The 461,373-nt window shown below is 64.8% G+C and carries 372 protein-coding genes, 4 tRNA genes, 1 other RNA gene, 9 pseudogenes and 1 riboswitch (2 of these 387 only partly in view); of the genes and pseudogenes, 169 read left to right on the top strand and 217 right to left on the bottom strand.

Annotation, left to right across the window (positions count from 1 at the left end):
* From V5B60_RS07140 to tnpC (V5B60_RS07110), 8 genes and pseudogenes are all read left to right on the top strand, one after another.
* Window positions 1–2,387, top strand: partial view of a glycogen/starch/alpha-glucan phosphorylase gene (locus V5B60_RS07140; RefSeq protein ID WP_332346373.1) — the 3' portion only. It extends 61 nt beyond the left edge of the window; 2,387 of the gene's 2,448 nt are visible here — the last part of the coding sequence; its start codon lies beyond the left edge, outside the window; its stop codon occupies window positions 2,385–2,387.
* A 15-nt stretch (window positions 2,388–2,402) separates the two neighbouring features.
* Window positions 2,403–4,586, top strand: a complete 2,184-nt coding sequence (gene glgB / locus V5B60_RS07135) for a 1,4-alpha-glucan branching protein GlgB (protein ID WP_332346372.1) — start codon at window positions 2,403–2,405, stop codon at window positions 4,584–4,586.
* A complete protein-coding gene (gene glgX, locus V5B60_RS07130) occupies window positions 4,574–6,589 on the top strand; it encodes a glycogen debranching protein GlgX (protein WP_332346370.1) in 2,016 nt (671 codons plus the stop codon). The genes glgB and glgX overlap by 13 nt, the downstream gene beginning before the upstream one ends.
* A 156-nt stretch (window positions 6,590–6,745) precedes the next feature.
* A tRNA-Phe gene (locus V5B60_RS07125) sits at window positions 6,746–6,821 on the top strand.
* A gap of 309 nt (window positions 6,822–7,130) precedes the next feature.
* The gene (locus V5B60_RS07120) at window positions 7,131–8,171 is read left to right on the top strand and encodes a DMT family transporter (RefSeq protein ID WP_332346368.1); all 1,041 of its coding nucleotides are present in this window, start codon (window positions 7,131–7,133) and stop codon (window positions 8,169–8,171) included.
* A 176-nt stretch (window positions 8,172–8,347) separates the two neighbouring features.
* Complete coding sequence (gene tnpA / locus V5B60_RS07115; protein WP_332346366.1) at window positions 8,348–8,653, top strand: IS66 family insertion sequence element accessory protein TnpA; 306 nt, start codon at window positions 8,348–8,350, stop codon at window positions 8,651–8,653.
* Window positions 8,653–8,955, top strand: a pseudogene (gene tnpB / locus V5B60_RS22165) (IS66 family insertion sequence element accessory protein TnpB); the annotation flags it as partial. The gene tnpA (V5B60_RS07115) and the pseudogene tnpB (V5B60_RS22165), both read left to right, overlap by 1 nt.
* Before the next feature lie 40 nt (window positions 8,956–8,995).
* A pseudogene (gene tnpC / locus V5B60_RS07110) lies at window positions 8,996–10,599 on the top strand (IS66 family transposase).
* A 27-nt stretch (window positions 10,600–10,626) separates the two neighbouring features.
* On the opposite strand, the gene V5B60_RS07105 reads toward tnpC (V5B60_RS07110), so the two are convergent.
* Window positions 10,627–11,142 (bottom strand): hypothetical protein, encoded by a 516-nt coding sequence (locus V5B60_RS07105; protein WP_332346364.1) that lies wholly within the window; start codon window positions 11,140–11,142, stop codon window positions 10,627–10,629.
* Complete coding sequence (locus tag V5B60_RS07100; RefSeq protein WP_332346362.1) at window positions 11,139–11,819, bottom strand: SOS response-associated peptidase; 681 nt, start codon at window positions 11,817–11,819, stop codon at window positions 11,139–11,141. The genes V5B60_RS07105 and V5B60_RS07100 overlap by 4 nt, the downstream gene beginning before the upstream one ends.
* 124 nt (window positions 11,820–11,943) lie before the next feature.
* On the opposite strand from V5B60_RS07100, the pseudogene V5B60_RS07095 reads away from it, so the two are divergent.
* From V5B60_RS07095 to V5B60_RS07085, 3 genes and pseudogenes are all read left to right on the top strand, one after another.
* A pseudogene (locus V5B60_RS07095) lies at window positions 11,944–12,579 on the top strand (DUF2924 domain-containing protein).
* Window positions 12,576–13,240: pseudogene (locus tag V5B60_RS07090) on the top strand (recombinase family protein); the annotation flags it as partial. The pseudogenes V5B60_RS07095 and V5B60_RS07090, both read left to right, overlap by 4 nt.
* 90 nt (window positions 13,241–13,330) lie before the next feature.
* Window positions 13,331–14,466, top strand: a protein-coding gene (locus V5B60_RS07085; RefSeq protein ID WP_332350461.1) for an IS3 family transposase whose coding sequence is annotated in 2 segments (ribosomal slippage) — window positions 13,331–13,598 and window positions 13,598–14,466 — 1,137 coding nt in all. Because the reading frame shifts where the segments join, the coding sequence is not laid out codon by codon here.
* Window positions 14,467–14,828: 362 nt separating this feature from the next.
* Here V5B60_RS07085 and V5B60_RS07080 read toward each other — a convergent pair.
* Window positions 14,829–16,052 carry a hypothetical protein gene (locus V5B60_RS07080; RefSeq protein WP_332346360.1) on the bottom strand — a complete coding sequence of 408 codons (1,224 nt, stop codon included), beginning with the start codon at window positions 16,050–16,052 and terminating at the stop codon, window positions 14,829–14,831.
* A 173-nt stretch (window positions 16,053–16,225) separates the two neighbouring features.
* Here V5B60_RS07080 and V5B60_RS07075 point away from each other — a divergent pair, with 173 nt between their 5' ends.
* From V5B60_RS07075 to V5B60_RS07065, 3 genes and pseudogenes are all read left to right on the top strand, one after another.
* Window positions 16,226–17,137, top strand: a complete 912-nt coding sequence (locus V5B60_RS07075; protein ID WP_434735365.1) for an IS1595 family transposase — start codon at window positions 16,226–16,228, stop codon at window positions 17,135–17,137.
* A 103-nt stretch (window positions 17,138–17,240) separates the two neighbouring features.
* The gene (locus tag V5B60_RS07070) at window positions 17,241–18,494 is read left to right on the top strand and encodes an ISL3 family transposase (protein WP_332346356.1); all 1,254 of its coding nucleotides are present in this window, start codon (window positions 17,241–17,243) and stop codon (window positions 18,492–18,494) included.
* A gap of 4 nt (window positions 18,495–18,498) precedes the next feature.
* A pseudogene (locus V5B60_RS07065) lies at window positions 18,499–18,648 on the top strand (IS1595 family transposase); the annotation flags it as partial.
* Window positions 18,649–18,832: 184 nt separating this feature from the next.
* Here V5B60_RS07065 and V5B60_RS07060 read toward each other — a convergent pair.
* The 12 genes from V5B60_RS07060 to V5B60_RS07005 all read right to left on the bottom strand — a co-directional run bounded on the left by V5B60_RS07060 (window position 18,833) and on the right by V5B60_RS07005 (window position 36,707).
* Complete coding sequence (locus V5B60_RS07060) at window positions 18,833–19,468, bottom strand: hypothetical protein (RefSeq protein WP_332346354.1); 636 nt, start codon at window positions 19,466–19,468, stop codon at window positions 18,833–18,835.
* Between the two features lie 150 nt (window positions 19,469–19,618).
* Window positions 19,619–19,900 carry a hypothetical protein gene (locus V5B60_RS07055; RefSeq protein ID WP_332346352.1) on the bottom strand — a complete coding sequence of 94 codons (282 nt, stop codon included), beginning with the start codon at window positions 19,898–19,900 and terminating at the stop codon, window positions 19,619–19,621.
* 90 nt (window positions 19,901–19,990) lie between these two features.
* Window positions 19,991–20,434 carry a hypothetical protein gene (locus tag V5B60_RS07050; RefSeq protein ID WP_332346351.1) on the bottom strand — a complete coding sequence of 148 codons (444 nt, stop codon included), beginning with the start codon at window positions 20,432–20,434 and terminating at the stop codon, window positions 19,991–19,993.
* Window positions 20,435–21,081: 647 nt separating this feature from the next.
* Complete coding sequence (ltrA, locus tag V5B60_RS07045; RefSeq protein ID WP_332346349.1) at window positions 21,082–22,452, bottom strand: group II intron reverse transcriptase/maturase; 1,371 nt, start codon at window positions 22,450–22,452, stop codon at window positions 21,082–21,084.
* Window positions 22,453–23,393: 941 nt separating this feature from the next.
* Window positions 23,394–24,614 carry an aminotransferase class I/II-fold pyridoxal phosphate-dependent enzyme gene (locus tag V5B60_RS07040; RefSeq protein ID WP_332346347.1) on the bottom strand — a complete coding sequence of 407 codons (1,221 nt, stop codon included), beginning with the start codon at window positions 24,612–24,614 and terminating at the stop codon, window positions 23,394–23,396.
* Window positions 24,615–24,774: 160 nt separating this feature from the next.
* Complete coding sequence (locus tag V5B60_RS07035; protein ID WP_332346346.1) at window positions 24,775–25,914, bottom strand: SGNH/GDSL hydrolase family protein; 1,140 nt, start codon at window positions 25,912–25,914, stop codon at window positions 24,775–24,777.
* 192 nt (window positions 25,915–26,106) lie between these two features.
* The gene (gene pbpC / locus V5B60_RS07030; RefSeq protein ID WP_332346344.1) at window positions 26,107–28,407 is read right to left on the bottom strand and encodes a penicillin-binding protein 1C; all 2,301 of its coding nucleotides are present in this window, start codon (window positions 28,405–28,407) and stop codon (window positions 26,107–26,109) included.
* A complete protein-coding gene (locus V5B60_RS07025) occupies window positions 28,404–33,560 on the bottom strand; it encodes an alpha-2-macroglobulin family protein (protein WP_332346343.1) in 5,157 nt (1,718 codons plus the stop codon). The genes pbpC and V5B60_RS07025 overlap by 4 nt, the downstream gene beginning before the upstream one ends.
* A 127-nt stretch (window positions 33,561–33,687) precedes the next feature.
* Window positions 33,688–34,506 carry a symmetrical bis(5'-nucleosyl)-tetraphosphatase gene (locus tag V5B60_RS07020; protein ID WP_332346342.1) on the bottom strand — a complete coding sequence of 273 codons (819 nt, stop codon included), beginning with the start codon at window positions 34,504–34,506 and terminating at the stop codon, window positions 33,688–33,690.
* Between the two features lie 9 nt (window positions 34,507–34,515).
* On the bottom strand, window positions 34,516–35,520 hold the full coding sequence (gene galE / locus V5B60_RS07015) for a UDP-glucose 4-epimerase GalE (RefSeq protein ID WP_332346340.1): 1,005 nt from the start codon (window positions 35,518–35,520) through the stop codon (window positions 34,516–34,518).
* A gap of 261 nt (window positions 35,521–35,781) precedes the next feature.
* Entirely contained in the window at window positions 35,782–36,090 is a 309-nt protein-coding gene (locus V5B60_RS07010; protein ID WP_332346339.1) for an H-NS histone family protein, read from the bottom strand.
* Between the two features lie 137 nt (window positions 36,091–36,227).
* A complete protein-coding gene (locus V5B60_RS07005; protein WP_332350459.1) occupies window positions 36,228–36,707 on the bottom strand; it encodes a flavin reductase family protein in 480 nt (159 codons plus the stop codon).
* A gap of 408 nt (window positions 36,708–37,115) precedes the next feature.
* Between V5B60_RS07005 and mutY the strand changes: the two genes are divergently transcribed.
* Window positions 37,116–38,222, top strand: a complete 1,107-nt coding sequence (gene mutY, locus V5B60_RS07000; RefSeq protein WP_332346338.1) for an A/G-specific adenine glycosylase — start codon at window positions 37,116–37,118, stop codon at window positions 38,220–38,222.
* 109 nt (window positions 38,223–38,331) lie between these two features.
* Here the strand turns inward: mutY and V5B60_RS06995 are convergent, their stop codons facing one another.
* From V5B60_RS06995 to V5B60_RS06965, 7 genes are read right to left on the bottom strand one after another with little or no spacing between them, the layout of a single operon-like run.
* Window positions 38,332–42,531, bottom strand: a complete 4,200-nt coding sequence (locus tag V5B60_RS06995; protein ID WP_332346336.1) for a bifunctional diguanylate cyclase/phosphodiesterase — start codon at window positions 42,529–42,531, stop codon at window positions 38,332–38,334.
* A gap of 55 nt (window positions 42,532–42,586) precedes the next feature.
* Complete coding sequence (locus V5B60_RS06990) at window positions 42,587–43,801, bottom strand: MFS transporter (RefSeq protein WP_332346334.1); 1,215 nt, start codon at window positions 43,799–43,801, stop codon at window positions 42,587–42,589.
* Window positions 43,802–43,826: 25 nt separating this feature from the next.
* Window positions 43,827–44,444, bottom strand: a complete 618-nt coding sequence (locus V5B60_RS06985; protein WP_332346332.1) for a flavin prenyltransferase UbiX — start codon at window positions 44,442–44,444, stop codon at window positions 43,827–43,829.
* Complete coding sequence (locus V5B60_RS06980; protein WP_332350457.1) at window positions 44,437–44,985, bottom strand: Gx transporter family protein; 549 nt, start codon at window positions 44,983–44,985, stop codon at window positions 44,437–44,439. The genes V5B60_RS06985 and V5B60_RS06980 overlap by 8 nt, the downstream gene beginning before the upstream one ends.
* Before the next feature lie 57 nt (window positions 44,986–45,042).
* Window positions 45,043–45,570 (bottom strand): DUF3124 domain-containing protein, encoded by a 528-nt coding sequence (locus tag V5B60_RS06975; RefSeq protein WP_332346331.1) that lies wholly within the window; start codon window positions 45,568–45,570, stop codon window positions 45,043–45,045.
* A gap of 55 nt (window positions 45,571–45,625) precedes the next feature.
* A complete protein-coding gene (locus V5B60_RS06970; RefSeq protein ID WP_332346329.1) occupies window positions 45,626–46,309 on the bottom strand; it encodes a fumarylacetoacetate hydrolase family protein in 684 nt (227 codons plus the stop codon).
* A gap of 18 nt (window positions 46,310–46,327) precedes the next feature.
* Window positions 46,328–47,074: a Nif3-like dinuclear metal center hexameric protein gene (locus tag V5B60_RS06965; protein ID WP_332346328.1), complete on the bottom strand. Its 747-nt coding sequence runs from the start codon at window positions 47,072–47,074 to the stop codon at window positions 46,328–46,330.
* A 23-nt stretch (window positions 47,075–47,097) separates the two neighbouring features.
* On the opposite strand from V5B60_RS06965, the gene V5B60_RS06960 reads away from it, so the two are divergent.
* Window positions 47,098–48,270, top strand: a complete 1,173-nt coding sequence (locus tag V5B60_RS06960) for a trypsin-like peptidase domain-containing protein (protein WP_332346327.1) — start codon at window positions 47,098–47,100, stop codon at window positions 48,268–48,270.
* 9 nt (window positions 48,271–48,279) lie between these two features.
* Window positions 48,280–49,089, top strand: a complete 810-nt coding sequence (locus tag V5B60_RS06955; RefSeq protein ID WP_332346326.1) for a class II glutamine amidotransferase — start codon at window positions 48,280–48,282, stop codon at window positions 49,087–49,089.
* 30 nt (window positions 49,090–49,119) lie between these two features.
* On the opposite strand, the gene tatC is transcribed toward V5B60_RS06955, so the two are convergent.
* From tatC to hisB, 10 genes are all read right to left on the bottom strand, one after another.
* On the bottom strand, window positions 49,120–49,980 hold the full coding sequence (tatC, locus tag V5B60_RS06950; RefSeq protein ID WP_332346325.1) for a twin-arginine translocase subunit TatC: 861 nt from the start codon (window positions 49,978–49,980) through the stop codon (window positions 49,120–49,122).
* Window positions 49,981–49,987: 7 nt separating this feature from the next.
* Complete coding sequence (tatB, locus tag V5B60_RS06945; RefSeq protein ID WP_332346324.1) at window positions 49,988–50,395, bottom strand: Sec-independent protein translocase protein TatB; 408 nt, start codon at window positions 50,393–50,395, stop codon at window positions 49,988–49,990.
* An 84-nt stretch (window positions 50,396–50,479) separates the two neighbouring features.
* On the bottom strand, window positions 50,480–50,725 hold the full coding sequence (gene tatA, locus V5B60_RS06940) for a Sec-independent protein translocase subunit TatA (protein ID WP_332346322.1): 246 nt from the start codon (window positions 50,723–50,725) through the stop codon (window positions 50,480–50,482).
* A gap of 86 nt (window positions 50,726–50,811) precedes the next feature.
* Window positions 50,812–51,162 (bottom strand): histidine triad nucleotide-binding protein, encoded by a 351-nt coding sequence (locus tag V5B60_RS06935; protein WP_332346320.1) that lies wholly within the window; start codon window positions 51,160–51,162, stop codon window positions 50,812–50,814.
* A gap of 3 nt (window positions 51,163–51,165) precedes the next feature.
* A complete protein-coding gene (locus V5B60_RS06930; protein WP_034893375.1) occupies window positions 51,166–51,486 on the bottom strand; it encodes a phosphoribosyl-ATP diphosphatase in 321 nt (106 codons plus the stop codon).
* Complete coding sequence (gene hisI, locus V5B60_RS06925) at window positions 51,483–51,887, bottom strand: phosphoribosyl-AMP cyclohydrolase (RefSeq protein ID WP_034939548.1); 405 nt, start codon at window positions 51,885–51,887, stop codon at window positions 51,483–51,485. The genes V5B60_RS06930 and hisI overlap by 4 nt, the downstream gene beginning before the upstream one ends.
* Window positions 51,884–52,645, bottom strand: coding sequence for an imidazole glycerol phosphate synthase subunit HisF (gene hisF, locus V5B60_RS06920; RefSeq protein ID WP_332346318.1), 762 nt, complete (start codon window positions 52,643–52,645; stop codon window positions 51,884–51,886). Before hisF ends, hisI begins: the two co-directional genes overlap by 4 nt.
* Window positions 52,646–52,688: 43 nt before the next feature.
* A complete protein-coding gene (hisA, locus tag V5B60_RS06915) occupies window positions 52,689–53,432 on the bottom strand; it encodes a 1-(5-phosphoribosyl)-5-[(5-phosphoribosylamino)methylideneamino]imidazole-4-carboxamide isomerase (protein WP_332346317.1) in 744 nt (247 codons plus the stop codon).
* Window positions 53,433–53,480: 48 nt separating this feature from the next.
* The gene (gene hisH / locus V5B60_RS06910; RefSeq protein WP_332346316.1) at window positions 53,481–54,140 is read right to left on the bottom strand and encodes an imidazole glycerol phosphate synthase subunit HisH; all 660 of its coding nucleotides are present in this window, start codon (window positions 54,138–54,140) and stop codon (window positions 53,481–53,483) included.
* The gene (hisB, locus tag V5B60_RS06905) at window positions 54,140–54,727 is read right to left on the bottom strand and encodes an imidazoleglycerol-phosphate dehydratase HisB (RefSeq protein ID WP_332346315.1); all 588 of its coding nucleotides are present in this window, start codon (window positions 54,725–54,727) and stop codon (window positions 54,140–54,142) included. Before hisB ends, hisH begins: the two co-directional genes overlap by 1 nt.
* Before the next feature lie 153 nt (window positions 54,728–54,880).
* Here hisB and hisC point away from each other — a divergent pair, with 153 nt between their 5' ends.
* The 10 genes from hisC to V5B60_RS06855 all read left to right on the top strand — a co-directional run bounded on the left by hisC (window position 54,881) and on the right by V5B60_RS06855 (window position 63,804).
* Window positions 54,881–55,963, top strand: a complete 1,083-nt coding sequence (gene hisC / locus V5B60_RS06900; RefSeq protein ID WP_332346314.1) for a histidinol-phosphate transaminase — start codon at window positions 54,881–54,883, stop codon at window positions 55,961–55,963.
* A gap of 411 nt (window positions 55,964–56,374) precedes the next feature.
* Window positions 56,375–58,291 carry a threonine--tRNA ligase gene (thrS, locus tag V5B60_RS06895; RefSeq protein ID WP_332346312.1) on the top strand — a complete coding sequence of 639 codons (1,917 nt, stop codon included), beginning with the start codon at window positions 56,375–56,377 and terminating at the stop codon, window positions 58,289–58,291.
* Window positions 58,288–58,839 carry a translation initiation factor IF-3 gene (infC, locus tag V5B60_RS06890; RefSeq protein ID WP_434735364.1) on the top strand — a complete coding sequence of 184 codons (552 nt, stop codon included), beginning with the start codon at window positions 58,288–58,290 and terminating at the stop codon, window positions 58,837–58,839. Before thrS ends, infC begins: the two co-directional genes overlap by 4 nt.
* Window positions 58,840–58,955: 116 nt before the next feature.
* Window positions 58,956–59,153, top strand: a complete 198-nt coding sequence (gene rpmI, locus V5B60_RS06885; RefSeq protein ID WP_034898199.1) for a 50S ribosomal protein L35 — start codon at window positions 58,956–58,958, stop codon at window positions 59,151–59,153.
* Between the two features lie 11 nt (window positions 59,154–59,164).
* A complete protein-coding gene (rplT, locus tag V5B60_RS06880; RefSeq protein WP_034939521.1) occupies window positions 59,165–59,524 on the top strand; it encodes a 50S ribosomal protein L20 in 360 nt (119 codons plus the stop codon).
* Between the two features lie 51 nt (window positions 59,525–59,575).
* Window positions 59,576–60,622, top strand: a complete 1,047-nt coding sequence (gene pheS, locus V5B60_RS06875; protein WP_332346310.1) for a phenylalanine--tRNA ligase subunit alpha — start codon at window positions 59,576–59,578, stop codon at window positions 60,620–60,622.
* Between the two features lie 28 nt (window positions 60,623–60,650).
* Entirely contained in the window at window positions 60,651–63,026 is a 2,376-nt protein-coding gene (gene pheT, locus V5B60_RS06870) for a phenylalanine--tRNA ligase subunit beta (RefSeq protein ID WP_332346309.1), read from the top strand.
* Between the two features lie 6 nt (window positions 63,027–63,032).
* Window positions 63,033–63,341, top strand: coding sequence for an integration host factor subunit alpha (locus V5B60_RS06865; RefSeq protein WP_332346308.1), 309 nt, complete (start codon window positions 63,033–63,035; stop codon window positions 63,339–63,341).
* Window positions 63,325–63,690: a MerR family transcriptional regulator gene (locus tag V5B60_RS06860; protein ID WP_332346307.1), complete on the top strand. Its 366-nt coding sequence runs from the start codon at window positions 63,325–63,327 to the stop codon at window positions 63,688–63,690. Before V5B60_RS06865 ends, V5B60_RS06860 begins: the two co-directional genes overlap by 17 nt.
* Window positions 63,691–63,727: 37 nt before the next feature.
* Window positions 63,728–63,804: transfer RNA gene (locus V5B60_RS06855), tRNA-Pro, on the top strand.
* Window positions 63,805–63,899: 95 nt separating this feature from the next.
* Here the strand turns inward: V5B60_RS06855 and V5B60_RS06850 are convergent.
* The 4 genes from V5B60_RS06850 to V5B60_RS06835 all read right to left on the bottom strand — a co-directional run bounded on the left by V5B60_RS06850 (window position 63,900) and on the right by V5B60_RS06835 (window position 69,432).
* Entirely contained in the window at window positions 63,900–64,757 is an 858-nt protein-coding gene (locus tag V5B60_RS06850) for a GNAT family N-acetyltransferase (RefSeq protein WP_332346306.1), read from the bottom strand.
* Window positions 64,758–64,983: 226 nt separating this feature from the next.
* Window positions 64,984–66,189 (bottom strand): DegT/DnrJ/EryC1/StrS family aminotransferase, encoded by a 1,206-nt coding sequence (locus V5B60_RS06845; RefSeq protein WP_332346304.1) that lies wholly within the window; start codon window positions 66,187–66,189, stop codon window positions 64,984–64,986.
* Between the two features lie 242 nt (window positions 66,190–66,431).
* Window positions 66,432–67,637: a pyridoxal-dependent decarboxylase, exosortase A system-associated gene (locus V5B60_RS06840; RefSeq protein WP_332346303.1), complete on the bottom strand. Its 1,206-nt coding sequence runs from the start codon at window positions 67,635–67,637 to the stop codon at window positions 66,432–66,434.
* Window positions 67,638–67,797: 160 nt separating this feature from the next.
* A complete protein-coding gene (locus V5B60_RS06835; RefSeq protein WP_332346302.1) occupies window positions 67,798–69,432 on the bottom strand; it encodes an acyl-CoA ligase (AMP-forming), exosortase A system-associated in 1,635 nt (544 codons plus the stop codon).
* A gap of 382 nt (window positions 69,433–69,814) precedes the next feature.
* Here V5B60_RS06835 and V5B60_RS06830 point away from each other — a divergent pair, with 382 nt between their 5' ends.
* The 4 genes from V5B60_RS06830 (at window position 69,815) to V5B60_RS06815 (ending at window position 72,955) form a co-directional block, all read left to right on the top strand.
* Window positions 69,815–70,132, top strand: a complete 318-nt coding sequence (locus V5B60_RS06830) for a DUF485 domain-containing protein (RefSeq protein WP_332346301.1) — start codon at window positions 69,815–69,817, stop codon at window positions 70,130–70,132.
* Window positions 70,129–71,856: a cation acetate symporter gene (locus tag V5B60_RS06825; protein ID WP_332346299.1), complete on the top strand. Its 1,728-nt coding sequence runs from the start codon at window positions 70,129–70,131 to the stop codon at window positions 71,854–71,856. Before V5B60_RS06830 ends, V5B60_RS06825 begins: the two co-directional genes overlap by 4 nt.
* A gap of 321 nt (window positions 71,857–72,177) precedes the next feature.
* Entirely contained in the window at window positions 72,178–72,456 is a 279-nt protein-coding gene (locus V5B60_RS06820; protein ID WP_332346298.1) for a hypothetical protein, read from the top strand.
* A gap of 22 nt (window positions 72,457–72,478) precedes the next feature.
* Window positions 72,479–72,955 (top strand): tRNA (cytidine(34)-2'-O)-methyltransferase, encoded by a 477-nt coding sequence (locus tag V5B60_RS06815; RefSeq protein WP_332346297.1) that lies wholly within the window; start codon window positions 72,479–72,481, stop codon window positions 72,953–72,955.
* Window positions 72,956–72,976: 21 nt separating this feature from the next.
* On the opposite strand, the gene V5B60_RS06810 is transcribed toward V5B60_RS06815, so the two are convergent.
* The 18 genes and pseudogenes from V5B60_RS06810 to V5B60_RS22155 all read right to left on the bottom strand — a co-directional run.
* Entirely contained in the window at window positions 72,977–73,963 is a 987-nt protein-coding gene (locus V5B60_RS06810; RefSeq protein WP_332346295.1) for an NAD(P)H-dependent glycerol-3-phosphate dehydrogenase, read from the bottom strand.
* Between the two features lie 13 nt (window positions 73,964–73,976).
* Window positions 73,977–74,582 carry a chorismate--pyruvate lyase family protein gene (locus V5B60_RS06805; RefSeq protein ID WP_332346294.1) on the bottom strand — a complete coding sequence of 202 codons (606 nt, stop codon included), beginning with the start codon at window positions 74,580–74,582 and terminating at the stop codon, window positions 73,977–73,979.
* Window positions 74,583–74,721: 139 nt separating this feature from the next.
* Window positions 74,722–75,168 (bottom strand): DUF192 domain-containing protein, encoded by a 447-nt coding sequence (locus tag V5B60_RS06800; RefSeq protein WP_332346293.1) that lies wholly within the window; start codon window positions 75,166–75,168, stop codon window positions 74,722–74,724.
* Between the two features lie 569 nt (window positions 75,169–75,737).
* Entirely contained in the window at window positions 75,738–77,327 is a 1,590-nt protein-coding gene (locus tag V5B60_RS06795) for a cytochrome D1 domain-containing protein (RefSeq protein ID WP_332346292.1), read from the bottom strand.
* The gene (gene nirJ, locus V5B60_RS06790) at window positions 77,324–78,520 is read right to left on the bottom strand and encodes a heme d1 biosynthesis radical SAM protein NirJ (protein ID WP_332346291.1); all 1,197 of its coding nucleotides are present in this window, start codon (window positions 78,518–78,520) and stop codon (window positions 77,324–77,326) included. Before nirJ ends, V5B60_RS06795 begins: the two co-directional genes overlap by 4 nt.
* Before the next feature lie 175 nt (window positions 78,521–78,695).
* Window positions 78,696–79,319 carry a DUF4337 domain-containing protein gene (locus V5B60_RS06785; protein ID WP_332346290.1) on the bottom strand — a complete coding sequence of 208 codons (624 nt, stop codon included), beginning with the start codon at window positions 79,317–79,319 and terminating at the stop codon, window positions 78,696–78,698.
* A 150-nt stretch (window positions 79,320–79,469) separates the two neighbouring features.
* Window positions 79,470–80,693 (bottom strand): DUF3322 domain-containing protein, encoded by a 1,224-nt coding sequence (locus V5B60_RS06780; protein WP_332346289.1) that lies wholly within the window; start codon window positions 80,691–80,693, stop codon window positions 79,470–79,472.
* On the bottom strand, window positions 80,690–84,100 hold the full coding sequence (locus tag V5B60_RS06775; RefSeq protein WP_332346288.1) for an ATP-binding protein: 3,411 nt from the start codon (window positions 84,098–84,100) through the stop codon (window positions 80,690–80,692). Before V5B60_RS06775 ends, V5B60_RS06780 begins: the two co-directional genes overlap by 4 nt.
* Window positions 84,093–84,797: a DUF4194 domain-containing protein gene (locus tag V5B60_RS06770; RefSeq protein WP_332346287.1), complete on the bottom strand. Its 705-nt coding sequence runs from the start codon at window positions 84,795–84,797 to the stop codon at window positions 84,093–84,095. The genes V5B60_RS06775 and V5B60_RS06770 overlap by 8 nt, the downstream gene beginning before the upstream one ends.
* Window positions 84,798–84,825: 28 nt before the next feature.
* Window positions 84,826–86,297: pseudogene (locus V5B60_RS06765) on the bottom strand (DUF3375 domain-containing protein).
* A gap of 18 nt (window positions 86,298–86,315) precedes the next feature.
* On the bottom strand, window positions 86,316–89,042 hold the full coding sequence (locus V5B60_RS06760; protein WP_332346286.1) for a DEAD/DEAH box helicase: 2,727 nt from the start codon (window positions 89,040–89,042) through the stop codon (window positions 86,316–86,318).
* Between the two features lie 3 nt (window positions 89,043–89,045).
* On the bottom strand, window positions 89,046–90,275 hold the full coding sequence (locus V5B60_RS06755; RefSeq protein WP_332350453.1) for a site-specific DNA-methyltransferase: 1,230 nt from the start codon (window positions 90,273–90,275) through the stop codon (window positions 89,046–89,048).
* A gap of 41 nt (window positions 90,276–90,316) precedes the next feature.
* Window positions 90,317–91,885 carry an IS66 family transposase gene (gene tnpC, locus V5B60_RS06750; protein ID WP_332346285.1) on the bottom strand — a complete coding sequence of 523 codons (1,569 nt, stop codon included), beginning with the start codon at window positions 91,883–91,885 and terminating at the stop codon, window positions 90,317–90,319.
* A gap of 80 nt (window positions 91,886–91,965) precedes the next feature.
* On the bottom strand, window positions 91,966–92,319 hold the full coding sequence (tnpB, locus tag V5B60_RS06745) for an IS66 family insertion sequence element accessory protein TnpB (RefSeq protein WP_332346284.1): 354 nt from the start codon (window positions 92,317–92,319) through the stop codon (window positions 91,966–91,968).
* Window positions 92,316–92,636, bottom strand: a complete 321-nt coding sequence (tnpA, locus tag V5B60_RS22160) for an IS66 family insertion sequence element accessory protein TnpA (RefSeq protein ID WP_434735308.1) — start codon at window positions 92,634–92,636, stop codon at window positions 92,316–92,318. The genes tnpB (V5B60_RS06745) and tnpA (V5B60_RS22160) overlap by 4 nt, the downstream gene beginning before the upstream one ends.
* 71 nt (window positions 92,637–92,707) lie before the next feature.
* Window positions 92,708–93,073 (bottom strand): annotated as a pseudogene (locus V5B60_RS06740) (site-specific DNA-methyltransferase); the annotation flags it as partial.
* A gap of 15 nt (window positions 93,074–93,088) precedes the next feature.
* On the bottom strand, window positions 93,089–93,304 hold the full coding sequence (locus V5B60_RS06735; protein WP_332346283.1) for a helix-turn-helix domain-containing protein: 216 nt from the start codon (window positions 93,302–93,304) through the stop codon (window positions 93,089–93,091).
* A gap of 122 nt (window positions 93,305–93,426) precedes the next feature.
* Window positions 93,427–93,492: pseudogene (locus V5B60_RS22155) on the bottom strand (DUF6127 family protein); the annotation flags it as partial.
* Between the two features lie 177 nt (window positions 93,493–93,669).
* Here V5B60_RS22155 and V5B60_RS06730 point away from each other — a divergent pair.
* Entirely contained in the window at window positions 93,670–94,026 is a 357-nt protein-coding gene (locus tag V5B60_RS06730; RefSeq protein ID WP_332346282.1) for an Mth938-like domain-containing protein, read from the top strand.
* 217 nt (window positions 94,027–94,243) lie between these two features.
* Here the strand turns inward: V5B60_RS06730 and V5B60_RS06725 are convergent, their stop codons facing one another.
* From V5B60_RS06725 to V5B60_RS06715, 3 genes are all read right to left on the bottom strand, one after another.
* The gene (locus tag V5B60_RS06725; protein WP_332346281.1) at window positions 94,244–94,600 is read right to left on the bottom strand and encodes a hypothetical protein; all 357 of its coding nucleotides are present in this window, start codon (window positions 94,598–94,600) and stop codon (window positions 94,244–94,246) included.
* 257 nt (window positions 94,601–94,857) lie between these two features.
* Window positions 94,858–95,004 carry a hypothetical protein gene (locus tag V5B60_RS06720; RefSeq protein WP_332350699.1) on the bottom strand — a complete coding sequence of 49 codons (147 nt, stop codon included), beginning with the start codon at window positions 95,002–95,004 and terminating at the stop codon, window positions 94,858–94,860.
* Window positions 95,005–95,231: 227 nt separating this feature from the next.
* Entirely contained in the window at window positions 95,232–95,510 is a 279-nt protein-coding gene (locus V5B60_RS06715; RefSeq protein WP_332346280.1) for a DUF2793 domain-containing protein, read from the bottom strand.
* A 76-nt stretch (window positions 95,511–95,586) separates the two neighbouring features.
* On the opposite strand from V5B60_RS06715, the gene V5B60_RS06710 reads away from it, so the two are divergent.
* Window positions 95,587–95,928: a hypothetical protein gene (locus tag V5B60_RS06710; protein ID WP_332346279.1), complete on the top strand. Its 342-nt coding sequence runs from the start codon at window positions 95,587–95,589 to the stop codon at window positions 95,926–95,928.
* 300 nt (window positions 95,929–96,228) lie between these two features.
* On the opposite strand, the gene V5B60_RS06705 is transcribed toward V5B60_RS06710, so the two are convergent.
* A complete protein-coding gene (locus V5B60_RS06705) occupies window positions 96,229–97,821 on the bottom strand; it encodes a sensor domain-containing diguanylate cyclase (RefSeq protein WP_332346278.1) in 1,593 nt (530 codons plus the stop codon).
* A 203-nt stretch (window positions 97,822–98,024) separates the two neighbouring features.
* On the bottom strand, window positions 98,025–98,219 hold the full coding sequence (locus tag V5B60_RS06700; RefSeq protein ID WP_332346277.1) for a hypothetical protein: 195 nt from the start codon (window positions 98,217–98,219) through the stop codon (window positions 98,025–98,027).
* A 653-nt stretch (window positions 98,220–98,872) separates the two neighbouring features.
* Here V5B60_RS06700 and V5B60_RS06695 point away from each other — a divergent pair.
* The 3 genes from V5B60_RS06695 (at window position 98,873) to V5B60_RS06685 (ending at window position 102,294) form a co-directional block, all read left to right on the top strand.
* On the top strand, window positions 98,873–99,793 hold the full coding sequence (locus tag V5B60_RS06695) for a DUF4338 domain-containing protein (RefSeq protein ID WP_332346276.1): 921 nt from the start codon (window positions 98,873–98,875) through the stop codon (window positions 99,791–99,793).
* Window positions 99,790–101,310 carry a transposase family protein gene (locus V5B60_RS06690; protein ID WP_332346274.1) on the top strand — a complete coding sequence of 507 codons (1,521 nt, stop codon included), beginning with the start codon at window positions 99,790–99,792 and terminating at the stop codon, window positions 101,308–101,310. Before V5B60_RS06695 ends, V5B60_RS06690 begins: the two co-directional genes overlap by 4 nt.
* A 498-nt stretch (window positions 101,311–101,808) precedes the next feature.
* Window positions 101,809–102,294: a phosphate-starvation-inducible PsiE family protein gene (locus tag V5B60_RS06685; protein ID WP_332346273.1), complete on the top strand. Its 486-nt coding sequence runs from the start codon at window positions 101,809–101,811 to the stop codon at window positions 102,292–102,294.
* A gap of 685 nt (window positions 102,295–102,979) precedes the next feature.
* Here the strand turns inward: V5B60_RS06685 and V5B60_RS06680 are convergent.
* Window positions 102,980–104,170, bottom strand: coding sequence for a M20 aminoacylase family protein (locus V5B60_RS06680; protein WP_332346272.1), 1,191 nt, complete (start codon window positions 104,168–104,170; stop codon window positions 102,980–102,982).
* Window positions 104,171–104,253: 83 nt separating this feature from the next.
* On the opposite strand from V5B60_RS06680, the gene rapZ reads away from it, so the two are divergent.
* The 9 genes from rapZ (at window position 104,254) to V5B60_RS06635 (ending at window position 111,352) form a co-directional block, all read left to right on the top strand.
* Window positions 104,254–105,135 (top strand): RNase adapter RapZ, encoded by an 882-nt coding sequence (gene rapZ, locus V5B60_RS06675; RefSeq protein ID WP_332346271.1) that lies wholly within the window; start codon window positions 104,254–104,256, stop codon window positions 105,133–105,135.
* The gene (locus tag V5B60_RS06670; protein WP_332346270.1) at window positions 105,132–105,509 is read left to right on the top strand and encodes a NusG domain II-containing protein; all 378 of its coding nucleotides are present in this window, start codon (window positions 105,132–105,134) and stop codon (window positions 105,507–105,509) included. Before rapZ ends, V5B60_RS06670 begins: the two co-directional genes overlap by 4 nt.
* Before the next feature lie 41 nt (window positions 105,510–105,550).
* Window positions 105,551–105,623, top strand: a riboswitch (S-adenosyl-L-homocysteine riboswitch).
* A gap of 110 nt (window positions 105,624–105,733) precedes the next feature.
* The gene (ahcY, locus tag V5B60_RS06665; RefSeq protein ID WP_332346269.1) at window positions 105,734–107,146 is read left to right on the top strand and encodes an adenosylhomocysteinase; all 1,413 of its coding nucleotides are present in this window, start codon (window positions 105,734–105,736) and stop codon (window positions 107,144–107,146) included.
* Window positions 107,147–107,171: 25 nt separating this feature from the next.
* Entirely contained in the window at window positions 107,172–107,537 is a 366-nt protein-coding gene (locus V5B60_RS06660; RefSeq protein ID WP_332346268.1) for a phage holin family protein, read from the top strand.
* Window positions 107,534–108,388: a methylenetetrahydrofolate reductase [NAD(P)H] gene (gene metF / locus V5B60_RS06655; protein WP_332346267.1), complete on the top strand. Its 855-nt coding sequence runs from the start codon at window positions 107,534–107,536 to the stop codon at window positions 108,386–108,388. The genes V5B60_RS06660 and metF overlap by 4 nt, the downstream gene beginning before the upstream one ends.
* Window positions 108,389–108,544: 156 nt before the next feature.
* Window positions 108,545–108,823 carry a DnaJ domain-containing protein gene (locus V5B60_RS06650; protein WP_332346266.1) on the top strand — a complete coding sequence of 93 codons (279 nt, stop codon included), beginning with the start codon at window positions 108,545–108,547 and terminating at the stop codon, window positions 108,821–108,823.
* Complete coding sequence (locus V5B60_RS06645) at window positions 108,820–109,368, top strand: hypothetical protein (RefSeq protein ID WP_332346265.1); 549 nt, start codon at window positions 108,820–108,822, stop codon at window positions 109,366–109,368. Before V5B60_RS06650 ends, V5B60_RS06645 begins: the two co-directional genes overlap by 4 nt.
* Window positions 109,368–110,099 carry a hypothetical protein gene (locus V5B60_RS06640; RefSeq protein WP_332346264.1) on the top strand — a complete coding sequence of 244 codons (732 nt, stop codon included), beginning with the start codon at window positions 109,368–109,370 and terminating at the stop codon, window positions 110,097–110,099. Before V5B60_RS06645 ends, V5B60_RS06640 begins: the two co-directional genes overlap by 1 nt.
* A 56-nt stretch (window positions 110,100–110,155) precedes the next feature.
* Window positions 110,156–111,352 carry a hypothetical protein gene (locus V5B60_RS06635; RefSeq protein WP_332346263.1) on the top strand — a complete coding sequence of 399 codons (1,197 nt, stop codon included), beginning with the start codon at window positions 110,156–110,158 and terminating at the stop codon, window positions 111,350–111,352.
* A gap of 191 nt (window positions 111,353–111,543) precedes the next feature.
* On the opposite strand, the gene V5B60_RS06630 is transcribed toward V5B60_RS06635, so the two are convergent.
* The 6 genes from V5B60_RS06630 to V5B60_RS06605 all read right to left on the bottom strand — a co-directional run bounded on the left by V5B60_RS06630 (window position 111,544) and on the right by V5B60_RS06605 (window position 141,356).
* Window positions 111,544–112,857, bottom strand: a complete 1,314-nt coding sequence (locus tag V5B60_RS06630) for a DUF1615 domain-containing protein (RefSeq protein WP_332346262.1) — start codon at window positions 112,855–112,857, stop codon at window positions 111,544–111,546.
* On the bottom strand, window positions 112,854–114,647 hold the full coding sequence (locus tag V5B60_RS06625; RefSeq protein WP_332346261.1) for a gamma-glutamyltransferase family protein: 1,794 nt from the start codon (window positions 114,645–114,647) through the stop codon (window positions 112,854–112,856). The genes V5B60_RS06630 and V5B60_RS06625 overlap by 4 nt, the downstream gene beginning before the upstream one ends.
* Before the next feature lie 464 nt (window positions 114,648–115,111).
* On the bottom strand, window positions 115,112–115,519 hold the full coding sequence (locus tag V5B60_RS06620) for a hypothetical protein (protein WP_332346260.1): 408 nt from the start codon (window positions 115,517–115,519) through the stop codon (window positions 115,112–115,114).
* Between the two features lie 201 nt (window positions 115,520–115,720).
* A complete protein-coding gene (locus tag V5B60_RS06615) occupies window positions 115,721–116,470 on the bottom strand; it encodes a PEP-CTERM sorting domain-containing protein (RefSeq protein ID WP_332346259.1) in 750 nt (249 codons plus the stop codon).
* A 579-nt stretch (window positions 116,471–117,049) separates the two neighbouring features.
* The gene (locus tag V5B60_RS06610; protein ID WP_332346258.1) at window positions 117,050–139,825 is read right to left on the bottom strand and encodes a DUF7507 domain-containing protein; all 22,776 of its coding nucleotides are present in this window, start codon (window positions 139,823–139,825) and stop codon (window positions 117,050–117,052) included.
* 283 nt (window positions 139,826–140,108) lie between these two features.
* Window positions 140,109–141,356 carry a helix-turn-helix transcriptional regulator gene (locus V5B60_RS06605; protein ID WP_332346257.1) on the bottom strand — a complete coding sequence of 416 codons (1,248 nt, stop codon included), beginning with the start codon at window positions 141,354–141,356 and terminating at the stop codon, window positions 140,109–140,111.
* A gap of 841 nt (window positions 141,357–142,197) precedes the next feature.
* On the opposite strand from V5B60_RS06605, the gene queC reads away from it, so the two are divergent.
* Window positions 142,198–142,920 carry a 7-cyano-7-deazaguanine synthase QueC gene (gene queC / locus V5B60_RS06600; RefSeq protein ID WP_332346256.1) on the top strand — a complete coding sequence of 241 codons (723 nt, stop codon included), beginning with the start codon at window positions 142,198–142,200 and terminating at the stop codon, window positions 142,918–142,920.
* Window positions 142,917–144,020 carry a YeeE/YedE family protein gene (locus V5B60_RS06595; RefSeq protein ID WP_332346255.1) on the top strand — a complete coding sequence of 368 codons (1,104 nt, stop codon included), beginning with the start codon at window positions 142,917–142,919 and terminating at the stop codon, window positions 144,018–144,020. The genes queC and V5B60_RS06595 overlap by 4 nt, the downstream gene beginning before the upstream one ends.
* A gap of 19 nt (window positions 144,021–144,039) precedes the next feature.
* Here the strand turns inward: V5B60_RS06595 and V5B60_RS06590 are convergent, their stop codons facing one another.
* On the bottom strand, window positions 144,040–145,353 hold the full coding sequence (locus V5B60_RS06590) for a hemolysin family protein (RefSeq protein WP_332346254.1): 1,314 nt from the start codon (window positions 145,351–145,353) through the stop codon (window positions 144,040–144,042).
* A gap of 530 nt (window positions 145,354–145,883) precedes the next feature.
* Here V5B60_RS06590 and V5B60_RS06585 point away from each other — a divergent pair.
* Window positions 145,884–146,564, top strand: a complete 681-nt coding sequence (locus tag V5B60_RS06585) for a transglycosylase SLT domain-containing protein (protein ID WP_332346253.1) — start codon at window positions 145,884–145,886, stop codon at window positions 146,562–146,564.
* Window positions 146,565–146,809: 245 nt separating this feature from the next.
* Here the strand turns inward: V5B60_RS06585 and plsB are convergent, their stop codons facing one another.
* Genes plsB through V5B60_RS06570 form a run of 3 tightly spaced genes read right to left on the bottom strand, consistent with a single transcriptional unit; the run spans window position 146,810 to window position 151,566 of the window.
* Window positions 146,810–149,281 carry a glycerol-3-phosphate 1-O-acyltransferase PlsB gene (gene plsB / locus V5B60_RS06580; RefSeq protein WP_332346252.1) on the bottom strand — a complete coding sequence of 824 codons (2,472 nt, stop codon included), beginning with the start codon at window positions 149,279–149,281 and terminating at the stop codon, window positions 146,810–146,812.
* Window positions 149,282–149,309: 28 nt separating this feature from the next.
* Window positions 149,310–151,358 carry an elongation factor G gene (gene fusA, locus V5B60_RS06575; RefSeq protein WP_332346251.1) on the bottom strand — a complete coding sequence of 683 codons (2,049 nt, stop codon included), beginning with the start codon at window positions 151,356–151,358 and terminating at the stop codon, window positions 149,310–149,312.
* Window positions 151,336–151,566: a hypothetical protein gene (locus V5B60_RS06570; RefSeq protein WP_332346250.1), complete on the bottom strand. Its 231-nt coding sequence runs from the start codon at window positions 151,564–151,566 to the stop codon at window positions 151,336–151,338. The genes fusA and V5B60_RS06570 overlap by 23 nt, the downstream gene beginning before the upstream one ends.
* Window positions 151,567–151,730: 164 nt before the next feature.
* On the opposite strand from V5B60_RS06570, the gene V5B60_RS06565 reads away from it, so the two are divergent.
* The 9 genes from V5B60_RS06565 (at window position 151,731) to V5B60_RS06525 (ending at window position 163,746) form a co-directional block, all read left to right on the top strand.
* Window positions 151,731–154,019 (top strand): NADP-dependent malic enzyme, encoded by a 2,289-nt coding sequence (locus V5B60_RS06565; protein ID WP_332346249.1) that lies wholly within the window; start codon window positions 151,731–151,733, stop codon window positions 154,017–154,019.
* 223 nt (window positions 154,020–154,242) lie between these two features.
* A complete protein-coding gene (pilB, locus tag V5B60_RS06560) occupies window positions 154,243–155,958 on the top strand; it encodes a type IV-A pilus assembly ATPase PilB (RefSeq protein WP_332346248.1) in 1,716 nt (571 codons plus the stop codon).
* A gap of 13 nt (window positions 155,959–155,971) precedes the next feature.
* Entirely contained in the window at window positions 155,972–157,210 is a 1,239-nt protein-coding gene (locus V5B60_RS06555) for a type II secretion system F family protein (protein ID WP_332346247.1), read from the top strand.
* Between the two features lie 121 nt (window positions 157,211–157,331).
* Window positions 157,332–158,195 (top strand): prepilin peptidase, encoded by an 864-nt coding sequence (locus V5B60_RS06550; protein ID WP_332346246.1) that lies wholly within the window; start codon window positions 157,332–157,334, stop codon window positions 158,193–158,195.
* 334 nt (window positions 158,196–158,529) lie between these two features.
* Entirely contained in the window at window positions 158,530–159,624 is a 1,095-nt protein-coding gene (locus V5B60_RS06545; RefSeq protein WP_332346244.1) for an isocitrate/isopropylmalate dehydrogenase family protein, read from the top strand.
* A gap of 78 nt (window positions 159,625–159,702) precedes the next feature.
* Window positions 159,703–160,413, top strand: coding sequence for an alpha/beta hydrolase (locus V5B60_RS06540; protein ID WP_332346243.1), 711 nt, complete (start codon window positions 159,703–159,705; stop codon window positions 160,411–160,413).
* Between the two features lie 119 nt (window positions 160,414–160,532).
* Window positions 160,533–161,312, top strand: coding sequence for a ParA family protein (locus V5B60_RS06535; protein ID WP_332346242.1), 780 nt, complete (start codon window positions 160,533–160,535; stop codon window positions 161,310–161,312).
* Window positions 161,313–161,501: 189 nt separating this feature from the next.
* Complete coding sequence (locus V5B60_RS06530; RefSeq protein WP_332346241.1) at window positions 161,502–161,942, top strand: group I truncated hemoglobin; 441 nt, start codon at window positions 161,502–161,504, stop codon at window positions 161,940–161,942.
* A gap of 220 nt (window positions 161,943–162,162) precedes the next feature.
* A complete protein-coding gene (locus V5B60_RS06525) occupies window positions 162,163–163,746 on the top strand; it encodes a hypothetical protein (protein ID WP_332346240.1) in 1,584 nt (527 codons plus the stop codon).
* A 178-nt stretch (window positions 163,747–163,924) separates the two neighbouring features.
* Here the strand turns inward: V5B60_RS06525 and V5B60_RS06520 are convergent, their stop codons facing one another.
* The 4 genes from V5B60_RS06520 to V5B60_RS06505 all read right to left on the bottom strand — a co-directional run bounded on the left by V5B60_RS06520 (window position 163,925) and on the right by V5B60_RS06505 (window position 170,375).
* Window positions 163,925–166,243, bottom strand: a complete 2,319-nt coding sequence (locus tag V5B60_RS06520; RefSeq protein ID WP_332346239.1) for a DNA internalization-related competence protein ComEC/Rec2 — start codon at window positions 166,241–166,243, stop codon at window positions 163,925–163,927.
* 90 nt (window positions 166,244–166,333) lie between these two features.
* Window positions 166,334–168,355, bottom strand: coding sequence for a methyl-accepting chemotaxis protein (locus V5B60_RS06515; RefSeq protein WP_332346237.1), 2,022 nt, complete (start codon window positions 168,353–168,355; stop codon window positions 166,334–166,336).
* A gap of 93 nt (window positions 168,356–168,448) precedes the next feature.
* On the bottom strand, window positions 168,449–169,135 hold the full coding sequence (gene lolD, locus V5B60_RS06510; RefSeq protein ID WP_332346236.1) for a lipoprotein-releasing ABC transporter ATP-binding protein LolD: 687 nt from the start codon (window positions 169,133–169,135) through the stop codon (window positions 168,449–168,451).
* Window positions 169,128–170,375, bottom strand: coding sequence for a lipoprotein-releasing ABC transporter permease subunit (locus tag V5B60_RS06505; RefSeq protein ID WP_332346235.1), 1,248 nt, complete (start codon window positions 170,373–170,375; stop codon window positions 169,128–169,130). The genes lolD and V5B60_RS06505 overlap by 8 nt, the downstream gene beginning before the upstream one ends.
* Before the next feature lie 183 nt (window positions 170,376–170,558).
* On the opposite strand from V5B60_RS06505, the gene V5B60_RS06500 reads away from it, so the two are divergent.
* The 3 genes from V5B60_RS06500 (at window position 170,559) to V5B60_RS06490 (ending at window position 174,542) form a co-directional block, all read left to right on the top strand.
* The gene (locus tag V5B60_RS06500; RefSeq protein ID WP_332346234.1) at window positions 170,559–171,614 is read left to right on the top strand and encodes a hypothetical protein; all 1,056 of its coding nucleotides are present in this window, start codon (window positions 170,559–170,561) and stop codon (window positions 171,612–171,614) included.
* Window positions 171,611–173,326: a single-stranded-DNA-specific exonuclease RecJ gene (gene recJ / locus V5B60_RS06495; RefSeq protein WP_332346232.1), complete on the top strand. Its 1,716-nt coding sequence runs from the start codon at window positions 171,611–171,613 to the stop codon at window positions 173,324–173,326. The genes V5B60_RS06500 and recJ overlap by 4 nt, the downstream gene beginning before the upstream one ends.
* A gap of 223 nt (window positions 173,327–173,549) precedes the next feature.
* Window positions 173,550–174,542: a zinc-dependent alcohol dehydrogenase family protein gene (locus V5B60_RS06490; RefSeq protein ID WP_332346231.1), complete on the top strand. Its 993-nt coding sequence runs from the start codon at window positions 173,550–173,552 to the stop codon at window positions 174,540–174,542.
* Between the two features lie 9 nt (window positions 174,543–174,551).
* Here V5B60_RS06490 and V5B60_RS06485 read toward each other — a convergent pair whose 3' ends face one another.
* Together V5B60_RS06485 and V5B60_RS06480 are read right to left on the bottom strand one after the other, a co-directional pair.
* Complete coding sequence (locus V5B60_RS06485; RefSeq protein WP_332346230.1) at window positions 174,552–176,066, bottom strand: DUF1302 family protein; 1,515 nt, start codon at window positions 176,064–176,066, stop codon at window positions 174,552–174,554.
* Window positions 176,050–176,859 (bottom strand): ABC transporter ATP-binding protein, encoded by an 810-nt coding sequence (locus V5B60_RS06480; RefSeq protein ID WP_332346229.1) that lies wholly within the window; start codon window positions 176,857–176,859, stop codon window positions 176,050–176,052. Before V5B60_RS06480 ends, V5B60_RS06485 begins: the two co-directional genes overlap by 17 nt.
* A 62-nt stretch (window positions 176,860–176,921) precedes the next feature.
* Here V5B60_RS06480 and V5B60_RS06475 point away from each other — a divergent pair, with 62 nt between their 5' ends.
* From V5B60_RS06475 to V5B60_RS06450, 6 genes are all read left to right on the top strand, one after another.
* Complete coding sequence (locus tag V5B60_RS06475; protein WP_434735307.1) at window positions 176,922–177,710, top strand: outer membrane lipoprotein-sorting protein; 789 nt, start codon at window positions 176,922–176,924, stop codon at window positions 177,708–177,710.
* A 178-nt stretch (window positions 177,711–177,888) separates the two neighbouring features.
* A complete protein-coding gene (locus V5B60_RS06470) occupies window positions 177,889–178,761 on the top strand; it encodes a PEP-CTERM/exosortase system-associated acyltransferase (RefSeq protein WP_332346227.1) in 873 nt (290 codons plus the stop codon).
* Window positions 178,754–180,967 (top strand): HDOD domain-containing protein, encoded by a 2,214-nt coding sequence (locus V5B60_RS06465; RefSeq protein ID WP_332346226.1) that lies wholly within the window; start codon window positions 178,754–178,756, stop codon window positions 180,965–180,967. The genes V5B60_RS06470 and V5B60_RS06465 overlap by 8 nt, the downstream gene beginning before the upstream one ends.
* Window positions 180,968–180,969: 2 nt before the next feature.
* The gene (locus tag V5B60_RS06460) at window positions 180,970–183,180 is read left to right on the top strand and encodes a putative bifunctional diguanylate cyclase/phosphodiesterase (protein ID WP_332346224.1); all 2,211 of its coding nucleotides are present in this window, start codon (window positions 180,970–180,972) and stop codon (window positions 183,178–183,180) included.
* A 34-nt stretch (window positions 183,181–183,214) separates the two neighbouring features.
* A complete protein-coding gene (locus V5B60_RS06455; RefSeq protein WP_332346223.1) occupies window positions 183,215–184,831 on the top strand; it encodes a L,D-transpeptidase family protein in 1,617 nt (538 codons plus the stop codon).
* Between the two features lie 12 nt (window positions 184,832–184,843).
* Window positions 184,844–185,398, top strand: coding sequence for a YcbK family protein (locus V5B60_RS06450; protein ID WP_332346222.1), 555 nt, complete (start codon window positions 184,844–184,846; stop codon window positions 185,396–185,398).
* A 33-nt stretch (window positions 185,399–185,431) separates the two neighbouring features.
* On the opposite strand, the gene rlmD is transcribed toward V5B60_RS06450, so the two are convergent.
* Window positions 185,432–186,739 (bottom strand): 23S rRNA (uracil(1939)-C(5))-methyltransferase RlmD, encoded by a 1,308-nt coding sequence (gene rlmD, locus V5B60_RS06445; protein ID WP_332346221.1) that lies wholly within the window; start codon window positions 186,737–186,739, stop codon window positions 185,432–185,434.
* A 215-nt stretch (window positions 186,740–186,954) separates the two neighbouring features.
* Between rlmD and V5B60_RS06440 the strand changes: the two genes are divergently transcribed.
* Together V5B60_RS06440 and V5B60_RS06435 are read left to right on the top strand one after the other, a co-directional pair.
* Complete coding sequence (locus tag V5B60_RS06440; RefSeq protein ID WP_332346220.1) at window positions 186,955–187,434, top strand: hypothetical protein; 480 nt, start codon at window positions 186,955–186,957, stop codon at window positions 187,432–187,434.
* Window positions 187,435–187,530: 96 nt separating this feature from the next.
* A complete protein-coding gene (locus V5B60_RS06435) occupies window positions 187,531–188,436 on the top strand; it encodes a DMT family transporter (protein ID WP_332346219.1) in 906 nt (301 codons plus the stop codon).
* 176 nt (window positions 188,437–188,612) lie between these two features.
* Here the strand turns inward: V5B60_RS06435 and V5B60_RS06430 are convergent, their stop codons facing one another.
* The 9 genes from V5B60_RS06430 to ffs all read right to left on the bottom strand — a co-directional run bounded on the left by V5B60_RS06430 (window position 188,613) and on the right by ffs (window position 195,359).
* A complete protein-coding gene (locus V5B60_RS06430; RefSeq protein WP_332346218.1) occupies window positions 188,613–189,026 on the bottom strand; it encodes a ClpXP protease specificity-enhancing factor in 414 nt (137 codons plus the stop codon).
* Between the two features lie 71 nt (window positions 189,027–189,097).
* Window positions 189,098–189,694 (bottom strand): glutathione S-transferase N-terminal domain-containing protein, encoded by a 597-nt coding sequence (locus V5B60_RS06425; RefSeq protein ID WP_287463356.1) that lies wholly within the window; start codon window positions 189,692–189,694, stop codon window positions 189,098–189,100.
* Between the two features lie 102 nt (window positions 189,695–189,796).
* On the bottom strand, window positions 189,797–190,507 hold the full coding sequence (locus V5B60_RS06420) for a cytochrome c1 (protein WP_332346217.1): 711 nt from the start codon (window positions 190,505–190,507) through the stop codon (window positions 189,797–189,799).
* A 13-nt stretch (window positions 190,508–190,520) separates the two neighbouring features.
* The gene (locus V5B60_RS06415) at window positions 190,521–191,840 is read right to left on the bottom strand and encodes a cytochrome b (RefSeq protein ID WP_332346216.1); all 1,320 of its coding nucleotides are present in this window, start codon (window positions 191,838–191,840) and stop codon (window positions 190,521–190,523) included.
* A 3-nt stretch (window positions 191,841–191,843) separates the two neighbouring features.
* Window positions 191,844–192,440 carry a ubiquinol-cytochrome c reductase iron-sulfur subunit gene (petA, locus tag V5B60_RS06410; protein ID WP_295349982.1) on the bottom strand — a complete coding sequence of 199 codons (597 nt, stop codon included), beginning with the start codon at window positions 192,438–192,440 and terminating at the stop codon, window positions 191,844–191,846.
* 100 nt (window positions 192,441–192,540) lie between these two features.
* Window positions 192,541–193,143, bottom strand: a complete 603-nt coding sequence (gene recR, locus V5B60_RS06405; RefSeq protein WP_332346213.1) for a recombination mediator RecR — start codon at window positions 193,141–193,143, stop codon at window positions 192,541–192,543.
* The gene (locus V5B60_RS06400; RefSeq protein WP_332346211.1) at window positions 193,143–193,466 is read right to left on the bottom strand and encodes a YbaB/EbfC family nucleoid-associated protein; all 324 of its coding nucleotides are present in this window, start codon (window positions 193,464–193,466) and stop codon (window positions 193,143–193,145) included. The genes recR and V5B60_RS06400 overlap by 1 nt, the downstream gene beginning before the upstream one ends.
* A 21-nt stretch (window positions 193,467–193,487) precedes the next feature.
* A complete protein-coding gene (gene dnaX / locus V5B60_RS06395; protein ID WP_332346210.1) occupies window positions 193,488–195,146 on the bottom strand; it encodes a DNA polymerase III subunit gamma/tau in 1,659 nt (552 codons plus the stop codon).
* A gap of 114 nt (window positions 195,147–195,260) precedes the next feature.
* Window positions 195,261–195,359: signal recognition particle sRNA small type (ffs, locus tag V5B60_RS06390), an RNA gene on the bottom strand.
* Window positions 195,360–195,647: 288 nt separating this feature from the next.
* Between ffs and V5B60_RS06385 the strand changes: the two genes are divergently transcribed.
* Window positions 195,648–196,298, top strand: coding sequence for a histidine phosphatase family protein (locus tag V5B60_RS06385; protein ID WP_332346209.1), 651 nt, complete (start codon window positions 195,648–195,650; stop codon window positions 196,296–196,298).
* 319 nt (window positions 196,299–196,617) lie between these two features.
* Here the strand turns inward: V5B60_RS06385 and V5B60_RS06380 are convergent, their stop codons facing one another.
* Window positions 196,618–197,046, bottom strand: coding sequence for a CBS domain-containing protein (locus tag V5B60_RS06380; RefSeq protein WP_332346208.1), 429 nt, complete (start codon window positions 197,044–197,046; stop codon window positions 196,618–196,620).
* A gap of 126 nt (window positions 197,047–197,172) precedes the next feature.
* Entirely contained in the window at window positions 197,173–197,808 is a 636-nt protein-coding gene (locus V5B60_RS06375) for a c-type cytochrome (protein WP_332350451.1), read from the bottom strand.
* A 152-nt stretch (window positions 197,809–197,960) separates the two neighbouring features.
* Between V5B60_RS06375 and yihA the strand changes: the two genes are divergently transcribed.
* Both yihA and hemB read left to right on the top strand, forming a co-directional pair.
* Window positions 197,961–198,725 (top strand): ribosome biogenesis GTP-binding protein YihA/YsxC, encoded by a 765-nt coding sequence (gene yihA / locus V5B60_RS06370; RefSeq protein ID WP_332346207.1) that lies wholly within the window; start codon window positions 197,961–197,963, stop codon window positions 198,723–198,725.
* A 140-nt stretch (window positions 198,726–198,865) separates the two neighbouring features.
* Window positions 198,866–199,882, top strand: a complete 1,017-nt coding sequence (hemB, locus tag V5B60_RS06365) for a porphobilinogen synthase (RefSeq protein WP_332346206.1) — start codon at window positions 198,866–198,868, stop codon at window positions 199,880–199,882.
* Here hemB and V5B60_RS06360 read toward each other — a convergent pair.
* Genes V5B60_RS06360 through argB form a run of 4 tightly spaced genes read right to left on the bottom strand, consistent with a single transcriptional unit; the run spans window position 199,866 to window position 205,809 of the window.
* Window positions 199,866–200,945 (bottom strand): acyltransferase family protein, encoded by a 1,080-nt coding sequence (locus V5B60_RS06360; RefSeq protein ID WP_332346205.1) that lies wholly within the window; start codon window positions 200,943–200,945, stop codon window positions 199,866–199,868. The two genes, hemB and V5B60_RS06360, sit on opposite strands and share 17 nt — an antisense overlap.
* A 16-nt stretch (window positions 200,946–200,961) precedes the next feature.
* Window positions 200,962–204,192, bottom strand: coding sequence for a sensor domain-containing protein (locus V5B60_RS06355; protein ID WP_332346204.1), 3,231 nt, complete (start codon window positions 204,190–204,192; stop codon window positions 200,962–200,964).
* On the bottom strand, window positions 204,189–204,899 hold the full coding sequence (locus V5B60_RS06350) for a pyrimidine 5'-nucleotidase (protein ID WP_332346202.1): 711 nt from the start codon (window positions 204,897–204,899) through the stop codon (window positions 204,189–204,191). Before V5B60_RS06350 ends, V5B60_RS06355 begins: the two co-directional genes overlap by 4 nt.
* Before the next feature lie 22 nt (window positions 204,900–204,921).
* Entirely contained in the window at window positions 204,922–205,809 is an 888-nt protein-coding gene (argB, locus tag V5B60_RS06345) for an acetylglutamate kinase (protein WP_332346201.1), read from the bottom strand.
* A 126-nt stretch (window positions 205,810–205,935) separates the two neighbouring features.
* Here argB and gluQRS point away from each other — a divergent pair, with 126 nt between their 5' ends.
* The gene (gluQRS, locus tag V5B60_RS06340) at window positions 205,936–206,910 is read left to right on the top strand and encodes a tRNA glutamyl-Q(34) synthetase GluQRS (RefSeq protein WP_332346200.1); all 975 of its coding nucleotides are present in this window, start codon (window positions 205,936–205,938) and stop codon (window positions 206,908–206,910) included.
* On the opposite strand, the gene clsB is transcribed toward gluQRS, so the two are convergent.
* Window positions 206,866–208,026 carry a cardiolipin synthase ClsB gene (clsB, locus tag V5B60_RS06335; protein ID WP_332346199.1) on the bottom strand — a complete coding sequence of 387 codons (1,161 nt, stop codon included), beginning with the start codon at window positions 208,024–208,026 and terminating at the stop codon, window positions 206,866–206,868. The two genes, gluQRS and clsB, sit on opposite strands and share 45 nt — an antisense overlap.
* 58 nt (window positions 208,027–208,084) lie before the next feature.
* On the bottom strand, window positions 208,085–208,906 hold the full coding sequence (locus tag V5B60_RS06330; RefSeq protein ID WP_332346198.1) for a mechanosensitive ion channel family protein: 822 nt from the start codon (window positions 208,904–208,906) through the stop codon (window positions 208,085–208,087).
* 260 nt (window positions 208,907–209,166) lie between these two features.
* Here V5B60_RS06330 and V5B60_RS06325 point away from each other — a divergent pair, with 260 nt between their 5' ends.
* Window positions 209,167–209,301, top strand: a complete 135-nt coding sequence (locus tag V5B60_RS06325) for a hypothetical protein (RefSeq protein ID WP_332346196.1) — start codon at window positions 209,167–209,169, stop codon at window positions 209,299–209,301.
* Window positions 209,302–209,358: 57 nt separating this feature from the next.
* Here V5B60_RS06325 and rarD read toward each other — a convergent pair whose 3' ends face one another.
* Window positions 209,359–210,390, bottom strand: coding sequence for an EamA family transporter RarD (gene rarD / locus V5B60_RS06320; protein WP_332346195.1), 1,032 nt, complete (start codon window positions 210,388–210,390; stop codon window positions 209,359–209,361).
* Between the two features lie 124 nt (window positions 210,391–210,514).
* A complete protein-coding gene (locus V5B60_RS06315) occupies window positions 210,515–211,519 on the bottom strand; it encodes a cytochrome-c peroxidase (RefSeq protein WP_332346194.1) in 1,005 nt (334 codons plus the stop codon).
* A gap of 322 nt (window positions 211,520–211,841) precedes the next feature.
* Between V5B60_RS06315 and V5B60_RS06310 the strand changes: the two genes are divergently transcribed.
* From V5B60_RS06310 to V5B60_RS06260, 11 genes are all read left to right on the top strand, one after another.
* Window positions 211,842–212,615, top strand: a complete 774-nt coding sequence (locus tag V5B60_RS06310; RefSeq protein WP_332346193.1) for a methyl-accepting chemotaxis protein — start codon at window positions 211,842–211,844, stop codon at window positions 212,613–212,615.
* Window positions 212,616–212,755: 140 nt separating this feature from the next.
* Window positions 212,756–214,168, top strand: a complete 1,413-nt coding sequence (pyk, locus tag V5B60_RS06305; protein ID WP_332346192.1) for a pyruvate kinase — start codon at window positions 212,756–212,758, stop codon at window positions 214,166–214,168.
* A 64-nt stretch (window positions 214,169–214,232) separates the two neighbouring features.
* Window positions 214,233–214,538: a c-type cytochrome gene (locus tag V5B60_RS06300; RefSeq protein ID WP_332346191.1), complete on the top strand. Its 306-nt coding sequence runs from the start codon at window positions 214,233–214,235 to the stop codon at window positions 214,536–214,538.
* A gap of 11 nt (window positions 214,539–214,549) precedes the next feature.
* Window positions 214,550–215,830, top strand: coding sequence for an NAD(P)/FAD-dependent oxidoreductase (locus tag V5B60_RS06295; protein WP_332346189.1), 1,281 nt, complete (start codon window positions 214,550–214,552; stop codon window positions 215,828–215,830).
* A gap of 175 nt (window positions 215,831–216,005) precedes the next feature.
* Window positions 216,006–217,445 (top strand): SPOR domain-containing protein, encoded by a 1,440-nt coding sequence (locus V5B60_RS06290; protein WP_332346188.1) that lies wholly within the window; start codon window positions 216,006–216,008, stop codon window positions 217,443–217,445.
* 1,642 nt (window positions 217,446–219,087) lie between these two features.
* Window positions 219,088–220,668: an alpha/beta hydrolase gene (locus V5B60_RS06285; protein ID WP_332346187.1), complete on the top strand. Its 1,581-nt coding sequence runs from the start codon at window positions 219,088–219,090 to the stop codon at window positions 220,666–220,668.
* Window positions 220,665–221,828 (top strand): hypothetical protein, encoded by a 1,164-nt coding sequence (locus V5B60_RS06280; protein ID WP_332346186.1) that lies wholly within the window; start codon window positions 220,665–220,667, stop codon window positions 221,826–221,828. Before V5B60_RS06285 ends, V5B60_RS06280 begins: the two co-directional genes overlap by 4 nt.
* 392 nt (window positions 221,829–222,220) lie before the next feature.
* Window positions 222,221–222,598: an SHOCT domain-containing protein gene (locus V5B60_RS06275; protein WP_332346185.1), complete on the top strand. Its 378-nt coding sequence runs from the start codon at window positions 222,221–222,223 to the stop codon at window positions 222,596–222,598.
* A 75-nt stretch (window positions 222,599–222,673) separates the two neighbouring features.
* A complete protein-coding gene (locus V5B60_RS06270) occupies window positions 222,674–223,261 on the top strand; it encodes a hypothetical protein (RefSeq protein WP_332346184.1) in 588 nt (195 codons plus the stop codon).
* A gap of 25 nt (window positions 223,262–223,286) precedes the next feature.
* On the top strand, window positions 223,287–224,387 hold the full coding sequence (locus V5B60_RS06265; protein ID WP_332346182.1) for an META domain-containing protein: 1,101 nt from the start codon (window positions 223,287–223,289) through the stop codon (window positions 224,385–224,387).
* Window positions 224,388–224,397: 10 nt separating this feature from the next.
* Complete coding sequence (locus tag V5B60_RS06260; protein ID WP_332346180.1) at window positions 224,398–224,622, top strand: DUF1049 domain-containing protein; 225 nt, start codon at window positions 224,398–224,400, stop codon at window positions 224,620–224,622.
* 126 nt (window positions 224,623–224,748) lie between these two features.
* On the opposite strand, the gene V5B60_RS06255 is transcribed toward V5B60_RS06260, so the two are convergent.
* From V5B60_RS06255 to leuA, 4 genes are all read right to left on the bottom strand, one after another.
* Window positions 224,749–226,092 (bottom strand): SLC13 family permease, encoded by a 1,344-nt coding sequence (locus tag V5B60_RS06255; protein ID WP_332346179.1) that lies wholly within the window; start codon window positions 226,090–226,092, stop codon window positions 224,749–224,751.
* A gap of 11 nt (window positions 226,093–226,103) precedes the next feature.
* The gene (locus tag V5B60_RS06250) at window positions 226,104–227,129 is read right to left on the bottom strand and encodes an amino acid ABC transporter substrate-binding protein (RefSeq protein ID WP_332346178.1); all 1,026 of its coding nucleotides are present in this window, start codon (window positions 227,127–227,129) and stop codon (window positions 226,104–226,106) included.
* Between the two features lie 321 nt (window positions 227,130–227,450).
* Window positions 227,451–227,942, bottom strand: a complete 492-nt coding sequence (locus V5B60_RS06245) for a hypothetical protein (RefSeq protein WP_332346177.1) — start codon at window positions 227,940–227,942, stop codon at window positions 227,451–227,453.
* A gap of 17 nt (window positions 227,943–227,959) precedes the next feature.
* Window positions 227,960–229,651 carry a 2-isopropylmalate synthase gene (gene leuA, locus V5B60_RS06240; RefSeq protein ID WP_332346176.1) on the bottom strand — a complete coding sequence of 564 codons (1,692 nt, stop codon included), beginning with the start codon at window positions 229,649–229,651 and terminating at the stop codon, window positions 227,960–227,962.
* A 175-nt stretch (window positions 229,652–229,826) separates the two neighbouring features.
* Between leuA and V5B60_RS06235 the strand changes: the two genes are divergently transcribed.
* Both V5B60_RS06235 and V5B60_RS06230 read left to right on the top strand, forming a co-directional pair.
* On the top strand, window positions 229,827–230,297 hold the full coding sequence (locus tag V5B60_RS06235) for an Lrp/AsnC family transcriptional regulator (RefSeq protein WP_332346175.1): 471 nt from the start codon (window positions 229,827–229,829) through the stop codon (window positions 230,295–230,297).
* Window positions 230,294–230,920, top strand: a complete 627-nt coding sequence (locus V5B60_RS06230; RefSeq protein WP_332346174.1) for a trimeric intracellular cation channel family protein — start codon at window positions 230,294–230,296, stop codon at window positions 230,918–230,920. Before V5B60_RS06235 ends, V5B60_RS06230 begins: the two co-directional genes overlap by 4 nt.
* Window positions 230,921–230,988: 68 nt before the next feature.
* On the opposite strand, the gene gcvA is transcribed toward V5B60_RS06230, so the two are convergent.
* A complete protein-coding gene (gene gcvA, locus V5B60_RS06225; protein WP_332346172.1) occupies window positions 230,989–231,921 on the bottom strand; it encodes a transcriptional regulator GcvA in 933 nt (310 codons plus the stop codon).
* Between the two features lie 145 nt (window positions 231,922–232,066).
* On the opposite strand from gcvA, the gene V5B60_RS06220 reads away from it, so the two are divergent.
* The gene (locus V5B60_RS06220) at window positions 232,067–232,357 is read left to right on the top strand and encodes a DUF2917 domain-containing protein (protein WP_332346171.1); all 291 of its coding nucleotides are present in this window, start codon (window positions 232,067–232,069) and stop codon (window positions 232,355–232,357) included.
* Between the two features lie 110 nt (window positions 232,358–232,467).
* Window positions 232,468–233,109 carry a glutathione S-transferase family protein gene (locus V5B60_RS06215; protein ID WP_332346170.1) on the top strand — a complete coding sequence of 214 codons (642 nt, stop codon included), beginning with the start codon at window positions 232,468–232,470 and terminating at the stop codon, window positions 233,107–233,109.
* A 238-nt stretch (window positions 233,110–233,347) separates the two neighbouring features.
* On the opposite strand, the gene V5B60_RS06210 is transcribed toward V5B60_RS06215, so the two are convergent.
* From V5B60_RS06210 to yegQ, 10 genes are all read right to left on the bottom strand, one after another.
* Entirely contained in the window at window positions 233,348–234,631 is a 1,284-nt protein-coding gene (locus V5B60_RS06210; protein WP_332346169.1) for an esterase/lipase family protein, read from the bottom strand.
* Window positions 234,632–234,750: 119 nt separating this feature from the next.
* A complete protein-coding gene (locus V5B60_RS06205) occupies window positions 234,751–234,924 on the bottom strand; it encodes a hypothetical protein (RefSeq protein ID WP_332346168.1) in 174 nt (57 codons plus the stop codon).
* Between the two features lie 95 nt (window positions 234,925–235,019).
* The gene (locus tag V5B60_RS06200; protein WP_332346167.1) at window positions 235,020–235,781 is read right to left on the bottom strand and encodes an ABC transporter permease; all 762 of its coding nucleotides are present in this window, start codon (window positions 235,779–235,781) and stop codon (window positions 235,020–235,022) included.
* Window positions 235,778–236,704 (bottom strand): ABC transporter ATP-binding protein, encoded by a 927-nt coding sequence (locus V5B60_RS06195; protein WP_332350449.1) that lies wholly within the window; start codon window positions 236,702–236,704, stop codon window positions 235,778–235,780. The genes V5B60_RS06200 and V5B60_RS06195 overlap by 4 nt, the downstream gene beginning before the upstream one ends.
* A gap of 69 nt (window positions 236,705–236,773) precedes the next feature.
* On the bottom strand, window positions 236,774–237,979 hold the full coding sequence (chrA, locus tag V5B60_RS06190; protein WP_332346166.1) for a chromate efflux transporter: 1,206 nt from the start codon (window positions 237,977–237,979) through the stop codon (window positions 236,774–236,776).
* 115 nt (window positions 237,980–238,094) lie between these two features.
* Window positions 238,095–238,808 (bottom strand): alanyl-tRNA editing protein, encoded by a 714-nt coding sequence (locus V5B60_RS06185; RefSeq protein ID WP_332346165.1) that lies wholly within the window; start codon window positions 238,806–238,808, stop codon window positions 238,095–238,097.
* Window positions 238,809–238,921: 113 nt separating this feature from the next.
* A complete protein-coding gene (locus tag V5B60_RS06180; RefSeq protein WP_332346164.1) occupies window positions 238,922–239,311 on the bottom strand; it encodes a bacteriohemerythrin in 390 nt (129 codons plus the stop codon).
* A gap of 31 nt (window positions 239,312–239,342) precedes the next feature.
* Complete coding sequence (locus V5B60_RS06175; RefSeq protein ID WP_332346163.1) at window positions 239,343–239,525, bottom strand: hypothetical protein; 183 nt, start codon at window positions 239,523–239,525, stop codon at window positions 239,343–239,345.
* A complete protein-coding gene (locus V5B60_RS06170; protein ID WP_332346162.1) occupies window positions 239,522–240,640 on the bottom strand; it encodes a hypothetical protein in 1,119 nt (372 codons plus the stop codon). The genes V5B60_RS06175 and V5B60_RS06170 overlap by 4 nt, the downstream gene beginning before the upstream one ends.
* A 13-nt stretch (window positions 240,641–240,653) precedes the next feature.
* On the bottom strand, window positions 240,654–241,967 hold the full coding sequence (gene yegQ / locus V5B60_RS06165) for a tRNA 5-hydroxyuridine modification protein YegQ (RefSeq protein ID WP_332346161.1): 1,314 nt from the start codon (window positions 241,965–241,967) through the stop codon (window positions 240,654–240,656).
* Between the two features lie 92 nt (window positions 241,968–242,059).
* On the opposite strand from yegQ, the gene rng reads away from it, so the two are divergent.
* Together rng and V5B60_RS06155 are read left to right on the top strand one after the other, a co-directional pair.
* On the top strand, window positions 242,060–243,514 hold the full coding sequence (gene rng, locus V5B60_RS06160) for a ribonuclease G (protein ID WP_332346160.1): 1,455 nt from the start codon (window positions 242,060–242,062) through the stop codon (window positions 243,512–243,514).
* A 100-nt stretch (window positions 243,515–243,614) separates the two neighbouring features.
* Window positions 243,615–244,262 carry a hypothetical protein gene (locus tag V5B60_RS06155; protein ID WP_332346159.1) on the top strand — a complete coding sequence of 216 codons (648 nt, stop codon included), beginning with the start codon at window positions 243,615–243,617 and terminating at the stop codon, window positions 244,260–244,262.
* A gap of 118 nt (window positions 244,263–244,380) precedes the next feature.
* On the opposite strand, the gene V5B60_RS06150 is transcribed toward V5B60_RS06155, so the two are convergent.
* The 3 genes from V5B60_RS06150 to V5B60_RS06140 all read right to left on the bottom strand — a co-directional run bounded on the left by V5B60_RS06150 (window position 244,381) and on the right by V5B60_RS06140 (window position 247,823).
* A complete protein-coding gene (locus V5B60_RS06150; RefSeq protein ID WP_332346158.1) occupies window positions 244,381–246,459 on the bottom strand; it encodes a protein kinase domain-containing protein in 2,079 nt (692 codons plus the stop codon).
* On the bottom strand, window positions 246,452–247,324 hold the full coding sequence (locus tag V5B60_RS06145) for a c-type heme family protein (protein WP_332346157.1): 873 nt from the start codon (window positions 247,322–247,324) through the stop codon (window positions 246,452–246,454). Before V5B60_RS06145 ends, V5B60_RS06150 begins: the two co-directional genes overlap by 8 nt.
* A 268-nt stretch (window positions 247,325–247,592) precedes the next feature.
* Entirely contained in the window at window positions 247,593–247,823 is a 231-nt protein-coding gene (locus V5B60_RS06140; RefSeq protein WP_332346156.1) for a hypothetical protein, read from the bottom strand.
* Between the two features lie 150 nt (window positions 247,824–247,973).
* Between V5B60_RS06140 and V5B60_RS06135 the strand changes: the two genes are divergently transcribed.
* Entirely contained in the window at window positions 247,974–250,139 is a 2,166-nt protein-coding gene (locus V5B60_RS06135) for a 3'-5' exonuclease (protein WP_332346155.1), read from the top strand.
* A gap of 31 nt (window positions 250,140–250,170) precedes the next feature.
* Here V5B60_RS06135 and glmS read toward each other — a convergent pair whose 3' ends face one another.
* From glmS to V5B60_RS06115, 4 genes are all read right to left on the bottom strand, one after another.
* Entirely contained in the window at window positions 250,171–252,000 is a 1,830-nt protein-coding gene (gene glmS / locus V5B60_RS06130) for a glutamine--fructose-6-phosphate transaminase (isomerizing) (protein WP_332346154.1), read from the bottom strand.
* A 7-nt stretch (window positions 252,001–252,007) separates the two neighbouring features.
* Window positions 252,008–253,366 carry a bifunctional UDP-N-acetylglucosamine diphosphorylase/glucosamine-1-phosphate N-acetyltransferase GlmU gene (gene glmU / locus V5B60_RS06125; RefSeq protein ID WP_332346153.1) on the bottom strand — a complete coding sequence of 453 codons (1,359 nt, stop codon included), beginning with the start codon at window positions 253,364–253,366 and terminating at the stop codon, window positions 252,008–252,010.
* A 344-nt stretch (window positions 253,367–253,710) separates the two neighbouring features.
* Window positions 253,711–255,153, bottom strand: coding sequence for a glutamate synthase subunit beta (locus tag V5B60_RS06120; RefSeq protein ID WP_332346152.1), 1,443 nt, complete (start codon window positions 255,151–255,153; stop codon window positions 253,711–253,713).
* Between the two features lie 2 nt (window positions 255,154–255,155).
* The gene (locus tag V5B60_RS06115) at window positions 255,156–259,832 is read right to left on the bottom strand and encodes a glutamate synthase-related protein (protein WP_332346151.1); all 4,677 of its coding nucleotides are present in this window, start codon (window positions 259,830–259,832) and stop codon (window positions 255,156–255,158) included.
* A 728-nt stretch (window positions 259,833–260,560) separates the two neighbouring features.
* Between V5B60_RS06115 and V5B60_RS06110 the strand changes: the two genes are divergently transcribed.
* The 5 genes from V5B60_RS06110 to V5B60_RS06090 all read left to right on the top strand — a co-directional run bounded on the left by V5B60_RS06110 (window position 260,561) and on the right by V5B60_RS06090 (window position 265,802).
* Window positions 260,561–262,150, top strand: coding sequence for a Re/Si-specific NAD(P)(+) transhydrogenase subunit alpha (locus tag V5B60_RS06110; RefSeq protein ID WP_332346149.1), 1,590 nt, complete (start codon window positions 260,561–260,563; stop codon window positions 262,148–262,150).
* Window positions 262,151–262,162: 12 nt separating this feature from the next.
* On the top strand, window positions 262,163–263,575 hold the full coding sequence (pntB, locus tag V5B60_RS06105; protein ID WP_332346148.1) for a Re/Si-specific NAD(P)(+) transhydrogenase subunit beta: 1,413 nt from the start codon (window positions 262,163–262,165) through the stop codon (window positions 263,573–263,575).
* 281 nt (window positions 263,576–263,856) lie between these two features.
* The gene (locus tag V5B60_RS06100; protein WP_332345299.1) at window positions 263,857–264,291 is read left to right on the top strand and encodes a hypothetical protein; all 435 of its coding nucleotides are present in this window, start codon (window positions 263,857–263,859) and stop codon (window positions 264,289–264,291) included.
* Window positions 264,245–265,213: an ISKra4 family transposase gene (locus V5B60_RS06095; RefSeq protein ID WP_332345952.1), complete on the top strand. Its 969-nt coding sequence runs from the start codon at window positions 264,245–264,247 to the stop codon at window positions 265,211–265,213. The genes V5B60_RS06100 and V5B60_RS06095 overlap by 47 nt, the downstream gene beginning before the upstream one ends.
* A 127-nt stretch (window positions 265,214–265,340) precedes the next feature.
* Entirely contained in the window at window positions 265,341–265,802 is a 462-nt protein-coding gene (locus V5B60_RS06090; protein ID WP_034932406.1) for a CBS domain-containing protein, read from the top strand.
* 45 nt (window positions 265,803–265,847) lie between these two features.
* Here V5B60_RS06090 and V5B60_RS06085 read toward each other — a convergent pair whose 3' ends face one another.
* The 8 genes from V5B60_RS06085 to V5B60_RS06050 form a co-directional block, all read right to left on the bottom strand.
* Window positions 265,848–266,969 (bottom strand): deoxyguanosinetriphosphate triphosphohydrolase, encoded by a 1,122-nt coding sequence (locus tag V5B60_RS06085; RefSeq protein ID WP_332346146.1) that lies wholly within the window; start codon window positions 266,967–266,969, stop codon window positions 265,848–265,850.
* On the bottom strand, window positions 266,962–268,050 hold the full coding sequence (gene aroB, locus V5B60_RS06080) for a 3-dehydroquinate synthase (protein WP_332346145.1): 1,089 nt from the start codon (window positions 268,048–268,050) through the stop codon (window positions 266,962–266,964). The genes V5B60_RS06085 and aroB overlap by 8 nt, the downstream gene beginning before the upstream one ends.
* Window positions 268,038–268,529 (bottom strand): shikimate kinase, encoded by a 492-nt coding sequence (locus V5B60_RS06075; protein WP_332350447.1) that lies wholly within the window; start codon window positions 268,527–268,529, stop codon window positions 268,038–268,040. Before V5B60_RS06075 ends, aroB begins: the two co-directional genes overlap by 13 nt.
* Before the next feature lie 135 nt (window positions 268,530–268,664).
* Complete coding sequence (gene pilQ, locus V5B60_RS06070) at window positions 268,665–270,722, bottom strand: type IV pilus secretin PilQ (RefSeq protein ID WP_332346144.1); 2,058 nt, start codon at window positions 270,720–270,722, stop codon at window positions 268,665–268,667.
* Window positions 270,723–271,244: a pilus assembly protein PilP gene (locus tag V5B60_RS06065; RefSeq protein ID WP_332346143.1), complete on the bottom strand. Its 522-nt coding sequence runs from the start codon at window positions 271,242–271,244 to the stop codon at window positions 270,723–270,725.
* On the bottom strand, window positions 271,241–271,912 hold the full coding sequence (locus tag V5B60_RS06060; RefSeq protein WP_332346142.1) for a type 4a pilus biogenesis protein PilO: 672 nt from the start codon (window positions 271,910–271,912) through the stop codon (window positions 271,241–271,243). Before V5B60_RS06060 ends, V5B60_RS06065 begins: the two co-directional genes overlap by 4 nt.
* Window positions 271,912–272,478: a PilN domain-containing protein gene (locus tag V5B60_RS06055; RefSeq protein ID WP_295357676.1), complete on the bottom strand. Its 567-nt coding sequence runs from the start codon at window positions 272,476–272,478 to the stop codon at window positions 271,912–271,914. Before V5B60_RS06055 ends, V5B60_RS06060 begins: the two co-directional genes overlap by 1 nt.
* Window positions 272,475–273,554: a pilus assembly protein PilM gene (locus V5B60_RS06050; protein ID WP_332346141.1), complete on the bottom strand. Its 1,080-nt coding sequence runs from the start codon at window positions 273,552–273,554 to the stop codon at window positions 272,475–272,477. Before V5B60_RS06050 ends, V5B60_RS06055 begins: the two co-directional genes overlap by 4 nt.
* Before the next feature lie 372 nt (window positions 273,555–273,926).
* Between V5B60_RS06050 and V5B60_RS06045 the strand changes: the two genes are divergently transcribed.
* Window positions 273,927–276,254: a penicillin-binding protein 1A gene (locus V5B60_RS06045; protein WP_332346140.1), complete on the top strand. Its 2,328-nt coding sequence runs from the start codon at window positions 273,927–273,929 to the stop codon at window positions 276,252–276,254.
* Window positions 276,255–276,306: 52 nt separating this feature from the next.
* Here the strand turns inward: V5B60_RS06045 and lysA are convergent, their stop codons facing one another.
* Complete coding sequence (gene lysA, locus V5B60_RS06040) at window positions 276,307–277,557, bottom strand: diaminopimelate decarboxylase (protein ID WP_332346139.1); 1,251 nt, start codon at window positions 277,555–277,557, stop codon at window positions 276,307–276,309.
* Here lysA and cyaY point away from each other — a divergent pair.
* The 5 genes from cyaY (at window position 277,453) to V5B60_RS06010 (ending at window position 281,121) form a co-directional block, all read left to right on the top strand.
* Entirely contained in the window at window positions 277,453–278,118 is a 666-nt protein-coding gene (gene cyaY / locus V5B60_RS22150; RefSeq protein ID WP_434735306.1) for an iron donor protein CyaY, read from the top strand. The genes lysA and cyaY overlap by 105 nt on opposite strands.
* Window positions 278,119–278,264: 146 nt before the next feature.
* A complete protein-coding gene (locus V5B60_RS06025; protein WP_332346137.1) occupies window positions 278,265–279,638 on the top strand; it encodes an ATP-binding protein in 1,374 nt (457 codons plus the stop codon).
* Window positions 279,639–279,644: 6 nt separating this feature from the next.
* On the top strand, window positions 279,645–280,211 hold the full coding sequence (locus tag V5B60_RS06020) for a response regulator transcription factor (RefSeq protein ID WP_332346136.1): 567 nt from the start codon (window positions 279,645–279,647) through the stop codon (window positions 280,209–280,211).
* Window positions 280,212–280,214: 3 nt separating this feature from the next.
* Entirely contained in the window at window positions 280,215–280,616 is a 402-nt protein-coding gene (locus V5B60_RS06015) for an RNA-binding S4 domain-containing protein (protein WP_332346135.1), read from the top strand.
* A 91-nt stretch (window positions 280,617–280,707) separates the two neighbouring features.
* Complete coding sequence (locus tag V5B60_RS06010; RefSeq protein ID WP_332346134.1) at window positions 280,708–281,121, top strand: DUF2784 domain-containing protein; 414 nt, start codon at window positions 280,708–280,710, stop codon at window positions 281,119–281,121.
* 39 nt (window positions 281,122–281,160) lie between these two features.
* On the opposite strand, the gene V5B60_RS06005 is transcribed toward V5B60_RS06010, so the two are convergent.
* Window positions 281,161–282,264: a potassium channel family protein gene (locus V5B60_RS06005; RefSeq protein ID WP_332346133.1), complete on the bottom strand. Its 1,104-nt coding sequence runs from the start codon at window positions 282,262–282,264 to the stop codon at window positions 281,161–281,163.
* Between the two features lie 217 nt (window positions 282,265–282,481).
* Between V5B60_RS06005 and V5B60_RS06000 the strand changes: the two genes are divergently transcribed.
* Complete coding sequence (locus V5B60_RS06000; protein WP_332346132.1) at window positions 282,482–283,945, top strand: sensor domain-containing diguanylate cyclase; 1,464 nt, start codon at window positions 282,482–282,484, stop codon at window positions 283,943–283,945.
* A 94-nt stretch (window positions 283,946–284,039) separates the two neighbouring features.
* Here the strand turns inward: V5B60_RS06000 and V5B60_RS05995 are convergent, their stop codons facing one another.
* The 7 genes from V5B60_RS05995 to V5B60_RS05965 form a co-directional block, all read right to left on the bottom strand.
* Window positions 284,040–284,837, bottom strand: a complete 798-nt coding sequence (locus V5B60_RS05995; RefSeq protein ID WP_332346131.1) for an enoyl-CoA hydratase — start codon at window positions 284,835–284,837, stop codon at window positions 284,040–284,042.
* 97 nt (window positions 284,838–284,934) lie between these two features.
* The gene (locus tag V5B60_RS05990) at window positions 284,935–286,572 is read right to left on the bottom strand and encodes an acyl-CoA synthetase (RefSeq protein WP_332346130.1); all 1,638 of its coding nucleotides are present in this window, start codon (window positions 286,570–286,572) and stop codon (window positions 284,935–284,937) included.
* A 29-nt stretch (window positions 286,573–286,601) separates the two neighbouring features.
* Window positions 286,602–287,219, bottom strand: coding sequence for an ABC-type transport auxiliary lipoprotein family protein (locus V5B60_RS05985; RefSeq protein ID WP_332346129.1), 618 nt, complete (start codon window positions 287,217–287,219; stop codon window positions 286,602–286,604).
* Entirely contained in the window at window positions 287,216–288,154 is a 939-nt protein-coding gene (locus tag V5B60_RS05980) for an MlaD family protein (protein ID WP_332346128.1), read from the bottom strand. Before V5B60_RS05980 ends, V5B60_RS05985 begins: the two co-directional genes overlap by 4 nt.
* Before the next feature lie 2 nt (window positions 288,155–288,156).
* Window positions 288,157–288,954: an ABC transporter ATP-binding protein gene (locus tag V5B60_RS05975; RefSeq protein WP_332346127.1), complete on the bottom strand. Its 798-nt coding sequence runs from the start codon at window positions 288,952–288,954 to the stop codon at window positions 288,157–288,159.
* Window positions 288,954–290,069 (bottom strand): MlaE family ABC transporter permease, encoded by a 1,116-nt coding sequence (locus V5B60_RS05970; protein WP_332346126.1) that lies wholly within the window; start codon window positions 290,067–290,069, stop codon window positions 288,954–288,956. Before V5B60_RS05970 ends, V5B60_RS05975 begins: the two co-directional genes overlap by 1 nt.
* A 127-nt stretch (window positions 290,070–290,196) precedes the next feature.
* Window positions 290,197–291,729 (bottom strand): Ppx/GppA phosphatase family protein, encoded by a 1,533-nt coding sequence (locus V5B60_RS05965; protein ID WP_332346125.1) that lies wholly within the window; start codon window positions 291,727–291,729, stop codon window positions 290,197–290,199.
* Between the two features lie 246 nt (window positions 291,730–291,975).
* Between V5B60_RS05965 and ppk1 the strand changes: the two genes are divergently transcribed.
* The gene (gene ppk1 / locus V5B60_RS05960; RefSeq protein WP_332346124.1) at window positions 291,976–294,096 is read left to right on the top strand and encodes a polyphosphate kinase 1; all 2,121 of its coding nucleotides are present in this window, start codon (window positions 291,976–291,978) and stop codon (window positions 294,094–294,096) included.
* Window positions 294,097–294,138: 42 nt separating this feature from the next.
* Here the strand turns inward: ppk1 and V5B60_RS05955 are convergent, their stop codons facing one another.
* Window positions 294,139–296,364, bottom strand: coding sequence for a RelA/SpoT family protein (locus V5B60_RS05955; RefSeq protein WP_332350443.1), 2,226 nt, complete (start codon window positions 296,362–296,364; stop codon window positions 294,139–294,141).
* A gap of 66 nt (window positions 296,365–296,430) precedes the next feature.
* Here V5B60_RS05955 and V5B60_RS05950 point away from each other — a divergent pair, with 66 nt between their 5' ends.
* Together V5B60_RS05950 and V5B60_RS05945 are read left to right on the top strand one after the other, a co-directional pair.
* Complete coding sequence (locus V5B60_RS05950; protein ID WP_332346123.1) at window positions 296,431–297,336, top strand: DMT family transporter; 906 nt, start codon at window positions 296,431–296,433, stop codon at window positions 297,334–297,336.
* Window positions 297,333–298,163, top strand: coding sequence for a zinc-dependent peptidase (locus V5B60_RS05945; protein WP_332346122.1), 831 nt, complete (start codon window positions 297,333–297,335; stop codon window positions 298,161–298,163). Before V5B60_RS05950 ends, V5B60_RS05945 begins: the two co-directional genes overlap by 4 nt.
* Here V5B60_RS05945 and V5B60_RS05940 read toward each other — a convergent pair.
* The 5 genes from V5B60_RS05940 to V5B60_RS05920 all read right to left on the bottom strand — a co-directional run bounded on the left by V5B60_RS05940 (window position 298,140) and on the right by V5B60_RS05920 (window position 302,234).
* Window positions 298,140–298,898: an amino acid ABC transporter ATP-binding protein gene (locus tag V5B60_RS05940; protein ID WP_332346121.1), complete on the bottom strand. Its 759-nt coding sequence runs from the start codon at window positions 298,896–298,898 to the stop codon at window positions 298,140–298,142. The two genes, V5B60_RS05945 and V5B60_RS05940, sit on opposite strands and share 24 nt — an antisense overlap.
* Window positions 298,899–298,909: 11 nt before the next feature.
* Window positions 298,910–299,668: an amino acid ABC transporter permease gene (locus tag V5B60_RS05935; RefSeq protein WP_332346120.1), complete on the bottom strand. Its 759-nt coding sequence runs from the start codon at window positions 299,666–299,668 to the stop codon at window positions 298,910–298,912.
* A gap of 21 nt (window positions 299,669–299,689) precedes the next feature.
* Window positions 299,690–300,463: an ABC transporter substrate-binding protein gene (locus V5B60_RS05930; RefSeq protein WP_332346119.1), complete on the bottom strand. Its 774-nt coding sequence runs from the start codon at window positions 300,461–300,463 to the stop codon at window positions 299,690–299,692.
* Between the two features lie 292 nt (window positions 300,464–300,755).
* Window positions 300,756–301,613 (bottom strand): lytic transglycosylase domain-containing protein, encoded by an 858-nt coding sequence (locus V5B60_RS05925; RefSeq protein WP_332346118.1) that lies wholly within the window; start codon window positions 301,611–301,613, stop codon window positions 300,756–300,758.
* A gap of 216 nt (window positions 301,614–301,829) precedes the next feature.
* On the bottom strand, window positions 301,830–302,234 hold the full coding sequence (locus tag V5B60_RS05920; protein WP_332346117.1) for an arsenate reductase: 405 nt from the start codon (window positions 302,232–302,234) through the stop codon (window positions 301,830–301,832).
* Between the two features lie 224 nt (window positions 302,235–302,458).
* Here V5B60_RS05920 and V5B60_RS05915 point away from each other — a divergent pair, with 224 nt between their 5' ends.
* A complete protein-coding gene (locus tag V5B60_RS05915; protein ID WP_332346116.1) occupies window positions 302,459–302,878 on the top strand; it encodes a DUF3592 domain-containing protein in 420 nt (139 codons plus the stop codon).
* Here V5B60_RS05915 and V5B60_RS05910 read toward each other — a convergent pair.
* The 15 genes and pseudogenes from V5B60_RS05910 to V5B60_RS05840 form a co-directional block, all read right to left on the bottom strand.
* Complete coding sequence (locus V5B60_RS05910) at window positions 302,862–303,155, bottom strand: hypothetical protein (protein ID WP_332346115.1); 294 nt, start codon at window positions 303,153–303,155, stop codon at window positions 302,862–302,864. The two genes, V5B60_RS05915 and V5B60_RS05910, sit on opposite strands and share 17 nt — an antisense overlap.
* A 164-nt stretch (window positions 303,156–303,319) precedes the next feature.
* A complete protein-coding gene (locus V5B60_RS05905; protein ID WP_332346114.1) occupies window positions 303,320–304,819 on the bottom strand; it encodes a class I SAM-dependent DNA methyltransferase in 1,500 nt (499 codons plus the stop codon).
* Window positions 304,816–306,684 (bottom strand): RNA-binding domain-containing protein, encoded by a 1,869-nt coding sequence (locus tag V5B60_RS05900; protein ID WP_332346113.1) that lies wholly within the window; start codon window positions 306,682–306,684, stop codon window positions 304,816–304,818. Before V5B60_RS05900 ends, V5B60_RS05905 begins: the two co-directional genes overlap by 4 nt.
* Complete coding sequence (locus V5B60_RS05895; protein ID WP_332350442.1) at window positions 306,681–306,983, bottom strand: hypothetical protein; 303 nt, start codon at window positions 306,981–306,983, stop codon at window positions 306,681–306,683. The genes V5B60_RS05900 and V5B60_RS05895 overlap by 4 nt, the downstream gene beginning before the upstream one ends.
* Before the next feature lie 532 nt (window positions 306,984–307,515).
* A pseudogene (locus V5B60_RS05890) lies at window positions 307,516–307,911 on the bottom strand (AlbA family DNA-binding domain-containing protein); the annotation flags it as partial.
* A 116-nt stretch (window positions 307,912–308,027) separates the two neighbouring features.
* The gene (locus tag V5B60_RS05885) at window positions 308,028–309,893 is read right to left on the bottom strand and encodes a DUF262 domain-containing protein (protein WP_332346112.1); all 1,866 of its coding nucleotides are present in this window, start codon (window positions 309,891–309,893) and stop codon (window positions 308,028–308,030) included.
* The gene (locus tag V5B60_RS05880) at window positions 309,890–311,116 is read right to left on the bottom strand and encodes a restriction endonuclease subunit S (protein ID WP_332346111.1); all 1,227 of its coding nucleotides are present in this window, start codon (window positions 311,114–311,116) and stop codon (window positions 309,890–309,892) included. Before V5B60_RS05880 ends, V5B60_RS05885 begins: the two co-directional genes overlap by 4 nt.
* Window positions 311,113–313,899, bottom strand: coding sequence for a type I restriction-modification enzyme R subunit C-terminal domain-containing protein (locus tag V5B60_RS05875; RefSeq protein WP_332346110.1), 2,787 nt, complete (start codon window positions 313,897–313,899; stop codon window positions 311,113–311,115). The genes V5B60_RS05880 and V5B60_RS05875 overlap by 4 nt, the downstream gene beginning before the upstream one ends.
* Before the next feature lie 107 nt (window positions 313,900–314,006).
* Complete coding sequence (locus V5B60_RS05870) at window positions 314,007–314,315, bottom strand: nucleotidyltransferase family protein (RefSeq protein WP_332346109.1); 309 nt, start codon at window positions 314,313–314,315, stop codon at window positions 314,007–314,009.
* A 6-nt stretch (window positions 314,316–314,321) separates the two neighbouring features.
* Window positions 314,322–314,507, bottom strand: coding sequence for a hypothetical protein (locus tag V5B60_RS05865; RefSeq protein WP_332346108.1), 186 nt, complete (start codon window positions 314,505–314,507; stop codon window positions 314,322–314,324).
* A gap of 112 nt (window positions 314,508–314,619) precedes the next feature.
* A complete protein-coding gene (gene katG / locus V5B60_RS05860; RefSeq protein ID WP_332346107.1) occupies window positions 314,620–316,812 on the bottom strand; it encodes a catalase/peroxidase HPI in 2,193 nt (730 codons plus the stop codon).
* Window positions 316,813–316,999: 187 nt separating this feature from the next.
* A complete protein-coding gene (locus V5B60_RS05855; protein WP_434735363.1) occupies window positions 317,000–317,719 on the bottom strand; it encodes an ABC transporter ATP-binding protein in 720 nt (239 codons plus the stop codon).
* Window positions 317,720–317,792: 73 nt separating this feature from the next.
* Complete coding sequence (locus tag V5B60_RS05850) at window positions 317,793–319,031, bottom strand: ABC transporter permease (protein ID WP_332346105.1); 1,239 nt, start codon at window positions 319,029–319,031, stop codon at window positions 317,793–317,795.
* Entirely contained in the window at window positions 319,031–320,329 is a 1,299-nt protein-coding gene (locus tag V5B60_RS05845) for an efflux RND transporter periplasmic adaptor subunit (RefSeq protein WP_332346104.1), read from the bottom strand. Before V5B60_RS05845 ends, V5B60_RS05850 begins: the two co-directional genes overlap by 1 nt.
* 237 nt (window positions 320,330–320,566) lie before the next feature.
* Window positions 320,567–321,757 carry a DUF6600 domain-containing protein gene (locus V5B60_RS05840; RefSeq protein ID WP_332346103.1) on the bottom strand — a complete coding sequence of 397 codons (1,191 nt, stop codon included), beginning with the start codon at window positions 321,755–321,757 and terminating at the stop codon, window positions 320,567–320,569.
* Window positions 321,758–321,966: 209 nt separating this feature from the next.
* Here V5B60_RS05840 and V5B60_RS05835 point away from each other — a divergent pair, with 209 nt between their 5' ends.
* Entirely contained in the window at window positions 321,967–322,914 is a 948-nt protein-coding gene (locus V5B60_RS05835; protein ID WP_332346102.1) for an NAD-dependent protein deacetylase, read from the top strand.
* Window positions 322,915–323,057: 143 nt separating this feature from the next.
* Here V5B60_RS05835 and V5B60_RS05830 read toward each other — a convergent pair whose 3' ends face one another.
* The 6 genes from V5B60_RS05830 to V5B60_RS05805 all read right to left on the bottom strand — a co-directional run bounded on the left by V5B60_RS05830 (window position 323,058) and on the right by V5B60_RS05805 (window position 330,319).
* Complete coding sequence (locus V5B60_RS05830) at window positions 323,058–323,564, bottom strand: hydrogenase maturation protease (protein WP_332346101.1); 507 nt, start codon at window positions 323,562–323,564, stop codon at window positions 323,058–323,060.
* A gap of 15 nt (window positions 323,565–323,579) precedes the next feature.
* Entirely contained in the window at window positions 323,580–325,085 is a 1,506-nt protein-coding gene (locus tag V5B60_RS05825; protein ID WP_332346100.1) for a Ni/Fe hydrogenase subunit alpha, read from the bottom strand.
* 19 nt (window positions 325,086–325,104) lie between these two features.
* Window positions 325,105–325,659, bottom strand: a complete 555-nt coding sequence (locus V5B60_RS05820; protein ID WP_332346099.1) for an NADP oxidoreductase — start codon at window positions 325,657–325,659, stop codon at window positions 325,105–325,107.
* A 1-nt stretch (window position 325,660) separates the two neighbouring features.
* Window positions 325,661–326,392: a 2Fe-2S iron-sulfur cluster-binding protein gene (locus V5B60_RS05815; RefSeq protein WP_332346098.1), complete on the bottom strand. Its 732-nt coding sequence runs from the start codon at window positions 326,390–326,392 to the stop codon at window positions 325,661–325,663.
* Window positions 326,389–328,236 (bottom strand): NAD(P)H-dependent oxidoreductase subunit E, encoded by a 1,848-nt coding sequence (locus V5B60_RS05810; RefSeq protein WP_332350440.1) that lies wholly within the window; start codon window positions 328,234–328,236, stop codon window positions 326,389–326,391. Before V5B60_RS05810 ends, V5B60_RS05815 begins: the two co-directional genes overlap by 4 nt.
* A gap of 103 nt (window positions 328,237–328,339) precedes the next feature.
* Window positions 328,340–330,319 carry a polysaccharide biosynthesis protein gene (locus V5B60_RS05805; RefSeq protein ID WP_332346097.1) on the bottom strand — a complete coding sequence of 660 codons (1,980 nt, stop codon included), beginning with the start codon at window positions 330,317–330,319 and terminating at the stop codon, window positions 328,340–328,342.
* Window positions 330,320–331,017: 698 nt separating this feature from the next.
* On the opposite strand from V5B60_RS05805, the gene V5B60_RS05800 reads away from it, so the two are divergent.
* The gene (locus V5B60_RS05800) at window positions 331,018–332,130 is read left to right on the top strand and encodes a hypothetical protein (RefSeq protein WP_332346096.1); all 1,113 of its coding nucleotides are present in this window, start codon (window positions 331,018–331,020) and stop codon (window positions 332,128–332,130) included.
* A gap of 101 nt (window positions 332,131–332,231) precedes the next feature.
* Here V5B60_RS05800 and queE read toward each other — a convergent pair whose 3' ends face one another.
* The 15 genes from queE to V5B60_RS05725 all read right to left on the bottom strand — a co-directional run bounded on the left by queE (window position 332,232) and on the right by V5B60_RS05725 (window position 344,488).
* On the bottom strand, window positions 332,232–332,891 hold the full coding sequence (queE, locus tag V5B60_RS05795) for a 7-carboxy-7-deazaguanine synthase QueE (RefSeq protein ID WP_332346095.1): 660 nt from the start codon (window positions 332,889–332,891) through the stop codon (window positions 332,232–332,234).
* Window positions 332,892–332,895: 4 nt separating this feature from the next.
* The gene (gene ybgF / locus V5B60_RS05790) at window positions 332,896–333,660 is read right to left on the bottom strand and encodes a tol-pal system protein YbgF (RefSeq protein WP_332346094.1); all 765 of its coding nucleotides are present in this window, start codon (window positions 333,658–333,660) and stop codon (window positions 332,896–332,898) included.
* 40 nt (window positions 333,661–333,700) lie between these two features.
* Window positions 333,701–334,228, bottom strand: a complete 528-nt coding sequence (gene pal, locus V5B60_RS05785) for a peptidoglycan-associated lipoprotein Pal (RefSeq protein ID WP_332346093.1) — start codon at window positions 334,226–334,228, stop codon at window positions 333,701–333,703.
* A gap of 39 nt (window positions 334,229–334,267) precedes the next feature.
* A complete protein-coding gene (tolB, locus tag V5B60_RS05780; RefSeq protein ID WP_332346092.1) occupies window positions 334,268–335,560 on the bottom strand; it encodes a Tol-Pal system beta propeller repeat protein TolB in 1,293 nt (430 codons plus the stop codon).
* A gap of 116 nt (window positions 335,561–335,676) precedes the next feature.
* On the bottom strand, window positions 335,677–336,579 hold the full coding sequence (locus tag V5B60_RS05775) for a hypothetical protein (protein WP_332346091.1): 903 nt from the start codon (window positions 336,577–336,579) through the stop codon (window positions 335,677–335,679).
* A 52-nt stretch (window positions 336,580–336,631) separates the two neighbouring features.
* Window positions 336,632–337,648 carry a cell envelope integrity protein TolA gene (tolA, locus tag V5B60_RS05770; RefSeq protein WP_332350439.1) on the bottom strand — a complete coding sequence of 339 codons (1,017 nt, stop codon included), beginning with the start codon at window positions 337,646–337,648 and terminating at the stop codon, window positions 336,632–336,634.
* Between the two features lie 38 nt (window positions 337,649–337,686).
* Complete coding sequence (gene tolR / locus V5B60_RS05765) at window positions 337,687–338,091, bottom strand: protein TolR (protein ID WP_332346090.1); 405 nt, start codon at window positions 338,089–338,091, stop codon at window positions 337,687–337,689.
* A gap of 4 nt (window positions 338,092–338,095) precedes the next feature.
* On the bottom strand, window positions 338,096–338,773 hold the full coding sequence (gene tolQ / locus V5B60_RS05760; RefSeq protein ID WP_034932331.1) for a protein TolQ: 678 nt from the start codon (window positions 338,771–338,773) through the stop codon (window positions 338,096–338,098).
* The gene (gene ybgC, locus V5B60_RS05755; RefSeq protein ID WP_332346089.1) at window positions 338,770–339,213 is read right to left on the bottom strand and encodes a tol-pal system-associated acyl-CoA thioesterase; all 444 of its coding nucleotides are present in this window, start codon (window positions 339,211–339,213) and stop codon (window positions 338,770–338,772) included. The genes tolQ and ybgC overlap by 4 nt, the downstream gene beginning before the upstream one ends.
* 69 nt (window positions 339,214–339,282) lie before the next feature.
* The gene (gene ruvB, locus V5B60_RS05750; RefSeq protein ID WP_332346088.1) at window positions 339,283–340,347 is read right to left on the bottom strand and encodes a Holliday junction branch migration DNA helicase RuvB; all 1,065 of its coding nucleotides are present in this window, start codon (window positions 340,345–340,347) and stop codon (window positions 339,283–339,285) included.
* Complete coding sequence (locus tag V5B60_RS05745; protein ID WP_332346087.1) at window positions 340,344–341,423, bottom strand: AI-2E family transporter; 1,080 nt, start codon at window positions 341,421–341,423, stop codon at window positions 340,344–340,346. The genes ruvB and V5B60_RS05745 overlap by 4 nt, the downstream gene beginning before the upstream one ends.
* 7 nt (window positions 341,424–341,430) lie before the next feature.
* A complete protein-coding gene (gene ruvA / locus V5B60_RS05740) occupies window positions 341,431–342,006 on the bottom strand; it encodes a Holliday junction branch migration protein RuvA (RefSeq protein ID WP_332346086.1) in 576 nt (191 codons plus the stop codon).
* Complete coding sequence (gene ruvC / locus V5B60_RS05735; protein ID WP_332346085.1) at window positions 342,003–342,587, bottom strand: crossover junction endodeoxyribonuclease RuvC; 585 nt, start codon at window positions 342,585–342,587, stop codon at window positions 342,003–342,005. Before ruvC ends, ruvA begins: the two co-directional genes overlap by 4 nt.
* Window positions 342,584–343,447, bottom strand: coding sequence for a DMT family transporter (locus tag V5B60_RS05730; RefSeq protein ID WP_332346084.1), 864 nt, complete (start codon window positions 343,445–343,447; stop codon window positions 342,584–342,586). The genes ruvC and V5B60_RS05730 overlap by 4 nt, the downstream gene beginning before the upstream one ends.
* 261 nt (window positions 343,448–343,708) lie before the next feature.
* On the bottom strand, window positions 343,709–344,488 hold the full coding sequence (locus tag V5B60_RS05725) for an IclR family transcriptional regulator (protein WP_332346083.1): 780 nt from the start codon (window positions 344,486–344,488) through the stop codon (window positions 343,709–343,711).
* Window positions 344,489–344,704: 216 nt separating this feature from the next.
* On the opposite strand from V5B60_RS05725, the gene V5B60_RS05720 reads away from it, so the two are divergent.
* Window positions 344,705–346,426 (top strand): response regulator, encoded by a 1,722-nt coding sequence (locus tag V5B60_RS05720; RefSeq protein WP_332346082.1) that lies wholly within the window; start codon window positions 344,705–344,707, stop codon window positions 346,424–346,426.
* Window positions 346,427–346,489: 63 nt separating this feature from the next.
* Here V5B60_RS05720 and V5B60_RS05715 read toward each other — a convergent pair whose 3' ends face one another.
* Window positions 346,490–347,413: a LysR substrate-binding domain-containing protein gene (locus tag V5B60_RS05715; RefSeq protein WP_332346081.1), complete on the bottom strand. Its 924-nt coding sequence runs from the start codon at window positions 347,411–347,413 to the stop codon at window positions 346,490–346,492.
* A gap of 129 nt (window positions 347,414–347,542) precedes the next feature.
* Here V5B60_RS05715 and V5B60_RS05710 point away from each other — a divergent pair, with 129 nt between their 5' ends.
* Complete coding sequence (locus tag V5B60_RS05710) at window positions 347,543–348,010, top strand: TerB family tellurite resistance protein (protein WP_332346080.1); 468 nt, start codon at window positions 347,543–347,545, stop codon at window positions 348,008–348,010.
* A gap of 57 nt (window positions 348,011–348,067) precedes the next feature.
* Here the strand turns inward: V5B60_RS05710 and V5B60_RS05705 are convergent, their stop codons facing one another.
* The 6 genes from V5B60_RS05705 to V5B60_RS05680 all read right to left on the bottom strand — a co-directional run bounded on the left by V5B60_RS05705 (window position 348,068) and on the right by V5B60_RS05680 (window position 354,493).
* Window positions 348,068–348,826: an ABC transporter ATP-binding protein gene (locus V5B60_RS05705; RefSeq protein ID WP_332346079.1), complete on the bottom strand. Its 759-nt coding sequence runs from the start codon at window positions 348,824–348,826 to the stop codon at window positions 348,068–348,070.
* The gene (locus V5B60_RS05700) at window positions 348,823–350,595 is read right to left on the bottom strand and encodes a branched-chain amino acid ABC transporter ATP-binding protein/permease (protein WP_332346078.1); all 1,773 of its coding nucleotides are present in this window, start codon (window positions 350,593–350,595) and stop codon (window positions 348,823–348,825) included. The genes V5B60_RS05705 and V5B60_RS05700 overlap by 4 nt, the downstream gene beginning before the upstream one ends.
* The gene (locus V5B60_RS05695) at window positions 350,592–351,626 is read right to left on the bottom strand and encodes a branched-chain amino acid ABC transporter permease (RefSeq protein ID WP_332346077.1); all 1,035 of its coding nucleotides are present in this window, start codon (window positions 351,624–351,626) and stop codon (window positions 350,592–350,594) included. The genes V5B60_RS05700 and V5B60_RS05695 overlap by 4 nt, the downstream gene beginning before the upstream one ends.
* A gap of 79 nt (window positions 351,627–351,705) precedes the next feature.
* Complete coding sequence (locus V5B60_RS05690; RefSeq protein ID WP_332346076.1) at window positions 351,706–352,860, bottom strand: ABC transporter substrate-binding protein; 1,155 nt, start codon at window positions 352,858–352,860, stop codon at window positions 351,706–351,708.
* 91 nt (window positions 352,861–352,951) lie between these two features.
* On the bottom strand, window positions 352,952–353,725 hold the full coding sequence (locus V5B60_RS05685; protein ID WP_332346075.1) for a sulfite exporter TauE/SafE family protein: 774 nt from the start codon (window positions 353,723–353,725) through the stop codon (window positions 352,952–352,954).
* A gap of 6 nt (window positions 353,726–353,731) precedes the next feature.
* Entirely contained in the window at window positions 353,732–354,493 is a 762-nt protein-coding gene (locus V5B60_RS05680) for a methyltransferase domain-containing protein (RefSeq protein ID WP_332346074.1), read from the bottom strand.
* Between the two features lie 190 nt (window positions 354,494–354,683).
* On the opposite strand from V5B60_RS05680, the gene rfbA reads away from it, so the two are divergent.
* The 30 genes from rfbA (at window position 354,684) to V5B60_RS05530 (ending at window position 392,676) form a co-directional block, all read left to right on the top strand.
* The gene (gene rfbA / locus V5B60_RS05675) at window positions 354,684–355,562 is read left to right on the top strand and encodes a glucose-1-phosphate thymidylyltransferase RfbA (protein WP_332346072.1); all 879 of its coding nucleotides are present in this window, start codon (window positions 354,684–354,686) and stop codon (window positions 355,560–355,562) included.
* 189 nt (window positions 355,563–355,751) lie between these two features.
* Window positions 355,752–356,804, top strand: a complete 1,053-nt coding sequence (locus V5B60_RS05670; protein ID WP_332346071.1) for a Gfo/Idh/MocA family protein — start codon at window positions 355,752–355,754, stop codon at window positions 356,802–356,804.
* Between the two features lie 7 nt (window positions 356,805–356,811).
* On the top strand, window positions 356,812–357,879 hold the full coding sequence (locus V5B60_RS05665; protein WP_332346070.1) for an FAD-dependent oxidoreductase: 1,068 nt from the start codon (window positions 356,812–356,814) through the stop codon (window positions 357,877–357,879).
* A gap of 13 nt (window positions 357,880–357,892) precedes the next feature.
* A complete protein-coding gene (locus tag V5B60_RS05660) occupies window positions 357,893–358,525 on the top strand; it encodes an acyltransferase (protein ID WP_332346069.1) in 633 nt (210 codons plus the stop codon).
* 75 nt (window positions 358,526–358,600) lie between these two features.
* Window positions 358,601–359,701, top strand: coding sequence for a DegT/DnrJ/EryC1/StrS family aminotransferase (locus V5B60_RS05655; RefSeq protein ID WP_332350437.1), 1,101 nt, complete (start codon window positions 358,601–358,603; stop codon window positions 359,699–359,701).
* On the top strand, window positions 359,698–360,831 hold the full coding sequence (gene wecB, locus V5B60_RS05650) for a non-hydrolyzing UDP-N-acetylglucosamine 2-epimerase (RefSeq protein ID WP_332346067.1): 1,134 nt from the start codon (window positions 359,698–359,700) through the stop codon (window positions 360,829–360,831). Before V5B60_RS05655 ends, wecB begins: the two co-directional genes overlap by 4 nt.
* Complete coding sequence (locus V5B60_RS05645; protein ID WP_332346065.1) at window positions 360,828–361,769, top strand: NAD-dependent epimerase/dehydratase family protein; 942 nt, start codon at window positions 360,828–360,830, stop codon at window positions 361,767–361,769. The genes wecB and V5B60_RS05645 overlap by 4 nt, the downstream gene beginning before the upstream one ends.
* Before the next feature lie 12 nt (window positions 361,770–361,781).
* Window positions 361,782–362,717, top strand: a complete 936-nt coding sequence (locus V5B60_RS05640) for an NAD-dependent epimerase/dehydratase family protein (protein WP_332346064.1) — start codon at window positions 361,782–361,784, stop codon at window positions 362,715–362,717.
* Between the two features lie 15 nt (window positions 362,718–362,732).
* Window positions 362,733–363,791 (top strand): NAD-dependent epimerase/dehydratase family protein, encoded by a 1,059-nt coding sequence (locus V5B60_RS05635; protein WP_332346061.1) that lies wholly within the window; start codon window positions 362,733–362,735, stop codon window positions 363,789–363,791.
* A 59-nt stretch (window positions 363,792–363,850) separates the two neighbouring features.
* Complete coding sequence (locus tag V5B60_RS05630) at window positions 363,851–364,831, top strand: NAD-dependent epimerase/dehydratase family protein (RefSeq protein ID WP_332346059.1); 981 nt, start codon at window positions 363,851–363,853, stop codon at window positions 364,829–364,831.
* Complete coding sequence (locus tag V5B60_RS05625; RefSeq protein ID WP_332346057.1) at window positions 364,831–365,976, top strand: DegT/DnrJ/EryC1/StrS family aminotransferase; 1,146 nt, start codon at window positions 364,831–364,833, stop codon at window positions 365,974–365,976. Before V5B60_RS05630 ends, V5B60_RS05625 begins: the two co-directional genes overlap by 1 nt.
* A gap of 3 nt (window positions 365,977–365,979) precedes the next feature.
* Window positions 365,980–367,857: an asparagine synthase (glutamine-hydrolyzing) gene (gene asnB, locus V5B60_RS05620; protein ID WP_332346056.1), complete on the top strand. Its 1,878-nt coding sequence runs from the start codon at window positions 365,980–365,982 to the stop codon at window positions 367,855–367,857.
* Window positions 367,854–368,576 (top strand): metallophosphoesterase family protein, encoded by a 723-nt coding sequence (locus V5B60_RS05615; RefSeq protein ID WP_332346054.1) that lies wholly within the window; start codon window positions 367,854–367,856, stop codon window positions 368,574–368,576. The genes asnB (V5B60_RS05620) and V5B60_RS05615 overlap by 4 nt, the downstream gene beginning before the upstream one ends.
* The gene (locus V5B60_RS05610; protein ID WP_332346052.1) at window positions 368,573–369,625 is read left to right on the top strand and encodes an ATP-grasp domain-containing protein; all 1,053 of its coding nucleotides are present in this window, start codon (window positions 368,573–368,575) and stop codon (window positions 369,623–369,625) included. The genes V5B60_RS05615 and V5B60_RS05610 overlap by 4 nt, the downstream gene beginning before the upstream one ends.
* Complete coding sequence (locus V5B60_RS05605) at window positions 369,618–370,790, top strand: class I SAM-dependent methyltransferase (protein WP_332346051.1); 1,173 nt, start codon at window positions 369,618–369,620, stop codon at window positions 370,788–370,790. Before V5B60_RS05610 ends, V5B60_RS05605 begins: the two co-directional genes overlap by 8 nt.
* A 54-nt stretch (window positions 370,791–370,844) precedes the next feature.
* Entirely contained in the window at window positions 370,845–372,287 is a 1,443-nt protein-coding gene (locus V5B60_RS05600; protein ID WP_332346050.1) for a hypothetical protein, read from the top strand.
* Window positions 372,288–372,318: 31 nt separating this feature from the next.
* The gene (locus V5B60_RS05595; RefSeq protein ID WP_332346049.1) at window positions 372,319–373,626 is read left to right on the top strand and encodes a GNAT family N-acetyltransferase; all 1,308 of its coding nucleotides are present in this window, start codon (window positions 372,319–372,321) and stop codon (window positions 373,624–373,626) included.
* Entirely contained in the window at window positions 373,623–374,327 is a 705-nt protein-coding gene (locus V5B60_RS05590; RefSeq protein WP_332346048.1) for a WbqC family protein, read from the top strand. Before V5B60_RS05595 ends, V5B60_RS05590 begins: the two co-directional genes overlap by 4 nt.
* Window positions 374,328–374,351: 24 nt before the next feature.
* Complete coding sequence (locus V5B60_RS05585) at window positions 374,352–376,025, top strand: hypothetical protein (RefSeq protein WP_332346047.1); 1,674 nt, start codon at window positions 374,352–374,354, stop codon at window positions 376,023–376,025.
* A gap of 9 nt (window positions 376,026–376,034) precedes the next feature.
* Window positions 376,035–377,210 carry an ABC transporter ATP-binding protein gene (locus V5B60_RS05580; protein ID WP_332346046.1) on the top strand — a complete coding sequence of 392 codons (1,176 nt, stop codon included), beginning with the start codon at window positions 376,035–376,037 and terminating at the stop codon, window positions 377,208–377,210.
* Window positions 377,207–378,421, top strand: a complete 1,215-nt coding sequence (locus tag V5B60_RS05575; RefSeq protein WP_332346045.1) for an ABC transporter ATP-binding protein — start codon at window positions 377,207–377,209, stop codon at window positions 378,419–378,421. Before V5B60_RS05580 ends, V5B60_RS05575 begins: the two co-directional genes overlap by 4 nt.
* 17 nt (window positions 378,422–378,438) lie before the next feature.
* Window positions 378,439–379,224, top strand: coding sequence for an ABC transporter permease (locus tag V5B60_RS05570; protein ID WP_034932276.1), 786 nt, complete (start codon window positions 378,439–378,441; stop codon window positions 379,222–379,224).
* 2 nt (window positions 379,225–379,226) lie between these two features.
* Window positions 379,227–381,902, top strand: coding sequence for a glycosyltransferase (locus tag V5B60_RS05565; RefSeq protein WP_332346044.1), 2,676 nt, complete (start codon window positions 379,227–379,229; stop codon window positions 381,900–381,902).
* Between the two features lie 143 nt (window positions 381,903–382,045).
* Window positions 382,046–384,109 carry an asparagine synthase (glutamine-hydrolyzing) gene (gene asnB, locus V5B60_RS05560; RefSeq protein WP_332346043.1) on the top strand — a complete coding sequence of 688 codons (2,064 nt, stop codon included), beginning with the start codon at window positions 382,046–382,048 and terminating at the stop codon, window positions 384,107–384,109.
* A gap of 464 nt (window positions 384,110–384,573) precedes the next feature.
* Entirely contained in the window at window positions 384,574–385,887 is a 1,314-nt protein-coding gene (locus V5B60_RS05555) for a glycosyltransferase (protein WP_332346042.1), read from the top strand.
* A complete protein-coding gene (gene asnB / locus V5B60_RS05550) occupies window positions 385,887–387,779 on the top strand; it encodes an asparagine synthase (glutamine-hydrolyzing) (protein ID WP_332350435.1) in 1,893 nt (630 codons plus the stop codon). The genes V5B60_RS05555 and asnB (V5B60_RS05550) overlap by 1 nt, the downstream gene beginning before the upstream one ends.
* A 7-nt stretch (window positions 387,780–387,786) precedes the next feature.
* Window positions 387,787–389,082, top strand: coding sequence for a hypothetical protein (locus tag V5B60_RS05545; RefSeq protein ID WP_332346041.1), 1,296 nt, complete (start codon window positions 387,787–387,789; stop codon window positions 389,080–389,082).
* A 4-nt stretch (window positions 389,083–389,086) separates the two neighbouring features.
* On the top strand, window positions 389,087–390,334 hold the full coding sequence (locus V5B60_RS05540; protein WP_332346040.1) for a glycosyltransferase family 4 protein: 1,248 nt from the start codon (window positions 389,087–389,089) through the stop codon (window positions 390,332–390,334).
* Window positions 390,331–391,596: a glycosyltransferase family 4 protein gene (locus V5B60_RS05535; protein WP_332346039.1), complete on the top strand. Its 1,266-nt coding sequence runs from the start codon at window positions 390,331–390,333 to the stop codon at window positions 391,594–391,596. Before V5B60_RS05540 ends, V5B60_RS05535 begins: the two co-directional genes overlap by 4 nt.
* Before the next feature lie 102 nt (window positions 391,597–391,698).
* The gene (locus V5B60_RS05530; protein ID WP_332346038.1) at window positions 391,699–392,676 is read left to right on the top strand and encodes an aldo/keto reductase; all 978 of its coding nucleotides are present in this window, start codon (window positions 391,699–391,701) and stop codon (window positions 392,674–392,676) included.
* A gap of 24 nt (window positions 392,677–392,700) precedes the next feature.
* Here V5B60_RS05530 and V5B60_RS05525 read toward each other — a convergent pair whose 3' ends face one another.
* Window positions 392,701–393,069: a DUF1622 domain-containing protein gene (locus V5B60_RS05525; RefSeq protein ID WP_332346037.1), complete on the bottom strand. Its 369-nt coding sequence runs from the start codon at window positions 393,067–393,069 to the stop codon at window positions 392,701–392,703.
* A gap of 363 nt (window positions 393,070–393,432) precedes the next feature.
* On the opposite strand from V5B60_RS05525, the gene V5B60_RS05520 reads away from it, so the two are divergent.
* Window positions 393,433–394,680 carry an adenylate/guanylate cyclase domain-containing protein gene (locus V5B60_RS05520; protein WP_332346036.1) on the top strand — a complete coding sequence of 416 codons (1,248 nt, stop codon included), beginning with the start codon at window positions 393,433–393,435 and terminating at the stop codon, window positions 394,678–394,680.
* Window positions 394,681–394,901: 221 nt separating this feature from the next.
* Here V5B60_RS05520 and V5B60_RS05515 read toward each other — a convergent pair whose 3' ends face one another.
* The 4 genes from V5B60_RS05515 to scpA form a co-directional block, all read right to left on the bottom strand.
* A complete protein-coding gene (locus V5B60_RS05515) occupies window positions 394,902–396,890 on the bottom strand; it encodes an acetyl/propionyl/methylcrotonyl-CoA carboxylase subunit alpha (protein WP_332346035.1) in 1,989 nt (662 codons plus the stop codon).
* 19 nt (window positions 396,891–396,909) lie between these two features.
* A complete protein-coding gene (locus V5B60_RS05510; RefSeq protein WP_332346034.1) occupies window positions 396,910–398,442 on the bottom strand; it encodes an acyl-CoA carboxylase subunit beta in 1,533 nt (510 codons plus the stop codon).
* Between the two features lie 101 nt (window positions 398,443–398,543).
* Complete coding sequence (gene meaB / locus V5B60_RS05505) at window positions 398,544–399,542, bottom strand: methylmalonyl Co-A mutase-associated GTPase MeaB (RefSeq protein ID WP_332346033.1); 999 nt, start codon at window positions 399,540–399,542, stop codon at window positions 398,544–398,546.
* A 32-nt stretch (window positions 399,543–399,574) separates the two neighbouring features.
* Entirely contained in the window at window positions 399,575–401,749 is a 2,175-nt protein-coding gene (gene scpA, locus V5B60_RS05500) for a methylmalonyl-CoA mutase (RefSeq protein WP_332346032.1), read from the bottom strand.
* A 201-nt stretch (window positions 401,750–401,950) separates the two neighbouring features.
* Between scpA and V5B60_RS05495 the strand changes: the two genes are divergently transcribed.
* Complete coding sequence (locus V5B60_RS05495) at window positions 401,951–402,625, top strand: GntR family transcriptional regulator (RefSeq protein ID WP_332346031.1); 675 nt, start codon at window positions 401,951–401,953, stop codon at window positions 402,623–402,625.
* Window positions 402,622–403,401, top strand: a complete 780-nt coding sequence (locus tag V5B60_RS05490; protein WP_332346030.1) for an enoyl-CoA hydratase/isomerase family protein — start codon at window positions 402,622–402,624, stop codon at window positions 403,399–403,401. Before V5B60_RS05495 ends, V5B60_RS05490 begins: the two co-directional genes overlap by 4 nt.
* Before the next feature lie 7 nt (window positions 403,402–403,408).
* Here V5B60_RS05490 and V5B60_RS05485 read toward each other — a convergent pair whose 3' ends face one another.
* The 3 genes from V5B60_RS05485 to V5B60_RS05475 are packed head-to-tail and all read right to left on the bottom strand — an operon-like array spanning window position 403,409 to window position 406,795.
* Window positions 403,409–404,209, bottom strand: coding sequence for a sulfite exporter TauE/SafE family protein (locus tag V5B60_RS05485; RefSeq protein WP_332346029.1), 801 nt, complete (start codon window positions 404,207–404,209; stop codon window positions 403,409–403,411).
* Window positions 404,210–404,242: 33 nt separating this feature from the next.
* Window positions 404,243–405,319, bottom strand: a complete 1,077-nt coding sequence (rfbB, locus tag V5B60_RS05480; RefSeq protein ID WP_332346028.1) for a dTDP-glucose 4,6-dehydratase — start codon at window positions 405,317–405,319, stop codon at window positions 404,243–404,245.
* Between the two features lie 54 nt (window positions 405,320–405,373).
* Window positions 405,374–406,795, bottom strand: a complete 1,422-nt coding sequence (locus tag V5B60_RS05475) for a mannose-1-phosphate guanylyltransferase/mannose-6-phosphate isomerase (protein WP_332346027.1) — start codon at window positions 406,793–406,795, stop codon at window positions 405,374–405,376.
* A gap of 147 nt (window positions 406,796–406,942) precedes the next feature.
* On the opposite strand from V5B60_RS05475, the gene waaC reads away from it, so the two are divergent.
* Together waaC and waaA are read left to right on the top strand one after the other, a co-directional pair.
* On the top strand, window positions 406,943–407,899 hold the full coding sequence (gene waaC, locus V5B60_RS05470; protein ID WP_332346026.1) for a lipopolysaccharide heptosyltransferase I: 957 nt from the start codon (window positions 406,943–406,945) through the stop codon (window positions 407,897–407,899).
* A 35-nt stretch (window positions 407,900–407,934) separates the two neighbouring features.
* The gene (gene waaA / locus V5B60_RS05465; RefSeq protein ID WP_434735362.1) at window positions 407,935–409,167 is read left to right on the top strand and encodes a lipid IV(A) 3-deoxy-D-manno-octulosonic acid transferase; all 1,233 of its coding nucleotides are present in this window, start codon (window positions 407,935–407,937) and stop codon (window positions 409,165–409,167) included.
* On the opposite strand, the gene V5B60_RS05460 is transcribed toward waaA, so the two are convergent.
* The 3 genes from V5B60_RS05460 to rpsT all read right to left on the bottom strand — a co-directional run bounded on the left by V5B60_RS05460 (window position 409,142) and on the right by rpsT (window position 411,724).
* A complete protein-coding gene (locus V5B60_RS05460) occupies window positions 409,142–410,491 on the bottom strand; it encodes a TolC family outer membrane protein (RefSeq protein WP_332346023.1) in 1,350 nt (449 codons plus the stop codon). The genes waaA and V5B60_RS05460 overlap by 26 nt on opposite strands.
* 84 nt (window positions 410,492–410,575) lie before the next feature.
* Window positions 410,576–411,226 carry a protein-L-isoaspartate O-methyltransferase family protein gene (locus tag V5B60_RS05455; protein WP_332350433.1) on the bottom strand — a complete coding sequence of 217 codons (651 nt, stop codon included), beginning with the start codon at window positions 411,224–411,226 and terminating at the stop codon, window positions 410,576–410,578.
* A gap of 228 nt (window positions 411,227–411,454) precedes the next feature.
* Window positions 411,455–411,724 carry a 30S ribosomal protein S20 gene (gene rpsT, locus V5B60_RS05450; protein WP_332346022.1) on the bottom strand — a complete coding sequence of 90 codons (270 nt, stop codon included), beginning with the start codon at window positions 411,722–411,724 and terminating at the stop codon, window positions 411,455–411,457.
* Between the two features lie 216 nt (window positions 411,725–411,940).
* Here rpsT and V5B60_RS05445 point away from each other — a divergent pair, with 216 nt between their 5' ends.
* Window positions 411,941–412,840 (top strand): ROK family protein, encoded by a 900-nt coding sequence (locus V5B60_RS05445; RefSeq protein ID WP_332346021.1) that lies wholly within the window; start codon window positions 411,941–411,943, stop codon window positions 412,838–412,840.
* Window positions 412,841–413,098: 258 nt separating this feature from the next.
* Here the strand turns inward: V5B60_RS05445 and V5B60_RS05440 are convergent, their stop codons facing one another.
* On the bottom strand, window positions 413,099–413,482 hold the full coding sequence (locus V5B60_RS05440; protein WP_332346020.1) for a hypothetical protein: 384 nt from the start codon (window positions 413,480–413,482) through the stop codon (window positions 413,099–413,101).
* Window positions 413,483–413,652: 170 nt separating this feature from the next.
* Between V5B60_RS05440 and V5B60_RS05435 the strand changes: the two genes are divergently transcribed.
* Window positions 413,653–414,150, top strand: coding sequence for a hypothetical protein (locus V5B60_RS05435; RefSeq protein WP_332346019.1), 498 nt, complete (start codon window positions 413,653–413,655; stop codon window positions 414,148–414,150).
* A gap of 36 nt (window positions 414,151–414,186) precedes the next feature.
* Here V5B60_RS05435 and V5B60_RS05430 read toward each other — a convergent pair whose 3' ends face one another.
* The 10 genes from V5B60_RS05430 to rsmB form a co-directional block, all read right to left on the bottom strand.
* Window positions 414,187–415,386, bottom strand: a complete 1,200-nt coding sequence (locus V5B60_RS05430; protein WP_332346017.1) for a hypothetical protein — start codon at window positions 415,384–415,386, stop codon at window positions 414,187–414,189.
* A 32-nt stretch (window positions 415,387–415,418) separates the two neighbouring features.
* The gene (locus tag V5B60_RS05425) at window positions 415,419–416,900 is read right to left on the bottom strand and encodes a Ppx/GppA phosphatase family protein (protein ID WP_332350431.1); all 1,482 of its coding nucleotides are present in this window, start codon (window positions 416,898–416,900) and stop codon (window positions 415,419–415,421) included.
* Between the two features lie 288 nt (window positions 416,901–417,188).
* The gene (locus tag V5B60_RS05420; protein ID WP_332346015.1) at window positions 417,189–419,219 is read right to left on the bottom strand and encodes a primosomal protein N'; all 2,031 of its coding nucleotides are present in this window, start codon (window positions 419,217–419,219) and stop codon (window positions 417,189–417,191) included.
* A 300-nt stretch (window positions 419,220–419,519) separates the two neighbouring features.
* The gene (gene hemE, locus V5B60_RS05415; protein WP_332346013.1) at window positions 419,520–420,614 is read right to left on the bottom strand and encodes a uroporphyrinogen decarboxylase; all 1,095 of its coding nucleotides are present in this window, start codon (window positions 420,612–420,614) and stop codon (window positions 419,520–419,522) included.
* A gap of 60 nt (window positions 420,615–420,674) precedes the next feature.
* Entirely contained in the window at window positions 420,675–422,129 is a 1,455-nt protein-coding gene (locus V5B60_RS05410; protein ID WP_332346011.1) for a TrkH family potassium uptake protein, read from the bottom strand.
* A 9-nt stretch (window positions 422,130–422,138) separates the two neighbouring features.
* A complete protein-coding gene (gene trkA / locus V5B60_RS05405) occupies window positions 422,139–423,569 on the bottom strand; it encodes a Trk system potassium transporter TrkA (RefSeq protein ID WP_332346009.1) in 1,431 nt (476 codons plus the stop codon).
* A gap of 44 nt (window positions 423,570–423,613) precedes the next feature.
* Window positions 423,614–424,876: a sigma-54-dependent transcriptional regulator gene (locus V5B60_RS05400; protein ID WP_034932227.1), complete on the bottom strand. Its 1,263-nt coding sequence runs from the start codon at window positions 424,874–424,876 to the stop codon at window positions 423,614–423,616.
* A 2-nt stretch (window positions 424,877–424,878) separates the two neighbouring features.
* Entirely contained in the window at window positions 424,879–427,032 is a 2,154-nt protein-coding gene (locus V5B60_RS05395; protein ID WP_332346005.1) for a sensor histidine kinase, read from the bottom strand.
* Complete coding sequence (locus V5B60_RS05390) at window positions 427,029–427,655, bottom strand: DUF4390 domain-containing protein (protein WP_332346003.1); 627 nt, start codon at window positions 427,653–427,655, stop codon at window positions 427,029–427,031. Before V5B60_RS05390 ends, V5B60_RS05395 begins: the two co-directional genes overlap by 4 nt.
* A complete protein-coding gene (gene rsmB / locus V5B60_RS05385) occupies window positions 427,630–428,979 on the bottom strand; it encodes a 16S rRNA (cytosine(967)-C(5))-methyltransferase RsmB (protein WP_332346001.1) in 1,350 nt (449 codons plus the stop codon). The genes V5B60_RS05390 and rsmB overlap by 26 nt, the downstream gene beginning before the upstream one ends.
* Before the next feature lie 77 nt (window positions 428,980–429,056).
* Here rsmB and V5B60_RS05380 point away from each other — a divergent pair, with 77 nt between their 5' ends.
* Window positions 429,057–430,052: a S1/P1 nuclease gene (locus V5B60_RS05380; RefSeq protein ID WP_332345999.1), complete on the top strand. Its 996-nt coding sequence runs from the start codon at window positions 429,057–429,059 to the stop codon at window positions 430,050–430,052.
* A gap of 44 nt (window positions 430,053–430,096) precedes the next feature.
* Here V5B60_RS05380 and fmt read toward each other — a convergent pair whose 3' ends face one another.
* Window positions 430,097–431,023 (bottom strand): methionyl-tRNA formyltransferase, encoded by a 927-nt coding sequence (gene fmt, locus V5B60_RS05375; protein ID WP_332345997.1) that lies wholly within the window; start codon window positions 431,021–431,023, stop codon window positions 430,097–430,099.
* Entirely contained in the window at window positions 431,020–431,523 is a 504-nt protein-coding gene (gene def, locus V5B60_RS05370) for a peptide deformylase (protein ID WP_332345995.1), read from the bottom strand. Before def ends, fmt begins: the two co-directional genes overlap by 4 nt.
* Before the next feature lie 181 nt (window positions 431,524–431,704).
* Here def and V5B60_RS05365 point away from each other — a divergent pair, with 181 nt between their 5' ends.
* From V5B60_RS05365 to V5B60_RS05355, 3 genes are all read left to right on the top strand, one after another.
* Complete coding sequence (locus tag V5B60_RS05365) at window positions 431,705–432,724, top strand: LysM peptidoglycan-binding domain-containing protein (protein ID WP_332345993.1); 1,020 nt, start codon at window positions 431,705–431,707, stop codon at window positions 432,722–432,724.
* Window positions 432,724–433,857 carry a DNA-processing protein DprA gene (gene dprA / locus V5B60_RS05360; protein WP_332345991.1) on the top strand — a complete coding sequence of 378 codons (1,134 nt, stop codon included), beginning with the start codon at window positions 432,724–432,726 and terminating at the stop codon, window positions 433,855–433,857. The genes V5B60_RS05365 and dprA overlap by 1 nt, the downstream gene beginning before the upstream one ends.
* A 280-nt stretch (window positions 433,858–434,137) precedes the next feature.
* The gene (locus V5B60_RS05355) at window positions 434,138–436,732 is read left to right on the top strand and encodes a DNA topoisomerase III (RefSeq protein WP_332345989.1); all 2,595 of its coding nucleotides are present in this window, start codon (window positions 434,138–434,140) and stop codon (window positions 436,730–436,732) included.
* A gap of 63 nt (window positions 436,733–436,795) precedes the next feature.
* On the opposite strand, the gene V5B60_RS05350 is transcribed toward V5B60_RS05355, so the two are convergent.
* Complete coding sequence (locus V5B60_RS05350) at window positions 436,796–437,707, bottom strand: hydrogen peroxide-inducible genes activator (protein ID WP_332345986.1); 912 nt, start codon at window positions 437,705–437,707, stop codon at window positions 436,796–436,798.
* A 109-nt stretch (window positions 437,708–437,816) separates the two neighbouring features.
* Window positions 437,817–438,590 (bottom strand): 16S rRNA pseudouridine(516) synthase, encoded by a 774-nt coding sequence (locus V5B60_RS05345; RefSeq protein WP_332350429.1) that lies wholly within the window; start codon window positions 438,588–438,590, stop codon window positions 437,817–437,819.
* A 71-nt stretch (window positions 438,591–438,661) separates the two neighbouring features.
* On the opposite strand from V5B60_RS05345, the gene V5B60_RS05340 reads away from it, so the two are divergent.
* Entirely contained in the window at window positions 438,662–439,006 is a 345-nt protein-coding gene (locus V5B60_RS05340) for a DUF1840 domain-containing protein (RefSeq protein ID WP_332345984.1), read from the top strand.
* Window positions 439,007–439,045: 39 nt separating this feature from the next.
* Here the strand turns inward: V5B60_RS05340 and thiC are convergent, their stop codons facing one another.
* The 4 genes from thiC to V5B60_RS05320 all read right to left on the bottom strand — a co-directional run bounded on the left by thiC (window position 439,046) and on the right by V5B60_RS05320 (window position 442,080).
* Window positions 439,046–440,962, bottom strand: a complete 1,917-nt coding sequence (gene thiC / locus V5B60_RS05335) for a phosphomethylpyrimidine synthase ThiC (protein ID WP_332345982.1) — start codon at window positions 440,960–440,962, stop codon at window positions 439,046–439,048.
* A 265-nt stretch (window positions 440,963–441,227) separates the two neighbouring features.
* Window positions 441,228–441,303 (bottom strand) — tRNA-Glu (locus tag V5B60_RS05330).
* Between the two features lie 25 nt (window positions 441,304–441,328).
* Window positions 441,329–441,404, bottom strand: a tRNA-Ala gene (locus V5B60_RS05325).
* Window positions 441,405–441,477: 73 nt separating this feature from the next.
* Window positions 441,478–442,080 (bottom strand): toluene tolerance protein, encoded by a 603-nt coding sequence (locus tag V5B60_RS05320; RefSeq protein ID WP_332345980.1) that lies wholly within the window; start codon window positions 442,078–442,080, stop codon window positions 441,478–441,480.
* 155 nt (window positions 442,081–442,235) lie between these two features.
* On the opposite strand from V5B60_RS05320, the gene pyrF reads away from it, so the two are divergent.
* On the top strand, window positions 442,236–443,075 hold the full coding sequence (pyrF, locus tag V5B60_RS05315) for an orotidine-5'-phosphate decarboxylase (protein ID WP_332345978.1): 840 nt from the start codon (window positions 442,236–442,238) through the stop codon (window positions 443,073–443,075).
* A 63-nt stretch (window positions 443,076–443,138) separates the two neighbouring features.
* Here the strand turns inward: pyrF and gyrB are convergent, their stop codons facing one another.
* From gyrB to dnaA, 3 genes are all read right to left on the bottom strand, one after another.
* On the bottom strand, window positions 443,139–445,610 hold the full coding sequence (gyrB, locus tag V5B60_RS05310; protein WP_332345977.1) for a DNA topoisomerase (ATP-hydrolyzing) subunit B: 2,472 nt from the start codon (window positions 445,608–445,610) through the stop codon (window positions 443,139–443,141).
* Window positions 445,611–445,675: 65 nt separating this feature from the next.
* A complete protein-coding gene (gene dnaN / locus V5B60_RS05305; protein ID WP_332345976.1) occupies window positions 445,676–446,809 on the bottom strand; it encodes a DNA polymerase III subunit beta in 1,134 nt (377 codons plus the stop codon).
* Window positions 446,810–447,023: 214 nt separating this feature from the next.
* A complete protein-coding gene (gene dnaA / locus V5B60_RS05300; RefSeq protein WP_332345975.1) occupies window positions 447,024–448,424 on the bottom strand; it encodes a chromosomal replication initiator protein DnaA in 1,401 nt (466 codons plus the stop codon).
* 315 nt (window positions 448,425–448,739) lie between these two features.
* Between dnaA and rpmH the strand changes: the two genes are divergently transcribed.
* The 15 genes from rpmH to V5B60_RS05225 all read left to right on the top strand — a co-directional run.
* Window positions 448,740–448,874: a 50S ribosomal protein L34 gene (rpmH, locus tag V5B60_RS05295; protein ID WP_332345974.1), complete on the top strand. Its 135-nt coding sequence runs from the start codon at window positions 448,740–448,742 to the stop codon at window positions 448,872–448,874.
* Window positions 448,871–449,269, top strand: a complete 399-nt coding sequence (rnpA, locus tag V5B60_RS05290; protein WP_332345972.1) for a ribonuclease P protein component — start codon at window positions 448,871–448,873, stop codon at window positions 449,267–449,269. Before rpmH ends, rnpA begins: the two co-directional genes overlap by 4 nt.
* A gap of 4 nt (window positions 449,270–449,273) precedes the next feature.
* Window positions 449,274–449,483 carry a membrane protein insertion efficiency factor YidD gene (yidD, locus tag V5B60_RS05285; protein WP_332345971.1) on the top strand — a complete coding sequence of 70 codons (210 nt, stop codon included), beginning with the start codon at window positions 449,274–449,276 and terminating at the stop codon, window positions 449,481–449,483.
* Between the two features lie 25 nt (window positions 449,484–449,508).
* Window positions 449,509–451,224, top strand: coding sequence for a membrane protein insertase YidC (yidC, locus tag V5B60_RS05280; RefSeq protein ID WP_332345970.1), 1,716 nt, complete (start codon window positions 449,509–449,511; stop codon window positions 451,222–451,224).
* A complete protein-coding gene (mnmE, locus tag V5B60_RS05275; RefSeq protein ID WP_332345969.1) occupies window positions 451,190–452,566 on the top strand; it encodes a tRNA uridine-5-carboxymethylaminomethyl(34) synthesis GTPase MnmE in 1,377 nt (458 codons plus the stop codon). The genes yidC and mnmE overlap by 35 nt, the downstream gene beginning before the upstream one ends.
* Before the next feature lie 347 nt (window positions 452,567–452,913).
* A complete protein-coding gene (locus V5B60_RS05270; RefSeq protein ID WP_332350427.1) occupies window positions 452,914–454,233 on the top strand; it encodes a tyrosine-type recombinase/integrase in 1,320 nt (439 codons plus the stop codon).
* Window positions 454,234–454,342: 109 nt separating this feature from the next.
* The gene (locus V5B60_RS05265) at window positions 454,343–454,888 is read left to right on the top strand and encodes a hypothetical protein (protein ID WP_332345968.1); all 546 of its coding nucleotides are present in this window, start codon (window positions 454,343–454,345) and stop codon (window positions 454,886–454,888) included.
* A 120-nt stretch (window positions 454,889–455,008) separates the two neighbouring features.
* Entirely contained in the window at window positions 455,009–455,245 is a 237-nt protein-coding gene (locus V5B60_RS05260) for a helix-turn-helix transcriptional regulator (protein ID WP_332345967.1), read from the top strand.
* Window positions 455,246–455,262: 17 nt separating this feature from the next.
* Window positions 455,263–455,541, top strand: a complete 279-nt coding sequence (locus tag V5B60_RS05255) for a transcriptional coactivator p15/PC4 family protein (protein ID WP_332345966.1) — start codon at window positions 455,263–455,265, stop codon at window positions 455,539–455,541.
* A 26-nt stretch (window positions 455,542–455,567) separates the two neighbouring features.
* Entirely contained in the window at window positions 455,568–455,834 is a 267-nt protein-coding gene (locus tag V5B60_RS05250; protein ID WP_332345965.1) for a helix-turn-helix domain-containing protein, read from the top strand.
* Window positions 455,831–458,728: a YfjI family protein gene (locus V5B60_RS05245; RefSeq protein ID WP_332345964.1), complete on the top strand. Its 2,898-nt coding sequence runs from the start codon at window positions 455,831–455,833 to the stop codon at window positions 458,726–458,728. The genes V5B60_RS05250 and V5B60_RS05245 overlap by 4 nt, the downstream gene beginning before the upstream one ends.
* A gap of 2 nt (window positions 458,729–458,730) precedes the next feature.
* Window positions 458,731–459,180: a hypothetical protein gene (locus V5B60_RS05240; RefSeq protein WP_332345962.1), complete on the top strand. Its 450-nt coding sequence runs from the start codon at window positions 458,731–458,733 to the stop codon at window positions 459,178–459,180.
* A gap of 22 nt (window positions 459,181–459,202) precedes the next feature.
* Window positions 459,203–459,646, top strand: coding sequence for a hypothetical protein (locus tag V5B60_RS05235; RefSeq protein WP_332345961.1), 444 nt, complete (start codon window positions 459,203–459,205; stop codon window positions 459,644–459,646).
* 101 nt (window positions 459,647–459,747) lie between these two features.
* Window positions 459,748–460,347 (top strand): hypothetical protein, encoded by a 600-nt coding sequence (locus V5B60_RS05230; protein WP_332345960.1) that lies wholly within the window; start codon window positions 459,748–459,750, stop codon window positions 460,345–460,347.
* A 52-nt stretch (window positions 460,348–460,399) separates the two neighbouring features.
* Window positions 460,400–461,373, top strand: partial view of a site-specific DNA-methyltransferase gene (locus V5B60_RS05225; RefSeq protein WP_332345959.1) — the 5' portion only. The gene runs 700 nt beyond the window's last position; only the first 974 of its 1,674 coding nucleotides appear in the window; its start codon is at window positions 460,400–460,402; its stop codon lies off the right edge, out of view.

Raw genomic sequence — 461,373 nt, 5'->3', positions numbered from 1 at the left:
AACTCGTCGGCACGATCGCGGCCGAGCCGACCCGCGCCACCCGGGCCGACCTCTATCTCGCGCTTTCGCAAGTGGCACGGGAGCAGTTGGCTGAGCGTTGGGTGCGGACCCAGAATGCCGACCGCAACAACAAGGCCCGCCGCATCTACTACCTGTCGATGGAATTCCTCATCGGCCGGGCAATGAACAACGCGCTCTCGGCCATCGGCCTGCGTGACCAGACCGCAGCCCTGTTCACGCCACCGGGCCCGTCACTCGAGGAGGTGATGGAATGTGAACCCGATGCGGCACTGGGCAATGGCGGCCTCGGTCGCCTGGCTGCCTGCTTCCTCGATTCGATGGCCACGGTCGGGCTGCCATCCTGGGGTTATGGAGTCCGTTACGAGTACGGCATGTTTGCACAGTCGATCCTCAACGGACAACAGATCGAGAAACCCGAAGCCTGGCTGCAGGACCGGTCGCCGTGGGAGTTCCCACGCGCCAACAAGCACCACACCGTTCGTTTCGGCGGCACCTGCGAACATCATGGAGAATGGGCCGAATGGCATGCAGCGGACTCGGTCGAGGCGAAGGCCTTCGACTACGTCATCCCGGGGCACGGGACCGATAGAGTCAGCACCTTGCGCCTGTGGAAAGCGGCTGCGCCATCGGAAATCGACCTCGGCGCCTTCAACACCGGTGACTACCAACGCGCGGCGGAGTTCAAGAACCGATTCGAGAACATTTCCTGGGTGCTCTACCCGAATGACAGCACCTCGGCCGGCCGCGAGTTGCGCCTGCGCCAAGAGTACTTCTTCGTTTCTGCATCCTTGCAGGACATCCTGGAACGTCACCAGGCGGAGCATGGCACCTTCAGCAACCTCGCCGAGCACGTGGCGATCCACCTCAATGACACCCACCCGGCGATCAGCGTCGCCGAGCTGATGCGGCTGCTGGTGGACGATCACGGAATGCCTTGGGCTGCCGCCTGGGAGCAATGCCGCAGGATTTTCTCGTATACCAACCACACGCTGATGCCGGAGGCGCTCGAAACCTGGAAGGTGACGCTGATCCAGCGCGTGTTGCCGCGCCACATCCTGATCATCTACCGCATCAACCAAGAGTTCCTCGACGAGGTCGTTCGCCTCTACCCGGGGGACATCGACCTCATGCGAAGGGTGTCCTTGATCGACGATGGCGGCGGCCACGACAAGGACAAGCGGGTGCGCATGGCGAACCTCTGCATCGTCGGCAGCCACCGCGTCAACGGCGTCTCGCAACTGCACTCGGATCTCATGGTGCAAACCATCTTCGCCGACTTTGCCCGCCTCTACCCGGAGCGTTTCCACAACAAGACCAACGGCGTCACGCCACGGCGCTGGCTGGCGCAGGCCAACCCGGCGCTGTCGACGCTGCTCGACGAGAGACTCGGCGGCAAAGACTGGCGACTCGATCTCGATCGCCTGCAGGAGTTGCGGGCGAGCGCCGACGACGCCGGTTTCCGCACCGCCTTCGCGGCCGCGAAGCGCGGCAACAAGCTGCGCCTGGCGAACTATGTGGCACGTGAACTGGCCGTCAACCTCGACCCGGACAGCCTGTTCGACGTCCAGGTGAAACGGATTCACGAGTACAAGCGGCAACTGCTCAACGTGCTGCACGTCATCACCCGCTACAACGCGCTGCTCGACGGTACGGCGAGCGACTATGCGCCGCGCAGCGTGATCTTCGCCGGTAAGGCGGCCTCGTCATACCACATGGCGAAACAGGTGATTCGCCTGATCCATGACGTGGCCGCAGTGGTCAACAACGATCCGCGGACGCGTGATCTGCTGCGCGTCGTGTTCATCCCCAACTACGGCGTGTCGATCGCCGAATTGATCATGCCCGCAGCCAACCTGTCGGAACAGATTTCCACGGCCGGAACCGAAGCCTCGGGCACCGGCAACATGAAGCTTTCGCTGAACGGCGCGCTGACGATCGGCACCGAGGATGGTGCGAACATCGAAATCCGCGACAACGTCGGCGCCGAGAATATCTTCATCTTTGGCAACAACACGGCCCAGGTCAACGCAATCAGGCAGGCGGGCCATCAACCACTGGCTCTGTACCACGGCGATCCCGCGATGAAGGAGGCACTCGACCGCATCGACACGGGCTTCTTCTCGCCGGGTGAACGTTCGCGCTACCACGACATTTTCAACTGCCTGCTGCACTACGGCGATCACTACCTGCTGCTCGCCGATTATGCAGACTACGTGGCGACGCAAGGACGGGTCGACGCACTCTACCTGGACAGCGACGAATGGCAGCGCAAGGCGATCATCAACGTCGCCGGCATGGGTCCCTTTTCCGCTGACCGGACGATTCGCGACTACGCCAACGACACCTGGCACATCGGCACAAACTGAGTAAGGACGTCTCGCATGCTTGACTCTGCTGACATCATCGCCCTCTACCGGGCACAACACAGCGACCCCTATGCGGTCCTCGGCATGCACACCGACGCCGACGGAAAACTCTGGGTGCGCAGCATGCAGCCCGGCGCGCTCGCGGTTGCCGTCGTCGACGCCAAGACCGGCCGCCAGGTCGCCGAGCTGGAACAACGGCGGATCGAGGACGTGGAAGGCTTCTTCGAGGGATCGATTCCCCGCCGCCGCAACTACTTTCCCTATCGCCTGCGAATCAGCTGGCAGGAGGGGATACAGGAGACCGATGATCCGTATCGCTTTTGGACCGTTCTTGGTGAGATGGATGTCTGGCTGCTCGCCGAAGGCTCGCACCTGCGCCCGTTCGAGCGTCTCGGCGCCCACCTGTGTGAGATCGACGGCGTTGCCGGAACCGCGTTTGCCGTCTGGGCGCCTGACGCGCAACGCGTCAGCGTCGTCGGGGACTTCAACACCTGGGACGGCCGTCGCCACCCGATGCGCCTGCGCCGCGAATGTGGCGTCTGGGAGATCTTCCTGCCCGGCGTCGCGGCCGGTGCGCACTACAAGTTCGAGATCCGATCACGCGAGGGCCATCTGCTGCCGCTGAAAGCAGACCCTTACGGCTTCCAGGCCGAAATGCGCCCGTCGACCGCGTCCGTCGTCTGCGCCCTCCCGCCACCCGTCGAAGCTTCGTCGATTCCGGCCGGCGACCAGCTCGATGCGCCGATGTCGATCTACGAGGTCCATCTGGCTTCGTGGCGGCGGGCCGATGATGGCGGCTTTCCAGATTGGCAACGGCTGAGCGAAACGCTGATCCCCTACGTCGTCAACCTGGGTTTTACACATCTCGAACTGCTGCCGGTCTCCGAACATCCATTCGACGGCTCGTGGGGCTACCAGCCGCTCGGACTGTACTCGCCGACCGCCCGCCACGGCACACCGAACGGTTTCCGCGATTTCGTTCGCGCCTGCCACGCTGCGGGTCTGCGCGTGATCGTCGACTGGGTACCGGCGCATTTTCCGAACGACGAGCACGGTTTGGGCCGCTTCGACGGCACCGCACTCTACGAGCATGCCGACCCGCGCGAGGGAATGCACCAGGACTGGGGCACGCTGATCTACAACTTCGGTCGCCGAGAAGTCAGCAACTATCTGATCGGCAACTCCCTGTTCTGGATCGAGCGCTACGGGGTCGATGGACTGCGGGTCGACGCAGTCGCATCGATGCTGTATCGCGACTACAGCCGCGAAGACGGGCAATGGCTGCCGAACGTGCACGGCGGTCGCGAGAATCTCGAGGCCGTGGCGTTCCTGCGCCGCATGAATGAGGTGCTCGGCCAGGAACATCCGGGCGCCTCGACACACGCCGAGGAATCCACGGCATGGCCAATGGTCAGCCGCCCGCCGGAAATGGGCGGCCTCGGCTTCCATTACAAGTGGAACATGGGCTGGATGCACGATGTCCTCGACTACATGACGCGCGATCCGGTACATCGCAAGTATCACCACAACCAGCTCAGCTTCGGCCTGATGTACGCCTTCAGCGAGAACTTCGTGCTGCCCCTGTCCCATGATGAGGTGGTCCATGGCAAGGGCTCGCTGATCAGCAAGATGGCGGGCGACTACTGGCAGAAGTTCGCCAATCTGCGTTCGCTGTATGCCTTCATGTGGGCCCACCCGGGCAAGAAGCTGCTCTTCATGGGTGGCGAGATCGGTCAGTGGAACGAATGGAATCACGACACCTCGCTCGACTGGGGACTGCTCGACTTTCCGCTGCACGCGGGCGTGCACGATCTCATTCGCGATCTCAACGGGGTGTACCGCAGCAACCCGGCTCTGCACCAGATCGACTTCGAACCCGCCGGTTTCGAATGGGTGGCTGCCGACGACGCGGAGTGCTCGGTGGTCGCCTTCGTCCGCTGGAGTCGTGACCGTTCGCGCGCCCTGCTCTATGTCGGCAACTTCACGCCCGTCGTGCGCCATGGTTACCGGATTGGCGTGCCGATGGCGGGAATGTACCGCGAGCGACTGAATACCGACTCGCAGCACTATGGCGGCAGCAACGTCGGCAACGGGTTGGAGCCGCTGTTTGCCGAGGAGGTCACCGCGCATGGTCGCACTCTGTCGCTGAATCTGACCTTGCCGCCACTCGCGGCACTGTACTTCGAATGGACGGCCTGAGCGGCCGGTTGCTCGCTGCTGGGCGGCCGTGGCCGCTCGGCAGTCACTGGGACGGCTCCGGCGTCAATTTCGCACTCTTTTCCGCGCACGCCGAACGGGTCGAACTCTGCCTCGTCGACGGCCAGCAGATGCGCGTGTTGCCACTGCGCGAATGCACCGACCAGGTGTGGCACGGCTACCTTCCTGGCGCGGGTCCAGGATTGCGTTATGCCTTTCGCGTGCATGGCAGAAACGCGCCCGCAGAAGGGCATCGTTTTGACGGCAGGCGATTGCTGCTCGACCCCTACGCACGCGAAGTAGTGGGCCGCTTCTCTTGGCCGGCACACGATGACCCGGTCCATCTGCTGACCGCCGCCGTAGTGGACGAGCGCTTCGACTGGGATGATGACTCACCACCGGCAACGCCTTGGTCCGAAACCGTGCTCTACGAAGCGCACGTGAAGGGGATGAGCCGGCAACATCCCGGTGTTCCCGAGGTGCTGCGCGGCAGCTACGCCGGCCTCGCGACCCCGGCACTGATCGAACACTTCCAACGACTGGGCGTCACTGCCATCAACCTGCTGCCGATCCATCACTTTCTCGACGAGCAGCGGCTGGTCAATGAGGGGCGGGTCAACTATTGGGGCTACAACTCGCTCGCTTTTTTCGCTCCGGAGCCTCGCTACGCAGCGCGCATCGGTGGCCAATCGGCGATCGCCGAGTTCAAGAGCATGGTCCGTACGCTCCATGCCGCCGGACTCGAAGTCATTCTCGACGTGGTCTTCAACCATACCGCCGAGACCGACGAGTGGGGCCCGACCATTTCCTTTCGCGGCATCGACAACCGCAGCTACTACCGCCTGCCACCGGACAACCTCGCCGCCTACGAGAACTTCAGCGGCTGCGGCAACACCGTCAACCTCGCCCACCCACGCGTTCTGCAATTGGTGATGGACTCACTGCGCTACTGGGTCGAGGTGATGCACGTCGACGGCTTCCGCTTCGACCTCGCCGCCGCGCTGACCCGTGACAGCGCCTTCCTGCCGGCGCTCAGGCAGGATCCCGTGCTGCAGCGCGTCAAGCTGATCGCCGAACCATGGGACCTCGGTCCCGACGGCTACCGGCTCGGCCGTTTCCTTCCCGGCTGGAGCGAATGGAACGACCGCTTCCGTGATGACGTGCGTGCCTTCTGGCTGACTGGCGAGGCCAGCGCCGGGCAACTGGCGCAGCGGCTTGCCGGCTCGAGCGAGATCTTCCAGGCAACGGGACGGCCACCACAGGCCGGCGTCAATTTCATCACCGCGCACGATGGCTTCACCCTGCGTGACCTCCTCAGCTACCAGCAGAAGCACAACGAACTCAATGGCGAGGAGAACCGTGACGGACACAGCCACAACTGCTCGTGGAACTGCGGAGAGGAAGGCGAAAGCCATGATCCGGCGGTACTCGAACGGCGCCGCCGACTGCAACGCGCCCTCCTGACGACACTGCTGATCGCGCAGGGAGTGCCGATGCTGCAGGGCGGTGACGAACTGGGACGCAGCCAGGCGGGCAACAACAATGCCTACTGCCAGGACAACCCGATGACTTGGCTCGACTGGCGCAGTACCGACGAGAGTCTCATCGACTACGTCGCCGGCCTCATCGCGCTGCGCTGGCGCTTTCCGCAATTGCGGCAGCAACGCTGGCTAACCGGCGAGACCACGGCGGCGGATGCCTGCCCCGACGTGACCTGGTGGCACCCGGCCGGTCGGCCGATGCGCGTCGGCGACTGGCAGTCGAAAAAACTGGCAGCATTCGGGCTGCACCTGACGGCGTCGAAGGAGCAGCGCGACGGGGATGCCGCCGTTGCGGATCTCCTCTGCCTGATCAACCGCGACGACATCCCGGTTTCCTTCCTGCTTCCGGCGGGCAACTGGCAACAGATCTGCGACAGCAACGCCGAGGCCGCTTTCGCCAGCTGCCAGCGGGAAAGGACGACCCCGGTTGCCGCACGCAGCCTCCAGATCCTCTGTCGTTGGTGAACGCCGAATGCCTGTCCCGTCGTCGGGCGACAGGCAATGCCGGTCGAGACCGTTGCGGGCTGGCGAGGACCCGCCCTCGGCCCGCCACATCCGGAGCGCCGCGAGCGTTCTTTTTTTGACGCCGCGAGAGCGATTGGCTATACTGCCGTCCTCGTTGGCCAAGTAGCTCAGTTGGTAGAGCAGCGGACTGAAAATCCGCGTGTCCGTGGTTCGATTCCGCGCTTGGCCACCATATTCCAAAGCCCGGACTCGCTCCGGGCTTTTTCGTATCCGCCCGCAATGCCAGTCCGGGCCGGGCTTCGCGGATTTGCCTCGCGAGCGGCACTCGTCCCATCCCCTCGTTTCTGGCCCTTCACGGCCTCTCTGTTCTCCGTTTTTATCTGGTAGTCTCGCGAGCGCGCGCGAGGCCACTTCCTGTAATGGTGCGGGTTTGCGGGCAGGCGGTTGTTCTTGGCAACTCCTGGGGCGGAAGCGACCGAGACACGCTGAGCATAACGAGCGTGGTGTCAATCGGCGGCAAAAGCGAGGACAATTCCACCCCATGCATAAGAGTGCTCTCTACGCCTTGGTAGCTGCCGTTCTGTTTGGTGCCAGTACACCCTTGGCCAAGCTGCTGATTGGGGAAACGTCGCCTTTAATTCTGGGCGGCCTGCTGTACTTGGGCAGCGGCATCGGCCTTGGTGTTGCCCGGGCGATCCGTGACCGGGGGTGGCTTCCCTCGGGCATCGCGCGTCAGGAATGGCCTTGGCTGTTGGGCGCTATCTTCTTCGGTGGCATGTTAGGTCCCGTCGCTCTCATGTTCGGGCTGACCCGCACCAGTGGATCTACCGCATCGCTGCTGCTGAACCTTGAAGCGGTATTGACGGCGCTGATTGCCTGGTTCGTGTTCAAGGAGAATGCCGACCGGCGCATCGTCTTGGGTATGGTCGCCATCGTCGCTGGCGGAGTGATCTTGTCCTGGCCGCTCGGAGAGTCTGACGGCGACAACTGGCTCGGCCCACTCGCGATAGCCTTGGCCTGCGGGTGCTGGGCAATCGACAACAACCTGACGCGCAAGGTATCTGCGTCGGACGCTCTGTTCATCGCCAGCAGCAAAGGCTTGATCGCGGGCTTTGTTAACTGCACCCTTGCACTGTCCATGGGAGAGCAGTTCCCCGTCCCTGCACTGACCGCAACGATGATGGCAGTCGGGCTGATGGGCTACGGCGTAAGTTTGGTACTGTTCGTGCTAGCCCTTCGTGGACTTGGTACGGCGCGAACAGGGGCCTATTTCTCGACAGCCCCCTTCGTCGGCGCTCTGATTGCTCTTACGGTTCTCGGCGAGTCTGCCAGTCCCGTGTTCTGGCTGGCCAGTGCACTGATGGTTTGGGGCGTCTGGCTACACCTCACTGAAAAGCACGAACACGAGCACTCCCACGAGCGACTCGACCACAGTCACTCCCATCGTCACGACGAACATCACCAACATGATCACGAGTTCGCTTGGCATGGTCAGGAGCCGCATTCGCACCCGCACTCCCACGCCTTGGTGACCCACAAACACCCACATTTCCCCGATGTTCATCATCGCCATGCGCACTGACGGACTGTTGCCCCCGCTCTGCGGTCAGAGGGAGTTCACCAACTTCGACTGATCTTCCCAACCACTAGGCCAAGGGCGGCGCACCACCTTCGTAACCGGTAACCAGCCGGCGTTCTTCCCTGCGCTTGTCGCCCGGCCGAGAATGCCTTCCTCGGACGACGGAATCGAGAGCAGAGATGGAGACGACGAGCAGGAGGTTGCGGGTGAAGCGCGGCGCGGAGCAGTGGCGGGCGCTGCTGTCGCGCTTTGACGGGAGCGGCTTGAGCATTGCTGAATTCTGCGCGCGGGAAGGAATCAGCGATACCAGTTTCCATCGCTGGCGAAGCCACCTACGGGCCGCCGGCAGCAGCCAACCGGACCGGGCGGTGCCGGCCGCCTTCCTCGACGCGGGCGTTCCGCAGCGCGTGCCCCCGTCGGCTGCGCGTCTTGAACTGACCCTCGACCTCGGCGGAGGTCTGCAGCTGTCGCTCGTTCGCGGCTGATGTTCTTCCGGGAAGCGCAAATTCGCGTGCAGGTCCATGGTCGCCCGGCCGATCTGCGCCAATCCTTCGACGGGTTGATTGCGCTGACGCGCAGCGCGCTGCGCGAGGACCCCGTGAGCGGACAACTGTTCGTCTTCTTCAACCGGCGCTCGACACTGGTCAAGGTGCTTTACTGGGACCGCAGCGGTTTCTGCGTCTGGGCCAAGCGTCTCGAGGCGGGCCGCTTCATTCGCGACTGGTCGAAGGCGAGCACCCGTGAAACCGACTGGACTGGCCTGAAACACCTCCTTGAGGGCATCGAACCGGGGCGCACCCGGAAGCGCTACCACCTGTCATCCAAAGATGAATCCAGCCCTCTGCTCCGCCCTTTTCAGCCTCGAAGACGCCGCGACCTTGAGCCCGCAGAACGTCCTCGATCTCGCCGCTGCCTGCCGGGAATGGGAGAAGACCGGCGCCGTCCAGCGCCAGGAAATCGCCGGACTCAGGCAGCAGATCGGCTGGTTCAAGCGACAGCTCTTCGGCCAGAAGAGCGAACGCCGCATCGACATCGGCAGCCCCGGCCAGATGAGCTTGGGCGAATGGCCCGGCGAGCCGGCAGCGCCGGAAGCCAAAGGCCATCCCGTCGTCGCCCATACCCGCAAAGCGCCCAGCCGGCGCAACGACGACGAGTCCGTACCCTTCTTCGACGAGACCCGCGTGCCGATCGAGGTCGTCGAACTGTCTGCACCGGAAACCCATGGCCTCTCGCCCGAGGACTACGAGATCATCCGTCACAAGGAGAGCTACCGCCTGGCGCAGCGGGGAGTTACGTCGTGATCAAGTATCGGCGGCCCGTGGTGAAGATCAGGGCCAGCCAGATGCTCGTCTGCGCGCCGGCACCGAGCAACGTCATCGACGGCAGCCGGGCGGACGTGAGCTTCGTTGCCGGCCTGTTGATTGACAAGTTCGCCTACCACCTGCCGCTGTATCGCCAGCACCAACGCCTTGCCGACGCGGGCTTCACCCTCAGCCGGCCGTGGCTGACGCAGATCGCCCAACAAGGGGCGGCCCTGCTCGAGGCGATCTACGAGGCGCAGTGGGCGTCGATTCGCGAGTCCCGGGTCAAGGCGATGGATGAAACGCCGATCAAGGCCGGACAGGGCGTGCCCGGGAAGCTGAAGCGAGGCTACTTCTGGCCCGTCCATGGGGAACGCGACGAGATCTGTTTTCCCTTCTTCGAGAGCCGCGAGATCAAGCACGTCGAGGCGGCGCTGGGGCTGACGCCTGCCGAGCGGGCGGTGCTGCTGTCGGATGGCTACCACGCCTATGCCCACTACGCGGCGAAGACCGGGATCACTCATGCCCAGTGCTGGGCGCATACCCGCCGCGGCTTCTTCGAGGCGCAGGCCGCCGAGCCGGAAGCCGCCGCCGACGCGCTGGCGCTGATCGGCGAGCTGTATCAGGTCGAGGAAGACATCCGCCAGGCCGGCCTGAAGGGCGAGCGCAAGAAGGATCATCGGCTGGCGCATGCCAAGCCAGTCGTCGAGCGCTTCTTCGCCTGGATCGACGAACGCTTCGCGGCACAGGGTCTGCTGCCGAGCAATCCGCTGACCAAGGCCCTGGCCTATGCACGCGACCGTCGCTTCGGCCTGGAGGTGTTCCTCAGCGACCCGGACGTGCCGATCGATACGAATCATCTCGAACCCGCCCTGCGCGTGATTCCGATGGGTCGCCGCAACTGGATGTTCTGCTGGAGCGAACTCGGTGCCCGGCATGTCGGACTCCTGCAGAGCCTGATCGTCACCTGCCGACTGCACCGCATCAACCCCTACGACTATCTGGTCGATGTCCTGCAACGTATCGGACAGCATCCCGCGGAACGCGTCCACGAACTCACGCCCCGCCGCTGGAAAGCGCTCTTCGCCGCCAACCCGCTGCGCTCTCCCCTACACCGGCAGGCTCCGTAGGCGGGGCGAACGCCGCAGAGTTACCGGTTACCGGTACTCATCCCCCTCGATCTTCTCGACCGCGGCATTCCGGAACATGCCGATGATACCCTCGGCGACTTCCTCGCAGATCTCCTCTGGCAGGTCCAGCTCTTTGCGTAGCCGATGCATCGCGATGAAGTGCCGCGCCAGCGAGCGCTCCAGTTGGCCAAAGTCGATCGACGTCACGCCGGGAACGACCTCGATCGTGTCGCACAAGCAGCTCTCCAGAAGCTTGATCGAACCGTCGACTTGGGGCAGGAAGAAGAACCAGTAGGGCCATGCTTGGTCAAGGCGCCCAATGTAGGCGCGTACCTGAGGAACCTCGAACAGCTCACGCGGATCGTCATTGTAGCCGTCGACGACCAGGCTAATCCGGCCGCAAGAGTCGATCGCCGTCTGGCGATCTTCGGTCAGACGGCGCAAGAGTTGCAGCGGTGCGTCGACGTTGCAGGCTTCGACTTGGCTGCGGGAGAACATCAGGACGACTGGTTCAGTGACGCTTGGCCGTAAGCGCTGTTTCATACTGGTTCCACGAACGTCGCCGACTCACCTCGGGACGAATTGACCGCCCGGCACACCTTGTAGGCGATCATGCCGCTCGCGCCGGCGGGCCGCAGCAGCGCGCACAAGTTGCCCGTTTCGGTGTGGTCCGACTCCAGCCAGGTCCCGTAATCGTCGGCTTTAAGGATCACGGGCATCCGGTCGTGAATTGGCATCATCAACTCGTTGGCGTCCGTCGTGACGATGCAGCACGTGCGAACCTCTTCGCCCTCCGGCGACACCCAGCGCTCGGTGAGCCCGGCAAACCCGAACAGGTCGCCTTTCTCTCGCGGGCGAATGAAGTACGGTTGCTTGATGGTGCGACCGGCCTCCTGCACCGCCCTCCACTCGTAGAAACCGCTCGCCGGAACGATGCATCGCCAGCGACGAAAGGCGGCACGAAATGCTGGCTTTTCGGCTACGGTCTCCCCACGCGCGTTGATGAGCTTGGCGCCGATCGAGACATCCTTGGCCCAACAGGGAATGAGGCCCCAGCGATAGGTGCTCGCCACTCGCTCGCCGCGCTGTCCTGGGTGAACAACCAAGACCTTCATGGTCGGCGCGATGTTGTAGCGCGGCCCGAATTCGAACTCGCCGTTGAGATCGAACTGCTCCCGAATGCGGGAACTCGGGCCATGGAGGGCATACCGACCGCACATCTCAACACCCCGCCAACACGAGGTTTCTTGTGTGACTCTCCGCTCTCTTGCTCACGCCTACTCCAAAACACCCTGCGCCGAAAACTCTGTGGTCATATCATTCTTGACGGTCTGGACCACCTGAATGGAGAACGAAGATGACCGCCAAACCCACTCTACCCGAATCGACGTCGCCACGCGAGCGATCCACCGAGATCGCCAGCCTGCTTGGGATAGCGGTCGCCCGACTCCACGCCAAGCAGCCCGTGCCGAGCGACGTTTCGCTTGGCTTTTCCGCGCCCGAGCGCGTTCATACAACTCCCTCAACACCGGGAGTACCACCATGACATTGCCCTCCGTCGCCGCGCAGCTCGCGGCACTGCCTCAAATGCCCCTGGATCGCCTGTGGACTCTATGGGACGAACACTTCCCCCGCCGGCCGGTCCGCGTCACCCGGCGTTACCTCGAGAGTCGCCTCGCCCATCGCCTCCAGGAGGTCGCTTAAGGCGGCCTGCCGAAGGTGATCAAGGCGCGACTCGGCGACTGCGGCGAGCGCCTCTCGAAGATCAAGGTTGGCCGTGGTGCCGCAGTTCGCCTGATGCCCGGCACGGTCCTGATCCGCGAACGGGACGAGCGCGAGTACCGCCTCACCTTCATGGCCGACGGCCTATACGAACTCGACGGCCAGCGCTACAAGAGCCTATCCGCCGCCGCGAAGGCGATCACCGGCACGCACTGGTCCGGGCCGGCGTTCTTCGGGCTGAAGAAGGAGCGGCGATGAACACGGTGGCCCCGAAACGCTGCGCCGTCTACTGTCGCGTGTCGACTGACGAACGCCTCGACCAATCCTTCAACTCGAATGACGCCCAGAAGGAGTGTGGCTTCGCCTACGTGGCCAGCCAGCGGGCCGAAGGCTGGATCCCCGTTCCCGACGATTACGTCGATCCCGGCTTCTCCCGCGGCAACCTCGAGCGGCCCGGAATGAAGCGCCTCATGGCCGACATCGAGGCCGGCAAGATCGACACCGTGGTGGTCTACAAGATCCACCGCCTGACGCGGAGCCTGAGCGACTTCTCCCGGCTGATCGAAGTCTTCGAGCGCCACAAGGTGTCGTTCGTCGCCGTCACCCAGCAGTTCAACACCACCACCTCAATGGGCCGGCTGATGCTGAACGTGCTGCTGTCGTTTGCGCAGTCGAGCGCGAGGTCACCGGTGAACGCATCCGCGACAAGATCGCGGCCAGCAAGGCCAACGGGATGTGGATGGGCGGCGTGCCACCCCTGGGCTACGACGTCGAGAACCGGCGCCTGGTGCCCAATGCGCAGGAAGCCAAACTCATACGGCACATCTTCCGGCGCTTTGTCGAACTCGGTTCCAGCACCGCCCTGTTCAACAAGTTGAAACTGGACGGCGTTACCTCGAAGGCCTGGACCACTAAGGATAGAGGGGGCCCCGGAATTTCGGACAGCAGGATAAGTGGTAGCCTTGCCCCATTGAACGGCTGCGGAAGCAGCCCCAACAGGAGCGAGAGCATGACGAGAAGGACGAGGCGGAACCACACGCCGGCATTCAAGGCGCAGGTGGCGCTGGCGGCGCTGAAGAGCGACAAGACGCTGACCGAACTGGCGCAGCAGTACGACATTCACCCGAACCAGATCACGGACTGGAAGCGGCAGCTGACGGAGCGTGCGGTCCAGGTTTTTGGGGATACCAGCGTTCCTGCGAGCAGCGATCCGGACTTGACGAAACTGCACGCCAAGATCGGACAGCTGACGCTGGAGAAGGATTTTTTGGAACATGCGCTCACCAAGGCGGGCTTGCTGAGCGCAAGAAGATGATTGACCGCAAGCACAAGCTCCCTGTCGCGCATCAGTGCTCCCTCCTCGGGGTGGCCCGTTCGAGCGCGTACTACACGCCCCGCGAGGTCTCGGCGGAGGATCTGGCGCTGATGCGCCGGATCGACGAGTTGCATCTGGAGCACCCCTTCGCCAGCGCCCGCATGTTGCGCGATCTGCTGCGCCCCGAGGGCTTCCGGGCCGGCCGCCGACACATCGGCACCCTGATGGCGCGCATGGGCATCGAGGCCTTGTATCGGAAGCCCAACACCTCTCGTCGGCGGCGCGGCGACGAAATTCATCCGTATCTCCTGCGCGATCTTGCCGTCGAGCGGCCCAACCAGGTGTGGGCGGCGGACATCACCTACATTCCGATGCGCCGGGGCTTCCTCTACCTGTTCGCCGTGATCGACTGGTACTCGCGGCGGGTGCTCGCCTGGCGGCTGTCGAACACCTTGACGACCGACTTCTGTCTGGACGCGGTCCGGGAAGCCATCCACCGGCACGGCTGCCCGGAGATCTTCAACACCGATCAGGGTTGCCAGTTCACCAGCGGCGAATTCACCGGGATGCTCAAGGCGCACGGCATCCGGATCAGCATGGACGGCAAGGGGTCCTGGCGGGACAACGTCTTTGTCGAGCGCCTGTGGAAGACGCTCAAGTACGAGGAAGTGTATCTCAAGGCCTATGACAGCGTCGCCGATGCAAGAGCCAACCTGACCACGTACGTCCGCTTCTACAACGAGCGCCGACCGCATCGCGCCCTGGACGGCAAGACGCCGGACACCGCCTACTTCGCTGCCCTCGCGTCGGCCATCCGAGCCGCGGCGTAAGGCATGGGGAAGGGGCTCCGTGGATTTGTGGACGATGCGCTAGCGCGCACCGGGCCGCTTGCCATGGAAAAGTCTGGCGACTTTCCCACCGCACGTCCCTTCGCCCACAAGCTCCACCGAGCTCTATTCGGTTCGGATAAAATCCCAGAAGGTCAAAACCAACCGCATCACCGGTCAGCCGACCGGAACTGGCAGGGCTCCACTTATCGAAGAGCCTTTGCTGTCCAAACAAGCGGGGCCACCTCTGAAAGACGCTCGAACGTTTCTCTCCGACCAAGTGAGGCTGGCGCGGTTGGGTATGCGCCGACTCAGGAGTCTTGAGCATGGAATTCGCGTGGCCATGAGCTCTTGCCCGCTTGAAATCACTCCGCTGTCTTGCCCTCACCCTGTGTGGGTGCCTTACGAGCTTCCTCCAGATCGAGAACCTTTGCGTGGCTAAACGCTGCGGCGATGCGGTCCGCAGCACCCTTGCCCGTGTTCCGGTACCCTGACGAGAGTCCCAAAAACTCATCACCAATCTTCGCGTATATTTGTCTCCAATACGGAAAACAGCGTGGGTCTGGCCTATCGCATCGGCTGTCGGTGTATTCAAAAGAGTAGAGGCAGGTGTCCCCCGTGCATACCTCGCTCACGCCAGAGACAGGCACTCCGCGAGAGGCGAGGCGAATGCGCGACTCCTCTGCCATGTCCTTCGGTTGCGGGCCAGAAGGCCGTATCCCCCCGTGGGGAATGACCAGGAACGAGAAGTCTTGGCCATAAGCAGGAAGGAGCTCGATTCCGCCGCGAGGGCCGGGAGGCGGCGGGCGAGACGCGTATTGCCAATCGATCGGAATGCTCAGACGAATCCGAAATCGGTCGAAGTAGAACAAGCGATCGATCTCTTCAATTGGCTTGTGTGCTACGTACGTGACTGAGTCGAAAACCTTGAGCACGTCGTCCTGGACAGCAGCGCTGGCGACGCTGAAATGGAAGTCAAAGCAGAAGCCACGGTAGTAGGGATACCAGTACATGGTCCTTCGCCAAAACTTGACCTTTTTGGGCCCGAACTCGGAGATCGACCAGTCGTACATCAGAAGCGTCTTTCCGTGCGCTTCGATTTCGGCCACCTCGCCCACCTTGCCTTTGTCACCAACAAAGCTCGCCGTCCGATCGCGCCCCTCTTGGACACCTCGCGCGTAATGCCTTCGACAAGACTCCTCACTGTTGGCACCGTCGATCCGCTCCGCGAAAACGGTGGCCGTTGTTCCGGAAGTGTCGTTCCGCATGAAGAGGAACTGCGACGGCCCTGTAAACGGGAGTTCTTGGTGCTCAAATCCAGGCATATCGGCCAGCACATGCCAGTCTTCGCCCTCAATGTAGAGGCCAAGCTGACCGGGTTTGCCCGTCGAGAAGACCTGATTTGGATAGACTATGAGCAGAGATGGGGTGGCGTCCGCAGCCACGGACTCTCCGATGTCAGCACAGCCAACGGCAATCTGGAGCACCGCGCCGCCAAGGAGCGCGAGGACGAATGCTCGGGCCAGACGGCTCGCGGCTTCCAGTACAGCCGACATGGCCATACGTGTTTTGTTGATAGTGTCCGACACAGTGCTTGTCTCTCCTACAGTCCACGGGCCCACCGACGAGCATGCCGAGCGGTTCCGTTCCCAGATATACAAATTTGATCCTGATTAGCAATAATCCTCAGCAATACGTACCCATGGGTTCCCGAGCGCGCTATACTGTACAGACATACAGTTCTAGGCGAAAGGATCCCGTCATGGCAATGAACCGAATTCAGTTTCAACCTGGTCTGTCGATGCCCGACTTTTTCGCACGGTACGGAACGGAAGCCCAATGCGACACGGCGCTTGTGGAGGCGCGCTGGCCGGACGGCTTTCGCTGCCCGTGCTGCGGTGGTTCGGCCCATTGCGTGCTGCGCGCAGGCAGCCGCAAGCTGTTCCAGTGCAACGCCTGCCGACATCAGACCTCGCTGATTGCCGGTACGGTCTTTCAGGGCACGAAGCTCAGCCTGACGATCTGGTTTCTGGCCATCTACCTGATCAGCCAGGCGAAGACCGGGTTGTCCGCGCTCGCCCTCAAGCGGCAGTTGGGCGTCAGTTACCCAACGGCGTGGCTGATTCAGCACAAGTTGATGAGCGCCATGGCCAAGCGCGAAGAGCGCTACGTTCTCGAAGGGCAGGTCCAAGTCGATGATGCCTACCTTGGAGGCGAGCGCAGCGGCGGCAAGGCTGGTCGTGGCTCCGAGAACAAGATCCCTTTCGTCGCCGCGCTCTCGCTCACCGACGACGGGCATCCCTTGCGCGTCACGCTCTCGCCGGTGCCCGGCTTCACCCTCAAGGCCATCGCGGCCTGGGCCAAAACGCATCTGGCTCCAGGCAGCACCGTGTCTTCTGATGGTCTGGCCTACTTCACTGCCGTCACCGAAGCCGGGTGCATCCATCAGCCAACCGTCGTCGCCGGACGAAAGCCGAAAGACTTGACGGAGTTCCAGTGGATCAACACCGTTCTGGGCAATCTCAAGACCAGCCTGACCGGTAGCTATCATGCATTCAACTTCCGGAAGTATTCGGGTCTATGTCGTTTCGTGTGGAAACGGCGTCGGTGGATGGGCATCGAGGGTACGACGATGTCAAGGGCGGACGAAGTCCGGGCGAAGCCGAACCCTTGACATCGTCGTACCCTCGCCAACGCTTCCGCAAGGCCGATGGTGGCAGACAGCCGCCATCGGCCTGGAGGACAATGGCGGCCTTTTGCTTGTGTCGGGATAGGTCATGATCGAGATGCTCTTCACCCAGGCGCTGGGCCTGGTTGCTCCGTGGCAGGTCAAGCAGGTCGACTTCAACCGGGAGGCCGGCCGGATTGACTTTCAAGTGACGTTTGGCGGCAGCCGGCACATCTGCCCGGCCTGTGGAGCGGCGGCGCAACCTTTCCATGATCGACTGGCGCGCTCCTGGCGACATCTCGACTTCTTCCAGTACGAGGCCTACCTGCATGCCGAGGTGCCGCGAGTGGCGTGCTCGGGCTGCGGGAAGGTGACGCAGATTCCCGTGCCGTGGGCACGTGAGGGAAGTCGCTTCACGCTCCTGTTCGAAGCCTTGACGTTGATGCTCGCGCCGACCATGTCGGTGCTCGCCGCTGGCCGCCTGGTTCGTGTACCGCCCCGTCGGCTGTGGCGGGTCATTGAGCACCATGTCGGCAAGGCCCGTGCCAGAGAGTCGCACGCCGGGGTGCGCACGGTCGGAATCGATGAGACGGCTTGCCGGCGGGGCCAGCAGTATCTCTCTGTTTTCTATGATCTGGATGCGCAGCGCCTGATCTTTGCCACCCCCGGCCGGGACAAGTCCTGCCTGGAGCGGTTCGCCGAGGACCTGAGCGTGCATGGCGGTCAGCCGCAAGCGGTCACGCATGTCAGCATGGACATGAGCCGTTCGTTTCAGGCCGGCGCCGCCGAGCACTTCCCGCAAGCCACCGTCTGCTTTGACCGCTTTCATGTCGTCGCACTCGGCAGCAAGGCGCTCGACGAGGTGCGACGCGCCGAGGTCAAGAGCCAGCCCGAACTCAAGGGGACGCGCTGGAGTCTGCTCAAGAATCCCTCCGCCTGGACGATCCCGCAACTCCAGACCATGCACTGGCTGCAGCGCTCCAACCTCAAGACCGCGCGAGCTTGGCGCATCAAGCAGGCCTTGCGCACCATCTACGCAACGGCCCGATCGCCTGACGAAGCCCGGCCCCTCTTCCAACGCTGGCTCAGCTGGGCCAGGCGCTGTCGACTCGATCCCTTCAAGCGCCTGGCCCGAACGCTCACCACTCACCTCACCGGCATCCTCAACGGCTTCGAAGCCGGCAAGCACAACGGTCGCGTCGAGGCCATGAACCGCGCACTTCAGGAAGCGCGAGCCCGCGCCCGCGGCTACCGCCGCGTCGAAAACTTCATCGCCATGGCCTATCTCGTTGCCGGAAAACTCACTCACTTGCCCACCCCGCCGTTTGCCCAGATCGCCCTCGTTCCACACAAAACGGAGTAAACCCAAGTATTCCGCTCGATACCTGGCGGCATTCACCTACCGCTTCAACCGTCGATTCGACCTCAGCACTTTGCATCAGCGGCTCCTCATCGCCGCTGCTCGCTGTGACGCCCACCCCGAGCACACGATTCGCTTGGCTGAGACTCATTGCTAATCAGGAATTTGATTGTAGTGCAACGTCTGACCACTGCCGTTTCAGGCGGGGTATTTCCTACCGATCGCGAGCAATGGAAATTGGCGTGTGAGCAGACTTGGTAGTTTAATCCCTCAAAGACGAGCCACGCAGTTTCCTATTCATTGCTGGTGCTTCATTTGACTGTATTGGGGTTCGGGGTTATTCACTGTTCGCCTTCTCGCATGAAATCTACGTCGAAGCCCTTGGTTAGCATGAACAGATGCTTATCCTCCAAAAATGCCTCCCCTGGAGACACTGTCTTTGACAGGTGAAGCAAGAACAGCTCCCTCTTCCACTTTCTTGCTACGAAAAAATGGCGTATTTCAAAGCCACGATACTTTTCGAGCCCCGATAAAGCTTCTAAGTCTACGGTGTTCCGCAGCACCGATATGCCTCCGTGCTTAATTATTTCTATCTCCTTTATACCCTTGGTTTTTGGATTTGACAGAATGTAAGATTTGTGCTGTTTCAGCACCTGCTCTGGTGTTTCATCGCTTTCTCTTGCCAAAAGAGTCACGTTGAACGCTCCACAAGTGCCTCGGAGCAGGCTTGTGTCGTCAAGAGTGAATCTCCATTCATCGGAATAGGGAAGCACAAGGAAGTAATGGAAGTGACTGCTGGATATTGTGAAAAATTCATCACCCTCCGGTGGCTCGGGTCTTATAAACTGGATTCCGTCTCGCTTGTCTTGGAACGATTTACCTGTGAAGTAGATGGTCTCATCTGCATTTGCTGCAGCCCAGCCAGAAAGGGAGCCAATGAAACAAGAAAAGAGGAGCAGCGTCTTGAGAAATTTCATCGCGATTCCTTTGGCGGCTTGGCGCGTGCAGCAAGCTCTTGCTCGTTGAGTTCGGGACCGGACGTCATTGCGGAACACATAATTGAATCACCAACATAACCTTTGTGGCTATCTGCCTGCAACTGGGCTCAAGAGCGATCCCTCTCCACCTTACTTGCGTCCCTGCACCGCGCTCATGAGGCGGTTGAGCAGTGAATCGGTGCTACGGTTGTATTCGTCCGGGTAACCCCAGTACCGTAGTCGGCCGTCTGGCGCGTAAGCTAGGTAGTACGCCCCGAGCGTCCCAGCGTGGTGGATCGCGTAGCCGTGCATCGAATGCGAGACGCCGTCGATGACGACGACGCGCATCGTCTTTGGCTCAACACCAACGCAACGCTCAAAATCCGACGCCTGCATGCCCTTGGCGAGCAGTGGTAGGTGGTGACTGGTCAACCTGGGGGTGCAAGCCACGGCCACAATGGCAATGGCCAGAGCGGCCAGCGTCCTCCAAGCGCGGCGGTACACCATCCCGTCCGACCCCCTTCACTGAGGCTTCATGCGGCGTGTCTTGAGTTCCTGCACGGCCTTGACGAGCGCTGGATCGTCGGTTTTGCCGAGTTCTTCTTCCAAGCCCCAAGTCAGCACGCGCTTGGGCTCCCCGACGAAGATGACCATAAATGGGCTTGTGGAAAAAACAGGATAGACGACGGGGATGCAACCGTATTTCCCGCAGGTCATCGTCACTTGCTGGCTGGCGCCGGTGATCAATCCATACCACTGCGCCTCATAGGCTTGGCCGTCGAGCTCAAACGTCGCGCGTGCTGAAGGCTTCGCTGGGCTGAGCGCCTCGTCCACCTCCTCGAACGATGCACCGCGTTGTAATCCGGCCAACCTGTCGCGATCGACCGTGGTTGGGACATTTGCACAACCCGAAAGCGCTACAAGAAGCAACGCCAGGTGCACGAATCTTTGCCGGGACGATTGCATCACTGGGTCTCCTTTCTCAATGGCTGCCGCTGTCAGCTTTCTCCAACTGAATGCCGACTAAATTCAGTATAGGAAATTCCACGCCAGCCGTAGCAGTATTTCTGGTGCGATGAGCAAGCCAATAGAGGTCGATGGTCGGGTTGGCGCCAGGGCGCGATGCGAGCTGGAAAACGATAATTCTTCGGCGTTTCGACAAGGCGCCAATGGCCTCGGTGGCTGACGGGCAGACGCTCGAACCGGCGACACTCGAGGTCGGAGGCTGGTCGGCAGCGGGGTGCCAACCAGTCACGGATCCAGCATTTCCCCTTCGCCGGAACGGCACCCCTGTCCCCTCCGGCTACCAATGCCACCAATAAACCGCTTGATTGAACAACGTGTAAGCTGTTGATTCGTAATGGGGCAATTTGACGCACTCGTGGACTTCGGCCTCAAGCGGGCAGCGAGGCCGGAGAGAAGAATGGCCAGGAGAGAGTGGAAACGGCCAAATCCGGGCGCCCGAGCGAAGAGCCGAAGTCCGCAGGAAGCCGCACGAACGCGCGCCAGCACGCAGGAGTACGATCGGCATAGGGGCGGTCAGAGTACCTGACCGTTCCCCTGCCACACCACCCGGCATGCGGGTCCGCACCGGGCGGTTCAAGTAGTTGAGGTTATGAGAGACGCGGCACGCCGAGTCGGTCGAAGTAAGCGATCGGCATCACACGATTCAGCGCGAAGCAGCTGTTACGCCACCATCGACGGCTGTTTGCGGCGATCCGATGGGCATCCGGCTTAGCAGCACCCAACGCCAGCAATTCCCGATACATCGTCGTACCCCGACGCCAGTGCTTGAGTTGCAGAGCACGCAACCGGTGACGCAACCACTCGTCGAGTTCGCGGAACACTTTCGGCGTCTGCGCAAGCTGAAAGTATCCCTTCCAGCCCGGCATGTAAGTCCGGAGCCGTTCCACTACGTCCGACAGGCTACGCCCGCCCGAGCGACGCGTCAGTTGTCGGATGCGTTGCTTGTAGGTTTCTTTTGCCTTGTCGGCAACCCGGCATTTCACTTGGCCACCTGGACCATACCAGAAGCTAAAGCTCAGGAACTTGCGACCAGATGCCGGTGCAACCGCCGTCTTGGCTTCATTCACCTTCAGGTGAAGTTGCTCATAGAGTCGGCGCAGCCCATTGAGTACCCGCTCACCGGCCTGCCGACTGCGCACATAGACATTGCAGTCGTCGGCATAGCGAACGAAACGATGACCACGCGTTTCCAGCGCACGATCCACCTCGTCGAGCAACACATTAGCCAGCAGCGGCGACAGCGGGCCGCCTTGCGGCGTCCCCTCGTACCGCTGCATGACCACGCCGCCATCCATGATGCCGGCCACAAGGTAACGACGAATCAGCCGCAGCACGGCCTTGTCGTCGATTCGCCTCGATAACCGTTCCATCAGAATGTCGTGATTGACCCGGTCGAAGAACTTCTCCAAATCGACATCGACCACCATCCGGTAACCGTCCTGCACGTAGCGCCGCGCCGTGAGCACGGCGTCGTGCGCACGGCGTCCGGGTCGGAAGCCGAAGCTGTATTCGGAGAACGTCGGATCAATCATCGGCTGCAAGACCTGCAGCAGGGCTTGCTGGATCAGCCGATCCGTCACCGTCGGAATCCCCAATTCCCGCATCCCGCCACCGGTCTTCGGAATCTGTACGCGCCGCACTGGCTCAGGCCGGTAACTGCCGTTCAGTAATGCCTCCCGAATCCCCGGCCAGTACGTTCTCAGGTACGCCGCCGTCTCGACAATCGTCCGTCCATCCACCCCAGCACTGCCGCGATTAGCTTTGACGCGTTTCCACGCCATTACCATGTTCGCGCTCGCGAGCGCCTGCGTGAGCAGCTCATCTCGCCCTGAACCTTCGAGTCCCTGTCGCGCCGGCCGTGCTTCATCACGCAACGCTTCGGGCTTGGCTTCACCTCGCCCTCCCGCCTTGCGCCCCGGTTGCCCGAGCTTCTGATGCATTGCACTTCCAAGCAACATGGCCGTCGGCCCTCCTACTCGTTCGACCCTTCGCCCGCTACCGGCGGCTACTATGGCCTCTGCTGACTTCTCGCTCCGGCTTGTCTCCGTCGGCCTTTCAGCCATAAGGCGAGAGCTCCCCAGGTAAGAACGCACTCCTTCCCTGCACAGCCGCCGAATCTACGCCACTTCGCCTGGATCACGAGAGCTTCGCGGTCTCTGGCCCGCTCGCCCTGCTCGGCAGCGCCTTCTATCCGGTTCTTGTTCATCGGCTCGCAGTTTCGCTCCACGCTTCCTTCCCACCATCGGTCGCCCTCAGGCAGTTGCGCTTCGCTTCGTTCGCTGTGATCAACTTACGGCGGGACTTGCACCCGCAAGAGTGCGCCCATGCTGGGCGCACCAAAAAAAAGACCAACCCGATGAGGGGTTGGTCTTCTGGTTTGGTGGGCCCGCAGGGACTTGAACCCTGGACCAAAGGATTATGCTTGCCACCACGGCTTTCGCCGCCTCTTGCGAGTTCGTGGTCTGGACTATACCTTCCCTTTACGGGCTGGCCGTCTAGTCTCTACACCTTCCCCGTGCTGCCGGGGCTTGGCTCGGTATCGGCGTGTCCCGGGGGATTTAGCTTTCACCGAATTTGACCAGTTCTACCCGTCACCAGACGTTTCTTGGCGGCGGGCAACCCATCACGAACAGCGGCCCATCGGACTCGGAGCAAGTGCCCAAGTGCCGGCTGTCCTCAACGAGTCCTCTGCTCTAACCAACTGAGCTACAGGCCCGGGCCGTATTCTACAGGCTTCCGGGTTCAGCGCGGCGCGCCCGCCGGTCTCCGGCGCCCCTGGGTCGCGCTTGTTGGCGGCGGGGCGACGGATCCTCGCTTGCCAGTGTGGTAACCGGGGGCGACGACCGAGTGCTTGCGAAACGCGCGCCAACCGCACCCTTCCGGGTCTGGCGGCGGCCACTCATCCGGCGGGACGGATGCCGGGGGAGATCCCCGCCTCGCTGAGGCAGTTCAGGATGCGCCTGGTCGTCTGGGCGATGTCTGCGTCCAGCCCGATGGAGAAGCGGATCAGCCCCTCACGCAGGCCGGCTGCCTCGCGCTCGGCAAACGGGATCTCCGACGAGGTGCTGTGTCCGGGAGTGGTGAAGAGTGTCTTGAAATAGCCGAGGCTGACCGCCAGGTAGCCGACCTTGTCCCGTTGCATCAGGGTCATCAGTCGGTTCGCCGCGGCATGGTTGCCGGCGTCAAGGGTCATCATCCCGCCCCAGCCGTACCCCGGGTTCATCAGCCGTGCCAGCAGCTCGTGCTGTGGATGCGCTTCGAGCCCCGGGTAGTGCACCGTATGACCGTGGGCGGCGAGACTGGTCGCCAGGTGCAGCGCATTGCTGCCGTGCTGGCGCAGGCGGATGTGCAGACTGTGCAGGTTCTTGAGAATGCTGGCGGCGCGCGCGCTGTCGAGCACCGGACCGAACAGCATGCTTGGTCCCGAGTTGATGTCGTTGAGCTGGCCAATGAACTCGCGGGTCGACACGACGCAACCGGCGACGCAGTCGCTGGTGCCATTGATGAACTTGGTCAGGCTGTGTACGACGACATCGGCGCCGTGGCGCAAGGGCGACAGGATCATCGGTGTGAAGGTGTTGTCGACCACCAGTCGGGCACCCGCCGCGTGCGCGAGCTCAGCAAGCTGCGGCAGATCGCTGACCTCGAGCAGCGGATTGCTGAGCGATTCGCAGTAGAGGACCCGTGTGCGTGGCGTCATTGCCGCGCGCACGGCGTCCGGGTTGCACAGGTCGACGAAGCGCGTCGTCACCCCGAAACGTGGCAGCAGGTTCTTCAGCAGGGCGTAGGTGCCACCGTAGATGCTGCGGCCGCAGACGATCTCGTCGCCGGCGGCGCACAGGGTCATCAGGGTGGTGCTGATCGCACCCATGCCGGAGGCCATGACCTGCGCGGCTTCGCCGTCCTCCATCCGTACCAGGGCGCTCGCCAGATACTTGTTGGTCGGATTGAAATGGCGCGAGTAGAGAAAGCAGCCCTCGATCTCGTGCTCGAACAGTTCCTCCATCCGTTCCGGGCTGAGGAAGGTGTAGGTCGACGAATCGGTGATCGACGGATTGACGTCACCAAACTCGCCAAAGACCAAGTAGTCCTGTACTCGCGAAGCTGGATCGAAACTCATCTCGCGTCTTCCCCCTCTCTTCCGGACGAACGGTTCCCAGCGTGGCCACGCTGTCCGGTTCTGCCGCAGTGGTCTGCTGGCGGCGGATCGGCTGGTTCACGCCGCGCCGACCGAAATCCAGCCTGCGCAGCGCGGGGCCGGTTGTCCGCCGGACGGCGGCTCACTGGCGTGGGCACCCGACTCGGGACAGCGGCGGCCGGCGCCCCCAGCCAGCGAGAAGTGTCAAAGCCAGAGCCACGAGGGCGAACGAAGCGGGCTCCGGAATCGCGGTTGCCACGGCCAGCTGTCCCAGCAGGCGATGAACCTGTGCCGATGGGTGAAGATCGTCGGAAAAGGCCGAAACCCCACAGTTGATGTCCACCGAGCCGGGGAAGAAGAACACGCCCGGCAGAACCGGGCCGATGCACGGTGTCGTCACATTGGTGATCCCGTAGACGCTGCCGGCATTGCCGACGGCATCCTGGTTGATCGCGTTGCCGAGGCCGAAGAAGTCGAGAGTCCGGATGTCGAGGTCGATTCCCCACTGCTGCAGGAAGAGGGAATCGAGCGCGACCATGCCTGCCGCCAGTGCGGCGTTGAACTGCAGCGTGACGTCAGTCGAGGCGGCCTCGTTGCCGAGTGTCGCTGCTTCGGGCGTCAGGCCGAGATCAGGCAGACTCGAGACGAGGAAGTGGCGTGCACCGGCCTGCGCGAGCAGGCCGATCGCGTCGCTGATGTTCTGCGCCGTCGCCTGCGCAGCTGCCTTGCGGGCGACGTCATCACCCGGCGTCGCTCCCGGATTGGCAGTGCGTGCGTCGCGCAGGTCGTTGGCGCCGGCGAGGACGACGTAAAGGGCGCCCGGATTGGCGGCGCGGGTCAGGCCCGTTGCTGGACTGAAGACACTACCGTTCCAGGCGATCAATTGACCAGTGAGACCGGTGGTCGCCCCGGCCGATCCGCCCAGGTCGGTACGCGCACCGCCGAAGGAGAAGTTCTGCCCACCCGGGGCTCCGATCGGTATCACGCCAGCAGCAGGACCGGCGAAGAAGAGGTTGCTCGGAGCCGCGTTGCCGGCGAAACCGAGCCCCTGTGCCAGGTACTCGGCCCACACCGGACCGTTGGAGAATCGCCCCGGAGCAGCCGGGAAACTCGGGAACGGCGGCGGCGCGAACGCCGTACTCAACGAGAGAACGTTGCCGGTGTCGGAGAGGCTGTCGCCGAAGAACACCAGGTCGCTGTACATGCTCGCCTGCGCGCTGCCAAGCAGGGTGCCGAAGGCAACCACGGACGTGACGAATCGCTGTCGTAGATTGTGAAGCATTTCTTCCTCCTCCTGTAGGTGTGTTGCCGGTCGAAATGCCGCGCAAGGACGCGAGTCATGGGCCCGGCCCGGCAAGTCGTCTTGTCTTCGGACGGCGCCGTCGAGAGAGCCCGGTCCATGGACAGCGAGTCTAGGAAAGCCGACTTGCGCAGTCAACCAAAATCAATGCGGCCTCGTGCGGCAGCCAGCCTGCTAGCGGACGCTGATCTCGACCCGATCGTGCTGCCCCGCGCGATCGAGGACCGTGATCTGGAAGGATCCCGGTTCCGCGAAGCTCAAGGTGAACGTCTGCCGCGCCGGCACACGGCCGACTTGGCGACCGTTGAGCAGCCAGATCAGCTCCTCCTCACCGCCGCGAGCCTCGAGCCGCAGCGTCGCCGGGGGGCCGTCGCCGGCGCGGCGTATGGTTTCCCCGTTGCTCAGGCCGACGATCCGCAGACCGTTGCCGCTGCCGCCCTCGCCGCTGCTGCAGGCGGCGGTCCATGGTGGCGGCAGTACCCGGGCGCGCAGCGCCGGGTCGAGCCAGGGTTCGAGTGCCGACGGCCAGTGTGCCATCTCGACTGCCCGCATGGCGCCGCCGGCGCAGCCGGGACGGACCCGCTGCCCGGTCGCCGGATCGCGATGGTCGGTCAGGCGCGCGGGGCCGTTTCGCAGGCGGTCGGGGAAGGTCGGCGGAGCGGTGTCGTCGAGGATCCAGGCGGTTCGCTGCTGATGACAGAGCGTCGCCGGCAAGCCCTCACTGCGCGTACCCAGCGGCCAGCAAATGCGGGCGCTGCTGACTCCCGGCGGTGGCGTGCGAGCAGCGGGCGGCGAGTCGTCGATTCCTGCAAAGAGATCGAGCAGCAGCGGTGCCGCGATGTTGGCGCCGAAGAAGCCGGGGTTTGGTGTGCCGTCGGGACGGCCGACCCAGACGCCGGCGGTGTGGCGATCGCTGACCCCCACCGCCCAGGCATCGCGAAAACCGAAGCTGGTACCCGTCTTCCAGGCAATGCCGCGGCGGCTGCCGATGCCGCCATCGACCATTCGCGCCACAGGCCCGCCCGACTCGAGGACATCGCGGATGATGAAGGCAGCCCCTTCGCTGAGCATGCGCGATTCGACCAGCGGCGACCCGGCGAGATAGCGCGGCCGGCCGCTGACACCGGCACGGGCCAGCGCACTGTAGGCGCCGACGAGTCCTTCCAGGTTGACCGCGGCACCGCCAAGGATCACGCTCAGGTTGGCGCTCGCTCCCGGTGGCAGTTCCAGCCTGAGCCCACCGCGCCGCAGGAGCGAGACGAAGCGCGGCGCTCCAAGTCTTTCGAGCACCTCGACCGCGGGCACATTGAGCGATCGTTGCAGCGCCTCGCTGACGCTGACCGGGCCACTGAAGCTGGCCTGGAAGTTGCCCGGCTGGTAGCCGGCGAAGGACTGTGGCACGTCGGCCAGCAGCGATTCCGAGTGGATCAGCCCCTCATCGAGCGCCAGTCCGTAGAGGAAGGGCTTCAGCGCCGAACCCGGAGAGCGCGCCGCCTGCACCATGTCGACGTGCGCGAAGCGCTCGCTGTCGCTGAAATCGGCCGAACCGGCATAGGCGCGCACCTCGAGCGTCGCGTTTTCGATCAACAGCGCCGCCATCGATACCCGCGGCGGCAGGATGCCCAGCCTGCTGGCGAGGATTTGCTCGACCATCTGCTGCATGGCGGCATCGAGCGTGCTTTCGATGCGCGCCGCATGCGGCTGCAAGCGCCGCAGTCGCTCGGCAAAGAGCGGCGCCAGCAGGGGTTCGCGAACGGGCTGCGCGATCACCGGTTCCTGGCGGGCGTCGGCGATCGCGCGCGTACTCCAGCGGCCCGCCATGCGCTGCAGCACCTTGTCGCGCGCGGCGCGGGCGCGCTCGGGGTGACGGTCCGGCCGCAGCAGCGATGGCGCCTGCGGCAGCGCGGCGAGGAGGGCTGCCTCGGACTCGCTCAGACGCTGCGCGCTCTTGCCCAGGTAGGCGCGGCTCGCCGCTTCGACGCCTTCGAGGACACCGCCCATCGGCGCCAGGCTGAGATGAATCTCGAGGATCTCGCGCTTCGAGCAGCGCAGCTCGATCTGCAGTGCGCGCACGATCTGCCGCAGCTTGCCGGTCGGCGTGCGCGGTATCGGTTCGAGCAGGCGAGCCACCTGCATGGTCAACGTCGAACCGCCGGAGACGATGCGGCCGTTCTGCAGCCAGAGCACGCCGGCGCGCAGGAGTGCCCACGGATTGACGCCCGGGTGCCACCAGAAGGCACGGTCCTCGAAGCCGATCAGCGCTTCGATATAGCGCGGCGAGACGTCCTCGAGGCGCACCGGATGGCGCCAGATGTGCTGCCGGTCCGGGAACGCGCGCAGCGGCGTGCCGTCGCGCGCGACGACGACCTGCGCTTGCGGCGCCCGGCGCGCTTGCAGTGGCGGCGGGAAGATCTGGTCGGCGAACAGCAGCAGCGCCAGCAACGCCGCCAGCGCCAGCCTCGCGTGGCGGCTCATTGCCTGCCGCTGTCGCCTTCGGTGCCGCTCTCGCCGGCGATCAGCAGGACTTCCTCCCCGCCGGCGAGACCGTGGATCTGCGGCTGGTACATGTCTTCGGCGTAGGTCGGCGGGACGACGAAACGACCCGGAGTGACGGCGCGGACGCGGTAGAAAAACTGCATCCTGCCGGCCAGTCGCGCCGCGACGACGAAGCGGTCATCGCGAAACTCGATGTGCCTGATGTCGCCGTTCTGCATCGCCTGGCGCGGGTCGATGCCATCGACGGTGATCGCCGACTGCTCACCCTGTACCAGGTTGGCGTTCTCGATCTCGAGGCCGGCCGGAACGTGGTCGACGATCAGGCCATTGGCGTGGCGCCCGCTGCTGCTCACCTGCAGGCGGACGAGCGCACTCTCGCCGACGCGCAGCGTCCGCTTGCCGAGGGGCTGGCCATCGGCGGTGAACCAGTCACGCCGGAGGTCGAAGGCATCGCGTCGTGGTGCCGGGAGCCGCGCCGGATGGCCGCTCAGGTTGAGCTCGACGAACAGCCGCTCCTTGCTGGTGTTCGTGAGAGCCACCCCGGCAGCCACTTCGGCTGCCGAAAGGGTCTGGTACTGGGTTCCGCGGCCGCCGATGGGTTGCGCCTTGCCCGCCACGAGCAGTTCCGCCGACCATTCACCGGCCGTCTGGCCGCTGAACTCGCGACCGAGGAGAAAGAGTGCGAGTTGCTCCTGCGTGCTGAACTGCCGTCGCTCGTCGACGGCGGCAGCGACTTGGCGCAGCAGGTCCTCGCGCCCGGCGGCCTTGACCTGATGGCGGTCGAGCAGGACGTGGATCAGCGCCCAGTCGCGCAGGTTGCTGCCATAGTCGCCCCACCAGGCGCCATCCGGTCCGCCACGCGGCTTGCCGATGCCGGCATCGATCAGGCTGGCGGCGCGCGCTTCGTCGCCCATCAGGCGCAATGCCAGTCCGAGCTGGACCAGTGCCAGCCCCGAGTGCGCTGCCGCGCGCGACTCGTGCAGTTGGCGCAACGTCGCCAGCGGCGCCTTGTCGTGGCGGGCGAGCACGTAGGCGCCGTAGGCGAGGACGGCGAAGCGTCCGGAGCCGGCGTAGCGCTGATCACTCCAGATCGCGTTCTGGTTGTAGCTGACGGCCCCCGTCGGCAGGCTGGCGACGCCTTCCTGCAGCCCCTTGAGGAGGAAATCGAGCGCCCGCTTCTCGACTTGTGGCGGCACGCTGAAGCCCTGCTCGCGGACATCGAGCAGGAAGTTGGCGACGTAGGCGGTGAGCCAGTACTGGTATTCGGCCACATTGCCCCACAGGCTGAAGCCGCCGTTGGGCGCCTGCATTCCAGCCAGGCGGGCGATTGCCTTGTCGAGCAACTCGGCGCGTTGCGCTGCCGTGTATGCCTTGAGGCCAAGATGCCTCGCCGCCGCCTCGTCGACGAAGACGTGCGGGTAGGCGGTACTCGTCGTCTGTTCGGCGCAGCCGTATGGGTAGCGGAGAAGCCCACGCACGGCGCTGCGTACGTCGATCGGCGCCTGGTTGGAGAGCGCCAGCGTGGCAAGCACGCTCGGTCGCAGCAGACCGCCGAGTTCGGCTTCGCGCAGTTCGATGCGGGCACCGGGGGCGATCGTCAGCCGCCTGACCAGCGACTGGCGTGGCGTCGGCGCCTGCACGAGGAGTGGGAAGCTGCGCTCGACGCGCCGCAGTGGACTGTCGACGCGCACTTTGATCTCGCTTGGGCCGAAGGCGCTGCCGGCCTCGATCGGGATCTGCAGGACGCGCTTCTGCTGGTCCTTGAGCGCGAACTTCTGCTCTCCGTTCCTGATCAGCGGGCCGTCACGGCTGCTCAGTGCGACTTTGATCTCCTGTTCCCTGCCGGCGAGGTTGTGGACTTCGAGGGCGAGGACGGCGCTATCGCCGGTCGACAGAAAGCGCGGCGTCGCCAGCTCGACGACGAGGGGTGCCGCCACGGTCACCTCTGCCTCCTGCATGCCGAAACGGTCGCCGCTGGCGACCACCGCCATCAGCCGCAGGCTGCCGTTGAAATCGGGCACCGGCAGCGAGACCTCGGCTTCACCCTTGTCGTCGAGGACCACCGGCCCACTGAACAGATCGACCAGCCGCAGCTTCTTCGGCAGGCTGCGCGTTGCTTTTGGCGCCGCATCGCCGCCGAACTTGAGCCTGCCCTTCTGGCCATCCATCTTTTCGATCAGCCGCCCGTAGACGTCGTACGCGTCGGCTCCGTAGCGCAGCTTGCCGAAGAAGAAGGCAAAAGGGTCGGGGCTGGCAAAGCGCGTGATGTTGAGGATGCCGACGTCCACCGCCGACAGGGTGACCTGCGCCTTCTGGCCGCTCGCCTCGGGCACTTTGACGCGGACCTTGAGCAGCTGCTCGGGCTCCATCTTCTGCGGTGCCTCGAGTGCCACCGCGAGCCGGCGGTTGCTGCGGTCGAGTGGCAGGTGGAGCAGTCCAAGGGCGCGCGCCGGCGTCACCTTGTCGCCACTGCCGGGACGCAGGACCATCACCGAAACGTACAGGTCATGGCGTTGCCACTCCCGGGCGAGCGGGATGTCGATCGTCCGGCCGTCGCTGCCGACCGACAGGCGTCGCACCCACAGCGCGCGGTCGCCTTCGACGGTGACCAGGGCCTGCCCGGCATGCGGTGGAACGATCGTCAGTCGCGCCGTCTCGCCAAGCGAGTAGGCGGGCTTGTCGAGTTTGAGCGCAACCCGATCCGGTCGCACCCCCTGCGCCTCATCCTCCTTCGCTGCCCAGCCGGCGTAGAAACGGAAGCGCATCGTCTGCCGGGTTGCGGGATCGAGGATTTCGACGCGGTAGCGGCCGTACTTGACCGGCAGGCTGAGCTTGCCGCGACCACCGGCCGGCACGCTCACCTGCGTCGTCGCGATCAGTTCGTCGGTTTCGCTGAAGCCTGAGTTCCAGCCACGCTGATCGTCGAAGCGCCAGTAGTAATTGCGGTTTTCGCGGAACAGACGCACCGGCAGCGCCGTTCCGGCTTTCAGGTTGCCGTCGGCGTCCGCCCGGACGACCTCGAAATCGGCGGCGGAAGACTCGCGTGCGTAGGCACCGACGAACAGTGGCCGCACTCCGACGAGGACCGGCGCCGGCCACCAGACGCGGTCGAGGCTGCGGACCACCGGCCGACCACCGCTTTCCAGCAGGCTCAGCGTCGTGCGCACGGCAAACGGTGAGCGCCGTTTGCCAACCTGCTCCAGGTCGACCTCAAGCGCCGCCCGGCCCTGCTCGTCGAGCCGCTGCTCGGGCAGTTCGCTGCGCGTCCTGACGCTGTCTTCGTCGGCATCACCGAATACGAAACCAGGGAGCTTCTGCATCAGCGGGTTGCGGCTGCGTTCGCTGGTGACGACGCCGAGGAGCCGGTTGCCGGCTGCCGGCGCACCGTACAGATAGCGGCCGTTGACGTCGATTCGCCACGCCTGTTCGCCTGCCAGTCGCTCGCTGCCCGTAGACAGCTCGAGCCGCATCCGTTCCGGCAGGAACTCCTCGACGGCGAACGGCATGCTGGTTGCCGCCAGCCTGGCTGCCGGATCGGCACGCAGCTCGAGCAGCCATGAACCGGTGGCGGCATCGGCCGGCAACTCGACCGGTCGCCGGTAGTAACCGGCAGCGCCGTCTTCCGCCTGCCAGTTCGCGGTCCACTGAGCCTTGCCATCGGGACGGCGGAGGATCGCCTGGATCGGCTGTTCCGGCACCGGCCGGCCGTCGGCGTCACGCGCAAGCACCGAAACCTCGAAGCGCTCGCCAGGCCGGTAGAGATTGCGGCCGCTGTAGGCGAACAGGCGTACCGGCGAATATGGCATGCCGACGACGTCGAACTCGGCGAGATCGAGAGCCGGCTCCTTGAGGGCGATCAGCGACATCTGCTCGCCCTTGCGCGCCAACAGCACACGGGCGGCGGCCGGTTTCTCGGCGAAGGCTGCGCGACCGTCACGGTCGGTCTGCACGCTGGCGAGCGACCGGCCCTGACGGTCGATCCAGCTCACCTCGACGCCAGCCACTGCCTGCCCATCGCGCAGCGAACTGACGTAGGCATCGGCACCGCGATTGGGATACTGCCGCAGGTGCAGACCCAGATCGCTGACGTAGAAGTAGGTCGTCTGGTAGTCGTCGCGGAAACGGTTCGGCTGCGACATCACCGCCACGTAGACGCCCGGCTCGCGCAGCGCCGCAATGTCTTCGACGGGAATGAAGGTGACACTGCGCCGGTTCGCCTTCTGTTCGGTCAGGAAGCGGCCGACGAATCTGCTGCTCGTCATGCGGTGAATCTGATCCAGATCCCAGCTGCCAACGGCGCCCTTGAGGCGGCTGCCGGTGTAGCGATGGCCGTCCTCGGCGTCGCTCTCCTGGTCGGCACCCGCGTCGCTGGCACTGGCATCGGCAGGAGTTCGGGCTGCGCCAGCCGGGCCGGCGATGACCTGCTCGAGGAATCTCGGCAGTTGATCCGTCTTCACCTTGAGGAACTGGATATCCACCTCGGGAACATTGACCGTCGTCACCGGCAGGCCGCCACCCTGTCCCGCCGGCAGGACCATGCCTCTGCTGGCGAAGTAGAAAGCAGGGGCAACTGCCGCGGTGAGAATCGAAAAACGCACCTCGTCTTCGAGCGGACTGCCATTGCGTGCCTTCAGGCCGGGCTGCACGCGCACCACGTAGCGCGTCTGTGGCTTGATGTGCGGGAAGAACAGCAGGCGCGGGTTGTCGCCGACGACCCAGGCGCCGGCAACCGGTTTGCCATCGACGAGCGCTTCATCGTTGGCGACGCGGTGGCTCTCACCGGCAGCGGCGAGCGTCGCTGTGCCGTCGCCGTCCTCGCCGTCCGTTTCCCCATCGCGAACTGCGGTTGCCTTCGCCTCGGCCGGCATCTCGAGCACTTGCAGGAAGCGCTCGTGATCGCCCTTGGCATCTAGTGGCAGGCTGAAGGAGACGGCCAGTGCCGGCGATCCGTCCAGCTCGCGGTGCGCGCCGTCGATCACCGCGAACGATGTGTCGCCGGGATCGACCGCTTCAGTTCCGCGTTCCGTCAGGTGCCCGATAGCCAGTAAGCCGCCCACCACGACGACGATGCCGACGACCAGCGCCAGCGTCTGTTGCAGCCGGCGCCGCGCGAGCTGCCTTGTTGTCTGCATGTGTCTTCTCCCCACCAATTCGGCGGGGATTCTAGCAGGCATGCCGGCGCGTCGGCGGCACCGTGACGATCCGCCAGCCGCGTGCCGGTCTGCGCCAGTCAGACCGCGTTGCAGCGGCGGCGCTGGATCAGACCTGGCTCTCTCCGTTCGAGCACTCCACCTGAAAGACTGCGCGGTCCTCCAGGCGGACGGCGCTCAGGTGGCGACCCCAGAAACAGCCGGAATCGAGTGCCAGCAGTTTGTCTTCGATGCGTAGACCGAGCGCCGACCAGTGGCCGATGATCAGGACCGTGTCGGCGCTGCGCCGTCCCGGGATGTCGAACCATGGCAAGTGGCCTGCCGGAGCGTCCGCTGCCTCACCCTTGGTCTTCAGGTCCATCGCACCGCTCAGCGAACAGAAGCGCATGCGGGTCATGGCGTTGACGATCACCCGCAGGCGGGACCAGCCCAGCAGCTCATCGCTCCAGGAAAGCGGCTCGCTGCCCCACAGGTTGGCCAGGAACTCGGCGCAGGATGGCCCCTGCAGTACAGCCTCGACCTCGGCCGCGAGGGCGCGCGCGGTTGCGGCCGTCCATTGTGGCAGCAGCCCGGCATGCACGAGGCAGAAGTCGCCCTCGAGGTGGCACAGCTTCTGTCGTCGCAGCCAGTCGAGCAGCTCGACGCGGTCCGGCGCGACAAGAACCTCGTCGAGGGTGTCGCCCTTGCCGCGCCGGTCCAGGCCGGCCGCCACCATCAGCAGGTAGAGGTCGTGGTTGCCGAGCACGGTCGTTGCGGCCGGGCCGAGATCCCTCACGAACCGCAGGGTATCGAGCGAGCGCGGGCCGCGATTGACCAGGTCGCCGACCAGCCACAGGCGGTCCCGGTCGCGGTCGAAGCGGCACCGGTCGAGCAGCAGCAGCAGCGAATCCAGGCAGCCCTGAATGTCGCCAATCGCGTAGGTCGCCATTCGGCTGTTTCAGCCCGCAGCGTTGCGGGCCTGCCAGCGCCACGCGTCGCTGCACATCTCCGCGATACCGCGCCGCGCCTTCCAACCGAGAAGCTTGGCGGCGAGTGAGGGGTCGGCGTAGCATGAAGCGATATCGCCAGGTCGGCGCGGCGCGATGACATAAGGAATGGGGCGACCACTCGCCGACTCGAATGCACGTACCATCTCGAGCACGGAGTAACCAGAGCCGGTGCCGAGGTTAACCGTCAGCAGGCCCTGTCTCTCGCGCAGATAATCGAGGGCGGCGACGTGCCCGTCGACCAGGTCCATTACATGGATGTAATCCCTGACCCCGGTGCCATCGGCTGTCGGGTAATCACTGCCAAACACGTTCAGGCAGGGGCGGATTCCTTGTGCAACCTGCGCCACATAAGGCATCAGGTTGTTGGGCACGCCGTTGGGTTCCTCGCCGATCAGGCCGCTCGCGTGCGCGCCAACCGGATTGAAGTAGCGCAGGCGGGCAATCCGCCAGTCCGCCTCGGCGGCGCATAGGTCGGCGAGGATGTCTTCGATCATCAGCTTGCTGGCGCCATAGGGATTGGTCGCCGAGCGCGGAAAATCCTCACTGATCGGCACGGACGCGGGATCGCCATAGACCGTGGCCGACGAGCTGAAGATCAGCGTCTTGACTCCCACATCGGCCATGGCATGGCATAGGGAAATCGCCCCTCCGACATTGCAGTCGTAATAGCGCAGGGGTTGCGCGACGGACTCGCCAACCGCCTTGAGACCGGCAAAATGGAAAACGGCAGCCATTGGGGCAGCGGCAAGGACCCGTCGCAACAGGTCCTGATCACGAACGTCACCCTGGAAAAAGGATGGCTTGCGACCGGCTATCGTTGCGACGCGGTCGAGAACTTCGACCCGGCTGTTCGAAAGATCGTCGACCACGGTCACCTCGTGGCCGGCGAGGATCAGTGCGACGCAGGCGTGCGAACCGATATAGCCGCAGCCGCCGGTGACCAGGATATTCATTTGCTGGCTCCTTGTCATCAATGAGAGGTCCTGTTCTGCCATTATCGACAGACGGCAACCGATGACGACCGGTCTCTGGCAAATCAGCCTTGGCACCGGCCGCCGTCAGCCCTGCGGGCGCAGTTCGACGGCTATTTTGCGGCTGTTGCTGCGGCAAACCCGCACGCATGCTCCGGGCAGCCGCGCCGAGCGTCAAGGGCCTTGGCAAGAAAGTGGCTGGCAGCCCGGTGGCGGTGCCAACAACGAAGCCGAGAACTGGCGTCAGACGAGAAACTCGCTGCGGTGGCGGCCGTCGCTTTCGAGACTGGTGAGCCAGTTCGGTGCCTTGCCGCGTCCGGACCAGCTTTCTCCGTTGGGGCCACGATATTTCACGGCGACGGCCACCTTCGCCCTGGCGGTCGTCGCCGCAGCGCCGCCGATCTTGAAACCAAGATCGGCGGCCGTCAAACCGTGCTCGGCAATCAATTTCTTGGCCTGCGCAATGGCGTCGGAAACCTCGACTTGGCGTGCTTCTTCAATCTGCTTTTCGAGCAGCGCCCTTTGCGCGAGCAGTTCCTTGTAGCTGGCCATATACTCCTCCTTGAGAAAGCCGCATTTATACACCAAGAATCCCTGGTTGCAAACATTCTCCGAAAAATGTGAGTGGGCGGACGTAGAAGGCGTCCTGCGGCGGGCCGCGCAATACGACTCGATACCAGCGGCGGTGATCAGGATGTGTCGCCCAGAATCCGATAGCGTCCGTCGTGGAAAATCAGCGGCTCCACTTGTTCGTGACGCGAAAAGCGGTCGACGCGGCCGACGAAGATGATGTGGTCACCACCCGGATAATGGGCCTCGCTGCTGCATTCGAAGCACGCGAGGCAGCCGTCGAGAACGGGCACGCCACCCAGTCCGGCAATGGTGCGTACGCCCGAGAAACGATCGGGACCCCGGCTTGCAAAGCGATCCGAAATCCATGCCTGGTCCGCTGCGAGGACATTCACCGCATAATGCTGGGCGCGGCGAAACGCCTCCAGGCGCGGCGAATCGCAGGCAAGGCTCCAGAGAATCAGTGGTGGCTGCAGGGAGACCGAGTTGAAGGAACTGATCGTCACCCCGACCGGCTGCCCGTCGGGTGCCAGCGCGGTGAGGACAGTGACTCCCGTGGCAAAACCGCCCAGCGCATCGCGAAAGGCACGGCAGGCCATCGCGCGCGACGCCTGCGACGAATCCGGTAGCTGCTCTGGACGCAGGAGAGCAGCGATGGGATCGCCGATATCGAGGCTTTCCGGGGCATCAAGCGGCGGACGCATCAAGTTTCCATGAGGTGCGGCGGCGACGTGCTAAGATCGTTCGTCGGCAAGAGGGTTGGCTTTCAAGATGCTGCACGGCAGTCGCATTGACATCGGAGAAAAAGCTCGTCGGAACGCTGCCCGCTCTTGCCGGTTCGGCCGGAAATGCTGCAGAGGCTGCGTTGACGAACGGGACGGATGCCCATTATGGCTTTGTCGCCGGCGACTGTCGACACGGATGAGATCAATGGAACTGCCGCAGGGCGAGTCGGCGGCTTGGCTCACTCGTCCTCTCGCTGCCCTCCACTTGCCACGCAGCGTCCAGTGAGCGCTGCGGACGTCGCTGGCAGCGGGTTTGCCGAGCGGGTGGTGGCTTGGCAGAGGGTGAATGGGCGTCACGAGCTTCCTTGGCAACAGACGCGCGACCCCTACCACGTCTGGCTGTCCGAGATCATGCTGCAGCAGACGCAGGTGCGCTCGGTCATTCCGTATTACCAGCGCTTCCGCGCCCGCTTTCCGACTCTCGAGGCTCTTGCCGCAGCGCCGCTGGCGAGTGTCCTCGAAGCCTGGTCGGGCCTCGGTTACTACGCTCGTGCGCGCAACCTCCACCGCTGCGCGCAGACGATCGTCAGTCGGCATGGCGGCGAGTTTCCCGGCGATCCGCAGATCACTGCGCGCCTGCCGGGAATCGGGCGCAGTACGGCGGCCGCGATCGGCGTCTTCGCCTTTGGTTGCCGGGCGGCGATCCTCGATGGCAATGTCCGGCGTGTCCTGGCACGGTGCTTTGCCGTCGATGGCAGTGCTTCACCGGCCGTCGATCGACGGCGGCTGTGGGCGCTGGCGGAATCGCTATTGCCGACGACGGAGATCGAGGCCTATTCACAGGGGCTGATGGATCTCGGAGCAACGCTGTGCGTGCATCGTCAGCCCGCCTGCGACCGCTGTCCACTGGCATCGCTGTGCGCCGCCCGGCAGCAGGGGCGGCAGGCAGCGCTGCCTGTGCCGGTGACGAGGAAGCCGCTGCCGGAGCGCAGGGAGCGTGTCATCGTCCTCACCGATGGCCGCCAGGTCTTGCTCGAGCGCCGCCCCGCGAGTGGCATCTGGGGTGGCCTGCTGAGTCTGCCGGAGCTCGCCGGCGGATCGGTGGAGGCGCTGGCGCAGCGCAACGGTTGTCGCCTTCTGGTGACCAGCGAGCTGCCATCCATCAGGCACCGCTTCACCCACTTCCGCCTGGCATTGGCCGTTGTGCGCGCCGACGTCGAAATCATCGCCCGCAGCGCAGGCGAGCATCGTTGGCAATGGCTGCCGCTCGAGCGGGTCGGCGAGGCGGCGCTGCCGGCGCCGATCAAACGCCTGCTGCTGTCCTTGCGTCCGCCGCCCGCCGCCATCGCCCGCTCGGCGATGGCGGCGGCTGACCGGGCTGATCACTGAATCGGCGAAGGCGCCAAAAGGCCCCTATTGCCGCTGATACCGGCAGCGCTGCTGCCGACGTCTTGCCGCGCCGGATCCGGCTTCCCGACCTCGCTGGATGCGCGGGTCATCAGTCAGGAGCGGGTGCCAGCAACCGCGTGAACTCGTCCACCGGCACCGGCCGGCCGAACATGAAGCCCTGGTAGCCGTGGCAGCCATGACGATCGAGGAACTCGCACTGCGCTGCCGTCTCCACCCCTTCGGCGATCACCTTCAGGCCGAGGCTGCGGCCCATGGTGACGATGGTCTGCGCGATGATCGCATCGCTTTGGTTGTCCGGCAACCGACTGACGAAAGCGCGGTCGATCTTCAACTGATCGAGCGGCAGTCGCGTCAGATAGGATAGCGAGGAGTAACCGGTGCCAAAGTCATCCATCGAGAAGCTGACGCCAAGCTGCTTGATGGCATTCATTCGAGCGATCGTGTCGGCGACGTTGTCGAGCACGAGGCTCTCGGTCAGCTCCAGCTTTAGCCGCGTCGGATCGGCGCCGCTGCGCTGCAACAAGGCTTGCAACTGGTCGACGAAATCCACCTGTCGGAACTGGCGTGCACTGACATTCACCGCCACCTGCAGCTCGCCGGCCCGCGCGTCACCGCGCCAGTCGGCAAGCTGCGCGCAGGCGGTCGCCAGAACCCACTGCCCGATCGGCACGATCAGGCCGGTGTCCTCGGCCAGCGGGATGAACTTCCCGGGCGGGACGAGGCCGTGCTGCGGATGTTGCCAGCGCAGCAGGACCTCGGCGCCGAAGACCCGGCGCCGGGAGTCGACCTGGGGCTGGTAGTGGAGAACGAACTGTTCGTTCTGCAGGGCCAGGTGCAGATCCTCTTCGAGCTGCCGCCGGTCCCTGGCAGCCTGGTTCATGCCGGCGGTAAAGAACTGGACATTGTTCCGTCCGGCCGACTTGGCGTGGTACATCGCCGCGTCGGCATTGCGCATCAGTACTTCGACCGTATCGCCATCACCGGGAAAGACGGCAATGCCGATGCTCGAGGTCGTGTGCATGCCCTGCCCGTCGATCTGGTAGGGCTGTGACAGTGCGTGCTGGATCTTCATCGCGACTCGCTCGGCGGCAAGGGCATCGGCGCGCGAGAGGACGACGACGAACTCGTCGCCGCCCAGTCGGGCGACGATGTCACTGGCCCGGACGCTGCCGGTCAGTCTCTGCGACACCTCGAGCAGCAGCGCATCGCCGACGTGGTGGCCGAGGGTGTCGTTGATGTTCTTGAAACGATCCAGATCGAGGAACAGGATTGCCAGTGGACAACTCCCGCCCTCGCGTCGCGCCGCTGCCAAAGCCTGCTCGAGGCGGCCCTGCAGATTCGAGCGGTTGGGCAGCTGGGTCAGCGTATCGAAGTGCGCCAGGTGGCGGATTCTCTCCTCGGCAGCCTTGCGCTCCGAGATATCGACGAAGCTGCCGATGTAGTTCTCGACGCTGCCGTCGGCGCCACGGATTGTCGAGATCGACAGCCACTTCGGATAGACCGTACCATCCTTGCGACGGTCACAGATTTCGCCCTGCCAGTGGCCGCTTTTGTCGATCGCCTGCCACATGCCGCGGTATTCGTCCGTCGACGTGCATCCCGAGGACAGGAGGCGCGGGTCACTGCCGCGAACCTCGTCGGCGCTGTAGCCGGTGAGGCGCGAGAACGCGGCGTTGACCTCGACGATGCGGTTGTCCCGGTCGCTGACCATGATCGCCTCGGCGCTGTTCTCGAACACCGCCGCCAGCAGGCGCAGGCGCTGCTCGGTCAGGCGGCGCTCGCTGATGTCGCGCCAGAGGGTGTGCAGGATCACCTCGCCGCGCAGCGTGATCGGCGTCAGTGTGACTTCGACCGCTACCGCGTGACCATCGCGGTGCCGATGGGTCCACTCGAAACGGTGATAGCCGAATTCGTTCGCAGCGGCCATCATCGCTTGCGCCTTGTCCTTCGAGGGCTGGCCATCAGGCTGGTAAGGCGGCGAAATATCGTCCGGTCCGTGGCCGAGGAACTCCTCCTTGGACGGGTATCCGAGCAGGTCGAGAGTCGCGGTGTTGCAGTCGACGAACGCTCCGTTCTTGAGCAGCAGCAGTGGATCCTTGGCGTCCTCGAAGAGCCGCCTGAAGGCCTCCTCATTCTCGCGCAACTGCTTCTCGGCCAGCAGGCGCTCGGTTACGTCCTCCTTGACCGCGAGGTAATGCGTCACCTCGCCGTGATCACCGAAAACCGGTGCGATCGAGACGCTTTCCCAGAACAGCGTGCCGTTCTTGCGCCTGTTGTGCAGCAGCCCGGTCCACACCTTGCCGTCGAGCAGCGTCTGCCACAAGGTCTGATAGACTTCGCCGGGCACATCGCCGGACTTGAGGATGCGCGGATTCTGGCCGATGGCTTCAAGCCGGGAGTAGCCGGTGACGCGAGTGAAGCTCGGGTTGACGTACTCGATGTCGCCGTTGCGATTGGTGATGACGATGGTGACCGGACTCTGTTCCACCGCCTGCAGGAGGTTGCGTGACTCCTCCTCCGCCTGCTGGCGCTCGGAGATGTCGGCGAAAACCCAGATGCTTCCCTCGTGTGGCCGTCCGGGATCGATCGCGCGGCCGGTCAGCGCACCCCAGAAGAGGCTGCCGTCCTTGCGCCGTAGCGTCAACTCGGTGCTGAAGTTGCGCCCCTCGCCGACAACCGCGTAGGCGCGCTCGCCAACCCGCAGGAAGACATCGCGGCTGGGGTAGAAACACTCGGAAGATTCTCCGGTCAGCTCACCCGCGCGATAGCCGAAGATCTCCTCGAGGCGCCGGTTGCACGAGACGACCCGCCGCTCCCGCAGGTGGACGATGCCCACCAGTGCGTTGCCCAGCAGGGTTTCCATCTCGGCCAGCAGCTGGCGGTTGCGCCGCTCCATCCGCTGCCGCTCGCTGAGGTCGGCCAGCAGGTCGGCAACGATCGCCGGCTCTTCGTCACCACCCTGGACGACGAAGAGCGTGTGCAGCGCCGGTATGCGTCGACCCTGCAGCGACTGCAGTTCGAGTTCCCCGCTCCACTGCCCGTCACGGATGGTTGCCGGCAGGACGTGCTGCTGCAGTTGTTGCGCGTTTTCCGGGAGGCAGAAGCGGGCCAGCGAGTAGTCGCTGCAATCGGCGTCGGCCGGAACATCCAGCAAGCGGCGCAAGGCCGGGTTGGCGTAGCTCAGTTCACCAGTCGCCTGCAGCATGGCGATTCCCTGGCTGGCGTTGTCAGCCAGCCGCTCGAATACCGCCAGCCGCTCGCCCTTGGCGCGCTGCAGTCGCTCGCTGCAGATCAGGTCGGCAAGGACGGCGGCCGCGCGCGCCTCGCTGCGCCAGAGGCGAAGCAGCAGGATGGCGAACAGCGTGAGCAGCAGCAGGGCGGACATGCCGACGACCAGTGCGCGCGCGCGCCAGCCGGCGAAGAGCTCGTCCCGGCTGGCGCCGATGATGAAATAGAACGGGTAGTGCTCGAGCTGGTGGTAGCTGTAGACGCGCTGGACGCCGTCGGTCTGGGCGGCGAACTGCAGGGTGCCGCTCCTCGCGCCGCGGCTCATCTGCTGGCGGACGGGATGCTCCGACGAGAGCGTCCGGTTGACCTCGTCCGGGATGTGCGGCCAGCGGACCACCAGTCGCTGATCGTCGCTGCGCCGGAAGGAAATCGACCCACGCTGGCCGAGATCGACGGCACGAAAGATCTCCTGATAGCGGGCTAGGTCGAGCACCGCGCTGGCCAGTCCGAGAAAGGTGCCCTGCTCGTCGCGCAGCGCACGTGCGGCGATCAGGCTTGGCCGGCCAGTTGCCCGCGATTCGATGACTTCGGAGAAGAAGAGCCCGACCAGCGGGTCGTCGCGGAGGGTGATGAAGTAGTCGCGGTCACTCACCTCGATGCGCGGCGTCGTCGCGCGGCCGGAGCTGTAGAGCAGTCGTCCGCCGGCATCGAAGACCCGCAGACCGACGATCTCATCGAAATTCAGCAGCCGCAGGTCGAGTTCATCCCCGACTTGCCGCGCGTGTCGCTCGGCGGCCTGCCGGTTCAACACCGCAGACGGCAGAAGCCGCTCGATTCCCTGGAGTACCGCATCGGTCCGACGGAGGGTGGCGTCCAGGCGGGTCGCGAAGATTGCGGCATAATTTCGCGTTTTCGTCTCGGCCTCGCGCAGCTGCTCGTGATGGCTCAGCCAGAGTTGATAACCGAGCAGCAGCAGCACCCCCAGCAGCAGAACGCCGAGCCAGAGCAGCAGCATCCTGCGCTGACGGCGGTCGATGGCATGCGCTGTCCCCTGGCTCATCAGCCAATACTGCAGGACTTCGTCAGTGAAGGCAAGAAAGCCGACTGCTTCGGCGCTAGCGCTTCGCGCTGAACGTGGCCTCGCTGTTCCTGCCGATGGCCCAGCGGCCAAGGCCGACACCGAAGGCCAGGCTGACGAAGCCGGCTGCCCAGCCGGCAGGGTCGACGCGACCGAAAGTGTCGAGCGCGATGCCGAAGGCCAGGGGACCGATGCAGCCGCCGGCAAAACCGATCGCCGAGTAGAGCGCAAGAGCCGTACCACGTCGGTCGCCTGCGGTTTCACTGACCAGTCCGGCCGTCAACGCTGCCGAATCGAGGTTCATGCTCGCTGCGTAGACGAGCAGCAGGGGCACCAGGACATGCCCCGGGCGGTCGCTGAGGCCAGCGACGACGAGCGCCAGCATGCAGGACACGGGCATCACGGCCCGCAGCCAGCGACCGCGTCCCCAGCGATGCGCGCCCTCGTTGCCGAGGATGCTCGCTGGAACCGCGAGAAAGGTCGCCAGTGCGGCCACCACTCCCGGCATCGAAGTCCAGGCATCGGGCGACCTGCCGTGACTCCAGACGAGGTAGGCAACGAGCCAGGCGCGAAAGCCGAACAGTTCCCAGTTGTGACCGAAATAGGCGCCGCAGAAGGCGAGGATGCGCCGGTCGCCGAGCACCAGGCGCCAGTGGGTGGCGTGACTGCGCAGCGACGGCACGCTGGCAGCGGGCGCCACGGCCAACCAGATGAGCAGGACCGACAGGGCAGCACAGACGGCGGCCAGGGCAAACAGCACGGGCCAGGCAAGGTGGCGCTGCGCCAGTTCGATCCAGAGATACGAAAGGCCAACACCGACGCCGAAGGTAGCCGTGTAGAACGCCGTGCCACGCGACTGGGCGGCCGCCGGCAGGCGGTCGGTCAGTGCCTTGAGTCCGGGCATGTAGGTTCCGGCCAGGGACAGACCGGCGAGCCACCACCAGCCGAGCGCGGCGACGAAGCCGTCAGCGAGGAGCGCGAAGCCCGTCAGCGCGAGCCCGTTGAGGGCGGCGCAGGCGAGATGGATGCGCCGCGCGTCCACCCGGTCGGTGAGGCTCACGAGCAGCGGCACGGCGAGGATGTAACCGAGAAAGTAGACGCCGCCCAGCCAGCCGGCAGCGGTTGCCGACAGCGACCAGGCGTGCGACAGGCGTGGCAGCAGCGATGGCACAAGCGCGAAGCCGGCCATCGAAAGGATCTCGGCAGTGCAGAACACCAGCACCAGCAGCGTCGACGAGCGGACTCCTGACATCAGGTCCGCATGATCCGCGACGAACTCACCGCTCCGGCCCCGGATCGCCCCAGCGGGGGAGCAGCGAGTGGGAGACCTGCAACTGATCCAGGATGCGGGCGACGACGAAGTCGACCAGGTCCGCGACCTGCCGCGGTTGGTGATACCAGCCGGGACAGGGAGGCAGGATGACGGCGCCGGCGCGCGCCAGTCGCAGCATGTTCTCGAGATGAATGGTCGACAACGGCGTCTCGCGCGGCACGAGGATCAGCTTGCGGCCTTCCTTGAGGACGACGTCGGCAGCCCGTTCGATCAGCTTGTTGGCCAGCCCCTGCGCGATCGCCGCCAGTGTCCCCATCGAACAAGGGCAGACGACCATCGCATCCGGTGGGTTCGAGCCACTGGCGACCGGCGCGAACCATTCCTCGCGGCCAAAGACCTCGAGTTGTCCCGGCAAGCCGTAGAGGCGTTCCTGCAGCAGGCTGCGCGCCTCACTGGTACGGGCCGGCAGTTCAATGCCGAGTTCCTGGCGGGCGACGATCTGTGCCACCTGCGAGTAGAGCAGCTGCACCCGGCAGTTCGCCGCCAGCAGGCATTCGAGCAGCCGGAACCCGTAGGGCATGCCGGAAGCGCCGGTCAACGCGAGACAGATGGTTTCAGGCACTGGGGGCTCCGTTCTGCGGGATCGCTGGTTCGCTGAGAAGGCGGGCAGCGATGAGGCCGTTGATGACGCCGAAAGCGAGCGCCGCGCAAGCAAAGACGGGTACCAGGTAGAACAGTCCGTCATGCGGGACCAGCCACAGGCGTGCCAGCAACAACTGGCCGCTGATGTGGGCGAAGCTCGCCATGATGCTCCAGCTGACCGGCCCAAAGCTGCGCCGTGGCAGCCGATGCACCAGCGCCAGGACGAACAGGCTGCACGCAGCCCCGCTGACACTCATGAAGAAGCCCGGCGAAAGGAACTGCCCGAGCAACAGGCTGCCGGCAAGCACCCGCAGTCCGCTGACCCAGGCGGCGGCAGCCCAGCCGTGGCGAGCGAGGACGATCAGCGTGACGATGTTGGCGAGACCGGGCTTGACCCCCGGCAGGGGCAGCGGGATTGCCGCGTCGACCAGTGACAGGCCGATCGCCACCGCCGCGAGTTGCGCGATCCGCTGGTCTTCGGGCGTCGCCGCCAGTCTGATCGTTCGTGTGCCACCCGACATGGCGAGGGTCCGCGTGTCAGCCCACGCCCGGGCGACCGGCACCGATGTCGACGGCACTCATGGCTCGGAAATCGCCCGGCCGCGGGAAATGAAGGCGACCGAGTATCCTGCCTGGAACCGCGAGTGCAGGGCCTCGATCGTCGGCTGCGAGACGGGCACGGTCGCGTCCCACTTGATCGCGTAGTTGGCACCGGAGCCACCGAGGTTCTCGCGCTGCTCGACGAACAGCTCGAAGGTTCCGAACGGCGGAATCACTCGTGGTGCGGGCAGCGAGTTGCGCAGAAGGACGCCATCGGTGTTGTAGTAATTGGCCGAGACGACGCGGATCGAGTTGAGCGGATCGGTGTTGCGGACACTGACCAGGACCGACAACAAGGTGATGTCCGTCCTGCCGGTGGCGGCGACGTTGCCGTGCCTGACTTCGGAGTAGATCGGTACATAGACCGTCTGTCCCCTGGTCGGCGGTTCGATGCCCTCCGCCAGAACGGGTGCGTTGCTGGCAACGATGGCCAGCGCCAGCGCAAGGTGGCCGCCCGGATGGGTGAGGCGGCGACTTGGCAGGCGGCAGATGCGGCTGAAGATCATGAGCATTCCTCCAGGTGGTGGTGGTCGCGGCAGCGTTCGCAGAACGCGTGTTGCTTCAGACCAGTCTGACCGTCAACTCGCCAACTCCGGCCACCACGGCCTCGAGCAGGTCGCCGCGGGATACTGTGGATACGCCGGCCGGGGTCCCGGTGAAGATCAGATCGCCCGCTTCGAGGCGGACATGGGTCGACAGATTGGCGATGACCTCGGCCACCTTCCATGACATCTGGCCAAGGTCGCCATTCTGCCGCATCCGCCCGTTGACCCGCAGCTGGATCGCACCCTGTGCCGGATGGCCGCAGGCAGTCAGTGGAGCGATGGCGCCGATCGGCGCACTGTGGTCGAAGCCCTTGGCCATATCCCAGGGATGACCTTTGTCCTTCGCCCGCTGCTGCACATCGCGGCGCGTCAGGTCGAGCCCGACGGCATAACCGAAGACGCAGTCCAGTGCGCGCGACACCGGGATTTGCGCACCACCGGCAGCGAGAGCGACGACCAGTTCCACTTCGTGTTGCAGGTTGCCGGTCAGCGGTGGATAGGGTACGTCGCCGCCGCCGGCAACCAGCGCATCCGGCGGCTTGCTGAAGAAGAACGGCGGTTCCCGGCTGTCGGCGCCCATCTCGACGGCGTGGTCGGCGTAGTTACGCCCGACGCAATAGACACGCCGCACCGGAAACAGGGCATTGTTGCCGGTCACCGGCAGGGTGACCCGTGGCGGGGGAGAGAAGACATAGGTCATGGTGGTTCCTCGGCGGATTCAGACAGGATTGTCGACGTCCACGAAGCGGCAGTCGAGATTGAAACACTCGGCGAGGTGTGCGGCGAGTGCCATGATGCCGTAACGCTCACTCGCATGGTGGCCGGCGGCGAGGTAGGCGACCCCCGATTCGCGTGCGAGATGCGTGCTCGACTCCGATGCTTCGCCAGTCAGATAGAGATCGACGCCCCGCGCGATCGCCTGTTCGAACATCCCCTGCGCCCCGCCGGAGCACCAGGCGACGCGACGCACCAGCCGTTCGCCGTCGCCGAGGAGCAGGGGCGGCCGCTGCAGGGTGAGCGCGACGCGCTCGGCAAGCTCCCGGGCTGGCAAGGGCGCCGTCAGGTGTCCGATCCAGCCGAGATCCTGCTCTCCGAAGCGACCGTCGGGAGTCCAATCGAGGAGCCGGGCAAGCTGTACGTTGTTGCCCAGCTCGGGGTGGCTGTCGAGCGGCAGGTGGAAGGCATAGAGGTTGATGTCATGGCACAGCAGCGTCTGCAGACGGGTCTTGCGGATGCCCGTGACGCGGCCGTCCTCACCGCGCCAGAACCAGCCATGATGCACCAGGATGGTGTCAGCGGCATGCTCGACGGCGGTGTCGAGCAGTCGCTGCGTGGCGCTGACACCGGCGACCAGGCGGCTGACCTCCGGGCGTCCTTCCACTTGCAGGCCGTTTGGGCAATAATCCCGGAAGCGTCCCGGCTCGAGCAGATCCTCCAGGTAGCGGGTCAATTCTTCGCGTTTCATCCCAAGGCTCCGGTTTTTCGCCCATGCGCAGGCTCTGGCTGATTTTTGCACAAACGGTGACGGTTGGTCTTGCCGTCCTCTTCGTCGTCAGCACACTGAAGCCCGACTGGCTTGGCCGGTGGGCACCGGTCGGAACCAGTGTCGTCGCCCTGCGTGAAGCGGCGGCGCCCGCCGCACCCGCCAGATACGCCTCCTATCGCGAGGCGGCCGACAAGGCGCTGCCGTCGGTCGTTCACATCTTTACTTCGCAGAAGGTCAGCGCCCGCCGCAACCCGCTGCTCAATGATCCGGTCTTCAGGCATTTCTTCGGCGATGGCGGCGACGGCGAAGCGCCAAAGACCGCAGGTCTCGGTTCCGGCGTCATCGTCAGTTCGAGCGGCTATGTTCTCACGAATTTCCATGTCGTGGAGGGTGCCGATCAGATCGAGATCGCCCTCAGTGACGGGCGCAACCTGGATGCCCGGCTGGTCGGCAGCGATCCGGAGTCCGATCTGGCGGTCCTGCAGATCATCGAGCTGAATGGCAAGGATCTGGCGCTGCCGGCGATCACTCTTGGCAGAATGGACGATATTGCCGTCGGCGATGTCGCGCTGGCGATCGGCAATCCGTTCGGTGTTGGCCAGACGGTGACGATGGGAATCATCTCGGCCCTCGGGCGCTCGCATCTTGGCATCAACACTTTCGAGAACTTCATCCAGACCGATGCTGCGATCAATCCCGGCAACTCGGGTGGCGCGCTCGTCGACAGCCAGGGCAACCTGATCGGCATCAACACGGCCATCTATTCGCGCTCCGGAGGCTCTCTGGGTATCGGTTTCGCGATTCCGATCTCTCTCGCGCGCAACGTGATGGAGCAGATCATCGCCACCGGCAGTGTGACGCGTGGCTGGATCGGCGTCGAGGCGCAGGAGATCACCGTCGACCTGGCGGAATCCTTCGGCCTGCCGGATACGAGTGGCGCACTGATTGCCGGTGTTCTGCGCGGCAGCCCGGCCGACGTCGGCGGCATCAAGCCGGGCGACATCCTGCTCACGGTCGATGGCCGCCCGGTGAAGGATCCACAGGGCATGCTCGACCTGATCGCCAGTCAGAAGCCGGGTGAAACCGTGGCGTTCAGGCTGCGCCGCCAGAATGGCGTCGTCGATGCCAGCATCCGCATCGGCAAGCGCACGCCGCAGCGCCGCGAACGCGAGTAGAGGCTGGCGATGTGTCAGCTGCTGGCGATGAACTGCAACGTGCCGACGGACATCTGCTTCTCCTTTGCCGGTTTCCAGGCGCGTGGTGGCGCCACCGACGTGCATGCCGATGGCTGGGGCATTGCCTTCTTCGAGGGGCGCGGCATGCGCTTCTTCCTCGATCCGCAGCCTTCAGCCGTGTCGCCGGTCGCCGAACTCGTACGCAGCTACCCGATCCACTCGAAGAACGTCATCGCCCACATTCGCAAGGCGACGCAGGGAATCGTCGCGCTCGAGAACACGCACCCCTTCATGCGCGAACTCTGGGGACGCTACTGGATCTTCGCCCACAACGGCAACCTGCCCGACTTTGCCCCCACTCTCGACGGCAGCTACACTCCCGTCGGTCAGACCGACAGTGAACGCGCCTTCTGCTGGTTGCTGCAACAACTGCGGCGGCGCTTCGGCAGATCTGCGCCCGGCCAGGCTGAGCTGTTCGACGAGCTGCATCACCTGACGCTGGATCTCGGGGCGCGTGGTGCCTGCAACTATCTTCTGTCGAATGGCGACTGTCTCTTCGCCCACTGTTCGACGCAACTGAGTTTCATCGTTCGCCAGGCACCCTTTGCCGTCGCCCATCTTCGTGACCAGGATCTGAGCATCGACTTCAGTGCCGTCACGACTCCCGACGATCGAGTGGCGGTGATTGCCACGGTGCCGCTGACCGACAACGAGTCCTGGACGACGATGCCCAGCGGCAGCCTGTGGCTGTTTGCCGAAGGCGCTCCGGTCGGCCATCGCCAGACGATTGCCGGAGCTGAGTCCCGGCCGCCGACCTGACCCGCGGGCTCTGTCGGCAGCCGCGCGGGATCAGGCATTCGGCTTGCGTTCGGCCTGCTGTCGGTCGGTGTCCCCGCTGACCGCGTCCATCTCGGTACTGGACGCCGGCTTCCACTCGCCGCTCTCGTGCCTGACTGCCGTTGCCGCGGAACCGTCGTCACTCGCCGTGGGCGCGGGCCGGCGGTGCAGAAAGCGTGCAAGCAGCAGGCCCAGTTCGAAGAGGAGGCAGAGCGGGACCGCCATCATCAACTGCGAGATGACGTCCGGCGGCGTGAAAATGGCGCCGATGACGAAGGCGCCGACGATGACGTACGGACGCCATTCCCTGAGCTTTTCGACGTCGACGATACCGGCTTGCACCAGAACGAGCACCGCCACCGGCACCTGAAAAGTCACGCCGAAGGCAATGAACGTGGTGAGGACGAAGGCGAGGTACTTCTCGATGTCGGTCATCCAGGCAACACCCTCGGGCTGCACCGACGCCATGAAACCGAATACCGTCGGAAATACGAGAAAGTAGGCGAAGGCCATGCCGACGAAGAAGAGCACGATGCTGGCGCCGACCAGCGGCAATGCCAGTCGCTTCTCGTGCGCATAGAGCCCGGGCGCGACGAAAGCCCAGATCTGATAGAGTACGTAGGGCAGCGCGATCAGGAAGGCGACCATCAGCGCCACCTTCATCGGCACCAGAAAGACGCCGATGACGTCCGTGGCGATCATCTGGCCGCCTTGCGGCAGCTTGGCCAGCAAGGGATGCGCAAGGAGCGCGTAGATGTCCTGCGCCCAGGGGGCGAGACAGAGGAAGACGATCCCGATCGCCAGCAGGGAACGGATCAGGCGGTCACGCAGTTCGACGAGATGCGATAGGAATGAATCTTCGGGCAGGTTCATCGTCGGATCAGGCACTCGGCCCTGGCTTGCCGCGATCGACCGCTGCTCCATCAGGGTCGGCCAAGACCGGCGCCACGGCCGGCGACGGCGCCGTCGGCACATCCGCCTGCGCTCTCTGCAGGTCGCTGCTGACGGCCTCGGCCGTCACGGTGAGCGCCTGCTTCGCCGCCTGCATCTCGCTGCTCAGACTGTTCTCGACGCTGCGCGCCGACTCCTGGATCTCGCTCTGCAAGCGGCGCAGCTCATCGAGTTGCATTTCGCGGCTGATATCGGACTTGACGGTGCTGACGTAGCGCTGCAGGCGGCCGAGCAGATGCCCGGCGGTGCGCGCGACTCGCGGCAGCCTTTCGGGCCCGATCACCACCAGCGCGACGACGGCGATCAGCATCAGCTCGGAGAAGCCGATATCAAACATGTGCGTTCATCCGTGTGGCCGCAGGCGATAGGAAAGGCCAGTGAGCGGGCGGGCGCCGTGGCCGTCGCACGATCCCGTTGCGCTCTAGCTACGGGTCTTTTCCCGGACCTCGCCCTCGATCGTCTGACCGCTCGCCACCTGTGGTGGTGGCGCCGCCGGGGCGGCCGGCTCGGCCGCCTTGTCCTCGCCTGCTGCGTCCTTGATCCCGTCCTTGAATCCTTTCACCGCGCCACCGAGATCGGCGCCAAGATTTCTCAGCTTCTTGGTGCCGAAAATCAGGAGAACGATGATCAGGACCACCAACCAGTGCCAGATGCTGAAAGAGCCCATGTCAGGCCTCCCATGAGGTGAATGTTGATGCCCCGGCGCGCAGCACCATCCCGTGCCTGCGTGCCATCAGGCGGTCGAAGGCGCCGTCAGATGCGCTTGAGCATGGGTCCCACGGGATCGGGACCCCCGACGATGTGGGCGTGCAGATGCTGCACTTCCTGATGCCCGATGCGGCCCGTATTGATGATCACGCGAAAACCGTCCGGGCTGCCCTGCTCGGCAGCCAGCCGGTTGGCTACCGCGAGCATGCGGCCGAGGACCGGGATGTCGGCGTCGTCGACCGTCGCCAGCGAAGTGATGTGTCGCTTCGGGATCACCAGCAGGTGCACCGGCCGCGCCGGGTTGATGTCGTGGAAAGCGAGGATCTCATCATCCTCGAAAACCTTGCGCGCCGGAATCCGTCCAGCGACGATGCGGCAGAAGAGACAGTCCTCCATCGCTCAGCCCTTCCGTGACTTCTTCTCGTCGATTCCCGAGATGCCTTCGCGGCGCCGCATCTCCTGCAGGACGTCCTCGATCGACAGACCGTGGAAGGCAAGCAGGACCATGATATGGTACAGCACGTCGGCCGATTCCCAGACCACATGCAGCCGGTTCCCCTCCTTGCCGGCCATGATCAGCTCGGCACACTCCTCGCCGATCTTCTTCAGGATCGAGTCCGGCCCCTTGGACATCAACTGTGCGGTATACGAGGTTTCCGGGTCTGCCCTGCGACGTTCGAGCAGCGTTTCGGAGATCCGGTGCAGCATATCCATGTTCATTTGCCGTATATGTCCCTGGGCGCCTTGATCACCGGGTCGACAGCGACCCAGGCGTTGCCCTGCAGTTGATAGAAGAAGCAGCTCTCGCGGCCGGTATGGCAGGCAATGCCTCCCTGCTGCTCGATCGACAGCAGAAGGACATCACCATCACAGTCGGTACGAATCGACTGGACCCGTTGCCCGTGTCCCGATTCTTCGCCCTTGCGCCACAGCCGCCGACGCGAACGCGACCAGTATACCGCGCTGCCGCTGTCAACCGTTGCTTGCAACGACTCCCGGTTCATGAAGGCGAACATCAGCACCCGGCCGCTTGCGGCATCCTGTGCGATCGCCGGCATGAGCCCCTGGGCATCCCACTGCAACGCCTCGAGCCAGTCCTTGCCCGGGTCCAGGTCGCTCACAGCCGGACCTCGATGCCGTGCCGGCGCAGGTAGTCCTTGGCCTGTCGAACCGTGTATTCACCGAAGTGGAAGATGCTTGCGGCCAGCACGGCGTCGGCGTGTCCCTGCGCGACCCCTTCGGCCAGATGTTCGAGATTTCCGACTCCACCGCTGGCGATCACCGGGATGTCGACCGCGTCCGCAATCGTACGCGTCAGCGGCAGGTCGAAGCCACTGCGCGTGCCATCACGATCCATGCTGGTGAGCAGGATTTCGCCGGCACCGAGTTCCTGCACCCGGCGGGCCCATTGGACGGCGTCGATGCCAGTGTTGCGGCGGCCGCCATGCGTGTAGACCTGCCAGACTCCGGGCGCCGACTGTTTCGCATCGATCGCCACGACGATGCACTGGTTGCCCACCTTGGCCGACGCCTCGGCGACCAAGTCGGGATTCTCGACCGCTGCGGTGTTCATGCTCACCTTGTCCGCACCGGCATTCAGCAGGCGACGGACGTCAGCAACGGAACGTACGCCGCCGCCGACCGTCAATGGAATGAAGACCTGTGCCGCACAATCCTCGACGACGTGCAGGATGATGTCGCGCTGATCGGACGACGCCGTGATGTCGAGGAAGGTGACCTCGTCGGCGCCCTGCTCGTCGTAACGACGGGCGATCTCCACCGGATCGCCGGCGTCACGCAGATCAACGAAATTGGTGCCCTTGACGACGCGGCCGGCAGTGACGTCGAGGCAGGGAATGATCCGTTTGGCCAGTGCCAAGGTCAGTTACCGGTGGCAGCACGCCGGGCGACGGCCGTGCGGATCATGTCTTCGTACCCTGATCGGCGGTCGCCTGCGCCATGGCAAAGTCGAGCGAACCATCGTAGATGGCTCGCCCGGCGATCGTTGCGCTGATCCCTTCCGCCTCGACGGCGCAAAGCCGCCGGATGTCGTCGAGGCTGGACAGCCCACCGCTGGCGATCACCGGGATCAACAGGGCCTGCGCCAGCTTGACCGTCGCCTCGATATTGATTCCGGAGAGCATGCCGTCGCGCCCGATATCGGTGTAGATGATCGCCTCGACGCCGTAGTCTTCATACTTCCGCGCCAGGTCGATGACATCGTGCCCGGTCATCTTCGACCAGCCGTCGACCGCCACTCTGCCATCCCGGGCATCGAGGCCGACGATGATGTGGCCGGGAAAGGCGCCGCAGGCGTCGTGCAGGAAGCCTGGATTCTTGACTGCGGCAGTGCCGATGATGACGTAACTGACGCCGTCATCGAGGCAGCGCTCGATCGTGTCGAGGTCACGGATGCCGCCGCCGAGTTGCACCGGGATGTCGTCGCCAACTTCCTCGACGATCTCCTTGATCGCCCGTTCGTTCTTCGGTTTGCCGGCGAAGGCGCCGTCGAGATCGACCACGTGCAGGCGCCGTGCGCCCTGCGACAGCCAATGGCGCGCCTGGTCGCGGGGAGAATTCGGGAAAACGGTCACCTGGTCCATGAGGCCCTGCTTGAGTCGGACGCATTGTCCGTCCTTGAGGTCGATGGCGGGAATGATCAGCATGGCGGAGACAAGAGAATGAGTTGGTACAAATCAGACACGGCGGCTCGATCAGGGTTTCCAGGCAAGAAAGTTCGCCAGCATGACGAGCCCGGCCGGTGAGCTCTTTTCCGGATGGCACTGCAGAGCGAAGATGTTATCCCGTGCGACGACGCTGGTAAAGTGGATGCCATGATGAGTGGTCGCCGCGACACATGCGGTATCCGCGGGTTCAACGAAGTAGCTGTGCACGAAATAGAACCGGGTGCCGTCGGCGATTCCGGTCCACAGCGGATGCCCACCCTTCTGCCAGACTTCGTTCCACCCCATGTGCGGTACCTTGAGCCGCGCTCCTGCCTGGTCGACCATGCCGGCCGTCGGGAAGCGCCTGACGCGCCCAGCCAGGATGCCGAGTCCCGGCACGTCGCCCTCGTCGCTGTGCTCGAAGAGCATCTGCTGCCCGATGCAGATACCGAGAAAGGGCTTGTTGCGGGCGGCATCGAGAACGGCCGCTCGCAAGCCGCGCTGGTCGATCTCGCGCATGCAGTCGGGCATCGCTCCCTGGCCGGGAAAGACGACGCGCTCGGCGGCCAGGACCACGTCCGGATTGGCCGAGACGAGCACCTCGCGGCCGTTGGCGACACGCACGAGAGCCTGCCACACCGAGCGCAGGTTTCCCATGCCGTAATCGACGACGACGATCGCGCCGGGCTGTCTGGCGCCATTCGCCATCACAGCGAGCCTTTGGTCGAGGGAACGCTGCCGGCGGTACCCGGGTCCTCTTCCGCCGCCATTCGCAGCGCACGACCAAAGGCCTTGAACACTGTTTCTGCCTGATGGTGGGCGTTGTCGCCGCGCAGGTTGTCGATGTGCAGCGTCAGCGCGGCGTGGTTCACGAGGCCCTGAAAGAACTCGCGGATCAGGTCCACGTCGAAGCCGCCGATCATCGGCCGTACGAACCCGACATGGAAGGAGAGGCCGGGCCGCCCGGAGAGATCGACGACCACGCGTGACAGGGCTTCGTCGAGCGGCACATAGGCATGACCATAGCGACGCAGGCCGCGCTTCTCGCCCAGTGCGCGCGCCAGCGCCTGGCCCAGTGTGATGCCGATATCCTCAACCGTGTGGTGGGCATCGATGTGCAGGTCGCCACTGGCAGCGATGTCGAGGTCGATCAGCCCGTGGCGCGAGATCTGCTCGAGCATGTGGTCAAGGAAGGGAACGCCGGTGGCGAAACTGCCGCGCCCGCTGCCGTCGACATCCAGCCGGACATCGACCCGGGTTTCGAGCGTGTGCCTGGAAACTTCTGCTTGCCGCATCGCGATACCATTGCCTGAGGCATGTCGGGTGTTGACGAGTGCGCTCGGCATGAGGCCGCCGGGCGCCAGCGACCATCGGCAATCGTCCGCTGATCGACAGGGGCGCATGATAACATCTCGCGCTTTCCGTGAACCCTAGCCGAGCAGCCTTTCATGAGCCGCTACTGGAGCTCCGTCGTTCATCGCTTGACGCCCTACGTTCCCGGCGAGCAGCCGAGATTGCCGCAATTCGTCAAGCTGAACACCAACGAGAACCCCTATCCGCCATCGCCACACGTGGTGGCGGCGATTGCCGGGGAACTGGCCGCCGACGGTGCTTCGCTGCGGCTCTATCCCGACCCCAATGCCGAGCGGCTGCGAGTAGCGATTGCCACTCTTCACGGCAGGTTCGGCATCGGCAGCGAGCAGGTTTTCGTCGGCAATGGTTCCGACGAAGTGCTGGCGCTCGCCTTCATGGCTCTGCTCAGACACGAGCTGCCGATCCTCTTTCCCGACATCACGTACAGCTTTTACCGCGTCTATTGTGCTCTGTACGGGATCGCCTACCTGACCGTCCCGCTGAGCGAAGATTTTCGCATCCGCGTCGAGGACTACGCGGCGGCAAACGGGGGCATCATCTTCCCGAACCCGAATGCCCCCACCGGCTGCCTGCTGCCGCTGGTGGCGATCGAGCAACTGCTGCTCAGGCATCGGCAGTCGGTGGTCGTCGTCGACGAAGCATACGTGGACTTCGGTGGCGAGTCGGCGGTGGCCCTCGTCGATCGACATCCCAACCTGCTGGTCGTGCACACGCTCTCCAAATCGCGTTCGCTCGCCGGGCTGCGCGTCGGTTACGCCATTGGCCAGAGACATCTCATCGAAGCGCTCGAACGCGTCAAGAACAGCTTCAATTCCTATCCGCTCGATCGTCTGGCGATCGTCGGAGCAGTTGCTGCCATCGCCGACGAAGATTACTTCGAGGCGACCCGGCGGGCGGTCATCCGCAGTCGCGAAGCGTTGCGCGAGGCGCTCTTGGTGCTTGGCTTCAGCGTCCTGCCGTCGGCCGCCAACTTCGTCTTCGTTCGCCACCCGCAGCACGATGCCGGCGAACTCGCGGCGCGACTCCGGCAAAGGGGCATCATCGTTCGCCATTTCCCGCTGCCGCGAATCGAACAGTACCTGCGCATCACGATTGGCAGCGATGAGCAGTGTGCCGTGCTGTTGCAGGCTTTGCGGGAACTGCTCGCGGCGTGCTGATCATGCAGCGTGTTGGCTGCAACCGGGATGCTGGCGTACTACGGCAGGAGTGCGGTGGTGGCGTGCGCCAAGGAAGCTGCGGGCGCGGATCCGTAATCTGGTGCCGAAATGCTGTTCCGGGTGCATCCGCTGCAGCGGAGTGTCGCTGTGCGGCGCCGGTTCTGTCGCTGCCCGAAGTGGGCGTGCTAGAATCCGGGCGCGAGGCCGTTCTCGGGAATTGGCGGACGACTCGGCCGCAACTCGCGACTGGGTGGGTACCGGCGGCCGAGCGGTCGCCTGCCGGCTGGTCGCCAACCACCCTGTGGCAGGTCGTCGTGGCGGTTGTTGCGAGTCTTCGGGTGCGCGCTTGTAGTGCACTCACAAGCCAGAGCGGCGCTCGGGCTTTGCCATCTTTTTCTTCTGAGGTGCAATATGCCGGTGGTCACACTGCCCGATGGATCGCAACGGGATTTCGCGCAGCCGGTGACGGTTGCCGAGGTTGCGCAGGCGATTGGCGCCGGTCTGGCGCGGGCCGCCTTGGCTGGCAAGGTGGATGGCCGACTGGTGGATACTTCGTACCTCATCAGCAGCGATGCCCAGTTGGGGATCGTAACCGACAGGGATGCCGAGGGACTCGACGTCATTCGCCACTCGACCGCGCATCTGATGGCCTATGCGGTGAAGGAACTCTTTCCCTCGGCGCAGGTGACCATCGGACCCGTCATCGAGAACGGCTTTTACTACGATTTCGCGTTCGAGCGACCGTTCACGCTCGATGATCTGGCCGCGATCGAGCGGCGGATGAGCGACTTGGCGCGCCGTGACCTGCCGGTTCAGAGGGAGGTCTGGCCGCGTGATCAGGCTGTCGCGTTCTTCAAGTCGATTGGCGAGCACTACAAGGCGGAGCTGATCGATGCGATACCGGCGGATCAGGTCGTCTCGCTCTATCGCGAAGGGGACTTCGTCGACCTCTGCCGCGGGCCACACGTACCGTCGACCGGGCGACTGAAGGTCTTCAAGCTGATGAAGCTGGCTGGCGCCTATTGGCGCGGGGATCATCGCAACGAGCAGTTGCAGCGCATCTACGGCACCGCCTGGATCAGGAAGGAAGACCAGGATGCCTACCTGCACATGCTCGAAGAGGCCGAGAAACGCGATCATCGCAAGCTGGGGCGGCAACTGGACCTCTTCCACCTGCAGGACGAGGCGCCAGGGATGGTCTTCTGGCACCCAAAGGGTTGGACCATCTGGCAGGAAGTCGAGCAGTACATTCGGCGGGTTCTGGGGGAGAACGGCTATTGTGAAGTGAAGACGCCGATGATCATGGATCGGTCGCTCTGGGAACGATCGGGGCACTGGCAGAATTACGCGGAAAACATGTTCACGACCGCTTCCGAGAACCGCGACTACGCGATCAAGCCGATGAACTGCCCCGGGCACATCCAGATCTTCAATCAGGGTTTGCGCAGCTACCGTGACCTGCCGATGCGATTGGCAGAGTTCGGTTCCTGCCATCGCAACGAGCCATCGGGTGCCCTGCACGGCATCATGCGCGTGCGCGCCTTCGTGCAGGATGACGCACACATATTCTGTACGGAACAGCAGGTATTGCCGGAGACGGCGGCATTCATCGACCTGTTGCAGCGGATCTATGCTGATTTCGGATTCACGGAGATTCTCGTCAAGCTGTCAACGCGACCGGCGAAGCGCATCGGATCCGACGAGGCATGGGACAGGGCGGAAGCCGCGCTGGCCGAGGCTCTGGCGGCGAAGGCGCTGGCCTACGACCTGCAGCCGGGAGAAGGCGCATTCTACGGGCCGAAGATCGAGTTTTCGCTGAAGGACTGCCTTGGACGCGTCTGGCAGTGTGGCACGCTGCAGCTGGACTTCGCCTTGCCGCAGCGCCTTGACGCGCACTACGTTGGCGAAAACAACGAGCGCCAGATTCCGGTCATGCTGCACCGGGCGATCCTCGGATCGCTCGAGCGCTTCATCGGGATTCTCGTCGAGCATTATGCCGGCGCCATGCCGCTCTGGCTGTCGCCGATGCAGGCGGTGGTGCTGAATATTTCCGAGAAGCAGGGCGACTATGCAAGGCAGGTGGCGGCGGCGTTGCGCGCTGCCGGGCTGCGTGTCGAGGCCGATTTGCGCAACGAAAAAATTACCTATAAAATACGAGAACATAGCATGAACAAGCTGCCGTATCAGGTCGTCGTTGGCGACAAGGAGGTGGCAGCCAATCTGGTGGCCGTGCGCACGCGCGGGGGGCGGGATCTCGGGCAGATGACGCTCGAGGCTCTGACTGGGCGGCTTCTTGAGGAAGTTGCCGCGCGCAGTGGCACGGCCTGATTTTTGTCGGAAGAAGGAGTGGAACCATCGCACTGCAAAAAGCGCAACGCGTCAACGAGGAAATCAACGCGCCGGAAGTCCGGCTGATCGGTGCAGACGGCGAGCAGTTGGGAATCATGAGCGTCAGGGCGGCTCTGGCGCTTGCCGAAGATGCTGGCGTCGACTTGGTCGAGATCGCGCCGATGGCGCAGCCACCGGTTTGCCGGATCGTCGATTTTGGCAAGTTCAAGTACCAGGAGCAGAAGCGCCAGCACGAGCAGAAGCTCAAGCAGAAGCAGGTGCAGGTGAAGGAAGTGAAGCTGCGTCCGGGTACCGATGAAAACGACTACCAGATCAAGCTGCGCAACATGACGCGTTTCCTCGAGGAAGAGGACAAGGTCAAGGTCACACTGCGGTTCCGTGGCCGGGAAATGGCGCATCAGGATATCGGTATGCGGCAGATCGAGCGTATCAGGGCGGATCTGCAGGAGCTTGCACTGGTCGAGCAGATGCCGAAGATGGAAGGGCGACAGATGGTGATGGTCCTGACGCCTAACAAGAAGCGTTAGATTGCAGCAGCCACTGCGTCCGACACGAAGGGTCGTGCAGTGTGGAGAAGTGGTGCCGGGTTCGAAGAGCTTCCGTCGGGAGCCACCTGGCAACATGTCATTAACAGGAGCATCGAATGCCCAAGATGAAAACCAAGACAGGAGCGAAAAAACGCTTCAAGATCAGTCCGAGCGGTCGCATCAAGCGCTCGTTTGCCTACAAGCGCCACATCCTGACGAAGAAGGACACCAAGACCAAGCGCCAGTTGCGCGGCATGACCGCTGTGCACGCCTCTGACAAGGCTGTGGTGCGTGCCATGATGCCGTACGCCTAAGGAGATAGACGATGCCTCGAGTCAAGCGTGGTGTAACGGCGCACGCGCGCCACAAGAAGATTCTCGCCCTCGCCAAGGGCTATCGCGGTCGTCGCAAGAACGTCTATCGTGTCGCCAAACAGGCGGTGATGAAGGCAGGCCAGTATGCCTACCGTGACCGTCGGCAGCGGAAGCGCCAGTTCCGCAGCCTCTGGATTGCGCGCATCAACGCGGCTGCCAGGGAACTCGGCATGAAATACAGTACCTTCATGAATGGCCTGAAGAAGGCGCAGGTGGAGGTGGATCGCAAGGTCCTGGCTGATCTGGCCGTGTTCGACAAGCCGGCCTTTGCTGCCCTCGCTGCCGAGGCCAAGGCCCGGCTTGCCCCCTAGGCTCGACGAATCGCGGTAAAGGAGGCGCGAGCCTCCTTTTTTTGGTGAAGCATGCACAACCTCGATCAGATTGTCCAGGCGGCGGTCGTGGCCTTTTCTGCGACGGACGACGCCGATGTGCTTGAGCAGATCAAGGCCGGCTATCTTGGCAGGAATGGACAGATAACCGAATTGCTCAAGGCTCTCGCGAAGCTGCCGCCGGACGAGCGCAGGACCACCGGCGCGGCCATCAATCACGCCAAGGTGAGCGTTGAAAGCGCTCTCAGCGCGCGTCGTGAAGCAATCCGGAAAATGGCCCTGAACGCCCGGCTGGCTGAGGAGGCGCTCGACGTGACCCTGCCTGGTCGCGGGCAGCGACGCGCCGGTCTGCATCCGGTGACGAGGACGCTCGAACGGATCGAATCCCTGTTCCGTTCGATCGGCTTCGAGGTCGCCGACGGCCCCGAGATCGAGGCCGATTTCCAGAACTTCACCGCCCTGAACACGCCCGAGGACCATCCGGCGCGGTCGATGCACGACACCTTTTACCTGCAGGACGAGTCCGGAGCTCTTGCCAAGGGAGTGTTGCTGCGCACCCATACCAGCCCGATCCAGGTGCGCTACATGCAGGCGCATGTCGCCCGCCATGCGGCTCTGGCAACGATGCCCGAGATCCGGGTCATTGCGCCGGGGCGGGTCTATCGCGTGGATTCCGATGCGACGCATTCGCCGATGTTCCATCAGGTCGAAGGACTGTGGATCGGCGAGGACGTCAGCTTTGCTGATCTGAAGGGTGTCATCGCCGACTTCCTGCGTCGTTTCTTCGAGAACGACGACCTGCAAGTGCGTTTCCGGCCTTCCTTCTTCCCCTTCACCGAGCCATCGGCAGAAATCGACATGGCATTCATGAGCGGTACGCACAAGGGGCGCTGGCTCGAGATCGCTGGCTGCGGAATGGTTCACCCGAACGTCCTGCGTCACGTAAATATCGACCCCGAGCGCTACCTTGGATTCGCTTTCGGCATGGGTCCCGATCGCCTCACCATGCTGCGTTACGGAATCAATGACCTGCGCCTGTTCTTCGATGGCGACCTGCGCTTCCTGCGCCAGTTCGTCTGATGGCGACCGCTTCTCCCCGCGACTGGGCATGAAATTCTCTGAATCCTGGCTACGCAGTTTCGTAGACCCCGCATGTCATGGACAGGAGTTCTCGCACCTTCTGACGATGGCCGGCCTTGAGGTGGAGGAGGAAGATCGCGTCGCTCCTGCCTTCAGCCGGGTGGTCGTCGCACAGATCGTCAGCGCCGACCCCCATCCGAACGCCGATCGGCTGCGCCTGTGCCGGGTGGATGTTGGCGCCGGCGATCTGCTGCAGATCGTCTGCGGCGCGCCGAGCGTCGTGGCGAACAGCAAGGTGCCTTGTGCCTTGGTCGGCGCCGAGCTTCCCGGCGGCTTGCAGATCAGGATCAGCAAGGTTCGCGGCGTTGATTCTCATGGCATGCTGTGCTCGGCACGGGAACTGGGCATCAGTGACGACGCTTCAGGATTGCTGCTCCTGGATCCTGCAGCTCCCGTGGGGGAGGATCTCCGCCGTCACCTCGATCTAGATGATCGCATGCTGACGCTGAAGTTGACTCCCAACCGGGCGGACTGCCTGTCGCTCGAAGGTGTGGCGCGCGAGGTTGCCGCCTTGACTGGCGCGCCAGCGAGCTACATCGAGGTCGCTGAGGTGGCGGTGGGCATCACCAGTGAACGCGCAGTCGTCCTCGACGCTCCGGCTGCCTGCCCACGCTACTGCGGCAGGGTGATCGCCGGAGTGGACGCGGCCGCTGCGACACCGCCGTGGATGCGGCGGCGTCTCGAGCGCAGCGGTCTGCGCCCGATTTCGGCACTGGTCGATATCACCAACTACGTGATGCTGGAAGTCGGCCAGCCGCTGCACGCTTTCGACAACCAGCAGCTCGCAGGTGCCATTCATGCACGCATGGCGCGGGCGGGCGAGACGATCAAGCTGCTCAACGAACAGGCGGTGGAGTTGCAGGATGACATTCTGCTGATTGCCGATGAGCGACGACCGCTCGCGATGGCCGGGATCATGGGTGGTGAGGACAGTGGCATCACCCTGGCGACAACCGAGGTCTTCCTGGAGGCCGCCTTTTTCGCCCCGAAGGCGATCGCCGGCCGCGCGCGGCGCTACGGTTTCGTTTCGGATGCCGCTCATCGTTTCGAGCGCGGCGTCGATTTCGCTGCGACACGGCGTGCCCTCGAACGTGCGACGCGCCTGGTTTTGGACATCTGTGGTGGCGTCGCCGGTCCGGTGACGGACGCGCTGGCCACCCTGCCGCAGCGGCCCCCTGTCCGTCTGCGCCCGCACCGCGTGCGCAAGGTCCTGGGCCTGGATGTTTCGCCGGCGCGCATCGGGGAGCTGTTTCGTCGCCTCGGGCTTTCATTCGTCAGGGATGCAGAGGATTTCATCGTCACACCACCCAGTCATCGCTTCGATATCGAGATTGAGGAAGACCTGATCGAGGAAATCGTCCGCCTGCACGGCTACGAGAACATCCCTGCGGCCTTGCCGCGGGCAACTCTGTCGATGCTGCCGCAGCGGGAGCAGGCGCGACCGGTGGCGCGCGTGCGGCAGTTGCTGACTGATTGTGGCTATCAGGAAGTGATCAACTTCGCCTTTGTCGAAGAAGCCTGGGAGCGAGACCTCGCCGGCAACGAGCACTTGATCCGGCTGGCCAATCCGATCGCGAGTCAGTTGAGCGTCATGCGCTCGTCGCTGCTTGGCGGGCTCCTGGCCAACGTGGCGACGAATCTCAGACGTCGACAAAGCCGGGTACGTGTCTTCGAAACGGGCCGCTGCTTCTTTCGCGATCCGCTGGGTGGTCCTGTTCCTGGGTTTCGCCAGCCATGGAGGCTCGCTGCGCTCGCCTACGGCCCGGTGCTGCCGGAACAGTGGGGCTGTGCGACGCGCAATGTTGACTACTTCGACGTCAAGGGGGATCTGGAACTTCTGCTCGCGCCGCTTGCGGCTCGCTTCGCAGTGGCCGCACACCCGGCACTGCACCCGGGGCGCAGCGCGCGGGTTCTGCTCGATGGGCAGGCGATCGGCTGCATCGGCGAACTGCACCCGCAGTGGCAGCAGAAATTCGAGTTGCCGCTGGCACCGGTGCTCTTCGAGATCGACCTCGATCCCGTTCTGCAGGCTCGGCTGCCGCAATACGTCGAGGGCTCGCGCCAGCCCGTCGTCATCCGCGACATGGCAGTCGTCGTCGACCAAGGGCTCGAGTTGCAGGAGCTGCTCGATGCCTTGAGCGCCCATCGACCGGCGATCGTCAGTGACATTCGGCTGTTCGATGTCTACGTCGGGCGGGGTGTCGAAGTTGGCAAGAGAAGCCTTGCCTTCCGCATAGTGATGCAAGATACTCACAAGACCTTGCTTGAGGCTGAAGTGGACGCCGCCATGCAGCAGTTGGTGGCCTATCTGCAGCAGGCGTTCGCAGCGCAGCTTCGCGTCTGAGAAGGGATGGGAATGACGCTGACCAAGGCGGAACTGGCCGACTTGTTGTTCGACAAGGTCGGTCTCAACAAGCGCGAGGCCAAGGACATGGTCGAGGCGTTCTTTGAGGAAATCCGGAACGCACTCGAACGGGGTGACGGTGTCAAGTTGTCCGGGTTTGGCAATTTCCAGCTGCGGGACAAGCCGCAGCGCCCAGGTCGAAATCCAAAAACTGGCGAAGAAATCCCCATCACCGCGCGGCGGGTGGTGACCTTTCACGCCAGCCAGAAACTGAAGTCCGAGGTGGAGCACACCTACGATGGAAGCGAGTCATAGAGATCCGGCTGCGGAGCCGTTGCCGGCCATTCCCGCCAAACGCTACTTCACGATCGGTGAGGTGAGCGAACTCTGCGGCGTAAAGCCGCATGTCCTGCGCTACTGGGAGCAGGAGTTCGCGCAGCTTCGACCGGTGAAGCGGCGTGGCAACCGTCGTTACTATCAACACCACGAAGTCCTGCTGGTGCGGCGTATACGCGAGTTGCTCTACAGCCAGGGCTTCACCATCAGCGGCGCCCGAAATCGCCTGGAAGATGCCGAGGTCGAGGCGGCGGCCAAGGCTTCGGCGTTGACGCTCGAGGAGGTGCGGGTCGAACTGCTGAGCATCGCCGAAATCCTGCGTCCCTGAGTCGTGGGCTCGTTTTCGGGTATAATCCCAAGTTCGTCGGGGCGTGGCGCAGCCTGGTAGCGCACTTGCATGGGGTGCAAGGGGTCCCGAGTTCGAATCCCGGCGCCCCGACCATTTGAATCCGTCAATCGCAGCGATGAAACGACCGGCCACGAGCCGGTCTTTCGTTTCCCGTTGTCCGTTCTTGCAGGCTCGCCAATCGCCCGCGCTCAGTGGCCGGACCGGGACTCCACTGCCTGTCTTCGCCGCCGGCGCCATGCGGCAAGCTGCAGCAGCAGCGGCCAGCGATACAGGGTCAGGTGATAGAGGACACGTGAGGTTTCGGTCCAGCGGCTGTGCCATTCCATCATCCGGCCATAGTACTCGATGCGCCGCACCCGGCCCTCGTGGTAAAGGAGCTCGATCGCGTCCTGGCTGAGCAGGAACGCTGGCGAGTACGACTGGATCGACTCGTCGTAGGTCGTCTTCAGAATGACGAGGACCTCATCGCGTCGCAGGCACAGGTTGGAGGCGACGACCCGGTCGTCGAACAGGTACTCGAAGACGACGGCCTCGCCTCGCCTCGCCGCGTACTCCAGCAGGCGGCGATAGAACTTCCCTTGTGCGTTGTCGGGATGAATGGCGGTACCCCGGTCCGCCTTCCAGCCGGCGCTCTCGAGTGCGCCATAACGTTCGATTGCCGCCGCCATGTCCCGCGGCTGGTCGAGGACGCGAAGTCTTCCGCTGATCCCCTCTGCAGCCAGCCGGTTCCTCTGCTTGCGCATGTTCTGGCGGAGGTTCTTGCCGCGTTGGTTCCAGTATTCGGCAAAACTGCCCTGGAGCTCGGTCCAGGCGGTGCGGATGTAGTCGCTGCTCTGGCTGTCGGCGCTGTCGGGCGAACGCGCGGCATGCAGTGGATCGATCTGCGTGACCGACAGCAAGAGGCAGGAGCCGAGCGGCCCGCGAATCAGGCTGCGTGCGAGGTCAAGCAGCGGCAGTGTGTCATCGGCCACCCAGGCGCCGAGGGGCAGCTGTGATGGCTGGTACGTCTGCCATCCGGCGGCGGAGGTTCGCACAAGCACGAACATGGCCACGATTTTCTGCCCCTGTCGGCCGACAAGCAGCCTTTCGCTGCCCGTACCAAAAGAGTCGAGGGCAGCCGCGATGGCGTCAGAACCGAGGAAGGGAAGACTTCCGCGCCGCAGGTTCAAGCGGTCCCAGTCGAAAGACGGGCCGTGCTCCTGCTGCAGCACTGCTGCCGGTAGGTTCTGCCAGACAATTGCGAGTGATGGTGGCATCTTCGCGAGCACCTTTCTATTTCTGGCCAGCACCGCCGGCTGGAGGTTGGCCCTCTGATGACAGCAGAGCGAGCGTCGCGAGCGCTGTACGTGCCACGTCAGCTTCGCCCAGGTCCTGGTGGCAGAGCAGTTGCAGCACGTGCTGGCTCCAGGAAGGCCCGACGTCGTCCGCCAGGGTGGGTGTGTCGGGCCAGATCCGGTCCCAACGAAAAACCGGCAGAGCCAATGCCCGCAGGCTGTGATACACACGGTCGGCGTCGTTGACCCAGAGCGGAAAGACGTAGGGAACGGCGTCGTCGGCCAAGTGAGGGTAGAGGGGGAATGCTCCCTCGATCTGACGGAAATGCCGTGCGTAGGCGGCATAGTTGGCTCGGCGGCGGGCAATGATTCGTCCACGTGGCAACAGCTTCTGCAGCGCGACCGCAGTCGAGGCGGGTGTTCGGTTGATCCGCCCCATGTCACAGGCGACCATCATGTCGGGCGGAGCCGTCGACTCCTCCAGTGGCTGCTCAGCCCGGTTGCGGTGGATCTGATTCTTGATCGCGAAAAGCCCCGCCAGAAGCCAGCGGGTACCCGCCAGGCGGCCGAAAATCACAGCCGACTCCAGCACGTCGGCCCAGGCCTTGACCTCCGCTCTCAGTCCCTGTGGCGTGAGGTGAGGAGAAACGATCGGCCTCTTCGCCGAGGCCAATACACCACCTTCGGGGACCGGGAAGAACTTCGACAGACTGGCCGTCGCGAAGTCGCCCCAGGTGCCTACCGGCCGCTCACCGGCATTGCCGAAATAGCAGTGGGCACAGTCCTCGATCAGCGCAATCTGCCTTGCATCACACCATTCACGCACCTCTCGCAGCGATCGCGCAAGGCCGAAATAGTGCGATACCAGCATGGCCTTCGCGCGCGCCGCGGTTGCAGCATCGATCGTTCCGAGTTGCGGCAGGCCGTCGGCGCCGATGCCGAAATAGGCTACCCGCAGTCCGGCCAGAATCACCGGGGCCACCATCGTCGGGCAATGATAGCTGGGAATCAGGACCAGACTGCCCGGGTTCAGGCGCAATTGCAGCAAGGCAAGGTAGATCGCGGCCCGACCGCTGGTTGTCAGGCAGTTGTTGGCGATATCGTCGATGCTGTGTACGCCAGTCAGACGCCTTGAGCCGGCAAAGCTCGACCAGTCGAGCAAGGGCGTGCGGGGCAGCTGTCCCGGTTCGCCGCGGGCCGTCACGCGCCGCTCCGACGCCGTGGCGTTTGCCTGCCAGCGTGCCCAGGTGCCCAGGCTGCAGACGCCCGTTGCGCGGCGCGGCGCTGACTGCCGTCGCGCCGACCCGGGCTGAACGATCGGTGGCGCGGCGGTACGGTGATGGCTCGCCGGCGAGGGCAGTCAGAGGCTTTTGGGATGTGTCGCATGGAGGCGGTGGTGGGCCGGTGTGGCTTCGTTCGCGAGCAGCGCCTGACTGCGAACGGCGCTCAGACGATGATCTCGACGCAGGAGGGATGACCGAGGAAACTCTGTGGGCTGGCGGAGAAGCCGTACGCACCGGACTGGAAGATGACCACCAGATCGCCCGGTTGGGCATCGGCCAGCGGCATGCGATCGGCGAGCAGGTCGAGCGGCGTACACAACGGGCCAACGACCGAAGCCGCGATGCTGGTCGGCGCGCCGATCCGGTTGCCGATCGTCACCGGGTAGTTCTTGCGGATCACTTGGCCAAAATTGCCCGAGGCCGCAAGATGGTGATGCAGCCCGCCATCAACGACGAGGAAGACCTGACCGCGTGACAGCTTGCGATCGATGATCCGGGTGACATAAATGCCGGCCTCGCCGACGAGATAGCGGCCAAGTTCGATGACCAGACGGGCAGCTGGCAACTCCCGCGCCGCGCGCTCTGCGATCACCGACAACCCTGCGGCGACCGTCGCCAGATCGAGGCGATTCTCGCCCGGGAAATAGGGAATGCCAAAGCCGCCACCCAGATTGAGGAAGCGTATCTCCGCTGGCGCGAAGCGAGCGAGCTCGAGGGCCAGTTCGTAGCTTTTGCACTGCGCTTCGACGATCGCTTCGGCACGCAGGTTCTGCGACCCGGCGAAGAGATGAAAACCCTCGAAACCCAGCCCGCTGCGGCCGATCTCGGCGAGGAGTTCCGGCACCTGTTCGGCGTCCACCCCGAATTGCCTGGCTCCGCCCCCCATCTTCATGCCCGAACTCTTCAGCTCGAAGTCGGGATTGACGCGGACGGCGACGCGCGCCGCGCAACCGGTATCGCTGCTGATCGCAACCAGTTCGGGAATCTCGCGCGGCGACTCGATGTTGATCAGGATGCCGGCGGCAACTGCCTGTCGCAGTTCGCCGGGACCCTTTCCCGGACCGGCAAAACTGATCTCCGCTGGATCGGCGCCGGCATCGAGGGCCACCCTGAGTTCCCCGGCCGAGGCGACGTCGATGCCGTCGACGAGTCTCGCCATGTGGCAGACGAGAGCGGGCATCGGGTTGGCCTTCATGGCATAGTGCAGCTTCAAGCCGGCCGGTAGCGACGAGCGCAGCTCCCTCACCCTGGCTTCCAGCAGTCGCCGGTCGTAGGCGTAGAAGGGCGTTCGGCCGACCCGCGCGGCGAGGCGGCTGAGGGACACGCCGCCGATGACGAGTTCGCCGTCGACGACCGGGAACTGGTGCATCGGCGCGTGTGCAGGGTGGGTTCGTTCGCTGTTGGTCACCGGTGGCTGGCCTTGCAGGGTTGTCGGATCGTCGTGTGCTGCTGGTTCGCGCCCGGTCTGGCCAATCGGGCCAACGCCCACCTCAGCCGCCGGCGGTGCCGACGGGGAAGTCTCAAGTCCATCATGCCGACCCGGCGGTGAGCGCGGTCGTCGCCGCGCAGGCCCCTGCAGCGGGAAGGAGCCCGGCTGCCAGACTCTTGCGGTCGAGCTTGCCGTTGGGGTTGCGCGGCAGGGGTCCGTGCCGCGGGCTCACGCCCGCCGGCACCATGTAGGCGGGCATTCTCTGGCGACATTCGGCGAGCAGCCGCTCGCAGTCGAGGTGGTCGCCGTCGGCAGGAGTGGCGATCAGCTGAATCGCCTGGCCAAGCGTCGGGTGGTCGACGCCGAAGGCCACACACTCACCGACCAGGCGAGTTGCATAGACGATTTCCTCGACCTCGGTCGGACTGACCCGGTAGCCGGATGTCTTGATCATTTCGTCGCGCCGGCCGATGAAATAGAGGAAGCCCTCTTCGTCCATCCGGACCGTATCGCCGGAGAAGACGGCGATCTCCGGCAGCACCAGGCCGCCATCGCGACCGGCCACGCCGGCTGGCAGGGCTTTGTAGCGCTCGCTCGTCTTCTCCCGGTCGTTCCAGTATCCGAGCCCGACGAGCGCACCGCGATGGACCAGTTCCCCCGGCTCGTTGGCGACGCAGGGTGACCCGTCCTCCCGCAGGACCAGGATCTCCGCATTGGGGATCGCCTTGCCGATCGAATCGGGCCGCCGGTCGACCTCCTCCGGGGGCAGGAAGGTCGACCGGAACGCCTCGGTCAGACCGTACATCAGGTAGGGCTTGCTGTTCGGCAACCGTGCCCGCAAGGCGGCCAGGGTCTCGCGCGGCATGCGGCCGCCGGTGTTGGCGAAATAGCGCAACTGCTCGCTGATGACCACTGGCCACTCCAGCTGCGACAACTGGATGTACAGTGGCGGCACGGCCGTGAGTCCGCTGACCCGCTCGCGCGCCATTGCCTTGAGGACATCCTGCGGCAGCAGATAGTTCAGCAGGACGACGCGGGCGCCGACGTGGAAGGCGGTCGTCAACTGGCTGAAGCCGGCGTCGAAGGACAGCGGCAGGGCCGCCAGCAGGGTGTCGTCGGCGTTGTTCTCGAGATAGCCGGCGACGCTGATGGCACCGGCGACCATGTTGCGGTGCGAGAGGACGACGCCTTTCGGTTTCCCCGTGCTGCCCGAGGTGTACAGGATCGCCGCCATGTCGGTGTCGATGACCCGGTGCCCCCCTTGCACAGGGGCCTGCACCAGTTCGTCCCAGTCGATTCGGACGAGCGGGCTCCCACTGCTGGCCGCGGCCCGGCTGTTGACGACGATCAGATGGCGCAGGTCGTGACATGAGGACAGTACGGGCGTCAGCAGGGCGAGGCGTTCGCTGGAGCTGACCAACGCGCGCACGTTGCAGTCGCGCATGATGTAGGCGACCTGCTCCGCCTTGAGCAGTGGATTCAGCGGCACGAAGACGCAGCCCGCGGCGGTGGCACCGAAACTGGCGACGACCGTCTCCAGGCGCTTCTCGAGGTAGATGGCGACCCTTTCGCCGCGTTGCAGGCCCAGCTCCAGTAGACCGCTGGCAAAGCCGTCGACCGCGCACTGCAGTTCGCCGTAACTCATCGACCGACCGCCACAACCCAGCGCCGAGGATTCAGGCTGGCGACTTGCCGAGCGGCGGATCAGGTCGGGGAGCAGACTGGCATCGTTCATCTTGGCGGAGTCGGGGGCTGGTCGTGGAGTCCAATTCTAACCAGAAGAGGCCTGCTGACCGTGAAATTGTTGCCACTGCGGCGGAGACTTCGAGCGCCGGCGGCGTTAACGGTCGTTCCGGCCCCGGGGTGCTCGGCCGTGACCACCGCCTGGCCGCAGCAGGTGCCACCCAACACCCGTACAGTCGCCCTGGCGTTGCCAAACGCCAGCCGGGTGGGCTGCATGAGCTCGTTGTCGACCGCGCGCCGGGTCGGCGATGGTTCGCAAGCAGGCATTCCGCGAGAAGTCGTCCTGTAAGGATGGGGTAAGGAGTGAGTCCTATGCTCGTGGGCGCAGTCCACATCAACACAGGCTGTCCACCCAAAACAAGGAAGGAAGACACATGGCCAACGACGACATCGTTGCACGGATTGAAGCCAATCCCAAGTACCACGAGCTGGTTAGCAAGCGCACGAGCTACAGCATCCTCATGTCGATTCTGATGATCATCGCCTACTACGGCTACATCCTGCTCATTGCCTTCAACAAGGAATGGCTGGGAACGCCGCTGGCTCCGGGGATGGTGATGACGATCGGCATCCCTCTGGGTGTTGGCGTGATCGTGTTCACCATCGCCATCACCAACGTCTATGTGCGCAAGGCGAACTCGGATTTCGACGAGATGACCGCCCAAGTGATCAAGGAGGCCAACCAGAAATGATCAGCCAATCGATGCGCAACACCCTGCTTCTTGCCGCCGGAGTGCTGGTTGCCGGCGGCGCTCTCGCGGCCGGAGCCGATCTCGGCAACACCACCAAGCAGGCGACGAACTGGGTGGCGATTGCCATGTTCGCCGGCTTCGTGGCCATCACGCTTGGCATCACCAAATGGGCAGCGGCACGGACCAAGTCGGCAGCCGATTTCTACACCGCCGGCGGCGGCATTACCGGCTTTCAAAACGGCCTGGCGATTGCCGGTGACTACATGTCGGCTGCGTCGTTCCTGGGAATCTCCGGCCTGGTATTCGCCAACGGCTTCGACGGACTGATCTTCTCGATCGGCTGGCTCGTCGGCTGGCCGGTGATCACCTTCCTCATGGCCGAACGGTTGCGCAATCTCGGCAAGTTCACCTTTGCCGACGTCGCCGCCTACCGCTTTGCCCAGGTCCCGATGCGCAGCTTCGCCGCGACCGGTTCGCTGGTCGTCGTGGCCTTCTACATGATCGCCCAGATGGTTGGCGCCGGGCAGTTGATCAAGGTGCTGTTCGGTCTCGAGTACACGGTCGCGGTGATCATCGTCGGCGTGCTGATGATGTGCTACGTGCTCTTCGGCGGCATGACGGCGACCACCTGGGTGCAGATCATCAAGGCCATCATGCTGCTGACCGGTGCCACCTTCATGGCGCTGGCCGTTCTCTTCCAGTTCGGCTTCAATCCCGAGGCGTTGTTCGCCAAGGCGGTCGAGGTACATGCCAAACATGGGGCGATCATGGCTCCGGGTGCGCTGATCAAGGACCCGGTCTCGGCGATCTCGGTCGGCATGGCGCTGATGTTCGGTACCGCAGGCCTGCCGCACATCCTGATGCGCTTCTTCACCGTGCCCAGTGCCAAGGAAGCCCGCAAGTCCGTCGGCTGGGCGACGACCTGGATCGGCTATTTCTACATCCTGACCTTCATCATCGGCTTTGGCGCCATCGTCATGCTGACGCAGGATCCGGCGGCCTACTACGTGCCGAAGATGGTCGATGGCGTGCAGGCGGTCGGCGCCGACGGCAAGCCGGTCTGGGACGGCCTGCGTGGCGGCGGCAACATGGCCGCCATCCACCTGTCGAACGCGGTCGGTGGCAATGTCTTCCTCGGCTTCATCTCGGCAGTCGCCTTCGCGACGATCCTGGCGGTCGTTGCCGGCCTGACGCTGTCGGGCGCTTCGGCCGTCTCGCATGACCTGTATGCGACGGTGTTCAAGCATGGCAACGCCGATTCCGCGTCGGAACTGCGCGTCTCGAAGATCACTACTGTCTGCCTCGGCATCATCGCGGTCTTCCTCGGGATTGCCTTCGAGAAGGAGAACGTCGCCTACATGGTGATGCTCGCCTTCGCCATCGCCTGCTCGGCCAACTTCCCGGTACTCTTCATGTCGGTGTTGTGGAAGGATTGCACGACCAAGGGCGCGGTGGCTGGTGGTGTCGTTGGCCTCGTCCTCTCGGTGGGGCTGACGATCCTCTCGGCTTCCGTCTGGGAGGCCGTGCTGAAGAACCCGAAAGGGAGCGCCTGGTTCCCCTACTCGTCGCCGGCACTGTTCTCGATGACCGCAGCCTTCGCGGTGATCTATCTGGTGTCGAAGATGGACAACAGCGCCCAGGCCAAGCTCGAGCGTTCGTTGTATCCGGCACAGAAGGTCCGCTCGGAAACGGGCCTCGGAGCCGCGACGGCATCGGGTCACTGAGCGGGGCACCCCAGGGCCGTGGCTGAGTAGTCAGTCAGCCACGGCGCCGGCCCGGCAGTGGCAGCGAGGCGCCTCGGCGCTTTCCTGCCACTGCCGGGCCTTTTCTCTACCGGCTGTCGGCGTGTCGCCGCCATCCTGATGCGGGCGATTGGCAAGGCTGTCGCCTGCCCGCTGCCAGTGGCCGCGCCCGCAGCAGCGGACTGTACTGCAAGCCCGTTGCGGATGTAGACTGCGGGCTCACCGCAGTCGCCTGCGGAAGGCCTGCGGTGACTCGCACCACGACGTCGCCTCATCCGACACACCAGCAGCGAAGGGAAGAACATGCAGACCAGTTTTGCCGACGGAATCCTCAATATCGCCATCACCGGGCCGCTGATCCGGATCGATTTCGGCACTGCGACGCCGACGACCAACGCCGAAGGAAAGCAGGAAGTTCACCTGACCCCGACGCAGCAGGTGGTCATGCCGCTGGAGGGCTTCGTACGTTCTTTCGGACTGCAGGAACAGATCGTCCGCAAGTTGATCGCCGACGGTGTGATCAAGGTCCAGGCGCCGCCACCGGCATCGGACCTGATCAATACTTCGGGCCTGACACAGTAGGTGGGCAACGGGTCGATCGGCTGTGTTCGAGGTCGTCCTGGTTCACCCCGAGATCCCGCCGAATACCGGTAACGTCATCCGACTCTGCGCCAACGCCGGTGCACGGCTGCATCTGGTACAGCCACTTGGCTTCGAGCTCAGCGAGTACCGGTTGCGGCGCGCTGGCATGGACTATGCCGAACTCACCGCGGTCTGCGTGCATGCCGACTGGGCGAGTTGCAGCGCGCGGCTGGCAGAGCTTTCACCGGGCGCGCAGCGCTTTGCGCTGACCACCAGGGGTCGCCCGCATTTTGCCACCGCCGGTTTCCGCGCCGGCGACGTACTCGTTTTCGGCTGTGAGACGAGCGGCCTGCCGGCCGGCATCCTCGCCGAGTTCGCGGCAGATCAACGCCTGCGGCTGCCGATGGTTGCCCATAACCGCAGCATCAACCTGTCGAACGCGGTTGCCATCACCGTTTATGAGGCCTGGCGACAGATCGGCTACCGCGGTGCCGGTTGAGCGGCACGGAACGGGAGCCTGCTAGGCGTCCTCGAAGACGATGTCGCGCTGCATCAGCGCCGCGACCCCTTCGATTGGGCTGATGCTGCCGTCGAGCAGGGTGCACACCCAGTCGGTGATCGGCATGCGGACTCCGAGCGTTGCCGCGCGGCGCTGCACTTCGCGTGCTGCGGGAACGCCTTCGGCGACTTGCCCGAGTTGCTCGGTGATCTGATCGAGTGGCTTGCCCGCGGCGAGCATCAGCCCGACGCGTCGATTGCGCGAGAGGTCGCCGGTGCAGGTCAGGATCAGGTCGCCCATTCCCGAAAGGCCCATGAACGTTTCGGGCCGGCCGCCCAGAGCCCTGCCGAAGCGGGTGATCTCGTGCAGACCACGGGTGAGGAGCGCGGCGCGCGCGTTCATTCCCAGCCCGAGGCCATCGCAGACGCCGGTGGCGATCGCCATCACGTTCTTCACTGCTCCGCCGACCTCCGCGCCGATGACGTCGTCGCCGGCATAGATGCGCAGGCGCGGCCGGCGTAGATGAGCGGCGCAGAAGAGCGCGAAGTCGGCGTCGGTCGAGGCAATGGTGACCACGGTCGGGAGCCCGCGGGCCAGTTCCTCGGCAAAGCTCGGCCCGGTCAGTGTGCCGCACAGACGCTCGCCCAGGACTTCCTGGACGACCTGATGCGGCAGCAGTCCGGTGTCCCGTTCGAGACCCTTGCAGACCCACAGGAAGGGCGTTGCGCTCTCGCTGTCCCGCAGGTGCTGCAGCGTGCTGCGCAAACCGGCAAGAGGCGCTGCGACCAGGATCAGGTCGGCATGGCGCGTCGCTGCGCCGACGTCGGCCGTGGCAGTCAGTGCTGGCGGGAAGCGATGACCCGGCAGATAGCGCGTGTTCTCGCGCTCGCTCTGCAGGCGACGAACCTGCTCGGCATCGCGCGCCCACAGGATGATCGAATGCGCATCGGCAAGAGCTATGGCGAGAGCGGTACCCCAGGCACCTGCTCCGAGAACGGTGATCTGCATGGCGCTTCCTCCTTCAGGTCAGACTGGCAGGGCGAGCGCTGACGCCGCCGCCAGGCGCCGCCAGCTGCGGTGTTGTCTGCAGCAACGTCGGCGAAAAGACCTCGGTCACCAGCACCGACTGTGTGCCGAAACCGAACTGCGAACGGCGTGCCCAGAGCGTTTGCGGGCCCACCCCAGGAAACTCGAGTGCCTGCACGGCCGGAACGAACAGCACGTGCCGGCGGTCGAGCCGCCGGAATTTCATCGGGCCGCGACTGAAGCCGGCATGGGCAAACAGCAACGCGCCGAGCGAACGCTCGCCAAGCCGGGCCAGCCAGCGGGTCAGTGGACCGCGCGGCTGGCAGGGCAGGACGGTATGCGCAAAGACGACGATGCGGCCGTCGCAGCTCAGTGCCACCTCGCGGACCCAGGCCAGCACGGCGGGCGGCAGTCCGAGCGTCTGCGCCTCATCGGCGGTCGGTCGGCATCGCTGCTGGCGCAGGAGGCGCACGGCGAAACGCCCGCGTGACTGGATGCGTTCCGTCAGCGAACCGCGGTCACGCAGCCAGGGCAGGAACGGCGCGCTGTCGCCTGTGCGCGTGATACGGTCTCGCCATTGCGGCCCGCCTGCCGCACTCATTCGCCGGGGTGCAGCCGGTAGGTGCGGCGCTCTGTCGAGCCAGGTGCGGCGGAATCTGCCCGCCGTACCCGGAGGGGAGTGGCGGGCGTTGCCGGGGCCATTGAGGCTGCTCGACGCATGCTCATCATGGCGCCGTCGACTAGCGTGGTGCCGGCGACTTCTCGATGCCGGCGATACGGGTTCCCGGCCTGATCCCCTTGTCAGCAAACCAGCCGAGGTTCATTTCGAGGGCGAAGCTTGCTGCCTTGGCGGCGCAATGGTTGGTCTCGCTCTCCGGTTGCATGTCCTCGATGTTCAGGATGTGGCCATCCCGGTCGAGAAAGGCCACCGACAAGGGCACGTAGGTGTTGCGCATCCACATGCAGTGGCGCTCTGGCTGGCGAAAGACGAACAGCATGCCCTGACCAGCGGGCAGGCTGCGACGATTCATCAGTCCTTGCATGCGTGTCGCATCGTTGGCGGCAACCTCGGCCTCGATCCGGTACATACCTGCGCTCATTTCGATACGCGGCATCTGTGCCAGTGCCGGCGAGGTCAGGAGCGGCACGGCGAAGGCGCCGGCGCAAAGCATGCTGCGTATCCACATCTCCCAGATCCTCACCGATCCGCCGCTGCGGCAGCTCCGCCCGCAGCGCCCGCAATGTTCTCCTCGCCACCGCCGCTCGTCACCTCTTCACCGCCTTGCTGCGAACCTTGTCCTGCTCTTTCGTCGCCGGACGGGGTTTAGCTGCCATCGCCGGCTGGTCGGTCGTGACCTTTCCGGTCTTTCCTGCCCCAGCTGCCCGTGGTGATCGATCGCCAGCGGGTTTCGGCTTGCCGGCGGCCGTCCTCGCCGGTTGTTCGGCGGCTGCCGGTTTGGCCGGGGTCTTCGCGCCTGCTTTCGGTGGCGCTCCGACGGCAGTTCCGAAGCTCACCTCGTCGTTCTCGTGTTCGGCCGCTTTGGGTACTGCCGGGACCCCGGAAGCGGGCCAGGCGAGCGCGACGCTGAGGCAGGCGATTGGCCAGAAACGAGGTCTTCGGCAGCATTCGCTGTTCAATGGTTGGTCCTCATTCGGGTTTTGTCAGGAGCGGGATGCCGCGGGCGCCGCTCGCCGACGCCCGCCGATTCCTGGCCACGTCAAGTTCCCGCGCACGCTGTCTCCGCGGAACGATGGTTCAATGGCTTGTCCCCTCGGACCTGCTTATTTTATTCCACACGTTGTACTTTCCAACCGGTTTCCTTGCCGGTATGCGCTTGACTTCGCGCAGGTTGCTGGCGTCGATTACCAACAGCGCACCCTCCATCTCCCAAAGGCTGGCCAGAGCGTAACGGCCATCGCGGGTGAATTCGACGTGTGCCAGCGTCTGCCCGGGTTCGGCCCGGATCTGGGCCACGACCTCGAGGCTCTGCTTGTCGATCACCTGCAGGACGTTCCGGTTTTCCTTGCTCATCATCGAATCGGTGAAGGCGTAGCGCGAGTTCTCGTGACTGCGCAGGAAGAAGCCGGGGCCCAGGGTCGGGATCTGCTTCACGGTCTCGTATGTCTCGAGGTCGATGACGGTCACCAGTCCGGCATTGAGGTTGGGCGAGGCCATGACCGTCCGCTCGCGGCCTGCCGGGTCTTTCCACTTCCAGGTGATGCCCGATCCCAGGTGCGGCATTCCCGGCAGATCGAGTTCGGCGACCTTCTTTCGACCATCGAGGAAGATCACCTGCCCCTTGGTCGCCGAACGCGATGAACCGAGAATCTCGTCATAGCTCTGGGTGAAGAAGAAATCGTCGAGGTAGTCGGTGAGTAGCGTCCGCCGGGGGTGGAACATGCCCGGTTTGAACGCGCCCTCCTTGTACTGGAAATCATGCACCAAACCTTCGGCGACTGGCTCGGCTGCGGGATCGTAACTCAGTTCCCAGGCCTCGGGAACGTCCTTCAGCGCAACGACGAAGCTCTTGCGCGGTGCCGCATCATAGACTGCCGAAACGCGCGAGGTCTTGTCTCCGGCGGCGTTCCAGGTCGGAATGATCCTTGCCAGAGAGAGATCGGCTGCGTCGAGGACGACCAGACTGTGCGGCAGGTAGTTGGCGACGAGGACCCACTTGCCATCGCTGGAGACCGCTGCATTGCGTGTATTGAGCCCTGCCCGCACCTCGGCGACGACGACGAGGTTGTAGAGGTCGAACTTGCTGATCCAGCCATCGCGCGAAGCGAAGTAGACGAAGCGGCCATCCGGCGAGAACTTCGGCCCGCCGTGCAGGGCGTAACGACTCGGGAAGCGGTGCAGACGTTCCAGTTTGTCGCCGTCGAGCACCGAGATGTGATGGTCGCCGGTCTCGACGACGATGAAGAGGTTCAATGGATCTGCGCCCTTGAGCCCACGGCCCGGTCGCGCCGGCAGGCGGGCAGCGGCCGCGTCGACCACATGCGAGCCGCGGATCTCCTTCTCCCCCCAGACTGGGGTCGGAACGACGGGTGTGTAGATCCACTCCGCCAGCTGCTGCAGTTCGTCGGCGTTCAGTTTGTCGGCAAAACCCGGCATCTGCGTCGCCACCCGCCCGTCGCGGATGACGTTGAGCGCTTCCGGTTTGCGCAGGCGCTCCAGGTTTTCCGGCAACAGCGCCGGGCCGACGCCACCCAGGCGCGTCTCGCCGTGGCAGGCGGCGCAGTGCTCCTGATAGCGTGTGCGTACGTCGCCAGCGGCGGCGGTGCCGGCGATAGTGACGAGAGCGGCGATGAGGCATCGCCGGAAAAGGCGGTGCAGCAAGCTCATGATGCCCTCCGGATGGTGACGGTGCGGCTGCTGGTCGCTCGCTCAGCATCCATGGCGACGCCGACCTCAGAGTCCTCGAGATAACAGCCGGGATCCTCGGCCCACGCGTCGCCCGTCAGCTGCTGGGCGCGGACGCGCGTGTTGCCGTTGCAGATGTCGAAGTGCACGCATTCGCCGCAGCGCCCGCCGACCTGGCGCGGGAAGCGCTTGAGGCCCGCCAACAGCGGATCGGAGAGGTCCATCCAGATTTCGGAGAAGGGGCGCTGGCGAACATTGCCGAGGCTGTAGTGCCACCACATTGTATCGGGATGCACGTTGCCCAGATTGTCGATGTTGGCGACGTTCACCCCTGACGAGTTGCCCCCCCATTGCACGAGCCGTGCACGAATGTTCGCTGCCCTTTCCGGGAAGCGCCTGTGGACCCAGTGCAGGAAGTAGACGCCGTCGGCATCGTTGTTGCCGCTGGTGAACTCCTTGCGCAGTCCGCGTTCCTGGTACTGCCAGCAGGTCTCGAAGAGCAGGTCCATCGCCCAGCGCGTCAGCTGGTGCTGGGCGTCCTGGCGGCGGTTCTTGTTGCCGCGACCGGCGTAGTTGAGGTGCGAGAAGTAGAAGCGGTCGATTCCCTCTTCCTCGACCAGGCGCAGCAACTGCGGCAGATCGTGCGCGTTCTCCTGGGTCATCGTGAAGCGGACGCCGATTTTCAGGCCGAGGTCGCGGCACAGGCGGATACCGTGGAGCGAGGCCTCGTAGGCTCCGCTCATCTGCCGAAAACGATCGTGGGTCGCGCCGATTCCGTCGAGCGACACGCCGACGTAATCGAAGTCGCAGCCGGCGATGCGATCAATGTTGGCGGAGTCGATGAGGGTGCCGTTGGAAGACAGGCCGACGTAGAAGCCGAGCGACTTGGCGTGGCGTGCGATGTCGAAGATGTCGGGTCGCAGCAGCGGCTCGCCGCCGGAGAGAATCAGCACCGGCACGCGAAAACGCCGCAGGTCATCCATCACGGCAAACACTTCTTCGGTTGTCAGTTCGCCGGGGAAATCCCTGTCGGTGGAAATCGAGTAGCAGTGCTTGCAGGTCAGGTTGCAGCGCCGAATGAGGTTCCAGATGACGACTGGCGCTGGCGGGTTGTGCTTCGGCCCGGCCGGTCGCGGTGCCGAGAGCTCCTGCATGAATTGCGAGATGCGAAACATCCAGTGGTCCCCAGATCAAGTCCCGCAATTAGAGAGTAGTGACGGCCGGCTGGCGTTGACGTGGATCAAGCGCCTGCCAGCGCCGGCGTCGGCACCGCGACCGGGGCGGCAGAGCAGCTGCAGCGTCCCTGCCGAACGCTGCGCTCCCTGTCAGAGGGGAGAACGCCCGTGCCCTTCAGCCAAAAGCTCCGGCCTGTGTGTAGGCCATGACGCTGAACACGGCCCCCGTGGCGCCGAGCACCACCATCAAGCCATAGAAAATGTTGCGCATCCGCTTGCCCTTGAGAATCAGGCTGACCGCGCCCATGACGAGGCAGACCTGCAGAAAGAAGGTGGCGATGTCGAAGGTGTCGCCGGCGGCGCCCAGCATCTTGGCTTCCGCTTCCCATTCGCGGGCGCCCTTGACGGCGCCGAGCTTGCCGTCCTCTTCAAGTACCCAGTTCTCCTGCCCGACGGCGGCCGAGCCGAGGAGGATCTCCTTGCGCTCCTGCTTGTAGCGGGCGATGTCCTTGTCGAGCGTCGCCATCAGGGTGCCCATGCGGGCTTCGCTCTCGGGAGGAATCACGCGCGACTCGAGGAGTATCCGCAGCATGTCGCGCTGCCCTTCGACCAGCGACTGCTTGATTCCCTTTGCCTGAAACCAGTCGAAGGCGTTCGCCTTCTGGTTGTGAGCGATGATTTCGTCGTCCCCGTACTTCCCGGCTCCGAGGTCGTTTATCGCCAGCACTGCTGCCAGAACGGCCAGCGTCAGGCCACAGAGCATCTCGAAGGTGTTGGACGTCTCGCTTTCATCACTCATCGTGCGTCTCCTCTCTTGGTCACGTTCGGAAGCGCGAATTCTAGCGAAGGTGCAGCTCTTGTTGCCGGGAAAAGTACGGCGAGCCTCCATGCCTGATGCGACGATGGGCAGCCGGACAATCCGGCGTGGCGCGGGCTGCGCTTGCTCAGCTTATGAGCAAGGGGACGGCGATACGAGGGCGCCCGTGGGGAGACACGCCAGTCGATCGCACAGCCAGCCAAAGCCCACTCGCTCCTGCTCCAGTCGCAGCCTGGGCTGGTGGCGATCGAATCTGAGGTCGTCATAGACGCTAGCCTCTTCGTCCGTGAGACGCGACAAGTCGTGGCGTGCAGGCTCGGGTTCCGCGCCCCAGTGTGAGCGATGGGCAAGCAGCGTTTCCCGGTCCATGACGAAGGACGCCGCGCGCGGGAAGTAGCCACGCAATTGGTCGAGGATGGCGAATCCGTGGGTGTCGATGTCGCCCCAGTAGTACAGCTGGCATCGATGCAGCCACCCGGCGCGCGACAGCGCCTCCCAACCGTAGCCAGCGCCGAAGACGACGATGGCTCCCGCCACCTCCGGGAAGGCGAGGAAGTTCGTCTCGTTCTCGGTGATGAAGACTCGCGCGACGGGCAAGACCAGCGCCGCAAAACTGGTGACGTCCAGCGTGATGTCGGGCAGCACACCCGGCAAGGCATGGCAGCCAGGCAGGCTGGGTAAGGCCGGGTCGAGCAGACGAAACCGAATCCGGACAGGCTTGTCCAGGAAGCCGAATCGGCGAGTGAACTGCGCGACGCCCATAGCTCCAGTCTCGACGACACCTGGCGGCAGAGCCAGGTCCAGCAACTCGCCCAACACGCCTCTGTGGGCCTCGATGAACTTGCTGTCCACCCCGCGCACGTCGACCTGGCGCAGGTACACGCCCGGGCCAGGATGTGCTTGCAGCCATGCGACGACGGCCAGAAGACGCTCCCAGCGGTCGGCCAAGTCCAGAGCCCGAATCGCCCGCCGGGATAGCCACGGCAGCAGCGCTGGCTGCATGGCTGCCGTCTGCCGCCACATGGCCTCGAATCGCTGCGCTTGACGGGCCTTGCCGATGAAGGCCAAGGCATCGTGCAGAGTGTCGAGCCAGACAGCCGCGGGAAGCCGCTGCGTACCTTGAACGCGGTGGTTTCGATCCCGCCATTCGATCCGAACCTTCGGGGTATCGGCGACGGTGCGTACCCAGTCACGCACGGCCTCGAAGCGATCGGACAGGTCCGCAGCGCTGGGGGCCTTCAGGTTCAGGTGCAGGGGCCACGAAACGGCGTCCGTTACCGCCGCCCGCAGTAAGTCGCCACGATCCCACAAGCGTTGGACCTGAGCGCGTAGATCTGCCGGCGTGGTCCAGCTCATGGTGCCGCGCCGTCTCCGTCAGCCCTTGCTTCGGCCATACCTTTTGCCTTCTGCGTCCGGTACTCCTCGATCGACAGGCAGCGCAACCGCGAGTCGCGCCCGCCCTCGTTGTGCACGAAGCCGACGCTGGCCACGAAGGGCTCGATAATGGGGATTTTCTGCAGCGGCGTGACGATCAACAACTGCAGGTTGAGCTGCTGGAACAGGCGCAGCCCGTACTGCGCCGACTCGTCCGACCCGCGACCGAAAGCTTCGTCGATAAGGACGAAGCGGAACGACCGCGAACGCACGGCGCCCCACTCCAGCCCGAACTGGTAGGCCAGGCTCGCAGCCAGCACGGTGTAGGCCAGCTTCTCCTTCTGACCGCCCGACTTGCCGCCCGAGTCCGAGTAGTGTTCGTGCTCGGCACCGTCGGCGCGCCAGCGCTCACTGGCCGAGAACAAGAACCAGTTGCGCACGTCGGTGACCTTGGCGGTCCAGCGCCGGTCAGCGTCCGACAGTCCTTCGCGGCCCCGGAAGCGGTCGATGATGGCCTTGACCTGCAGGAACTTGGCTTCCGAATACTGTTCGTCCGCCGAGCCCGTCATCGCACCTTCGGTGCACGCCCGCAGGTCCTGCTGAAAGTCCCGGATCTCCGCATCCGGGCTGGGCAGTGCCACCAGCTTGATGTACCGGCCGGGGTTGTAGTCGATGGCTTGGAGCGACTGGTTGATGAAGTCGACGCGCTCCTTGATCGTCTCCCGCTCGCGGGCGAGCTGGGCGTTGAAGTTGGCGATCTCGTTGATCGTGTTGACGTTGAGCAGCTCTTTGAAGCGGGCCTCGAAACGCGGCAGGTCGTCGCTCCTCAAGCCGGCAAGCATCCGCTCGTACTCGGGTAGCGCCGCCAGGCTCACGTCCATCTCGACGGTCTCGGCCTTGAACTCCTCCTTGAAGCCGCGCATGGCGTTGACGATGCGCTCGGTCAGTCGGGCCAGGCGCTTGTCCTCCGCGTCGATGCGCTCCTGCAGCCACTTGCGCACCTCCTGTTCGCGGTTGTCGCAGGACTCAACCGACAGCTGATGCTCACCCAGCGCTTGCGAGCGCCAGCCATCCAGTAGCTCGATCTGCGCCTCGGTCAGCGGCGCATCGTCCCAAATGCGAACCGTCTGATTCCGCAGGTCCTGCGCAGTCGCATGCTTGGTTGCGACCTCTGCACGCTTATCCCGAGCCTCGTCGCGCCTGCGTTCTGTATCCGCGAGGCGGTCTTGCGCCGCCTTGAGCTGACGCCCGAGCTCCTGCAGCGTGTCCGATGCGGCTTCCAGCCGTGCACGTTCCTCGGTGAGTGCGGCAATCTGGCGGGCCAGGCTCATCCAGTCGATGTCCGCGAATCGGGTGAACTCCTCCAGCCGTGCGAGCGTTTCCAGCCGTCCCTGTAGCTCCTTGCGTGCCTGCTGAATCTCGGCGATCCGTTGACCCAAGGTGGCCAACCTTTCCTCCAGGCGCAGCCGCTGATCGCGCAACGCACGCAGCTTGTCGGCGTTACTCCAGCCGAGCACGTAGCGGCCGCGGTCGTCGATGCGGCTGCGGTCATCCTTCTCGTGTCGCCCGCTCGGGTCCTTGATCTGACCGGCGCGCGTGATGGCGCGAGCCTCGCGACGGAACTGCTCGCCCGTATCGCAGCAGGCGACGTCGAAGCGTTGGCGAAGTTCCTGCTCCAGCCACTCGTAGTGCGGCGAATCCGGTTTGATGACAAGCTTTCGCACCAACGACTGCGGATGCAGGCTGGCACCGCCAGCGCCATGACTGGCCTTCCTCTGCCGCACATGGAAGTACACCAGCCGGGCGCCCAGATGCTGGCGGTCCACCCAGTCTGCAACAGTTTTGTAGTGTGCGTTCGGGACCAGCAGCGCAAGACCGAAGCCACGCAGCAGCCGTTCGGCGGCGCCTTCCCAATCGCGCTCGTCTTCACGCACTTGGATGAGCTCGCCCGCGAAGGGCAGTTCGTCCTCACCGATGGCCAGCGCCGCACATAGCGCATCGCGGATGCGGACCTGGGCGGCGTCGATGTTGCTCTTGCGCCGTTGGAGACTTTCGATCTCGTCGGACAAGGCGGTGTGCTCTTCACGGCCCTTGCGGAAAGCAAAGTCTTCCTCGCGCTCGCGGTTGTCCAGGTCGGCAATGCGTTCGCGCAATCCCTCGGCGCGCTGGGCAATGCTCTGCTGCTGGGTGAGGAAGCCTGCTTCGTCGGCCGGTGCCGCCTCATCGATGCGGGCCAGCAGCGCTTGGAAGCGGTCCGACTTCTTCTGGCGTTGCTCTTTGTCCTGTTCCAGACGGCGGATCTCCGCCGCCAACTCTTGCAGGCGATCACCGCCGTTGTCTCGCAGGGCCCGCTCCAGACGGCCGACTTCAATGCGCTCGGTCTCACGCTGCGCGTCCAGGCGCTCGATCTGCACGTCGAGCCGGGCGGCATCGTCCGCCAGCAGGCCGATGCGGCGGTCCAGCAGCCCGCCCTTGAGCCGGGCGAAGTACGGCCGGAGCTGGTCGCGCGCATCCCGCCAGCCCTTGATGTTGGCCACCAGCGCCTGGTGGCGCGCACCGTCCTCGACCAGGGGCGTCAGCAAGTCCACCTGCCGCTTGGCCTTGAGCACGGCCTGATGTGCGCGGTCCAGGTCATCGAAGTGGCGGATCAGCGCCTCGATGCGGCTGCCCACGTCGAAGGGCTCCAGCATGTGGCTGCGCACGAAGTCGGTGAGGTTGCCCACCGACTTCATCGAGACGGTCTGGTGGAACAGCTCCAAGGCCTGCTCGTGCTCGATGCCGAAGCGACGGCGGAACCAAGCGCCGTAAGGCGGGAAGCTGTCGAACAGCTCGCAGCCCGCGCCGCGCAGCTTCTTGCGCAGGACGGTGATGTCGCTGCCGAAGCCGCGGAAGTCATCGGCGATGGCAAGCACCCGCTCGGTGGCCACGAACAGGCGCGCGGGCTGGCCCTGCGGGTCCTTCAGCCAGAAGACTTGGGCCAGCGTCACGGCCTGGTCGTAGCCCTCGTTGCGGAAGACACCGAGGATGACCGAGTAGCTCGACGCATCGCGCAGTGCCACAGGCTTGGCGCTGCCCGTGACCTCGTTGCGCTCGCTCTTGTAGTGGCCCAGCACATAGGAGCGCAAGGAGCGCTCGCGGGCATCCGCCCCGGCCGCCTTGTTGTAGGCCACACGATGCGCCGGCACGAGCAGGGTGGTGATGGCATCGACCAGCGTGGACTTGCCCGAGCCGATGTCGCCGGTGAGCAGGCCGTTGCGCCCGTCGAGCTCGTAGCGCCAGACACGCTTGTCGAAGGTGCCCCAGTTCAGCACTTCCAGCCGCTGCAGCCGAAAGCCCACCCGGCTGTCGTCGGCCACGAAGTCCAGGCTGAGCGTCGGCGCCTCAAGCATCGGGCACTCCTTTGCTGGCCCCCACCTGGTCGGTCGATTCGGGCAGCGCGGCGGACAGCGCCGTGCGGTAGACCGCCAACCGCGCATCGAACTCGGCCAGCCACTGCGCGTCCACGAAGGCCTTCAGGATGCGCCGCACCTCGTAGTGGCCTCGGTCGTGCGCAGGGCCGGTGGCGGCCTTGAGCCGGCGCAAAAACCCCAGATCGACCACCTTGGTGATGCTCGCGTCCACCTGGTCGATCAGCCGAGCCTCGTTCGTGCCATCGGGCAGAAACACCCGCATCAGCTCGGCGATCTCGTCGCGGGAGAGCACCAGCCGCGTATCGCCACCGCCGGCGTCGAACTCGGCCAGGCGCTTGCGCAGCAGCGCCAGCATCAGGCTCACCGGGTAGGAAAGCGGCCGGCGTGCAACGAGCCGAGGCAGGCGGGGCGCTCCCTCGGACTCATCCGGGTCCGGGCGGCTCTTCAGAAAGGCGTGGCCCTCGGCCTCGTCCAGCACCAGGTCGAGCAGCAGCACGGCGGCCTGTTCCCTGACTCGCGCCTGCAGGCGCAGCAGGCTGGCCCATAGGCGCTCGTCATCCTCGCGGTAAAGCACACCCTTGAGCAGGTGCACCATCAGCTGCGACAGCTCGGGCACGGCCGGCAGCGCGCTGGGCGGGGTCTCGACCGGATCGTTCTCGTGCAGCGCGTCGTTCATGTCCTTCTCTCCCTTGGGCCCCGAGCCTTCAGCGGGTGAAGATCACGCGCGGCAAGCGAGCCTCGCGCGTCACCGCATCGCCCGCTGCGCTGCGGGCCTGCCAGCGGATCGGCTCTTCCACCGCTTCATCGACGAGTGCGCGCAGGCCGTCGAGCGCGTCGCTGCCATCTCCCGCGTGGGCCAGCTCCAGATAAGCCACCAGCTCGGCCAAGCCCTGCTGCAAGGGCTCGCCATCCAGCAACTCGCGCAGCGTGATCTGCGGCTGGCGGCGCAGTGCACGCTGGACGGCCGACCGCAGGCGCGCCTTGTCCACCACGATCTGGTCGAACAAGCGCGCGGTGTCGATGTCGGCATCAAAGGCCACGAGCGCCAGATCAGCCAGGCGTGGCTTCACGCTCGGCGTGAACAAGGGTCGCTCCAACGGCAGTTCGACGTCCGCGCCCCTCGCGTCGATGTGCATCACCGTGCCGGTGGGCGGGGCCTCGCGGCGCCGAGTGCCTTGCTCTCGATGCCGTGCAGCAAGTCCAGGATGCGGCGGTTCTCCAGGAAGGCCCGGTCGTCCAGGAACCGGCGCAGTTGCTGCGACAGCTGGGCTACCGTGCGCTGTGTGTGTTCGCCGGCTTCCAGCCAGTCGTGGTGCACGCGGCGGGTGCGCGGCTCGGGTTTCAGCGCCGCGACGGCGGGCAGTGCCAGCACCTGATCCAGCCGCTCGGAGAGCTCCTCCTGACGCCGGCTGGACATGAGGAAGTCCCAGAAGGCGCGGAAACTGCGGCCCTGGTCGGAATCACCAATGGCATCGCGCTCGCCCATGATCTCATCGAGCAGCGCACCCTTGGCGCCTTCCCACAGCGCGATCTTCTCACGCACCTTGCGGTCGAGCAGGCGGAAGTTCTGTTCCACCTCGCGGAAGTCGGCCAGCAACTCGCGCGCCAGTTGCTGGAACTGCTGAAACCGGTCCTTGACCGCCGTGTCGTCCAGCAGTGGCACGTCGCCCGCCAGCACGCGGGCGATCTCGGCGTCCAGTTCGTCGCGCTTCTTGCGCAGGTCCGCGACCCGCTTGATCGGATCGGCCTCGGTGCCGGCGCTGATCTGTTCCAGCAGCGCGAACAGGGTCAGCAAGCGCGACTCGGTGCCGACGAACGGCCGCTCGGTCAGCGACAGCAGCCAGGTGATGGCCTTCTCGGTGGCCGGCGTCAGTTCGAACTGCGCCTCGTCCGTGCCCGGCTTGTAGAACTTGCGCAGCCAGCCCTTGTCGTGCGCGGCCCAGTCGTTCAGGTATTCCTGCGCGCCCTTGGGGTAAGCATCGGGTCCCAGCTGCTCACGCAGGGCGAACAGTTCATCCTCGAGCACCTCGGCGAGATCCGCCTCGCTCATGACGCGGACGTTGGGCGCCACGAACACCCGGTGCAGGAAGCTCACCACCAGCGGCGCATGCGGCGAGGCCAGCAACCGCCAAGCGGGGTGGCGGTCGCGCAGGATGGTGAGGGTGGCATGGTCCACAGTGACGAAACCGCGGGCTCAGTTCTTTGGAACTGGCGAACGAGGCAGCTTCTCCTCGATCCACTCCCACCGCTTGTCCTTGACCATGACGAAGCGGCAACGCCCCTCGGACAGGGCCGCCCAAAGGCCGCCGATCAGCCGGTCATCGTCCGCGGTGACCCACCGGTCCGCGCCCTTGTATTCGACGGCCAAGATCGGCCCGGGCTGGTTTGCGGTGCCCGTCAGCTGACACAGGAAGTCTGGGTAGAAGCGCCCATTGGCCTTCTGCAGGAAGAACGAACTGCCTTCGCGCCGAACGAGATTGCGCACCCAGAACTGGATGCGTCCTTGCTGCGCTTGGACGTCCAGCCAGCAGGCGCACTCGAACTCCTCCTTGCTGTCGAAATCGCCGACGCGCCCATAGAAGTGCTTCCGGAAGTCGAAACGCCCGAAACGGCCGTCGTAGTCACGGCTGGGCGCGTAGGCCTGCGCTTGGAACTCGAAGGCGTATTGATCGGTCACGGCGACGCGCGATGCCGCATCGTCACCGAACAGTACCTGCTGGAACGTCTTGCTGACCGCCTGCCTGCGCAGGTCACGTATGCGCGCCTCCAGCAGGTCGCGCAGCAGGAACTTCTGGAGATTGGCACGGGTCGGCGTGAAGCCGTCCCGGCGCAGAAGTTCGGTCAGCCACTTGGCCACGAAGGCTTGCTTGCTGGCATGGGTGAGTGAAGGCTCGGGCAGGTTCTTGCAGAGCCATGTTGCGAGGCGCACCTCATCCCAGTGCTCAGGCTGATAGACCAGCCCAAGGTCACGTTGCAGATCGGGCAGGAAGCGCGAAATGACCTTGCCACTCTCGGCATCGACATCGATCTCTCCCCCCTCGGAGATCTTGAGGCCCGCGCCCAACGCCGTGATGTCGTCACCGCTCGGCGCGGCGTCGTACGTCGACAAGTCCCACGGGTAGTCGAGCACCTCCGGGTCGTCGAACAGTTGGAGCTCACCCTGCATGCGCAGAGCAAGCTGCGGCACGCGAAAGCGCGCCCCCAGTTCAGCGGGCGTCTGAAAGAACTCGATGGCCGTGGTGCGGCTTACTTCGGCCGCTTCGACGATGGCTACCGCAGCGGCTTCGCTGGCGACCGACGCCTTGAGCACCTCGGCTTCATCTTCGGTCAGCGGCGTACTGATGGTCAACGTATTGAGCTTGCCGTCCCAGCTGACCTTGTCGCGGACAGCCTTGGACACGCTTCTAAGGTCGAGCTTCTCGGTCAACGTGATCGCCACCGGCCGAACCACGACGCGCCCGGAGTGACCTTCCAGATCTAGCCGATCCTGCTCGGCTTTGGCCGTAGTGACGAACTCGGTCACCTCGCGTCGTTCGAAGCCCGCGCCCGCCACCAGCCGGTCTCGCAGCGCACCCGCGGTCTCGGCAAAGTTTCGTGACACCACGAAGGCATAGGACTGGTTCAGCGCCTTGGCCTGCCGGTGGCTGGCCCCGGGTTGACGCAGCACGCGGCCGAGCAACTGCTCCACCGCCGTGGCCGACGACAGCGAGGCCATGCTCACCAGGATGTAGGCGAAGGGGCAGTCCCAGCCCTCGGCCAGCGCCTTCTGGGTGATGACGAATTTAACTGGACATGCCGGGTCGGCAATGCCCAATTTGTATTCGGCGTCGATCTGCTCCAAGCCCCTTTCGTCGCCGGTAGCAACCACGATCTCGCTGGTCGGTATGCCGTGGTTGGTGACCAACTCTTTCTTGACGTGTTCGACGTTCAGCGTCTCCACCCCGGCGCGTCGCGGCCCCGCTTGGATCAGCACCAGCGGCCGCAGGTAGGGGCAGCCCGCGCGGCGTTCCTCGTCAGCCAGCTTGTGCAGCGCGTCGCGCCGGCCGATGGCGTCGGCTAGGCATTGCTGCCAATTCGGTTCGGTTTCCAGCACCACCGGCAGCTTGATCATTTCCTCCGCCTTCAATTCGGCGGCGGAGACGCTGTGCAGCACGTTGCTGGGCGTATGTTCCAAGTCGGGCGTGGCGGTCAGTTCCATCACGCCGCTGGGGCGGAAGCGCGCCAGCATTTCGAAAGCCAGCTCGGTGCGGCTGTTGTGCGCCTCGTCCACTACCACGAAGGGCCGACGCTGGCGCAGCACGTTGGCCAGCGAGCACGGCGTCGTGCGTTCGGTGCCTTCGCCCTCGCTCAGCAAAACGTCGCGCTGTGTGCGCGAGAGGTTGTCAAAGTGGTGCATCAGCGCACCGCTGCTCTGGTACACCTTGCGGGACTCCTCGTCCTCCACCTGAAACGCCTGCCGGGTGGCGACGATGATCGTGGTCGAGGTGTCCAACGTCGCACGGGTCACGCTCTTGGCCTCGTCGAGGTCCATCACCGTGATGGGACCGGCCTCGCGCAGCCCCGTGTGGTACGGGTGCAAGTGGTCGCGAAGGGCGCGCAAGGTCTGCTCGCGGATGGGCTTGCTGGGCACCAGCCATAGGATCACGCTGTATTCGCAGCGCAGCAGGTGCGTGTTGACCAGCGCCACGCTCTTGGCCGCCAGCCAGGTCTTGCCGCCGCCAGTGGGCACGCGCAGGCAGAAGTACGGCATGTCGGGCGGGAAACCCGACAGCGGGTTGTACGCATTGCCACGGCCCCACAAGCGCTCCGTGGTGGCCGCAAAGGCGATTGAGGGCGACGACAGCTCGTGGCAGGCCTTGAAATAGGCCTCGACGCTGTCAAGCACTTGCTGCTGGTAGGTCTTGGGGGCGAACGTGCTCATGACTTACACCTCCAGCGCGTAAGGGGTCTGCTTGAAGGTGATGCCCTCTCGTCCTGCGCGGCTACCCATGCGGTTGGCAGCGGCATAGATCACCTTGGGGCCGGCGAACCTGGGCAGCACATTGAACACTGGGACGGTGAGCACGTTACCGCCCGCGGATGAACGATCTTTGAGGATGCCGTTGTAGAGCAGGTAGATCGCCCGCCCCTCGTGTACGCCGAGCAGCGGCGAGTCGGCCTGACCCGCGTAGCCGGTGCCGGTCTCGGCGAACCAGACAAACTCGGTCAATTGGGCGAACGTCACGTCGCTTCGGATCTGGCCTTCAGCATCGAACAGAGGTTCCGCTGAGAGACGGCAGAACTGGAAGCTGCCGCCGAGAGCGTCGACTACAGCGCCGTTGCCATTGACGTGACCGGACGCGACGCGCTTGATTCGTTCGGATGTCACATTTCGCGCAATCTTGTCATCCATCTCCACGAGGATGAACCGGCGATTCCCAGCGTCCTCGGCGTTTTGCTTCAGTACGGCGTGCGCAGTGGTGCCAGTCCCCGCGAAAGAGTCGAGGACCAAGCTATCCGGCGGAGCGCAGTAAGAGATCACACGCTGCATTAGCGCCAACGGCTTCGGAAATGCAAATACGCGTTCGTCGAGAATCTCGTCGAGCTCTCGTGCCCCAGACTGGGTTTTGAACTCCGGCCAAAAGCTGGATGCCGGCATTCGTTCTTGCGTCTCGGACAAAAAGCGCTTCTTGCGAGGCCAGCCGGTTGCGGGGTTCGGTGGCCACCAGATGCGGCTTTCGGACAAGAGCCGCTCGTAGCCAGCACGATCGGTGATCCAGCCCTTAGCCGGGTCGGGCTTCCACACGTTCGTCGTACCCGGCTGCTCCATGTTGTAGTCATGGAGCTTGGGGCGCTCGGAGGCAGTTGCCTTTCCCTTGAGGGGATCAGTGACGTATGGTCCCCTCGGATCGTTATCTGGGTTCCTAAAGTCTGATCGGTCGATTACGCGCCCTTCAATCCTTGACGATTCGGACTTGCCATAGACGAAGATGTATTCATGGTCGGGAGAGAGCCGCGTCTTAATGCGGTTGTCTGTGTTGCGCGTGTTCCAAACGATCGTTGCGATCCGATTCCTAAACCCAAAAATCTCGTCCAACAGGAGTCGAAGATGGCCAGCTTCGACGTCGTCCAACGAAACTAGGATCACTCCGTCGTCCGATAGGAATTGCCGCAGCAGCGTAAGCGTTCAGCGCACCCACCCCTGGGCGCGCGGGATCACACTGGCTTTTTGAGCGGCAGCAACTCGTCGATGCGGCTGTTCGGCCAGGAGGGGAGTTTGTCCAGGGTGTCGGTCAGCCAGGCCATCGGCTCGATGCCGTTCAGGCGGGCGGTTTCGAGCAGCGATTGAATCGCCGCGGCGCGTTGGCCTGCCGCCTCGGAACCGGCGAACAGCCAATTCTTCTTCCCGATGGCGATCGGGCGAATGGCATTCTCGACCGGGTTGTTGTCGATCGGGTAGAAACCGTTCGTGGCGTACCGGGCCAATGCCGGCCAGCGCCGCAGACTGTAGTCGATCGCCTTGGCCAGGGCACCGCCGTCGGCCACCGATCGGCGAGTGTTCTGGAGCCACAGGTGCAGGGCTTCGAGCAGCGGCTGACTGGTTTCCTTTCGTCGTCGGGCGCGTTCCTCGACCGCCTTCCCTTTCGCCGCGTCCTCGATGGCATACAGCTCGCCGATGCGGCGCAGGGCCTCCGCGGCAAGGGGACTGCGATTCGCCTGATGGAGGTCGAAGAACTTCCGCCGGGCATGGGCCAGACAGGCGAGTTCGATCACCTCGCCACGAAACAGCGCCTGGTAGCCGGCGAACTCATCGACCATCAGCGCACCTTGCCAGTCCGCGAGGAACTCCGCCACATACTTCCCACCCCGGCCGGGCTGGTAGTCGAAGACGACGATCGGCGGATCGCTGGCCAAGGCATTGCTGCGATAAGCCCAGAGATAGGCCCGCTTGGTCTTGCCATTGCCCGGATCGAGTTGCTGCACCGGGGTTTCATCGGCATGCAGCACCGTCCCCTGGCGCAGCAGTTCGGCGAGACGCAGCCAGAGCGGTTCCAGGGCGACGCCGATGCGGCCGACCCAGTCGGCCAGCGTCGAACGCGACAGGGTCACCCCCGAGCGGGCGGCCTGCCGTTCAAGACGGTAGAGGGGCAGATGATCGGCGTACTTGCTGACCATCACCCAGGCCAGCAAGGCCGGTGTCGCCAGACCGCCGTCGATGACCGAAGCCACAGCCGGTGCGGCGGTGAGGGTTTCGCAGGGCCGGCAGGCGTACTTGGGATAGATGTGGCGCTCGACGAAGAACTCGGCAGGGACGATGCTGAGCTTCTCGGTCACGTCCTCGCCGATCCGCACCAGGGCCTGACCACATTGCCCACAGGTGCAGGTTTCCGGCTCGTGCAGGTGCTCGACACGCGGCAGTTCCTCGGGCAGGGGCTGACGGCCGGCGCGGTCGCGTTTCGGTTTCTCGGCGGGCAGCTGATGCGGCCCCATTTCGGCCGCCTGGCGCCGTTCGGCCAGGCGGGCTTCGCAGGCGGCCAGGTCGGCAGCGAGCGTTTCGTCGAAGAGGTCCCGTTCGCCGGCGGCCAGGGACTCGCTCTTGACGCCGAACTTCATCCGCCGCAAATAGGCCAGTTCGAGGGTCAGCTTCTCGATCTTGGCATCGCGCCAGCGAATCTCCGTGGCGTTGGTCTTGACCTGTTCGAGCAGTCCACCGAGCCGATTCTCGGCCCAGAAAACCAGTTCTGGCGAGGGTGAGAAGGAGGCAAGTTCGCTCGCTAAATCCATGGTGAATTATACCATCAAGATGCTCAGAAGGACGTCTAAGACACGGATTTTGCGTGCTTTGTGCAAAATACAGTGCGCCCTTATACGTGCCAGCTGGCGGGTGCGGGCGCGTCCCGGCGTTGCCAGTCTACGCCGGCGATCAGCCAACGCCACTGCGCCGTGGTGAGGGCGAAGACCGGGTCGCTGGCGCTCGGCCAGGTGAAGGAGCCACGGTGCAACCGCCGTTGCGACAGCCAGACGCCGGTGCCGTCCCAGACCAGCAGTTTGAGCCGGCTGCGGCGCCGGTTGGTAAAGGCGTAGGCGGTGCCGTCACAGGGGCTGCGCCCAAGACTGGCCTGGATGCGGGCTGACAGGCCATCAATGCCCAGGCGCATGTCTACCGCTTCGACGGCCAGCCAGATGCGCTCGGGCACCGCCCCGAGCGGCGCGTTCATGCGCGCTCTCCCCACAGGGCCGTCAACCACCCAGCCGGTGGCAACGCGGCAAAGTCGAGTCGCCAGCCCTGGGGGCTGTGGAGCGACAGGCTCGGCGTTGAGGCCACGGCATTGGCAACCCTCACTGCAGGAACCAGGGTCAGTGGGCCTCTCGCTCCGCTCGATCCTCGACCCTTCGCCAAGCGCAGGTGCCAGTAACTGAGCGAATGGCTGCTCAGCCCGTGCCGCTCACAGTACGCCTTCTGGCTGCCGCCGCTCGCCCGCCAGGCGTCCACATGCCCCCGCCACCGCGCTTCTCGTTCCCCTGCCTTGTCCATCTCTTCCTCCTGAAAAAAAACCTGGAGGTTGCTCCACTTCTCGCGGGTTTTACAGGTGGTCGGGATGGACGCTTACGCAGCAGCAGCAATCGCGGGTACATCATCGACAGCCAGCGGTCGTGCCGGTCCAGCGTCTCGCCCTCCTTGCCGACCACCTCGCCCAGCCATTTGCGGATCTCCGGGCTGTTGACGTTGTCGTTGTAGACCCAACCCTCGTTGCCGGTGTTGTACGGCGGGTCGATGTAGATGCACTTCACCTGCCCCGCATACCGGGGCAGCAGGGCCTTGAGCGCATCCAGGTTGTCGCCCTGCACGATCAGGTTGCCGCTGCCGCTGTCGCCGCAGGAGAGGGCGGGCACCGGCTCCAGCAGGCGGAAGGGCACTTCCTTGTGATGCTTGATGACGGCTTCCTTGCCGATCCAGTTCAGTGTGGGCATGGCGCCGCGTAACCTTCAGTTCTCGCGGGCGTTGTTGCCGCCCGCGCCTTGTTCTTCGTCCGCGCTCCCGGCGCGCACCCAGTCGTCCACTTCGGACCGCTTGAACTTCCACAGACGCCCGACGCGGTGCGCCGGCAGCCCCCGGTGCTCGCGCCAGCGATAGACGGTGTCCTTGGCCACACCCAGGTGCTGGGCGACCTTCTCGACGGAAAGCCACGGTTCTGTGGTCATGAAGTCCGCGCTTGCCAATTGGTAGCGTCTCAAGTAGATCAAGACGGATGAGAGTCTATCAGGCGGAATCGCGTTTCCCAACATGACTCGCGGCAGCTATCGGCTGGCGCCGGCGCGCGCCATCAGGGAGTCTTCGCCTCATTGAAGGCGTCGAGAAGGCTGCGCAGTTCGCGGATGTCGTGTGCCGCCTCCGGGCATCTTCCGCCAAGAGCGGTGCGGAGTAGTCGACACGGGTGATACGGACTGGATTGTCGTTTCGCAAGTCAAGGATCCTGTCCCAGGAGTGCCGAAACTGGGCTACGCTACTGGTCAGGCAACTGGGATGGGTTTCTTGAGGTCTGTCATGAGGGAAGGGGAGTGTCGCCATGAAAATCGATCGTACCGACTTTGGCAGCATCACCATCGATGGCGCCACTTTCCCGCACGACGTCGTCATCCGCCTCTCGGGGGAGGTGCTCAAGCGCAAGAAGAGACTCTCCAAGCAGCACTATGGCACCTCGCATACCGTTTCCGTGGACGAGGCGGAATTCGTCTACGAGAGGGGCTGCGACACTCTGGTTGTGGGTACCGGTCAGTACGGCAACGTTCACCTGTCGCCGGAGGCTGCCGAATTCTTCACCAACCATGACTGCCGCGTGGTTCTGCAGCCGACGCCGCAGGCGATCAAGGCCTATAACAAGGCCAAGGGCAAAGCCATCGGGTTGTTCCATGTCACCTGCTGAGTGTTGCCAAGTCACAAGCGCCAGCTGCGCAGCGGACGGGCAAAGCTTCCGATTGTGCAGTCCAGTCTGGCGACGATCGGCAAGCTGATTGCGGGCAAGGTGATGAAGGCGATGATTCACATCTCGCCGCCGCAGCGTCGGCAGGCGAGCGGAAAAGCCTCATAGATCCGCGCGATCAGCAGCGCCCAGGCACAGCCGTTTCGCCTGACACCGGGCCTCAGGGAACCAAAGACTGTTTGATCAGGACGTGATCTCCCGGCTTGAGCAGGTTGAGCTCGCGCTCATCCGGCTTGAAGCCGAAGCTCGTTTCCGTGCCGAGACGACCCTGAAAGGGTTTCGCGTTGACCCAGACCACCCATTCAGATGCCGGCCCGTCCTCCCGAGGAGAACCGTCGATGACGAGCTTGAGGACGTGCCCGACCCGGTCGGATCCGAAACTGATTGTGACGCCGGGAACAATTCCCTCGCTCGCCTGTATGGCTCCAAGGATCGTCAAGCCCTCTTTCCAAGGAATGCTCGAGAAATGCTTGTGAGCGCCGTTGCTGTAGTCGATGGTCACCGCCACTGTGCTCATGCTTGGCTCTCCTTGTCGGGACTCCGCCGCCGTTGGAACGTCCGCAACGGCTTGCGGAAGGGATTGAAGAATAACCACAGGACTTCCGATGGCACTTTCGGAAGCGCCTCGTGCCTGGCAATCGCCGTCAAACTACAATTCCTGGCGAAGGACCTGAGCAACTCAAGCCGCGACTTCAGTGTGAAGACCGGCATCAGCCAGAAAGGTTTCCGCGTAGGTGACGGTTGTGGCCCAGGGCCCCCCGCATCACGCCTCCATCACAGCACCCCCTTCACGTTCTTGGCAACCTCATCGATCCCGGCGTCCGAATTCTTGTCGATGAAGTTGAACACCCAGCGGACGATCGCCCATCCCGACAGGCCGCAGCCGAAGATCAAGCCGCCCAGTGCGACGAGGCAGGTCACCTCTCCCTTCCCGTACCGATTGACCGCAGTTACCCTGGCCGATGATACTGAAGCCACCAAGAATTGCCATTTCCCTGCGTCGTCTCCTGGCTGCGAGCCGCCCACTTGAAAGAACCGACATGACCACTCTCTTCCTCACCGACGCCGACCGCGCGGCATTCGCTGCTGCTGCCGGTGCAGGTGTGCCTCCGGGCACCATCGTGCGTGACCTTGACGCCCTTCTGGACTCAGATCGCCACGCCAGCACTCCAGCCGGCCGCCTTGTGAACCGACGGCACAGCCTTATCCTCGATGAAACACAGCCAGCCCACCCTCGGTGCGTGGAACTCCCAGGCACCGCCGACGCGTATCGCAATCTGACCGCTCCGCCCCGACCACGCAGCCGTCGCACCGGCCGGAATCCGGAGACGGTCACCGTCGACCGGACTCGCCGGCGGCGTCCCGAGATCCGGGTCTTGTACGGACAGCACCACCACCGCAGCAAGTCGGTTGAGGTTGGCGGCCATGCCGTCCCTCCAGCCGGACTCCCTTCGTTGGAGCTATCCTGCCAGAGTCAAGCACTACGCGCGAAGGAGGGACACGATGGCCGGCTTTGAGAATTACGCTGAAGAGATCCGGGAGATTGAGCTAGAAATTGAGCGGAAGGGAATTGTTCTCGGTATCGACTGGACGGATGACGTCCAAGTGCGGGCTCTGGCCAAGGAAGCGCTTGACCAGTCCGCTGCCGAGATCAAGCTTGCTGCTTCCAGCCCTTTCGACCGCAAGCTCATGGCCAAGGTTGACCTGTTCGGCCTTGCCGGCATCATGCTCAAGACGATGGAGGAATGTGCTGGTGTGGGATTCGAATGCCACGGAGGCCCAGCCTGGAAGGCGTTTGGCAAAGCCCTTTGGGCTGAAGTTGAGCTCCGCAAGTGCAACCGGTAACCAGCCGGCGTTCTTCCCTGCGCTTGTCGTCCGGCTGAGAAGGCCTTCCTCGGACGACGGAATGGAGAGCTGGCATGGAGACGACGACCAGGAGGTTGCGGGTGAAGCGCGGGGCGGAGCAGTTTCATTCCCGACTGGTCGAAGGCGAGCACCCGTGAAACCGACTGGACCGACTTGAAACTCCTCCTTGAAGGCATCCAGCCGGGCGCATCCGCAAGCGCTACCTTCTCGGCAACGTGGCTCGGCCGCTTGAAGCAGAAGTGCTCATGTGGTGCGCATCGCTTACGTTCGGCCGGCAGGCTAGCTGGACCGAACCACGTTTCGGCCATCTTCCTTGGCCTTATAGAGGGCCTTGTCTGCCCGGCGTACCGCTCGATCCTCATCCTCATCCTCGCTCCGGGCCATTGCGACACCAATACTGACAGTCACTTGACCCACCACGGGAAAAGATTGATCGGCAACTGTGCGACGAACGACCTCAGCGGTCCGCAATGCGCCCTCGCGAGTCGTCTCCGAGAGGAGGGCCACGAACTCTTCCCCGCCGTAACGAGCAACGAAGTCTGTCGCTCGCAAGGAACTCGCGAGGACGGTCGCCATGTGCCGCAGGACGCGGTCACCAACTTCGTGGCCATAGCTGTCGTTGACCTCCTTGAACCAGTCGACATCGACAAACAGAACGGCATAAGGATGACCCGACCGTTTCAGGCGGAGAAACTCCATGCGTAGCCGCTCATTGGCAGACTTCCGATTGTGCAGCCCGGTGAGCGCATCGCGCCGCGCGAGTTGCTCCAGTTCCCGATTGGCGGCTACCAAGGCGGCAGAACGTTCCGCCAACAGCTGACCGGCCTGACGAAGAGCAGTGGCGACCTCGGCTGATTCCTGTATGGATACCTCTGGAATGGGCACCAACTGCCCGTTGCCCAAGGCGATGGCCGGTTCGGTCAGCGCACGCACAGATGCGGCGATGATGCGCCCTGCCATCCACGCCAAGCCGAGCCCGACGACGAGCAAAGTGGCCAGGCCCAAGCCCAGCCAAGTCATGGTGTGCATCAGATCCCGCTCCAACAACTGTCGTGGGATGCCAATGCCGACGCTCCAGCCCGTGACCGACGAGCGCCTCCAAGCCGACAGCGTCGGAGTCCCCTCGAGCGTGACCGTCTCCATCACACCCTCTGGAGATTCGCTGATGCGCTGGATGTACTCGGCCGTTCCCTTCCGGCCGATGAACTCTTCTGGAGCGTGGGTCCGCGCGGCAATGATGCCCGTGTGATCGAAGACTGCGGAGACCCATCCCGCTGGAAAGTTCTGTGCGACGAGGATGGCGTTGAAGTCATACGGTGACAAACCGATGCTCAGAACGTAGGCCACCTTCGTGTCGGAGATCACCGGCAGGTCGATACTGACCACGGGCCTGCGCAGTACGCCACCGATGTAGACCTCCGAGACCACGGGCTTTGCGGTCTCAAAGACACGGCGAAGCATTGCCGGATGGCCGTGCCGCGGCAAAGGCTCGCCGAAGTCCCGCAGCGTATTGATGATCTGCTGGCCGCTCTCGTCGCTGAGGACCACGTTCATCCCGACTTTCGTCGTTGCGATGACCTCGCGTGCTCGTCGGTGGAAGCCCTCCAGGTCTTGCCGGGTCAGGGCGTCGGAGGTGGCCAATACCTCGCCGACGGTCTGCGCCCTGAGCAACCGGCTATCAACGGCTTGAGCCATGGCACGTGCCGTGGCCATCAAGTCCCGTTCGAGTTGGGCACGTCCGTTCCGGTATTCCCGGGCGAAGAGGACCGCGACGCCCAGTATCCCAGGCAAGAGGCAGGCCAGAACCAGCCACACAAGTAGCGCGCCGATTCGCCAGCGGGTAGCAAAGCCGAATGACCGAACCCTGTTCACGTGCTTCGAGCCATCATCTTGGCAAGGTCCAAGGGAGCCGGTCCCAGCGAGTTTTTAAAGGGGGTCTTGGCATTCTGGAGTGGTTTCTGCCCCCGACCCTTGATGCAGATTATAGTTTGAGCTTGTCAGATTGCTCCCAGCAGTTCTCATTCAAAAATCCCTGGCAGGGGGTGGTGAGGTTCGGAACGGTTGGATGGGGCAAGTCAGCTGGTGTCTGTGTCGTTGGGAGCGAGGCTCTGCTGCATGAAGCGCATGAGGAGATCCCAGTCATCGAACGGCAGGTGCTGCAGCAAGGCGCGCAGGTGTTCGAAGAAGGTGCGGCGGGAAGGCAGCGTGGCGCGCACCGTGGCGTAAGGGGAGTCCATCCAGTCCAGGGCGGTATGGATCAAGAAGGCCAACAGGATCAGGGTAGCGAACAGGTTGGCCGAGAACTGTTTGCCGTGTCCGAAGTTGTGGTCGAAATGGTAGCCATTGGTCTGGAGGGTGTTGTTGTTCTCGTGGCAGTCGGCCGGAGGACTTGCACCCCCGGCCTCTCGCAGAACGGTTCGTGAACCTCTCGATTCACGCCGCGCCCATCAAGCAAATGCACCGACCATTCCTTTCTGCCAATGCACGAAGAGAGGGTTGACGCCGTTATTGAGGTAGCGCCGGGTGACGCGAACCGGCCGGCAAGGAAAGTGCTCGCTCCACAGTGGCCACAGGGGGGGGTCAAGGGGCATCGCGGACAGTGCCGCACGTTACACGGAACTGGAAGCCAATGCCATCGTGGTACTCGCTGTGGTGAGGGAATTGTATGAACGCGCTCGGGCGTCGAAAAAACCAAGGGAAACTTCTCTCGGGACGTGGCGGTTGGCATGCAGTCGCGCAAGGGCCGTCACCACCAGGACGGCGACTTCGCCAGCCCTGAAGCATGACCCGCGCAGCCCAGTCGTAGCAAGGCTTGACGGCCACCGCAAAAAAAACTTTCGCAAAGGAGGGCTAGACAATTTTCGAGGCCTTTGGCAGAATAGGCTGAGGTTAGCGGATCTGCGTTTCTGGTGAAGGTTGTGCGATGGATGCGATGACGCCGAGCAGTTGGGTGCACTGCGGCCGGGAGTTCAGTGCGCGAGAGGTTGCCGACATCTGCGCGACGGTGGCGTGGCTGCCCGGGTTGGCGCGCCATGAACTGGCGGCGACGCTGTGCGAGCATCTGGGCTGGGTGACGCTGACGGGGACGGCGAAGACCGGCGCCTGCCTGGAGTTCCTGCAGCGCTTGCAGGCGGCCGGCCTGCTCGTCCTGCCCGCACAGCGGGCCGCGCGGGTATCCCGTTCGACGCCACGCTGCCCGGCGCAGCCCCGGGCCGTTGCCGAGCCGATGGTCGAGCCGACTCCGGTGGAGGTTTCGCTGTCGGCCCTGGCCCCGGTCCGCCTGGAAGTGATCCGCGACACCGCCTTGGCGAAGCAATGGGATGATCTGATGGCGCGCTGGCACCCGCTCGGTTTCCAGGGTGCCTTCGGCTACCGGTTGCGTTACTTCATCACGGCGGGCGAGCTGCGGCTCGGTTGTGTCCTGTTGTCCGGTGCCGCCCGGGCAGTGGCCGTGCGCGACGACTGGATCGGCTGGACCGCTCAGACCCGGCGCCACAACCTGCCACGGGTACTCAACAACAGTCGCTTCCTGATCTTCCCGCACGTCCGCGTGCCGCATCTGGCCAGCCAGGTGCTCGGCCAACTCGCGCGTCGTGCGCGCAGCGACTGGCTCGAACACTGGGGCTTCGAGCCCCTGCTGCTGGAAAGCTTCGTCGACCCGCGCCAGCATGCCGGCACCTGCTACCGGGCTGCCGGCTGGCAATTGCTCGGAGAGACCAGCGGACGCGGGCTGGCCCGCCCTGGGCGGACCTATCACAGCACGCCTCGGCAAGTATGGGTCAAGCCGCTCGGCAGCGACGGTCGGGACCGGCTGTGCGCCGTGACCGAGCCCACCCGGCGATGAGCAAACCCTGCAGTCGTCCGACGCGTGCCGGCATTCGGGCGCAACGCAGCGACAAGAGACGGCAGGAGCAGGCGCTGAACGCGAAGCGGCGCGCGATGGGACAACGGCCCCAGTCACCCCCGCCGCTGCCCAACCGATGCTCGGCCTTCACGACCATCGACGAAGAACGGGCAGCCCGCGAGGACGCCGTGAGCAAGCAGGCACGCCTCCTGCGCCAGGAGCTGCCGGCCTTGCTCGACCAGCTGGAACGGATTCCCGACCCGCGGGCCCCCAGGAAGCGCCGGCACAAGCTGACCGCGCTGCTGCTCTATGGGCTGCTGATGTTCGTCTTCCAGTTCGCCTCCCGGCGCGAGACCAACCGCGAAATGACCCGTCCGCAGTTCCTCGCCAACCTGCAATTGCTGTTCCCGCAGATCGAGGCCCTGCCGCACGCCGACACCCTCTATCGGCTGCTGCGCGACATCGACCTGACGCAACTCGAACAGGCGCACGTCGACCTGGTGCGCCGCCTGATCCGCGGCAAGAGCTTCCGGCGTTATCTGATCAACCACTGCCATCCGATCGCCATCGATGGCTCGCAGAAGCTCGCCGGCGACACCCTCTGGGCGGAGGAACTCCTGCAGCGCAGCGTCGGCAAGGACGAAAACCGCCACACCCAGTACTTCGTCTACGTGCTCGAAGCCAGCCTCGTCTTCCACGGCGGTCTGGTCATCCCGTTGCTCAGCGAGTTCCTCGAACACGCGCTGGGCGACAGCGAAGCGCAGAAGCAGGATTGCGAGCTGCGCGGCTTTGCGCGCTTGAGCGACCGGCTCAAGAGGCTGTTCCCGCGCCTGCCGATCCTGCTCGTGCTCGACGGACTCTACGCCAACGGGCCGGTGATGCAACGCTGCCGGCGCGCCGGCTGGCAGTTCATGATCGTCCTCCGGGACAAGGATCTGCCCTCGGTCTGGGAGGAGTTCCGCGCGCTGCAGCCCCGGCAGTCGCAAACCCGGCAGCTGGACTGGGGCAAACGCCAACAGCACTTCAGCTGGGTCAATGACATCGAGTATGCCTTTGGCGCGAACGGTCGTTGCCGGCTCAAGCTGCACGTGGTCGTCTGTGAGGAAAGCTGGCAGCGGGTCGACCAACAGGCCGCCATCGTGACCGAGACGGCACGCCACGCCTGGCTCTCCAGTCGGCCGCTCAGCTGCGAGAACGTCCATGTGCGTTGCAATCTCGGCGCCCGCCACCGCTGGGGCATCGAAGCGGGCTTCCTCGTCGAGAAACACCAGGGCTACCACTACGAGCATGCCTTTGCCCTCGACTGGAATGCGATGCGCGGCTACCACCTCCTGATGCGGCTGGCGCATGTCTTCAATACCCTGGCGCGCTTCACGCGACAGCTGCGCGATCTGTTCGACCAACTCGGCGTGCGCGGGGCCATCGCCTTCATCCGAAATTCCTGCGCTGCGCCCTGGCTCGATTCCGCGCGGATGCGCGTGCTTCTCGCCAAACCCTTTCTGCTGCAACTCGAGTGACCTCTCCAGGACGGCCCCAGGAACCACCCCGCGCGGTGCGCTCCGTGCAGGGAGAGGCTCGCCCAGAGATCACAACGGAGTTCCTGCCACCGATCGACACCCTCTTCACGGACCCCACACCACCCACGCATCCAGCCCTCACCTGCCACCAGCCTCCAGCAATCTGACCGCTTCAGCGCCGAAAACGGGGGCTTCCGGCAAGCGGGGCCGATTCAGCAGGGTCATGCTTCAGGGCTGCGACTTCGCTGGCGGGCTCGCAGGTTGGCGGCAATTCGGGTAGAGTTGGCGTGACGGTCATCTTCGGTGTCGATTCGGGTCCGTCACACCGTCAAGAATGATGATGGAACCACGGACTCTTCGGGCAGCTGTTGGACGAGTCTCTCTCGGCAGTGATGTGCGAGAACGCGGTCGATGTCCTCTGGTACAGGTACGATCGCCATCAGCGCATCGTGGGCACAGTCATAACCGCGCCCCGCCCGACTATCATGGGAGGTACTGATGAAAGGCCAGGAAAAGGACCCCGCGGATCCGGTGCAACCCATTTTCCCAGACGAGCAGCTGATCAACCGCTTACGGGGCAGCATCCGCCATGCGGCGCGCGTGCTGGCGGTGCTGATGGTCTTCGTCATCTGGTGGGGTGTCGCCGACGTAGTATATGTGCTCTATAGCAGGATCAGCGTCCACCCCTATTTTCTGCTCGAAATCAGCGACATTCTCGCAACCTTCGGGGCCTTCATGGCAGTACTGATCGCCATTGAAGTGTTCGTCAATATCGTGAGCTACCTGCAGGAGGGTGGACTGCACCTCGAGATCGTTCTGGCGACGGCCTACATGGCGGTCCTTCGCAAGATTGTCATCCTCGATTACAAGGAGGTCAGCCCGGACTACGTCTATGCCACGGCAGCACTGGCTCTGGCAGTGTCAGTTGGCTACTACTTGGCCAAGTCCCTACACGGAACGCAGGCGGGAACGGGCGGCCAGTGACTGCAGCCGACAAATCGTAGCGCGACGGTGGAAATGGCTTAGGAAGATGCGGCTTGCGCCGCTTGCCAGTACCGCCGGTGACGCCAAGACCATGTTCGGCGACGGATCACAAACAACGGCGCACGACCTGGATCCTGCCCCTCGCGATCATCGTCCCGGCAATTGCCGTCACTGGTGGGAATCCGGCTGAACCATAGCTCAACAGGTCCTTCTACCATACGTTGCAGACGCTGGACGTGCCCGCCTTCAATGCAGCGATGCTGCGCTTGTCCATCGAGGTCCCGACATCCTGACCGCGGTCGCTACCGCCGCACACTACCTTGAGCAGACGCGCCACAGCCACTCGCGCCGGCCCTGACCGAGATCAGAAGTCGCGCGCAACTGGCGCCAGGCCAGGCGGCAGAAAGTCTATGTCAACGTGGCCAACCCCGGTTTTTCCGTCGCCGCCGTGCTGATGCCCACGATCACCCTCTCGCCAAAGGCGCTCACCGGCCAGCGCTCGCTCGGCACCCTGCTGCAGGACATCCCAGCCTTTGCCCCCACGACCGCCGCCGTTGCCCGGTTCGCCCTCTCCCACCGGGACCTCTTCCAGCTGTCGGCGGGCACCCGAGCCATTTTCTCGTCGTACTCGGCGTCCCTGGCCCTTTTTCACGGCAACGCCATCGGCTGCCTGATCCACGGCCGTTCAGTCGTCATCGCCTGGCGACGACTCCCCGAGGACGCATTCGGCAAGCCGCACCCAGTAGCTGACACCAAGCGGCAACAGCTCGTCGTTGAAATCGTAATGCGGGTTGTGCAAGGTACAGCCGCCGGTGCCTGGGCCGTTCCCGAGCCAGACGTAGCACCCCGGCTTCTCGCGCAACATGTACGCGAAATCCTCCGCGCCCATCGACGGCAACTCGCTGGTGCGGACGTTGTCGGCACCAAGCAGGCGCGTGGCCACACGGCGACAGAGCTCGCTCTCCGCTTGACTGTTGACCGTCGGCGGATAGCGGTGGTCGAAGTGAACAGAGATCTGCGCCGCGAAGGCGCTCGCGACGCCGCTGCAGATCCGCTCGATGGCTCGTTCCACGAGTTCCTGGACCTCTGGCTTGAAGCTGCGGATCGTGCCACGCAGGACGGCATCGTCCGGGATGATGTTCCACGCTTCCCCGCCGTGAATCTGCGTGACGCTGACCACTGCCGATTCGCAGGGATGCACGTTGCGGGCGACAACCGTCTGCAGCGCAAGCGTCAATTGGCTCGCGACGACCAGGGTATCGACCCCTTGTTGTGGCATCGCGGCATGACATCCATGGCCGCGGACGGTGATCTCGAAGGCACAGGTACCGGCCATGACCGGACCCGGCATCACCGCCAACTGCCCCACCGGCAATCCCGGCCAGTTGTGGAGACCAAAGACGGCCGTCATCGGAAACCGGTCGAACAGGCCGTCCTCGATCATGACTGCTGCCCCGCCCTCCGACTCCTCGGCTGGCTGGAAGATGAAGTACACGCTGCCGTCGATCGCCAGCTCATCCCGGTGGGCGGCCAGGTAGCGCGCGGCGCCGAGGAGGATCGCCGTATGCCCGTCATGCCCGCAGGCGTGCATCTGCCCGGAATGGCGCGAGCGGTGCGGAAAGTCGTTCTTCTCGTGCAATGGCAGGGCGTCCATGTCGGCGCGAAGTCCGATGCCGCGGCGGCCGCGGCCATTGCGCAAAATCCCGACGACTCCCGTACTGGCTAGGCCGCGGTCGACCTCGAGACCGTAGCGCTCCAATTCCCGCGCGACCAGGTCAGCGGTGCGGAACTCGGTAAATGCGAGCTCCGGGTGAGCATGGATGTCGCGACGCAGCGCCGCGAGTTCTTCGACAAAGGGAATGCTGAGGATGCTCATCAACCAGCTCCGTCCGCTGAGAAACGGCAGTTTAATGCAGCGCAGCTTGCCCGTGCGACCGGGCTTCCGTTATGCTTCGCCACATGCATCTCGTTCTCATCAGCGGCCTCTCCGGTTCCGGCAAATCGATCGCCCTCAAGGTGCTCGAGGATGCGGACTATTATTGCGTCGACAACCTGCCCGCGCAGTTGTTGCAGCCGCTCGTCGGGCAACTGGATCTGCAGGGCTATGACAAGGTCGGCGTCGTCATCGATATCCGCGGCGGTAACAGTGTGGCGACACTGCCGCTGCAGCTCGACGCCTTGCGCGAACAGGATCTCGAGTTGCAGTTCCTGTTCCTCGATGCGCAGGATGCCACCCTGATCAAGCGTTATTCGGAAACCCGCCGCCGGCATCCGCTGGCCAGCGACCAGCTGACGCTGACCGAGGCCATTGCCGCCGAACGCGGGCGGCTGGCCGGCCTCTCGGCCCTCGGCCACCACATCGATACGAGCGGAGTGAAACCTGCCGCACTGCGCGAATGGGTGCGCCAGTTCGTCAAGAGCACCATCGCCAGCGACCCCTGTCGCGGACTGACCTTGCTCTTCGAATCCTTTGGCTTCAAGAACGGCATTCCGCTCGACGCCGACCTCGTCTTCGACGTCCGCTGCCTGCCCAATCCGCATTACGACCTCAACCTGCGCCCATTGACCGGACGGGACGCAGCCGTGGTCGAATTCCTCGAGGCCGAGGCCGACGTCCTGCGCATGCGCTCCGACATCGCCCGTTTCGTCCGCGCGTGGCTGCCGGCGTACGTGCAGGACAGTCGCAACTACCTGACCGTTGCCATCGGCTGCACCGGTGGCCAGCATCGGTCGGTGTATTTCGCCGAATGGCTGGCACGCGAGTTTCGCGACTGTGCGCGCGTGCTGCTCAGGCATCGCGAACTGGCCGCACCGAGCATGGCGGCCGGAAGCAACGCGTGATCCGCTGGATTGCCCTGCTGAAGCCGGGCGACTGCCTGCTGATCGCGCTTGGCCTCGCCGGCGTCGTCGCATCGTTTCCGCTGGCATGGCGGGCAGGCGTCGCCGACAAGGCTGTCGTCAGGCGTGGCGGCGAGCTCTTTTCGGAGCTCGACCTGCGACACGATCGGCGCCTCGATGTGCCGGGGCCCCTGGGCGTGACGACAGTGCTCGTTGACCGCCGTCGCGTGCGGGTTGCCGCCGACCCGAGTCCAAGACAGTACTGCGTGCGCCAGGGATGGCTGGCCCGTCCGGGGGAAATCGCCATTTGTGCCCCGAATCAGGTCAGCGTCGAGGTCCAGGGGACACGCCGGACCCACGACTCGCTCGCCTACTGAAAGCCGCGCGCGTTCGCGCGAACCCGTTATATAATCGACCCCAGTCCGAGGAGCGCTGCAAGGCTGTCGTCCCACAGTTTCAGGCTCGGATCCATCAAACGGCGCTCATCCCACCAACCCGTACCGGGGTTGGCAGCATGGGGTGGGCACAGGGAAGAATCCCCTGCTTCGTTCTCCGCCAGAGCTACCTTCTCCCGGTCACAGTCTCATCAAGGAGCCTTACTGTGTCGGATACTGTTATTCTCAACCAGGACTACGTGATTGCTGACCTCGGTCTCGCCGGCTGGGGCCGCAAGGAAATCCGCATCGCCGAAACCGAAATGCCGGGACTGATGGCGATCCGCGAGGAGTTTGCGACGCAGCAGCCGCTTAAGGGTGCGCGCATCACCGGCTCGCTGCACATGACCATCCAGACCGCGGTACTGATCGAGACGCTGACCGCGCTCGGAGCCGAGGTGCGCTGGGCATCCTGCAACATCTTCTCGACGCAGGATCACGCTGCCGCAGCCATCGCCGCCGACGGCGTCGCGGTCTTCGCCGTCAAGGGAGAGTCCCTGCAGGACTACTGGGAGTACACGCACCGCATCTTCGAGTGGCCCGACGGCGGCTACAGCAACATGATCCTCGACGACGGCGGCGACGCCACCTTGCTGCTCCATATCGGCGCGCGTGCCGAACAGGATGTGTCCGTGCTGGCAAAGCCGGCATCAGAGGAGGAAACCATCCTCTTCGCGGCAATTCGCGCGAAGCTGGCGAGCGACCCAGGCTGGTACTCGCGTCGCCTGGCGGCGGTGAAGGGCGTCACGGAAGAGACGACAACCGGCGTCCACCGCCTCTACCAGATGCATGCCAAGGGCGAACTGCGTTTCCCGGCGATCAACGTCAACGACTCGGTGACGAAGTCCAAGTTCGACAACCTGTACGGCTGCCGGGAATCGCTGGTTGACGGCGTCAAGCGAGCGACCGACGTGATGATCGCCGGCAAGGTTGCCCTGATCGCCGGTTACGGCGACGTCGGAAAGGGATCGGCACAGGCCATGCGCGCCCTTTCGGCGCAGGTGTGGGTCACCGAGATCGACCCGATCTGTGCTCTGCAAGCGGCCATGGAAGGCTACCGCGTGGTGACGATGGACTACGCGGCCGACAAGGCGGACATCTTCGTCACCGCTACCGGCAATTATCACGTGATCACGCACGAACACATGCAGAAGATGAAGGATCAGGCCATCGTCTGCAACATCGGGCACTTCGACAACGAAATCGACGTCGCATCGATCGAGGGCTATGCCTGGGAAGAGATCAAGCCACAGGTAGACCACGTGATCTTTCCCGACGGCAAGCGCATCATCCTGCTGGCCAAGGGTCGCCTCGTCAACCTCGGCTGCGGTACCGGCCATCCTTCGTACGTCATGAGCTCGTCGTTCGCCAACCAGACGATCGCCCAGATCGAGCTGTTCACCCGCAATGCAGAGTACCCGATCGGCGTCTACACGCTGCCGAAGCACCTCGACGAAAAGGTCGCACGCCTGCAGCTAAAGAAACTCAATGCGCAACTCAGCGAGCTGACCGACGAGCAGGCACGCTACATCGGGGTCGCCAAGGAGGGCCCGTACAAGTCGGACCACTACCGCTACTGATACGGCAGGACAACCGGGGACCGGCATGCGAGTGCTCCTGATCTGGCTGCTCAACACCTGCGCCCTGCTGGCCGTCGGCTACCTGATGCCATCGATCGAGGTCGCGTCGTTCGGCTCGGCGCTGCTCGCAGCAGCCGTACTCGGACTGGTGAACACCTGGCTGCGGCCCCTGTTGATCCTCCTGACCTTGCCGGCGACGCTGCTGACGCTCGGACTCTTCCTCTTCGTCCTCAACGGCCTGATGTTCTGGCTTGCCGGTTCGATGTTCGAGGGCTTCGTCGTCGGCGGCTTCTGGCCGGCATTTTTCGGCGCCATCCTCTACAGCATCCTCTCATCCATCCTGTCCTCTCTTCTGCCACAGCCAGAAGGGCATGAGATCGCCCGCCGATGATCAACAAGTCCCCTACCTTCAGCCTTGAGCTGTTTCCACCGCAAACGCCCGAGGGCGCGGAAAAGCTGCGTGCGGCACGGGCCCAGATGGCGCTCCTGAAGCCAAAGTTCTTCTCGGTCACCTTTGGTGCGGGTGGTTCAACACGCGACCGCACCCTCGAGACCGTCGTCGAGATCCAGAACGAGGGCCATCGGGCGGCACCGCACCTGTCTTGCATCGGCTCCACGCGAGCCAGCATCCGCAGCATCCTCGAGCAGTATCGTGCGCACGGCATCCGCCACCTCGTGGCCTTGCGTGGTGACCTGCCGTCAGGAATGGCAACGCCGGGAAGCTTTCGTCATGCCAATGAACTCGTCGAGTTCATCCGCTCCGAGACCGGCTCCTGGTTCCACATCGAGGTTGCCGCCTACCCGGAATACCACCCGCAGGCGAAGAGCCCGCTGGACGACCTGCTGGCGTTCAAGCGCAAGATCGATGCCGGCGCCGACTCGGCGATCACGCAGTACTTCTACAACTTCGACGCTTACTCGCATTTCATCGACGAGTGCCAGGCTGTCGGCATCAACGCGCCGATCGTCCCCGGCATCATGCCGATATCGAGCTTCAGCAGCCTGGCGCGCTTCTCGGACAATTGCGGCGCCGAGATACCGCGCTGGATTCGCAAGCGCCTCGAGAGTTATGGTGACGACAAGGCGTCGATCCATGCTTTCGGCCTTGACGTGGTGGCGCAATTGTGCGAAAGACTGCTGGCGGCTGGCGCACCCGGCCTGCACTTCTACACCCTCAACCAGGTCGGCCTGACCAAGACGCTCTGGCAGCGTCTTGGGCTGGCCTGTGCAGCCGGCGACTGAGGCGTAGCGCGGAATGGTCGCCGGCAAGAGGGTGGGAGGCGCGGGTGCTCGACGCGACGGATCGACCGGAGCGGTGATCAGGGCGCGGGTGGGGCACGGCGCGGGGTGGCCGCGCAGCGTGCTGACCCACAACCCTGCGGACCACCAGGGCGAGGAATGAAGGACTACTACGCCATACTAGGCCTTGCCAGCGACGCGACCCGTGAAGTGATCAGGACCGCGTATCGCCGCAAGGCACTGCAGTTTCACCCCGACCGAAACCCGGCGCCGGAGGCCAGCGAGCGGTTTCGCGAGATCCAGGAGGCCTATGATGTCCTCACTGATCCGGACCGCCGGTTTGCCTATGATGAGAACCGGCGCCGCAATCTGCTCGACAAACCCATGGAAACGGCGCGCGAGATCTGGCAGCACTACATCGAAGGAGTCCTGCAATGAAAGTATCGCCATACTTCGAGGAACTGAAATCCGCCTACGACGCCGAATTGGATGACCTGATGACCGATTCGGCGGGCCATGACGTCCTTGCCCGTCGACTGCAGGCAAAGCGCACTCAAGTCGGGCAACTGCTGCCGATGATCGAGTGCAACCCGGAGATGGTCGCCGTCGCCTTTCACGGCGGCTTCAGCTTCGCGAACCCGGCGGTGATGACGGACCTCGCCGCCCGCGAGCCCGAAAACCTGCCTGCATGGCAGAGCCTCCTGTCGTCGGTGTCGCTCGAACCCTGGGCCGCCGAGTTGGCTCGAGTGGTTCTCAAGGACGCCCACGGCGAGCAGTTCCTGGTCGTCACGGCCTGCCTGGAGTTCCTGCGCCGTCCAGGTGCGAACTCGCCTGGCGAAGGTGCTCAGCCGCAGTCGCCCGACGGCCGCGGTGTCGATGACGAGGACGACGCCGATCTCGACGTCGACCTCGAGGAAGCGGGCGCCGACTGGTTGTCCGAGCAGGGCTTCGAGCGCAAGGATCGCTTCTCGGGAGACTATTGATGACTCACCCGGTATTGGCAAGAGCTGAGAAACTGGTCCGCGTTGGCGACATCGTGGGCGCCGAGGCCGCGCTCGTCTCGCTGGTCGAGACGGAGGGCGATCAGGCACTCGCGCTGGCACTTGACGATTTTCCCGCCAAGGACTTGCTGGCGGTGCTGCGCGATTTCGACTCCGCGCGCGAGTCGGTGGTGAACCTGCTGGTGTCGCCGGAGCAGTTTGCCCGCGCGATCGTTCTCGAAAGGCGTTATGGCGACATCAGCCACGAGCGCCTGCACGGCATGATCAACTCGGTGATCTTTCGTGCCGGCGCTGACCCCGGAGAATTCCTCGCCGCCATCGGCGAACTGGAGGGCGGCAACGAAGTTCTTTCCGATTACCTCCACGAGCGCGCGGAGAACCTCGAGCATTTTTTTCGCACCGGCGTCTTCGACTTCTTTTCGGACGGCGACGACTCCGGCAACGATCTCAGTGACGACGAGCGACTCGACGCACTTTCCGACGAGAGCACCGGGGGACCTTTCCTCAGCCACAGCGAGGTCAACGATCACGACTGGATGGAACTGGCGTGGACCCTCCGCTACCAGCAGCCCGAGGTCTTCCGCGAGGTGCTGCTGATCCTGCGCGCCCGAGCCCGTACCGAGGAACGCCAGCAAGCGACCGCAGAGAGTCCGTCACCGCAGTTCCCGGTCCAGCCGACTCTCGGTGAGGGCGACGAGGAATCGGCGCTCTGATCGCGGATTCGCAGGCGAGTGCGGACAAGGACGACGGACAGGCGAGGTCGGAACCGGTGGCGGACCGCCAGCAACTGACTCTTTTCGACCGGCGACCCTTCTTCGAGAGGGCACTGCAGCACGGGGTGCGCAGCGGGCTGATCGATCAGGGCAGGCTGGACAGCATCGTGAACGACGGGGCGAAAGGTCTGCTGCAGATCGCCGACTTCTTCGGCACGCGCTACCTGCGTCCGAACATCGAGGAAGCACGGACACGCATCATCAACCTCGTGAGCCTGTTCCTCGAGGAAAATAGCGGTGGCGACCTGGAACTGGCGGCCCGATCGCTGCGTGACAACAGCTTTCTATCGCATTCGCGCGGCGGGTCGGAGATGCTGAAGAAGCTGTGGGCGATGCCGGAAGACACGTCGTACGGGATCCTGGCCAAGCAGCCGCAGAAAGACTTCCTCGCCGATTGGTCGCTGCGCGGCCTGCCCGACTATCGCCAGGCGCTGGCGCAGCGGCAGGGCCACCAATTGTCGATCACGGCAGCACTCTGGCTTGCCGAGCGCCTTGGGCTGCCCGCCGCCGAGCTATCGACGGTCGCTGCCGAGAGCGTGGTTCGCAGCGCCCTGCTTGTCCACCTGAACGGCGTTGGGCCGCTGGCAATCCCCAATGCGAGCGGGTTGCTGCAGGTGCTCGAGGCAATCCGCAAGCGAGGCGTGCCGAGCAAGGGGCGCAAGCTGCTCGCCGGCCTTCTGCAGGAACTGCCCAAGAGCTGTTTGCCGATTGCCCAGCGCGAGTTGCACCGGATCGAAAGCGAGGACCTGCCGCGGATCGCGGACCTCTCGCGTCCGCTCGCACAACTGCTGCGAGAACTCGAACCGCTCTACCATCTGCGCGATTTCGGCCCTGAGGATGCGGGACGGTTCGAGGCGACAGCCTGCGCCGACTGGCAGCGGATCACAGCCGGCAGAACCGACGACAGTTCGCTGCTGACGGTCTTCGTCTGCCTCGCGGCAGACGTGCCGCCGCAGCCGGTGCTGAACAAGGTGGCAGCGCGTGCGCTGATTCGCAAGGTGCGCCGCGAGGGTTTCAAGCGGCTGCCGGTCCTGGGCTTGATACGCGCGCTGGCACCGTACGACATGCAGGACGACCTCGAGGCGCTGTGGAAGGAGTTCTTTCCCGAAGCAGAGGCCGCCCTGCTCGACGCCGGCGACACGAAGCTCGCCGATGCACTCGATTTCCTGCGCGACAACTGCAATCTCGTCTAAGCCGATGGCAACGCCGACTGCTGCCGGCCGCCGCAGCTGGGTCCCGGGGAGCGGCGGGTCAAGAAGCCCACTGCGACGCCCGCGGCAAGGGCCGAGCTTGCCGGTCACCCGCTGCACCGGGGGTTCCGCTTTCGTTGTGCTGCGAACTGCGTCCTGGCTTGGCCGGTTGCTGGCGACTTGCTCACAGCCTTTCAGGACTCCCCGCGCTCCAGGCATTGACGGAAGCGTGCGTCGACGCGGTGGGCAAACCACTCCGTCGTCAAGGAACGGGTGATCTTCGGGCTCTTCAGTGCAATCCGAGGAATCAGCTCGCGCGGTCGCCGTTCGCCTGTCGTCGAATCGGCAAGCGCGTAGAGCCGCAGGTAGAGCGGCGTCTGCTCGAAGGCGAGGGACTTCTCCAGCTTGAGATCGCGCAGGATGTCCCCTTCCCCGAGCTTCAGGCGTGAGCGCAGTGACAGCGTGGCACGCTGGGTTTCGCTGGCTTCGGCCGCAGGCGATCCGTCTGCCCGATACCGCAGCAGATCGCCATCGAGCGATAGTTTCTGGCCCGAGACCCGGGCCAGCGCGTCCTGAAACGCCGCGTTGCGGCTGCTGTAGCGGCCGGCGTTGAAGTCGGCAAAGCGATGGATCATCTGGCCGTAGCTGGCAGGGTAATCAAGCAGCGAAGCGATGCCGAAATAGACGCCACCACGACGGGTGAACACCTCCTTGCGCACGCTGTCCCCGACAGGATAAGGATACGGCTGCTCGCGCACCTGTTGCTCGGCGAAGGCGACGCTGACCTGCATCGGACCACCGGTACGGACAGGGTTGAAGTCGGCCAGCAACGTCCTGCCGCCTGGTACTTCCGAGCTCAGGTCCTCGTACAGGGCGTTCATCTGCGCCTCGGTGCGCAGGGCGTCGATGCGTATCCGGTAGCTACGCCCATCCGGAGAGGTCTTGAGCAGCGCCAGGTCGAGCACAGCCTTCGGAATCCCATACTTCTCTCGCCGTTGCTCGAGCTGTCGCCAGACGATCCGCGCCAAGCCCGGTACCGTCGGGTCCGACTGGAAGCCGGACTCCTGCCCGATCACAGCGATCGCCGCGCACAACCTCTCCGCCGTCATCGCCATGTTCAAGGCAACGAAGGCCCGCGTGATGTCGCCCGTCCAGGCACCGCGGTCACTGACGTTGGCGGGCAGCAGACGGTCGACCAGAACCCGCGCCTCACGCTCGCTGGCAACGGGTGTCGGCGGTAGCGATCCGGCTGGCGGCGCGCCCTTGGCGCTGGCGGCTGGCGCCGCCGGGCGTCGCGCCTCGCGCTGTGGTGCCGCGGCTTCGGATGCCGATGTCTCCCACGGCATCGGCGGTGATTTTCGCGACTCGTAACCGCCATCGCCGGCACAACCCGCGACGGTCACGACGAGTGCCATCAGCAGCCGGGGCGTCGACGAGCCCGGCAGGGGCGGCAGCTGCCGCGACGAAGCGCTGCGACCTGCCGCGCCGTGCCTGCCGAGCCACCTCATTCACCCACCACCCGCCCTTCGCGTCGGGGATCGGCGCCGCCGCTGAGACCGCCGTCATCCCTGCTGACCGCCTGCAACCCGCTGCTCATGCCGATCTCCCTGACTTCGTGGCCCCACGATCCAAGCGCCTCGACGACGGTGGGCGGGAAACGCCCCTCCTCGAGCAGCGTCGGCCCGTTGAGCGACCCGAAATTGGGCAGGTCGATCGCCTCCTGCGGTGTCATTTGCCAGTCGAGCGTAGCCAGCAGCAGTTTTGCCGTGTAGTGGATGATCAGGGCGCCGCCAGGGGAACCACCGCTCAGGACCACGTCACCTGTCACTGCGTCGAAGACGAGTGTCGGACTCATCGATGAGCGAGGCCGCTTTCCCGGTTCGACCCGGTTGGCGATCGGCAGCCCGCGATCGTCGTATGGCAGAACGGAGAAGTCGCTGAGCTGGTTGTTGAGCAGGAAGCCGCGCACCATCTGGCGAGCACCAAAGGCGTCCTCAATGGTGCTGGTCATCGCCAGCGCGTTGCCATGGGCATCGATGATGCTGAGATGCGAGGTCCCGTACTCGACCTGTTCCGGCATCGACGAACGGGTCGGCGCCACCGCCCCCGGCACACCCGGCTGGGCGACCTGCATGCTGCGGCCCGCCTGGATCAGCTGCGCCCGGACAGCGAGGTAATCGGGCGCGATCAGCGAATACCAGCTGCCGGCGGGAGCAGCAACGAAAGCCGGATCAGCGACGTAGCGCGCACGATCGGCGAATGCAAGACGTGCAGCCTCACTGTAGTAGTGCAGCCACTGCGGGTCGGCAAAAGGCAGCGACACGGCAGCGGTGTGGCCGAGGATACCGAGAATCTGGGCCATGGCAATGGCTCCCGAACCGGGAGGCGGAAAGCCGCAGATGCGATAGCGGCGTGGCGGCATCGCCTGTCGTGCTGCATGGTCGCTGCAAAAGGGCTGTCGCCGTTCGGCTCGATACCCGGCGAGGTCACTCAGGCTCAGGCGGCCGGGATTGTCCTGGTGCTGGCGCACCTTGGCCACGATCGCCTGCGCGATTTCTCCATCGTGCAGGGCGCGCGAGCCCTCGCCGGCGATCCGGCGCATGACTGCGGCAAGTTCCGGATTGCGCAGGGTGCTGCCAACCGCGACCGGCTGCCCGGTGTGGTCGTAGAAATGGGCTGCGGCCTCGCGGTCGAGGCGCAGGTAGGGATCCGCCTTGAGCAGCGCATGCAGCCGCTGGCCGACCGGAAAACCGGTTTCGGCCAGGTGGATTGCAGGCTCGAAGAGAGTCGCCCAGGGCAGTCGGCCATACTCCGCATGCGCCATTTCGAGCATGCGCACGGTTCCGGGAACGCCGACCGCCCGACCACCGATCACTGCCTGATGGAAGCTCAGCGGCTTGCCATCAGCCCGCAGGAATAGATCCTCGCCCACCGCTGCCGGCGCCGTCTCGCGGCCATCGAAAGCCACCGTCTGCCGGCCATCGTGGTGCAGCAGGAAGGCACCGCCGCCAATCCCGCTCGACTGCGGTTCGACGAGACCGAGAACCATCTGCGCCGCGATCGCGGCATCGATCGCGGCGCCGCCAGCGCGCAGCATCGCCGCGCCCGCCTCGCTCGCCAGCGGGTTCGCCGTCGCAACCGCGAAACGCTCTCCCCGCCAGCCGGATTGCGGGCTGTGCCCGGAGACTCCTTCCGGCTGGTGAATCTCCGCCGTCGCGGCCGGCAGCCGCGAGCTCGCCCCGCTGCTGCAGCCAGCCAGGAGCGCAAGCGCGATCAAGAGGAGCGTGGGGAGCTTCATGGCAGCTCTCCTGTCAGCGGAAAGTATGGCTGAACGAGGCGGAAACGGCCGCCCCGATCGCAGGCTTGGCGAAGGTGGTCCGCAGCAACCCCATCGCCCTGTCAGGATGGTAAACGGAAGACGAAGCGACAGGCAACAGGACGAAGTGGCCAGTGACGGCGAACAACGGGATTGGCCACGTCAACAACTGCCGCGCGCGGCCCCGGGTCTGTTTGGCTGCTCCAGGCGCGGCGCAATCGGCGCCCCGCACGGACACACGATCTCCGAGGCGATGCGAGCAAGAACAGCCGGCGAGGATCGTTGGCTGCCCGGAGAAGTGAGCACCGACACCGACGCAGCGCCGTGTTGGGCCAATCAACCCCGGTGTCGCGTGGCGGGCCCTTGTGGCAAGCGTCCTGACGCAATCCGTGACAGCAGAGCGTTCAGAGGGACATCGACTGTGCCAACGGGCCTGCCTTGCCGCCCTAACGTTCTGCCGACTGGCCCGAAACTGATGCAGCCCGCGCTTGCGCCGCGGCCGCGTTCCGCAACAACTGGTTCAACTGATTGGCCAGGTTGGCAACCGTTTCGATACTCAGGGCCATGCGGCAGGCGAGAATGCCATCCATGGTTTCCGGAACCTTCACCCCCGGCTGCCCGAGCCGGGAAAGATAAGCCAACGTCTGCGGCTCGAAGAAACCGAAGTCGATGAAGACAACGCCGCTTCCGGCATGCACGGTGGTGAAATTGGAGAAGACGGGTTGCTGCGAATGCTCGACCGGCTGCATGCGAACGGCCACCGTCACGGACTGGGCCGCCGTGGGGGCGGCATCGGCGACATCGGCATCTGAGGATGCATCGTCGTCGATCCGGTTATCCTTCTTGCTGCTCATCAGTTTCTTTCGTCCATTTTCGAGAATGGTTGAGAAAACGCGACACTGCCGGGTCGTCCTCCAGCGCCGCGGGAACTGCTGCTCTCGACACGCCGCCTGTGCGGCAGCGGCCAGCTTCCAGCTTCGCAAGACGAATCGGGCAGACCCGCTGGTCCAGGCGCCCAGTATAGACCGCCCGGAACGCTGTCCCGCCCTGTTTTCTTACGCGCGTCCCCAACTTCTCCGGCGCAACGACCCGATTCCTGCCAGCGCGAGCCCAACCAAGGTAAGAGAACCTGGCTCCGGAACACCCCTGAAGTCGTCGAGGAAGAGTTCCGCGTCGTAGTAGTAATTGTCCCCGCCGTTTACAACGCCGAAGCCGATCGTATAGGAACCGTCTGCGGGAAGCGTGAATGCAAAGGGGTTCCATCCTGAGGTGGCTGACGCTCCCGCGGTAAAGGAATCCATCAGGCGAATGAGGACCGTGTTTCCTATTGCCGGGCCGCTGATCACGGCAAATGCCGTATCGTTGCTCCCGAACTGCGGGTCGGTATCATCCGTCGAAAAGAAATTCCAGCGTTGCTGAACGACGTCCCCGACAGAGCCCGAAAACGTTTGCTTGATCCCCGATCCATTGAACGCCTGGTAGGACGCAGCCAGGGTTCCGACGGGCAATCCAAAGAACGCATCCAGCGCTGTGGTATTGGAAGGGGGACTGTAGTTGCCGGTGCTCGCGCCGTGGTCCTGCCCGTCATTGCTCACCAGCCGAGCCATCAGGGCTTGATAGGGAAAGACGTTCTTGGCAGGCGGATCGTAGGTGACGACCGTGGTCGGACCCGTCGTGGCGACATTGCCAAGCACCGTCCAACCCGAAAGACCCGCCTCAAAATCCTGATTCACGGGCGCGCCAGATACCGCTGCGCTCAGCGCGCAGAGGGCGCCTGCGACACCGAACCGGGTAAGCTGTTTCATAGTGGCGCCCCCTCTTGGAGCATGTTGCGATTCGTGTTGCTCATGACCATTCTCCTGTACCCGACGGGGTGGGAAAGATTCACATACCTACCAGCGGCCGACATCTACGGGCTCCATACGCAAAAAATATACCCGGAACCACTGGAATCTGATTTATTGCAGTTTTCTCATTCAGCAGCAGGCTGCAGCATACGGCACTGTAAAATGCGTCGACAATTGGTCCGGAAATTCTTCATGAAAACCGGAATCGCAGCCGCCTCCGGGCCCAAGGTGCTGGGCACCACCGACCCACCGCCACGACGCCGTTGCGGTCTGCATCAGCGAGTAAGGTGCGGCCCAAACAGGATGCCGCGAGATCCCTCCGGCACCTCTGATTGGATAAGAGAGGGTCCGAGAATTGAAGGTTTACACTCGTCCGGCGTAGCCGGGCACCCTGCCGCGACTCGGGCATCTCGCGATCTGGCGCTGACGCCCTTCGCGCCGGCAGCGATTGAGACGGGCTCCGGCCTGCACCCCGAGCCGCCTCGTGGGGTTCACGAAGCGGCTCGGAAGCGGAGCCCGCTCCACCGACCATTGGTGTCAGAACACCCCGAGGAGCTCCGGCTCGGGCAAGCCGACAAGCTGAACGTCTGTCGGAACCATCGTACCTGCCTCGGCCACCGCCTCCGCAACGGCCACCCGACCGTCAAAACCACCGCCCATCAACTCGGCGAGTCCGAGCACGTCAACGCCCGCGGCCGCCGCATCACTGGCCGCGATGTTGAAGTACACATCGGTCATGTCTACCGAGCGGCCGTCGGCCAAGGTGGCGCTGCCACGTTCGAGATGCAGGTTGCCCTGGGCGTCCAGGAACGGCAGCTCACTGTAGTCGACCGCCAAGCTGAGCAGCCCGGCATTCTCCAGGCTCACCAGCTCGCCGTCGTCGGTCTGGTGGTTGCCGTTCAGGTCACGCCAGATCTTGAGACTGGCGAAATCGGTGTCGTTGGCATCCACCAGCCCGTCGCCATTGCTGTCGAAGGCGGACAGTTTGCTGAACCCGGCTCCCTTGCTGGACCCCCCGAACATCTCCGAAATGTCGTCGATGCTGCCGTTGCCGTTGCGGTCCACGACCAGGAAACCGTCGTCACCCGACAACCACCCGGAGTCTATCCCCTTGCCCGTACCGAGCAGATCGAAGGTGCCCTGTGACTTGCCACGAGCAATCGTCTGAATGCCGTTACCATTGAGGTCGATGACGATCGGCGTGATCGCGGCATCCTGCGTCAGGTCGTTCTCGCCTGAATCCAGCGCGACGGAAACCGTCGCCTTGAATCCGGAACCAGTGACATCCGAGTCCACCGTGTCATCAGTGCCTTGATTCGGCTTGCTGCTCCATGGGTACTTCGCCACCGAGACCGCGCCAGTGAGTGCAACGGACTTGTCAAACTCGAGCGTATAGGTGCCCGGGTTGAGATCGACGAACTTGTAATTACCAAGAGAATCAGTCGTGGTCGTGGCAATCTGTTGTCCGCTGGTGTCCAACAGCTTCACACCAACGTTGCTCACCCCCTTCTCGTTGGCGTCCTGAATGCCATCGTTGTCCTTGTCGAGCCATACCCGGTCACCGAGGGTTGCCTTGCGGTAGAGACCGGCGTCGACGGTAAGGTTGGTTTGGCCCGGGGGCAGGAAAATCGGGCCGCTGAGACCTGAGCCGCCGACACCCGTCGTGCCGACATCCGAGTCGACGGTATCATCGCCGCCGGCGTCCCGGATGGTAAACAGATAGCCCGTGGGAACCAGAACCTGAACCTGATAGGTGCCTTGAGCAACATTGTTGAACAGGTACAGACCACTACTGTCGGTGGTGTCGGTAGCCACAACACTGCCGCCGCTGTCGAGCAGGTTGACCACTACGCCGCCAATCCCCGGCTCGCCGACATCGCGCAAGCCATTGAAGTTGAGGTCCTCCCAGACGAGGTCGCCGATGACGCCCAGTTGGGCGATCGGGACGCTCTCGCTGTCGCTGACCGGGCTCGTCTGGTCGCTGTCGGCCGTCGCGGTGTTGTCGATGTCGCCATCGCCGCCACCGTTGTTGTCGATGTCGGACTGCTGGACGTCGTAGCTGAAGCTGAAGCTCTGGCTGGCACCCGGGGCGAACGCGGCAATCGTGCCGATCACGCCGCCCGGGTTCGCCGCCGTGATGGCCAGCGGGTCGGTGACGACGACGTTGCTCAGCGTCTGGTTGCCGGTGTTGGTCACCGTGACGGTGTAGAGGATGTCGTCGCTGGCGCTGTCGATGATGCCGTCGGCGTCACCCGGGACGCTGGCCGCCTTGACGATCGTCAGGCCAGGCAGTTGGGCGATCGGGACGCTCTCGCTGTCGCTGACCGGGCTCGTCTGGTCGCTGTCGGCCGTCGCGGTGTTGTCGATGTCGCCATCGCCGCCGCCGTTGTTGTCGATGTCGGACTGCTGGACGTCGTAGCTGAAGCTGAAGCTCTGGCTGGCACCCGGGGCGAACGCGGCAATCGTGCCGATCACGCCGCCCGGGTTCGCCGCCGTGATGGCCAGCGGGTCGGTGACGACGACGTTGCTCAGCGTCTGGTTGCCGGTGTTGGTCACCGTGACGGTGTAGAGGATGTCGTCGCTGGCGCTGTCGATGATGCCGTCGGCGTCACCCGGGACGCTGGCCGCCTTGACGATCGTCAGGCCAGGCAGTTGGGCGATCGGGACGCTCTCGCTGTCGCTGACCGGGCTCGTCTGGTCGCTGTCGGCCGTCGCGGTGTTGTCGATGTCGCCATCGCCGCCGCCGTTGTTGTCGATGTCGGACTGCTGGACGTCGTAGCTGAAGCTGAAGCTCTGGCTGGCACCCGGGGCGAACGCGGCAATCGTGCCGATCACGCCGCCCGGGTTCGCCGCCGTGATGGCCAGCGGGTCGGTGACGACGACGTTGCTCAGCGTCTGGTTGCCGGTGTTGGTCACCGTGACGGTGTAGAGGATGTCGTCGCTGGCGCTGTCGATGATGCCGTCGGCGTCACCCGGGACGCTGGCCGCCTTGACGATCGTCAGGCCAGGCAGTTGGGCGATCGGGACGCTCTCGCTGTCGCTGACCGGGCTCGTCTGGTCGCTGTCGGCCGTCGCGGTGTTGTCGATGTCGCCATCGCCGCCGCCGTTGTTGTCGATGTCGGACTGCTGGACGTCGTAGGTGAAGCTGAAGCTCTGGCTGGCACCCGGGGCGAACGCGGCAATCGTGCCGATCACGCCGCCCGGGTTCGCCGCCGTGATGGCCAGCGGGTCGGTGACGACGACGTTGCTCAGCGTCTGGTTGCCGGTGTTGGTCACCGTGACGGTGTAGAGGATGTCGTCGGCGGCGCTGTCGATGATGCCGTCGGCGTCACCCGGGACGCTGGCCGCCTTGACGATCGTCAGGCCGCCCAGTTGGGCGATCGGGACGCTCTCGCTGTCGCTGACCGGGGTCGTCTGGTCGCTGTCGGCCGTCGCGGTGTTGTCGATGTCGCCATCGCCGCCGCCGTTGTTGTCGATGTCGGACTGCTGGACGTCGTAGCTGAAGCTGAAGCTCTGGCTGGCACCCGGGGCGAAGGCGGCAATCGTGCCGATCACGCCGCCCGGGTTCGCCGCCGTGATGGCCAGCGGGTCGGTGACGACGACGTTGCTCAGCGTCTGGTTGCCGGTGTTGGTCACCGTGACGGTGTAGAGGATGTCGTCGGCGGCGCTGTCGATGATGCCGTCGGCGTCACCCGGGACGCTGGCCGCCTTGACGATCGTCAGGCCAGGCAGTTGGGCGATCGGGACGCTCTCGCTGTCGCTGACCGGGCTCGTCTGGTCGCTGTCGGCCGTCGCGGTGTTGTCGATGTCGCCATCGCCGCCACCGTTGTTGTCGATGTCGGACTGCTGGACGTCGTAGCTGAAGCTGAAGCTCTGGCTGCCGCCCGGGGCGAACGCGGCAATCGTGCCGATCACGCCGCCCGGGTTCGCCGCCGTGATGGCCAGCGGGTCGGTGACGACGACGTTGCTCAGCGTCTGGTTGCCGGTGTTGGTCACCGTGACGGTGTAGAGGATGTCGTCGGCGGCGCTGTCGATGATGCCGTCGGCGTCACCCGGGACGCTGGCCGCCTTGACGATCGTCAGGCCAGGCAGTTGGGCGATCGGGACGCTCTCGCTGTCGCTGACCGGGCTCGTCTGGTCGCTGTCGGCCGTCGCGGTGTTGTCGATGTCGCCATCGCCGCCACCGTTGTTGTCGATGTCGGACTGCTGGACGTCGTAGCTGAAGCTGAAGCTCTGGCTGGCACCCGGGGCGAAGGCGGCAATCGTGCCGATCACGCCGCCCGGGTTCGCCGCCGTGATGGCCAGCGGGTCGGTGACGACGACGTTGCTCAGCGTCTGGTTGCCGGTGTTGGTCACCGTGACGGTGTAGAGGATGTCGTCGCTGGCGCTGTCGATGATGCCGTCGGCGTCACCCGGGACGCTGGCCGCCTTGACGATCGTCAGGCCAGGCAGTTGGGCGATCGGGACGCTCTCGCTGTCGCTGACCGGGCTCGTCTGGTCGCTGTCGGCCGTCGCGGTGTTGTCGATGTCGCCATCGCCGCCGCCGTTGTTGTCGATGTCGGACTGCTGGACGTCGTAGCTGAAGCTGAAGCTCTGGCTGGCACCCGGGGCGAACGCGGCAATCGTGCCGATCACGCCGCCCGGGTTCGCCGCCGTGATGGCCAGCGGGTCGGTGACGACGACGTTGCTCAGCGTCTGGTTGCCGGTGTTGGTCACCGTGACGGTGTAGAGGATGTCGTCGCTGGCGCTGTCGATGATGCCGTCGGCGTCACCCGGGACGCTGGCCGCCTTGACGATCGTCAGGCCAGGCAGTTGGGCGATCGGGACGCTCTCGCTGTCGCTGACCGGGCTCGTCTGGTCGCTGTCGGCCGTCGCGGTGTTGTCGATGTCGCCATCGCCGCCGCCGTTGTTGTCGATGTCGGACTGCTGGACGTCGTAGCTGAAGCTGAAGCTCTGGCTGGCACCCGGGGCGAACGCGGCAATCGTGCCGATCACGCCGCCCGGGTTCGCCGCCGTGATGGCCAGCGGGTCGGTGACGACGACGTTGCTCAGCGTCTGGTTGCCGGTGTTGGTCACCGTGACGGTGTAGAGGATGTCGTCGGCGGCGCTGTCGATGATGCCGTCGGCGTCACCCGGGACGCTGGCCGCCTTGACGATCGTCAGGCCGCCCAGTTGGGCGATCGGGACGCTCTCGCTGTCGCTGACCGGGGTCGTCTGGTCGCTGTCGGCCGTCGCGGTGTTGTCGATGTCGCCATCGCCGCCGCCGTTGTTGTCGATGTCGGACTGCTGGACGTCGTAGCTGAAGCTGAAGCTCTGGCTGGCACCCGGGGCGAAGGCGGCAATCGTGCCGATCACGCCGCCCGGGTTCGCCGCCGTGATGGCCAGCGGGTCGGTGACGACGACGTTGCTCAGCGTCTGGTTGCCGGTGTTGGTCACCGTGACGGTGTAGAGGATGTCGTCGGCGGCGCTGTCGATGATGCCGTCGGCGTCACCCGGGACGCTGGCCGCCTTGACGATCGTCAGGCCAGGCAGTTGGGCGATCGGGACGCTCTCGCTGTCGCTGACCGGGCTCGTCTGGTCGCTGTCGGCCGTCGCGGTGTTGTCGATGTCGCCATCGCCGCCACCGTTGTTGTCGATGTCGGACTGCTGGACGTCGTAGCTGAAGCTGAAGCTCTGGCTGCCGCCCGGGGCGAACGCGGCAATCGTGCCGATCACGCCGCCCGGGTTCGCCGCCGTGATGGCCAGCGGGTCGGTGACGACGACGTTGCTCAGCGTCTGGTTGCCGGTGTTGGTCACCGTGACGGTGTAGAGGATGTCGTCGGCGGCGCTGTCGATGATGCCGTCGGCGTCACCCGGGACGCTGGCCGCCTTGACGATCGTCAGGCCGCCCAGTTGGGCGATCGGGACGCTCTCGCTGTCGCTGACCGGGGTCGTCTGGTCGCTGTCGGCCGTCGCGGTGTTGTCGATGTCGCCATCGCCGCCGCCGTTGTTGTCGATGTCGGACTGCTGGACGTCGTAGCTGAAGCTGAAGCTCTGGCTGGCACCCGGGGCGAAGGCGGCAATCGTGCCGATCACGCCGCCCGGGTTCGCCGCCGTGATGGCCAGCGGGTCGGTGACGACGACGTTGCTCAGCGTCTGGTTGCCGGTGTTGGTCACCGTGACGGTGTAGAGGATGTCGTCGGCGGCGCTGTCGATGATGCCGTCGGCGTCACCCGGGACGCTGGCCGCCTTGACGATCGTCAGGCCAGGCAGTTGGGCGATCGGGACGCTCTCGCTGTCGCTGACCGGGCTCGTCTGGTCGCTGTCGGCCGTCGCGGTGTTGTCGATGTCGCCATCGCCGCCACCGTTGTTGTCGATGTCGGACTGCTGGACGTCGTAGCTGAAGCTGAAGCTCTGGCTGCCGCCCGGGGCGAACGCGGCAATCGTGCCGATCACGCCGCCCGGGTTCGCCGCCGTGATGGCCAGCGGGTCGGTGACGACGACGTTGCTCAGCGTCTGGTTGCCGGTGTTGGTCACCGTGACGGTGTAGAGGATGTCGTCGCTGGCGCTGTCGATGATGCCGTCGGCGTCACCCGGGACGCTGGCCGCCTTGACGATCGTCAGGCCGCCCAGTTGGGCGATCGGGACGCTCTCGCTGTCGCTGACCGGGGTCGTCTGGTCGCTGTCGGCCGTCGCGGTGTTGTCGATGTCGCCATCGCCGCCGCCGTCGCTGTCGATCTCGGCCTGCGTCACGGTGTGCGCCGCGCTGTAGGTCCACGTCTCGCCCACGTCGAGGACACCAAGCACGCCCGCGTCGCCGCTGACGTAGGTCGGGGCCTGTGCCGTCGCGTTCGGGTCGCTCACCACGATGCCGGTCAGCGACTGGTTGCCCGTGTTCGCCACCGTGATCGTGTAGGTGATCGCCTCACCCGCCACATCGGCCACCTGGCCTGACGGGTCGGCCGTCTTGACGATGTTCAGGCTCGGCCGCTGTGCAACCGGCACGGCCTCGTCGTCCGTGTCCGGATCCGTCTGGTCGCTGTCGGCGGTCGCAATGTTGTCCAGGTCGCCGTCGCCACCACCGTCGCTGTCGATCTCGGCCTGCGTCACGGTGTGCGCCGCGCTGTAGGTCCACGTCTCGCCCACGTCGAGGACACCAAGCACGCCCGCGTCGCCGCTGACATAGGTCGGGGCCTGTGCCGTCGCGTTCGGGTCGCTCACCACGACGCCGGTCAGCGACTGGTTGCCCGTGTTCGCCACCGTGATCGTGTAGCTGATCGCCTCACCCGCCACATCGGCCACCTGGCCTGACGGGTCGGCAACCTTGTTGATCTCCAGCGCCGGTGTGTCGCCGACCGGAACCCTCGCGTCGTCGGTGTCCGGCCCGGTCTGGTCGCTGTCGGCGGTCGCAATGTTGTCGATGAAGCCGTCGCCACCGCCGTCGCTGTCGATCTCGGCCTGCGTCACGGTGTGCGCCGCGCTGTAGGTCCACGTCTCGCCCACGTCGAGGACACCAAGCACGCCCGCGTCGCCGCTGACATAGGTCGGGGCCTGTGCCGTCGCGTTCGGGTCGCTCACCACGATGCCGGTCAGCGACTGGTTGCCCGTGTTCGCCACCGTGATCGTGTAGGTGATCGCCTCACCCGCCACATCGGCCACCTGGCCTGACGGGTCGGCCGTCTTGACGATGTTCAGGCTCGGCCGCTGTGCAACCGGCACGGCCTCGTCGTCCGTGTCCGGATCCGTCTGGTCGCTGTCGGCGGTCGCAATGTTGTCCAGGTCGCCGTCGCCACCACCGTCGCTGTCGATCTCGGCCTGCGTCACGGTGTGCGCCGCGCTGTAGGTCCACGTCTCGCCCACGTCGAGGACACCAAGCACGCCCGCGTCGCCGCTGACATAGGTCGGGGCCTGTGCCGTCGCGTTCGGGTCGCTCACCACGATGCCGGTCAGCGACTGGTTGCCCGTGTTCGCCACCGTGATCGTGTAGGTGATCGCCTCACCCGCCACATCGGCCACCTGGCCTGACGGGTCGGCCGTCTTGACGATGTTCAGGCTCGGCCGCTGTGCAACCGGCACGGCCTCGTCGTCGCTGTCCGGCCCGGTCTGGTCGCTGTCGGCGGTCGCAATGTTGTCCAGGTCGCCGTCGCCACCACCGTCGCTGTCGATCTCGGCCTGCGTCACGGTGTGCGCCGCGCTGTAGGTCCACGTCTCGCCCACGTCGAGGACACCAAGCACGCCCGCGTCGCCGCTGACATAGGTCGGGGCCTGTGCCGTCGCGTTCGGGTCGCTCACCACGATGCCGGTCAGCGACTGGTTGCCCGTGTTCGCCACCGTGATCGTGTAGCTGATCGCCTCACCTGCCACATCGGCCACCTGGCCCGACGGGTCGGCCGTCTTGACAATGTTCAGGCTCGGCCGCTGTGCAACCGGCACGGCCTCGTCGTCGCTGTCCGGCCCGGTCTGGTCGCTGTCGGCGGTCGCCGTGTTGTCCAGGTCGCCGTCGCCACCGCCGTCGCTGTCGATCTCGGCCTGCGTCACGGTGTGCGCCGCGCTGTAGGTCCACGTCTCGCCCGCGTCGAGGACACCAAGCACGCCCGCGTCGCCGCTGACGTAGGTCGGGGCCTGTGCCGTCGCGTTCGGGTCGCTCACCACGATGCCGGTCAGCGACTGGTTGCCCGTGTTCGCCACCGTGATCGTGTAGGTGATCGCCTCACCCGCCACATCGGCCACCTGGCCTGACGGGTCGGCCGTCTTGACGATGTTCAGGCTCGGCCGCTGTGCAACCGGCACGGCCTCGTCGTCCGTGTCCGGATCCGTCTGGTCGCTGTCGGCGGTCGCCGTGTTGTCCAGGTCGCCGTCGCCACCACCGTCGCTGTCGATCTCGGCCTGCGTCACGGTGTGCGCCGCGCTGTAGGTCCACGTCTCGCCCGCGTCGAGGACACCAAGCACGCCCGCGTCGCCGCTGACGTAGGTCGGGGCCTGTGCCGTCGCGTTCGGGTCGCTCACCACGACGCCGGTCAGCGACTGGTTGCCCGTGTTCGCCACCGTGATCGTGTAGGTGATCGCCTCACCCGCCACATCGGCCACCTGGCCTGACGGGTCGGCCGTCTTGACGATGTTCAGGCTCGGCCGCTGTGCAACCGGCACGGCCTCGTCGTCGCTGTCCGGCCCGGTCTGGTCGCTGTCGGCGGTCGCAATGTTGTCCAGGTCGCCGTCGCCACCACCGCCGCTGTCGATCTCGGCCTGCGTCACGGTGTGCGCCGCGCTGTAGGTCCACGTCTCGCCCACGTCGAGGACACCAAGCACGCCCGCGTCGCCGCTGACATAGGTCGGGGCCTGTGCCGTCGCGTTCGGGTCGCTCACCACGATGCCGGTCAGCGACTGGTTGCCCGTGTTCGCCACCGTGATCGTGTAGGTGATCGCCTCACCCGCCACATCGGCCACCTGGCCTGACGGGTCGGCAACCTTGTTGATCTCCAGCGCCGGTGTGTCGCCGACCGGAACCCTCGCGTCGTCGGTGTCCGGCCCGGTCTGGTCGCTGTCGGCGGTCGCAATGTTGTCGATGAAGCCGTCGCCACCGCCGTTGCTGTCGATCTCGGCCTGCGTCACGGTGTGCGCCGCGCTGTAGGTCCACGTCTCGCCCACGTCGAGGACACCAAGCACGCCCGCGTCGCCGCTGACGTAGGTCGGGGCCTGTGCCGTCGCGTTCGGGTCGCTCACCACGATGCCGGTCAGCGACTGGTTGCCCGTGTTCGCCACCGTGATCGTGTAGGTGATCGCCTCACCCGCCACATCGGCCACCTGGCCTGACGGGTCGGCCGTCTTGACGATGTTCAGGCTCGGCCGCTGTGCAACCGGCACGGCCTCGTCGTCCGTGTCCGGATCCGTCTGGTCGCTGTCGGCAGTCGCAATGTTCTCGATGAAGCCATCGCCGCCGCCATTGCTGTCGATCTCGCCCTGCGTCACGGTGTGCGCCGCGCTGTAGGTCCACGTCTCGCCCACGTCCAGGGTGCCGATCACGCCGGCGTCACCGCTGACGTAGGTCGGGGCCTGCGCCGTCGCGTTCGGGTCGCTCACCACGATGCCGGTCAGCGACTGGTTGCCCGTGTTCGCCACCGTGATCGTGTAGCTGATCGCCTCACCTGCCACATCGGCCACCTGGCCCGACGGGTCGGCCGTCTTGACAATGTTCAGGCTCGGGGCGCGCGCAACCGGCACGGCCTCGTCGTCGCTGTCCGGATCCGTCTGGTCGCTGTCGGCAGTCGCAATGTTCTCGATGAAGCCATCGCCGCCGCCATTGCTGTCGATCTCGCCCTGCGTCACGGTGTGCGCCGCGCTGTAGGTCCACGTCTCGCCCACGTCCAGGGTGCCGATCACGCCGGCGTCACCGCTGACGTAGGTCGGGGCCTGCGCCGTCGCGTTCGGGTCGCTCACCACGATGCCGGTCAGCGACTGGTTGCCCGTATTCGCCACCGTGATCGTGTAGGTGATCGCCTCACCCGCCACATCGGCCACCTGGCCTGACGGGTCGGCCGTCTTGACGATGTTCAGGCTCGGCCGCTGTGCAACCGGCACGGCCTCGTCGTCGCTGTCCGGCCCGGTCTGGTCGCTGTCGGCGGTCGCAATGTTGTCCAGGTCGCCGTCGCCACCACCGTCGCTGTCGATCTCGGCCTGCGTCACGGTGTGCGCCGCGCTGTAGGTCCACGTCTCGCCCACGTCGAGGACACCAAGCACGCCCGCGTCGCCGCTGACGTAGGTCGGGGCCTGTGCCGTCGCGTTCGGGTCGCTCACCACGATGCCGGTCAGCGACTGGTTGCCCGTGTTCGCCACCGTGATCGTGTAGGTGATCGCCTCACCCGCCACATCGGCCACCTGGCCTGACGGGTCGGCCGTCTTGACGATGTTCAGGCTCGGCCGCTGTGCAACCGGCACGGCCTCGTCGTCGCTGTCCGGCCCGGTCTGGTCGCTGTCGGCGGTCGCCGTGTTGTCCAGGTCGCCGTCGCCACCACCGTCGCTGTCGATCTCGGCCTGCGTCACGGTGTGCGCCGCGCTGTAGGTCCACGTCTCGCCCGCGTCGAGGACACCAAGCACGCCCGCGTCGCCGCTGACGTAGGTCGGGGCCTGTGCCGTCGCGTTCGGGTCGCTCACCACGACGCCGGTCAGCGACTGGTTGCCCGTGTTCGCCACCGTGATCGTGTAGGTGATCGCCTCACCCGCCACATCGGCCACCTGGCCTGACGGGTCGGCCGTCTTGACGATGTTCAGGCTCGGCCGCTGTGCAACCGGCACGGCCTCGTCGTCGCTGTCCGGCCCGGTCTGGTCGCTGTCGGCGGTCGCAATGTTGTCCAGGTCGCCGTCGCCACCACCGTCGCTGTCGATCTCGGCCTGCGTCACGGTGTGCGCCGCGCTGTAGGTCCACGTCTCGCCCACGTCGAGGACACCAAGCACGCCCGCGTCGCCGCTGACATAGGTCGGGGCCTGTGCCGTCGCGTTCGGGTCGCTCACCACGATGCCGGTCAGCGACTGGTTGCCCGTGTTCGCCACCGTGATCGTGTAGGTGATCGCCTCACCCGCCACATCGGCCACCTGGCCTGACGGGTCGGCAACCTTGTTGATCTCCAGCGCCGGTGTGTCGCCGACCGGAACCCTCGCGTCGTCGGTGTCCGGCCCGGTCTGGTCGCTGTCGGCGGTCGCAATGTTGTCGATGAAGCCGTCGCCACCGCCGTTGCTGTCGATCTCGGCCTGCGTCACGGTGTGCGCCGCGCTGTAGGTCCACGTCTCGCCCACGTCGAGGACACCAAGCACGCCCGCGTCGCCGCTGACGTAGGTCGGGGCCTGTGCCGTCGCGTTCGGGTCGCTCACCACGATGCCGGTCAGCGACTGGTTGCCCGTGTTCGCCACCGTGATCGTGTAGGTGATCGCCTCACCCGCCACATCGGCCACCTGGCCTGACGGGTCGGCCGTCTTGACGATGTTCAGGCTCGGCCGCTGTGCAACCGGCACGGCCTCGTCGTCCGTGTCCGGATCCGTCTGGTCGCTGTCGGCGGTCGCAATGTTGTCCAGGTCGCCGTCGCCACCACCGTCGCTGTCGATCTCGGCCTGCGTCACGGTGTGCGCCGCGCTGTAGGTCCACGTCTCGCCCACGTCGAGGACACCAAGCACGCCCGCGTCGCCGCTGACATAGGTCGGGGCCTGTGCCGTCGCGTTCGGGTCGCTCACCACGACGCCGGTCAGCGACTGGTTGCCCGTGTTCGCCACCGTGATCGTGTAGCTGATCGCCTCACCCGCCACATCGGCCACCTGGCCTGACGGGTCGGCCGTCTTGACGATGTTCAGGCTCGGCCGCTGTGCAACCGGCACGGCCTCGTCGTCGCTGTCCGGCCCGGTCTGGTCGCTGTCGGCGGTCGCAATGTTGTCCAGGTCGCCGTCGCCACCACCGTCGCTGTCGATCTCGGCCTGCGTCACGGTGTGCGCCGCGCTGTAGGTCCACGTCTCGCCCACGTCGAGGACACCAAGCACGCCCGCGTCGCCGCTGACGTAGGTCGGGGCCTGTGCCGTCGCGTTCGGGTCGCTCACCACGATGCCGGTCAGCGACTGGTTGCCCGTGTTCGCCACCGTGATCGTGTAGCTGATCGCCTCACCCGCCACATCGGCCACCTGGCCTGACGGGTCGGCAACCTTGTTGATCTCCAGCGCCGGTGTGTCGCCGACCGGAACCCTCGCGTCGTCGGTGTCCGGCCCGGTCTGGTCGCTGTCGGCGGTCGCAATGTTGTCGATGAAGCCGTCGCCACCGCCGTTGCTGTCGATCTCGGCCTGCGTCACGGTGTGCGCCGCGCTGTAGGTCCACGTCTCGCCCACGTCGAGGACACCAAGCACGCCCGCGTCGCCGCTGACGTAGGTCGGGGCCTGTGCCGTCGCGTTCGGGTCGCTCACCACGATGCCGGTCAGCGACTGGTTGCCCGTGTTCGCCACCGTGATCGTGTAGGTGATCGCCTCACCCGCCACATCGGCCACCTGGCCTGACGGGTCGGCCGTCTTGACGATGTTCAGGCTCGGCCGCTGTGCAACCGGCACGGCCTCGTCGTCCGTGTCCGGATCCGTCTGGTCGCTGTCGGCGGTCGCAATGTTGTCCAGGTCGCCGTCGCCACCACCGTCGCTGTCGATCTCGGCCTGCGTCACGGTGTGCACCGCGCTGTAGGTCCACGTCTCGCCCACGTCGAGGACACCAAGCACGCCCGCGTCGCCGCTGACATAGGTCGGGGCCTGTGCCGTCGCGTTCGGGTCGCTCACCACGATGCCGGTCAGCGACTGGTTGCCCGTGTTCGCCACCGTGATCGTGTAGCTGATCGCCTCACCCGCCACATCGGCCACCTGGCCTGACGGGTCGGCCGTCTTGACAATGTTCAGGCTCGGCCGCTGTGCAACCGGCACGGCCTCGTCGTCCGTGTCCGGATCCGTCTGGTCGCTGTCGGCGGTCGCAATGTTCTCGATGAAGCCATCGCCGCCGCCATTGCTGTCGATCTCGGCCTGCGTCACGGTGTGCGCCGCGCTGTAGGTCCACGTCTCGCCCACGTCGAGGACACCAAGCACGCCCGCGTCGCCGCTGACATAGGTCGGGGCCTGTGCCGTCGCGTTCGGGTCGCTCACCACGATGCCGGTCAGCGACTGGTTGCCCGTGTTCGCCACCGTGATCGTGTAGCTGATCGCCTCACCTGCCACATCGGCCACCTGGCCCGACGGGTCGGCCGTCTTGACGATGTTCAGGCTCGGCCGCTGTGCAACCGGCACGGCCTCGTCGTCGCTGTCCGGCCCGGTCTGGTCGCTGTCGGCGGTCGCCGTGTTGTCCAGGTCGCCGTCGCCACCGCCGTCGCTGTCGATCTCGGCCTGCGTCACGGTGTGCGCCGCGCTGTAGGTCCACGTCTCGCCCACCTCCAGGGTGCCGATCACGCCCGCGTCGCCGCTGACATAGGTCGGGGCCTGTGCCGTCGCGTTCGGGTCGCTCACCACGATGCCGGTCAGCGACTGGTTGCCCGTGTTCGCCACCGTGATCGTGTAGGTGATCGCCTCACCCGCCACATCGGCCACCTGGCCTGACGGGTCGGCCGTCTTGACGATGTTCAGGCTCGGCCGCTGTGCAACCGGCACGGCCTCGTCGTCCGTGTCCGGATCCGTCTGGTCGCTGTCGGCGGTCGCAATGTTCTCGATGAAGCCATCGCCGCCGCCATTGCTGTCGATCTCGCCCTGCGTCACGGTGTGCGCCGCGCTGTAGGTCCACGTCTCGCCCACGTCCAGGGTGCCGATCACGCCGGCGTCACCGCTGACGTAGGTCGGGGCCTGCGCCGTCGCGTTCGGGTCGCTCACCACGATGCCGGTCAGCGACTGGTTGCCCGTATTCGCCACCGTGATCGTGTAGGTGATCGCCTCACCCGCCACATCGGCCACCTGGCCCGACGGGTCGGCCGTCTTGACAATGTTCAGGCTCGGCCGCTGTGCAACCGGCACGGCCTCGTCGTCGCTGTCCGGATCCGTCTGGTCGCTGTCGGCAGTCGCAATGTTCTCGATGAAGCCATCGCCGCCGCCATTGCTGTCGATCTCGCCCTGCGTCACGGTGTGCGCCGCGCTGTAGGTCCACGTCTCGCCCACGTCCAGGGTGCCGATCACGCCGGCGTCGCCGCTGACGTAGGTCGGGGCCTGTGCCGTCGCGTTCGGGTCGCTCACCACGACGCCGGTCAGCGACTGGTTGCCCGTGTTCGCCACCGTGATCGTGTAGCTGATCGCCTCACCTGCCACATCGGCCACCTGGCCCGACGGGTCGGCCGTCTTGACAATGTTCAGGCTCGGGGCGCGCGCAACCGGCACGGCCTCGTCGTCGCTGTCCGGATCCGTCTGGTCGCTGTCGGCAGTCGCAATGTTCTCGATGAAGCCATCGCCGCCGCCATTGCTGTCGATCTCGCCCTGCGTCACGGTGTGCGCCGCGCTGTAGGTCCACGTCTCGCCCACGTCCAGGGTGCCGATCACGCCGGCGTCACCGCTGACGTAGGTCGGGGCCTGCGCCGTCGCGTTCGGGTCGCTCACCACGATGCCGGTCAGCGACTGGTTGCCCGTGTTCGCCACCGTGATCGTGTAGCTGATCGCCTCACCTGCCACATCGGCCACCTGGCCCGACGGGTCGGCCGTCTTGACAATGTTCAGGCTCGGGGCGCGCGCAACCGGCACGGCCTCGTCGTCGCTGTCCGGATCCGTCTGGTCGCTGTCGGCAGTCGCAATGTTCTCGATGAAGCCATCGCCGCCGCCATTGCTGTCGATCTCGCCCTGCGTCACGGTGTGCGCCGCGCTGTAGGTCCACGTCTCGCCCACGTCCAGGGTGCCGATCACGCCGGCGTCACCGCTGACGTAGGTCGGGGCCTGCGCCGTCGCGTTCGGGTCGCTCACCACGATGCCGGTCAGCGACTGGTTGCCCGTGTTCGCCACCGTGATCGTGTAGCTGATCGCCTCACCTGCCACATCGGCCACCTGGCCCGACGGGTCGGCCGTCTTGACAATGTTCAGGCTCGGGGCGCGCGCAACCGGCACGGCCTCGTCGTCGCTGTCCGGATCCGTCTGGTCGCTGTCGGCAGTCGCAATGTTCTCGATGAAGCCATCGCCGCCGCCATTGCTGTCGATCTCGCCCTGCGTCACGGTGTGCGCCGCGCTGTAGGTCCACGTCTCGCCCACGTCCAGGGTGCCGATCACGCCGGCGTCACCGCTGACGTAGGTCGGGGCCTGCGCCGTCGCGTTCGGGTCGCTCACCACGATGCCGGTCAGCGACTGGTTGCCCGTGTTCGCCACCGTGATCGTGTAGCTGATCGCCTCACCCGCCACATCGGCCACCTGGCCCGACGGGTCGGCCGTCTTGACAATGTTCAGGCTCGGGGCGCGCGCAACCGGCACGGCCTCGTCGTCGCTGTCCGGATCCGTCTGGTCGCTGTCGGCAGTCGCAATGTTCTCGATGAAGCCATCGCCGCCGCCATTGCTGTCGATCTCGCCCTGCGTCACGGTGTGCGCCGCGCTGTAGGTCCACGTCTCGCCCACGTCCAGGGTGCCGATCACGCCGGCGTCACCGCTGACGTACGTCGGGGCCTGCGCCGTCGCGTTCGGGTCGCTCACCACGACGCCGGTCAGCGACTGGTTGCCCGTGTTCGCCACCGTGATCGTGTAGCTGATCGCCTCACCCGCCACATCGGCCACCTGGCCTGACGGGTCGGCCGTCTTGACGATGTTCAGGCTCGGCCGCTGTGCAACCGGCACGGCCTCGTCGTCGCTGTCCGGCCCGGTCTGGTCGCTGTCGGCGGTCGCCGTGTTGTCCAGGTCGCCGTCGCCACCGCCGTCGCTGTCGATCTCGGCCTGCGTCACGGTGTGCGCCGCGCTGTAGGTCCACGTCTCGCCCACCTCCAGGGTGCCGATCACGCCCGCGTCGCCGCTGACATAGGTCGGGGCCTGTGCCGTCGCGTTCGGGTCGCTCACCACGACGCCGGTCAGCGACTGGTTGCCCGTGTTCGCCACCGTGATCGTGTAGCTGATCGCCTCACCTGCCACATCGGCCACCTGGCCCGACGGGTCGGCCGTCTTGACAATGTTCAGGCTCGGGGCGCGCGCAACCGGCACGGCCTCGTCGTCGCTGTCCGGATCCGTCTGGTCGCTGTCGGCAGTCGCAATGTTCTCGATGAAGCCATCGCCGCCGCCATTGCTGTCGATCTCGCCCTGCGTCACGGTGTGCGCCGCGCTGTAGGTCCACGTCTCGCCCACGTCCAGGGTGCCGATCACGCCGGCGTCACCGCTGACGTAGGTCGGGGCCTGCGCCGTCGCGTTCGGGTCGCTCACCACGATGCCGGTCAGCGACTGGTTGCCCGTGTTCGCCACCGTGATCGTGTAGCTGATCGCCTCACCTGCCACATCGGCCACCTGGCCCGACGGGTCGGCCGTCTTGACGATGTTCAGGCTCGGCCGCTGTGCAACCGGCACGGCCTCGTCGTCGCTGTCCGGCCCGGTCTGGTCGCTGTCGGCGGTCGCCGTGTTGTCCAGGTCGCCGTCGCCACCGCCGTCGCTGTCGATCTCGCCCTGCGTCACGGTGTGCGCCGCGCTGTAGGTCCACGTCTCGCCCACGTCCAGGGTGCCGATCACGCCGGCGTCACCGCTGACGTAGGTCGGGGCCTGCGCCGTCGCGTTCGGGTCGCTCACCACGATGCCGGTCAGCGACTGGTTGCCCGTGTTCGCCACCGTGATCGTGTAGCTGATCGCCTCACCTGCCACATCGGCCACCTGGCCCGACGGGTCGGCCGTCTTGACAATGTTCAGGCTCGGGGCGCGCGCAACCGGCACGGCCTCGTCGTCGCTGTCCGGATCCGTCTGGTCGCTGTCGGCAGTCGCAATGTTCTCGATGAAGCCATCGCCGCCGCCATTGCTGTCGATCTCGCCCTGCGTCACGGTGTGCGCCGCGCTGTAGGTCCACGTCTCGCCCACGTCCAGGGTGCCGATCACGCCGGCGTCACCGCTGACGTAGGTCGGGGCCTGCGCCGTCGCGTTCGGGTCGCTCACCACGATGCCGGTCAGCGACTGGTTGCCCGTGTTCGCCACCGTGATCGTGTAGCTGATCGCCTCACCCGCCACATCGGCCACCTGGCCCGACGGGTCGGCCGTCTTGACGATGTTCAGGCTCGGGGCGCGCGCAACCGGCACGGCCTCGTCGTCGCTGTCCGGATCCGTCTGGTCGCTGTCGGCGGTCGCAATGTTCTCGATGAAGCCATCGCCGCCGCCATTGCTGTCGATCTCGCCCTGCGTCACGGTGTGCGCCGCGCTGTAGGTCCACGTCTCGCCCACGTCCAGGGTGCCGATCACGCCGGCGTCACCGCTGACGTAGGTCGGGGCCTGCGCCGTCGCGTTCGGGTCGCTCACCACGACGCCGGTCAGCGACTGGTTGCCCGTGTTCGCCACCGTGATCGTGTAGCTGATCGCCTCACCCGCCACATCGGCCACCTGGCCCGACGGGTCGGCCGTCTTGACGATGTTCAGGCTCGGCCGCTGTGCAACCGGCACGGCCTCGTCGTCGCTGTCCGGATCCGTCTGGTCGCTGTCGGCAGTCGCAATGTTCTCGATGAAGCCATCGCCGCCGCCATTGCTGTCGATCTCGCCCTGCGTCACGGTGTGCGCCGCGCTGTAGGTCCACGTCTCGCCCACGTCCAGGGTGCCGATCACGCCGGCGTCACCGCTGACGTAGGTCGGGGCCTGCGCCGTCGCGTTCGGGTCGCTCACCACGATGCCGGTCAGCGACTGGTTGCCCGTGTTCGCCACCGTGATCGTGTAGCTGATCGCCTCACCCGCCACATCGGCCACCTGGCCCGACGGGTCGGCCGTCTTGACAATGTTCAGGCTCGGGGCGCGCGCAACCGGCACGGCCTCGTCGTCGCTGTCCGGATCCGTCTGGTCGCTGTCGGCAGTCGCAATGTTCTCGATGAAGCCATCGCCGCCGCCATTGCTGTCGATCTCGCCCTGCGTCACGGTGTGCGCCGCGCTGTAGGTCCACGTCTCGCCCACGTCCAGGGTGCCGATCACGCCGGCGTCGCCGCTGACGTAGGTCGGGGCCTGTGCCGTCGCGTTCGGGTCGCTCACCACGACGCCGGTCAGCGACTGGTTGCCCGTGTTCGCCACCGTGATCGTGTAGCTGATCGCCTCACCTGCCACATCGGCCACCTGGCCCGACGGGTCGGCCGTCTTGACAATGTTCAGGCTCGGGGCGCGCGCAACCGGCACGGCCTCGTCGTCGCTGTCCGGATCCGTCTGGTCGCTGTCGGCAGTCGCAATGTTCTCGATGAAGCCATCGCCGCCGCCATTGCTGTCGATCTCGCCCTGCGTCACGGTGTGCGCCGCGCTGTAGGTCCACGTCTCGCCCACGTCCAGGGTGCCGATCACGCCGGCGTCACCGCTGACGTAGGTCGGGGCCTGCGCCGTCGCGTTCGGGTCGCTCACCACGATGCCGGTCAGCGACTGGTTGCCCGTGTTCGCCACCGTGATCGTGTAGCTGATCGCCTCACCTGCCACATCGGCCACCTGGCCCGACGGGTCGGCCGTCTTGACAATGTTCAGGCTCGGGGCGCGCGCAACCGGCACGGCCTCGTCGTCGCTGTCCGGATCCGTCTGGTCGCTGTCGGCAGTCGCAATGTTCTCGATGAAGCCATCGCCGCCGCCATTGCTGTCGATCTCGCCCTGCGTCACGGTGTGCGCCGCGCTGTAGGTCCACGTCTCGCCCACGTCCAGGGTGCCGATCACGCCGGCGTCACCGCTGACGTAGGTCGGGGCCTGCGCCGTCGCGTTCGGGTCGCTCACCACGATGCCGGTCAGCGACTGGTTGCCCGTGTTCGCCACCGTGATCGTGTAGCTGATCGCCTCACCCGCCACATCGGCCACCTGGCCCGACGGGTCGGCCGTCTTGACAATGTTCAGGCTCGGGGCGCGCGCAACCGGCACGGCCTCGTCGTCGCTGTCCGGATCCGTCTGGTCGCTGTCGGCAGTCGCAATGTTCTCGATGAAGCCATCGCCGCCGCCATTGCTGTCGATCTCGCCCTGCGTCACGGTGTGCGCCGCGCTGTAGGTCCACGTCTCGCCCACGTCCAGGGTGCCGATCACGCCGGCGTCACCGCTGACGTAGGTCGGGGCCTGCGCCGTCGCGTTCGGGTCGCTCACCACGATGCCGGTCAGCGACTGGTTGCCCGTGTTCGCCACCGTGATCGTGTAGCTGATCGCCTCACCCGCCACATCGGCCACCTGGCCCGACGGGTCGGCCGTCTTGACAATGTTCAGCGACGGCTGGGCCCCAAAGTAGTTCGCATCATCCGGCAACACCACCACGGGCGCCGAATTGACGCCATCGCTGACACTGGCCACAGCCGAAGCTCGATCCGTCTGCTGCCCCGCCAGTGCCGTCGTAATGATCTCGTCCGAATAGACGGTCACTCCCGCCGCAACGGTCGTCGTCTGGTTGCCACCGAAGGCGAAATCCAGGAACGGAACGCTCCCGGTGATCGTCGCGTCGTTCAGGTCAACGGTAGCAGTCAGATCACCCGTCGAGTTGTTCGTCACCGCCACTCGATACTTGACGGTGCTGCCGGCGAGGATGACTGGCCCGGTGGGCGAATCCGCAGGAATCCACGTGCTACCCCCATCGATGGACAACTCTTTCTCGATGACGATAGCGCCTTGCCCACCGAAGTAGTTCGCATTGTCCGGCGCGACGCTGATCGGTGTCGTGTTGGTGCCATCGGTCACCGTCACCTGCGCCGACGCCTGGTCGGTGTGCTGACCGGCGGCGGCGATGCCACTGATCACGTCGGAGTAGATGATTTGTCCGACGCCTACCGTTGTGGTTTGGTTGCCAGAAAACTTGAAATCGAGCGCGGGGTCTCCACCAACCACGTTGACATCGCTTAAGTTGACCGTAGCCGGCAGTGCACCGCTGTTGGTGACCCTGACGCGGTAGTAGACCTCCTCGCCAGCGAGGATCGTCACCCCCGGGGCATCGTCGGCGTCGTGCCAGTTGACGTTGTCGGCCGAAACCTGCTTTTCGATCTCCACAGCGCCCGTCGCGCCAAAGTAGTTGGCATCGTCCGGCACTACGATGACCGTGCTCGTCACGTTGCCGTCAGTGACCGTCACGTTGGCCGAAGCGCGATCTTCGTGCGAACCGGCTTCCGCGGTCGCCAGAATCACGTCACTGTAGATCGTGGTATTTGGCGCCAGGATCGTCGTCTGACTGCCGCTGAACTTGAAGTCATGCGGCGAACCACCCCCCGCGAGGATCTGGTCAAAAAGGTCTACCGTCGCCGGCAAGGCGCCGCTGTTCGTCACAGCGACACGGAAGTAAATGTCTTGCCCGACGGCGATGGTCGGCCCTGGGGCGTCGTCGGCATCGAGCCAAACGGTCCCATTGACCGAAACCTGTTTCTCGATCGACACGAAGACCAGTGGCGTGGTATCGGAGAAATCGATCGTCACACCACCAGCGCTGGCGCTGCCATTGTTGACGATGCTCGTCGTTCCCGGTTCCAGATCGCCCACGCTGTCGATCAGTACCTTGAACGTCACTTGGTACGAACCACCGACCGGCAATGGGTTGCCCGGGTTGAGGATGAAACCCAGGCCGTCGAGCGGGAAGGCAGTGCCTGACGAGTCGTCCGGAATCTGTGAGATCACCCCGGCAGCATTCTTGAAGAAGGTACTGCCAGTGACATACGTGGTATCCACCGGCAGGACGTCCCGCAGGCGAATGTCGGATATCGGTGAGCGGCTGGTGTTGTTGATGACGATCGTGTAAAGCATTTCGTCGCCCGCGCTGACCACGCCATTGCCGTCATTGTCGGTACTGAGACTGCCGTCCTTGCCGGCCCCGAACAGCGCCAGCGGCGGGATGCCGGTTCCCACATCGAGTCCGGGAGCACCCGCCGAAGCCGTTGCCGGATCCTGGCCCCAGGCCGCAACCAGCTTGACTCCGGGCGTCAGCGTATAGACCAACATGCCGGTCTGGTTACGGTCCACGGTGTCGTAGATCTTGGCCCGGTCGAGTTCGCGCAGGCTGACGGAAGTGTCGTACTTGTTGCCGTTTGGATCGGTGAGGGCGCCAGTCAGCGGATTGGCATCGTAGTCGATGTAGATCGTCGCGGCGGTATTGCCGTTGCCCACCGGCGAAACCCAGACCGGGTTGCCGTTTTCATTCGGGTTGGTACCTGAGGTCGGGTCGCGACCAATCCCCAGACCAACCAGAACCTGCGGCGACAGCGACTCCCGCGGGATCAGGGTGAAACCCCAGTCCCATGCCTGGTTGCCTCCGCTGGTATCCGTCGAGTTGGTGGTGGAGAAGGCGTAGAAAGTCGGCGCAGTGCCGGGTCCCGCGCCATCGGGATCGGGTGTGTAGAAGTGCGCGCCGTAACCGTCCGGAACCGTCTGCTTCAGGTACGAGCCCGCTGCCACCGACAGAGGTGTGGTGGTGATGGTGTTGCCACCGGCCCCGGTCCTGGTCTCATAATTGACCGTGATCCCACTGGTGCTGGGGTTGTAGAGCCAGACGGTGGTCGCCTCGCTGTTGGTCGCTGCCGTCGACACCGGGGTGTAGTAGCTCGACGACCAGAGGTTGAGGGGAAGCAGTGCGGAATCCCGGCTCTCGTAGTTGGACCCGATGTCACCGGTGAGGAAGTGTACCTGCACGGGCTTGTCGGACGACACGCGGCCGCCGACGTTGACGCCACCATTGACGAAGTACGGCTGCCCCTCGCTCAGCGTGACGGTCGTTTCGAAGCTGCCACTGGCGTCCTTGTCGATCTGCACCGTGGCCCCGCCCGGACCGGCCATGATGTACAGGCTGGTGTACTCGAACATCTGGCTGTCGGCAGAGTCCGGGATGTTCGCGCCGACCGGGACGCGATACTCCGTTCCCCAACTCTTGGTGTCGAAGACCTCGACCGCACCCGCCAGCAGCGTGTTCGAACCGCTGGCCCAGCCAACGTGCGTCAGAGCGACGCTCTTCGTTGCCGCGATCTTGTCGCGACCGTCGAAATCGATGACCGACTGCAGGGTTCCCGTCTGCACGGCGTTATTGAGTACGATGACCGTTCCGGCATTGATCACGTCGGCCGCATTGCTCACCACCCCGGGGGCGGCACCGTTGCTGATGTCCCCATCACCCCAAATCTGCGTACCGCCAGGGTTGATCGAGCTGTAGAGATCGTTCGGGTTGGCAATATCGACGTCGTAGCCGTTTTCCCATTGATCGTAGTAGATGATCGTGTTGTTCGCCGAGGCCGCAACCGAAATGTATGTCTGGACCGGATTGGTCGGATTGGTGGAACCGGATCCCGACTCGATGGCCTGCAGGCCCGTCAGTAGTTGGTCTTCCGGAAACGGAACGTAGAACACTTGCGTCGGAGCCGGATTGGGACCATCAGTAAACATCGTCATCGCCACCTCGCCGGTCGCCACGTCATCGGCCGTTCCAAGCTGGTGGTCCGCACCCGAAAAGACCGCCTCTGCGGTAAGTACCAGGGTCGAGTTCAGCGCACTCCGAGGAACCACCCATGTGGTGTCGACGAAAGCAGGCAGCGGGTTGCCGTTGGCGTCGAGGGCAGGCCGGAAGCCATTGGCGACGGTCCAACTTGCATACGACAGGTCGTCCTGCGTGCCCAAGACCCCGTCGAGGCCCAGATTGATCACTTGAAAGCGGATGCCGGCCATCTCGCCGAAGCCCTCGGCCCTGATCGACACGGTCTGGCCCGGTGCATAGTCCTGCTTGTTCGTTTTCACTGTCGTTGCCATGGCTCCAAGCTCCTGAAATGAAATCAAGTTGAATCAGTCGACCAAGACGCGCCCGCGGCGTCCGCCGCGCCAGGTTGCGACCAGCGAGCAGCTGCACCACCGCTCCCGAGACGGCCGCTGGCCGTTTGCCGCCAGCCGCTGCTCAGCCTTCGCCCGCAGTCACCATGCCGCCTGCCAAGACCGGCGAAGGACTGCCCCATCGTCTCAGAACATCCGCCGACGCTACCCGCAAGGCTGCTGCTTTGCCATTCCCCAAACGGGTAATCCCGTGGCGTAGCCATTGTCAGTCGCCGAGCGGCTCCGCGACGGTCGCGAACAGCTGCGCAGCCAACTGGCCGCGTCGCCGAACACCAAGCTTGCCGAAGACGGCTTCCAGATGCTTCTTCACCGTGTCGGGAGAAACCTGAAGCTGGCGCGCGATCTCCTTGTTGGTCAGTCCCTCGGCTGCCAGCCTGGCGATCACCCGCTCGCGCCCGGTCAGGCAGCGCGCCGAGCCGGACGCAGCGCTGTCGGCGACAACCCTGGCTGAACGCGCAGCCGACAGCCAACATCGGAAGGCCTGCGCCATCAGCCAGCGCGGCAACCACAGCCCACCCTGGCTCACCTCGCCCAAGGCGCGAGCGTAGAGGCTGGCCGGGGCATCGATGCGGATGCTGCCACAGACACGCAACCGCAAGATCTCGTCGACAGCCAGCGGCCAGGCATCGTCCCAGAGGAGGAGCAATCGCGCGCCCACCTGGTGGGCCGCGATCTCGATCTGATCCAACAGGTCCGCACCCGCGTTGCGCAGCCAGCGGGTATCGACCAACATCAGGTCGGCGCTACCGCCTGCCAGGAAGAGCCGTACGGCCTCCAGCGTTTCAACCACGATCGGCTGCAGCGGCATCTCCAGCGCGGCATCCAACTCGTCCATCAGCTGACGGACGAAATCCCGCCGGTCGGAGACCACCATCACCGACAGGGATGGTGCCTCGACATGTGCCAACAAGGCCGGCATGCGCAGGGCTTCGCCCCCGCTGCAGGCTGCCGCCGTGAAGCAGCTCGCCGGCTGGCACCGCCGCTCGCCCTGGCGACGGTCGTGGTCGTGATGCGTCATCTGCGAGCCGTCGCTGCGTCGCCTGCCAACGACGCGCCGCTCGGCGTGCCGGCGATCAATCAGCCCCGGCATTCCGGAATCGTCGGCGCGTGCATGCGTCGATGACAGGCGGCAGCGGATGCTCCGATCGAGGTCGGCGAGCGCGAACGGCCGCAAGAGTACCTCGTGCGACCTCCGCAATGCTTGCAGGTCTTCAGTGTTGCACGCACAGGCGTCGAGCAGGAAGAGGGCCGGTATCCCAGGGACATTGCCGGAACCGTCGAACGATCTCTTGCGCAACCATACTTCAGGAAGGCAGTCGGCAATGATCAGGCTCGGTTGCGGACTGCCCTTGGGCAGGTCCGCCGCCAGTTCCATCGCCACTGCCCGATAGTCCAGCTCGCGCAGGCAGGTCAGCAGGTGTTGCGCGACGTCGCCACGGCTGCAGGCGACCATGATCAGCAGCTGTCTCCTGGACAGCAACGTCCTTGCGGGCGCGGTCACGGTGTTCAACGGCTCGAGCACGGGAGGCCAGACGACGAATCGAAGAAAGCCGGGAAAGCGACGCGGCGGATCATCCCCGCATTCCCCGCAGGGAACTCGCCGCGACGACCGCCCAGGGTCGCGCACGGGTGGTCAAGCGCCCACACGCCTGACCGCACACTGAAGCTCCACCACTACCAAGACACGGCGACACTCGAGTGTTCTCCAGGAAAGAGGCGGCAAGGGCCAGACTTCGTTCGGTGCAGCCTGGCGTCGCCTACCCATCACACCGCGCAGAGGCCATTGCGCCCCGGACCGATCGCTACTTGCGTCCCAGTCTGCTTCGCACCGACACCCACCATCCCAATCCGGCCACGCCGACAACCTCTGGCCAACCGCAGCAGCATCAGGAACGCCGGCAGTGCCACCGCCGAAGGGGCCTGGCAACAGAGTCCGGACGAGCCCAAACAGTGACGGAGCAAGATTCACGCCAAAATCTGAACGCGCATGATATAAGTCTGGTTTTTCGTGTCTGCACAGGACTGAGCCCGTCGCACTGTAAGCTTTTCCGACAACTGGACGGCCTCATGGACAGCGAACCCGCACCGACTGGCCACGAGAAAGCGCCGAGAGAACCAGGGCGCACAATGGCCCTCGCCCGGCCCCAGGGCAGTGGCCATCCGCAGGCTGTGATCCCTCACGCATCACCTTGTCCTCAACCCGTCTCCTGCAACGCCACAAACACACGTCGATCAGGCAATCCGCGGCAGCGCGAGCGACCCGGCACCGCCGGAACGCGGTATAGTCTCCGTCCATGAGCAGTCCGCTGTCAGAGTCCAGCAAGCGCTGTGTCGTTCTCCTGTCGGGAGGACTCGACTCAGCGACGACGCTGGCGATCGCCCGTGCCAGCGGCTTTGCCTGCTTTTGCCTGTCGCTCGACTACGGACAGCGTCACAGCAGCGAGTTGCGGGCTGCGGCGGCGGTTGCGCAGGCACTGGCGGCAACGGCACATCGCATCGTGCGCCTGCGTCTTGAGGACTTCGGCGGCTCCGCGCTGACCGACACCTCGGCAGCGCTGCCGGTGGACGGGCTCCGTCCGGGCATCCCGGCGACCTATGTACCTGCCCGCAACACCGTCATGCTGTCACTGGCGCTGGCCTGGGCCGAGGTCCTGGAAAGTCGGGATGTGTTCATCGGCGTCAACGCGGTGGACTACTCGGGTTATCCCGACTGTCGCCCGGAGTACATCGCGGCTTTCGAACGGATGGCCAACCTGGCGACCAAGGCGGCGGTGGAAGGATCGGCACTGCGCATCCATGCGCCGCTGATCGATCTCGGCAAGGCCGAGATCATCCGCCGCGGCCTCGAGCTCGGGCTCGACTACAGCATCACCGTCTCGTGCTATCAGGCTGACGCGGCCGGACGCGCGTGCGGAGTGTGCGACTCGTGCCGCTTGCGACGTGCCGGTTTTGCCGCCGCCGGAGTCGCCGATCCAACCCCTTACGCCAACCGCCAGCCTCCGGAAATGCGCCGATGAGCGTCGCCGATCGCGCCACCACGGTCATCTGGCTCGCCTTCGCCATCGGCCTGGTGTTCGGCGCCGTCGCCAGCGGGACGCGCTTCTGTACCATGGGAGCCGTTGCCGACATCGCCATCCTCGGCGACTGGGGTCGCATGCGCATGTGGCTACTGGCGATTGCACTGGCCATCCTCGGCACGGCGGCGCTGCATGAAACGGGGCTCATCGATGTCGACAGGTCGATCTATCGCGGCCACAACCTGACTTGGCTGTCGCATCTCGCCGGCGGCCTCTGTTTTGGCTTCGGCATGGTGCTCGCCTCCGGCTGCGGTGCCAGGACCCTGATGCGTATCGGCGCCGGCAGCGTCAAGGCAGTGGTCGTGTTCATCGTCCTCGCGCTGGTGGCGTCCATGTCGATGCGCGGCGTGCTCGCCGTCTTCCGTGTCGAGGTGCTCGAACCGGTCGCACTGCATCTGCCCGACGGCCCGGGCCTGCCCGAGCTGGTCGCGAACCTCGGGCTGACACCCGGGCCGGCGCCGGCGCTTTGTGCCGCGCTGCTTGGCGGCGGCCTGCTGGCTGCCGTGCTGCTAGGTCGTCCCCGCCTGGCTGCCGCGCAAATCCTCGGCGGCGCCACCGTTGGCGCCCTGGTCGTCGCTGGCTGGTACGTCAGCGGCCATCTCGGCCATCTCGCCGAGGATCCGGAAACGCTGCAGGAAGCCTATCTCGCCACCAACAGTGGCCGCATGGAATCGCTGACCTTCGTCGCGCCACAGGCTTACACGCTGGAGTTGCTTCTTCTGTGGTCCGACAGCAGCCGCCGGGTGACTTTCGCGATCGCCAGCGCGCTCGGCGTCGTCTGCGGCAGCCTCGCTCATGCGCTCCTCAGCGGCGGCTTCCGCTGGGAAGGCTTCAACGATCTGGAGGACACCGCCAACCACCTCGTCGGCGCCGCGCTGATGGGCTTTGGTGGCGTCGTCGCATTGGGCTGCACGATCGGGCAGGGTGTCAGCGGGGTTTCGACCCTCGCCGCCGGCTCCTTCCTCAGCCTGTTCGCGATCATCGCCGGCGCCCGGCTGGCACTCGCCTACCAGTACTGGCGAGCCACAGGCAGCGGCTGAAGCGGCAGCGCCCGCGGTCTCAGTCGCTGCGACCCGACCCGCCCACTTCCGGGAGGCGCGCGATCAGCACCTTGTCGACGCGGTGGCGATCCATGTCGACGACCTCGAAGCGCAACCCCTCGACGACGAAGTGATCGGCGGGCAGCGGAATCCTGCCGAGGACGTACATCACGAACCCGCCCAGGGTATTGAACGCATTCTCCTCTTCACCGGGCAGTTCCGGGTGGATGGCGAGAACCGCCTTGAGACGCTCGATCGGCACGCTGCCGTCGGCGAGCCACGAGCCATCCTCGCGAACGATGATATCCAGTTCATCCGGGGAGTCCGAAGTCGGCAGATCGCCAACGATCGAGGTCAGCACATCGGTCAGGGTCACCAGACCCTGCAGGCCGCCGTACTCGTCCACCATCAGCGCGCACTGCTGATGCGCCCGCCGGAAGGTTTCGAGCAACTGGGTCGTCGTCACGCTCGCCGGAACGTAGAGCGCCGGGCGGACGAAAGCCTCCACTTCCAGCGGCTGCCCCAGCAGGACTCCCTGCAGCAGATCGCTGGTCCGCAGGACGCCGACGATCTGGTCAAGGCCGTCCCGGCAGACGACGATGCGTCGGTACGGGCTGTTCGCCAAGCGATGACGGATCACCTCTTCGCCGTCGTTCAGGTCGAGCAGATAGATGTCCTTGCGGTGCGTCATGATGGCGCTGATCCGCTGCTCGTCGAGACGCAGGACGTTGGAAACGATGGCCTGCTCGCTGGCATGGAATACTCCCGCTTCGGCGCCCTGCCCCATGAGGACCTTGATCTCGTCGTTGGTGACTGTCGAGTCCTGCGTCCGATGCGCACCGAGCAGCCCCAGGACCAAACTGGACGAGGACGAGAGCAGCCACACCAGCGGCCGTGCCAGGCGGGACACGACGCCCATCGGCCCGGCGACGAATGACGCCACACGCTCCGGCGCCAACAGGCCGAGACGCTTGGGCACGAGTTCACCAACGACCACCGAGCAGTAGGTGACCGCCACCACCACGAGCGTCAGGGCGACCGTATCGGCATGCGGTGCCAGCAGGGCGATCGAGCCCAGCCACTCGGCCAGCGGAGCGGCCAGCGTCGCCTCGCCAATGGCCCCGCTGAGGATGCCGACCGTGGTGATTCCGACCTGGACGGTCGACAGGAAGGTCGACGGTTCCTGCTGCAGCGCCAGCGCCGAGCGCGCACCCGAAAAACCATCCTCGGCCAGCTTCTGCAGGCGCGACTGGCGCGCGGAAACCACCGCAATCTCGGACATCGCCAAAATGCCGTTGAGCACGATGAGGAACAGCAGCAGGACAACGTCCATCGGGGATTCCGTCAATCAGGCTGTGCAGCCAGCCGCAAGGCACCGTGCGGAAACAGCCCGCCATGCCCGCCTGGCGATGTCTCTCGGGAGCGGTCCACCGGTGGACCGAGCATCGAGGCTTGCCTGCCATCCGCAGAGCCTTGCGGCGACAGGGAGTCATGATTATACGAGCTTGAGTGACGGCCATTCTGCTTCGGCGACAGGCACGTCGACGTTCGCCATGACGGGCTGAACGGGTACCCTTTCGCGCAACGGCCAAGGACCGTGGAGCGACGCGTCGCTTGCCCGGGAGGTGCGGGGGGGTTGACCAAAGCGGCATTAGCCAATAGAGTCGAGGCCCTCCAGTATCAAACAAGCAAATTCGCAGCGTCGTCGCTGCATCTTCGCCGCCCTGTTCGCGAGCTTTTCCCGAGAACAGAGTTCCGGCCTCAGGGGTTGCGTACCCCGAGCATCCGAGGCTTTGCACCCGCCTGCAACCGTCCATCGCCGCGTTGTCTTTCGTGCGCGACGACGAAAGTGAAGGAGAGAGCATGTCCACAACCATTGCATTGAAAGGCTTCAACCCGCGTCGTGTCGACGTGAGCCTGAGTTTCCTCCAGCACAGCCTGATGGTCGTCGGGCTGATGCTGCTTCTCGGCAGCTTCAAACACTGGATCGAAGTCGACGCCACCGACAACGCCCAGACGATCGTGACCGGCGAAGCGGCAGCCGCACCGTCAAGCGCGGGTGACGAAGCCGGAATTGCCCCGCAACCGGTCCTTTCGGCACGGCTGCATCGCGTTCTGGACGCGGTGTCGCGCCGCTACCGCGTGGCGCCGGAAGCCCTGGTGCCGATCTTCGAAGCGGCACAACGGGTGGGTCGCGAACGGCGCCTCGATCCGCTGCTGATCATCGCCATCATCGGCATCGAGTCGCGCTTCAATCCCTTCGCCGAAAGCCCGGTGGGCGCCAAGGGTCTGATGCAGGTGATTCCCGGCTATCATCTCGACAAGGTCCCGGCGGGCGCGGGTGAGACGCCCTTTCTCGACCCGGTAACCAACATCCAGGTTGGCGTCCATGTCCTCGAGGAGGCCATTCGCTGGCGCGGCAGCCTGACTGCGGGGTTGCAGCACTATGGTGGCGCTCCCGATGATCCGGAGGCCAGCTACGCCAACAAGGTCATGGCGGAGAAGGAGAGGCTCGAACAGGCGGCTCGCCGAGGTCGCGCCTGAGGGCTTGCCGCCCGCCCCGGCCAGTCGTTGGAAATGGCGACCTCGCGCGCCCCTGCCGCCTTGCCAATCTTCGCCATGGCCACGGCGACGGTTGGCGCCCGGCCGGGGAGGCCGTGAAGACCGCGTCGCGAGCGGGCCGAGAGGCAGGGCGCGAGCGAGAAGTGCTTGCGATTTTTCTTGAACGACGCGAACGAATCAATTGGGCTGTGGGTCTCCGCTGGTCGTTCTGACGACGGAGCGCACTGCTACAGGTGCGCCCCGGTACCGGCGATTCGCCTGATGGCCTGCCTGGCTTCAGGCGAGAGAACCAGTTCGGAGTGGGCAAGCGGCGTCATCAGCCGCTCGTCGAAGCACAAGCGATCGTCCTCGTCCTCGCGTAGGTACTCGGCTTCGATGAGGTTGCCAATGAAGGCCGAAAAGGTTGCCTTCTCGGGAAGCTCGGAGGTATTGAACTCGTAGAGCAGGGAGAGCCGCTGCGCCAGCAGATGGCAGTTGTCTTCCAGTTGCCGCCGCGTCGTCTGCCCACTGCCGTGGCTCTGCAGCAGCGCGAGGGTGAGGAAGTGACGTTCGAGCAATGGACGGATGGTCTCACCGAGCAGATGCAGCTCGGCAAATTCGTCACTGATCGCTTCCGGCGCAGCGACCTCCGTCTGCAGCGCCGATGAGACCAACAGCCGGCGCGCCACCAACGCGCGAATCGCCGCCTCGCTCGCCGACTCGAGTTCACCCGGGGACCAGCGCAGGAAGAGTTCCGCCCGCATGAGGCCGCAGATGCCGCAGACCGCCTGTGCCACGCGGGCTCGATCGAGCTTGCGGTTCAGACTCAGCAGGCAGGCGATGACCGCCGGCAGGGCGAAGAGATGCAGGACGTTGTTGCGAAAGTAGGCGAGAAGCGGAGCCTGACCGTCACGCACACGGATCAGATCGCCCAACGGGTCGGCGAAACGCTCGACGACCGTCAGGCGTTCGTTGTAGGCGATGATTGCCGGTGGTTCGAGCCCACAGGGGACGCTGCTCGGCGCATAGGGCAGCTCGCCAGCCAGCGCCTGGTAGTGCTCGATCATGCGCTGCAGCGCGTGCTCGTCGGCGGTATGCTTGGGCGTCGCCAGCAGCGCCAGCGCCATCAGGTTGACCGGGTTGAGGACGGCCGCCTCGTTGATCCGTTTGGCGAGCTCGGCTGCAGCCCTGCGCGTCACACTGCGGGCCCACGGCGGCTCGTCGCTCTCGTCCGTGTCTCGCCAGCCCGGTTGATGTTGATCGAGAAAACCAGCCAGGGCAAGCGGCTGGCCAAAGTTCACATGCACCTTGCCAAAGACCCGCTTGATGGCGCGCACGCTGCGCAACAGGCCGAGCAGCGATTCCCGCTGCTTCGGCTTGCCGGCCAGTTCGCCGAGATAGGTGCTGCCTTCGATGATCTTCTCGTAGCCGATGTACACCGGGACGAAGATCAGCGGCCGTGCATGCTCACGGATGAAACTCTGCACGGTCATGCCGAGTATCCCCGCCTTTGGTGTCAGCATCCGACCACTGCGACTGCGGCCGCCCTCGATGAAGTACTCGATCGGAAAACCGCGCGCCAGCATCAGGTGGAGGTATTCATGGAAAACGGCAGCGTACAGGGGCTCGCCCTTGAAACTGCGGCGCAGGAAGAAAGCACCGCCGCGCCTCAGCAGGCCGCCGACCAGCGGCAGGTCAAGGTTGGCACCGGCAGCGATATGCGGCGGCGTGAGCCCCTGCCGGAGAATGACGTAAGACAGCAACAGGTAGTCAATGTGGCTGCGGTGGCAGGGCACGTAGACGATCTCCTGGCCGGCTGCGATGCGCGTGACGGAATCGAAGTGGTGCAGCTCGATGCCATCGTAGAGTCTCGTCCACAACCAGGCGAGGAACAGCTCGAGGGCGCGTACGACGCCGTACGAGTAGTCCGAAGCGATCTCCAGCGCGAAGCGACCAGCCCGTGCCCTCGCTTCGGTAACCGGGATGCCGTGTGTCGAAGCCTCCTGCTCGATCGCTGCGCGCACGCGCTCGCCGGCGATCACTGCGTTGACCTGCGTGTTGCGGTGCGACAGGTCGGGGCCGATCGCCATTTGCCGCTGACGGCGGAAGTGCACCCGCAGGATGCGCGCCAGCTTGCGCAGTGCCTGCTCCTCGTCGAGCCCGCCCTGCAGGAGATGGCGAAGCGATATCGGCGGGTTGTAGCGCACCAGCACACTGCGGCCATGGAGAAGGATTGCCGCCAGTTGCCGCCAGGCACCCGGCGGGCGCCAGGTCTCCGAGAACAGCGCCTTGAGGACCGAATCCTGCTTGTCGGGGCTGCGTCCCCAGAGAATCACCACCGGCACCAACTGGACGTCCATCTGCGGATCGGCAACGGCCTGGTGCATCAGGCCGGCGAGCAAGGCCGAGTGACTGTTACCATTCCGCGCCCGGCCGGCGAGGCTGCGATCGCGGTTGAGAAAGAAGAACGAGCGCGGCCAGCGCTGTTTGCCCAGCAGCAGCGGCGAGTCGGCTCGCGGCAGCCCGGCCCGCCGCGACTCCTCCAGGAGCAGCAGCAAATTGGAGAGATGCCTGTCCTGCAGGACGTAGCAAACAGGCCGTGCTGGGTCGAGTTGCAGTTCCTGCGGGCTTTCGGGGAAGACCGTCGTGCGCACCCACGCATAGAGCACGCGACGCGCCAGCGGCAGGAACCAGTGCGACAGCTTGAAAGCCTTGTCCACGCGCTCGCGTCGCCGGTTTCCGCTGCCCTCAGTCCTCCTCGACGACCTTGTGCTGTCCCGCCAGTTGCTGCTGCGTTGCCGGTGGCACCTGTGCGTAATGGGAAAAGGCGATGCTGTACGAACCCTGTCCACCGGTCAGTGACTTGAGACGCGACTGGTAGCCCTCAAGCTCCGCCAAAGGCACCTCGCCGCTGATCGCCATGACACCGGGTCCGCGTGGCTGCGTGCCGGTCAGATGGCCGCGTTTGCTCGACAGGTCACCCGTGACGTCGCCGGTCATCGAATCCGGCGCGAGGATCTCGATATCGACGACCGGCTCGAGGATGATGGGCTTGGCGGCGCGGATCGCCTCCACCGTTGCCTTGCGGCCGGCGGTGAAGAACGCGATGTCCTTGCCGTCGACTGGGTGTGACTTGCCATCATGTACGGTGACCCGCAGGTCCTCGACCGGGAAGCCGGCAACGACGCCATCCACGAGTGCCTGCCGGACGCCCTTCTCCACGGCCGCCATGAAGACGCCGGGAATCACGCCACCCTTGACGATATCGACGAACTCGAAACCGGCACCGCGCTCAAGCGGTTCGACCCGCAGCATCACTTCACCGAACTGGCCGGCACCGCCGCTCTGCTTCTTGTGCCGGCAATGGCCTTCGGCACTGGCCGTGATGGCCTCGCGATAGGCGATCTGCGGCGGCTTGGTGTCGAGTTCCAGCTTGTACTGCTGCGCCAGACGGCTGAGCTTGGCGCGCAGGTGCATTTCGCCGATGCCGCGGATCACCGTCTCGTTGGTTGTCGGATGACGTTCGACCCTGAAGCAGGGATCCTCGATCTCGAGCTTGTGCAGGATCTCGAACAACCGTTGTTCGTCGGCCTTGCGCCGCGCGTGCACCGCCAGGCCCTGCATCGGCTGCGGAAACTCGAGCGGCACCAGATGAATGTGATCCTCGTCATGCGAGTCGTGCAGAACGCAGTCGAACTCGATCTCATCGACCTTGGCAATCGCACCCAGGTCACCGGGAACGAGGCTGTCCACCTCGACATACTCCTTGCCCTGCAGGCGATAGATGTGGCCGACCTTGAACGGCCGCTTCCCGTCGCCGACGAAGAGTTGCGAGTCCTTGCGGATCGTTCCCTGATGGACGCGGAAGACGCCCACCTTGCCGATGAAGGGATCGCTGACGACCTTGAAGACGTGTGCCAGGACGTGCTTCTGCGGGTCCGGCTCGGCCTGGAAGGCTTCGCTCGGACCGCCCGGCTCGCCACGGTAGAACGGCGGCGGGTTGCCTTCGCTCGGATTGGGCGCCAGGCGGGCAAGAACGTCGAGGAGTTGCGGGATGCCAGCGCCGGTCCGTGCCGAGACGAAGAGGATCGGCACCAGGTGGCCGGCACGCAGGGCGCGCTCGAAGGGCACATGCAGTTCATCCGGGGTCGGATCGACACCTTCCTCGAGGTAACGCGCCAACAGATCCTCGTCCTCCTCGACGATCTGGTCGATCAGCGCGCGATGTGCCGCGGCCACCGACTCGAAATCGCTGTCGCCATCATCATGACCGAGAACCTCGACCACCTCGCTGCCCTGCTTGCTCGGCAGGTCGAGCAGCATGCACTCGCGGCCGAAGCGCTCCCGGATGCTGGCAAGCAGCGCTGGCAGGTTGACGTTCTCGGCGTCGATCTTGTTGATCACGATCATCCGGCAAACGCCGCGGGCGGCAGCCATGCGCATCATCCGTTCGCTGGTGAGTTCGATGCCATTCTGCGCATTGATCACCACCAGCGCCGTGTCCACTGCCGCCAGGGCTCCGATCGCCTGCCCGGCGAAGTCCGGGAAGCCCGGTGTGTCGACCATGTGCACCTGCACGCCTTGCCAGGAGAAGCTTGCCAGTGCCGAATTCAGGGAGTGCCCGAGTTCCTTCTCCTGCGGATCGAAATCGCAGACGGTGCTGCCCTTGTCGACGCTGCCGCGGCTGCTGATGGCCCCGGCTGCGGCGAGCAGGCTCTCTGCCAGCGAAGTCTTGCCGGCAGCACCATGGCCGACGAGAGCGACGGTGCGAAGGTTACTGGTGGCGGTCTGGCCCATTCATCATCTCCCATTGGTAGTCGAACGTGTCTCGCAACGCCGAGAAGAGCACGGTGGCATCCGGGTTGCTGGTTTTGCCGGACATTCTACCGCGAGCCGGTTCGCAACGCGCGCCCGGCATCGCCGGCGGGGCGTCGGCTGCAGCGACCATGAGCGGCTCGTCGCCCATCGCCACCGGGTTGCCGCGCCGCACGCAGCCCACGGCCATCGGCTGCGTCGATGACGGGGACAGATCTGTCGTCTTTTCGCCGCAAAAGAACGCACAGCACGCCATTGTGCCGGCAAATGCGACGACATCCGGCTGGTGGAAGGAGCGGGTCTCGGCTACATTTGCAGGCCCGCACAACGACAGACCAAGGGTCAGGAGACACGATGGAGAACGATCAGCGGCAGGCCGACCTTCGCGAGGCGGCCCTCGAGTATCACCGTTACCCGACTCCGGGAAAGATCGCGGTCCAGCCGACCAAGGGGTTGAGCAACCAGATCGATCTCGCACTCGCCTATTCTCCGGGAGTCGCCCACGCATGCCACGCCATCGTCGACGCTGCCGATGCGGCGAGTCTGTATACCTCGCGCGCCAACCTCGTCGGCGTCATCACCAACGGCACCGCCGTGCTCGGTCTGGGCAACATTGGTCCGCTCGCCGCCAAGCCCGTGATGGAAGGCAAAGGCTGTCTGTTCAAGAAGTTCGCCGGCATCGATGTCTTTGACATCGAACTTGCCGAAAGCGACCCGGACCGCCTGATCGACATGATCGCTGCCATGGAACCGACCCTCGGTGGCATCAACCTGGAAGACATCAAGGCGCCCGAGTGCTTCTACATCGAGGCAAGGCTCAAGGAGCGCATGTCGATCCCGGTCTTCCACGACGACCAGCATGGCACCGCGATCATCTCCGCGGCAGCGATTCTCAACGCCCTCCGGATCACCGGCAAGAAGGCAGCGGCGGTCAAGGTCGTCTGTTCGGGTGCCGGCGCGGCGGCGATCTCGTGCCTCAACCTGTGGTGCGACCTTGGCGTGTCGCGCGAAAACATCATCGTCTGCGACTCGAAGGGCGTCATCTACGTCGGGCGTGAAGCGGACATGGAACCGACGAAGGCACGCTACGCCCGCGACACCGAGGCGCGAACCCTCGCCGACGCAATCGACGGGGCAGACGTCTTCCTTGGGCTCTCGGCCGCCGGACTGCTGCAGCCCGAAATGCTGGCGCGCATGGCGACACAACCGATCGTCTTCGCGCTGGCGAACCCGATCCCGGAGATCATGCCCGAACTGGCGCGGGAGGTGCGGCCGGACGTGATCATCGCCACCGGTCGTTCCGACTACCCCAACCAAGTGAACAATGTGCTGTGTTTCCCCTTCATCTTTCGTGGCGCACTCGATGTCGGCGCAAGGGGCATCAACGAGGAGATGAAGATGGCCTGCGTCAAGGCGCTGGCGGAAATGGCGCGCCAGGAAGTCAGCGACGAAGTGGCGATGGCCTATCCCGGCGAGCAGCTCAGCTTCGGCCGCGACTATCTGATCCCGAAGCCTTTCGATCCGCGCCTGATCACCACCATCGCACCGGCGGTCGCGCAAGCGGCAATGACCACCGGTCTCGCCAGCCGACCGATCGCCGACTTCGCGGCCTACCGCGAAAGACTCCGCGAGTTCGTGTACCAGGCCGGTGTCGGCATGCGCGCCATCTTCTCCGCGGCAAAGCGCGGACGCAGGACCCGGATCGTCTATCCCGACGGCGAGGACGAGCGGATGTTGCGCGCAGCGCAGACGATCCTCAACGAGGGCCTGACGAGACCGATCCTGATCGGCCGCCCGGACGTGATCGCCGCGCGCCTGCAGCGCATCGGCTCCAAGCTGCGCATCGGCTCACAGATCGAAGTGGTCGATCCCAACAGCGACACCCGCTACCGGGAATGCTGGACGGCCTACCACGAGCTGCGCAAGCGACACGGGGTGACGATCGACATCGCAAAGTCCCGCCTGCGCAACGACAACACCATCATTGGCGCCATGCTGGTGCGCCTCGGCCACGCCGACGGGATGATCTGCGGACTTTCCGGACGCTTTGCGCACCATTTGCGGCAGGTCGACGAAATCATCGGCAAGGCGCCGGGGTGCACGACGATGGCGGCGATGACGCATGTCCTGCTTCCGGGCCGAGCACTCTTCCTCTGCGATACGCATGTCAATGAAGACCCGGACGCCCAACAGCTGACCGAGATCACGCTGATGGCCGTCGATGCCGTGCGCCGTTTCAAGATCCGGCCGAAAGTGGCGCTGCTGTCGCACTCGAACTTCGGCTCGTCGCAAACCGCTTCTGCGCGCAAGGTCGCCGACGCCCTGACCCTGGTTCGCGCGCGCGCGCCCGAACTGGAGATCGACGGCGAAATGCACGGTGAAAGCGCGCTCAGCGAGACCATTCGCAGGCAATCCGACCCGCAATCGCCGCTGACCGGAGAAGCGAACGTACTGGTCATGCCCAACCTCGACTCCGCCAACATCTCCTACAACCTGCTCAAGATGACCGGCGGCGAAGGCATGTCGGTCGGCCCCATCCTGCTCGGTGCGGCCCGCCCGGTACACGTGCTGGCACCCACCTCAAGCGTGCGGCGAGTGGTCGACATGACCGCACTCGTGGTGGTGGACGTGGCGAGCAAGTAACGCGAGCGATCCTCTCGCCAGCCGTCGGCCGCTGTCGCGGCGGGTGGGAAACGGCAGCCGGGCGCTCTCGACCGATCCGTGCCGGGCTGGCAAGAAACCCCATCGCGATCGCGAGCGCGCGGCTTTACAAATACCTTCCGCCAATGCATCATCGGGCGAGGCTCTCCCTGGAGTCGGGGTGTGATGGTCTACAACGAGTTGCAGGGTCCGATGGCAAACGACAATGGCAGCCAATCCGCAACAATCACCACTTAACGGTTTCGCCCGTGCGCTGGTCCAGGCCGGTCGGCTCAAGGAGGCCGAGGCGGAGGCCCTGCTGGCCCAGGCGGCATCGAAAAAGACGACACTGATCGAAGAGGTGGTGGCCGCGAGAAAGGCGAGCTTCATCGAGCTGGCGCGCTTTGCCGCCGACAAGTTCGGTTATCCACTGCTCGACTTGGCTGCCTTCGACGACGCGCACATCCAAAAGAATGCGATCGACCGCAAACTGATCGCGACGCACCGTGTCGTTCCTCTGCACAAGCGCGGCAATCGCCTCGCCGTCGCCATTGCCGATCCGACCAACCTGAGGGCACTCGACGAGATCCGCTTTCAAACCGGACTGGCGGTGGATCCGGTCATCGTCGAGGAGAACAAGCTTGCGCCCCTCGTCAGCCGCCTTTCCGAATCGACCGAAGAAACCCTGCGCAGCCTGGCGAGCGAGGACATCAACCTCGAGTTCACCGACGAGCAGGCCACCGAGAAGACTGAGGACGCGGCGGCACTCGAAGTAGACGACGCACCAGTCGTCCGCTTCATCCAGAAGATGTTGCTCGACGCGATCAGCGAAGGCGCCTCGGACATCCATTTCGAGCCTTATGAGAAGAACTATCGTATCCGCTTCCGTACTGACGGGGTGCTGCGCGAGGTGGCAGCGCCGCCCTTGGTCATCAAGGAGAAGATCGCATCGCGGATCAAGGTGATCTCTCGTCTCAACATCGCCGAGAAGCGGATCCCCCAGGACGGGCGCATGCGCCTCGTCCTGACGAAGAGCCGGGCGATCGATTTCCGCGTCAGCACTCTGCCGACGATGTATGGTGAAAAGATCGTCCTCCGCATCCTCGACCCCGCCTCGGCAACGTTGGGGATCGAGGTCCTCGGCTACGAGGAAGACCAGAGAGCGCTGCTGCTCGAGGCCATCCATCGTCCCTACGGCATGATCCTGGTGACCGGCCCGACCGGGTCCGGCAAGACGGTTTCGCTTTACACCTGCCTCAACATCCTCAATCGGCCCGGAGTCAATATCGCGACGGCCGAGGATCCAGCCGAGATACCCCTGCCGGGCATCAACCAGGTCAATGTCGACGAGAAGTCGGGACTCACCTTCCCGATTGCCTTGCGGGCCTTTCTTCGCCAGGACCCGGACATCATCATGGTGGGCGAGATCCGCGACCTCGAGACCGCCGAGATTGCCATCAAGGCCGCCCAGACGGGCCATATGGTGCTGTCGACCCTGCATACCAACGATGCGCCGGCGACTCTGACGCGCCTGATGAACATGGGGATCCCGACCTTCAACCTGGCCTCGAGCATCCTGCTGATCACCGCCCAGCGCCTGGTCCGTCGCCTCTGCACCTGCAAGAAGGAGCTTGCGACGCCGGTCGAGACCCTGCTCGACGCGGGTTTCGAGGAAGGCGACCTGGATGGAAGCTGGACACTCTATGGTCCGGGCGAGTGTGATCGCTGCAAGGGCACCGGCTACAAGGGACGCGTCGGTCTGTACGAGGTGATGCCGGTCAGCGATGCGATCCAGCACATCATCATGGCGAACGGCACCGAGCGCGACATCGCCCTGCAGGCGCGGCAGGAGGGCGTGCTCGACCTGCGCCGTGCCGGCTTGCTGAAAGTGAAGCAAGGGCTGACCTCTCTCGACGAGGTTCTCGGCAGCACCAACGCTTGAAGACGGGGGAAGAATGGCGACTGCGGCAAAACCTGCGAAAAAGATCGTACCTGAAGTCAAGGAGTTCGTTTTCCTCTGGGAAGGCAAGAACAAGGCGGGCAAGATCGTGCGCGGTGAGCAGCGGGCCTCCAGCCAGACGGTCGTGCAGGCCACCCTGCGACGGCAGGGAATTCTCGTCAGCAAGATCAGCCGTCAGCGTTTCCGGGGCGGGCGGACGATCACCGAAAAGGACATCACGCTGTTCACCCGCCAGTTGGCGACGATGATGAAGGCCGGGGTACCCCTGCTGCAGACCTTCGAGATCGTCGGCCGCGGCCATGACAACCCGGCCGTCGGCAAACTGCTGCTCGACATCAAGGCCGACGTCGAAACCGGAAGCTCTCTCTCGCAGGCCTTTCGCAAGTATCCCGTGCAGTTCGACGCCCTGTATTGCAACTTGGTGGCCGCCGGCGAGCAGGCCGGCATCCTGGAGACGCTCCTCGATCGTCTGGCCACCTACAAGGAGAAAATGATCGCCATCAAGTCGAAGATCAAGGCGGCGCTGTTCTACCCGGTGGCCATCATCGTCGTCGCCTTCATCATCACGGCGGTGATCATGATCTTCGTCATCCCGGCATTCAAGGAGGTGTTCAAGAGCTTCGGTGCCGATCTGCCGACGCCGACGCTGCTGGTGATCGCCATGTCGGACTTCGTCGTCGAGTACTGGTGGCTGCTGTTTGGTGGCATCGGCCTGTCGATCTACGGCTTCTTCTACACCTGGAAACGCTCGGAGAAGATGCAGATCGCCTTTGACCGGATGTTCCTCAGGCTGCCGGTATTTGGTGATGTCATCCGCAAGTCGGTCATCGCCCGCTGGACGCGGACACTGGCGACCATGTTCGCAGCCGGCGTGCCACTGGTCGAGTCGCTCGAGTCGGTCGGCGGCGCTGCCGGAAACTACGTGTACAAGGCGGCGACGCGCCAAATCCAGAACGAAGTGAGCACCGGCACCAGTCTCACGACGGCGATGCAGAACACCCAGCTGTTCCCGAACATGGTCAACCAGATGGTCGCCATCGGCGAGGAATCCGGTGCGCTCGACTCGATGCTCGGCAAGGTGGCCGACTTCTTCGAGCAGGAGGTCGATGATGCGGTCGAGGCGCTGGCGAGCCTGATGGAACCCATGATCATGGTCGTCCTGGGTGTCCTGATCGGTGGCATGGTGATCGCCATGTACTTGCCGATCTTCAAGCTGGGGGCCGTGGTCGGCTGACGGTCATGACTGTCGAGAAACCCCGAATGATGAACGTCATGACCGTTGCCCTCAACCCCGACCCGTCTCCCGCGCGCGGGAGACGGGGGATTCGCGAGTCGCTGACGCGACTTTCACATTGATGCCGGGAATCCTCGCCGGCGAGGTCGACCCCGCGCTGTTCACCTTCCTCAGCGGCCTGGTTGGACTGCTCGTCGGCAGTTTTCTCAACGTCGTCATCCACCGCCTGCCGCGGATGATCGAACGTGACTGGCACCTCCATTGCGCCGAGCTGCGTGGCGAGGAGTCGGCGTCGGCAGCAGAGCCCTTCTCGCTGGTCAGGCCGCGCTCGCGCTGCCCGTCCTGTGCCCACCAGATCAGCGCCATCGAGAACATCCCGGTCGTCAGCTGGCTCCTGTTGCGCGGTCGCTGCTCCGCCTGCAGCGCCCGCATTTCGCCACGCTACCCACTGGTCGAGATCTTCAGCACTCTTCTTTGTGCGTTCGCCGCGCATCACTTCGGGCCCGGATGGAATGCCCTCGGCGCCATGTTGATGAGCTGCTGCCTGATCGCCCTGACCTGCATCGACTTCGACACCCAGTTGCTGCCGGACGCGATCACGCTGCCCTTGCTCTGGGCAGGACTGCTGTTCAACCTGTCAGCCACGTTCACCGACCTCCAGTCGGCAGTCATCGGCGCGGTTGCCGGCTATCTCTTCCTCTGGCTGGTCTACTGGACGTTCAAGCTCGTCACCGGCAAGGAAGGAATGGGCTACGGTGACTTCAAGCTGCTCGCCGCTCTCGGTGCTTGGCTGGGGTGGCAACTGCTGCCGTTGACCGTGCTGCTGTCGTCCTTCCTCGGCGCCGTGGTCGGCATCGGCCTGATCGTGCTCGCCAGACGCGGGCGCAGCGTGCCGATCCCTTTCGGGCCCTATCTGGCAATCGCCGGAATCCTCGCCTTGTACTGGGGCAAGCCGCTGACACGGGCTTACGTCGGGCTCCTCTGACCGGTCGCACCCGTCATCCGCGAGTCGATCGGGCCATGATGCACGACGTCACGATGGATCATGAAGAGGCCACCTGCCGACAGCACGGCTCAGTATTCAGGACGGTCGCGACCACCGCTGTGGACCGGTGACCGCCTGTCCGCCGGCAGCCGAGGCCAGCGATCGTGGCGACAGGGCGGCGCGCTCCTGGCCCGACTGTTCCCTACCGGGAGCACGATGCTGCGCGTACGGCTGGGTGTATCATCGGCGGCTGGCAACAGGCGGGGGGCAGCGTGTACGTGGCGCCAGCCGCCTCCGGCCGGTTCGACTTGAACGACAAGAGGAATCAGCAAGGATGAAACGAGACCCGTGCTTCCACATCGCCGTTCTGCCGGGAGACGGCATCGGCCCCGAGGTCGTCGGCGCCTGCCTGCAGGTGCTCGAGGTCCTGCGCGACCGACTCGGCGGCCTGTCCTTCGACTTCCGCCACCTCGAAGGCGGCGCGGCGCATTACCAGAAGACCGGTATCGCGTTGTCGCAGGAAAGCCTCGACGAATGCAAGCGAGCGGACTCTGTTCTCCTCGGCGCCATCGGTCTCCCCGACGTGCGCTATCCGGACGGCACCGAGATCGCGACGCACTTCGATCTTCGCGCGGCGATGGATCTCTATGCCGGCTTGCGACCGATCCGCAGCTACCCCAGCCTGCCACGTGTCCTGATCGACAAGCAGGCGGCGCGGATCGACCTCGTCGTGGTACGCGAGCAGAGTGAGGGGCTTCTGCAGTCGCGCCTGCGTGGCACCGTCGACGATGACGGCATCGCGCGCGAAACGATGATCATCTCGCGCACCGGCAGCCGACGGGTTGCCGAGTTCGCGTTCCACGTGGCAGCGCGACGTGCCAGGAGCAGGCGGAGACCGGGCCGCGTGACCTGCGTCGACAAGGCCAACGCACTGGTCTCGATGGCCTTCTTTCGCAAGGTTTTCGATGAAGTGGCAGCGACGCACCCGGAGACGCAGGCAACGCACGCCTACGTCGATGCCACGGCGATGAACCTGGTGCGATCGCCCTGGGACTTCGACGTGCTGCTCACCGAGAACGCCTTTGGCGGCATTCTCTCCGATCTGGCCGCTGGGCTCGTGGGCAGCCTCGGACTGGTTCCCTCAGCCGACATCGGCGACCAGCACGCCGTCTTTCAACCCGCCCACGGCAGCGCACCCGACATCGCCGGCCAGGGCATCGCCAACCCGGTTGCCCAGATCCTCTCGGCAGCGCTGATGCTCGACTGGCTCGCCGAGCGCCATGGCGAGCCGCGACTGGCGCACGGCGCGCGCATCATCGAGCATGCGGTCGAGAGGGCGCTGGCGCTCGTCTGCCCGGTCGAGTTCGGCGGCGAGGACGGTACGAACGCCATCACACGGGCGGTGATGGCACAGATCCGCAAGTCCTGAGCTTGCGTCGCGCGTCGCGGGAGCAATCCCCCCGGTGCTAGAATTCCGGCCGACGACAACCATCCGGAGTCTTGAACGATGATCGACCTTGAGCACACTGCCGCGGCCGATACCCCCTTGCTGCCAGCGGTCGAACGAACGACGGGCGAAGCTCCGCAGTGCGCCATCGTCTGGTTGCACGGCCTCGGTGCCGACGGCCACGACTTCGAGCCGATCGTCGACGAATTCGACTTCGATCAACTGCCCGCCGTCCGTTTCGTCTTCCCGCACGCGCCGATGCGACCCGTGACGATCAATGGCGGCTTCGTGATGCGCGCCTGGTACGACATCGTCTCGCCCGACTTCGCGCCCGGACGCGAAGAAGGCGAGCACGTTCGCGAATCCGCGCGACAGGTGGAGGCCCTGCTGGCACGAGAGAATTCGCGCGGCATCCCGGACGAGCGCATCGTCCTCGCTGGGTTCTCCCAAGGCGGCGTCATCGCCTTGCACTGCGGTCTGCGCCATTCGCGGCGACTGGCCGGAATCCTGGCGCTTTCCTGTTACCTGCCGCAGGCGGACACGCTGGCGGACGAAGCGCAGACGGCCAACGGCGACGTCCCGATTTTCATGGCACATGGCCGCGCCGACCCGGTCATCGCCTACGATCTGGGCAAGCGATCGGCCAGGCTGCTGCAGGCACGAGGCTACCCGCTGCAGTGGCGTGGCTACGCGACCGCTCACTCGGTCTGCCTGGAGGAACTGGCAGACATTGGCGGCTGGTTGAACCGGGTGCTTGCCGACGCGCTCTGAAACGGGCCGTTGCCCGACACCCGGACGATCGGCGCGCCACCTGTGCGGCCGCCAGTCGACGCCGCTGCCGGACTTGGCTAAACTGGCGGCAATTCCTCATCATGTCCGGGGTGAATCGCGTGCGCAGAGTGATCTTCAATCAGAAGGGTGGTGTGGGCAAGTCAACCATCGCCTGCAATCTGGCGGCGGTTGCTGCTGAACGCGGTCGAAGGACGCTGCTGATCGACCTCGACCCGCAGGCGAACGCGTCCCGCTACGTGCTGGGACCCGCTCTCGACGAGCAGAAGAAGACGCTCGCCAACTTCTTTGATGACCTCCTGGGCTACCGGCTTTTCCCCGAAGCGCTCGCCACCTACGTCGTGCCGACGCCATACGCCAATCTGGCGCTGCTGCCGTCGGACGCGCGTCTGGAGGAAGTCCAGTTCAAGCTCGAGTCCCGCTACAAGATGTACAAGCTGCGCGAAGCGCTCGAGAAACTCGATGATTACGACGAGGTTTATATCGACACCCCGCCGGCACTCAACTTCTTCACGCGCTCGGCTCTGATTGCTGCCGATGGCTGCCTGATTCCCTTCGATTGTGACGATTTCTCGCGGCGTGCGCTCTATGCCCTCCTCGACAGCGTGCGCGAGATCCAGGCTGACCACAATCATGGCCTGCGCATCGAGGGCATCGTCGTCAACCAGTACCAGGCTCGCGCCAACCTGCCGCTGCGCCTGGTGGAGGAACTGCGTGCCGAGGGACTGCCAGTGCTGTCCACTTTCCTGTCCGCGTCGATCAAGATCCGGGAATCGCACCACCTCGCGCGACCCATGATCCATCTCGACCCGCGACACAAGCTCAGCCTCGAGTTCGGCGCTCTCTACGACAGCCTTCCCCAGTCAGCCCCGCGGCACTGATCCGGAGACCGCGGAAGGTCGCCAGCGATCGGGCACGGTGGCTCGCCGCTACGACATTCCGGGCCCATGCGGACGGTGACGCGGGTGGGCGGGCACGGCTTTCATGCATCCAGGAGGCGACTCCCCTCGTAACGGGAGAACGTCGCAGCAACCCGCTGCGATGTTTCCGACACCTGAGAGGAGAGAACCATGAATGCCTTGTCAAGACTGATCCTGGGAACCGCTTTCGCGCTGACGCTGGTCGCCTGCGCCGGCGGCCCAGCCACACGATCGCCTTCGCTCTACGATCGCCTTGGTGGAAAGCCTGCGATCACCGCCGTCGTGGACGACTTCGTCGGCAACGTCGCCGCAGACAAGCGGATCAACGGCCAGTTCGCCAACACCGACATACCCCGCCTGAAGATGCTGCTCGTCGAGCAAATCTGTGCCGGCACCGGCGGCCCCTGCCGATACACCGGACGTGACATGAAGTCGGCGCACGCCCACCTGAAGATCAGCCAAGCAGACTTTGCTGCCTTGGTCGAAGACCTGACGCGGACGCTCGACAAGTTCAAGGTTCCCGCCAAGGAGCAGAACGAGTTGATCGCCGTCCTGGCACCGATGAAGAGCGATATCGTCACGGTCAAGTGAGGCGGGATGGCCCACCGTTGGTCACCCCCTCGACGGTCGAGTGGCGCCATCCGCCATGGATGGCTCCGACCCGTCACTCGACCGGTGGCATCGCCGCGCACCCCCGAGCCATTGCCCGGTTCGCTCGCCTGACGCGACTTTTCTCTGCCGCCAAAGGCCGATTCATCGCAGAATGTCGCCCACCAACCCGGCAACGGACGCCGGACGAGGGAGAAGCGACTTGGACGACTCACTGCGAACGGTTGCCACAGGCGATCGGCCAGACGAGGCCCTGATCGGCGACAACGAGTTCTGCGAGCTGGTCCGCCGGCGCGGCGGGATTCTGCTCGAGCTTTGCGGCCACCTGACCGCCATGCCCGCAGGCGAAGCCCGTCTGACGCGACCGCTGGTCGGCCGCCTGCTGCTCGAGGCCGGACAGATGGAGACGCTGCTGGACGAGTACGGCGCCAGCCAGAATCATCACTGGAGCAGATTCCGCGCCTTGGTGGCGGCGCTGAAGAACTTCGCCGGCATCGGCGAGGTCTTGACCTATATCCAGCGCCGCCTGCCGAGCTACCGGCTTCTGCCGGTCGTCGCGGATTTTCCGGCAGCGACCGGTGAGCGCGTCGAGCAACTGACCGAGGTCGTCGGCGCGGTCGCCACCGCCCTGATCGACGAAGCGCAGAGGGTCGGCGTCGAGCCGCCCCCGATCGCAGCGGCAGTGGTCGAGAATGAAGACGTCCAGCCGACGGGCCGCCTCGCCCGTGACCGCGGCGACCGCATCGGCTGCGACACCGCCACCACCGTTCCCCGCCTGGCGACGGAATTCCTCAATCTCGCAGTCGATGGCGAGCCGCTGCGCGCGGCAGCACAGGTCGCTCCCGCTGACTATGCCGCCTGCTTCCCCGACCCGGTCAGCGAGGAACGCCTGCGCCAGCTCACCTTCCGTTTCCACAACCTGCAATCACTTTACGACACGCACGTTGCCGGCACCTCGAGCGAAAGCGCCGACGGCGACCTGCCGATCCTGCGCGGTCACGCCAGCGTCATCTACCACCTGCTCGAGATCGCCACCGATCTCGCGCACTACTACGAACGGCACACCAGCCCGCGCACTGCCGATGCCATTCTGCGCGAGCGGCCTGTGGTCGATACCGACGCCACCATGGCCACCCTGTTCGGCTACGCCATGGCCTTCTCCAGCGAGTTCCTGGCCAGCGGCCAGCGCCTCTGCCAAGGAATCCTCGGTCGTTACGCCGAACCGGCACGACTCGCCGTACCGGTGCCCAGCTACCGCGGCTTCCACGTCCGGCCATCCAACCTGGTGGCGCGCATCGTCGCCTACTACGGCAGTTCGGTGCAGATGCAGCTGGACGATCGTCTTTTCGATGCCGCCTCCCCTTTCGAGCTGTTCCGCGCCAACGAGACGATCAACGCCAGCAAGCGCCGCTGGCTGGCAGCGGAGATCGCCCGCGTCCACCCCGACTGCGCCGACTCCTGCGCGCCGCAGACGGTGAGCGCCTCCGTCCGGACGATCGTGCATCGCCTGGCCGACGAGGGCAGGATCATGCTCTACCGCCAGCCGCTCGAGTTCTCCGAGCAACTCGGCCACCGACAGGGCAGCGTCCTCGAGAACAGTGTGGCCGAGATCGCCCACTTGCAGGCGATGGGCCAACTCGAAATCCGTACCGACCTGACGGTGACCTTCATCGGCGACAAGCGCGTCCTCGCCGACCTCGACGTCCTTGCACGCTGCGGTTATGGTGAGGACGCCTTCGGCAACAACGTCGCATTACCGAAAGCCCTCTCCTACCTGCGACGCTAGCGGCACAACGAAGGCGCCTGCGAGTCCAGACTCCGTCGCGCTTGCTCAGGCCGTAGCGATCGATCCCGTCGAGCCCCGCAATGGAGCGCCCGCCGGGTCCCGCTGTGGCGCTCGACCACCCGGTCGCCACAGCCAACCAGGGAGACCCTCATCGCGGAGCACCTCCTGGGCCGCGGAGTCACTGCCCATGCCAGTAACGCCGATACTCATTGCGGTACGCGGAAACCGACAACCCTGCCGCCACCAGGCTGACGCGCACTGCGCCATCGCGATCGGTCCGCCACAGGCGGCTGGCGGCGTAGCGGTCGACGACGTCGGCCCGGGGATGCTGGAAGCGGTTGCGATAGCCGACCGGAATGATCGCCTCGCGCGCGCCGACGGCGGCGAGGAACGAGGGCGTCGATGAGGTTCCACTGCCGTGGTGCGGCACCAGCAGAACGTCGCTGCGCAGGCGGTCGGCGCCGCGTGCGAGCAGCGCCTGTTCGTCGCGTGCCTCGATGTCGGCAGTGAGCAGGACGCTGCCGTGGGCACTGCTGACCTGCAGCACGCAACTCATGTTGTTGCTCCGCGCGGCCTGGCGCTCGTAGTCGCCGACGACCGGATGGAGGATGGCGAACCGCACCCCATCCCACTCCCACGACTGGCCATCGATGCAGGGCTCGGGCTGCAGTTCGGGTACCGAAGACAGCCGGCGGCCGATCGGGAGCGCTTCCTCGACGGCGACGACGCCCCCCGAATGATCCTTGTCACGGTGCGTGACGATCAGCACGTCGAGTCGGCGCACGCCCTGCGCCCGCAGATGGGGAACGATGATGCGCTGACCAGCGTCGGATTCGGCACTGAACAGCGGGCCGGTGTCATAGAGCAGGCTGTGCCCGGCGGTACGGACGACGACTGCCAGGCCCTGACCGACATCGAGCACCTCGACCCAGGCCTCCCCGTGCGCCGGCCGTGCCGCCGGCCAGAAAACTGCCGGCAGCAGCAGGCAGAGTCCCAGCCAGCGGGCTGGGAAGCCGCGTGGCAGCAACAGCCAGATGACCCCGACCATGGCCAGCAACGCCGCCGCCAGCGGTGGCGCCGGTTGCTCCCACATGGGCCACGCTGCCAGCCAGTCGAGGCCCGACATCAGGAAGTCGAGCAATGCGTGCGCGACGTGCAGCAGCGGCGGCCAGGGCAGGACGACGAAGAGCAGCGCCAGCGGTGTGAGGATGAAGCTGACCAGCGGGATGGCGAGCGCGTTGGCGAGCGGAGACACGAGCGAGAACTGCTGGAAGAGGAGGAGCAACAGCGGCAGCGTGCCGATCGTCACGGCCCACTGCGTTGCCCCCCAGGTGGCGAGCATCGCGCGCCAGCCGCGCCCGCTGCCCAGACGCGCCGTGCCGACGAAGAAGAGCAGCGCGACGGCGGCAAAGGAGAGCCAGAAGCCCGGTGCCAGGACGGCCCACGGATCAAGCAGCAGCACCAGCAGGAGGGCGAGCAGCAGGCTGCGGCTGGCGCCGAGGTGGCGCCCCGACCACAGCGCCAGGGCGACAACCGTCAGCATGTAGACGGTCCGCTGTGCCGGCACGGCAAAGCCGGCAAGCAGCGCGTAGGCGAAGGCCGCCAGCCAGCCGCCGGCGATCGCTGCCTTCTGCGCCGGCACGGCGAGCAGCAGCCGCTCGCTGCGTCGCCACAGGCAGCCGACCAGTGCGCCGAACAATGCCGCAACCATGGTGACATGCAGACCGGAGATCGACATCAGGTGCGTCACGCCGGTCTGCCGGAAGAGCCGCCACTGCTCACCCGGAATCGCCTGTTGGTCGCCGACGGCGAGCGCGATGAGGATACCGGCGTAGGCGGCGTCGCCGAGCACCTCGGCGAAGGACCGGCGCAAGCGGTCGCGCAGCCGTTCGATGGCGTAGGCGGGCTGTACGACGAAATCGTCGAGACGTTCCACTGCGGCCTGCGGGCGTACGTAGCCGGTCGCACGCAGGCCGCGCTCGAACAGCCAGGCCTCGTAGTCGAAAGCCAGCGGATTGGCGTTGCCGTGCGGGCGCTTGAGGCGGACGGTGAAGCGCCAGCGCTCACCGGGGCGAATCTTCAGTCCATCGCGCCACTCGTCCTCGAGCCAGCCGTGATACCAGGAGAGCATGATCCGTCGCGGCACGACCGCTGCGCGGGTTTCCACCGACTCGACATCGAAGGCGAAGCGCTCACCACGCTCGAAGCCATGCGGCAACGCCGCAACGACGCCGACCACCTGGATGTCGCGCCCCTCCCAGGCTGCCGGCAGCCGATCGTCCAGGCGCTGCCCGGCGAGCAGCGCCGCCCAGGCGAAGCCAAGCAGCGCGCTCGCCAGCAGTGCCGGAACCCGTCCCCACCGGCTGCGCCGACAGGCCGGCCAAAGCAGTGGCAGTACCACGAGCGGCAAGGCGGTGAGCAGTGGCCAGGCGGGCAAGGCCGCCTGCAGTTGCAGAAGGCCGACGCCGAGGGCAAAGGCGAGGATGTTGCTGCGCATGGCGCATTAGAGCAGATTGTTGCAGCCACCTGCCGAAGTTCCCGCGCCGCGATCGCCAGCGTCGCAGGCAGACCGGCGGCCAGCGGTGGCTCAGCCGAGGCGGAACCGACTCACCTCGCCCTCCAGGCTTGCCGACAGTTGTGCCAGCTGCTCGGCCGTCGCGGCATTCCCGGCCACCGCCGCATTGTTCGCTTGCGCCATGCGGGCAACGCTGTCGACGTTGCGCGCGATGTCGCTGCTGGCGGTGCTCTGCTCGTGCAGGGCCCGCGAGATGCCGGTCACCTTGCTCACCACCTGCGCCGCATTGCCGCCGATCTCGGCGATCGATTCGCCGGCCCGCGTCGCCAGCGTGACGCCTTCGGCAACCCGGCTGACACCGAGCTTCATGCTGGCGACGGCGTCCTGCGTGCCGCTCTGGATGGCGGCGATCATCTCCGAGATCTCGTGGGTCGAACGAGCCGTGCGCTCGGCGAGTTTGCGCACCTCGTCGGCGACGACGGCGAAACCGCGTCCCGACTCGCCGGCCCGCGCCGCCTCGATGGCCGCATTGAGCGCCAGCAGGTTGGTCTGGTCGGCGATTTCCTTGATCACGCCGACGATCGCCGAGATGCGCTCGGAGCGGCCGCCGAGTTCGCCAACGATCGCCGCCGACTGCTGGACCACTTCGGCAATGCGCTCGATCTCGCGCACCACGTCGCCGACTGCGCGACCGCCTTCGGCCGACAGTTCCCCCGCCCGGCTGGCGATGCGGTCGGCGTCGCGGGAATCGGCCGAGAGGTGCGCGATGCACGCGCGCATTTCGTCGATGGCGGTCGCCATGGCCGCGGCGGCCTGAGTCTGCCGCTCGCTGCCGCCCTTGATCTCCGTCGCCGACGCCGCCAGCTTCCGCGTCGCCTCGAGGACTTCCCGCGCCCCGCGGTGGACGTTCTGCAGCAAGGTACGGAACGCCGCCAGCATGTCGTTGAGGCTGTCGCCGACGCGCTTCAGCTCGTCCCGCGTGCCGAGGTCGACGCGCACGCCGAGGTCGCCGGTGGCGATCGTGCGCGCGTTCGCCGCCAGGCGCTCGATGCTGCCGATGGTCGCGAGGTAGAGGGCGACCGAGACGTAGGCGTAGAGCAGCAGGACGAGGACCGACACCGCGATGCTCAGCGCGAGCTTGCCTTCGGCCCGGTCGATGCGTTCCTGCAGCAGACGCTCGAGTGTCGGCAACAGCGTCTCGAACATCTCCTTGTAGGCCTTTTCGAGCGCGGCGGTGGTCAGTGCGAAGTAGTCGCCGGGCGCGGTCGCGAAAGTGCCGGAGAGGATGTCCTGGTTGACCAGCACCGTGACCTTCGCCGCCGCATCGCCGATGTCGCCAACCGAAGCGAGCAGCGACGACGTGAGCGCCGGGTGGTACTGCGCTGTCTTCTCGGCATTGCGCCGCAGGGCGTTGACGGCGACGTTGAGTTCCGCCAGCAGGACGGTGAACTCGACCTGTTGCAACAGCACCAGCGGTTGCTTGCGGGTCAGAACACCACTGCCCAGCGCGCGCAGCTGACCCATGCGCTCGATCGCCTGCGGCGATCGGTCGACCGCGGTATCGATCAGGTAGGCGACGTCGATGTCCGGGTCGTTGGTCAGCGCGTATGCGTCGGCAACCGTTGCGTGCAGGCTGAGCAACTCATCGATCAGCCGGTTGTGGGCGAGGAAGTTCTCGCGCTGGATCAGATCGAGGCCATCCTTCTCGATGCTGGCCCAGTCGGCGAGGATCTTCTGCCAGGGATCGCTGGCCGCCAGCTTTGGCGAAAGGCTTTCGCCGACCGCTCTCAGCGCCGCGCTGACCTCGCCCTGCCGCGCCGCCCGCCGCTCCTTCATCTCCTCATTGCCGCTGAGGACGCCGGAAGACAATCCGCGGTGCACCTGCAGATGCTGCACGGCGCGAGTCAACGGCTTGATCACCTGCACCCCCGCCAGCTCGAGGCGCGAACTGGCGATCACGCGGTGCAGGCTGTGGTAGAGGTTCCACACCAGCACGGCACTGGCGACCAGCGCGAGCCCCCCCATGAGGGCGAACTTGCCGCGGTAGCCCAGTCGGTTCAGCAGGACGATGGCGGGGGCGAATACGGATCTCATCTTCGTCTTCTTCTCCTCTTCTTCTCGGTTGGCGCTCTCCTGCCGATATCGTCGGCAGCGGCAGCGAAAACTTGAGCCGCCGACGAGCGTGGTCTAGGCGGCAACCGGATGCAGGCAGCCGTCGCGCAGCGTCAGGATCCGTTCGGCGCGACCGGCGAGTGCCGGATCGTGGGTGACGATGACGAAGCTCGTCCGGCGCGAAAGATTGAGCGCCAGCATCAGCTCGAAGACGCTGGCTGCGGTCTGCCGGTCGAGGTTGCCGGTCGGCTCGTCGGCCAGCACGCAGGCCGGCTCGGTGACCAGGGCGCGGGCGATCGCGGCCCGCTGCCGCTCGCCACCGGAGAGCTCCGCCGGCGTGTGGCGCAAACGGTGACCGAGGCCCACCTCGTCGAGCACCGCCGCCGCCCGCGCCTCGGCTTCGTCCTTCGCCAGGCGCCGGATGTAAAGCGGCATGGCGACGTTCTCGAGCGCGGTGAACTCCGCGAGCAGGTGATGGAACTGGTAGACGAAACCGAGGTGACGGTTGCGCAGCTCGCCGCGCCGGGCATCGGCGATCGCCTGCAGATCGCTGCCCATCAGGAACACCTCGCCACCCGTCGCCGCGTCGAGGCCACCGAGCAGGTGCAGCAGCGTGCTCTTGCCGGAGCCGGAAGCGCCGACGATCGCCAGCCGCTCGCCGACACGCACTTCGAGGTCGACGCCGAGCAGCACCGGCACCTCGCTGTCCCCCTGGCGAAAGATCTTGCGCAGGCCCTTGCAGGCGAGAACGATCTCACTCATAGCGCAGCGCCGCCGCCGGGTTGACCCGCGCCGCCCGCCAACTCGGATAGATCGTCGCCAGCAGGGCGAGAACGAAGGCGACACTGGTGATCGTCGTCACGTCGCTCCACTGCAGTTCCGACGGCAGGCTGGAGATGTAGTACACCTCCTTGGCGAGGAACTGCGTACCGAGCAGGCGCTCGATGAACGGAACGACGACATCGACGTTGAGTGCCAGTGCGACACCACCGGCGATCCCCATGCCGAGGCCGACGAAGCCGATCAGCGCCCCCTGCACGATGAACACCGCCATGATGCTGCCCGGGCTGGCCCCCAACGTGCGCAGGATGGCGATGTCAGCCTGCTTGTCGGTCACCGCCATCACCAGCGTCGACACGATGTTGAAGGCAGCGACGGCGACGATCAGCGACAGGATGATGAACATCATGTTCTTCTCGATCTGCACGGCGCGGAAGAAGTTGGCGTGGCTGCGTGTCCAGTCGCTGATGAAGGCGTTGACGTCGAGCCTGCCGGCCAGCGAACGCGCCACGCGCGGCGCGACGAAGAGGTCGTCGAGCTTCAGGCGCACGCCCGAGACCTTGTCCTCCAGGCGGTACAGCCGCTGCGCGTCGGCCAGGTGAACCAGCGCCAGGCCGCTGTCGTACTCGTACATGCCGACCTCGAAGACGCCGGCGACGAGAAAGCTGCGCAGTCGCGGCATGACGCCGGCAGGAGTGACCACACCCTGCGGCGCGATCAGCGTCACCCGATCGCCGACGAAGACGCCGAGCGCGCGCGCCAGTTCAGAGCCGAGGACGATGTGGAAACTGTCCGGCTGCAGCGCATCGAGCCGACCGCCCTTCATGTGCGGACCGAAATCGGCCACCCGGTCCTCCTGCTCGGGAAGGATGCCGCGCACCAGCGCGCCGCGAACGGTCTCGCCGAAGGCGAGCATCCCCTGCCCCTGCACGAAGGGCGCGGCGGCGACGACATGCGGCTCGCCGGCAACCATCTCGACCACCCGCTGCCAGCCGGCCATCTCGCCGCCGGCACCGGTGATCTGCACATGCGAGACGACGGCGAGGATGCGCGAACGCAGTTCTGTCTGAAAGCCGTTCATCACCGACAGGACGACGATCAGCGCGGCGACGCCCAGGGCGATGCCGAACATCGAGATCAACGAAATGAACGAAATGAAGTGGTTGTGCTTTTTCGCGCGCGTATAGCGCAGGCCAATCAGCAGCTCGTAGGGAATCGCCATCAACGACCGACGTCCATCTCTGGCAGGCGCCTCCGGACGCCGAACAGCCGAAAAGCCGCTATGCTACACTGTTCGCGCCACAGTCGCGGCGGTCGGCGGACGTGCGGCCCGCGCCACCAGCGCCGTTGCGACCACCCCCCTAACCCGTCCCGGTCTCGTTGACCGCAGCTTCAGCCCAGGCGCATGCAGATCACCCTCGTCGTTCCCGAACTCGTCTGGCCCGAACCGGACGACCGCGAAACGCTGGCCGAACTGGCAGTGCCCGGCCTCGCCACCCTGCTGGCGCGCAGCCAGCTGCAGCGCCGCGCGCCACAATCGCTCGAGGCGACGGTCTGCGATGCGTTCGGCCTCGGCGACGACACCGCCTACGCAGCCTGCCGTGTCCACGGCGAGGAACATGGCCCGGCAGCGGGCAGCGCCGTCTGGCTCTGCGCCGACCCGGTCCACCTGCGCCTGCACCAGGAGCGGTTGATCCTTGCCGATGCCGCGACGCTGGACATCGCGGCGAGCGAGGCACGGGCCATCGTCGACGCGCTCGATCGGCACTTCGCCGATGCCGGCAGATTCCACCTCGCCAGCAGCGACCGCTGGTACCTCGAGCTGGCCGCCGGCCGCGAACCCGGACACTTCGACGTGCCGCCGCTGTCGGCTGTGGCTGGCCGCAGCGTCAGCCGGCAACTCCCGGAAACGGCCGAGGCGCGTTGGCTCCGCCGCCTGCTCAACGAGGCGCAGATGGTCTTGCACCAGCATCCGGTCAATCAGCGGCGCGATGCGGCCGGCCGGGCAACGATCAACAGTCTCTGGCTGTGGGGAGCCGGCCGCCTGCCGGCCACCGGCGACGCACTGATCAGCGATGTCTGGAGCGATCTCGCACTGACGCGCGGCTGCGGACGCATCGCTGGCAGCCGCATCCGGGAGCTGCCCGATGGCGCCGCTGCCCTCCTCGCGCAGGCAACCCGCGACGGCCGGCATCTGGTGGTGGTCGACGGGTTGCAGTCGGGCGTGCAGTACGAGGATGGAAAGGCCTATCGAGCCGCCCTGCTCGAACTCGAGGGACGCTGGTTGGCGCCGTTGCAGCAGGCACTCGCCAGGGGCCGGGTGCGCCGGCTGTGCCTGCGGGCGCCGACGGCCTACGGCCTGCTGTCGTGGACGAGCGACGCACGCGCGCAGTGGAAACTGTGGCAGCGACCGCAGACGCTGCAAGCGATCGCCCGCGACCTGGCAGCGACCGCTCCATGACGCGCCTGCGCCAACGAGCGGTCAGCTCGCGCAGCCAGTGGCAGCTCGAGCAGCAGGGGCTGCACCCGCTGCTGGCCCGCATCTACGCTGGCCGTGGCGTCCGTACGAGTGACGAGCTGGACTACGATTTCCGCTCGCTCCTGCCACCCGCCGGGCTGACCCATACTGCCGAAGCGGCGCTGCTGCTTGCCGACCACATCGCCCGGCAGCGGAAGATCCTGATCGTCGCCGACTACGACTGTGACGGCGCCACCGCCTGCGCGGTCGGCGTCCGCGCGCTGCGCGCCTTTGGCGCGCGCGTGGAGTATCTGGTACCGAACCGCTTCACTTACGGCTACGGCCTGTCGCCGGACATCGTCGAACTGGCTGCGCGCGCCGGCCCAGACCTGTTGCTGACCGTCGATAACGGCATTGCCAGCGTCGCGGGCGTCGCCCGCGCCCGCCAGTTGGGCATGGCGACGCTGATCACCGACCACCACCTGCCGGGAGACGAGCTGCCGGCGGCCGATTGCATCGTCAATCCGAGTCTCGCCGGCTGCGACTTCGCGAGCAAGGCACTGGCCGGCGTCGGCGTGATCTTCTACGTCATGCTGGCGCTGCGCGCCGAGCTGCGCCGCCGCGGATGGTTCGCCGAGCCCGGCGGACGGAACGAACCGAACCTGGCTGCGCTGCTCGACCTGGTTGCCCTGGGCACGGTTGCCGACGTCGTCAGCCTCGACCACAACAACCGCGTGCTGGTCAGCCAGGGACTGCGACGCATCCGTGAGGGCCGGTTGACGCCGGGCGTGCGGGCGCTGTTCCGTGCCGCCGGGCGCAACCCGGCACAGGCTTCCAGCGTCGACCTCGGCTTCCTGATCGGCCCACGCCTGAACGCAGCCGGGCGCCTGGCCGACATGTCGCTCGGCATCGAATGCCTGATCACCGATGATCCGGGGCGAGCGATGAACATTGCCCAGCAGCTCGACGCGCTCAATCGCGAGCGCCGCGAAATCGAGTCCGCAATGCAGGCGCAGGCGTCCGAGCAGCTCGCCGCGTGGGGTGCCGAGATGGCCGGCGATGCGGCAGCCGTCTCCCTGTTCGACCCGACGTGGCATCAGGGCGTCGTCGGCATCCTCGCCGCCCGCATCAAGGAGAGGCTGCACCGGCCGGCTTTCGCCTTTGCCCGCGCCAACGACGGCGAGATCAGGGGCTCGGGCCGCTCGATCCCGGGCCTGCACCTGCGCGACGCCCTCGACCTCGTGAGCAAGCGATCTCCCGGCCTGCTGCTGCGTTTTGGCGGGCACGCGATGGCCGCGGGTGTCAGCCTGCGCGAAAGCGACTTCGCGTTTTTCAGCGAGTCCTTCGCCTGCGTCGCCGACGAGTTGCTCGCGCCGGCTGACCGCACGCGGACGCTGGAAACCGATGGCGGCCTCGAATCGGCGTATTTCTCGCTGGCGACGGCCCGCCTGCTGGCGGCAGAGGTCTGGGGACAGGGCTTTCCGGCGCCGTTGTTCGAGGACGAGTTCCTCGTCGAGAGCCAGCGCATCCTCAAGGAGAAGCATCTCAAGCTCCGCCTGCGCAAGGGCACGCAGATCGTCGACGCGATCCAGTTCAACTTCGAGCAGGCGCCCGGCCGCCACATCCGCGCCGCCTATCGGCTGGCGATCAACGAGTACAGCGGTATCGAGACACCCCAGTTGATGATCGAGCACATCGCGAACGGCGCCGCCTGACCGGAAAGCCCCCGCGCCGCTCGGGAATGGCGAACATACCGAGGACGGAGATGAAGACCAGCACCGATCGCGACCGGATGCTCGGGAAACGGTGACGTCGCCGATTTGCCCTCCGCCACTCGCCGGTAATAGAATCGCTGCAGCGGCATGCGGCCCTTGCGACGAGCGATGGCCAGCCGCCAGAGTGGCGCCGCGAGACCGATCACTGCCGCTGGAGGGAGCCATGAAAGCGATGCTTCTCGATGCCCAGGGCACGCCGTTACGCCTGCGCGAAGTGCCCCGACCAAGCCCCGGAGCCGAACAGGTGCTCCTCGAGGTGCGCGCCTGCGGCGTCTGCCGGACCGATCTGCATGTCTTCGACGGGGATCTGCGGCACCCCCGCTTGCCCCTCATCCTGGGTCACGAAATCGTCGGCGTGGTGGTGCAGAAAGGCGCCGCCGTCGAGCGCTTCGCGATTGGCCAGCGGGTGGGCGTACCGTGGCTTGGACGCACCTGCGGCCACTGCCCATACTGCACGGGCGGCAACGAGAACCTCTGCGACGCGGCCGAATTCACCGGTTACACGCTGGACGGCGGCTACGCCGAGTTCACGCTCGCCGACCAGCGCTACTGCTTTGCCCTGCCTGACGAGTACGCCGACGCCGAAGCGGCGCCACTGCTCTGCGCCGGGCTGATCGGCTACCGCTCGCTGGTGGCGGCGGGCGACGCCCGGCGCCTCGCCGTCTACGGTTTCGGCGCCGCCGCGCACATCATCGCTCAGGTTGCCCGCTGGCAGGGACGCAAGGTGTTCGCCTTCACCAAGCCCGGGGATGTTGCCGGACAACAGTTCGCGCGATCGCTCGGTGCGGTCTGGGCTGGTGGTGCCGATGAACCCCCACCGCAGGTCATGGACGCGGCGATCCTCTTCGCGCCGGCCGGCGAACTGGTGCCACAGGCGCTGCGCGGGCTGCGCAAGGGTGGCACCGTGGTCTGCGCCGGCATCCACATGAGCAACATCCCGGAGTTCCCCTACGACATCCTCTGGGGCGAACGCTGCGTCCGGTCTATCGCCAACCTGACGCGACGCGATGGCGAGGAGTTTCTGGCGATCGCGCCGCGCGCCGGCGTGCGCACGGAAGTCGAGTGCTTTCCCTTGGCGGCGGCGAACGAGGCTCTCGAGCGTCTGCGCAGCGGCCGCCTGCGCGGCGCCGCGGTGCTGGTCAATCAGCCAGACTGACGGTGCCGCTCAGAAGCTGTAGCGTACTTCGGTGTAGACCCGGTCGTTGGCATCATAGCGGCCAAAATAGCCGAGCGGCGGCCCGTGAAAGATATCGACACCGACCGCGGCACGCCAGTTCTTCTCGAAGTTCCAGCTGACCCGCGGCCGCAGCATCCAGTCGCTGCGATTGAGGCTCGAGATCCACAGCGCCTGCGCCTCCACCTTGTCGCCAAACTTGTGGTTGACGAGCAGGCTATAGCCGTTTTCGTTGGTCTCCGGAATGATTCCCGGGTCACGGTCGAAGATGTGTTGCTGGAACAACTGCACGTTGATCCGCGTGTCGGCGATCTCGTTGTAGTCGAGGCCGACCACCCAGCCCAGGACATTCTGCTCGACGACGCCGTCGGCATCGCCCAGGCTGCTGAAATTGTTGAGTTCGAAACCGCGACCGCGGGTATACACGGCTTCGGCTTTCAGTACCACCGATCCGAAGTCCTTGGCCAGGGTGGTACCAAACTGGTCGATGCGCTTGTGTCTCGCCTCATACACCACCGTCGGCTGCGGATTGTCGATGACCTGGCGGTAGAAGGTCGGCGCTGCGCTCATGCTGCTGTAGGCAAAGGCGGCGACATCCCAACCGTCACGCAGGACCGACAGCCGCAAGCCATAGTTGGTGTTGGACAGGCTGCTCGAAGGAAACCTCTCGTTGAGAAAGACGGTCTGGAAACCAGGCGGCGGTGGCGGCGTGTAAGCAAAGAACTGAGCACCCGGCTTGCCGATGTTGTCGTAACTGGCAAGCGGTATCCAGAGGAACTCGGCGTGGAAATCGTCCTTGAAATACTCCGCCCGTGCCGCCCACTGCGGAATGCGGAGAATCTCGAATTCAGGCAGCACGAAGTGACGCACATCCTTGGCGGACACGACGTCACCGAAGAACAGGCCGACCATCTCACCCCAGACGATCTGCTGACGACCGAGGCGGAAGTCCCAGTTGTCGGCACTGATGTCCAGATAGTTCTCACGCAGCAGGAAATTGAAGCGTTGATCGTTCTCCACCGACTGCGGGTAGAAGCTGGTCAGCGAGTAAACCGCATCATAGTCGACTCGCGCACCGAGCTTCCACTTGACGTTGCTGCTCAGGCGGCCCTGTGCACTGAGGTCGAAATGGTTCATCATTTCCGACCAGTGCGAGGGACTCGGCCAAGTATAGGCCATCCGGTTCTGGAAAAAGCCCTTGACCGCAGGCGGCGACGCAATTGCGGCAGTGCCGGCGTCAGCCACCGCCGAGGACTGCAGGTCGTCGCCGGCAAACAACGAGTCGCGGCTGCGCGGTGGCTCGACCACCGGCTGCCGCGCGGGCAGATCGTCGCCGAAGAGCGCTTCGCGACTGTCCTCTGCAGCCGGCGTCGCAGCGGGCTCGTCGTCGGCAAACAGCGCGGCGCGGCTCTTCGGCAAGGCATCCGCGGCACTGGCTGCCGGCACGGACAGGCTCGCCAGCAGGACGGCGCAGGCAATGATGCGCAAACTAGGTCTGACCTTCATCTTCCCTTTCTCCGGCTGAAGTCGACAGCGGCGTCGGCCGACTGTCGCCGTTGCTGCCACTGCCCTCGTCTGCGACACGATGACGCGCGAAAGACCACTTGGCATCCTTGCGCATCCCGAGCAGCGAAATCGCGCCGTCCTCGACGCGCACCAGCCGGTCGGCCTTGGCAATCACTCTCTTGTCATGAGTCGAGAAGATGAAGGTGGTCTTCAGCTTGCGGTTGATCCGCTTCATCAGCAGCAGGATCTCCTCGCCAGTCTTGTGATCGAGGTTGGCCGTCGGTTCATCGGCGAGAACGATCGCTGGGCGGATCGCCAGCGCCCTGGCAATGGCCACGCGCTGGCGCTGTCCGCCACTCAACTGGTTGGGTCGATGGCTGGCATACCTGGACAGACCGACGATCTCCAGGAAGTGCGCGACGCGCCGCTGTCGCTCTTCGCGCGACAGATCCTTGCGCTGCAGCAGCGGATATTCGACGTTCTCCGCCGCCGACAGAACCGGCAGGAGATTGAACGTCTGGAAGATGAAACCGATCGTTCGCGCGCGCAGATCGGCAAGTTGATCCGGAGTGCGGCCACTGACGTCCTGATCGTTGATGTAGATCTTGCCGCTCGTCGGCGTGTCGATGCAACCGATCAGGTTGAGCAGCGTCGTCTTGCCGCTGCCGGACGGTCCGGCAATGGCGAGGAAGACACCGGGATCGAACGACAGGGTGATGTCCTTCAGGGCTTGGACTTTCTGCTCGCCGAGCAGATAATCCTTGTATACGTGTTCGATGCGGACAACCTTCATGCGGTGGCGCTTCCCGCCAACCGGATCGACGGTCAGCACACAGGGTTTAGACTATGGAAATCATGACCATCCGTCACAGCGCTGTCAACAACGCCGGTTTGCTTCTTGCCGCCGTACTGTTCATCGGCACGGTGTCGGCGTCGACATCGGAGACGGCTGCGCCGGCGGCGACCGACGATGGCGAAGCGCGGATGATTGTCGAGAAGGCCGACCAGGTCCGCTTCCCGGCCGATGGCTTCCAGGTGGACGTAACGGTCACCACCGTGGACAAGGAGCAGAAGGCCGACATCCGCAAATACCGGGTACTCGCCAAAGGCAATACGAATAGCGTGGTGATGATCGTCGAGCCCGCTTCCGACCGCGGCCAGATCATGCTGATGAAAGGGCGAGACCTCTGGGTGTTCATGCCCGAAGTGTCACAGCCGATCCGGCTGGCGCTGTCGCAACGCTTGACCGGCCAGGTCGCCAACGGTGATTTGGCGCGCGCCAATTTCACCGGCGACTACAACCCACGGCTGCTGCGCAGCGAGAAGGTGGACGGCGATGATCACCACGTGCTGGAACTGACCGGCGTCGACCGCAGCGTGACCTACCAGAAGGTCCTGTACTGGGTTCGAGCCAAGGACTACGCGCCAAGCAAGGCGGAGTTCTATTCGCTGTCCAACCGTCTGCTCAAGACCTGTCGCTACGAGAACTACAGGACCATGGAGGGCAAGAGGCGACCAGCACGGCTGGTGATGGAGGATGCCTTGCGTGGAGGCGAGCAGTCGGTCCTCGATTACACCGGGATGAAGTCAAGAGACCTGCCCGACAAGGTGTTCACCAAGGACTATCTCAAGAAGCTCGAGTGACTGCCGGCCAGCCCGCCAGAATGGCGGCCGAGCACCTGCCGCCCGCTTGTCATCGACCTCGCTCCAGCGGTCACGACGGCCGGGCTGGAAAACCGCGATGCGATCCGCACTTCGTCTTCGTAGTACTATGCTGACTGGTCCACTGCCCGCGGGCAGGTGAGTGATTCAAGAGAGGCAGATGTTTCTTCCCAGCCTGACGGAACTGACTGTGAGCGAGGGCTACCGCCGCTATTTCACGGTGGTTCCGGCGCTGACCAGCGATCTGCGGATGCGGAACTACCGCCTGCGGCATCAGGTGTACTGTCGCGAACTGGGCTTCGAGCCGGTCAGTCCCGATGATCTCGAGCGCGACGAGTTCGATGCACGCTCGGTCCATTGTCTCGTCCAGTCCGTTGCAAGCGGACTGGATGTGGGTTGCGCCCGAATGGTACTGCTCGACCCGGAAGAGCCCGCGGGGCAACTGCCTCTGGAGCTTGTCTGCGCGGGGACGATCGACCGTTCGCTCGTCTCCGCCATCGCGGGCGGGCGCAGCCGGATCGCCGAGATATCGCGCCTGGCGGTCACCGGCAGCTACCGTCGCCGGCAGGGCGAGCACGACAGACCGATCTCGATTTCCGAAGCAGATTTCGGGACCAGCGAACGTCCGCGGCAACCGTATCTCGCGCTGGCGGTCTACCTGAGTCTGATCGCCCTCGCACGACAATACCGAGTCAGCGTCCTGCTGGTCCTCACCGAGCGCAAATTGGCGAGCAACCTGGCGCGTCTCGGCGTCCGTCTGCAGCAGATCGGCCAGCCGATCGACCATCGGGGCATGCGCATTCCGTCGCTTCTTCTGGTGGAGCAGGTGATCGAGGGCATGAGCGATCCGCTGCGCGCGCTCTTCGAGCTCATCTCGCGCGAGCTGCGCCAAGGCATCGAGGCAGCCGGAACGAGCGCCGTGCGCGCGAATCACCGTCCGCTGGAATGTGCATCGGGAACACTGCGCATGCCGCCCTGTTGCCTGGCCGACATCGCTGCTGACGGCAGCGGACACCCGACGCTCGATGCATAGCCTGCCGGAGTCCATCCGACAAGCCGTGCAATCGGGGCGAGTACCCTCGCCACCGCAAATTCTGCTGCGGCTGCTGCAACTGGTCGATGATGACGGCACGACGATGACCGAGCTCGCCCGCCTGGTCGAGCAGGATCCCGGTCTGTGCGCCCGCGTTCTGACGGCAGCCAACTCGTCGGCGGTCCGCCGCGGCAAGGAGCTGCAGAGTATCGAGAGTTGCCTGATGGCCCTTGGTACGCGTCTGGTACGTTCGATTGCCACCTGCCTGTCGGTCCGCAGCCTGTTTGAAGAACGGGGAGCCGGACCGGAAGTCGATCTCGCCGACTTCTGGACGCACTCGCTGCTGGTCGCCGAGATCTCGCGCGGGCTGGCGGTCGCCACCCGTTACCCGCGAGCCGACGAGGCCTACCTGGCCGGCCTGCTGCATGATGTCGGCCAACTCATCATGCTCTCGGCGCTTGGTGAACCCTACGCGCAGGTGCTCGCGGGCTGCCCCGGCGAGTCCTCACTGTCGGCTATGGAAATCGAGCTGCTGGGCGCCGACCACGGCGAGATAGGCACCTGGCTGGCTGACCAATGGCATCTGGATTCTTCCTTCGCCGACGGCATCCTGTTCCACCACCAGCCGCCGGAGCGGATTGTCGGTGCCGCACAGCTCGCCCAGGTCATCTGGCTGGCACATGCGCTGGGCGACTGTGAAGAAGTCCCGGAGACGGTGACAGAGATCGCGCGGCAGATGTTCGACCACATCGGCAATGGCGAACTCTCGGCCATCTGCGCCCAGGCAACGCAACGCATGTCGATGGTGGCCGACGCGATCGGCATGCGTGCGCCAGCCAGCCGCGAGCGTGGCGCTCCCCGTGGCCTGCCGCGGGTGCTCGGCAGCAGGAAGTCTGCATCTGCCGATGCACAGACCGAACTCGCCAGCCTCATCGGCAACAAAGCACTTCTGCAACCGCTGCAGGACGATCTGCAGGCACTCGACACGGACGCCGAGGTGTTTCTTGCCCTGCGTGAGGCGGCACGCATCCTTTTCGACCTCAGCCATCTCGCGTTCCTGCTCCACGATACGGTCGACGGCAGGCTCAGCGGCCGGCAGGTCAGCGGACAGCCAGCGCTCTTCAGCCAGACGACCCTTCTCTGCGAGCCGCACCGGAGCCTCGCTGCCGCCGCCGCAGTCAGCAATCAGGTCCGCTGTTCGCACGCGGACCGCTCGCCGGCCCCGGCCTCGCTGCTCGACATGCAGTTTGCCCGCGCCCTGTGCAGCAGCGGCCTGTTGTGCATCCCGATGACTGCGCACAGCATGACGACAGGGGTGATGATCGCCGGTGTGGGCCGCGACCAGTATGCTGCGCTGTCACGGCGCCTGCCCTGCCTGCTGAACTTTGGACGGATCGCCGGCGGCAGTCTCGAGAGCTGGCAACGGGCCAAACAGGTGCGCGCGCAAGCAGCGGAGGAGACCGCGGCGCGCCTCCTGCAGCAGACACGACGGATGGTCCATGAGGCAGGCAACCCGCTGACGATCATCAGAGGCTACCTGCGGATCCTCGATGGCAAGCTGCCGCCAGGCGCTGAGGTACACCGGGAACTCGAGGTCCTGACGGAGGAGATCGAACGCGTCTCGGGCATCGTACGGCGCATGAGCGACATGCCCCGGATGCCGGCCGGCGACGCGGTCTTCGACGTCGGCGACCTGCTGCGTGAAATGCTGCTGCTCTACCGGCAGCCGCTTTTCGATGCGCGCGGCATCGCCGTGCAAACGGCATTGCCCACGCAGGCCATGGACATCGGCTGTGATCGAGACAGTGTCAAGCAGATCGTGCTCAATGTCTGGAAAAACGCGTCGGAAGCCCTGGCCAGCGGGCAGCGAATCAGGATTTCGCTGACTGGCGACGTCCTGCATCAGGGGCGCCGCTACGTCGAGCTGCGCATCGAAGACAACGGCCCCGGGATCAGCGAAGCGGCGATGCAGGCGATCTATCGCCCGGTCGCGGCACGCCTCGGCGAGCCGCGAGGAATCGGGCTGTCGATCGTCGGTGCGCTGGCCCGGCGGCAGGGGATTCCCGTCACCTGCCGCAGCAAGCCGGGCAGCGGAACCGTGCTTTCCTTCCTCTTGCCCGACCTGGAACCATCCGATAATCTTCCGGGGCAGCGAGGCAGGGTGCCTCAGGAAAAGCATGTCTCACCCGACAGGCGTCAGGAGTAAGGATGAAAGCCATACCCAGCGTCGATTTCTCGCCCCTGCTCCCCGAACCCGGAGAAGGCGGCGGCGGCAGCAGCCGCATCCTCATCGTCGATGACGAGGAGCGGATACGCGCTGCCTACCGCCATCTTCTGGCTGCCGAGGGTCGCCTGATTGACGATTGCGGCACCGGCAACGAGGCGCAACGCCATCTCGAACGACGCGACGTCGACGTCGTCATCCTTGATCTCAACCTGCCCGACTTCGGCGGCCTCGAAGTCATGCAGTGGATGGTGCAGCAGCACATACCAACGGCTGTGGTGGTCTTCAGTGGCGATGAGTCGATCGACTCGGCGATTCGCGCCCTGCGTCATGGCGCCTGTGAGTTCATCCGCAAGCACGATGACCCGCAGGAACTGATCGACACCGTGGACCGTGTCCTGCGCCGGCGGCGGATCGAGAGGGAGCACGCACTGTTGTCGGTGCGGCTCGAGCACTCCGAACGCCTGCACCGTTTCCTGGTGGACCACTCGCCGGACCTCATCTACACACTCGACCGGAATGGTCGATTCATCTTCGTCAATGACCGTGTGCAAGCCTTGCTCGGCTACTCGCGGGAGGAGCTCATTGGCCAGCACTACTCGCTGATCGTTCACCCGGACGATCTGGAACATGCCCGCTTCGCCTTCAATGAACGTCGCATCGGCGATCGTGCCAGCACCAACGTCGAGATTCGTCTGCAGAGCAGGACGCAAGGCGTGCGTCACTTCGAGAACCGCACCATCGTCGCCATCCTTAGCGCACAGGGCCTCTACGCCGCCACAGACGGTCCGGCAAACCTCCATTTCATGGGCACCTCAGGCGTCGCGCGCGATATCACCGAGCGCAAGAAGGCCGAGGAGACGATCAGCTTCCAGGCCTTTCACGACATCCTGACCGGACTGCCCAATCGCACCCTGTTCAAGGACCGACTGGGCGTGGCGCTGAAGCAGGCACGCCGAAAGAACCGGCGGGTCGGGGTCATGTTCATCGACATCGATCGCTTCAAGCTGGTCAACGACACCTATGGCCATCAGGAAGGTGACGAACTGCTGAAGTCCTTTGCCCGTCGCGCTGCCAGTTGCCTGCGTTCGGGAGACACCCTGGCGCGCCAGGGCGGCGATGAGTTCACGGTCATGCTGCCCGAGCTCGGCAGCGGCGATGATGCCGCCGTGATCGCCGCCAAGATGCTCGCGGAACTCAGGCGGCCCTTCAGGATTGCTGGCATCGACTTTCTCGCCACCGTCAGTATCGGCATCGCGCTCTACCCGGATGACGGCGAAACGCCCGAGTCACTGCTGCGCAACGCCGATGTCGCGATGTACCAGATCAAGGGGCGCGGCAAGAACGGCTACCTGCAGTACGACCCGAGCATGCAGGATGGCCACAGCAGACGGCTGACGCTGGAGTCCGACTTGCGCACCGCACTCGCCACGGGCGCACAGTTCGAGCTGTGTTACCAGCCGCAGATCAGGGTCAGCGAGCGCCGGACGGTTGCCGTCGAGGCGCTGATCCGCTGGCACCACCCGCAGCTCGGGCTAATGAAGCCAGACTCTTTGATACCGCTGGCGGAAGAGACTGGCATGATCGCCGCGCTCGGCGACTGGGTACGGCGAGCCGCGCTGCGGCAACTCGCCGAATGGCACCAGCGCGGTCTGCACGACCTGCGGTTGACGCTCAACTTGGCAGCGAAGGAGTTCGAGGGTCAGGATCTGCCTGAACGACTCGCGCGGGATCTGAGGGAACACGCCATCGGCGCTGAGCTGATCGACCTCGACATCAGCGAGAGCCTGCTGCTGCAGGACGCCGAACGGCACATCGACCTCGTGAAACAACTGCGCAACCTGGGCTGCCGCATCACGATCGATGATTTCGGGACCCGTCACTCGTCGCTCAGCCTGCTTCGGCGCTTTCCCGTCGACAGCATCAAGATCGACCAGTCCTTCCTGCGCGAGCTCGTCCCGCACAACCCGAATGCGACCGCCATCGTTCATGCCCTCTGCTGCATCGCTCGCAGCTTCGGCCTGCGCACCCTCGCCGAGGGGGTCGAAAACGACGCGCAGATGCGGCTCCTGGGGGAACTCGGCTGTACGGACATGCAGGGCCACCTCTTCAGTCAACCCCTGCACGCGTTGGACGTCGAAGGTTTCCTGCGCCGTGGAACCTTGCCGGCCAGCCAGACCCGGCGGCGGCAGTGATCCAGGTCATGCCGGGGCGCCGATGCGGCAGCTGATGCGCGGAATCGCCAGTGCGCATCACCGTCGTACCGGCGGACTACGGGGCTCGGCACTCGCCCTCGGCATCTTCCTCATCGGCGGTGGAGGTGGTGCAGCGGCGCTCGATGAGGTCGCCTGGTTCGCCATCGCCGGACCGATGCCGGCAGCCCATCGGGCAGTGGAAATCCTGACGCAGGCCGCCGCGGAAGGGCTTTCTCCCGAGGACTACGACATCGACTGGCTGCGCACAGCCCTCGGCGGCACCTCGTCAGCAGTGGACGGCGATTCGACGGGCCTGGCGAATCGCCGTCTGCACCGCGCAGTGCGGCGGTACCTGAACGACCTGCACGCTGGGCGGATCGATCCGCAGCAATTCGGCATGCGCTACGAGCCGGTACAGCGCAGCGATCTCGATCCCGACTCGCCGCTCCCTTCCGCTCTTGCCGAAGACCAACTGGCCGAAACCGTACGCAGCTTCGCTCCAGTCTGGCCGCAATACGATGCGTTGCGGCAGGCGCTGGCCCGCTACCGGCAACTGGTAGACGATCCAGCTTGGCAGAAGAGCCTGCCACCGATTGCAGGTGGCAGGCTCAAACCCGGACAGCAGTACGCCGGCCTTGCGCTGCTGCAGCGACGACTGCTGTTGCTTGGTGACCTGAAGCTTGTCGGCGACAGCATCCCGGACCGCTACCAGGGCACGCTCGTCGAAGCGGTCAAATCGTTTCAGGCGCGGCACTCGATCGCGCCGGATGGCGTCATCGGCAGGGAGAGCTTCGAGCAACTCAGTGTCGACCCGGCAGCCCGGGCCCGCCAGATCGGCCTGGCCATGGAGCGACTACGCTGGACACCCCTACCGCTCGCGCCGCGAGTGATCGTCGTCAACGTGCCAGAGTTCATGCTGCATGGTCACGAAGTGCATGCCGGTACGAGCGAGCTCCGGCTGGCGATGAAGGTCATCGTTGGTACGGCTGGCAAGACGCCCACTCCCCTCTTCGCTGCCGACATGCGCTTCATCGAGTTCAGCCCGTACTGGAATGTCCCGCCGTCGATCGCCCGCAGCGAAACCTTGCCCCGGCTGCGTCGCGACCCCGGTTATTTCGACCGCCAGGGATTCGAATTGGTCGGCAGTGATGGCCGCGTCGTCGGCGGTCTTTCGGAGGCCGGGATCGAAGCCGTGCAGGCGGGCCAGATGCGCATTCGCCAGCGACCTGGAGCCAGCAACGCGTTGGGCAGCATCAAGTTCATCTTTCCCAACAGGGACAACATCTATCTGCACCACACGCCGACACCGCAACTCTTCAAGCGGCTGCGGCGGGACTTCAGCCATGGCTGCATCCGCGTCGAGGAGCCGCTGCAACTGGCGAAGTTCGTTCTCGCGGATGCGCCGGAGTGGAGTGAGGCACGCATCGCGGAGGCCATGCGCCGCGGCAGGTCGGCGACCCTTCGCCTCGACGAACCGCTGCCGGTGATCATTGCCTACAGTACGACGATCGTCCGCAACGGCAGCGTGCACTTCCTGCCGGACATCTACGGTCTCGACGAACCCCTGGAAGAGGCGCTGCGGCAGCGCTCGCGCACGCTCCGGGCTTCCCATACTGGAGAAATTCCTGCAGAATCGCCAGCCTATCGTTGACATGGAGAAGAAATGTCGAAGCTGTACGACTCGCGGCGGCGCTTTTTCGGCCATGCCGCCCGGCTGCTGGCGGCCGGAGTGGCGCTGCCCCTGACCAGACCAGCCCTGGCATCGCTGCCGAATGCGCGCCAGCTCGCGTTCGAGCACACCCATACCGGAGAGCGCCTGTCGGTCGTTTTTTCGCTCGGCGACCACTACCTTGCCGAATCGCTCAACCGGCTGAACGTCTTTCTGCGGGACCATTATTCGGGTGAGGTAGGCAACATCGACCCGCAATTGTTTGACCTCCTGTACGGAATCAAGCAGGAACTCGGCTGCGAGACCGCCTTCCAGGTGATCTCGGGCTACCGCTGCCCGCAAACCAACAGCAGACTGCGCAAGAGCCGTGGCGGCGGAGTCGCCAGACAGAGCCTGCACATCGAAGGCAAGGCGATCGATATCCGCCTCGCCGGCGTGCCATTGAGCGACCTGCGTGACGCCGCGCTCGCACAGTCCCGGGGCGGCGTCGGCTACTACGCCAGTTCGGATTTCGTGCACGTCGATACCGGACGACTACGCACCTGGTAATTCGGCCAACGCAGTAGCGCACGCTGCGCTTGCTCAGCCTGCCGGATGGCGCTCGAAAAGGGCGATCGATTCGACGTGTGAGGTCTGCGGAAACATGTTGACCACACCGGCCCCGCGCAAACGGTAACCCTTCTGCGTGACGAGGATCGCGGCGTCGCGGGCTAGTGTCGCCGGACTGCAGGAGACGTAGACGATTCGCCGTGGTCCGTCGACCGGAAGCGACTTGATCAGCTCGACGGCCCCTTCGCGCGGAGGGTCGATCAGCATCCGGTCGAAATGCCCGAGTGCCGCCAGCGACTGCGGTGTCATCTCGAAGAGATTGGCAACACGGTACTCGACCCGAACAGCGAGATCATTCGCGGCGGCGTTTTCGGTTGCCCGGTGCACGAGATCGGGACTTCCTTCGACGCCGACGACGCGGGCGCCCGAGCGGGCGATTGGCAGGCTGAAGTTGCCGAGACCGCAGAACATGTCGGCGACGCGCTCACCGGAGCGTGGCGCGAGGAGTGCCAGCGCGCGTCGCACCAGGACGCGGTTGATGGCATGGTTGACCTGGGTGAATTCGGTCGGCGAGAACGGATGCTCGACGGCGAAGTCGGGCAGCAAATACGACGGCTGCTCGCCCGCAGGCGGATGAAACCGGTAGGCTGTCGCTGGCCCCTGCGGCTGCAGGTAGAAGACGATCCGGTGCCGATCCGCGAATTCCCGCAGCCGTTCCGCGTCGGCTGGCGTCGGCGGCTCGAGAACCCGCAGGACGAGAGCAGTGATGCGCTCGCCCACGGCCACTTCGATCTGAGGCAGGCGCTCGCGGATCGACAGGCCGCCAATCAGATCACGCAGGGGCAGCAGGAGCGCCGACAGGTGAGCCGGCAGGATCTCGCATTGCCGCATGTCGGCCACGTAACTGCTTTTTCGCTCGTGAAAGCCGACCAGGATGCCACCCTTCTTGGCGACGAAACGCACCGACAGGCGAGCGCGACGGCGATAACCCCATGGCGCACCATGGATGGGCGCGTAAAGCTCCTCTGCCCTCACCCTGCCGATGTGCCACAGGTTGTCCTCGAGCAGCCGCTGCTTCGCCGCCACCTGTGCCGCGGGCTCGAGATGCTGCATGCTGCAGCCGCCGCAGACACCGAAGTGCGGACAGCGCGGTGCCACGCGGTCGCTGGACGGCTGCAGCAGCGCCACCGTGCGCGCCAGTTCGTAGGCGGGCTTTCGGCGATAACTGGCGTACTCGACGAGCTCGCCCGGCAGGGCACCTTCAACAAAGACCGTTTTGCCCTCGAGTCGCGTCACGCCACGCGCCTCATGATCGAGTGATTCGATGATTCCTGTTGGCATCGGCGACTTCCGCAGCAGTAGGGGTGCGCGATTCTATCGCGAAGCACTGCTGCGTGGCTCCCCGGGACGACGGCCCGACGTCGGCGCAGGGCCCCTGGCGACGCGGCCCGCTGCCGAGAAGAGCAAGCGAGCTGCTGCTCCCGCTTGACTCCCGGGAGCTTTTGTCGCAGCCTTTGGCATCGACACCGCGGGCGAAAGGAAAGGAAGCGCGAGCGATGAGCAGCAGGCTGACCACGACCTGGAGCGAGTATGACGACGCGGTACAGGAGATCCTCGACCTCTCCCCGACCAGGCTGGACATCTTCGACGAGGATCTGGCAGCGCTCAAGCTCGAGCGCGCACCGCGGGTAGCCGCCCTGCGCGCTCTGCTCATCGCTCCCAGTCACCACCGGCAACTGCGCATCGTCGTTCGCAAACGTGAGTTCGTCTGCCAGCACAGCCCACACCTGATGAGCCTGCTGCAGCTTCATGCGCCGTTATTGATGATCATTCACGCGCCGCCCCACCTGGACAGACTTGGCGATTGCCTGATGATCGCCGATGGCCGGCATACTCTCGTCCGCTTTCATCGCGAGCAGCCGCGTGCCAGGTTGATCATCGATGACGCCAGCGAGTGCGCCCCCTATTCCCAGCGCTTCGCTGAAGTCCTTGGGGAGGGGGGAGATGCCCTCGGGTCGACCACACTCGGACTCTAGCGCCGTCACGATCATTGCCGGATGGGGCTCGCGTCCGCCGCCGGGCAATCACGGCCGGCGACGTCGGCCCTCTGCCCTCCACGAAAGCAACGCCGCTTGACTCGCTCGCAAGCCAACCTCGTCCTGCTCAGCGTGGCCCTGATCTGGGGCCTGGCATTCGTTGCCCAGGCGGAAGGGATGGCTGGTGTGGGACCGCTGACCTTCACCGGCATCCGTTTCCTGCTCGGAGCGGTGATCGTGCTGCCGCTGGCTTGGCGCGAGTGGCAGCAACGGTCGACGCAGCGCATGCCAGCCCGTGCAGGGGACGTTCTCGGTGTCGGCGCCTTGGGCGTGCTGCTGATGCTCGGCGCAGCGCTGCAACAGATCGGCATCACCGGCACGACGGTCACCAACGCCGGCTTCCTGACGGCACTCTACGTACCACTGGTACCGCTGCTGGCCTGGCTTCTGCTGCGCACCCCGCCGCACTGGTCGGTTTGGCCGACCTCGCTCGGCTGCCTCGGAGGCACTTGGCTACTGGCTGGCGCGCAGGGGCTGGCGGCGCCGGCCGCTGGCGATCTGTGGGTCGTCGCCAGCAGCCTCTTCTGGGCGCTGCACGTCCTCTTCGTCGGCCGCGTTGCAGAGCGCATCGCCGCGCCGTTCCTGATCGCCTGCGGACAGTTCCTTGTCTGCGGCATCGGCAGCCTGCTCTGGGGAACACTGACCGAGACCATCACCCTGGACGGGATTCGCCAAGCCCTGCTGCCGATCGGCTATGCCGGGATCGTCTCCGTGGCCATCGGCTTCACGGCACAGGTCATCGGTCAGCGTTACGCGCAGCCGTCCGATGCGGCGATCATCCTCTCTGCCGAGACCGTCTTCGCCGCGCTATTTGGCTACCTGCTGATGGGCGAGCGGCTGCATGCAGCTGGAATCGCCGGTTGCGCCCTGATCCTCGCCTGCATCATCCTCGTCCAGATTGCCCCACTGCACGGGGCCCGCCAACGCGCGCGCGCAGGATGAGCCCGCGCTCCCTGTGGCGAGGCTGCCTGGCCAATGCGGCGGCAACGATCCAGACGCCGGACTCGCCGCGGTGGCAACACCCCGCACCTCCACACAGCCCAGCACGGCCGCAGGCTGCGAAAACGGACAACCGCGGACTGCCGGCTCCGCGAGCGTCCATCCCGCCGCAGCGTTCCTCACTTGACCCGCTGCAGTCGCGCGCGACCACCGGCGGGCGGCGGTTCCGGCGGCGCCTCCGAATCCAGGTCAACCGTTGCCGCAGGCGCTGCGATGTTTTCCGGTTCGAAAGCCATGCCGGCACCATTCTCGCGAGCATAGATCGCCGAAACGCTTCCCATCGGCACCCAGATATCTCTTGCAACACCAGCGAAACGCGCCTGAAAGCTGATGCCGCCGTTGCCGATCTCGAGTTGCGCCGTCGCCTCGTAACCGATATTGAGCACGATCTGGCCGTCGCGGACATGCTCCCGCGGAACACGCGTGCTGGCGTCTACCGCGACGGCAAGGTAGGGAGTCAAGCCGTTGTCGCAGCACCATTGGTGAATGGCGCGGATAAGATAGGGTTTGGTGGAGGGCAGGTTGGCGTTCATCTTCCGGCGAGCTCAGTCATGACGTGCAGGGCAACCGGCGAGTGTCGGCGCCCTTGGCAGCGGTACCGCCCTCAGCGGCGCATGGCCTTTTCCGATGGCGTCAGGGCATCGATGAAGCCTTGACGGCTGAAAATGCGCTCACCGTACTTCATCAGGGGTGCCGCGGCTTTCGACAGCTCGATCCCGTAATGGTCGAGCCGCCAGAGGAGCGGGGCAATGGCGACATCAAGCATCGAAAACTCCTCGCCAAGCATGTGCTTCTGCTTGACGAAGACCGGCGCCATCTCGGTGAGTCGATCGCGGATCTGGACGCGGGAGCGGTCGGCCGCCTTGCTGTTCTTTTCCAGAGCCTCGATGTAGGAGAAGACCTCGCGCTCCATGGTGATCAGCAGCTGACGCGCGCGCGCGCGCATGATGGGATCGGCCGGCATCAGCTGCGGATGCGGGAAGCGCTCGTCGATGTACTCGTTGATGATGTTCGGCTCGTACAGTATGAGGTCGCGTTCGACCAACACGGGAACGCGCCCGTAGGGGTTGATGATGGCGATGTCCTCGGGTTTGGCGAACAGGTCGACATCGATCACCTGAAAATCCATGCCCTTTTCGTAGAGGACGATGCGGCAGCGGTGACTGAACGGGCAGGTGGTCCCGGAATAGAGATTCATCATGATCAATACCTCAAAAACGAATCGGCATCGCAACGGCGGCGGGCGCTTCCCACGCCCTCGCCGGCGATGCCGCGGCCCGATGACCCGGCTCTTCTTCTTGGCTTACTTGACGTCTTTCCAGTAAGCTTTCTTCAATGCGTAGGCAAAACCGAAGAACACCACGAGAAAGGCGAGGACGCCAAAACCCAGGTTCTGGCGGAAACCCGCATGCGGCTCGGCAAGCCAGACCATGAAACCGACCAGATCCCCGATGAGCTTGTCGTACTCAGCGGCAGAAAGGCTGCCAGGCACCAACAGCTCAAGCTTGTGGTCCTTGTTCAGCCCCTGCACACCCTGCAGCTGCCAGAGTACGTGCGGCATGCCGACGTTCTCGAAGACGACGTTGTTCCAGCCTGTCGGCCGCTTCTCATCGACGTAGAATGAGCGCAGGTAGGTGTACAGCCAGTCCGCACCGCTGCCGTCTGCCGACGACCGAGCGCGAGCAATCAGCGTGAGGTCGGGTGGCGCGGCGCCGAACCATCTCTTCTGCTCATCGGGACGAGCGGCGACGCGCATCGTCTCGCCGATCTTCTCGGCCGTGAACATCAGGTTGTCGCGTACCTGCTGCTCGCTCAGACCCAGTTCGGTCAGGCGCGAGTAACGGGCGAAACTGGCGCCATGGCAGTTCAGACAGTAGTTGACGAAGGTACGGGCGCCGCTCTGCAAAGCAGCGTTGTCGCCTTGTACGTTGGGCGCCCTGTCGAGATGGATGGCAGCGCCGCTGGCCAGGGCAAGGGCCGGCGCGAAGAGCAGCGCGGCAAGCAGTTTTTTCATTTTGTCCATTCCTTTACATCGTCACGCGATCAGGTTCCGGCTTGTACTTGTCTATCTTCGACCACCACGGCATCGTCAGGAAGAAAAGGAAGTAGTAAGCGGTGAGGATCTGCGCAACCGGGGCGCCCGGGATGACACCGAAGAAGGCATACGAAGGCGGTTGCGTACCCAGGAATCCGAGCAGGATGAAGGAAATTACGAACAGGGTCAGCAGGGTCTTGAAGATCGGGCCACGATAGCGAATGGACTTCACCGGGCTGCGGTCGAGCCATGGCAGAAAGGCGAGGATCACCACGCCGCCCCCCATCAGCACGACTCCCCAGAACTTCGCGTCGATGCCGAACAGCGGCCAGACCATCGCCCGCAGCAGAGAGTAGTAAGGCGTGAAATACCACACCGGGGCAATGTGTGGCGGGGTCTTCAGGGGATCCGCCGGCAGGAAGTTGTTGTACTCGAGGAAGTAGCCGCCGCCCTCGGGCGCAAAGAAGACGATGATCGAGAAGACCATCAGGAAGACCACGACACCGACGATGTCCTTCACCGTATAGTACGGGTGAAAGGGAATACCGTCGAGCGGATTGCCATGGACATCCTTGCGCTTCTTGATCTCGACTCCATCCGGATTGTTCGAGCCCACTTCGTGCAGCGCCAGGATGTGTGCCGCGATGAGGCCGAGCAGGACGAGTGGGACGGCAATGACGTGGAAGGAAAAGAAGCGATTGAGCGTCGCGTCGCCGACGACGAAGTCGCCGCGAATCCAGACCGACAGCGGCTCGCCGATCAGCGGAATGGCCGAAAAGAGGTTGACGATGACCTGCGCTCCCCAGAACGACATCTGCCCCCAGGGCAACAGGTAACCCATGAAGGCTTCGGCCATCAGGCAGAGAAAGATCAGCGTCCCGAAGACCCAGATCAGCTCGCGCGGCTGCCGGTACGAGCCGTACAGAAGGCCACGGAACATGTGCAGGTAGACGACGATGAAGAACGCCGACGCGCCCGTCGAGTGCATGTAGCGGATCAGCCAACCCCAGTTGACGTCGCGCATGATGTACTCAACGCTGGCAAAGGCGACCGGGATACCGTTTTCGTTGAGCGACGCGTCCGGCTTGTAGTGCATGACGAGGAAGATACCGGTGACGATCTGGATGACGAGCACCAGCATCGCCAGCGAACCGAAGAAGTACCAGAAGTTGAAGTTCTTCGGCGCGTAATACTCCGACAGGTGTCCGCGCCACATCGAAGTCGCCGGGAAGCGCGCATCGAACCACTCGAGCAGGTTGCCCTGCAGCGAGCCGTCAGACTTGTATTTTTCGAAATTGGTGTTCGACGCCATGGCTTAGGCCCCCTTCTTGTCTTCACCGATAAGGATCCGCTTATCGGACAGGTACATGTGCCGGGGCACCTCGAGATTGTCGGGTGCCGGCTTGCTCTTGAAGACCCGGCCAGCGAAGTCGAAGGTCGAACCATGACACGGACAGAGGAATCCGCCCAGCCAGGCGCTGTCCATCCCCTCTTCGGTACCGCGCCTGAACTTCGCAGAGGGCGAGCACCCGAGATGCGTACAGATACCTACAACGACCATGATCTCGGGCTTGATCGAACGCGTTTCGTTCCTGCAGTAATCCGGCTGCATGTTCTTTTCCGACTTCGGGTCGGCCATTTCGCCATCGAGCTTGGGCAGCGTCTCGAGCATGTGCGTCGTACGGTTGATGATCCACACCGGCCGACCACGCCATTCGACGGTGATCATCTGGCCCGGCTCAAGACTGCCGATATCGACTTCAACCGGTGCACCGGCAGCCCTGGCCCTCTCGGACGGCAGCATGCTGGAGACGAAAGGTACGAGCGCAGCGATCGCCCCCACCCCGCCAACCGCAGCGGTGGCGACGATCAGTCGCCGCCTTCCGCCGTCCACCTTGCACTCATTGCTCATAGCGCTGATCCCTAGGACGTAGTAAAAGTTGCTTCATACCAAACCGCAGCATTATACGCCAATCTCCATACGGTTTTGAATCCGGAGCCGCCGCAAGTCCTTATGCAGCAAGCGGTCGGCGTTCTCGCAGAGCCTGCGCCAGGGTCCCGGCATCGACGTATTCGAGCTCGCCGCCGACCGGCACGCCGCGTGCGATTCGCGATACGCTGACGCCACGACTGCGCAACATCTCGCCAAGGTAGTGTGCCGTCGCCTCGCCCTCGTTCGTGTAGTTGGTGGCGATGATCACTTCGCGCACCACCCCATCGCACGCGCGCGCGAGCAATCGCTCCAAGCGCAGTTCGGCCGGTCCGATGCCATCAAGCGGCGACACGCGCCCCATCAGCACGTAGTACAGGCCAGCGTAGGCATGCGTCTGTTCGAGCATGTTCATGTCGACCGGCGTCTCGACAACGCACAACAGGGCAGGATCCCGCCTGCTGGACTGGCAGCGCGAACAGGTCTCCGATTCGCTGAAGGTGTTGCAGCGCTGACAGTGCCGCAGCGCGGTCAGCGCCAACTGCAGCGACCCGGCAAGACGCTGCGCGCCCTCGCGGTCGTGCTGCATCAGGTGGTAGGCCATCCGCTGTGCCGACTTCGGCCCCACGCCCGGCAGACAGCGCAGAGCCTCGATCAGCGACTCGAGGCTCGACGGCGTCGTCATCAGAACGGCATCTTGAAGCCGGGCGGCAGGTTGAGTCCTGCCGAGAAGCCGGCCATCCGCTCCTGCGAGGCCTGCTCAGCCCGTCGCATCGCGTCGTTCAGAGCTGCCGCCACCAAGTCCTCGAGCATCTCGCGGTCATCCATCACCGACGGGTCGATCGCCACCCGCCGCACACTGTGCGCGCAGGTCATCAGGACCTTGACCATGCCGGCACCGGCTTGCCCTTCGACTTCGAGCTCTGCCAGCTGCTCCTGCGCCTTCTTCATGTTTTCCTGCATCTGCTGGGCCTGTTTCATCAGGCCGGCGATTCCACCTTTCATCATTTCTCTTGCCTCGATGCTTGCTCAAACGGGTTTGATTGACGATTCGATCAGGGTTGCGTCGAACATCTCGATTATCTCGCGCACGAACCCATCCTGCTCAACCGACGCGATCGCGCGGTCCATGCGTTCCTGGCGGTCGCGCTGTGCCGCCGCCGCCGGAGTATCGCCCGAGCCCTCCGCGACCGCGATGCTCAACTGGATCGGCATGGCAAAATGGTCGGCAAGCGTCTGCTGCAGCTTGTCCTGTGCCGCCCTCATCAGCAGATGGCGATGCCTTGGCGCCAGCTGCAGCTGGACGCGGCCGGCTGCCAGCTCGCAGAGCTCACAGTGCTGCGCCAGTTCACGCGCCATGCCGCTCGGCTTGATGGCGGCAAGCAACTCGTGCCAGTCACTGGCTGGCGATGCCGACCGCGACCCGACACGCGTCGGCACCAGTGGCGGCGCTGGCGGTGGCCCCGCTCGTGCGACGCCAGGCGAGGCATCGGCACGGACAGGCGGCGACGGCCTCGTCGCATCGGCGACCGGCAGTGATTTCGTCGACGGCCGGCCGGCGCTGCTGGCTACGGCCAGTGCACGCCGACTGGCGGCCTCCTCCGACTCTGGACGGAAGGCATGCAGGCGCAACAGGGTCATCACGAAACCGGCCTGCTCGTCTGGCGCCAGCGGCAGCTCCTGACGACCATGCACGGCTATCTGATAGGCCAGCTGTACGTACTCCGGGTCAAGCCGGGCAGCGATGCCGAGCAGCCGCGCACGCTCCGGAAGATCGTCGGCGATCGCCTGCGGCGCGAGCTGCGCGACCTGCACGCGAGTCAACAGGGCGGCCAGTTCCTGCAGGGCGGCATCGAACGACAGGCTGCGCGCCGCCATGTCATCGGCCACCTGCAGCATTCCTGCGGGGTTGCCGGCGAGCAGGGCGTCGAGAATGGCAAACAGGTGGTCCAGATCGACGGCACCCAGCATTTGTCGAACCAGCGCCTCCTCGACCCTCCCCGAACCATGCGCAATCGCCTGGTCGAGCAAGGACAGCGCGTCGCGCATGCTGCCCGCAGCCGAGCGCGCGAGCAGTTGCAGCGCACCCGCTTCGGCGCCGATCGCCTCGACTTCGAGAATCTGCCGCAAGTGGGTGGCGATCAGCGGCTGCGTCATCTGCTTCAGGTTGAACTGCAGGCAGCGCGAAAGGACGGTGACCGGAATCTTCTGTGGATCGGTCGTGGCGAGAATGAACTTGACATGCTCGGGCGGCTCCTCGAGAGTCTTCAACATGGCATTGAAGGCCGAGTTGGAGAGCATGTGCACCTCGTCGATGACGTAGACCTTGAAACGGCCTCGTGTTGGTGCGTAAACCGCATTCTCGAGGAGTTGCCGCATCTCGTCGACGCGGGTGTTGGTCGCCGCATCGACCTCGAGCAGGTCGACGAAACGCCCGGCGTCGATTTCCTGGCAGGCGGAACAGGCTCCGCAGGGCGTCGCGGTGACCCCGGTCTCGCAGTTCAGTGCCTTGGCCAGGATGCGCGCCAGCGTCGTCTTGCCAACTCCGCGCGTACCGGTGAACAGGTAGGCATGGTGCAGGCGCTGTGCCGTCAGCGCATGCTCGAGCGCGCGCACGACGTGTTCCTGCCCGACGAGGCTGGCAAACGTGCGTGGGCGCCATTTGCGCGCCAGGACCTGGTAGCTCATGCGCGGATTCTAGCAGATGGCGCCGCGGGCCCCGTTACCGTTTGCTGGCCACCGGTGCCGCAGGAGCGCGCCCGGGCCATGCCGTCGGCCGGCATCGACACGGCGAGAAACGAAAATGGCGAGCCTTACCCCCGGCACTCGCATCAGACGGCTGTGGCTGCTTCCTTCCGGACCTGACCAGGTTCACCATCCTGCGATGCGGGGAGACCCGCCGGAACGAATGCTATCACATCACCCACCGCCGCGCCCGAAATGCCGCAGGAAGCCAGCAGTTCTCATTTCACCCCCCTGCCAGGGATTTTGAAATGAGAACTGCTGCCGATGTGCACGAAGTCAGGCGGCGAGCAGGGAATGGCTTAAAATCGGCCCTTTTTCACCCACCCACCGCTTGGCGGAAGGTCGACGGCGCATCCTGTCCGAGAAGTCCTCGCGCCAGCGCACTGGAAACCGGGCGCAGGCGCTGGCGGCGGCAACGCGCCGCCGCTCTGCATGAACATTGTGATGACCAAGAGCGAAGCCACCCGAATCTGCTTCGTCCGCCATGGCGAGACCACCTGGAACGCTGAGAAACGCATCCAGGGACAGATCGACATCGGACTCAATACCGCCGGCCTGGCACAGGCGCAGGCGGCGGCAGACTGGCTCGCTGCCAGGGAAGCTGTAACCGCCCTGTACAGCAGCGACCTCCTGCGCGCACGCCAGACAGCCGAACGCATCGCCCACAGGATGAGGCTTGCGGCTGCTTTGCGGCCAGCGTTTCGCGAGCGACGCTACGGGTTCTTCGAAGGGCTGACCTACGAGGAGTCGCGCGCCAGGTATCCCGCGGATTACCACGCCTTCGAGACCCGCGATCCCGACTTCGTGATTCCTTTCGGTGGTGAGAGCCTGCGGCAACTGCACACCCGCGTCAGCGGCGGTCTGAGCCAACTGGCCGCCGCACACGAGGGAGAAACGATCATCGTCGTCACGCACGGCGGCGTCCTCGACATCGTCAACCGTCTGGCGCGCGGCAATCCGCTGTCCACCCCACGCGACTTCCTGATTCCGAATGCCGCCATCAACTGGCTGTGCGTCCGGGATCAGCAATGGATCCTGGAAACCTGGGGCCAGACCGAACATCTTGCTGGCTTCGGGATCGACGAACTGCCCTAGCAGTCTGTCGGACTTGCCCAAGTCGGCTGCAAGAAATGGGAAGACGGATCATTTCTCCCCGTCTTTCCGCACGAATAGAACAACCATTCGCTCGCAATCCGTGGAAAACTGCGGTCGGCTCCCACTCTTTTCGCTCCAACCCATCACGTCCGACAGGCTGCTGGCCGGCGCTTCGAATCGGGAAAGGGAGCCCAACGGGCAGGTACACCGGTGCCCGGATGCCACTCTCGACGCTCACCGATGCCGGGGGGCCTTGCTGGCAGCAGGCGACGGGCGCGCGAGGACTGCCGAAAGCTTCGCCGGGCAAGCGCCGCCTGTGTCAGCCAGTGATGTACTTTTCCATCTGCTCGATGATGAACTTCTGCTCGCAGATCGTTTCCTTGACCACATCACCGATCGAAACGATGCCGACGACCTTGCCTTCGGCGAGCACTGGCAGGTGGCGGAAGTGCTTCTCGGTCATGATGGCCATGCACTCATCGACGGTCTGCTCCGGTGTCACGTAGAGCACCTTGTCGGACATGATCTCGCCGACGCGGGTTTCCTTGGACGCCTTGCCTTGCAGGATGACCTTGCGCGCATAGTCCCGTTCGGACAGGATACCGACGAGCTTGTCGCCGTCAAGCACCAGGACGGCACCGACGTTGGCATCCGACATCACCTGCAAGGCACGGAAAACCGGATCTTCGGGCGCGACAACTGCCAGCTCTGCGCTCTTGGCAGCGAGGATTTGCCTGAGTGTCTTCATGAAGCGTCCTTTCTGGTCCGTGAGGCACCCGCTGTGAGACGCCTGACGCGCGCTCCGAGGGGTGGGAAAAGGGTTGGCGGTTGCGCCGTAACGGGCAACCGCCGGCACCAGCCGGCCGCCAGAGGTCTAGCGCAGACCTGCAGCGTACTCGGCAACCGCGTTGATCTGGTGATCGGAAAGTTTGCCGGCGATGACCCGCATCATCTTCTCCGAATCATTGGCCCGCTCGTGACTCCGGAAGCTCTTCAACTGGACTGCTGTATACTCCGCGTACTGACCCGCCAGCCGCGGATACTGGCTCGGTAGACCGGCGCCGGCCGGGCCGTGGCAACCGGCACAAGCCGGCACGCCCTTCGAAAAATCTCCCATCCGCCAGAGAGACTTGCCGTCCACCAAAAGCTTTTCCTCCTTGGCCACGGAAGGCTTGATCTTCTGCTGTGCGAAATACAGCGCGAGAGCACGCATGTCCTCGTCCGACAGCGCCGCAACCATGCCGCCCATGATCGCATTGTTGCGCACCGGCGGCTTGCCATCGATCGACTTGAAGTTGCTCAACTGCTTGTAGAGATATTCGGGGAGTTGACCGGCAATGATGGGATTGGCCGCCGCCGGACTGTTGCCGTCGGCACCATGGCAGGCCACACAGACGCCTTCGGCGATTTCCTTGGCCTTGGCCAAGTCGGGCTTTGCCTTCGCCTGTTCGGTGGCGAGGACGGGGAGACTGGCGGCCAGGAGAACCGCTAGTGCCGTGGTACGAATCATGTCCAAACTCCCAATGACAACGATGACTGAGCTGAGGCCTGCGAAGCCGGGCAACAAGCTGGTATTCTATATCAGTTTGGCAGCGGGGCGCGCTCCTCCCACCCACGCCGCCTTGGCGCCCCTCCTCCTTCCACCTCCCATCGGGTTCGTCCATGCCCATCTTTCAGAAGGCAGTCTTCCAGACGACGGTGGCCCGACTGCAGGATCTGCCGGGCGATTCGCAAGCCGAAATCGCGTTTGCCGGCCGTTCGAACTCCGGCAAGTCGTCGGCGATCAACGCCCTCGCCAACCACACGCGCCTCGCCTTTGTCTCGCGCACACCCGGACGGACCCAGCACCTCAACTACTTCCGGATAGCAGCCGGGAAGTATCTCGTGGACCTGCCCGGCTATGGCTATGCCAAGGCACCGGAAGAGATCCGTTCCCAGTGGGAGGGTCTGCTGGCGCCCTATCTGCGCCACCGCGAAGCGCTCTGCGGCCTCGTCCTGATCATGGACAGCCGCCACCCGCTGACCGAACTCGACCTGCAGATGCTCGGCTGGTTTGCTCCAACGGGCAAACCGATACATGTGCTGTTGTCGAAGGCGGACAAGCTGACCCGCCAGCAGCAGGATCTCGCGGCGCGCGACGTCGCCACGGTACTGGCGACCATCGGCGGCCACTGCACGTGGCAGTTCTTCTCGAGCCTCAGGCGCTTGGGCATCGTGCAGGCCGAGACCGTTCTCGGTGGCTGGGTCGGCATCAGCCCGCAGGAAGCTGCAGCATCGCCCGCCAGCTCGCCCGGCACGGGCAGCTTGCGCAAGAAGCGCGCAGCGATCGGCTGGAGCGCACGCAGTGCGATCAAGGCCGGCCAGCAACAAAAAAAAAACCCCCGGCAAAGGGGAGAGCCGGGGGCAGGACATGCCTTAAGGAGATAAGGCACCCGCTCAGGGAGGTGAAGCGGGAGACGGCATCGCCATCTGCTGCGATGGAGTGCAGCAGGTCGCGAACAGTTCCCGCCGCACGTCGAAAATCCGATTCATTGTGTTTATCCACCACCTGCCGACAGGTGCCGCCGATGCCCAACCACTGCCAGTTCCCTACTACCCGCATGCGGCGCATGCGACGTGACGACTTTTCCCGTCGCCTGATGCGCGAGAATCACCTGCGCGTCGATGACCTGATCTACCCGGTCTTCGTCGTCGAAGGCAGCGGCCGGGTGGAACCGGTTCCCTCGATGCCCGGGGTCGAGCGACAGAGCCTCGACCGGTTGTTGAAGACGGTCGAGCGAGCTCTTTCTTTGGGAGTCCCGGCCATTGCCCTCTTCCCGGTGATTGACGCCAGCCGCAAGACAGCCGCGGCCGAAGAGGCGCTGAACCCGGACGGCCTGGTACCGCGAGCGGTGCTGGCGCTGAAGAAGGAGTTCCCCGAAATCGGCGTCATCACCGACGTTGCACTGGACCCGTACACCAGCCACGGACAGGACGGCCTGATCGACGCCAACGATCCACGGGCCTACGTTCTCAACGACCAGACGATCGAGGTGCTCGCCCGGCAGGCCCTGATGCACGCGCAGGCGGGCGCCGACATCGTCGCGCCCTCGGACATGATGGACGGCCGCGTTGGCCGCATCCGTCGCGAACTCGACGACGCCGGCGAGATTCACACCCGCATCCTCGCCTACGCGGCAAAGTATGCCTCGAGCTTCTATGGCCCGTTCCGTGACGCGGTCGGCTCGGCAGGCAACCTCGGCAAGGGCAACAAGTACAGCTACCAGATGGATCCCGCCAACAGCGACGAGGCTTTGCGCGAGGTGGCTCTCGACATCACCGAAGGGGCCGACATGGTGATGGTCAAGCCGGGCATGCCCTACCTCGACATCGTCCGCCGCGTCAAGGACGAGTTCCGGGTGCCGACCTACGTCTATCAGGTCAGCGGCGAGTACGCGATGCTCAAGGCCGCGGCGCACAACGGCTGGCTCGACGAGAAGGCCTGTGTGCTGGAGAGCCTTCTGGCGTGCAAACGCGCGGGCGCCGACGGCATCCTCAGCTACTTTGCCCTCAGCGCCGCCGCTTGGCTCAGGAGCTCTGCCTGACGGCGGCGAGCGCGGGATGCTGGCGGCGCGTGCCCTGCATCGCGGCTTCGACGTAACGGTAGAAGAGGGCTGCGGCCGCCATGCTCACCAGCCACGCAACGACGACGCCGACGAGGTTGAGCCAAGGGTCGTTGCGGGCAAAGCGCGAGAAGAGGGCGTTCACCAGCAGGCAGACCGGAAAATGAACCAGGAAGAGCGAATAGGAGGTTCGTCCGAGATAACCGATCAGGCGTGACTTCGGCCAGCGCTCGAGGACGCCGAAGAGCCGGGCGAGGGCAAGCGCCAGTGCAACCACGAGGGCAACCGCGATGCGCGGCCGATACTCGACCAGCAGGGTGAGGATGACCACCGCCACCATCGGCGCGAGCCAGCAGGCGGCACGCCGCGGCTGACCGTTGGTCGCCCAGTAGCTGGCCACTCCGAGCGCGTAGGAGCCGAAGAAATAGACACCCCAACTGTCCCACTCGCCATCGCGATTGAAGTGAACGAGCGACGCCACCGCCAACGCCACGACCAGGCAGGCCGCAATGGCCGCTTCGCGCGCAGCACCTGCCGCGGCCTGCCGTGCCAGCCACAACAGGCCGAGCAGGAGCGCGAACAACTGGAAGTCTATGGCGATGTACCAGACGCCTGCCGACAGGCCTTCATGGCCGAAAATGCTCTGCAGCAGAAAAACATGCGCCAGCACCTGCGACACGGATGGAGGCGCCGGCAAGGAATCGTGCGCCATCAGCGCGCGACCGATGGCCGCGCTGAGCAGGGCGACAAGGAGCGCAACCAGATAGGGGCTGACCAGCTTGCAGTAGCGCTTCCAGAGCACGCCGAGCGGCTCGCTGACCCGCAGGCAACCAGCGGGTGCGAGGCTCTGCACGGCCAGGAAACCACCGAGTACGAGGAACACCTGGACCGCGTACCGCGCTTCCTGGCTCAACCAGGAAACCAGATCCGGCGCCAGCGCATGGGCGTGATCGGACATCGGACCGTAGAAGGCCAGATGATGGAGGACGATCAACTGCGCGGCAAGCGCCTTGAGCGCGTCGATGAAGGGCAATCGGGAAGGCATCGTTTGAACTCTCGGCTCAATGGTCAAGGAAGCGTTGGCGGTACTCGTCGATCGGTAGCGGTCGTCCGCAAAGGTAGCCCTGCATCTCGTCGCAACCTGCGCCGGCGAGGAAGTCTCGCTGCAGGCCCGACTCGACACCCTCCGCAATGACCGTCAGTTGCAGGCTGTGCGCCAGCGCGATCACCGCCCTCGTGATCGCGCAGTCCTCGATGTCGGCCGGCAAACCGCGCACAAAGCTCTGATCGATCTTCAGCTTGTTGATCGGCAGCCGCTTGAGGTACGCGAGCGAGGAATAGCCGGTGCCGAAATCGTCGATGACCAGGCTGATGCCCATCGCCCGCAGGTTGTCGAGCACCTGCACGCTGCTTTCGGCATGGCTCATGATCGCACTCTCGGTGATCTCCAGCTCGATGCAGCTCGCTGTCAGCCCCGAAATGGCGATCGCCTTGCGCGCCGTGCGCTCGATTCCACCACGACTGAACTCGACGCCGGAGACGTTGATCGACAGCACACCGGGGGCAAGACCGGCGGCAAACCAGTCCGCCCAGTGGCCAGCCGCCGTCAGCAGAACCCATTCGCCGATCGCCACGATCAGCCCCGACTCCTCGGCCAACCTGATGAACTCGCCCGGCATCACGAGCCCGTGCGCCGGTCGCCACCAGCGCACCAGAGCTTCCGCCCCCAGCAGCCGGCCATCGCGCAGGGAAAACTGCGGTTGCAGGTACACGCGCAGATCGCCCCGTTCGATGGCACGGCGCAGGTCGGTCTCCATCTGCAGACGCTCGAGCGACGATCCGGTGAGCGCCTTGGTGAAGAAGTCGTAGGTATTCCGGCCGCGTTCCTTGGCCCGGTACATCGCCACGTCGGCATTTTTCATCAGCGTTTCGACATCGTTTCCATCCTGGGGGAAAACGCTGATACCGATACTTGCGCCGACAAAGAACTCCTGCCCGACCGTCACCGGAGCCTCGTGCAGAACGGTGAGAATCTTCTCAGCGACCAGCGACGCGGCGCCCGGCTCGGCGATGCGCTCGACGATGATCAGGAATTCATCGCCCCCGAGGCGGCCAACGGTGTCCGATTCCCGCATCAACCGGTGCAGGCGTCGCGCCACCTCGCAGAGGACCCGATCTCCAACCTGATGGCCGAGCGTGTCGTTGATGATCTTGAAGCGGTCGAGGTCGAGGAACAGGACCGCCAGTTCGCCTTCCTCGCGATGCGCCCGCTGCATTGCCTTGTGCAACCGGTCCGCCAGCAGCAGCCGGTTCGGCAGGCCGGTGAGCGGGTCGTGGTGAGCCTGATGGTCCAGTTGATCGTGTGCCCGGCGCAACTCGGTGATGTCCGAGAAGACGCCGACGTAGTGGGTGAGGCGACCCTCGCTGTCCTTCACGGCACTGATCGTCAGCGATTCGAGGAAGGCCTGTCCGTCCTTGCGCCGGTTCCACAACTCGCCCTGCCAGCGCCCTGCCGTGAGCAGCTCGTGCCACATCTGCCGGTAGATCTCCCGATCCTGGCGACCCGACTGCAGGATACGCGGGTTGCGTCCGATGACCTCATGCTCGCCGTAGCCGGTGATGTCCGAGAACGCCCGGTTGACGGCGATGATGCGACCGTCGGGGGCGGTGATCGTGATGCCCTCGGCGCTGCTGTCAAAGACCGTGGCCGCCTGCTGCAGCCTCTCCTCCATCCGCTTGCGCTCTGTGATGTCGAGCATCACGCCCACCAGACCGCTGCCGGGCTCATCGGCGTTGCCGTAGGTCGCCTTGTGAAAAATGACTTCGCGGTAAGCACCGTCGGCATGCAGAACCTTGGCCTCATAAACCTGGGAACCCCCGCGGGCGAGGAGTTCGTTGTCGGCAGCCTTGTAGCGATCGGCGAGTTCCTGCGGCGCGAGGTCGTGCACGGTGGCGCCCACCACTTCGCTGCGCGACCTGCCGATCATTCGCAGGAAGGCCTGATTGCAACCCAGGTAACGCCCTTCGCGACTCTTGTAGAATACGGGGCCGGGAATCGCCTCGATCAACTGCCGCATGAAATGGAGTTGCTGTGAGAGCTCGCGCGTACGATCGGCGACCCGCTGCTCGAGTTCGATATGGCTTTGCCGCAGTCTCTCCTCGGCCGCCCACTGCGCCGTGACATCTTCGTAGGTCCAGATCCAGGTATCGGCCTTCTCGTTCTCGCCAATCGTGCGACCGACCACCCGCACCCGGATTGGCTCTCCGTCGCGCCGGCAGTAGACGAACTCGCCGGCCAGTGTCTCCCGTCCCGGCCGGTGATCATAGACAAGCCGCCCCTCCTCCCACGCCTCGTCACTCGCAAACAGGATGCGCGCCGACTGCCCGTTCAGGCCCCCCGGCGGATAACCGAAAATCTCTTCGCAGCGACGATTGCAGCGCAGGATGGTTCGCTGCCGCTGGTAAGAGATGCCGATCATCGCGTTGTCGAAGATCAACTGCTGCTCCCACAGGCTGTCGACCAATGCCTCTTCCGCAGCACGCCGCGCCGTCACGTCTTCAAAAAGCCAGACCAGGCCCTCGTCCGGGTTGTTCGGGTTGAGGCGACTGCCCGTGACCTGGCACCAGATCGGCGTGCCATCAGCCTTGCGGTATTCCAACTCACCGCTGTACCGCCCGCTTGCATCGATCACCGCATGCGCACGTTCTCCAGATTCGCGCCACACTGCGTCATTGGCGAAAAAGATTCGGGTGGATTGGCCCGGCAGGGTCCCGGGCGGGTAGCCGAACATCCTCTCGAAACTCGGATTGCAGCGCTGGATGGTCCGGTCGCGCAGGAAGGCAATTCCGATCGGCGCCCGCTCGAAAATGAGGGTCTGCTCGCGCAACAGGCTGTCGTTGGCAGCACGGGCGCGAACCTCCTCCGAAATGTCACGCACGATCCAGACCGTGCCGTTTCCTGGTGCCGCCGGATCGATGGCCCGGGCCACGAGGTGGGCGACGAAGGTGTTGCCATCGCGGCGTGTCATCTCGGTTACCAGGTCGAGTACCTGCCCGACGCGCAAGGAGCCGCGCGCTCTTGTGCGGAGAGCGTCGCAGGATTCGCTGTCAGGATAGAAGACGAGGTCTGGCTGTCCCAGCAGAGTTCCCGGCAGCCAGCCGAAGAGTTCCTCGGCGCGCGGGTTGCAACGATAGACCCGACGGTTGCGGATGCACACCACGGCCACCCCCGAATGATCGAGAATGGCGCGGTATTCCAGCAACTGTTGTGCGAGTGATCCGGACTTCCTCATGGCGCTCCAACCGTGCCGCCCGTGTGCCGCCTTCGTGTCCGGGGCAACGACCGCCAGCCAGACTGCGGCGACTGCAGGCGATGCCAATACCGTGGCAGATCGAGCACTGAGCGCAACCGCAGGTCCAGCCACGGCGGCTGACGCGTGCTGCAACTGATCCAGACAGTCTTCATCCCGAGATGTTTCGCCGTCTTCAGGTTCACCAGCGAATCCTCGACCATGATGCAGTGCTGCGGCGACAACCGCTCGCTGCGCAGCAGGTGGCGGAAACCGCCAAGCGCTGGCTTCGGCTGGAAGCGGAGCCGCTCGACCGAGTAAAGCGCTGCGAACCGGTGGCGCACCCCGACCAGTTCGAGAACCGCCTCGCTGTAGGCCAGCGGCGCGTTCGAGAAGAGGATCTTGCGCCCGGGCAGGCGACGCAGCATCGCGTTCAGCCCGCGCTCGAAGACCAGCATCCGCTCGAGGTCGGGCAAATCGTGCGTGTGGTGAAGGAAATGGTGCGGGTCAGTGCCATGATGGCGCATCAGGCCCAGCAGCGTCGCACCGTAGCGCTGCCAGTATGCGAGTCGAAGGCTTGTCGCCTCGTCTTCATCGACACCGAGGTGGTGGCGAATGTAGGTCGCCATCGCACGGTTGATGTGCGGAAAGATGTACGGCGTGGCATCGTGCAGCGTGTTGTCGAGGTCGAACAGCCACACCGGCGACACCGCGTTCAGCGCGGTCTCCGGCTCAATGCGACCTGATCATCGTGCCGACACCGTGGTCGGTCAGGATTTCCAGCAGCAGCGCGTGCTCGACGCGACCGTCGATGATGTGCACGCTCTTGACTCCGTTGCGCGCGGCATCGAGCGCCGAAGCTATCTTCGGCAGCATGCCGCCCGACAGGCTGCCGTCGGCGACCATGTCGTCAATCTGTTTCGGTGTCATGCCGGTGATCAGGACACCGCTCTCGTCGAGCACACCCGGCGTGTTGGTCAGCAGCACCAGTTTCTCGGCCTTGAGGATCTCGGCGATCTTGCCGGCGACGACATCGGCGTTGATGTTGTACGTCTCGCCATTCTTGCCGACACCGATTGGCGCGACGACGGGGATGAAGCCGCCGGCCTCGAGATGGCCGATCAACGACGGGTCGATCTGCGTGATGTCGCCAACCTGGCCGACGTCGATCAGGTCTTCCGTGTTGTCGCGATCCGCCAGCAACAGCTTCTTGGCGCGGATGAAGCTGCCGTCCTTGCCGGTCAACCCGACCGCCTTGCCGCCCGCCTGGTTGATCAGGTTGACGACGTCCTTGTTGACTTGGCCGCCGAGAACCATCTCGACGATCTCCATCGTCTCCGCATCGGTGACGCGCATGCCCTGCACGAAACGGCCTTTCTTGCCGACGCGCTTGAGCAGCGTCTCGATCTGCGGCCCACCTCCGTGGACGACGACGACATGCATCCCCACCAGCTTCAGCAGGACCACGTCGCGCGCAAAGCATTGCTTCAGGTGCTCGTCGGTCATCGCGTTGCCACCGTACTTGACGACGATGGTCCGGCCATGAAAACGTTTGATGTAGGGCAGTGCCTCGGCGAGAATGGCGGCTTCGTCGGCAGGAGTGAGCGAACGGTCGCGCATGGCGGAAATCCTGATGATGACCGGAAGATTCTACCCGGGCGCACGGCAAACACCAAGGCTCCACGTAGCGGACAACGCACCGCGGCGGCCCACCGCGGGCACGGCGTCAACCACGGACAGGCGGCGATGAGCCGCAATTTCGAATCACCGGGAAGGCGCCCGGCTAACTGTTGCGGCCGCTTTGCCCCTTCGCCAACGGGCCGGCTGCACTTCGGCTCGCTCGTCGCGGCCGTCGGCAGCTATCTCGATGCGCGCGCAAGCGGTGGCAACTGGTTGCTGCGCATCGAGGACATCGACCGGCAACGAACCGCTCCGGGTGCCGCCGACGCCATCCAGCGCACGCTCGCGGGACTCGCCTTCGAGTGGGATGGCGAGGTCCTCTATCAAAGCCGACGCCTCGATGCCTATCGCGCCGCGTTGAGCCAGCTGCGCGAGAACGGCGACATCTACCCCTGTGCCTGCTCACGGCGCGAGATTGCCGCCCGCGCACCAGCTGCGGGGGTCGATGGTGCCCCGGTGTACCCCGGCACGTGTCGTTCCGGTCTGCCGCACGGGCGCGACCCACGCTCCTGGCGCATGCTTGCGCCGGCCGAGGAGATCGTTTTCCACGATCGCGTGCAGGGAACGCAGCGCCAGGATGTGGCCGCGGCCGTCGGCGATTTCGTCCTGCTGCGAGCCGACGGCCAGTTCGCCTACCAGCTCGCCGTGGTGGTGGATGACGCGGCGCAGGGAGTCAACTCCGTCGTCCGAGGCGCCGACCTGCTGGACTCGACGCCTCGCCAGATCTGGCTCGCGCAGCGCCTGCGCCTGTCCGTCCCCGCTTATGCGCACCTGCCACTGGCGAGCAACGCTGCCGGTGAGAAGCTGTCGAAGCAGACGCGCGCCAGAGCCATCGCCGCCAGCAGCGGCAGCCCGCTGCTGGCGGCGGCACTGGAGTTCCTTGGCCATGTCGTGCCGGCCGACCTGCGCCATGCGCCGCTGTCCGAGTTCTGGCGCTGGGCCATCGCCAACTGGTCGATCACTTTCGTACCGGCACGACGCAGCGCCACCTCGGGGTCACCGCCTGCCGCCGTAGCCGCTGATGCCGACGAACATCCGTAGCACGCCGTAGCTGGCCCGACGCAGCAGGCGCGAGTACCACGGCTGGCGTTGCCAGCTGTCAGCCGGCAGCTCCCGTGCGCCGTCGCGCATGGCTGCCGCCAGGCTCTCCCGCAGTTCATCGGCAAAACCCCCGTCGAGGACGACGACGTTCGCCTCCCTCGCCAGCAGGAGACTGAAGGGATCGATGTTTGACGAACCGACCGTGGCCCAGTGGCGGTCGATGACCGCCACCTTGGCATGCAGGAAGCTGCGCTGGTATTCGAAAATCCTGATCCCGGCGGCAAGCAGGTTGCCATAGAGCGCCTGCGTCGCGTAGTGCAGCAGGCGATACTCCACCAGACCCTGCAGCAGGATCGTCACCCGGACGCCCCTGCCGGCGGCAGCCCGCAACGCCCGCCGGAAGCGCCGGCCGGGCAGGAAATAGGCGTTGGCCAGGATGATCTCATCGCGTGCGGCGCCGATCGCTGCGAGATAGGCGCGCTCGATGTCGCGGCGATGGCGCAGGTTGTCGCGCACCAGGAAGGCGGCCGTCTGCTCGCCGCGCACGGCTGCGCTCGCTTCGACCAGTCTCGCCAGGCGGTAGCGGCGATTGAGCCGGGCCCAGAGGACGAGCTCCCACAGACGATGGAGCGCCCGCTGTATCGGCACCAGCAGGGGGCCTTCGACGCGCACCGCGTAATCGTAGCGCGGCGAGGAACGATACGGCGAGTTGAAGTCGTCGATGACGTTGATGCCACCGACGAAAGCGACCCGACCATCGATCAGGGCGAGCTTGCGGTGCAGTCGGCGCAGCCGATGGCGTCGCAGGCGGAAGCGTGCAATCTCCGGCCGGTAGACCACTGCCTGCACGCCGGCAGCTTGCAGGTACGGTTGCTGTCGGTCGGCGAAGTCCGGCGCGCCGAAACCGTCGACGAGAACCCGCACGACGACGCCGCGGCGGGCGGCGGCCGCCAGCGCCGCGGCAACGGCTTGCCCGGTTTCGTCATCCTCGAAGATGTAGCTCTCGAGGTGCACCTCGCGCTCTGCCGCGGCGATCGCTGCCAGCAGCGCCGGGAAATATTCGCCGCCGCTGTTGAGCAGCCGCAGACGGTTGCCGGACAGGAACTGGGGTGCCACGCCCGAACGGGATCAGGGCGAGGCGGACGCACGGCGTCCACCTCGCCCGCCGCGGGAGCTACTGCTGATTGACGAAGACCACCTGCGCCGGCATCGGCGCCGGAAAACCGGCGGCACCGAGCGACTCACGAATCGTCTTGTTGGTGTCGAAGTACACCTGCCAGTAATGATCGGTGTGGCAGTACGGACGGACCGCCAGCAGCGGACCGACGAGATTCAGCTCGAGGATCTCGACATCGACCGCCGGACTTGCAAGGACGTTGGGAATCGCCGCGACCTTTTCCCTGAGCAGCGCCATCGCCGCCGTGTGATCGGCAGCGCCGGACAACTGCGCCTTCAGGTCAACGCGGCGATAGGGGTTGGACGAGTAGTTCTGGATCGTGTCGCCGAAGATCTTGCTGTTGCCGACGAGCGTCAGCACGTTGTCGGGCGTGTTGATCGCCGAGGTGAACAGGCCGACTTCCTTCACCGTTCCGGTGACGCCACCGACGGTCACGAAATCGCCGACCTTGATCGGCCGCAGGATGATCAGGAAGACGCCGCCGGCGAAATTGGCGAGAAGTCCCGACCAGGCGAGACCGATGGCGACACCGGCGGCGGCGAAGAGGGCGGCGAAGGTGGTCGTCTGGATGCCGAAGTAACCCAGGATGCCGACCACCAGCAGAATGTTCAAGGTAACGTTGATCACCGTGCCGAGGTAACGCATGACGGTCGCGTCGACCTTCTGCCGCTCGAGCGCGCTCTGCACTAGGTGGCCGACGGTGCCGATCAGCCAGCGTCCAACGACCCAGAAGGCGATCGCGGCAATGATCTTGATTCCCAGTTCCGAACCATACTGCAGCGCCAGTTCCTGCCAGCGCGAAATGTCCTGACTCGTCATGAGGTTCTCCCGTTTGTGAGTAGACCGAAGTTTCCCATCGTCTGCGAGGCAGCGCAAGCACCCGCCGCCAGCGGCCTGTTCAAAGCCGAAAATATGGATGAAAAAATCTCATTCGTGGGCTGAGTTTTTATCGTTTGTCTGCGGACGTCGCTGTCAATATATTTCCCCCGTGATCCCCTCGGCCGTACCCGACGGACAACGCTGAGGGGGGGTTCCGGTCTCGCAGACTGCGGGACCATCGACGACACTGGAGAACGAAAATGTCAGAGAGCATCCCGCTGCTGGGCGCCGGGTTCACGCTCGTGGTCATGGTAGCCTTCCTCTCTTCGCCGGGAATCGGCATCGCGATCGAATGGCTCGCACGGCATCGGCAGGAAACCCGCTCCGGCAGCTAGTTCTGCCGATCCCTTCACAAGACCGGCCGGCGGCCCGCACGGCGGCAGCATCCCCGGTCAGCGCGGACTGCGGTATTTGCGCCACGCGCGCCAGCTGAAGATCAGGAGCCCCAGCCAGATCAGGCCGAAACTCAGCAGCCGGCTGGCCTGCATCGGCTCACCGAAGAGCCGGACGGCGGTGACGAACTGCAGCGTCGGGTTGATGTACATCAACATGCCGAGCGTCACCAGGTCGAGGCGTCGCGCCGCGGCAGCGAACGCCAGCAGCGGCACGGCAGTGAGCACCCCGGACCCGATCAGCAGCGCCATGGTCAACGGCGCGTGCCCCACCCAGACGGAGTGGCCGCGCTCGGCCTGCCACGCCGCATAGAGCACGCACAGCGGAAGCATCACCAGCGTCTCCAGCCAGAGCCCGGGGGCGACATCGACCGGCAGGCGCTTGCGGATCAGGCCGTAGGTGCCGAAGGTTGTGGCAAGAACCAGCGATACCCACGGCAGGCTGCCGAAAGCGAGGATCTCGTTGGCGATCGCCGCGACCGCCAGGCTCACCGCCAGCCATTCCAGTCGATCGAGGCGCTCGCCGAGAACGACCAGTCCGAGAACGACGTTCACCAGCGGCGTCAGGAAATAGCCGAGACTCGACGCGACGACCTGCCGCGTGTCGACCGCCCACAGGAAGACCAGCCAGTTGACGCCGATGAGCAGCGCCGCACCGCCCAGCAACAGGAGATGCGTACCGTTGCGCACGACTGCCGCGACGCCGGACCACTGTCGGCGCAACGTCAGCAGCCCGCTGACGAAGACGCAGGCCCAGAAGGCGCGGTGGCTCAGGATGTCCATCGGCGGCACCTGCGAGAGCTGGTGGAAGAACAGTGGGAAGAATCCCCACAGGCCGTAGGCGACGAGACCAAAGGCGATGCCGGAAAGTTGCGTCCTCGCCGTCAACGGTCGGGCTGCCAGCTCATGGCTGCAACGGTCGCGCGAACAGTTGCCGGCAGGCGTGACGAAGCGTCCAGGAATCCCCAGACCGCGCCGGCGCTGCCGCCGCAGCGATCGCCGGGCAGCGATGGCCTGCCGACCGCCCCCCATCCACCCCTGATCGGACCCGCGCACGAGTGGCTACGCGCCGCCGGCAACAGGTGGCAGGCTGCTGAGACGGGACACCTCCCGCGCCAACGCCAGCCGGCAGCCGCTCTTCGCCCATCGGCAGCGGTTACGGCAGCTTGGGCGGGTCGAAACGCTCGTGGCTGGTCAGCGTGTCGAGAAAGGCGAGCAGTTGCGCGATTTCCCTGTCGGCAAGCTTGCGGTTCACCAGGAGGCCACTCTTGTTCGGATCGGCCTTGCCGCCCGAAGCCATGTAACGAACTGCGGCATCGAGACTGCTGACACTGCCATCGTGGAAATAGGGTCCCGAGATCGCCACAGAGCGCAGTGACGGCGTCTTGAACGCCGACAGATCCTTGACATCCTTGGTGACGGCAAAGCGGCCCGGATCCGGATTCGCCTTGCCCGCTTCGAGGCCGACGTTGTGGAACTGGGCGTCACTGAAGAGCGGTGGCTTGTGGCAGCCGGCACAGCCAGCCTTGCCGATGAACAACTCGTAACCGGCGACTGCGTCGGCCGAGACGGCGGTCCTGTCGCCTGCAGTGTATCGATCCCATGACGACTCGCCGCTGTTCAGCGTGCGCAGGAACGCCGCCAGCGCCTGCGCGGTGTTCTCGGCATTCGGGGCAGCGCCGAACACCGCCTGGAACTCGGCCTGATAGGCGGGAACAGCCGCGATCACCGCTGCCGCCCGGGCCGGGTCGGCACCGATCTGCGCCTTCCAGGCCGCCGTGACCTGCCCCTCCAATGTCTTGGCCCGCCCATCCCAGTACCAGGAGGTGTAGTACCCGGTGTTGTAGACGCTCGGCGTGTGGCGCGTGTTCATGCCACCACCCACCTTGCGTGACAGCGCCAGCCCATCGGTCCAGCCGAGATGGCGGTAGTGGCAACCCTGGCAGGCCATGCTGCCATCGCCGGAAAGCCGCGGATCGAAGAACAGCTTCTTGCCCAGCACGGCCTTCGCCGGCGTCGTCGGGTTGTCGGCTGGGTCGGGTGGCGCCGGCAGCGCCGAGGAACGCGGTTGATCGCCACCGGACCCCGGGGTGCCGACGCAGCCGAACACGGCAGCGGCGACGGCAATGGCGGCAAGCCAGCGACTTGGTCTCGTTTGCATCGTCTCTCCTCCTGGGTGGTGAACGCGGCTAGGTTACCACCGCACGGGCGCGGCGGGCAAAGTCGGGCGGTTCACCTGCCGGGCGTCGCCGCAGACCAGCGCACGGCACCAGAGCAACGGCCGCTCAAGATCGCTGCACGATCGCCGTTGACGGCGACGTGTCCGGAAGGAATACTGCCGTCCCGGCAACCGTGACCACGGGTGGCGCCTTGCCCGACTGCCACAGCGACCTCAGTATCCCCTTCCTGGGTAACCCGCCGGCCGGGCCGGATCGATTCCCCTGATCACGAAACAGCCCACGCTCAAGCGCTCCCTGTTCTCCGTGGCGCTGCTCATCGGCGCCCTGCTGGTCGCTGGGCACGTCGTCATCTGGCGCAGCAGCAACGCCATGGCGGTCGCCGCCGACGAAGCGGCGCGCGCCGAGCAGGCAATCCGTCCCTTCAAGCACAGCCGCTGCCATGTCGTCGGGATTCAACCGTTCCTGACCGACGCCGCTGCCGTTGGCGAAGCCACTTTCAGCGAGGCCGGCGAACTCGAGGCCACTGCCGCAGGCGCGCGGGCCCACGCCGACGCGACGCACGAACGGATGCTGCCCACCGGCATCGCGGGCGGTGTCATGACGCTGCTCTGCGTCATCGTGTCCTGCTTCGGGCTGGCGCGGATGCTGCTCAGGCTTCTTGGCGGCGAGCCGGCAACTGTCGTGACAGCCGGTTCAGGGCTGGCTGCCGGTGACCTGACGCAAGTGCTGCAAGTGCATCCGAATGACCAGGGAAGCCTGTTTGCCAACATTGGCGCCGCGCAGGCCGGCCGGCGCGAGGCCGTCGGCGCGAGTCGCAATGGCTCGCAGGAAGCATTGGGCGCGGCAGCCAAACTGGCCGCCGAAGCGGCGCGTGGAGTTGATGGCTCGCGCCCTCAGTGCGAGGCCGCCAGTGCCATGTCGAGTTCGGTGGAGCAGATGGCGCGCAACGTGATGCAGACGGCGGACTTCGCGTGCAGCGTCCGCCAGCACGGCGAGGAAGCGGAAGCACGGGCGCAGCAGGAGGGCAACGAGCTGCGCAAGCTGGCGGAGCGTTCCGCCGGGCCGCACGCGCATTGACTGTCTGCGCTGGCCCCCCATATACTTCGGCGATTTTTTCGCCTTTCGGCATCCTGAACATTGGCCAGAAGCCAGCCGACATGGCGGCCGCAGGCTTCGGACCGGGCCGCCGGAAGCGCGAAACGAGCGAGGAGTAGTTGATGCGCCGAACCAAGATCGTCGCCACGATCGGCCCCGCCACCGCCGAGACGGAGTCGCTGCGTGAACTCCTGGAGGCCGGGGTCGACGTGGTTCGTCTGAACGCCGCGCACGCCGACATGGAAACGCACAGCGCCAACGTCCGCCGGGTCCGCGAACTGTCCCAGGTGCTCGGGCGCAGCATCGGCACCCTGGTCGACCTGCCCGGCCCGAAGATCCGCTCGGGCGCCATCGCCAGCGGTGAAGTCGAACTGGCAAACGGCCAGGAATTCGTCCTCAGCGGCAGCGACGACGGGCAGGGTGATGAGCGGCATGTGGCGACGACCCTCAACGACCTGGCGCAATGGGTCTGCCCGGGCGACGACGTCTACCTCGCCGACGGCGCCATCGTCCTGCGCGTGCTGCAGTCGCTGGGCGACGACGTGCGCACCGAGGTCGTACGCGGCGGCACACTGCGCTCGCGCAAGGGCATGCACCTGCCGCGCGCCGAGGCGCACGTCGAACCCTTCACCGAACGCGACGCCCTGGCGCTCGAAATGGCGATCGCCGCCAAGGTGGATTTCCTCGGTCTCTCCTTCGTTCGCCGCGCCGAAGACGTCGAGCGGGTGCGCGCAATGCTGCCGAAGCGTGGTGTCCGTCCGGCCCTGGTGCCGAAGATCGAGACGGCAACCGCCATCGACAACCTCGACGGCATCATCAGGGCGGCCGACGCGGTGATGGTCGCGCGCGGCGATCTCGGCATCCAGATGCCGGCGCGCAGCGTGCCACTGTTGCAGAAGGAAATCATCCGCCACTGCAACCTGGCAGGGAAACCGGTGATCACGGCAACACAGATGCTCGAATCGATGACCCGCTCGCCGCTGCCGACCCGCGCCGAAGTCAACGACGTCGCCAACGCCGTCCTCGACGGCACCGATGCCCTGATGCTTTCCGAGGAGACGGCGGTCGGCCTCTACCCGAGCCAGGCCGTGCGCATGATGAGCGAAGTCGCCGAATCGGCCGAGGGCTGGCCGCGACAGCGCGTCGCCCCGGAGGCGAGCGGTGCCGACGGCGACCGTGTCGCCTGGGCGGTGGCACACGCTGCCGTGCAGGCCGCCGAGGAACTCGGGGTCGCCGCCATCCTCTGCCCGACGCGCAGCGGGCAGACCGCGCACCGCGTCGCGGCCTTCCGGCCAACGGTGCCGATCGCCGGTATCTCGACGAGCAGCCAGGTCCTCGGCGACCTGTCGCTGGTCTGGGGAGTCCGCCCGCTCGTCGTACCGGCGAATTCCGACCCCGGCGAGCAATTGCGGCTGGCCGTCGTCGCCGCCCGCGGCGCCGGACTGGTGCGCGAGGGCGACCTGCTGGCCTTCGTCTTCGGCTCGGCCGGGCCGCGCGCCGGCAGCACCGACAGCGTTCGCATCGTCCGCGTGTGAGCAGGCGCGGCGGCGGACAGAGGCGGCACACGCCGGCCGGCTTTTCGGATTCGGAGGACACGCGATGAAATGGCTGGCAGCCCTTGCCCCACTGTTGCTGCTCAGCGGCAGCCCGCTTGCCCAGGCAGCGGACCCGGAACGGGCACGCAGTCTCGCGGCCACCTGTGCCAACTGCCATGGCACCAATGGCCACGCGGTCGCCGGTTCCGGAATCGACCGCCTCGCCGGCGTCGACATGCGCATCAGCCTGCAGAAGCTGCGCGACTTCAAGAGCGGCCAGCGACCCGGAACGATCATGCCGCAGATTGCCAAAGGCTACAGTGACGAGCAACTGGAACTGATCGCCACCTACCTTGCGGCGCAGAAGTAGGGAGCAACGACATGGCAGAGCTCGATCGACGCGCCTTCCTGAAGGCCGGCGCCCTGGCCGGAGCCCTCGCCCTGACTGGCTGTGCCGGCGGCGGGCTGCGGCCGGCGCGTGGCCACGTCGTCGTCGTCGGAGGCGGCTACGGCGGCGCCACGGCAGCGAAGTACCTGCGCATGTGGAGCGCGCGCGGCGTCGACGTCACGCTGGTCGAGCGCTCGCCCCGTTTCGTCTCCTGCCCGATGTCCAATCTGGTGATCGCTGGCAACCGCAGCATGGCCGAGATCACGCTCGACTATGACCGCCTGCAGCGCCACTGGGGCGTGCGCGTCGTGCACGGCGAGGTGCTGGCGATCGACACCGCAGCGCGCAGCCTGCGCCTGGCCGATGGCGGCGATCTGCGCTATGACCGCCTCGTCCTGTCGCCCGGAATCGACTTTCTGTGGCAGGAGATTCCCGGGCTCGACAACGCCACCGCCCAGGGCAGCATCCTGCACGCATGGAAGGCCGGCGCACAGACCGTGGCGCTGCGCCGCCAGCTCGAAGCGATGCCGGACGGCGGCGTCTTCGTCCTGTCGATCCCGCGCGCACCCTACCGTTGCCCGCCGGGCCCGTACGAACGGGCCTGCCTGGTCGCCGACTACTGCAAGCGGCACAGGCCACGCGCCAAGGTGCTCGTTCTCGATGCCAACGACGAGATCGTCTCCAAGAAGGGGCTCTTCGCCAAGGCGTGGGCGGAGCTCTATCCGGGGATCATCGAATATCGGCCGCAAAGCGAGTTGCGCGACGTGCACGTCGCGACGAAGACCGCCCGCCTCGATTTCGACGAGGTCAGGGCCGACGTCCTGAACGTCATTCCGCCGCAGCGTGCCGCCGACATCGCCGCGACATCGGGTCTGAAGCTGATCAACCAGCGCTGGGTCGAGATCGACTGGCTGTCGATGGAGTCGAGCAACACGCCGGGAGTGCATGTGCTCGGCGACGCGATCTTTCCGGCGCCGACGATGCCGAAGTCGGGGCACGTCGCCAACCAGCAGGCGAAACTCGCCGCGGCGGCGATCCTCAGGCTGCTCGCTGGCGAGCAACCCGACTCGGCACCACTGCTGATGAATACCTGCTACAGCTTTGTAGACGCGCGTAGCGCAATCCACGTCGCCGCGGTGTTCCAGTACGACCCCGCCTCCCGCGTCCTGCAACCGGTAGCGGGCGCCGGTGGCGTGTCAAACGCACGCAGCGAACTCGAGGGCCGCATCGCCAACGGCTGGGCACGCAACATCTGGGCCGACATGCTCTCCTGAGCGGTCGTCGATTGACCACGATCGATCGCGCAACCTATACTCTCGCGAGCGTGTCTGATCGGCACGCGTGTCGCCATCGAGGGAGGTCCGGGAGAATCGCTGAACTGCCTGTGCAACGTGCGCCAGCACGCACTTTCCTGGACGCGTGACCGTCAATCCACTGGAGGGATCGAACATGACCGAAACTGCCAAACTGGTGCTGCCAAGCGATGCGCAGCTCGAGAGCGAAACCAACACGACCGACCCAGCCACCCGGCAAGCCCCCTTCATCCGCCCGGAAATGGCCAGGCTGCTCGAGCTGACACAGGCCAACGGCAGCGGCACGACGGCGAAGGAGATCAACGCCCAGCTCGACCGCGTGCTGCGCGACTACGAAGAACTGACGGCGCTCTACGCCGACAACAATCGCCGGATCGACAGCGAGCTGAACGATCTCCGCCAGTCCAGCGGTATGCTGTCGGGCCGCGTGCATCAACTCGGGGCCGACCTGCAACAGCAGGGTTCGTCGCTGGTCGCCCGCGCCACCGGTGTCGAACAGCGTATCGAGGTGCTCCGGGGTCAGGCACAGGCCGCTCTCGCCGACGCCGAGCAGCGCTGGGAAGGGCGCCTGGCGAGCAGCAACTCGCGCATCGCTGCAGAACTGGCGCAACTCGACGCCGGCATCGGTTCGCTCGAGACGCTGTTCCGGGCGCAGGAGCAGATCGTCGGCGAACAGCGCGCGCGTCTGGACCAGTTCGACATCGCCTGCCAGTTGCTCGACAGCGCGACGCGCGGCAACAAGAGCCGCATCGAGGCAGTGCGTGAGCAGACGGAAAGGCAACACGCGATCGTCGCGGCACGGATCGACGGCCTCGGCGCCCTGCAGCGCGAGCACTACGCCGAATTCCAGGATTTGCAGCGCCTGGTCGGCGTTCTGCACTCCGAGACGCGACGTCTCGACGAGGAGATCGGCAAGCTGGCGGCGGCACTGGCGACGCACCGCGACGAGACCGGCGAAAGGTTCAAGTGGACCCATCTGGCGATCGCCGCCGTCTTCGTGCTGACCGTTCTCGGCTTCGCCCTCGTCAAGTGGCTGCCTGCCTTCGCACCCGCCGGCACCGAGTCGGCGTTGGCCGAAAGCCAGTCGCGCATCAGCGCGGTGGACGCCCAGGTCGCCGCACTGGCGTCCCGGCTGAGCGCGCAGCAGGAGGTCGACGCGCAACAGCAGGCGAGCATCGACCGGGTCGATGGCAAACTCGGCAGCCTCGAGAAGAGCCTCGCCGACCTGCGCGGCGCGATCCGCAAGCTGCGCCCGCAGGGTGCCGGCGCCGCCGTTTTGCATGACAGCCAGTGGCTCCTGCAACAGAACCCGAAAGCGTACACGGTGCAGTTGGTGACCTCGCCAAGTCAAGGCGACATGGCACGCTTCATCGACCGCAACATCGCCCATCTGGCGCTCGACTCGCTCGCCTACTCGGTCAGCGAGGGTGCCCAGGGCGAACGCTACAACCTCTTCTTCGGCGTCTTCCCGACGCCGGCGCAGGCGCGCGCCGCCATCGCCGCCCTGCCCGCCGAATTGCAGGTCAACCAGCCATGGGTGCGCCCGCTGCGCTCGGTGCAGGAGTCGCTGCGCTGAAGCGGTCCGCCGGGGACTGATGCGGTCCCGGGTACGGCGCCTCGTGGTGCCGTACCCCCGGTCGTTGGCCGTGGGGCCGACCGCAACGAGTTCGCTCCGGCAAAGGGAGTTCACCCGGAGGAAACCTGACCCTGCTGTTTCTCGGTGTCGGCCCGCTGTTTATCTTGCCCGACCACCACCTCGTTGGCGCGGATATACAGCCACCGGAAGAAATCGCGCGCGGTGGTCGAAAGCGGATGGTTGTGGGGTCTTGGTTTCTACTGGTGGACACACAAGAAAGTGATCTGACCAGCGAAACGCGTCAGGCCCGAAGGGCGAACTGGGCCAGCGAATGCGATCGTTCACGACGGCGGTGGGCAAGCGCCGCGGGCGACTGTGGGCAACCCGGCTGTTTGCATTGCCCACACGGTCCGCAGGACGTACACGGCTGTCGACGCCCGTCCTGTGCGAGGCGTTCCGGAAGTGGGTGCGTGGATAAGGGGATGTTCCGGTAAGGGGCGATTGAAGCTACCCTTGGCCCATCACCATTCAAGAAAGGATGGCCCGCGACGTGTGCCGCGTCGCGGGCCGGGTTTCGGCCGTGGGCTGGGTCCGCCAGCGACGGCGTCTCGTCCGTCGCGTCCTGATCACGGTAGTCAGCCTGCCGGCGAACCTGTCCTGCGGGACTGCTCCCGCGCTTGTGGCGTTTGGCCGCCTGTTCGCGACGGCATCGGTGTTGCTCAGCTTGCGCGGAGTTGCTGCCGCACATCTGGCCGCGCTCCCCCGTCCGCCCGGTTTCCGCCCACCGGACGCCGCCGGCGGCGGCCGCAACAAAGCGGTCCAACACGTTACGGGGCCTGACCCGCCAGCCGACTCGGGACAGGGTGGCGACTCCTTTCATTGTCAGGAGTCCCTCCTCATGAACCCACCGGATCCACGCCAGACCGTCGCCCTGTTTCGCTAAGGACTGATCCCCGAGTTCGTCCATCTGCCACGGAACAGTCCCGGGCGGCACGCCAAACTGCGGCAGAAGGCCGAGTCGTCCTCTGCCACTCCTGTCGCGGCCCACCTGAAGCCGGTCGAAATCTGACGGCGTGAAACCGATTTTTTCTTGCGTGGTCTTCCAAGGGCATTTTCTTGAGCCGGCATCGGCTTCGCTGTTTGGTGTGTTCTGCGGTCTTCTTCGCGAGGTCAGGCAAACGACAGGCCAAGCCAGAGAATCGGGATTGTTACCGGGGGTCAGCTGCTGTTATCCGGGCACAGGCGTGGCGGTTGGCGCACGTTGGCTATAGCCGGCGCAAGGTGGCCGAGGGAGCGGCACGGGAACCCGAGCACGCGGAGCTGGCGATGCCGGTGCCAGGCACCGATCCGGGGCGTTTGCCGTCGCTGCGGAAGACATCCGGTAACGCTCCGAGCACCCCGCTACAAGATGTCATGGACGCGCAGCTCATTGTTCTGGTTGTTTTTGTCGCCCACCTGTTGGGCAGTGTGTGACAAGAGGACATCGCTCGGCCCTGTCGCGGCTGCTGCAACTGGGCTCGACATTTTTGATTGACTGCCGGCTTTGCAAGCGGCCATACTTTCGCCCGCAGGTACGGGTTTTCCATCCATCGAACAGGGCGCGCTGAAGAGCCGACGCCAGGCAACGTGACAAGGCGAGACTATGCTGGGAACCATCGGAAGAATCCTGAAGTGGGTGCTGCTGCTGGTCCTCGTGGTCGCCGTCGCGCTGCTCGCCCTGCGCGCATTTCGTGTGCTCGGCGGCCCGGCGTTGCAGCCATGGCATACCTACGTGCCAACAGAACTCTCGGCTGGTCAACTCGACGCAGCCGACTGGAGCCGCTACCTCGCGCAGGAAGACGAGATCATGAGCAGCGTACGCGCAGAGGTCAGCCAGAAGCTGGCAGCCGACCAGCGCGTGCCGATCAATCGCTACTTCGAGGCGAGTCCGGTCTACCCGGCGCGCTTTGCGCAGGACTGGAACCGCTCCTACGTCATGGAACCCGATGGCAAACCGCTGGGGGTGGTCGTCCTGCTGCATGGTCTGACCGATTCGCCCTACAGCCTGCGGCATTTCGCGCGACATTATCGCGAGCACGGATTCGTCGCCATCGGCCTCCGTTTGCCGGCACACGGCACGGTTCCCGCCGGTCTGAGCAAGGTCCGCTGGGAAGACTGGATGGCAGCAACCCGCCTCGCCATACGCGAAGCGCGTCGGCTCGTGCCTGCCCCTGCACCGCTGCATCTGGTGGGCTTCTCGAACGGCGGCGCGCTGGCGATGAAGTACTCGCTCGATGCACTGGAAGACCAGCGACTCGCGCGCGCCGAGCGGATCGTCCTGTTCACACCGATGATCGGCATCACCCGCTTTGCCCGCTTTGCCGGCCTGGCGAGCCTGCCAGCCTTGCTGCCGCCATTTGCCAATGCCGCCTGGCTGAGCGTCATTCCGGAATTCAACCCGTTCAAGTACAACTCCTTTCCGGTCAACGGCGCGCGCCAGTCCTTCCGCCTCACCGACGCCCTGCAGGCGCAGATCCAGCGCCTTGCGAAAGCCGGCCAGCTCGGCGGCCTGCCGCCCGTCCTGACCTTCCAGTCGGCAATCGATTTCACCGTCAGCACACCGGCAATCCTGAGCGCGCTCTACGCGCATCTACCGGACAACGGTAGCGAGATCGTGCTTTTCGACGTGAACCGGACACTCAAGTTCGCCCCGCTGCTGCGCCCGTCGTCGTACGTCGCAGTGGACCGCCTCGCTCCCACGACCCCCGTGACCTATCGCTTCACCACCATCGCCAACGCGAGTGACGACAGCGACCTGACGGTCGAGCGCAGCATCGCGCCCGGCCAGTTGCAACCCGTCGTTCGTCCACTGGGCCTGCCGTACCCGCCGGGAATCTTCTCCCTGTCGCACCTCTCGATCCCGATCCCGATGGATGATCCCCTGTATGGAATGTATCCCGACCCGAAGACGAAGGACGACTACGGTTACAACCTCGGCGCGATGGATGCCCGCGGCGAACGTGGCGCGCTGATCGTCGACCAGGACTTCCTGACCCGGCTGTCATCCAATCCGTTTTTCCCGTACCTGCTCGAACGGATCGATGGCGAGATCGAGCGCCCATCGGGTCCTTCGGGCCTCAACATTGCCACGACGACACCGGCGGGACTGCCCGTCCGACTGGAAGCCGTGTTTTCCACACTGCTGCCCTCGGACGAAGAATTGCAACCATTCGCCGGGCCTTGAAGCGGGCCATCGGCGCGTGGCCAGGATGCCGGACGCCCCGCCTGCAGGAGGTGGCCTGGCTTCGTTCGCCCTGCCGGATGACAACCTGTTGCTCCCGTGCAACGGCGGGCGCATTCGGAAGCCGAGTCGACCGCCGGCGACGCACCACGCCATACAGCTCGCTGCTATCCTGCGGCGAGATCATGCAATTTTCTTGCGGGGGCGACATGAACTTCCTCTCTACGCGCGTTGCGGGCCTGACGGTCCTGGCGACACTGCTCGCAGCGGCTGCTCCGGTGCAGGCCGGCTCCTATGTCGATCCGGTCGCGGATGCCCCGGCGCAGGGGCAGGGAGCCGCAGGCTGGCAGCCTTTCGTCTCGCTCGCGCCGCTGTACCAGGGGAGCGCCGACCTCGATCGCGGGGGTGATTTCAAGGTCGGCGGCGCGGTCGTTCGAGGCGGCGCTTCCCGCGACTTTGGCGGCGGCACGCGGGCAGGATTGACGCTCAACTACGACTATCTCGATTATTCCTTTTCGAATCCGAACTCATTGGCCAGCAGATCACCCTGGGGCGTCGTCCAGCGTTACGGCCTGAGCCTCCCCATGTCCTTCGCGGTCGGCGATGGCTGGCGACTGGGGGTGGCGCCATCGGTCGACTGGTTCCGGGAAAACGGTGCCAACACGGGTAACTCACTCGTCTGGGGCGCCCTTTTCTCGGGCTCCAGACGGTTCGCGGATGGCAATCTCATCGGCCTGGGAATTGGTGTATACGATGGGATCGAGAAGACCAGCGTGTTCCCGTTTCTAATGGTCGATTGGCGCCTTGGCGAGCGCTGGCGCCTGATCAACCCGTTGGCGAGTGGGCCGACCGGGCCTGCGGGTCTGGAACTCGACTACCAGTTCGACGGCGGCTGGACCGCCGGCGTCGGCGTGTCCTACCGCGTCATGCGCTTCCGCCTGGACAACGATGGGCCGACGCCGAACGGAGTCGGCGAAGAGCGCGGGGTGCCGGTATTCCTTCGGGTCACCCGCCAGTTCAGCGACCAGATGGCCTTGCACCTCTACGGCGGTGTCGTCGCGGCCGGGCAGTTGCGGGTGGAGAACTCCTCCGGCAACTTGTTGCGCAAGGACGACTTCGACGCGGCGCCGCTGTTCGGCGCCACTTTCATCGGACGCTTCTGATCCCGGCCGGCGACCGGAGGGCCATTTCGCCGGGGTCGCCGCTCCTGGAGTGGGAATCGGGTTGGGACATGCCTGCAGCGCCGTTTCGGGTCGCCCGCAGCTTGCCACTGCCCACGCGCGACTTGCCACGACCGTGCCCAAGAGCACGCAGCCGAGCGCAGGCGGCCCAGAGATGCGGGCAGACTGAACTCACCCACTCGACCAAGGCACTGCTTCGCAGCCTGCCGATCGGCAGGGCGACGGCTTGTCACCACAAGGCAGCGACCCACCCGCGCGCTCAAGACTCTCTTGCCGACTCCCATGCCGAAGACTTGCTGCGCCGCTGAACTACGGGCAGAATGCTCGCGCCGACATCCAGCGACGCCGGCATTCTGGTTGAAAGGTGATCATCGATGAGCAATTTCTGGGATTTCATGTGGCTGATCGCGTCGGCCTTCCTGTTCGTGGCGTATCTGCTGATCCTGTTCCGCATCATTGGCGATCTCTTCAGGGACAGCGAACTCGGTGGTGGTGCCAAGGCCTTGTGGCTCATCTGTCTGCTCTTCCTGCCGATGCTGACCGCGCTGGTGTATGTGATCGCCCGCGGCAAGGGCATGGCCGCGAGGCAACGCGCAGCGTACGAGCAGTCGCGGTCCGAGGCGGAGTCCTACATCCGGCAGGTGGCCGGAAAATCTCCCGCCGAACAGATCGCCGACGCCAAGGCACTGCTGGATGCCGGTACGATCAATCCCGAGGAGTTCGCCCGGCTCAAGGCAAAAGCACTCGCCTGAACGCCGTTCGTCGAGCCGTACCGGAGAGCCTTCCGGGCTGCTGCATCTCTTCCTCAATTACTCCGGAGCAAGTCCATGAAAAGCAATCCATTCTTCCATGCGACTCTGGGCGCGGCCGCGCTCGCACTCGGCCTCGCGTCGACGCTGGCCGAAGCTCAATCGCGCGTGCAGTACGGGCGCGTGACCAACGTGGTGGCGACGACCGTCACCGACACGACGGCCCAGAACGTCGGGACCATCATTGGCGGCGGCATTGGCCTGGCGTCCGGCAGCGGACGCTCCGGCAGCAATCGTGCCCTGCGCACCATCGGTGGCGCAGCTGCCGGTCGGGGGGTTGGCCATCTCGCCGGGCGGTCACAGTCCTTCGAGTACACGGTACTGACCACCAGCGGCGCAACGGTGCGCATCATTTCCGACCAGGCGGGCAAGATCGTCGGGGATTGTGTGGCGATCGAACAGGGACAGTTCAGCAACATCAGGCTGGTCTCCGACGACCGCTGCGCGCCCACGCGGACGGCACAGCCGACCGCTACGACCGCCGCGGCGGCCGACGTGCAGGCGGCGAATGCGTGCGACCAGGCCAAACAGCAAGCCCTGAACGCCGAGACCGACGAGGCCTTCGCACTTGCCGAGCGCCGCATTCGCCTGTTGTGCGGCGAGTGATGGTGGCCAGACCAGAGGCCGTGACATGAACGTGAGCGGGTTGCAGCCGGTCGCTGCGCTGGCGCTTTTTCTCGCTTGCCCACTGCCCATCAGGGCAGCGGAGCCATCGCTGATCTGTTTCGGCAGCGAGCCTTCATGGGGCCTGTCGTTCACCGCAAGAGGCGTGGCACGGCTCGAGTTGGCCGATCAAAGGGCCGTCGAGTACCGCGGCAGCAAGACGCGTGGCACGGCAACCAAGGAGCGCGCATGGCGCGGCTGGCCGACGAGCGGCCGGGGTGGTGAACTGGTCGCCTTCCTCACCGATGCCCCCTGCAGCGACAACATGTCCGACGTGCAGCACTTGGTCGCCGCGCGCGTGTCGCTGCCCGATGGCCGCCTGCTCGTCGGCTGTTGTCGGGTTCCGGCTACGACCCGGACGCCGCCGCCGACCATGAGCATCGAGGGTCCGACGTGGCGACTCACCGCCATCGACGGCAGGAATCCTGAACCCACCGCCCAGACGGGGCGACCGGTGACGGCGCGCTTCGAATCCGGGCGAGTCGACGGCTTTTCGGGTTGCAACCAGTTTTTTGGCGGCTACACGATCGACGGCGACCGCATCGGCTTTGCTCCATTGGCTGGGACGATGATGGCCTGTGCGCCGCCGGCAATGGTCCTGGAAAAGTCAGTTCACGGAGTACTCGCCGGAACGGTTCGCTACGCGATCGACGGCGACCGGCTGACGCTCACTCCGACAACGGGTGCGGCACTCGCTTTTCAGGCCGAACCTTCGCCAACACTGGCAGGCGTGGTCTGGCATGTCACCGGTTTCAACAACGGCCGGGACGCTGTGGTGGGACCGTTGACGGGGACCGATCTGACGCTGTCCTTCGCCGACGGAATGGTGCTCGGGCACGCTGGTTGCAACAGCTTCCGCGCCCCCTACACGAGTGACGGTGAGCGCATGACCGTCGGGGCGGCGATGACGACGCGCAAGGTCTGCGCCGGCGACGGCGTGATGCAGCAGGAACGCGAGTTCCTCGCGGCGCTGGCAACGGCAACGAAGTGGAGCGTGCGCGGTGGCATGCTCGATGTGCATCGTGCCGACGGACAGCGCGTGCTCAACGCCAACGCAGAAACCAGGTAGAGGAGCTGAAATGCGTTACGTCTACATCGGACTGGTCGTGGTTGCCACCGCCATCGTGCTGCTCTTCAAGGTTCAGAACCTCACCGCAGTCACGGTATCGCTCCTGGGGATGAGCGTGACCATTCCGGTCTTCCTGCTGGTCATCGGCATCTACTTTCTCGGCATGCTGACGGGAGGTTCGCTGCTGGCCCTCCTGCGCGGCTGGATCCGCAACGCCAGAGGCGACTCTGCCTGACAGACCACGTCGGCTGCTGATCGTCGGCAACGCTCGGAACACGGGCACCCCAAGCGCTGCTGCGCCGCGGACTCTCGCCAGCGAGCGGGCTCGCGGGCATCTCCAACCGGTGCCGCCCGGACTTCGCTACTGACCCAGAATCGAGGCCAGAGCCCAGACATAGAGCGCTCCGACCGCCAGCTGCAGCACCGCGATGGGCAGTCCGATGCGCAGGAACTGGGCGAAGCTCACGCGCTGGCCGTTTGCCGCGCAGATGCCGACGGCGACGACATTGGCGGCGGCGCCGATCAGCGTCGCGTTGCCGCCAAGCGTGCCACCGAACATCATCGCGACGAATACCGGCAGCGTCGCCGGTGGCCAGTTGGCAAAGCCCGGAGCCAGCGCGATCTCCGGGGCTGCGCCGGCCGCCACCAGGTAGCCAGTGACCATGACCAGCGCGGCAGCGACCACGGGAATGTTGGCCAGCAGGCTCGACAGCACCCCGATGCCGGCGAGCAAGACGAAGGCCACCGGCATCAGTTCGGCACCAAACCACTGGTACACCTGGGTCGACAGGCCTTGCAGCAACTCGGTCTTGATGAACGCCTGGACCAGGGTGAAGATGGCGCCGAGAAACAGGATCGTCTTCCAGTCCACGTCCCGGATCACTTCGCCGACGGGCTCGATGCGCACGCCGTAGACCAGGAGCAGCGCCAGCGCTGCGCCGATGATCGCGACCTGTGGCGGGACGATGCGCGTCGGCAGGTACTCGCCGATCATGAACAGGGCCACCATCAGCACGAGGACGAGCAGTGAGAGGATCAGGAAACCGGGGCGTTTCAGGGGAACGGGTGGGCGCGCCTCCGGCAGCTTCACCCGTGCCGCCCACACCTTCGGCAACAGCAGCGGCAGCAGCGGCACCACCGCGAGCACGGCGAGCAGGCCGCCCAGGCTGACCTGCCGCAGATAGTCGGGGAACGACAGCCCGATCGCACTGCCGACCAGAAAGGTGGCCGGGTCACCAACCAGCGTCAGCATCCCGGCGGCGTTGCTGACGATTGCCGTGATGATCAGGGGCCCGACGAAGTCGACCTTGAGCGCCCGGCAGACGTTGACGATGACCGGCGCCACCAGGATCACCGCCGTGGCGTTCGGCAGGACGGCGCAGATCGGCGCGACCATGGCGACGATCAGCAGCAGCAGCCGCTTGCCGCTGCCGCCGCTGGCACGCAGGAAGACATCGCCGATCCGCTCGAAGATCCCCGTCTTGCCGATCACCCGCGCCACGACCATGCCACCGAAGAGCAGCGACAGTGGCCCGCCGGCGGTGTGCACGATCGGCATCAGGTCGCTGCCGTCGAGAATGCCGAACGCGATCAGCGTACTCACCCCGAGCAGTGCGGCGACCACCATGTCCAGGAGATCGAAGGCGATGCACAGGATGACCGCGGCGAAGACAACGATCGTCAGGTTGATCTGGAAGTCTGTCATCCGTGCATCCCTCACTCGATCGCCGGCGAATAGTGGAGTCCGCCGTGCAGCCACAGCCGGTTGAGGCCGCGCTCGATCTTGAGCGGGCCGTCGCGCCCGATGTTGCGCTCGTAGACCTCGCCGTAATTGCCGACGGCCCGCAGCGCCCGGATCCCCCACTGCGGTTCGATCCCCAGCGCCTGTGCGATGATCTTGCCCTCGTACGGGTCCTGTCGCAGCAGCGGGTTCCGGTTTCCCTTGACCTCTTCATCGACGCGGTCACGGGTGACGCCGTATTCCTCCCCGAGGATCAGCATGTTCAGAATCCAACGGATCACCGTCGCCCACTCCGGATCGCCACCCCAAACCACCGGGCTGATCGGTTCCCTGGAAATGCGTTCGGGCAGGATGACGAAGGACCCCGAACCACCCGGCGCACGCAGACGCATGGCCGCCAGTTCGCCGGAATCCGCGGTGTAGGCCTGGCATTGGCCGGCGAACAGGGCTGCCGCCGCCTTCTGCGCCGAGGCCATGGGCAGTGGCCTGACCGACTGGCCGTTCGCCTTGAAGTAGGCCTCCAGGGTACGCTGGTGCGTCGTCCCCTTCTCGACGCAGATGGTCGCACCGTCGAGGTCGGCGGGCTTTGCCACCTTGGCCGCGGCGGCGACCATGAAGCCCTGGCCATCGTAAAGGAGGATACCGGGAAAGCGCACCCGCAGCACCGCTTCGCGGGTGAGGGTCCACGTCGTGTTGGCGAGCAGCAGGTCGACCCGGCGCGTCTGCAGGGCCGGAAATCGGGCGGTGGTCTGCAGTGGCACGAACTCCACCTTTTCCGGGTCGTTCAGCACCGCCGCAGCGACCGCACGGCAAAAGTCGGCTTCGAGTCCGCGCCAGTAGCCACTGCCATCGCGCTCGGCGAAGCCGGGAATGTCTTCACTCACCCCGCAGCGCAGTTGCCCACGCGATTTCACCCCATTGAGGACCTCGGCAGACTCGACCCGCGGCAAGATCGCCAACATCAGGGCCAACAGGGCGGCACAGTGGACAGCCAGTTTCATCCGGAACCTCCGCGATTGCAGGACGGTGGATTGATTCGTTGCCATGGCGCAGGAGGCCCGGGACGCTCGTCTGAGCCTCCGGCACGGCGGCCTCCTGGGAAGCCATGCAGGTGACGCCCACAAGACCGACACAGCGCCCGGGATACTACCCGCGGTGTGCGGATCAGGCAAGGGTGTTCCCGGGCAGGCCGGGCAGGCCGGACAGGGTCTTCCCGGACTCGGCCGTCATCGCTGCCGCGGGCTGCCGACGCCAGCGGCGGCGGTCGAATCGCTGTCTGCGGCCCTGCCACTTCGGGATCGCTTCCCGGCGACAGGCAGCGCTCAGGAGCAGGTGGTCCGCAAGCGCCGCAGCGAGTTGTTGGCCTTGGGCAGGACGGCCGGGTTTTCGTCCGGGAAGTAGCGCTGGCCCTTGGGTATCTGCGGGCTGCCCGGCGATGGCCAGCCGCGCACGGCGATGACCTCCGGCACCAGAAGGGACAGATCCAGGCTGCCGTTGTCGACATCCCGCTGGCAGACGAACAGCACCCCATTGGCAGCAACCACCCGCTCGCGGACGGCGGCGAGCGGCCTCGCTGCGGTCCGCGAGAGCGCGGCGCTTTCCGGCGGTAGCGACAACAGGAAGAAGCGCCGGCCGCGGGCATTCTTCGCCATTCCCTGCTCGGCCGCCGCCTGGAAGCTGAAACCGTCGCCGGCGATGTAAAGACCGCCTTCCGATTGCGCGGAGACCGTCGCCGGCAAGGCGACCAGCCAGATGCTCGCCGCGAACCAGAGTATCCGTGGGCGGCGCGGGCATCGTTCATCGAAGCGAAACATGGGTGACCTCCAGGGTCTCAGGCGGCACGCGTCTCGCCCCCGGCAGCGGCGCAGGCGGAGAGGCGATTGACACCATTCACCAGGGCCCTGATGGACGCCGTGACGATGTTGCCGTCGATGCCGACACCATGGCATTCCCGGTTGCAGCCGGCGCGCGCCAGTTCGAGGAAGGCGCAGGCGTTGGCGTCACTGCCCTTGCCGGCCATCGAACGTTCCTCGTAGCTGCGCACCTGCACGCCGATGCCGATGCTGCGCAGAGCGTGGACGGCGGCATCGATCGGCCCGTTGCCCTCGCCGGCGAGCAGGTGCACCCGGCCGTCGAGCTCCAGCGTCAGGCGGATGCCCTGCGCCCCGCCATGCTCGAAGAGATGATGTTCGACGTAGCGGATCGGCGCTTCGCCGGCGAGGTAGGTGTCGGCGAACAGCGCCCAGATTTCCGCTGCGCTCATCTCGCCACCGTGACTGTCGGTGTGCGCCTGCACGACGCGTGAGAATTCCACCTGCAACCGGCGCGGCAGAACGACGCCGTACTCGGCCTCGAGCAGGTAGGCGATGCCACCCTTGCCCGACTGGCTGTTGATGCGGATCACCGAGTCGTAACTGCGGCCGACATCGGCCGGATCGATCGGCAGGTAGGGAACCCGCCAGTGGTCGTCGGCATGCTGGACGCCGAAGCCCTTGCGGATCGCGTCCTGGTGCGAGCCGGAAAAGGCGGTGAAGACGAGGTCGCCGACGTAGGGGTGGCGCGGGTGGATCGGCAGGCGACTGCAGTGCTCGACGGTACGCGCGACGGCGTTGATGTCGGAGAAGTCGAGCTGCGGCGAAATTCCCTGCGTGTACAGGTTGAGCGCCAGGGTGACGATGTCGACATTGCCGGTGCGCTCACCGTTGCCGAACAGGCAGCCCTCGACGCGTTCGGCGCCGGCCATCATCGCCAGCTCGGCGGCGGCCACGGCCGTGCCGCGATCGTTGTGCGGATGGACGCTGAGGATCACGCTGTCGCGGCGTGCGAGATGGCGGTGCATCCATTCGATCTGGTCGGCATAGACGTTCGGCGTCGCCATCTCGACGGTGGTCGGCAGGTTGAGGATCACCTTGTCCTCCGGGGTCGCGCCCCAGGCGACAGTGACGGCATCGCAGATCTCGAGGGCGAAGTCGAGTTCGGTGGCGGTGAAGGTCTCCGGGCTGTATTCGAGCACCCACTCGGTCTGCGGCCGTTCGGCGCTCAACTGGCGGATCAGGCGGACCGCGCTGACCGCCATGTCTACCACTTCCGCCCGGCTCATGCCGAAGACGTTTTCGCGGAATGGCTTCGAGGTGGCGGTGTAGACATGGACGATCGCCCGCCGCGCGCCGGCAAGCGAATCGATCGTCCGGCGGATGAGGTGCTCGCGCGCCTGCGTCAGCACTTCGATGGTGACGTCATCGGGAATGTGCTGCCCCTCGATGAGCTTGCGGACGAAGTCGAAGTCGGTCTGCGAGGCAGACGGGAAGGCGACCTCGATCTCCTTGAAGCCGATGTCGCAGAGAGTGTGAAAAAGGCGCATCTTGCGTTCGATGTTCATCGGCTCGAACAGCGCCTGGTTGCCGTCACGCAGGTCGGTGCTCATCCAGATCGGCGCGCTGCCGATCGTACGGTCGGGCCACTGCCGATCCGTGAGGCGGACCGGCGGGAACGGCGAATACTTGCTGGCGGGATTCTTCAACATGCTGGGGCTCCTCGAATGCTCTGCTCTGATCCATTGACGGTTGGGATGATACCTGCGATGAGCCGGCACGTGCTTGCGTTCTTGCCACAAATATCGATCGATACCGGCAGAATATTGCGTTCTCGTACTATCCTGTTAGGATTTCTGCCTTTCCTTCACTTGGACAGGCAATCGGATGCAACTGGATCGTTTCGACCGCAGGATCCTGCAGGTGCTGCAGGAGGACGGGCGGATCAGCAACCAGGATCTCGCCGAGCGCATCGGGCTGTCGCCTTCACCCTGTCTGCGACGCGTGCGTGCGCTCGAGGAAGCGGGTGCGATCGTCGGCTATCGGGCGCTGGTCGACCCGCGAGCACTCGGCCTGTCATTGATGGCGTTGATCCACATATCGATGGACGAGCACACACCGGAGCGCTTCAGCCAGCTCGAAGCGGCAATCCGTGAGATCCCGGAGATCGTCGAATGCCTGCTGATCACCGGGCAGGCTGCCGATTACCAGCTCAAGGTGGTGGTGCGCGACATGGACGCCTACCAGGATCTGCTGCTCAACCGGATCACCGGCATCAAGGGGGTGACCGGGGTGCATTCGAGCTTCGTGCTGCGGCGTGTGGTGGACCGGACGGCGCTGCCGGTCGGCGAGCGATGAGCATCGAGACGCTGCTCTACTGGGTCGGCGTGGCGGCGGTGGCGGTCAATGCGCTGACCGGTGTGCTCGATTCGGCGCGCCGGCAGATGGACCTCATCGGTGCGTTGCTGGTAGCCGTGGCGACCGCCCTGGGTGGCGGCACCGTCCGCGACCTGCTGCTCGATCGCAAGGTCTTCTGGGTGGTCGACCAGACCTACCTTGCCGTCGCCCTCGGCGCGGCCGTGCTGACCTTCTTCGTAGCTCGCGCCTGCCGCGTCCCGCCGCGCCTGTTCCTTATTCCCGACGCCATCGGCCTGGCGCTGTTCACCATCGTCGGCACGCAGGTGGCACTGCAGTGGCACGCCCCTTGGCTGGTGGCGAGCCTGATGGGGGTGATCACCGGCGCCGTCGGCGGCGTCCTGCGCGACGTCCTGTGCAATGACGTCCCGTTGATCTTCCTGCAGGGCGAACTCTATGCTTCGGCGGCATGGGCCGGGGCACTGGCGATGATCGCGCTGCAGGCGGCAGGCGTCGCACCCGTCTACGCGTCATGGGTCGGGATGGCGATCGTTCTCGGCCTGCGCCTGGCGGCGATGCATTTCCGGCTCGTGCTGCCGACCCTGCCGCAGCAGAGGAAGGGCTGAGGGATGGCGGGCGGCGGCGCATCCGCAGCCAGCATGCGTCGAGCGGCGGAACGCCGTCGTCGCCGGCGTCAGGACCCTTGACCAGGGGCTGCCGTCGCTTCTCCCGCCGGCGGGGAATACGAAGCGGCTTCCTGGAAGAGCCAGTCGCGAAAGGAGACGACCGCCGGCTGCTCCTCGTCGGCGGGACGCGAGAGGAAGTAATAGGCCAGCGGTGACTCGATGATCGTCGTGAACGGCCGCAACAGGCGGCCATTCGCGAGATCGTCGACGGCCAGTGTGTGTCGGGCGAGCGCGACACCCTGGCCGGAGGCAGCGGCCATCAGCATCAGGCTGGAATCGTCGAAGATGGCGCCACGTTGCGGCTCGTCGATGACCAGCCCCGCTGCGCTGAACCAAGGCTGCCAGTGCTCGTCCGGGGATCGCAGGAGGGGCAGCGTGATCAGTTGCGCCGGGCTGTTCAACTCGTGGCGACGGTGGAAATCCGGTGAGCAAACCGGATAGTACCAGTCCTTCATCAGCAGCCGGCAGTGCAACCCGGGGTAGCGACCGTGACCGAAGCGCAGCGCGACGTCGGCTTCGCCACCCTTGATGTCGGCCAGGCGCGCGCTCGACTGCACCTCCACGTCACATTCGGGGTGACGGGCGATGAAGTTGCCCAAGCGTGGCAACAGCCAGCGAGCAGCGAAGGAGGGCATGCAACTGACCCGCAGACGGCGATAGACGCGGCTCGCAAGCAACCGGTCCGTTGCCTGGTCGATGTCGGCAAAAGCGCGTGCCAGTTCCTCGGCATAGGCAGCACCGTGTGCGGTCAGCCGCAGGCCGCGGCCATGACGCTCGAAGAGGGCGATCCCGAGGTGGTCCTGCAACTGCCGCAGCTGATGGCTGACGGCACCGTGCGTCAGATGGAGCGCAGCCGCGGCACCGGTGACGCTCTGGCTACGCGCCGCGGCGACGAAGACGCGCAGGCTGCCGAGAGCTGGCGTACGTCTGTGATCCGACAAATCTTCTCACATGTCAGGTGAAAACATTTCCATTGTAGCGGCGCCGCCGGCGGCTGAGAATGGCGTTGCCGGTTTCGCAGGGGCCGGTGTCATGAAAGGAAAGGAGAATCTCATGGCAGTCCGCACACCATCAATCGAGTTCGCAATGGGTGCCAGCGAGGCAATGTCGCTCGAAGGCATCGCCGGCTGGACCCTGAGCGCGGTCAGCGATCGCATCTGGCTCACCGAGGAGAACGGCGGTCACGACGTCTGGTTGCTGCCTGGCCAGCGTCACCTCATAGGCAGTAACGGCCGCGTGGTGGTCGAGCCCTGGCACGGCAAGGGCGGCGGCGCGTGCGCAGCGACGTTCCGGCTGCTGCCGCCGCCGGGTTCCTGCTGGCGCGGATGGCGCCTGCCCGGGTTGCGGCCGAGGAGCGCGGCCGTTGCTTGCGCCTGAGAGGTCCTGCAGACGGCCTCGGCCGGCGCGGCCGCACCGCGAATTCATGGCCATCGCCGGCTCGTGTCGCAGCCGGCGGGCAGCAGACCCACTTCGATTGGAGACTGAACATGACGCAAACGACGAACAGCCGGCAACATCAGTTGCTCGGCCTCTACGATTCGCCTTTCGTGCGCCGGGTGGCGGTGAGCATGAAGCACTACGGGATCCCGTTCGAGCATCTCTCGCTCTCGGTCTTTCGTCATATGGACGCGATGCGACCGCTCAATCCGCTGTTCAAGGTGCCGATGCTGACGCTGCCCAATGGCGAGAGACTGTACGAGAGCGCCTACATGCTCGATTACCTCGACGAACTCGCCGTCGAGCGCCACCTCACCCCGCTGACACCGCGCAGCGGCGCCGACCGCCGCCAGATTCAGCAGTTGATGGCGCTGGCGATGCTCGGTACGGAAAAGGCAGTCGCCATCGAGTACGAACGCAAGCGCCCGGCCGAGCAGCAGTGGGCCGAGTGGACGAGTCGCCTGCGCGAACAGATGCGGCAGGCGTTCACGATGCTCGAGGAGCGCCTCGACGGTGACTTCCTGTTCGCCGGTCGCCTGACGCAGGCCGACATCTCGACGGTCGCCGGAATCGGCTTCATCCGCTACGTGCTGCCACACGAATGGCCGGCAGCCAATTATCCAGCGCTCGAGGGCCTCGTCGCGCGACTTGAGGCAAGTGCGGCCTTCACGGCGGTGCCGATCGAGGAGTAGTGCGCGTTGCACGGAGCCGCTCGCCGGCCAGCCACCGCGCCCGCCGCGTCACGCAACGCCGTTACGCCTGGTCGCACGACGTGATCGGGCGACCACCACGGATCCAGGGGTCAACGTCGAACTGCCGCTTGACTCATAGGCCGTGCGGCGCGGCCGCTCCGGCCGGCGGCTCGTGGCGTTGCGCGGCAGGCTGCGCGCAACCCGCATGTGCGCTCGCGCATCCGCCCGAACGGCCCCGTCATTCGCGCGTAGGCGCCCTGTTCCGTGGCTTGGGCGTGACGACCTTCCGCACGACGTTTCTGGCATGGGCAGCGGCCGGTTCCGGTTTCTCCAGAGCAGCAACCCATTCTCCGATCTGGCGATAGACGCGAGCATCGGTCAGCAGGGCCATGTGGCCAAGCCTGCCCAGCGTCGCCGTCTGCACGTCGCTTGCAGCCGCCGGAGCGGTAGCGCTGCCGAGCGAAACCAGTCCGTCGCCCAGCAAGCGGCCAAAGCGCTGTTCGACGTCTTCGGCCAGGCTGGCGCCGAGAAAACGGTAGGCGATGTGAGCGGCTGCCGGATGCACCCGAGCAGCGCCTGGGCCGTGTCGCAGATCCTGGATGCCCTGACTGCGCGCTGTAGCGATGCGGGCGATCGGTTGCGTGACCGTCGATACCTGCAGGGCCGAGGTGACCAGGTGACCCAGCCGCTCGAGGGACGAGCCGAGTTGTGGCGCGCCGAGGCAGATCAGCATGCGGGTGGCCAGCGGCCAGCGCATGCCAGCGGCGGCGGCCTGCTCACAGGCTGCCATCGCCACCAGGCCGCCCATGCTGTGACCGATGATGACCAGCTCGCTGTCCGCTGGCGCCGAGGTGGTGATGAGCTGCTCGAGCAAGGCAGCCAATTCGCCGCCATTGCGTCTGATCGGCAAGCCGCTGTTGTAGCGCAGGTAGAGCGGCGTGTAGCCCAGGTCGGCCTGCAGTTGCTGCCCGAAATCGACGGTCGTCGTACCGTCCGCGCGTCCCGGGCGTGGTTGCCAGGACGATTGGTCGCAGGCAAGGCCGTGTACGAAGACGCACAGGCGCCGTCCGACAGCCGGAAACGGATGGCTGCCAGGCGTGAGGGTGGCACCCTCGTAGTGCAGCGTCATGACAATCGCCAGGCGGTTCTCGTTGGCGGCGAGATGATCGCCAAAGACTCCGTTCAGGGCAGCATCCATGCGCGTGGCGAGTCGACGCGGCGCTTCGCCGGAGGGCTGCTGCACTCGCCGTTCCTCAAGGATGGCAGCGGCGTCAAGCAGGACGCCGCTGCCGTGGTGGATCGCCTGATACACGCCGGCGACGATTCTGTCGTGCGCGATCTGTACGAGTCTCGTCGGACCAGCGAGGAAGGGAACGCGCCGCAGGGCAGAGAACGGCTTGCTGGCGATTGCCTGATGCATCTCGCGTACGCGCGCCGCGGTCTGCTGCACCGCGATCTTGGCAGCCTGGCTGCGTCCGGCGCGCGGCTGATGGCCGGCGGCCTTGGTCTTTACCGGTGACATGGTGCGGTGTCCTTGACGTCGAGTTGCAAAGCCATCGCAGTATAGGGCAGAGCCGCGGCTCGTGGCGACGGCCGTTGGCCGACGTTGGGCAGACCGGACGGGCAGAAATCGGCGCTTCCTCAGCGGCCCTCGGCACGGCAGGCGCTCGCCTTCCGCCGCCAGCATGCCGGCTTCTGCAAGGCGGCGATATCGAGCCCGCGCGCGCCATATACCTGCTGCGCCAGCGCCCAGCGGGCACGCTCGGTACGGGTCACGCCAGCAACCTGTTCGAACCACTTCTGGATGGTGTTCATGCTCTGTTCCTCCTTCGTCGGGATGAATGGATCACAACCAGCGACAGCGGGACGAACAGTAGCGCAATACTGTACGTTTGTCCAGTTGTTTTCGACTAGCTCCGCAGGCGATATCCAGTCCTGAAGATCCAGGCAACGATGGCGATGAAGATGGCCAGGAAGGCGAGCGTCATCGCCAGGCTGACCGCCACACTGACGTCGGCGACGCCATGGAAACTCCAGCGAAAGCCGCTGACAAGGTAGACGACCGGGTTGAACAGGCTGATCGTCTGCCAGATCGGCGGCAGCATGCTGATCGAGTAAAAACTGCCGCCGAGGAAGGTCAGTGGCGTAATGACCAGCATCGGCACGAGCTGCAGTTTCTCGAAGTTGTCGGCCCAGATACCGATGATGAAACCCAGCAGGCTGAAGCTCAACGCCGTCAGCAGCAGGAAGAGCAGCATCCAGAATGGATGCTCGATGCGCAGCGGCACGAACAGCGCGGCCGTGGCGAGGATGATCAGGCCGAGGATGATCGACTTCGTTGCCGCCGCGCCGACGTAGCTGGCGGCGATCTCGAGATAGGAGAGCGGCGCCGAGAGCAACTCGTAGATCGTTCCCGTGAAGCGCGGAAAGAAGATGCCGAAGGAGGCGTTGGCAACGCTCTGCGTCAGGACCGAGAGCATGATCAGGCCGGGAACGATGAAGGCGCCGTAGCTGACCCCGTCGATCTCGTCGATGCGCGAGCCGATGGCGGCGCCGAAGACGACGAAGTAGAGCGCGGTCGAGATCACCGGCGAGACGATGCTCTGCAGCAGCGTACGGCGGGTCCGCGCCATCTCGAAGAGGTAGATCGCCCGCATCGCCGGCCCGTTCATCGTTCGTCCTTCACCAGATCGACGAAGATCTCCTCGAGCGAACTCTGCGTCGTCTGCAGGTCGCGGAAGGCGATGCCGGCCGTACTCAGGTCCTCGAGCAGCGCGAGGATGCCACCGCCCTCCGCCTGCGCATCGTAGGTATACGTGAGCTCGCTGCCATCGTGCGACCGCTCGAGCCGATGCGCGGCCAGCGCTGACGGAATCGCCGGCAGCGGCTGCTGCAGTTGCAGCGTCAGCCGCTTCCTGCCGAGCTGGCGCATCAGTTCCGCCTTCTCCTCGACGAGGATGAGTTCGCCCTTGCTGATGACGCCGATGCGGTCCGCCATCTCCTCGGCCTCGTCGATGTAATGCGTGGTGAGGATGATGGTGACGCCGGTGGCCTGCAGCGTGCGCACCAGTTGCCACATGTCGCGCCGCAGGTTGACATCGACGCCGGCGGTCGGTTCGTCGAGGAAGAGAACCTGTGGTTCGTGCGACAGCGCCTTGGCGATCAGCAGGCGGCGCTTCATGCCGCCGGAGAGGGTGCGAATGCGGCTTTCCCTGCGCTCCCACAACGAGAGGTCGCGCAGCAGCTTCTCGAGGTACTGCGGGTTCTCCCGTCTGCCGAACAGCCCGCGGCTGAACGATACCGTCGCCCAGACTGATTCAAAGGCATCGGTGGTGAGTTCCTGCGGCACCAGCCCGATCAGCGAGCGGGCCGCACGGTAGCCGGCGACGATGTCGTGACCGCCGACCCGCACGCTCCCCGAGGTCGCCTGGACGATGCCGCAGATGATGCTGATCAGCGTCGTCTTGCCGGCGCCGTTGGGACCGAGCAGGGCGAAAATCTCTCCCTGGCGGATGTCCAGACTGACGCTGTTCAGCGCCCGGAAGCCCGAGGCGTAGGTCTTGCAGAGTCCGGATACGGCGATGATGGTCTGCATCGGTGCGGCGATGGCAGTTCCGGGCCGCCGCAGAGATCCTTGTCGGTCACTCCAGGTCATTTTCCCGCCTCACGAAAGCGTGCCCAGCAACCAGCCGGCAACACCGCCGCCGAGCACGACCAGCCACGGCGGCAGCTTCCAGAACATCAGCCCAACCAGCGCAACCAGCGCCAGGCCGAAATGCTGCGGTGCGTGGATCGCGCTCGTCCACACCGGCTGGTAGAGCGCTGCCAGCAGCAGCCCGACCACCGCCGCATTGACGCCCGACAGCGCCGCCTGCGTGCGGCTGTTGCGACGCAGACGCTCCCAGAACGGCAGCGCACCGACGACCAGCAGGAACGAGGGCGCGAAGATCGCCAGCAGGCAGATGAAGCCGCCCAGCCAACCGGAAGGCGCCTGGTTCATCGCCGCGCCGAGGAACGCCGCAAAGGTGAACAGCGGACCCGGAATGGCCTGCGCGGCCCCGTATCCGGCGAGAAACGCGTCATTGCTCACCCAGCCGGAAGGTACGACCTCAGCCTGCAGCAGCGGCAGGACGACATGCCCACCACCAAAAACCAGCGACCCGGAGCGGTAGAACGCATTCACCATCGCCAACACCTGGTTCGGGAACAGTGTGCTCAACAACGGCAGGCCGAGCAGCAGGACGAGGAACAGCGTCAGCCAGCACAAGGCCACGCGATGCCCGACGGTGATCGGCAGCGGCTCGTGCACAGCCCCCGGCTCGGGCTTGAAGAGCAGCAGACCAGCGACCGCAGCCATGCCGATCACCCCCACCTGCCCCCAGGCGGACGGCACCAGCATCACCAGGCAGGTCGCCGCCGCCATGATGGTGACGCGCGGCACGTCCGGACAGAGCGTGCGGCCCATCCCCCAGACTGCCTGCGCGACGACCGCCACCGCCACCACCTTGAGACCGTGCAGCGCGCCGGATGGCAGCGCATCACGGTAGCTGGTGATGCCCAGTGCGAACAGGATCAAGACGATCGCCGACGGCAGCGTGAAACCCATCCAGGCGGCCACAGCACCGGCATGGCCGGCGCGCGAGAGACCGAGCGCGATTCCGACCTGACTGCTCGCCGGCCCCGGCAGAAACTGGCAGAGCGCGACCAGATCCGCATAGCTGCGCTCGCTCAGCCACTGCCGCCGCTTGACGAACTCGTCGTGGAAGTATCCCAGGTGGGCAATTGGACCGCCGAAGGAGGTCAGTCCCAGTCGAAGAAAGATCAGGAAGACAGTCCACAGGTTGCGGTCCCTCGTCGTGACATCGGTCATGGTGGCGTCCTGGTCGGCAACGGTGTCGGACGATCATAGTCGAATTTCGCTCGCGCAACTCGACGACACGGCACGCGGATCATGGAACCGGCGCAGAACTGCCGCGCACCGTCCGTCAGTCGACGAGTGCGATCTCGACGCGGCGGTTGCGCCGGCCTTCGTTGCGGATTCTGAGCACGCGGATGCCGCCGATCTCGGCGATGTTCCTGACGTGCGTGCCGCCGCAGGGCTGCAGGTCGATGCCGGCAATGCGCAGCAGCCGCACGCGCCCGCTGCCCCGCGGCGGCTGGACGCTCATCGTCTTGACGAGATCAGGGCGCGCATCGAGCTCGTCGTCGCTGATCCAGACGGTCTCGGTATCGATGCCACGGCCGATCAGCGCGTTCATTTCGCTCTCGATCCGCTGGGCATCGAGCAGGCTCATGTCGATGTCGAAGTCGAGGCGAGCGCGATCGGGAGCGATGTTGCCGCCCGTGACGGGTGCAACGACGACGCAGGACATCAGGTGCAGCGCGCTGTGCAGGCGCATCAGCCGATGGCGGCGCGGCCAGTCGATCGCCAGGGTCAGCAGCTCGCCGACCTGTGGCAACGCCGACCCCGGCGCCGGCACGTGAACGACGGTATCGAGCGCGGCATCGCGGCGCGTGTCGACGACCGCGATGCGTTCGCCACCGCTGCGCACCAGAAAACCGGTGTCCCCCGCTTGGCCACCGCCGAGCGGGTAGAAGATCGTCCGCTCGAGTTCGATCCCCTGCGGGTGCAGCGCCGTGACGCGCGCGCTCGCCGTACGCAGGTAGGCGTCGTCACGAAAAAGCAACTCTGTCGCCATCAGGCCGTCTCCGTGGCAAGGCGGCAGCGGCGACTGCCGGTCGTGCGGCACCGGGCGTCGATGGCACCGCACGACCAGACAACAGTCACTGCCTGGATTTCCAGCACTCTAGCTCAGATCCGCGGCGCACTGGCATAGCGCGCATCGCGCGTCTCGATGTGGCGGACGAGAAAGGCCAGCAGCTTGCCGGCGTGTCCCGGCAGCAGCATCGTACCACCGGCCCGATGGGTGTCGCGCATGGCCACCAGCGCGTCCAGCATCTCGGCATGGTCGGCAACGTGGTCGTCGAACTCGTCATGACTGTCGAGCCGCATCAACAGTTCCTCGGAAAGGAAATGCGCCTTGCTGAAGTCGAGCAGCCGCTCGAGGATGACGCCGATCTCCTCGTTGGCGGCACGCGCATCGACCGCGGCACAGAGGGCGGCGATCAGCTCCAGTTGGATGCGGTGCTCGCCATCCATCATGGCGTTGCGTGCGGGTGTGGTCGGCAAGTGATCGGGCACGGAGTTCTCCAGTGAAGGTCGCGGGGCATGGCTAACCTTCGCCAACCACGACCTGATTCTCGCCCTGCAGGCGATGGACCGGAATCACGAGGTTGGCGGGCGCCGGTCGTTCAGACAGGTACCGGCCGATGCCAAGACCGGCGCCGAGGACACAGATGCCCGCCACCACCTGCAGGCGACGGCGCTGCGGCCCGCTCGACGACCCCTGGCTCATGGCACCGATGGCCGATCGCCGAGCGCCGGCGCGACGGGGGCCAGCCAAGGCAGGACGGCAGCGGCGGCCTCGGCGGCGCCCGTCGGCCGGGGTGGCCTTCGCTGCGGCTGCTGCCACAGCGCGGCAAGTGGCGCCTGAAGACGGCCGGCGCGCAGATCTGCCGCAGCGACCTCGGCGCACCTCGCATGCGTGTGCAGCCACTCGATCAGACAGTCCTGCTCCGGCCATTCCTGCCGCCGTACGTACAGCAGCGGCGTTCCGTTGCACGCCGCTTCGGCAAAGGTGCCGTACCCGGGTTTGGCGATCACGGCATCGACCGAGCGCAGGAGATCGATCATCGGCAGTTCGAGCGACTCGAAGTCGGTCGTGTTGGCCTGTCGCAACCGCCAGCACTGCGGCACCAGCCAGCGGATGCCGCTCGCCTCTGGCCATTGCGCGACCGGCAAGTGCGTGTCGATGCCGCCAAAAGCGATCAGCACCAGCCGCTCCTCGGGGTGACTGGCGAGTTGCTGGCGCAACGCCTGCCGGCGGTCGACGCCGAGGGCAGCTACCGGGCCGATGCTTCGCCGCCGCGCAAGATCCATCATCGGCATTCCGGGAGTCAGACGCAGGAAGAACTCGGCGCTGTCGTAGGCCGCCAGCATCTGTTGGTGAATCGGTGGCGCCCAGTCGGCGGCAGAGAAGAAATGGGCGAACAGTTCGGCCCAGTTGAGTGAGCAGAGTGCCACCGACGGGATGCCGGCACGGGCGGCGCCCGCCAGCGGCAAATAGGCGACGTCGCTGAGCACCAGGGTCGGCTGCAGGCCGGCGAGGAAGCGCGCTTCCTGGGCGACCAGTCGTTCCCATTCGGCGTGCTGCCGACGGTAGGCCTGCGCCGTTGCTGCCAGGTCGACGCGCATGGCGTCGAGCATCACGTAGCCGAAGTCGCTGCGCGCTGCGAGATGGTCGAAGGTGCACCACAGGCGCTCGCGCAGCTTCTCCTGCGGCAACCCGCTGCGGACGGTCAGCCGCAGGTTTGGCGCGCGCGTGGTCAGAGCGTTGATCACCGGTGCCGCCTGCGCCAGATGACCGAAGCCGTGCGCCGAGATGTCGACGAAGAGATGCGGTTGATTCATGCTCTGCACCGTGTCACAGAAGACGCGCCAGCAAGGCACCCGGCAGATCGACCGGCCAGGGAATCCAGACGCGATGCCCATTGCCGGGCGCCACGCCGATCTCGAGCCCTGCCAGATCGTGCATGCACTGCAGAGTCAGCCTGCGGTTACCCGAGGGATGAACGACCTCGAGGTGGTCCCCCACCGAGAAGCGGTTCCTCACCTCGATCAGCGCACGCTGCGCGACAGGATCCCAGGTCAGCAGGTCGCCGACGTAGAGACTGCGCCCGGACTCCGAATGCCCACGCAGGTAGTTCTGCATGTCGTGCTCATGATGCCGTTGCAGGAAACCGGCTGTATAGCCGCGATTGGCAAGGCCGTCGAGTTCGCCGAGCAGGGTGGGGTCGAATGGCCTGCCGGCGGCAGCATCGTCGATGGCGCGACGATAGACCTGCGTGCTGCGCGCGACGTAATAGCGAGACTTGGTGCGCCCCTCGATCTTCAGCGAGTCGACACCGATCTCCAGCAGGCGCCCGACGTACTCGACCGCCCGCAAGTCCTTCGAATTCATGATGTAGGTGCCGTGTTCGTCCTCGTCGATCGGCATCAACTCGCCGGGACGCTCGCCCTCTTCCAGCAGCCAGGCCGCAGCGCGCTCCCGCACGACGTTGCCGGTCCGTGCCTGCAGATCGCCGGTGGCATCGTGGCCGGCGGCGTGCAGGCGGTACTGCCAGCGGCACGAGTTGGTGCAGGTGCCCTGGTTCGGGTCGCGGTGGTTGAAATAGCCGGAGAGCAGGCAGCGCCCGGAATAGGCGACACAGAGGGCGCCGTGCACGAAGACCTCGAGTTCGACGTCGGGACATTGCTGCCGGATCTCCTCGATCTCCTGCAGCGAGAGTTCGCGCGACAGGATGATGCGCGCAATGCCCAGTTTCTGCCAGAAACGCACGGCAGCGAAGTTCAGCGTGTTGGCCTGTACCGAGAGGTGTACCGGTATCTCGGGCCAGCTCTCGCGAACCAGGTCGATCAGCCCGGGGTCGGCCATGATCAGCGCGTCCGGCCGCGTGGCGATGACCGGCGCCATGTCCGCCAGATAGGTCCGGAGTTTGGCATTGTGCGGCAGGATGTTGCTGACGACGTAGAGCTTGCGTCGCGCGGCATGCGCCTCGGCCACACCCTGCGCGAGCGCCTGCAGATCGCCGAAGTCGTTGTTGCGCACCCGCAGGCTGTAGCGCGGCTGCCCCGCGTACACCGCATCGGCTCCGTAGGCCAGCGCCGTGCGCAGCATCGCCAGCGAACCAGCCGGAGCAAGCAGTTCGGGCGATCGGGTAGCGTGGAGACGAGGCATTCGGCGGGGCGATCGGACAGGGTAGAATGCGACTAGTCGAAATCTTACTCCCGTTACCGCAGTTCCCACCCCCTTTGCGTGGAACGACCGTCATGTCCGAAGAGATCCTGATCAACTTCACCCCCCAGGAAACGCGCGTTGCCGTAACGCTCCAGGGTGTGGTCCAGGAACTGCACATCGAGCGGAGCGCCAGTCGTGGCTTCGTCGGCAACGTCTACCTCGGGCGGATCGTCCGCATCCTGCCCGGCATGCAGTCTGCCTTCATCGATATCGGCCTTGGCCGGACCGCCTTTCTCCATGTTGCGGACATCCGGGAGCCACGAACCGGCGACGAGCCGCTGCGACCGATCGAGCGACTGCTCAGCGAAGGCCAGAGCATCCTCGTACAGGTCATCAAGGACCCGATGGGCAGCAAGGGGGCGCGCCTGTCGACACAGGTGTCGCTGGCCGGCCGCATGTTGGTCTATCTGCCGCAGGACAGGCACATCGGCATCTCACAGCGGATCGAGCGCGAGGCCGACCGCGAGGCCTTGCGCGAGAAGCTGGGGCGACTGGTGCCTGGTGACGAGCCGGGCGGCTTCATCGTCCGCACGATGGCCGAGAGCGCGAGCGAAGCCGAACTGGCGAAGGACATCGAGTATCTGCGCAAGCTGTGGCGCGACATCCAGGTACAGTCGACGATGGCGGCGCCACCGGCGTTGCTCTACCAGGAGCTGTCGTTGTCGCAACGCGTCTTGCGCGACTTCGTCAACCCCGAGACGGCGCGCATCGTCATCGATTCGCGCGAGAACTTCCAGCGCCTGACCGCCTTTGCCGCCGAGTACACACCGACGGTGGCGCCCTTGCTCGAGCACTACGTCGGTGAACGACCACTGTTCGATCTGCATGGGGTCGAGGACGAGATCCAGAAGGCACTGGCGCGGCGGGTCGACCTGAAGTCCGGCGGCTACCTGATCATCGACCAGACCGAGGCGATGACCACCATCGACGTCAATACCGGTGGCTTCGTCGGTGTCCGCAACTTCGACGACACCATCTTCAAGACCAACCTCGAGGCCGCGCAGACGATCGCCCGCCAGTTGCGCCTGCGCAACCTGGGCGGCATCATCATCATCGACTTCATCGACATGGAGAACGACGAGCACCGGTCGGCGGTTCTCAGCGAGTTCAACAAGGCACTGGCGCGCGACCACACACGCCTGACGGTGAACGGTTTCACCGCCCTGGGGCTGGTCGAAATGACGCGCAAGCGCACCCGCGAGTCGCTGGCGCACGTCCTCTGCGAGGAATGCCCGACCTGTGGCGGGCGCGGGGAGGTCAGGACAGCGCGCACGGTCTGCTACGAGATCCTGCGTGAACTGCTGCGCGAGGCGCGCCAGTTCAATGCCCGCGAGTATCGGGTCCTCGGCAGCCAGGCGGTGATCGACCGTTTCCTCGACGAGGAGTCACAGGGGCTGGCGATGCTCTCCGACTTCATCGGCAAGCCGATTTCGCTGCAGGCCGAACCGAGCTACTCGCAGGAGCAGTACGACATCGTCCTGATGTGAGCGGCCCTCTGCGGTCGGCAGCGCCCCACTTGTTGTGCCGTGGCAGGGGATGGTGGGGCTATCATGACGGCTGGTACGACCGACAAGGAGAGGAAAGCCGATGCGGGCGATCCTGACAAACCGGGTACTGTCTTTGGCCACGGCCTTGGTCACGCTGACGCTCGTCGGCTGCGCGACCACGCAGATGAAAAGCGAGTGGCGTGACCCGAAGGTTTCCGGTGCGGTACTCAAGGGCCAGCAGATTCTCGTGGTCTGCCAGAGCGGTGACCCTTCGCTGCGCCGCATCTGCGAGGACCAGTGGGCGATGCGACTGCAGCGGACGGGAGCGTCCGGCATACAGAGCTACGCCATACCCCACTTCCCGGCCGACGGCATTGCCGGCAGCGAGGAGATCAGGTCGGCCGCCGAACACGTCGGAGCCCCGATCGTGGCCCGCGTGCAACTGGCGCCGGACGACCTGCCGGTGGTCAATCCGGCGCCGCAGGTGGGCATTGGCATTGCTGGCGGCAGCGGCGGCTACCGCACCGGTGGTTTCAGCGCCGGCGGTCTTGGCCTGTCCTTTCCGCTCGGGTGGCCGACTGCGGCGCAGGGGATGGTCTGCAGCGCAGAGATGGTGGATGCCGCCAGCGCGGCCGTCTTCTGGTCGGGTAGTGCCACGGCGCCGCCCTCGGGAGCGCAAGCTGGGCAGGTGGCGGAACTGACGCAACTGATGATCGACTCCTTGTTGCGCGCCGGACTGCTGCATTAGTTCGTTCCGACCGCTCAGGCAGGGAAAATCGCACGTCGTCGCGCCCGACAGCCTCGCTGTCCCTCGCCACGACCACGGCTGTGGTTTCGTGCCTTTCTTGGCCGGACGGAGCAGACGATCAGCCCTGCCCCGTAGCGACCTCTCTGAGGAAGTGGGCACGCTGCTCTGCACTGTCGATCTGGCTGGCCAGCGCCCGGCACAACGAATCCAGGTCGGCCGCCCTGGCGGCTTCACGACGCAACAGAATCTTCGCCAGAGGGCCGATATGACGTGCCAGTATCCGGCCGACGCGCTCGCAGTCGGCCTCGGCGAGATCACTGCCGGCGGTGGCGGCAGGTGTCGGCACGGCCGCGGCTGCTGACGAAGGCGAGCCGGGACGATGACTGTCCTGTTTCGCGCCCGTCGCTGGCTGCTGCAACCTGTGCGTGAGCGCGGCGAGAAATGCCGCCCGGGCTGGGGGATCGGGGATCATTTCCGCCAGAAGGCGGTGCAGATCCTGGCGTCCGCCGGCACGCGGCAGCGTCTTGCGCACCAGGATGCGAGCCATCGGTCCGATGTACGCCGTCAATACCCGTTCGGCCTCCTCGACGACGGCCGGCGTCAGGTCACCCGCCGTCGTTGCGGCGGCACTGGCGGTGATCGGCTGCGAGGCGAGCGCGCCCGGTGTACCGACGTAAAGGTAGAGGTCATGCACCCGGTCCTGCGGGTCGCGCCGCTGGCCAAGCGCGGTGAAACAGGTCGCCGCGCTGCGGCGCAGCTGCGCAATCAGATCGACATAGGCGGCGCTGACCAGAACCTGACCGGGCTCGGCGAAACGCATGACGCGGAAGGCGCTGGCAACGCCATCGCCGAGCAGGCGAGAGCGGCCTCCGGGATCGGGCTGGACGCGTACCGGCCCGAGGTTGATGCCGATGTGCAGGCCCAGCCCGCGTTGGCTCGCTGCCGCACTGAGCCGGCTGGCGGTGCGCAGGGCATCCTCGGGGTCGCCGACGTAGCAGACGGCACAACCCTCGCGGGTATTCGCTGCCAGGCGGCTGTTCACCGGCACGCCGGCGACGGCCTGGCTGACCAGCGTCGCCAGAAGCTGGCGGTGCTCCTTGTGCGCCGCCTCGGCGGCCGCCTCGGCTGGCGTCGAAGCAACGCACACGTCGCTGAAGAGGACCGCGCCGATGAAGCTGCAGCCTTCACTGAAGGAACTGCCGGGCGTCGGCAGCACCGCTGGCGGGTCGGCTGCTTCCGCCGCGGGTTGCCCGGCCGACGGCAGGCAGGCGCGGCGGAAATCCGCCACCCGTCGCGGGCGCAGGTTCTCGTCGGGCGTCAGCGCCCAATCGATGGCCCGCAGCATCGCCTTGCCGTAGACATCAGCCCGACCGATCGCCACCGCAGTGGGCATTGGGTCCTCGCGCAGCCGCGCCAGGCTCTCGGTTGGCAGGTGACCCGTGACCAGCCAGTACATCACCCCGGCCAGCGAGTAGAGGTCGCTCCACGGGCCCTGCTTGCCGTCGGGCAGGTACTGCTCGGCCGGTGCGAAGCCGGGCGTCACGACCGCGGTCAGCAACTGCTGCTGTCCCTGCGTGGCCAGGCGTCGGGCCGAGCCGAAGTCGAGCAGCACCGGTGAGCCGTCGGCCCGCATGTAGATGTTGCGCGGCTTGATGTCGCGATGCAGGAAGCCGGTGTTGTGGATGGTTTCGAGCCCGTCGAGCAAGGGTCGCACGATGCGCTGCAGCGTGGCGGCATCGACTGGCTCGCGACTGGCCAGCCATCTGTCGAGCGGCTCTCCGCTTTCGTATTCCATGACCATGTAGGCCGTGTCGTTGGCAGTGAAGTAGCGCAGTACGCGCACGATCGCGGGATGGTGAAAGCTGGCGAGCGCCCGACATTCGTGCAGAAAACGATCGAGACCCCAGGCGAAGGAGCTGGCGCCGGCAGTCGAGTGCGGGCGCACCGACAGCCCAGGCCCACGGCCGGCAGTGTCACGCGGCAGATACTCCTTGATCGCCACCGGGCAGTCGAGATGCGTATCGTGCGCCAGATAGGTGATGCCGAAGCCGCCGCTGCCGAGAACGCGATCAATCCGGTACTCGTGCATGGCATGGCCGGCTGGCAGTGCCAGCAGGTCGTTGTCGGCTGCCGACGAGCGACGCTGCCCCTGGCCGGCGCCGTCGTTGCCCACGCCGCTCGTTGCCCGCTCAGCCATCGATCATCTGCATCGCCTTCTCGAGACTGCGACGCATCCGGTTGAACGAGCTGGCCAGCACGGCAACCTCGTCGCCACCCTTCTCGGGAAACTCCGGTTGCTCGAAATCACCGGTGCTGACCTTGTCGGCCGCCGCCGACAGGCGCGTCACCGGCCGTATGATCAGCCAGGAGAGAAGCAGGTTGAGGACGACGAAGACGACCGCGAACACCACCGCCAGCGACACCATGAAGGTGCGGAAGGCCTGTGCCGCGTTCTCCAGTGGCACGGACATCGGGACCGAAACGACCTGCGCCCCGACAACCTCATTGAGCTTCCAGCCGAAGCCATTGGCCGGGCCGTAGATGCGGATCATCGACGGTGGCGCGACGTCGGGTGTGCTGTGGCACTGAAGACAGGCCGGCGACTCGATGCGGATCGGATGGGCGACGTAGAGCAGCCGGCCGGTGGGCGTGTCGCGCTCACCACTGATCTCCTTCTGCTCGGCACGGTTCCGGAAGCTGTGGATCAGGTCGGCTTCCCAGTCGGCGGGCCGGTCGCGCAGGTTCGTCGGATTGAGCGTCGCTTCCTTGTAGGCGTAGTTGGCGTAATTCCGTCGCAGGTGCTGAAGCGTTTCGGTGGCGGCAAAAGCCGGCACCGTCTGCGGCAGGAAGACCTTGTCCATCTGTCCGACGAGGTGCGGCCGCACCTCGTCGACCGTATACGCACGCACCGCCAACGCCGCTTCCATCAGCAGGCGCGCCTCGCCAAGCACCTGCTCGCCCGCGTGCCGGTCGAGCAAGGTCCGGGAAACATAGCCGGTGACGGAGAAGCCGGCAAGGAACACGGCGAGCAACACGAGATTGAATTTCAGTCGCAGACCCATGGAGAGACCTCCCAGTCAGGAGTGAAACGGCGCTACCGGCGAAACGGCTGCGAGACGACAGCGCGAACCGGCTTCCCTTGCCTCGCGTCACCGGAGTCTCGCCGGCAACGTCGCGAGTATCCGGGCCTTGTCGCTGCGAGTCAATCGGCTTCCTCTCCCAGCAGCAGTGCATGCTGAGCGCGGGTTGCATAGCGGCGCCGGTCCGCGAGAGCATTCCGGCACGCCACCGGTCAGGCCCCGCGACAGCCCGGCACGACGCGGGCAGGGGCTACTTCTTCTCCACCGGCGCTTGCCCGTCCGGTTTTTCGCCGGGCTTCGGCGCATCACCGAGAACGGTCTTCAGCGGGCAGATGGAGAAGGCCGGGCATCTCTTGCAGCCGGCAACGATGGCGATCGGGCACACGGTCATGATATCTCCCGGCAGTCGTTGAAAGGCTTCAGGATACATTTCTTTGCCCTGCAGGTGCAGATAGGCGCCCGCAAATCGGCCGTCTCGCACGGGCGCACCTCGGCGGCAGCCGGAGTTCCCGTTCGTCGGCCAGAGACTGGGCACCGTGGTGGACCTTAGCCGGTAGAATTGCCGTGCCCGACGGCGCCCGCCCCGAGGCCACCACGACCATTGCCCCACAACCTTGCCGACCACCGAACAATGAACGCGCGCCTTCGCCTGGCCATCTCGGTCATCATCCTCTTCCTGCTGGTGACTGGCCCCTTCCTGATCACGGCAGCGCTGGTCTGGGCAGATGCCCAGGCGGACGAGCGCGCAGCGCTCGTCCGCCTGATCGCGCCGCACCTGTCGCTGGGTACGATGATGACCGCCTTTGGCTTCTTCGTCGGTCTCCTGGTGATTCGCTATCTCTTTCGCGAGTATGTCCAGGGTCTGCTGAAGATGGCCGAGAACCTGCGCCTGATGCTGGCGGCGAACCACAACTTCCGCGTCACCCCCGAAGGACCGCCGGAGGTCCGCCTGCTGGCGGTGGCGACGAACGATCTCGCGCAGCAGCGCGACGGTCTGATGGACGATGTCGCGGCACAGATTGCCGCCGCCAAGTCGTCGGTCGAGGAGGAAAAGAACCGGCTGGCGGCGCTGATGTCGGAACTGGCCCAGGCGGTCGTGGTGTGCAACCGCGAGGGACGGATCCTGCTCTACAACAGCCGGGCGCGACTGCAGTTCCGTGCACTCGCGCTCGGTACCACGGCAGTCGCCGGTGGCGCATTGATCGGGCTCGGCCGGTCGATCTTCTCGATCCTCGAACGCAGTCAGATCGACCACGCCCTCGACGTCGTCCGCCAGAGATTGCACAAGGGCGCGGCCACGGCAATCGCCACCTTCATCACCGCGGCACGTGGCGGGCAACTCCTGCGCGTACAGCTGGTACCCGTCCTGGCGACCGATGACGCGCCGCAGCAGCGCGAAATGACTGGCTACGTGCTGACGGTCGAGAACATCACCCGCAGCCTGGAACAGGAATCCCGCCGCGATCAGGTTCTGCAATCCCTGACCGACGGCACCCGTGGCAGCCTGGCCAACATCCGCGTCGCAGTGGGCAACCTGCTCGACTACCCCGACATCGAACCGGAGATCCGTGACCGCTTCATGGGCATCATCAGCGATGAGGTCGTCCGCATGAGCCAGCGTCTCGACCGGACGATGAGCGAGTTCGCCGATTCATTGAAGACACGCTGGCCGCTGGAAGAGGTCCAAGGACTCGATCTGGTCGTTGCCGCACAGCGTCGCATCGAGCAGGAACTGCAATTGGCGACCGGCAACGAGGAGATCGACGAGGCGGTCTGGCTGCGCGCCGAGAGCTTTTCGCTCGTTTTCTCGATCTGTTTCCTCGCTGCGAGGCTGGTCCATCATCATCGCATCCCTGAACTGCGTTTCCGACTGCGGCCTTTCGGCAGGCTGGCCTACCTGGACATGATCTGGGCCGACCACGCCATCTCGCTGGAAACCTTCGCGACCTGGGAAAACGAGACCATGCACCTCGGGACGGAGAGCTCCCTGCTGTCGCTGCGCGACGTGATCGACCGTCACGGCGGGGAAATCTGGTACGAACGCGAAAAGGCCAGCGCGCGCTCCTTCTTTCGCTTCGTGCTGCCGGTTGCCCTGCCCGACAGCCTGCAGGCGCAAACGGCCGGCGACGAGCCGAGCGTGCGCCCTGAGTACTATGATTTCGACCTCTTTCATTTCCGCGACCAGAGCATCGATCTCGACCGGCGGCTCAGCGACCTGACCTACACCGTCTTCGACACTGAAACCACCGGACTCGAACCAGCTGCCGGCGACGAGATCATCCAGATCGGCGCCGTGCGCATCGTCAATGGCCGTCTCCTGCGGCACGAGAACTTTGATCAGCTCGTTGACCCACAACGCTTCCTGCGGCCCGAAGGCGTCCGCATTCACGGCATCACCGACGACATGGTGCGCGGACAGCCGCAGATCGACGTCGTTCTGCCCGCTTTCCATGATTTCTGCAACGAGACCGTGCTCGTTGCCCACAACGCCGCTTTCGACATGCGCTTTCTGCAGTTGAAGGAGGATTCGTCGGGCGTGGTGTTCAGGCAGCCAGTCCTCGACACGTTGCTGCTTTCCGGCGTGCTGCACGCGAATCAGGACTCGCACCAGCTCGATCACATCGCCGAGCGACTGGGCGTGGTGATCGCCGGACGCCACAACGCGCTCGGCGACGCCTGTGCAACTGCCGAGGTGTTCCTCAGGATGCTGCCGCTGCTGGCGCAGATGGGAGTCGTCACCCTGCGGCAGGCGCTCGAGGCGTCGGAGAAGAGCTACTTCGCGCGCGTCAAGTACTGAGGTGGGTCGCCGCCACGGCGACCCCGCAGACTCACTCGACGGTCACCGACTTCGCCAGGTTGCGCGGTTTGTCCACGTCCGTGCCGCGCACCAGCGCGACATGATAGGCCAGCAACTGCAGCGGCACGACGTGCAGCAGCGCCGACAGGGCACCGTAATGCTCCGGCAGGTGCAGCACGTGAATCCCGTCCGACTCCTTCATCTCGCTGTCGGCATCGGCAAAGACCCAGAGTTCGCCACCGCGCGCACGCACTTCCTGCAGGTTCGACTTGAGCTTCTCCAGCAGGGCGTCGTTGGGCGCCACGGCAATCACCGGCATCTCGCGATCGACCAGCGCCAGCGGACCATGCTTCAGCTCGCCGGCCGGGTAGGCCTCGGCATGGATGTACGAGATCTCCTTCAGCTTGAGCGCGCCCTCCATGGCGATCGGATAATGCCGGCCGCGGCCGAGGAACAGGGCATGCTGCTTCATCGAAAAACACTCTGCCCACTCGCGAATCTGCGGCTCCAGTTCGAGGATCATGCTGACCGCCATCGGCAGGTGTCGCATGGCCTGCAGTTCGCCAGCCTCCTGCTCGGCGTCGAGCCGGTCGCGGACCTTGGCGAGGACCAGCGTCAGCAGATAAAGAGCGGCGAGCTGGGTGGTGAAGGCCTTGGTCGACGCCACGCCGATCTCCGGACCGGCGCGGGTGATGAAACGCAGGCTGTTCTCGCGCACCAGCGACGATTCGGGAACATTGCAGATGCACAGGGTGCGGTGCATGCCGAGCGACTTGGCGTAGTGCAATGCCGCCAGAGTGTCGGCGGTCTCACCCGATTGGGAAATGGTGACGACGAGGGTCTGCGGATCGGCGACCGAGTCGCGATAGCGGTACTCGCTCGCCACTTCGACCGAGCAGGCGACACCGGCAATCGACTCGAGCCAGTAGCGCGCCACGAGACCGGCATGGTAACTGGTACCGCAGGCGATGATCAGCACCTGCCGCACGCCGCGGAGCAGTTCCTCACTCTCGGCGCCGAAGATACCCGGCTGGATGCTGCGCGCGGCGCCGAGCATTTCGAGGGTGCTCGCCAGTGCCACCGGCTGCTCGAAGATCTCCTTCTGCATGTAGTGCCGGTAGTTGCCCAGTTCGATCGCATCGGCCGACAACTGCGATTCGCTTTCCGGCCGCTCCACGGGCGTACCGTCGACGCGGGCAATGCGGTAGCCTTCGCGGGTCAGTTCGGCACAGTCGCCGTTCTCGAGGTACACCATCCGGCGCGTGACCTGTACCAGCGCCGAAGCATCGGAGGCGGCGTAGAACCCGTCGCCACTCAAACCGAGAAGGAGTGGCGCGCCTTCACGCGCGACGACCAGCCGGCTCGGATCCGCTTCACGGACGACGGCGATCGCGTAGGCACCCTGCAGTTGCGCAACGGCCCGCCGAACGGCAGCGAGGAGGTCGCTCTCGGTCTTCAACTCATGGGCAATCAGATGAGCGACGACTTCGGTGTCGGTGTCGGAAGTGAAGACATAGGCGAGGTCCTTGAGGCGACTGCGCAGCGACTCGTGGTTCTCGATGATCCCGTTGTGGACGACGGCCAACCCACCGGAGATGTGCGGATGGGCGTTTCGTTCGCACGGCACGCCGTGCGTCGCCCAGCGCGTGTGTGCGATGCCGGTGTTGCCCGCGGCGTGCGTCTCATCGACCTGCGCCGTCAATTCGGCAACCCGGCCGACGGCGCGAAGGCGGCGCAGGCCGCTGTCGTCGATCAGGGCGAGACCCGCCGAGTCGTAGCCGCGGTACTCGAGCCTGCGCAGGCCCTCGAGCAGGACGGGAACGATGTTGCGGTCGGCGACCGCGGCAACGATTCCACACATGGTCAGTTCACTTCCTGATTTTCTGCGGCCGTTTCCAGCCCGATATTGAGGTTTGCCGGGCACGTGAAATGGTCAGAGTATCCGGCGGGGCATCGCGGGTCAGCGTCGTGCCGGCGCCGAGGGTGGCGCCGCGACCAACGGTTACCGGCGCCACCAACTGCGTGTCGGAACCGATGAAAGCGTCGTCTTCGATCACCGTCTGGAACTTGTTGGCGCCATCGTAGTTGCAGGTGATGGTTCCGGCACCGATGTTGACGCGACTGCCGACGACTGCATCGCCGACGTAGGCCAGATGGTTGGCCTTCGACTGCGCAGCGAAGCGGCTGTTCTTCAGCTCGACGAAATTGCCGACATGCACCCCCGGACCGAGCTCGGTTCCGGGGCGCAGGCGGGCGAACGGCCCGATCACCCCGTCCGGTCCGACGATTGCGTCCTCGATGTGGCTGAATGCGGCGAGGCGCGCGCCGGAGCCGATGTGTGCGTTCTTCAGCACGCAGGAGGGCCCGACTTCGACTGCCTCGTCCAGCACCACGCGGCCCTCGAAGACGCAGTTGATGTCGATGAAGACATCGCGGCCGCAGACCAGCTCGCCGCGCACGTCGATCCGCGCCGGGTCTGCCAGGCGGACTCCCTGCGTGAGCAACTGATCAGCGATTCGTCGCTGCGCGACGCGTTCGAGCTCGGCCAGCTGCACCTTGCTGTTCACCCCGAGCACCTCCGCTGCCGACTGCGGTTGGGCGGTACGCACCGGCAGTCCGGCGGTAACCGCCATGCCGACGATGTCGGTCAGGTAGTACTCGTGCTGCGCGTTGTCGTTCGACAAGCGACCGAGCCATTCGGCAAGACGCGCTGTCGGCAGGGCCATGATGCCGGTATTGATCTCGCGGATCGTGCGCTCGTCGGGCGAGGCGTCTTTCTGCTCGACGATGCGCGCGACGTCGCCGGCAGCGTCGCGGACGATCCGGCCATAGCCGGCCGGATCGTCCAGTTCGACGGTGAGCACTGCCAGCGAGTCACGTGCCGCATGCAGCAGCCGCTGCAGTGTTTCCACCCGGGTCAGGGGCACGTCGCCATAGAGCACCAGCGTCGTTCCGGCAGCCGCCAGATGCGGCAACGCCTGCATCAGCGCGTGTCCGGTCCCCAGCTGTGGTTCCTGCAGCACCCAGACCAGATCAGGCGCCGTGATGGCGGCACGCACTGCCTCGCCACCATGCCCGTATACGATGCAGATCCGCTGTGGCGCAAGACTGCGTGCGGTGTCGATGACGTGCGAGACGAGCGCCTTGCCAGCCAGAGGATGCAGGACCTTTGGCAGATTGGAGTGCATTCGCTTGCCCTGGCCGGCGGCGAGAATGACGATGTTCATTTGCTGAAACCTGATCAGACGCTACGATTGGTCCCTGTTGCGCGTGCCGGCGATCCGTCCGGCGGCAGCGGCCTGCTGATGCAGAGGACCCGGCCGCACCTGCAACGGGAGTCGACACCAGCGTTCACGCTGTGGCAATCATTGTTCCAGATCCGGTGGCGAGGCGGGCACAAAAATGTCACGCTCGGTCACTGGAAAAAGGGGAGCGCGGGCAGGCCAGCAGCAGACAGGGTCACTCCCTTGCGTGCATCCGGGCGACAGTATACGTCCGAAGCCGCGCTGGCGGGGCGAGCTGGACGGCCGCCTTGCCGCGCCCATCGGGAGATGCGTTGCACGGCAAGGCTTCAGCGCGGCAGGTCCGAACGCCCCATGAGGAAGACATCGACCTCGCGGGCGCACTGCCGGCCCTCACGAATCGCCCAGACGACCAGCGACTGCCCACGGCGCATGTCGCCGGCGGCAAACACCCGAGGCACACTGGTCGCGTAGCAGCCGTCGCCATCGGTCGTGGCGCGGACGTTGCCGCGCGCATCGAGTTCGACCGCCAGTTCCTCCAGCAACCCCTGCCGTACCGGCGATACGAAGCCCATGGCAAGCAGGACGAGGTCGGCGGCAATCTCGGTTTCGCTCCCGGGGATCTCGCTCATCCGCCCGCCGCTCCAGTCGACACGAGCGACGCGCAGCGCCTTGAGCTTGCCACCCTCGCCAATGAACTGCGTGGTCGACACGGCGAAGTCGCGGGCGCAGCCCTCCTCGTGCGATGACGACGTACGCAGCTTCATCGGCCAGTAAGGCCAGGTCAGTGCCTTGTCCTCCTGCGCCGGCGGCTGCGGCATCACTTCGAACTGGGTGACCGACAGGGCACCCTGACGGTTGCTCGTACCGACGCAGTCCGATCCGGTATCGCCGCCGCCGATGACGACCACTCGCTTGCCGGTGGCGGTGATCTGCTGGCTGGGGCGGTCGCCGGCGTTCACCCGGTTCTGCTGCGGCAGGAACTCCATCGCGAAGTGCACGCCATCGAGCTCGCGCCCGGGTACCGGCAAATCTCGCGGCGACTCAGCGCCACCGGCGACGATCAGGGCATCGAATTCGGCCAGCAGCTGGGCACCCGGGACTGCGCCCGGCCCGCTACCGCCAACCTCCTGTTCGACACGGAACTCGACGCCTTCGGCGCGCATCTGTTCGACGCGGCGGTCAATGTGCGACTTTTCCAGCTTGAAGTCGGGGATGCCGTAGCGCAGCAGGCCGCCAATGCGGTCGCTCTTCTCATACACGACGACGGCATGGCCGACGCGTGCAAGTTGCTGTGCGGCAGCCAGGCCTGCCGGTCCGGAACCGACGATGGCAACCTTCCGGCCGGTCTTCTGCGTCGGCGGCTGCGGCACGATCCACCCTTGTTGCCAACCCTTGTCGGCGATCGCATGCTCGATCGACTTGATCCCCACCGGATCCGTGTTGATGTTCAGCGTGCAAGCCGCTTCACACGGAGCTGGACAGATGCGGCCGGTGAATTCCGGGAAGTTGTTGGTCGAATGCAGGACCGCCAGCGCCTGCTGCCAGTAGCCGCGGTACACGAGATCGTTCCAGTCGGGAATGATGTTGTTCACCGGACATCCGCTGTTGCAGAACGGAATGCCGCAATCCATGCAGCGCGCCCCCTGCAGGCTGGCCTGCTCGTCAGTCAGCGCGAGGACGAACTCGCGGTAGTGCTTGAGGCGTGCAGCAACCGGCTCGGACGCTTCCGCCAGACGCTGGTACTCGATGAATCCTGTCGGCTTGCCCATTTCTATACGGTCTCCGGTTCCTTTTTCGCCAGCTCGCTGAGCACCCGGCGATACTCATGCGGCATCACCTTGACGAAACGCCGGCGATGGCGCTCCCAATCGTTCAGCACGCGTTGCGCCTGGCGGCTGTTGGTGTAGCGGTAATGCTTGTCGATCAGTCCCTTGAGGAGGACCTCATCGATCTCGCCCAAGTGCCGGACATCGACCTTGCCGTGGCTTTCCAGCTCGTCGCCGGCGTCGCTGCCCTGGCGCGCCAGCAACTCCTCCTCGACCGGTTCGAGCGACACCTGCGCCATGTTGCAGCGGGAGGCGAAGGTCCCCTCCTCATCGAAGACGTAGGCGACGCCGCCCGACATCCCGGCGGCGAAGTTGCGCCCCGTCATGCCGAGAACGATGACCGTGCCGCCGGTCATGTACTCGCAGCCATGATCGCCGACCCCCTCAACGACTGCGGTCGCACCCGAGTTGCGCACGGCAAAGCGCTCGCCCGCGACACCGGCGAAGAAGACTTCCCCTTCGGTCGCGCCGTAGAGGACGGTGTTGCCGACGATGATGTTGCTGCGGCTCTCACCACGGAAGCCGGCGCTCGGACGAACGATGATGCGCCCGCCCGAAAGACCCTTGCCGACGTAGTCGTTGGCCTCACCGACGAGGTCGAGGGTGACGCCGCGAGCCAGGAAGGCGCCGAAGGCCTGACCGGCAGTTCCCCGGAAGCGAATCTCGATCGTTCCGTCGGGCAGACCCGCTCGCCCGTACCGCTCGGCAATCCGCCCGGAGAGCATGGCGCCAACGGTGCGATTGATGTTGCGCAGCGGCAGATCGAGCGTGACGCGTTCGCCGTTGTCGATCGCCGGCCGGGCCAGGTCGATCAGTTGCCGGTCGAGCGCCTTCGCCAGTCCGTGATCCTGCTGCTCGCAATGGAAGACGGCAGCGCCTCTGGCGTTGGCCGGGCGATGGAAGATGCGGCTGTAATCGAGCCCCTTCGCCTTCCAATGGCTGATCCCGGGCTGCATGTCGAGCAGGTCGCTGCGCCCGATCAGGTCGTTGAAACGACGGATGCCGAGTTGCGCCATCAGCTCGCGGACTTCCTCGGCGATGAAGAAGAAGAAATTGACGACGTGCTCCGGCTGGCCGGAGAAGCGGCGGCGCAGAACCGGATCCTGCGTCGCGACGCCGACCGGGCAGGTGTTGAGGTGACATTTGCGCATCATGATGCACCCCTCGACCACCAGCGGCGCGGTCGCAAAACCGAACTCGTCGGCTCCCAGCAGCGCGCCGACGACGACGTCGCGCCCGGTCTTGATCTGTCCATCGACCTGCACCCGGACGCGGCCCCGCAATCCGTTGAGCACGAGCGTCTGTTGCGTCTCGGCGAGACCAAGCTCCCACGGCGAACCGGCATGCTTGATCGACGACTGCGGACTGGCGCCGGTACCGCCATCATGGCCAGCGATGACCAGATGGTCGGCCTTGGCCTTGGTGACTCCGGCGGCCACCGTGCCGACACCGACTTCCGAGACCAGCTTGACGCTGATCGATGCCTTCGGGTTTGCATTCTTGAGGTCGTGAATCAGTTGCGCCAGATCCTCGATCGAGTAGATGTCGTGGTGCGGCGGCGGCGAGATCAGGCCCACTCCCGGCACCGAATGGCGCAGGAAGCCGATGTACTCGGATACCTTGTGGCCCGGCAGCTGGCCGCCCTCGCCTGGTTTCGCACCCTGTGCCATCTTGATCTGCAGCTGGTCGGCGTTGACCAGGTACTCGGCGGTGACGCCGAAGCGCCCGGAGGCGACCTGCTTGATCGCCGAGCGCAGGCTGTCGCCCGGCTGCAACCGGTAGTCGCGCTCGATGCGCGACTTGCCAAGCACATCGGAAAGCATCTCGCCGCCCAGCAGGGTCCGGAAGCGCGCCGGATCCTCGCCACCTTCACCGGTGTTCGACTTGCCGCCGATGCGGTTCATCGCGATCGCCAACGTGCTGTGTGCTTCGGTCGAAATCGAACCGAGCGACATGGCACCGGTGGTGAAGCGCCTGACGATCTCTGTCGCCGCTTCGACCTCGGCGAGCGGCAGCGGCGGCTGTCCGGCCGGCTTCAGCTCGAACAGCCCGCGCAGCGTCATGTGGCGTTTGGTCTGTTCGTTGATCAGGCGGGCATACTCCTTGTAGCTCTCGTACCTGCCGCTGCGTGTCGAATGCTGCAGCTTGGCGATCGCTTCGGGAGTCCACATGTGCTCCTCACCGCGCACCCGGTAGGCATACTCGCCACCGGCGTCGAGCATCGTCGCCAGGACGGGATCGTTGCCGAAGGCCTGCAGGTGCAGACGGATCGCCTCCTCCATGACGTCGAAGACGTCGATGCCCTCGACCTGCGTCGAGGTGCCGGTGAAGTACTTGTCCACCATTCTCTTCTGCAGTCCGACGGCTTCGAAAATCTGCGCGCCGGTGTACGACATGTAGGTCGAGATGCCCATCTTGGACATGACCTTCAGGAGACCCTTGCCCACGCCCTTGACGAAGTGCTTGATCGCCTTGTCGCCCTTCACCGGATCGTTGCCCGCCATTTCCTGCAACGTTTCGAGCGCGAGGTAGGGGTGCACCGCTTCCGCCCCATATCCGGCGAGGACAGCGAAATGGTGCGTCTCGCGTGCGGCACCGGTCTCCACGACGAGACCGACGCGCGTCCGCAGCCCCTTCATCACCAAGTGCTGATGCACCGCCGAGGTGGCCAGCAGGGCGGGGATGGCGACATGCTCGGCGTCGAGCCGGCGATCGGAAACGATGAGGATGCTGGAACCCTTGTGCACATGGTCTTCCGCCTCGGCGCACAGCGAGGCCAGGCGCGCTTCGACCCCCTGCCGGCCCCAAGCCAGCGGATAGCAGATGTCGAGCTCGGCCGAGTGGAACTTGTTGCCGGTGTAGGTTGCAATCCGCCGCAGCTTCGCCATGTGGTCGAAATCGAGTACCGGCTGGGACACCTCGAGACGGTAGGGCGGATTGATCTCGTTGATGCCGAGCAGGTTCGGCTTGGGCCCGATGAACGAGACCAAGGACATCACCAGCTGTTCGCGAATCGGGTCGATCGGTGGATTGGTCACCTGCGCGAAGAGCTGCCGAAAATAATTGAACAGCGGCTTGCTGCGGTTCGAAAGAACGGCGAGTGGCGAATCGTTGCCCATCGAGCCTGTTGCTTCCTCGCCGGAGCCGGCCATCGGCTCGAGGATGAACTTGATGTCCTCCTGCGTGTAGCCGAAGGCCTGCTGCCGGTCGAGCAACGGCGTCGGATGGGCGCCTGCCGGAACCGCGTGCGGCGCCGGCAGTTCGTCGAGCTTGATGTTGATGCGGCCGAGCCAATCCTGGTACGGCCGGGCGCGGGCAAGCGTGTCCTTGAGTTCAGCGTCGTCGATGATCCGCCCCTGCTCGAGATCGATGAGGAACATCTTCCCCGGCTGCAAGCGCCATTTGCGGACGATCCGCTCCTCCGGTATCGGCAGCACGCCCGCCTCCGAGGCCATGACCACGAGATCGTCGTCAGTCACCAGGTAACGGGCCGGACGCAGGCCGTTGCGGTCGAGCGTGGCGCCGATCTGGCGGCCATCGGTGAAGGCGACCGCAGCCGGTCCATCCCAGGGTTCGATCATCGCTGCATGGTACTTGTAGAACGCGCTGCGCTTCTCGTCCATCAGGGTGTGCGACTCCCACGCCTCGGGAATCAGCATCATCATCGCATGCGCCAGCGAGTAGCCGCCCATCACCAGCAGTTCCAGCGCATTGTCAAACGATGCCGAATCCGACTGGCCAGGGTAGATCAGCGGCCAGATCTTCTCGAGGTCGCCCGCCAGCAACGGCGACGACGTCCCTTTCTCGCGTGCGCGCATCCAGTTGTAATTGCCGCGCAGGGTGTTGATCTCGCCGTTGTGCGCGATCATCCGGAACGGGTGCGCCAACCTCCAGGTCGGGAAGGTATTGGTCGAAAAGCGCTGATGAACCAGCGCCATTGCCGAGACGCAGCGGGGATCCCGCAGGTCGGCGTAATACTCGCCAACCTGGTTGGCGAGCAGCAGGCCCTTGTAGACGACCGTCCGCGCCGACATCGACGGCTGGTAGAACTCCTTGCCGTGCTTCAGGCCCAAGGCTCCGATGGCGTTCGCCGCCCGACGGCGGATGACGTACAGCTTGCGCTCGAGGGCATCGGTGACCATGACATCGGCACCGCGGCCGACGAAGATCTGGCGAATCACCGGCTCGCGTGCGCGCACCGTCGGCGACATCGCCATGGAATGATCGACGGGCACGTCTCGCCAGCCGAGCACCACTTGGTGTTCGGACCGCACGGCACGTTCGATCTCCTCCTGACAGGCCAGACGCGACGCCGATTCCTGCGGCAGGAACACCATGCCGACTCCATAGTCGCCAGCCGGCGGCAGTTCGATATCCTGCTTCGCCATCTCGGCGCGATAGAAATCGTCGGGAATCTGGATCAGGATGCCGGCGCCATCGCCCATCAAGGGGTCGGCACCGACCGCTCCGCGATGATCGAGGTTCTTCAGGATCAGGAGGCCCTGCTCAATGATCGAGTGACTCTTCTTGCCCTGGATATGCGCGACGAAACCGACGCCGCATGCATCGTGCTCGTTGGCCGGGTCGTAGAGACCCTGCCCTTCAGGTATGGCGGAATCCATCACTCTCGAATCCTCACAAAACTGGGACGGCAAGCGAACCGCATTGCTCGCAACAGCCGTCCTCTCGGGTACGACGCGGCCGTTCCGGCCACTCCGCGCGACCCGCGACTATACTCGGAAAGCACCGTCGAGACAAGATGCTGCACCGCACCAACGGGGGGCACACTGGCGATGCTGGTGCACCACGATGGGGCATCAACAGCAGCAACGGCTGCGGCAATGCGTGACTCGGGCGGTCAGCGATCGGAGAAGCAAGATGCGTGCCGTCATCCTGCCAGGTTGGGCCGTGTCGGTGTCGTGGTTGCGCAAGAGCGGCCGATTCGCAATGCTCGGTCTCAGCCACGGCGCCGCTGCGGGTGCTCAAAGGCGGCACGGCTTGCCGCCGTATGCGCGGCGGCGCGTGTTGCGCCGGCGCCGCTGCGGGCGGTCGTCGTCGAGACAGCCGGGACGACTCGGCCATGCGGTGCCCAGCGCATGGTAAATTTGGCTTTACGCTTGTGGTAAGCTGGCACGCGGAGGCATGGGCGATGCTGCAGCCTTTCCCACAACAGCCGACATGGGTGAGGCGGCAGCCGCGACCGACGGCAGCAACAGGATGCGATGTCGAGGCGGGATCGTTTTCGACGGGGCAGGTGTGGCTCTTTGGGGGACCAGCCGCGGGCGGGATGCGGACCGGTCTTTTTGAATGCGTGGACTCGAAGAACGAGCAACGAGTAATGGAGGACTGAATGCCAATGAAAATCGGGGTGCCGAGGGAAACGGCACCGGGGGAAAGACGGGTCGCCACCGTACCAGAAGTCGTCGAGAAGTTGATCAAGCTGGGCTTCACCGTTGCCGTGGAATCCGGCGCCGGCGAGCAGGCAAACGTTTCCGACGAGGATTACCGTGCCGCGGGTGCGGAGATCGTCACCACCGCGGCCGACCTGTGGGCTTCGTCGGACATCGTCTTCAAGGTCCGCGGCCCATCGAGCGAAGAAGTTGGGCTGCTGCGTGAGGGCGGGACACTCGTCAGCTTCATCTGGCCGGCACAGAATCCCGAGCTGTTGCAGCAGTTGGCGGCGCGCAAGGCCACGGTCCTCGCGATGGACAGCGTACCGCGCATTTCGCGGGCGCAGAAGCTCGACGCCCTGAGTTCGATGGCGAACATCGCCGGCTACCGCGCGGTGATCGAGGCGGCACATCATTTCGGCCGCTTCTTTACCGGCCAGATCACCGCCGCCGGCAAGGTACCGCCGGCCAAGGTGTTCGTCATCGGTGCCGGTGTCGCCGGCCTGGCGGCGATCGGTGCTGCCTCGGGACTGGGCGCGATCGTTCGCGCCAACGACACCCGGCCGGAAGTGGCGGATCAGGTCAAGTCGATGGGTGGCGAGTTCGTCGCGGTCGACTATCAGGAGGAGGGTTCCGGAGTAGGCGGCTACGCCAAGGTGATGAGCGAAGGTTTCCAGAAGGCGCAGCGTGCGACCTTCGCCAAGCAGGCGAAGGAGGTGGACATCATCATCACGACAGCTTTGATTCCGGGCAAGCCGGCGCCGCGGCTGATCACCGCCGAGATGGTGCAGTCGATGAAGCCGGGCAGCATCATTGTCGACATGGCGGCCGAACAGGGTGGCAACTGCGAGCTCACCGAACCGGGCAAGGTCGTCGTCAGGCACGGAGTGACGATCATCGGCTATTCCGACCTGCCAAGCCGCCTGTCCAAGCAGTCGAGCACCCTCTACGCCACCAACCTCTTCCGGCTGAGCGAGGAACTGTGCAAGGGCAAGGACGGTACGATCGACGTGAACATGGATGACGAAGTGATCCGTGGCACGACGGTCATCAAGGAGGGCACCATCACCTGGCCGCCGCCGGCTCCGACGCTGTCCATGGCGCCAGCGGCAGCCCCGGCGGCCGCACCCGCGGCCAAGCCCGCGGCCAAGTCGCACGGCCATGGCAAGGGCGGGTCTACGGCCTCGAGCACCGCCGTCGGCCTGCTCTTCGCTGCCGGCGCGCTGATCTTCTGGGGCATCGGTGCCGGCGCACCGGCAGCCTTCCTCGGCCACTTCACGGTTTTCGTCCTCGCCTGCTTCGTCGGCTACATGGTGGTCTGGAATGTCACGCCCGCCCTGCACACACCGCTGATGAGCGTCACCAACGCGATCAGCAGCATCATCGCGATTGGCGCGCTGATCCAGATCGCACCGCCATTGGCAGAGGGAGTTGCACGTCCCGAGGAGTGGATTCGCTGGCTCGCGGTCGGCGCCATCGTTCTGGCGACGATCAACATGTTCGGCGGTTTCGCCGTCACCCAGCGCATGCTGGCAATGTTCCGCAAATAGGAGACGACGATCATGTCCGAAAGCCTGGCAACCGTTTCCTATCTCGGTGCAACCATCCTCTTCATTCTTTGCCTCGGCGGCCTGAGCCACCCCGAGACGTCTCGCCGCGGCAATCTCTACGGCATCATCGGCATGACCATCGCCGTTCTCGCAACGGTCTTCGGTCCGCGCGTCGGCGCCGCCGGCTACGCCTGGATCATCGCCGCGATGGTGGCGGGCGCGGGCATCGGTGTCTATGCCGCGCGCACGGTGCAGATGACGCAGATGCCCGAACTCGTCGCGCTGATGCACAGCCTGGTCGGCCTCGCGGCAATGCTCGTCGGCTTCGCCAACTACATCGACCCGGCGGCCTCGGCGCAAATGACCGGCGCCGAAAAAACCATCCACGAGATCGAGATCTACGTCGGCATCCTGATCGGTGCCGTCACCTTCTCCGGCTCGGTGATCGCCTTTGGCAAGCTGTCCGGCAAGATCTCCGGCAACCCGATGTTGCTGCCGGGGCGCCACTGGATCAACCTGGCCGGACTGCTGGTGGTGATCTGGTTCGGACGCGAGTTCATCAACGCCCACTCGCTGAGCGAAGGCATGCTGCCGCTGGTGGTGATGACCGCCATCGCGCTGCTCTTCGGGATCCACATGGTGATGGCAATCGGCGGCGCCGACATGCCGGTCGTCGTCTCGATGCTCAACAGCTACTCCGGCTGGGCCGCGGCAGCCACCGGCTTCATGCTCTCGAACGATCTGCTGATCGTCACGGGCGCGCTGGTCGGCTCGAGCGGTGCGATTCTCTCGTACATCATGTGTGCGGCGATGAACCGTCACTTCATCAGCGTCATCGCCGGTGGCTTCGGCACCACCGGCGGCACGCCAGCTGCAGCCGGAGCGCAACCGGCAGGTGAAGTGGTCGCGGTAACCGCCGCCGACACGGCGGAACTGCTGCGCGAAGCGAAGAACGTCATCATCGTTCCCGGTTACGGCATGGCCGTCGCGCAGGCGCAGCATACCGTTTACGAGATCACCAAGCTGCTGCGCGAAAAGGGTGTCAATGTCCGTTTCGGCATCCATCCGGTGGCAGGGCGCATGCCAGGGCACATGAACGTGCTGCTGGCCGAGGCCAAGGTACCCTACGACATCGTTCAGGAAATGGACGAGCTCAACGACGACTTCCCGCAGACCGACGTCGCGATGATCATCGGCGCCAACGATATCGTGAACCCGGGAGCACAGGACGACCCGAACAGCCCGATCGCCGGCATGCCGGTGCTCGAAGTCTGGAAGGCCAAGACCTCGATCGTCATGAAGCGCAGCATGGCTTCGGGCTATGCGGGCGTCGACAACCCGCTTTTCTACAAGGAGAACAATCGAATGCTGTTCGGTGATGCGAAGAAGATGCTGGATGAAGTCCTGGCGTCGCTGAAGAGCTGAGCCGCTGGCCTCTCCAACAGAGGCCGAGACGAACAGACGCCCGCTCGCGCGGGCGTCTGTTCTGTGATGGCTGCCTCCTGGCCGACCTCGCCCCTCCCTTCGGCCGAACCGGTTGGAGCACCCGTCGAAGCCTTGGCAACACCCGGGCACAGGAAGCCTCGGGTGCAATCGGAAGTGCGACTGACGCCGGGGCGAGGTGGTTGGCGGTGGCATTCGGCACTAGACAATTGGGCGGAGGTGGGGTAAATAGTGATGGGTTACTTCACCTTGGAGCGAGACCCATGACAGAAAGGTGGTCGGAAATGGAGGGGCGACTCAAGCCGAGTCGGGGTTTGGAAGAGCGGTTTAGAGATCATCCCGAGCTCCAAGCCAAGATCGAGTCGTTGCTGGCGGTGGTCGAGAATGCGGCCGGCGATGTTGAGAAGGCGGCGGAGGCGGAGCGGCGGGTGACGGAGGAATTGCGGCAGTTGGGCAACGAAGCGTTGCACGGCTGGGCGCGACGGCAAGCGCAGCGGAAGGAAGAAGAGGTGGCGCAACAACCGGGCGTGCAGCGGAAGGAAAAAAAACGTCTATTGGCAGACCCGGTACGGACAGATCGAAGTAGCGGAGCAGGTCTTCCGGCAAGGGACGCGCGGGCCGGAGATCCGGCCATTCACGCGTTCGGCGGAGGTGGTCTGCCGGGGCTGCTCGGAGCCGCTGCAGCGAGCGATCGTTGATTTCGGGGCGGACGCGCCCGCGGCGCGCATTCCGCAGAAGCTGAAAGAGCACTACGGTATCGAGGTGTCCGCCAGTACGTGCTGGCCGATCGTCTTGCGGCATGCCGCGACGATCGACGAGCGCCCGAAAGCGGCGGCAAAAATCCCGGCACGAGACGGCGTAGAGCAGTTGATCGGCGAGATCGATGGGAGCATGATTCCCGTCGTGGAGACGGCCGAATCGGACGACCAGAGCGCGAAAGTGGACCGCCGCAAGACCCGCCGGGTGGGCTGGAGGGAAGCGCGTTTGAGTCTGGTCCATGCGCCGGGCTCCGTCACCCCGGTGTTCGGCGCCACCGTGGGCCCGCCCGACCAGGTCGGAGAGACGCTGTTGCGCACGGCGGTTCAGGCCGGACTGGGGCGTAAGACCAAGGTCCATGCGGTCAGCGACGGCGCCGCATGGATTGCGGATCAGGTGAGTGAGCAATTCGGACTGCAAGGCCACTTTCTCGTCGATTTCTACCATGTCTGTGACTACCTGACGGCCGCAGGGGACACGATCGCCGGCACGGCGGCGAGGGCTTGGCTGGAAACGCAGAAGGATCGGCTGAAACAGAACCGCCTCCAGGACGTCGTCGAGGAACTGCAGCGATTCGTCGAGGACGACACCGTTCCCGATGCCAACGCCCCGGTGCGCGCGGCGCATCGCTATCTCACCAATCGCCCGGGACAGTTCAACTATCAAGACGCGCTCGTGGCCGGGCTGCCAATAGGGTCCGGCGAAATCGAAAGCGCACACCGTTACGTCATCCAGGACCGTCTCAAGCGGGCCGGCGCTTGGTGGAAACTGAAAAACGCCAAGCACATGCTGGCGCTGCGTGTCTGCCGCGCCAACCAGGAGTGGGACCGCTATTGGCAGTCCACACGTCAACAGGCCGCCTGATCCACAGTCGCACTTCCGATTGCACCCGGAAGCCTCGCCGCATTTCCGGATGTCGTTGGACATCTGATAGAATCATCGCGAAACTCGACTGGCGTCGCAACCAGCCATCCTTTATCGAGGGGGTACCATGGAGGTAAGAGAAGTTCTGCAGGTCAAGGATTCCGCTCTTTTTGCCGTACATCCGGACTCACCGCTGTCCGAGGCCGTCATCATGATGGCTGACAACGACATCGGCTCGGTGATCGTCATGGACGGAGGCAAGCTGGCAGGGATGCTGACCTTTCGCGAAGTGCTCCTGATCCTGGCCAAACGCCAGACCGAGCGTCGCGTCGGGCCGACGCCACCGATCGCCGAAATCCTCGTCGTCGAAGCGATGGACCGAAATCCACCGACGGCACATCCCGACATGGACGTCGACGAACTCCGCCGCATGATGGTCGACTCGCACACGCGCTATGTGCCGGTGATGGAGGAGGAAACGATCGTCGGCATCGTCTCCTTTCATGACGTCGCCAAGGCGGTGCTCGAGGAGCGGAACATGGAGAACAAGCTGCTCAAGGCCTACATCAAGGACTGGCCAGCGCCCTGAGCGGCGGATCCGCAACAGACCGCGATTCGACCGGGCAGGTGCCTTTCAGCCTTCATCGACGCAAAACAAGCGCCGGTGCTCGCGGATCGCGTAGCGGTCGGTCATCCCGGCAATGTAATCGGCGACCCGGCGCGCCGGCGCCGCATCGGCCGGCGCTTGGTATTGCGGCGGCAGCATACGGACATCCGAGGTGAAGGCAAGGAACAGATCACTGACGATTCGCCGCGCCTTGCTGGCCATGCGACGGACCTGGTAGTGCTCATAGAGATGGGCGCGCAGGAAACGCTTCAGGTTCCGCTGTGCTGCACCCAGGTTTTCGGAGAAGGCAACCAGTTCTGGCGCTCGCCGCACCGCAGCGATGTCGGTCGGCTGATGCACGGCGATGTTCCTGGCGGTGGCTGCAATCAGGTCGCAGACCAGAGCATTGATCATTCGCCGGATCGTCTCATGGATCAGACGGCGCCCGAGAAGCCCCGGATACTGCCTGCGGACATCCGCAGCGTGCTCGGCGAAGAGTGGCACCTCGGCCAGTTGCTCCAGAGTGATCAGTCCAGCGCGTAGCCCATCGTCGACATCGTGGTTGTTGTAGGCGATTTCGTCGGCCAGGTTGCAGACTTGCGCTTCCAGGGAAGGCTGCGTGCCACTGATGAAGCGCTCGCCCAATTCGCCGAGAAGGCGCGCGTTTTCCCGCGAACAATGCTTGACGATCCCTTCGCGCGTTTCGAAGCACAAATTGAGACCGTCGAACGCGGCGTAACGCTCCTCGAGCAAGTCGACCGTCCGCAGGCTCTGCAGATTGTGCTCGAAGCCCCCGTGCGCACGCATGCACTCGTTGAGGGCGTCTTGGCCGGCGTGACCGAATGCGGTGTGGCCGAGGTCGTGTGCCAGTGATATGGCTTCGACGAGGTCTTCGTTGAGCCGCAACGCGCGCGCGATGCCGCGGGCGATCTGTGCCACCTCGAGGGTGTGGGTCAGGCGGGTGCGAAAAAGGTCGCCTTCGTGGTTGACGAAGACCTGCGTCTTGTACTCGAGCCGCCGGAAGGCAGTCGAGTGAACGATGCGATCGCGGTCGCGCTGGAATTCGGTGCGCTGGACCGGGGCCGAGTCCCTATGCCGCCGGCCGCGCGAGTTGGCCTCGCTGGCCGCGTAGGGCGCCAGCTCATGCATGCGCCGTACGTTCGGCGATCGCCTGGCGCACCTGGGCCAGCGGTGCCTGGTCGGTCAGCACGGCGTGCCCGAGTCGCTGCAGCAGGACCAGCCGCGAGCGGCCGTCGTGCACCTTCTTGTCGTGCTGCATGAGCTCCAGGTAGCGCTCGACGCTCAGCATCGGGCCGGCCACCGGCAAACCGGCGCGCTGCAGCAGCTGCTCGACCCGGGCGAGGTCGTGACGGTCGATCCAGCCGAGTTGATGCGACAGTTGCGCCGCCATCATCGTACCTGCAGCGACAGCTTCACCGTGCAGCCACTCGCCGTAGCCGACACCGGTCTCGATCGCATGCCCGAAGGTATGACCCAGGTTGAGCAGGGCCCGCTCGCCGGCTTCACGCTCATCCGCGGCGACGACCTCGGCCTTGTTGCGGCAGGAGGCGGCGACCGCGGTCGCCAAGGCCGCCGGCTCGCGTGCCAGCACGCGCTCAAGGTTCAGCTCGAGCCACTCGAGGAACGGCAGATCCCGGATCAGCCCGTACTTGATAACCTCGGCGAGACCGGCGCGCAGTTCGCGGTCGCACAAGGTCGTCAGGGTATCGGTATCCGCCAGCACCAGTCGCGGCTGGTGGAAGGCACCAATCATGTTCTTTCCCTGCGGGTGGTTGATCGCCGTCTTGCCACCAACCGATGAGTCCACCTGCGCCAGCAGGGTGGTCGGCACCTGGACGAACGGCATGCCGCGCTGGAAGCAGGCCGCAGCAAAGCCGGCGACATCACCGACAACGCCGCCGCCCAGAGCGATCAGCGTTGTCGAGCGTTCGCAGCGGCCTGCAATGAGCGCGTCGAAGATCGAGTTCAGGGTTCGCCAGTCCTTGACCGCCTCGCCATCGGGCAAGACGACCTCGACCACCTCGACGCCGGCTTGCAGCAGCGGATCGGCCAATCGCCGCAGGTACAGCGGCGCCACGGTCGTGTTGCTGACGATGGCCGCCTTCTTCTGACGCAACGAGGGCAGCAGCAGGTCGGGGCGGTCGAGCAGTGCACGGCCGACGTGGATGGGGTAGGAGCGATCTCCCAGTGCAAGCGTCAGCGTTTCCATGCTTCACCCTCTTCCTTGAGCAGCAGATTGAGAATCGCCTGCGGCGTGATGTGGCTGCCGGAGATGGTCACATCCGCCACCTCGCGGTAAAGCGGGTCGCGCTGCGCAAGCAGTTCGCGCAGCTTCTGCCGCGGATCGCTGACCTGCAGCAGTGGCCGCTTGCGGTCGTGACGAGTCCGTTCGTGGAGCGTGTGCAGCGGCACGTCGAGATAGACCACCGTGCCGCTCGAGCGCAGCGCCAGCCGGTTTTCCGGTCGGAGGACGGAGCCGCCACCGGTGGCCACGACATGCTGTCTGAGCTCGGCCAACTCGGCGATGAGTTGCGCTTCGCGCTTGCGGAAACCGTCCTCGCCTTCGATTTCGAAGATGGTAGCCAGACTGACGCCGGTACGCTCCTCGACTTCATGATCGGAGTCGAGGAAGCGGTAGCCGAGGCGCTTGGCGAGGGCCTTGCCGACGGTCGTCTTGCCGGCCCCCATGAGGCCGACGAGATAGATGTTGCGGGTTTGTTCCTGGAGTCTCACCGCGCCATTCTAACGCAAGCGTGCCGCGCTGCCCCTCGACGCAAGAGGCCGGCTGGCGCCGGCCTCGTCGTCCCTGTCCGGAAGCTCTGCCTAGCGCAACGACAGGTGCTCGGTGACGATCCGCGGTGTGATGAAAACCAGCAGTTCGGTCTTGTCGTCGATGATCTCGCGGTTCTTGAAGAGGAAACCGATGTACGGCAGATCGCCGAGGAAGGGTATGCGCTGCACGTTGTTGCGCGTCACCTGCTCGAAGATGCCGCCGATGACGACCGTGCCACCATTCTCGACCAGCACCTCGGTCTTCACGTGCTTGGTGTCGATCGCCACGCCAGCGCCCGTCGACAGGCGGGTGTTCGGGGTATCCTTGTTGACGTCCAACTCCATGGCAACCTTGCCGTCCGGTGTGATGTGCGGCTTGACCTTCAGCGACAGCACCGCCTTGCGGAAGGAAACACTGGTCGCACCGGAACTCGTCGCCTGCTGGTACGGTATCTCCTGACCCTGTTCGATGATCGCCTCGACCCCGTTGGCGGTCATTACCCGCGGGCTGGAGATGACCCTGCCACGGCCATCGGACTCGAGGGCCGAGATTTCCGTCGCGAGAAACTGGGTCAAGGCGTTGTTGAAGAGGAGGAACGAGAAAGTGCCGGCGGTTCCGGAACGTGGCGTCGCGGGCAGATTGACCGCCGTTTCCTGTTGCAGGTTACCCCTGATCGCCGTCGAATCGCCGCCGATCCGGACCGCGCCATCGGGGAAGACCTGTCTGAAGCCCAGGCGGACCCCAAGGTTCTTGGCAAAGCTGTCGCCAGCCTCGACGATCCGCGCTTCGATCATCACCTGTCGCGTAGGCACGTCGACCTTGGCGATCATGGCCCGCACCTCGGCCAGCCGGCCAGGGGTGTCCTTGACGAACATCATGTTCGAGCGTTCGTCGAGGAGCGCGCTGCCGCGCTTCGACAGCAGCGTCTGCTTTGGATCGATCAGCAGCCTCTGCACGGCTTCGGCCTTGATGTAGTTCATCTGGAAGCTCTCGGTCTGCAGCGGTTCGAGATCGCCGATCTGCGCCTGCGATTCGAACTCGAGCTTCTCCTTGGTGGCGATCTCCTCGCGCGGCGCAATCAGGATCACATTGCCGTTCTTGCGCATGTCGAGACCCTTCTGCTGCATGATGATGTCCAGTGCCTGATCCCAGGGAACATCCTTGAGGATCAGGGTGATCGAGCCACCGACCGAATCACTGATCACCATGTTCATGCCGGTGAACTCGCCGATCACCTGCAGCAGGCGGCGGACATCGACATTCTGGAAGTTCAGTGACAGTTTCTCGCCCCGGTAGCCACCACGCGAACCCTGCACCAGCTTGTTCGGATCCTCGATGATCGGTTTCACCTCGATGACGAACTGGGTGTCGCTCTGGTAGGCGTTGTGCTCCCAGAGTCCACGCGGGGTGATCGTCATGCGCGTGTCGGCCCCCTTCTGGACCGTGTTGACCGCCAGTACGGGGGTTGCAAAATCGGTCACATCGAGCTTCTTGCGCAGCGTTGGGGGGACATTCACGCGCACGAAATCGACCACCAGATTCTTGCCTTCGTGCCGGATATCGATGCCGGCGTTGGGATCCGTGAGGTCAACGGTAATCCGCCCCTCGCCATCCTTGCCGCGGCGGAAGACGATCGCCCGGATGCTGTTGCCGACATCACTGGCGCTCGCCTTGGCAAAATGCTCGACGGCCTGCGTGCTGTCCGGCGTCGCAGCCGGAACCATCGCCAGCACGAGGCTCTTGCCGTCGATACTCGCTTCGTAGGACATCGCACGATTGAGGTTGAGGACGACACGCGTTCGACCCTCGGCCTGGACGATGTTGGCGCTCTTCAGATCGCCTTCGTTGAAGGTCTGGCTCGATTTTCCGAGGGCATTGACCGTATTCGGGAAGTCGAGTGCGATGCGCGCCGGCTTGGCGACGCTGAAGGCTGGCGGCAGCGCCTGCAGGGGCTCCCTGAAGTTCAGCTTGACGTTGACCACCGGGCCCTGCTGCAGCACATTCATCGACTCGATGGCGTTTGGCGCCGCCTCCTGGGCAGTGGCAACGCCTACGAGCAGCGACAGGGCGCCCATCAGGCCGGGCAGCCAATGTTTGATCCGTTTCATCTACCTTGCTCCCTTTTCCTGCAGCATCAGGGTGCTCGTCCGCTCGACCCAGTCACCTGCCGAGTCCTGAACGAGTTCCCGCAACGTGATCTCGGACTCGGTCACGCCAACGACGACGCCGAAATTCTGTCCCATGTAGTTGCCGATCTTGACTTGGTGCAGCGCGCCCTCGACCTGCACGATCGCGAAGGAAACCTTGTTCCTCGTGATCACCCCAACATACTTGAGTGACTCGAGAGGATAGAGCTCCAGAGGCTCTTTCGGCCGATCGAGATCCGGCCGAAAACCGCCGCCACTCTTCTTGTCCGCCACGCCCATCTTGGCGACGGCGAACGGTTCGGTAAGATTGCCCACGTCATAGGGGACCGGTTCGTAAGGCTGCACCACCGGCAACGGTGGGATGTTCGGTTTGACACCCGCAGCGGCCGTCTTCATCCACTCGCGAAGTTCCTCCTGGTCATTGTCGGCACAGCCGCCAACTGCCACGGCACTCAGGAGAATCAAGGGCAGTATGCGTCTCATTTGCCGGCCTTCGCTGCATCAGCCGCCTTCTTGCGGTTCGCCGCCAGTTCCTCTTCGTCCAGATAGCGGAAGGTTTTCGTCGTCGCATCCATCACCAGACTGCCGTCCTTGCTCTGTTGATTGGTACTGATCGCGATGTTGTTCAGGGTGACGATGCGAGACAGCTTGCCGATGTCACCAGCAAACGCTCCGAAATCGTGGTACGTGCCGGTCAGACGAACGGTGATCGGCAGCTCGGCGTAGAAATCCCGGACCTGCTCGGCACCCGGTTTGAAGAGATCGAACTGCAACCCCCTGCCCATACCGGCCTGGTTGATTTCGACCAGCAGCGACTCGACCTCGGCCTTGTTCGGCAACTGCTTCAGCAGGGCCCCGAAGGCCAGATCAATTTCGCTCAGGCGCTGCACGTAGAGATCGAGGTTGACTGCCTGAGCTTTCTTTCTGACGTACTCGTCGCGCAGTCGCAGTTCGGCCTCCTGCTTCTCGCGCAACGAAACCAGCTGATCATCCCAGTAGAACCACCACCCCGCCAGCAGAATCATCAGGAAGAGGACGACCAGGACCGTGGCACGCGGTGCGACCGGCCAGGCGCCGACGTCACGCGGATTCAGGTTCTGAAAGTCGCCGATGATTCGCTGAAAGTCAATGCTCGCAAGAGACCTCGCCATCACTTCGCTCCCTTTTGCTCAACCGGGGTCCGCTTCAGCGACGCGTTCATGGCAAACTCGTTGAGCCGCCTCTTGTCGACGGTCACTGCCTTGATTTCCAGTAGTTCCGGCTTCTCGAGCCAGGGCGAAGCCTCGATGTTGCGCATCAGGGTCGACACGCGGGCGCTGGACTGCGCCCAACCAACCATGTGGATGCGTTGTCCCTCCTGCTTCAGCGCCTTGAGGTAAACCCCCTCGGGCATCTGCTTGGCCAGTTCGGTCAGCAGACGCACGGCTTCGGCACGGTCGCGCTGCAGCGCCTCGATGGTCTCCTTCCGTTTGAGCAGCGCCTCGGTCTGTTGCTTGAGGCGCTTGATCTGGTCGATCTCCTTGTCGAGAACGGCGATTTCCTTCTTGAGAAAGTCGTTCTTGGCCTCCTGATTGGCGATGTAGCCGGCGATTATCGAATACACCAGAACGGCGATCAACAGGGCCAGCACCGTCACCAGCCCGAGCAAGGCGTAGAACTGCTGCCGCCGCGCACGGCGCTTTTCTTCCCTGTGGGGCAGGAGATTGATGCGTATCATTCGTCGAATCTCCGCAGCGCCAGGCCGCATGCCACCATCAGCGACGAAGCGTCGGCCAACAGGCTCTTCTCGCGGATGCGATCGGAAAGCACCATGCCGGCAAATGGGTTGGCGATGACGGTGTTTATCTGCGTCCGCGATGCAACCACCTGGTCGATACCGTGAATCACGGCGCAACCGCCCGCGAGGACGATGTGGTTGACCTGATTGAACTGGGTGGACGTGAAGAAGAACTGCAGCGCGCGCGACAGTTCGAGTGCGAGCGCTTCGAGAAATGGTCGCAGCAGTTCGGTTTCGTACTTCTCCGGCAGGCTGTTGCGACGTTTTTCGCCTTCCGCTTCCTCGAAGGTCATGTTGAACAGACGAGCGATGTCCTGCGTCAACTGGTTGCCGCCGAAAGCCTGCTCGCGTGCGTAGATCTGCTGGTCATTGCGCAGCACCGTCAGGTTCATGACGTTGGCGCCGACGTCGACGAGAGCGATGATCTGCCCTTTGCCGCCTTCGGGAAGCGTCGCCTCGACCAACTGAAAGGCGGAAAGGACCGCGTAGGACTCCACGTCGAGGACGCGCGGTTTCAGGCCGGCCGACTCGGCGACGGCGACGCGGTCTTCGACCTTCTCCTTTCGCGATGCAGCGATGAGGACCTCGATCTCGTCCGGCGACGACGGAGCCGGGCCAATCACCTGGAAATCGAGGTTGACCTCGTCCAGTGCAAAAGGAATGTACTGGTTGGCCTCCGACTCGACGAGCAACTCGAGTTCCGCCTCGCGCTGGCCAGCGGCGACGATGATCTTCTTGGTGATGACATGCGAAGCCGGCAGCGCAATCGCCACCTGTCGTGTCGATGTGGCCAGTTTCTTCCATGCCCGCCGCACGGATTCGGCCGCAGCCTCGAGGTTCACGATGTTGCCGTCGGAGACGACATCGCGCTGCAGGGTCTCGATTGCGTAACGCTCGACGCGGTATCCCCCCTTGCCGTCACTCGCCAGCTCGACCATCTTCACCGATGAAGAACTGATGTCCAGCCCAATCAGGGAGCGAGCCTTCGGATTGAATATCGAAAGATCAAGCGTCAAAACTGTACCCCTTGCCCAAAAAACCCTTGAATAATTTACAGTTAGCGTACTTATAGATATTCTACTTTAGATGCTAACAACAACACTGCAGGGTGTAAAGCGATTTCTCCCCGATCTATCCCGGCCTGTCGCGAATCGACAACGATCGGCGCACCGCGGCCGGAGCACGGCCAGACGGGCACGGGCGGGCAGCATCGCGCCGGCAAGCCAGGCCCACCTGCCGTGATGCCACGCTGATCGCAGACGTTCGGGTGGCGTGCGTCCGCACGCCACTCGCCCGGCCCGAAGTTTGGCACGGAACGCCCGGCGCCGCTTGGGCGCAAGAGAACCGCGCGCGCGGCGGCAACCTCGCGGCCGCTACCTTCCAATATAATGTCGGCCTGTGGAAAATCCCTGCCGGAACCTCTCTTGCCTACTGCTCTCCGCTGGCTGCTCTATCCTCTGGTCGTCGTTCTCGGACTTGCCGCAATCGCCGCTGCGATGGTGGCCGTCGTACTGAGCTTGGCTTACCCGAATCTGCCGTCACTCGAAATCCTGACCGACTATCGACCGAAGATCCCCTTGCGTGTGTTCACCGCAGACGGTCATTTGCTTGGCGAGTTCGGCGAGGAACGGCGAGCCGTGGTCAGCATCCAGGACGTGCCTGCCGTCCTGAAGCAGGCCGTGCTTGCCGCCGAGGATGAGCGCTTCTATCAGCACGGGGGTGTCGATACGCTTGGCGTGCTGCGCGCGCTGCATGCCAACCTGGTCGGCGGCGGCAAGCGCCAGGGCGCGTCGACCATTACCCAGCAGGTGGCGCGGAACTTCTTCCTGTCATCGGAGAAGACCTACACGCGCAAGCTCTATGAGGCGCTGCTTTCGTTCAAGATCGAAAGGAACCTGAGCAAGGATCAGATCTTCGAGCTCTACCTCAACCAGATCTTCCTCGGACAGCGGGCCTACGGCTTTGCCGCCGCTGCGCATATCTATTTCGGCAAACAACTGGGCGAACTGACCCTTGCCGAAGCGGCAATGCTCGCCGGGCTCCCTAAGGCGCCGTCCGCCTACAATCCAATCGTCAACCCGCGGCGCGCGCGCATCCGACAGGAGTATGTCCTGCGCCGGATGCGCGACCTGGGGTTCATCAGCGAGGCGCAGCACGACGCCGCCCTGGCGCAGGCGCTGGTACTGCGGCGCGAAAGCAACACCACGCCCATCCACGCCGAATTCGTCACTGAAATGGCCCGCCAGATCGCCGCCGAGAGATTTCCCGATGACGTATACACACGTGGACTGCGTGTCTTTACGACGATCCAAAAGGACGATCAGGAAGCCGCCTATGCCAGCGTGCGCCGGAACATCCTCGATTACGATCGCCGGCACGGATATCGCGGTGCCGAAGCCTACGTCGACCTGGCGGGAATCAAGTCCGACACCGACGAAGCACTGGAGGAACTGCTGCTCGAGTATCAGGAGAGCGAGGACCTGCAACCGGCCATCGTCCTGCAGGCCGACGCCAGGAAGCTGCGGGCCTTCCGTCGCGGCGGCGACGTCATCAGCATTACCGGTGAGGGTCTGAAGTTCGCGGCAAGAATGCTGGACGACCAGGCGCCGCCCAACAAGCGTCTGCGCCGCGGTGCGATCATCCGCGTGCAGACCGACGACAAGGGAAACTGGCGCATCGCCCAGATGCCGGAAGTCGAGGGAGCCTTCCTGGCGGCGGACCCGACGGACGGTGCCATCCGCGCGCTGGTTGGCGGCTTCGACTTCCAACGCAACAAGTTCAACCACGTGACCCAGGCTTGGCGGCAGCCGGGGTCGAGTTTCAAGCCCTTCATCTACTCCGGCGCTCTGGAGCGCGGCTTCACCCCCGCTTCGATCGTCAATGACGAACCGATCAGCTTCCCGGCGACGCTGACCGGCAGCCAGGCCTGGGAACCGAAGAACTACGATGGGCGCTATGAAGGTCCGATGCGGCTGCGCACGGCGCTGGCCAAGTCGAAGAACATGGTCTCGATCCGCGTGCTCCAGGCCAGCGGTGTCCGCTTCATCCAGGACTACATCACCCGCTTCGGCTTTGACGCGAAGAAGCACCCCCCATACCTGACCATGGCGCTCGGCGCAGGCTCGGTCACGCCGTGGGAGATGGTCGCCGCCTATGCCGTGTTCGCCAATGGTGGCTACCGCATCCGGCCGTACATCGTGCGCGAGATTGTCGACGACAAGAAGCAGGTACTGGCGCAAGCCGAGTCAGTCAGCGCAGGTGACGAGAACCTGCGGGCCATCGACCCGCGCAACGCCTACCTGATGGACAGCATGCTGCGTGACGTGACGATCTACGGCACCGCGGCACGTGCTTCGGCAACGTTGAAGCGCCGCGATCTGGCTGGCAAGACGGGAACCACCAACGAGCACGTGGACGCATGGTTCTGCGGCTACCAGCAGACCGTCGTCGCCTGCTCGTGGATCGGTTTCGACCAGCCACGCAACCTCGGCAAGGGCGAGACCGGAGGGACGGCAGCCCTGCCCGCGTGGATCGGCTACATGACGAAAGCGCTGAGCAACACACCCGAGTCCTTCCTGTCGATGCCGGAAGGCATCGTTTCCGTTGCCTCGCCGGATGCTGGCAAGGGTCCGGCACAGGAACTGTTCTACCGGGAGAACGTTCCCGCGCAGATCGAGCCGGAACCACCTGGCGACGACGAACGCGCCGAGGATTGAACGCGGCGGCTGTGAGTGGATCGACGGCGCATCTCGATCGCGCGGCCGCGCGCTAAGCGCAGGGCAACCGCTCCTCGAGGGCGTACAATTCCTCGACCGCTTCACGACGACGAACCAGGTGGGCCTGGTCGCCATCAACCATCACCTCCGCCGCGCGCGGGCGTGAATTGTAGTTCGAACTCATTGACATGCTGTAGGCGCCGGCCGACATGATTGCCAGCAGATCGCCCGCGGCGAGTGCCAGTTCCCGTCCACGGCCGAGAAAGTCACCCGATTCACAGACCGGCCCAACAATCTCCCAGGGCCGGACAGGGCCCGGGCGCGGAATGACGGCAACGATTTCGTGCCAAGCCCCATACAACGCTGGCCGAGCGAGATCGTTCATCGCCGCATCGACGATGGCGAAGCTCTTCGCGTCGCCCGGTTTCAGGTATTCGACACGCGTCAGCAGCACCCCTGCGTTGCCGACCAGGCGCCGCCCGGGTTCGAGGAGAACACGCAGCTTTCGCCCGCGAAGCTCCGCCAGCATCGGCTGCAGGTAATCCCTGACGGCGGGCGGAGCCTCGTTGCGATAACGAATGCCGAGCCCGCCCCCGAGATCGATGTGCTCCAGGGCAATGCCTTCCGCCGCCAGACGGTCGACCAACAGGAGGACCTTGTCGAGCGCCTCGACAAAGGGCGCGGCGTCGAGCAGTTGCGAACCGATGTGGCAATCGATTCCGCTGACGCGCAGGTTGCGCAGGGCGGCAGCGCGCCGATACAGTGGCAGGGCATCCTCGTAGGCGACGCCAAACTTGTTTTCCTTGAGGCCGGTCGAGACGTATGGATGTGTCCGCGCATCGACGTCCGGATTCACCCGCAGGCTGACCGGCGCCACCTTGCCCAGTTCGCCGGCGACGGTATCCAGGCGATCGAGTTCCGCCGCGGACTCGACGTTGAAGCAGAGGATGCCGACATGCAGCGCCAGCTCCATTTCGCCCGCGCTCTTGCCCACTCCGGAAAAGACAATCCGCCGTGGATCGGCGCCGGCAGCAAGGACGCGCTTGAGTTCGCCGCCGGAAACGATATCGAAACCAGCACCGCGGCGGGCGAGGACGTCGAGCACGGCAAGGTTCGAGTTGGCTTTGACCGCGTAGCAGACGAGCGCGTCGATCCCTGCCAGTTCACTCTGGAACTCGTCAAGCGCGGCTTCCAGCGCATGCCGCGAATAGACCCAACACGGAGTACCGAAGCGCTCGGCAATCGTGGCGAGAGAAACCCCTTCAGCGTGGAGCACGCCGTCGCTGCGCGCAAAGCCACTCATCGCTGGGCCTCCGCAGCAGCCGTGCTAGAATCCGGGCGTGTGGGGTTGTCTGCCGTCGTGCGCTCGGCGTCGGGTGCTGAAGGAGGCGTGACGGGTGCGGCTGCCACCGGCACCGCCTGCGGTTTCGGCGGCAGCACCAATCCGCCGCGATTGCCACAACCGGCGAGCAAGACAAAGGCCAGTGTGACCGGCGCAAGGAATGACCACATAATTCGCCACAGCAAAATGTGGATGGTAGCACACATGGAAGAGCACGATTTCAACGCCCACGCCGAAGCGATCCTGTCCCGGATCGAAGCTGCCCTTGAATGCAGCGTTGCCGATCTGGACTTCGAACGGGTCGGCGACCAAGTCTTGCAGATCGACTTCGCCGACGGCAGCAGGATCGTCGTCAACCGCCACGACCCAGCCCGGGAAATCTGGGTCGCAGCGCGTTCAGGCGGGTTCCACTACCGCTGGCAGGAAGGCTGCTGGCGCGATACGCGCAATGGTTCCGAGTTGCTGTCGACGCTGTCGGATCTGGTTTCGACGCAGGCCGGCGAGCCCGTTTCCCTGCTCTGAGAGGTCGTGAAGCAGCCGTCGCGCACTGGACAGCATCGGGTCCGTCAGTGAAACGTCCCCGCGACAGATTGTCACACTGCCAGCCCGCGCCACGCTGGCGGACTTAGAATCCCTCGCTCCGCCCGTCGCCAGGTGCCGGTCCATCCATGTTGCGCAAGACTCAGACTCTGGGACTGACTTCAGTGACGGGAACAGAAAACCCGTTGCGACGCCTCGTCGTCCTGCGCCGCGTCGAGGTGCTGATGCAGGCGGTGGTGCTCGTCCTCGCCGTGGCGTGGCTCAGGATCCCGCTCGACATCGTGCCGATGGCGGCCATTACGGCCATGCTGGCAGCAATCAACCTGGTTACCCAGTGGCGACTCGAGCGGGGCCACCTGGCTGGCGACGGCGAAGTCCTGGCGCATCTGATCATCGACACCATGACCCTGACCTTGCTGCTCTACTTTGCTGGCGGGTCCGCCAACCCTTTCATCTCGCTCTTCCTGTTGCCGGCAACGCTGGCGGCAGCGATGCTGCCGGCCCGTCATGCCTGGGCAATGGCTGGCATCACCCTCCTCGCCTACACCTTCCTCATGTTCTGGAAGCTGCCACTGCCGTCGCCGCAGGGCGACCTCGCCCGTTTCGACGAGCTGCTGGCGCGCGCCACTGGCAGTGCCGGCGAACACCCGGCTCATGGCAGCAGCTTCGCCCTGCACGTCCTGGGCATGTGGTTGAACTTCGTGATCAGCGTCGGCGTCGTCGCCTTCTTCGTCACGCGCATGGCTGCTGCCCTGAAGGCGCGTGAGCGGGAGTTGTCGGCGACGCGGGAGGAAGCCCTGCGCAGCGAGCAGATCCTTTCGCTCGGGACACTGGCGGCCGGTGCCGCACACCAGCTCGGCACGCCGCTCGGAACCATGGCCGTGGTGCTGCGCGAGCTCGAACTCAGTCATCGCGACGACGTGGAGCTGAGCGAGGACATCGTCCTTCTGCGCGAGCAGGTCGATCGCTGCAAGCAGACCATCTCGCAGATCCTCGCCTCGACCGGACAGGGACGCGATGACAGTCTGCAGTCGCTGCCACTCGATGCCTGCCTGCACCGCCTGCTGGACGATTGGCAGATCATCCGCCCACACGCTCAACTCTGCGTGACCCTGCACGGGCCGCAGCCGGCGCCGCAGATCGCCGCCGAACGGACCCTCGCACAGGCACTGCTGAACCTGCTCGACAACGCTGCCGACGCCAACACGGGTCACCCCGAGCCGCTTCGCTTCGCTGCCGACTGGGATGCCGACAGCTGCCGCATCGAGATTCTGGATCGTGGTCCCGGTGTGGAGGAGAGCAGCAGGAGCCGCCTTGGCAAGGCCTTCTTCAGCACCAAGAACGATCCCGGAGCCCGCCCGCTCGGCCTCGGTATCGGCCTCTTCCTGAGCAATGCGACCATCGAGCGCTTCGGCGGCCAGGTCGAACTGTTCAACCGCGACGATCCGCAGGGCGGCGCCTGCACGCGCGTCACACTGCCACTCAAACGTCTGAAAGTCTGACCGACCATGCCCGCTACACACGCGCCCCAACTGGATGACGAGCGCTCGACCCTGTTGCTCGTGGATGATGACGAGGCATTCCGCCGCGTCCTGGCCCGCGCGCTCGAGCGGCGGGGCTTCGCCGTGACGGTCGCCACCAGCGTTTCTGCGGCGCTGGCCAAGGCGCAGGCACTGGCTCCCGAATACGCCGTGGTCGACCTGAAGATGCCCGGTGAGTCGGGTCTGGTATTGATCGAGAAACTGATCGAACTCGACCCGAACACCCGCGTCGTGATGCTCACCGGCTACGCCAGCATCGCGACGGCAGTGGAGGCGATCAAACTGGGCGCCGTCCACTACCTGGCCAAACCCTGTGACGCCGATCAGGTTGTCGCGGCGCTCAACAAGGGCAGCGACGGTGACTCGGCGATTGCCATCGCCGGCTCGCCGTTGTCGGTCGATCGGCTCGAATGGGAGCACATTCAGCGCGTCCTCGCCGAGCAGAGTGGCAACATTTCAGCGACCGCCCGCGCCCTGAAGATGCACCGCCGGACGCTGCAGCGCAAGCTCGGAAAACATCCGACGCGCGAGTAAGGCATGGCGGCCGCGGATCCCCTGCCAGCAACGATGCGCATCGACAAATGGTTGTGGGCGGCGCGTTTCCACCGCACGCGCGCGCTTGCTGCGCAGGCCGTGACTGCCGGTCGTGTCCGGCTCGCTGGCCGTGCGGTCAAGGCGGCCCACCTCGTGCGCTGCGGCGACGAGATCGAGATCACCATCGGCGACCTCAGGTGGACGATCACCGTCAGCGCTCTCGAGCAGCATCGACGCCCTGCCAGCGAAGCCAGGCAACTGTATGAGGAGTCTGCCGCGAGCAGTGAGCGGCGAGCCGCTCAGCTGGCCGCCCGGCCACTGCTGCCGGTTCCCGGCAGCGAGCTCGGCGGGCGACCAACGAAAAAGGCGGGAAGACTGATCAGGCGCTTCACCGACCGGGAATGAGGCATCGAACTCGACGACCGCGGTCGCCAGGGACGCATCACGGCGCGCCGGGAGCGATCACGCGACCCGGGTACAGGGCACGGCTGGCGCGATGAGCACACGCTTCCTGGCCGACGGCATCGTCGTCCTCCACCTTCTCTTCATCGCCTTTGTCGTTGCTGGCGGCGCGCTCTGCCTGCGCTGGCCAAGGCTGGCATGGGCACATGTCCCGGCCGCCTGCTGGGGAATCGTGGTCGAGATCACCGGCTGGATCTGCCCGTTGACTCCGCTCGAGAACGAGCTGCGCCAGGCAGCCGGCCAGGCAGGCTATCCCGGCGGTTTCATCGCACATTACCTGCTTCCCGTCATCTATCCGCCGGGACTGACGCGCGCCGCCCAGTTGACGCTGGCAGGCTCCCTGATCGCCGTCAATCTCGCCTGCTACGGCTGGCTCATCCACCGCCACCGCAGCGCCGTCAGGACGCGCTGCAAGCGTCACGGGGAATCGGGCGAGACCGAGGATTGAGCGCTGCGGCAGCGTCGTCGCCGCCCCCCCCCCCCCCGGCTAGCCGATCCTTTCGATCAGGTGTGCCTTGAGTTGCGCACGCCCGGACGGATTGGCGAGCGCGATGATCGTCGCCCCGGGGCTGACGACTTCATCGACCCGCGGATTGAAGACCCAGCTCCCGTCTTCCTCACGCAAGGCAAGAAGGATGTAATCCGGGCTGCGCAGGCGCAGGTCGCCTACCCGGGTGGCAGGAAACCCCACCGGTACATGGACCTCCTCCAGCCGGACATTCTTGTCGGAGCGTACCATTTCGTCCAGGAAGCTGACCACGTGCGGTCGCACCATGGCCGACGCCAGACGAATGCCACCGGTGAAATCCGGTGAGATCACGGCATCGGCACCAACCTTGCGCATCTTCTCGACGTTGCGTGACTCCTGCGCTCGCGCCACGATCCGCAGGTCGGGATTGAGCTGGCGGGCCGTGATGATGATCATCAGGTTGCGGGAATCGTCGCCGGTGACGGCGAACAGGCCGCGGGCATCGAAGATGTCGGCCGCCTCGAGGAGATCGTCGTCGGAGGCGTCTCCCTGCAGGTAGAGCAGCCCCGGAAACTTGTCCAGGTTGTCCTCGAAGCGCGCCTCCTCGGTGTCGATGGCGACGAAGTGCCGACCGGTGTTCTGCAACTCGCCGCCAACGCTGCGGCCAACCCTGCCAAAGCCGCAGATGATGAAATGCTGGCGCAGTTTCTGGATGCGTTTTTCCATTCGTCGTCTCCGCAGGGAATGGTCGAGATCCTTCTCGAGGAAGAACACGGACAGGCTGGTGAAGAGGAAGGTCAACGCGCCGAGACCGGAAACGGCGACGAAACCGGCGAAGACGCGGTCGGCGAGCGTCGGCAGCGGAACGATCTCGCCGTAACCAACCGTCGAGATGGTGATCAGGGTCATGTACAGGGCGTCGGACCAGTCGCTGTGGTCACCACCGATGTGGTAGAAACCAACGGTGCCAATGCCAACCAGCATCAGGACGACAAGCGCCGCCCAGACGATGCGGATGACGATGCGCTGCAGCTGCATGGCGACACGCAGTTCCGACTCGCGCAGCCGGCGGCGGCGGCGCGCCCGGCGAAGTGCCGGCAATGGACTGGTGAAGATGGGCAATGAACCGACCCCCTCCCTTGGCAAACAGCGGCGTACCGCGACAGGCAAGCGCCCAGATGGCGATCGGGAAACATCCCATACCGTATCGCACGGCGCGCGAGACTCGCATATTTGCGGTTGCTTGTCCACCAGGCCTCTGCCGACCTGCCCGCCCGCGTCGACGATTCCCGCCGACGCTCGTCGGCAGGCTGCTAGAATTCGCAGAGGAGGGGCAGCGATGGAAGGTGAGACCATCCGGCATGTCGAAGAATGGGGCAGACCACGAACCGTGGTGCTGCTCACGCTGCTGCTCCTCGCCGCGCTGTGGACGGTTGTCGTCGTGTCAGTGGTCGTCGCCCGCCACGACAGCCTTGCCGCAACCGGCAGGACATTGCAGCAATTGACGCACGCGCTTGAAGAGCAGACGCGCCAGCAGTTTCGCCTGATCGACACGGTTCTCGTCGCGAGCGAACTCTGGCTGCAGGCGCACCCCGCCCGCTCGCCGGAGAGCGACCCCGCCGTGCGCCAACTGGTCGACCGTCTGCGGGCGAGCAGCGGCAAGCTCTTCGACATTCAGTTGCGGCCAGCCGACAGCCGATCGGTCCCGATCCCCGGCAGGCCACCCCGCTGGGCAGCAGGCCCTGTCGGCAGCGATCGTCCAACGGAGGTCATCGGTCTGTCGATCGGGCAGCCGGTCGCTGACCCGGCATCGGGCCGGGTCGATCTGCCGGTCGCCCGCGCGCCGAGCAGCCCGGGCGCGAACGCCCAGCAGTTGATGGCAATGGTCGACCTGGAGATGCTCAGCCGCAGCTACGAGGCCGAGCGGCCGCGGCCGGATGGAGTGATCGCCCTGCTCTCGCTTGACGGCACGGTTCTGGCGCAGGCTGGCGACGACTGGCAGCGCGCTCATTCGCTTGCCGGAGGGCCGCTGTTCCGCCTCCACCTGCCGCAACAACGGCGTGCCTTCGTCGTTCTGGATGCGGACGGCGGCGAGCATCCGCGGCTCCTGGCGAGTTACTCCTCGCTCCCTGACCTGCCTCTCATCGTCGTCGTCAGCGAGGACTACGAGACGGCCCTCGCGGGCTGGAAACGACAAAGCTTGTGGACCATTCTGCTGGCTCTGGGCATGACGATCCCGCTGACCATCGTAGCCTGGCGATCGTTGCGCCTGCTCCGCAGGCTCGCCGAGCACGGCACACAGATGCGGCAGCTGGCGATCTCGGACCAGCTCACCGGTGTCAGCAGCCGGCAACACTTCGTCGCCATGCTTGGCGACGAACTCATGCGGCGGCAGAACCGGCCTCTGCCGCTCGCCGTCATGCTCCTCGACATCGATTTCTTCCGCCGCATCAATGACGGCTACGGCCATGCCGTCGGTGATCAGGTCCTGCGTGCCGTCGCCCAGGCTGCGAAAGGCGCACTTCGTCAGCGGGATCTGCTGGCGCGCTTTGGTGGCGGACAGTTCGCCGTTCTGCTGCCGGATACCGAGATCGCCGAAGCCCTGCTGGTCGCCAACCGGATTCGCGCGCAGATCGGCGCCATCGCCATTCCGACGGAGAATGGCACCGTCCGCTTCAGTATCAGCGTCGGCGCCAGTGAAAGCATGGCCGACGATGGCTCCACGGACGAGGTCCTCAGGCGGGCAGCGCAGGCACTGCAGTCCGCCGCTGCGGCCGGCCATGACCGCGTCGTCGCGGGCTGATCAGCGACGAAACTCACGGCGGACCCGGTACCGCCGGGCTACGGCAACAGCGTCAGACGATGGCTGAGCCTCACACCGGGCCGTCGACGCGAGACTACCTCCCCTTCCACGACACCTGCCGCTTGGCGATGAAGGCGTCGATGCCTTCGCCGGCATCTTCGGTCATCATGTTGCAGGCCATAACCTCGGAAGCGTACTGATAGGCCGCCTCGAGCCCCATCTCGAGCTGCCGGTAGAACATCTGCTTGCCCATGCCGACGGCCACCGACGACTTCGCCAGGATCGCCCGCGCAAGGAGTCCCACTTCGGCATCGAGCGCGTCGCTGGCGACCACGCGGTTGACCAGTCCCTGTTGCAGCGCCGTCCGGGCGTCGATGAAATCGCCCGTGAGCAGCATCTCGAGCGCCTGCTTGCGGCCCAGGTTGCGCGACAGTCCGACAGCCGGAGTGGCACAGAAGAGGCCGACATTGATCCCCGACGTGGCGAAGCGCGCACTGTCCGCAGCAACCGCCAGGTCACACATGGAAACGAGCTGGCAACCGGCAGCGGTGGCGATGCCCTGGACGCGCGCGATCACCGGCTGCGGCATCCGCGTCAGGCTCATCATCATCCGGCCACAACTGCGGAACAGTTCCTGCAGGAAGGCCTGGTCGTGATTCGCCCGCATCTCCTTCAGGTCGTGGCCGGCACAGAAGGCCTTGCCGGCTCCGGCAATGACCACGACGCGCAGCGCCGGATCGGCCGCGATCGCGTCGAGTTCCTTCTGCAGGGCGGCGATCATCGCTTGCGACAGGGCATTGAACTGGCTGCCACGGTTCAACGTAAGCGTGCTGACGCCCGCTTCATCGGCACGCAGGACGTAGGGTTCAACCGTGCTGCTCGAGGTGCTCATTCTTCTCTCCTGGTGATTGGTCACTGCCACGCCGGCGCTGGGTGGCGGCAGCGCCGGCCGGCTTCCGCCCACCGCCGCCGCCGACAACCGGCTGGCCTCACTCGATGGCGGCAGTGGATTTCGCCTGCTCGCGCAGTACGTACTTCTGGATCTTGCCGGTCGAGGTCTTCGGCAACGTGCAAAGGATAACCCGCTTCGGTACCTTGAAGCGTGCCATGTGTTGCCGACAGAACTCGATCACTTCCTGCTCGCTGACCGTCGTGCCTTCACGCAGTTCGAGGAAGGCGCAGGGTACCTCGCCCCAGGTCGGATCGGGGGTGGCGACGACCGCTGCGGCAATCACTGCCGGATGCCGGTAGAGCACGTCCTCGACCTCGATCGACGAGATGTTCTCGCCGCCGGAGATGATCACGTCCTTGGAACGGTCCTTGATCTTGACGTAGCCGTCCGCATGCATGACCGCCAGATCGCCCGTGTGATACCAGCCGCCAGCGAAGGACTCCTCGCTCGCCTTGGGGTTCTTCAGGTAGCCCTTCATCACCAGGTTGCCGCGGAACATGATCTCGCCCATCGTCTCACCATCCCACGGCACGGCCGCCATGTTGACCGGATCGAGAACCGTGATCCCTTCCTGCGCATGGTAGCGCACCCCCTGGCGGCCATTGAGCTCGACCTGCTCGGCCAGCGGCCGGCTGCTCCAGTCGCCGTGCTTGGCGCAGACAGCCGCCGGGCCGTAGGTTTCGGTGAGTCCGTAGACATGCGTCAGGTCGATGCCGATGTTGGCCATCGCCTCGATCACTGCTGCCGGCGGTGGTGCGGCGGCGATCAGTCCGGAGACCTTCTGGCTGATGCCGGCACGCAGTTCGGCCGGGGAGTTGGCCATCAGGCTATGCACGATCGGCGCCCCGCAGTAATGGGTCACCCCGTGCTCGCGCATGGCATCGAAGATCAGTTTCGGGTCCACCCGACGCAGGCAGACATTGGTACCCGCATTGGCGGCCATGGTCCACACGAAGCACCAGCCGTTGCAGTGAAACATCGGCAGCGTCCACAGGTAAACCGAATGCGGCGGCATGCCCCAGCTGACAATGTTGCTCATCGAGTTGAGATAGGCGCCACGGTGGTGATAGACGACGCCCTTCGGATTGCCGGTGGTCCCGGATGTGTAATTGAGCGAAATGGCGTCCCACTCGTCGTCCGGACCCCGCCACGGGAAATCGGGACTGCCGCCGGCGATGAATTCCTCGTACTCGCGCGTCCCCAGCCGCTCACCGGGACCGCCATATTCCGGGTCGTCGACGTCGATCACCAGGATCTCGCGCTGGCAGGCAGCCAAGGCCTTGCGCACGGTCGGCGAGTACTCGCGGTCGGTAAGCAGCACCTTCGCCTCGCCGTGCTCGAGCATGAAAGCGATCGTCTCGGCATCGAGCCGAGTATTCAGCGTGTTGAGCACGGCACCCGTGGCTGGCACACCGAAGTGACATTCGATCATTTCCGGTGTGTTGTTGAGCATTGCCGCCACCGTATCGCCTTCGCCGACGCCGTGTGCGGCGAGCGCGGAAGCGAGCTGCCGGCAGCGAGTAAAGGTCTGCAGCCAACTCTGGCGGCGCTGCCCGTGAATCACGGCGACGCGCTCGGGATAGACGTAGGCGCTGCGCTCGACGAAGGTCAGCGGCGTCAGTGGCGTGTAGTTGGCAGGATTCTTGTCAAGCCCCACCCGGTACATGTTCGGCATCCCCAGCTTCTCCTCTCTGAAAGTAGGTGTCATTCCTGTTGCCCTGCCGTGACACGGCAGCTTTTCAGCCTGCCACGTTTTTCGACCTCATACAACCAGTCCAGCAACTCGTTGCCGAGTTGCGCGCTCGCTGCCACCATCGCGCCAACCGCCCCTCGGGCGTCGGCACTGCTCGCCTGCTGTTGGACTGCCACTGCTTTCTCGGCGATGATCCGCTGTCTCGTGTCGAGCAGGGTCGCCTGCCCCTGCAACAGCGCGCTGCTCTGCTGCGGCGCGGCGAAGATCTGCGAGAACTCCTGCAGTTCGATGCGCAGCCGGCAGGTGTTCGCGTTGCGGCCACGTGCCGCGCTGAGCCCGAGCTGCTGCCGCAGCCGCTGCTCGAGCAGTTGCGCCGGCGCGGCGGCCCAACGACTGGCAGCGTAGCTGCGCAACCGCAGCGGTTCATCGTAGAGCAGGCGATACTCGATCGTCAGCGCATCGAACCAGTAAGGCAGCCTTGTCTCGAGCGCGACCCCCGACCAGCGCTCGCCTTCGGTCAGCCGCACCGGCGGCGGTCCCAGATCGTAGACGTCCGGCCGTTGCGGACTGCGCATGCCGCTGCAGGCCACCAACAGGCTGGCGGCAAGTAGGCTCGCAAACCTCGTCATCGACCCACCCCTGGCATCGCAGGCGCGACAAAGCCGGCCTCACCCGGGCCCGGCGCATGCGGTGGGGGACCGAAGATGATGCTCTGCGGCGATTCCTCAAGCATCTGCAGCACCCGGTTGAGCTGACGCGAGTTCGCCGACAGCTCACCGCTGACCTCTTCCAGGCGCGTCACCAGGGCGGCGATACCGCCCGGAGAAGGTTCGCCGATCAGCCGCCCGAGGCGTTCGCCCACCGGCTGCAGACTGCTTGCCAGACGGCGCGACTCGAGCAGCAGCGGCGCCGCCTCGGCAGCAGCCCGCTCGGCGTGTGCCAGAGTGCTGCCCAGCAGGCGAAGGTTTTCGTCCGTCAGCAGTTTGCGCAACTGCCCCGCCACCTCCGTGGTGTTGCTCGTCGTCGCATCCAGGTTGGCGAGAATCCCGGCCAGGTGCCGCCGGTTGTCGTCGTCGAGAACGAGGTTCGCCCGCTCCAGAAAATCCCGTGCCTGACGCAGCGTCGCACCGCCGACATCCGACAACTCCTCGATCAGCGAGGACTGCATCGTGATGCGCGGCAGGCCGCCATCGTCGCCAGAGAGCGGCGTCGCATCCTTGCCATTGTCCTCGAGGAGGATGTGGGCGATGCCGGTGACCCCCTGATAGCCAAGGCGCGCGGTGGTGCTGCGGGTTACCGGAACGCTGCGGTCGACACTGACCCGGATCAGGATGTTGCGCACCTCTGCAGGATCGAGTTCGATCGCTTCCACCTTGCCCACCCGGATGCCGCGATAACGTACCTGCCCCTGCAGGTTGAGGCCGGTGACGTTGTGCCGGCTGACGACGATGTAGTCCGTGGTTGCTTCGTGCCTGCCACCGAACCACCAGACGGCCAGCACCACGGCGAGGCCAAGCAGCAGGGTGAACACGCCCGCCACCAGCGCATGCGCCCGGTTCTCCATGCTCAGGTCCGTCGCTGCCGGATCGCCGCCGCCGCGCGTCCGGAATCGAAGAAGTTGCGGACGAAGGGGTGATCGACCGCCGCAACCTCCGCTGCCGTGCCGCAAGCGACGATCCGCTGATCGGCCAGCACCGCCAGGCGGGTCGCCAAGCCGGCCAGCGTCTCGGGATCATGCGTCACCATCACCACCGTGAAACCCAGCTCCTTCTGCAACATTCGCAGCAGCTTGACGAAGCTCTCGCTGCGATCAGGATCGAGACCGGCCGTCGGCTCGTCGAGAACCAGCAGTTCCGGCTCGAGCGACAGGGCGCGCGCCAGCGCCACACGCTTGACCATGCCGCCCGACAACTCGGCCGGCATCAGCCGCGCATGCCGTGCTTCGAGCTCGACCATGGCGAGCTTGAGAAAGACCAGATCAGCGACCATCCCTTCATCGAGAGTGTGCAATTCCCGCAACGGAAAAGCAATGTTGTCGAAGACCGACAGCGCCGAAAACAGCGCGCCCTGCTGGAAGAGCATGCCGAAACGCCGCCGCAACGCCCGTCGGCGCCGCGGATCGGTTTCGAGTACCGACTGGCCGAACAGCCGCACGGTCCCCCGGCTCGGCGCCAGCAGGCCGACGATCTCGCGCAGCAAGGTCGTCTTGCCGCTGCCCGAACCACCGACCAGTCCGAGCATCTGGCCTGCCTCGATGTCGAGATTGATGTCGCGATGAACGACGAGATCATCGAACTCCGTGTACAGTCCGCGAATCTCGATCACGGGCGGCAACGACTGGCCAGCAGCAGGTGGCGCACTCATCACGGCAGCCCCAACCCGCGAGTCGCGACCGCAAAGACCGCGTCGACGAGGATCGCCACGGTGATCGAGCATACCACCGAACCGGTCGTCAACGCGGACAGGCTCTCGGTGTTCGGTTTGACCCTGAGCCCGAAGTGGCAGGCGATCAGCGCGATGAGCACGCCGAACACCAGTCCCTTGCAGAGGCCGATCCAGACGTTCGCCACCGGCACCACGCGCGGCAGCGTGTCGATGAAGAAGGCGTACGAGAGTCCCATCTGCAACTTGGCAGCGATCATGCCACCGATGATCCCAGCGGCGGAACACCAGATGACGAGCAACGGCATCGCAACGGCCAGCGCCAGCACCTTCGGCAACAGCAGGCGCTGACTGCGCGACACACCCATCGTCGCCAGAGCATCGATCTCCTCGGTCACGCGCATGACGCCGATCTGGGCGGTCATCGCCGAACCGGAACGTCCGGCAACAAGCACCGCAACCAGCATCGGACCGAGTTCGCGAACGATGCTGATGCCGAGCAGATTGACGATGAAGACGTCGGCGCCGAAAGTCTTCAGCTGCAGTGCGGACAGGTAGGAAAGGACGATGCCGATGAGGAAGCCGATCAGCGCAATCACCGGCAAGGCCCGCGCGCCGCTCTTGTAGAGGTTGGCCGAGAACTCCCGCCAGGGTATCTCGCGCGGATGCCGGCAGAGATAGCACAGATCGAGGACCAGCTGCCCGATCAAGGCGACGATCTCGGCCAAGTGACGAAGAGCCGCCAGCGACAGCTGGCCAAGCGCCGCGATCCAGGCGAGAGCGTCGCGCGCTGCCGGAGGGGCCTCGACGTCGCGGGAGATCTCCGCCACCCGTTCGAGCAGTGCCCGATGCTCGACCGAAAGGATCAGCGAACTGGGCCACTGTCGGCCCCAGGCCCGCCAGAGCAGAGTCGCCCCGGCGCTGTCGAGGCGCGACACCAAGTGCAAGTCCCACGCGGGGTTGCCTGTCCCCAGTTGCCGCACGCGCAACTCGAAAGCAGCGATTGGCTGCGGCATCGTCGCCAGACGCCAGTCACCCGCGAGCACGAGCTGCCGGACACCCGCCTCATCGACCACATCGATCGTCGCCGCGGTCATTGCTGCGTTCAGCGACCGGCGACGGATCTGCTTCCGGCCTGCGCCGACGTGCTGTTCACTCGCTCACTCCCCGTTCGGAAAAGTCGTTCCCCGGCCGGCCGCGGGCAACCACTCGCGCCCGCGCCCGCTACGACTTCTGCAGCAGTTCCAGCTGCACCACCTTGTCGCGCGGCACCGTGCCGATCTTCAGCGTGATGCCGATGCGACGCCAGAACGTCACCTCATCCGCCAATGCGGTGGCGGTGATCGGATTGCCCGCCTGCCAACGCGCCGGCAGATCGAGTTCGAAGCCATCGGCGACTTCCCTGACCGACATCTCGGGCAATGGATGGTCGTCGCGCGCCCGGTGCAACAGCGCCGCCAGCCGCAGACAGAAGAGGAGCCGCCAGTTGGGATCGCCCGCCGGCATCGCCGCGAGTTTCTGCAGCTTGCCACGCTGACCGAGAACCAGCAGGGCCAGCCGGGCCTGGTCACGCTTCGAGAAGCCCGACATGTCGGCATGCCCCAGAATGTACGCGCCGTGCTTGTGGAACTGGCTGTGCGCCACCGACACGCCGATCTCGTGCAGCGACACCGCCCAGCGCAAGAAGTGTACATCGTTCTCGTGCGCGAGATCATCGAGCTTGATCATCTGGCCAAGAATGAGCAGGGCCGTGCGCTCGACCCGCCTGACCTGGGTCTCGTCGACCTGATAGCGCTGCATGAACTGGGCCACCGTCGTGTCGCGCGTATCGTGGCGAGCGAAGCGCCCGAGCAGGTCGTAGAGCACACCCAGCGGCAGCGCACCATCGGAATAGGTCATGCGCTCGAGTCCCATCTCGGCGAACACGGCTGACATGATGGCGACGGCGCCGGGCAGGATGAGGCAGCGATCCGGACGCATGCCGTGCAGGTTCAGCGCCTCCGCCGACCCGGCGCGTATCAGCAACTGACGCAGCCTGGCCAGTCCCTCGCGGGTGATGCCACTTTCCCCCTGCGGGTTGAGATCGTTCATCTCCAGCAAGGTGGCGATTTCCTGCGCCGCTCCGGAGGATCCGACCGCCTCGCCCCAGCCACAGCGCTGATAGTCGACCACGATGGCCTCGACCTCGCGTGCTGCCGACACTTCGGCCGCGTACAGGCGCTTCTTGTCGACCTTGCCGTCGGGAAAGAAGCGTTGGCGATAGCTGATGCCGCCCATGAACAGCGATTCCATCAACGCCGGCTCGGTACCCTCGCCAATGATGAATTCGGTCGACCCGCCACCAATATCCACCACCAGACGGCGGTGGCCAGCTACCGGCAGGGCATTCGCGGCGCCGATGAAGATCAGCCGCGCTTCCTCACGGCCACCGATGACCTCGATCGGAAATCCCAACGCTGCCTCAGCCTGCAACAGCACCAGTGGTGCGTTCCGTGCGACCCGCATGGCATCGGTCGTCACCGCCCGCACGGCGTCCGGCGCAAAACCGCGCAGGCGTTCGCCGAAGCGGCGCAGTGCGGCAATCGCGCGCTGTTGCGAAGCATGATCGAGCAGCTTTTCGCGGGTGAGGCCGGAACCCAGGCGAACCGTCTCGCGCAGGGTATCCAGCGGGTGAATCTGTTCGCCAACGATGCGCCCGACCTGGACTCGGAAGCTGTTGGAACCCAGATCCACCCCGGCTATCAGTTCGTAACTCATGGCTGTTCCTCTTCGCCCGCTCGACAAGGGGTCTGCTTGGGCCCGGCATTCTAGCATTCCCCGGGCTTGACCTCCGTTGGCCCAGACGAGCGTCGGCACGCGGCAGACACGGACACCACCATGCCGGCGCCCCCGCCAGAGCGGAAGAAAATGGCCGCCGGCGGACCCGCACGCAGCCTATCGCTGTAATATGTCTGCCTGCAATTGAACCCTTGTCCGAGCCATCCTTCTTGACGGAACCGATCGATGAACATAGTTGCCACGACCAGCGAGACACCTCCCCTTCAGGCACCCACCGGCTTCCCGCCGGAGTACTTCCAGAATCGCGAGATGAGTCTGCTGGCGTTCAACCGGCGGGTCCTGTGGCAGGCCAAGAACCCACGAACACCCTTGCTCGAGCGACTGCGCTTCCTCTGTATCGTCAGCAGCAACCTCGACGAATTCTTCGAGATTCGCGAGGCTGGCATCAAGGAACAGCTCAAGCTGAACTCGGTGGCGATCACCACCGATGGCAAGACGGCACGCGAGGTCTACCAGCTGGTGAGCGAGGAGGTTCATGCCATCGTCAGGGAGCAGTATGCGCTGCTCAACGAAGAAGTCCTGCCACAGCTTGCTGCCGAAGGAATTCGCTTCCTCAAGCGGGCAGACTGGAATGTCGAACAGCGCGAATGGATCAGGGAGTTCTTCTTCCGCGAAGTGATGCCGGTCATCACACCGATCGGCCTCGACCCGTCGCACCCCTTCCCGCGCGTGCTCAACAAGAGTCTCAACTTCGCCGTCGAACTCGAGGGGCGCGACGCCTTCGGGCGCAGCTCCGGCGCAGCGATCGTGCAGGCACCGCGCGTCCTGCCACGCGTCATCCGCCTGCCGCGCGAACTGGGCAGCAGCGAGTACTCCTTCGTCTTCCTGTCGTCGATCCTGCACGAGTTCGTGCATGAATTGTTCGCCGGCATGAAAGTGCTGGGTTGTTACCAGTTTCGTGTCACGCGCAACAGCGACCTCTTCGTTGACGAGGAAGAAGTCAAGAACCTGCGCGCCAAGATCCAGGGCGAACTGCCGCAGCGCCATTTCGGCGACGCCGTCCGCCTGGAGGTCGCGAACAGCTGCTCGGAGGCAATGACACAGTTCCTCCTCGGCCAGTTCAATCTGACCGAAACCGATCTCTATCGCGTCGCCGGCCCGGTCAACCTGGTTCGCCTGATGCAGGTTCCGGACTGGGTGGTGCGCCAGGATCTCAAGTTCCAACCCTTCACACCGGGCGTACCGAAGGCACTGCAGAAATGCCAGAGCGTCTTCGACGCAATCCGTGGCGGTGACATCCTGCTGCATCACCCCTACCAGAGCTTCAACCCGGTGATCGAAATGCTCGAGCAGTCGGCGATCGACCCGCTGGTGGTGGCGATCAAGATGACCGTCTACCGCACGGGTACCGACTCGGTGCTGATGCAGTCGTTGTTGCGCGCAGCGCAGAACGGCAAGGAGGTCACCGTCGTCGTCGAGTTGATGGCGCGTTTCGACGAGGAGGCGAACATCGGTTGGGCAACCAAGCTCGAGGAAGTCGGCGCGCACGTCGTCTACGGTGTCTTCGGCTACAAGGTCCATGCCAAGATGCTGATGGTCGTCCGCCGTGAAGAGAGCAATGGCGGCGGCAGCATCCTCCGCCGTTACGTCCATCTGGGGACAGGCAACTACCATCCGAAAACCGCCCGCCTGTATTCCGACTTCGGTCTGCTCACCTGCAATGAGGAGATCGGCGCCGACACCAACGAGGTCTTCAAGCAGCTCACCGGCCTCGGTCGCGCCCAGACGCTGACCCACCTGTGGCAGGCGCCGTTCACGCTGCAGCCCAACGTCGTCGCGGCAATCCGGGCCGAGGCGGAAGCGGCGCGTGCGGGCAAGCGTTCGCGAATCATCGCCAAGATGAACTCGCTGCTCGAACCGGAAACCATCGCCACGCTCTATGAGGCCTCGCAGGCCGGCGTCAAGGTCGACCTCATCGTGCGCGGCGTCTGTGGCTTGCGGGCGGGTGTCAAGGGCCTGTCCGAGAACATCAATGTGCGCTCGATCATTGGCCGCCAGCTCGAGCACCATCGCGTCTTCTATTTTTACGCCGGCGGCGAGGAGAAGGTCTATCTGTCGAGCGCCGACTGGATGGAACGGAACTTCTTCCGGCGGATCGAACTGGCTTTCCCGGTCCTCGATCGCAAGCTGAAGCGGCGAGTGATGAGCGAAGGCCTGCAGATCTACCTCAGTGACAACGCCCTTGCCTGGGAACTCGGGCCTGACGGCACCTACCACCAGAAGCGTGGTTCGCGCACCAGCCCGCATTCCTCGCAGGCCGAGCTGATCGAACTCCTCAAGGCCTAGCCCTGCACCACGAAAGGCGCCGCCGGCCGCCGCCGGCGGGCGTCAGGCACGTCGCGCGCCAACGACTCCGGGCACCCCATGCAGCAACGCGAGTGTCCGCTCGAGTTGCGGGATGCTGCTGACCTCTGCAGTGAAACCCATATGCGCGTTGCCCTGACGAGACTGCGTGTTCACCGCGATGACATTGATCCTTTCGCGCGCCAGCACGTCCGACACATCGCGCAGAAGACCCTGGCGGTCATGGGCGTCGATGACGATGTCGACGGCGAAGACCGCGTCGCTGTCTGCGCCCCAGGTCGTTTCGATCAGCCGCTCCGGGTGCATCGCCTGCAGGTGCACGAGATTGCTGCAGTCGGCACGGTGGACCGAAACGCCACGACCGCGCGTGACGAATCCCGCGATCGGGTCTGGCGGCGCCGGCTTGCAACAACCCGCGAGCTGTGTCAGGAGACGGCCAACCCCGACGATCAGGATTCCCTTCTCCGCCATGTCGCTGTCGCGTTGCCGGCGGACCGTCAGCTCGTCGGACACGCGGTCCTCGACTGGCTCCTCGCTGGCACGCACCGCCGCCTGCAGCTGCCGCAGGTTCAGCGTCGCGCGCGCCATCGCGATGAAGAGGTCGTCGCTGCGCGCGAGCCCGAGACGGACCGCCAGGTCATCGAGGTTGAGCCCGGGCTGTCCCAGCCGCTGCAGTTCGCGTTGCAGCAGCACGCGTCCCTCGGCCACGGTGTCTTCGAGCGCCAGGCTGGCGAACCACTGCCGGACCTTGAGCCGCGAGCGATGCGTGAACAGATAGCCGAGTGCCGGGTTGAGCCAGTCACGTGACGGCCCGCCCTGCTTGGCGAGGACGATCTCGACGCGCTGCCCGGTCGCCAGCTGCGTATTCAACGGCACCAGCGCACCGTCGACCTTGGCACCGCGACAGCGATGGCCGACGTCGGTGTGCACACGATAGGCGAAATCGACCGGCGTCGCCCCGCGAGGCAGATCGACGACCCGCCCCTGCGGCGTCAGGACATAGACCGTCTCATCGAACGCTGCCTGCTTGTAATGCCGGACCCAGTCGGATGCGTCCGCCACCTCCTCGCGCCAGGTCAGCAACTGACGCAGCCAGGCGATCTTCTCGTCGTAGCGGTCCTCGGGCGTCGCCCGGCTCCCTTCCTTGTAGCGCCAGTGAGCGGCAACGCCCAGTTCGGCATGGCGGTGCATGTCACGTGTGCGGATCTGGACCTCGAGCGCACGGCCATCGGCGCAGTGCACGGCGGTATGCAACGAGCGATAGTCGTTGCCCTTCGGATGCGCGATGTAGTCGTCAAACTCCCTGGCGATCGGCGACCAGATGTGGTGCACGATGCCGAGCGCCGTGTAGCAGTCACGCACCTCGTCGACGATGACACGGAGCGCACGCACGTCGTAGACCTCAGCGAAGCCCACCCCCTTCTTGCGCATCTTGTTCCAGATGCTGTAGATGTGTTTCGGGCGACCGTAGACCTCGGCGTGACCGACACCGGCAGCCTGCAGCTCTTCCTGCAGGCGGGCGCTCGCGGTGGCGATGAACTGCTCCCGCTCGACACGCTTCTCGTCGAGGTGGCGCGCGATATCCTTGTAGATCTCCGGGTGCAGAAAGCGGAACGACAGGTCTTCGAGCTCCCACTTCAGCTCCCAGACACCGAGCCGGTTGGCCAGGGGTGCGTAAAGCTCGAGCGTTTCACGTGCCACCGGCACGCGCAGCTCGTCCGCCTCGGCGGCAAAATGACGCAGGGTCTGCGTCCGCGAAGCGAGCCGCAGGAGAACGACGCGAATGTCCTCGACCGTCGCCAGCAGCATCTTGCGCAGGATCTCGACCTGCGCCTTCATCTCCTGCGGGTTGCTGTCGGCGCTCGCCGCCGAATGCGCGCTGAACTTGCGCGTGATGGGCCGCATCCGGTCGAGGCGCGAAATGCCACCGACCAGATGCGCGACGCCGCTGCCAAAGCTCGACTCGATCTGTGCCAGACCGCGTTCCTGCAGTGCCGGCACCGCAAAGAGCAGTGCCGCCAGCCGCGAATCGGCGTCCAGCTTGAGTCCGGCGACGATCAGCGCCATTCCCAGCGCATGTCCCCAGACCTCCTCGCCGCTACCCAGCAGACGGTCGCCATAGACCGCGCGCGCGTACTCGACCGCCCGCCACAGCCGATCCGTGGCCGCGGCCGGCAGACCTTCTCCGAGCGCTTGCAGCGACTGCGCGGGATCGCCGTGTGCGGCGAGCGAGTGGACGACGGAAACCATTGGCGGATTATAAAGGCGCTGCTGGCCATTCATGCATAATGCGCTTTTTGCCACTGCCAGCCAGCGATGCCTGCTCGCCTGCAGAACCCGTACCTGCTGCTCGTCCTGACCGTGCTCTTCTGGTCCGGCAACATGGTCATCGGCCGCGCGCTGCGCGAGCAGGTGCCGCCGCTGGCGCTCGCCTTCTGGCGCTGGGCCATCGCCTTCGCGCTCGTCCTGCCGCTGGCGTTGCCCCATCTGCGGGCGCAATGGCCACTGCTGCGCGCGAACTGGAAAGCGGTGAGCGTGCTCGGACTTCTCGGTGTCGGCGGCTACAACACGCTGGCCTACATCGGCTTGCAATACACCCCGGCAACCAACGCCGCACTGCTCAATTCCTTCATCCCGATCGCCACGATCGCCCTCTCCTGGGCCTTTCTCGGCAAGCATCTGCGAACCACCGACTGGCTCGGCGTCCTCATCTCCTTCGCTGGCGTCAGCATCATCGTCAGCCAGGGCGATCCGGTCCGTCTCGCACGACTGGGCTTCAACGTTGGTGACCTGTGGATGCTTGTTGCCGTCTTCACCTGGGCGCTGTATACCATCGGCCTGCAGTGGCGACCGGCCGCTGTCGACCCGATGCTGCTGCTCGCCGCGTTCACCCTCGTCGGCTTGACGGCGCTGGCCCCTGCCTACGCCTGGGAGGTCGCGCAGGGACGGACGATCACAGTCTCGCCGGCGACGCTGGCGGGGATCGCCTACACCGGCATCTTCCCCGGTTTCCTCGGTTACGTGTTCTACAACCGCGCCGTTGGCGAGGTCGGCGCAAGCAGGGCCAGCCTCTTCCTGCATCTGATGCCAGTGTTCGCAACCATCCTCTCGGCCATCTTCCTTGCCGAGATGCCGCAGCCGTACCACTATCTCGGCATCGTGCTGATCTTCGCCGGCATCTACCTGACGACGGCGACGCCCGGCGGGGCCCCCGCGAGATGATCGGCAAACTGCTCGGCTGGCTGAGAAACCGCCGCGAACCAGCACGCATCCCCGACGCACTTTGGCTCGAGGTCCGTTCGCGACTGCCTTTCGTCGCCTGTCTCGACGGCGAGGAACAACTGCGTCTGCGGCGGCTGGCCGAGGACTTCCTTGCCGAAAAGGAGTTCACCGCCGTCGCCGACTTCGAACTGGACGACGCCATCTGCGTCTCGATCGCCGTCCAGGGATGCCTGCCGATCCTCAACCTCGGCCTTGGCCACTACTCCGGGTGGGTCGGCATCATCGTCTACGCCGACGAGTTCATCATCCCGCGCTGCATCGAGGATGAATTCGGCGTCGTACACGAGTATCAGGAGCTGGCATCGGGCGAGGCCTGGGAGGGCGGTCCGCTGTTGATTTCCTGGCGCGACGCACAGATGGCGGGTGACGGCTACAACGTCGTCATCCACGAGTTCGCGCACAAGCTCGACATGCGCAACGGCGAAGCCAACGGGATGCCCCCGCTGCCGCCGGGCATCTCGGCCGCCGCCTGGCAGACGGTTCTTCTTGCCAGCTACGACGCCTTCTGCGCCGCCGTCGAGCGAGCCGACCGCGGCGGCGAGGAAACCGTCTTCGACCCGTATGCCGCCGAGAACCCCGGTGAATTCTTCGCCGTCATGAGCGAAGCCTTCTTCGAGACACCGCAAGACCTGCTGGCCGAATTTCCCGACCTCTATGCCAACCTGAAGTGCTTCTACCGGCAGGATCCGGCAGCGCGGCTGCGGCCGCCGGCCGCTCTTCCCGGGACGGGCTGCGGCGAGAGCTCAGAAGCCATGCCGGACCTGTGACAGGAAGGACTTCGCCCGCTCATGCCCGGGATTCGAGAAGAAGCCCTCGGGCGTGGTGTCCTCGAGAATCACTCCTTCGTCGAAGAAGATGACGCGGTCGGCGACCTCGCGCGCGAAGCCCATCTCATGCGTCACCACCAGCATGGTGATGCCGCTGTAGGCCAGTTCGCGCATCACCGCCAGCACCTCGTTGACCATTTCCGGGTCGAGCGCCGAGGTGGGCTCGTCGAACAGCAGCACCTTCGGATCCATCGCCAGCGCGCGGGCGATCGCCACCCGCTGCTGCTGGCCGCCGGACAGCTGCACCGGATACTTGCTGGCCTGCGTCTTCAGGCCCACCCGCTCGAGCAGGTTCATCGCCTTCTCTTCGGCAGCCGCCTTCGCCATCCGGCGCACCCGCATCGGCGCCAGGGTCAGGTTGCGCAGGACGGTGAGATGGGAGAACAGGTTGAAGCTCTGGAAGACCATCCCCACTTCGCGGCGAATGGCGTTGAGGTTGCGAATGTCGTCGCTGAGGACGATGCCGTCGATGACGATCTCGCCCGAGTCGTGCGCTTCGAGGCGGTTCAGGGTGCGCAGGAAGGTGGACTTGCCGGATCCCGAAGGTCCGACGATGGCGGTGACCTGTCCCTCGTGGAAGGTCGCCGAGACCTCCCTGAGCGCCTGGAAGGAACCGAAGCGCTTGCCGACCGCGCGCGCCTCGATGATCGGCCGGAGAGCGGCTTCAGAGCCCATGGCAAGTCCCGTCAGCGTTTCTGGCCGACATCGAGTTGCGCCTCGAGTGCGGCCGTCAACGTCGTGAAGGCCGTGGTCAGGATCAGGTAGATGGCGGCAATGGTGACGAACACCGGGATCGGCTGATAGCTCTCGGCCTGCACCCGGTAACCGACCATCGTCAGTTCGACGACGCTGATGGCGTAGGCCAGCGACGAATCCTTGACCAGCGACGCCAGGTTGTTGGCCAGTGCCGGCAGGGCGACGCGCATGCTCTGCGGCAGGATGACATCGATGAAGGTCTGCAGTGGCGTCAGCCCGAGGGCGCGCGCGGCCTCGATCTGCCCGTGCGGAACGGCGAGGATGCCTGCCCGCACGCACTCGGTGTTGTAGGCGCCGACGTTCAGCGACAGGGCGATCGCGGCGCAGGTGAAATCCGACAGCTCCACCCCTTCCGGCATGATCGTCGGCAGGGCCAGCCAGACGAACAGGATCTGCAGCAACAGCGGCGTACCGCGAATCAGCCAGACGTAACTGTCACACAACCAGCGCAGCGGCCCGAAACGCGACAGCTTGCCGAGCCCGGCGAGGACGCCGATGAGGACACCGGCGCTGCCGGCGATCAGCGTCAGTCCGACGGTGATTCGCGCCCCGTCGGCAAACTGCTCGGCCGCTGGCCCGATGGGTGCCGGCATTGCCGCAAGCGGCAATGCCATTCCCCAGAGGAATAGGAGCAGCCCGATCATGGCGGCGAACATCGCCCATCCCGGGTGCAGCCTGGTCCAGTTCATCGCTCGCGACCTGGCTCAGGGTCAGGAACGGCAGGAAACGTCTTCCTTGAAGTACTTTTCCGACAGCGCCTTGTAGGTGCCATCCTTCATCAGCTCGGCCAGGGCCTGATTGAGCTGCTCGGCAAGTCCCTTGTTGTTCTTGCGCAGGATCATCGACACGCGCTCGACGAACACCTGCTCACCGGCAGTGATCCCGGCATCGGGGTTCTTCTCGAGCGTCGCCTTGACGGTGAACTTGTCGGAAATCCAGGCATCGACCTTCTTCGCCTTCAGCGCGGCAAACGCTTCCGGGTCGCCCTTGTAGGTCTTGATCGTCTTGATGCCCTTGATCTTCTTCGCTGCATCGGCGTAGCTGGTCGCCAGCTGCACGCCGACGGTCTTGCCATCGAGCGCTGCAACCGTCAGTGGTCCGTCCTTGTGCGCCGCGATCTGGCCGCCGGTACAGTAGTGGGGATTGGCGAAATCGACCGACTTCGCCCGCTCTGCCGTGTAGCCATGCGAGGCGATGGCAAAGTCGAAACGGTCCTGCTTGAGTGCTGCAATCTGGCCGTCGAACGGCACCACGCGCCATTCGAGCTTCAGCCCGAGCTTCTTCGCGATCGCTTCGGCCAGCTCCACCTCGAAACCGGTGAGCTTCGGTCCATCATAGTAGTTGAAGGGCTGGAATCCCCCCTCGGTGGCGACGATGATGGTTCCCGACTGCTTGATCGCATCCCACTCGCGCGCCACCGCCGGACCGGAAAGGACGAGCGAAAGAGGAATGACGGCACTCAACAACTTGACTAGAAATCGCATGTTACCTCCTGTTGATCAAGATCGGACGCTGACGACACCGCACCGTCCTTGTGGCACGCATCTCCATCGATCGCGGACCGCTGTGTGAAGACGGCGCAAAGAGTACAACAAACAGGGACAATGGGGCGCAAGAAATATGCTTTATGCGGACGATAGGCCCGGCCGGGCGCGGTCATCACCACATCCGAAGGACGCCGCGCAGCTGCCGGCGATGCCACCAACCTCGCCGGAGCACGCCCAGGTTCGCTGCAGCCCCAGTACGCGCCAGCGGGAAGACGCCGGCGAGCGGCGCTCAGCCCCTCTCGCGCGTGGCGAAGCCGGAGAAATGCAGGACGCGGCGGACGTACTGCTGCGTCTCGGCGAAGGGCGGCACCCCGCTGTAACGCTCGACGGCTCCCTCGCCCGAATTGTAGGCGGCAGCAATCAACCGCCAATCGCCGGCAAACCGCTTGTCGAGCCAGCGCAGGTAGGCGAGTGCGCCTCTGACATTGTGCTCGGGATCGAACGGCCGGGTCACGCCAAAGCGCTCCTGCGTCGCCGGGATCAGCTGCATCACACCCTGTGCATTGCGTGGCGAGACGGCAGCCGCATCGAGATTCGACTCGGCGATGGCGATTGCCAGCGCGAGACGGGGGTCGATCTGATACTGGCGCGCGGCATTGCGGATGAGGAGGGCGATCCGTTGCTTCGCCGAGGACTGTCCGGCCAGGTAGCCATCGAGGTCGAAACGGGTTCCGTCGGCGCTGCTGCCGTACAGCCCGCACTCATCGCCGATGATCGCACTCGCCACCCGCGAATCGTAGAGCCTGAGTGCCTCGTGGTGGCCAAGACGGGCGGCCAGCGCCAGGTAGGCGTTGGCCAGCGCCGGGTTGCGCAGCGGGCGCGGTGCGCTGGCGAGCACGCGTCCGACACGGAAGAAGCCTTCGGGACTGCCCATGGTCCCCGCGTCGCAATAGAGCGCCACGGCCAGCAAGAGGTTGCGCCGGATGCCGACGCCGAATTCCGCCGCATGCCCCTGTTGTAGCGCTGCCGTCACCCGCGGCGCCTCGATGTAGCTCTCGGCTCGAGCCCTGCCACCCGGAAGCGCGATCGCCACCAGTAGAAGCAGTGCCACACCGACGAGCATCCTCCCGTCCCGAAACCGTTTCATCGCTTTCGCACCCGCTGTTCGCATCAGCCCAGCCGAGCTGCCGCAGCATCGCGGCGCCCACCCCGTCGCCCACAGCGCCAGTCTGGGACGGCCGGCCACGGATGGACGAGGAATTAATGCACATTTTCCTGCAACCTCTGGCTGCAGGACGGATGCCCTGGCTGGCAAAGAAACCGGCGACCTGCGCCGGCTAACGACGGTGTTGCCGCCCGCCCGTCAGGATCCGTGGCTACCCCGCACGGCCTCGCCACCCGGCACGCGCTGGCCAACGCTCCTTGCGTCCAGCAGGCTGGCAAAGCGTTCGGGGCTGAACCCCACCAGCAGCTGGCCGCCGAAGGCCACCACGGGGCGACGGATCAGCGTCGGATGCGCCACCATCAGCGACAGAGCCCTCTCCTCGTCGATACCGGCGCGCTCGTCTGCCGCCAGACGCCGCCAGGTCAGACCACGGGTGTTGAGCAGCGCCTGCCAGCCAGCATGGCGATTCCACTCCGGCAGCTGTGCGGCCACCACCCCCGGTTGTCGGTAGTCGCAGAACTCGTAGGGCACGCCATTGGCCTCGAGCCAGGCGAAAGCCTTCTTCATGGTGTCGCAGTTGCGAATGCCGAAAACGGTGATCATTGGCGCCAACCCTTGCCGGTTTCCTCTCCCGCAGTATCATCGCATGGCCGTGCCGCCAGTCCAAGCCTCCTGCTTGCACGCCGCTGTCGCCACGGCCTGCGATCCGTCGATCGGCCACCAGGCGCCTGCCGGGCAGCCATCCGCTGCCGCCGACGGACGGCCGTTGCGGCAGGAAGCGGACGCGTCGCCAACGGCGGCAGGAGGAACAGGAGGAGTTGAGGATCATGTCCAGTGCAGCGTTTCGCATGCTCGGCTGGGGACTCGAAATGGCCGGGCTGCTGCTCGTGGTCTGTGGCTGCGTGCTGGCCTGGAGGCATTGGCGGCGCACCCGCGGCTGGCGGGCGGCACCGGGCACGGTGGTCGAGCAAGTGGCGGTTGCGGTGACGCCCGGCAATCCCTACGATTTCCCGGTCGTCGAGTTCACCGCCGACGACGGCCGCAGGCATCGCTTCGAATCCGACACCGGCCGCTACGTTCTTCCGCTGGCGGTCGGCACGCGAGTCGATGTCCTGCACGACCCGATGCGGCCGGAAGAAGCCGTGGTCGATCGCTTTGCCGACCGCTGGTTCGCCGCCACCGCCCTCGCCGGTCTCGGCGGCATGGCGATCGTCGTCGGCTTGATGTTCGTCACGCTCGCCCGCTGAAGGGTCGCGAAGAAAACCGTCGCCAGCAGGCCGGCTGCGCACGGGTGGCCTTCAGGGAAAGCGAGTGCGCCAGGACGCCGCCGAACGCCCGGCCGTAGCCGGCGCCGAAGTGCGTGCGGTCGCCGGTGACGAGCGCATCGCAGCGCAGCCGGATGGCGGCCGCGAGCACCGGCCGGTCCTTTTCAGGCAGCCAGGCCACGTCGTGGGCCGGCACAGTGACCAGCGGCACGGCCGCCGCCAGCCTCAGGTGCGGCAGCAGGGCATCGAGCGCGCGCAAGCTTTCCGCGTCCGTGGCCAGCACACGTAGGCATCGGCCCAGCACTCGTGACCGCGCTCGACCAGCAGGCGCACGAGCGCGCGCGCCGCACCATCGGGAAACCGTCGACCGGCGGCCGGCGGCGGCGACTTGTCCAGCACGCGCAGTCCCGATCGGCAGCCCGATCACGTTGTTGGCCTCTCCGTTCCGCCGTTCAGATCGCCGGCAATCAACCGGAACTGCTCCAACGCCGCCTCCAGATCATCGACGATCTCCTGCGCGATCACCTCTGGCGGCGGCAGGTTGTCGCTGTCGGCGAGCGATTCGTCCTTCAGCCAGAAGATGTCCAGGCTCGCCTTGTCGCGGGCCAACAGCTCGTCGTACTCGTACACGCGCCAGCGCCTTTCCGGCGTCTCCGCGCTCCACGTCGCCTGCCGCTGGTGGCGGTTGGCCGGGTGGTACAGCGCCACGAACTCGTCCAGGTCCGTGCGCTTCAGCGGGTTGGTCTTCAGCGTGAAATGCTTGTTGGTGCGCAGGTCGTAGATCCAGAGCTTCCTGGTCCACGGCGTCTCGGAGGCCGGCTTCCTGTCGAAGAAGATCACGTTGGCCTTGACGCCCTGCGCGTAGAACAGGCCGGTGGGCAGGCGCAGCAGGGTGTGCACGTCGCATTCATGCATCAGCTTGCGGCGGATGGTCTCGCCGGCGCCGCCTTCGAACAGCACGTTGTCAGGCACCACCACCGCGGCGCGGCCGTGCGCCTTGAGCAGCGTCTTGATGTGCTGCACGAAGTTGAGCTGCTTGTTGCTGGTGGTGGCCCAAAAGTCGTCGCGCTCGACGATGTCCTTCTCGGTGGAGGTCTTGCCGTCCTCGCCGACGATCATCGTGCTGCTCTTCTTGCCGAAGGGCGGATTGGCCAGCACGATGTCGAAGCGCTCGCCGGGGTCGGCCGCCAGCGCGTCGGCCACCTTGACGGGCACGCTCTTCTCCGATCCGATGCCGTGCAGCATCAGGTTCATCGCGCACACGCGCGCGGTGGCCTGCACCAGCTCCCAGCCGCGGAAGGCACCTTCCTTGAGGTGGCGCTTCTCGTCGCGGGTGAGGTTGGAGTTGTGTTGCGTCAGGTACTGGTGCGCGGTGAAGAGAAAGCCGCCGGTGCCGCAGGCCGGGTCGCAGATCAGCTCGCCGGGCCGGGGCGCGATGCAGTCCACCATCGCCTGGATCAGCGCGCGCGGCGTGAAGTACTGGCCGGCGCCGCTCTTCGTGTCCTGCGCGTTCTTCTCCAGCAGGCCTTCGTAGGCGTCGCCCTTCACGTCGGCGCCCATAGACGACCAGTTCTCGGCGTCGATCAGGTCGACGATCACGCGCCGCAGCTTGGCCGGGTCCTGGAACTTGTTCTGCGCCTTGGCGAAGATCAGCGCCAGCGTGCCCGGCTGCCTGCCGAGCGCTTCCAGTGTGTGGCGGTAGTGGTCGAACAGCGCATCGCCGTCCCTGGCCAGCAGCGCGGGCCAAGCGTAAGCGGCAGGAATGGGGCCCGGCTGGTTGTACGGCGGGCGGCTGCGCTCGTCCGCCATCTTCAGGAACAGCAGGTAGGTGAGCTGCTCGACGTAGTCGCCATAGCTCATCCCGTCGTCGCGCAGGACGTTGCAGTAGTTCCAGAGTTTCTGGACGAGGGTGGAGGTGTTCATTCGTTCGTCTTGTAGGCCTGACCCGGATGGTTGGGCGTGCCCGGGACGCGTGCTCGCAGCCGGCCATCGCGCAGCATCGGATTGATGTAGTGGTTGCGCAGCGAATCCGGAGCGCGATCGAGCAGCCGCGCCAATGTTCGAAGCGCCAACCACTGCTGCGAACACAGCGCCAGGATGACTTGCTCAGCCTGCGCCTTGTTGGACACCTTGCCCAGCTTGCGCATGGGCGCAGCCAGCGCCGCCAGGCGCGCCTCTTGTTCGGAGCTCAAATGTTCGGAGTCAGCCTTCAAATGTTCGGAGTCGGCGGTCGATTGTTCGGAGCTGGCCGCCGAATGTTCGGAGCCTTCGCCCACGGGCGTCGCCGGTGCGAACAAGTCCCCGAGGTGCTGCCTGGGCCAGCGATACCGGGTTCCCCTGCCGTGGCCGCTCTTCTCCAGCCAGCCGGCGTCGACAAACTGCTTCAGCCGAACACCGATCTCGCGAGGATGTTCCGCCCGGTACGGCTGGATGTCGGCGTTGCCGATCTCGTCGAAGCGGTGCGCCAGCATCAGGATCACGCGGCCCAGCTCGTCGAGACCCCGGTAAGCGTCGCCCACGATCGCGCGCAACTCCTGCTCCACGTCGCCCGGGATCATGCTGGGCAGCGGCAGCCACACGCGCGTCATCTCGAGCGACGGGTCTTCGGCCACCAGCGGGATCATCCAGTGCTGCTCGCGCCAAGCGCGCAGGATCTTCTGGAAGCCCGAGCCCGCTTTCTCGCCGAGGCCGAGCATCTGGAACATCTTCTGCACGTTGGGGTTGCGCGGGTCGCTCACTCCGCCCTGGTACAGTGCCTCGCGCGGGATGCGCAGCCGCCCCGGGTTGACGAAAACGAACGCGTCCTGCCGCTTGATCACGGTGATCGGACGCGACGACTGGTGGTCGGCGTGGATCAGCGTGTTGACCAGCGCCTCGCGCAGCGCCTCGTGCACATGCGTCTCGGCAATGCGCGTGGCCTGCGGATCGAGCTTGAACGGCACGTCCAGCCCTTCCACCAGGCGCGGGTAGACGCGGTAGTAGAAGTTGAACAGGTTCGGTACCCACTTGCCGTCCACGGTGATGCGGTGGCTCCAGCGCTGCTCGGGATCGGCCGAGAGCTGCTCCTGATAGTCGAGGTGGTAGTGCGGCAAGGCATCGAGCAAGCTACGCTCGCTGCCGAACATCAACAGCCCGGCCAGTGTGAGCCCCGCACGCCCGCCGACCCGCTCGCGGCGCCAGCCGCCCAGCCGCTCGATCAGCGCACGGTCATCCAGCGCAAGAAAGGGGTGGTCCGGCTCATGCGATGCGAAACGGTTGCGATACGCCTTCAGCGATTCGGCATCCAGATCGTCGAGACCGAAGCCTTCCAGCAGCATGCCATCCTGCGGCTCGTCGCTGGCGTCGCGCAGCATCTGCCGCACCTCGGCCTCGGTGCAGTGGTAGTCCCCTTCGAAATTGCGCTTGAAGGTGCCCGTCAACGGATTGCCGTTGACGAAAACCGGCCGCTGCGCGCGCGCCGCCCGGCGCACCCGAATCAGCAGCAGTTCGCGGTCATCGATCGGAACCAGTTGCACGTCGCGCTCGGTGCAGATGGCCGGGCTGAACTTCTGTGGGTTGTTGTGCCCGTCCCAGAAGGCCTTGATCAGCTTGCCGGGCGAACGCACGCCGACGATCTCGTGCGCCTCGCCCTGCTCGGCCACACCCAGCACGACCGTGCCGCCTTCGGTGTTGGCGAACGCGGAGATCGTCTCCCAAAGCGACTTGGGCAGGCCGCCCTCGGCGAGCTTGAACTCGACGTCCTGGTCTTCGCCGAGATCGAGGCGTTGGAGGAGGCTCTCGGTGTTCATCGATGGCAGCACGAATGTGGTATCAGGGACACGACAGTTCGCCAGCTGGGCGAGGCTGTTGACTCACGGCATGCGACAGCGTCGCAGAGACCAGCGCCAGCGTGCCCGGCTGCCCGCCGAGCTGTTCCAGCGTGTGCCGGTAGTAATCGAACAGCGCATCGCCGTCGTTGGCGAGCAGCGGGCCATGCGTAGGCGGCGAGCATGGAGCTCGGCTGGCTGTGCGGCGGGTGGCTGCGTTCTTCTGCCATCTTCAGGAACAGCAGGTAGGTGAGCTGCTCGACATAGTCGCCATAGCTCATCCCGTCGTCGCGCAGGACGTTGCAGTAGTTCCAGGGTTTCTGGACGAGGGTGGAGGTGTTCATTGTTTCTTGCCGCGGCTCTTTGTTGGCCCATTGATGATTCGCGCACGACTAACAAAGCTATCTTGTTGTCAGGCTTTGGGTTTTCGCTGCCCACCCGGACGGGCCGCCGTTTCGTCATTGTTTGCTTTGATCCATCACGATCCACTTGGAAGCCTGTCTCGTTCCGACGTTCCGGATCACCTTGCCGGACAGCGACGAGAATCAGCAGGCCGGCCAGCGTGAGCCCCGCGCGCCGGCCCACCCGCTCGCGGCGCCATCCGCCCAGCCGCTCGATCAGCGCACGGTCATCCAGGGCAAGAAAGGGGTGGTCCGGATCGCGCGAGGCAAAACGGTTGCGATACGCCTTCAGCGATTCGGCGTCCAGGTCTTCGAGATCGAAGCCCTCCAGCAGCATGCCGTCCTGCGGCTCGTCGCTGGCGTCGCGCAGCATCTGCCGCACCTCGGCCTCGGTGCAGTGGTAGTCGCCTTCGAAATTGCGCTTGAAGGTGCCCGTCAACGGATTGCCGTTGACGAAAACCGGCCGCTGCGCGCGCGCCGCCCGGCGCACCCGAATCAGCAGCAGTTCGCGGTCATCGATCGGAACCAGTTGCACGTCGCGCCCGGTGCAGATGGCCGGGCTGAACTTCTGTGGGTTGTTGTGCCCGTCCCAGAAGGCCTTGATCAGCTTGCCGGGCGAACGCACGCCGACGATCTCGTGCGTCTCGCCCTTCTCCGCCACGCCCAGCACGAGCGTGCCGCCTTCGGTGTTGGCGAACGCGGAGATCGTCTCCCAAGGCGACTTGGGCAGGCCGCCCTCGGCGAGCTTGAATTCGACGTCCTGGTCTTCGCCGAGATCGAGGCGCTGGAGGAGGTTCTCGGTGTTCATCGATGCCCGCATGGATCTCGTATCAGCGATGCGACAGTTCGCGAACTGGGCAAGGCCATCGACTCGATGCTCGGGACAGCTTCGCAGAGATCAGCGCCATCGTACCCGGCTGGCCACTAGCCGCGGGGCCACAGCTGCAAAGCACGTGCGAAGAGCTGCGCCCCGCGATCGGCAATGGCACCTTCATCCCACATCTCGTTTGCAAGAAGCTGCTGATTGATGGGCAGAAGAGAGTGTTTGAGGAGCTCGGGCTTCTTGACCGGCCACGCCGCATTCGAAGCGGATGAGTTCAACGCTTGGGTCAAGATCGTGAGGTTCCCGATGGTCTGAATTACCGCATTGCGATTTCGCGTCGCTGAGGCTCGCACATCGCCTGGCGTTGTGGCCCAGACCTCGCTCGCGCTAAGACCTGGCGAGCCGTCTGCCAGCGGCCAATGCTCGACCCATGCTTGCGGCATCATGTGCTCGATCGTTAGCGCGCTGCTAACGGATAGCACCTCCATCTTGCCGCCCAGATACGTTTCGTTTAGCCGACTGAGGAGCCAGACGAGCTTCGGGTTGTTCAGCACTTGGTAGGCGTGCTTGGTCATCCACGCCTCCCGGAAATCCTCGTCCGTCGGCCACTCGGCCGACTCGACGTTCGACGCCTTCAACTGCGAAATGACTTGCTGGGCGCCGAGTGCGTCTCTTCTGAGCGAACGAGTCAGCGCCAGGAAAATGCGGTTGTAGTTCTTTGTCGTGAGTCCACAGATGGCCCGCCGCAACAGGTAGGACTGCAGTGCGCGGGTAACGCCGAGCCAGTCAGCCTCCGGCAGGCCAACGTCGAGCAAAGCGAGCAACAGGGGATAGCAGGTTCGGACATCGAACGCCTCCAAGAATGTCGCCAGCGAATAGAGAGCGTCGCCCCTCTTCGGCTCAATGAGTCGGCGGAAATCCTCCCCCTGCCGGCTTAGCGTCACCAGCTCATCCTCCACCGTGGCGAACGGGCGGTGACGGTCAATCCAGTACTTGTACTCAACGAAGAGGTGCTTGACCGGGATGTCCACGCCCTGCCGGCTGGAAAGGAAATGCTGCATGAACAGGTCACTGCGCGGCCGCAGCAAGCGACCTTGCTTGACCTGTACCCGCCAGAAGTCGGCATCGAAGCGTCGCCAGTGCGCTTCGTACAACACCTCCTGCGGCTCGCCGCGCCGTGCCGCGCGCAAGAAGATGAAGTTGCGCAGCAGGTCGGCGGGAAGCAAGGGTTCCCCACGCGCATTCAGGGTCTCGAAGATGACCTGCGCGTCGTCGTCCTGTTCCAGGTCGATCGCGACCACCTGCAGCGCGTTCTTGAGCGCGGTGAAGCACTCTTCCAGTCGATGCGCCATGTGCGTCTCATGGGCGAGCGGCTTGCCGCCCGCGTCCCCGACAAAGAAATCGTGGAGCTGCTGGCGGAAGAAGAAGTAGGCCTCGACCATCCGAGGTCTCGGTTCCGGCTTGCGTGCGTACTTCCGATACTGAAGAGGGTGCTTCTTCTCGAGAGCTGCACGCGAGCCAGCGCCGAGGACATCTGCGAACTGCGCGCGATCGAGCCGCGTTGGCCACACCTTGAAGCGATCGTCACCCTCGGTGCCCATGCCCCGGTTCAGGGTGAAGGCCTCGCATTCACGTGCCAGGTCCTCGCAGCCATGCTCCCGGCAGAAGTCCCTGAACGCGGCCAAGAACAACTGCAGCGTGGTCAAGCGCTGCTGCCCATCGATGATCTGGCGCCGTTCGACGTGGGTTGTCGGCGTTTGCTTCTGGTCGAGGACCATAGCACCGAGGAAATGCACCGGTGCGTCCTTTCGCCCCTCCAGGTACTCGGCAAACTTGCGGCCGATGTCCTCCCAAAGCGGCTCCCACTGCTGTTCCTGGCTCCACACATACTGCCTCTGGAAGAGAGGTACTTCGAGACGCATCTTCTTCTCGAAGATCGCCAGCAGGGGCACTGCATTGGCCTTCACGTTGTGCACTCCTTCAGATCAAGAGATATGGGATGCGACTCGACACTGAATGCCTGCGCCAGCACCGCCTGCCTTAGCGCTTCCGCGCGCTTCACGTTCGCATCGACCTCGGCCGCAACCTCGCGGACGATGGAGAGGCGGCGGTCGACTTCGGCCACGATGCGGTGCTGCTCATCGAGCGGCGGCAGCGGAAACGGCGCAGCCTTGAACTTCTCGAGAGTCAGGTGGCCGATATTGGTCGTGATCGAGCCGAGCCGTCGAAAGATTCCGGAGCGAACATGAGATCGAAAGACGATCTGCGCGAACTCGGGCGTCGTGACCTCGGGATCTGCACGGAAGCGATGCAGGGTCTTCTGAAAGCACAACGGCTCGTCGAATCCGCGAAAGATGGCACTCTGCCCCAACAGCTCTGAACTCTGTCCTTCGCTGACCAGGATGTCACCCGGTGCAAGACGGTACTTGGCGAAGTGAGCCTCGTCGAAGTCCATCGTCTCCACATCGCTGAAACTGATGGCGTCGTCCTTGATGTTCGCCACGCGCAGGTACTTGCGTAACCAACGGCCAGTCAGGTACTGCGGAGCGCGCTGCCGCCCCAACAAGACCTCACCGGCTTCGCAGACCTGAACGGTGCGCCAAGCAGCCGTCGAACGTTGAACGAGCCGCCCCGCTGTCGCATCAATCAGCACACTGCCCACGAGCCGAGCGGCATTGGCCTTGACGCGCTTGAGGTTGGCGACGGCTTCGTCGACGCGGGAGAACTGCTTTTCGATTTCGGCGACGATGCGGCGCTGCTCGTTCGGATCGGGCAACGGAATCTCGAACGGCGCCAGTTGATCGAAGTCGACGCGCGGACGATCGCCGGTGTTTAGGTGCGATGCGTAGCGGACGAACGCCGAAGAGTTGAGGAAGTGCTGCAAGTAGCCACTGTCGACTCGCCCGTTCTCCGGCAAGACGATGAACTCAGCCGAGCACAGCCCCTCGAACGTCGGCCGGCAGACCTTGTTCAGGTACGGGCGCAAGCGGCCGTAGAGGACGTCGCCCGGCTTGAAGTGCACCGCGGAGCTCTTCATCGTGGCCGACGGGACGGTTCCCAGCAGCTTCATCGAGTGAGCCTCGACATGCTCCATGCCAATGAACGGCAGGTCGGGATAGTCAGACGGTTTCACTCGCGGGCGCGTGGGCGTTACGACCTCGCCGAGCGGTACCAATTCGACCCCGGTCACGCCACCAATTCCCGATTCAACTCATCGATCACCTTAGGCAACTCCGCCCCGAAGAGCTGATGCACCCGGCCCAGCCCGCCACGCTGGTCGAACGGCGCGTAGCCGAAGTCCTCGGCTTCGATGCCGAGGTTGCTGGCGATGTGCTCGGCCATCTTCTCGAACCACCAGCGCTGCTCGTCGCTGAAGCCCTTCCCCGCGGCCTGCTGCTGCGCAATCCACGCCTTGAAGTTGGCTGCCACGCGTTCGGGGTAGGGCACCAGCTCGTTCTCTTGGTGCATCGCGTAGCGCACCAGTGAAACCAGGTCGGTCAGGATGCGGCGGCGGCTCGCGCCCTTGACCTTGCTCTGGTCCAGCGCGGCGTAGGCCTGCCAGAGCTGGCTTTCGGTCCACAGCTGCGGCGGGGCCTGCAGCGTGTCGGCCAACGCCTTCAGGTCCTCGAACTTCAGCGGCGCGCTCGTCGGGCGGTTGTAGAGGATCTGCAGCGCGGTGATCTCGTCGCGGTGCTCGGCGATGAAAGCCTCGAAGCTCTGCACGATACCCTGCGCGCGCTCGCGCGCGGCCTCGGAGAAGCCGGCTTCGAGCACGCCGTCCTGCGTGACGGTGTCGATCACCAGCTCCTTCTGCTGCTTCAGCGTCAGGATCAGTGTGCGCAGCGTGGGGTTGGAGAGCGGCTTCACCGCGTGGCGCAGCGCGGCCTCGGCCTCCTGCGGCGAGCAGTCTTCGCGCGGGTCCAGCGCCTGCACGATGCCGCGCGAGAGTTCCTTCAGGCCCAGGCCGCCGGCCTCCGTCACCACCTTGGCGCGCTCGGCATCGGTGAGCTGCGCGTCCAGCCGCGCCAGACGCACGGCCACGCTGGAGAGCACCTCGGGCTCCACGTTGCCCAGGCTCACTGCCTGCAGCAGCGCCTCCAGCGGTACGCTCTTCTTCTGGTCCATCGGCCGGCTGTCGGTCTTGTCGCGCTCGCACACGCCCACGCAGTCGACGATGACGAAGTGGTCCTTGTGCACCTGCTCGCCGGGGTTCACGCCGCGCAGGTCGTCGTCCTTGATCACGCGCACGCCGCGGCCCTTCATCTGCTCGAAGAAGCTGCGGCTCTTCACGCTGCGCATGAAGACGACGATCTCCACCGGCTTGATGTCGGTGCCGGTGGCGATCATGTCCACGGTGACGGCGATGCGCGGGTAGTAGCTGGTGCGGAAGGCCTTGATCAGCTCCTCGGGCTTGCTGCCCGTGGTGCGGTAGGTGATCTTCTGCGCGAACTCGTTGCCGCGGCCCCACTCCTCGCGCAACGTGGTGACGATCGCCTCGGCGTGGTTGTCGTCCTTGGCGAAGACCAGCGTCTTGGGCAGCTCCTGCCGCTGCGGAAAGAGGTCGCTCTGCCAGCGGTCGCGCAGGGTGCGGGCGATGGTGCGGATCTGGTCGGGCGTCTGCACGCTGCGGTCCAGCTCTTCGGGCGCGTACTCGAAGTCGTCGTCGAGCTGCCAGTCGCGCCGAGCGCGGGTGGGCTTGTCCAACACCTGCAGCCAGTAGCCGGCTTCTACTCGGCTTCCGGCCTCCGTGACCTCGGTCTTGATCCGATAGACGTCGTAGTTGACGTTCACGCCGTCCGCCACCGCCTGCGGGTGGCCGTACTCCATCACCAGGTTCTGGTTGAAGAAGCCGAAGGTCTGCTTGTTGGGCGTGGCGGTCAGGCCGATCAGATGGGCGTCGAAGTACTCCAGCACCTGGCGCCACAGGTTGTAGATGCTGCGGTGCGCTTCGTCGGTGACGATGATGTCGAAGGTCTCGATCGGGAACGCGGGGTTGTAGTCGATCGGCTCCGGCTCCCTGAACAGGCTCTCCACGCGCTCGGTGGACTCTTCGTCCGCTTGTTCCGGCAGATCGCGGCCCTTGAGCATCGAGTACATGCGCTGGATCGTGCAGATGCAGACGCGGGCGGTCCGGTCGAGCTGGTTGCCGTTGAGGTGCTGGACGATGTACTCCTCGCCAAACTTGTAGTTGTTGACCGGCGAGACGTACTGGTCGAACTCCTTTTTGGCCTGTCGGCCGAGGTTGCCGCGGTCCACCAGGAACAGCACGCGTCGCGCACCGGCGAATTTGATCAGCCGGTAGATGAAGCTGATGGCGGTGAAGGTCTTGCCGCTGCCGGTGGCCATCTGGATCAGCGCGCGTGGCTTGTTCTGCGCGAGACTGGCTTCGAGGTTGCGGATGGCGGTGATCTGCGCCGGCCAGAGCTTGCAGTCGCCCCACTCGGTGACCAGCGGCGGCAGGCGGCGGACGCGGGCGAGGAAGGTGGCGGGGGCGAAATCGGCATGGGCCACGGCCGCACCGCTGCCGGTGCCGAGAACGCGCGGCTGAGGCAGCGCGGCGAGCCATTCGGCGAGCGTTTCGGGGCGGTGGAAGGCGAAGACGTTGCGGGCACGCGGCTCCGGATCGAGGCCGTCGGTGAAGTGCGTCTCCAGCCCGGTGGATTCGTAGAGGAAGGGCAGCGGGCGGCGCCAGGCGGGCAGCGTGGCCGGCAGACCCTGCGCGTAGCGCGCCGACTGGATCTCGACGCCGGTCAGCGTGGCGCCCTGCTTCTTGGCCTCGATGACGCCGGCGGCCCTGCCGTCGATGTAGAGCAGGTAGTCGGCGAAGCCGTGGCCGCGTTCGAGCGGGAACTCGCGGATCGCCACGCCGCGCGCCGCGTGGATGTCGGCGGCGGAAGCATCGCAGATCTGCCAGCCGGCGGCGACGAGCAGCGTGTCGATCCGGCGTCTTGCCTCCCCTTCCGCTTGCCCCACGGCCCCCCCGCCCGAAGCGAATCCTTGACGTCGGAAATCTTAGGCGATTTCTCTAAATCGCGATACCGAAGATCTGACGCAGCCGTGTTGCTTTCTGGCTGTTCGCGTCAGCGTGCATAGACCAACTGACGCTCAGCGAGCACACGCTCGCGCAGGTAAGGGTTTTCCAGGCTGCTTTGCGTCAGCAGGTCGACCGGCCGCCCGAAGAGACGCTCCAGGCTTTCCTTCAGCAAGAAATAGGCATCGGCGTAGCGGCCCGGTGGAAGTTCATCGAACTCGACCAGGAAATCGAGGTCGCTGGTCGATGGGTCGAAATCGGCCCGCTGGGCAGACCCGAACACGTCGAGCCTGCGCGCGCCCGCGCGGCGGCAAAGGGTGACGAGCTCGGCGCGCTTTTGTTCGATGACGTCCGTCATGGCAGTCTACATGAACCGATTGGGCCTGAAGCGGGCAGCCGGCGAAGCCGTGGCGGGATTCCACGGGAACTCGCGGATCGCCACGGCGCGCGCCGCGTGGATGTCGGCGGCGGAAGCGTCGCAGATCTGCCAGCCAGCGGCGACGAGCAGCGTGTCGATCCGGCGTCTTGCCTCCCCTTCCGCTTGCCCCACCGCCCCTCCGCCCGCAGCGAATCCTTGACGCCGGAGATGTTAGCACAGCTGCCGTCGGCCCCCGGCGATGCCCGGTCGTTCGCGGCGGGCATCGCCGGGCGCTTCGCCCGCGCTACTGCAGGTCGAAACGGTCGAGGTTCATGACCTTGGTCCAGGCGGCGACGAAGTCGCGCACGAACTTGCCGCCGGCGTCGCTCTGCGCGTAGACCTCGGCCAGCGCGCGCAGCTGCGAGTTGGAACCGAAGACGAGGTCGACGCGGGTGGCCGTCCAGCGCAGTTCACCGGTCCGCCGATCACGGCCCTCATAGGAGCCGGCGTCGCCGGCGGGCGCCCAGACGGTGGCCATGTCGAGCAGGTTGAGGAAGAAGTCGTTGGCCAGCACGCCGGGCCGCCGCGTGAACACGCCGTGCGATGAGCCGCCGACGTTGGCGCCGAGGACCCGCAGGCCGCCGACGAGCACGGTCATCTCCGGCGCACTGAGGGTCAGCAACTGGGCCCGGTCGAGCAGCATTTCCTCGGCCGGGACGCTGTACGCCTTCTTCTGGTAATTGCGGAAGCCGTCGGCCTGCGGTTCGAGAACGGCAAACGAGTCGGCATCGGTCTGCTCCGCCGTGGCGTCGGTGCGACCCGGCGTGAAGGGAACTTCGATCTCCTGGCCGGCCGCGGCGGCGGCGGCCTCGACCGCCGCGCAGCCGCCAAGGACGATCAGGTCGGCGAGCGAAACCTTGCGGCCGTCCACCTGCGCCGCGTCGAACCCATCCCGGATGCCTTCCAGCACGGCGAGTACCCGCGCCAGTTGTGCCGGTTGGTTCGCTTCCCAGTCTTTCTGCGGAGCGAGGCGGATGCGCGCACCATTGGCGCCGCCGCGCTTGTCGGAACCGCGGAAGGTGGCGGCCGACGCCCAGGCAGTGGACACCAGTTCCGCGGTCGTCAGGCCGGAAGCGAGGATCTTCGCCTTCAGCGCGGCGATGTCGGCGGCGTCGACCAGCGGGTGGTCGACGGCAGGCAGCGGATCCTGCCAGATGAGGTCCTCGGCGGGCACTTCCGGACCGAGATAGCGCCGCTTCGGGCCCATGTCACGGTGCGTGAGCTTGAACCAGGCGCGGGCGAAGGCGTCGGCGAAGGCGGCCGGGTCCTGCTGGAAGCGGCGGGCGATCGGTTCGTAGAGCGGGTCGAAGCGCAGGCTGAGATCGGCCGTCGTCATCATCGGCGGGTGTTTCTTCGCCGGGTCGTGGGCGTCGGGGATCATGTGCTCGGGCCGTACATCCTTCGCCACCCACTGGTGGGCGCCGGCCGGGCTCTTCGTCAGTTGCCACTCGTAGCCGAACAGGGTGTCGAAGTAGCCGTTGTCCCAAGTCGTCGGGTTTGGCTTCCAGGCGCCCTCGATGCCGCTGGTGGTGGTGTCGCCGCCCTTGCCGGAGCCGAAGCGGTTGATCCAGCCGAGGCCCTGCGCCTCGAGCGGCGCGGCCTCCGGTTCGCGGCCGACCAGCGCCGGGTCGCCGGCGCCATGCGCCTTGCCGAAGGTGTGGCCGCCGGCGACGAGGGCGACGGTTTCCTCGTCGTTCATCGCCATGCGGGCGAAGGTCTCGCGCACGTCGCGGCCGGACGCGACCGGGTCGGGGTTGCCGTTCGGGCCTTCCGGATTGACGTAGATGAGGCCCATCTGCACGGCAGCGAGCGGATTCTCGAGATCGCGCTCGCCACTGTAGCGCTGGTCGCCCAGCCAGGTGGTTTCGCGGCCCCAGTAGATGTCTTCCTCGGGCTGCCAGATGTCGCGACGGCCGCCGCCGAAGCCGAAGGTCCTGAAGCCCATGCTTTCGAGCGCGACGTTGCCGGCCAGGATCATCAGGTCAGCCCAGGAAATCTGGTTGCCGTACTTCTGCTTGATCGGCCACAACAGGCGGCGTGCCTTGTCGAGGTTGCCGTTGTCCGGCCAGCTGTTGACCGGCGCGAAGCGCTGGTTGCCGGTGCCGCCGCCGCCGCGGCCGTCGGCCGTGCGGTAGGTGCCGGCGCTGTGCCAGGCCATGCGGATGAACAGGCCGCCGTAGTGGCCCCAGTCGGCCGGCCACCATTCCTGCGAATCGGTCATCAGCGCCGCGAGGTCCTGCTTTAGGGCAGCGTAGTCGAGACGCGCGAATTCCGCCGCGTAATCGAAACCCGCATCCATCGGGTTCGATGCCGGGGCGTGCTGATGCAGGATGCCGAGATTCAACTGGTTCGGCCACCAGTCTCGGTTGGCACGGACACCGGCCGTGGCGCGGGCGCCGGGAGCCGCGTGGAACGGGCACTGGCTTTCGTTGCTCATGGAGTTCTCCTTCTCGGGTTGATCGACGGTCGTTGCGTGTTTTTCAGAATAGTTGCCGCTGGGCGATGTGGCCATTGAAATCCTTCAATGATCATCATGCATGTGGGCTATCGACGAATGGCATGCGTTCCCGGAGCGGCCTGCCAACGGGCCGGCGGCTCGCCACCGCCGGGCGCAACCTCGCTCCTCAGCAGGCCGCTGCGATGTTCTGCTGGTCGCTCTCGATGCGGCCATCGACCAGTTCGATGACCCGGTCGCAACGGGCGGCGAGCCGCGGATCGTGGGTGACGATGAGGAAGGAGGTGTGCAGTTCGGCATGCATGCGCCGCATCAGCACGAAGACCTCGTCCGACGAGGCGCGGTCGAGGTTGCCGGTCGGCTCGTCGGCCAGCACCAGCGGCGGCTGGAGGACCAGCGCCCGGGCGATGGCGACGCGCTGCTGCATGCCACCCGACAACTCGCCCGGGTGCTTGTGCATGTCGTTGCCGAGGCCGACGGCGGCGAGCATCGCCCGTGCCCGCTCGCGCTGTGACGCAGCCACGCGGCCCTCGCGCATCAGCGCCGGCAGGGTGACGTTCTCGAGCGCGGAAAAGGCCGGCAGGAGGTGGTGAAACTGGAAGACGAAGCCGAGCACCGCGCGCCGGCGCAGCGTCAGGCCGGCGTCGTCGAGCCCGCTGGTCTCTTCACCCTGTATTCGGTAGCTGCCGGCAGTCAGCCGTTCGAGCAGGCCGACGATGTTCAGGAGCGTGCTCTTGCCCGAGCCGGATGGACCGATGAGCGCAACGAACTCTCCCCGTTCGACGGCGAAAGACACGCCATGCAGCACCTCGGCCTCGTTCGCCAACCCGACGTTGTAGCTCTTGCGGATGTCGGCGAGTTCGATCAGCGGTGGTCCGGCCCGCGTCATGGCTGCCGGCGGCGCGCGTTGCCGGCTGGCTGGCAGCATCGACCGGAGCGTGGCTGGATCATCACCGGCTGTCTCACAGGCGAATGGCCTGCGCCGGGTCGAGCGCCGCTGCGCGGCGTGCCGGTGCGACTGCCGCCAGCACCCCGCAGAGCGTGGCGATGCCGGCGATGGCCAGTGCCAAGCCCGGTGGCAGCGAGATGGCGAACAGCGGCAGGCCGTCACTGCCGCGGACGAAGGTGGTGAAGGCCTTGATCAGCCCGGTGGCGAGCAGGACGCCGAGCAGCGAGCCGAGCGCGCCGACGATCGCTCCCTGCAGCAGGAAGACGCGCAGCATCTGCCCGCGCGTTGCGCCGATGGCGCGCAGGATGCCGATCTCGCGCTGCTTCTGCACGACCGAGACGACCAGCACGCTGGCGATGCCGAGCACGACGACGACCATGACGACGCTGCGGATCAGCGCCGTGCTGACCGACTGTGCGTTGAGCGCGGAAACCAGCTGCGCGTTCGCCTCCTGCCAGCTTTCGACCTTGTAGGGCAGGCGCTGCGCCAGCTCGGCGGCCAGCGTTTTCGCCGCCCAGACGTCGGTCAGCGCCAGGTCGATGCCGGTGGCGCCGCCCGGCAGACCGACCAGGCTCTGCGCCGCGCGCAGGGGCACGATGACGGTTCGCCGGTTGAGTTCGCGGACGCCGAGATCGACCAATGCGGTGACGCGCAGCGAGTCGCTCGAGCCGCCGGTCACCAGGCTGATGCGGTCACCGATGCGCACACCGAGGTCGTCGGCGAGTTCGCGGCCGATGATGCCCTCTCCTGGGCCGAGGCGCGCCTCGCCCTGGACGACCTTCGAGCGCAGATGCACGATGCGGTCATAGCGGTCGAGGTCGACGCCCATCAGGGCGATCGATTTCGTCGCCTCGCCGCGCTGCGCGAGACCGGCGCCGGAAACCATCGGCGACACCGCGGCCACCAGCGGCGTCGCCTCGAGTACCGGCACGAGCGACTGCCAATTGCCGATGCTGCGCGGGCGCTGCACGCGTGGCTGGGTCTGCACCAGCGCCGTGCTGCCCGGCAGCGGTTCACGGGCCGGAATCACGACGTCGTCGCGCGCGCTGACGCTGAGGTGCGCCTGCGCCCCCAGCGTCTTCTCCAGGGTGTTGCGCTGCAGGCCGCTGATCAGCGCCGAGATGTAGGCGACGACGGCGACGCCGGCTGCGACGCCGACGATGATCAGCACCGTCTGCATGCGCCCCTCGCGCAGGAAACGGACGGCGACACGCGCTTCGAAGCCGAGCCAGCCGATCATCGGTCTGCCCATCAGCGCCCCATGGCGCTGCTCATCGCGGTGCCGGCGTCCTCGCGTGTCGCGCCACCCGGATTGCGCGCAGCGGCTGCGGCAGCGCCGTTCGCCGCGACGACCACGCGCACGCGGCTGCCGGCCTTGAGCGGGCTGCCGCTCGGCAGCCGCAGGACGGTGTCGCCGGCGCTCAGCCCGGCGCGCACCTCGGCGGCGTCGAGCGTGCGCAGGCCCAGCTGCACCGGGCGTTCCTCGATCCGGCCATCGCGTTCGACGAGGACGACGGCGCTGCTTGCCGACTGGTCGCCGCGCAGCGCGTCGACCGGTACCACCAGCGCCGCGTCGCGCCGGCCCGTCTCGACTTCCACCGACAGGGTCATGTCCTCACGCAGGAATTCCGGTGGTGCCCCGGGAAGCGAGAACTTGAGCTCGACCGCGCCGCGCTGCGCGTCGACCAGGGGTGAGATCGACAGTACGCGGGCAGTGAAACGCCGCTCCGGAAAGGCATCGGCAAGCACGCTCGCGTCCTGGCCGACCTGCAATTGTTCGAGGTAGCGTTCGTCGACCTGTGCCACCAGTTGCAACGGCCCAGCCAGCGCCAAGCTGAGCAGCGCACGTCCGGGCTGGACGATCTGTCCCGGCTCGACCAGGCGTGCGAGCACGCGCGCGTCGGCGGGCGCGGTGATGATCGCCTGGGCCAGGCGAGCCTGCGCCGCGGCGGTGGCTGCGGCTGCCAGAGCGAGCTGCGCCTCGGCCTGGACGATGTCGCTTCCCTGCTCGGCATTGGCGGTGCTCTGCGCGCGCGCAGTGGCCAGTTGCGCGGCCGCCACGGCCTCGGCACGGCTTGCCTCGTCGAGGCGCGCGGCGCTGACGAAACCCTTGGCGACCAGCGACTGCGTCCGCTGCAAGTCGGCCTGCGCCGCAGCCAGAACCGATTCCGCCTGCGCCACCGCTGCCTGCGCGACACGGCGGCCCGTGCTGCGCAAGCCCGCCAGGCGCGCCGACGCCTGGCGCTCGCTGGCCTGCGCCTGTGCCAGAGCGGCCTGCAGTTCGTCCGTCTCGAGGCGGATCAGCGTGGCGCCACGGACAACCCGGTCGCCCTTGTCCACCGCGACCTCGAGCACCCGGCCAGTCAGCGTGCTGCCGACATCCACCCGCGATTCGGTCGCCACGCGCGCGGAGAACTGCAGGCTGCGCACCAGCGGCTCAGCCTGGATGCGCACTGCCGGGACGATCGGCGGACGGCTCAGCCACCAGGCGGTCGTGCCGCTGGCGATGGTGGCGAGTGCGGCAAGGATGAGGAGCGGACGGCGGGGCATGGGGCGGCTTGTCGGGTTCGAGCGGCAGCGCCGCGCAATCGGGGTGACGCCGGCGGCGGCACCTGACGCCAGCAACTGACCAGGATGTTGCGCCGCGAATCATCCCACACTTGGCTCACCTGGCGCGCGCGGAATGCTGGCCATCGTTCGCGGTTGCCGGCGCAACGCCAAGCCATGCCGGCAGTGCGATCAGTCGGCGCGGCGAAACGGCCGCGCGCGCCAGCAATCGCGACTGCGTCAAGCGCGGGCTGTGCCGCCCGACGAGCGCAGGGGTTCGCGGACCCGTGTCCACAGCCTTACCAGCAGCTGCCGGCCCGTCTCGTCCAGGTGGCTGCCGTCGCCGTCATGGGGCGCATTGATCTGCTGCAGGTAACGGTCGCTGCAGCGGTACGGCGGCACATAGCTTTGATGCGGCCCGAGGGGGAGCCAGTCGGTGGCCGGCTGGCTGCCGCACGGTGGTCTCCCGGCCTCGACCGGATCGCTCCAGGCCACCAGCGCCGGCGCGTAGACCGGCTGCTGCCTGCGGCATCCCGGCAGCCAGCCCCAGGCACCGCGGAAACAGGCCCAGCGCCCGTAATGGAAGGGAGCGAAGGCCCAGGGTTCGGCGCCGATCCAGGTCCAGCCCCAGGGTGCCAGCCAGATCCACTGGCCGTAGCGGTAGGGTGCCCATTCGGCGGGCAGGTCACGCGGGAACCACACGGCGCCATAGGCCGCCGTTTCGTACCAGTCGCCATGAAGCGCGAGGTCGCCAGACCCGGTCAACTCCTCTGCCACGTGCCCGCGATCCTCAGTCGTCCCGCATGGCGTGTCGCAGGCTGGCGTCCACAGCGCGAGCCCGGCACCGTCGACCGGCAGCGCTTCGTCGTGTTCGCCGTCGCCGCTCAGCCGAACGCTCTGCCCGGCAGCGATGAGCCGCGACCGGCCGCCGGCGGAGCAGCGCAGGGCCCCCTGCCAGGCCGTTCCGGCGACGCTGTCGCTGCCGGCAGCAAGGTGGTAGAAACCGGCGTCGCACAGCTCGAAACGCAGATCACCGCATTCGATGGCAACCTGTCGCGCCATCTCCGGAGACCGACAACGGATCGTCAGGCTGCCGGCGCGCAAGCGCAGGGCCAGTTGCTCATCATCGACGCGAACCAGCGCGAGCACGCTGTCGGCGTCCAGGTGCACCAGAGTCGAGCCGATCTCGACCTCGACGCTGCCGGCGACGCCGGTCGACAGGAGATCACCGCTGGTCAGCGGCCAGTTCCTGATGGCGGCCTCGACGCCGCTGCCCGCCGCATGCGAAAGGAATGCCGGGCCGCCGATCCTGGCAATTCGGCCGACCCTGGCGACCGGATCGCCCGCGGTGGGTCGTGTCGCCCGCGACGACAGGAGCGTGCGGAGCAGCGCTCTACCGCAGTGCTGCAGGTTGTGCGGCGTATGAGGCATGGCTTTTCCTCCCATGTACAGCGGCAGGACAGCTGCCGATCAGGCAAGCAACGTCTCGCCCGCCATTCTGGGCGACGGCCGGTGACAGACCGTGACAAAAGTCGCACAATGGCTGCACGAAAGCCCCGTCACGACAACTTCTGGCCGGAGAAGCACAGCCGGCGTGGCCGGGCGAGCGGTTGGCGCGAGCACCTTGCAGGAGCATCGGCATGAACGGTCCCGACGCTGTCCCCGCCGATCCGGGGGGTCCGGTCGTGCGCCGCTTCGCAGCTGCCGATCGGGCAGCCCCCCACGACAGCACGGTGCCCGCCGAGCAGCTCGGCGACGCCCAGGCCATCGACCGGCTCGCGCGATGGCTGCGAGGCGCGCCGGTGGTCGTGCTGTCCGGCGCCGGGCTGAGCACGGCCAGCGGCATCCCGGCGTATCGCGACCGGCACGGCCGATGGCAACAGGCCACGCCCATCCAGCATCGGGACTTTCTGACGTCAGCACCGGTACGCCAGCGTTACTGGGCGCGCAGCTTCGTCGGCTGGCCACGCCTGGGGCGAGCCAGTCCGACAGCGGGGCATCGGGCGCTGAGCGAGATGGAGCGGCGGGGAGTCGTCTCCTGGGTCATCACGCAGAACGTCGACGGACTGCACCAGAAGGCAGGCAGCCGACGGGTGATCGAATTGCACGGCGGCATCGGTACGGTGCTCTGTCTCGCCTGCGGACAGCGATTCTTGCGCTCTGCGGTGCAGGAATGGCTGCGGTCCGCGAATCCCGGGATGGAAGATGTCGCCGTCTGCCCCGGCCCGGACGGGGACGCCACGCTGGCCGAGGCCATCGCCAGAACGTTCCAGGTTCCCGGTTGCCCGGATTGCGGCGGCATGCTGAAGCCGGATGTCGTCTTCTTCGGCGACAGTGTGCCCCGCGTCCGTGTCAGTGCGGCAACGCAAGCGATCGACGCAGCGCCGGCACTGCTGGTCGTTGGTTCATCGCTGATGGTCTACTCCGCATTCCGCCTCGCCGACTACGCGCAGCGCCAGGGCAAACCGGTTCTGGCGGTCAATGACGGCGTGACGCGGGCGGACCATCTCCTCGCATGCAAGGTCGAGGGCGAATGCGGAGCCGTACTCGGGCGACTGCTGGACTTGGCGGTGCAGCGACCGGCCTAGCAGCCTGTCGGACTTGACCAAGTCGGCTGCAAGAAGTGGGAAGACGGCTCATTTCTCCCCGTATTTCTGCACGAATAGAACCACTATTCGCTTGAAATCCGTGAAAAACTGCGCTCGTCTCCCACTTCTTTCGCTTCGACCCATCAAGTCCGACAGGCTGCTAGCAAGTCCCGCCAGCCTGCGGCACTCGCCGCGCGACACAGCTCCTGCAGGAAGGCGAAGGCTGCGTCGGCGTGGGCCAGCGCGCGGTGGCCGAGTGCGCCGCCGAGTTCGAAGTGCTCACCGCGAACAGCCAGGACGAAGGCGGCCGGGGGCGGTTCGTCGCTGATCCGGGCGAGGACCGAGAGCAGAGCCTGCGGCGACAGTGCGTGCGACCCAGGGCCGACAAAGCCACTGGCCTGCACCTGCTCGAAGACGAAGGGTGCCGGCGTCAGGGCGCCGGCATCGATGAACAGCACGCGTTCGCGGCCGACCAGATCGAGCGCGTGTTCGATCTGCCACTGGCAGTCGCCAATCAGTTCGAAGGCGGCGCTGCGGCCGGCGGTCGCCAGCCAGGCGTGCAGCCGTTCGAGCAGCAGCGGCCCGAGTGCGTCGTCGCCACGGCTCGGGTTGCCGCAGGCCAGGACGGCGACCGGCGCACGCGCGACCATCGCTGCCGCCGTCCTTCAGCTGCCGCCGCCGGACGACAGGGCGTCCGGCGCGCCAGCCAGTCGTCCGACCAGTCGACCGGAGGCGTCCAGCAGCTCGAGCACCAGGGGCATCCGGCCGAGTGCGTGCGTGGCACACGACAGGCAGGGATCGAAACAGCGGATGGCCACCTCGATGTGGTTGAGCAGGCCCTCGGTCAGCTCCTGGCCGTCGAGGTAGCGCTGCGCGACGCGACGCACGGCCTCGTTCATCGGCTGGTTGTTGTGCGTCGTCGAAACGATCAGGTTGCACATCGTCACCAGATCGTCGTCACCGACCCGGTAGTGGTGAATGAGCGTGCCGCGCGGCGCCTCGATGACGCCGACGCCCTCGTGATGGCGCACACCACTGCTGCGCAGCTCGCTGCCCGAGAGCTCGTCATCGTGCAACAGGTCCTCGATCGCTTCGGCGGCGTGCAGCATTTCGATCATCCGCGCCCAGTGGTAGGCCAGGGGCGCGTGGACGATCCGGCCACCGCCGTGGGCGATGAACTCGCGCCGCTCGGCTTCCGCCAGAGGCGTCGCGATCGCTTCGCAGTTCTGCACCCGGGCCAGCGGGCCGACCTTGTACCAGCCGTCCCGCGGTCCGATTGCGGACAGGAAAGGGAACTTCATGTAGCTCCAGGACTTCACTTCCTCGCTGATCAGCTCGGCATAATCGCGGACGTGGACGGCGTCGGCAAGCAGCCGGCCATCGGCATCACGGGCCCGCAGGCGGCCGTCGTAAAAATCGAGCACACCGCCGGCGCCGACGATCGAGAGCAGATTCGAGCGACAGGTCCCGAAGTGGTCGTAGAGCTCCGGGTCGGCGGCATGCAGCCGCTTGACGAGCTGCACGGCCTGCCGACTCCAGGCGATGATCTGTTCGATGCCGGCCAGCAGATCGGCGCGCTCGGCGCGACTCAGCGCGCGGTTGACGCCGCCGGGTACGGCACCGGTACCGTGCACGCGCTTGCCGGCGGTGAGGCGGATGATCTCCTGCCCGAACCGGCGCAACAGGACCCCCTGGCGAGCGACCTCGGGATGTGCCGCTGCGATGCCGACGATGTTGCGCCGGGCGGCGTCGCTGGCGAAACCGAAGAGCAGGTCGGGCGACGAGAGATGGAAGAAATGCAGCGCGTGTGACTGCAGGATCTGGCCGGCGTGCATCAGCCGGCGGAGCTTCTCGGCGGTCGGCGGCAGCTCGTCGGCGCCGACGACATGGTCGAGCGCCTTCGCCGCCGCCAGGTGGTGCGACACCGGGCAGATGCCGCAGAGGCGCTGCACCATCACCGGCACCTCCCAGTACGGGCGGCCCTGGATGAACTTCTCGAAACCGCGGAACTCGACGATGTGCAGCCGCGCCTGCCACACCTGGCCGGCATCATCGAGCAGCAGGGTGACCTTGCCGTGCCCTTCGACGCGCGACAGCGGGTCGAGGGCAATCCGCCGCAGGTTGCCGCCATCGCCGGTCGCGCTGGCCAGTGGGAAATCTGCAGTCGCCATCCTGTTCGTCGCCTTGCGCTCAGTCGAAATGCAGCAGTGGATGCCCGAGGCGTGGGGTGCGGCCATCGAGCAGGTCGGTGAGGAACTTCCAGATGGCATCGCCCGATGGCGGGCAGCCCGGGATGAAATAGTCGATGCGGACGATTTCATGGATCGGATGCACCTGGTTGAGCGGCAGCGGCAGCTCGGGATCGTCGGGAATCCGGCCGCCAACGATCCCGGGTGCGGTCAGGTACACTTCCTGCAGGCACTGCCCGAGGTCGAGATGGTTGCGCTGCGCTGGCAGGCCACCGTTGATGGCGCAGGCGCCGACGGCGATCAGTACCTTGCACTGCTGACGAAATTCGCGCAGGACGTGGATGTTCTCGGCATTGCAGATGCCACCCTCGATGAGGCCGATGTCGCAAGGACCGCAGTGCTTGATGTCGGTCAGCGGCGAGCGATCGAGATCGACGCGGTCGAGCAGCTCGAAGAGGCGCTCGTCGATGTCGAGCAGCGACATGTGGCAACCGAAGCAGCCGGCCAGCGATGTCGTCGCGAGGCGCAGCTTGCGCTGCCCGACGGGCGGGTTCATCTCAGTGCTCCGGCCCGTTGCCGCCGCTCCCCGGCGGACTGGCGAACTGCATGCCGATCGGCTGTCGGTCATAACGCCGACAGCCGATCGGCTGCAGGAAGCCCCGCCGCTTCGCGAGAATCACGCCGACCGGGCAGACATGCGCAGCCTTGTCGGCGAGAGAGAAGCCGGTATCGGCGAGGCGGCCGGATTCGGCGTTGACGATCAGGTGCTTGCCGATGCCGCGCCCGGAGAGGGCGAAGACGTTCTTGCCGTCGACCTCACGGCTGGCGCGAACGCACAACTCGCAGAGGATGCAGCGGTTGAAGTCGAGGAGGACTTCGGGGTGCGAGGCGTCGACCGGCCGGTCGGGATAGAACTGCGGGAAATGCGCCGTCAGCATTTCGAGTTCGTAGGCCAGCGCCTGCAGCAGGCAGTCGCCGCTCTTCTCGCACGAGGGGCAGAAGTGGTTGCCCTCGACGAACAGCATCTGCAACAGCGTCCGCCGCTTGTCGTTGAGATCGGGCGAGTTGTTCTCGACCTCCATCCCGTCCTTCGCCGGCATCGTGCACGCCGAGACGTAGCGGCCGTTCGCCTTCACGGTGCACAGCTTGCAGCTGCCCTGTGGCTTGAAGTCTGGGTGGTGGCAGAGGTGGGGAATGAAGATGCCGGCGGCTGTCGCCGCTTCCATGATCGTCTGCCCGACGCTGAAGGGAACCGGCAGGCCGTCGAGCAACAGGGTCGGGGTGTTCATCGTTCGGCTCGCTGAACCCCGGCAGCGGGGCCGAAATGCGCTGCCGGATCGTCGCGTACGGTCATCTGGCGGGCGATCGACAGCGACTGGTCGAGGTCGAAGGCGGGTACGAAGTCGAGCGATCGCAGGCGTCGCTCGTAGGCCGGGCGGAACTTGTTGAGGGTGTCGAACAGCGGATTGCACGCCGTCTGGCCGAGTCCGCAGTGGCTGGCGGCATGCAACAGGCGATGGATGCGGAAGATTTCGTTGATGTCGTACTGCGATCCGTCGCCCCGGGCGATCTTGTCCATGCAGTTGGCGACCAGCGTCGTGCCTACCCGGCAGGGGGTGCAGAAGCCGCAGCTCTCGTGGGCGAAGAAATGGGCGAAGTTGCGGGCGACCTCGAACAGGTCGCGGTGCGCGCCGAAGACCGTGAACGCTCCGGCCGTCGGCACATCCTCGAAGGCGATGCGGCGCGTGAACTCGTGCAGCGCCAGGCAGCTTCCCGATGGACCGCCCACCTGGACCGCCTGCGCATTGCCGGCACCACAGTCGTGCAGCACCTGGTCGATGGAGACGCCGAAGGGGTACTCATAGACCCCGGGTGACTCGACATCGCCGGCGATCGACAACAGTTTGGTGCCCGTCGACTGCTTGGTACCGAGACCGGCAAACCAGTCGCCACCCCTGAGCGCGATCAGGCCCACCTTGCACAGGGTCTCGACGTTGTTCACCACCGTCGGCTGACCGCGGTAGCCCTGCTGCGCCGGATAGGGCGGTCGGATCCTGGGGACGCCACGCCGGCCTTCGAGTGACTCGAGCAGTGCCGTCTCCTCGCCGCAGACGTAGGCGCCGGCACCGAGATGGATGTCGATGTCGAAGTTCCAGTCCTGCTGACCGCAAGCGGCCACGCCCAGCAAGCCGTTGCGACGCCGCCGCGCGAGGTTCTCGTTCAGCGCCGGCAGCAGCCAGGCATACTCGCCGCGCAGGTAGAGCAGGCCCTGCCTGGCGCCGATGGCGAAAGCGGCGACGCTCATGCCATCGAAGACGAGATCGGCGTGGCTTGCCAGCAGGACGCGATCCTTGAAGGTGCCGGGCTCGCCCTCGTCGGCGTTGCAGACGAGGTAGCGACCGCCTTGCGGGTCACGGCACGGCGCGCAACGGGCCGCTTCCCACTTGGTGTGGGTCGTGAAACCGGCGCCGCCGCGCCCGCGCAGGTTGGACCGTTTCAGCTCGTCGAGCAGTGGCTCGCGTCCTCGCGCAACCGCAGCCCGCATCGCCTCGCCGGGAGTGGATGCGGTGGCGAGCAGCACATCGCGGCGGCGGATGTTGTCGGCGACGAGAAACCACTCCTCTGGCCAGTCGCTTACCGCCACCTGCGCCCGCACCAGCTCACTGATGCGGTCGATGCGCTCGGCCGACAGGCGCGTCAGCGGCCGTCCATTGACCAGCAGCGCCGGCCCCTGATCGCACATGCCGGTACAGGAGGTGGTGTCGACACTGACCAGGCCGTCCTCCGAAACCTTGCCGCGCTCGATCCAGAGGCGGTGGCACAGGCGATCCATCAGTTCGACGCTGCCAAGCATGCGATCGGTCACGTTGTCGGAGAAAAGGATGCGATAGCGTCCAACGGGCTGCAGATGGAGAAACGAGTAGAAGCCGGCAACGCCCTCGACACGCGCACGCGGCAGTTCGACGGCGTCGGCGATGGCGGTCAATGCCGTCCGCGGCAGGTAGCCAAGCACTTCCTGCGCCTCACGCAGGATTTGCAGCAAGCGCAGGGGATCGCGTCGATGACGGTCGACGACCGGTTGCAGCAGTGCTGCCACAGCTGTCGCATCGAAGCACTCGTCGGCCACGACCATCTCCCGCAACCATCGCGTATGGCGATCCATTGCGCAAGCTTACTGTTCCTGGCAGCCGTGGTGCTGACGCAGGTCAAACGAAACGACGAAAAACCCGCCTCGATCAGCATGGGGGGGCTGAGGGCGGGTCGGTCACCCCGGCCATCGGCCGCGTCGTTCCGCGCCCGGATGGACGGGCGGGCGGAGCGGCCGCTGGCGCGCAGCGACGATCGCCGGCGACCCGCATCAGCATGGTCCTCACTGCTGCCGTGTCACCGACCGCCATCGCCGCCCGCAGGGCATCGATCAACCCGGCCAGCGCCTCGGCTTCCAGCCCGGGTTCGGTTGCCCTCATGATCTTCGGGTGGGAGGTTCCCTCGGCGTTGCTGCTGGCGATCAGCAGTTCTTCGTACAGCTTCTCGCCCGGGCGCAGGCCGCTCATGACGATCTCGACATCGCCGTCGGGATTGGCCTCGTCCCGCACGGATTGCCCTGCCAGGCGGATCATGTTGCGGGCAAGATCGACGATCCGCACGGGATCGCCCATGTCGAGAAGGAAGATCTCGCCACCGGCCGCCAGACTGCCGGCCTGGATCACCAGTTCGACCGCCTCATGGATCGACATGAAGTAGCGCGTCACCTCCGGATGGGTGACGGTCACCGGCCCCCCTTGGGCGATCTGCTCCCTGAACAACGGAATCACCGAACCGCTCGACCCGAGCACGTTGCCGAAGCGCACGGCACAGAATCGCTGGCCGGTTTCCCCAGCGCTGGCACGGCGGGCGAAGTCCTGCACCACCAGCTCGGCGAGACGCTTGCTCGCACCCATGACGTTCGTCGGCCGCACCGCCTTGTCGGTCGAGATGAGGACGAAGGTCGCGACCGCCGCGTCGAACGCGGCCCGGGCAACGGTCAGCGTGCCCAGGACATTGTTGCGCGCTCCTTCGAGAACGTTGGCCTCGACCAGCGGCACGTGCTTGTGGGCGGCAGCGTGATAGATGGTATCGACGCGGTGAGTGGCGAGCAATCGTGCCACCAGGTCGGCATCGCCGACCGAGCCAAGGGTGGGCACCACCTCCTGCTCGCCGATTGAGCGCAGCAGGCGATCAATCTGGTACAACGCATGTTCGCTTGCTTCGAGCAGGACGAGGCGCGCCGGTGCCAGAGCCGCAATCTGCCGACACAGTTCGGAGCCGATCGAACCGCCGGCACCGGTGACGAGGACCACCTTGTCGCGCACACAGCGCCCGAGCAGGGCGGGATCGGCGGCCACCGGGTCCCGCCCGAGCAGGTCACCGATGTCGACTTCGCGCACCATGTTGACCAGATGCCGGCCACTGGCGATGTCCGTCAGCGAGGGGAGGATGCGTACCCGCACCGGATGCCGCTCCAGTTCGGACACGACCTCACGGCGGCGGGCATTCGAGGCCGAAGGCAGGGTGACGATGACATCGTGGATGTCGAAGCGGTTGATCAGCGATTCGAGCTGTTCGGGCGCATAGACGCGCAAACCGCCGATATCCTTGCCCTGCAACGTGCCATCGTCGTCGAGAAAACCGGCCGGAAAGAGCTGGCGGCCGCGACGCAGCGAAGCGGCAAGCTGCCGTCCGGCCTCGCCGGCACCGTAGATGAGCACCTGGCGCCCGGCAAAGCGACTGCGCACCGGAAACCACAGCAGCCAGCGGGCCGAGAAGCGCGAGCCGGCGACGAGAACCGTGCCGATGAGCCAGTAGAGCAGCGGCACCGCGCGCGGCACCCCCTGGCCGCCCGTCATCTGCGTCATGAACGCCAGCGCCGCCCAGAGCAGTGCTGCCAGCGACATCGCCTTGACCACCGACCACAGGGCCTGCTCGCCAAGATACCGGATCACCGAGCGATACAGGCCCATCTTCAGGAAGACGGGCATCGCCAGCACGGGCGCGATGGCCATCAGCAGCAGCTGCGAGCGATTCGGCTGGAACCATTCACCGAAGCGCAGGGCATAGGCTGCCCAGAGTGAAGCGATCAGCAGCACGGCATCACCGGCAAGCATCAGTGCCTGCTTGTTGCGGCGCGGCAGGTCGATCAGGGCGTTCGACAGGCGTTCCGGCAACAGCTTAGGCATCGCCTGCACGCCCCCGCGACAGGAAACTGCAAAGAGGAGCCACTGCACACGCGCCAATCGGTGGCCGGCGCGGCCAGCGAGACCCCTGCTTCCCTGGGGCAGGATTTCGGCTGCGCAAAGGCGGCCCGGGAACATGCGCGAACCCCAAGTGGGCACGACGGACCGGCTCATGCCGGGCGGCACCCGATGCGCTCGCCGTCGGCCTCAGGAATGCGCACCAACAAGCGCCGACGCCCGGTTGCCCGGGTGCCGGTCGCCGATTGATCAGCGGCCACGCAGCAAACATGAGACTCCAGACGGAAAGGAGCAGCGGCGGCAAGCGCCGTTCGCACCACGCGTCCGCATGATGCCGCGGCACCGATCGGAGGCCTGGGGCCAACTGCCTGTCTTGGCCGATCACGACTGTGCCGCTCGCACATCGTACTACAGCCGGCCTGCTGCAGCACCTGTTGCCGCCAGGATGATGGACATTGCCGGATGCCGACTGCCTCGTCGTGACTCAGCCCGTCTGCACGAGTTAGTCCCGGCGTGATCGCATAAGCAGAAACTATTGGCGGCAGCCGTGCCGCAAGAGCAGAATCGGCCGGCCGGGGCAGGTATCCGCCCGGTGCAATCCGCTGCCAATGGCGGCCAAGCTCTCTCGCGGCTGTCTCGGATTGGCGGCCCAGGGTGACGGCGCTCGGCTTTCGAGGTTCCCCATGATCCCCTTCTACACCTCTCTCCTTTCGCAACCCGCGACGGTGGGCGGTTCTCTCAGAACGCTGTGCAGTCAGATCGCGAGCATCGACAGCCTCGTCCTGACGCCCAACCAGCGACTCTTCGCCAGCGGGCGCGATGGCGTATTCGAACTGCTCGCGTCGGCTGACGGGAGCAGTCGGACGGAACGTGTCGCCTTCGCCGTGGACGGTGTGCCGACCGACTGCATGAAGAACGGCATGGCGACCGACGGCGATTTCCTGTACCTCGCCTGCGCGCATCTTCACCAAAGCGACAATCCGCTCGTCAGGACGATCCTCAACGACCTCAACGATGTCGAGCAGGTGGCCAAGTGCCTGCTGCAACTCTACATGGCGGCGTTCAGCTTTCGCGTCGAATCATGGATCCTGCGCTGCGACCTGCGGCGGACGCCCCTCGCGTTCACCGAGCGACTGGCATCGCTGGCGCCAGACGCAGGGTCCGGCGGACTGGGCAGCAACTTCCTGGCCAACGGCCTGGCCATCGATCCGCAGCACTCCTGCCTCTACGTCGCCAACAGCGCACCGGGTTTCGCCGCCGCCATTTATCGCGTCGCGACCGACGGCTCTGCCGACAGCACCCGCTGTACGCTCTGGCACCGCCCGCCGGGGTGCAAGCCGAATGGCCTGAGGCTGCGCGAGCAGGGGCTCTGTTACACGGGAAACGGCGTCAGTTCCGCCGTCCTCGGCCACGTGCCGTTCAATCCCGATGGCAGCGCGAGCACCTCCGAGATCATCGAGATCGCACCGCTGCGGCTTTTCGCCCATTTCGACGCCGTCCCACCCGGCTTCGTCGTCGCGGAATCAGGCGACACCACAGGTCTGCAGGCGGGTGCCCTGCGCCTCGTTTCGTGCGCCGGACGAACGATCGGCATGCTACGGCACGCCGGCCTGCGCCGACCTTGCGCCGTCGCGCTCGCCCATGCCGACACCGCTCTATTCACCGCTGACGAGGTGCTCGTCGCCGACAGGCACGACGGACGGGTCTTGGCATTCAGGCCTGAGGAGCCGTGGCGACAGTGGCTGCGCGGTGAGAACGCAGATGCCCGCGGGACGCATCCGGCAGCCAAGCAGTAAGCGGAGCGCCCCTGTGTCCATGCCGAAGAGCCGGACCCGGGTGGAGGCAGTCTTGCCGGTCGGTTGACCGCCTCCCGCCGGGATCAGGCAACCGTCCTCGATCAGCGGCTGCGCGCGTCGCCCCAGAGGATCTTGTGCAGTTGGAGCTGGAAGCGCACCGGCAGGCGATCGTCGACGATCCACCCTGCGAGGGTCGCGGGCGCCAAGTCGCCGGCCACCGGCGACAGAAGCACAGTGCAGATCGCGGCAAGCCGGCGCTCGGCGATCTGGCGGCGCGCCCAATCATAGTCGAGGCGGTCACGCACGACGAACTTGATTTCGTCGTCTGCTGTCAGAAGTGCCAGGTTCTGCCATCGGTTCCGCTCGCATTCGCCGGAACCGGGCGCCTTGAGGTCGACGATGCGCGATACGCGCTGGTCCACACCGGCGATGTCAAGCGCACCCGATGTCTCCAGCGATACCGAATGACCCGCGTCGGCGAGCTCGTGCAACAGTTGGCGACAGTTCCTCTGCGCCAGCGGCTCTCCGCCCGTGACACAGACATGGCGGACGCCGTAGCCGGCGACTTCGGCGAGCACTTCCGGCAGGGTCATCTTCCGCCCCCCTTCGAACGCGTACACGGTGTCACACCAGCTGCAGCGCAGGGGGCAGCCCGTCAGGCGAACGAAGACAGTCGGCAAGCCGACCCGCGTGCTTTCGCCCTGCAGCGACAGAAAGATTTCGTTGACGGTGAGCGCAGAAGCTCGGATCGAGGCCGTCACCGGCCTACTTCTTCAGGCGCTGCCTGGCGGTGCTGGCAGCGGCGCTGTCCGGATACTTGGCGACGACGGCCTCGAGCGTCGCCTTCGCTCCTTTGGCGTCCGCAAGTTCCTGCTGGCAGGTGGCGATGTTCAGCAAGGCCTCGGGTGCCCGCGAATTCGCGGGCCACTTGCTGGCAACGATGCGGTGGGCATCGATTGCCTTCTTGCAGTCGCGCAGCGAGTACTGGGCATTGCCCAGCCAGTAGAAAGCGTTGGGCGTCAGGCTGCTTTCCGGATGCGCACGCGCGAAGGCTTCGAAGGCCGCTGCCGCCTCCTTGAGCTTGTTGGCGCGAAACAGGTTCAGCGCCGCCTCGTACTCACGCGCTTCGGCCGCAGGATCGCTGGCCGCCTTCCTGGGCGGCTCGGCGGGCGCCTTGCCGTCGTCCGCAGGCGGTTTCGGATCGCTGCCGGCAGCCGGTTGCGGTTCCAGCTTGCGCAGACGTCCGTCGAGATCGACGTAGAAGTCCTGCTGTCGCTTGCGGGCCGCATCGAGTTCGTAGGTGAGGGTCTCGACCTGACCACGCAGACGGGCATTCTCGTCGCGCAGGGCCTGGATCTGATTGGCCAGCTCGATCTGACCCTTGGCAACGGTGTCGAGGCGTTCGCTGGTCTTGATCGCCAGATCCTTGACCTGCCGCCGTGCCTCGTCGTCATCGAAGAGGCCAGCCTGCGCCGGCCGGACGGCGAGCACGGTGGCGCACAGGCCAGCCAGGGCCAGGCGGCGAGCCATTGTTCCCCGCACGGCGGAGCGCAGCAGCCCTGCCGACACTCTAGAACTCGCCGCTGTAGAGCATGTCACCGCGACGGTTCTCTGCCCATGCGGCTTCGCCGTGACCCTCGTTCTTGGGCTTCTCCTCACCCAGGCTGACGGCTTCGAGCTGGTCCTCGCGAGCGCCGAGCAGGGCCATCATCTTCTTGATTGCGTCGGCTCGCTTCTGGCCGAGCGCCAGGTTGTACTCACGACTGCCGCGCTCGTCGGTGTTTCCCTGGATCAGCATGCGGAACTGGCGGTTCTCGGTCAGAAACTTGGCATGCGCCGTCACCAGATCCTTGTACTCGGCCTTCACTTCGTAGCTGTCGTAATCGAAATAGACGCTGCGCTTGGAGAGAATGCTTTTCGGATCGGTGAGGACAGCCGGCAACCTGCCGCCATCGACGCCCCCCGTCGTCACCGTGGCTACCGAAGGGCCACCAGCGCGGGATTCGACCGGCGCGCCTGACTGATCACCGCCCTCCGGCGTCGAACTGCAAGCGGCGACCAGAAGGGCCAGAGCGGCCGGTATGACGAGTCGTTTCATGAATTTCTCCTGCGCTATGTTTGCCATCGGAATGCCTGGTCAGCGATTGTAAGGGCCCCATGCCGGCTCGCGGACGTCGCCCGCGGGTATGGAGAGGCGCTGCTTGATGCGGCCATCGAGTGAGACCGCCGAGAGCACCCCGCGGCCGCCCATCTCGGTGGCGATCAGAACCATCCGGCCATTCGGCGAGAAGGTCGGCGATTCATCCTTGTTCGAATCCGTGAGCACCTGCACCTGGCGACTCGCCAGATCCATCACCGACAGGCGGAAGCCCCCGTCGCGGCGGCTGATGAAGGCCATCGACCTGCCATCGGGCGAGATGCGCGGACTGACGTTGTAGGTACCTTCGAAACTGACTCGCTGCACATCGCCACCGCTGACGCTCATGCGGTAGATCTGCGGACTGCCACCGCGATCCGAAGTGAAATAGACGTGCTGGCCATCCGTCGAGAAGTTGGGCTCGGTGTTGATCGCATTGTCGGTCGTCAGGCGCTGCGCTCCCGAACCGTCGGCGTTGACCAGGAATATCTGCGAACCACCGTCCTTGCTCAGGACCACCGCCAGCCGGCGACCATCCGGTGACCAGGCCGGGGCCGAATTCGATCCCTTGAAATTGGCGACGACGACCCGCTTGCCCGAAGCCAGCGAATGGACGTAGACGACGGGCTTCTTGTTTTCGAAGGAGACATACGCCAGGCGGCCGCCGTCAGGCGACCAGGAAGGCGAGATGATCGGCTCCCGTGAGATCAGCGCCACCTGTGCATTCTGGCCATCGGCATCCGCGATGTGCAGTTCATAGCGGGCCGCGCCGGCGCGGACGACGTAGGCGACCCGGGTCGAGAACACGCCCGGCTCACCGGTCAGTTTTTCGTAGATGATGTCGGCGATGCGATGTCCCGCAGCGCGCAGCGTCGCCTTCGAGGTGACGAAGGCGGAACCTCCGAGAACCGACTGCTTGGTGACGTCGAAAAGGCGAAAGCGTGCCTCCTCGCGGCCTCCGTTGCTGGCGCCGATGCTGCCGGCGGCGAGCGCATCGGCGCCGCGATTCTTCCAGTCAGTGAAGACCGGGGCGGTCGCCTCGGTCATCGCGACGCCGCTGGTGTCGACCATCCTGAAGAGGCCGCTGCGTTCGAGATCGGCCCGTATGACGGAGGTGATGATGCGCGAGGAAGCAGGATCGCCACCGAAATCGGCGATCGCCACCGGAATGCGGTTGGCACCGGCACCGGTGATCTCGACCGTCAATTGGCCATGCGCCGGTCGCAGCAGCAGAACCAGGGCAGCGAGAGCGAACAGCCGAAGAAAACCCAGTTTGATCGAAAACTCAGACATCGCGCATGTCCATCACGGAAGGCGCGATTATATCGTCTATGGATGCTCCTGATTTGTAACGATACGTTATCCGGCGGCCCGTCCTGCAGGCGGCGCCAGCCCCGGCGACGGTCGTGCTAGCGATGTCGGACCGTGCGCGAGCGCATGTAGGCGGCAAAGAAAGTGGCGTCGATCGCCTGCAGCCTCGCTCTTTCGTCGACCAGCGCCCGGCTGTAGCCGCCCGGTTCGATGGCGAGAATCTTCGTCAGCGCCAGGAAGGCGCCCAACCCCGGGATGCCTGCGGCGGCCCGCCTGATCGGCGGCGAGATCTCGCCGGCGAGCGCAGCGACGAACTCGGGATGAGGGAGCAGACACCAGGCAGGAAACCAGGACGCGTCAGGCATCTCGATTGCAGAGTGAAAGCGCCGCCAGTCGCTCTCCAGCTCCGGTGCAGAGAGTTCGGCGAGCAGTTGCGGGAAGGAGTCGGTAGCGAACCAGGCGAGCGAAAAGATCTGCCAGCGGGCTGCCTGCAAACCACCAACGCGGTAGCGGGCCAGTGCTCGCCAGCGCAGGATCAGCGGATCATTCCAGCCGTCGGCGATGCGGCTCGCCGCGCCCTCGGCTTCAGCACCGGCGTGCGCCCGCAGGTACAAAGCGGCAGCGTGGATCTGCGGGCGCGCCGGGTCAAACGGCTGGCCGGCAGCGGCGGTTGCGAGCCTTCGCCAGATCCGGTCGAGGAATCCCCTTGCCTCGCTGCCGAGAGCCTGGGTGGCAGGAACGACGACCGCGTCGATCTCGCCGAGCAGCTGCGCGAGGCCGTCGCCGTCGGGGGTTGCGAAATCGCTCTCGCGAAGCTTCTCGAGGAAGGCGAGGAGAACCGCGAAAGGCGCCAGTTCGGATCGTTCCGGCGACTCGGCGCGCAGGGCCGCAAGTGCGTTCCGCGCCCGCGCGCACTCGCCTGCGCGAAAGGCAGCGACGACATCGTTGACCAGCACCACCTCGCGTGAATCGAGAAAGAGGTCGAGTTGACGAGCACTCATTTCGCCTCCCGGGCGCTCTGGTGCATGACCGCGGCTCACCCCATCCGCGCCCTCAGTCGTCGCGCGGTCTGTACGGGATCTTCAGAACACGTTCGAACAGCTCGGGCTTGGCCGGCTTCGGCAGCGGCGACGACTTGTGGATCGCCCGCTCGACGGCGGCGTCGAGTGCCGGGTTGCCACTCGAACGGCGCAACTTCACCTCAAGCACTTCGCCACTGGGCAGTTGCGTGACTTCGAACTCGGCCTGTGGATTGCCCTGGATTCCCGGCGGCAGCGTGATGTTGCCGCGGATCTTGCCGCGGATCTTCTCGATGTACTCGGCCTGCCCGCGCTTCGCGTCGGCGGCCGCCTGCTCGGCCTGCAACTGCTTGAGCTGACGCGCTTCGGCATCGGCTCGCGCCCGCTGCTCCTGGGCCGCCTTCTGCTGCTGCAACTGCTTCTGCTCCCGCTTCAGTTCATCGTCGAAGCTTGGACGCCGCTCGGGTTCCTTCGCTCTGGGCTCCTCCTTCGCCTTTGCCTCTTCCCTGCGCGGCGGCTCCTTCGCCTTCACCTCTTCCTTGCGCACCGGTTCGCGGGTCTTCGGCTCCTCTTTCCGCGGTGGCTCCTTGATCTTCGCTTCCTCCTTCCGGGATGGCTCCTTGACCGGCTCCTTCGGCGGCTTCTTTTCCTCCTTCAACGCGATGTCCGGCCGGACTGGTGGCTTGGGCTCCACTTTCGGTTCTGGTTTGGCGATCGCTCGCGGCGCTGGTTCAGGCTTCGCCGGCGGCTTCGGCTCGGGTTTCGGCTCGGGTCGGGGCTCAGGCTTCGCTGGCGGCTTCGGCTCGGGCTTCGGCTCGGGTCGGGGCTCAGGTTTGGCTTCGGCCTTCGGTGTTGCCGGTCTGGGTTCCGGCCGGGGTTCGGGCTGCGCGCTCGACGGGGGCGCCGGTGCGGCACGCCAGACCTCGACTTCGACCGTCGCCGGCAACTGGCTCTTCCACTGCACGCCGAGGAACAGCGCACCCAGGAGCAACAGGTGCACCGTCGCAGAAAGGGCAAGCGACGGCCACTTCGCCGGTTCATCCGGTGGCATCCGCGGGAAGGTCTGGACCGCTTCCACAGGTCAGCGACTCACCTGTCGGAGGGCTGCACGAGGAGGCCGATGCGTTTGACCTGCTGCTGCTGGAGGTCGTCCATGACTTCCAGTACCGCTTGGTACTTGACGTTCCTGTCACCGGCGATGAGCACCGCCTGCTCCGGATTCCGGCGCTGCGCGCTGGCGATCTCCTGCACCAGTTCGCGCCGGCTCAGCGATCGTTCGTTCTTGCCGGGAGCCAGCAACGCCAGCGTCCGGTCGGCGCGGACGATCACCTGCAGCGCTTCGACCGGCGGCTGTGCCGCCTTGCCGACCGACGGCACGTCGATGCTGGCGGTGGTCATCATCGGTGCCGTCACCATGAAGATGACCAGCAACACCAGCATGACGTCGATGTAGGGGACGACGTTGATCTCGTTCTTCAGGCGACGCGAACGCATGGCTCTACCTCATCTGCCGCTGCAGGATGTTCGAGAACTCTTCCATGAACGACTCGAAGCGCGACGACAGGCGGTCGATCTCGTGCGCGAAGCGGTTATAGGCGACGACCGCCGGAATCGCTGCAAAGAGGCCGATGGCTGTCGCCACCAGTGCCTCGGCAATCCCCGGTGCCACCGCTGCCAGCGTCGCCTGACCGACGTTCGAGAGACCGCGGAACGAGTGCATGATGCCCCAGACGGTACCGAACAGGCCGACATACGGACTGACCGAACCGACCGAGGCGAGGAAGGCGAGATGCGAGTCGATGCTGTCCATCTCGCGCTGATAGGTGGCGCGCATGGCGCGCCGCGAGCCGTCGATGACGTCCTTCGGATCGAGATTCTTCTGGCTGCGCAACTTGGTGAATTCACGAAAGCCGGACTCGAAGATGCGCTCCATGCTGCCCGTGCTGTGGCGATCGTTGATCGCGCTCTGGTAGAGACTGTTCAGGTCGCCGCCACTCCAGAAGTCGCGCTCGAACTGCTCGGTCTGCGCGCGCGCCGCCTTGACGGTGAACCACTTGCGGAAGATGTAGTACCAGGACATGAACGAGACGCCGGCAAGCAGCAGCATCACGGCCTGCACGACGGCGCTGGCGTTGAGGATCAGGTGCAGGATCGACAGGTCTTGCGAGACATTCATTGCAGTGCTTCCATCTTGTTGCGCAGAATTGCGGGGATCGACACGGCCCTCATCCGGCCCGCATGCACACAGACGATGTGCACGGCGGCCTGGATCAGATCCTGCGAGGATCGGTCGCCATCTTCCCCGGCACGCCGGATGTGCTGCCGAAAGAAGACCTGGGCCCGACTGATCCGCTCCACTTCGAGGCCGACGATCAACTCGTCGTCCAGCCGTGCCGGCTCGAGATACTCGACCGTGAGCTTGCGGACGACGAAGGCGATGCCCGGGTCACGCAGCAGGTCGGCCTGCCGGTAGCCGGCCGCGCGCAGCCATTCGCTACGGCAGCGCTCCAGATACTTCAGGTAATTGGCGTAGTACACCACCCCACCGGCATCGGTGTCTTCGTAGTAGATGCGTACCGCGCAGGTGAAGGTCGTTGGTTTGCGCTCGTGGTCCATGGCCGGCTGGGATTCTAAGGCAGCACCCTGTGGGCAAATGTAAGTGATTGTGACCGCATCGGCGCACGCTCAGGTCGCCGGCCAGAGTGCGCCCTGCGGCTGCTCACCGTTGCTCGTCAGACCGAGATGCCGGTAGACCGCCGGCGTCGCGACGCGACCCCGCGGCGTGCGCTGCAGGAAACCCTGTTGGATCAGGAAGGGTTCGAGCACGTCCTCGATCGTGTCGCGCGCTTCGCCGATCGCCGCCGCCAGGTTGTCGACCCCCACCGGCCCGCCGGCGAACTTGTCGATGACTGCCGACAGCAGCTTGCGGTCCATCACATCAAGACCTCCGTGGTCCACTTCGAGCAGCAGCAGCGCCGCGTCGGCCACCTCCAGCGTGATGTGGCCGGATGCTCGCACCTCGGCGAAATCGCGCACCCGCCGCAACAGGCGGTTGGCGATCCGTGGCGTGCCGCGTGAGCGGCGGGCGATTTCCAGCGCACCGGCTGTGTCGGCTGGAACCTTGAGCAACTGCGACGAGCGGGCGACGATCAGGCTCAGCTCCTCGGGAGTATAGAACTCCAGTCGGGCGACGATCCCGAAACGGTCACGCAGGGGGTTGGTCAGCATGCCGGCGCGCGTCGTCGCGCCGACCAGCGTGAACGGTGGCAGATCGAGCTTGACCGAGCGTGCCGCCGGGCCCTCGCCGATCATGATGTCGATCTGGAAATCCTCCAGTGCGGGATAGAGGATCTCCTCGACGACTGGCGACAGGCGGTGGATCTCGTCGATGAACAGGACGTCGCGCGGCTCGAGGTTGGTCAGGATGGCCGCCAGGTCCCCAGCGCGTTCGAGCACCGGTCCGGAGGTCGAGCGCAGGTTGACGCCCATTTCAGCGGCGATGATGTGTGCCAGCGTCGTCTTGCCGAGGCCCGGCGGGCCGAAGAGCAGGACGTGATCGAGCGTGTCGCTGCGCTTCTTCGCTGCCTCGATGAAGATCGTCAGTTGCTCGCGGATCTTCGCCTGGCCGACGTAGTCGCCCAGGCGTCGAGGACGCAGCGCGCGCTCGATGGCTTCCTCCTGGGACGAGGTCGAGGCAGCGGACACCAGTCGTGCCAGCGGAACTGCGGAGAGGTCGTCGGTCTCGATCATTGCTGCAGTCCCTCGTCCGCCGCAACCGATCGCGCGGCGGCGTGTGCCAGCCATTCACGGATCAGGACCTGACCAAGCGCCAGCAGGGTCGGACCGAGAAACAGCCCGATGAAGCCGAAGACCAGCACACCACCAAACACCCCGACGACGATCAGCAGCAATGGCAGGCTCGAACTGCGCGAGATGAGGATGGGTTTGATGAAGTTGTCGACGCCGCTGATCCCGAACATCCCCCACAATACCATGAACACCGCCCAGCCAGTCTGCCCCTCGCTGTAGAGCCAGATGGCGGCGCCCATCCAGATCAGGGTGCCGCCGATCACCGGCACCATCGACAGGAAGAACATGGCGACCGTCAGGATCAGGACACCGGGAACGCCGGCAATGAGGAAGCCGATCATCGCCACCACCGCCTGCGCTGCGGCGGTGCCGACGATACCGACCATGACTCCGGTCACCGTTCCCTCGACCAGCGCCAGCATGCGCTCGCCGAGGTCGCCGGCAAGTGTCCGGCTGCCGACATGCAGCGCGTCGGCGTAGATGTGCGCATCGCGAAAGATGAAAAAGACGAAGAAGATGACCAGCAGCAGCTGCAGCAGTCCCTGTGCCAGCAGTGCCGCGGTCGCCAGGGCCAGGTTGCGGGTCGGCTCGACGAACTGGTGGAGGAGATTGTTCATCTCCTCGCGGCTGGCCACCAGCTTCTGCCAGTAGTCGGCGGCATCGCGCCCGACGAGGGGCAGCGTCGCCAGCCAGCTCGGTGGTTCCACCGGCAGGCCATTCTCCAGCAGCGGTTTGAGATAGCGGATGGCAAGTTCGATGCCGTCGGCAATCGACCCGGAGAGCAGTGCGACCGGCGCGACGAGGAGCAGCAGGAGCAGGATCGAGACCAGCAGCGCCGCCAGATTGCTGCGTCCGCGACAAAGCCACAGGAGCCGGTTGCGAATCGGCAGGGTGACGATGCAGATGACGACGGCGAAGAGCAGCGTGCCGGTGAAGGGCAGGAGCACGGCGATGCAGCCGGTCAGCAGCAAGGCGACGAGGGCGATCTGCAGCAGCTGCTTGTGGCTCGGATTCATCGTCGATTCAGACCTTTGACAACATCTTCAGCGCCTGCCGAATGCCATCCGCGGTCGCGATGCCAGCTGGCAACTGCTTCACTGCCGTTGCCGCTTCGCGCTCATTGTAGCCCAGCGCCAGCAGGGCATTGAGGACATCGCCATGCGCGTCGACCGTCGCGGCCGGACTGCTCGGCAGCGCGTCGGCGAGCTTGCCCTTCAGCTCGAGCAGGAGGCGCTCGGCGGTCTTGGTGCCGATGCCCGGGATCTTCGTCAGGCGGCCAACCTGCTGCTGCGCCACCGCCGCTGCCAGTTCGCCCACCGAGAGACCCGAGAGAACCGACAATGCAAGGCGGGCGCCGATGCCCGAAATCTTCAGCAACTGGCGAAACGCATGTCGCTCGCCTTCACTGGCAAACCCGTAGAGAAAATGCCCGTCCTCGCGCACGACGAAGTGGGTCAGCAGGCTGAGCCTGTCACCGTTCGCCGGCAGATTGTAGAAGGTGCTCATCGGCACGTCGAGTTCGTACCCGACACCCTGCACGTCGACGACCACCTGCGGCGGATTCTTCTCCAACAAGACGCCGGTCAGCCGGCCGATCATCGCTCACCCCCCTCTTTCTGGCCGACGACCTTCCTCAGAATCAATCGGCCGCCGCGCACCTGAAGGCCACCTGCCGCCAGGCGCCCGAGTCCTTGTCCGCCGTGCGCGTGCGCGATGGCGCAGGCGAGCGCATCGGCGGCATCGGCACCGGGCATCGACGGCAAGGATAACAGGTGACGCACCATGTGTTGCACCTGCACCTTGTCGGCGTGACCGTTGCCAACCACCGCCTGTTTCACCTGCAGGGCGGTGTACTCGGCAACAGCCAGTCCGCTGCTGACCAAGGCGCTGATCGCCGCCCCGCGCGCCTGCCCGAGGAGCAGGGTGGACTGTGGATTGACATTGACGAAGACGATCTCGGTCGCTGCCTCGTCGGGTCGATGTTGCGCCACCAGCTCGCGCAATCCGGTGTGGATCGTTCCCAAGCGGATCGGCAGCGAATCGCCGATCGTGGTCCGGATGCAGCCGCTGGCGAGGTAGCGCAAACGGCTGCCGACCTTCTCGATCACACCGAACCCGGTGACGCGCAACCCGGGGTCCACGCCCAGGATGCGCAACGCGGGCAGCCCGGTCTCGCTCATCGTGGTGGCAAGCGCGCCAGATACACCCCGAGCACGGCCAGCAACATGCCGGCGATGGCCACGGCACCAAGGGTCTCGCCGAAGACCAGCCAGGCGATCAGGGCCGTGCTCGGCGGCGTCAGGTAGAAAAGACTGGCGACATTGACGGCGCTACCGCTGCGAATCAGTAGATTGAGCAAGCTGATGGCACCAACGGAAAGCACCAGGACGAGCCAGAGAAGGGCGAAAACGAACTCCCCCGTCCACTCGATGTGCATGCTTTCGGTCCACCACGCGACCAGGGCAGTGCAGACGGTCGTCGGCAGGAACTGGACGACCGATCCGCTGCGCAAATCGAAGTGCGCACAGAAGCGCTTCTGGTACAGCGTGCCGGCAGTGATTCCGGACAGCGCCGCAAGTGCCGGCAGGAGCATCGCGGCGAGCGGCAGATCGCCGATCTTGTTCGCCACCACCAGCGCCACCCCGGCGAGGCCGATGACCAGCCCCAGCCACTGCCGCGGCGCGACCCGCTCACCGAGCAGAAAGCCGGCGCCGGCGGCGGTCAACAGCGGCTGCAGGCCGACGACCAGGGCCGTCACACCAGCCGGCAGACCATTCTTGATCGCCATGAACACGCCGCCCAGATAGAGCGCGTGCAGCAACAGGCCGGAAACGCCGAGATGCAGCAGCTGGCTGCCACCGCTCGGCCACGGGGCGCCGGAGACCAGAGCCAGGATGGTCATCAGGGTGAGCACGAGCAGATAGCGGACGAGCAGGAAGCTCAGCGGTTCAGCGTAGGGCAGGCCGAACTTGGCGCCGATGAAACCGGTGCTCCAGAGGAAGACGAAAAGAAGGGGCAGTATCGAGGGTACGGGGCGCATGGCATGGGCTCATCGCATCTTGGCAGGAGTGTAGCAAGCGTCGCCCCGGCTGATGGCAACGCGGCCGGGCGCGCACATGGCAGCGGCTGCGGACCCGCGTGACGCCAGGTCGCGGCGCGGACCATCGCGCTGCGGCGGCTGCCGACAAGCTCTTCGTACCATGCGCCGACTGGCACGAGCAAGCCCTACCGCCGGCGCCTTGGCAGGGCATCCTGGCTGCCGGCGCACCCCCGCTCCTGCTGCCGAAAAGGCGGCGTCGGCTCACACTGGCAGCGGCTGACGATAACCGAGTGCCTGTTCGATCCGGCCTGCCGTCGCCTTGATCGGTGCCACCCATTCCGGATCGTGGCGTTCGCTCGGTGCCGAGACCGAAAGTCCGGCGGCGAGTTGCCCCTCGTCATTGCGGATGGGCGCGGCGATGCAGCGCAGGCCGATCTCGGCTTCCTCGTTGTCGGTGGCGAAGCCGTGCCGGCGAATCCAGTCGAGTTCCTTCTCGAGCGCATCGAGGCGGGTCAGTGAATGCGGGGTCTTTCCGGGCAAGCCGGTCCGACGGGCATACGCGCGCACATCAGCCGGGCTGTCGGCAGCGAGGAACAGCTTGCCGACCGAGGTCAGGTGCAGGGGAGCACGTCCGCCAACCAGATAGACCACACGCAGGAGTGAGCGCCCGCTCGAAGTCCTTTCGACGTAGATGATCTCGTCCTCGTGGCGAACCCCCAGGTTGACCGCTTCGCCGATCGATTCGTGCAGTTGCTGCATGTAGAGGAGAGCCACCTGCCGGATGCTGATGCGCGACTTGACGATGTTTCCCAGCTCGAGCAGCCGGATTCCGAGCGTGTAGGTGCCGCTGTCGTGACGCTCGACAAGAGCCGAACCGATCATCGCCGCCAGGATGCGGTGCGCGGTCGAAGGATGGAGGCCAGTAGCCTGCGCCAGCGCCTTCAGGCTCGCTGGCTCCGGCAGGTTGGCCAGCACTTGAAGCAGCGCCATCATCCGCTCGATGACCTGTATTGAGCCCTTGTCCGCCTGTTGTTCGGTCATTGCCTTCCTGTAGACCCGTCGATCCTGTGGCGGGCGGGATACGAACCGCGCACCACCACTTGTGCAACTTGCAATCTTATCATCAGCCGCCGCCACACGGCTGGTCGGCGGGCCCCGACGCGCTCTCCGCCAATCGCCAAGGAGGCAGCCGATGCGCTTGCGCGCCGAGTTCCGGCAGTGCTTGATGCACCTCGGACTCTCCGGTAAGGTGTGGCCATGAACCCATCGGATGCCATCGCTGAGCTTCTGCACAAGCTGGGCAAGGATCTGGAGCGCAAACGTGCCCTGCTGATCGACCGTTACCCGAATGCACGCAGCACGCTGCGGGCGATGCTGTCGACGATCGGCGTCACGACCGTGCACGCCGCGGGCACCTCAGCGGAGGTCCTGCGACAGGTCAAGGCAAACAGTTTCGACATCATTCTCTCCGACTACCGGCTCGAGGATGGACGTGACGGTCAGCAGTTGCTGGACGAGCTGCGGCAACAGCACCTGGTGCGACTGGCCACCGTCTTCATCATCGTCACCAGTGAGCGCACCTACCACAACGTCGTTTCGGTGGCTGAGCTGGCTCCGGACGATTATCTGATCAAGCCTTTTACGGCGGACGAACTGCGTGGCCGCTTGCTGCGCGCAGTCCACAAGAAGCAGTTCCTGGCCGCTGTCTTCGATCACCTCGACAACGGCGCCTACGCCCAGGCGCTACTGGCCTGTGACCGCCTTCTGGGGCAGGACAGCGGTTTCCTCATGGATCTGCTGCGTTGCAAGGGGGAGATTCTGAACGTGCTCGGACGTCCTGCCGAAGCGCAGGCGGTCTACCAGCAGGTGCTCGCGCAACGCGTCCTTCCCTGGGCGCGAATGGGCTTGGCGGTCGCCTGCCGCAACCAGCAACAGCTGGCTGAAGCCGAGACCCTGGGGCAGTCGCTGGTCGAGGACTTTCCGGACTTCACCGCCGCCTACGACCTCCTCGCCGGAGTCCGCGAAGAAATGGGCAAGCTGGCGGAAGCCCAGTCGGTGTTGCTGCAGGCGGCGGCGAAGTCGCCCAACAATGCATCAAGGCAGCGGCTGGTCGGTGATCTGGCGGTGCGCAACAATGACCTGCAAACCGCCGAGAAAGCCTATGGCAAAGTGCTGGATCGTCGGCGCGGCTCGACCCTGAGCAACGTCGACGACTATACGAACCTTTCCCGGGTCCTGCTCGACCGCGGCCAGACCGATGGCGCCCACAGGATCACCGCACAGCTGCGGCGTGACTGGCGGGGAAGCAAGCAGGGCGAACTGGCGGCACTGGTCATCGAAACACTCTGTGCCAACCAGGAAGGCAACCCGGCCAAAGCCCGCGACATCATCGAGCAGGCACTGCAGTTGAGCACGTCCCTGCACGAAGCGGGCAAGGGCTCCCTGCTGTCACAGGCGCTCACCCTCGACCTGGCGCATGCATGCCTGGCCACCGGCAAGGAAGCGGAGGCACGGGACATCTTTCGTCAGGTGGCCGCCGAGAATCATGAGGATCGCAACATGATTGCCAAGCTGCAGGGCATCTACAGCAAGGCGGGCCGGGAGGCCGACGGGCAGGCGCTGCTGGCCGAAGTTGGCAAGGAGATCGTCGAACTGAACAACCGCGGCGTTCTGGCCGCACGCAACGGCGACGTCGAAGGTTCGGTCAGATTGCTGATGGAGGCCGCGGAACGAGTGCCCAATCTGCAGTTCCTCGTCAACGCAACGAAAGCGATCTTCACCCTCCTTGACCGGAAGGGCTGGGACGCCGACCTGGCGCGGCGCGGCCTGCGTTACCTGCAGCTGGCGCAAACGAAGGACATGCGCAATGTGCGGGTGATCTCGGCACGTGAACTGTACCAGCGCGTCGCGCGCAAGTACGGAGTGGCCCTGGTGCCGGCAGCGGGCGTCCTGACTGCCGGCGGGCGGCCAACGACGTAGCTGGCAAAGACCGTCGCCAAGGATCACCGGAACGAATCCTGTGGGCGCAGTCCCGGTCGGGTGTCAAGTCCCGGTCGGGTTGCTGCCCACTGGCGGCTGCCACCGTCCCAGGATTTCCTCGAGAAAGGCTCGCGCCGGCAGCGACAGGGGCTTGCCACGCCGATGCATGAGCAACCACGGCTGGCGCAGCGGAAATCCACCGACGTCCAGAATGCACACTTCCTGCTGGCGCGGATCCGTGCTCAAAGCCTGTCGCGACAGGACGGCCAGACCGGCGCCACTGGCGACCAGTTCGCGGATGGCCTCATTGCTGCTGACCGTCAGCTTGACGTCGAGCCTGATCGCCAGCTTCGTGAGGTGGCTGTCGATCGTCCGCCGTGAACCGGAGCCCGTTTCGCGCAGGATGAAGCGCTCGCCGCACAGCTCGGCCAGCTCGACCCGTCGCCCCACCGCCCAATGCGCGAGCGGGGCGATGACGACGAGTTCGTTGTCGACCAGCGGATGGCTTTCCACCTGCACGTCTTCTGGCGGATAAAGCAGGACATAGAGGTCGTCCTGGTTGGCCCGCATGCGGGCAAGGATGTGCTCACGATCGGCAACCTCGAGCTCCACATGGACGTCCGGGTAGCGGCGACAGAAGTCACCCACCACGCGCGGCAGGAAGTACTTTGCCGTCGTCACCAGGGCGACCCGCAGGCGGCCACGCTTGAGGCCCTTGAGATCGGCAATCGTGGCCTCGAAGCTCGTCCACAGGTCGTCCAGCGCCCGCGCCATCTGCAGCGTCTCCTTGCCGGCATCGGTCAGTACCAGCGTGCGACCGACCTGCTCGAAGAGCGGCAGACCGAGGGTGTCGGCGATCTGTCCCACCTGCAGGGACACCGCCGGCTGTGTCAGGTGAAGCTCCTCGGCAGCCTTCGAGAAGCTCCGATGGCGAGCGACGGCGGTAAAGCTCTCGAGTTGGCGAAGCGTGATTCTGCGGCGTGGCATGTATCAGTTGAAACAAATCGTTCGGCCGATTATATCTTATTGGACTTTATGGATGTCAGGTCCCATAGTCTGCCTCGTCCGTGGCTGTGCCGCGGATGCCAGTCGAACCAGCCAATCAAGGAGAAGCACATGCGTCACTACACCACCGACAGCGCCGAAGCCATATCACGAGTCGTTGCCCTCGCCTTGCTCGCCGATGGTGCACTTGACAACAGGGAAATCGAGTCGCTGTCAAGACAGGACATTTTCGAACGCCTGCGGATCGCCCCGACCACACTCGATCGTGTGATCCACGAGTTCTGCGATGACCTGCTGCAATGTGCGCGGGCACCCAACGTGGGACAGATCGAGCTTGACCGAGAACTCGTCGATCATCTGCTCGAAGACATCCGCTCACCGGAACTGCAGCAGCAGACCTTGGGCGCGATGGTCGATATCGTCAATGCCGACGGCTGTCTCAACGGGAGTGAGGCGATCGTCATCTCCGAAGCGATGAGCCTCTGGGGACTGGAGTTGCAGAGGGTCACCCACACGCTGGTACGGCCAGCGCAGACGTCGTCAACCGCGCGGCCGATCGCCCAATCCTGGCAGACATGATGCTGCGGCGCCGCCATCGCCTGTCCTTCTGACGGCCTTGCCGCCAGAAGGCGGCGCTCAATGTCTGCCGCCAAGCCCCAGATAGCTTTCGATGACGCGCGGGTCGCTGGCCAGCGTTGCGCTGTGGCCTTCCAGGGAAATGCTGCCAGTCTCCAGAACGTAGGCGTAGTCAGCCACCTGCAAGGCAGCACGCGCGTTCTGCTCGACCAGGAGGATGGCGACACCGAGGCTCCTGAGCTGGGTGATGGTGCGGAAAATCTCCCTGATGACCAGCGGCGCCAGACCGAGACTGGGCTCGTCGAGCAGCAGCAGCCGTGGCTTCGCCATCAGCGCTCGGCCCATTGCCAACATCTGGCGCTCGCCGCCCGACAGGGTGCCGGCCAGCTGCTGCCGGCGCTCCATCAGTCGCGGGAAGATGTCGAACACATGGTCGATCGTTTCGAGCTGATCCCGATGCCCGGCACGGTAACGATCGAAGGCCCCGAGCAGCAGGTTGTCAGCAACACTCATTTCGGCGAACAGCTCGCGCTTCTCAGGCACCAGAGTCATCCCTTGCCGCACCAGCTGCTCAACCGTGCGCCCGGCGCCCTGCTGCGCGCCAAGATAGGTCAGCTCGCCGCGCAGCGGCAGGAGGCCGATCAGCGCCGACAGGAGTGTCGTCTTCCCGGCGCCATTGGGACCGATGACGGTCGCGATCTCGCCCCGACGCACGCGCAGCGACAGGCCATGCAGGGCTTCAACCTTGCCATAGCTGACCGAAAGGTCGCGCGCCTCAAGCACGACGCTGCGTTCCTCGCCCGCCGGCGCGGCGCTCATTCGACCCCGCCGAGATAGGCCTCAACCACTGCCGGATTGCGCTGGATCTCCTCCGGCAAGCCTGCCGCCAGCTTGCGGCCGAACTCCATGACCACCACCCGGTCGGCCAGACCCATCACGAACTCCATGTCGTGCTCGACCAGGAGGATGCCCATCCCTTCGGCACGCAGTCGCCGCAGGAGATCGCCCAGGGCCTGCTTTTCGCCGTAGCGCAGACCAGCGGCCGGCTCGTCGAGGAGCAGCAGGCAAGGGTCGGCGGCCAGCGCGCGGGCAATCTCGACCAATCGCTGCCTGCCGAGAGGCAGGGTCCCGGCGGGCTCGTACATCTGGTCACCCAGACCGCAGCGCTCGATCTGCACGGCCGCCTCGTGCAGCAAGCGAGCATCCTCGTCGCGATCGGCACGACAGGCGGCGGCAATGAAGCTCTTGCGGCCGCGCAGATGGGCACCGATGGCGACATTCTCGATGACACTCATCGCCGGCAGCAGGCGGACATGCTGAAAGGTCCTGCTCATTCCCAGACGGGCAATCCGGCGTGCCGGCAGCGACTCGACGCGCTGCCCACGGAAACTGACGCGACCCGAGGTCAGCGGGTCGACGCCTGAAATGCCGTTGAACATCGTGCTCTTGCCGGCGCCGTTCGGACCGATCAGGGCCATGATCTCGCCGGCGCGAACGCGGAAACTGACGCGGTCGTTGGCCACCAGGCCGCCGAAGCGCTTGCTCGCATCGCTGACCTCGAGCAGTGCGGAGCCGGGTTCGGGAAGCGATCGTCGCGCCAGGCGCGGCACCCCTTCGGTGTGCGCGCGGCGCACCTCCTGCGGCCAGAAGCGTTGCAGCATCGGCCATACGCCGTCGCGCGCCCGATGCAGGACGACGATCATCAGCAGTCCGAAGACGATCATCTCGAAATTGCCGCTCTGCCCCAGCAGGTGGGGCAACCAGTCCTGCAGCCACTGCTTGAGGACCGTGATCAGACCGGCGCCGAGAATCGCTCCCCAGACGTGCGAGACGCCGCCCACGACGGCCATGAACAGGTATTCGATTCCCTGCGTCAGGGAAAACGGCGTCGGGTTGACGAAGCGCTGCAGGTGAGCATAAAGCCAGCCCGAGACGGCGGCATAGAGGGCGGCGACGGCGAAGACGACGATCTTTGAACGGGGCGTGTTGACCCCCATCGCTTCGGCCATCACCGAGCCACCCTTGAGGGCACGTATCGCCCGCCCTTCGCGCGAGTCGAGCAGGTTGCGTGTCGCCAGGATCAGGGTCAGCAGGATCGCCCAGATCAGGTAGAAGAAATCGCGACCGGAGCGGAGTTCGAAGTCGAGGATGTGCAGTGGCGGCACGCCGGTGATGCCGGTGTGACCACCGAGTGCCGCCAGGTTGCCAAAAAGGTAGTAGAGACTGATCCCCCACGCGATCGTGCCGAGGGGAAGGAAGTGGCCGGACAGCCGCAGGGTCACGAGACCCAGCGACAGGGCAACGATCGCCGTCACCAGCAAGCCGGCAGGCAGCGTCAGCCACGGCGACACCCCGTGCATCGTCGTCAGGTAGGCGGTCGTGTAGGCACCGAGACCGGCAAAGGCGGCCTGCCCAAAGGAGGTAAGGCCACCGACACCGGTCAGCATCACCAGTCCGAGGGTGACGATGGCGTAGAGGCCGATGTAGTTGAGCAGCGTGACATGGAACTCCGGCAACACGACTGGTGCAGCCAGCAGGAGGACGATGAAGATCGCCAGGAGAACCGTCGCGTGCGGACTGCGCTTCATGCCTCTTCCACGTGACGCGTCTTCAGCGACCGCCAGAGCAGCACCGGGATGATCAGCGTGAACACGATCACTTCCTTGAAGGCACTCGCCCAGAATGAGGAGTAGGCTTCGAGCAGGCCGACCAGGACGGCACCGGCAGCCGCCGCGGGATAGCTGGCAAGCCCGCCGATGATCGCGCCGACGAAGCCCTTGAGGCCGATGAGGAAACCCGAATCGTAGTAGACGGTGGTGATCGGTGAAATCAGCACGCCGGAAAAGGCGCCGATGGCGCCAGCCAGGGTGAAGGACAGCAGCCCCGCGAGGTCCCCGGAGATGCCCATCAGGCGGGCCCCCGTGCGGTTCATCGCCGTCGCCCGCAGGGCCTTGCCGTACAGCGTCCTCTCGAAGAACAGATAGAGCGCAACGATCAGGAGGGCGCTGGCGACGATCACCAGGAGCGTCTGCCCCTGCAGGACGACATCGCCGACCGCGAAGCTGGCATCGGTGAACGCCGGGGTCCGTGAACCCTCGGCGCCGAAGAACAGCAGCCCGATGCCGGTCAGGGTCACATGCACGGCGACCGAAACGATCAGCAACGCCAGCACCGATGCCTCTGCAACCGGCTGGTACGCCAGGCGGTAGAGCATCGGTCCGAGCGGGACAACCAGCATCAGGGTCAGAAGTACCTGCACCAAGAGGGGCAGGCCTGCGGGCGAGACCGCCAGCAGGCTGGCCGCCAGGAGCAGCGGTGCGCCACAATTGATCAGGAGGATGAGCGGCAGGCGGTGGAAGCGGCGCGCACGCACGGCCGCCGCGCCTTCGATGAGGCCGATCGCCATCCCCATCGCGAGCAGCAGCCAGGCCGTTCCCGGCAGCTTGCCAGCCTGCAGGCTGGCCAGCGTCAAGGCGCCAAAGGCAACGAACTCACCCTGCGGGATGAAGATCACCCGCGTCACTGCGAAGACGAGGACCAGGGCGAGGGCCAGGAGGGCGTAGATGGCACCGTTGGTGACGCCATCCTGGCCCAGCAGCAATGCAATCTGCAAATCCATCAACACCATCCAGTCGCTGCGCCTGCCGCTGGCGGCAGCCTGCGGGCGGTGCTCGTGGCCATCACGGGTCCCACAGGCACTATTCGACGAGCTTCCAGGTCCCGTTGTCGATGCGCACCATCACCCGCGCCCGCTGATCGAATCCGAGATGGTCCTGCGGGCTCATGTTGAACACCCCGTGCGCAGCGGTGAGATTCGTCGTCTTCTCCAGCGCCTGGCGCAACGCCTTGCGAAACTCGGGCGTTCCGGGTTGCGCCTTCTTCAGTGCTTCCGGCACGGCATGGGCCAGCAACAGGCTGGCGTCCCAGGCATGCGCGCCGAAGGTCGAAGCCGTGCCCTTGCCGTGCAGCGCCTCGTACTTCGTGACATACTCGAGGGCCACCTTCTTGATCGGGTTGCCGTTGGGCAGCTGGGCAGCCACCAGGACGGGACCGGCAGGCAGGAAGGTGCCTTCGCAATCCTTGCCGCAGACGCGCAGGAAGTCCGCGTTCGCCACCCCGTGCGTCTGGTACATGAGGCCCCTGTAGCCCTTGTCCTTGAGCGACTTCTGTGGCAGGGCCGCCGGTGTCCCGGCTCCCCCCACGAGAACCGCGTCCGGTTTGGCGGCGAGGATCTTCAGTACCTGCCCCGTCACCGACGTGTCGGCCCGATTGAAGCGCTCGTTGCCGACGATCTGGATCTTGCGCGCTTCGGCAATCCTCGAGAACTCGTTCCACCAGCCCTCGCCGTAGGCGTCGGCGAAACCGATGTAGGCCACCGTCCGGACCTGGTTGTCGAGCATGTGCTGGACGAGCGCCGTGGCCATCTGGGCGTCGTTCTGCGGTGTCTTGAAGACCCAGGCGCGCTTGCCGTCCATCGGATCGATGATCCGCGCCGAAGCCGCCATCGAGATCATCGGCGTCTCGCCCTCGGCAACCACGTCGATCATCGCCAGCGAATTGGGAGTGGTCGTGGAACCGATCACGACATCGACCTTGTTCTCGGCGAGCAGCTTGCGCGTGTTCTTGACTGCCGTCGTCGTGTCGGAAGCGTCATCGAGGATGATGTAGTTGATCTTCTGGCCAGCGATGGTCGTCGGCAACAGGGCAAAGGTGTTCTTTTCAGGAATCCCCAGCGAAGCAGCCGGACCGGTCGCCGACAGCGTCACGCCGACGTTGATCTCGGCACGCGCACCGGCAGCGAGAACGATTCCCAGGAAGGCCAGCAGACTGGCCAGCAGCAGCTTGATTCTCATACGTCCTCCCGTAAGTTGCCCGAACTCCTGCAGCCGGTGAGCGGGCGGCAGCAGGTAACCATTGTGCGGCCACGGGCAGCGTGAGACAAGTCTAATGGAAAGTGTCGTGAGCGAACTTGAGGATGAAGACGCTGACGACGGCGAGGAAAGCCCGCCTGACGAAGGCGCTGCCATGGCGCAGCGCGAGATGTGTGCCTAGAAACGAGCCGACCACATTGCAGGCCGCCATCATCACCGCCAGCAAGGGCAGGAGATGGCCGTGCGGGACGAAGAAGCCGAGCGCCGCCAGGTTGGTCGCCACATTGACCACTTTCGCCGCCGCCGAGGCGTGCAGGAAGTCGAAGCCAAAGAAACGGATGAAGAGGAAGATCAGGAAACTGCCGGTGCCCGGGCCAAAGAAGCCGTCGTAGAAGCCGATGACCCCGCCCAGCAGCAGTGCGTAGGCAAACTCGCGTCGCCCGGCATGCTGTGGACGGTGAATGCTGCCGAAGTCGCTGCGGGCGAAGGTGTAGGCGGCTGCCGCGATCAACAGCAGCAGGATCAGTGGCCGCAGCACCGCGGGCGGCAGCCAGGCCACAGCCATCGCACCAAGGTAGGAACAGGCCAGCGCCGCCCCGGCCGCCGGCAGGGTCGTGCGCCACGGCATCTCGACACGCCGGGCATAACGCCAGGCGGCGCTGCTCGTCCCGAAGATGCTGGAAAACTTGTTCGTCCCGAACAGCGTTGCTGGCAGCTCGCGTGGCAGCGTCTGGAACAGTGCGGGGATCTGGATCAGGCCGCCGCCCCCGACGACCGCATCGATGAAGCCGGCAAACAGGGCTGCGACCGCAAGCCCCACCAGCGGCAGGGCATCGAGTCCGTACATGCTGGTTCAGCGCCGGGCGACAAAGAACAGGCGCTTGAAAGGAAAGAGCGTCGTGCCGTCCGCAGCGGGCGGATGGACGGCAACCAGCCGCTCGCGATAGGCGGCGAGGAAGCGGTCGGCGGCGGACTCGTCGAGCCGCTCAATGAAGGGCAAGAGTGTCGTCCCCTTCATCCATTCGATGATCGGGTCCTCGCCGCTCAAGACATGCCAGTAGGTGGTCTCCCACAACTCCAGATGACTGCAGAGCGGCCGCAGCAGCTGCTCGTATTCGGCAGGGGACAGGATGCTGCCCATGCGCGCACTGCCCAACGCATCGCGCCAGCCGGCCTCGGCAGCGAGCTGGCGCAGGATGCGGTGCGCCGGCTCGCCAAAGTTGGCCGGCACCTGGACTGCCAGGACGCCATCCGGAGACAGTTGCCCGACGAGTTCGGGCAGAAGCCTGCCGTGATCCGGCAGCCAATGCAGAGCCGCATTCGAAAACAGCAGGTCGGGACTGGTGTCGGCCCGCCAGCTGGCGATGTCTGCCTGCTGCCATACTACGGCGGACGGTGTGCTGGCGGCTCTGGCGAGCATCGCCACATCACTGTCCAGGCCGATGACCGTCGCCGCCGGCCAGCGCTCGGCAAGCAGCCGGGTGACGTTGCCGGCACCGCAGCCGAGATCGACGATTCGCCGGGGCTCGGAATCGCCCAGCCTGGCCAGGAGATCGAGCGCCGGCCGCAACCGGGCGTCGGCGAACCTGAGATACTGCCCGGGACTCCACCTCATCTGCGCGCCCATCACCTTCGCCGTGCACCGGCGCAAAATGCCAACAGAGCGCGATGTTACCTCAGCTTTCCTGACGCTGGGCAGTGCCGATCGTGATCGGCGAACGCCTTCCGCTGATTCTGCCGACGAGCAACCCCGTCGGGAAAAGCCTTAAACTCGCGCTTTTCTGTCAACCGGAGGGCTGTTCACGATGCGCAAAGGGATCATCCTTGCCGGGGGCTCCGGCACTCGCCTTCACCCGGCCACCCTGGCCATCAGCAAACAGCTGCTGCCGGTATTCGACAAACCGATGATCTACTATCCGCTGAGTACGCTGATGCTGGCTGGTATCCGCGAGATTCTGGTCATTTCGACACCACAGGACACGCCGCGCTTCGCCCAGCTGCTCGGCGACGGCTCGCGCTGGGGACTCTCCCTGAGCTACGCGGTGCAACACAGCCCGGATGGGCTGCCGCAGGCTTTCATCATCGGCGCGGACTTTCTCGGCGATGATCCGTCGGCACTGGTGCTCGGTGACAACATCTTCTACGGTCACAGCTTCCAGAAGTTGCTCGCCCGGGCAGGCGAACGCGCGACCGGCAGCACGATATTCGCGTACCACGTACATGATCCGGAACGCTACGGCGTGGCGGAGTTCGACAGCGACGGCAGGGTGCTGAGCCTGGAGGAAAAGCCGCAGGCACCAAAATCGAACTACGCGGTCACCGGCCTCTATTTCTATGACAATCAAGTGACCGAACTCGCCAAGGGCCTCAAGCCGTCGGCACGCGGCGAGCTCGAGATCATCGATCTGACGCGTTCCTACCTGACACAGGGGCAGCTCAACGTCGAGCTGATGGGCCGCGGCTATGCCTGGCTCGATACGGGGACGCATGAAAGCCTCCTTGGTGCGGGACAGTTCATCGCGACGATCGAGCACCGGCAGGGGCTGAAAGTGGCCTGCCCCGAGGAGATCGCCTTCCGTCACGACTGGATCACCGCCGAACAACTCGAGTCGCTGGCGCAACCCTTGACCAAGAGCGGCTACGGCGAGTACCTGCTTGCCCTGCTGCGCGAAAGGCCATTCTGAGACGACCCGTGCGCGGACCGGGAGTCCTGCGCGTCGCACGGCGCCCTGCCGCGCGCTGTCCTGTTGGCACGGCATCCTTGAAGAGCCAACCCCCTGCAGGTATCATGCGTGCCTTTGTGCGATACCGGTTTTTCACCAGCCGACACGGCTGCAGGACTCCGGATCGCCTGCCAACAGGAACTCCAACCGATGTTCAAGACGATTCAGGGACGCCGCATCCGCGTCGGGGTAGTGGGATGTGGTCGCATCTCGAAAAACCACTTCGGTTCGATCGAGACCCACGGCAATGACCTCGAGTTGGCCGCCGTCTGCGACAATGACCGCTCCGTTCTCGACGCCCACCTGGAGAAATACCCGGTCAGAGGCTATGCGCGCATGGACGAAATGCTGCGCAAGGAGTCGCTCGACGTCGTCGCGCTGTGTACGCCAAGCGGCCTGCATCCCGACCAGGCGGTCCTGGCTGCCACGCACGGTGTCAACGTGGTCACCGAAAAGCCGATGGCGACTCGCTGGCAGGACGGCGTTCGCATGGTGCGCGCCTGCGACCAGGCGAACGTGCGACTGCTGGTCGTCAAGCAGAACCGCCGCAACTCGACCCTGCAGATGCTGAAACGGGCCTTCGACGAAAAGCGCTTCGGCAAGGTCTATATGGTCAGCATCAACGTCTTCTGGTCACGCCCCCAGGAGTACTACGATTCCGCGAAGTGGCGCGGGACCTGGGAACTTGACGGCGGCGCCTTCATGAACCAGGCCAGCCACTATGTCGACCTCGTCGACTGGCTGGTCGGCCCGGTCGCCAGCGTCACCGCGATGACGGCAACTCTGGCACGGGACATCCAGGTCGAAGATACCGGTGTGCTCAACATTCGCTGGCGCAGCGGGGCTCTCGGCTCGATGAGTGTCACCATGCTCACCTACCCGAGGAACCTCGAAGGCTCGATCACCATTCTTGGGGAGAAGGGAACCGTCCGTATCGGCGGCGTCGCGGTCAACGACATTCAGGTCTGGGACTTCGCCGATCAGCGTGACTACGATGCCGACATCAAGACCGCGAACTACGAGACCACCTCGGTCTACGGCTTCGGTCACCCGCTGTACTACCGCAACGTCGTCGACGTGCTGCGTGGCGATGCGGAACCAGAGGTCGATGGACGTGAAGGCCTGAAGTCCCTCGAAGTCCTGATCGCAGCCTACCTGTCGGCCCGCGATGGACGCGAGATAGCCTTGCCTCTGGAATACTGACCGCTTGATGGACATCGGCATCGTTGGTGGCGGCATCAACGGTCTATGTTGCGCTTGGCAGCTGCAACTGCGCGGCCACAGCGTGCGCCTGTACGAACGCAACCGGTTGCTGGCGGAGACCAGCTCGCGCTCGTCCAAACTGCTGCACGGCGGGCTCCGCTATCTCGAGAACCTCGAATTCCGGCTGGTGCGAGAGGCACTGCGCGAGCGCGACAGCTGGCTGGCGCGAGTGCCTGGACTGACTCGGCCACTGCGCTTGTTGTTGCCGATCTACCGTGGTGGCCGTCGTTCGCGCTGGCTGATCCGTTCCGGGCTGTTCCTCTACGACTCGCTGGCGGGGAGAAGCGCACTGCCGGCCGCGAGCTGGCGTACGGCCCGACAAATCGCACAGGCCGACCCGGAACTGCGGCGTGCGGGACTGGTCGGCGGCTACGCCTTCTCCGATGGCCAGATGGACGATCGGGCACTGGGCTTGTGGGTCGCCGGGCAGGCGCAGGCAGCCGGTGCGGTGCTGCAGGAGCATTGCGAGGTGCGCCGCGTCGATCGCAATGGCCGGATTGACTTCGCCGGTGGCACTTCAGTCCGCCACGAACGCCTGATCAACGTCTGCGGGCCTTGGGCGGAGCGCCTGCTCGAGCAGAGCGGGATTGGCTCGCCGTACCGCCTCGATCTGGTGCGCGGCAGCCATCTGGTCATTGATCGTCCTTGTCCGCAGGCTTACGTCCTCGAAGTCCCTTGCGAGCCGCGAATCGTTTTCGTCCTTCCCTGGCAGGGACGAACGCTGGTCGGCACGACCGAAATTCGGCAGTCGCTCGACGATCCGGTGGTCTGCGATCCAGGCGAGCTGGATTACCTGCTGACGGCCGTCGGGCATTATCTTCCGACTGCAGGCGATGCTCGCCGCGTGATTGAGGTGTTTGCCGGTGTTCGGCCGCTGCTGTACTCGGCCAGCAACCCGGCGCAGACCACGCGTGAGTACGCCGTGCACCGTGACGGTGCGCTGATCAGCGTCTTTGGCGGCAAGTGGACGACCGCTCCAGCGCTGGCGAGAAGGGTTTCCGATCACATTCACTGAATCCGGGAGGGTCATGAGCGGCTATACGGCAGATTCGACGGCAATCATCGACAGCGGCGCGACAGTCGGCGACAATACCCGAATTTGGCAGTGGGTACATGTTTGCAGCGAGGCTCGCATCGGCAGCGGCTGTTCGCTGGGTCAGAACGTCTTCGTGGGCAACAAGGTGATCATCGGCAACAACGTCAAGATCCAGAACAACGTTTCGGTTTACGACAACGTAACGCTCGAGGACGACGTCTTTTGCGGCCCGAGCATGGTCTTCACCAACGTCTACAACCCGCGCAGCCACGTGTCGCGCAAGCACGAGTACCGCGATACGCTCGTCAGGCAGGGTGCGACGCTCGGCGCCAACTGCACGATCGTCTGTGGCGTGACCATCGGCGAGTACGCCTTTGTCGCTGCCGGCGCGGTGGTCAATCGGGACGTCCCCGCCTACGCGCTGATGGCGGGCGTTCCCGCGCGACAGATCGGCTGGATCAGCCAGCACGGCGAACGCCTTGATCTGCCGCTCAGTGGGGAAGGAGAAGCGTACTGCCCGGCGACGGCGGTGCGCTATTTGCTTCGGGAAGGGCAGGTCAGCTGCCTGCAGGGCATCCAGAGCAACCCGCAGGTACCGCCGGATGCCGGGCAGCATGGGCACTGACATCCGACCGACAGCCTCCCGGAGATCAGCGGAAGGCACCCGCATCAACCGTCAGGCAGCAGGACACGCATGAGCATCCAATTCATTGACCTCAAGGCACAATACGCCTCCCTCCGCGGCCCGATCCATGAGCGCATGCAGCGGGTGCTCGATCACGGCCAGTACATCATGGGCCCGGAAGTCCGGGAGCTGGAACAGCGGCTGGAGCAGTACACCGGGTGTGCGCACTGCATCACCGCCGCTTCGGGAACCGAAGCCCTGCTGATCTCTTTGATGGCCCTCGGGGTCGGACCGGGGGACGAAGTGATCACGACGCCATTCACCTTCGTCGCGACGGCGGAAGTGATCGCACTGGCAGGTGCCACACCGGTCTTCGTCGATGTCGAGCCCGACACCTGCAACATCGACGCCAAGCTCGTTGCCGCGGCGATCACGGCAAGAACCCGCGCGATCATGCCGGTCTCGCTTTATGGCCAGGTCGCCGACATGGCAGAGATCGGCTCCATTGCCCGCCGTCACGGCGACATTCCCGTGATCGAGGATGCAGCGCAGAGCTTCGGCGCGACCTACCGCGGAGCGCGGAGCTGCAACCTGTCGAGCATCGGTTGCACGAGCTTCTTTCCCAGCAAGCCACTCGGTTGTTACGGTGATGGCGGCGCAATATTCACCAACGACGACGGTCTCGCCAAAGCCATGCGGGAGCTTCGCGTGCATGGTCAGGAGCGGCGCTATTTCCACACCCGCGTCGGCGTTGGCGGCCGCATGGACACGCTCCAGTGCGCGATCGTCCTCGCCAAGCTGGAGCAGTTCGACCAGGAGATCGAAGAACGCATCGCCGTCGGTGCACGCTACCTGGAAATGCTGCGCGAGTTGCCAAAGGTGCAACGGCTGGCCGTTCGTCCGGATCGGAGCTGTGTCTGGGGTCAGTTCACCGTGCAGGTGGACAAGCGTGACTACGTTCTCCAGCAGCTCGCCGCGGCCGGCATTCCCACTGCCGTCCATTATCCGGTGCCCTTGCACCGGCAGCCGGCTTACGCCGCAAGCTGCCGCATCGCGGGCAGTCTGGAGCACGCCGACGCGGTGGCGGCGCGTGTCCTCAGCCTGCCGATGCATCCCTATCTCGAGCAGCAGACCCAGGAAGCGATCGTTGCCGCGCTGGCGCAGGCGACGGCATGAGACTATTGACCATCGTCGGCGCTCGGCCCCAGTTCATCAAGGCCGCTGCCGTCTCGCGCGCGATACGCGAGGACTTCCCGGCAGACATCGACGAGATCCTCGCGCACACGGGTCAGCACTTCGACGAAAACATGTCCCGCGTTTTCTTCGACGAACTGGACATTCCGCAGCCGCTGTACAACCTCGAGATCTCCGGCGGCCTGCACGGTGCCATGACGGGCCGAATGCTCGAGGCGATCGAAGCCGTGTTGTTGCGGGAAAAGCCGGACTGGGTGCTGATCTACGGCGACACCAACTCGACACTCGCCGGCGCACTGGCCGCCGCCAAGCTGCACGTGCCGGTGGCGCACGTCGAGGCTGGCCTGCGTTCGTTCAACATGCGCATGCCGGAAGAGATCAACCGCATTCTGGCCGACCGCGTCTCCAGCCTGCTCTTCTGCCCGACGCAAACAGCGGTCGGGAACCTGCAGGCCGAAGGCATCGTCGAGGGTGTCGCCAACGTCGGCGACGTGATGTACGACGTGGCCCTCTTCTATCGCGACCGGGCGCGGCGACACAGCCAGGCGCTGCAGCGTCTGCACCTGACGGCGGGAGGTTTCGCCCTCGCCACCTGCCATCGTGCCGAAAATACCGACGATCCGGAACGACTGGACCAGATCCTGTCGGCGCTGGCGCGGACGGCGGCCGAGTTGCCGGTGGTCCTGCCACTCCACCCGCGGACGCGCAAGCTTGTCGATGAACATGGTCTGCTGCATCATCTGGATTCGCTCACCCTAACCGAGCCTTTGCCCTTTCTCGACATGGTGGCACTCGAACAGGCGGCACGGCTGATCCTGACGGATTCGGGCGGAGTGCAGAAGGAGGCTTTCTTCTACCGTGTTCCCTGCATCACCATGCGCGACGAGACCGAGTGGGTCGAGACCGTCGAGACTGGCTGGAATCGGCTGGTGGGCGCGTCCTGTCCGACGATCGTCGCCGCCGTCAGCGAGGTCCTTGCCGGTCGAACTGGAACCGAGCAGGGCAGCCCGTACGGCGATGGCATGGCGGCGCGAGCGATTGTCTCGCGCCTGCTGCAAGCGGTGCGAGTTGGCGTCGATTCGAACGTTTCACCATCTACAAGGAAAGCATGATGAAGGTCTTTGTCAGCGGCGGGCTCGGGCAGATCGGCTCGCATATCATCGAGATGCTGCTCGCACGGGGCGACCAGGTCGTCACCATCGACAACCTCGCGACCGGGCGCCGGGAACATCTTGCCGACCATCCAGCGCTGAAGATAGTCATCGACTCGGTCGCCAACAAGACACTGATCGACCAGCTGGTCGGTGATTTCAGGCCGGAGGCGATCGTTCATACCGCGGCCTCGTACAAGGATCCGGACGACTGGTACAACGACACCCTGACCAACTGCGTCGGCGGTTCGAACATGGTCGATGCGGCGAAGAAGTTCGCTGTCAGCCGTTTCATCTATTTCCAGACGGCACTCTGCTACGGCCTGCGGCCCGTGCAGCAGCCGATCCGCCTCGACCATCCGCGCAACCCGGTCGGCAGCAGCTACGCCATCTCGAAGACCACCAACGAGTATTACCTCGAACTTTCCGGTGTCGACTACGTGACCTTCCGTCTGGCAAACGTCGTCGGGCCGCGCAACGTCGCCGGGCCGCTGCCGATCTTCTATCAGCGGCTCAAGGACGGCAAGCAGTGCTTCGTCACGCGCGCGCGGCGCGATTTCGTCTTCGTCAAGGACCTCGCGCGCGTCGTCCTCAAGGCCATCGACGGCACGGGACACGGCGCCTACCATTTCTCGTCGGGCAAGGACGTGGCCATCCAGGAACTTTACGAGGCGGTGGTCACCGCCCTCGATGTCCCGGGCAGGCCACAGGCCGAGGTCAAGGAACTCGGACCGGATGACGTCTTCTCGATCCTGCTCGACCCCAGCCGTACCTTCGAGGATTTCGGGACAATCGAATTCACGCCGCTGCAGGAGACCGTGTCGGCGGCCATGGCCTATTACCAGAGGCACGGTACGCTCGGTGAGTACACGCACCTGCGTCTCGAAAGCAAGAAGTAAGCGAGGATTCCGATGCGTATCCTGATTACCGGCGGCGCCGGCTGCCTTGGCTCCAACCTGATCGAACACTGGTTGCCGCAAGGCCACGAAATATTCGTGATCGACAATTTCGCCACCGGCAAACGCGAGGTCGTGCCCGAGGTGCCCGGCCTGGCTGTCAAGGAAGGCAGCATCGTCGATCAAGCGCTGGTCGATGCCTGCTTTGCGCGGTTTCAGCCGGAGGTCGTCATCCATGCCGCTGCGGCCTACAAGGATCCCGATGACTGGGTCGAAGACTCGCGCACCAATGTCATCGGCAGCGCCCACGTTGCGCGCGCTGCGAAGGCATGCGGTGCCAGGCGCCTGATCAATTTCCAGACGGCACTGTGCTACGGCCGCCCGCAGCAGTTGCCGATTCCGGCAAGCCACCCCACGGCGCCGTTTACCAGCTACGGCATCACCAAGACGGCGGGTGAGCAGTTCATGCTGCTCTCCGGCGTACCGACGCTGTCGCTGCGCATCGCCAACGTGACCGGCCCGCGCCTGGCGATCGGCCCGATCCCGAGCTTCTACAAGCGCCTGAAGGCTGGCCAGAGCTGCTTCTGCTCGGACACCTCGCGTGATTTCCTTGATATGGCCGACTTCCTGGCGTTCATGGATGTCGCGATCCAGCCCGATGCGCCCACCGGGGTCTACAACATCGCCAGCGGCGAGGCGCACTCGATCAAGGAAATCTTCGATCTGGTCACCGACTACCTTGGATTGGGCGGCAGGGAGGTTCCGGTTGTCCCGCCGGCAGCCGATGACGTACCGGTTGTTTCGCTCGATGCCAGCGAGACCTTGAAGGCGTTCGGATGGCAAGCCAGGGTTGGCTTTGCCGAGACGATCAGACGGCAATTGGATTGGTACGAGAAGTACGGTATTTCCGATGTGTTCTCACATCTCAAAGCGCCAACGCAAACCAAGTAAGCAGGGCTATCGGTCATGAGCGATCTAAGGTTTTCAGGAGCACGGGTGCTGGTGGTCGGCGGCGCGGGGTTTGTCGGCAGCAACCTGGTGCATCGGATTCTCGAGCACGATCCGCGCGAAATCATCGTTGTGGATAACCTGATTTCGTCCGATGTTTCCAACATTCCCGCTGATTCGCGCGTTCGTTTCGTCTTCGGGTCGATCACCGATGACCGTATCCTGGCCGGGCTGCCGGTTGATCTCGACTACGCCTTTCATCTGGCCTGCTTCCATGGCAACCAATCGTCCATTGCCGACCCGTTTGCCGACCATGACAACAACACCTACACCGCGCTCAAGCTCTTCGACCGTCTGAAGGACATCAGGGGACTGAAAAAGGTCGTTTACGCGGCGGCGGCCTGTGCGGTCGCGGAGAAGACCTACGACACACCGACGGCAACGACCGAGGAGCAGCCGGTCACGCTTTACCACGACAGCCCGTACTCGATCTCGAAGATCATCGGCGAACTGTACGGCAACTACTATTTCCAGCAGCACGGGTTGCCCTTCGTCAAGGCGCGCTTCTCGAACGTATACGGGCCGCGCGAGATTCTCGGTGCCGGGCAGTGGCGGGGTACGGTGCACACCGTCTGGCGCAATGTCACGCCGACCTTCATCTGGCGCTCGCTGCATGGCGACGCGCTGCCACTCGACAACGGTGGCAACGCCAGTCGCGATTTCATCTTCGTCGAGGACATGGCACGAGGCCTGATGGCCTGCGCGCTGCGCGGTGCTGCGGGCGGGGTATATAACCTTGCCACTGGCCAAGAGACGAGCATCCTGGAGCTGGCAACCATCATCAACGAATGCACGGGCAACACCACCCCACTGGACCTACGGCCCGCACGCGACTGGGATCGTTCGGGAAAACGCTTCGCCTCCACCGAGAAGGCTGAACGCGAGTTGGGATTCACCGCGCAGGTCGAAATTCGCGAAGGATTGCGCCGCACCGTTGAATGGACCAACGCAAACCGGGAACTGATCAAGCGTAGCATGGCGAGGCACGACAAGCTGATGGCGCAGGCCGGGACATGATGCACGAGTTGCGTTGAACTGTTGCCGGCTGTTGGGCTGAAAGAACTGGAAGCCAGGAAATGAATCCGTTGAACGATGCGCGAGTGATGGTAATCGGTGGGGCCGGTTTCATCGGCAGCCATGTAGTTGGCGAATTGCTCAAGACTGACGTCGGCGAAGTGCTGATCTACGACAACTTTGCTCGCGGCAAGCGAGACTATCTCGCACCTCATCTTCCGGATGCGAGGTGTCGTCTCTACCAGAACGGGGCGGACATCCGCGAGGTTGATCTCCTCGACGACGCCATGCGCGGTTGTGACTACGTCATTCACCTGGCGGCGATGTGGCTGCTGCACTGCAAGGACTTTCCCCGCACCGCCTTCCACGTCAACATCGAGGGCACCTTCAACGTCCTCGAGGCATGCGTCAGACACGGGGTCAAGCGCTTGGTCTACTCGTCCTCGGCATCCGTGTACGGCGATGCGGTGGAGGTGCCAATGACGGAGGCTCATCCTTTCATGAACCGGAATTTCTACGGCGCCTCCAAGATTGCCGGCGAAGCCATGTGTCGGGCCTTTCACGATCGCTACGGGCTTGCCTACGTCGGGCTGCGCTACATGAACGTTTATGGACCGCACCAGGATCAGACGGCTGCCTACACCGGGGTCATCCCGATCATGCTGAACAAGATCGACGCCAATGAAGCGCCGGTGATCAACGGCGATGGCTCGCAGGCGTACGATTTCATCGACGTCGAGGATGTCGCCCGGTGCAACGTGCTCGCCTTGCAAGCCAAGGCAAACGACCAGTTCTACAATGTGGGCTCCGGCGTGCAGACCAGCATCAAGCAACTGTGCGACCTCATCCTTGAACTGAAACGCTCCAGTCTGCAGGTCACCTACAAACCCTACTCTGCCGATGACGCCCGTCGGCTGGTGCAGAATCGCATCGGCTGCCCGGCGAAAGCCGAGGTCGATCTCGGCTTCAGGTACCGCTACGGGTTGCGCGAAGGACTGGAGAAACTCATCGCCTGGCGGGAAGCCAACAAGGGCGCTTACTGATGGTCATGCGATCGATCGCAATCTCTCTTCCTTGCACCGGCGATGAGGAGTGGGAAGCGACGCGCGAGCCGCTGCGGAGCGGCTGGCTGACACAAGGGCCGAAGGTTGCCGCTTTTGAACAGGCGTTTGCCGCGCGGCATGCGACCGCACACGCCTTGGCGACGACCAGCTGCACAACCGGGCTGCACCTGATCCTGGCGGCGATCGGTATCGGTCCGGGCGACGAAGTGATCGTTCCGGCGTTCACCTGGGTGGCGACAGCCAACGTGGTCGTGTACTGTGGCGCAACGCCCGTATTCGCCGATGTGGATCGTCGGACCAACAACCTTGATGTCGGCGATGTCGTACAACGGCTCACCCCGCGAACGAAGGCCGTGATCGCGGTTCACCTGTTCGGGCTGTGTGCGGACATCGATCGGCTGCGCGCGGTACTGCCCGCGCATGTCCCGATCATCGAGGACGCCGCCTGTGCTGCCGGCGCCAGCTACAAGGGACGTCCCGCGGGTTCACTCGGGTTGGCGGCAGCATTCTCCTTTCATCCGCGGAAGTCGATCACCACCGGCGAGGGTGGCATGGTGACCACCAACGATGCGGTACTGGCGGCGACTGCCAACATGCTGCGCAACCACGGCGCGAGCATCTCCGAAGAACAGCGCCACAGCGGCCCACGCCCCTATCTTCTGCCCGAGTTCAACCTGCTCGGATACAACTACCGGATGACCGACCTGCAGGGGGCGGTGGGCTTGGTGCAGTTGGCAAAGCTCGATCGTTTCATTGCCGAGCGAACCGCTTGGGCCGACTATTACACGCGTGCGCTGGCCGACATCGAGTGGTTGCAGCCGCCGGAGGCCCCGGCAGATGGCCAGCACGCTTGGCAGGCGTACGTCCTCTACGTCGATCCATACAAGGCTCCGGCCCCGCGCAACGAGCTCATGGAGCGGCTGCAAGCATGCGGCGTCGCCACTCGACCGGGTACGCACGCGGTGCATCTGCTCGGCTACTACGCCAGCCGCTATGGACTGCGGCCGGAAGACTTCCCGGTAGCTCGCGACTGCAACGACCAGACCATGGCCATTCCACTTCACAATCGGATGACGGCAGCCGACTACACGCATGTCGTCGAGTCGCTGCACCGGATCGGCTGAGCCATGTGCGGCATCGCCGGCCTCGTGAATCTTGACGGACGGCCAGTTTCACCTGCCATCCTCAAGCACATGACCGACGCCATCGCACATCGCGGACCTGACGGCGAGGGACGATGGACCGAAGGTTGCGTCGGGTTGGGACACCGCCGGCTGGCAGTCATCGATCTCTCGACCGCGGCGCATCAGCCAATGCTCTCCGCGGACCATCGTTACGTCATTGCCTACAACGGGGAGATATACAACTACCGGGAGCTGCGCGCCGATCTTGAAGCCGAGGGTTTCCGTTTTCGCTCGCAGTCGGATACCGAGGTCGTCCTGAACGCACTGGCCGCCTGGGGACCACTGGCCTTCGCCAGCCTCAACGGCATGTTCGCTTTCGCCTTGTGGGACCGGCATGAACGAAGGCTCATGCTGGCACGAGACCGCTATGGGGTGAAGCCTCTGTACTATGCAGTGGTCGGAAACACCCTGGCGTTTGCATCCGAGCAGAAGGCGATCATCGCCCAGCCGGGATTCCCGCGGCAACTTGACCGGGAGGCCTTGCTCGAGTACTTCACGTTCCAGAACATCTTCACCGACAGGACCCTGCTGCAGGACCTCAGGTTGTGTCCGGCTGGCCACTACGCCGTGCTCGACTTCGCCAGCAGGGCTCCCCAACTGAAATTCTCTCAGTACTGGGACTTCGATTTCCGTGAACCATCGGGCAAGGTGGACAAGATGGCCTACGAGGGCGAACTGGATCGCCTCTTCCGGCAGGCGGTCAATCGTCAACTGGTCACGGATGTGGAACTCGGCAGCTACCTCAGCGGCGGCATGGACTCGGGCTCGATCACTGCCGTCGCGGCGCAGTCTTACCCATACATGAAGACCTTCACCTGCGGCTTCGATCTCAACTCGGCTTCCGGCCTCGAACTGGCGTTCGACGAGCGGAGCAAGGCTGAGTACATGTCGTATTGCTTCAAGACCGAGCACTACGAGATGGTACTGAAAGCGGGCGACATGGAGCGTGTCCTGCCCCGGCTCGCCTGGCATCTTGAGGAGCCGCGTGTCGGCCAGAGCTATCCGAACTACTACGCAGCACAACTTGCGTCGAAGTTCGTCAAGGTGGTCCTCTCCGGAGCAGGTGGTGACGAACTGTTTGGCGGTTACCCATGGCGTTACTATCGGGCCGTGGTCAATGATGATTTCGAGCGATACATCGACAAGTACTACCAGTTCTGGCAGCGGCTGATGCCGAACCAGCGCCTGCGAGAGGTCTTCGCACCGATCTGGGGCGACGTGAAGTACGTCTGGACACGCGATATCTTTCGTGATGTTTTCAAACATCATTCAGACAGTCTCTATTCTCCGGTCGACTACATCAACCACTCTCTGTATTTCGAGGCCAAGACGTTCCTGCATGGGTTGCTGATCGTCGAGGACAAGCTCAGCATGGCGCACGGTCTCGAGAGTCGGGTACCGTTTCTCGACAACGAATTGGTGGAGTTTGCCATGCGCTGCCCGGTCTCGTTGAAACTCAACAACCTCTCCGAGGTGGTGCGGATGAACGAGAACGAGCCGGGAGCCAAATCGTCGAAGTATTTCGAGCGCACACGCGATGGCAAACAGATCCTCAGGGACGTGATGGCCCGACACATTCCGGACTCGATCACCGGTGGCCTGAAGCAGGGCTTCTCCGGACCGGATGCCAGCTGGTTCAAAGGCGAAAGCATTGATTTCGTCAAACGCAGCCTTTTGGACAGGAGCGCGCGCATCTACGACGTCCTCGACCGCAAGGCATTGGTACCGATGATAGAGCAGCACATGCGAGGTGAAGAGAATCAGCGCCTGTTGATCTGGTCGCTGCTGAACGTCGAAGCGTGGATGAAGGCATACCTGTGATCGGGATCCTGTCGGACGCCCACGGTAACACCGCCGCTTTTCGTGCGGCCATCGATCATTTGCGGCAACTCGGCGCACAACGGTTCTACTTTCTTGGCGATGCCGTGGGATACTTTCCGACCGTCGAAGTGATCAGCGAACTGGAACGGATGGGAACGACGGTTAGCTGCGTTCTCGGCAACCATGAGGATCTCCTGCTGAAGGGCGGCATGGATCGGGAGCGCGAACCATTATACGGGCATCAGCTCATCCGGAATCGCTTGACCCAGCGGCAGGCAGCGTTCATTCGAACCTGGCCGACGCACTGTCGGCACTCCGAAGGCCAGACGGAACTGCTGTTTGTACACGGAAGCCCGGCGGATTTCACGAACGAGTATCTGTATCCCGACAGCGATCTCAGCCGATTCGTCCTCAGGGAGAGATTCGTCTTCATGGGGCACAGCCATTACCCATTCATCCGCATGGTAGGCGGCACCACATTCGTCAACGTGGGAAGCTGTGGTTTGCCGCGGGATGATGGGCGCTATGGTTCGTTCGCGACCTTCGATCCGGCGAACGAGGAAGCGCGCCTGTATCGTTTTGACATCAGCAAGTCGCTGGCTTCCCTGCCGGCGGATTCGCTGAGTTTGGTACACCCATCAGTCCTTCGTCTTTTCGCTCGGCGAGCGGCTTCGCTGGCCGGGACGGTCATAGAAGCCAAGAAAGCGAGCAATTCATGATCAGGATTCTGGTTACGGCGATGGGCGGCGGCGGCCATGGAGAACAGATCCTGAAAGCGCTGCGGCTCGCCAAGAATGAACGCTACTGGATCGTCGGAGCCGACGCCAACCCGGCCTGCCCGCAGTTCGATATGGTACACGAGCGCGCTGTGCTGCCGCTAGCCAGTTCGCCAACCTACATGGATGAGCTTTTCGCCCTGATTGCACGCCACCGGATACAGGTCCTCTTTCACGGTTGTGAACCCGAATTGAGGCTCTTCGCCAGGCATCGACGAGAAATTGAAGAGCAGGGTGTGTTCCTGCCGGTCAACCCGACCGCTGTGATCGACCTGTGCATGGACAAGGAGAAGACCAACAGGCGCCTGCTGGAACTTGGGTTTTCCGCTCCCCGCTTCGCCGTCGTAGACGCGACTAGCGATTTGGCAGCGATTGACTGGTTTCCTGTGGTCGTGAAGCCTTCACTGGGAGGAGGCGGTTCGAGCAACGTCTATATCGCGCGGAACGCGCACGAGCTGGACGGTCTGGCGCAGTTTCTCAACCTCGGCGCCAATGACATCAAGTTCTTCATTCAGGAGTACGTTGGGACTCCTGATGCCGAGTACACGGTCGGCGTACTCCATGACATGGAGGGAGAATACATCAATGCCATCGCAGTCAAGCGCTCGTTGACCGGGCAGCTCAGCATTCGAACGAGCGTGGCCAACACGACCGGAAGAGCAGAGCTCGGACCGCGCCTGGTCATCAGCTCGGGAATCAGCCAGGGCGAGATCGACAGATTCCCGATTGTTTCCGATCAGTGCAGGGCGATCGCCATGGCGATCGGTGCCAGAGGCCCCCTGAACATACAGTGCCGCCTGGTCCGAGGCGTAGTCCAAGTCTTCGAGATCAACCCCAGGTTCTCCGGGACCACCTCACTGCGTGCCATGGTTGGGTATAACGAACCGGACCTTCTGATACGCAGGCACTTGCTGCAGGAAAAGTTGGATGTCGGTTTCGCGTACGGCAAAGGGCTGATCCTCAGGAACCTGACGGAGCACTACTATGGCTAGACCCACGTCCAACCTGGTCGGCAGGAACGCGTGTCCTGCCTGCGGCTCCTCGGCGATCATCCAGATCCCGTGCGGCGGCGAGTTGCCCGCGATTCTGTTCCCGGTGGAAGGTACTCGTGCAACCGATGTGCCGGCACGAGAAGTCCACGCAGCGGCCTGCTCTGCCTGTCAGCACGTCTTCCTGACACGCATCGACCCTGGTTTTGTCGAGAGACTGTACGCTGACTACTACAACCTCTATCCATTCAAGGCACTCGAAACCTTGAACGTCTTTTATCGCGAGCCGTTCGACAGGTTGCTGCCAGTATTCTGCCCCCCGGGCAGACGCAGCCTTCTGGAAATAGGTTGCGATGACGTGCAGCAGATGAAATACTTCCTCGACCAGGGATACCGCTGCACAGCGGTCAACCCGGGGGCCAGGCAAGGCGGCGATGTGCATTTCATCGATGGTTATTATGGTCTTACCCCGATAGCTGGAGATTTTGATTGCATTGTTTCGCGCTTCAATCTCGAGCATATCGTGGATGTCGACGCGTTCTTTGAGCAGCTACACCTGAATCTCAAGATCGATGGCATCGCGATCATGCAGGTGCCGAACGCCGAGCACTTCCTGCGGCTCGGGGTTCTGAACATGTTCGCGCACGAACACCCGCACTATTTCTGTCGCAACTCCCTCGCGGCAATGATCACCGGTCACGGCTTCGAGATCCGTTTCTTGAACGGTGCCAGCGAGCCCAGTCTGATCTGCGCATTTTGCCGCAGCTCCGGCAGCAGCTACGATCCTGGCGCAAGAATCGCATCCCTGAGACAGGTGATCGCTCAGGTCTGCGCTTTCATCGATGGCAGCGACGAGGGCGTGATTCTCTATGGCGCCGGCTTGTCGGCTACAGCCCTGCTGTATGCGTCCGACTTCCGGGCAGGATGGTATGACCGCATCTCCATAGTGGATGACAACCCCGTGGTCCAGGGTCGACTGATGCCGAATACCCCACTGACAATAGATCGGCCGGACGACAGGATCTTCGGAAACACGCGACCAATAATACTCACCTTGAGTGAGCAGTACCACCCGGCAGTGATCGACAGGCTGCGGGCACGAGGCGTGACGGCCAGGATCTTCGCCATTTCTGGCGGCGGTTTCGGAGCGGTCCCTGGCGATGACTGAAGATTGCACGCGATGTCGTTCTGGCGCTCTCGTGGCAGGAAGGAAGAGAAGCACATGATATCGGTAGATAACCCGCCGCCGAACGCAGCCCCGCAAGACGAGGACTTCACGATCGAGTCCTATCATGGTCTTGTTCGCCTCTGCCTGTCCTCGTACACGCCTGCCAGCTACGACCGCATTCCATGGGGGCAACGCTTCGTCCTTTGGCGACACGACTGCGACTATTCCCTCAATCGGGCACTCGCCGTGGGACGGGCGGAGCACGATGAGGGCCTGCAGTCTACCTTCTTCGTGAATCCGCACAGCGAGTTCTACAATCTGCTTGAGCGTAGCCAGCTCGAAATCCTGAACAGTCTGCTCGGCTTGGGTCACGAGGTCGCCCTGCACTTCGATGCGGCCTTTCATGCCACGCGCTCGGAGGACGAACTGCATGACCAAGTCGCCCGCGAGGCTCGACTGCTCGAGGAGTTTCTTGGTCAACGCCCCGCGGCTTTCAGCTTTCACAACCCGACGGCGTTTCATCTCGGCTGTGAGGCAGAAACCTATGGTGGCCTGGTCAATTGCTACTCACGGCGCTTCAAGACCGAGGTGCCGTACTGTTCCGACTCGAACGGATATTGGCGCTTTCGTCGCTTGTCAGAGGTGCTGAGCGAGGCCAGTGATTCGTGCCTGCAGGTGTTGACACACCCGGGCTGGTGGCAATCACGCGCCATGCCGCCGCGGCAGCGGGTTTTCCGCTGCGCTTTCGGTCGCGCCCGAGCGACGATGCTGTTCTACGACCAAGCGCTCGAGGCCTGCAATCGCGAGAACTTCGCCGGTGCAGCAGCGTCGATCAGCTTTCTGCGATCGGTTGACCATGAGATCTTTGAGGCCCTCGATTATCTTTGGAGCATGCGGCGCTTCGCGACGCTGTTCCTCGAACTTTCGCGACTCCATGAGACACAGCTCAGGCGGATCTGCAAGGCAATCCTGACTTCGGAATGGCGGATTCCGGTGGCGCAGGTGTGCGGTTTTCTCGACCGGGCCAGTGCTGGTTTCGATGGATTGAGCCTGTTCAAATGCATTTCCGGAAGAAGCTGGCTGCCAGCGAGAGAGGCACACGATGCGGCACACAGGAAGTCACTTATGGTGCGCGAGCGCTTGGCGCAAGGCGTGCCGGAGGCGGCAGACGAAGCGCTTGAGGCAGATTGCGTGGAGCTGTGCGGGCGAATCGAGTCGCTCGCCGTGTGGGGCAGGGGAGAGCCAATCGGCCTTGACGGCCTGAGCCGGGAAGAGTCTGCCAGCGATGCAGCGGACACCAGGCAAGGACCGCACGATGCCGGGGATCCTGAAAAACAGCGCAGCCGCGAAGTCTGCGAGGCGTATCGAACCAGGTGGGAAGCCTTGCAGAAACACCTGGGGGCTGTCGCCGCCGGCGCGGCAGTGCGGCCAGAGACAGCTGGGGCTGGGGCGGGTCGGGACGACGGGGGAGCGGAGCGGCTCGCCCTGCCTTTCTGATCCCATTGACCCTTTGGAGCGACTCACGAAAGTGTTGCGAATCCTGCTTTTTGGCGATGTTGCTGGGGTTTCCCAACTTCTCCGTCATCTTCCCGTGGGCCACGTGGTTGCCATCGTGGGTGCAGCGGTCAGACCACAGTATCACGATGGTCTGCTGGAGGTTGCCGCGCGAATGACGGTGCCCTTCCTTGTCCAGCCGCGATGGGGTAGCCCGGACTATGCGGGTTTCGCGGCCGCCATTGAAGCCCTTGATGCAGACTTGATCTGGGTCAACTCCTACAGCATGATCATTCGGGCGGACGTTCTGAGTCTCTCTCGCCTCGGCGGCATCAATATCCACCATGCGCTATTGCCACGTAATCGCGGCTGCAATCCGCTTCAGTGGGCGATCATCAACCGCGACACCGAGACGGGTGTGACCCTGCACGAATTGACATCCGGCATCGACGAAGGGCCCATCATCGCCCAGCGGCGCGTGGCGCTGCTCTTTGAGGACACCTGGCAAACGCTGCGCGATCGCCTTGCGCGAGCGACAGACGACCTGATCGCGGCGAGTCTGCCACAGATCCTCTCTGGCAACTGGACTGCCCAGAACCAGGACGAGCGGGCCGCCAACTACTGCTGCCGGCGGACTCCCGATGATGGGCTTTTCACATGGCGCCAACCGGTGGTTGCGATCTACAACCGTATCCGCGCTCTGCTGCCGCCGCTCCCGCCCGCCTTCTATGTCGATGGCGAGGGCCGGCGCGTCGGCATGGATCGCTACTTGACCCCGTGCGAGGTAACGGCGTTCAAGTACGGGCCGTTGGGAGGATGCATCCTCGAGACCGACTCGGTCCGTCTACGTCCCCTGTGGCAAGCCGATGCACCGCTCGTTGAGGAATGGTCGTCACACGACGAGGCACTGATCCTGAATTCAGCTTCTCGTCATTGGTCCGAGCAGGACCACTTGGCACCGGTGGGATCAAGGCTTGCAGAGCGCACGGATCTGCTGCTGTTCGTGATCGAGGAAAGGGCGAGCAGCAAGGCGATCGGCACTTGCCGGTTGCAGAACATCAATTGGCGGCACCGCAACGCGGAACTGCAGGTCCGGATCAGTGATGGCTCGTCTGCGGACGAAGCGTACTCAGCCGAGGCGATCAGGCTCCTGTGCCGGTTTGCCTTCGTGGACCTGAACCTTCATCGTATCTGCCTGCACGCTGCCGAGACCGAGCTGTCGATCATCCGTGCTTGCGAGAAAACGGGCTTTGTCCGCGAGGGTTCATTGACCGAGGCCGTCCTGGTCGACGGCATATGGCTCGACTTGGCCGTGATGGGATTGATCGAGCGCGACGAATGAACAGGACGGTTGCCATCCACCAGCCCAATTTTCTGCCCTGGCTCGGTTACTTCGACAAGATTGCACGCAGCGACGTGTTCATCTTTCTTGATGACGTACAGTTCCCCAAGACCGGCGGCGTCTGGTGCAATCGCGTACGATTGCGCAGTGGCGACCAGGCCCGCTGGGTCACCGGGCCGATCAAGCGAGCCTTCCATGGAGTCCGGGCGATCAACGAAATCGAATGGGCTGACGAGCAGCCGTGGCGCAGCAAGCTGCTGAAGACACTGACAGCAACGTACTCGAGAGCACCGTTCTACAAGGAAACCATGGCTTGGCTTGAACCACTGGTTCTTGCACCGGAGAGCAACCTGGCGCGCTACAACAGCGCGATGATCAAGGCGATCGCCGCGCAGATTGGCTTGCGGTATGACCATTGTGTAACGTCCTCTTCTCTTGGCTGCGATGGGCAGGGGAGCGATCTGTTGATCAACCTGACACGCAGAGTCGGCGGCACACGCTACCTGTGCGGCGGCGGAGCCTCCGGCTATCAGGACGATGAAGCATTCGCCCGGGCCGGCGTTTCTCTGGCATACCAGGGCTTTCGCCATCCCGTGTATCCACAGGCAGGTGGAGGCGACTTCTTGCCGGGGCTCTCGATCGTCGATTCATTGGCAAATGTCGGCAGAGCTGGAGTACGGGCGCTGCTGGCGGTAGAATGACCGATTGGTCGCAAGGAAGAGTCCGTGGGGTCGTACGATCGTCTTGTCAAGCGTGTGGCGCGTGCAGGCGTCAACACCGTACCCGCCGAGTGGAAGCAAGAGCTGAAGAGCAGGCTGAATTCATCCTTGAAGCCGGACCTCAAGGCAGAGCTCAAACCCGAGATCATGGCGGAACTCAAGGCCGGGCCCATGGCGGAACTCAAGGCCGAGCTCAGGGCCGAGCTCAGGGCGGAACTGGAGACCGAGCTCAAGGCCGAGCTGCTGCGATCCGTTGGTCGTCTTCATGATCTCTCCGGCCGCGTTGCAGCCTTTCGCGCCGCGGTCGGCGCAGAAGGATCGGCAAACCCCACGAGCATGGATGCAGCTGCCCGCGAACTGCGCCGATTGGTCCGTTCAGCCGCCGGCCTGCCGGTGGATCGTTGCGACCCGCCAGCTGCGGACGACCTGCTGGCCGAGGTCGCCTTTCTCCACTGCGCCGCGCACACCCTCAAGCCAGCTTTCGATGCGCTGGCGTCCCGGCGGGTGCTGTTCTGCGGTCAGTCCTATTACAACGTCTGGTACCTCTCGCGCGCCCTGCGTCACCTTGGATGGAAGGCCGATGTCTATAACTGGGACAGCAATCCTGGAAACTGGATCTACTACCATGGTGAGGATTACCGGCTCGGCGGTGATATCCCGGTAGGTGTCGAAGGAGAGTTGGGTTTCTACCTTCTGGCCATCTACGGTTACGACGTTTTCCATTTCTCCAACGCCCATGGCATTGCCTTCGGGTGGGGTGTCCAGTCGGCCGTCGCACAGCGCCTCGGGATGCACGCGGAAATCCACCTCCTCAAGGCACTCGGGAAGAAGGTGGTCTACTCGCACAACGGTTGCCTTGACGGCGTTTCTCAGACGGCCTTCGCCAAATGGGGTCCGGAGTCGGTCTGTGCGATCTGCCGCTGGCAACACGAACCCTCAGTCTGCAGTGACGAACGCAACCTCGCATGGGGACAGTTCAGGAACTCCGTCGCTGACTTTCAGTGCACGCTGGGCGGAAACCGGGTTGATTGCAACGCCGACCGAAGGGTCCACGAAGTTCCGGAGTTCTACTGCCTGGATCCCGAACTATGGCATCCGGAAATGGCGATTCCCGAGCAGTATCGTCTGCCATCGCTACCTGACGGCGGGGTGCGTCTTTATCACGCCGTCGGACACCGTGACGAGCGAACCCGCAGCGATGGACTCAACATCAAGTCCTCCCACGTGTATCTCCCCTTGATCGAGCGCCTGCGCACCGAGGGAATGGTACTGGACTTGATCCAGCCAACCGGCATTCCCAACAGGGAGGTCCGCTTCCTGCAGGCGCAGGCAGACATCTTCCTGGACATGCTGACGTACGGCTGGTTCGGCGCAAACATCCGTGAAGCGATGATGCTCGCGAAGCCGGTAATCTGCTTCATCCGTCCCGAGTGGCTGGAGAGCGTGCGCGAGGAGCTCCCCGATTATGCTGAAGAACTACCCGTTGTCAGCGCGACGCCGCACACCGTCGAGTCCGTCCTGCGCGACCTGATTGCCGATCCCGAGAGGCGGCGTGAGATCGGCCGGCGCAGCAGGGATTTTGCTCTGAAATGGCATTCCGCTGCGGCCGGGGCAACACGGTTCGATCGGATCTACGCTGCGCTGCTCGCTGGTGATCCCCTCTTGCGACGAAGCGCTTGAGTTCACCGCATGGAGCAAACATGTCCCAGTTTTGCCTTGCGCTGCGCCAACGTCAGCAAGACGTTTGCCGTGCAGCGTGAGCAGCGTGTCTGGCGCATACTTCTCGGGATGGAAAGGGGCGGGGGTGGCCCAGTGGTCGAGGCTTTGCGGGACATTTCCCTTACTGTCCCACGCGGGAAGATCGTCGGAGTCCTCGGCCGGAATGGAGCGGGCAAGAGTACCTTGCTGCGCCTCCTCGGACAGGTCTACACGCCGACGACCGGCCGCATCGAGATCAACGGGCAGGTTGCCGGGCTTTTCGAATTGGGCGGCATGGGAAATACCAACCTCACGGGCCGCGAATATGCCACGCGCTACCTGCAGTTCATGGGCGTCGCCGGTGACAGCGTCGCGGATATTCTGGAAGATATCGCTGACTTCTCGGAACTGGGCGATGCCTTCGATCAACGCATTCGCACCTATTCGTCGGGAATGGCGTCGCGGTTGTACTTCGCCGTGGCCACAGCCTACCAGCACGAGATCTACCTGATTGACGAGTTGCTTTCGGTTGGTGACGAGCACTTCCAGGCCAAGTGCTGGCGCAGGATGCGCGAGCGCTTGCTCGGCGGTGCCTCCGGAGTTCTCGTCACGCACGACTGGACAGCCATCGTCAAGCTCTGCGAACAGGCCTGCGTCATCGACGAGGGCCGCTTTTCGTTCGTCGGTTCGAGTGATTCTGCGGTCGTCCGCTATCTCGACCTGCGTGTTCCTCCGGCCGAATCAGCACGATTTCCGGACGCCATCCCGCCAGAATTCGTCCTGCGCTCCGGTGAGGATTCGGTCATCAGATTGCCGGTCGAGATTCTTGACGATGTGGCAGTCGATCTGGCCATATCGGTAGAAATGTTGCGTATCGGCATTGGTTGGGAAATCGTCATTCTTTCCGAGTACTACCCGGTAGCCGATACAGCGGGCAACTACACGGTGGAGTTCAGAATCCCGGCATTGCCGCTGGCACCCGGCAAGTATTCCCTGAACCTTTTCCTCGCTCAGCGGCCATTGCCGGGAATGCGACCGAAGACCGGCCTCGATTGCCGATCCTGGACCTACGGGAATGGTTTGACGTTGCGTGTTGAAGGCAAACCATTCCCCGCCGCCGTCACCTTGCCTTTTACCGTGCGACCAATTCCGGCGGAGCTGGTATGAGCCTTTTCGTCGAGCTGCAGGAAGTATCCAAAATGTACCCTGTCGGCAGCTCGGCCACCAGCGAACTGGTCGCGGCAATGACCAGCGATGCCGGGCACGAGACCGTTCCCAGCGGCAAGCTTGCGGTCGACGGACTCAGCCTGCGGATTGCGGAAGGCGATCGCCTCGGCATCATCGGACGCAATGGTGCCGGCAAGTCCACCCTCCTGCACATGATTGCCGCCATCTGCGAGCCCACAACCGGGGCCATTCGGGTCAACGGAAGAGTGACCTCGATCATGACCCTGGGTGTGGGTTTGCGTGATGACTTGAGCGGCAGGGAGAACATCTACGTTGATGGTGAGATCCAGGGAAAGTCGCGTGCTGAGGTCGAGCGGGTTGCCGCGCAGGTCATCGAGTTTGCCGAATTGGGCAAGTTCATCGACTATCCGGTCCGCACTTATTCGACTGGGATGAAAGCGCGCCTGGCATTTGCGATGATTTCACACGTCGATCCGGAAATACTGATCATTGACGAAGCGCTTGCCGTTGGTGACGCTGCGTTCTCCATGAAGGCTACGGAACGCATCCTGGAAATCTGCGCCCGCGGCAAGATCGTCATTCTCGTCTCCCACAGCATGCAGTCAGTCAGACAGATCTGCAATCGCTGCATTTACATGAAGGCTGGGCAGATTCTCATGGACGGCCCGCCGCTGGATGTGACGAACGCCTATCTCGAGGAGGTCCGTGCAGAGGATGAAGCCGCACTGATGTCGAGATTCCGGGCGCACGTCGGGAGCCGCTCGTACCGGGCGGGAAGTGAGATCGGCCGCGTTTCGCTCCTTTCCGGTGGTGACGACCTGGGCTCGCCGCGCGTAGAGGCGCATGCGAGGCTTCGGATTCGGCTTGCCGGCAGGCACGATCATCTCGCGGAGCCCGCCCTCTGCCGCATACGAATCGTACGTCTCGACGATTTGGTGGTTTTTCAGAGCGATTTCCCCTTGGCCGACTTTTCCACTGCCCGTGGCGCGGTGGGCATCGAACTGGAGTTTGCCCCTCTGACCCTGGGAGCAGCCGTATACCGACTCGATGCGTTCTTTCTCGGCTCCGCGCAGAGCCCGTCCGCCACGTTTTGCGAGCACTCGACGGTGTTCGAAGTCTTCACGCCGGTTCCGCCTGCGGGCGGAAGGCCGATGCTTTACTACCCCATCACGGCTTCGGTGCAGGCCTGATCAATGGAGACGCCCCCGTGTTCGGGTTTACTCGCTACGACTTCCGGCTGCTGATCAATCTCTTCAAGATGAATCTGCGCGACCGTTATCTCGGGTCCTCCCTGGGGAGCTTCTGGGCCGTATCCAACCCGCTGTTCATGCTCGCCCTCTATACCTACATCTTTGGCTTCGTCTTCAAGGTCAGGCTGCCCGGTTCCGAGACGACTCTCGCTTACGTCATCTGGCTCATCACCGGCTACGGGCCCTGGATTGCAACGACAGAAGCGCTCATGGGTGCAGCGAGTTCCGTGGTCGGTGCAGCAGGGCTGGTCAAGAACCTGGCGTTCAAGACCGAGCTCCTGCCAATTGCCGGCGCTCTCGTCGGTGCCGTGAATCTCGCGGTCAGCCTCTTCTTCCTCTTCGTGCTGTTCGTGTGGGCGGGAACGCCAGTCACCGCGCACGTGGTGTTGCTGCCGCTGGTGATGTTGCTGCAGTTCTTCTGGATCATCGCGCTCGGGATGTGGTTGTCGGCAATCGCCGTATTCGTCCGTGACGTCCTGCAGATTCTGCCTACCCTGCTGACGGCGATCATGTTCATGACCCCGATTTTTTACCCTTTTGACAGCATGCCTGCGATCATTCAAAGGGTTTCGCTGGCCAATCCCTTTTACCAGATTGCCGACGCGTACCGCTCCATCCTCATTGCCCATGAATTCCCCAGCGCCGTCGGCCTTGGCTTCGTTGGCGTGCTTTCTTGGGTCATCTTTCATTTCGGGCTCGCGGCATTCCGCCGCGCCAAGGGCTCTTTTGATTCTGCCATCTAAGCATGAAAACGGAACAGCTCGCATCAGCACCCGCCCTCGATCAATTCGATGCCGTCCTGTTCCTGACTTGGTCGGATTGGCAGACCGAACCACGCAGCAATCGCTACCATTATGCAACAAGGTTTGCCCAATACGGGCCCGTAATATTTGTTCAAAATGAGCAGTTGGTCGGGAAGAGGATCCGGGTCGCTGCCAGTGGCCTCCCTGACATTGATCTAGTCAATGTCAGCGCACCAATTCGGCCAAGCCAGACTAAGTCCATTCTCGAGCTCTTGCGGCACCGCGGAATCAAATGCCCCTTGCTCTGGATCTACGATTCAATGCACTACGGGCACCTGATTTCTGCCCTGCCAAGGTCGCTGCGTGTTTACCACGCAACCGAAGACTATTTCACCCCGTCTTCGTCGATGCACGCCACGGCAGCTGTGCGCGAGTCTATTCAACGGCTCATCGGAAAGATTGACCTGATCGTGGCCGTCACCGAGCCTGTCCTAGCGGGACTACGATCGAATTCCGGCTATGCTGGCCCCGCTCTGGTGGCGGAGAACGCGTGCGACTACGAGTTCTTTGCCAGTCTGGGCGACGCTGTGAATGCAACTCCTCAACAGCCAAGTCGCGCGCCCGTCGTGATCTATCAGGGTGCGCTCAATTCCCGCCTGGACTATGAACTCCTGCACGCGCTTGCCGTGCTCCTGCCAGAATACGAATTTCGTTTTGCCGGACCCTGCCTGGAATCTGTCGGGTTGAGCAGACTACGGAAGCTCGAGAACGTACGACTGCTCGGGCCGAGGTGCCCGAAGGATTTCGCCGGCGAAATGCTGCGGGCGTCCGTTGGAATCATACCGTTCGTTCAGGACGAATGGATCCGCAATTCGCTTCCGCTCAAGACATTCGAGTATATTGCCTGCGGCTTGCCGGTCATTTCCGTGCCGATCGATCCTCTGGCCAGGCATGCGGTCCACGCCGGCATTCTCCGGTTTGCCCGGACTGCGTCAGAGTTCGCCGAAGCCATCACTCGTATGAGCAGCCTCCGGGATGATCCCGCCTTGCTTCGACAGCGGCGCGAGTTGGCCCGTGAGAACTCCTACGATAACCGCTTCGCGACCGTTGTTGCGGAACTGGACGCACTCTCGCGACGGGCGCGCCGATCGGAATTGCCATTGAACGTGGCGCTTCTGTTCGACCCGGCGTCTTGTCACGTGGGCACGGTTTCCGAGCACATCCGGGCATTTCGGCGCTATTCTGCGCATGATTTCACCTTCGTACCGGCAACCAACGTTTCCGGCGCCACTTCGACAGTCGAGACATTTGGCGCCATCGACTTCTCGCTCTTTGACGTCGTCATCGTTCATTATTCGATCCGCGTCTCGTTGCCGCACCACCTTGTCGAGAATTTTGCCATCGCCTTGGAATCATTCCACGGACTGAAGGTGCTTTTCATCCAGGACGAGTACGAAGCAGTCGAGTGCGCCCGGACGTGGATGGATCGATTGGGATTTGATCTGGTCTATACCTGTGTTCCGCTGGAACAGCGAGAGGCTGTCTATCCGGCCTACAGATTTCCCGCAACGGATTTTCTCCCGACGCTTACCGGGTATGTTCCGGAGGCGGCAGGGATCGATCGCTTCGTGACCTCTCTCGCCGAGCGAAGCAAGGCGATCGCCTACCGGGGGCGCCGACTTCCAGAAATATACGGCCAGCTCGGCCATGAAAAATACGTGATTGGCACCGAGGTCAAGCGGCTCTCTGAAGCCATGGGCCTGCCGGTCGACATCTCCTGCGAGGCGGAAGCGCGCATCTATGGCGATGCTTGGTACGAGTTTCTTGGCTCCGCGCGGGCCACTCTGGGAACTGAAAGTGGCTCCAATGTGTTCGATTTTGACGGCTCCCTGAGCCAACAGATCGCTCGCATCAAGGAGCGAAACCCCAAGGCGTCCTTTAAGGAAATCTGGAACACCGTCCTGCGCGAGCATGACGGCAAGATCCGCATGAATCAGGTTTCGCCGAAGATCTTTGAGGCAATCCGGCTGCACACGGCACTGATCCTTTTCGAAGGCGACTACTCCGGAGTCGTGGAGCCGAATCGGCACTACATTCCACTGAAAAAGGACTTTTCGAACTTCGAAGAGGTCGTGCGCAAGCTGCAGAACGATGATCTCATCCAATCGATGACTGAAAGGGCGTATTCCGAGGTCATTGTTTCTGGAAGATACTCCTATCGGGCATTCGTCGAGGGCGTCGATGAGGATCTGCGGGCACGCTGTCTTCGCCGAGTGCCGAGAAGAACGATGTACGGCGCCGTCTATGTGGTGAGCGACGCAGGTGTGGTCAGTCCGTGCCTTCCCGCCATTCCTTTGGGTCTGGCTGGTGCTGCGGATGTGCTGGACGGAAAGGAGTCCTTTCAGGGAATTCAGCAGAAGCTGCTGCAATCGCTGGCAGACAAGAGCGACCCGGGTGCGGGGAGCTTAACGGAGTCGGCGGCGCAAGGTGCGGAGAGCAGGGCTGCTGTGCTGCGGATGGGGAAGCAACTGCTGTTGCGGTACGGCGCTCCTCCTCTGCGCAGGGTGCATGCCGCAGTAGCACAGCAACCCATGGCAAACCGGCTCGCACGAATAGTCTATTCAAAGGTGCCACTGAGTGTTCGTTCCAGGATCTGGAAGATCGTCAAGGGGGGCTAGCGTGCGGAGCACTGGATTCCACCTCGCGATCTTGAGCCTCAGCGATTCAGCCGTTAGAGACTTCAAGGACCTTCTGGCTCGCCTTCTCTCGGCTGTCAGTCGCTCCCGGCAGCGCTCCGCGTCTCGTCGGTTCAGGCTGGATCTTGCTCAAGGGGCGACCGCTGGTGCCGCAGCGCCATCAGCGCAAGGCGACCAGCGATCGTGGTCCCCCCAAGTATCAACGCATCATCCGGATGTTGGCTTCCTACGCCTTCGCGTCCTGCCCGCGATGTGTCGGGGCGCTGGCTGCGAGGACGGCTGACATGTGCGGTTTTGTCGGTGTCATCTCCCCAGCGCTACCCATACGCGATGACCTGCTTTCGGCGATGCGCGATCGGCTCGTTCATCGGGGCCCCGACAACGGATCGAACTGGATTCGACAGGGGGACCGAGTTGGCTTGGCGCATCGTCGGTTGTCGATTATCGACATTTCGCATTTGGCAGATCAACCGATGGCAACGGCAGACGGCAACTTGCGTCTCGTCTTCAACGGGGAAATCTACAACTACCTCGAATTGCGCAGCGAGCTCGCGGCACTCGGCCATGTATTCCGTACCCGTAGCGACACCGAAGTCTTGCTGACAGCCTTTGACCAGTGGGGCGAAGGGGCTCTGGAGCGCTTCAACGGGATGTTCGCGTTTGCTTTGTGGGATGAACGGTCCCGCAGAATGTTGGTGGCTCGCGACCGGTTTGGCGAAAAGCCGCTTTTTCTCGGTAGAGGACGCTTCAATACCCTCGTCATGGCTTCCGAGATGAAGGCCATCCTGGTTCACCCGCTGGTCCGCTGCAGCGTCAGCGAGCGCGCTCTCGAACGCTTTGCCGGCGGGACTTGGTACGAGGACGATGAACTGACCTTCTTCGAAGATGTCGAGCGGTTTCCTCCTGCGAGTGCGGCATGGTTCCGTGAGGATGGAAGCGAAGAGCGGCGGTGGCGCTACTGGACCCCGGATTACACATCGATCAACAGCGACCTGACGCCGCGCGAGGCCGTGGATAGATTTTCCGAACTGTTGCAGCGAAGCGTCACCCTCAGGCTGCGTGCCGATGTGCCTGTCGGATCCAGTCTTTCAGGCGGACTGGATTCTTCGGTCATTGTCGGTTACCTTGCCCGTGAACGCAGTTCTGCAAGCTTTACCCAGAACACCTTCTCCGCTGTGTTTCCAGAGGATCCGACGATGTCGGAAGGCAAGGAAATCGACGCGGTCACCGCACACACCGGCGTTGCGTCCTTTCAAGTGACGCCGGACCCCCTACGACTGGCGCAGGAGTCGGCATTGCTTCACTGGCATCAGGAAGAGCCATTCCTTTCTGCCTCAATCTACCTGCAATGGTGCGTCGCGCGCCTTGCACGTCAGCATGATACGACGGTCTTGCTCGACGGGCAGGGTGCGGACGAGTTGCTCGCGGGTTATCAGTTCTACTTTCGGCAACGGCAACTTGATCTGCTTGACCAGGGTCGCCTCGCTCTGGCGACCAGGGAGTCGGCAAAGTTCAATCGTCGCCTGCGCATCGCCAGCGAGCAGTACCAGGGGTCGCAGAGGCGGTTCAACGCATCCGTTGCATACTCCGCCGACGAACTTCAAAAGCTTGGCCGGCCATCGTCTTCGGTTTCCCACTATCCCTACTGCGTTGGCACCGCGCCGGCGAAGCCCGGCTTTCGGTTGCGTCGGACGATTTCTGAAGCCTTGTTGTACAACAGCCTGCCAATGCTTCTCCGTTATGCCGACCGGAACGCGATGGCTTTCTCTCGTGAAGGAAGATTGCCGTTTCTCGACCATGATCTGGTGGACTTCTGCGTTTGCCTTCCGGACGACCTCTACGTCAGGAACGGTTGGCAAAAGTGGATCTTGCGGATGGCTGCGGGGAGCACCATTCCGCGATCCATCCGGTGGCGCGCGGACAAGGTCGGCTACGCCGCCCCCCTTGATCACTGGTTAAGGGACAAGCTGCATGACTGGGCGCACGAACGAATCATGGCTACCGCTCTGCATTCCCTGCCAGGTTACCACGGTCAGAAGATGGCGACGCTTTGGCAGGAACATCAATCAGGGCATTACAATCACTCTTGGGAGCTTTGGCGCTGGATCAGTCTGTCGGAATGGCTGTGCATATACCGGTCCGGGTGGTGGCGTGCCGGATCACTTTCGAGAGCCGAAATTGACTCGTAGGAAGCGGTCGTCTTTCGTTCCTGCCGTACGATACCCTTTCTGATGAAAAGACAAACGCGCGCGATCGCCGACAGGCCCGAGACGGCCTTGACCACCACCAGCGTTGCACGCGCCTGGTCCCCCCCGGGTTCGGCTTTCGTTGTTCCAAGCACGCCGGCGCACCGAAGTCATTGGTCCCGTCACTCGTTCTTGCAGCCCCTCCTACCATCTCGGTGCTTGCCACGAGTGTCGACGGAAGTACCAGGCGGCGGCAAGCAACAGGCGGACTGCGCTGCACCAGGAGAGAGTCGAGTTCTTGGCTTGGACGACGAGACGGTGCCTGGGTGACGCCGACTCTTCCCACGTCGCTTGATTCCGGGTGTGATCATTGATGACGCGATTGCACACTCGCGAGGCTCGTTCTGAGCCTTCGATCCTGGTCGGCGTGCGTTTCGGTCATCGTTTCCTGTGAACAAGAGATGCAAATGAACATTCTTCTTCTTTATAACGCGACGCAGACTTACACAAACACCGTCTTTGAGCATTTGGCCTGTTTTGCCCGACAATCTCGGCACAGGTTTTTCTTCTGTCATGCGGATCAGTATTCCGAATTTTCTGCTGAATTGTCCCGCTTCGCGGCGATCGGTCTCCACTACAGCGTGCGACTACCGTTTGACCAGGTATCTCCCTCACTCGGAAGAGCACTTTCCGAATATGGTGGTGCAAAGTTCCTCTTTATCCAGGACGAGTACGATCATACGCATCGCGCCTGGCACTGGATCAAACAGCTGGGCTTTCACCTTGTATTTACTGTGGTGCCCACCAGGCAGATCTCGACAATATACCCTGCGGCGGAGTTTCCCGGCGTCCGTTTTGTCAGCAATCTCACTGGCTACGTTCCGCAGTATCTGGGAGAGGCGATTCCCCACTTGTCTCCGCCCTCTCAACGGCAGCTGCTGATAGGCTATCGCGGACGTCCCTTGCCAGTCCGCTACGGACAGTTGGGGATCGAAAAGGTCGCCGTCGGCAGGATGGTCAAGACTTACTGTGACGTGCACCAGATATCGTCGGATATATCATGGAGCGAAGAGAGCAGGATATATGGGCCCAAGTGGTATGAGTTCATGATGTCTTGTCGCGCCATGCTGGGATCCGAGAGCGGAAGCAATGTTTTCGACTGGGATGGTTCCCTTGGCGACCGTATCGCGGATTTCAAGAAGACGGATCCCGCGGCAACCGACGAGTCGGTCTACGAGAGGCTGGTTCGTCCGCATGAGATTGACGGCGCGATGAACCAGGTTTCTCCGCGAGTCTTCGAGGCAATCGCCTTCAGAACCGTTCTTGTGCTCTTCGAAGGGAGCTACTCCGGGGTCGTTCAAGCCGGAGAGCACTTCATTGCGCTAAGAAAGGACGGGAGTAACCTCGACGAAGTGGTTTCCAGGTTGCAGGATGGCGCCTACGTGGACGCCATGGCTGAACGTGCGTATCGTGACGTGATCGCCTCCGGCAAGTACTCTTATCAGGCTTTCGTGCTCATGGTCGATGAGGAGATTCAGCGTGCCGTCGCCGCTATGCCGAGCAATCGCGGCAGGCTGGTGGCGGCGAACGACCGGAGTTCGCTTCCTGACCAACCATCACCGATCACTACCTCCCCAGTACGAGCCGCCGTTACAGTCCCGGCCGAGGTGCCGTCCCTCGCTAGACAACTGGGCTATACCCTGTGGGCGCGCCTTCCGGGCAACATCCGGAGCGAGCTGAAGCCAGTCCTCAAGCGAATCATCAAACGGAGAAGAAGCTGATGTGTGGAATCTTTGGTTTCCTCGCAACGGGTATCAGGGAGCAGTCTACCTCGTCCCGGGATCTCGATGTAGGCATGCACGAGATTCGCCATCGCGGCCCTGACGGGGCCGGCAAATGGGCTTCCGAGAGTGGCCAGGTGGGATTGGGCCACGTGCGCTTGGCGATCATCGATCTGGAGTCCGGAGCGCAGCCGATGCACAGTGATGATGGACGTTACACCATCATCTACAACGGAGAGATCTACAACTATCTGGAACTGCGTGCCGAACTCGGCGAACACCCTTTCCGGACGCGCTCCGATACGGAAGTCGTCCTGCGTGCTTTTCAACGCTGGGGAGTCGACTGTGTCAGTCACCTGCGCGGCATGTTCGCTCTGGCAATTTGGGATGCCCGTGAGCAGAAGCTTTTCCTGGCGCGGGACCGCTTCGGCATCAAGCCACTGTACTGGACCAGAACCGACCATGGGTTCTATTTTGCTTCCGAAGCCAAGGCACTGCTGCCCTTTCTGGGACGACGCCGTGTGAGCCAGGCAGCATTGGCTGACTATTTGACCTTCCAGTTCTGCCTTGGCGACAAGACGCTGATCGAGGGAGTTTGGCAACTACCTGCCGCGCACTACGCCATTCTCTCACCCGGGCAGGAGGAGCTCGTTCGTCGCTACTGGGAAGTCCACTACGACATCGATTACGATCATACGGAACGCTGGTTCACCAACCGTTTGATCGAGCTGCTGCATGACTCGGTGAAGATGCATCTGCGTGCTGACGTCGAGGTCGGCAGTTACGTCAGCGGCGGTGTCGACTCGAGTCTACTGGCAGCGCTCGCTCGCGAAGTCCGGCCAAGCGGCCCGTTCAAGGCGTTCAACGGGCGCTTCCTCGACGGCATTGAGTTCGACGAGTCCGCTTATGCCAGAGCCTTGGCCGACGAACGCAGCATGGAACTCTTTGTTGCGGACATCGGTGAGCAGGACTTCGTCGACCACATAGCCAAGGTCATCTGGCATCTCGATCAGCCAGCCGCTGGCCCGGGCTCGTTCCCGCAATACATGGTGTCGAAGGAAGTCGGAAGGCACATCAAGGTGGTTCTCGGAGGCCAGGGAGGTGACGAGATTTTTGGCGGTTATGCGCGCTATCTCGTTGCGTATTTCGAACAGTGCATCAAGGGTGCCATCGAAGGTTCGCTGCACAATGGGAATTACGTGGTGACCTACGAATCGATCATTCCTAACCTGGAAAGCCTTCGGCAGTACAAACCAATGCTGCGGGAGTTCTGGGCAGGCGGTCTGTTTGGCGAACGGGATGAGCGCTACTGGCGTCTGGTGAACCGGGCCAATACCTTCGGGACGATCATCGCTCCCGAGCTTCTCGACCAACGATCGACCTTCGAAGAGTTCAGGAGCATCTTCTGGGGCAGCAATGTCGGCAAGGAGTCGTACTTCGATTCCATGACTCACTTCGATTTCAAGACCTTGCTGCCCGCACTGCTGCAGGTTGAGGATCGCATGAGCATGGCGCATGGCGTCGAGGCACGTGTGCCTTTTCTCGACCATCCACTGGTCGAGTTTGCCGCCACCATCCCGGCTGACATCAAGTTCCGCAATGGCGAGCTGAAGCGATTGCTCAAGGCGGTCTTCTCGGATCGTCTGCCCGTCGCGATTCGTGAACGCAGAGACAAGATGGGCTTCCCGGTTCCGCTCAATCTGTGGCTCAAGCGGCCCGGCCCGACACGTGAGCTGATCGGCGACCTCTTCGCATCGCAGGCTGCGCGCTCACGCCCCTATCTGAACGGACCGCTTTCGATCGATGCCGTATTGGATACCCAGAGCACCTATGGCCGAAACCTGTGGGCGCTGTTGAGCCTGGAGCTGTGGCACCAGCAGTTCATCGATTGAGAAAGGGATGAGCCGCCTCAACATCATGGTGTTGCATCGACTCGGGAACCCTCGCCTGGCCCCGAGCTTCCTGTGTCACCATGTATTTGCCTTGCGCGACGCCTTTCCCGAGCACAACTACCTCTACCACGACACGGAGCTGCCGCTGCCCGATTACGTGCGGGATGTCGACTTCGATGCCATCGTTCTCGATGTCACCTTCCTGTGCATTCGCTGGCTACCCGAGGCGATGTTCCAGAACATCAAGGAGACGTACAGCTTCGTCCGCGACAGCGGGGGACTGAGGCTTGCGTTCCCGCAGGACGAGTACGACTGCAACGAGCTGCTAGACGACTGGATGTGCGACTGGCGGGTAGACCGCGTTTTTTCGGTGATCTCCTCGCATTGGGATGTCCTCTATCCCCGCTACCATCGCCAGGGCTCGATACGCCTCGCCTATACAGGGTACGTCGACCCGACGCTCCTCGCCAAGGAGGGGAGGCCATTCGACCTCAGGCGGATCGACATCGGCTACCGGGCACGCCGACTTCCGCCCTACTTCGGCAGGATCGGGGAGACGAAGTGGGCGATTGGTGAACGGGTGGAGAACCCTGCCAGGCGTGCCGGCTTGACGACCGACATCGTGCTCGGCGATCAGGGCACACTGCTTGGCCCGCAGTGGCTGGACTTCCTGGGCGATTGCCGCTTCACCCTTGGTGCCAACAGCGGCAGCAGCCTGCTCGATCCGCGCGGGGACATTCAACGAAGGGTCCGAGCCTACCTCAAGGCCCACCCGGCAGCGTCTTTCGAGGAGGTCGAGGCAAACTGCTTCCCCGGCGTCGACGGGCGCCACTCATTCACCGCGATTTCGCCTCGCGTCCTCGAAGCGGGGTTGCTCGGCAGTTGCCAAGTGCTGGTAGAGGGCGACTATAGCGGTATCGTCAGGCCTTGGGAGCACTACATTCCCATCCGCTCCGATGCCACCGACTTTCCGCAGGTTCTGGAGGCGATGCGCGACCGCCAGCTGGTGGATCGACTGATCAGGAACTGCCGGGAAGCGATCCTTGACAGCAAGGAGTTGCACTACCGGCACAAGGCCGCCACCGTGATCGGGCTCATCGAATCGCATCGCGTCGGGAGCGGCCCGGCCACACACACCGAAACCGTGCAACGGACGATTCGTCGCTACGAACAGGACATGCGGCAGACGTACGCGAAGCATTGGCGCCGGCAGTCGTTCAGGCGCAACCTGAGCCGTTTCGTCGACCGTTCGCCAACCGTCTCGCGCCTGGCCCGGACCGTCTGGTCAAGACTGAGGGGGTGAAGTCATGGACGCTGCAGCAGCGCGTCAGGACCACGAATCGAACTCGATCCTGATGCTGACGGCAGACCGGCAGATCGACCGGCGAATCCTCCTGCAGGCCGACAGCCTCGAAAAGGCCGGCTGGCGAGTGACGATCCTGGCGATGACGGATGACGACACCCAGCGACGCGACGAGCCGAGAGTGGTCCGCGCAGGCGCTGGCGGCCAGGGGGGAGGGCGCGAACAGCAAGTGGCTTACGGGTATCGCCAGCTCGCCAGACGCCTGCCAATGAATGGCTCCCTGATGCGCAGCTTGAAGCGGCTCGCCTGGCGGTTCCTCGTCGATCAGGAGACCTTTCACGCCAGGCTGTACGGCGACGTCGCATCACGCTTCGCGCCGCGAGTCGTCGTTGCGCACGATCTGCCGATGTTGCCAGTCGCCAGCCAGGTCGCGCGCGGCTGCGCTGCGCGCCTGGTCTACGACAGCCACGAGCTCTACAGCGAGCAGGAGTTCTCCGCTCGCGAGAGGAGGCGGTGGGCAGAGATCGAGGCGCGCTACATTGGCAATTGCGACGCGGTGATGACCATCAACCAGTCGATCGCCGGCGAACTCGCCCGTCGTCATGCGCTCTCTCAGGTGCATGTCATCAGCAATGCCGAAAGGGCGACCGACGCTGCGCCCAGCTCGCGACTCTTTCATGAGCTTTTCGGGCTGCCGGCGACGCGGAAGATTCTCCTCTTCCAGGGCGGCCTGTCGGCCAACAGGAACCTGCAGGCGCTGATTGCAGCCATGCGCCACGTGAAGAATCCGGAGATCGTCCTGGTGATCCTTGGAGACGGGGCATTGAAGCAGCGACTGACGCGCGAGGCCCGGCGGCAGCCGGGCACCCAAAGAGTCTTCTTCCAGGCCGCGGTTCCTCAGCATGAACTGCTGAGCCATACCGCCGCGGCTGATGCTGGCGTGATCCCGTACCGGGCGACCTGTCTCAACAACTACTTCTGCACACCAAACAAGCTGTTCGAGTTCATCGCCGCCGGCGTCCCCATACTCGGCAGCGACTTGCCGGAAATCAGGAGCATGGTCACCGGACGAGGGATTGGCCTCGTCGGCGACATGAGCAGTGCCCCGGCCGTGGCCGCGCTGATCGACGAGTTTTTCGGCGATGAGGCGCGCCTCGATGCCTGGCGGGAGAATCTGCAACAGACACGCAGGGCTGTCTGTTGGGAGGCGGAGGAAGGAAAGCTCCTGGCGATCTACGAGGCGCTGCGATGAAGGTCGCGATCGTCTATCAGTACTACCAAGGGACGGGCGCTCCGGGCCATTCGCTCATCTACGAGCTGGCGCAGTACCTTGCCGGGCGTGGTCATGAGGTGACCGTCGTCAGCGGCGAGACCGGGTACATGCAGTGCGATACCCCAGCCCGGCCGTGGTACCGTCGCCTGCGGCGTGAAGAACGCGATGGCGCGGTAAGGGTGCTGCGCACCTTCACCTACTCGGAGCTGCATCGCAGCTACCTCGGTCGCCTGCTGAGCTTCGCATCCTTCTCGCTGTCCGGCGCCGCCGGCCTGCTCAGCATCGACAAACCGGACCTGGTGCTCGCCTCGACACCGCCCATTTTCCCTATGTTCGCTGCTGCCCTCGTCTGCCGCATGCGGCGGATCCCGCTCGTGCTCGAGGTCCGCGATCTGTGGCCCGCGTCTGCCGTGCAGATGGGAATCCTCAGGAACCGGACGCTCATCCGCATCATGGAGTGGATGGAACGGCAGCTCTACGACCAGTCGGCTCGCATCGTTGCCCTGACCGAAGGGATTCGCGACGACATCCGCACGCGCGGCTGGCCGCAGGAGAAGCTCGAGGTGGTCACCTGTGGCGTCGATTTCGACCGGCTGTACCCGGATCCGCAAGGAGCGGCGCGGACGCGCCGGGCTCTCGGCTGGGAGGACAGGAAGGTCGTCCTGTACTTCGGAGCCCTCGGCGAAGCGAACAACATCCCGGTGATCCTGCGGGCGGCGCGTTCGCTGCGCGACCGCGGTGACATCCTCTTCGTGCTCGTTGGCGACGGGCTCCGGCGCGGTGCGATCGAAGACGAGGTCGCGGCCGGCAAACTGGCCAACCTCGTCGTTCTTCCACCCGTTGCCAAGGACCAGGCCCGGGTCTATCTCAGCGCCGCAGATCTCTGCCTGGTCACGCTGCAGGACATCCCCTTGTTCGACGGCGCGATCCCCACGAAACTGATCGACTACATGGCCTGTGCACGGCCGGTCTTGTGCGGCATCCGCGGCGAGGCACGGCGGATTCTCGACACGGCGCAGGCGGGACTCGGTTTTGAACCGGACGACGACCGGCAGCTGGCAAGATTGATCAGCGAGTTGCTCGATGACGCCGGGCGCCGCGAGCGTCTGGGTGCCAACGGCCTCGCCTTCGTCCGCTCCCACTTCTCGGCCGAACAGACGCGCCGGAAGATGGAACGAATCCTCCACGAGGTCTCCGGGCCGAGCAACGCCGGCGACCGGGCTGGCGATGGGGCCCAGTAAACCGCGGCCGGTCGGCTTCGGTGGCGGACATCGGCACGCGCGAATGATCCAGACGCGACAGCGATCAGCGCCCCTCCGTCGACGGCTGTTTAAGGCATGGGCATGAAGTACCGACGACTTGGCCAGACGGACCTCGAGGTTTCCGAGGTTGCCCTCGGCTGCTCCGGCTACTGGGGTGACCGCAAGTTCCCGGAGAAACAGGCGGCGGCGGTGGTCAGCGAGGCAATCGAGCACGGAATCAACTTTTTCGATACCGGCCACAACTATTCGGCATTCAATGCCGAGCCACGTCTCGGACGACTGCTCGGCAGAATCCTCACGCACGACCGCGGGCGCGTCGTCGTGTCGTCGAAAGCCGGCACCGTCGTGCCGGCCGGTGCGCTCTTCCGGCGCCCAGGTGGCAGGGTCAAGGACTTTTCCCCCGACCATATTGAGCGCTCCTGTGCGCAATCGATCGCCAACCTCGACTGCGGCTACCTCGACATCCTCCAGCTGCACGGGATCACTCCCGCCGAAATCGGCGAACCGCTGCTCGAGCGCCTCTACGCCATGAAACGGCGGGGGATGTATCGATTCCTCGGCATCAACACGCACAGCGAGCCCGACATGGCCTTTGTCGCAAGCCACCCTGAGATCTTCGACATGGCACTGATCGACTACAGTGTCGTGCAGCTCGACCGAGAACCGGTCATCCGCCGCTTGGCGGAAGCCGGAACGGGAGTCGTCGCCGGAACCGTGCTTGGACAGGGGCATCTCGTCAAGGGAAAGATCGGCAGCCTGCGGAGTCCAGCCGACCTGTGGTACTTGGCGCGAGCATGGCTACGACCGAGTGGCCGGCAATTGCGGAGACGCTCGCGGTACATGCGCGAGACCCTGGCGGCGATCAGCGAAATGTCGCCGGCACAAGCGGCCATCGCGTACGTCCTCGGCAATCCCGGGATAGCAAGTTGTGTGTTTGGGACGACCCGGGTCGCCAACCTGCGCGAAATCGTCGATGCGGTGGACCGGATTCTGGGGGGCGACAGCATACAGGCCATCCGACGCGCCTTCGAGCTTCCCTGGCGCACGCCGGAGAGCTGACGGGGAACACGGCCCAGCTCTTGTTCAGGGAGTTTCCTGTGGGCGAACCGCGCCCTCACTGGCCCGTTGCCAGGGCCAGCGGCCCTCGAGTTCGACCTGCAGAGCCGTGCTGAGGACGGTCCGGATGAGGACGATCAGGCCAAGGACCAGGACGCCCTCGAGCGTCGGCGTCACCGCCACGGTGCGGATGATGTCCGCAGCCACCAGAAACTCCAGGCCGAGCAGGATTCCGCGTCCGATGTCCTGCCGGAACTGCCTGTAGCCATCACCTGCGCGCCTGTTCAGGATGACCAAGCGACCCGCGGCGAGCAGCGTGCCGAGGACGATGACGACGACTCCGAGGCCGTCGAAGAGCAGGCCGACGATCTCGGCAATTTCATTGAACGATGGCATCGAACGTTCCTCCAAGCGTGCGATTCTCGACTCCCGGAAACCGGGAGGAGGTTTTCTGTCGAGCGGCGAGGTGCAGGCATGCAGCCGGTGCTCGAGTCGAACCTGCCTGCAGTCATTGTATCGCAAGCGACGGGCACAGCCGGTCGCTCCTCAGGGCCCGACTTCCGGCTGGGCATTCGCCTGATCCGACTCCTTCGCGGACGGAGGCGTGCTCGATCTGCGAGGTCGCCAAAGACCTCGCACACCGCCATCTTCCGTGCCAGACGGCGGCGCCTGTGCCGCGCGGCAGCCGCGTTTGACTGCCGGCGGTCGAGAACGCATACTCCGCCCGCCGCCTTGGAGGCCGCGAGGAATGTCCTGATCGTGAGCAAGGAAGACAACACGCGCGACTTCGTCTTCACGGACGTTGCGTTTCGCCAATATCGACGACGCCGGGCCGAGCGGCTACTGCGGACCGGGGTCGGCCTTCTGGTCGCCTACGCGATCGTCTGGAGCCTCGTCGCGCTGCGCCGTGACGATCTGCCGACGTTGCTGCTGCAGGGTGTGTCGTTCTGCGGTGCGGCGTGGGTGTGGTGCCGCCTCTCGCGAGGACAGCTCGGCCTAGCCAGCCACGGCTACTTCTGGGTCGTGATTCCCGTCGTCGCCAGCCTGATCGCACTCGAAGGCGTCGCCGGGCCGTTTCGCAGCATGAGCCACTATCACCTGCTGCCGCTGACCATGGGTGCCTACCTGCTGTTCTTCGAGCACGGCAGCCGCGCCCGGGAACTGTACGCACTGGTCTGTCTGCTGATCTTCGTTGCCGTCGAACTAGGCTTGCTGTCGTTGCCGGCCGTCGGCCTCCCCTGGTCGCCGGAGGAGCAGGAAAACGGCCGTTGGATCCTGTTCTTTGCCGGTGTTTCCTCGCTGATGTACGTTGCCCATCTCTTTCTCGCGGATCTGGCGGAATCCGAAAGACAGCTTGCGCGCGCCAACGGGCGGCTCGAGGAGCTACTCGAGAACATGCTGCCGGCGTCGATCAGCCAGCGTCTGCGTCGTGAGGGGCGGACCTTCGCCGATGCCTTCGCCGAGTGCAGCGTTCTCTTTGCCGATATCGTCGGCTACACTTCACTCTCTGAATCGGTGCCGAACGTCGTTGGCCTGCTCGACGCGATCTTCTCCAAGTTTGACGATCTCACCGAGCAGAGCGGTCTCGAAAAAATCAAGACGATCGGCGATGCCTACATGGTGGCGGCCGGAATCCCCGAAGCACGAGCCGATCACGCCGTGGCAGTCGCGGAACTGGCTTTGCGATTGCAGGAGGCGATCCGGGAGTTCCCGGGACTCGAGATCCGCATCGGCATCAACTCGGGCGCCGTCGTCGCTGGCGTAATCGGCAAGAAACGTTTCATTTACGACCTCTGGGGTGACACGGTCAACATCGCTTCGCGCATGGAGTCTCAGGGTATCGCCGGCGAGATTCAAATCAGCGAAACGACACGCGCCCGACTCACGGCGGACTTCGTCTGCCAAGAGCGAGGCGAGATTCCGGTCAAGGGCAAGGGCTCGATGCGCGTCTTCCTGCTGAAGGGACGCGCGGCTGGCAACCATGCGCCCGTACTGACTTCATCATGATCGGATCACGTCCGTCGCCATCGGCGCTGGCGGTCTGGTGTGCGGCGTCTGTATAGGCCGGGTTCGGTCCAGGGTGCTCCTGGCCTCGGCAGCGAGCACAACTCGCGCGTCGACCGGGCGGCGTCATGCGCAGCAGGCAAGGTCTGCAGCGCGGGCGAAGGTCAAAAAAAGCCCGCCGAGTGGCGGGCTCTTGTTGCTGTCAGACGGCCGGCAGCGGCAGCTCACTCGAACTCGATGATGACCTGATCGACCGAAAGGCTCTCGCCCGGAGAGGCAACGACCTTCTTGACCTTGCAGTCGCGCTCGGCCTTGAGAACGTTCTCCATCTTCATTGCTTCGATCACGGCCAACTTCTCGCCAGCAGCCACGTCCTGCCCGTCCGCCACGGCCACCTCGCGCAGCAGCCCCGGCATCGGTGAGAGCAGGAACTTCGACAGATCCGGCGGTACCTTCTTCGGCATCAGGGCGAGCATGCGCGCCGCATTGGCGGTCATCACCGTAGCCTTGACCTGCTTGCCAAAATGGACCACGCGATAGAGCAGACCGATGCGCTCGAGTTGCAGGCAGATCGGCGCTCCGTTGCAGGTGCCGCGAAAGACGAGCTCGCCGAACCTCCAGTCAGAGACGAGATCGTACGTGTCGCCACCGTGCGTGACCGAGTAGCCTCCCGGGATCGGCACGAGCGAAACCGGGTAATCCTTGCCTTCCATCTGGACGACCCAGTCCTTGCCGACCTTGCGCTGATGCCCCGGCATCTGGTCGCTGATCTGGACGGCACGATCGATGTAACGACGACGACCAAAGGCGGCAAGCGCGGCGAGCAGACCCGGATCCTGATGCACGACGCAGGACTCGTCGAAGCCGTTCGGGAACTCCTCGGCGATGAACGAGGTGGTAAACACGCCCGAGAGGAAGCGCTGATTCTGCATCAACGCTGCCTGGAACGGGATGTTCGAGTCGATGCCGCGGATGACGAAGGCGTTGAGCGCGTCACGCACTCGGCTGACCGCCTGGTCGCGGGTGCCGCCGTGGCAGATCAGCTTGGCGATCATCGAATCGTAGTACATCGAGATCTCACCACCCTCGAAGACGCCGGTGTCCACCCGCACCTGGCCTTCGGTGACCTCGGGCGGGCGGTACTTGACGAGACGCCCGACCGACGGCAGGAAGCCGCGGAACGGATCCTCGGCGTTGATCCGGCACTCGATGGCCCAACCATTGATCTTCAGATCCTCCTGGGCAAAGGGCAGTTTCTCCCCGGCAGCGACGCGGATCATCAGCTCGACGAGGTCCAACCCCGTGATCATCTCGGTCACCGGGTGCTCGACCTGCAGGCGGGTGTTCATCTCCAGGAAATAGAACGACTTGTCCGAGCCGACGACGAACTCGACCGTTCCCGCGCTCTGGTACTTCACCGCCTTCGCCAGCGCGACCGCCTGCTCGCCCATCGCCTTGCGGATCTTCTCGTCGATGAACGGCGACGGCGCCTCTTCGAGGACCTTCTGGTGGCGGCGCTGGATCGAGCATTCACGTTCGAACAGGTACGCGGTGTTGCCAAAGGAGTCGGCGATGATCTGGATCTCGATGTGGTGCGGACCCTCGACGAACTTCTCGATGAAGACGCGGTCGTCACCGAAGCTGTTGCGTGCCTCGTTGCGACAGGCATCGAATCCCTCGGCCGCTTCCTTGTCGTTGAAGGCGACTCGCAGGCCCTTGCCGCCGCCGCCGGCGGAAGCCTTGATCATCACCGGGTAACCGATACCACCGGCAATTGACACCGCCTGTGCGGCATCGGCGATCTCGGCGTTGTAACCGGGGATGGTGTTGACCCCCGCCTCCATCGCCAGTTTCTTCGAGGCGATCTTGTCGCCCATCGCCGCCACCGAGTAATGCTTCGGACCGATGAAGACGATACCGCTCTCCTCGAGGCGTCGTGAGAACTCCTCGTTTTCCGACAGGAAGCCGTAGCCCGGATGCACTGCCTCGGCGCCGGTCCGCTTGCACGCGTCGATGATCTTGTCGATCACCAGATATGACTCCTTCGACGGAGGCGGACCGATGCAGACGGCTTCGTCGGCCATCATCACGTGCATCGAATCCTTGTCCGCTTCGGAGTAGACGGCGACCGTCTTGATGCCCATCTTCTTGGCGGTCTTCATCACCCGGCAGGCGATTTCGCCCCGGTTGGCGATCAGAATCTTCTTGAACATCACTATTTCTCCCCGGGTATCAGAGCGGAATGTTGCCGTGCTTGCGCCACGGGTTTTCCAACTTCTTGTTGCGCAACATCGCCAGCGAGCGGCAGATGCGCTTGCGCGTCTCGTTCGGCATGATCACGTCGTCAATGAAACCACGTGCGCCAGCAACGAACGGGTTGGCGAACTTCGCCTTGTACTCGGCCTCGCGCGCAGCCAGCTTGGCCGGGTCGTTCTTCTCCTCGCGGAAGATGATCTCGACCGCACCCTTCGGTCCCATGACCGCGATCTCCGCCGACGGCCAGGCGAAGTTTACGTCGCCCCGCAAGTGCTTCGACGCCATGACATCGTAGGCGCCACCATAAGCCTTGCGCGTGATGACGGTAATCTTCGGCACCGTGCACTCGGCGTAGGCGTAGAGCAGCTTGGCGCCGTGCTTGATGATGCCGCCGTACTCCTGCGCGGTGCCCGGCATGAAACCCGGCACGTCGACGAAGGTGATCACCGGAATGTTGAAGGCATCGCAATAGCGGACGAAACGGGCGGCCTTGATCGAACTCTTGATGTCGAGACAGCCGGCCAGCACCAGCGGCTGGTTGGCAACGATGCCGACCGTCGAACCATCCATGCGGGCAAAGCCGATGACGATATTCTTGGCGTACTCGCGCTGCAGTTCGAAGAAGTCGCCATCGTCGGACACCTTGATGATCAGTTCCTTGATGTTGTACGGCTTGTTCGGGTTGTCGGGAACCAGCGTGTCGAGCGAGAAGTCGAGGCGGTCGGCCGGATCCTGCGACGGCACCCGCGGCGGCTTCTCGCGGTTGTTCGACGGCAGGAAGCTGATGAAGCGACGCAGCATCATCAGTGCCTCGACGTCATTTTCGAATGCGAGATCGGCAACTCCGGACTTGCTGGTATGGGTGATCGCGCCGCCGAGTTCCTCCGCCGTGACATCCTCGTGGGTGACCGTCTTCACCACTTCCGGACCAGTGACGAACATGTACGAGGAGTCCTTGACCATGAAGATGAAGTCAGTCATCGACGGGCTGTAAACGGCGCCGCCAGCGCACGGACCCATGATCAGCGAAATCTGCGGCACGACCCCGGAGGCGAGAACATTGCGCTGAAAGACCTCGGCATAGCCGGCAAGCGAGGCGACGCCTTCCTGGATGCGCGCCCCACCCGAGTCGTTGAGGCCGATCACCGGTGCGCCCACCTTCATCGCGTGGTCCATCACCTTGCAGATCTTCTCGGCGTGTGCTTCCGACAGCGAACCGCCAAAAACCGTGAAGTCCTGCGAGAAGACGAACATCAGGCGGCCGTTGATGGTCCCGCAGCCGATGACCACACCGTCACCGGGCACCGACTGTTCGGCCATGCCGAAGTCGGTGCAGCGGTGCTCCATGAACATGTCCCACTCTTCAAAGGAGCCACTGTCGAGCAGCAGTTCGATCCTTTCGCGGGCTGCCAGTTTCCCCTTTCTGTGCTGGCTGTCGATGCGCTTCTGGCCACCACCAAGACAGGCCGCCGCGCGCTTCTCTGCAAGCTGGCGAATGATGTCGTGCATAAGTTCTACTCCCTAACGGTCGCGTCAATCAGAACTACTCAAACAGGTCGGAGATTTCGCTTGCCCCCCCCCGGCAGGCGGGTGCGTCTTCTTTTGTGCTTTCAGTGTTTCAGGTAGGCGAGCAGACGTGAGGCCGCGGCACCGGGCGTCGTGCGGCCCTCGGCGACATCGCCGGTCAGGACCGGCAGCGCTGAGCGCACCGTCGCATGCGAACGAAAATACTGCCGCAGGCCGGAGTCGATCAGATTCCACATCCAGTCGACGGCCTGGCGGCGTCGCTTGTCATCGAACTCGCCGCTGGCCAGCATCGTCGTCCGATAGCGCTCCACCTCGGCCCAGAACTCTGCGATGCCGCGCTTGGCAAGGGCGCTCATCGTCAGTACTGGCGGTCGCCAGTTCGGGCTCGTGCTGCGCAGCATGGTCAGAGCGGCGCGCATCTGGTTGCGGGCAAAGGCCGCCGCCCGCTCGTCGATGTCGGCCTTGTTGAAGACGATCAGGTCGGCGATCTCGACGATGCCCTTCTTGATCGCCTGCAGGTCGTCGCCGGCGTTAGGCAACTGCAGCAGGACGAAGGCATCGACCATGCCGGCGACCGTGGTTTCCGACTGCCCGACACCGACCGTCTCGACGATGATGACATCGAAACCCGCCGCTTCGCAGACCAGCATCGCCTCGCGCGTCTTGTCGGCGACGCCGCCGAGCGAACCGGCCGATGGACTCGGCCGGATGAAGGCCTCGTCGCGCTGACAGAGCAGTTCCATGCGCGTCTTGTCGCCAAGGATCGAGCCCCCTGAGACGGACGACGACGGGTCGACGGCGAGCACGGCGACCCGTCGCCCGGCCTCGATGAGGTGGAGCCCGAGCGACTCGATGAAGGTGGACTTGCCGGCGCCGGGAGCCCCCGAGATCCCGACGCGGATCGTTCGCCCGGTGTGCGGCAGCAGTGCGGCGAGCACTTGGCGTGCGCGCCGTTGGTGCTCACCATGGGTCGACTCAACGAGGGTGATGGTCTTCGCCAGCGCCCGTCGACGACCGGAGAGAACGCCGTCCACTAGGTGCTGGTCGGCAGCCGAAAGGCTGCCGGCAGTTGCACTGGTCATATCCAATTCCTGCTCGCCGGCAACGAAAGCGCTCAGGCGGGAGCGTGTGCGCGTGCCTTGCGAATCTCTGCCAGAACCGTCATGGCCGAATCTTCGATGCGTGTGCCGGGGCCAAAAATGGCTTTCGCGCCGGCCTGGAAGAGGAAGTCATAGTCCTGCGCCGGGATGACACCGCCGGCGAAGACGATGATGTCATCGGCTCCCTGCTCCTTGAGCGCGCGCACGAGAGCCGGCAGCAAGGTCTTGTGGCCGGCGGCGAGCGAGGACACGCCGACGGCGTGCACGTCGTTCTCGATCGCCAGCCGCGCGGCTTCTTCGGGTGTCTGGAAAAGCGGTCCGACGTCGATATCGAAGCCGAGATCGGCGAAGGCGGTGGCAACCACCTTGGCGCCGCGGTCGTGGCCATCCTGCCCAAGCTTGGCGATCATGATCCGTGGCCGACGACCCTCTTCCTCGTTGAACTTGAGGATCTCGGCCTTCAGCGTCTCCCAACTCGCCAGGCCGTCGACTACCGCGCCATAGACACCGGAAACGGTCTGCTGTGTCGCACGGAAGCGCCCGAAAATCCGTTCCATGGCGTCCGACACTTCGCCGACGGTGGCCCGCAGCCGCATCGCGCGTACCGCCATGTCGAGCAGGTTGCCCTCACCGGTCTCCGCGCAACGGGTCAGGTCGGCAAGCGCCGCGTCGACCTTGGCGGTGTCGCGGCTTGCACGAACCGACTTCAGGCGCGCCACCTGCGCCTCGCGCACGGCGTTGTTGTCGATGTCCAGAATGTCGATCGCGTCCTCTTTCGCCAGCTTGTACTTGTTCACACCAACGATGACGTCCTTGCCCGAGTCGATTCGCGCCTGCTTGTCGGCGGCACAGCCTTCGATCTTCATCTTCGCCCACCCGGATTCGACGGCATGCGTCATGCCACCCATGCTCTCGACCTCCTCGATGAGTTTCCACGCCTCGTCGACCAAGTCCTGCGTCAGCTTCTCCATCATGTACGAACCCGCCCACGGATCGATGACGTTGGTGATGTGCGTCTCTTCCTGGATGATCAGCTGCGTGTTGCGCGCGATGCGCGCAGAGAACTCGGTCGGCAGGGCGATCGCCTCGTCGAGGGCGTTCGTGTGCAGCGACTGCGTGCCGCCAAAGACGGCGGCCATCGCCTCGATCGTCGTGCGCACGACGTTGTTGTAGGGATCCTGCTCGGTCAGCGACCAGCCGGACGTCTGGCAATGGGTGCGCAGCATCATCGACTTCGGGCTCTTCGGTGAGAACTCGCGCATGACCCTCCACCACAGCAGGCGCGCAGCCCGCAGCTTGGCGACCTCGAGGTAGAAGTTCATGCCGATGGCGAAGAAGAACGACAGCCGGCCAGCAAACTCGTCAACGTCGAGACCCGAGGCGAGCGCCGTCTTCACGTACTCGCGCCCGTCAGCGATGGTGAACGCAAGTTCCAGCGCCTGTGTCGCCCCGGCTTCCTGCATGTGGTAGCCGGAGATCGAGATCGAATTGAACTTCGGCATATGGTGAGCCGTGTAGCCGATGATGTCGGAGATGATCCGCATCGAGGGCTTTGGCGGGTAGATATAGGTGTTGCGGACCATGAACTCCTTGAGGATGTCGTTCTGGATCGTTCCCGACAACTTGTCCTGCGGCACGCCCTGCTCTTCGGCAGCGACGATGTAGCCGGCCAGGATCGGCAGCACGGCGCCGTTCATCGTCATCGACACCGAGATCTTCTCCAGCGGGATGCCATTGAACAGGATCTTCATGTCCTCGACCGAATCGATCGCCACACCCGCCTTGCCGACGTCACCGGTGACACGCGGATGGTCGGAATCGTAACCGCGGTGCGTCGCCAGGTCGAAGGCAACCGAGACACCCTGGCCGCCGGCGGCCAGCGCCTTGCGGTAGAAGGCGTTCGACGCCTCGGCGGTGGAAAAGCCGGCGTACTGGCGGATGGTCCACGGCCGCACGGCGTACATCGTCGCCTGCGGGCCACGGACGAACGGCGCCAAGCCGGGCAGGGTGTCGGTGTACTGCAGATCCTCGACATCTTTCCTCGTATACAGCGGCTTGACGACGATGCCCTCGGGCGTCACCCAGTTCAGGGCGTCGACGTTGCCACCCGGGGCGGACTTGCTGGCGGCCTTCTTCCAGGCGTCGAGATTGGCGGAATTCGGCAGTTCAGGCTTGTTCTCGTTGGACATGACGGAACCTTTCAGGAAATCTGTGGATTGGGGCGGGCAAGCCGTTTGGCGAGGCCGCAGCCATGGTATTCGTGGCGGGAGACGCGCGCCTTGGCGCAGCCTTTTCCAGCTCTTGACACCCCGCCCAGCGAATAATACTGTATCCATAATTATGAAAGCAAGTTTCCAGGACCCCGATTCGCCGGGCAGGAAGGGCCAGTCATGGCACCAGGTCGGATAGCGCAGACCGCTCTCTACCAGGAGGTGGCCGAGCGGCTGCGACAACGGATTTTCGCGCACGAGCTGTTGCCCGGAATCCGCATCGACGAACAGCAGCTGGCCGTTGAATACGGCATCAGCCGGACACCACTGCGGGAGGCACTGAAGGTGCTCGCCGCCGAGGGGCTGGTCACCCTGCGACCGCGCCGCGGCGCTTTCGTCACCGAGATCTCCGATCAGGATCTGGACGAGATCTTTCCGCTGATGGCGATGCTCGAAGGACGCTGCGCCCTCGAAGCCACCAGAAAGGCCAGCCCGGAGCAGATCGCCAGGCTCGAAGGACTGCATCGGCAGTTGCAGCGCTTTGCCGCCGGCAACCAGATCGGGCGCTTCTTCGAGGTCAACCAGGAATTCCACCTGCGTATCCAGGAAATGTCCGGAAACCGCTGGCTGCGGCAGATGATCCAGGATCTGCGCAAGGTGCTCAAGCTGACCCGGCTCTTCTCACTGAGTATCGATGGGCGACTGCAGCAGTCGCTGGATGAACACGTGGGCATCCTCGAGGCGATCAGGACCGGCGACGCGCTGCGCGCGCAGACGATGATGCACGACCACATCCTTGCCGGCCGGCAGGCGCTCGTGCGTGGCGCAACCGAGGAAGCGAAGGCGCTGTCATGAGCGGCCGCATCGACTGCACCCGCGATCGCGAGGTGGCGACCGTCACCCTTTCGAATCCGGCCAAACTCAATGCCGTCGACTCCGCCATGTGGCTGCAACTGACGCAGGTGGTCAGCGGGTTGGCTGCCGACCCCCAGTTGCGTTGCCTCGTGCTGCGAGGTGAAGGCGAGCAGGCTTTTGCCGCCGGCGGCGACATCGAGGAGTTCAGCACCCAGCGTGACACCGTCGACCGGGCAATGGCCTATCACGCGCAGGCTGGAGCCGCGCTGCGGGCGGTTGGCGACTGCCCGCTGCCGACCGTCGCACTGATCCATGGCGCCTGCATTGGCGGTGGGCTGGAGATCGCCGCCCAGTGCGACCTGCGCGTCTGTGGTGAGTCTGCACGCTTTGGCGCGCCGATCAACCGGCTTGGCTTCTCGATGTATCCGGTCGAAATGCAGGCGTTGCTGCGCCTGGCTGGCGCCGCAACGATGCGCGAACTGCTGCTCGAGGGGCGCATCCTGGGAGCAGCCGAGGCTCTGTCCAAGGGACTCGTGACGCGTGTCGTCGGCGACGGCGAAGTCGTCGCGGAAGCCTACGGGACGGCCCGGCGCATCTGCCAGGGGGCGCCCCTGGTCGCGCGCTGGCACAAGAAGCTGCTGCAGCGCCTGCAGGAGAACCAGCCGCTGAGCGCAGGGGAGTTGCGTGACTCCTTCGCCTTCCTCGAGACGGAAGATTACCGCGAGGGGCTGACCGCCTTCCTCGCCAAGCGGGCACCACGGTTCCGCGGCTGCTGAGGGGGAATCAGGCGAACAGCCGCCACAGCATCCGCGCCGCAAGCACCACCAGCAGACCGGCAAAGAGGCGTTTCAGGGTAGCCACCGGCAGGCTGTGCGCCAGCTTCGCACCGAACGGTGCCATCAGCATGCTGCTCGGCACGAGCCAGAGGAAAGCCGGCAGGTAGATGAAGCCGACACTCCCCGCCGGTAGCCCGGGATGTTCCCAGCCGTTGAACAGGTAACCCAGCGAACCACCGATGGCGATCGGAAAACCGATCGCTGCCGAGGTGCCGATGGCATCATGAACGCGTACGTTGCACCAAGTGAGGAAGGGGACCGTCAGCGACCCGCCGCCGATCGACACCAGCGCCGAGACGGCTCCGATGCCGATGCCGACAATGACGACACCGGCGCGCCCCGGCAACTCGCGCGACGCCTTCGGCTTCAGGTTGAAGACCATCTGCACCGCGACCACACAGACGAAGGCACTGAAGAAGATGGCGAGCGGCTGCGCCGGGACGCTGGCAGCCAGCAGGGTGCCGAGCATCGTACCGAGCAGGATGCCCGGCGTGATCTGGCAGACGATCGGCCACGACACCGCGCCGTGACGATGGTGCGCCAGCAGGCTGGAAAGCGAGGTGAACAGGATCACCGCCATCGAAGTGCCGAGCGCCAGGTGCAGTACCTCGGTCGCGGGAAAACCGGCCTGCGCGGCGAAGATGATGGTCAGTGACGGCACCAGCACCAGCCCACCGCCGATCCCCAGCGCGCCTGCCGAAAAACCGCTGAACAAGCCCAGTGCGACGTACGCCAGCCACCAGCCCAAGAGCGCCTCCCGGCAGAAAGAACTTGCAGACGGCTATGATCCCACTTTTTCCCGGTCGGCGTAGTTCTTCTCGACCCACTCGCGGTAGGCTCCCGACTGCACGTTGTGCACCCAATCCTGGTTCTCCAGATACCAGCGAACGGTCCTGCCGATGCCGGAGGCAAAGCTCTCCGCGGGTCGCCAACCCAGTTCCCGTTCGATCCGGCGGGCATCGATCGCGTAGCGGCGATCGTGGCCGGGACGGTCGGTGACGTAGGTGATCTGCTCGCGATAGGCCCGGCCGTCAGGACGCGGGCGTAGTTCGTCCAGCAGTCCGCAGATGGTGTGCACGATATCCAGGTTCGCCTTCTCGTTGCCACCACCGACGTTGTAGGTGGCGCCCGGAACGCCGGCAGCAAGTACGCGCCGGATTGCCGCACAGTGGTCGCCGACATACAGCCAGTCGCGAATCTGCTGGCCGTCACCGTACACCGGCAGCCGCTTGCCCGCCAGAGCGTTGACGATCATCAACGGAATCAGCTTCTCCGGAAACTGGTAGGGACCATAGTTGTTCGAGCAGTTGGTGGTCAGAACCGGCAGACCGTAGGTGTGGTGGTAGGCGCGCAGCAGATGGTCACTGGCTGCCTTGCTCGCGGAATAGGGGCTGTTCGGCTGATACGGGTGATCCTCGGTGAACGCCGGTGCCTCCGGTGCGAGCGAGCCATAGACCTCGTCCGTCGACACGTGCAGAAAGCGGAAGCTCTGTCGGCCATGCTCCGGCAGTTCCTTCCAGTACGCACGCACGCTCTCGAGCAACTGGAAGGTACCGACGATGTTGGTCTGGATGAAGTCGGCAGGGCCATGGATCGAGCGGTCCACGTGTGACTCGGCAGCGAAGTTGATGATCGCCCGCGGCGCGTACTGCGCGAGCAGGCGGGCGCCAAGTTCGCCGTCGCCGATGTCGCCATGCACGAAGATGTGGCGGTCGTCGCCGCTCAGGGAGGCGAGGCTCTGCCGATTGCCAGCATAGGTCAACCGATCGAGATTGACGATCGGCTCGTCACTCGTCGCCAGCCAGTCGAGCACGAAGTTCGCGCCAATGAATCCGGCGCCACCAGTAACCAGAATCATGTGCACCAGCCTTCGCGTGGGGCTGCCGCCGGCGAACCGGCTGCGAGTCCAGGGTCATCTGCCATAGGTGTCTTCGAGACGGACGATGTCGTCCTCGCCGAGGTAACTGCCGGACTGTACCTCGACGATCTCGAGATCGATCTTTCCCGGATTCTCCAGCCGATGGACGACCCCGAGCGGGATGTACGTCGACTGGTTCTCGGAAAGCAGCAGCGATTCGTCGCCGCGGGCTATCACGGCCGTGCCCTTGACGACAACCCAGTGCTCGGCACGATGGTGATGCTTCTGCAGGCTGAGACTGGCACCGGGCTTCACCAGGATCCTCTTGACCTGGTAGCGTGGGCCATGTGCGAGACCTTCGTAGCTGCCCCACGGCCGATGGACGACATGGCGAAATTCAGTCTCACAGCGTCCTGCGCGCTTCAGGTCATCGACGAGCATCTTGACGTCCTGCGCCTTCGCCTTGTCGGCTACCAGCACCGCGTCGGGTGTCGCGATCACCACCAGATCGCTGACGCCGACCGTGGCCAGCAGTCTGCCTTCGGAGAACAGCACGCAGTTGCTGGTATCGATGCTGCGGACGTCACCGCGTCGCGCGTTGCCATCGCTGTCGACCTGGCCGACGGTCGCCAGCGCATCCGAAGCGCCGATGTCGTTCCAGCCGGCGTCGAGGGGAATCACGACGCCGTGATCGGTCTTTTCCATGACCGCATAGTCGATCGAGTTCGCTGGGCTGGCGGCAAAAGCAGCTTCATCAAGGCGGAGAAAATCGAGATCCCGTCGTGCCGCCTGGCAGGCTGCGGCCACCTGCTCGCGCATGACCGGCGCAAAGCGCTGCAGGGCATCGAGAAAGCTGTCGGCACGAAACAGGAACATGCCACTGTTCCAGAAGTAGTCGCCAGCGTCGAGGTAGGTCTTCGCCGTTTGCGCGTCCGGCTTCTCGACAAAGCGGTCGAGAACATAGCCGCCAGCCAGCGGAGCGCCGCGTCGGATATAGCCATAGCCCGTTTCCGGCCGGTCCGGCAGGACACCAAAAGTCACCAAGGCGCCCGCCTGGGCATGCGGAACTGCCGCCCGCACGGCCTCCTGGAATGCGGCGACACCAGCGATGACGTGGTCGGAAGGAAGCACCAGCAGTAGCGGCGGCGCGTCGCCGGCGGTGTCGGCAAGTGCCCCGATGGCTGCTGCGGCGACGGCCGGCGCCGTATTGCGGGCTGCCGGCTCGAGCAGGATGTCGGCCTTGAGGCCGATCTCGAACAACTGCTCGGCTACCAGGAAACGATGGTGCTCGTTGGCGACGGCGATCGGCCTGCCCAGGCCGGCGAGGCCGTCGAGTCTGCGCAAGGTGTTCTGCAACAGCGAGTAGTCATCGACCAGGCAAAGGAACTGCTTCGGGTAGTGGGTCCGTGAGAGGGGCCACAAACGGGTCCCTGACCCTCCGCAGAGGATGACCGGACGAATCACGGGGGGTTTCATTTGCATCGTCTCCAGACGGAACCGACTTGCCACGCTGGGCTCGCGCGAGGCGGGATTATAGCCGGCCGAGGTCGCCCGGCGACGGTCGCCGAGGGCCTATAATTCGCACTTCCCGGCTGCCACCGATCCCGTCACCCTGACCCGGCGATGCACATCCTACTGCTCAAGACCTCGTCTCTCGGTGACGTAATTCACAACCTGCCGGTGGTCAGCGACCTGCGGCGCTGTTTCCCCGAAGCCTGTATAGACTGGTGCGTCGAGGAGAGCTTCGCCGACATTCCACGCCTGCACCCGGCGGTTCGCGAGGTGATTCCGGTGGCCATCCGACGCTGGCGCCGCCAGCTCGGCCGGGTCGCAACCTGGCGCGAGATGCGGGACTTCCGGCAACGGCTGCGATCGCGAACCTACGACTTCGTTCTGGACACCCAGGGCCTCGTCAAGAGCGCCCTCGTTGGCCGCTTGGCGCAAGGACGGCGACTCGGCTACGCCGCCGAAGCGGCGCGCGAATCCTTCGCCGCCCACTTCTACGACGACACCTTCGTCATTCCATGCAACCTGCACGCCGTACAGCGCAACCGCTGGCTGGCAGCCGCGGCATTCGACTACCCTGTGGACCTGCCACTCGACTACGGAATATCGCCACCGGCCATCGACATCGGCTGGCTACCGGCCGGACCCTTTGCCGTCCTGCTGACGGCCACCAGCCGTGATGACAAGTTGTGGCAAGAGGCACACTGGCACGCGCTCGGTCGCGCACTGTCAGGCGCCGGAGTGACCGCGGTGCTCCCGGCCGGCAACGCGCGCGAGCGCGAGCGTGCCGAACGCATCGCCGCTGCCGTTGCCGGCGCCATGGTCGCGCCACCACTCGGCCTGCGGGAACTGGCGGCGCTGCTGGCAGGAGCGAGCGTCGTGATTGGCGTCGACACCGGCCTGGCACACCTTGCTGCAGCCTTGCACGTGCCGGTGATTGCCCTCTACGTGGCGACCGATCCTTCACTCACCGGGGTCTTCGGCGACGGTTTCATCCGCAACCTGGGCAACACCGGCAGGCCGCCCACACCGGCCGAGGTGGTCGCGACCGCCGAACGGGCGCTGCGTCGGTGATCCGGCTGCTCTATTCGCTGCTCTTTCATCTGGCCATGCCGCTGGTCTGGCTGCGCCTGCTCTGGCGTTCCCGCCGCCAGCCCGAATACCTGCAGCACATTGGCGAGCGGCATGGCCATTACCCACCGTCGTCGGGCGGGCCGCTGATCTGGCTGCACGCGGTTTCCGTCGGCGAGACCCGCGCCGCCGAGCCGCTGGTCGAGTTGCTGTTGCAGCGCTACCCCGAACACCGCATGCTGCTGACCCACATGACACCGACCGGCCGGACGGCCGGCCGTGACCTGGTGCAGCGTCACCCCGACCGTCTGCATCAGGCCTACCTTCCCTACGACCTGCCGGCCGCCTGCGGTCGCTTCCTCGATCATTACCGGCCGCGGGTCGGATTGTTGATGGAGACGGAGATCTGGCCCAACCTGATCGCCGCAGCAAAGCGGCGAGGATTGCCGCTGGCACTGGTCAATGCCCGCCTTTCAACCCGCTCCCAGCGCGGCTATTCCCGCCTTGCGGGTCTCAGCCGGCCGGCGATCGCCGCTCTTGACGCGATCGCCGCACAGACGGAGGCCGACGCCGAGCGCCTGCGGGCCGTCGGCGCCAGGCAGACGGTCGTCTGCGGCAACCTGAAGTTCGACGTCACGCCGCCGCCCGAAAAGCTGTGCCTCGGAGCGCACTGGCGGCAAGCGCTCGGCCACCGCCAGGTGTGGCTGGCCGCCAGCACGCGCGAGGGTGAGGAGGCACTGCTGCTCGACGCTTTCGCCCGCCTGCCGCAGCGCCACCTGTTGTTGCTCGTGCCCCGACACCCGCAGCGCTTCGCCGAGGTCGCGGAGCTGATCGCCAGCCGACAACTGGCCTCCTGCCGACGCAGCAGTGGCAGCCTGCCGGACGAGGAAACGCGCGTCTGGCTGGGAGACAGCATGGGTGAAATGCCGGCTTACTACGCGCTGGCCGAGATCGCACTGATCGGTGGCACGCTCCTGCCCTTCGGCGGACAAAACCTGATCGAGGCGGCAGCCTGCGGCTGCCCGGTGCTGCTCGGACCGCATACCTTCAACTTCGCCCAAGCCAGCGTGGACGCCATCGCCTGTGGCGCCGCCCGCCGCGTCGCCAATGCCGACGAGGCCGTTGCCACCGCCGCAGAGCTCCTGCAACAGCCTCAGCAGCTGGCCCGCATGCGCGCTGCCGCGCGCGGCTTCAGCCAAGCACATCGAGGCGCCACCGAACGGACGGCAGCGCTGATCGACAGCCTCATGGCGCCTCGAGCAGCAGGTTGATCCGTTCGACGTCGGCCTCGTTCAGGGTGCCGACGGCTGCCTTCAGCTTGAGCTGGTTCTGCAGGGTATCGTAGCGGGCTCGTGCCAGATCCCTGCGCGTTACCAGAACCTGGTTCTCGGCATTGAGGACATCGATGTTGATCCGCACGCCCACTTCGTAGCCGAGCCGGTTCGACTCGAGCGAGCTGAGACTCGACAGCAGCGCGGCTTCCAGCGCGCGCACCTCGGCGAGGCCGTTGACCACACCAAGATAGGCCTGCCGCGCGTTCAGCGCAGAAGTTCGGCGGATGTTGTCGAGCGAGGCCCGTTCCGCGTCGCGACGGGCGGCGGCTTCGCGGGTACGTGAATTGACCGCACCACCCTGAAAGAGAGGGATATTGACCTGCAGGCCGATCTGCCGCGTCGTCGTGTCGACCGAGCCCAGCCCGGACTGGCCCGGACCGTTGTTCTGGCCGTAGTTGGCGACCACATCGACGGTCGGGAAGTGACCGGCACGGTTGATCTCGACCGCCTTGGCCGCGGCCTCCGCCGCCGCCTCCTGCGCCTGGACGACGAAGCTGTCGCGCTCGGCGGCCTCGACCCAGGGCTCCATGTTTGCGGGCTGCGGTGCTTCCATGACCGCGTTCTGCTTCAGCCGGTTGAGTTCGCCGGGATCCTTGCCAACCAGCACGCGCAAGGCGTAACGCTTCACTTCCAGCTCGTTCTCGGCGGCAATTTGCTGCGCCGTCGCCAGATCGAAGCGTGACTGCGACTCGTAAGTGTCGGTGATGGTTGCCGTACCGACCTCGAAGTTCTTCCTGGCCTGCTCGAGCTGTTGCGCGATTGCTGTCTTGGTGGCCTGCACCGCGCGCAGCTTCTCGATCGCGACGAGGACGTCGAAGTATGCCTGCGAGACGCGCAGGATCAGATCCTGCCCGGCCTGCGCAAAGCTGGCCTCGGTCTGCATGACCAGCAGCTTCGACTGGTCGTACTGGACGAAATTCTGCCAGCGGAACAGCGGTTGCGTCAGGTTGACGTTGTAGGCGTTGCTGTTGAAGCTGCTTCGGGTACTGACGTTGATCGGGCTGCCACTGATCCGGGTGTCGAACCTGGCATCGTTGGCAAAAGTATTCCCGGTCGCGGCGACCGTGGGCAACAGGCCGGCAAGCGCCTGCGGTTGCTTCTCCCGCCCGGCTTCGGCCGCAGCACGCGCCGCAGCGTACTGCGCGTCGTAGGCGAGGGCATCACGATAGACCTGCAGCAGGTCGGCCGCCAGCACCGACCCGGCAAGGAGAAAGCCGGACAGCAGGAAGGCCAGCTTTCCGGCGCCAGGAGGACGAAGCATGAGCTATCTCACTTTCGGCCGGGATCACGCAAGCGCCGGGCAGCGCGCAGCGGCCTCACTTTGCCACTGGTGGTGGGCTTCGTCTCAGAAGACGAAGCCCGAATGTTGAGGCGCAGTCAACGGGGTGACCACGGTTTCGAAGAGGTTGCGAGTCTTGTAGGCCTGTTCGCCGGTGCGGACGATCAGGCGAGCCTCCATCACCGGAGCCTGGCCGATGAACGCGACCAGCCTGCCACCCACCTTCAGTTGCTGCAGAAAGGCCTGCGGCAACTCGGGGAGCGAGCCGGAAATGAGGATCACATCGTAGGGCGATGGACCGGACCATCCTCTCGATGCGTCCCCGGTCTCCACCGTGACGTTCACCACCCCCGCCTGCTGCAGCCGCTGCCTGGCGCTCTCGGCCAGAACCGGGTCGATCTCGACACTGAACACGTACTCCGCCTGCGAGGCCAGCAGGGCCGCCATGTAGCCACTGCCGGTACCAACTTCAAGGGCGATGTCGGTGTTCCTGATCGCCAGTTCCTGCAGCACGCGAGCCTCGATCTTCGGCTGCAGCATGGTCTGGCCGTTGCCGATGGGCAACTCGACGTCGGCGAAGGCCAATGTCCGCAATGCCTCCGGCACGAAGTCCTCACGCTTCACTTCGCCGAGCATGTCGAGTACGGCTGGGTCAAGAACCTGCCAGGGGCGAATCTGTTGCTCGATCATGTTGAAGCGAGCCCGCTCCATGTCCATATTCACCACAGCCATAGCATTCCCCGTCGCAAGCGTGTCGTCAGTCATCCTGGAAGCAGGTTGCGCTTTCCGCGTCTGCCCCTGCGGCGGCGATTATAACCTGATCGGCCCGCCTTCGGCGCCGACCGGGCTGGCAACCGCCACGGTCCGGCTGGCCGCGGGCGACAGCGGACGGGTAAACGCAAGACGGCGCCTGCTGGCGCCGCCTGGCTGTCACAAGACGTCGCCTCAGGCGGCGCTCAGGGCCTTGATCTGGGCCGACAGGCGGCTCTTGTGGCGTGCCGCCTTGTTCTTGTGGATGATTTTCTTGTCGGCGATGCGGTCGATGACCGACACCGAGTACTGATAGACGCTCTGTGCAGCAGCCTTGTCGCCCGCCAGAACCGCCTTCTGGACGCGCTTCACCGCGGTGCGCAGAGTCGAGCGCAGGCTGGTGTTGTGAGCGCGCTGCTTGACGGCTTGCCGGGCACGCTTGCGAGCTTGAGCGCTGTTGGCCATGAGTCGGGTCCTTTTGAAATGCTGCGGATCAGTCGAAAGGCGCGGAGTATACCGACTGCCATGAGCCGATGCAAGAGGCAGGCGCTCCTTTCGCGGATGCCTGCGGACTATTGCATTCCGCTGCGTTCTCGCCCATCCTGCCGGCGTTTGGCGATGCCGCTTGACCGCGCAGCTGCTGGCGACTGCGCGACAGGATGAATCAGGGGAGGTGCGACCTTGCGACTCGGTGTGGACCTGGGTGGCAGCAAGATCGAGCTGGTGGCGCTCGACGACGGCGGACAGGTCCTCCTTCGGCGAAGGCGACCGACCCCTCGCGGGAGCTACCACGGGACGCTGGCCGCCATCGGCGAGCTGGTGGCGGCAGCCGAACACGATCTCGGGCAGCGGGGCAGCGTCGGCGTCGGCATGCCGGGCGCCGAGTCTACGGTCGATGGCAAGGTCAAGAACGCCAATTCGACGTGGCTCATCGGCCACGCGCTGCGCAACGACCTGCAAGACCTCTTGCAGCGCGAAGTGCGTCTGGCCAACGACGCGAACTGTTTCGCGCTCTCCGAGGCGACCGATGGCGCCGCCAAAGGCGCGGAAACGGTCTTTGGCGTCATCCTCGGTACGGGCGTTGGCGGCGGCCTCGTTGTGCGCGGGCGGGTGCTCACGGGCACCAACCGAATTGCCGGCGAGTGGGGGCACAACGCATTGCCCCTGCCGGACGAGGAGGACCAGCCACCGCCGCGATGCTACTGCGGACGCCGCGGCTGCATCGAGACCTGGCTCTCAGGGCCAGCGCTGGCTGCCGATCATCTGCGCCACGCTGGCGTCGCGCTGACCGCCGTGGAGATCGACAGCCGGGCGAGCAGCGGCGATGCTGCCTGCGAGGCGACCCTGCAGCGCTATGAGCGACGCTTGGCGAAGGCGTTGGCCATGGTGGTGAATATCGTTGACCCGGACTCGATCGTGCTCGGTGGCGGGCTCTCGAACATCGACCGGTTCTACCGGTCGGTGCCGCGACTGTGGCACCGACACGTCTTCTCCGATGTCGTTCAGACCCAGCTTCTACGCAACCGGCATGGCGACTCTTCGGGCGTGCGTGGCGCAGCCTGGCTGTGGAGTGCCGACTGAGCACCATGGAGAAGTCATCGCCAGCAGGGCACCGCCGCACGATGCGGCGGATCGGCCGCACGCTCGATCGCCGCGCGGCTGCCGGCATCACCGGAGCCGCGTAGGCGATGTTGTGGCTGCGACTCTTCCTTCCCTTTGCCGGCGCCTACTTCCTCTCCTACCTCTAGCGGACGGCGAACGCGGTCATCGGACCGGTACTGTCCGACGAGCTGAAACTCGGTGCCGGCGATCTGGGTCTGCTGACCAGCGCCTGCTTCCTCACCTTCGCCGCCGCTCAGCATGCCGCTGGGCATGCTGCTCGACCGTTTCCGGGCACGCCGGGTGGAGTCGGCGCTCCTCCTGATCGCCGCCGCCGGTGCCGCCACCTTCGCCATGGGCCAGGGAATCTTCGGGCTGGCCGTCGGGCGAGGACTGAGCGGCCTCGGCGTATCCGCCTGCCTGATGGCCGCGTTCAAGGCTTTTTCGCTGAGCTTTCCGGCCGAGCGACAGGCTTCGCTGACCGGCCTGGATCATGACTTCGGGCGGACTCGGAGCGCTGGCGGCGACGGCACCGCTGGAAGTGGCACTGCAACTGGCCGGCTGGCGAGAGATCTTCACCGTCCTCGCCGGGCTGACGTTGGTCGTCGCCGGCTGGCTCTTCATCAGTGTCCCGGAAGAGCAGGGGACAGGCCGGCGGGAGAGCCTCGCGACACAGTGGGGAGGGGGTGAAGGTGGTTTTCGGCAGCGCCCATTTCTGGCGTTTCGCCCCGCTGGGCCTGTGCCTCGCGGGTGGCTTCATGGCGGTGCAAAGCCTGTAGTCGATCTCCTGGCTGATGCAGGTCAGCGGCTACACGCGCGCCGTTGCCGCCGAGCATATGGCCGGGATGAGCGGTTCCGCGCTACACGCCAACGTGTTCATCGGGCTCCTCGCCACCACCCTCGCGCGACGCGGGATCAGGCCGGTGCAGTTGCTCGGCGCCGGTCTCAGCATTTTGCTCGTCATGCTGGCCTTGATCGTCAACGGAGGGCTACAGCAGAGCTACCTGCTCTGGCTGGTCTACGGAACCTTCTCCAGTTTTGGCACGCTGGCGTACTCGCAGGCAGCGGCCGGTTTCCCGCTGTCCCTTTCGGGTCGAGCGAACACGGCTTTCAACCTGATGGTCTTCATCGGTGCCTTCGGCGTCCAGTGGGGGCTCGGCCTGCTGATCGATCTGCTGCAGGGATACGGGCAGAGCCCGGCGATGGCACACCGCAGTGCCTTCCTCGTGCTGCTCGCAACGCAGGCACCGTCGCTGATCTGGTTCTGGGTCGCTGGCCGCTGGCGGCGCTGAGGATCGCCGCCAGTCGCCTTTGCCCGCCGCCCGCCGTCAGCGGTAGAGCGGCATTGCGCGGAGGCGACGCTCGATCTCGCTCGTGACCTGCCGGTAGTCCACGCTCTCAGGGGCCCCGAAACGGCGTTCGAACTCGGCTGCCGACAGGCCTTCGGGCAGCCCTGCGAGCGACGGCGCCAGGTCGCTGTCGCTCAGGGGTCGCTGCAGAGCCGCCTGCAGACGCGGCGAGTTCGCCGCAACCAGCTCGCCGAAGCGGCTTCCGGCGCGGTCAGCGGCGAGATCGGCAAAGGAAAATCCGCTACCGCTGCGCGCGTCGCGCATTTCCTTGTCGAGGCCGATCGCGTCGGCTGCCGACTCACCCGCCCAAGCCGCGAGCGCCGCTGAGACGACGAAATGCTGGGCGCTGTCATGGCGACCGCGCAGGCTCAGTTTGACGCGGCGCGGGCGAGCCCAGGATCGGGCCTCCGGCAGTAGGCGCGAGAGCGAGTTGCCGGAAACGTGTGCTGCCAGGACGAGCAACGCGGCGCGGCCATAGCCGGCTGACCCTCCTCCGCAGCAACCCAGAAGCGGCGTCAGAACCTGTCCCAGCGGTACCACCCCGGCACGGTGGTCGAGGAGCCCAGCCAGGGCCGCCTGGGCGTTGCGCAGGTCGACCGTGTCTGCGGGCGTAACGGCGAACGAGCGGAGCTGCTCGAGCAGCTCCGGCTGCCAGACATAGTCGACGACGACATGGCTGGCAGCAGCATCGAAGTCCACCCGTCTGACCGCCCGTGCCGCGACCTGCCACTGCCCGGCCAAGCCCGCAGCGCGGATCGCCTGGCCGGCGGCGGCTTCAGCCAGCCACCCGGGCAGCGGCAGCGCGGCCAATGAAGCCGAGGCGATCCGTGGGCGCCCATCGGCTGCGGCGATGACGGCCGACAGGTTGAGGTAGCGCGTATCGGGCAGGCCCCGCAGGGGGATGCTCAAACGAAGCTCGCCGCTGCGCCCAACGATGACGAACGCCGCACGCGCCCCGAGATTGTGACTCGCGAAATGGTCGATGGCGGTGTCGAGCAATGCGGCGGAAATGATGGCCGTGCGCTCGTCAGCGCGCTGCAGGCGACCGGAATCTCGGTTGGCCAGCAAACGCCGGGCCTCGACGATCGAGCCAGTGGCAACGCCTTCACTGCGGCTGACCAGGGGCTGCCGGTCGGTGATCACCAGCAACAAGGCCGCCACCAGCAGCGGTGGCAACAAGAGAAGCAGCCAAGCCCGCACTCGCCGCCCGCTCAGGAGGTGCTGGGCGGCAGCTGCCGGTCGGGTTGCCTGGCATCGCCAAAGCGCAACGCGAAGCCGGCCTTGGCCAGCAGCGCCGCCTCGATCTGCAGATCGGCCCGAGTCAGCGGATGGGCTGCCAGCCAGCCACACGGGAAGAGCAGATGCAAGCGCTGGCGGTCTACCTGCAGGGCGATCGGCGGCAGTGGCTCGCTGCTGCGACCGCGATGCAGGACGACCGCCAGACGCAGGAGCGTGCAGAGACGCCGGGCGGCACCAACCGTCGCCTTCGGCAAGGCAGCGAACGCATCGGCGGGGAAGGAACGCCGGTGGCGCCGGACGAGAACTGCCAGCAGCAGCTGGTCATCGCGCGAGTAGCCCGGCAGGTCCGCATGCTCGAGGACATAAGCGCCGTGCTTGTGGTACTGGTCGTGCGACAGCAGCAGGCCGATTTCGTGCAGGCGGGCGGCCCGTTCGAGCACGTGCTTCGCATCCTTGCCGGCAAGACCCCATCTGGCACGCACCTGGCGCAGCAGATCGAGCGCCGTCGCGCTGACCCGCTCGGCCTGTGCCTGATCGAGCGCGAAACGGCGGATGACGTCGGCGATGGTCCGGTCGCGCACGTCCTCATGCCGGATGCGACCCAGCAGATCATAGATCAGCCCCTCGCGCAGGGCGCCTTCCGAGACCTCGAGCCGCTCGATGCCGAGTGCTTCGCACAATCCATGCAGGACCACGAAGCCACCGGCGAACACGCGCGCGCGCGCTGGCTCGAGTTGCCAGCGGCTGGTGAGTCCCGCCATGTCCGATGTTTCGAGCAGGGCACCACGCAGCCGGTGCAGCGCGTCAAGCGTGATCCCCGCGCGACTCCAGCCCTCGCGGACGATCACCTCCTGGATCGCCTTGATCGAGCCGGAGGCACCGGTCACCATTTCCCAGCCACGCGCGAGATATTCCTCACGGACGGGTTCGAGATGCAGTTGCACCAGCAGTTCGGCTTGGCGCAAGCGGTTGGCCGTCACCCGGCCATCACCAAAACAGGCGCGGCTGAGGCTGACGCAACCCATGCGCAGGCTGGCCAGGTGCAGCGGGTCGAAAGCCTCGCCGATGATCAGCTCGGTGCTGCCGCCGCCGATATCGATCACCAGGCGCTGTCCGGCAAGATCGCCAACACTGTGCGCGACGCCGAGGTAGATCAACCGCGCCTCTTCCTGGCCGCTGACGACCTCCACGCGATGACCGAGAGCCTGCTCGGCGCGGGCGACGAAGTCAGCGCTGTTGCGCGCCTGGCGCAGGGTGTTGGTGCCGACGATGCGCAGGCGCGCCGCGGGAATGTGGCGCAGACGCTGGGCGAAGCGCGCCAGACAGTCGAGGGCCCGCTGCTGGGCCTGCGCCGACAGGCGGTTGTGGTCGTCAAGTCCGGCGGCAAGCTGCACCATCTCGCGCAAGCGGTCGAGAATCTGGACGTGGCCGTCGCTGATGCGCGCGACGACCATGTGGAAGCTGTTCGACCCGAGGTCGATGGCAGCGACGAAATCGGAAGACACGGGAATACTCCTCAGGCTGACAGACGGAGAAAGGACGGACACCGGCTGAGCAGGCAGCCGGAGCGGGCCGCATTCGTCTCGAGTATCGGCGCCTTCACCGCCGGCAGTCAAGCGGCGCCCGTCGGCGACATGTCCTCTAGCGTTCGTCGGCCTGTTGCGGCGAGATGAGCAGCGCGAGGGTCAGCGAGCGCCTGGCGGCCCGCTCCTGCTTCGTGGCGCTCGACTACCAGCGAACGGTCAGAGATCGAGCGGGTCCACCTCGAGGTGCCAGCGCAACCGTGACGGAGCGCGCAACGTCTCGATCTGCGTCAGCCAATCGGCGAGAAAGGCCTGTAGGGCACGACGGGACGGCGACTCGACGAGAAGCTGACCCCGCTCCATGCTCGCACGGCGTGCCAGGCGCATCGGCACCGGATCGTAGAAGCTGAGTGCCGCCGCGGCGGCGACTGCCGCGCAATCCCGCGCCGCCACCAGGAAAGCGATGGCATCGGCCATGTGTGGCGCCTCTGCGCGCAAGACCGCCTGGTGCGTGTAGGGCGGAAACCCGGCCTGCCGGCGCTCGGTGAGTTGGGCGGTGGCAAAGCTCTCGTAGTCATGGCGGCACAAGGCCTGATAGAGAGGATGGTCTGGAAACTGCGTCTGCAGCAGCACTTCGCCCGGGCGCTCGGCCCGGCCAGCGCGCCCGGCTACCTGCATCAACTGGGCAAAGAGGCGTTCGGGTGCTCGCCAGTCAGCGGCGAAGAGCGCGGCATCGGGAGCGATCGCTCCCACCAGCGTCAGCTTCGGAAAATCATGGCCCTTGGCAAGCATCTGCGTGCCAACCAGGATGTCTGCCTCGCCGTCGTGGATCCGCCGCAGCAGTTCTGTCCATTGCTTGCGACTGCTCGCCGAGTCCCGGTCTACGCGCAGCAGACGGGCCTGCGGAAAGCGTTCGGCAAGAACCATCTCGAGACGTTGCGTGCCCCGGCCGAGGGCACGCAGGTCCTGGTTGCCGCAGGTCGGACACTGCCGCGGCAAGGGGGTCTGATAACCGCAGTGGTGGCAGCGCAGGCGGCGGTCGACCAGATGCAGCACGAGGTGCGCCGCGCAGCGCTGGCAGCCGGAGATCCAGCCGCAGGCAGGGCAACTCATCACGGGCGCGTAACCGCGCCGGTTCAGGAAGACGAGGCTCTGTTCACCGCACTGGAGTCGCTGCCCGATCGCCTGCAGGAGGGTGCCCGTGAGCCCGTCCTGCGGCTTCTCGAGCCGCGTGTCGATGATGCGCACCAGCGGCAGCCGAGAACCTTCGACAGCCCGCTGGCGCAGCGTGAGCAGGCGATAACGCCCGCGTCCGCCGTTGCCAATGGCGTTCGCCCAGCTCTCGAGCGACGGCGTCGCCGATCCGAGAACGACCGGAACGCCGCTGTCGCGGGCCCGGAAGACCGCCAGGTCACGCGCCGAGTAGCGGACCCCATCCTGTTGCTTGAACGAGCCGTCGTGCTCTTCGTCAACGATGATCAGACCGAGTTCCGGCAGCGGCGTGAACACGGCCAGCCGGGTACCGAGAACGATGCGCGCCTCGCCACCACATGCCGCCCGCCAGTTGCGGCTGCGCGCCGCCTCGGCAAGATCGCTGTGCAGACTGACCATCCCGGCAGCGGGAAAGCGTTCGCCGACGCGTGCTTCGAGCTGGGGGGTGAGGTTGATCTCCGGCACCAGAACCAGCGCCTGCCGTCCGGCTGTCAGCGCCCACTCGATCAGGCGCAGGTATACCTCGGTCTTGCCGCTGCCCGTCACGCCATGCAACAGGTAGGCACGAAACCCCGTTCCCCCGGCCAGCACGGCACCGAGGACCGCCTGCTGTTCGACCGTCAGCGGTGGTGGCTGCAGGGCTGGGCGGACCTGCGCGGGGTGCCGCCCAACCCGCGTCCTCACCGCCGCCACTGTCCGCAGTCTGGCAGGGAGCGTGGCGAGCATGACTTGGCCGAGTGGCACGTGATAATAGGAAGCACAAAATCGGGTCAACCGGAACCATGCATCCGGCAACGGGCGCAGGTCGCGGAGGACTTCGCCGACCGGCTTCAGGTCCTCTGGATTGACGTCGCTGTCCACACCGACGGCTACGATGATGCCGATCCTCTGCCGCTGGCCCAGCGGGACGCGGACCCGGTAGCCGACATCGGCAAGGGTCAGCGGTGGATCGTCCGGGCAACGGTAGTCAAACAGGCGGCGCAGTGGCAGGTCGAGCGCGACGCGCACCAAGCACGGCTCAGTCCGTCGTTCGGCCATCTCTCAGACGGGTGTCCCGATTGGACCACTTAGCACCACAAGCTCGCGCAAATTCTGGCAAAGAAGGGTAAGACGCTCAATTAGCACACGTTTTCGCTCGTCCCCAGAACCTGTGGACAACTCTGTGGATCGAAACGCCGGAAAGCCTCGCGAAGGCCCTTGCAGCAAGGGCTGCAGCGTACTTGCCCAAAAATTCAGCAATTCAAAAACACTTATAAATCATTTAGTTATAAAACATGGGCGGCGTCATTCGCAGACCGGGCGGCGGCGTCGCGCCCATGGGACATTTCTGTGAACAAGTCAACTCCCCCGAGTCAATTCGTTTCCGGACCGGCGCAGTTCGCGGCTGTGTTGGTGCACCGCGTCAACCAGCGCTCTGACGTTTTCCGGCGGCGTGAACTGCGATATCCCGTGTCCAAGATTGAAGACGTGGCCGCAACCATCGGCACCGTAGCTGGCGAGGACCTTCGTGGCTTCGGCGACGATCTGCTGCGGCGACGCAAAGAGGACAGCGGGATCGAGGTTCCCTTGCAGCGCAACACGCTGACCGACACGACGGCGCGCTTCGCCGATGTCGATGGTCCAGTCGACACCGATCGCGTCACAACCGCTGTCGACAATCGACTCCAGCCACAGGCCACCGCCCTTGGTGAACACGATCGACGGCACCGGCTCACCCGCCCGTTCGCGGATCAAGCCGTCGACGATCCGCCGCAGGTAGCTCAGAGAGAACTCCTGATAGGCTGCAGCCGAAAGCGAGCCACCCCACGAGTCGAAGATCATCACCGCCTGCGCGCCGGATTCGATCTGCGCGTTGAGGTAGGAGGTGACGGCATCGGCAGTCACCGACAGAATCCGGTGCAGGAGGTCGGGCCGCCCGTACAGCATGCTCTTGATGTGGCGGTAGTCGCTGCTCGCGCCACCTTCGACCATATAGCAGGCGAGGGTGTAGGGACTGCCCGAGAAGCCGATCAGTGGCACCGAGTCGTGCAATGCCCGCCTGATCTCGGCGACGGCATCGGTCACGTAGCGCAAGTGGTCCCAGGGGTCCGGTGCCGTCAGGTCGCGGATCGCCCATTCCTCGCGCAACGGGCGTTCGAAGCGCGGACCCTCGCCATCGGTGAAGAAGAGTCCCAGTCCCATCGCATCCGGTACCGTCAAAATGTCGGAGAAGAGGATGGCGGCATCGAGGTCGTAGCGCGCGAGCGGCTGCAGCGTCACTTCGCAGGCCAGCGCCGGGTTCTTGCACAACTGCAGGAAGCTGCCGGCACGTCGCCGCGTTTCGCAGTATTCGGGCAGATAGCGGCCGGCTTGGCGCATCAGCCAGACCGGCGTCTGCTCGGTTGGCTGCCGGCGCAGGGCGCGCAGGAGGGTGTCGTTGCTCGGTCGGCTCACAGTCTGCTCCACGGTTCGGGGATTGGTTTGCACACAGGGAATCGTCCGCCGGTGCCGATGCTACTTGCGCCAGAAGGCAGGCGTCAGGACCACCAGCAGCGTGAAGATCTCGAGACGGCCGAGAAGCATCGCCACCGTACACACCCAGGTCTGGAAATCGGTGAGCCCGGCAAAGTTGTTCGCCGGCCCGACTTCGCCGAGGCCGGGACCGGTGTTGTTGATACTGGCGATGACCGCCGACAGCGCGGTGATGATCTCGAGACCGGAGAACGACAGCAGCAAGGTCATCGAGACGATGCACACCATGTAGATGAAGCCGAAGGCGAGCACGGCGAAGAGGATGTTCGAAGGCACGACGCTGTTGCCGATCTTCACCGGGTGCACGGCGCTCGGGTGCATCGCCCGCGCCAGTTCGCGGTACACCTGCTTGTAGAGGACGATGGCGCGGATCATCTTGATGCCGCCACCAGTGGAACCGGCGCTGGTGGCGAAACTGCACAGGAACAGCATCCACAACGGCGCGAAGAATGGCCAAAGCGCGTAATCGGTATTGGCGAAACCGGTGGTGGTGGCGATCGAGACGACATTGAACGCCGAAAAGCGCAGCGCCTCGAGGAAGGTTGGATAAACCTCATGCACGTCGAGGAAGACGGCGATACCGATGACGCTGCCGATGGTCACCAGCAGGAACCAGCCGGCCTCGGGATCGGTCGCGTACGGACTGAACGAGCGCTGCGAGAGGACGAGGAAATGGGTGGCGAAGTTGCAGCCGGCGATCAGCATGAAGGCGATGCTGACCGCCTCGATCGCCGGTGAATCGAAAAAACCGAAGCTGGCGTCATGGCTCGAGAAGCCACCCAGGCCCATGGTCGCGAACATGTGCATGATCGCGTCGAGCCACGACATCCCCGCCCAGTAGTAGCCAAGCGTACAGGCGATCGAGATCAGTACATAGACGAGCCACAGCCCCTTCGCCGTCTCCGCCATGCGCGGGGTCATCTTCGAATCCTTCATCGGGCCGGGGGTCTCGGCCTTGAACATCTGCCGGCCACCGATTCCCAGCAGCGGCAGGATGGCGACGGCGAGTACGATCAAGCCCATGCCGCCCAGCCAGACGAGCTGGGTACGCCAGAAGTTGATCGACACCGGCAGCTCATCCAGACCGACGACAACCGTCGCACCGGTGGTCGTCAGACCCGAAACCGCCTCGAAATAGGCATCAGTGAAGCTGAGGTTGAGTTGCAGGACCAGCGGTAGCGCCGCATAAACGGGCAGGACGGTCCACACCAGGGCGACCATCAGGAAACCGTCGCGAATGGTCAGGTCGCGTGTCTCGCGGCGCGTCGCCCACCACAGGCCGAGACCGGTGGCGACGGTGAGAACGACCGCCTCGTCGAAAGCGCTCTCGGCGCCATCGTGCATGAGCCATGAAAGCAGCAACGGCACCAGCATCGTCATGCCGAACATCAGGATGACCAGCGAAAGCACCCGCACCACCGGGTAATAGCGTTGCATGGCGCGTTCTCAGAAGAAGTGGAAGCCGACGGAGAAGAGCTTCTCGACCTGCCTGACCACCTTCTTGTCCAGGCAGAAGACGATCACGTGGTCATCGGTCTCGACGACCACGTCCTTGTGCGCGATCAGCACGCGGCCCTTCTGCTTCTTCTTCGCCAGCCCGAGGTAGCCGACGTCGCGGTGGCGGTCGAGATCGCGGACGATGGCCGCGATGAAGGCCCCATGAATCTGCGGCAACTCGTCAACTCGCCGGCCGACGACCTTCGACGTCTTGCGATCGCCGTGTGCGACCACCTCGAGCGCCTCGGCGGCGCCCCGTCGCAAGCTGTGCACCTGCGCCACGTCGCCATGCCGGACATAGGTCAGCAACGAACCGATCGACACCTGCGCCGGCGAGATGGCAATGTCGATCGGGCCGCCCTGGACCAGTTCGGCGTAGGCCCGGCGATTGATCAGCGCCAGGACGCGGGCGCAGCCCATCCGCTTGGCCAGTGAGGCGGCCATGATGTTGTCTTCGTCGTCGTTGGTCAGTGCAAGGAAGAGGTCCATCGCGTCGATCGCCTCCTGCTGCAGCAACTCCTCGTCGGTGGCATCGCCGCTGAGCACCAGGGCCGATTTCAGCGCACCGGCGACGTGTTCGGCACGCCGTCGATCCACCTCGATCACCTTGACCTGGCAACGCGCCTGCAGCGCCTCCGCGACGCGCAGCCCGATGTTGCCACCGCCGGCGATCATCACCCGTTGCACCGGTTCGACCGAGCGGCGCAGCTCGCGCATCACGGCCCGGATGTGCTCCTCGGCGGCCAGCAGGAAGACCTCATCGCCGTCCTCGACCACCGTTTCGCCGCTCGGCGTGATGGCGCCGTCGCGGCGGTAGATGGCAGCGATGCGACCATCGATCTCGGGCGGCAGGTGGCCACGCATCTCCTTGATCGGGCTGCCGACAAGGAGGCCACCCGCGTAGGCCCGGACGCCCACCAGGACCACCGAACCACCGGCAAAACTGAGCACCTGCAGCGCTTCCGGAAAGTCCACCAGGCGCGCGATGTATTCGGTGATCACCTTCTCCGGTACCAGTGCGTAATCGACGGCGAAGTTCTCGGGCGCCAGCAGCTTTTCGCTGTCGACGAAGTCGGCGGCTCGCAGGCGGGCGATTCGCGAGGGTACGTTGAAGACACTGTGCGCCACCTTGCAGGCGACGAGATTGGTCTGGTCGCTCTGGGTGACGGCGATCAGCAGGTCGGCGTCGTCCACACCGGCGCTCGCCAGAACGGAAGGATGCGCCGCGTTGCCATGTACCGTCTGGATGTCGAGGCGGTCCTGCAGGTAGGCGAGGCGGTCCTGGTCGCTGTCGACCATGGTGATGTCGTTGTTCTCGGAAGCCAAACTCTCGGCAACGCTGGCCCCTACCTGCCCAGCACCCAGGATCACGATGCGCACTGCCCCTCCTCTGCCCCGACATGCAGGAAACCGGTGGTCCCGCCTCAGTCGCGTTCGTCGCCACGCCGGCCGATGTTCAGGCCAAGCTGCTTCAACTTGCGATAGAGGTGCGTCCGTTCGAGACCGGTCTTCTCCGCCAAACGCGTCATGCTACCGCGTTCGCCAGTCAAATGGTACTCGAAGTACATCTTCTCGAAGGCCTCCCGCGCCTCGCGCAACGGCTGGTCGAAAAAGGCCGCCGGCAAGGCCTGCGTCACGCCGTTCTCGACCACCTCGGTCTGCAGGATACGGGTCACGTCTTCGCTGCTGATCTCCTCCTCGAGCGCGGAGAGGGCGAGGTTGCGCACCGTGCCAAGCAGTTCCGCCCACTCGCCGTGCCAGCGGTGCATGCGGAGGGCGTTCTGCGCGCCGCTGGAAAAACGCCGCAAGGGCACTTCGCCACGCTCCGCCAGATGCGCCAGCAGCAGCGAGGCGATCTCCGGCACATCATCGGCGTGACCCGAGATCTGCGGTAGAGCCACCCACACTTCGCCCAGCCGGCTCACCAGCGCCGCATCCCAGCCTGACTCGACGAGGGTTGCCAGCGGCCGGCTGGAAGCCGCCACCAGTTGCAGGTTGAGACGCTCGAGCCGCTCCAGGGCGAAGGCCAGGCTCATCTGCTGCAGCTTGCCGAGATGCGCCAGATCGGCGATGAAGACGACGCCGCCGCTGGCTTTCTGCAGCATCTCCTGCGTCAGTGCCGAACTCGCGGTCGACAGGTCGAGCCAGGGGGTCAGCGGCGTCTGCAGTGTGCGGGCGCAGATCTCGGCAATCGCACCCGAGGTGCTCTTCAACAGCAGTACGGACGTCTTCGCCGCTGCCTGCTCCAGACGGCGCTTGAGATCCTTCAACAGCGGGGAGTGGGCAAAGGCATCGAGAGTCAGCGGCTTCTTGACCTGCAAAGTCTCATGTTTGAGCGCCTTCTTGACGGTGAGCAGCAGCTTCTGCAGCGCGATCGGCTTCTCGAGGAAATCGGCTGCGCCGATGCGCGTCGCCTCGACCGCCGAATCGATCGTGCCGTGCCCCGACATCATCACCACGGGCATCGTCAACAGTCCGCCCGCCGACCACTCCTTGAGCAGCGAGATGCCATCGGTGTCCGGCATCCAGATGTCGAGCAGGACGAGATCCGGTCTTCTTTCGGCACGCAGCCTGCGCGCTGCCGCGGCATTCTCCGCCAGCCATACCGAGTGGCCTTCGTCGGCCAGGATCTCCGACAGGAGTTCTCGAATGCCCATTTCGTCATCGACGATCAGTACTTGCGCCATGCTCAGGTCCCGGAAAGAGTCTTCTTGAAATGGCTGTCGGAGTCCGCTTGCGGCGCTAGTGGCAGGCTGATGCTGACCTCTGCGCCGACCGGCTGACGGTTGTTGATGCTGATGCGCCCATGATGCTCATCGACGATCTTCTTGACGATCGCCAAGCCGAGTCCGGTACCACGCGCCTTGGTCGTGACGTAGGGCTCGAAGACGCGGGCGATGATCTCGGGCGGAAACCCGGGCCCATGGTCCTTCACCACCAGCTCGGCCATGTTCTCTGCGCAGCGGGTGACGATGACGACACATGGCGCAGCGGCCCCCTCCTGGGCCTCTTCGGCGTTGCGCAGGAGATTGTGGATGATCTGTCGCAACTGGGTGGCGTCGCCGAGAACCAGCGGCAACCTGAGGTTGAGCTTGCGCTTGATGTGCACGCCGGAGGTCTCGTAAAGGCCGAGTACCTCGGCGATCAGCGCATTCAGGTCGACCGCCGCCAGGTCGGGTGCCGGCAAACGCGCGTAGTCGCTGAAATCGTTGACCATGCGCTTCATCGCCTGCACCTGGGTGATGATCGTTCGCGTCGCCCGGTCGAGCATCTCGGCGTCAGCGCCACTCAGGTGATCGGCAAGCTTCATCTGCAAGCGCTCGGCGGAGAGCTGGATCGGCGTCAGCGGGTTCTTGATCTCGTGCGCCAAACGGCGCGCCACCTCGCCCCAGGCCGCGCTGCGCTGCGCGGCGATCAGTCGCGTGACGTCGTCGAACACGACGACATAGCCTCCGTGTGACTCGGCGGGCAGTTCGGTGCCACGCAGGAGCAGAATCTGCGGCAGGCCACCGGCGTGATCGAGTTCGATCTCTTCCTGCCATTCGCGACGCTCGTGGTGGACGAAGGCGCGGTCGATCGCCTTCCCGAGCAACTGCTGGCGCACCCAGAGATCGGCCGGCTGACCCAGCAAGCCGTCGAAATCGTCAGACAGGATGGTCGACGCACCCTGGTTGACGGTTCGCAGGACCAAGCGCCGGTCGAAGACCAAGACACCGGCCGAGAGGTTGGCGAGGATCGATTCGAGGTAGGCGCGAGCCGCTTCCAGTTCGCTGCGGTGGCGCTCGCTGTCGCGCCGCGCCTCGTCGAGCTGGCTGGTCATCTGTTTGAAAGAGCGGGTCAGAACGCCGAGTTCGTCGCGACTGTAGACCGCCTGACGGGGCGTGTAGTCGCCGGCGGCCACGGCCTGCGTTCCCTCGGCGAGAATGGACAGCGGCGCCGACAGGCGACGGGCAAGAACGAAGGCCAGGGCGATGGCCGTGAACAGTGCCAGCAGCACCGTCAACGTCAGGGTCATGGCATAGATGCGGGTCAGGCCCTCGCGACCCAGCGACAGCTCCTGATAGTCCGCGTACACCGTCTGCACCCGGTCGGCGTTGAGCGCCAAGGCACTTGGGACCGGGTCGATGAGTTGCAGCAAGCGGGTCTCGCCCGCGAGGCCAGCCGGCATGACGGCGACCAGGACGCGCAGCGTCAGATCCTTCTCACCGCTGCCCTCGATGACGGCATATCGGCGCTCCTGGCGGGCCAGGCGGAGTTGCTCGTCGGCCGGCTGCGACGGCAGCAGCGTCGCCAGATCGCCCGTCGCCGTCGCCAGCAGTTCGCCGCTGGTCGAGAACAGCGCTGCCGACTGCACCCCGTGCTGCTCACGCAGCCGATTCAGATCGAGCCGCCGTTGCGTTTCCGAACGATCGGCCAGTTCGAGCGCCATGATCTGTGCCTTCACCGCCAGATCCTCGAGCAGCGAATCCAGCGCGCTGCGTCCGAGGTTGAGACCGGCCTCGAGCGCCTTCTCGACGCGGACATCGAACCAGGTCTCGATGCTCTTGGTCACGAACTGAACCGAAACGGCATAGATCAGGACACCGGGCAACACCGCCATCAGCCCGAACATGATCATCAGGCGCAACTTGAGACGCGAACCGAAGACATGCGCCCGGTGCTCCCGCCAGAGGGCGTGCAACTGCCAGGCGATCAGTGCCAGGAGCGAAAGCGCGACGATGGCGTTGAGGCCGAGCAACCACGGATAGTGGCTGGCGAACAGCGCCGTATTGGCGCTCGCCGAAGCAAGGAGAAACAGCAGGATGCCGCCAAAGGAGGCGGCGGCGACGATCAGGCTCTTCATCTGCTGTCGGAAACGGCGGCGGCGGGTACGGGCACTGCCGAGGGCACCACCGGTACGACGAGTTCCGACGGGGTGAAAATCCATCGCGCCCACTCCGACGACAGATTCCAGTCGCGGTTGGCAAGGGCGTTGACCTGAAAGGTCTTCGGCATCTGGCTCAAGTCGAGGCGCATGCGGACGGCGGCCTGGTAGCTCTCCCCAAATCTTAAGGCACCGCGCTCGAGAACAAGCCAGTTGCGCAGGCGTGACAGGATCCGCTGTGCGTCATCGAGCGAAGTGAAGCTCTGATGCAGGGCGCCGCTCGAAAGGCGGTACTGGCGGGTGAGGGCGTGGTAGGAAAGCTGAAAGGTCTGGCTGCGACTGATCACCTGTTCGTCGAGCCAGTACCAACGCGCCCGTGTCAGTTCGAAGTCGACGACGAAGTACAGTGTGACCCCGCGTGCTATGGCGTCGTCGAGGCGGGCATTCAGATTGATGTTGAAGTCAGCCGACAGCAGGTAGCCTTCGTCGCTGGGCGAAAGAACGGGGTTGCGGACACTGATGTCGGAAGCCAGGATGGTGGAAGACCCGAACAGCAGCAGGCCGCAAAGCCAGGCGTTAAGCAGCCTTCTCCAGTAGCGCATAATAGAATCCGTCATGTTCTTCCCGGGGCAGCAAGCGTTCCTCGGTCAGGCACCTGGCAGCGGCCTGGCGAAAGAGAAAAGCGTCGATCTGCGCCGCATTCTCCTCCTCAAACAGCGAGCAGGTCGCATAGAGCATCTTTCCGCCCGCCTTGAGCAAGGGCCACAGGCCATCGAGGATTTCCCGCTGCAGGTGAACGAACTGCCTGATGTCGCTCTGGCGGCGCAGGTACTTGATGTCCGGGTGCCGTCGCACGACACCGGAAGACGAACAGGGCACATCGGCGAGTATGAGGTCGAAGGTTCGTCCGTCCCACCAATCCGGACTCCGCCGGCAGTCCGCCAGTACCACCGTCGCGGGCAGGCGCAGGCGATGCAGGTTGTCTCTGATCCTTCGCACCCTGCTTTCCTGGACGTCGAGCGCCAGCAACTCGACGTCGGCCAGTTCGAGAAGGTGGCAGGTCTTGCCTCCCGGAGCCGCGCATGCGTCGAGAACGCGTTGGCCCGCCTGTGGCGCCAGCAACTCGGCGGCACGCTGCGCCCCCGCATCCTGGATCGACACCAGGCCATCGGCAAAACCGGGTAACGCGTCCACGGCAACCGCGTCGGCCAGCAACAAGCCAGCCGGGCCGATGGGCCGCGCGGTGAGGCCGGCGGCATTCAGCCTCGCCGCGTACTCCGCGACGCAACAGCGCCGCCGATTGACGCGCAGTGTCATCGGCGGCGGCCGGTTGGCGAAAGCGACGATCCGCTGCCAGCAGTCTGGGTATCCGCGGCGAAGCCGCTTCAACCACCACGCCGGGTGCTGATGTCTCGCCTCCTCGTCGTCGAGCATCGCGCGCTCGAGGTCCTCTCGCTGGCGCAGGTAGTTGCGCAAGACCGCGTTGACCAGTCCCTTGAAGGCGCCTTCCGCCAGTTCGCCAGCCGCCGTCACCGCTTGGTCCACCACCACGTAGGCGCTCTCCGGTCGCGACTGGAGGCGATACAGCGCGGCCAGCAGAAGTGCCTCGGTCTCCGGATGCGGCAACGCCTTGGCGAGCAGGCGGCGCAGGAGGAACTCGCCGCAGCCGTAGCGCCGCAGCGTCGCGTAAGCGGCATCCTGCGCCTCGGCGCGGGCAGAAGCAGGCTCACTGGCCAGCGGCGCCAGAGCTTGCGTCAAACTCCGTCCAACGCGCACGGCAGCCAGGACACGTGCCGCCAGCAGCAGGCTGAAGGCCAGCGAATCGGGTGGCAGCCGACTGGGCTGGCTGGCCGATGCCCCACCGCGAACCCGCTGGGCGCGCGGCGACGGGGCGGCTGTTGGTGAGGGCAAGCGCTGGGTTTTCATCGGCGTTCAAGAGTGCGGCGAGTTTAGCACGATGCCGGCAACTGGCGAGCCGGGCACCGAGGGCCGATAATGCATGCATGCTGCGAACGTCAGGCAAAGCCATCCTGCTGCTCCTGCTGCTCGGCCTCGCGCCGACAGCAGCGGCGTGGAACGCCGCTGGCCATCGCATCAGCGCCATGATTGCCTGGGAGAAGCTCGACCACGCCTGCCAGGCCGCGGTGACGACGATCCTTCGCGGGCATCCCGATTTCGGCCGCTGGCTGGCACGCAGCAAGGACGGTGATCCTGGCCGAAGCGCTTTTGTCGAAGCTTCTACCTGGCCCGACGACATCCGCCGCGACCAGCGCTTCTATACCGCCGGTAACGAGGAACCGACGCCGACGTTGCCTGGCTTCCCGGACATGGAGCGACGGCTCGACTGGCATTACGTCGACCGGCCTCTCGAGGGCGCAACAGTCCGCAAGGCGCCAGCGGGTGACATCGAACGGCAGATCGAGAGGCTGGCCCGGGTGGTCGGCAACCCTCACGCCAGTCCGGCGGAGCGTGCCTACGCTTTGCCTTGGCTGATTCACCTGGTCGGAGACGCGCATCAGCCGTTGCACGCTGCCAGTCGCTACTTGCCTGACGGCAGAAGTGATCAGGGCGGCAACACGGTCCGCATCGTCAATCCGTTCAACACGCGCCACCCCGAGACGACACTGCACCGCTACTGGGACGATCTGCCAGGCCCGCCGTGGCTGCGCGACAGCCGTCTGGCAGCCGCGGTCAGCAGCCTCACGAGCCGCCATGCGCCACCGCCAAGGGAAACGGAGGCGGCGCGGTTGATCGACGAGAGCTGGCGCCTCGCGCGTGACCATGCGTACCCGCCAAGTGGCCAAGAGGTACCGACGATCGGTCACGACTTTCACCGGCAGGCGGTGGAGATCGCCAATCGCCGCGTCAGCGAGGCCGGCTACCGACTCGCCGATCTGTTGCGTACCGTGCTGGCAAGCCGCGAGGCTCCCAGCGGAAAGGCATCCAGGCAGCCGGACATGCGTGGTGTTTCACGTGGAACATGCGTCAGCGGAGACTGAAGACCAACCGGCAGCGCCCTTTATCGAGGCGCCAACAGGCCACTTCAGGGCGCCACCAAGGTGCAGCGGGAGCCAACCCGCACCGCTGTGCCGTTGAGGAAATCTGCTGCCGACATGCGCCGACCCCCTGCCTGCTGCACTTCTTCGATGCGCAGGGCTCCTTCTCCACAGGCAATCAGCAGGCCGTCCCGGCCAGCTGCGAGGATCAGGCCGGGAGAGCCGCTCGCAGCCAGCGGAGTTGCCGCCCAGACCTTGAGCACGTTGCCCCCCAGCATGCAACGGGCCACCGGCAGCGGATTGAACGCTCGCACCTGCCGTGCGAGCTGCGCGGCAGGCTGGCGCCAGTCGAGCACAGTCTCAGCCTTGTCGATCTTGGCAGCGTAAGTAATCCCTTCCGCCGGCTGCTCGCAGCCGGCGAACGGCAGTCGATCGAGCACCTCGAGCACGAGGCCGGCACCCATCTCGGCCAGCCGGTCGTGTAGCGAAGCGGCGGTGTCATCGTCACGAATGTCCTGCACCGCCGACAACAACACCGGACCGCTGTCCAGCCCGGCGTCCATCTGCATGATGCTGATGCCGGTCTCCCGATCTCCCGCCAGAATGGCGCGCTGGATCGGTGCCGCGCCCCGCCAGCGTGGCAGCAGCGAGGCGTGGATGTTGATGCAGCCCCGCAGCGGCAGGTCGAGAATGGCCTGCGGCAGGATCAGACCGTAAGCGGCGACGACCAGGACCTCCAACTCGCGGCAACGAATCTCTTGCTGGACGACCGCGTCACGCAGTGTCGGTGGTTGCAGGAGCCTGAGTCCCGCGACTTGGGCCAACCGCTTCACCGGCGACGGACGCTGGGCCAGACCACGGCCTGCGGCACGATCGGGCTGCGTCAGCACCAGCTCGACCGCGTGGCCGGCTGCCAGCACGGCCCGCAGGGCAACGGCTGCGAACTCGGGCGTCCCGGCGAAGCCCAGCCTCATGCAGTGATCCGTGCCTGCTTGGCCAGCTTGCTACGGATGCGCAACTGCTTCAGTTGTGACAAGTGCTCGACGAATACCCGCCCCTGGAGGTGGTCGATTTCATGCTGCAGGCAGACCGCCAGCAAGCCGCTGGCCTCGACGATCTGTTCCCGCCCGTCGAGGTCACGATAGCGCACCACCACATGCTCGGCCCTTTCGACCCGTTCGTAGATGCCCGGTACCGACAGACAGCCCTCCTCGCACTTCTGAGATCCATCCTGCGCCTGGACTTCCGGATTGATGAGCACGAGCAACTGGTCGCGGGTTTCGGATGCATCGACGACAATCAAACGCAGGTGCACGTCGACCTGTGTCGCCGCCAGACCGATCCCCGGCGCCTCGTACATTGTCTCGGCCATGTCGCGCGCCAGCCGGCGTATGCCGTCATCGATGGCCACCACCGGCGCGGCAACCTTTTTCAGACGTGGGTCGGGGAAACGAAGTATCGGCAGCAAAGACATAAAAAACTTGATCGAATAAGTAACTACGTGCAGAATTTAAGGCAGTGTCTCGACAATGCCGGCGTCCGTGTATCGCACGCACCGGAAGCTTGGCGGCCGGGCTGCCCAATCGCTACGCTCCGACAGGAGCAGTGACCCTGAGTTCCCCCGAGAGTGCGGCTACACGTACGAGGATAACACGATGATCCGCTTCCTGTTCGCCTTCATCCTGGCCACGCTTGGCGGAATGTCCGGCGCCGCCGGTCAAGGCCTCGAGCTGGCCAGCGGTGCTCCCGAAAGACATATCGTCGTCCCTGGAGACACGCTCTGGGGAATCGCCGGCAAGTTCCTCAAGAACCCGTGGGAATGGCCGCTGATCTGGCGCATGAACCGATCCGAGATCCGCAATCCGCACCGCATCTACCCGGGAGACGTCATCGTCCTCGAACGCCACGCCGACGGCACACCATGGCTGCGGCTGCAGAGTGCCAAGCTGCTGCCCCAGATTTACGCCGAGGGGATCGACCCGGGCGTACCGCCGATTCCGCCGAACGAGATCCGCCCTTTCCTTTCCGAGCCGCTGATCGTCGACAAGGACGGACTCGCGAACGCTGCACGCATCGTCGCCCTGCCGCCCGATCGCCTCTTCCTCGGCCGCGGCGATAGGGCCTATGTCGCCGATGCTGATCCCGGCCAGCGCGGATGGCAAATCTACCGCCAAGGCAAGCCCCTGGTCGATCCGGAAAGCAACGAGATCCTCGGCTACCAGGCTTACTATCTGGGCACCGCCCGCCAAGTCGAGCCCGGCAATCCGGCCACCTTCGAGATCTTGACGTCGAAGGAGGAGATCGGACGTGGCGACCGCCTGGTGCCGTTAGTACGTCCGGAGCTGGTTCCCTACGTCCCCCACAAGCCCGATTTTGCGGTCGACGGCCGAGTGATATCGGTCTATGGTGGTGTCGATGCTGCCGGCCGGGGATCGATCGTCGCCATCAACCGCGGCCGCGCCGACGGCATGGAGATCGGTCACGTGCTCGCTCTCGAGCGCAACCGCACGGTCGTCGAGCGCGACGAACACGACGCCACCGTCGTCATCCCGATACCGCCGGAGCGGGTCGGGCTGTTGTTCATCTTCCGCACATTTCAACGGATTTCCTACGGCCTCGTCGTTCAAGCCATCGGTACCGTCGAGGTCAACGACTTCGCCCGCGTGCCGCAGTAATGGGTACCCGGGCAGCCGAGCTGCTGCCGTGGCTACGCCTGACTCTGACCCCCGGAATTGGCGGCGAGACTCAGCGCAAGCTGCTGCGCGCCTTTGGTCCTCCGGAGGCGATCTACAGCGCCGGCCGCTCGGCGCTGGCGGCGGTGGCTGGCGAACGTGCCGCTAGCCTCGTGCTCGACCAGAACGATGCCGAACGAGTCGAGGGCGCCCTCGCATGGTCGACAGAGCCGGCACAGCACCTGGTATGTCTCGCCGATCCCGAATATCCGCAATCGCTTCTGCAGACCCCTGATCCACCCACCCTGCTGTATGTCCTCGGACGCCTTGAACTCCTCAATTCGCCAGCGCTGGCGATCGTCGGTAGCCGCAACCCGACGCCGCAGGGCCTCGGCAACGCCGAGCGCTTTGCCGCAGCGCTGGCCGATGCCGGTCTGACGATCGCCAGTGGTCTCGCCCTGGGTATCGATGGCAGCGCGCACCGGGGTGCGCTCGCGCGATCGGGAAACACCGTCGCTTTCATCGGGACCGGTATCGACCGTGTCTACCCCGCCCGCAATCGGGAGCTGGCGCGAGAGATCGGTCACCGCGGTGCGATCATCTCCGAGTTCGCCCTCGGGACACCACCAGCGGCGGCCAATTTCCCACGTCGCAATCGGCTGATCGCCGGCTTCTCGCGCGGCACACTGGTAATCGAAGCGACCGTCGACAGCGGCTCGCTGATCACCGCCCGCATCGCTGCGGAACAGGGGCGAGAGGTCTTCGCGATCCCGGGATCGATCCACTCGCCCCAATCGCGCGGCTGCCATCTGCTGATCAAGCAGGGAGCGAAGCTGGTGGAAACCGTCGCCGACGTCCTGGACGAGCTGCGCTGGAGCACGACGAGAGAGAACTCGGCAACGACCACAGAAGCAGCAGCGGACGCGCCTGCTGACACAGCCACCGACGCCGGCCTCCTCCTGCAGTCCGTCGGTTTCGATCCGTTCAGCCTTGACGAATTGCTCACACGAGCCGGCCTGACCGCTGAGTGTGCCGCTGTGGTCTTGCTCGAACTCGAGCTGCAGGGTCAGATCGCCAGCATGCCGGGCGGCCGCTACCAGAGGCTGTCGGCCCCATCGATCAGCGGCCGCTCTTAGCTCACCCGGCGCAGCTCTTGGCCGGCGCCGCGCGGGCTTCCAGGGCAAAACCCGTCGCGGACACCGACACAGAAGGAATCGGCGCCGGCGACTACATGCCCGTCATCACAGCGCCCTGCCGACAACAACCGGACAGGAGCGATGCCGGCTACCGGCCGGCTGCGCGCCGTGCTCGCTTGCCAAGCGCGGCGAACTGCTCTTATCATCGTCCGCAAGCAGCTCGGCTGCAGCGTACCCCGAAACCCCACATTCGCCCCCCGTGCGGCTGACAGAGACCCCGATGAGCAAGAAACTGATCATTGCCGAGAAGCCGTCCGTCGCCGCTGACATCGCGCGCGCTCTGGGCGGTTTCGTTCGCCATGAAGACTATTTCGAGAGTGACGATTACGTTCTTTCTTCGGCCATCGGCCATCTGCTTGAACTGGCCTGCCCCGCCGAGTATGAGGTCAAGAGGGGCAAGTGGTCCTTTGCTCACCTGCCGGTGATTCCCCCGCATTTCGCGCTGCAGCCGATCGCCAAGACGGAAGCCCGCCTCAAGTTGCTGCTGCGTCTCATCAAACGCAAGGATGTGGTCACACTGGTCAACGCCTGCGACGCTGGTCGTGAAGGCGAGTTGATCTTCAACTACATCAGCCAGCACGCTGGCAGCGGCAAGGCCATTGAGCGGCTATGGTTGCAGTCGATGACGCCACAGGCGATCCGGGAGGGTTTTACCCGACTCCGCCAGGGCAGCGAGATGCACGGGCTGGCGCAGGCAGCGGTCTGTCGTTCGGAGTCCGACTGGTTGGTCGGCATCAACGGCACACGGGCGATGACGGCGTTCAACTCGAAGACCGGCGGCTTCCACCTGACTACCGTCGGGCGCGTCCAGACTCCGACGCTCGCGCTGATCGTCGACCGCGAGGACCGCATCCGCAAGTTCAGGCCGCGCGCCTTCTGGGAGCTTGAGGGGAGCTTCGCCTGCGCAGCAGGGGAGTACCGGGGCAAGTGGTTCGACGAGAAGTTCCAGGGCAAGGACGACGATGAACACGCCCGTGCCGACCGGCTGTGGGACGAGGAGCGGGCAACGGTCCTGCAACGGAAGTGCCTTGGCAAGCCGGGCAGCGTCGGCGAGGAATCCAAGGCATCGAGCCAGGTCTCGCCCCTGCTCTATGACCTCACGAGCCTGCAGCGCGAGGCGAACAGCCGCTTCGGCTTCTCGGCCAAGGCTACCCTTGGGCTGGCGCAGGCACTGTATGAGAAACATAAGGTCCTCACCTACCCGCGCACCGACTCCCGCGCCTTGCCCGAGGACTACCGACCGACGGTGACCAGCACGCTGGCGATGCTCGCCGGTGATGCGGGCAGCAAGGCGCATGCCGAGGGGCTACTGGCGCGTTATGCCCCCTTTGCGCAGACGATCCTTGAACGTCACTGGGTGCAGCCCAACAAGAGGATTTTCAACGACGCCAAGGTCGCCGATCACTTCGCGATCATTCCAACGTTGCAGGCTCCAAAGCACCTGTCCGAGCCCGAGTCGAAGCTCTACGACATGGTCGTCAAGCGATTCCTTGCCGTCTTCCATCCGGCGGCGGAGTACCAGATCACTACCCGCATCACCCGTGTCGAGGGCGAGCCCTTCAAGAGCGAAGGCCGGGTTCTCGTCAATGCCGGCTGGCTGGCCGTCTATGGCCGCGAGGCGCAGGAAGGCGAAGAGGGCAACCTGGTAGCCGTCGCGCCAGGCGAGATGGTACGCACCAGCGACGTGGTTATCGCCGGGCATCAGACCCGCCCACCGGCCCGCTACTCCGAAGCCACGCTCCTGACGGCCATGGAGGGCGCTGGCAAGACCATGGACGACGAGGATCTGCGTGCGGCGATGGCTGGCCGCGGTCTGGGTACACCCGCCACCCGCGCCCAGATCATCGAGAACCTGTTGGCGGAACAGTATCTGCTGCGCGAAGGTCGCGAGCTACTCCCGACTGCCAAGGCCTTCTCCCTGATGACGCTGCTCAATGGACTCGGTATCCCCGAGCTGACCGCACCCGAGCTGACCGGTGAGTGGGAGTGGAAACTGGCACGAATGGAGCGTGGGGAAATGACGCGCGTCGACTTCATGCGCGAAATTGCCGAAATGACCCGGCGAATCGTCGACCGCGCCAAGAGCTACGACAGTGACAGCGTTCCCGGTGATTTCGGCGAGCTGGCGGCTCCCTGCCCCAAATGTGGCGGGGTCATCAAGGAGACGTACAAGAAGTTCCAGTGCCAGGCCTGTGACTTCTCGCTTTGGAAGATCGTCGCCGGGCGCCAGTTTGAAGCGCTCGAGATCGACGAGCTACTCGAGCAGCGGCGCATCGGCCCCTTGACCGGCTTTCGCAACAAGCTCGGCCGCCCGTTCAGCGCGATCATCCTGCTCAATGATGAGAATGCACCCGTTTTCGATTTCGGCCAGGGCAGCACCAACGACGATGGCAGCGCCGAGGAGCCGGACTTCTCCGAAAGCGAAGCGCTCGGTGCCTGTCCCAAGTGTGGTGCTCGTGTCTTCCGGCACGGCGTGGCCTACGTCTGCGAGAAGTCCGTCACCGCAGGCCGAATCTGCGACTTCCGCTCGGGTACCGTCATCCTGCAGCAACCCATCGAACCCGAACAGATGCGCAGGCTTCTCGCAGACGGACGTTCCGAGCTCCTGCGAGGATTCGTATCTGCCCGCACCCGCCGCAAGTTTTCCGCCTATCTCGTCCGTACGACCGACGGCAAGGTCGGTTTCGAGTTCGAGAAGCGGGAAGCAAAGCCGACTGCAGCGAGGGCACGCGGTGCGGCCGGCAAGACTGCTGCAACGACAGCGGTCGCGACCGCCGAGACGCCGCCAGCACGACGCCGAAAGTCTGTCGGCTGAACGACCGGCGGCTAACACAGGTTATACGCCTGTTCCACGTGAAACACCGGTTCCCGACCTCCGTCAGACGATGAGCACTCCCGGTGGTGGGCAATCGACGATCGCGGCACGCAGGACATCGATCGCCTGTGGTCTTGGAAACGTCGCCCGCCACGCGATCACCACCTTCCGTACCGGGACCGGCTCGCTGAACTGGCGCACGCTCAACAGGGAATCCTCACCCGGCCAAGACGCCGCTGCCGACGCCGGAACGACCGAAATCCCGGCACCACTGGCTATCATGTAGCGCACAGTCTCAAGCGAACTGCCTTCCAGCGAGCCTTCGGTCCCGCCGGGCCCCGACAGTTGCGGACAGGCCTGTACCACCTGATCCCGAAAGCAGTTGCCATTGCCCAACAGCAGCAGGTTCTCGGCGGCGACCTGCCGGGCGTCGATCCGCTCCTGCTGCGTCAGAGGATGCTGCGGTGGCATCACGACGCAGAAAGGCTCCTCGTAGACCACTCGCGAAACCACCCCAGGCTCGGCGAACGGCAGGGCGACGACGATCACGTCGAGATCTCCCCGCCGCAGCTGCCCTGCCAGATTGACGGTGAAGTTTTCCTGCAGGTAGAGCGGCATCCGGGGTGCGCGCGCGTGCAGCGCCGGGATCAGCCGCGGCAGCAGATAAGGTGCCACCGTATAGATCGCGCCAAGCCGCAATGGCCCCAGCAACGGATCCTTGCCCTGCGCCACGACCTCCTTCAGCCGCGCGGCCTCCTCCAGTACCCGCTCCGCCTGTCGCGCAATCTGCTCACCCATCATCGTCAGGCGTACGTCGGCCGAGGAACGCTCGAAAAGAACAACGCCATGCCGCTGCTCAACCTTCTTGACGGCCACCGACAGGGTCGGCTGACTCACGTGGCACTTTTCGGCTGCATGCCCGAAGTGTCGTTCACGCGCCAGTGCCACGATGTAGCGCAGTTCGGTCAGGGTCATTTCCCGCCTCCCACGGAACGGGCATCACTTCGGCACCGGGCGCAGGAAACCCCAGCGAAAACTGCAGCTGCCGGCATCAGCACGACAGCGACCGACGCCAGCGATCTCGTCACGATCCTTGCCCTCCCAAAGTCGCCGGACGGTCACGGTGCACCGCTCCACCGCATATCGCCGTCAGGCTGCCGACAGCAAGAAGATCGAGGTCAGCCGCCTCGAGCCAGATCCACTCCCCCGCGCGCAGGTCTGGCGGCAGCACGAAACCGCCTATGGACACCCGATGCAGACTTTCCACCCGGTTACCCACCGCCGCCAGCATCCGCTTGACGAGGTGGTAGCGACCGAGCGTCACGCTCAAACGCAGCTGTCTGTCGTCCAGGCGCTGGCAGCTCACCGCAGCCACCGGCCGGGCTTCATCGCGCAGCGTCACACCGGCGAGCAGGGCCCGCACTTGCCCGTCATCGACCACGTGCCGCGTCCTCACCTCATAAACCTTCTCGACGAGCTTGCGGGGTGAAGTGTAGCGGTGAACGAAGGCGCCATCATCGCTCAGCAGCAGCAGACCCGTCGTATCCTGGTCGAGGCGGCCAACCGCCTGTACACCGCGCCTCATCAATGGCAGCGGCAACAACGAGTACACGCTCTGATGCTGTTGTGGCCGATGCGAACACTCGTAGCCCGCTGGCTTGTGCAGCGCCAGATAGGCCGATTGGCGATAGCGCCAGCAGACATCATCGACCGAAAAGACCAATCCGTCGCTTTCGTACGGCCGCGCCCAGTCCGTGCACCGCCGACCATTCACGCACACCCGGCCGCTGGCGACCAGCGCCCGACACTCGGCGCGACTGCCAAAACCCTGCGACTGCAACAGGCGAGCGAGCTCCATCACGCTATTGTCATTCGATCCCGTACCTGCAACAATGGCTGTACGGTTCACGACCCAAGGAGACGCAAGCGATGCTGGTCACGTTCACCTCAAGCACCTCCGGCCAGATCATGATGTTCGCCGCCATCGCACGACAACTCCTGGAGTCCATCGGCAAGGACTGCAGCGCGCGCGGCGTCATCACCACCGAACAGCTCCCCGAAGCAATCACACGTCTGCGCCAGGCAGCCGCCGAGCATCGAGCCACGCCACCGGCCTCATCGGGCGACGACGCCGGACGCGCGAGTACCGTCGGCGACGACGATGAGGCACGGCCCGTCGGTCTCGGCCAGCGAGCGTTTCCATTGATCGAGCTCCTGCAGTGGACGCAACGGGAAGAGGGCTTCGTACTCTGGGAGGCCGCGACGGCCTTTTAGACTGCTGCACGCCGGTTGCATGCCATCGCCCTCTACCCTTCAGACCTTGTGATACACCTCTGCTCCGCTCCTGACGAACTCGATCGATTTCTCCTCCAACCCTCTTGCCAATGCCTCTTCGTCGCTGAGACCCTCAGCCAGAGCGAACTCCCGTACCTCCTGGGTGATCTTCATCGAGCAGAAGTGTGGTCCGCACATCGAGCAGAAGTGCGCCACCTTCGCTGACTCCTTGGGCAGCGTCTCGTCATGAAACTCGCGCGCCTTGTCCGGATCGAGCCCAAGGTTGAACTGATCCTCCCAGCGAAACTCGAAGCGGGCCTTTGACAGCGCATTGTCGCGAATCTGTGCGCCAGGGTGGCCCTTAGCCAGATCCGCAGCGTGCGCGGCGAGCTTGTAGGTGATGATACCGGTCTTGACGTCATCCTTGTCCGGCAGGCCCAGATGCTCCTTCGGCGTGACGTAGCAGAGCATCGCCGTGCCATACCAACCGATCATTGCCGCCCCGATGCCGCTGGTGATGTGATCATAGCCTGGGGCAATGTCCGTGGTCAGTGGTCCGAGGGTGTAGAACGGCGCCTCGCGGCAGCACTCAAGCTGCAAGTCCATGTTTTCCTTGATCATCTGCATCGGCACGTGACCCGGGCCCTCGATCATCACCTGCACGTCATGCTTCCAGGCGATGTCGGTCAGCTCGCCCAGGGTCTTCAGCTCGCCCAGCTGCGCCGCATCGTTGGCGTCATGGATCGACCCGGGCCGCAGGCCGTCGCCAAGGCTGAAGGCCACATCGTAGGCCTTCATGATCTCGCAGATCTCGTCGAAGTGCGTGTACAGGAAGCTCTCGCGGTGGTGCGCCAAGCACCACTTCGCCATGATGGAACCGCCACGCGACACAATCCCCGTCAGCCGTCCAGCTGTCAGAGGCACGTAGCGCAGAAGCACGCCGGCATGGATGGTGAAGTAATCGACGCCCTGTTCAGCCTGCTCGATCAGCGTGTCGCGAAAGATTTCCCAGCTCAGCTCTTCCGCCTTTCCGCTGACTTTCTCCAGTGCCTGGTAGATCGGCACCGTGCCGATTGGCACCGGGCTGTTGCGGATGATCCACTCCCGGGTTTCATGAATGTTCTTCCCGGTCGACAAGTCCATCACCGTGTCGCCACCCCAGCGGATCGCCCAAGTCATCTTCTCGACCTCTTCCTGGATGCTCGATCCAAGTGCCGAGTTGCCGATATTGGCGTTGATCTTGGTCAGGAAGTTGCGGCCGATGATCATCGGCTCGCTTTCCGGGTGATTGATGTTGCAAGGTATGATCGCCCGGCCGCGAGCCACCTCGGAACGGACGAATTCGGCCGTGATCTCCTCCGGAATGCTTGCGCCGTGGCTGTTGCCGCGATGCTGACGACAGAGTATTTCCGCCAGCCGCTGGCCTTGCGGCCCGGCCTGACGCAACTGCTCGACATACTGCTGTCGATTGCCGTTCTCACGGATGGCTACATACTCCATCTCCGGCGTGATCATGCCGCGTCGCGCATAGTGCATCTGGCTCACGTTGCCACCCGGCTTGGCACGCAGAGGCTTCCTCTGCAAACCGGGAAAGCGCAGCTCGTCCAACGCCACGTCAGCGGCCCGCTGCCGCCCAAACTCCGAACTCAGTCTTGCCAATGGTTCGCTGTCGCCACGTTCAGCGATCCACCGCGCGCGCAAGGCTGGCAAACCCCGACGAATGTCGACACGCGCCAGTGGATCCGAGTACGGACCGGAGCAGTCATAAACGTAGATCGGGGGATTCTTCTCGCCGCCGAAAGCGGTATCGGTGTCCGCCTGTGTAATCTCGCGCATCGGCACGCGGATATCCGGTCGACTGCCAACGACGAAAATCTTGCGTGAGTTTGGCAGCGGCCTGATCGCCGCCTCATCGACATGCGCCTCAGCGGCCATGAACTTCTCGTTAGCATTCATCGTTCTTCCTTGCAAAGGCGAATGACGGGCCTGGCGTTGCAATTTCTGGATGCAAGGGCTTGACCGGGCGCCCGGGACAAAGTTTCATTCCGCATTCCGCTGCTCCCCGACAGGTGGACGGATCATTGCCACCTGTGCGCGCCATCAGTCGGGCTGCGCCGTCGGTGCTGACGGGGTCAGCCGGCAACCACCAACCTGCACTGCCAACTTAATTGATTTGCTGATCCTTGGCAAGAATGCCAGCGGCGCCGAGAACCGCAAGAGCTGGCGTCCCCACGGGGATTCGAACCCCGGTACCTACCGTGAAAGGGTAGTGTCCTGGGCCTCTAGACGATGGGGACCCGGATCAATGATCTTTCGCTGCGCTGGTGGAGGTACGCGGGGTCGAACCGCGGACCTCTTGCATGCCATGCAAGCGCTCTCCCAGCTGAGCTATACCCCCGCTCGAAAGAAGCGGCGATTATAGGGTTCGGCCAAGGTGTTGTAAAGACAGCCGCACAGCGTCCCACGGCGTCTCAAGGGGACTCCCTGCGCCAGCCCGCGAGCACCGCTGCCGTGTCTACCAGCTCGCTTTCGCCGGCAGCCGCGAGCAGCAGTCGAAGATTGCGGCGACGGAGACTCCGACTCAGGCGCCACGGTCGCAAGCGGGCATCGCCTATGTCGATGAGGCCAAAGCGGCCATCGGGCAGATGAAGGACGTTTCCCAGATGCAAAGAGCGGAAGTAGATCCCCTTGTCATGCAGCTCGATGACGAAACGGGTAAACGCGGTCCGCAGCGTCTGCCTTCTGTTCGCGTCCATTCCGGCCCGCAGCAGTTGCCGCAGGCTCACCCCCGGCAGTGGCTGGTAGTGGACCGCGTCACGAGCGACGGACGGTATCCGCATGAGATCGATGATCTCGGGTACCGCTATTCCCCGCCGGCGCATGGCCACGGCGTTGTCGGCAAACCGCCGTGCATACGGGTACCATGCCGCTGAAGACAACAGCCGCTTGCGACGAAAGAGCTTGAGAATGGTCCCGTCCGCCAGACGCAGGACCTTGTCGCCAAAACTGTCGGCTTCCAGCACCTCGGCACCGGCTCGCAGCCGCTGGTATTCCTCCGCTGTGATTCTCTTCACTTGCGCGCCACCTCCGACGGTGAAAAACCTTCCGATGCACCACTCACCTGCCCGCGTGGCGTTGACTGCTCTACGCGCCGCGCAAGCCATTGTTGCCCGCATCTGGAAACTGCAATTGACCGTAGAATGACTTCTTTCCCTGCGGCCATTCGACGATGAACTTCATGCATGCACTAACCTCGGCCTGGAACGAGCGCAACAGTCTCCTCTGTGTCGGCCTTGATCCCGACCCTGCGCGCCTGCCCGAGCATCTCAAGGGCCAAGCGGACGCGATCCTGCACTTCTGCCGTGCGATCGTCGACGCGACGGCCGATCTGGTGTGTTGCTTCAAGCCACAGATTGCCTATTTCTCCGCTTGCCGCGCCGAAGAGCAGCTCGAAGAACTGGTGGCCCACATCCATTCACGTCATCCTGGCGTACCCGTGATCCTCGATGCCAAGCGGGGAGACATCGGCAGCACCGCCGAACAGTACGCGATCGAAGCCTTCGAGCGCTACCAGGCTGACGCGGTCACGATCAATCCCTACCTCGGACGCGACTCCGTGGCTCCGTACCTGGCGTATCGCGACAAGGGTGTCATCCTCCTCTGCCGCACGTCGAATCCGGGCGGCAGCGACCTGCAATTTCTCGACGTCGGCGGAGAGAAACTCTACGAGCACCTTGCCCGCTTGGTCAGCGACGAGTGGAACGAGGGCGGTCAGTGTGGCCTCGTCGTCGGTGCCACCTTCCCGCGCGAGATCGCCCGCGTCCGCGAGCTGACCGGAAACATGCCACTTCTCGTTCCCGGTATCGGCGCGCAGGGCGGCGACATCGAAGCGACCGTCCGTGCAGGATGCAACAGCAATGGCAACGGGCTGATGATCAATTCGTCGCGCGCCATTCTTTACGCCAGCCGCGGCGAAGACTACGCTGCCGCCTCGCGGAGCGTTGCGCGTGAAACCCGTGACGCCATCAACCGCCATCGCCCGTCGACATCCGTGGCAGCCTCGCCATGAGCGGGCTGTACAACTGCCTTCGGCAGACCGTCCCGCCGGACCCAACCGGGATCGACCCGTCGATCAGACGTCGATGTTGCGCGCCGCCAATGCATTCGTCTCGATGAAGTTGCGTCTCGGCTCGACCAGTTCGCCCATCAGCGTGCTGAAGATCTCGTCGGCACCGATCGCGTCTTCGACCTGCACCTTGAGCAAGCGGCGCACTTGCGGGTCCATCGTCGTTTCCCATAGTTGCTCCGGGTTCATCTCGCCGAGACCCTTGTAGCGCTGCTTGCTGACGCTTCGCTCGACCTCGCCCAGAAGCCATTGCATGGCCTCGGCAAAGCTGCTGACGCTCTTCTTCCTGTCGCCGCGGGCGACAAAGCCGCCAGGGCCGAACAACCCAGCCAGGATCTCGGCAGTCTTCCGAAGCTGCGCGTAGTCACCGCTGACCAGCAGGTCGTCGTCGATCACCCCGAGCTTCAGATTGCCATGCAGGATCTTTTCGAGCCGCAGTTGCCAGCGCTCGTTGACCGAATCATAGCCGGCCACGATGTTGATCTCCGACCGGCTGTCCAGTGCTGCCATCAGCGTCCTTGCCGTTGCCACGGCGGCTTCTTCATTGGCAAGCTCAAGCTTCAGGTTGCCGTCGATCAGGGCATGCAAGACTTCCGGGTTGATCAGATGCGACAGTCGGTTGATCACTGCCTCGGCGAGCAGGTACTCGCGTGCCAGCTGCTCGAGTGCCGTGCCGCCGATTGCCGCAGCACCAGCCTGCGGCGTGAGCGCTGCTCCCTCCAGCGCCAGGGTGAGGAGAAACTGTTTCAGCGCCTGGTCGTCCTTGATGTAGCGCTCGACCTTGCCGTGCTTGACCTTGTAGAGGGGTGGCTGAGCAATGTAGATGTGTCCACGTTCGACGAGCTCCGGCATCTGCCGGTAGAAGAAGGTCAGCAGCAACGTCCGGATGTGCGCTCCGTCTACGTCTGCATCGGTCATGATGATCAGCCGGTGATAGCGCAGCTTCTCCGGCTTGTACTCGTCCTTGCCAATCCCCGTACCCAGGGCGGTGATCAGGGTGGCGATCTCCTGCGACGAAATCAGCTTGTCGAAACGCGCCTTCTCGACGTTCAGGATCTTTCCCTTCAGCGGCAGGATCGCCTGGAACTTCCTGTCCCGACCCTGCTTCGCCGATCCTCCGGCTGAATCACCCTCCACCAGGTACAGCTCGCAGAGCGCCGGATCCTTTTCCTGACAATCAGCCAGCTTGCCCGGCAAACCGACACCATCGAGGAGGCCCTTGCGTCGCGTCATTTCCCTCGCCTTGCGGGCCGCATCGCGTGCCCGTGCCGCCTCGACGATCTTGCCCGTAATGACCTTGGCGTCGATTGGCCGCTCCTGAAGAAATTCCGCCAGTTTCGCGGCCACCACTTCCTCGACTGCCGGGCGTGCCTCCGACGACACCAGCTTCATCTTCGTCTGCGAGGCAAACTTCGGGTCGGGCATCTTCACTGACAGCACGCAGGCAAGTCCCTCCCGCATGTCGTCGCCGCTGATGTCCACCTTCGCCTTCTTGGCGATCTCGTTCTCTTCGATGTAGCGGTTGATGACGCGTGTCATCGCAGCGCGCAAACCGGTCATGTGCGTACCACCATCCGCCTGTGGAATATTGTTGGTGAAACACAGGACCTGTTCAGCGTAGCTGTCGTTCCACTGCATCGCCACCTCGACGCTGATCGCTCCGCCGGCCGTGACCGACTCGCCCGCAGCATGGAAGATGTTCGGGTGCAAGACGCTTTTCGTGCGGTTGATGTACTCGACGAAGCCCTTGACACCACCGAGAAAGGCGAAGTTCTCCTCCTTGCCCGTGCGCTGGTCGTTCAGCCTGATCTTGACACCATTGTTGAGGAAGGACAGCTCACGCAGCCGCTTGGCGATGATCTCGTAGTGGAACTCGACGTGGCCGAAGATCTCCTCATCAGCCATGAAGTGCAGTTCCGTACCGCGCTTCTCCGTCTCGCCAACCACCCGCAGCGGTGAAACCTCGATGCCGTCGCGCACTTCGACCAAGCGGTCAAGCACCGCCCCGCGCCTGAATTCGATCATGTGCTTCCAGCCATCACGGCGGATGATGAGCCGGAGCCAGCGGGACAGTGCGTTGACACAGGAGACACCGACGCCATGCAGCCCACCGGAAACCTTGTACGAATTCTGGTTGAACTTCCCCCCTGCGTGCAGCACGCACATGACGATCTCGGCCGCCGAGCGCCTCGGCTCGTGCCTGTCGTCGAGCTTGATACCGGTCGGGATGCCCCGCCCGTTGTCGCTGACGGAAATCGAGTTGTCGGCATGAATGGTGATCACGATGTCATCGCAATATCCTGCGAGAGCCTCGTCGATCGCGTTGTCGACCACTTCGAAGACCATGTGGTGCAGACCAGTCCCGTCCGAAGTGTCGCCAATGTACATGCCCGGCCGCTTGCGAACGGCCTCCAGACCCTCCAGTTGCTGAATGCTCGACTCGTCGTACGTCTCCGTCTGCTGCTTCTCTTCATTCATGATCAACCCGCCATTCTGCCGCCGTTCAACCTCTCTGCCAAGCTCCGAGCTCCTGCCGCTGCGATTCAGATACGCATGGGCATCACCACATACTTGAAATGATCATTCCCCGGTATGGTCAACAGCGCACTCGAACTGGCATCGTTGAATCCCCAGTCGATCATCTCGCCAGCACTGTTGTTCAGGACATCCAGCAGATATGAGACATTGAAGCCGACATCGAGAGGCTCGCCACTGTACTCGACCTCGATTTCCTCCTGCGCTTCCTCCTGCTCGGCGTTGGCGGCGATGATCTTCAGGCTGCCCTCGCCAAGAACCAGGCGAACACCGCGGAACTTTTCGTTGGTCAGGATGGCTGCCCTGACCATCGACTGCAAGAGGACACTCCGCTGCACGCGAATGACGTCCTTGAGTGTCATCGGTATGACTCTTTGATAGTCCGGGAACCGGCCGTCGATCAGCTTCGATACGAGGCTGATCTGCCCGAAGCGGAAACGGATCTGGTTCGTCAGGATGTCGATCGTCAAGGGCTCGTCCGTATCGGCAAGAAGACGGTTGAGTTCCACCACGGTCTTCCGCGGCAGGATCAACTCCTGGCGGACGTCGCTGCCCTCGCCGCTGCCACCCGCTCCCTCGGCAAGCGACATGCTGGCATAAGCAAGCCGATGGCCATCGGTTGCCACTGCCCGCAGTTGACCATCGGCGAGCAGCAGCAGAAGGCCATTGAGGTAGTAGCGAACATCCTGCGTCGCCATCGAGTAGTGGGTCTGCGCAAGCAGTTGCCGGAATTCCTTCTGCGTCAGCTTCAGGCTATGCGCGTCCTCCTGCTGCGACAGGCTCATGCTCGGGAAATCCTCCGCCGGTAGCGTCTGCAGGTTGAAGCGGCTCCTGCCCGCCTTCACCTGCAAGCGCCTGTCCTCGAGTTGCAGGCTGACTTCCGCCGTTTCCGGAAGCGATCGAAGAATCTCCTGCAACTTCCGCGCTGCCACGGTCACCGCGCCCTCACCTTCGCCTCCGACATCGGCGGTCGAAGTCGTGATCTGGATCTCGATATCGGTAGCCAGCAGCGTCAGCACCTCGCCACGCTTCTCCAGCAGGACATTCGACAGGATGGGCAATGTGTGGCGTCTCTCCACGATCCCCGAAACTGCCTGCAACGGTGCCAGAAGAACGTCTCGCCGTGTTTTGATAAGAAGCATATATATCTCAATCCTATAAAGACCAAGGTTCGAACAAGTCTGTTGATATCATCACTTAAACCATTCCATTCATCAATTTAGATGTTCTGGGGAAGGGTGGAGAAGGACGGTATGAAGCTGTGGGGAAAAAAGGAAAACTTTCGTCCGCGGCGCTTCGTCGTCGGTTGTCCACCGTCAGCCAGTCGGTTCCCCACCGACTTTTCCCCTGTCCCGATCACCCCTTGAGCACCTGCTCAAGCACGTGCACATCATGGTTCAAAGTCTCATCCTTGATGCGCAATTGATCGATCGTACGTACCGCGTGCAGCACGGTCGTGTGGTCGCGGCCACCGAAATGCTCGCCGATCGCTGGATAGCTCAGCGATGTCAGGTTTTTTGCCAGCCACATCGCGATCTGTCGCGGTCTCACCACGACGCGTGTCCGCTTCTTCGAGAAGAGGTCTGCGACCTTGATCTTGAAGTACTCTGCCACCGTCTTCTGGATTCCTTCGATCGTGATCTGCCTGTTGACCGAACCAATGACATCTTTCAGCGCCTCCTTGGCGAGCTCGAGGGCGATCTGTTGGCCATGAAACGCAGAGTAGGCAAGGACCTTCTTCAGGGCTCCCTCAAGTTCGCGGACGTTCGAGCGCAGGTGTTTGGCAATGTAGAACGCCACTTCATCATCGAGCGCCACCTCCTCCTGCTCCGCCTTCTTCTTCAGGATCGCCACCCGCATTTCGGTCTCCGGTGGTTCGATCTGTACCGTCAGTCCCCAGTCGAAACGCGTCACAAGGCGGTCCTCGAGGCCGGAAATGTTCTTCGGGTAGGTGTCACAACTGATCACGATCTGCTTCTTGGACTCGCTCAACGCATTGAAGACGTAGAAGAACTCTTCCTGGGTTCGGTTCTTGCCGTTGAAGAACTGGACATCATCGAGCAGCAGGACGTCGAGCGACCGGTAATAGCGTTTGAAGACATCAAAGGACTTCTGCTGATAAGCGCGAACGACGTCGGAATAGTAGTCTTCGGCGTGCACGTAGCGCACCACCTTGTTCGGCCGCTGCTGCAGGATGGCATTGCCGATCGCGTGGATCAGGTGGGTCTTGCCAAGCCCGGCACCGCCGTAGATGAACAACGGGTTGTAGCTGCTGCCTCCAGGGTTGTCCGCGACGCGATGCGCAGCGGCGCGGGCGAGGTCGTTGGCCTTGCCGACCACCAGGTTGTCGAATGTGAAAGCAGCGATCAGACGTGTCTTCTCATAGCCGGAGCAGTCTCGCTCGGTCATACCGACAGAGCTCGAGGGACCGGCAGAGCCCGTCGAGGCCAGGGTTCGAGCGGCTTCGCTCCTCTCGGCGGGAGCGGGTGAGGCTTCGCTGGTCGAGCTCCGTCGCTCCGCCAGGCTGAGCGTGATACTGACCGGCAGTTCGAAATACTCGCTGCCAAGCGCCTCGATGCGCGCCAGGTACCGCTCCTTGACCCACTTGAGGATGAATCCGTTCGGCGCCAGCAAGCGCAGGCCGTTTGCCACCTCCTCCTCACCCTCGAGACGAAGCGGACGTATCCAGGTGTTGAACTGCTGAGGTGGTAGTTCCTGCTCGAACTGACTCAGACACGAGGCCCAGAAACTACTCATCGGCGATCATCGTGAAAACGTCCGGCTGCCAGACCACACCCTGGCCCGCTGCGAAAAACAGTGGCTTTTCCAATGAAATCAGAAGCATTGCTGGCGTTGCCCGGGATGGTTGGCGGCCACGACAGTACCTGTCCAAGCGACACCGACCTTCCCCCGATGGCCTGCTGCCGCTGCTGTCAGAACCCGCAAGACGCAGATTCTAACCCGTTGCGCGGAAGTTATCCACAGCGCCGAAAAAAATATGGTCTTGACAAGGGTTGCCCCGAAGCTGTCTAATCGCACGTTTTTTGCGTCTTTCACTTCAAGGGCTTAGCCATGAAACGTACCTATCAGCCGTCAGTCGTTCGCCGCAAGCGGACACATGGCTTCCTTGTCCGCATGTCCACTCGCGGTGGACGTGGCGTGATCAGCGCCCGGCGCGCCAAGGGTCGCCATCGCCTCGGGGTTTGAGCCGGTGGCCTGAAGCAGCAAGTGAGGGCCAGCCGCGCCCGGCGGCTTTTCCAAAGACCTGCCGGCTCCTCAGGACGGATGAGTACTCATCCGTTTTTGCTTTCCGCAAGGCACTGAAGAGCCGCCATTTCCTGCTACATTATCGTCCCCAGCAGGCTGTCGAAGCTGCCGGAGCGCGGCTTGGCCTGGTCGTGGCCAAACGTTTTCTGCGCCGCTCCGTCGACCGGAACCTGCTGCGACGATTGGCAAGGGAAGAATTCCGGTTACTGCGGGTCGACCTGGTTTCGCATGACCTCGTCCTGCGCCTGGCGGTCAAGCCGTCGGCTCTCGACCGGAAAGCCATGGCCCAGGAAATTCGCCGCCTTCTCTGCAAGCTCGCTTCACCCCAACCATGAGCCGATGAAACATCTTCTGCTTGCGCTGATAGCCTTCTACCGATATGCGGTCAGCCCGATCCTGGGACAACGGTGCCGCTTCTTTCCCAGTTGTTCGCAGTACGCCGCCGATGCGGTACGGCGTCACGGCGCCTGCCGCGGCTCGGGCCTCGCACTGCGTCGGCTGTCACGTTGTCACCCCTGGAACCCGGGCGGTTTCGATCCGGTACCCTGATCAACGACTGAACATGTAGGTTTTCATGGACCACCGACGCCTCCTGCTGCTGCTCATCTTCTCTTTCTCCCTGGTCATGCTGTGGGATGCGTGGCAGAAGCACAATCTGCCGAAAGCGCCACCGGTTGCGGCCTCGGGCACGGCCGAGGCGCCGGCGCCGAAACCAAGCGGCAGTTTGCACACGCCGCTGCCGGAGGCACCGGCGCCGGTCGCCGTGGCCACTCCCGAAAAAGCCGAGACGGTGACCATCGGCACGGACCTCTTCACGGCCGAGATTTCCCTTCAGGGCGGCGACATCGTCCGCCTGCAACTCAAGGACTATCGCGACAGCGTCCATAAGGAACGGGTCTTCGCGCTCTTCGAGCCGAAGCACCAGTACTACGCGCAGAGCGGTCTGATCGGCGACGGTCTGCCGAACCACAAGACGCGGTTCTCGCTGGTACCGGGGGTCCATGAACTTTCCGGGGATGCCCAGGAGGTGGTGCTGCGCCTCGAAGCGGAAGCGGGCAATGGTGTCCGGGTCGCCAAGACCTACACCTTCAAGCGCGGCAGCTACCTGATCGGGTTGAAGCAGGAGATCGAGAACGCCGGCGGCAGGGAACTCGTCGCACACGCCTATTACCAACTGCAGCGCGACGTCAAGGCGCCCGACGGCGAGAGTTCGATGGTTTCGACCTTTACCGGCCCTGCCGTCTACACCGAGCAGGACAAGTTCCAGAAGGTCACCTTCGCCGATATCGAGGCCGGCAAGGCCAAGTTCGCGAGCAAGGCAGACAACGGCTGGATCGCGATGATCCAGCACTACTTTGCCAGCGCCTGGATTCCCGAACCCGGTCTGCCGCGCGAGTTCTACATGCGCAAACTGGAGAACAGCCAGAAGCCGGCAGTCGCTGCCGGCGTCATCGTCCCGGTGCCGGTTGCCGCTCCAGGGACCAAGGTGGCTCTCGAAGTGCCGCTCTACGCCGGACCGCAGATCCAGACGACACTGGACCAACTGGCGAAACCCAAAGCCGACGGCGGCATCGGTGCGCAGGGTCTGCCGCTGGTCGTGGACTATGGTTGGCTGACGGTCATCGCCGCGCCGATCTTCTGGTGCCTCGAGGCGATCTACAAGGTGGTCGGCAACTGGGGTTGGGCGATCGTCATCCTGACGATCATCATCAAGCTGCTGTTCTTTCCGCTGTCGGCCGCCAGCTACAAGTCGATGGCCAAGATGAAGACGGTGACGCCACGGTTGATGCAACTCAAGGAGCGCTACGGTGACGATCGCCAGAAGCTCAACCAGGAAATGATGGCGCTCTACAAGCGCGAGAAGATCAACCCTCTGGGCGGCTGTCTACCGATTCTTGTCCAGATCCCGGTCTTCATCGCCCTCTACTGGGCCCTTCTCGGCGCCGTCGAAATCCGCGACGCGCCCTGGATTCTCTGGATCAAGGACCTCTCGGCGCCAGATACGCTGTTCGGCGTGATTCCGGTCATCGACATGCCGATCGGCCTGTTGCCGATCATCATGGTCGCCTCCATGATCTTGCAGACCAAGCTCAACCCGACGCCACCCGACCCGATCCAGGCCAAGGTCATGCTGATGATGCCGTACATCTTCGGCATCATGTTCTTCTGGTTCCCCTCCGGCCTGGTGCTCTACTGGGTGGTGAACAACATCCTGTCGATTGCCCAGCAATGGCAGATCACGAGGATGATCGAGAGTGGCGGAAAGGCCGCCAACGACAGCAAGGCCTGAGCAGGCAGCTGCCAGCGACACCATAGCCGCCATCGCCACCGCCAGTGGCCGTGGCGGCGTCGGTGTCATTCGCGTGTCCGGCGCCGGCCTGCTGGACTTCGCGCATCACCTGAGCGGCAAGCACCCGGCGCCGCGGCACGCCACCGTCGCAGACTTCCGCGCCGCCGACGGTACGGTGATCGACTGTGGGCTGCTGCTCTACTTTCCAGCGCCGCATTCCTTCACCGCCGAGGATGTTCTCGAGCTGCACGGCCACGGTGGTCCGGTCGTCCTGCACATGCTGCTCAGCCGCTGCCTCGAGCTCGGCGCCCGACTCGCCGAACCGGGCGAGTTCAGCCGCCGCGCCTACCTCAACGGCAAGATCGACCTCGCGCAGGCGGAAGCCGTCGTCGACCTGATCGATGCGGCGACGACTGCCGCAGCCCGCAGCGCGCTTCGTTCCCTGCAGGGCGAGTTCTCGCGCGAGGTCAGCCAGCTTGTTGACCAGCTCGTCGAACTGCGGGCACTCGTCGAGGCGACGCTCGACTTTCCCGACGAAGAAATCGACTTTCTCGAGGCGGCCGACGCCCGCGGCCGCCTCGACCGCCTGCAGGCGCGTCTGGCCGGGGTATTCGAGCGCGCCCGGCAAGGCCGCCTGCTGCAGGGCGGCCTGCATGTCGTCCTCGCCGGCCAGCCGAATGTCGGCAAGTCGAGCCTGCTGAATTGCCTCGCTGGGGACGACCTGGCGATCGTCACCGCCGTTCCGGGTACGACACGCGACCTCGTTCGCGGCACGCTGCAGCTCGAAGGAATACCGCTGCACATCATCGATACCGCAGGACTGCGCGACACCGAAGACCAGATCGAAAAAATCGGCATCGAGCGCACCTGGCGCGAGATCGAGCGCGCTGACGTCGTTCTCCTCCTTGCCGACGCGCGGCATGGTGTCGGCGTTGCCGAGCGCGAGATCCTCGCCCGCTTGCCTGCGCATCCGACGCGATTGACCGTCTTCAACAAGATCGACCTCGTCCCGGCGCGCCCGCAGCGCCGCCAGCAGGACGATGGCGTGCTCATCTCGCTCTCCGCCCGCTCTGGCGAAGGCGTCGAGCTGCTGCGCCACGAGCTGCTGCGAATCGCCGGCTGGCAGCCGGCCGAGGACGTCTTCATCGCCCGCGAACGACATCTGCAGGCGCTCGCGGGTGCGTGTGCGCACGTGGCACTGGCGCAGGGGCAACTGCCGCAACTCGAACTCCTGGCCGAGGAGCTGCGCCTGGCACAGCGCTCGCTCGCGGCGATCACCGGCGAGTACAGCAGTGACGACCTTCTCGGCCAAATCTTCGGCCGCTTCTGCATCGGAAAATAGCGAGCCTTCCGAAGCGCTCCGGAGAGTACACCCAACCACTTGAAAGACTGTGAAAACACTGGTCTTCTGGTCTGCTGTTGGCTTGCATGTTCCGCACGAAGCCGCATACAATTGTGCCCATGGTTGTGCCCATTGCCCAAGTCTGTTCGTGACCATGGGCACAGTCAAAGAGCGGAATCAGCATTGAATCGACCATTTCCGCTTCGGAGAAATCAGACTGAAGGGCAAGAGAGGAGCCGTGAAATGCCTACATGCCAAGCAAGACAAGGGATACGGGCAGTTGTGCCCATGACTTCGTTGTGTGCCCATGGTGGCGCTGCTTCATGGGCACAAACAAGGGGCGTGACATGGCGCTGACCGATACCCGACTGAAGAACATCAAGCCGGGCGACAAGGTGTTTCAAGAGTCGGACGGCGGTGGGTTGTTCGTGGAAATCATGACCGGCGGGGCCAAGGTCTGGCGTATCCGCTACCGCCTTGCAGGGAAGCAGGAAAAGATGACCCTTGGCGAGTACCCCGCCTATTCGCTGGCCGAGGCTCGCCAGTGGCGCGAGGCATGCACGATACTGGTGCAGCGTGGCCTGTCGCCAATGGCCTTGAAGCGCGGCGACAAGATCGACGACGACACGCTGCCGGAAGTCAAAGCGCTGGCAACCGCCTTTCTCAACAAATGGTGCTTGCAAACGGTGGCGAAGGTGAAGGCGAAAGAGGCCGAAACCAAGCAAGCGGATACGGTGGAAGCCTTCGTCTGGCGATGGTTTGCCGAGGTTGCCGAGCCTGCCAACAGTGCGCCCCGCAACATCAAGCGCATCCTGGAGAAGGACGTGCTGCCTGCGATCGGCACCAAGCAAATTTTCGATGTGACCGTCGACGACGTGCTCAAGATCACCGACGCGATCAAGGCCCGCGGCGCCGATCAGATGGCACTGCAAACCCGCAACGTGCTGAAGCGCCTGTTCGCCTATGCCATCGCACGCCAAAAGATGACGTTCAACCCTGCTGCAGCGGTGGAAGCGAAATTTATCGCCACCGCCAGAAGCCGCGAGGTAGCGCTGTCGTCGGATGAGGTCGGGCGACTCTTGCGGGCGATCTACCAATCGTCCATGAAGCGGGCGCACAAGCTGGCCCTGCACCTTCTCATTCTGTGCATGGTCCGAAAGGGGGAGCTGATCGCGGCGAAGTGGGAGGAAATCGACTTCGACAAGGCAGAATGGTCGATCCCTGGCGATCGCATGAAGATGGACAGGCCGCACCTTGTGTCGTTGTCCCGGCAAGCTGCGGCGATGTTCGAGGAACTGAAGGCGCTGGCGAGCGGTTCTGAATGGGTTTTTCCGAGTCGCGGCGACCTGCATCAACCGATTGCTCACAGTACGCTGAACGTGGCCGTGCGAGCGCTCGAAGTCGATGTGCGGGACTTCGTGATTCACGACTTCCGGCGGACTGCCTCAACGCATTTGCACGAGGCCGGATTCAATTCCGACTGGATCGAGAAGGCCCTTGCTCATGAAACCAAGGGCATCCGGGGCGTCTACAACCGGGCGCAGTACGCCGACCAACGGCGCGACATGCTCCAATGGTGGGCGGATTTCGTGGATAGCCAGATTCAGGACGGCCGTGGCAAGGTAATCATCGGGCCTTTCGGGAAGGCTTATCAATCGGCCGCATGACCTGAAAAAACCTAAGTCTTGCCGCACGTATCCCGACGGGGCGAAAACCGGGAAATCCTTGCCTGGCTGGTGTGCGTTCTGATTCAAGGGAGAGGGAAGGGGACACTGCATGAACATAAACCTATCAGAGGCCCTAAAGGAAAAGATGTTTGGTGACGAGGCAGTCATTCGTCACCTAAAGAGCTGTGAGGACGCCTTTAGTGCCGGCAACAGGACGGCACTCTATGAAGCCATTGCGCTTTGCGCTCGCTTTCAAGCTGTAATTCCGGAATGGGCTGCCGATGTCATCCTTGAGGGCGAGAAGGCCTTGAAGTCCGGGGAGTGCAAGGACTTCAACGAGTTTTTTTGCGGCGCTGGCAACAGGTTTGAGAGCCAACGGGCGCGGCGACGCGAGGAGCGAATCAAGGCCAACGTTGGCAATGTCATTGGCCAGCTCACAAAATATCGGTGTGAGGGCGGGAGTCTGAATGCAGAGGAGGCATTCGGCCACGTTTCAGAGATTACAGGTTTGCCCCGGCGCGATGTTGAGGAAATATATCGGCGGCACGGGACACGAATCAAGGATATACCGCCCGGCAACCCCGGTGGAGTCAGCTACTGCTCAGGCCACGGAATTCTGGAGCTTCCTCGCCGATCTGGCCGCCCAATCTTGTAAAGAGAGAGGACACAGTTCCTCCTGCATTTGTGTCTGACTTGTCCATGCGCCGTCTATAGACTGCATGCCATGTTCCGGGCTGTTCCGGGGCGCTTTGCCTTTCACAGGAGAAAGCGAAACATGGCTGCACAAATCAAAACTGCGCTTACCATCATTCGGCGCAAGCAAGTGGAAGCCCGCACCGGGCTTTCTCGTTCGACCATCTATGCCAAGCTGCGGCATAACCCTAAGAGGCCGAGCGACTATGACCCCACCTTCCCGAGGCCGGTATCCGTTGGAGCAAAGGCTGTCGGCTGGGTGGAGTCAGAGCTTGAGGCTTGGCTGACTGCCCAAATCCAGAAGAGCCGCATGGCTTGAAGGGGGGGCGCGCGACCATGACCCCCAAAGAAAAAGCCGCCACGGGGGCGAACCAGGCGGCTTCAAGCAGTGCATTCGACGGTGACATTGTAGCCGAGATCCCGAAGAACAGCCGAGAGGTCTACCGCATCGTGCGGCGCGACTTCAAAGGCTATCCGCTGGTCGACGTTCGCGTCTGGTTCGACGACGCCACCACCGGCGAACTGCGGCCGGGCAAAGGCTTGTCGATCAAGCTCGAATCCTTGCCGGAGATTGTGGCGGCGCTGTCCTCGCTGATCGAGAGGGGCCGGCGATGAGTACGGCAAATCACGACAGGCCGCCGATGGTCACCGGGCAGTGCGCGGATGTTCTGCACTTGCTGCGCACGCTTCAGCCCATGCCGTCCTTCATCCTGACGGCTGACCATGCCATTCCAGAAACCGCGGCGCGAATTCACGAGCTGCGAGCGAAAGGGTTCAACGTCCTGACGGTGATCATGCCCGAGTATGAATTCCGGGGCGTCATCCGGCGCAAGGTCGCGCTGTACTCGCTGGGTAAGCCGGAATGGCCGGCGTCGGGCTTCCTTGACGATCAAGGGGGCGGCGAATGAACGCACCCTGTCCCATTCCGCAACCTGATCCCGCGACGATCCTCAGCGCGCTGGCGGCGCTGTTTCAGCCTGACGACGTGGTAGAACTGCGGTCCTTCGCCAAAGGGGGTCGCAAGCGCACCGACGCGGGATACTTCGACGGCGGGAACCGGCAAGCGCTGGCGGAGCACGCGGTCCGGCTGAACAAGACCGGCGGGGCGGTCTATGTGACCCTCAACCCGATCGACCCGCAACTACTGAGCCGCTACGCCAATCGGATCGAACACGGCGCGCAGGCGACGACGACGGACGCGCAAGTAACCCGTCGGCGCTGGCTGCTGCTCGATTTCGACCCGGCGAGACCGACCGATACAAGCGCGACCGATGCGCAACTGGAACACGCCAAGGCGGCAGCGCGCGTGTGCTGGCAAGCGTTGCGGGCTGAGGGCTGGCCCGATCCTCTTGTGGCCGAATCCGGCAACGGCACCCACCTGCTCTATGCGCTGGATCTTCCCAACGACACGGAGAGCCGGGATTTGGTCAAGGGCGCACTCGCCGGGCTGGCGGCGCGCTTCGACACCGATCAGGTAAAGCTCGACCAAAGCGTCTTCAATGCGGGCAGGATTATCAAGCTATACGGCACCGTGGCGACCAAGGGCGACCATACGCCGTTGGCACCCTGGAGGCTGTCGCAACTCGTGGCGACACCGGAGCGCAGCGCAGTGGTCACCGCTGATCAACTGCGCGCTTGGATACCGGCGAAAACGGCCACGCCCCTAGCGCAATCTGCCAGCCATCAACCCGGCAACGGGCAGTTAGGCGCTTTCGACCTGGACAACTTCCTGGTGCGCTTGGGCATTGCTGCCGAACAGGACATTCACGAAGGCAGCGATCGCTTCAAACTGGCGCACTGTCCGTTCAACCCCGAGCACGGCAAAGGGGAGGCAGCCATCTTCAGAAAAACCAGCGGCGCCCTGGGCTTCAAGTGCCAGCACAATTCGTGCTCTGGCAAGAGATGGGAGGATGTCCGGGCGCTGGTGGACGGGGCGCGAGAGCAACGCCAAGAACCAGCGGTGGATTTCTCCGGCCTACTGAACCAAGGACAAGGGGCAACCCCTGAAAGCGCCCTGAGCGGCGACGGGCGCAAGCTGCGCGGTGCGCTGGCGGCGATTCCCAAAGATGCGAAGTCCGGCAAGCACTCGGCATCGAATCTCATCGGCATGGCGCTTCGGCATTCGCTGTCGGGCATCGACGAGGGCGAGGGGGCGGCGCTGTGCAGCGAGTGGGACCGGATGACGGGCGGCGCCTCGCTGGCGGTGTTCCAGAAGTCCAACCCTGACTACTGCGCAACGCAACCGGTGACGACGGCATCCGTGTTTGCCCTGGCCAAGGCGCACGGATGGGCGGGCGAACCCGAGCCGGAACCATGGGGCGAGCCGTTGCCGATTCCTTCCGCACTGCTGCCGGTAGAACCGTTCGACGTGGCGCTGCTGCCGGAGGCGCTGGCACCGTGGGTGGCGGACATCGCCGAGCGGATGCAATGCCCTATCGACTTCCCCGCCGTCGGCGCCATGGTGGCCCTGTCGTCGGTCGTCGGCAGAAAGGCATGCATCAGACCGAAGCGGCACGATGATTGGCAGGTAACGCCGAACCTGTGGGGCGTGATCGTGGGGCGACCTGGCGTGATGAAATCCCCGGCGCTGGCCGAGGTACTGAGGCCGCTTGATCGACTGGCAGCGATTGCCGGCGAGGCGCACAAAGCGGCGCTGCGTGACCACGAGATCAAGGCGAAGCTCGAAGGCATGGCCGGCAAGGCAGCAGAGACCAAGGCGCAAAAGCTGGTGGCCGCCGGCAAGATCGGCGAGGCCGAGCAACTACTCGCCGGAGCTGCCGATGCAGAGGAAGCCGGCAAGCCTGCCCTGCGTCGCTACAAGGTGACTGACGCCACCATGGAAGCCTTGAGCGAGATCCTGATAGACAACCCCTGGGGCACGCTCGCCTATCGTGACGAGTTGAACGGGCTGCTGCGGAGTCTCGACAAGGAAGGGCAGGAAGGCGCGCGGGCCTTCTACTTGCAAGGCTACGATGGCAACCAGGGCTACACATCCGATCGCATCCTGCGCGGGCGAAACCTGCACATCGACGCTGTCTGCATTGCGATGCTGGGCGGTATCCAGCCAGGCAAGCTGCAGGCGTACATCCGGGACGCCGTGAGCGGTGGCGCGGGCGATGACGGGCTGCTGCAGCGTTTTGGGTTGCTGGTCTGGCCGGACGTGACCGGCGAGTGGCGCAACGTCGACCGGTGGCCGGACACCGACGCCAAGCGCGTCGCGTTCGAGACTTTCCAGAGGCTTGATGCCTTGGCGCCTGGCGTTGATCCCGACGACGGAAAGGAGGTTCCCGCGGTCTACCGCTTCTCGGATCCGGCACAGGCCCTGTTCGACGACTGGCGGAAATCGTTCGAGACCGCTTTGCGATCTGATGAGCATCACCCGGCAATGGAATCGCACTTGGCCAAGTATCGGAAGCTGGTGCCGGCGATCGCGCTGGTTTGTGCGCTGGCGGACGGCAAGGGCGAGGTGGACGGCAAGGATCTGCTGCGGGCGCTGGCATGGTCCGAGTATCTGCAAACGCATGCAGCGAGGGCTTACGCGGCAGGCACGAGGCCGGAGACTGACGGCGCGACCGCACTGCTGGCCAAGATCAAGGCCGGCGCGGTGGTCGATGACTTCAAGCCGGCGGATGTGTACCTCAAGGGCTGGTCGTACCTTGGCTCGCCTGAAGTCGTGAAGTCGGCGGCACAGATGTTGTGTGACCTGGGTCATCTTCGCAGGGTGGTCACTCGACAGCAACAAGGTGCAGGAAGGCCGGCGATTTCCTATCACATCAACCCGGCGACGCGGGCGAGGGGCTGACCATGGGCTACCTCGACCAACTGAAGAATATTGCCAATGGGTCGGACGCCGGACCTAAAGAAACTAAAGAATTGCCAAAGCCGAATTGTTTAGGTTTTTTAGGTTCCCCATGTGGGGTGTTGGAAGAAATGCATGCCGCCGATACGCGGCAGTTCTGGCTGCTGCACTTCTCCGACCACGAGCCGCTGACGGTGGCATTCTCGCCAGCAGCGACCCATGCCGAGGTGCTCGACGCCTACCCGTGTGCGGTGGCCGCGGAACCGATTGGGCCGGCCTGGCGGCAACCCGACACCCTGCTGGCCGGTGATCAGGAAGCGGCAGTCATCGCCTGGCTGGCGCAGATCGGAGAAACCGACCGAGCCATCATCGACGACGTCCTGGCCCTGTGCAGGCACGACGGAGATGCACGGCAATACTTCCTTGGCCGGGCAGCGAACGCTGACCCGGACTGACCAATCAGACGAGATAGGCGAAATGACGGCGAAGCGCAATAAAGGATCTTTCATCCGCGGTACGGCAGCGCATCGGCGCACCGAAAGCGATTACATGGGGGCGCTGCTCGAAACCGTAACCCTGGACGATTGGCGGGACGTGGTAGCGGGCGCACTGCAAGCGGCGAAGGGCGGTGACCCCGCGGCGCGGGCCTGGCTGGGTCAATATCTCGTCGGCAAGCCAGAGACAAAGGCGCCAAGCGCGTTGACCGTCGTGGTTCAGCAATGGAGCGGGGGCGATCCGGTTGCCGAGAAGTTGGCAAAGCCAATTCTTGACCGGGCACTCTACCCAACGTCACACGAAAACGACGATTGGAAGGAAAGCGTCAAGGTCGCAATCGCGGCGGAGCTGGCGCAAAAACTGCCCCTATCAAGACCCGACGCAACGCCAGCTACAGCAAGGGATTCAGGCGATTCGCGGGCTTGACATACACGCGATTTCCCAAATGATTTCGGAAAATCCAGCGAGGCAGAACAATGGGCGGATTCGGTAGCGGGCGGCGGTGGGGCAAAGAAACGACAAGCGACATGCGACCGCTGGATATTCGCAAGTTGCAACGCGATGGCCTGCTGACACCAGGCCAGAGCATCACCTTGAACTGGTCACGCAACGGCGAGCAGGTAGCGACCATCCAAGCGCGGACGGAGGCCGAGCACGTGACCTTGATCTATCGCCACAAGAGCGGCGGTAACGACTGGCAACCGATGGACTACCCGGTACGGCTGGAATGGACGGCTTGCACCCTGGGCGGGCGGCGCGCGTGGTTCCTCTGCCCGGCGGAGGGATGCGGGCGGCGCGTGGCGCTGCTCTACATTGGCGGCGCTGGCATCTTCGCCTGCCGTCATTGTTACCGGCTGGCGTATGCCTGCCAACGGGAAGCGGCTGACGATCGAGCGGCGCGGCGGGCCGACAGCATCCGCGAAAGGCTGGGCTGGCAGGTGGGCATCCTGAACCCGAACGGCGGCAGGCCAAAGGGGATGCACTGGCGCACCTTCAATCGACTGACTGCCGAGCATGATGCCTTCGTTGGGGTATCGCTGGCCGGTATGTCTGCCCGCCTGGGGCTGATCGAGCGGCGGCTTGACGGCGTGCGGGCTGTTTCGCAAAAACCTGAAAGGGGGCGCTGATGGACCAGCTAGGGTAAACTGCCGCCTCGATACTTGATGGCAGTTCCCCTCAATGGCTGACCACTACGACGACTACACCCGCGAGCAACTCCTGCGCCTGCTGCGCGAGCGGGACCGTCGGCCGCGCTTCGGGCTGGTGTGGGAGCGCGACGAGATCGACCACGACCTGTCGGTCAACAACGATTTCGTCGCGCTCGATTGGGATGCCGAGCTATCGTGCGGCGAAGGGCCGCAGAGTAATGTGATCATTGAGGGCGACAACTTCGACGCGCTGCGCTATCTGCGCATGACCCATGCCGGCCGCATCAAGTGCATCTACATCGACCCGCCCTACAACACCGGCAACCGCGACTTCATCTACAACGACCGCTTCGTCGACAAGGAAGACAGCTACCGCCATTCCAAGTGGCTGGAGTTCATGTATCGGCGGCTGGAACTGGCGAAGGAACTGCTGACTGAAGACGGGGTGATTTTTGTTTCGATCGACGATAACGAAGCCTTTCATCTCGGCCTACTCATGGAGCAAGTATTCGGCGCATCGAATTTCGTAGCAAATTTCATTTGGCGCAAAGTCGATAGTCCGAACGATAACAAGGTCGCTGTTACACCCGACCACGAGTTTGTCCTGTGCTATGCCTCAGATAAGCAGCAAGCCCACTTTGCGCCCCTTTCTGCGCCCGACATCATCAATGCGTACAGGTTGGCGGCAGATGGCTCGCGATACCGTGACCGGCTGGTAAAAAAGAACGGGAAGAACAGCTTGCGGCGCGACCGGCCAACGATGTATTTCCCAATCATCGATCCCGACGGCATTCCAGTCTTGCCGATCCACGACAATGGTGAAGAAGCTTGTTGGGCGATGGGCAAGGATACAGTCGAAAGGCATCGTATGGCGGGCACGCTGATCTGGAAGCAACGGCAAAAGCTTGGCAAGACGGTGTGGGAACCTTATGCACGGGAGTTCGCCCCGGATACCCCGGTTCGGCCGTACCCGACTATTTGGGCGGACTTGCCGACGATGCGCCA

The organism is Accumulibacter sp. (genome assembly GCF_036625195.1).
GTDB lineage: Bacteria > Pseudomonadota > Gammaproteobacteria > Burkholderiales > Rhodocyclaceae > Accumulibacter.
This window is presented reverse-complemented; position numbering and strand designations above follow the sequence as displayed.

Coding starts and splice junctions, on each gene's coding strand:
- glgB (WP_332346372.1), top strand. CDS start 2,403: ATGCTTGACTCTGCTGACATCATCGCCCTCTACCGGGCACAACACAGC.
- glgX (WP_332346370.1), top strand. CDS start 4,574: ATGGACGGCCTGAGCGGCCGGTTGCTCGCTGCTGGGCGGCCGTGGCCG.
- V5B60_RS07120 (WP_332346368.1), top strand. CDS start 7,131: ATGCATAAGAGTGCTCTCTACGCCTTGGTAGCTGCCGTTCTGTTTGGT.
- tnpA (WP_332346366.1), top strand. CDS start 8,348: ATGGAGACGACGAGCAGGAGGTTGCGGGTGAAGCGCGGCGCGGAGCAG.
- V5B60_RS07105 (WP_332346364.1), bottom strand. CDS start 11,142: ATGAAACAGCGCTTACGGCCAAGCGTCACTGAACCAGTCGTCCTGATG.
- V5B60_RS07100 (WP_332346362.1), bottom strand. CDS start 11,819: ATGTGCGGTCGGTATGCCCTCCATGGCCCGAGTTCCCGCATTCGGGAG.
- V5B60_RS07075 (WP_434735365.1), top strand. CDS start 16,226: ATGGCAATGAACCGAATTCAGTTTCAACCTGGTCTGTCGATGCCCGAC.
- V5B60_RS07070 (WP_332346356.1), top strand. CDS start 17,241: ATGATCGAGATGCTCTTCACCCAGGCGCTGGGCCTGGTTGCTCCGTGG.
- V5B60_RS07060 (WP_332346354.1), bottom strand. CDS start 19,468: ATGAAATTTCTCAAGACGCTGCTCCTCTTTTCTTGTTTCATTGGCTCC.
- V5B60_RS07050 (WP_332346351.1), bottom strand. CDS start 20,434: ATGCAATCGTCCCGGCAAAGATTCGTGCACCTGGCGTTGCTTCTTGTA.
- ltrA (WP_332346349.1), bottom strand. CDS start 22,452: ATGTTGCTTGGAAGTGCAATGCATCAGAAGCTCGGGCAACCGGGGCGC.
- V5B60_RS07040 (WP_332346347.1), bottom strand. CDS start 24,614: ATGAGTTTCGATCCAGCTTCGCGAGTACAGGACTACTTGGTCTTTGGC.
- V5B60_RS07035 (WP_332346346.1), bottom strand. CDS start 25,914: ATGCTTCACAATCTACGACAGCGATTCGTCACGTCCGTGGTTGCCTTC.
- pbpC (WP_332346344.1), bottom strand. CDS start 28,407: ATGAGCCGCCACGCGAGGCTGGCGCTGGCGGCGTTGCTGGCGCTGCTG.
- V5B60_RS07025 (WP_332346343.1), bottom strand. CDS start 33,560: ATGCAGACAACAAGGCAGCTCGCGCGGCGCCGGCTGCAACAGACGCTG.
- V5B60_RS07020 (WP_332346342.1), bottom strand. CDS start 34,506: ATGGCGACCTACGCGATTGGCGACATTCAGGGCTGCCTGGATTCGCTG.
- galE (WP_332346340.1), bottom strand. CDS start 35,520: ATGAATATCCTGGTCACCGGCGGCTGCGGCTATATCGGTTCGCACGCC.
- V5B60_RS07010 (WP_332346339.1), bottom strand. CDS start 36,090: ATGGCCAGCTACAAGGAACTGCTCGCGCAAAGGGCGCTGCTCGAAAAG.
- V5B60_RS07005 (WP_332350459.1), bottom strand. CDS start 36,707: ATGGCCTGCCGTGCCTTTCGCGATGCGCTGGGCGGTTTTGCCACGGGA.
- V5B60_RS06995 (WP_332346336.1), bottom strand. CDS start 42,531: ATGAGCCAGGGGACAGCGCATGCCATCGACCGCCGTCAGCGCAGGATG.
- V5B60_RS06990 (WP_332346334.1), bottom strand. CDS start 43,801: ATGTCAGGAGTCCGCTCGTCGACGCTGCTGGTGCTGGTGTTCTGCACT.
- V5B60_RS06980 (WP_332350457.1), bottom strand. CDS start 44,985: ATGTCGGGTGGCACACGAACGATCAGACTGGCGGCGACGCCCGAAGAC.
- V5B60_RS06975 (WP_332346331.1), bottom strand. CDS start 45,570: ATGATCTTCAGCCGCATCTGCCGCCTGCCAAGTCGCCGCCTCACCCAT.
- V5B60_RS06970 (WP_332346329.1), bottom strand. CDS start 46,309: ATGACCTATGTCTTCTCTCCCCCGCCACGGGTCACCCTGCCGGTGACC.
- V5B60_RS06965 (WP_332346328.1), bottom strand. CDS start 47,074: ATGAAACGCGAAGAATTGACCCGCTACCTGGAGGATCTGCTCGAGCCG.
- V5B60_RS06960 (WP_332346327.1), top strand. CDS start 47,098: ATGCGCAGGCTCTGGCTGATTTTTGCACAAACGGTGACGGTTGGTCTT.
- V5B60_RS06955 (WP_332346326.1), top strand. CDS start 48,280: ATGTGTCAGCTGCTGGCGATGAACTGCAACGTGCCGACGGACATCTGC.
- tatC (WP_332346325.1), bottom strand. CDS start 49,980: ATGAACCTGCCCGAAGATTCATTCCTATCGCATCTCGTCGAACTGCGT.
- tatB (WP_332346324.1), bottom strand. CDS start 50,395: ATGTTTGATATCGGCTTCTCCGAGCTGATGCTGATCGCCGTCGTCGCG.
- tatA (WP_332346322.1), bottom strand. CDS start 50,725: ATGGGCTCTTTCAGCATCTGGCACTGGTTGGTGGTCCTGATCATCGTT.
- V5B60_RS06935 (WP_332346320.1), bottom strand. CDS start 51,162: ATGGAGGACTGTCTCTTCTGCCGCATCGTCGCTGGACGGATTCCGGCG.
- V5B60_RS06930 (WP_034893375.1), bottom strand. CDS start 51,486: ATGAACATGGATATGCTGCACCGGATCTCCGAAACGCTGCTCGAACGT.
- hisA (WP_332346317.1), bottom strand. CDS start 53,432: ATGCTGATCATTCCCGCCATCGACCTCAAGGACGGACAATGCGTCCGA.
- hisH (WP_332346316.1), bottom strand. CDS start 54,140: ATGGCGAATGGCGCCAGACAGCCCGGCGCGATCGTCGTCGTCGATTAC.
- hisB (WP_332346315.1), bottom strand. CDS start 54,727: ATGCGGCAAGCAGAAGTTTCCAGGCACACGCTCGAAACCCGGGTCGAT.
- hisC (WP_332346314.1), top strand. CDS start 54,881: ATGAGCCGCTACTGGAGCTCCGTCGTTCATCGCTTGACGCCCTACGTT.
- thrS (WP_332346312.1), top strand. CDS start 56,375: ATGCCGGTGGTCACACTGCCCGATGGATCGCAACGGGATTTCGCGCAG.
- rpmI (WP_034898199.1), top strand. CDS start 58,956: ATGCCCAAGATGAAAACCAAGACAGGAGCGAAAAAACGCTTCAAGATC.
- rplT (WP_034939521.1), top strand. CDS start 59,165: ATGCCTCGAGTCAAGCGTGGTGTAACGGCGCACGCGCGCCACAAGAAG.
- pheS (WP_332346310.1), top strand. CDS start 59,576: ATGCACAACCTCGATCAGATTGTCCAGGCGGCGGTCGTGGCCTTTTCT.
- pheT (WP_332346309.1), top strand. CDS start 60,651: ATGAAATTCTCTGAATCCTGGCTACGCAGTTTCGTAGACCCCGCATGT.
- V5B60_RS06865 (WP_332346308.1), top strand. CDS start 63,033: ATGGGAATGACGCTGACCAAGGCGGAACTGGCCGACTTGTTGTTCGAC.
- V5B60_RS06860 (WP_332346307.1), top strand. CDS start 63,325: ATGGAAGCGAGTCATAGAGATCCGGCTGCGGAGCCGTTGCCGGCCATT.
- V5B60_RS06850 (WP_332346306.1), bottom strand. CDS start 64,757: ATGTTCGTGCTTGTGCGAACCTCCGCCGCCGGATGGCAGACGTACCAG.
- V5B60_RS06840 (WP_332346303.1), bottom strand. CDS start 67,637: ATGCACCAGTTCCCGGTCGTCGACGGCGAACTCGTCATCGGCGGCGTG.
- V5B60_RS06835 (WP_332346302.1), bottom strand. CDS start 69,432: ATGAACGATGCCAGTCTGCTCCCCGACCTGATCCGCCGCTCGGCAAGT.
- V5B60_RS06830 (WP_332346301.1), top strand. CDS start 69,815: ATGGCCAACGACGACATCGTTGCACGGATTGAAGCCAATCCCAAGTAC.
- V5B60_RS06825 (WP_332346299.1), top strand. CDS start 70,129: ATGATCAGCCAATCGATGCGCAACACCCTGCTTCTTGCCGCCGGAGTG.
- V5B60_RS06820 (WP_332346298.1), top strand. CDS start 72,178: ATGCAGACCAGTTTTGCCGACGGAATCCTCAATATCGCCATCACCGGG.
- V5B60_RS06810 (WP_332346295.1), bottom strand. CDS start 73,963: ATGCAGATCACCGTTCTCGGAGCAGGTGCCTGGGGTACCGCTCTCGCC.
- V5B60_RS06805 (WP_332346294.1), bottom strand. CDS start 74,582: ATGAGTGCGGCAGGCGGGCCGCAATGGCGAGACCGTATCACGCGCACA.
- V5B60_RS06800 (WP_332346293.1), bottom strand. CDS start 75,168: ATGTGGATACGCAGCATGCTTTGCGCCGGCGCCTTCGCCGTGCCGCTC.
- V5B60_RS06795 (WP_332346292.1), bottom strand. CDS start 77,327: ATGAGCTTGCTGCACCGCCTTTTCCGGCGATGCCTCATCGCCGCTCTC.
- nirJ (WP_332346291.1), bottom strand. CDS start 78,520: ATGTTTCGCATCTCGCAATTCATGCAGGAGCTCTCGGCACCGCGACCG.
- V5B60_RS06785 (WP_332346290.1), bottom strand. CDS start 79,319: ATGAGTGATGAAAGCGAGACGTCCAACACCTTCGAGATGCTCTGTGGC.
- V5B60_RS06780 (WP_332346289.1), bottom strand. CDS start 80,693: ATGAGCTGGACCACGCCGGCAGATCTACGCGCTCAGGTCCAACGCTTG.
- V5B60_RS06775 (WP_332346288.1), bottom strand. CDS start 84,100: ATGCTTGAGGCGCCGACGCTCAGCCTGGACTTCGTGGCCGACGACAGC.
- V5B60_RS06770 (WP_332346287.1), bottom strand. CDS start 84,797: ATGAACGACGCGCTGCACGAGAACGATCCGGTCGAGACCCCGCCCAGC.
- V5B60_RS06760 (WP_332346286.1), bottom strand. CDS start 89,042: ATGAGCACGTTCGCCCCCAAGACCTACCAGCAGCAAGTGCTTGACAGC.
- tnpC (WP_332346285.1), bottom strand. CDS start 91,885: ATGGATTTAGCGAGCGAACTTGCCTCCTTCTCACCCTCGCCAGAACTG.
- tnpB (WP_332346284.1), bottom strand. CDS start 92,319: ATGAACGCGCCGCTCGGGGCGGTGCCCGAGCGCATCTGGCTGGCCGTC.
- tnpA (WP_434735308.1), bottom strand. CDS start 92,636: ATGGACAAGGCAGGGGAACGAGAAGCGCGGTGGCGGGGGCATGTGGAC.
- V5B60_RS06735 (WP_332346283.1), bottom strand. CDS start 93,304: ATGACCACAGAACCGTGGCTTTCCGTCGAGAAGGTCGCCCAGCACCTG.
- V5B60_RS06730 (WP_332346282.1), top strand. CDS start 93,670: ATGAAAATCGATCGTACCGACTTTGGCAGCATCACCATCGATGGCGCC.
- V5B60_RS06725 (WP_332346281.1), bottom strand. CDS start 94,600: ATGAGCACAGTGGCGGTGACCATCGACTACAGCAACGGCGCTCACAAG.
- V5B60_RS06715 (WP_332346280.1), bottom strand. CDS start 95,510: ATGGCCGCCAACCTCAACCGACTTGCTGCGGTGGTGGTGCTGTCCGTA.
- V5B60_RS06710 (WP_332346279.1), top strand. CDS start 95,587: ATGGCCGGCTTTGAGAATTACGCTGAAGAGATCCGGGAGATTGAGCTA.
- V5B60_RS06695 (WP_332346276.1), top strand. CDS start 98,873: ATGGATGCGATGACGCCGAGCAGTTGGGTGCACTGCGGCCGGGAGTTC.
- V5B60_RS06690 (WP_332346274.1), top strand. CDS start 99,790: ATGAGCAAACCCTGCAGTCGTCCGACGCGTGCCGGCATTCGGGCGCAA.
- V5B60_RS06685 (WP_332346273.1), top strand. CDS start 101,809: ATGAAAGGCCAGGAAAAGGACCCCGCGGATCCGGTGCAACCCATTTTC.
- V5B60_RS06680 (WP_332346272.1), bottom strand. CDS start 104,170: ATGAGCATCCTCAGCATTCCCTTTGTCGAAGAACTCGCGGCGCTGCGT.
- rapZ (WP_332346271.1), top strand. CDS start 104,254: ATGCATCTCGTTCTCATCAGCGGCCTCTCCGGTTCCGGCAAATCGATC.
- V5B60_RS06660 (WP_332346268.1), top strand. CDS start 107,172: ATGCGAGTGCTCCTGATCTGGCTGCTCAACACCTGCGCCCTGCTGGCC.
- metF (WP_332346267.1), top strand. CDS start 107,534: ATGATCAACAAGTCCCCTACCTTCAGCCTTGAGCTGTTTCCACCGCAA.
- V5B60_RS06650 (WP_332346266.1), top strand. CDS start 108,545: ATGAAGGACTACTACGCCATACTAGGCCTTGCCAGCGACGCGACCCGT.
- V5B60_RS06645 (WP_332346265.1), top strand. CDS start 108,820: ATGAAAGTATCGCCATACTTCGAGGAACTGAAATCCGCCTACGACGCC.
- V5B60_RS06640 (WP_332346264.1), top strand. CDS start 109,368: ATGACTCACCCGGTATTGGCAAGAGCTGAGAAACTGGTCCGCGTTGGC.
- V5B60_RS06630 (WP_332346262.1), bottom strand. CDS start 112,857: ATGAGGTGGCTCGGCAGGCACGGCGCGGCAGGTCGCAGCGCTTCGTCG.
- V5B60_RS06625 (WP_332346261.1), bottom strand. CDS start 114,647: ATGAAGCTCCCCACGCTCCTCTTGATCGCGCTTGCGCTCCTGGCTGGC.
- V5B60_RS06620 (WP_332346260.1), bottom strand. CDS start 115,519: ATGAGCAGCAAGAAGGATAACCGGATCGACGACGATGCATCCTCAGAT.
- V5B60_RS06615 (WP_332346259.1), bottom strand. CDS start 116,470: ATGAAACAGCTTACCCGGTTCGGTGTCGCAGGCGCCCTCTGCGCGCTG.
- V5B60_RS06610 (WP_332346258.1), bottom strand. CDS start 139,825: ATGGCAACGACAGTGAAAACGAACAAGCAGGACTATGCACCGGGCCAG.
- V5B60_RS06605 (WP_332346257.1), bottom strand. CDS start 141,356: ATGGTCGCCTGCAGCCGTGGCGACGTCGCGCAACACCTGCTGACCTGC.
- queC (WP_332346256.1), top strand. CDS start 142,198: ATGAGCAGTCCGCTGTCAGAGTCCAGCAAGCGCTGTGTCGTTCTCCTG.
- V5B60_RS06595 (WP_332346255.1), top strand. CDS start 142,917: ATGAGCGTCGCCGATCGCGCCACCACGGTCATCTGGCTCGCCTTCGCC.
- V5B60_RS06590 (WP_332346254.1), bottom strand. CDS start 145,353: ATGGACGTTGTCCTGCTGCTGTTCCTCATCGTGCTCAACGGCATTTTG.
- V5B60_RS06585 (WP_332346253.1), top strand. CDS start 145,884: ATGTCCACAACCATTGCATTGAAAGGCTTCAACCCGCGTCGTGTCGAC.
- fusA (WP_332346251.1), bottom strand. CDS start 151,358: ATGGGCCAGACCGCCACCAGTAACCTTCGCACCGTCGCTCTCGTCGGC.
- V5B60_RS06570 (WP_332346250.1), bottom strand. CDS start 151,566: ATGGCCGTGGGCTGCGTGCGGCGCGGCAACCCGGTGGCGATGGGCGAC.
- V5B60_RS06565 (WP_332346249.1), top strand. CDS start 151,731: ATGGAGAACGATCAGCGGCAGGCCGACCTTCGCGAGGCGGCCCTCGAG.
- pilB (WP_332346248.1), top strand. CDS start 154,243: ATGGCAGCCAATCCGCAACAATCACCACTTAACGGTTTCGCCCGTGCG.
- V5B60_RS06555 (WP_332346247.1), top strand. CDS start 155,972: ATGGCGACTGCGGCAAAACCTGCGAAAAAGATCGTACCTGAAGTCAAG.
- V5B60_RS06550 (WP_332346246.1), top strand. CDS start 157,332: ATGCCGGGAATCCTCGCCGGCGAGGTCGACCCCGCGCTGTTCACCTTC.
- V5B60_RS06545 (WP_332346244.1), top strand. CDS start 158,530: ATGAAACGAGACCCGTGCTTCCACATCGCCGTTCTGCCGGGAGACGGC.
- V5B60_RS06540 (WP_332346243.1), top strand. CDS start 159,703: ATGATCGACCTTGAGCACACTGCCGCGGCCGATACCCCCTTGCTGCCA.
- V5B60_RS06530 (WP_332346241.1), top strand. CDS start 161,502: ATGAATGCCTTGTCAAGACTGATCCTGGGAACCGCTTTCGCGCTGACG.
- V5B60_RS06520 (WP_332346239.1), bottom strand. CDS start 166,243: ATGCGCAGCAACATCCTCGCCTTTGCCCTCGGCGTCGGCCTTCTGCAA.
- V5B60_RS06515 (WP_332346237.1), bottom strand. CDS start 168,355: ATGAGATCCGTATTCGCCCCCGCCATCGTCCTGCTGAACCGACTGGGC.
- lolD (WP_332346236.1), bottom strand. CDS start 169,135: ATGAGTGAGATCGTTCTCGCCTGCAAGGGCCTGCGCAAGATCTTTCGC.
- V5B60_RS06505 (WP_332346235.1), bottom strand. CDS start 170,375: ATGGCGATTCCCTACGAGCTGCTGATTGGCCTGCGCTATACGCGCGCG.
- V5B60_RS06500 (WP_332346234.1), top strand. CDS start 170,559: ATGCAGATCACCCTCGTCGTTCCCGAACTCGTCTGGCCCGAACCGGAC.
- recJ (WP_332346232.1), top strand. CDS start 171,611: ATGACGCGCCTGCGCCAACGAGCGGTCAGCTCGCGCAGCCAGTGGCAG.
- V5B60_RS06490 (WP_332346231.1), top strand. CDS start 173,550: ATGAAAGCGATGCTTCTCGATGCCCAGGGCACGCCGTTACGCCTGCGC.
- V5B60_RS06485 (WP_332346230.1), bottom strand. CDS start 176,066: ATGAAGGTCAGACCTAGTTTGCGCATCATTGCCTGCGCCGTCCTGCTG.
- V5B60_RS06480 (WP_332346229.1), bottom strand. CDS start 176,859: ATGAAGGTTGTCCGCATCGAACACGTATACAAGGATTATCTGCTCGGC.
- V5B60_RS06475 (WP_434735307.1), top strand. CDS start 176,922: ATGACCATCCGTCACAGCGCTGTCAACAACGCCGGTTTGCTTCTTGCC.
- V5B60_RS06470 (WP_332346227.1), top strand. CDS start 177,889: ATGTTTCTTCCCAGCCTGACGGAACTGACTGTGAGCGAGGGCTACCGC.
- V5B60_RS06465 (WP_332346226.1), top strand. CDS start 178,754: ATGCATAGCCTGCCGGAGTCCATCCGACAAGCCGTGCAATCGGGGCGA.
- V5B60_RS06460 (WP_332346224.1), top strand. CDS start 180,970: ATGAAAGCCATACCCAGCGTCGATTTCTCGCCCCTGCTCCCCGAACCC.
- V5B60_RS06455 (WP_332346223.1), top strand. CDS start 183,215: ATGCGCGGAATCGCCAGTGCGCATCACCGTCGTACCGGCGGACTACGG.
- V5B60_RS06450 (WP_332346222.1), top strand. CDS start 184,844: ATGTCGAAGCTGTACGACTCGCGGCGGCGCTTTTTCGGCCATGCCGCC.
- rlmD (WP_332346221.1), bottom strand. CDS start 186,739: ATGCCAACAGGAATCATCGAATCACTCGATCATGAGGCGCGTGGCGTG.
- V5B60_RS06440 (WP_332346220.1), top strand. CDS start 186,955: ATGAGCAGCAGGCTGACCACGACCTGGAGCGAGTATGACGACGCGGTA.
- V5B60_RS06430 (WP_332346218.1), bottom strand. CDS start 189,026: ATGAACGCCAACCTGCCCTCCACCAAACCCTATCTTATCCGCGCCATT.
- V5B60_RS06425 (WP_287463356.1), bottom strand. CDS start 189,694: ATGATGAATCTCTATTCCGGGACCACCTGCCCGTTCAGTCACCGCTGC.
- V5B60_RS06420 (WP_332346217.1), bottom strand. CDS start 190,507: ATGAAAAAACTGCTTGCCGCGCTGCTCTTCGCGCCGGCCCTTGCCCTG.
- V5B60_RS06415 (WP_332346216.1), bottom strand. CDS start 191,840: ATGGCGTCGAACACCAATTTCGAAAAATACAAGTCTGACGGCTCGCTG.
- petA (WP_295349982.1), bottom strand. CDS start 192,440: ATGAGCAATGAGTGCAAGGTGGACGGCGGAAGGCGGCGACTGATCGTC.
- recR (WP_332346213.1), bottom strand. CDS start 193,143: ATGACGACGCCGTCGAGCCTCGAGTCGCTGATCGAGGCTCTGCGCTGT.
- V5B60_RS06400 (WP_332346211.1), bottom strand. CDS start 193,466: ATGATGAAAGGTGGAATCGCCGGCCTGATGAAACAGGCCCAGCAGATG.
- dnaX (WP_332346210.1), bottom strand. CDS start 195,146: ATGAGCTACCAGGTCCTGGCGCGCAAATGGCGCCCACGCACGTTTGCC.
- V5B60_RS06385 (WP_332346209.1), top strand. CDS start 195,648: ATGACCAAGAGCGAAGCCACCCGAATCTGCTTCGTCCGCCATGGCGAG.
- V5B60_RS06380 (WP_332346208.1), bottom strand. CDS start 197,046: ATGAAGACACTCAGGCAAATCCTCGCTGCCAAGAGCGCAGAGCTGGCA.
- V5B60_RS06375 (WP_332350451.1), bottom strand. CDS start 197,808: ATGATTCGTACCACGGCACTAGCGGTTCTCCTGGCCGCCAGTCTCCCC.
- yihA (WP_332346207.1), top strand. CDS start 197,961: ATGCCCATCTTTCAGAAGGCAGTCTTCCAGACGACGGTGGCCCGACTG.
- hemB (WP_332346206.1), top strand. CDS start 198,866: ATGCCCAACCACTGCCAGTTCCCTACTACCCGCATGCGGCGCATGCGA.
- V5B60_RS06360 (WP_332346205.1), bottom strand. CDS start 200,945: ATGCCTTCCCGATTGCCCTTCATCGACGCGCTCAAGGCGCTTGCCGCG.
- V5B60_RS06355 (WP_332346204.1), bottom strand. CDS start 204,192: ATGAGGAAGTCCGGATCACTCGCACAACAGTTGCTGGAATACCGCGCC.
- argB (WP_332346201.1), bottom strand. CDS start 205,809: ATGCGCGACCGTTCGCTCACTCCTGCCGACGAAGCCGCCATTCTCGCC.
- gluQRS (WP_332346200.1), top strand. CDS start 205,936: ATGAGCCGCAATTTCGAATCACCGGGAAGGCGCCCGGCTAACTGTTGC.
- V5B60_RS06330 (WP_332346198.1), bottom strand. CDS start 208,906: ATGACGAGTCAGGACATTTCGCGCTGGCAGGAACTGGCGCTGCAGTAT.
- V5B60_RS06325 (WP_332346196.1), top strand. CDS start 209,167: ATGTCAGAGAGCATCCCGCTGCTGGGCGCCGGGTTCACGCTCGTGGTC.
- rarD (WP_332346195.1), bottom strand. CDS start 210,390: ATGGGGGGCGGTCGGCAGGCCATCGCTGCCCGGCGATCGCTGCGGCGG.
- V5B60_RS06315 (WP_332346194.1), bottom strand. CDS start 211,519: ATGCAAACGAGACCAAGTCGCTGGCTTGCCGCCATTGCCGTCGCCGCT.
- pyk (WP_332346192.1), top strand. CDS start 212,756: ATGCGCCGAACCAAGATCGTCGCCACGATCGGCCCCGCCACCGCCGAG.
- V5B60_RS06300 (WP_332346191.1), top strand. CDS start 214,233: ATGAAATGGCTGGCAGCCCTTGCCCCACTGTTGCTGCTCAGCGGCAGC.
- V5B60_RS06295 (WP_332346189.1), top strand. CDS start 214,550: ATGGCAGAGCTCGATCGACGCGCCTTCCTGAAGGCCGGCGCCCTGGCC.
- V5B60_RS06290 (WP_332346188.1), top strand. CDS start 216,006: ATGACCGAAACTGCCAAACTGGTGCTGCCAAGCGATGCGCAGCTCGAG.
- V5B60_RS06285 (WP_332346187.1), top strand. CDS start 219,088: ATGCTGGGAACCATCGGAAGAATCCTGAAGTGGGTGCTGCTGCTGGTC.
- V5B60_RS06275 (WP_332346185.1), top strand. CDS start 222,221: ATGAGCAATTTCTGGGATTTCATGTGGCTGATCGCGTCGGCCTTCCTG.
- V5B60_RS06270 (WP_332346184.1), top strand. CDS start 222,674: ATGAAAAGCAATCCATTCTTCCATGCGACTCTGGGCGCGGCCGCGCTC.
- V5B60_RS06265 (WP_332346182.1), top strand. CDS start 223,287: ATGAACGTGAGCGGGTTGCAGCCGGTCGCTGCGCTGGCGCTTTTTCTC.
- V5B60_RS06260 (WP_332346180.1), top strand. CDS start 224,398: ATGCGTTACGTCTACATCGGACTGGTCGTGGTTGCCACCGCCATCGTG.
- V5B60_RS06255 (WP_332346179.1), bottom strand. CDS start 226,092: ATGACAGACTTCCAGATCAACCTGACGATCGTTGTCTTCGCCGCGGTC.
- V5B60_RS06250 (WP_332346178.1), bottom strand. CDS start 227,129: ATGAAACTGGCTGTCCACTGTGCCGCCCTGTTGGCCCTGATGTTGGCG.
- V5B60_RS06245 (WP_332346177.1), bottom strand. CDS start 227,942: ATGTTTCGCTTCGATGAACGATGCCCGCGCCGCCCACGGATACTCTGG.
- leuA (WP_332346176.1), bottom strand. CDS start 229,651: ATGTTGAAGAATCCCGCCAGCAAGTATTCGCCGTTCCCGCCGGTCCGC.
- V5B60_RS06235 (WP_332346175.1), top strand. CDS start 229,827: ATGCAACTGGATCGTTTCGACCGCAGGATCCTGCAGGTGCTGCAGGAG.
- V5B60_RS06230 (WP_332346174.1), top strand. CDS start 230,294: ATGAGCATCGAGACGCTGCTCTACTGGGTCGGCGTGGCGGCGGTGGCG.
- V5B60_RS06220 (WP_332346171.1), top strand. CDS start 232,067: ATGGGTGCCAGCGAGGCAATGTCGCTCGAAGGCATCGCCGGCTGGACC.
- V5B60_RS06215 (WP_332346170.1), top strand. CDS start 232,468: ATGACGCAAACGACGAACAGCCGGCAACATCAGTTGCTCGGCCTCTAC.
- V5B60_RS06210 (WP_332346169.1), bottom strand. CDS start 234,631: ATGTCACCGGTAAAGACCAAGGCCGCCGGCCATCAGCCGCGCGCCGGA.
- V5B60_RS06205 (WP_332346168.1), bottom strand. CDS start 234,924: ATGAACACCATCCAGAAGTGGTTCGAACAGGTTGCTGGCGTGACCCGT.
- V5B60_RS06200 (WP_332346167.1), bottom strand. CDS start 235,781: ATGAACGGGCCGGCGATGCGGGCGATCTACCTCTTCGAGATGGCGCGG.
- V5B60_RS06195 (WP_332350449.1), bottom strand. CDS start 236,704: ATGCAGACCATCATCGCCGTATCCGGACTCTGCAAGACCTACGCCTCG.
- chrA (WP_332346166.1), bottom strand. CDS start 237,979: ATGACCGATGTCACGACGAGGGACCGCAACCTGTGGACTGTCTTCCTG.
- V5B60_RS06185 (WP_332346165.1), bottom strand. CDS start 238,808: ATGGCGACAGAGTTGCTTTTTCGTGACGACGCCTACCTGCGTACGGCG.
- V5B60_RS06175 (WP_332346163.1), bottom strand. CDS start 239,525: ATGAGCCAGGGGTCGTCGAGCGGGCCGCAGCGCCGTCGCCTGCAGGTG.
- V5B60_RS06170 (WP_332346162.1), bottom strand. CDS start 240,640: ATGAATCAACCGCATCTCTTCGTCGACATCTCGGCGCACGGCTTCGGT.
- yegQ (WP_332346161.1), bottom strand. CDS start 241,967: ATGCCTCGTCTCCACGCTACCCGATCGCCCGAACTGCTTGCTCCGGCT.
- rng (WP_332346160.1), top strand. CDS start 242,060: ATGTCCGAAGAGATCCTGATCAACTTCACCCCCCAGGAAACGCGCGTT.
- V5B60_RS06155 (WP_332346159.1), top strand. CDS start 243,615: ATGCGGGCGATCCTGACAAACCGGGTACTGTCTTTGGCCACGGCCTTG.
- V5B60_RS06150 (WP_332346158.1), bottom strand. CDS start 246,459: ATGGCTGAGCGGGCAACGAGCGGCGTGGGCAACGACGGCGCCGGCCAG.
- V5B60_RS06145 (WP_332346157.1), bottom strand. CDS start 247,324: ATGGGTCTGCGACTGAAATTCAATCTCGTGTTGCTCGCCGTGTTCCTT.
- V5B60_RS06135 (WP_332346155.1), top strand. CDS start 247,974: ATGAACGCGCGCCTTCGCCTGGCCATCTCGGTCATCATCCTCTTCCTG.
- glmS (WP_332346154.1), bottom strand. CDS start 252,000: ATGTGTGGAATCGTTGCCGCGGTCGCCGACCGCAACATCGTTCCCGTC.
- glmU (WP_332346153.1), bottom strand. CDS start 253,366: ATGAACATCGTCATTCTCGCCGCCGGCCAGGGCAAGCGAATGCACTCC.
- V5B60_RS06120 (WP_332346152.1), bottom strand. CDS start 255,153: ATGGGCAAGCCGACAGGATTCATCGAGTACCAGCGTCTGGCGGAAGCG.
- V5B60_RS06115 (WP_332346151.1), bottom strand. CDS start 259,832: ATGGATTCCGCCATACCTGAAGGGCAGGGTCTCTACGACCCGGCCAAC.
- V5B60_RS06110 (WP_332346149.1), top strand. CDS start 260,561: ATGCCAATGAAAATCGGGGTGCCGAGGGAAACGGCACCGGGGGAAAGA.
- pntB (WP_332346148.1), top strand. CDS start 262,163: ATGTCCGAAAGCCTGGCAACCGTTTCCTATCTCGGTGCAACCATCCTC.
- V5B60_RS06100 (WP_332345299.1), top strand. CDS start 263,857: ATGACAGAAAGGTGGTCGGAAATGGAGGGGCGACTCAAGCCGAGTCGG.
- V5B60_RS06090 (WP_034932406.1), top strand. CDS start 265,341: ATGGAGGTAAGAGAAGTTCTGCAGGTCAAGGATTCCGCTCTTTTTGCC.
- V5B60_RS06085 (WP_332346146.1), bottom strand. CDS start 266,969: ATGCATGAGCTGGCGCCCTACGCGGCCAGCGAGGCCAACTCGCGCGGC.
- aroB (WP_332346145.1), bottom strand. CDS start 268,050: ATGGAAACGCTGACGCTTGCACTGGGAGATCGCTCCTACCCCATCCAC.
- V5B60_RS06075 (WP_332350447.1), bottom strand. CDS start 268,529: ATGGGGGCCGGCAAGACGACCGTCGGCAAGGCCCTCGCCAAGCGCCTC.
- pilQ (WP_332346144.1), bottom strand. CDS start 270,722: ATGAAACGGATCAAACATTGGCTGCCCGGCCTGATGGGCGCCCTGTCG.
- V5B60_RS06065 (WP_332346143.1), bottom strand. CDS start 271,244: ATGAGACGCATACTGCCCTTGATTCTCCTGAGTGCCGTGGCAGTTGGC.
- V5B60_RS06060 (WP_332346142.1), bottom strand. CDS start 271,912: ATGGCGAGGTCTCTTGCGAGCATTGACTTTCAGCGAATCATCGGCGAC.
- V5B60_RS06055 (WP_295357676.1), bottom strand. CDS start 272,478: ATGATACGCATCAATCTCCTGCCCCACAGGGAAGAAAAGCGCCGTGCG.
- V5B60_RS06045 (WP_332346140.1), top strand. CDS start 273,927: ATGTCGGCCTGTGGAAAATCCCTGCCGGAACCTCTCTTGCCTACTGCT.
- cyaY (WP_434735306.1), top strand. CDS start 277,453: ATGCCGCGAATAGACCCAACACGGAGTACCGAAGCGCTCGGCAATCGT.
- lysA (WP_332346139.1), bottom strand. CDS start 277,557: ATGAGTGGCTTTGCGCGCAGCGACGGCGTGCTCCACGCTGAAGGGGTT.
- V5B60_RS06025 (WP_332346137.1), top strand. CDS start 278,265: ATGTTGCGCAAGACTCAGACTCTGGGACTGACTTCAGTGACGGGAACA.
- V5B60_RS06020 (WP_332346136.1), top strand. CDS start 279,645: ATGCCCGCTACACACGCGCCCCAACTGGATGACGAGCGCTCGACCCTG.
- V5B60_RS06015 (WP_332346135.1), top strand. CDS start 280,215: ATGGCGGCCGCGGATCCCCTGCCAGCAACGATGCGCATCGACAAATGG.
- V5B60_RS06010 (WP_332346134.1), top strand. CDS start 280,708: ATGAGCACACGCTTCCTGGCCGACGGCATCGTCGTCCTCCACCTTCTC.
- V5B60_RS06000 (WP_332346132.1), top strand. CDS start 282,482: ATGGAAGGTGAGACCATCCGGCATGTCGAAGAATGGGGCAGACCACGA.
- V5B60_RS05995 (WP_332346131.1), bottom strand. CDS start 284,837: ATGAGCACCTCGAGCAGCACGGTTGAACCCTACGTCCTGCGTGCCGAT.
- V5B60_RS05990 (WP_332346130.1), bottom strand. CDS start 286,572: ATGCCGAACATGTACCGGGTGGGGCTTGACAAGAATCCTGCCAACTAC.
- V5B60_RS05985 (WP_332346129.1), bottom strand. CDS start 287,219: ATGACGAGGTTTGCGAGCCTACTTGCCGCCAGCCTGTTGGTGGCCTGC.
- V5B60_RS05980 (WP_332346128.1), bottom strand. CDS start 288,154: ATGGAGAACCGGGCGCATGCGCTGGTGGCGGGCGTGTTCACCCTGCTG.
- V5B60_RS05975 (WP_332346127.1), bottom strand. CDS start 288,954: ATGAGTGCGCCACCTGCTGCTGGCCAGTCGTTGCCGCCCGTGATCGAG.
- V5B60_RS05970 (WP_332346126.1), bottom strand. CDS start 290,069: ATGACCGCGGCGACGATCGATGTGGTCGATGAGGCGGGTGTCCGGCAG.
- V5B60_RS05965 (WP_332346125.1), bottom strand. CDS start 291,729: ATGAGTTACGAACTGATAGCCGGGGTGGATCTGGGTTCCAACAGCTTC.
- ppk1 (WP_332346124.1), top strand. CDS start 291,976: ATGAACATAGTTGCCACGACCAGCGAGACACCTCCCCTTCAGGCACCC.
- V5B60_RS05955 (WP_332350443.1), bottom strand. CDS start 296,364: ATGGTTTCCGTCGTCCACTCGCTCGCCGCACACGGCGATCCCGCGCAG.
- V5B60_RS05950 (WP_332346123.1), top strand. CDS start 296,431: ATGCCTGCTCGCCTGCAGAACCCGTACCTGCTGCTCGTCCTGACCGTG.
- V5B60_RS05945 (WP_332346122.1), top strand. CDS start 297,333: ATGATCGGCAAACTGCTCGGCTGGCTGAGAAACCGCCGCGAACCAGCA.
- V5B60_RS05940 (WP_332346121.1), bottom strand. CDS start 298,898: ATGGGCTCTGAAGCCGCTCTCCGGCCGATCATCGAGGCGCGCGCGGTC.
- V5B60_RS05935 (WP_332346120.1), bottom strand. CDS start 299,668: ATGAACTGGACCAGGCTGCACCCGGGATGGGCGATGTTCGCCGCCATG.
- V5B60_RS05930 (WP_332346119.1), bottom strand. CDS start 300,463: ATGCGATTTCTAGTCAAGTTGTTGAGTGCCGTCATTCCTCTTTCGCTC.
- V5B60_RS05925 (WP_332346118.1), bottom strand. CDS start 301,613: ATGAAACGGTTTCGGGACGGGAGGATGCTCGTCGGTGTGGCACTGCTT.
- V5B60_RS05920 (WP_332346117.1), bottom strand. CDS start 302,234: ATGATCACCGTTTTCGGCATTCGCAACTGCGACACCATGAAGAAGGCT.
- V5B60_RS05915 (WP_332346116.1), top strand. CDS start 302,459: ATGTCCAGTGCAGCGTTTCGCATGCTCGGCTGGGGACTCGAAATGGCC.
- V5B60_RS05905 (WP_332346114.1), bottom strand. CDS start 304,819: ATGAACACCTCCACCCTCGTCCAGAAACTCTGGAACTACTGCAACGTC.
- V5B60_RS05900 (WP_332346113.1), bottom strand. CDS start 306,684: ATGAACACCGAGAGCCTCCTCCAACGCCTCGATCTCGGCGAAGACCAG.
- V5B60_RS05895 (WP_332350442.1), bottom strand. CDS start 306,983: ATGAGCTATGGCGACTATGTCGAGCAGCTCACCTACCTGCTGTTCCTG.
- V5B60_RS05870 (WP_332346109.1), bottom strand. CDS start 314,315: ATGACGGACGTCATCGAACAAAAGCGCGCCGAGCTCGTCACCCTTTGC.
- katG (WP_332346107.1), bottom strand. CDS start 316,812: ATGAGCAACGAAAGCCAGTGCCCGTTCCACGCGGCTCCCGGCGCCCGC.
- V5B60_RS05855 (WP_434735363.1), bottom strand. CDS start 317,719: ATGACGCGGGCCGGACCACCGCTGATCGAACTCGCCGACATCCGCAAG.
- V5B60_RS05850 (WP_332346105.1), bottom strand. CDS start 319,031: ATGGGCAGACCGATGATCGGCTGGCTCGGCTTCGAAGCGCGTGTCGCC.
- V5B60_RS05845 (WP_332346104.1), bottom strand. CDS start 320,329: ATGCCCCGCCGTCCGCTCCTCATCCTTGCCGCACTCGCCACCATCGCC.
- V5B60_RS05840 (WP_332346103.1), bottom strand. CDS start 321,757: ATGCCTCATACGCCGCACAACCTGCAGCACTGCGGTAGAGCGCTGCTC.
- V5B60_RS05835 (WP_332346102.1), top strand. CDS start 321,967: ATGAACGGTCCCGACGCTGTCCCCGCCGATCCGGGGGGTCCGGTCGTG.
- V5B60_RS05830 (WP_332346101.1), bottom strand. CDS start 323,564: ATGGTCGCGCGTGCGCCGGTCGCCGTCCTGGCCTGCGGCAACCCGAGC.
- V5B60_RS05825 (WP_332346100.1), bottom strand. CDS start 325,085: ATGGCGACTGCAGATTTCCCACTGGCCAGCGCGACCGGCGATGGCGGC.
- V5B60_RS05820 (WP_332346099.1), bottom strand. CDS start 325,659: ATGAACCCGCCCGTCGGGCAGCGCAAGCTGCGCCTCGCGACGACATCG.
- V5B60_RS05815 (WP_332346098.1), bottom strand. CDS start 326,392: ATGAACACCCCGACCCTGTTGCTCGACGGCCTGCCGGTTCCCTTCAGC.
- V5B60_RS05810 (WP_332350440.1), bottom strand. CDS start 328,236: ATGGTCGTGGCCGACGAGTGCTTCGATGCGACAGCTGTGGCAGCACTG.
- V5B60_RS05805 (WP_332346097.1), bottom strand. CDS start 330,319: ATGCCTAAGCTGTTGCCGGAACGCCTGTCGAACGCCCTGATCGACCTG.
- V5B60_RS05800 (WP_332346096.1), top strand. CDS start 331,018: ATGATCCCCTTCTACACCTCTCTCCTTTCGCAACCCGCGACGGTGGGC.
- ybgF (WP_332346094.1), bottom strand. CDS start 333,660: ATGGCTCGCCGCCTGGCCCTGGCTGGCCTGTGCGCCACCGTGCTCGCC.
- pal (WP_332346093.1), bottom strand. CDS start 334,228: ATGAAACGACTCGTCATACCGGCCGCTCTGGCCCTTCTGGTCGCCGCT.
- tolB (WP_332346092.1), bottom strand. CDS start 335,560: ATGTCTGAGTTTTCGATCAAACTGGGTTTTCTTCGGCTGTTCGCTCTC.
- V5B60_RS05775 (WP_332346091.1), bottom strand. CDS start 336,579: ATGAGTGCTCGTCAACTCGACCTCTTTCTCGATTCACGCGAGGTGGTG.
- tolA (WP_332350439.1), bottom strand. CDS start 337,648: ATGCCACCGGATGAACCGGCGAAGTGGCCGTCGCTTGCCCTTTCTGCG.
- tolR (WP_332346090.1), bottom strand. CDS start 338,091: ATGCGTTCGCGTCGCCTGAAGAACGAGATCAACGTCGTCCCCTACATC.
- tolQ (WP_034932331.1), bottom strand. CDS start 338,773: ATGAATGTCTCGCAAGACCTGTCGATCCTGCACCTGATCCTCAACGCC.
- ybgC (WP_332346089.1), bottom strand. CDS start 339,213: ATGGACCACGAGCGCAAACCAACGACCTTCACCTGCGCGGTACGCATC.
- ruvB (WP_332346088.1), bottom strand. CDS start 340,347: ATGATCGAGACCGACGACCTCTCCGCAGTTCCGCTGGCACGACTGGTG.
- V5B60_RS05745 (WP_332346087.1), bottom strand. CDS start 341,423: ATGAATCCGAGCCACAAGCAGCTGCTGCAGATCGCCCTCGTCGCCTTG.
- ruvA (WP_332346086.1), bottom strand. CDS start 342,006: ATGATCGGCCGGCTGACCGGCGTCTTGTTGGAGAAGAATCCGCCGCAG.
- ruvC (WP_332346085.1), bottom strand. CDS start 342,587: ATGAGCGAGACCGGGCTGCCCGCGTTGCGCATCCTGGGCGTGGACCCC.
- V5B60_RS05730 (WP_332346084.1), bottom strand. CDS start 343,447: ATGCGCCCCGTACCCTCGATACTGCCCCTTCTTTTCGTCTTCCTCTGG.
- V5B60_RS05725 (WP_332346083.1), bottom strand. CDS start 344,488: ATGACCGAACAACAGGCGGACAAGGGCTCAATACAGGTCATCGAGCGG.
- V5B60_RS05720 (WP_332346082.1), top strand. CDS start 344,705: ATGAACCCATCGGATGCCATCGCTGAGCTTCTGCACAAGCTGGGCAAG.
- V5B60_RS05715 (WP_332346081.1), bottom strand. CDS start 347,413: ATGCCACGCCGCAGAATCACGCTTCGCCAACTCGAGAGCTTTACCGCC.
- V5B60_RS05710 (WP_332346080.1), top strand. CDS start 347,543: ATGCGTCACTACACCACCGACAGCGCCGAAGCCATATCACGAGTCGTT.
- V5B60_RS05705 (WP_332346079.1), bottom strand. CDS start 348,826: ATGAGCGCCGCGCCGGCGGGCGAGGAACGCAGCGTCGTGCTTGAGGCG.
- V5B60_RS05700 (WP_332346078.1), bottom strand. CDS start 350,595: ATGAAGCGCAGTCCGCACGCGACGGTTCTCCTGGCGATCTTCATCGTC.
- V5B60_RS05695 (WP_332346077.1), bottom strand. CDS start 351,626: ATGGATTTGCAGATTGCATTGCTGCTGGGCCAGGATGGCGTCACCAAC.
- V5B60_RS05690 (WP_332346076.1), bottom strand. CDS start 352,860: ATGAGAATCAAGCTGCTGCTGGCCAGTCTGCTGGCCTTCCTGGGAATC.
- V5B60_RS05685 (WP_332346075.1), bottom strand. CDS start 353,725: ATGTACGGACTCGATGCCCTGCCGCTGGTGGGGCTTGCGGTCGCAGCC.
- V5B60_RS05680 (WP_332346074.1), bottom strand. CDS start 354,493: ATGAGGTGGAGTCCCGGGCAGTATCTCAGGTTCGCCGACGCCCGGTTG.
- rfbA (WP_332346072.1), top strand. CDS start 354,684: ATGCGCAAAGGGATCATCCTTGCCGGGGGCTCCGGCACTCGCCTTCAC.
- V5B60_RS05670 (WP_332346071.1), top strand. CDS start 355,752: ATGTTCAAGACGATTCAGGGACGCCGCATCCGCGTCGGGGTAGTGGGA.
- V5B60_RS05665 (WP_332346070.1), top strand. CDS start 356,812: ATGGACATCGGCATCGTTGGTGGCGGCATCAACGGTCTATGTTGCGCT.
- V5B60_RS05660 (WP_332346069.1), top strand. CDS start 357,893: ATGAGCGGCTATACGGCAGATTCGACGGCAATCATCGACAGCGGCGCG.
- wecB (WP_332346067.1), top strand. CDS start 359,698: ATGAGACTATTGACCATCGTCGGCGCTCGGCCCCAGTTCATCAAGGCC.
- V5B60_RS05645 (WP_332346065.1), top strand. CDS start 360,828: ATGATGAAGGTCTTTGTCAGCGGCGGGCTCGGGCAGATCGGCTCGCAT.
- V5B60_RS05640 (WP_332346064.1), top strand. CDS start 361,782: ATGCGTATCCTGATTACCGGCGGCGCCGGCTGCCTTGGCTCCAACCTG.
- V5B60_RS05635 (WP_332346061.1), top strand. CDS start 362,733: ATGAGCGATCTAAGGTTTTCAGGAGCACGGGTGCTGGTGGTCGGCGGC.
- V5B60_RS05630 (WP_332346059.1), top strand. CDS start 363,851: ATGAATCCGTTGAACGATGCGCGAGTGATGGTAATCGGTGGGGCCGGT.
- V5B60_RS05625 (WP_332346057.1), top strand. CDS start 364,831: ATGGTCATGCGATCGATCGCAATCTCTCTTCCTTGCACCGGCGATGAG.
- asnB (WP_332346056.1), top strand. CDS start 365,980: ATGTGCGGCATCGCCGGCCTCGTGAATCTTGACGGACGGCCAGTTTCA.
- V5B60_RS05610 (WP_332346052.1), top strand. CDS start 368,573: ATGATCAGGATTCTGGTTACGGCGATGGGCGGCGGCGGCCATGGAGAA.
- V5B60_RS05605 (WP_332346051.1), top strand. CDS start 369,618: ATGGCTAGACCCACGTCCAACCTGGTCGGCAGGAACGCGTGTCCTGCC.
- V5B60_RS05600 (WP_332346050.1), top strand. CDS start 370,845: ATGATATCGGTAGATAACCCGCCGCCGAACGCAGCCCCGCAAGACGAG.
- V5B60_RS05590 (WP_332346048.1), top strand. CDS start 373,623: ATGAACAGGACGGTTGCCATCCACCAGCCCAATTTTCTGCCCTGGCTC.
- V5B60_RS05580 (WP_332346046.1), top strand. CDS start 376,035: ATGGAGCAAACATGTCCCAGTTTTGCCTTGCGCTGCGCCAACGTCAGC.
- V5B60_RS05575 (WP_332346045.1), top strand. CDS start 377,207: ATGAGCCTTTTCGTCGAGCTGCAGGAAGTATCCAAAATGTACCCTGTC.
- V5B60_RS05565 (WP_332346044.1), top strand. CDS start 379,227: ATGAAAACGGAACAGCTCGCATCAGCACCCGCCCTCGATCAATTCGAT.
- V5B60_RS05555 (WP_332346042.1), top strand. CDS start 384,574: ATGAACATTCTTCTTCTTTATAACGCGACGCAGACTTACACAAACACC.
- asnB (WP_332350435.1), top strand. CDS start 385,887: ATGTGTGGAATCTTTGGTTTCCTCGCAACGGGTATCAGGGAGCAGTCT.
- V5B60_RS05545 (WP_332346041.1), top strand. CDS start 387,787: ATGAGCCGCCTCAACATCATGGTGTTGCATCGACTCGGGAACCCTCGC.
- V5B60_RS05540 (WP_332346040.1), top strand. CDS start 389,087: ATGGACGCTGCAGCAGCGCGTCAGGACCACGAATCGAACTCGATCCTG.
- V5B60_RS05535 (WP_332346039.1), top strand. CDS start 390,331: ATGAAGGTCGCGATCGTCTATCAGTACTACCAAGGGACGGGCGCTCCG.
- V5B60_RS05530 (WP_332346038.1), top strand. CDS start 391,699: ATGAAGTACCGACGACTTGGCCAGACGGACCTCGAGGTTTCCGAGGTT.
- V5B60_RS05525 (WP_332346037.1), bottom strand. CDS start 393,069: ATGCCATCGTTCAATGAAATTGCCGAGATCGTCGGCCTGCTCTTCGAC.
- V5B60_RS05515 (WP_332346035.1), bottom strand. CDS start 396,890: ATGTTCAAGAAGATTCTGATCGCCAACCGGGGCGAAATCGCCTGCCGG.
- V5B60_RS05510 (WP_332346034.1), bottom strand. CDS start 398,442: ATGCACGACATCATTCGCCAGCTTGCAGAGAAGCGCGCGGCGGCCTGT.
- meaB (WP_332346033.1), bottom strand. CDS start 399,542: ATGACCAGTGCAACTGCCGGCAGCCTTTCGGCTGCCGACCAGCACCTA.
- scpA (WP_332346032.1), bottom strand. CDS start 401,749: ATGTCCAACGAGAACAAGCCTGAACTGCCGAATTCCGCCAATCTCGAC.
- V5B60_RS05495 (WP_332346031.1), top strand. CDS start 401,951: ATGGCACCAGGTCGGATAGCGCAGACCGCTCTCTACCAGGAGGTGGCC.
- V5B60_RS05490 (WP_332346030.1), top strand. CDS start 402,622: ATGAGCGGCCGCATCGACTGCACCCGCGATCGCGAGGTGGCGACCGTC.
- rfbB (WP_332346028.1), bottom strand. CDS start 405,319: ATGATTCTGGTTACTGGTGGCGCCGGATTCATTGGCGCGAACTTCGTG.
- V5B60_RS05475 (WP_332346027.1), bottom strand. CDS start 406,795: ATGAAACCCCCCGTGATTCGTCCGGTCATCCTCTGCGGAGGGTCAGGG.
- waaC (WP_332346026.1), top strand. CDS start 406,943: ATGCACATCCTACTGCTCAAGACCTCGTCTCTCGGTGACGTAATTCAC.
- waaA (WP_434735362.1), top strand. CDS start 407,935: ATGCCGCTGGTCTGGCTGCGCCTGCTCTGGCGTTCCCGCCGCCAGCCC.
- V5B60_RS05460 (WP_332346023.1), bottom strand. CDS start 410,491: ATGCTTCGTCCTCCTGGCGCCGGAAAGCTGGCCTTCCTGCTGTCCGGC.
- V5B60_RS05455 (WP_332350433.1), bottom strand. CDS start 411,226: ATGGACATGGAGCGGGCTCGCTTCAACATGATCGAGCAACAGATTCGC.
- rpsT (WP_332346022.1), bottom strand. CDS start 411,724: ATGGCCAACAGCGCTCAAGCTCGCAAGCGTGCCCGGCAAGCCGTCAAG.
- V5B60_RS05440 (WP_332346020.1), bottom strand. CDS start 413,482: ATGAAGAGCCAGCCGGCGACGACCAACGTCAGCCCGGCGAGGACGGTG.
- V5B60_RS05435 (WP_332346019.1), top strand. CDS start 413,653: ATGCAGGTCAGCGGCTACACGCGCGCCGTTGCCGCCGAGCATATGGCC.
- V5B60_RS05425 (WP_332350431.1), bottom strand. CDS start 416,900: ATGGTCGTCGCGCGCATCAGCGACGGCCACGTCCAGATTCTCGACCGC.
- V5B60_RS05420 (WP_332346015.1), bottom strand. CDS start 419,219: ATGGCCGAACGACGGACTGAGCCGTGCTTGGTGCGCGTCGCGCTCGAC.
- V5B60_RS05410 (WP_332346011.1), bottom strand. CDS start 422,129: ATGCAACGCTATTACCCGGTGGTGCGGGTGCTTTCGCTGGTCATCCTG.
- V5B60_RS05400 (WP_034932227.1), bottom strand. CDS start 424,876: ATGGCGCAAGTACTGATCGTCGATGACGAAATGGGCATTCGAGAACTC.
- V5B60_RS05395 (WP_332346005.1), bottom strand. CDS start 427,032: ATGAAGAGCCTGATCGTCGCCGCCGCCTCCTTTGGCGGCATCCTGCTG.
- V5B60_RS05390 (WP_332346003.1), bottom strand. CDS start 427,655: ATGCGCTACTGGAGAAGGCTGCTTAACGCCTGGCTTTGCGGCCTGCTG.
- rsmB (WP_332346001.1), bottom strand. CDS start 428,979: ATGAAAACCCAGCGCTTGCCCTCACCAACAGCCGCCCCGTCGCCGCGC.
- V5B60_RS05380 (WP_332345999.1), top strand. CDS start 429,057: ATGCTGCGAACGTCAGGCAAAGCCATCCTGCTGCTCCTGCTGCTCGGC.
- fmt (WP_332345997.1), bottom strand. CDS start 431,023: ATGAGGCTGGGCTTCGCCGGGACGCCCGAGTTCGCAGCCGTTGCCCTG.
- def (WP_332345995.1), bottom strand. CDS start 431,523: ATGTCTTTGCTGCCGATACTTCGTTTCCCCGACCCACGTCTGAAAAAG.
- V5B60_RS05365 (WP_332345993.1), top strand. CDS start 431,705: ATGATCCGCTTCCTGTTCGCCTTCATCCTGGCCACGCTTGGCGGAATG.
- dprA (WP_332345991.1), top strand. CDS start 432,724: ATGGGTACCCGGGCAGCCGAGCTGCTGCCGTGGCTACGCCTGACTCTG.
- V5B60_RS05355 (WP_332345989.1), top strand. CDS start 434,138: ATGAGCAAGAAACTGATCATTGCCGAGAAGCCGTCCGTCGCCGCTGAC.
- V5B60_RS05350 (WP_332345986.1), bottom strand. CDS start 437,707: ATGACCCTGACCGAACTGCGCTACATCGTGGCACTGGCGCGTGAACGA.
- V5B60_RS05345 (WP_332350429.1), bottom strand. CDS start 438,590: ATGGAGCTCGCTCGCCTGTTGCAGTCGCAGGGTTTTGGCAGTCGCGCC.
- V5B60_RS05340 (WP_332345984.1), top strand. CDS start 438,662: ATGCTGGTCACGTTCACCTCAAGCACCTCCGGCCAGATCATGATGTTC.
- thiC (WP_332345982.1), bottom strand. CDS start 440,962: ATGAATGCTAACGAGAAGTTCATGGCCGCTGAGGCGCATGTCGATGAG.
- pyrF (WP_332345978.1), top strand. CDS start 442,236: ATGAACTTCATGCATGCACTAACCTCGGCCTGGAACGAGCGCAACAGT.
- gyrB (WP_332345977.1), bottom strand. CDS start 445,610: ATGAATGAAGAGAAGCAGCAGACGGAGACGTACGACGAGTCGAGCATT.
- dnaN (WP_332345976.1), bottom strand. CDS start 446,809: ATGCTTCTTATCAAAACACGGCGAGACGTTCTTCTGGCACCGTTGCAG.
- dnaA (WP_332345975.1), bottom strand. CDS start 448,424: ATGAGTAGTTTCTGGGCCTCGTGTCTGAGTCAGTTCGAGCAGGAACTA.
- rpmH (WP_332345974.1), top strand. CDS start 448,740: ATGAAACGTACCTATCAGCCGTCAGTCGTTCGCCGCAAGCGGACACAT.
- yidD (WP_332345971.1), top strand. CDS start 449,274: ATGAAACATCTTCTGCTTGCGCTGATAGCCTTCTACCGATATGCGGTC.
- yidC (WP_332345970.1), top strand. CDS start 449,509: ATGGACCACCGACGCCTCCTGCTGCTGCTCATCTTCTCTTTCTCCCTG.
- V5B60_RS05270 (WP_332350427.1), top strand. CDS start 452,914: ATGGCGCTGACCGATACCCGACTGAAGAACATCAAGCCGGGCGACAAG.
- V5B60_RS05265 (WP_332345968.1), top strand. CDS start 454,343: ATGAACATAAACCTATCAGAGGCCCTAAAGGAAAAGATGTTTGGTGAC.
- V5B60_RS05260 (WP_332345967.1), top strand. CDS start 455,009: ATGGCTGCACAAATCAAAACTGCGCTTACCATCATTCGGCGCAAGCAA.
- V5B60_RS05255 (WP_332345966.1), top strand. CDS start 455,263: ATGACCCCCAAAGAAAAAGCCGCCACGGGGGCGAACCAGGCGGCTTCA.
- V5B60_RS05250 (WP_332345965.1), top strand. CDS start 455,568: ATGGTCACCGGGCAGTGCGCGGATGTTCTGCACTTGCTGCGCACGCTT.
- V5B60_RS05245 (WP_332345964.1), top strand. CDS start 455,831: ATGAACGCACCCTGTCCCATTCCGCAACCTGATCCCGCGACGATCCTC.
- V5B60_RS05240 (WP_332345962.1), top strand. CDS start 458,731: ATGGGCTACCTCGACCAACTGAAGAATATTGCCAATGGGTCGGACGCC.
- V5B60_RS05235 (WP_332345961.1), top strand. CDS start 459,203: ATGACGGCGAAGCGCAATAAAGGATCTTTCATCCGCGGTACGGCAGCG.
- V5B60_RS05230 (WP_332345960.1), top strand. CDS start 459,748: ATGCGACCGCTGGATATTCGCAAGTTGCAACGCGATGGCCTGCTGACA.